The organism is Streptomyces sp. NPDC048277 (genome assembly GCF_040652235.1).
Classification (GTDB): Bacteria; Actinomycetota; Actinomycetes; order Streptomycetales; family Streptomycetaceae; genus Streptomyces.
In genome coordinates this window covers 1-366,781 of record NZ_JBEZLQ010000009.1, presented here as the reverse complement: position 1 = coordinate 366,781, position 366,781 = coordinate 1, and the positions used below count along the sequence as shown (strand labels likewise).

The 366,781-nt window shown below is 71.6% G+C and carries 305 protein-coding genes and 4 pseudogenes; 159 read left to right on the top strand and 150 right to left on the bottom strand.

Going from position 1 to position 366,781, the window contains the following annotated elements:
* Positions 1-233: 233 nt before the first annotated feature.
* A complete protein-coding gene (locus tag AB0D85_RS21990) occupies positions 234-896 on the bottom strand; it encodes a response regulator transcription factor (RefSeq protein WP_123973178.1) in 663 nt (220 codons plus the stop codon).
* 311 nt (positions 897-1,207) lie between these two features.
* Positions 1,208-1,894, bottom strand: a complete 687-nt coding sequence (locus tag AB0D85_RS21985; RefSeq protein WP_362322588.1) for a DUF3000 domain-containing protein — start codon at positions 1,892-1,894, stop codon at positions 1,208-1,210.
* 107 nt (positions 1,895-2,001) lie between these two features.
* Here AB0D85_RS21985 and hemE point away from each other — a divergent pair, with 107 nt between their 5' ends.
* Positions 2,002-3,069, top strand: a complete 1,068-nt coding sequence (hemE, locus tag AB0D85_RS21980; RefSeq protein WP_362322586.1) for a uroporphyrinogen decarboxylase — start codon at positions 2,002-2,004, stop codon at positions 3,067-3,069.
* A 6-nt stretch (positions 3,070-3,075) separates the two neighbouring features.
* Here the strand turns inward: hemE and AB0D85_RS21975 are convergent, their stop codons facing one another.
* The gene (locus AB0D85_RS21975) at positions 3,076-3,900 is read right to left on the bottom strand and encodes a rhomboid family intramembrane serine protease (protein ID WP_362322584.1); all 825 of its coding nucleotides are present in this window, start codon (positions 3,898-3,900) and stop codon (positions 3,076-3,078) included.
* A 121-nt stretch (positions 3,901-4,021) separates the two neighbouring features.
* Here AB0D85_RS21975 and AB0D85_RS21970 point away from each other — a divergent pair, with 121 nt between their 5' ends.
* Entirely contained in the window at positions 4,022-4,330 is a 309-nt protein-coding gene (locus AB0D85_RS21970; RefSeq protein ID WP_362322582.1) for a hypothetical protein, read from the top strand.
* 78 nt (positions 4,331-4,408) lie between these two features.
* Here AB0D85_RS21970 and AB0D85_RS21965 read toward each other — a convergent pair whose 3' ends face one another.
* Together AB0D85_RS21965 and AB0D85_RS21960 are read right to left on the bottom strand one after the other, a co-directional pair.
* Positions 4,409-5,800 (bottom strand): FAD-dependent oxidoreductase, encoded by a 1,392-nt coding sequence (locus tag AB0D85_RS21965; RefSeq protein WP_362322580.1) that lies wholly within the window; start codon positions 5,798-5,800, stop codon positions 4,409-4,411.
* A 48-nt stretch (positions 5,801-5,848) separates the two neighbouring features.
* Entirely contained in the window at positions 5,849-6,742 is an 894-nt protein-coding gene (locus AB0D85_RS21960; RefSeq protein ID WP_362322578.1) for a DUF4349 domain-containing protein, read from the bottom strand.
* A gap of 155 nt (positions 6,743-6,897) precedes the next feature.
* Here AB0D85_RS21960 and hemG point away from each other — a divergent pair, with 155 nt between their 5' ends.
* Together hemG and hemQ are read left to right on the top strand one after the other, a co-directional pair.
* The gene (gene hemG / locus AB0D85_RS21955) at positions 6,898-8,385 is read left to right on the top strand and encodes a protoporphyrinogen oxidase (RefSeq protein ID WP_362322576.1); all 1,488 of its coding nucleotides are present in this window, start codon (positions 6,898-6,900) and stop codon (positions 8,383-8,385) included.
* Positions 8,386-8,390: 5 nt separating this feature from the next.
* Complete coding sequence (gene hemQ, locus AB0D85_RS21950) at positions 8,391-9,122, top strand: hydrogen peroxide-dependent heme synthase (RefSeq protein ID WP_362322574.1); 732 nt, start codon at positions 8,391-8,393, stop codon at positions 9,120-9,122.
* 6 nt (positions 9,123-9,128) lie between these two features.
* Here hemQ and AB0D85_RS21945 read toward each other — a convergent pair whose 3' ends face one another.
* The 6 genes from AB0D85_RS21945 to AB0D85_RS21920 form a co-directional block, all read right to left on the bottom strand.
* Entirely contained in the window at positions 9,129-10,772 is a 1,644-nt protein-coding gene (locus tag AB0D85_RS21945; RefSeq protein WP_362322572.1) for an alpha/beta hydrolase, read from the bottom strand.
* A gap of 426 nt (positions 10,773-11,198) precedes the next feature.
* Positions 11,199-11,978, bottom strand: a complete 780-nt coding sequence (locus AB0D85_RS21940; RefSeq protein ID WP_362322570.1) for a TIGR04222 domain-containing membrane protein — start codon at positions 11,976-11,978, stop codon at positions 11,199-11,201.
* Positions 11,979-12,074: 96 nt separating this feature from the next.
* On the bottom strand, positions 12,075-12,884 hold the full coding sequence (locus tag AB0D85_RS21935; RefSeq protein WP_362322568.1) for a DUF4142 domain-containing protein: 810 nt from the start codon (positions 12,882-12,884) through the stop codon (positions 12,075-12,077).
* A 224-nt stretch (positions 12,885-13,108) separates the two neighbouring features.
* The gene (locus tag AB0D85_RS21930) at positions 13,109-14,392 is read right to left on the bottom strand and encodes a DUF692 domain-containing protein (protein WP_362322566.1); all 1,284 of its coding nucleotides are present in this window, start codon (positions 14,390-14,392) and stop codon (positions 13,109-13,111) included.
* Positions 14,393-14,538: 146 nt separating this feature from the next.
* Positions 14,539-15,333: a DUF4142 domain-containing protein gene (locus AB0D85_RS21925; protein ID WP_362322564.1), complete on the bottom strand. Its 795-nt coding sequence runs from the start codon at positions 15,331-15,333 to the stop codon at positions 14,539-14,541.
* 206 nt (positions 15,334-15,539) lie between these two features.
* Positions 15,540-16,247: an aminoacyl-tRNA hydrolase gene (locus AB0D85_RS21920; RefSeq protein ID WP_362322609.1), complete on the bottom strand. Its 708-nt coding sequence runs from the start codon at positions 16,245-16,247 to the stop codon at positions 15,540-15,542.
* A 143-nt stretch (positions 16,248-16,390) separates the two neighbouring features.
* Between AB0D85_RS21920 and AB0D85_RS21915 the strand changes: the two genes are divergently transcribed.
* Together AB0D85_RS21915 and AB0D85_RS21910 are read left to right on the top strand one after the other, a co-directional pair.
* Positions 16,391-17,263, top strand: coding sequence for an ATP-binding cassette domain-containing protein (locus AB0D85_RS21915; RefSeq protein WP_362322562.1), 873 nt, complete (start codon positions 16,391-16,393; stop codon positions 17,261-17,263).
* Positions 17,260-17,931 (top strand): ABC transporter, encoded by a 672-nt coding sequence (locus AB0D85_RS21910; RefSeq protein ID WP_362322560.1) that lies wholly within the window; start codon positions 17,260-17,262, stop codon positions 17,929-17,931. The genes AB0D85_RS21915 and AB0D85_RS21910 overlap by 4 nt, the downstream gene beginning before the upstream one ends.
* Here AB0D85_RS21910 and AB0D85_RS21905 read toward each other — a convergent pair.
* The 7 genes from AB0D85_RS21905 to zapE form a co-directional block, all read right to left on the bottom strand.
* Positions 17,909-18,139 (bottom strand): hypothetical protein, encoded by a 231-nt coding sequence (locus tag AB0D85_RS21905; protein ID WP_362322558.1) that lies wholly within the window; start codon positions 18,137-18,139, stop codon positions 17,909-17,911. The genes AB0D85_RS21910 and AB0D85_RS21905 overlap by 23 nt on opposite strands.
* A gap of 18 nt (positions 18,140-18,157) precedes the next feature.
* The gene (locus tag AB0D85_RS21900; protein ID WP_362322556.1) at positions 18,158-19,018 is read right to left on the bottom strand and encodes a polysaccharide deacetylase family protein; all 861 of its coding nucleotides are present in this window, start codon (positions 19,016-19,018) and stop codon (positions 18,158-18,160) included.
* Between the two features lie 75 nt (positions 19,019-19,093).
* Positions 19,094-19,975: a slipin family protein gene (locus AB0D85_RS21895; protein ID WP_362322554.1), complete on the bottom strand. Its 882-nt coding sequence runs from the start codon at positions 19,973-19,975 to the stop codon at positions 19,094-19,096.
* Between the two features lie 191 nt (positions 19,976-20,166).
* A complete protein-coding gene (locus AB0D85_RS21890) occupies positions 20,167-21,636 on the bottom strand; it encodes a SulP family inorganic anion transporter (RefSeq protein ID WP_362322552.1) in 1,470 nt (489 codons plus the stop codon).
* A gap of 8 nt (positions 21,637-21,644) precedes the next feature.
* Positions 21,645-22,223 (bottom strand): carbonic anhydrase, encoded by a 579-nt coding sequence (locus tag AB0D85_RS21885; protein WP_362322550.1) that lies wholly within the window; start codon positions 22,221-22,223, stop codon positions 21,645-21,647.
* Positions 22,224-22,317: 94 nt separating this feature from the next.
* Complete coding sequence (locus tag AB0D85_RS21880) at positions 22,318-22,713, bottom strand: hypothetical protein (protein WP_362322548.1); 396 nt, start codon at positions 22,711-22,713, stop codon at positions 22,318-22,320.
* A gap of 195 nt (positions 22,714-22,908) precedes the next feature.
* Complete coding sequence (zapE, locus tag AB0D85_RS21875) at positions 22,909-24,015, bottom strand: cell division protein ZapE (protein ID WP_362322546.1); 1,107 nt, start codon at positions 24,013-24,015, stop codon at positions 22,909-22,911.
* A gap of 37 nt (positions 24,016-24,052) precedes the next feature.
* On the opposite strand from zapE, the gene AB0D85_RS21870 reads away from it, so the two are divergent.
* From AB0D85_RS21870 to AB0D85_RS21845, 6 genes are all read left to right on the top strand, one after another.
* Positions 24,053-24,844, top strand: coding sequence for a pyrimidine reductase family protein (locus tag AB0D85_RS21870; RefSeq protein ID WP_362322544.1), 792 nt, complete (start codon positions 24,053-24,055; stop codon positions 24,842-24,844).
* 172 nt (positions 24,845-25,016) lie between these two features.
* Positions 25,017-25,472: an indole-3-glycerol phosphate synthase gene (locus tag AB0D85_RS21865; RefSeq protein WP_362322607.1), complete on the top strand. Its 456-nt coding sequence runs from the start codon at positions 25,017-25,019 to the stop codon at positions 25,470-25,472.
* A 121-nt stretch (positions 25,473-25,593) separates the two neighbouring features.
* Positions 25,594-26,982 (top strand): UDP-N-acetylmuramate--L-alanine ligase, encoded by a 1,389-nt coding sequence (gene murC / locus AB0D85_RS21860; protein WP_362322542.1) that lies wholly within the window; start codon positions 25,594-25,596, stop codon positions 26,980-26,982.
* Between the two features lie 13 nt (positions 26,983-26,995).
* Positions 26,996-27,403, top strand: coding sequence for a peptide-methionine (R)-S-oxide reductase MsrB (gene msrB / locus AB0D85_RS21855; protein WP_362322540.1), 408 nt, complete (start codon positions 26,996-26,998; stop codon positions 27,401-27,403).
* A 186-nt stretch (positions 27,404-27,589) separates the two neighbouring features.
* Positions 27,590-29,191: an MFS transporter gene (locus tag AB0D85_RS21850; protein ID WP_362322538.1), complete on the top strand. Its 1,602-nt coding sequence runs from the start codon at positions 27,590-27,592 to the stop codon at positions 29,189-29,191.
* A gap of 164 nt (positions 29,192-29,355) precedes the next feature.
* Positions 29,356-30,657, top strand: coding sequence for a PP2C family protein-serine/threonine phosphatase (locus AB0D85_RS21845; RefSeq protein ID WP_362322536.1), 1,302 nt, complete (start codon positions 29,356-29,358; stop codon positions 30,655-30,657).
* Positions 30,658-30,778: 121 nt separating this feature from the next.
* Here the strand turns inward: AB0D85_RS21845 and AB0D85_RS21840 are convergent, their stop codons facing one another.
* Positions 30,779-32,224, bottom strand: coding sequence for a HAMP domain-containing sensor histidine kinase (locus AB0D85_RS21840; RefSeq protein WP_362322605.1), 1,446 nt, complete (start codon positions 32,222-32,224; stop codon positions 30,779-30,781).
* 26 nt (positions 32,225-32,250) lie between these two features.
* Positions 32,251-32,946, bottom strand: coding sequence for a response regulator transcription factor (locus AB0D85_RS21835; protein ID WP_362322534.1), 696 nt, complete (start codon positions 32,944-32,946; stop codon positions 32,251-32,253).
* 151 nt (positions 32,947-33,097) lie between these two features.
* On the opposite strand from AB0D85_RS21835, the gene AB0D85_RS21830 reads away from it, so the two are divergent.
* The 3 genes from AB0D85_RS21830 to AB0D85_RS21820 are packed head-to-tail and all read left to right on the top strand — an operon-like array spanning position 33,098 to position 35,896.
* Complete coding sequence (locus AB0D85_RS21830; protein WP_362322532.1) at positions 33,098-34,435, top strand: ferredoxin reductase family protein; 1,338 nt, start codon at positions 33,098-33,100, stop codon at positions 34,433-34,435.
* Between the two features lie 10 nt (positions 34,436-34,445).
* Positions 34,446-35,171 carry an FMN-binding protein gene (locus AB0D85_RS21825; protein ID WP_362322530.1) on the top strand — a complete coding sequence of 242 codons (726 nt, stop codon included), beginning with the start codon at positions 34,446-34,448 and terminating at the stop codon, positions 35,169-35,171.
* 2 nt (positions 35,172-35,173) lie between these two features.
* Positions 35,174-35,896 carry an FAD:protein FMN transferase gene (locus AB0D85_RS21820; RefSeq protein ID WP_362322528.1) on the top strand — a complete coding sequence of 241 codons (723 nt, stop codon included), beginning with the start codon at positions 35,174-35,176 and terminating at the stop codon, positions 35,894-35,896.
* Positions 35,897-35,958: 62 nt separating this feature from the next.
* Here AB0D85_RS21820 and AB0D85_RS21815 read toward each other — a convergent pair whose 3' ends face one another.
* Positions 35,959-38,049 (bottom strand): glycosyltransferase family 39 protein, encoded by a 2,091-nt coding sequence (locus AB0D85_RS21815; protein ID WP_362322526.1) that lies wholly within the window; start codon positions 38,047-38,049, stop codon positions 35,959-35,961.
* Entirely contained in the window at positions 38,046-38,891 is an 846-nt protein-coding gene (locus tag AB0D85_RS21810) for a dolichyl-phosphate beta-glucosyltransferase (protein ID WP_362322524.1), read from the bottom strand. The genes AB0D85_RS21815 and AB0D85_RS21810 overlap by 4 nt, the downstream gene beginning before the upstream one ends.
* A gap of 459 nt (positions 38,892-39,350) precedes the next feature.
* Between AB0D85_RS21810 and AB0D85_RS21805 the strand changes: the two genes are divergently transcribed.
* Entirely contained in the window at positions 39,351-40,109 is a 759-nt protein-coding gene (locus AB0D85_RS21805) for a zeta toxin family protein (protein ID WP_362322522.1), read from the top strand.
* Here the strand turns inward: AB0D85_RS21805 and AB0D85_RS21800 are convergent.
* Positions 40,102-40,569, bottom strand: a complete 468-nt coding sequence (locus AB0D85_RS21800; RefSeq protein ID WP_362322521.1) for a hypothetical protein — start codon at positions 40,567-40,569, stop codon at positions 40,102-40,104. The genes AB0D85_RS21805 and AB0D85_RS21800 overlap by 8 nt on opposite strands.
* Positions 40,570-40,828: 259 nt before the next feature.
* Here AB0D85_RS21800 and AB0D85_RS21795 point away from each other — a divergent pair, with 259 nt between their 5' ends.
* The 4 genes from AB0D85_RS21795 (at position 40,829) to AB0D85_RS21780 (ending at position 46,022) form a co-directional block, all read left to right on the top strand.
* Complete coding sequence (locus AB0D85_RS21795; protein WP_362322519.1) at positions 40,829-43,429, top strand: ATP/GTP-binding protein; 2,601 nt, start codon at positions 40,829-40,831, stop codon at positions 43,427-43,429.
* Positions 43,430-43,582: 153 nt separating this feature from the next.
* Complete coding sequence (locus AB0D85_RS21790; RefSeq protein ID WP_362322517.1) at positions 43,583-44,713, top strand: ABC transporter ATP-binding protein; 1,131 nt, start codon at positions 43,583-43,585, stop codon at positions 44,711-44,713.
* Positions 44,710-45,360, top strand: coding sequence for an ABC transporter permease subunit (locus tag AB0D85_RS21785; protein WP_362322515.1), 651 nt, complete (start codon positions 44,710-44,712; stop codon positions 45,358-45,360). Before AB0D85_RS21790 ends, AB0D85_RS21785 begins: the two co-directional genes overlap by 4 nt.
* Entirely contained in the window at positions 45,357-46,022 is a 666-nt protein-coding gene (locus tag AB0D85_RS21780; protein WP_362322513.1) for an ABC transporter permease, read from the top strand. Before AB0D85_RS21785 ends, AB0D85_RS21780 begins: the two co-directional genes overlap by 4 nt.
* Positions 46,023-46,093: 71 nt before the next feature.
* On the opposite strand, the gene AB0D85_RS21775 is transcribed toward AB0D85_RS21780, so the two are convergent.
* From AB0D85_RS21775 to AB0D85_RS21760, 4 genes are read right to left on the bottom strand one after another with little or no spacing between them, the layout of a single operon-like run.
* The gene (locus AB0D85_RS21775; RefSeq protein WP_046732638.1) at positions 46,094-46,690 is read right to left on the bottom strand and encodes an ATP/GTP-binding protein; all 597 of its coding nucleotides are present in this window, start codon (positions 46,688-46,690) and stop codon (positions 46,094-46,096) included.
* Positions 46,677-47,093, bottom strand: a complete 417-nt coding sequence (locus AB0D85_RS21770; RefSeq protein ID WP_362322510.1) for a DUF742 domain-containing protein — start codon at positions 47,091-47,093, stop codon at positions 46,677-46,679. The genes AB0D85_RS21775 and AB0D85_RS21770 overlap by 14 nt, the downstream gene beginning before the upstream one ends.
* A gap of 34 nt (positions 47,094-47,127) precedes the next feature.
* Entirely contained in the window at positions 47,128-47,604 is a 477-nt protein-coding gene (locus AB0D85_RS21765; protein ID WP_362322508.1) for a roadblock/LC7 domain-containing protein, read from the bottom strand.
* Entirely contained in the window at positions 47,601-50,069 is a 2,469-nt protein-coding gene (locus AB0D85_RS21760) for an ATP-binding protein (protein WP_362322506.1), read from the bottom strand. Before AB0D85_RS21760 ends, AB0D85_RS21765 begins: the two co-directional genes overlap by 4 nt.
* 320 nt (positions 50,070-50,389) lie before the next feature.
* Here AB0D85_RS21760 and AB0D85_RS21755 point away from each other — a divergent pair, with 320 nt between their 5' ends.
* Positions 50,390-51,352 carry an ABC transporter substrate-binding protein gene (locus tag AB0D85_RS21755; RefSeq protein WP_362322504.1) on the top strand — a complete coding sequence of 321 codons (963 nt, stop codon included), beginning with the start codon at positions 50,390-50,392 and terminating at the stop codon, positions 51,350-51,352.
* Positions 51,353-51,567: 215 nt separating this feature from the next.
* A complete protein-coding gene (locus AB0D85_RS21750; RefSeq protein WP_362322502.1) occupies positions 51,568-52,929 on the top strand; it encodes an MFS transporter in 1,362 nt (453 codons plus the stop codon).
* 25 nt (positions 52,930-52,954) lie between these two features.
* Here AB0D85_RS21750 and AB0D85_RS21745 read toward each other — a convergent pair whose 3' ends face one another.
* Positions 52,955-53,410: a TerB family tellurite resistance protein gene (locus AB0D85_RS21745; protein WP_362322500.1), complete on the bottom strand. Its 456-nt coding sequence runs from the start codon at positions 53,408-53,410 to the stop codon at positions 52,955-52,957.
* 161 nt (positions 53,411-53,571) lie between these two features.
* Here AB0D85_RS21745 and AB0D85_RS21740 point away from each other — a divergent pair, with 161 nt between their 5' ends.
* The 3 genes from AB0D85_RS21740 to tatA all read left to right on the top strand — a co-directional run bounded on the left by AB0D85_RS21740 (position 53,572) and on the right by tatA (position 56,951).
* Positions 53,572-53,934 carry a metalloregulator ArsR/SmtB family transcription factor gene (locus AB0D85_RS21740; RefSeq protein WP_362322498.1) on the top strand — a complete coding sequence of 121 codons (363 nt, stop codon included), beginning with the start codon at positions 53,572-53,574 and terminating at the stop codon, positions 53,932-53,934.
* Entirely contained in the window at positions 53,924-56,548 is a 2,625-nt protein-coding gene (locus AB0D85_RS21735; RefSeq protein WP_362322496.1) for an HAD-IC family P-type ATPase, read from the top strand. Before AB0D85_RS21740 ends, AB0D85_RS21735 begins: the two co-directional genes overlap by 11 nt.
* Before the next feature lie 130 nt (positions 56,549-56,678).
* Positions 56,679-56,951 (top strand): Sec-independent protein translocase subunit TatA, encoded by a 273-nt coding sequence (gene tatA / locus AB0D85_RS21730; RefSeq protein ID WP_362322494.1) that lies wholly within the window; start codon positions 56,679-56,681, stop codon positions 56,949-56,951.
* Positions 56,952-56,987: 36 nt separating this feature from the next.
* Here tatA and AB0D85_RS21725 read toward each other — a convergent pair whose 3' ends face one another.
* Together AB0D85_RS21725 and AB0D85_RS21720 are read right to left on the bottom strand one after the other, a co-directional pair.
* A complete protein-coding gene (locus AB0D85_RS21725) occupies positions 56,988-57,542 on the bottom strand; it encodes a hypothetical protein (RefSeq protein ID WP_362322492.1) in 555 nt (184 codons plus the stop codon).
* A gap of 23 nt (positions 57,543-57,565) precedes the next feature.
* Positions 57,566-58,722, bottom strand: a pseudogene (locus AB0D85_RS21720) (S8 family serine peptidase).
* Positions 58,723-59,220: 498 nt separating this feature from the next.
* Between AB0D85_RS21720 and AB0D85_RS21715 the strand changes: the two are divergent.
* Genes AB0D85_RS21715 through AB0D85_RS21705 form a run of 3 tightly spaced genes read left to right on the top strand, consistent with a single transcriptional unit; the run spans position 59,221 to position 70,462 of the window.
* Entirely contained in the window at positions 59,221-61,134 is a 1,914-nt protein-coding gene (locus tag AB0D85_RS21715; RefSeq protein WP_362322490.1) for a DUF6531 domain-containing protein, read from the top strand.
* Entirely contained in the window at positions 61,128-69,932 is an 8,805-nt protein-coding gene (locus tag AB0D85_RS21710; RefSeq protein ID WP_362322488.1) for a LamG-like jellyroll fold domain-containing protein, read from the top strand. The genes AB0D85_RS21715 and AB0D85_RS21710 overlap by 7 nt, the downstream gene beginning before the upstream one ends.
* Complete coding sequence (locus AB0D85_RS21705; RefSeq protein ID WP_362322486.1) at positions 69,926-70,462, top strand: SMI1/KNR4 family protein; 537 nt, start codon at positions 69,926-69,928, stop codon at positions 70,460-70,462. Before AB0D85_RS21710 ends, AB0D85_RS21705 begins: the two co-directional genes overlap by 7 nt.
* 105 nt (positions 70,463-70,567) lie before the next feature.
* On the opposite strand, the gene AB0D85_RS21700 is transcribed toward AB0D85_RS21705, so the two are convergent.
* Positions 70,568-71,002 (bottom strand): DUF6114 domain-containing protein, encoded by a 435-nt coding sequence (locus tag AB0D85_RS21700; RefSeq protein ID WP_362322484.1) that lies wholly within the window; start codon positions 71,000-71,002, stop codon positions 70,568-70,570.
* The gene (locus AB0D85_RS21695; protein WP_362322482.1) at positions 71,002-71,700 is read right to left on the bottom strand and encodes a DUF6230 family protein; all 699 of its coding nucleotides are present in this window, start codon (positions 71,698-71,700) and stop codon (positions 71,002-71,004) included. Before AB0D85_RS21695 ends, AB0D85_RS21700 begins: the two co-directional genes overlap by 1 nt.
* Positions 71,701-72,308: 608 nt before the next feature.
* Between AB0D85_RS21695 and AB0D85_RS21690 the strand changes: the two genes are divergently transcribed.
* Complete coding sequence (locus tag AB0D85_RS21690) at positions 72,309-72,953, top strand: Tat pathway signal sequence domain protein (RefSeq protein WP_362322480.1); 645 nt, start codon at positions 72,309-72,311, stop codon at positions 72,951-72,953.
* A gap of 17 nt (positions 72,954-72,970) precedes the next feature.
* On the opposite strand, the gene AB0D85_RS21685 is transcribed toward AB0D85_RS21690, so the two are convergent.
* Positions 72,971-73,930, bottom strand: coding sequence for a lytic polysaccharide monooxygenase (locus AB0D85_RS21685; RefSeq protein ID WP_362322478.1), 960 nt, complete (start codon positions 73,928-73,930; stop codon positions 72,971-72,973).
* Between the two features lie 459 nt (positions 73,931-74,389).
* On the opposite strand from AB0D85_RS21685, the gene AB0D85_RS21680 reads away from it, so the two are divergent.
* Entirely contained in the window at positions 74,390-75,037 is a 648-nt protein-coding gene (locus AB0D85_RS21680) for a ScbR family autoregulator-binding transcription factor (RefSeq protein WP_362322476.1), read from the top strand.
* A 52-nt stretch (positions 75,038-75,089) separates the two neighbouring features.
* Positions 75,090-76,244, top strand: a complete 1,155-nt coding sequence (locus AB0D85_RS21675; protein WP_362322474.1) for a damage-control phosphatase ARMT1 family protein — start codon at positions 75,090-75,092, stop codon at positions 76,242-76,244.
* On the opposite strand, the gene AB0D85_RS21670 is transcribed toward AB0D85_RS21675, so the two are convergent.
* Positions 76,216-77,481 (bottom strand): cytochrome P450, encoded by a 1,266-nt coding sequence (locus AB0D85_RS21670; protein WP_362322472.1) that lies wholly within the window; start codon positions 77,479-77,481, stop codon positions 76,216-76,218. The genes AB0D85_RS21675 and AB0D85_RS21670 overlap by 29 nt on opposite strands.
* Before the next feature lie 204 nt (positions 77,482-77,685).
* Here AB0D85_RS21670 and rox point away from each other — a divergent pair, with 204 nt between their 5' ends.
* Both rox and cyc2 read left to right on the top strand, forming a co-directional pair.
* Entirely contained in the window at positions 77,686-79,113 is a 1,428-nt protein-coding gene (gene rox / locus AB0D85_RS21665) for a rifampin monooxygenase (protein ID WP_362322470.1), read from the top strand.
* 147 nt (positions 79,114-79,260) lie between these two features.
* Complete coding sequence (gene cyc2 / locus AB0D85_RS21660; protein WP_362322468.1) at positions 79,261-81,423, top strand: germacradienol/geosmin synthase Cyc2; 2,163 nt, start codon at positions 79,261-79,263, stop codon at positions 81,421-81,423.
* A gap of 27 nt (positions 81,424-81,450) precedes the next feature.
* Here the strand turns inward: cyc2 and AB0D85_RS21655 are convergent, their stop codons facing one another.
* Positions 81,451-82,287 carry a hypothetical protein gene (locus AB0D85_RS21655; RefSeq protein ID WP_362322466.1) on the bottom strand — a complete coding sequence of 279 codons (837 nt, stop codon included), beginning with the start codon at positions 82,285-82,287 and terminating at the stop codon, positions 81,451-81,453.
* A gap of 70 nt (positions 82,288-82,357) precedes the next feature.
* Positions 82,358-83,092 carry a hypothetical protein gene (locus AB0D85_RS21650; RefSeq protein WP_362322464.1) on the bottom strand — a complete coding sequence of 245 codons (735 nt, stop codon included), beginning with the start codon at positions 83,090-83,092 and terminating at the stop codon, positions 82,358-82,360.
* A gap of 87 nt (positions 83,093-83,179) precedes the next feature.
* On the opposite strand from AB0D85_RS21650, the gene AB0D85_RS21645 reads away from it, so the two are divergent.
* From AB0D85_RS21645 to AB0D85_RS21630, 4 genes are all read left to right on the top strand, one after another.
* Positions 83,180-84,064: a LysR family transcriptional regulator gene (locus AB0D85_RS21645; protein ID WP_362322462.1), complete on the top strand. Its 885-nt coding sequence runs from the start codon at positions 83,180-83,182 to the stop codon at positions 84,062-84,064.
* 91 nt (positions 84,065-84,155) lie between these two features.
* A complete protein-coding gene (locus AB0D85_RS21640) occupies positions 84,156-84,791 on the top strand; it encodes a PDZ domain-containing protein (protein WP_362322460.1) in 636 nt (211 codons plus the stop codon).
* A gap of 187 nt (positions 84,792-84,978) precedes the next feature.
* Positions 84,979-86,109, top strand: coding sequence for an aminopeptidase P family protein (locus AB0D85_RS21635; RefSeq protein WP_362322458.1), 1,131 nt, complete (start codon positions 84,979-84,981; stop codon positions 86,107-86,109).
* A 61-nt stretch (positions 86,110-86,170) separates the two neighbouring features.
* Positions 86,171-87,118: an aminoglycoside phosphotransferase family protein gene (locus AB0D85_RS21630; RefSeq protein WP_362322456.1), complete on the top strand. Its 948-nt coding sequence runs from the start codon at positions 86,171-86,173 to the stop codon at positions 87,116-87,118.
* Between the two features lie 12 nt (positions 87,119-87,130).
* Here AB0D85_RS21630 and treZ read toward each other — a convergent pair whose 3' ends face one another.
* Positions 87,131-88,876 carry a malto-oligosyltrehalose trehalohydrolase gene (treZ, locus tag AB0D85_RS21625; protein ID WP_362322454.1) on the bottom strand — a complete coding sequence of 582 codons (1,746 nt, stop codon included), beginning with the start codon at positions 88,874-88,876 and terminating at the stop codon, positions 87,131-87,133.
* A 176-nt stretch (positions 88,877-89,052) separates the two neighbouring features.
* On the opposite strand from treZ, the gene AB0D85_RS21620 reads away from it, so the two are divergent.
* The 3 genes from AB0D85_RS21620 (at position 89,053) to AB0D85_RS21610 (ending at position 91,503) form a co-directional block, all read left to right on the top strand.
* Positions 89,053-89,604 (top strand): DUF1707 and FHA domain-containing protein, encoded by a 552-nt coding sequence (locus AB0D85_RS21620; protein ID WP_362322452.1) that lies wholly within the window; start codon positions 89,053-89,055, stop codon positions 89,602-89,604.
* A 118-nt stretch (positions 89,605-89,722) separates the two neighbouring features.
* Positions 89,723-91,090: a M14 family zinc carboxypeptidase gene (locus AB0D85_RS21615; protein WP_362322450.1), complete on the top strand. Its 1,368-nt coding sequence runs from the start codon at positions 89,723-89,725 to the stop codon at positions 91,088-91,090.
* On the top strand, positions 91,087-91,503 hold the full coding sequence (locus AB0D85_RS21610) for an SSI family serine proteinase inhibitor (RefSeq protein WP_362322448.1): 417 nt from the start codon (positions 91,087-91,089) through the stop codon (positions 91,501-91,503). Before AB0D85_RS21615 ends, AB0D85_RS21610 begins: the two co-directional genes overlap by 4 nt.
* Positions 91,504-91,546: 43 nt before the next feature.
* Here AB0D85_RS21610 and AB0D85_RS21605 read toward each other — a convergent pair whose 3' ends face one another.
* The 3 genes from AB0D85_RS21605 to glgX all read right to left on the bottom strand — a co-directional run bounded on the left by AB0D85_RS21605 (position 91,547) and on the right by glgX (position 97,613).
* Positions 91,547-92,797, bottom strand: a complete 1,251-nt coding sequence (locus AB0D85_RS21605) for a M14 family zinc carboxypeptidase (protein ID WP_362322446.1) — start codon at positions 92,795-92,797, stop codon at positions 91,547-91,549.
* Positions 92,798-93,058: 261 nt separating this feature from the next.
* Positions 93,059-95,410, bottom strand: a complete 2,352-nt coding sequence (treY, locus tag AB0D85_RS21600; RefSeq protein WP_362322444.1) for a malto-oligosyltrehalose synthase — start codon at positions 95,408-95,410, stop codon at positions 93,059-93,061.
* 94 nt (positions 95,411-95,504) lie between these two features.
* Entirely contained in the window at positions 95,505-97,613 is a 2,109-nt protein-coding gene (gene glgX, locus AB0D85_RS21595) for a glycogen debranching protein GlgX (protein WP_362322442.1), read from the bottom strand.
* A 196-nt stretch (positions 97,614-97,809) separates the two neighbouring features.
* On the opposite strand from glgX, the gene AB0D85_RS21590 reads away from it, so the two are divergent.
* From AB0D85_RS21590 to AB0D85_RS21575, 4 genes are all read left to right on the top strand, one after another.
* Complete coding sequence (locus AB0D85_RS21590) at positions 97,810-98,625, top strand: Tat pathway signal sequence domain protein (protein ID WP_362322440.1); 816 nt, start codon at positions 97,810-97,812, stop codon at positions 98,623-98,625.
* A gap of 56 nt (positions 98,626-98,681) precedes the next feature.
* Positions 98,682-99,998 (top strand): copper amine oxidase, encoded by a 1,317-nt coding sequence (locus AB0D85_RS21585; protein WP_362322438.1) that lies wholly within the window; start codon positions 98,682-98,684, stop codon positions 99,996-99,998.
* Positions 99,999-100,100: 102 nt separating this feature from the next.
* Positions 100,101-101,342: an SAV2148 family HEPN domain-containing protein gene (locus AB0D85_RS21580; protein ID WP_362322436.1), complete on the top strand. Its 1,242-nt coding sequence runs from the start codon at positions 100,101-100,103 to the stop codon at positions 101,340-101,342.
* A gap of 115 nt (positions 101,343-101,457) precedes the next feature.
* Positions 101,458-102,177 carry a 3'-5' exonuclease gene (locus AB0D85_RS21575; protein ID WP_362322434.1) on the top strand — a complete coding sequence of 240 codons (720 nt, stop codon included), beginning with the start codon at positions 101,458-101,460 and terminating at the stop codon, positions 102,175-102,177.
* 98 nt (positions 102,178-102,275) lie between these two features.
* Here the strand turns inward: AB0D85_RS21575 and AB0D85_RS21570 are convergent, their stop codons facing one another.
* Positions 102,276-103,139, bottom strand: a complete 864-nt coding sequence (locus tag AB0D85_RS21570) for an aminoglycoside phosphotransferase family protein (RefSeq protein ID WP_362322432.1) — start codon at positions 103,137-103,139, stop codon at positions 102,276-102,278.
* Between the two features lie 197 nt (positions 103,140-103,336).
* Here AB0D85_RS21570 and AB0D85_RS21565 point away from each other — a divergent pair, with 197 nt between their 5' ends.
* The 3 genes from AB0D85_RS21565 to AB0D85_RS21555 are packed head-to-tail and all read left to right on the top strand — an operon-like array spanning position 103,337 to position 106,361.
* A complete protein-coding gene (locus AB0D85_RS21565; protein ID WP_362322603.1) occupies positions 103,337-104,251 on the top strand; it encodes a sugar ABC transporter permease in 915 nt (304 codons plus the stop codon).
* On the top strand, positions 104,248-105,081 hold the full coding sequence (locus tag AB0D85_RS21560; RefSeq protein WP_362322430.1) for a carbohydrate ABC transporter permease: 834 nt from the start codon (positions 104,248-104,250) through the stop codon (positions 105,079-105,081). The genes AB0D85_RS21565 and AB0D85_RS21560 overlap by 4 nt, the downstream gene beginning before the upstream one ends.
* A complete protein-coding gene (locus AB0D85_RS21555) occupies positions 105,081-106,361 on the top strand; it encodes a sugar ABC transporter substrate-binding protein (protein WP_362322428.1) in 1,281 nt (426 codons plus the stop codon). Before AB0D85_RS21560 ends, AB0D85_RS21555 begins: the two co-directional genes overlap by 1 nt.
* An 80-nt stretch (positions 106,362-106,441) precedes the next feature.
* Here AB0D85_RS21555 and AB0D85_RS21550 read toward each other — a convergent pair whose 3' ends face one another.
* Positions 106,442-108,685 carry an MMPL family transporter gene (locus AB0D85_RS21550; RefSeq protein WP_362322426.1) on the bottom strand — a complete coding sequence of 748 codons (2,244 nt, stop codon included), beginning with the start codon at positions 108,683-108,685 and terminating at the stop codon, positions 106,442-106,444.
* 395 nt (positions 108,686-109,080) lie between these two features.
* On the opposite strand from AB0D85_RS21550, the gene AB0D85_RS21545 reads away from it, so the two are divergent.
* Positions 109,081-109,632 carry a DUF1697 domain-containing protein gene (locus AB0D85_RS21545; protein WP_362322424.1) on the top strand — a complete coding sequence of 184 codons (552 nt, stop codon included), beginning with the start codon at positions 109,081-109,083 and terminating at the stop codon, positions 109,630-109,632.
* Between the two features lie 152 nt (positions 109,633-109,784).
* Positions 109,785-112,409, top strand: coding sequence for a fibronectin type III domain-containing protein (locus AB0D85_RS21540; protein ID WP_362322422.1), 2,625 nt, complete (start codon positions 109,785-109,787; stop codon positions 112,407-112,409).
* A 173-nt stretch (positions 112,410-112,582) separates the two neighbouring features.
* On the opposite strand, the gene AB0D85_RS21535 is transcribed toward AB0D85_RS21540, so the two are convergent.
* From AB0D85_RS21535 to AB0D85_RS21465, 15 genes are all read right to left on the bottom strand, one after another.
* Positions 112,583-113,323: a sirohydrochlorin chelatase gene (locus tag AB0D85_RS21535; RefSeq protein ID WP_362322420.1), complete on the bottom strand. Its 741-nt coding sequence runs from the start codon at positions 113,321-113,323 to the stop codon at positions 112,583-112,585.
* Between the two features lie 5 nt (positions 113,324-113,328).
* Positions 113,329-114,207, bottom strand: a complete 879-nt coding sequence (locus tag AB0D85_RS21530; RefSeq protein WP_362322418.1) for an ABC transporter permease — start codon at positions 114,205-114,207, stop codon at positions 113,329-113,331.
* Positions 114,194-114,979 carry an ABC transporter ATP-binding protein gene (locus AB0D85_RS21525; RefSeq protein ID WP_362322416.1) on the bottom strand — a complete coding sequence of 262 codons (786 nt, stop codon included), beginning with the start codon at positions 114,977-114,979 and terminating at the stop codon, positions 114,194-114,196. Before AB0D85_RS21525 ends, AB0D85_RS21530 begins: the two co-directional genes overlap by 14 nt.
* Positions 114,980-115,011: 32 nt before the next feature.
* Positions 115,012-116,115 (bottom strand): aliphatic sulfonate ABC transporter substrate-binding protein, encoded by a 1,104-nt coding sequence (locus AB0D85_RS21520; protein WP_362322414.1) that lies wholly within the window; start codon positions 116,113-116,115, stop codon positions 115,012-115,014.
* Positions 116,116-116,337: 222 nt separating this feature from the next.
* Positions 116,338-117,675 carry a GTP-binding protein gene (locus AB0D85_RS21515; RefSeq protein WP_362322412.1) on the bottom strand — a complete coding sequence of 446 codons (1,338 nt, stop codon included), beginning with the start codon at positions 117,673-117,675 and terminating at the stop codon, positions 116,338-116,340.
* Positions 117,676-117,677: 2 nt separating this feature from the next.
* Positions 117,678-118,616, bottom strand: a complete 939-nt coding sequence (gene cysD, locus AB0D85_RS21510) for a sulfate adenylyltransferase subunit CysD (protein WP_362322410.1) — start codon at positions 118,614-118,616, stop codon at positions 117,678-117,680.
* Positions 118,613-119,200, bottom strand: coding sequence for an adenylyl-sulfate kinase (gene cysC / locus AB0D85_RS21505; protein ID WP_362322408.1), 588 nt, complete (start codon positions 119,198-119,200; stop codon positions 118,613-118,615). The genes cysD and cysC overlap by 4 nt, the downstream gene beginning before the upstream one ends.
* Positions 119,197-119,907: a phosphoadenylyl-sulfate reductase gene (locus AB0D85_RS21500; RefSeq protein ID WP_362322405.1), complete on the bottom strand. Its 711-nt coding sequence runs from the start codon at positions 119,905-119,907 to the stop codon at positions 119,197-119,199. The genes cysC and AB0D85_RS21500 overlap by 4 nt, the downstream gene beginning before the upstream one ends.
* Entirely contained in the window at positions 119,904-120,083 is a 180-nt protein-coding gene (locus AB0D85_RS21495; protein WP_362322403.1) for a hypothetical protein, read from the bottom strand. Before AB0D85_RS21495 ends, AB0D85_RS21500 begins: the two co-directional genes overlap by 4 nt.
* The gene (locus AB0D85_RS21490; RefSeq protein WP_362322401.1) at positions 120,080-121,777 is read right to left on the bottom strand and encodes a nitrite/sulfite reductase; all 1,698 of its coding nucleotides are present in this window, start codon (positions 121,775-121,777) and stop codon (positions 120,080-120,082) included. The genes AB0D85_RS21495 and AB0D85_RS21490 overlap by 4 nt, the downstream gene beginning before the upstream one ends.
* 126 nt (positions 121,778-121,903) lie before the next feature.
* Positions 121,904-121,987 carry a putative leader peptide gene (locus tag AB0D85_RS21485; RefSeq protein ID WP_309500612.1) on the bottom strand — a complete coding sequence of 28 codons (84 nt, stop codon included), beginning with the start codon at positions 121,985-121,987 and terminating at the stop codon, positions 121,904-121,906.
* Between the two features lie 109 nt (positions 121,988-122,096).
* The gene (locus AB0D85_RS21480) at positions 122,097-122,681 is read right to left on the bottom strand and encodes a GNAT family N-acetyltransferase (RefSeq protein WP_362322399.1); all 585 of its coding nucleotides are present in this window, start codon (positions 122,679-122,681) and stop codon (positions 122,097-122,099) included.
* A gap of 75 nt (positions 122,682-122,756) precedes the next feature.
* Positions 122,757-124,091: a hypothetical protein gene (locus tag AB0D85_RS21475; protein ID WP_362322397.1), complete on the bottom strand. Its 1,335-nt coding sequence runs from the start codon at positions 124,089-124,091 to the stop codon at positions 122,757-122,759.
* A 209-nt stretch (positions 124,092-124,300) separates the two neighbouring features.
* On the bottom strand, positions 124,301-125,578 hold the full coding sequence (locus tag AB0D85_RS21470) for a GAF domain-containing protein (RefSeq protein WP_362322395.1): 1,278 nt from the start codon (positions 125,576-125,578) through the stop codon (positions 124,301-124,303).
* Between the two features lie 312 nt (positions 125,579-125,890).
* Entirely contained in the window at positions 125,891-127,528 is a 1,638-nt protein-coding gene (locus AB0D85_RS21465) for an acyl-CoA dehydrogenase family protein (RefSeq protein WP_362322393.1), read from the bottom strand.
* A 151-nt stretch (positions 127,529-127,679) separates the two neighbouring features.
* On the opposite strand from AB0D85_RS21465, the gene AB0D85_RS21460 reads away from it, so the two are divergent.
* Positions 127,680-128,831: a YihY/virulence factor BrkB family protein gene (locus tag AB0D85_RS21460; protein ID WP_362322391.1), complete on the top strand. Its 1,152-nt coding sequence runs from the start codon at positions 127,680-127,682 to the stop codon at positions 128,829-128,831.
* A gap of 33 nt (positions 128,832-128,864) precedes the next feature.
* Complete coding sequence (locus AB0D85_RS21455; protein ID WP_362322389.1) at positions 128,865-129,536, top strand: DUF6597 domain-containing transcriptional factor; 672 nt, start codon at positions 128,865-128,867, stop codon at positions 129,534-129,536.
* Here AB0D85_RS21455 and AB0D85_RS21450 read toward each other — a convergent pair.
* Positions 129,525-129,920 carry a VOC family protein gene (locus AB0D85_RS21450; RefSeq protein ID WP_362322388.1) on the bottom strand — a complete coding sequence of 132 codons (396 nt, stop codon included), beginning with the start codon at positions 129,918-129,920 and terminating at the stop codon, positions 129,525-129,527. The two genes, AB0D85_RS21455 and AB0D85_RS21450, sit on opposite strands and share 12 nt — an antisense overlap.
* Before the next feature lie 148 nt (positions 129,921-130,068).
* Between AB0D85_RS21450 and AB0D85_RS21445 the strand changes: the two genes are divergently transcribed.
* The 3 genes from AB0D85_RS21445 to AB0D85_RS21435 all read left to right on the top strand — a co-directional run bounded on the left by AB0D85_RS21445 (position 130,069) and on the right by AB0D85_RS21435 (position 131,991).
* Positions 130,069-130,719: a ThuA domain-containing protein gene (locus AB0D85_RS21445; protein ID WP_362322385.1), complete on the top strand. Its 651-nt coding sequence runs from the start codon at positions 130,069-130,071 to the stop codon at positions 130,717-130,719.
* 157 nt (positions 130,720-130,876) lie between these two features.
* Complete coding sequence (locus tag AB0D85_RS21440; protein ID WP_362322383.1) at positions 130,877-131,749, top strand: isocitrate lyase/PEP mutase family protein; 873 nt, start codon at positions 130,877-130,879, stop codon at positions 131,747-131,749.
* Positions 131,746-131,991, top strand: a complete 246-nt coding sequence (locus AB0D85_RS21435) for a hypothetical protein (RefSeq protein ID WP_362322381.1) — start codon at positions 131,746-131,748, stop codon at positions 131,989-131,991. The genes AB0D85_RS21440 and AB0D85_RS21435 overlap by 4 nt, the downstream gene beginning before the upstream one ends.
* Positions 131,992-132,064: 73 nt before the next feature.
* Here the strand turns inward: AB0D85_RS21435 and AB0D85_RS21430 are convergent, their stop codons facing one another.
* The 5 genes from AB0D85_RS21430 to AB0D85_RS21410 all read right to left on the bottom strand — a co-directional run bounded on the left by AB0D85_RS21430 (position 132,065) and on the right by AB0D85_RS21410 (position 136,719).
* Positions 132,065-132,274 carry a hypothetical protein gene (locus tag AB0D85_RS21430; RefSeq protein WP_362322379.1) on the bottom strand — a complete coding sequence of 70 codons (210 nt, stop codon included), beginning with the start codon at positions 132,272-132,274 and terminating at the stop codon, positions 132,065-132,067.
* Between the two features lie 30 nt (positions 132,275-132,304).
* Positions 132,305-133,369, bottom strand: coding sequence for a substrate-binding domain-containing protein (locus AB0D85_RS21425; protein ID WP_362322377.1), 1,065 nt, complete (start codon positions 133,367-133,369; stop codon positions 132,305-132,307).
* A 221-nt stretch (positions 133,370-133,590) separates the two neighbouring features.
* Positions 133,591-134,496, bottom strand: a complete 906-nt coding sequence (locus AB0D85_RS21420) for a carbohydrate ABC transporter permease (RefSeq protein WP_362322375.1) — start codon at positions 134,494-134,496, stop codon at positions 133,591-133,593.
* Positions 134,496-135,380 (bottom strand): sugar ABC transporter permease, encoded by an 885-nt coding sequence (locus AB0D85_RS21415; protein ID WP_362322373.1) that lies wholly within the window; start codon positions 135,378-135,380, stop codon positions 134,496-134,498. Before AB0D85_RS21415 ends, AB0D85_RS21420 begins: the two co-directional genes overlap by 1 nt.
* Positions 135,381-135,390: 10 nt before the next feature.
* Positions 135,391-136,719 (bottom strand): extracellular solute-binding protein, encoded by a 1,329-nt coding sequence (locus AB0D85_RS21410; RefSeq protein ID WP_362322371.1) that lies wholly within the window; start codon positions 136,717-136,719, stop codon positions 135,391-135,393.
* 389 nt (positions 136,720-137,108) lie between these two features.
* Between AB0D85_RS21410 and AB0D85_RS21405 the strand changes: the two genes are divergently transcribed.
* From AB0D85_RS21405 to AB0D85_RS21375, 7 genes are all read left to right on the top strand, one after another.
* On the top strand, positions 137,109-138,452 hold the full coding sequence (locus tag AB0D85_RS21405) for an extracellular solute-binding protein (protein WP_362322368.1): 1,344 nt from the start codon (positions 137,109-137,111) through the stop codon (positions 138,450-138,452).
* Complete coding sequence (locus tag AB0D85_RS21400) at positions 138,449-139,441, top strand: sugar ABC transporter permease (protein WP_362322366.1); 993 nt, start codon at positions 138,449-138,451, stop codon at positions 139,439-139,441. Before AB0D85_RS21405 ends, AB0D85_RS21400 begins: the two co-directional genes overlap by 4 nt.
* A complete protein-coding gene (locus tag AB0D85_RS21395; protein WP_362322364.1) occupies positions 139,438-140,295 on the top strand; it encodes a carbohydrate ABC transporter permease in 858 nt (285 codons plus the stop codon). The genes AB0D85_RS21400 and AB0D85_RS21395 overlap by 4 nt, the downstream gene beginning before the upstream one ends.
* Positions 140,296-140,319: 24 nt before the next feature.
* A complete protein-coding gene (locus tag AB0D85_RS21390; protein WP_362322362.1) occupies positions 140,320-141,852 on the top strand; it encodes a glycosyl hydrolase family 28 protein in 1,533 nt (510 codons plus the stop codon).
* Positions 141,849-145,181, top strand: coding sequence for an alginate lyase family protein (locus AB0D85_RS21385; protein ID WP_362322360.1), 3,333 nt, complete (start codon positions 141,849-141,851; stop codon positions 145,179-145,181). Before AB0D85_RS21390 ends, AB0D85_RS21385 begins: the two co-directional genes overlap by 4 nt.
* A gap of 28 nt (positions 145,182-145,209) precedes the next feature.
* A complete protein-coding gene (locus tag AB0D85_RS21380) occupies positions 145,210-146,478 on the top strand; it encodes an alginate lyase family protein (RefSeq protein ID WP_362322357.1) in 1,269 nt (422 codons plus the stop codon).
* A gap of 119 nt (positions 146,479-146,597) precedes the next feature.
* Complete coding sequence (locus AB0D85_RS21375; protein ID WP_362322355.1) at positions 146,598-148,133, top strand: carboxylesterase family protein; 1,536 nt, start codon at positions 146,598-146,600, stop codon at positions 148,131-148,133.
* Here the strand turns inward: AB0D85_RS21375 and AB0D85_RS21370 are convergent.
* Positions 148,107-149,165, bottom strand: a complete 1,059-nt coding sequence (locus AB0D85_RS21370) for a LacI family DNA-binding transcriptional regulator (RefSeq protein WP_362322353.1) — start codon at positions 149,163-149,165, stop codon at positions 148,107-148,109. The genes AB0D85_RS21375 and AB0D85_RS21370 overlap by 27 nt on opposite strands.
* Before the next feature lie 162 nt (positions 149,166-149,327).
* Positions 149,328-150,245, bottom strand: coding sequence for a homocysteine S-methyltransferase (mmuM, locus tag AB0D85_RS21365; RefSeq protein ID WP_362322351.1), 918 nt, complete (start codon positions 150,243-150,245; stop codon positions 149,328-149,330).
* A gap of 158 nt (positions 150,246-150,403) precedes the next feature.
* Between mmuM and AB0D85_RS21360 the strand changes: the two genes are divergently transcribed.
* Positions 150,404-151,777 (top strand): amino acid permease, encoded by a 1,374-nt coding sequence (locus tag AB0D85_RS21360; protein ID WP_362322348.1) that lies wholly within the window; start codon positions 150,404-150,406, stop codon positions 151,775-151,777.
* Positions 151,778-151,818: 41 nt separating this feature from the next.
* Positions 151,819-152,655 (top strand): PhzF family phenazine biosynthesis protein, encoded by an 837-nt coding sequence (locus AB0D85_RS21355; RefSeq protein ID WP_362322346.1) that lies wholly within the window; start codon positions 151,819-151,821, stop codon positions 152,653-152,655.
* A gap of 20 nt (positions 152,656-152,675) precedes the next feature.
* Here AB0D85_RS21355 and AB0D85_RS21350 read toward each other — a convergent pair whose 3' ends face one another.
* Together AB0D85_RS21350 and AB0D85_RS21345 are read right to left on the bottom strand one after the other, a co-directional pair.
* Positions 152,676-152,984 (bottom strand): putative quinol monooxygenase, encoded by a 309-nt coding sequence (locus AB0D85_RS21350; RefSeq protein ID WP_362322344.1) that lies wholly within the window; start codon positions 152,982-152,984, stop codon positions 152,676-152,678.
* Positions 152,985-153,050: 66 nt separating this feature from the next.
* Entirely contained in the window at positions 153,051-155,147 is a 2,097-nt protein-coding gene (locus AB0D85_RS21345; RefSeq protein ID WP_362322342.1) for an autotransporter, read from the bottom strand.
* Positions 155,148-155,354: 207 nt separating this feature from the next.
* Here AB0D85_RS21345 and AB0D85_RS21340 point away from each other — a divergent pair, with 207 nt between their 5' ends.
* Positions 155,355-156,764 carry an RICIN domain-containing protein gene (locus AB0D85_RS21340; RefSeq protein ID WP_362322340.1) on the top strand — a complete coding sequence of 470 codons (1,410 nt, stop codon included), beginning with the start codon at positions 155,355-155,357 and terminating at the stop codon, positions 156,762-156,764.
* Positions 156,765-156,771: 7 nt separating this feature from the next.
* On the opposite strand, the gene AB0D85_RS21335 is transcribed toward AB0D85_RS21340, so the two are convergent.
* Positions 156,772-157,845, bottom strand: coding sequence for a pectinesterase family protein (locus AB0D85_RS21335; protein ID WP_362322338.1), 1,074 nt, complete (start codon positions 157,843-157,845; stop codon positions 156,772-156,774).
* Between the two features lie 39 nt (positions 157,846-157,884).
* Positions 157,885-159,564, bottom strand: a complete 1,680-nt coding sequence (locus AB0D85_RS21330) for a rhamnogalacturonan lyase B N-terminal domain-containing protein (protein ID WP_362322336.1) — start codon at positions 159,562-159,564, stop codon at positions 157,885-157,887.
* Between the two features lie 199 nt (positions 159,565-159,763).
* Here AB0D85_RS21330 and AB0D85_RS21325 point away from each other — a divergent pair, with 199 nt between their 5' ends.
* Together AB0D85_RS21325 and AB0D85_RS21320 are read left to right on the top strand one after the other, a co-directional pair.
* Positions 159,764-160,822, top strand: coding sequence for a rhamnogalacturonan acetylesterase (locus tag AB0D85_RS21325; RefSeq protein WP_362322334.1), 1,059 nt, complete (start codon positions 159,764-159,766; stop codon positions 160,820-160,822).
* A gap of 87 nt (positions 160,823-160,909) precedes the next feature.
* Positions 160,910-162,622 carry a DUF2264 domain-containing protein gene (locus AB0D85_RS21320; RefSeq protein ID WP_362322332.1) on the top strand — a complete coding sequence of 571 codons (1,713 nt, stop codon included), beginning with the start codon at positions 160,910-160,912 and terminating at the stop codon, positions 162,620-162,622.
* Here AB0D85_RS21320 and AB0D85_RS21315 read toward each other — a convergent pair.
* The 4 genes from AB0D85_RS21315 to AB0D85_RS21300 form a co-directional block, all read right to left on the bottom strand.
* On the bottom strand, positions 162,567-163,952 hold the full coding sequence (locus AB0D85_RS21315; RefSeq protein ID WP_362322330.1) for a hypothetical protein: 1,386 nt from the start codon (positions 163,950-163,952) through the stop codon (positions 162,567-162,569). The two genes, AB0D85_RS21320 and AB0D85_RS21315, sit on opposite strands and share 56 nt — an antisense overlap.
* A 54-nt stretch (positions 163,953-164,006) precedes the next feature.
* Entirely contained in the window at positions 164,007-164,690 is a 684-nt protein-coding gene (locus tag AB0D85_RS21310; protein WP_362322328.1) for an alpha/beta hydrolase, read from the bottom strand.
* The gene (locus AB0D85_RS21305; RefSeq protein ID WP_362322326.1) at positions 164,683-165,273 is read right to left on the bottom strand and encodes a TetR/AcrR family transcriptional regulator; all 591 of its coding nucleotides are present in this window, start codon (positions 165,271-165,273) and stop codon (positions 164,683-164,685) included. The genes AB0D85_RS21310 and AB0D85_RS21305 overlap by 8 nt, the downstream gene beginning before the upstream one ends.
* Positions 165,274-165,347: 74 nt before the next feature.
* Positions 165,348-166,448 carry an endo-1,4-beta-xylanase gene (locus tag AB0D85_RS21300; protein ID WP_362322324.1) on the bottom strand — a complete coding sequence of 367 codons (1,101 nt, stop codon included), beginning with the start codon at positions 166,446-166,448 and terminating at the stop codon, positions 165,348-165,350.
* An 82-nt stretch (positions 166,449-166,530) separates the two neighbouring features.
* On the opposite strand from AB0D85_RS21300, the gene AB0D85_RS21295 reads away from it, so the two are divergent.
* On the top strand, positions 166,531-167,790 hold the full coding sequence (locus AB0D85_RS21295) for an MFS transporter (RefSeq protein ID WP_362322322.1): 1,260 nt from the start codon (positions 166,531-166,533) through the stop codon (positions 167,788-167,790).
* A 13-nt stretch (positions 167,791-167,803) separates the two neighbouring features.
* Here the strand turns inward: AB0D85_RS21295 and AB0D85_RS21290 are convergent, their stop codons facing one another.
* From AB0D85_RS21290 to AB0D85_RS21270, 5 genes are all read right to left on the bottom strand, one after another.
* The gene (locus AB0D85_RS21290; protein WP_362322320.1) at positions 167,804-168,604 is read right to left on the bottom strand and encodes an ABC-2 family transporter protein; all 801 of its coding nucleotides are present in this window, start codon (positions 168,602-168,604) and stop codon (positions 167,804-167,806) included.
* Positions 168,605-168,609: 5 nt separating this feature from the next.
* Positions 168,610-169,413 carry an ABC-2 family transporter protein gene (locus AB0D85_RS21285; protein ID WP_362322317.1) on the bottom strand — a complete coding sequence of 268 codons (804 nt, stop codon included), beginning with the start codon at positions 169,411-169,413 and terminating at the stop codon, positions 168,610-168,612.
* Between the two features lie 2 nt (positions 169,414-169,415).
* Entirely contained in the window at positions 169,416-170,441 is a 1,026-nt protein-coding gene (locus AB0D85_RS21280) for an ATP-binding cassette domain-containing protein (RefSeq protein WP_362322315.1), read from the bottom strand.
* Between the two features lie 181 nt (positions 170,442-170,622).
* Positions 170,623-171,858, bottom strand: coding sequence for an ROK family transcriptional regulator (locus AB0D85_RS21275; protein ID WP_362322313.1), 1,236 nt, complete (start codon positions 171,856-171,858; stop codon positions 170,623-170,625).
* A 140-nt stretch (positions 171,859-171,998) separates the two neighbouring features.
* On the bottom strand, positions 171,999-173,252 hold the full coding sequence (locus AB0D85_RS21270) for an FAD-binding protein (RefSeq protein ID WP_362322311.1): 1,254 nt from the start codon (positions 173,250-173,252) through the stop codon (positions 171,999-172,001).
* A gap of 108 nt (positions 173,253-173,360) precedes the next feature.
* On the opposite strand from AB0D85_RS21270, the gene AB0D85_RS21265 reads away from it, so the two are divergent.
* The 4 genes from AB0D85_RS21265 to AB0D85_RS21250 all read left to right on the top strand — a co-directional run bounded on the left by AB0D85_RS21265 (position 173,361) and on the right by AB0D85_RS21250 (position 178,723).
* On the top strand, positions 173,361-174,368 hold the full coding sequence (locus tag AB0D85_RS21265; protein WP_362322309.1) for a hydroxyacid dehydrogenase: 1,008 nt from the start codon (positions 173,361-173,363) through the stop codon (positions 174,366-174,368).
* Between the two features lie 52 nt (positions 174,369-174,420).
* Positions 174,421-175,488 (top strand): LacI family DNA-binding transcriptional regulator, encoded by a 1,068-nt coding sequence (locus AB0D85_RS21260; RefSeq protein ID WP_362322308.1) that lies wholly within the window; start codon positions 174,421-174,423, stop codon positions 175,486-175,488.
* Between the two features lie 95 nt (positions 175,489-175,583).
* Positions 175,584-176,915, top strand: a complete 1,332-nt coding sequence (locus tag AB0D85_RS21255) for a radical SAM protein (protein ID WP_362322306.1) — start codon at positions 175,584-175,586, stop codon at positions 176,913-176,915.
* 308 nt (positions 176,916-177,223) lie between these two features.
* Positions 177,224-178,723, top strand: a complete 1,500-nt coding sequence (locus AB0D85_RS21250) for a cellulose binding domain-containing protein (protein WP_362322304.1) — start codon at positions 177,224-177,226, stop codon at positions 178,721-178,723.
* 92 nt (positions 178,724-178,815) lie between these two features.
* Here the strand turns inward: AB0D85_RS21250 and AB0D85_RS21245 are convergent, their stop codons facing one another.
* The 3 genes from AB0D85_RS21245 to AB0D85_RS21235 are packed head-to-tail and all read right to left on the bottom strand — an operon-like array spanning position 178,816 to position 181,684.
* Positions 178,816-179,817 (bottom strand): ABC transporter substrate-binding protein, encoded by a 1,002-nt coding sequence (locus AB0D85_RS21245; RefSeq protein WP_362322302.1) that lies wholly within the window; start codon positions 179,815-179,817, stop codon positions 178,816-178,818.
* Between the two features lie 47 nt (positions 179,818-179,864).
* Positions 179,865-180,893, bottom strand: coding sequence for an ABC transporter permease (locus AB0D85_RS21240; protein WP_362322300.1), 1,029 nt, complete (start codon positions 180,891-180,893; stop codon positions 179,865-179,867).
* Positions 180,890-181,684: an ATP-binding cassette domain-containing protein gene (locus tag AB0D85_RS21235; protein WP_362322298.1), complete on the bottom strand. Its 795-nt coding sequence runs from the start codon at positions 181,682-181,684 to the stop codon at positions 180,890-180,892. Before AB0D85_RS21235 ends, AB0D85_RS21240 begins: the two co-directional genes overlap by 4 nt.
* Before the next feature lie 200 nt (positions 181,685-181,884).
* On the opposite strand from AB0D85_RS21235, the gene AB0D85_RS21230 reads away from it, so the two are divergent.
* The 5 genes from AB0D85_RS21230 (at position 181,885) to AB0D85_RS21210 (ending at position 187,797) form a co-directional block, all read left to right on the top strand.
* The gene (locus AB0D85_RS21230) at positions 181,885-182,895 is read left to right on the top strand and encodes a LacI family DNA-binding transcriptional regulator (protein ID WP_362322296.1); all 1,011 of its coding nucleotides are present in this window, start codon (positions 181,885-181,887) and stop codon (positions 182,893-182,895) included.
* A 229-nt stretch (positions 182,896-183,124) separates the two neighbouring features.
* Positions 183,125-184,219: a ribosome small subunit-dependent GTPase A gene (rsgA, locus tag AB0D85_RS21225; RefSeq protein WP_362322294.1), complete on the top strand. Its 1,095-nt coding sequence runs from the start codon at positions 183,125-183,127 to the stop codon at positions 184,217-184,219.
* Positions 184,220-184,386: 167 nt separating this feature from the next.
* Positions 184,387-185,781, top strand: coding sequence for an AlkA N-terminal domain-containing protein (locus AB0D85_RS21220; RefSeq protein WP_362322292.1), 1,395 nt, complete (start codon positions 184,387-184,389; stop codon positions 185,779-185,781).
* The gene (locus AB0D85_RS21215; protein WP_362322290.1) at positions 185,781-186,278 is read left to right on the top strand and encodes a methylated-DNA--[protein]-cysteine S-methyltransferase; all 498 of its coding nucleotides are present in this window, start codon (positions 185,781-185,783) and stop codon (positions 186,276-186,278) included. The genes AB0D85_RS21220 and AB0D85_RS21215 overlap by 1 nt, the downstream gene beginning before the upstream one ends.
* 337 nt (positions 186,279-186,615) lie before the next feature.
* Positions 186,616-187,797 carry an SGNH/GDSL hydrolase family protein gene (locus tag AB0D85_RS21210; protein ID WP_362322288.1) on the top strand — a complete coding sequence of 394 codons (1,182 nt, stop codon included), beginning with the start codon at positions 186,616-186,618 and terminating at the stop codon, positions 187,795-187,797.
* Between the two features lie 13 nt (positions 187,798-187,810).
* On the opposite strand, the gene AB0D85_RS21205 is transcribed toward AB0D85_RS21210, so the two are convergent.
* Entirely contained in the window at positions 187,811-188,296 is a 486-nt protein-coding gene (locus tag AB0D85_RS21205) for a DUF456 domain-containing protein (protein ID WP_362322286.1), read from the bottom strand.
* 461 nt (positions 188,297-188,757) lie between these two features.
* Between AB0D85_RS21205 and AB0D85_RS21200 the strand changes: the two genes are divergently transcribed.
* Together AB0D85_RS21200 and AB0D85_RS21195 are read left to right on the top strand one after the other, a co-directional pair.
* A complete protein-coding gene (locus AB0D85_RS21200) occupies positions 188,758-190,155 on the top strand; it encodes a protein phosphatase 2C domain-containing protein (protein ID WP_362322284.1) in 1,398 nt (465 codons plus the stop codon).
* 60 nt (positions 190,156-190,215) lie between these two features.
* Complete coding sequence (locus AB0D85_RS21195; RefSeq protein WP_362322282.1) at positions 190,216-191,958, top strand: pyruvate dehydrogenase; 1,743 nt, start codon at positions 190,216-190,218, stop codon at positions 191,956-191,958.
* 1 nt (position 191,959) lies between these two features.
* Here AB0D85_RS21195 and AB0D85_RS21190 read toward each other — a convergent pair.
* A pseudogene (locus AB0D85_RS21190) lies at positions 191,960-192,936 on the bottom strand (helix-turn-helix transcriptional regulator).
* Positions 192,937-193,085: 149 nt separating this feature from the next.
* Between AB0D85_RS21190 and AB0D85_RS21185 the strand changes: the two are divergent.
* A complete protein-coding gene (locus AB0D85_RS21185) occupies positions 193,086-193,550 on the top strand; it encodes a hypothetical protein (RefSeq protein ID WP_362322280.1) in 465 nt (154 codons plus the stop codon).
* A gap of 307 nt (positions 193,551-193,857) precedes the next feature.
* Entirely contained in the window at positions 193,858-194,307 is a 450-nt protein-coding gene (locus AB0D85_RS21180) for an ATP-binding protein (protein WP_362322278.1), read from the top strand.
* 82 nt (positions 194,308-194,389) lie between these two features.
* Here AB0D85_RS21180 and AB0D85_RS21175 read toward each other — a convergent pair whose 3' ends face one another.
* Complete coding sequence (locus tag AB0D85_RS21175; protein WP_362322276.1) at positions 194,390-195,424, bottom strand: DUF2637 domain-containing protein; 1,035 nt, start codon at positions 195,422-195,424, stop codon at positions 194,390-194,392.
* A gap of 327 nt (positions 195,425-195,751) precedes the next feature.
* Positions 195,752-196,576 carry a (2Fe-2S)-binding protein gene (locus AB0D85_RS21170; protein ID WP_362322274.1) on the bottom strand — a complete coding sequence of 275 codons (825 nt, stop codon included), beginning with the start codon at positions 196,574-196,576 and terminating at the stop codon, positions 195,752-195,754.
* Positions 196,577-196,740: 164 nt separating this feature from the next.
* Between AB0D85_RS21170 and AB0D85_RS21165 the strand changes: the two genes are divergently transcribed.
* A complete protein-coding gene (locus AB0D85_RS21165) occupies positions 196,741-197,514 on the top strand; it encodes a GntR family transcriptional regulator (RefSeq protein WP_362322272.1) in 774 nt (257 codons plus the stop codon).
* Between the two features lie 152 nt (positions 197,515-197,666).
* Here the strand turns inward: AB0D85_RS21165 and AB0D85_RS21160 are convergent, their stop codons facing one another.
* The 3 genes from AB0D85_RS21160 to AB0D85_RS21150 all read right to left on the bottom strand — a co-directional run bounded on the left by AB0D85_RS21160 (position 197,667) and on the right by AB0D85_RS21150 (position 200,878).
* The gene (locus tag AB0D85_RS21160) at positions 197,667-198,161 is read right to left on the bottom strand and encodes a DUF2231 domain-containing protein (protein WP_362322270.1); all 495 of its coding nucleotides are present in this window, start codon (positions 198,159-198,161) and stop codon (positions 197,667-197,669) included.
* A gap of 80 nt (positions 198,162-198,241) precedes the next feature.
* Positions 198,242-199,009 (bottom strand): hypothetical protein, encoded by a 768-nt coding sequence (locus AB0D85_RS21155; protein WP_362322268.1) that lies wholly within the window; start codon positions 199,007-199,009, stop codon positions 198,242-198,244.
* Between the two features lie 168 nt (positions 199,010-199,177).
* Positions 199,178-200,878, bottom strand: coding sequence for a PucR family transcriptional regulator ligand-binding domain-containing protein (locus AB0D85_RS21150; RefSeq protein ID WP_362322266.1), 1,701 nt, complete (start codon positions 200,876-200,878; stop codon positions 199,178-199,180).
* A 374-nt stretch (positions 200,879-201,252) separates the two neighbouring features.
* Between AB0D85_RS21150 and AB0D85_RS21145 the strand changes: the two genes are divergently transcribed.
* From AB0D85_RS21145 to AB0D85_RS21135, 3 genes are read left to right on the top strand one after another with little or no spacing between them, the layout of a single operon-like run.
* Entirely contained in the window at positions 201,253-202,143 is an 891-nt protein-coding gene (locus tag AB0D85_RS21145; RefSeq protein WP_362322264.1) for an FAD binding domain-containing protein, read from the top strand.
* The gene (locus tag AB0D85_RS21140) at positions 202,143-202,652 is read left to right on the top strand and encodes a (2Fe-2S)-binding protein (RefSeq protein ID WP_362322262.1); all 510 of its coding nucleotides are present in this window, start codon (positions 202,143-202,145) and stop codon (positions 202,650-202,652) included. Before AB0D85_RS21145 ends, AB0D85_RS21140 begins: the two co-directional genes overlap by 1 nt.
* Before the next feature lie 5 nt (positions 202,653-202,657).
* The gene (locus tag AB0D85_RS21135; protein WP_362322260.1) at positions 202,658-205,039 is read left to right on the top strand and encodes a molybdopterin cofactor-binding domain-containing protein; all 2,382 of its coding nucleotides are present in this window, start codon (positions 202,658-202,660) and stop codon (positions 205,037-205,039) included.
* A 124-nt stretch (positions 205,040-205,163) separates the two neighbouring features.
* Here AB0D85_RS21135 and AB0D85_RS21130 read toward each other — a convergent pair.
* Positions 205,164-206,793 (bottom strand): annotated as a pseudogene (locus AB0D85_RS21130) (IS200/IS605 family accessory protein TnpB-related protein).
* A gap of 215 nt (positions 206,794-207,008) precedes the next feature.
* Between AB0D85_RS21130 and AB0D85_RS21125 the strand changes: the two are divergent.
* The gene (locus tag AB0D85_RS21125; RefSeq protein ID WP_362322258.1) at positions 207,009-208,469 is read left to right on the top strand and encodes an NCS2 family permease; all 1,461 of its coding nucleotides are present in this window, start codon (positions 207,009-207,011) and stop codon (positions 208,467-208,469) included.
* A gap of 55 nt (positions 208,470-208,524) precedes the next feature.
* Complete coding sequence (locus AB0D85_RS21120; protein ID WP_362322256.1) at positions 208,525-209,682, top strand: XdhC/CoxI family protein; 1,158 nt, start codon at positions 208,525-208,527, stop codon at positions 209,680-209,682.
* A gap of 182 nt (positions 209,683-209,864) precedes the next feature.
* Here AB0D85_RS21120 and AB0D85_RS21115 read toward each other — a convergent pair whose 3' ends face one another.
* Positions 209,865-210,518, bottom strand: coding sequence for a Crp/Fnr family transcriptional regulator (locus tag AB0D85_RS21115; RefSeq protein ID WP_362322254.1), 654 nt, complete (start codon positions 210,516-210,518; stop codon positions 209,865-209,867).
* Between the two features lie 136 nt (positions 210,519-210,654).
* On the bottom strand, positions 210,655-211,095 hold the full coding sequence (locus AB0D85_RS21110) for an SRPBCC family protein (RefSeq protein WP_362322252.1): 441 nt from the start codon (positions 211,093-211,095) through the stop codon (positions 210,655-210,657).
* Positions 211,096-211,251: 156 nt separating this feature from the next.
* On the opposite strand from AB0D85_RS21110, the gene AB0D85_RS21105 reads away from it, so the two are divergent.
* From AB0D85_RS21105 to AB0D85_RS21085, 5 genes and pseudogenes are all read left to right on the top strand, one after another.
* The gene (locus tag AB0D85_RS21105) at positions 211,252-212,310 is read left to right on the top strand and encodes a DUF2278 family protein (RefSeq protein ID WP_362322250.1); all 1,059 of its coding nucleotides are present in this window, start codon (positions 211,252-211,254) and stop codon (positions 212,308-212,310) included.
* A gap of 111 nt (positions 212,311-212,421) precedes the next feature.
* Positions 212,422-213,654, top strand: a complete 1,233-nt coding sequence (locus tag AB0D85_RS21100; RefSeq protein WP_362322248.1) for a cytochrome P450 — start codon at positions 212,422-212,424, stop codon at positions 213,652-213,654.
* Positions 213,655-213,790: 136 nt separating this feature from the next.
* Complete coding sequence (locus AB0D85_RS21095; RefSeq protein ID WP_362322246.1) at positions 213,791-214,432, top strand: phosphoribosyltransferase family protein; 642 nt, start codon at positions 213,791-213,793, stop codon at positions 214,430-214,432.
* 15 nt (positions 214,433-214,447) lie between these two features.
* Complete coding sequence (locus tag AB0D85_RS21090) at positions 214,448-214,870, top strand: TIGR03668 family PPOX class F420-dependent oxidoreductase (RefSeq protein WP_362322244.1); 423 nt, start codon at positions 214,448-214,450, stop codon at positions 214,868-214,870.
* A 90-nt stretch (positions 214,871-214,960) separates the two neighbouring features.
* A pseudogene (locus AB0D85_RS21085) lies at positions 214,961-215,785 on the top strand (serine/threonine-protein kinase); the annotation flags it as partial.
* A 367-nt stretch (positions 215,786-216,152) separates the two neighbouring features.
* Here AB0D85_RS21085 and AB0D85_RS21080 read toward each other — a convergent pair.
* On the bottom strand, positions 216,153-216,341 hold the full coding sequence (locus AB0D85_RS21080) for a hypothetical protein (RefSeq protein WP_362322611.1): 189 nt from the start codon (positions 216,339-216,341) through the stop codon (positions 216,153-216,155).
* A 66-nt stretch (positions 216,342-216,407) separates the two neighbouring features.
* Between AB0D85_RS21080 and AB0D85_RS21075 the strand changes: the two genes are divergently transcribed.
* On the top strand, positions 216,408-217,577 hold the full coding sequence (locus AB0D85_RS21075; RefSeq protein WP_362322242.1) for an NAD(+)/NADH kinase: 1,170 nt from the start codon (positions 216,408-216,410) through the stop codon (positions 217,575-217,577).
* 40 nt (positions 217,578-217,617) lie between these two features.
* On the opposite strand, the gene AB0D85_RS21070 is transcribed toward AB0D85_RS21075, so the two are convergent.
* Together AB0D85_RS21070 and AB0D85_RS21065 are read right to left on the bottom strand one after the other, a co-directional pair.
* Positions 217,618-219,330: a hypothetical protein gene (locus AB0D85_RS21070; protein WP_362322240.1), complete on the bottom strand. Its 1,713-nt coding sequence runs from the start codon at positions 219,328-219,330 to the stop codon at positions 217,618-217,620.
* Positions 219,331-219,464: 134 nt separating this feature from the next.
* Positions 219,465-220,541 (bottom strand): substrate-binding domain-containing protein, encoded by a 1,077-nt coding sequence (locus AB0D85_RS21065; protein WP_362322238.1) that lies wholly within the window; start codon positions 220,539-220,541, stop codon positions 219,465-219,467.
* A 112-nt stretch (positions 220,542-220,653) separates the two neighbouring features.
* On the opposite strand from AB0D85_RS21065, the gene AB0D85_RS21060 reads away from it, so the two are divergent.
* The gene (locus AB0D85_RS21060) at positions 220,654-221,112 is read left to right on the top strand and encodes a MarR family transcriptional regulator (protein ID WP_362322236.1); all 459 of its coding nucleotides are present in this window, start codon (positions 220,654-220,656) and stop codon (positions 221,110-221,112) included.
* Here AB0D85_RS21060 and AB0D85_RS21055 read toward each other — a convergent pair.
* The 3 genes from AB0D85_RS21055 to AB0D85_RS21045 all read right to left on the bottom strand — a co-directional run bounded on the left by AB0D85_RS21055 (position 221,098) and on the right by AB0D85_RS21045 (position 224,045).
* Positions 221,098-221,292, bottom strand: coding sequence for a ferredoxin (locus AB0D85_RS21055; RefSeq protein WP_362322234.1), 195 nt, complete (start codon positions 221,290-221,292; stop codon positions 221,098-221,100). The two genes, AB0D85_RS21060 and AB0D85_RS21055, sit on opposite strands and share 15 nt — an antisense overlap.
* A 38-nt stretch (positions 221,293-221,330) precedes the next feature.
* The gene (locus tag AB0D85_RS21050) at positions 221,331-222,560 is read right to left on the bottom strand and encodes a cytochrome P450 (RefSeq protein WP_362322232.1); all 1,230 of its coding nucleotides are present in this window, start codon (positions 222,558-222,560) and stop codon (positions 221,331-221,333) included.
* A gap of 156 nt (positions 222,561-222,716) precedes the next feature.
* Positions 222,717-224,045 (bottom strand): hypothetical protein, encoded by a 1,329-nt coding sequence (locus AB0D85_RS21045; RefSeq protein WP_362322600.1) that lies wholly within the window; start codon positions 224,043-224,045, stop codon positions 222,717-222,719.
* A gap of 197 nt (positions 224,046-224,242) precedes the next feature.
* Here AB0D85_RS21045 and AB0D85_RS21040 point away from each other — a divergent pair, with 197 nt between their 5' ends.
* A complete protein-coding gene (locus AB0D85_RS21040; RefSeq protein ID WP_362322230.1) occupies positions 224,243-225,523 on the top strand; it encodes a molybdopterin-dependent oxidoreductase in 1,281 nt (426 codons plus the stop codon).
* Between the two features lie 313 nt (positions 225,524-225,836).
* Here AB0D85_RS21040 and AB0D85_RS21035 read toward each other — a convergent pair whose 3' ends face one another.
* The 3 genes from AB0D85_RS21035 to AB0D85_RS21025 form a co-directional block, all read right to left on the bottom strand.
* Positions 225,837-226,580 (bottom strand): class I SAM-dependent methyltransferase, encoded by a 744-nt coding sequence (locus AB0D85_RS21035; protein WP_362322228.1) that lies wholly within the window; start codon positions 226,578-226,580, stop codon positions 225,837-225,839.
* The gene (locus tag AB0D85_RS21030; protein WP_362322226.1) at positions 226,577-227,203 is read right to left on the bottom strand and encodes a DUF2064 domain-containing protein; all 627 of its coding nucleotides are present in this window, start codon (positions 227,201-227,203) and stop codon (positions 226,577-226,579) included. The genes AB0D85_RS21035 and AB0D85_RS21030 overlap by 4 nt, the downstream gene beginning before the upstream one ends.
* A 105-nt stretch (positions 227,204-227,308) precedes the next feature.
* Positions 227,309-228,013 (bottom strand): glycosyltransferase family 2 protein, encoded by a 705-nt coding sequence (locus AB0D85_RS21025; protein WP_362322224.1) that lies wholly within the window; start codon positions 228,011-228,013, stop codon positions 227,309-227,311.
* Between the two features lie 170 nt (positions 228,014-228,183).
* On the opposite strand from AB0D85_RS21025, the gene AB0D85_RS21020 reads away from it, so the two are divergent.
* Both AB0D85_RS21020 and AB0D85_RS21015 read left to right on the top strand, forming a co-directional pair.
* Positions 228,184-228,933 (top strand): response regulator transcription factor, encoded by a 750-nt coding sequence (locus AB0D85_RS21020; protein WP_362322222.1) that lies wholly within the window; start codon positions 228,184-228,186, stop codon positions 228,931-228,933.
* Between the two features lies 1 nt (position 228,934).
* On the top strand, positions 228,935-230,044 hold the full coding sequence (locus AB0D85_RS21015) for a HAMP domain-containing sensor histidine kinase (protein ID WP_362322220.1): 1,110 nt from the start codon (positions 228,935-228,937) through the stop codon (positions 230,042-230,044).
* A 9-nt stretch (positions 230,045-230,053) separates the two neighbouring features.
* Here AB0D85_RS21015 and AB0D85_RS21010 read toward each other — a convergent pair whose 3' ends face one another.
* Positions 230,054-231,043: an NAD-dependent epimerase/dehydratase family protein gene (locus AB0D85_RS21010; RefSeq protein WP_362322218.1), complete on the bottom strand. Its 990-nt coding sequence runs from the start codon at positions 231,041-231,043 to the stop codon at positions 230,054-230,056.
* A 187-nt stretch (positions 231,044-231,230) separates the two neighbouring features.
* Here AB0D85_RS21010 and AB0D85_RS21005 point away from each other — a divergent pair, with 187 nt between their 5' ends.
* Complete coding sequence (locus AB0D85_RS21005) at positions 231,231-233,876, top strand: glycosyl hydrolase (protein ID WP_362322216.1); 2,646 nt, start codon at positions 231,231-231,233, stop codon at positions 233,874-233,876.
* A gap of 51 nt (positions 233,877-233,927) precedes the next feature.
* Here AB0D85_RS21005 and AB0D85_RS21000 read toward each other — a convergent pair whose 3' ends face one another.
* The 3 genes from AB0D85_RS21000 to AB0D85_RS20990 all read right to left on the bottom strand — a co-directional run bounded on the left by AB0D85_RS21000 (position 233,928) and on the right by AB0D85_RS20990 (position 234,961).
* The gene (locus AB0D85_RS21000; protein WP_362322214.1) at positions 233,928-234,182 is read right to left on the bottom strand and encodes an acetyl-CoA synthetase; all 255 of its coding nucleotides are present in this window, start codon (positions 234,180-234,182) and stop codon (positions 233,928-233,930) included.
* A 40-nt stretch (positions 234,183-234,222) separates the two neighbouring features.
* Positions 234,223-234,492 carry a hypothetical protein gene (locus AB0D85_RS20995; protein WP_362322212.1) on the bottom strand — a complete coding sequence of 90 codons (270 nt, stop codon included), beginning with the start codon at positions 234,490-234,492 and terminating at the stop codon, positions 234,223-234,225.
* Between the two features lie 103 nt (positions 234,493-234,595).
* Positions 234,596-234,961 carry a peptidoglycan-binding domain-containing protein gene (locus tag AB0D85_RS20990; protein WP_362322210.1) on the bottom strand — a complete coding sequence of 122 codons (366 nt, stop codon included), beginning with the start codon at positions 234,959-234,961 and terminating at the stop codon, positions 234,596-234,598.
* Positions 234,962-235,181: 220 nt separating this feature from the next.
* On the opposite strand from AB0D85_RS20990, the gene AB0D85_RS20985 reads away from it, so the two are divergent.
* Entirely contained in the window at positions 235,182-235,577 is a 396-nt protein-coding gene (locus AB0D85_RS20985) for a hypothetical protein (RefSeq protein ID WP_362322208.1), read from the top strand.
* 70 nt (positions 235,578-235,647) lie between these two features.
* The gene (locus tag AB0D85_RS20980) at positions 235,648-236,139 is read left to right on the top strand and encodes a hypothetical protein (RefSeq protein WP_362322206.1); all 492 of its coding nucleotides are present in this window, start codon (positions 235,648-235,650) and stop codon (positions 236,137-236,139) included.
* Between the two features lie 69 nt (positions 236,140-236,208).
* Here the strand turns inward: AB0D85_RS20980 and AB0D85_RS20975 are convergent, their stop codons facing one another.
* The 3 genes from AB0D85_RS20975 to ppk2 form a co-directional block, all read right to left on the bottom strand.
* On the bottom strand, positions 236,209-237,780 hold the full coding sequence (locus tag AB0D85_RS20975) for an oleate hydratase (RefSeq protein WP_362322204.1): 1,572 nt from the start codon (positions 237,778-237,780) through the stop codon (positions 236,209-236,211).
* Between the two features lie 118 nt (positions 237,781-237,898).
* A complete protein-coding gene (gene sulP / locus AB0D85_RS20970; protein ID WP_362322202.1) occupies positions 237,899-239,623 on the bottom strand; it encodes a sulfate permease in 1,725 nt (574 codons plus the stop codon).
* Positions 239,624-239,727: 104 nt separating this feature from the next.
* Positions 239,728-240,531: a polyphosphate kinase 2 gene (gene ppk2 / locus AB0D85_RS20965; RefSeq protein WP_362322200.1), complete on the bottom strand. Its 804-nt coding sequence runs from the start codon at positions 240,529-240,531 to the stop codon at positions 239,728-239,730.
* 354 nt (positions 240,532-240,885) lie between these two features.
* Here ppk2 and AB0D85_RS20960 point away from each other — a divergent pair, with 354 nt between their 5' ends.
* The 4 genes from AB0D85_RS20960 to AB0D85_RS20945 all read left to right on the top strand — a co-directional run bounded on the left by AB0D85_RS20960 (position 240,886) and on the right by AB0D85_RS20945 (position 245,593).
* A complete protein-coding gene (locus AB0D85_RS20960) occupies positions 240,886-243,579 on the top strand; it encodes a GNAT family N-acetyltransferase (protein ID WP_362322198.1) in 2,694 nt (897 codons plus the stop codon).
* Between the two features lie 14 nt (positions 243,580-243,593).
* On the top strand, positions 243,594-244,100 hold the full coding sequence (locus AB0D85_RS20955) for a flavodoxin domain-containing protein (RefSeq protein WP_362322196.1): 507 nt from the start codon (positions 243,594-243,596) through the stop codon (positions 244,098-244,100).
* A 149-nt stretch (positions 244,101-244,249) separates the two neighbouring features.
* A complete protein-coding gene (locus AB0D85_RS20950; RefSeq protein WP_362322194.1) occupies positions 244,250-244,936 on the top strand; it encodes a CBS domain-containing protein in 687 nt (228 codons plus the stop codon).
* 24 nt (positions 244,937-244,960) lie between these two features.
* Positions 244,961-245,593, top strand: a complete 633-nt coding sequence (locus AB0D85_RS20945; RefSeq protein WP_362322192.1) for a hypothetical protein — start codon at positions 244,961-244,963, stop codon at positions 245,591-245,593.
* Between the two features lie 66 nt (positions 245,594-245,659).
* Here the strand turns inward: AB0D85_RS20945 and AB0D85_RS20940 are convergent, their stop codons facing one another.
* Positions 245,660-246,325 carry a CBS domain-containing protein gene (locus AB0D85_RS20940; protein ID WP_362322191.1) on the bottom strand — a complete coding sequence of 222 codons (666 nt, stop codon included), beginning with the start codon at positions 246,323-246,325 and terminating at the stop codon, positions 245,660-245,662.
* Positions 246,326-246,718: 393 nt separating this feature from the next.
* Here AB0D85_RS20940 and AB0D85_RS20935 point away from each other — a divergent pair, with 393 nt between their 5' ends.
* Both AB0D85_RS20935 and AB0D85_RS20930 read left to right on the top strand, forming a co-directional pair.
* Complete coding sequence (locus AB0D85_RS20935; RefSeq protein ID WP_362322189.1) at positions 246,719-247,576, top strand: universal stress protein; 858 nt, start codon at positions 246,719-246,721, stop codon at positions 247,574-247,576.
* A gap of 261 nt (positions 247,577-247,837) precedes the next feature.
* On the top strand, positions 247,838-249,355 hold the full coding sequence (locus AB0D85_RS20930) for a subtype B tannase (RefSeq protein WP_362322187.1): 1,518 nt from the start codon (positions 247,838-247,840) through the stop codon (positions 249,353-249,355).
* A 6-nt stretch (positions 249,356-249,361) separates the two neighbouring features.
* On the opposite strand, the gene AB0D85_RS20925 is transcribed toward AB0D85_RS20930, so the two are convergent.
* Entirely contained in the window at positions 249,362-250,075 is a 714-nt protein-coding gene (locus AB0D85_RS20925; protein ID WP_362322185.1) for an SDR family oxidoreductase, read from the bottom strand.
* Between the two features lie 134 nt (positions 250,076-250,209).
* Here AB0D85_RS20925 and AB0D85_RS20920 point away from each other — a divergent pair, with 134 nt between their 5' ends.
* Positions 250,210-250,818, top strand: a complete 609-nt coding sequence (locus AB0D85_RS20920) for a helix-turn-helix domain-containing protein (RefSeq protein WP_362322183.1) — start codon at positions 250,210-250,212, stop codon at positions 250,816-250,818.
* 30 nt (positions 250,819-250,848) lie between these two features.
* On the opposite strand, the gene AB0D85_RS20915 is transcribed toward AB0D85_RS20920, so the two are convergent.
* On the bottom strand, positions 250,849-251,301 hold the full coding sequence (locus AB0D85_RS20915) for a hypothetical protein (protein ID WP_362322181.1): 453 nt from the start codon (positions 251,299-251,301) through the stop codon (positions 250,849-250,851).
* A 163-nt stretch (positions 251,302-251,464) separates the two neighbouring features.
* Between AB0D85_RS20915 and AB0D85_RS20910 the strand changes: the two genes are divergently transcribed.
* Entirely contained in the window at positions 251,465-252,136 is a 672-nt protein-coding gene (locus AB0D85_RS20910) for a DedA family protein (protein WP_362322179.1), read from the top strand.
* Positions 252,137-252,193: 57 nt separating this feature from the next.
* Here AB0D85_RS20910 and AB0D85_RS20905 read toward each other — a convergent pair whose 3' ends face one another.
* The 4 genes from AB0D85_RS20905 to AB0D85_RS20890 all read right to left on the bottom strand — a co-directional run bounded on the left by AB0D85_RS20905 (position 252,194) and on the right by AB0D85_RS20890 (position 255,440).
* Entirely contained in the window at positions 252,194-252,556 is a 363-nt protein-coding gene (locus tag AB0D85_RS20905; RefSeq protein WP_362322177.1) for a carboxymuconolactone decarboxylase, read from the bottom strand.
* Between the two features lie 182 nt (positions 252,557-252,738).
* Positions 252,739-253,644, bottom strand: coding sequence for a hypothetical protein (locus tag AB0D85_RS20900; RefSeq protein WP_362322175.1), 906 nt, complete (start codon positions 253,642-253,644; stop codon positions 252,739-252,741).
* A 4-nt stretch (positions 253,645-253,648) separates the two neighbouring features.
* Positions 253,649-254,743 carry an NlpC/P60 family protein gene (locus AB0D85_RS20895; RefSeq protein WP_362322173.1) on the bottom strand — a complete coding sequence of 365 codons (1,095 nt, stop codon included), beginning with the start codon at positions 254,741-254,743 and terminating at the stop codon, positions 253,649-253,651.
* A gap of 175 nt (positions 254,744-254,918) precedes the next feature.
* The gene (locus AB0D85_RS20890) at positions 254,919-255,440 is read right to left on the bottom strand and encodes a hypothetical protein (RefSeq protein ID WP_362322171.1); all 522 of its coding nucleotides are present in this window, start codon (positions 255,438-255,440) and stop codon (positions 254,919-254,921) included.
* A gap of 783 nt (positions 255,441-256,223) precedes the next feature.
* Here AB0D85_RS20890 and AB0D85_RS20885 point away from each other — a divergent pair.
* Positions 256,224-256,499 (top strand): hypothetical protein, encoded by a 276-nt coding sequence (locus AB0D85_RS20885; RefSeq protein WP_351713601.1) that lies wholly within the window; start codon positions 256,224-256,226, stop codon positions 256,497-256,499.
* Positions 256,500-256,984: 485 nt separating this feature from the next.
* On the top strand, positions 256,985-258,457 hold the full coding sequence (locus AB0D85_RS20880; RefSeq protein WP_362322168.1) for a sialidase family protein: 1,473 nt from the start codon (positions 256,985-256,987) through the stop codon (positions 258,455-258,457).
* Positions 258,458-258,577: 120 nt separating this feature from the next.
* Here the strand turns inward: AB0D85_RS20880 and AB0D85_RS20875 are convergent, their stop codons facing one another.
* Positions 258,578-259,759 carry a magnesium and cobalt transport protein CorA gene (locus tag AB0D85_RS20875; RefSeq protein ID WP_362322166.1) on the bottom strand — a complete coding sequence of 394 codons (1,182 nt, stop codon included), beginning with the start codon at positions 259,757-259,759 and terminating at the stop codon, positions 258,578-258,580.
* Positions 259,760-260,092: 333 nt separating this feature from the next.
* Complete coding sequence (locus tag AB0D85_RS20870) at positions 260,093-260,740, bottom strand: LysE family translocator (protein WP_362322164.1); 648 nt, start codon at positions 260,738-260,740, stop codon at positions 260,093-260,095.
* A 64-nt stretch (positions 260,741-260,804) separates the two neighbouring features.
* Between AB0D85_RS20870 and AB0D85_RS20865 the strand changes: the two genes are divergently transcribed.
* Positions 260,805-261,545, top strand: a complete 741-nt coding sequence (locus AB0D85_RS20865) for a LysR substrate-binding domain-containing protein (protein ID WP_362322162.1) — start codon at positions 260,805-260,807, stop codon at positions 261,543-261,545.
* Positions 261,546-261,640: 95 nt separating this feature from the next.
* Here AB0D85_RS20865 and AB0D85_RS20860 read toward each other — a convergent pair whose 3' ends face one another.
* From AB0D85_RS20860 to AB0D85_RS20850, 3 genes are all read right to left on the bottom strand, one after another.
* On the bottom strand, positions 261,641-262,432 hold the full coding sequence (locus AB0D85_RS20860) for a serine protease (RefSeq protein WP_362322160.1): 792 nt from the start codon (positions 262,430-262,432) through the stop codon (positions 261,641-261,643).
* 203 nt (positions 262,433-262,635) lie between these two features.
* The gene (locus AB0D85_RS20855; RefSeq protein ID WP_362322158.1) at positions 262,636-265,437 is read right to left on the bottom strand and encodes an AAA family ATPase; all 2,802 of its coding nucleotides are present in this window, start codon (positions 265,435-265,437) and stop codon (positions 262,636-262,638) included.
* Between the two features lie 143 nt (positions 265,438-265,580).
* Complete coding sequence (locus AB0D85_RS20850) at positions 265,581-266,414, bottom strand: LuxR C-terminal-related transcriptional regulator (protein ID WP_362322156.1); 834 nt, start codon at positions 266,412-266,414, stop codon at positions 265,581-265,583.
* 128 nt (positions 266,415-266,542) lie between these two features.
* On the opposite strand from AB0D85_RS20850, the gene AB0D85_RS20845 reads away from it, so the two are divergent.
* The gene (locus AB0D85_RS20845; RefSeq protein WP_362322154.1) at positions 266,543-268,216 is read left to right on the top strand and encodes an AMP-binding protein; all 1,674 of its coding nucleotides are present in this window, start codon (positions 266,543-266,545) and stop codon (positions 268,214-268,216) included.
* On the top strand, positions 268,213-269,826 hold the full coding sequence (locus tag AB0D85_RS20840; RefSeq protein WP_362322152.1) for an AMP-binding protein: 1,614 nt from the start codon (positions 268,213-268,215) through the stop codon (positions 269,824-269,826). Before AB0D85_RS20845 ends, AB0D85_RS20840 begins: the two co-directional genes overlap by 4 nt.
* A gap of 73 nt (positions 269,827-269,899) precedes the next feature.
* Here the strand turns inward: AB0D85_RS20840 and AB0D85_RS20835 are convergent, their stop codons facing one another.
* On the bottom strand, positions 269,900-270,577 hold the full coding sequence (locus tag AB0D85_RS20835; RefSeq protein WP_362322150.1) for a hypothetical protein: 678 nt from the start codon (positions 270,575-270,577) through the stop codon (positions 269,900-269,902).
* Between the two features lie 198 nt (positions 270,578-270,775).
* On the opposite strand from AB0D85_RS20835, the gene gcl reads away from it, so the two are divergent.
* A complete protein-coding gene (gcl, locus tag AB0D85_RS20830) occupies positions 270,776-272,560 on the top strand; it encodes a glyoxylate carboligase (RefSeq protein ID WP_362322148.1) in 1,785 nt (594 codons plus the stop codon).
* Positions 272,561-272,758: 198 nt separating this feature from the next.
* Here the strand turns inward: gcl and AB0D85_RS20825 are convergent, their stop codons facing one another.
* The 3 genes from AB0D85_RS20825 to AB0D85_RS20815 all read right to left on the bottom strand — a co-directional run bounded on the left by AB0D85_RS20825 (position 272,759) and on the right by AB0D85_RS20815 (position 275,221).
* A complete protein-coding gene (locus AB0D85_RS20825) occupies positions 272,759-273,001 on the bottom strand; it encodes a hypothetical protein (protein WP_362322143.1) in 243 nt (80 codons plus the stop codon).
* A gap of 442 nt (positions 273,002-273,443) precedes the next feature.
* Positions 273,444-274,334: a 2-hydroxy-3-oxopropionate reductase gene (locus tag AB0D85_RS20820; RefSeq protein WP_362322141.1), complete on the bottom strand. Its 891-nt coding sequence runs from the start codon at positions 274,332-274,334 to the stop codon at positions 273,444-273,446.
* A gap of 41 nt (positions 274,335-274,375) precedes the next feature.
* On the bottom strand, positions 274,376-275,221 hold the full coding sequence (locus AB0D85_RS20815; RefSeq protein WP_362322139.1) for a TIM barrel protein: 846 nt from the start codon (positions 275,219-275,221) through the stop codon (positions 274,376-274,378).
* A gap of 132 nt (positions 275,222-275,353) precedes the next feature.
* Here AB0D85_RS20815 and polX point away from each other — a divergent pair, with 132 nt between their 5' ends.
* The 7 genes from polX (at position 275,354) to AB0D85_RS20780 (ending at position 281,152) form a co-directional block, all read left to right on the top strand.
* Positions 275,354-277,093 carry a DNA polymerase/3'-5' exonuclease PolX gene (gene polX, locus AB0D85_RS20810; protein WP_362322137.1) on the top strand — a complete coding sequence of 580 codons (1,740 nt, stop codon included), beginning with the start codon at positions 275,354-275,356 and terminating at the stop codon, positions 277,091-277,093.
* A gap of 47 nt (positions 277,094-277,140) precedes the next feature.
* Positions 277,141-277,395, top strand: coding sequence for a hypothetical protein (locus tag AB0D85_RS20805; protein WP_362322135.1), 255 nt, complete (start codon positions 277,141-277,143; stop codon positions 277,393-277,395).
* Entirely contained in the window at positions 277,392-277,760 is a 369-nt protein-coding gene (locus AB0D85_RS20800) for a helix-turn-helix domain-containing protein (RefSeq protein WP_362322133.1), read from the top strand. Before AB0D85_RS20805 ends, AB0D85_RS20800 begins: the two co-directional genes overlap by 4 nt.
* Positions 277,761-277,895: 135 nt before the next feature.
* Entirely contained in the window at positions 277,896-278,405 is a 510-nt protein-coding gene (gene uraD, locus AB0D85_RS20795; protein WP_362322131.1) for a 2-oxo-4-hydroxy-4-carboxy-5-ureidoimidazoline decarboxylase, read from the top strand.
* 17 nt (positions 278,406-278,422) lie between these two features.
* Complete coding sequence (gene uraH / locus AB0D85_RS20790) at positions 278,423-278,827, top strand: hydroxyisourate hydrolase (RefSeq protein ID WP_362322129.1); 405 nt, start codon at positions 278,423-278,425, stop codon at positions 278,825-278,827.
* Positions 278,828-278,831: 4 nt separating this feature from the next.
* Positions 278,832-279,734, top strand: coding sequence for a factor-independent urate hydroxylase (gene pucL, locus AB0D85_RS20785; protein WP_362322127.1), 903 nt, complete (start codon positions 278,832-278,834; stop codon positions 279,732-279,734).
* Positions 279,735-279,775: 41 nt separating this feature from the next.
* Positions 279,776-281,152 (top strand): 8-oxoguanine deaminase, encoded by a 1,377-nt coding sequence (locus tag AB0D85_RS20780; protein ID WP_362322125.1) that lies wholly within the window; start codon positions 279,776-279,778, stop codon positions 281,150-281,152.
* A 136-nt stretch (positions 281,153-281,288) separates the two neighbouring features.
* Here AB0D85_RS20780 and AB0D85_RS20775 read toward each other — a convergent pair whose 3' ends face one another.
* Positions 281,289-282,104 (bottom strand): chitosanase, encoded by an 816-nt coding sequence (locus tag AB0D85_RS20775; protein WP_362322123.1) that lies wholly within the window; start codon positions 282,102-282,104, stop codon positions 281,289-281,291.
* Positions 282,105-282,186: 82 nt separating this feature from the next.
* Positions 282,187-282,978 (bottom strand): helix-turn-helix domain-containing protein, encoded by a 792-nt coding sequence (locus AB0D85_RS20770; protein WP_362322598.1) that lies wholly within the window; start codon positions 282,976-282,978, stop codon positions 282,187-282,189.
* Positions 282,979-283,070: 92 nt separating this feature from the next.
* Between AB0D85_RS20770 and AB0D85_RS20765 the strand changes: the two genes are divergently transcribed.
* Positions 283,071-283,934, top strand: coding sequence for an NAD(P)H-binding protein (locus AB0D85_RS20765; protein ID WP_362322121.1), 864 nt, complete (start codon positions 283,071-283,073; stop codon positions 283,932-283,934).
* 69 nt (positions 283,935-284,003) lie between these two features.
* On the opposite strand, the gene AB0D85_RS20760 is transcribed toward AB0D85_RS20765, so the two are convergent.
* Complete coding sequence (locus tag AB0D85_RS20760; RefSeq protein WP_362322119.1) at positions 284,004-285,458, bottom strand: MFS transporter; 1,455 nt, start codon at positions 285,456-285,458, stop codon at positions 284,004-284,006.
* Positions 285,459-285,585: 127 nt separating this feature from the next.
* Here AB0D85_RS20760 and AB0D85_RS20755 point away from each other — a divergent pair, with 127 nt between their 5' ends.
* Positions 285,586-285,987, top strand: coding sequence for a helix-turn-helix domain-containing protein (locus AB0D85_RS20755; RefSeq protein WP_362322117.1), 402 nt, complete (start codon positions 285,586-285,588; stop codon positions 285,985-285,987).
* 28 nt (positions 285,988-286,015) lie between these two features.
* On the opposite strand, the gene AB0D85_RS20750 is transcribed toward AB0D85_RS20755, so the two are convergent.
* From AB0D85_RS20750 to AB0D85_RS20735, 4 genes are all read right to left on the bottom strand, one after another.
* The gene (locus AB0D85_RS20750; protein ID WP_362322115.1) at positions 286,016-286,438 is read right to left on the bottom strand and encodes an acyl-CoA thioesterase; all 423 of its coding nucleotides are present in this window, start codon (positions 286,436-286,438) and stop codon (positions 286,016-286,018) included.
* Positions 286,439-286,525: 87 nt separating this feature from the next.
* Positions 286,526-287,146: a hypothetical protein gene (locus AB0D85_RS20745; RefSeq protein ID WP_362322113.1), complete on the bottom strand. Its 621-nt coding sequence runs from the start codon at positions 287,144-287,146 to the stop codon at positions 286,526-286,528.
* A gap of 78 nt (positions 287,147-287,224) precedes the next feature.
* The gene (locus AB0D85_RS20740; RefSeq protein ID WP_362322111.1) at positions 287,225-287,824 is read right to left on the bottom strand and encodes a histidine phosphatase family protein; all 600 of its coding nucleotides are present in this window, start codon (positions 287,822-287,824) and stop codon (positions 287,225-287,227) included.
* Between the two features lie 43 nt (positions 287,825-287,867).
* Entirely contained in the window at positions 287,868-289,076 is a 1,209-nt protein-coding gene (locus tag AB0D85_RS20735; protein WP_362322109.1) for a pyridoxal phosphate-dependent aminotransferase, read from the bottom strand.
* Between the two features lie 81 nt (positions 289,077-289,157).
* Between AB0D85_RS20735 and AB0D85_RS20730 the strand changes: the two genes are divergently transcribed.
* Positions 289,158-289,784, top strand: coding sequence for a winged helix-turn-helix transcriptional regulator (locus tag AB0D85_RS20730; RefSeq protein WP_362322107.1), 627 nt, complete (start codon positions 289,158-289,160; stop codon positions 289,782-289,784).
* 228 nt (positions 289,785-290,012) lie between these two features.
* Here AB0D85_RS20730 and AB0D85_RS20725 read toward each other — a convergent pair whose 3' ends face one another.
* The 3 genes from AB0D85_RS20725 to AB0D85_RS20715 form a co-directional block, all read right to left on the bottom strand.
* A complete protein-coding gene (locus AB0D85_RS20725; RefSeq protein ID WP_362322105.1) occupies positions 290,013-290,843 on the bottom strand; it encodes a hypothetical protein in 831 nt (276 codons plus the stop codon).
* Entirely contained in the window at positions 290,843-292,108 is a 1,266-nt protein-coding gene (locus AB0D85_RS20720; protein WP_362322103.1) for a VWA domain-containing protein, read from the bottom strand. The genes AB0D85_RS20725 and AB0D85_RS20720 overlap by 1 nt, the downstream gene beginning before the upstream one ends.
* Before the next feature lie 102 nt (positions 292,109-292,210).
* Positions 292,211-293,743 carry an IucA/IucC family siderophore biosynthesis protein gene (locus AB0D85_RS20715; RefSeq protein ID WP_362322101.1) on the bottom strand — a complete coding sequence of 511 codons (1,533 nt, stop codon included), beginning with the start codon at positions 293,741-293,743 and terminating at the stop codon, positions 292,211-292,213.
* 117 nt (positions 293,744-293,860) lie between these two features.
* Between AB0D85_RS20715 and AB0D85_RS20710 the strand changes: the two genes are divergently transcribed.
* The 4 genes from AB0D85_RS20710 to AB0D85_RS20695 all read left to right on the top strand — a co-directional run bounded on the left by AB0D85_RS20710 (position 293,861) and on the right by AB0D85_RS20695 (position 297,596).
* Complete coding sequence (locus AB0D85_RS20710) at positions 293,861-295,369, top strand: IucA/IucC family protein (protein WP_362322099.1); 1,509 nt, start codon at positions 293,861-293,863, stop codon at positions 295,367-295,369.
* 84 nt (positions 295,370-295,453) lie between these two features.
* Entirely contained in the window at positions 295,454-296,269 is an 816-nt protein-coding gene (locus AB0D85_RS20705) for an SDR family oxidoreductase (RefSeq protein WP_362322097.1), read from the top strand.
* 101 nt (positions 296,270-296,370) lie between these two features.
* Positions 296,371-297,300 carry a HipA family kinase gene (locus AB0D85_RS20700; protein ID WP_362322095.1) on the top strand — a complete coding sequence of 310 codons (930 nt, stop codon included), beginning with the start codon at positions 296,371-296,373 and terminating at the stop codon, positions 297,298-297,300.
* Complete coding sequence (locus AB0D85_RS20695; RefSeq protein ID WP_362322093.1) at positions 297,297-297,596, top strand: SelT/SelW/SelH family protein; 300 nt, start codon at positions 297,297-297,299, stop codon at positions 297,594-297,596. Before AB0D85_RS20700 ends, AB0D85_RS20695 begins: the two co-directional genes overlap by 4 nt.
* On the opposite strand, the gene aceB is transcribed toward AB0D85_RS20695, so the two are convergent.
* Positions 297,593-299,215: a malate synthase A gene (aceB, locus tag AB0D85_RS20690; protein WP_362322091.1), complete on the bottom strand. Its 1,623-nt coding sequence runs from the start codon at positions 299,213-299,215 to the stop codon at positions 297,593-297,595. The genes AB0D85_RS20695 and aceB overlap by 4 nt on opposite strands.
* A gap of 184 nt (positions 299,216-299,399) precedes the next feature.
* Entirely contained in the window at positions 299,400-299,999 is a 600-nt protein-coding gene (locus AB0D85_RS20685; protein WP_362322089.1) for a nucleotidyltransferase family protein, read from the bottom strand.
* A gap of 155 nt (positions 300,000-300,154) precedes the next feature.
* Here AB0D85_RS20685 and AB0D85_RS20680 point away from each other — a divergent pair, with 155 nt between their 5' ends.
* Entirely contained in the window at positions 300,155-300,469 is a 315-nt protein-coding gene (locus tag AB0D85_RS20680; RefSeq protein ID WP_355715078.1) for a DUF5955 family protein, read from the top strand.
* 81 nt (positions 300,470-300,550) lie between these two features.
* On the opposite strand, the gene AB0D85_RS20675 is transcribed toward AB0D85_RS20680, so the two are convergent.
* On the bottom strand, positions 300,551-301,339 hold the full coding sequence (locus AB0D85_RS20675) for an IclR family transcriptional regulator (RefSeq protein WP_362322086.1): 789 nt from the start codon (positions 301,337-301,339) through the stop codon (positions 300,551-300,553).
* Positions 301,340-301,623: 284 nt separating this feature from the next.
* On the opposite strand from AB0D85_RS20675, the gene allB reads away from it, so the two are divergent.
* The 7 genes from allB to AB0D85_RS20640 all read left to right on the top strand — a co-directional run bounded on the left by allB (position 301,624) and on the right by AB0D85_RS20640 (position 309,361).
* Positions 301,624-302,961, top strand: coding sequence for an allantoinase AllB (gene allB, locus AB0D85_RS20670; RefSeq protein WP_362322084.1), 1,338 nt, complete (start codon positions 301,624-301,626; stop codon positions 302,959-302,961).
* A 49-nt stretch (positions 302,962-303,010) separates the two neighbouring features.
* Positions 303,011-304,123: an allantoicase gene (gene alc / locus AB0D85_RS20665; RefSeq protein WP_362322082.1), complete on the top strand. Its 1,113-nt coding sequence runs from the start codon at positions 303,011-303,013 to the stop codon at positions 304,121-304,123.
* A 225-nt stretch (positions 304,124-304,348) separates the two neighbouring features.
* Positions 304,349-305,158 carry an AIM24 family protein gene (locus tag AB0D85_RS20660; RefSeq protein ID WP_362322080.1) on the top strand — a complete coding sequence of 270 codons (810 nt, stop codon included), beginning with the start codon at positions 304,349-304,351 and terminating at the stop codon, positions 305,156-305,158.
* 220 nt (positions 305,159-305,378) lie between these two features.
* Complete coding sequence (locus tag AB0D85_RS20655) at positions 305,379-305,774, top strand: ribonuclease domain-containing protein (protein WP_362322078.1); 396 nt, start codon at positions 305,379-305,381, stop codon at positions 305,772-305,774.
* A gap of 343 nt (positions 305,775-306,117) precedes the next feature.
* Positions 306,118-307,365 carry a histidine kinase gene (locus tag AB0D85_RS20650; RefSeq protein ID WP_362322076.1) on the top strand — a complete coding sequence of 416 codons (1,248 nt, stop codon included), beginning with the start codon at positions 306,118-306,120 and terminating at the stop codon, positions 307,363-307,365.
* A 43-nt stretch (positions 307,366-307,408) separates the two neighbouring features.
* Entirely contained in the window at positions 307,409-308,083 is a 675-nt protein-coding gene (locus AB0D85_RS20645; RefSeq protein WP_362322074.1) for a response regulator transcription factor, read from the top strand.
* A 93-nt stretch (positions 308,084-308,176) separates the two neighbouring features.
* Positions 308,177-309,361 (top strand): cytochrome P450, encoded by a 1,185-nt coding sequence (locus tag AB0D85_RS20640; protein ID WP_362322072.1) that lies wholly within the window; start codon positions 308,177-308,179, stop codon positions 309,359-309,361.
* Between the two features lie 93 nt (positions 309,362-309,454).
* Here the strand turns inward: AB0D85_RS20640 and AB0D85_RS20635 are convergent, their stop codons facing one another.
* Entirely contained in the window at positions 309,455-310,465 is a 1,011-nt protein-coding gene (locus AB0D85_RS20635; protein WP_362322070.1) for a Gfo/Idh/MocA family oxidoreductase, read from the bottom strand.
* A 130-nt stretch (positions 310,466-310,595) separates the two neighbouring features.
* Here AB0D85_RS20635 and AB0D85_RS20630 point away from each other — a divergent pair, with 130 nt between their 5' ends.
* From AB0D85_RS20630 to AB0D85_RS20610, 5 genes are all read left to right on the top strand, one after another.
* Positions 310,596-311,333, top strand: a complete 738-nt coding sequence (locus tag AB0D85_RS20630) for a GntR family transcriptional regulator (RefSeq protein WP_362322596.1) — start codon at positions 310,596-310,598, stop codon at positions 311,331-311,333.
* A gap of 245 nt (positions 311,334-311,578) precedes the next feature.
* On the top strand, positions 311,579-312,724 hold the full coding sequence (locus tag AB0D85_RS20625; RefSeq protein WP_362322068.1) for an ROK family glucokinase: 1,146 nt from the start codon (positions 311,579-311,581) through the stop codon (positions 312,722-312,724).
* Entirely contained in the window at positions 312,721-313,302 is a 582-nt protein-coding gene (locus AB0D85_RS20620; protein ID WP_362322066.1) for a sugar kinase, read from the top strand. Before AB0D85_RS20625 ends, AB0D85_RS20620 begins: the two co-directional genes overlap by 4 nt.
* Before the next feature lie 97 nt (positions 313,303-313,399).
* Positions 313,400-316,264 carry a DEAD/DEAH box helicase gene (locus AB0D85_RS20615; RefSeq protein ID WP_362322594.1) on the top strand — a complete coding sequence of 955 codons (2,865 nt, stop codon included), beginning with the start codon at positions 313,400-313,402 and terminating at the stop codon, positions 316,262-316,264.
* A complete protein-coding gene (locus AB0D85_RS20610) occupies positions 316,261-318,879 on the top strand; it encodes an SWIM zinc finger family protein (protein ID WP_362322064.1) in 2,619 nt (872 codons plus the stop codon). The genes AB0D85_RS20615 and AB0D85_RS20610 overlap by 4 nt, the downstream gene beginning before the upstream one ends.
* Before the next feature lie 93 nt (positions 318,880-318,972).
* Here AB0D85_RS20610 and AB0D85_RS20605 read toward each other — a convergent pair whose 3' ends face one another.
* From AB0D85_RS20605 to AB0D85_RS20585, 5 genes are all read right to left on the bottom strand, one after another.
* Entirely contained in the window at positions 318,973-319,992 is a 1,020-nt protein-coding gene (locus AB0D85_RS20605) for an ABC transporter permease (protein ID WP_362322062.1), read from the bottom strand.
* Entirely contained in the window at positions 319,989-320,963 is a 975-nt protein-coding gene (locus AB0D85_RS20600; RefSeq protein WP_362322060.1) for an ABC transporter permease, read from the bottom strand. The genes AB0D85_RS20605 and AB0D85_RS20600 overlap by 4 nt, the downstream gene beginning before the upstream one ends.
* Complete coding sequence (locus tag AB0D85_RS20595) at positions 320,960-322,531, bottom strand: sugar ABC transporter ATP-binding protein (protein ID WP_362322058.1); 1,572 nt, start codon at positions 322,529-322,531, stop codon at positions 320,960-320,962. Before AB0D85_RS20595 ends, AB0D85_RS20600 begins: the two co-directional genes overlap by 4 nt.
* 29 nt (positions 322,532-322,560) lie before the next feature.
* Entirely contained in the window at positions 322,561-323,826 is a 1,266-nt protein-coding gene (locus AB0D85_RS20590; protein ID WP_362322056.1) for a substrate-binding domain-containing protein, read from the bottom strand.
* Between the two features lie 326 nt (positions 323,827-324,152).
* The gene (locus AB0D85_RS20585; RefSeq protein WP_362322053.1) at positions 324,153-324,704 is read right to left on the bottom strand and encodes a helix-turn-helix domain-containing protein; all 552 of its coding nucleotides are present in this window, start codon (positions 324,702-324,704) and stop codon (positions 324,153-324,155) included.
* 151 nt (positions 324,705-324,855) lie between these two features.
* On the opposite strand from AB0D85_RS20585, the gene AB0D85_RS20580 reads away from it, so the two are divergent.
* Positions 324,856-325,809 carry an NADP-dependent oxidoreductase gene (locus AB0D85_RS20580; RefSeq protein WP_362322051.1) on the top strand — a complete coding sequence of 318 codons (954 nt, stop codon included), beginning with the start codon at positions 324,856-324,858 and terminating at the stop codon, positions 325,807-325,809.
* A gap of 74 nt (positions 325,810-325,883) precedes the next feature.
* Here AB0D85_RS20580 and AB0D85_RS20575 read toward each other — a convergent pair whose 3' ends face one another.
* Entirely contained in the window at positions 325,884-326,102 is a 219-nt protein-coding gene (locus AB0D85_RS20575) for a hypothetical protein (RefSeq protein WP_362322049.1), read from the bottom strand.
* Between the two features lie 85 nt (positions 326,103-326,187).
* Positions 326,188-326,400: a hypothetical protein gene (locus AB0D85_RS20570; RefSeq protein WP_362322047.1), complete on the bottom strand. Its 213-nt coding sequence runs from the start codon at positions 326,398-326,400 to the stop codon at positions 326,188-326,190.
* A 318-nt stretch (positions 326,401-326,718) separates the two neighbouring features.
* On the opposite strand from AB0D85_RS20570, the gene AB0D85_RS20565 reads away from it, so the two are divergent.
* From AB0D85_RS20565 to AB0D85_RS20525, 9 genes are all read left to right on the top strand, one after another.
* Positions 326,719-327,528, top strand: a complete 810-nt coding sequence (locus AB0D85_RS20565; RefSeq protein ID WP_362322045.1) for an alpha/beta fold hydrolase — start codon at positions 326,719-326,721, stop codon at positions 327,526-327,528.
* Positions 327,525-328,346, top strand: coding sequence for an SDR family NAD(P)-dependent oxidoreductase (locus tag AB0D85_RS20560; RefSeq protein WP_362322043.1), 822 nt, complete (start codon positions 327,525-327,527; stop codon positions 328,344-328,346). The genes AB0D85_RS20565 and AB0D85_RS20560 overlap by 4 nt, the downstream gene beginning before the upstream one ends.
* 262 nt (positions 328,347-328,608) lie before the next feature.
* Complete coding sequence (locus AB0D85_RS20555) at positions 328,609-331,323, top strand: AAA family ATPase (protein WP_362322041.1); 2,715 nt, start codon at positions 328,609-328,611, stop codon at positions 331,321-331,323.
* A gap of 86 nt (positions 331,324-331,409) precedes the next feature.
* Positions 331,410-334,208: an AAA family ATPase gene (locus AB0D85_RS20550; RefSeq protein WP_362322039.1), complete on the top strand. Its 2,799-nt coding sequence runs from the start codon at positions 331,410-331,412 to the stop codon at positions 334,206-334,208.
* Positions 334,209-334,244: 36 nt separating this feature from the next.
* Positions 334,245-335,162, top strand: a complete 918-nt coding sequence (locus AB0D85_RS20545) for an alpha/beta hydrolase (protein ID WP_362322037.1) — start codon at positions 334,245-334,247, stop codon at positions 335,160-335,162.
* Between the two features lie 159 nt (positions 335,163-335,321).
* On the top strand, positions 335,322-335,750 hold the full coding sequence (locus AB0D85_RS20540) for a BlaI/MecI/CopY family transcriptional regulator (protein WP_362322035.1): 429 nt from the start codon (positions 335,322-335,324) through the stop codon (positions 335,748-335,750).
* Between the two features lie 5 nt (positions 335,751-335,755).
* Positions 335,756-336,760: a M56 family metallopeptidase gene (locus AB0D85_RS20535; RefSeq protein WP_362322592.1), complete on the top strand. Its 1,005-nt coding sequence runs from the start codon at positions 335,756-335,758 to the stop codon at positions 336,758-336,760.
* Between the two features lie 225 nt (positions 336,761-336,985).
* Positions 336,986-338,209: a hypothetical protein gene (locus AB0D85_RS20530; protein ID WP_362322033.1), complete on the top strand. Its 1,224-nt coding sequence runs from the start codon at positions 336,986-336,988 to the stop codon at positions 338,207-338,209.
* A gap of 68 nt (positions 338,210-338,277) precedes the next feature.
* The gene (locus AB0D85_RS20525; RefSeq protein ID WP_362322031.1) at positions 338,278-339,552 is read left to right on the top strand and encodes a hypothetical protein; all 1,275 of its coding nucleotides are present in this window, start codon (positions 338,278-338,280) and stop codon (positions 339,550-339,552) included.
* A gap of 63 nt (positions 339,553-339,615) precedes the next feature.
* Here the strand turns inward: AB0D85_RS20525 and AB0D85_RS20520 are convergent, their stop codons facing one another.
* Together AB0D85_RS20520 and AB0D85_RS20515 are read right to left on the bottom strand one after the other, a co-directional pair.
* Entirely contained in the window at positions 339,616-340,824 is a 1,209-nt protein-coding gene (locus AB0D85_RS20520) for a hypothetical protein (RefSeq protein WP_362322029.1), read from the bottom strand.
* Positions 340,825-340,921: 97 nt separating this feature from the next.
* Entirely contained in the window at positions 340,922-341,686 is a 765-nt protein-coding gene (locus tag AB0D85_RS20515; RefSeq protein ID WP_362322027.1) for a hypothetical protein, read from the bottom strand.
* A 189-nt stretch (positions 341,687-341,875) separates the two neighbouring features.
* Here AB0D85_RS20515 and AB0D85_RS20510 point away from each other — a divergent pair, with 189 nt between their 5' ends.
* From AB0D85_RS20510 to AB0D85_RS20495, 4 genes are all read left to right on the top strand, one after another.
* Positions 341,876-343,033, top strand: coding sequence for a sensor histidine kinase (locus AB0D85_RS20510; RefSeq protein ID WP_362322025.1), 1,158 nt, complete (start codon positions 341,876-341,878; stop codon positions 343,031-343,033).
* Positions 343,030-343,692 (top strand): response regulator transcription factor, encoded by a 663-nt coding sequence (locus tag AB0D85_RS20505; RefSeq protein ID WP_362322023.1) that lies wholly within the window; start codon positions 343,030-343,032, stop codon positions 343,690-343,692. The genes AB0D85_RS20510 and AB0D85_RS20505 overlap by 4 nt, the downstream gene beginning before the upstream one ends.
* Before the next feature lie 413 nt (positions 343,693-344,105).
* Entirely contained in the window at positions 344,106-345,521 is a 1,416-nt protein-coding gene (locus AB0D85_RS20500) for a DEAD/DEAH box helicase (RefSeq protein WP_362322021.1), read from the top strand.
* A 205-nt stretch (positions 345,522-345,726) separates the two neighbouring features.
* Complete coding sequence (locus AB0D85_RS20495) at positions 345,727-345,969, top strand: DUF5302 domain-containing protein (RefSeq protein WP_362322019.1); 243 nt, start codon at positions 345,727-345,729, stop codon at positions 345,967-345,969.
* 150 nt (positions 345,970-346,119) lie between these two features.
* Here the strand turns inward: AB0D85_RS20495 and AB0D85_RS20490 are convergent, their stop codons facing one another.
* Positions 346,120-347,805 (bottom strand): ribonuclease J, encoded by a 1,686-nt coding sequence (locus tag AB0D85_RS20490; protein ID WP_362322017.1) that lies wholly within the window; start codon positions 347,803-347,805, stop codon positions 346,120-346,122.
* Between the two features lie 384 nt (positions 347,806-348,189).
* Between AB0D85_RS20490 and AB0D85_RS20485 the strand changes: the two genes are divergently transcribed.
* From AB0D85_RS20485 to AB0D85_RS20475, 3 genes are all read left to right on the top strand, one after another.
* Complete coding sequence (locus AB0D85_RS20485; protein ID WP_362322015.1) at positions 348,190-348,678, top strand: GNAT family N-acetyltransferase; 489 nt, start codon at positions 348,190-348,192, stop codon at positions 348,676-348,678.
* A gap of 357 nt (positions 348,679-349,035) precedes the next feature.
* Entirely contained in the window at positions 349,036-349,641 is a 606-nt protein-coding gene (locus tag AB0D85_RS20480; protein ID WP_362322590.1) for a transposase, read from the top strand.
* A gap of 5 nt (positions 349,642-349,646) precedes the next feature.
* Positions 349,647-349,955 carry an IS110 family transposase gene (locus tag AB0D85_RS20475; protein ID WP_362322013.1) on the top strand — a complete coding sequence of 103 codons (309 nt, stop codon included), beginning with the start codon at positions 349,647-349,649 and terminating at the stop codon, positions 349,953-349,955.
* A gap of 56 nt (positions 349,956-350,011) precedes the next feature.
* On the opposite strand, the gene AB0D85_RS20470 is transcribed toward AB0D85_RS20475, so the two are convergent.
* Both AB0D85_RS20470 and AB0D85_RS20465 read right to left on the bottom strand, forming a co-directional pair.
* Positions 350,012-351,670, bottom strand: coding sequence for a hypothetical protein (locus AB0D85_RS20470; protein WP_362322011.1), 1,659 nt, complete (start codon positions 351,668-351,670; stop codon positions 350,012-350,014).
* 212 nt (positions 351,671-351,882) lie between these two features.
* Positions 351,883-355,719, bottom strand: a complete 3,837-nt coding sequence (locus tag AB0D85_RS20465) for a LamG domain-containing protein (protein WP_362322009.1) — start codon at positions 355,717-355,719, stop codon at positions 351,883-351,885.
* A gap of 433 nt (positions 355,720-356,152) precedes the next feature.
* On the opposite strand from AB0D85_RS20465, the gene AB0D85_RS20460 reads away from it, so the two are divergent.
* Together AB0D85_RS20460 and AB0D85_RS20455 are read left to right on the top strand one after the other, a co-directional pair.
* Positions 356,153-364,750: a ricin-type beta-trefoil lectin domain protein gene (locus AB0D85_RS20460; protein WP_362322007.1), complete on the top strand. Its 8,598-nt coding sequence runs from the start codon at positions 356,153-356,155 to the stop codon at positions 364,748-364,750.
* 116 nt (positions 364,751-364,866) lie between these two features.
* Positions 364,867-365,703: a hypothetical protein gene (locus AB0D85_RS20455; RefSeq protein ID WP_362322005.1), complete on the top strand. Its 837-nt coding sequence runs from the start codon at positions 364,867-364,869 to the stop codon at positions 365,701-365,703.
* A gap of 442 nt (positions 365,704-366,145) precedes the next feature.
* Here the strand turns inward: AB0D85_RS20455 and AB0D85_RS20450 are convergent, their stop codons facing one another.
* Positions 366,146-366,274, bottom strand: a complete 129-nt coding sequence (locus AB0D85_RS20450) for a hypothetical protein (RefSeq protein WP_362322003.1) — start codon at positions 366,272-366,274, stop codon at positions 366,146-366,148.
* Positions 366,275-366,781: the final 507 nt, after the last annotated feature.

Genomic DNA, 366,781 nt, shown 5'->3' with positions numbered 1-366,781 from the left:
CACACCCATCCCTATTTGGTTTTTTTTGTGTGTTTTTTTCGTGGTTGCGTTTTACTGTGTTGGGGGGGGGGGGGGGGCGGGCCCCCCCCCCCCCCCCCCCCCCCCCCCCACGCCGGAGGGTCGTAAACCAGTCAGGTCGGTGAAAGATCAGGTCCACGAACGGGGGACAGCGGAGGGCGACGTGAGCGTGGACCAGCGGCCGATCCTGTTCACGTCAATGAACGCTCGACGGGTCAGTGGATGATGCCGGTGCGCAGGGCCACGGCGACCATCCCGGCACGGTCGCCCGTGCCGAGCTTGCGGGCGATGCGGGCGAGGTGGCTCTTGACGGTCAGGGCGGACAGGCCCATCGAGACGCCGATCGCCTTGTTCGACTGGCCCTCGGCGACCAGTCGGAGCACCTCGACCTCACGGCCGGAGAGCTCGCGGTAGCCGCCCGGGTGGCTCGGGGCACCCGGGGGGCGGCGGTGCATACGGGCGGCGGCGGAACCGATGGGGGCGGCGCCCGGTCGGGTGGGGAGCCCGATGTTGGTGCGGGTGCCGGTGACGACGTAGCCCTTGACCCCGCCGGCCAGGGCGTTGCGCACGGCGCCGATGTCGTCGGCGGCGGACAGGGCCAGGCCGTTGGGCCAGCCCGCCGCGCGGGTCTCGGACAGGAGGGTCAGGCCGGAGCCGTCGGGGAGGTGGACGTCGGCGACGCAGATGTCGCGGGGGTTGCCGATGCGGGGACGAGCCTCCGCGATGGACGAGGCTTCGATCACATCGCGCACGCCGAGCGCCCACAGGTGGCGGGTGACGGTGGAGCGGACGCGGGGGTCGGCCACGACCACCATGGCGGTGGGCTTGTTCGGGCGGTAGGCGACCAGGCTTGCGGGCTGCTCTAGGAGAACGGACACCAGGCCTCCTGGGGTGGGGGACGGGGGGCCGGCTTGTGGGGATGAAGCCGGGACGAACCGTGCTTTCAAGGTCACAGTCGTCTTCGGCACCAAACCCGTCCGCCTTTAGAGAATGATCACGATCTGGTGAGTAACAATACGTGCAATTCGGACACGCGATCGATCATCCGAAGATCGAATCGGTTCGGGCCGTAGCGGTACGGGACAGAAAGTGGCCGTATCGACAAAGAGATGGTCAATGAAGGGTGAGTCGGCGGGACCCGGGTGGACGGGTCCCGATGAATGGTGGTGCCCGATGCGGTGGTGAGGGGTCAGCGGGCCTGCGGGTCGCGGCGCTGGGGCAGTGTGACCACCGAGGCGTCGCCGGGGGCGGCCGGCGGCAGCCCCGCGACCTGCGCCAGCAGGTCGCACCAGGAGGCGAGGTGCGCCGCGGTGTCCGGGACGCCGGTGCGGCCCTCCCGGGGCGTCCAGGAGGCCCGGATCTCGATCTGCGACGCCGCCGGCCGCTCGGAGAGCCCGCCGAAGTAGTGCGAACTGGCACGGGTGACGGTCCCGCTCGGCTCGCCGTACGAGAGACCGCGCGCCTGCAGCGCGCCGGTCAGCCACGACCAGCAGACCTCGGGCAGCAGCGGGTCGGCCGCCATCTCCGGCTCCAGCTCCGCGCGCACCAGCGTGACCAGCCGGAACGTGCCGCGCCAGGCGTCGTGCCCGGCCGGGTCGTGCAGCAGCACCAGGCGCCCGTCGGCGAGATCCTGGTCGCCGTCGACCACCGCGGCCTCCACGGCGTACGCGAACGGGGCGAGCCGCTGCGGCGCGGGCGTCGGCTCCACCTCGACCTGCGGCCGCAGCCGTGCGCCGCGCAGCCCGTCGACCGCGGCCCGGAAGGCCTGCGGTACCGGTGGCGCCGTACTGCCCGTATGCCCGTCCCCCTCCTCGGTGTCCTTCCCCTCGCCCATCCCGCCAGCGCCGTCCGACAGTCGTCCCTGAGCCGCAGCCATGCGGGGAAGAGTAAGGGGAACGACGCCTTCGCGCAGGGAGAGACACCACCTAGGCACCACCCGGGGTGCGGCCACGGCGGCTCCGGGGGCGTGCGAGACTTGCCGTCGTGAGTGCGAACGGGAGCCCCGCGGGCCAGCAGCCGACAGCGACGTACGACAGTGCCTTCCTCAAGGCGTGCAGGCGTGAACCCGTGCCGCACACCCCCGTGTGGTTCATGCGGCAGGCCGGTCGCTCGCTGCCGGAGTACCACAAGGTGCGCGAGGGCATCCCCATGCTGGAGTCGTGCACGCGGCCCGAGCTGGTCACCGAGATCACACTCCAGCCCGTGCGCCGGCACAACGTGGACGCGGCGATCTACTTCAGCGACATCGTCGTCCCGCTCAAGGCCATCGGCGTCGACCTCGACATCAAGCCCGGCGTCGGCCCGGTCGTCGCGCACCCGATCCGCACCCGCGCCGACCTCGCCCAGCTCCGCGACCTCACGCCCGAGGACGTCTCCTACGTCACCGAGGCGATCGGCCTGCTCACCCGCGAGCTCGGCCCGACCCCGCTGATCGGCTTCGCCGGCGCCCCGTTCACCCTGGCGAGCTATCTCATCGAGGGCGGCCCCTCGCGCACGTACGAGAACGCCAAGGCGATGATGTACGGCGACCCCGAGCTCTGGGCCGACCTGCTCGACCGCCTCGCCGACATCACGGCGGCCTTCCTCAAGGTGCAGATCGAGGCCGGCGCCTCCGCCGTCCAGCTCTTCGACTCCTGGGCCGGCGCGCTCGCCCCCGCCGACTACCGGCGCTCGGTGCTGCCCGCCTCCGCGAAGATCTTCGACGCCGTCTCCGGGTACGGCGTCCCCCGCATCCACTTCGGCGTCGGCACCGGCGAGCTGCTCCAGCTCATGGGCGAGGCCGGTGCGGACGTGGTCGGCGTCGACTATCGCGTTCCGCTCGACGAGGCCGCCCGCCGGATCGGCCCCGGCAAGGCGCTCCAGGGCAACCTCGACCCGACGGTCCTGTTCGCCGGCAAGGACGTGGTGGAGACCAAGGCGCGCGAGGTGCTCGACGCGGCCGCCGGTCTCGAAGGCCATGTGTTCAACCTCGGCCACGGCGTCATGCCGTCCACCGACCCGGACGCGCTCACCCGGCTGGTCGAGTACGTCCACACCCAGACCGCGGGCTGATCCCGCCTACCAGCCGTGCCGGGGCCGGGCCCGTCTGCCGAACAGCAGGCCGCGCGGCTCCGGGGGCGGCGGTGTGCCCGGCTTGAGCGGCAGGGCGAGCACCATGCCCACGAGGAAGCCGACGACATGCGCCGCGTACGCCACGGTCCCGGCGCCCGAGACGCCCTCGCCGGACGAGTACACGGCCTGGAGCACGAACCAGAAGCCCAGCACCAGCCAGGCCGGCAGTCGCAGCGGCAGGAAGACCAGGAACGGGACCAGCACCCAGACCCTGGCCCTCGGATAGAGCACGAGATAGGCGCCCAGCACGCCGGCGATCGCGCCGGACGCGCCGATCAGCGGGTCCCCCGAGGCGTCGTTGACGAGCGCGAAGCCGTAGCCGGCCGCGTAGCCGCAGACGACGTAGAAGAGGAAGTACCGGACGTGGCCCATCCGGTCCTCGACGTTGTTGCCGAAGATCAGCAGGAACAGCATGTTGCCCAGCAGATGCAGCCAGCTGCCGTGCAGGAACATCGCCGTGAAGACGGACAGCGCGGGCGACTTGTCGTAGCCGGGCGGGCCCACCACGCAACCGGGGCCCTGCCGGCCGAGGCCCACCTGGCCCGTCGGGACCACCTGCGGCATCTGATGGTGGATCAGTTCCCTGGGGACCGCCGCGTAGTGGTCCATGAACGCCTGCAGATGGCACAGCTGCGCCAGGTCGCTGCCCCCGGCCACGGAACCGGCTATGCCGGGCGTGAAGAGGAACACGAGGACGTTCGCGGCGATCAGCGCGTACGTCACATACGGCGTGCGACGCACCGGGTTCACGTCATGAACAGGGATGACCACAGGTAAGTAGTGCCCAGGGAAGGCCGGACCAAAGCCGGTGGCGTTTATGTGAACGTCGGCACGGTCGTGTGCGTATGTCTCTGCGACCGACGTGAGGTTCAGGCGACGTGAGGAACAGGCGATGAACGAGCGGGTTACTTCTCAGGCGTTCCCTCCCATGCAGGCGCTTCCCGACGGTGAGGCGGAGATCTCCCTCGTCGTACGGCTTCCCTGGGAGGACGTGGCGCGGCTCGGTCAGGAGGCGGGGCGGCTGGCCGCGCAGATGCAGCGGCCGGTGACGCTGGACGAGGCGGTGAGCAATCGGCTGCGGTCGACCCGGCCGGCAGCGGCGCATGCCCGTCCCGGGACGGAGCAGCAGCCGGCTGCTGCCACTGCGGTCCCGGGTGGGGCGGGGGTTACTTCGCTGCCGAGGATCAGTGGGACGGCTTGAGCGTCGTTGCGGGGTGCGGGTGGATTGTGGCTCGTCGCGCAGTTCCCCGCGCCCCTGGGTAAGTCAGCTGCGCCCCTGTCAAGAACTACCGTTGCGCACCTTTGCCACCGCCTTCCGCGCCGCCACCAATACGGGGTCCCACACCGGTGAGAACGGTGGAGCGTAGCCCAGGTCCAGTGCCGTCATCTGTTCCACCGTCATGTTCGCCGTCAGGGCGACCGCCGCGATGTCGACCCTCTTGGCCGCGCCCTCCCGGCCCACGATCTGGACGCCCAGGAGGCGGCCCGTTCGGCGTTCGGCGAGCATTTTCACCGTCATGAGGTCCGCGCCGGGGTAGTAGCCGGCGCGGCTCGTGGACTCGATGGTGGCCGTCTCGAACTGCAGGCCCACGCGCAGCGCGTCCTTCTCGCGCAGCCCGGTGCGGGCGATCTCCAGGTCGCAGACCTTGCTCACCGCCGTGCCGACGACACCCGGGAACGTGGCGTACCCCCCGCCCACGTTGGTGCCGATGACCTGGCCGTGCTTGTTGGCATGGGTGCCCAGCGGGACGTACTGCTCCTGTCCCGAGACCAGGTTCAGGACCTCCACGCAGTCACCGCCCGCCCAGATGTCCTCGTGGCCGCGCACCCGCATCGCCCGGTCGGTGAGCAGGCCGCCGCGTCGGCCGAGGGGGAGGCCCGCCGCCTCGGCGAGGCCGGTCTCGGGGCGGACGCCGATGCCCAGGATCACCACGTCGGCCGGGTACTCGGCGTCCTCCGTGGCCACCGCCCGCACCCTGCCGTCCTGGCCGGTGAGCACCTTGGTGACCTCGGTGTCGTCGACCATGGTGATGCCGAGGCCCTCCATGGCCCGGTGCACCAGGCGGCCCATGTCCGGGTCGAGCGTGGACATGGGCTCGCTGCCGCGGTTGACGACCGTCACCTCGTAGCCCCGGTTGATCATCGCCTCGGCCATCTCGACGCCGATGTATCCGGCGCCGACCACCACGGCGCGACGGCCACGCGTGCGTGCCAGCGTGTCGAGGAGGGCCTGGCCGTCGTCGAGGGTCTGCACCCCGTGCACGCCCGGCGCGTCCGCGCCCGGCATGTCGGGGCGGATCGGGCGGGCACCGGTACCGATGACGAGTTTGTCGTACGACGTCCAGGACTCCACGCCGGAATCCACGTCACGCGCGCGTACCCGCTGCCCCGCCACGTCGATCTCCGTGACCTCGGTGCGCATCCGCAGGTCGATGTCGCGTGCCCGGTGCTCCTCGGGAGAGCGGGCGATCAGACGGTCCCGCTCCTCGACGTCACCGCCGACCCAGTACGGGATGCCGCACGCCGAGTAGGAGCTGAAGTGCCCGCGCTCGAAGGCCACGATCTCCAGCTCGTCCGGTCCCCGCATCCGCCGTGCCTGGGACGCCGCGGACATGCCCGCGGCGTCCCCGCCGATCACGACCAGCCGTTCCCGCCCACCGTTCATGCTCATGCGAACACGCTACGGGGCGCGGGCATTTCGGTCTCGCCCAGGCCTTGCTCAGGTCTCGCTACCGGGCTGAGCGGGGGTACGGCGCCTGCGGACGAGCTTCCACCACAGCAGTGCCAGCAGGGCCGCCAGTGCCGCGAACGGCAGGGCCGCGCCCAGGGCCAGGGCGATCCAGCGCAGCATGGTGACGAAGACGTGCCAGCCGCCGGACAGGGCGTCCACGAACCCCGGGGAGTCGTCCTTCGCGACCGCCTTCTTCACCGGTGTCCGGGTCAGCGACAGGGTGATGGTGGCCAGGCTGGTGCGGTCCTTCAGGGAAGCCTGCTGGGCGAGCAGCGCCTCCAGGTCGGCCTCCCGGCTGCTCAACTCCCCTTCCAGCGCGACCACGTCACCGATCTTGGTCGCCCGGTCCATCAGCTCGCGGACCCGGGCCACGCTGGCCCGCTGCGACTTGATCCGGCTGTCCACGTCCACCACTTGGTCGGTGACGTCCTGCGCCTTGGAGGTGCGGGCGAGCAGCTTGCCCGCGCCCTGGAGGTCGTTGAGCACCTCGTCGTACCGGTCGGTGGGCACGCGCAGGACCAGCCGGGTGCGCTCATGGCCCCGGGAGTCCCGGGTGGTGGTCTCGTTGCCGACGTAGCCGCCGGCGTTCTCGGCCGTGGTGCGGGCCTCGCCCAGGGCCTGGGGCACGTCCTTGACCTGCACGGTCAGGGAGGCGGTGCGGATGATGTGGCTGACGGTCAGGGCGGGAGCCTTGGCGGTCCCCTGTCCGGCGCTGTCCTTGGCGCCCGCGGAGCCCGCCGCCTCCCGGGCCATGCCGGGCACGTCCGCCTTGGCATCGCCGGCGGAGCTGCTGTAGGAGGTGCCGTCCGCGCTGCATCCGGTGAGGACGAGGGCGGCGGCGAGCAGGAGGCCGGCGAGGGCGGGTCGTACGGGATGGCGCATGGTTCCCCCCGAGGGTCGTGACGACTGACGCTCCTTCGACGCCGGGCCCGGGCGGAACGTTTGACGGCGACGGTCCCGATGCGGTCACGGTCGGGACGCGTGCGGGTCACCGGGCCGGGGCGGGCCTGTCAGTGGGGTCTGAGAGAGTGGGGGTCATGAGCGCAACGGGTACGGGCACGGGGCATGTCGTCGTCATCGGAGCCGGGATCGCGGGACTGGCCGCGGCCCACCGGCTGCTGGAGCGCGGCGCGCGGGTGACCGTGCTGGAGGCCTCGGAGAGAGTCGGCGGCAAGCTGCTCCCCGGCGAGATCGCGGGCGTGCGGGTGGACCTGGGCGCCGAGTCGATGCTGGCCCGCCGGCCCGAGGCGGTCGCCCTCGCCCGCGCGGTGGGCCTCGACGAGCGGCTCCGGCAGCCGGCCACCGCCACCGCCTCGATCTGGACCCGGGGTGCCCTGCGTCCCATGCCCAAGGGCCATGTCATGGGCGTCCCCGGCACCGCCGCCGCGCTCTCCGGGGTGCTGTCGGACGAGGGCCTCGCCCGTATCGAGCGCGACGCCGACCTGCCCCGCACGGAGGTCGGCGACGACGTGGCGGTGGGGGAGTACGTGGCCGAGCGGCTGGGCCGCGAGGTCGTCGACCGGCTGGTCGAGCCGCTGCTCGGCGGGGTCTACGCGGGCGACGCGTACCGCATCTCGATGCGCTCGGCCGTCCCGCAGCTGTACCAGGCCGCGAAGACCCACGACTCGCTGACGGAGGCCGTCCGCGAGATCCAGGCCAAGGCCGTCGCCAACCAGCAGACCGGGCCGGTGTTCATGGGCATCGAGGGCGGGGTGGGCACCCTCCCGCTCGCGGTGGCCGAGTCGGTGCGGGCACGCGGCGGCGAGATCCTCACCGGCGCACCCGTGACGGAGCTGCGGAGGGTGGGACCGGACGGGCCGGGCGAGGCGCGGGCCGGCGCGCACACCGTGTGGCGTGTCGTCGCCGGTGACCGGGTGCTGCACGCCGACGCCGTGGTCGTCGCCGTTCCCGCCCCGGCCGCCGCCGGACTGCTTGCCGCCGAGTCGCCGGAGGCCGCCGCCGGACTGCGCGCGATCGAGTACGCCTCCATGGCGCTGATCACCCTCGCCTACCGCCGCGCGGACCTGGCCCTCCCCGAAGGCAGCGGCTTCCTGGTCCCGCCCGTCGACGGCCGCACCATCAAGGCCTCCACCTTCGCCTCCCAGAAGTGGGGCTGGATCGCCGACGAGGACCCGGACGTCGTCGTCCTGCGCACCTCGGTCGGGCGGTACGGCGAGACCGCGATCCTCCGGCGGGAGGACGGGGACCTCGTCGACGTCTCCCGCCACGACCTGCGCGAGGCCACCGGTCTGGACGCGACCCCCGTCGCCACCCGCGTCACCCGCTGGACCGACGGCCTGCCCCAGTACCCCGTCGGCCACCACGCGCGCGTGGCCCGCGTCCGCGAGCAGGTCGCCAAGCTGCCGGGCCTCGCGGTCTGCGGGGCGCAGTACGACGGCGTCGGCATCCCCGCCTGCATCGCGAGCGCGTACGCGGCCGTGGACCAGCTGGCAGGGGACCTCGGCGGGGTCGAGGAGCTGACGGCCAACCCGGTGCAGAGTCTGCACGGCGGAGCGGGAGAATAGGGACCATGAGTGACGACGCCCCCACCACCGAGTCCGGCAGGGTCCCGAACAAGGGCAAGCTGGCCAAGGACCTCAACGAGGTCATCCGCTACACCCTGTGGTCGGTCTTCAAGCTGAAGGACGTGCTGCCCGAGGACCGCGCGGGCTACGCGGACGAAGTCCAGGAGCTGTTCGACCAGCTCGCCGCCAAGGACGTGACCATCCGCGGCACCTACGACCTCTCCGGCCTGCGCGCCGACGCCGATCTGATGATCTGGTGGCACGCCGAGACCAGCGACCAGCTGCAGGAGGCGTACAACCTCTTCCGCCGCACCCGGCTGGGCCGCGCGCTGACGCCCGTGTGGTCGAACATGGCGCTGCACCGCCCCGCCGAGTTCAACCGCTCGCACATCCCGGCGTTCCTCGCCGACGAGACGCCGCGGAACTACGTCAGCGTCTACCCGTTCGTGCGGTCGTACGACTGGTACCTGCTGCCGGACGAGGACCGCCGCCGGATGCTCGCCGACCACGGCAAGATGGCCCGCGGCTACCCGGACGTGCGCGCCAACACGGTCGCCTCGTTCTCCCTCGGCGACTACGAGTGGGTGCTGGCCTTCGAGGCCGACGAGCTGTACCGCATCGTCGACCTCATGCGTCACCTGCGTGGGTCCGAGGCCCGGATGCACGTCCGCGAGGAGGTCCCGTTCTTCACGGGCCGCCGCAAGGACATCGCGGAGCTGGTCGCGGGCCTCGCGTAACGCCTCTCAGCGCTGGTCGGCCTTGCCCTTCAGGGACTCCCGCAGCTTCTTCCGGCGGGGCTGGTCGACCGGCGCCGGCTTCGGCTCCGGGTGCCCCGCGCAGGACGCGCGCCGCTCCGGGAGCCGGCCCTCCAGCAGGTAGGCGTCCAGGTAGCCGTTGACGCACTTGTTGGGTCCGCCGCCGACACCGTGCGTGCCCGCGTCCCGCTCGGTCACCAGCACCGAGTCGGCGAGGCGCCGGTTCATCTCCAGCGCACCCGTGTACGGCGTGGCCGCGTCCCGCTCGGCCTGCAGGATCAGCGTCGGCGGCAGCTCGCCGGGACCCGTCCGCACGTCGAGGGGCTGCTGCCGGGGCACCGGCCAGTAGGCGCACGGCAGGTTCATGAACGCGTTGTCCCAGGTCTCGAACGGCGCCACGCGCGCGAGCCGTGTGTTGTCCCGGTCCCAGGTCTCCCATTTCGTCGGCCAGGCCGCGTCGTTGCACTCGACGGCCGTGTAGACCGCGTTGCCGTTCTCCGCCCCGGCGGCCGTCTCCTGCGCCGGCGCCGCCAGCCGGACCAGCGGCTTGGAGTCCCCCTTCAGGAACTTCGACAGCGCCTCCGCCCGGCTCGGCCAGTAGTCGTCGTAGTACCCGGCCGACAGGAACGCGCCCTGCAACTGCCCCGGCCCGACCTTCCCGCCGGCCGCCTTCTTGGCCAGCCGCTTGCTCGCCCTGTCGTAACTCGCCTGCACCTGCGCGGCCGTGTCGCCGAGTCCGTACACGTCGTCGTGCCTGGCGATCCACTCCCGGAAGTCCGCCCAGCGGCCCTCGAAGGCCGCCGACTGCTCCAGGTTGTCGCGGTACCAGATCTGCGCCGGGTCAGGGTTCACCGCGGAGTCGAGGACCATCCGCCGTACGTGCGAGGGGAACATGGTCGCGTAGAGCGCGCCGAAGTAGGTGCCGTACGAGGCGCCCATGAAGGTCAGCCGGTCCTCGCCGAGCGCGGCGCGCAGCACGTCCAGGTCACGGGCGTTGTTGAGCGAGGTGTAGTGACGGAGCCTGCTCCCGGAGCGCTTGAGACAGCCCTGCGCGTACGCCTTCGCCTCCTTGATCCGTGCCTTCTTGTACGACTCGGAGGGGTGCGTCGGCGACCCCGACGGGGCCTTGAAGAAGTGCTGGGGGTCGACACAGGACAGCGGCGCCGAACGGTCCACCCCGCGCGGGGCGTAGCCGACCAGGTCGTAGGCGGCGGCGATGCGCTTCCACTCGGGGAGCACACCGACCATCGGGAAGTTCATGCCGGAGGCGCCGGGGCCGCCGGGGTTGTAGACCAGGGCGCCCTGCCGGGGCACCTTGCGCTTGCTGTTGTGCGGGTCCTTGTGGGTGGCCTGCACCCGGCTGACGGTCAGCTTGATCTGCTTGCCGTCCGGGTGCGCGTAGTCCAGCGGGACGCTCACCGTGCCGCACTGGAAGGTGCTCGGGGCCTCCAGGTCGGCGGCGCACCTGCCGAAGTCGATGCCCTCCTCACGGGCGCGCTCAGCGGCCACCGCGGTGCCGCGGAGCCCGGCCGCCGCCGGGTCCGGGACGCGGGTGGCGCTGCCGGCCGGGGCGGCGGCCAGGGTGGTCAGGAGCAGGGACCCGGCGGCCGAGTACAGGACGGGGGCTCTCATGGCGTATCCCTTCGGTGCACGGCTGCGGTGGCTTGGCGGCAACGACACCGCAGCGACTGCACGGCAGCAATAAAAGGGATATTTCGACCGGTTGCCGACGAAGGCAAGCACCATGGGGCCGGTGTCGGCACCAATCCCCCCCTGGGGGTGTCCGGCGGATCAGGTCGGCGTGGGAGACGCGGTGCCTCTTGGCCGACCGCGAGCGGGATCTGGTGCGTGCAGCTGCAAGGCGGAGGAGGCGTAGACATTGGCCGCTGCCGCGGCGGGCGACGCGGTGGGGGCACCTCCCGGCCGAAGGCTGGGGGACATCGGCGAGTGACGACAACGCGGCTGGGGGTACCCCCACGCCTTTAGGGCAGTGGGGGAGTGCGTGCCAGGGCCCGCGACGCCGGCATGATCCGCTGGATACCCCCTGGGCGCCCCTGTTCACTCCCGGGGGAGCTGGTCGCGGTGTGCGAAGGCTGCGCGGAGTTCCGGCTCGCCGATCGCTCGGATGCCGCGCACCGCGACGGAGGTCAGCAGTGAGTGGTCGTCGGCCGCGCGGTTCGCCCGCCGGTCCAGCCCGCCCAGCAGTCGCTGTCCCGCCGGAGAGGCCCACCGTGAGTACGGGTGCACCTCGAAACGGGCGATGCCCAGGCAGCTCAGCGTCAGGGTGAGGGGCAGCGCGAACCACACGGCGACCAGATCGCGCGGCATCTCGGTCGGGGCCGGCAGGGCGAGGGCGGCCACGCCGAGGCCGAACACGGCGACCGCCGCGGCCCGCACCTGGCGCACGCCCGACGCGACCGTCGTACGCGCCGCGGCGTCGGGCACCGCGAGCCCCGCCCGCACCAGCCCCTCGCCGAGACTCCGCACGGCGTCCGCGTCGGCCGCCGCCGACCGCACCGGCGCTATCCGCGACTGTCCCTCGGGCCCGATGGCCCCTATCACCGACCGCTCCATCTCGTCCCGCCCGCGCGGGTCCACGACGGTCGCCCAGCCGGTGTGGGCGAGCAGCAGCCGCCGTTGCCGGGCCATGGACACCAGGGTCAGATCGGCGACCCGCGCGGGTCCGCCGGACAGGAACGCGGCCTCGTACAGCGTCAGATCGTGCCCTCGGCCCGTGTCCGCGTCGACGGCCGCCGTCCGAACGGCGGCCAGGCACAGCCGAGTACAGGCGGTGCCGGCGACGGCCCAGGCCAGGAGCAGGAGAAGGACCCAGAACATGACATGTTTCTATGCCAGGGGCTTGGGAATCGCCATGCCCTGTTCACATTCCGGACCGAGTGTTGTCGGTATGTGACGTTCCGTTTGACGCGCAGGTCAGGGGCTGTCGGAGGCCGGCGGGGGGCTGGTGGTGGCGGGCGGCAGCGTGTACGGCGACGCCGCCGACAGGGTCGGTGAGGGCGTCGGCGACGGCAGGAGCGGGGTCGCGTCGCTCGGAGCGAAGACGGGCGGCGAGGCGGCGGGGGCGGGAGTGGTCGCCAACTGCCGTGCCAACGTGGAGAAGTCGACGTACCCCGTGGCCTCCAGGACCTTGATGTGGTCCAGGACGGTGCTGTTGGCGTCGTCGGCGAGAGCGCGGACGAGTGAGTTCTGGGTACCGGCCCGGACCTGGGCGACGACGGAGAAGACCCGGCCGTGGGCCAGCCGTACGATGTTCGCGAACTCCCGGTCGAAGTCCTGCCCCTGCGCGGCGTTCAGCGTGGTGAGCCACTGCTCCTGCTGGGCGTTGGGCGCGTTGGGGATCGGCACGCCGAGCTGGGTGGCGACGCTGCGGACGTGTGCGTCGAGGGCGGCGTGCCCGTCGACGAGGTGCTGCCCGGCCGTCCGTACGGCCTGCGTGGTGCCCTTCTGCTCCGCCATCTCCCCGGCCGGCAGCTCCCAGAGCCCGGCGAGCCGCACCTTGACGATGAAGTCCCGGTCCAGCGCGGACAGTGGGCCGTACCGGGTCGACACGGTCTGCGCGCTGAGCACGTTCACCGTACCGGTGGGGTCCGAGCGGTCGGCGTACGACCAGATCGGGAACACCAGGGCGGCGATGGTCGCCGCGAGACCGGTGATGATCACCCCGGTACCGCTGACTATGCCTCGGCCTTGGACGGGGGGTCGGGGTCGCGCACGCGCTCGCATGATGCCTCCTGCTGCGCATATTACCGAGGGGCGCCGTGGGGGATCGGGCCGAGTTCCGGGTGCGGGTGGGTGGGGGCTGGGCGCGCAGTTCCCCGCGCCCCTAGAGGGGCGCTTCAGTCGCGTCTGCTTCCCAGCTGCGGGCATGCGTGCCGCCTGGGGCGGCACGGGTGGGCGCAGCGGCACCCTGCCGGCGCCGGTAAGCGAAACCCCCGCCCCTCACCCCCCTACCCCCTCCGCAGCAACGCCCTCCGCCCCGCCGACCGCCGGGGCGCCGTCCCCGCCCGGTCCCGCCACCACAGTTCCAGCCGGCGTCGAGAAGAGCCGTCCCCCGCCCACCCCTCCCGCAGCAACCGCCCCGCGAAGTCCAGCGCATCCCGCCGGTAGCCCCCTGTCATCGGCCGTTCCTGCGCATAGGACAAGAACACGGGCCGGTACGAGTCCCCCAGGATCTCCGGCAACTCCGGTGCCACCTTCGCCACCACATCCGCCCGTTTCGCCGCCAGCGCCCGGGCCTGCACCCCCATCCGCACCCGGTCGAACCCCTCCGGTACCGGCGTCCCCGCCACCAGCGAGGACAGCGCCGCGGCCTGTGCGAGCCCGACCCGTTGCCGGGTGGCGTCGGTGACCTCGGAGGCGGCCGGCTGCTCCGCGGGCTCCCACCGCCCGCCGGCCGCCGCCCCGCCCGCCGCCACGGCCGCCCGGATCTCTCCGAGTTCCCGCTCCAGCTCGGCCGGTTTCGGGAAGTTCTCGTCCCGCTCCAGCAGCACGCCCGGCGGTGCGACCAGGGACGCGAGGTCGGTCAGGATGTCCAGGACCGCCGGGGGCACCGGATGGGCGTGGCTGTCGTGCCAGACGCCGTCCCGCTCGAAGCCGCCCGCGACATGGACGTAGGCGATCGCCTCGACGGGGAGTTCGGCGAGTGCCTTCGCCGGGTCCTCACCGCGGTTGACGTGGTTGGTGTGCAGGTTCGCCACGTCGATCAGCAGCCGTACCCCGGTACGTTCGACGAGGTCGTACAGGAACTGTCCCTCGGTCATCTCCTCGCCCGGCCACGCGATCAGCGCGGCGATGTTCTCGACGGCGAGCGGCACCGGCAGCGCGGCCTGGGCGATGCGGACGTTCTCGCAGAGCACGTCGAGGGCGTCCCGGGTGCGCGGTACGGGCAGGAGATGGCCCGCCTCCAGGACCGGCGAGGCGGTGAGCGGGCCGCCCGCGCGGACGAACGCGATGTGCTCCGTCACCAGCGGGGAGCCGAGGGCCTCGACCCGCTCGGCGAGTGCGGCGAGCCGCCCCTCGTCCGGCCGGTCCGCGCCGCCCAGGCCCAGGGACACCCCGTGCGGGACGACGGTCACCCCGCGCTCCCGCAGCCGCAGCAGCGACTCGGGGAGGTGACCCGGGCAGGTGTTCTCGGCCACGACCTCGACCCAGTCGATGCCGGGCATGCGCTCCACGGCGTCCGCGATCTCCGGCCGCCAGCCGATGCCCGTGCCCAGCCGCTCCAAGGTCATGGCCGTCCCCCTCCTGCCCCGGATGCCGCTCCGGGTGACGGGGGTATGGCCCCGGAGCGCGCCCGCGAACCGCGTTGCCTGCCGCTTCAGAGCAACATTTGAGGTTCGGGGCCGCGCTCCGGGGAGCTCTTCGCCTGCCGGCCGGGCTACTGGCCGAGCACGCCGCCCTGCGAGTCCTCCGGGTCGGGGCGCGCGGTGTTCACCGTGCCCGGCGCGCCGGGGGAGGGGCTGGACGTGGTGCGCACATCGCCGCTGGCCTGCGCGGCCGGTGCGGAGGGCACCACTATCCCCGGCGCCGGGACGGCCGGACCGGTCGGGCTGGCCGTGGTGCCGTTGGCGATCTCGTTGGCGATGGCCTCGAAGTCGACCTTGCCGGTCTTCTCCAGGATGGTGATGTGGTCGAGCACGGTCTGGTTGGTGTCCGAGGCCAGCTGCCGCACCAGGCTGTTGCGGGTGGTGTTCCGTACGGCCCCGATCACCGGGAAGATCTTGCCGTGCGCGGCCCGCAGCAGATTCACGAACTTGTACTCGTACTCCGAGCCGGTCGCCGCCGACATCTCGTTGAGCCAGCCCTGCTGCTGCTCGTTGGGCACGTTCGGCAGGTCGACGCCCAGCTGCGCCGCGACGATCCGGACCCGCTTGTCGAGGTCGGTGTGGCCGACGATCAGATGGTCGCCGGCCTCCTTGATCGCCGTGCTCGGTGCCCGCTCGATGGCCTGCTGCCCGGCGGGCAGCTCCCAGAGCCCGGCCAGCCGGACCCGCACGATCAGATCGCGGTCGGCGGCGCTCAGCGGGCCCCACTGGGTGGCCACGGTCCCCGCGGCCAGGTTGGCCTGGCCGGTGCCGGCGCGGTCCGAGTACGACCAGACGGGGAAGGCGACCGCGGCGATCGTGGTGGCGAGGGCCGCCGTGATCAGGGCCGTACTGTTGAAACGCCGCAAGGCTGCCTCCCTGTGTCGCTGGTTCGGTGCCAGGACGTACGGGTGCGGCCGCGACGATGTTCAAGCAAAGGGAAAAATTTCCAAGGGCAGGTAAAGGAGTCCAGGTCAGCGCAGTGCGGGATGGTCCGCGACCACCGTGCAGGACCCGGGCGCGATCTCGGTGACTCCCGTGGAAACCCATACACCGAGGCCGCGGGCGTCGCCGGTCACCGTGTGCGCAGAGCGGGGTGATCCGCGATGACGGTGGCCGAGCCCGGCCGGATCTCGGTGAACCCGGCGTCCCGCACCAACGGCAGCCCGCCGCCCGTCAGTTCACGCCACTCGGCGGGATCGGCGGTCCGTACGGCGAGCGGGAACCCGGCGTCGCGCCAAGCCGCCCGCTCCTCCTCCGGCAGCGCCCACCAGGCCAGTTGGGCCCCGTGCCCGGCCTGTGCCATCGCCTTCCCGGCCGACATCTCCAACTCCGGGTTCATCCAGAGCACGGGCTGGGTCCGGTCGGCGTCGGCGGGCGGCTCGGGATCGTCCAACTCGGTCCCCGACACCTGCAACTTGGCCAGGTCCTTGGGCCACCCGTCCAGGGGTACGGGCGGAAACACCCGTACCTCGGCGGCCTTCCCCGTGAGGGTGATCCCGGGCAACTCCCCGGCCCGCCGCCACTCGGCACCCCGAGCCCGCCGTACGACCTTCCGGATCCGGGCGTCCTCCCAGTCCCGGACGGCCTGGGCCCACTCACCGTCCCGCAGGGCCCGCTCGTCACTGAGCAACGTCAGCACAGCCCGAGCGGCGGTCTCGAGAGCATCGGTGCGCCCAGGAGGAGCCGACTTCTCTATCCGTACGACGAGAGGCAGCACGAACTGGGGTGCTTCGTCACGAGAAGTGGGCTCGGTCTTGAACGGACTGTCGCCGGGTGACATGGAATCAACGCTCACCCCATCACCCTAAGGGGCGCGGGGCTGTGTCGATTTGCGGCTCCGCCGCGTGGGCGCGACCAGCCGCAACCGGCCCGCAGACCGAAACGGTGCACACCCCCATGGCGAAACCGCACGACAATACCCCCATGCACCGTGATCTTGAACTGGCCCGCGTAGGCCGCCGTTACGGCATACGCGGCCCCTGGGTGTTAAGAGGCGTCGACCTCACCATCACCCCCGGCTCCCTCACCCGCGTGGAGGGAGCGAACGGCACCGGCAAGTCCACCCTGCTCCGCCTCGTCGCCGGCATAGACACCCCCACCGAGGGCCGTATCACCGGCCGCCCCCGCACCGCCTACGTGCCCGAGCGCTTCCCCTCGGCCCTCCCCTTCACCCCCGCCGGCTATCTCACCCACCTCGGCACCGTCCACGGCCTCTCCCGCCGCACCGCCGCCGCCCGTGCAACGGACTGGCTGGAGCGGTTCGGCGCCGCCGCCTACGCGGCGACGCCCATGGCCCAGCTCTCCAAGGGCACCAGCCAGAAGGTCGCGGTCGCCCAGGCCCTGCTCGCCGACCCCCAGCTCCTCGTCCTCGACGAGGCCTGGACCGGTCTGGACGCCGAGGCCCGCGCGGAGCTGGAGCGGGCGGTGGCCGAGCGGACCGCGGACGGGGGCGCCGTCGTGTTCGTCGATCACGATCCACGGCGCCTCGCGGGCGCGCCCGACGCGGCCTACCAGGTCGTCGACGGCGCCCTCGAACCCCGTACCGGAGACACGGCCTCACCTGTCGGCCCGCACACCGTCGTCACCGTCCGGGGCCCCGCCGGCGGCCGTCTCCCCGCCGACGCGACCCGCGCGGCCGCCTCGGCCGAGGAACCCATCCCCGGCACCTACCGTCTTACGGTTCCCGCGTCCCACTCGGACGTGGTGCTGCGTGCCCTCCTCACGGCCCACCCGCCCTGGCACGTGGTCACCGTCAGCTCCCCGGACGTCCCACCGGACGAGAAAGACCGCCCATGACCGCACTCCTCCGCTACCAGTCCGCACTCCTCCTGCGCTCCCAGCGCTGGCTGCCGCCGGTGATCCTGTACGCCGTGTTCCTGGGCGTGGGAGTGCAGAGCGGTCAGCCGGTGCTGGACTCGCTCGGCTACACGGCCGCCGCGCTGCTGCCGGTGGCCGCCTGGCTGGTGCGGATCTGCGTCACGGGCGAGCCGTCCGCCGCCCGGGCGTGCGTCGTCGCGGCGCGCGGCCCGGTGAGGGCCCATCTGGCCGCCCTGCTCACCGCCCTCTTCGCCGCCGCGCTGCTCGGTGCGGCGGCCACCCTGGTCGTGACGGTGATCAGCCGGCACGCCACCAACGACCACCGGCTCCCCGTACCACCCCTGCGGGCCGGAGCCGCCGGTCTCCTCGCGACCCTCGCCTGCGCGCTGCTCGGCAGCGCCGTCGGCGCGCTCACCAACCGGCCGCTGCTGCGCTCGCCGGGCCGGGCGGTGCCCACGATGCTGCTGGCCGCGCTGCTCGCGGTGGTGCTCTCGGGTTCCCCGGCGCACGCCGCCGTCAGCGGTCTGGTCACCGGCTCGGAGTCCGGCCGGGTCCCGGTGTCGCTGCTGCCGGTGGCCGCGGCGGCCCTGCTCACCACCGCGGCCTTCTCCATGGCCTGCGCCCTCAACGGCCGCCGCTCACCCTGAACAGGCGGTCCGCTGGCCTCCTGCCTCCCCCACTCTCGGCTTCGCTCGAGCGGGGGGACCCCCAGCACCGGGGACACATGGTGATGCCCTTGTACGACTCCGGGTACTCGGTCGGCTCCCGGCACAGCACGCACTCGGCGTACGGCGGCCCGTCCGCCGTCGGCGGCTTCGCGGCCCCGGTGATCGTGCAGTAGCCCTCGTCGCTCATGCCTCCAGCGTAGGACGGTCACCGGTGACCGGGTGTCTCCCCGATCAGCTCGGACACCTTCACGAACCGGAATCCCCGCTTGCGCAGCTCCGGTACGACGTTGCGGACCACCTCCTCGGTGGTCGGGGCGGCGCTGCGCGTGCAGTGCATGACGACCACGGAACCGGGCTTCACCCCGTCCAGCACCTGCTTGGTCACCGCGTCGGCGTCCGTCGCGAACGCGTCGCCGCTCACCACGTCCCACTGCACCGCGGTGACCCCGAGCCCGCCGACCGCGCGCAGCGCCTGCTGGTCGTAACACCCGCCGGGGAAGCGGAAGTACGGCATCGGGTGCGGCACGCCCGCCTTGAGCAGCGCCGTGTAGGCGCGCTGCACGTCCGACTTCATGTGCGCGCCGGAGACGGTCGGCAGGCCGTAGCAGTCGTCGGTGAACGCGTAGTGGCTGTAGGAGTGGTTGGCGACCTCGAACTGCGGGTCGCGGCCGAGGGAACGGGCCTGGTCGGGGTACTGGTCGGCCCAGCGGCCGGTCATGAAGACCGTGGCCGGCACCTTCAGCCTGCGCAGGGTCGCGATCAGCGCCGGGTTGTCGAAGTGCTCGCCGGAGGCCGCGCGCGGCCCCTGGTCGGCGGTCATGTCGGCGTCGAAGGTGAGGGCGACGGTCTTGCCCAGGGCGCGCGGACCGTTGAAGAAGACGGGCGCCGCGCCGCCGGGACCCGCGGGGAGGGTGGGCGGCTTGGCGGCGGGAGCGGGCTTGGCAGGGGCCGGGTGTCCGGCCTGGGAGGCCTGCGGGGCCTGGGCGCTGCCACAGGCGGCGAGCGCGGTGCCCAGGGCGACGCAGACGGCGGTCGTACCGGCAATACGGCGTACTAGTCGGATCACCGTATGAACGTAGGGTGGAATGTCCGATTTTCATGGGTGGCACGGCGCCGGGTCACCCGGGCGGCGGTCGCTCCGTCAGGGCGCCCCCGGGTCCAGGTGCACCGGTTCGGCGAGACCCGGTGCGGCGCTGCCGTTCGGCATGGGCTGCGGGGCCCGCTCGTTCGGCGGGGGCTGTTGAGCCGGCTCGTTCGGCGGGGGCTGCTGGGCCCGCTCCAGGAAGCGCAGCAGCTCCACCGGGAAGGGCAGGACCAGCGTGGAGTTCTTCTCGGCGGCCACCGCCACGATCGTCTGCAGCAGCCGCAGCTGCAGCGCCGACGGGGTGCTCGCCATCTGCTGGGCCGCCTCGGCGAGCTTCTTCGAGGCCTGGTACTCGGCGTCGGCGTTGATGATCCGGGCCCGGCGCTCCCGGTCGGCCTCGGCCTGGCGGGCCATCGAGCGCTTCATCGTGTCCGGCAGCGACACGTCCTTGATCTCGACCCGGTCCACCTGCACACCCCAGCCCACGGCCGGGCTGTCGATCATCAGCTCCAGTCCCTGGTTGAGCTTCTCGCGGTTGGAGAGCAGATCGTCCAGGTCGCTCTTGCCGATGATCGACCGCAGCGAGGTCTGCGCCATCTGCGACACGGCGAACTTGTAGTCCTCGACCTTGATCAGGGCGCTCACCGCGTCGACCACGCGGAAGTAGACGACCGCGTCCACGCGCACGGTGACGTTGTCGCGGGTGATGCCCTCCTGGGCGGGCACCGGCAGCGTGACGATCTGCATGTTGATCTTGTGCAGCCGGTCCACGAACGGGATCACCACGTTGAAGCCGGGCTGTCGCACGTCTCCCGAGACGCGGCCGAGCCGGAACAGGACACCCTGTTCGTACTGCTTGACGACCCGTGCGGCGGCGGCCAGGTACAGCGCGCCGGCGGATCCCGCCGCGACCACTGCCACCAGCAGCTCCTGAATCATCACGACCTCCAGGTAAAGAGGTCCGATATGTCTGATGCTCAACGATATGCCCGCCGGGAGCATCGGGGCCACGGAGCGCCCTGAAGGGGCGCGGGGCTGCATTGATGTGCGGCTACCGCCGCGCGAGCGCGACCGGCCGCGACGGCGCCGCGGACGAGCCACGACATGTCCCCGCACCCCCGGCGGAGCGCTCAGCCGGCCGTGACCCGCACCGGCTCGGTCCCGGCGTCGCTGTGCCGCTCGGCCCAGTTCTCCAGCGCGGTCCGGCAGGCGTGGTCGAGGTGGTGCAGCCCTGACAGGTCCACCCGGATCGGGCGGTCCTGCGGCAGCGCCTCCAGGCTGTCCAGGATCTTCGGCAGCCGCAGGAAGGTCGCGTTGCCCGACAGATAGGCGTCGATCGGGCCCGCGCCCTTGTCCACGACCTCCAGCTTGAGGTGCGAGGCCTCCCAGGCGGTCTTGACGATCGACAGGGCCAACCCGATGAGCACGCCCTCGAACATGCTGACCGCGACGATCGACACCGCGGTGACGACCAGGATCAGCGCCTCACCCCGGTGCTCGCGCCAGAGCGCGGCCAGTGCGCGCACGGGGATGAGCTTGGCGCCCGAGTAGACCAGGATTCCGGCGAGCGCCGGGATCGGTATGTAGCCCAGGACTCCCGGGAACAGAGCCGCGAACACCAGCAGCCAGACGCCGTGCAGCACCCGGGACGCCTTCGTCCGGGCACCCGCCTGGACGTTGGCCGCGCTGCGCACGATCACCGCGGTCATCGGCAGTGCGCCGAGCGCCCCGCAGAGCGCGTTGCCCGCGCCCTGGGCGACCAGTTCCCTGTCGTACTCGGTGCGCGGACCGTCGTGCAGCCGGTCCACGGCCGCCGCGCTGAACAGGGACTCGGCGGACGCGATCAACGTGAACGCGACGATCGTGCCGATCAGCGCGGGACTCGCCAGCTCGCCGAAGGCGCTCAGCGGCGGCGGCTGGACGGAGCCCAGCAGCCCGTGCACCTCGACCGTGGCGACCGGGAGGTTCAGGAAGAACGCGGCCAGGGTGGCGAGGCCGACGGCGGCCAGCGGGCCCGGCACCGTCCGCACCTTCGCCGGGGCGTGCTTCCACAGCACCAGGACCGTGATGGTGCCCGCGGCGAGGTTGAACGAGGCCAGTGCGGCCCCGTCCCCCAGCGCGTTCGCGAGCGCCCCGGGCAGCCCGGCGATCTTGCCGGGCCCCGACGCGGGGGCCTTGGCGGCGAGCGCCGGATACAGCTGACCGGCGATCAGGACCAGCCCGATTCCGGCCAGCATGCCTTCCACGACCGAGACCGAGATGGCCCGGAACCAGCGCCCCAGCTTCAGGACGCCCATGGTGATCTGGAGGACGCCGGTGGCCAGCACGATCACACCGAGCGCCGGCAGCCCGAACTCGTGCACCGCCTCGAAGACGAGCACGGTCAGGCCGGCGGCCGGCCCCGACACCTGCAGGCTGCTGCCCCGCAGCAGCCCGGTGACGAGACCGCCCACGATGCCGGTGACCAGGCCGAGTTCGGCCGGGACACCGGAGGCGACGGCCACGCCCACGCACAGCGGGAGCGCGACCAGGAAGACGACGAGAGAGGCAGCGAAGTCCTGCCGTATGTAAGGGAACTTGAGGTGGGGGAACTTGGTCATCGCGACGCTCACAGGGTCTCGAACGCGTCGGTCCCGGCGCGGTGTTCGCGCACGGCACCGGTGTGGACCTCGTAGTACCAGCCGCGCAGGGTCAGCCGACCCTCCGTCAGCTTCCGGTCGATGAACGGGTAGGAGCGCAGCCGCAGCAGCTGGGCGAGCACATGGCTCTGCACGCCCTCGGCCACCGCCGGATCCTCTGCCGCCCCGGTCGGGCGCGGCTCGGCACTCGCCAGCCAGTCCCGTACGGCGGGTACGGCGGTCAGGTCGTCGCCGCGCACCAGCGCGCCGACGGCGCCGCAGTGCGAGTGCCCGCAGACGACGATGTCGCGGACGCCGAGCACCTCCACGGCGTATTCGATGGTGGCCGCCTCGCTGGTGGGGTGGGCCGAGACGTACGGCGGGACGATGTTGCCCGCGGTACGCAGCTCGAAGAGCTCGCCCGGGCGGGCGCCGGTGATCAGGGCCGGAACGACCCGGGAGTCGGAGCAGGTGATGAAGAGCACCTGCGGGGACTGGCCTTCGGCGAGCCTGGCGAACTCCTCAGGGCGCTGTCCGAACGTACGGGCGTTGTCGATGAGGGGCTGCATGGTGTGTGGACTCCTCCTGGCGCGCCTCGACGGCGCGTCGGGCTTGCACGACGGTCGTGGGGGGGTGTTGAGGGGTCGAGGCAGAGCCCGCCCGTCAGCAGCGGAAGACCTGGAGCGCGGCCGGTGAGTGGGCTCTCGACGCTCTTGACGTGCGCTGGTGCTTGGCGGCGGGCCGCACCGAGGCGGGTATGGCCGCGGTGTGCCGGGCGGCGGCCGGACGGTCGTCCGCCCAGCCGGCGAGAGAGCTGCGATGGCGGTCCGCGGTCGGCGGCGGGCTGGGTGGTTCCCCGCACAGGCCGTGGTCGCGGAGTGTGTGCGAGCCGTCGCGCACGGCCTTCACCGGGGACTTGAATCCGGGCTGGGCCTTGGCCTCGACATGACTGAGGGTGTGCGCGGCTGCGAAGGTTGCCGCAGGTGCGAAGAACTGGACGGCGAGCAGGGCGGCGGCCAGGAGCGAGATCACGGTCCGGGCCGTCGTACCTCGGAACATGAGCCCCCCTCGCGACAGTTCACGCCTCTTGTGTGCATCAAGCACAGGTCAATGGCTGGTCAAGAAACACGTTAACCCTGCAAAGTTGTTTGCAGGGTTAACTCCGTGTTGCGCGCCGAAGAGAGCGTGAAAAGTGCCGGTGGTGTGGCCTGATCAAGCCCTTGACCTGGAGGGCTTGATCGAATAGCCGAGTCGTTACTCGGCGGTCACGAGTCCCTTGGCGTCCCGGGCGAGGGCGGTGAGCCGCGATATCGCGCGGAAGTACTTCTTCCGGTAGCCGCCGTTCAGCATCTCCTCGCTGAACAGCCGGTCGAAGGGGAGCCCGGAGGCCAGCACCGGGACCTCGCGGTCGTAGAGCCGGTCCGCGAGGACCACGAGCCGCAGCGCGGTCGACTGGTCCGGCACCGGCCGCACGTCCGTCAGGCAGACCGCCTTGAGGTCGTCGGTCAGCGCGCCGTAGCGGCTGGGGTGCACCTTGGCCAGGTGGTCCAGGAGGCCCGGGAAGTCGTCGAGCGAGGCGCCCGGTGTGGCGTACGCGGCCTTGGTCACCTGTTCGTCGGAGAAGGGCGCCGGTGCCTCGGGCAGGCCGCGGTGGCGGTAGTCCTCGCCGTCGATGCGCAGGGCGCGGAAGTGGGCGGACAGGCCCTGGATCTCGCGCAGGAAGTCGGCGGCCGCGAACCGGCCCTCGCCGAGCTTGCCCGGCAGGGTGTTGGAGGTGGCGGCGAGCGCGACACCGGCGTCGACCAGGCGGCCGAGCAGCGTGGACACCAGGACCGTGTCGCCGGGGTCGTCCAGCTCGAACTCGTCGATGCACAGCAGACGGTGGCCGGAGAGGGTCTGTACGGTCTGCTGGAAGCCGAGGGCGCCGACCAGGTTGGTCAGCTCCACGAAGGTGCCGAAGGCCTTGAGCGCGGGCTCGGCCGGGGTGGCGTGCCAGAGGGAGGCCAGCAGATGGGTCTTGCCGACGCCGTACCCGCCGTCGAGGTAGACCCCGCGGGGCCCCGCCGGGGTCTTCGGCGCCCTGGCCTTCCCGAAGCCGAAGAAGCCGCGCCTGGCGCCCGCCGCCGGCTGCGCCCCGCCGAGACCGCCGGCGAAGCCTTCCAGGACCCCTACGGCCTCGGTCTGACTGGGCTGGTTCGGGTCCGGGATGTAGGTGGCGAAGCGGACCGAGTCGAAGCGGGGTGGCGGCACCATCTCGGCGACCAGCCGGTCCGCGGGGACGTGCGGCGAGCGGGCGCACAGGGACGACGGGCTCGCGTCGGCTATCGGGCTGACCTCGGATGCGGCGGGAGAAGACGACACGGTTCCCCATGCTAGTTGCCGTGCCACACTGCACGGCATGCGACGCTTGTTCCCTGTGACCGAAGAAACACCAGCCCAGACCTCGGGCGGTACGCGGGAGGAGCCGGGGGACGGGGAGTGGAGTCTCGCCGAACTCGCCCGCGCCTACGCCTACCCCGACGGGCGGGAGGTCTGGCTGCGGGCCAACATGGTCTCCACGCTCGACGGGGCCGGCCAGCACGACGGGCGGTCGCAGCCCATCTCCGGCGCGGCCGACATGCGGATCTTCGGCACCCTGCGCGGGCTCGCGGATGCCGTGGTCGTGGGTGCGGAAACGGTACGGCAGGAGGGGTACCGGCCGGCACGCGCGCGTGCGGAGTTCGCGGCGGCCCGGACCGCGGCGGGACAGCGCGAGGTCGCCGCGGTCGCCGTGGTCACAGCGAGCCTGGACCTCGACTTCTCGCTCCCGCTGTTCACCTCGCCCCTCGTGCCCACGCTGGTCCTCACCGGCGCGGCGGCGGCCCCCGACCGCGTCGCCGCCGCCGAGAAGGCCGGGGCCCGGGTGGTGATCGCCGGTGACGGCGCCGGTGTCGACCCCGCCCGCGCGGTGCGCGCCCTCGCCGGCCTCGGCCACACCCGGCTGCTCACCGAGGGTGGTCCCCGGCTGCTCGGGCAGTTCGTCGCCGCGGACGTCCTCGACGAGCTGTGCCTGACGATCTCCCCGATGCTCACCGCGGGGGACGCCCAGCGGATCTCCGGGGGACCCCGTGTCGCCGTGCCCCATCGCTTCGAACTAGTGTCCCTACTGGAAGAGACCGGATTCCTGTTCGGTCGCTACCGCCGGTCCTGAAATCAGCGGAATCTACCGTTCCGCTTAGCTTCGGACGGGCACACTGAATCCGGCAGTACCCGTGCGATCACGGGGCAGGATGGTTTCCGCAGGGGTGCTGGGCCCCACGGAGGACAGAGGGCCGAACCGGTCCTCTAAGGAGAAGAGGCGCCTGGTGTTCACAAGCGTGCTGATGATCGAGAAGGCCCTGACGTCCGCCGACGTGGAGTTCGTCACCACCTTGCACGGGGACGAGCAGGTCTCCTTCCATGTGCTGCTCCAGCCCCGCGGCGACCAGGCCGACCGTCTGCTGCGGGCCATCGACGACATCGCCCTCGGCGAACTGGACGAGGCCGCGCGCGAGCGGGAGACGCCGGAGGGGGATGCGGCGAAGGGGCCGGCCGAGCAGGCGCTGGACGTGTCGCTGACGGCGCTGCGGGCGGCGGGGAGTTCGGCGGAGGGGCGGCTGGTCGAGGACCATCCGCTGGACGCGCTCCGGAAGCTGGTGGAAGAGGTGGGCGCGGACGAGGTGATCGTGCTGACCGATCCGCACTATGTGGAGGAGTTCTTCCATCGGGACTGGGCGTCGCGGGCGCGGCACAAGGTGGGGGTGCCGGTGCTGAAGTTGTTCTCGCACAGTAAGGCGTAGGCGCCGTGGGGGTGCGGTGCGCCCCTGGGTGGGTATGCCTTGCGTCCCTTGCAGAGTGACCCGTGTGTGAGCACATAGGCTAGGCACGCTTTCGCACGTCACCGTCTCTGGGGAGAAACACATGGCACCCGGGCTTCCTTCCGCCATGGACCGACCGCACTTCATCGGCATCGGCGGCGCCGGGATGTCGGGGATCGCCAAGATTCTCGCCCAGCGCGGGGCCGCGGTGGCCGGCAGCGATGCCAAGGAGTCCGCCACCGCCGAGGCGCTGCGGGCGCTGGGCGCCACCGTGCACATCGGGCACGCGGCCGGACACCTGGCCGACGACGCCAGCTGTGTCGTCGTGTCGTCGGCGATCCGGAAGGACAACCCCGAGCTGGCGCGCGCGGCCGAGCTGGGCATCCCGGTGGTGCACCGCTCGGACGCGCTGGCCGCGCTGATGGACGGCCTGCGGCCGATCGCGGTGGCCGGGACGCACGGGAAGACGACCACCACGTCCATGCTGGCCGTGTCGCTGACCGAGCTGGGCCGCGAGCCGTCGTACGCCATCGGCGGCGATCTCGACGCGCCCGGTTCCAACGCCCTGCACGGCGAGGGCGAGATCTTCGTCGCCGAGGCGGACGAATCGGACCGCAGCTTCCACAAGTACGCGCCCGAGGTCGCCATCGTCCTCAACGTGGAGCTCGACCACCACGCCAACTACGCCTCGATGGACGAGATCTACGAGTCCTTCGAGACCTTCGCGGGCCGGATCGTGCCCGGCGGCACGCTGGTGATCAACGCCGACCACGAGGGCGCCCGCGAGCTGACCCGGCGGGTGGCCGGCACGGTGCGCACGGTGACGTACGGCGAGGCCGCGGACGCCGACGTCCGGGTGCTGTCCGTCGTACCGCAGGGCCTGAAGAGCGAGGTCACCGTCCTGCTGGACGGGGACGAACTGACGTTCACGGTGTCCGTCCCCGGGCGGCACTACGCCCACAACGCCGTCGCCGCGCTGGCCGCGGGCGTGGCCCTGGGGGTCCCGGCCGCCGAACTCGCACCCGCCCTGGCCGCCTACACGGGCGTCAAGCGGCGCCTCCAGCTCAAGGGCGAGGCGGCGGGCGTGCAGGTGATCGACTCCTACGCCCACCACCCGACCGAGATGACCGCCGACCTGGAGGCGATGCGCGGCGCCGCCGGCGACAGCCGCATCCTCGTCGTCTTCCAGCCGCACCTGTTCTCCCGCACCCAGGAGCTGGGCAAGGAGATGGGCGACGCGCTGGCCCTCGCCGACGCCTCGGTCGTCCTCGACATCTACCCGGCCCGCGAGGACCCGATCCCCGGGATCACCAGCGAGCTGATCATCGAGGCGGCGCGGGCCGCCGGCGCCGACGTCACCGCCGTGCACGACAAGGACGAGGTTCCCTCCGTGATCGCGGGAATGTCGAAGCCGGGTGATCTGGTTCTCACCATGGGCGCGGGCGACGTGACCGACCTGGGCCCGAGGATCCTGGAACGCCTGGCGAAGTGAGGGGCTGAGAGTCATGTCGTACGACGTAGAGAAGCCGGACGAGCAGTGGCGGGCGGAGCTGACCCCGGCCGAGTACGCCGTGCTGCGCCAGGCGGCGACCGAGCCGGCCTTCAGGGGTGAGTACACCGACACCAAGACCAAGGGCGTCTACGCCTGTCGGGCCTGTGGTGCCGAACTCTTCACCTCGACCACGAAGTTCGAGTCGCACTGCGGCTGGCCGTCCTTCTACGACCCGAAGGACACCGACGCGGTCGAGCTGATCGAGGACCGCACCCACGGGATGGTCCGCACCGAGGTGCGCTGCGCGCGCTGCGGCTCCCACCTCGGGCACGTGTTCGAGGGCGAGGGGTACGCGACCCCGACCGACCAGCGGTACTGCATCAACAGCATCTCGCTCACGCTGACGCCGGACGAGAGCTGATCCTGGCGCCGGGCCGGGAGGGAACGCCCCCCGGCCCGGGTGCCGCGTGGGAGCAGAATTGTCATGGGCATGACTTCAGGCTGATGTTGACATTGGGCAGTCTATTGACCGACGTGAAAAAACTGCCCTACATTCATCGCGTTCTCGGCGCCGCCATCCCCGTACACCGCTCAAAGGGGAGCCCACGTGTCCACTCAAACGCGCTCGCAACCCGACTCCACCCCTCGCACGACGTCCGGCCCACTGCCCGTCGGCACCCTCGTCGCCGGCTGTTTCGCGGTCTGCCTGGCGCAGATCGCCCTCGCCATGCCGGCCACCCTGAACGGACTGTTCCAGGAGGACCTGCATCCCGTCGGCTCCCAGCTGACCTGGATCTCCGACGCGTTCCTGCTGCCCGTCACCGTGCTGGAGCTGACCTTCGGCGTCCTCGGCGACCTCTTCGGGCGCAAGCGGCTGCTGGTCGGCGGCGGCGCGCTGCTCGTCGTCGGCGAGGCACTGGCCGCCGCGAGCACCGGTATCCACATGCTCTGGGTGGGCCAGGCCATCGCCGGTCTCGGCGCGGCCGCGCTGTTCCCGACCTCGCTCGCCGTGATCGCCGCCGGGACGCACACGGCCCGGGACCGCGCCCGCACGATCACGATCTGGGCGGCCGCCCTCTCCAGCGGCGGATTCATCGCCCCCGTGCTCGGGGGCATCACCGGGAACTACGGCTCCTGGCGCTGGGCCTTCGTCGTCGTCACCGGACTGGCACTGGTCAGCACGGTGCTCAGCCAGCTGCTGGCACAGAACTCCAGTGCGCCCGAGGGCCGTTCCCTCGACCTCGCCGGCCAGGTCACCATCGGCATCGGCATGTTCGCCCTGCTGTACGCGGTGATCCAGGGGCCGTCGGACGGCTGGGCGGCGACCCCGGTGGTGATCGCGTACGTGGTCGCGGCCGTCTTCATCGGGCTCTTCGTCGTCGCCGAGAGCCGGGCCGCCGCCCCGCTGCTGCGCCTGGACCTGTTCAGGAACCGGGCCTTCGCGGTCGCCTCGTTCGTCGCCGTGGTCGGGATGTTCAGCTATCTCGGAACGGCCTACGCGACCAGCATCCGGCTCGGGCCGATCCAGCACCAGAGCCCGCTGCGCGGCTCGTTCGCGTTCATCCTGCTCAACGCCTGGACCCTGCTGTTGCTGCCGCTGATCTCCCGGCTCCTGGAGAAGGTCAGCCCGCGCTGGGTGCTGGGCTCGGGCCTGGCCCTGATGGCGGCGGGGGACTTCACCGCCGCCACCCTGTCGGTCCACGACCGCGCCCTCACCTCGCTGATCGTGCCCATCGGGCTGGTCGGCATCGGGTTCGCGCTCACGGTCTCCTCGATCACCGCCACCGCCGTCAACACCGTGGAGGTCCACTACGCGGGCATGGCCAGCGCCTCGACCAGCCTGCTGCGGGACTTCGGGTTCACCCTCGGCCCGGCCGTCATCGGGGCGATCGCCCTGAGCCGGGCCGCCGACGAGTTCACCTCGAAGCTCGCCGGCTCCGGCCTAGGCGCCCAGGTCAAGGCCGCGGCCGGCCAGGTCGCGGCCGAGGGCGGCCCGCTCGCCGTCAACTCGGTGCCGGCGTCCTCCCCGCCCGGCGGCGCGGCGCCCATCGCCCTGGAGGCCCTCGGCAACGGCTACGCCGTCGGTTACGTCGTCTGCGGCATCTCGGCCCTCGTCTGCTGCCTCCTCAGCGTGATCGCGCTGCGGGGGAAGGGGGAGGCGGCGGCGACGGTCGGTATCGCGGGGGAGGAGCAGGCCGGGAAGGGGTGAGCCGGTGGTGGGGAGCGGGCGCCGCGCCCGCTCCCCACTGCGGTGAGGCCGCCGACAGCCGGCAGTCGTGGCTCTCGTGCCCGCCACCTCCGTGAACCGCCCGCCGAGGCACCCAGAATCAGGTGGCTGGTGCCCGCTTCAGCGCTGTTTGAGATTCTGTGAGGGTGTCGGGTGTCGCGCGATGGTTCCAGTCCCGTAGGGGCCCCGCGTCCGCCGACGGCCCGGGCAGACCGGACGGACCCGGTGCGGGCGCCGACCCGTCCGCTCCGTTCCGGTCGCTGCGGACGGCGGCGGCCGGTATCGGGACGACCCTCGACGAGTCCACGACCTGTACGGAACTGACCCGGGCGGCGGTACGGCTCGCCGGTGGCGGCGCGGCCGTGATGCGGCGGGACGGCGACACCGTCTCCGGCTACGAGTCGATCACCGGCGACGCCGATCTGCTGCCCGACGCCGGCTGGGCGACGGCGGTGGCCCGGGACGCGGGGACCCCGGCCGCCGACCACTGGGCGGACCCCTGGCTGTCCCACCCGGTCGTCAGACGCGCCCGCCCTGCCCTGTGCCTACCCCTGACCAGCGGGTCCGACCAGTACGGCGTCCTGGTGTGCGCCCGGGAGGGCATCGCCTTCGCCCGCGCGGAGGCCGAGCTGCTGGCCCTCCTCGCCGAACGCGCCGCCTCCCACATCCGGCACGCCCGGGAGTACGAGCAGGTCAACCGCACCGCCGGCGACCTGCAGCGCGCCCTGCTGGCCGAGCCGGGCCGGCCGCACCCCAACCTGGACGTGGCGATCCGCTACCTCCCGGCCGGCGGGCGGGTGCTGGTCGGCGGCGACTGGTGCGAGACGGTACGGCTGCACTTCGGCCGCACGCTGCTCGTCGTCGGCGATGTGATGGGCCACGGCCTCGAAGCCGCCGTCGACATGAACGCGTACCGGTCCTCCCTCCGCTACATCGCGTCCTCCGAGCTGCCCCCGCACCGGGTGCTGCGCCAGTTGGACGACATCGCCGCGACCGAGGCGGACCGAAGACCCGCGACCTGCCTCCTCGTGCGCGTGGACCCGAGCCGCGGCCAGGTCACCCTGGCCAGCGCCGGCCACCTGCCGCCCGCGCTGATCGCCCAGGACGGCCGGACCTCCCTGCTGCCGATCCCCGTCGGCCCACCGCTGGGCACCGGCTTCGGCGGCTACGAGCCCGCCACCCACCAGCTGGAACCCGGCCAGTCCCTGATCCTCTTCACGGACGGCCTCGTCGAGCACCGGGGCGAGGACATCGACCGCTCCCTGCAACGCCTCGCCGACCTCTACTTCAGCCCCGCCGTCGGCGTCGACGCCCTCCTCGAATCCATCCTCACCCGCCTCGACGCCCGCAACGCCGAGGACGACGTCGCGGTCCTGGCGGCCCGCCCGCACACCCGGCAGGGCCCGGTGGGGCCGGAGGAGGGCGAGGGGGAGATAGCGGTCGCCTGAACTCCCGCCGAGGGCACCCATGCCGTCGGCATCGCCGACGGCGAGCGGGGGTTGAGGGCCGTTGCCGAGGACGGTTACCCGGCTCCGTGCCCACCCGCGTTCGGCCTCGGGCCGCCCCGGCTCAGCGGCCGAGCCGGGGCAGCGTCAGCGTGAACACCGTCGTGTCCTCCGGGCCGTCGTCCAGCGCGATGGTCCCGCCGTGTGCCTCCACCAGCGCCCGCGCCACCGACAGGCCGAGGCCGCTGCCGCCGCGGTCGCGGCTGCGGGCCTTGTCGACGCGGTAGAAGCGGTCGAAGACCCGGGCGCGGTCGGCGGGCGGGATGCCGGGGCCCTGGTCGGCGACGCTCACCGACGCGGAGCCGGCGGCGACGGCGACCGTCACGGCGACCGGCGTGCCCGTCGGTGTGTGCACGGCCGCGTTGGTGAGGAGGTTGTCCAGGACCTGGCGGATACGGACCGGGTCGAGGCGGACCGGGACCGGGTCCGGGCCGGCGGTCACCGTCAGGGGATGGCCGGAGTGGGCGGCGCGGAAGGCGTCGGCGGCCTCCCGGACCAGCTCCGTCAGGTCGGTGTCCTCCAGACGCAGCGGGGCCTCCACCTCGGCGGCGTCCAGCCGGGCGAGGAGCAGCAGGTCGTCGAGGAGGACCCCCATCCGGGCCGCCTCGGCGCGCAGCCGGGCCAGGTGCTTGTCGCGCTCCTCGGGGTGGTTGGCGGCCGCGTACTGGAACAGGTCGGCGTAGCCGCGCACCGACATCAGCGGGGTGCGCAGTTCGTGGGAGGCGTCCGCGACGAAGCGGCGCAGCCGCTGTTCAGCCTCGGCACGGACGGCCAGCGAGTGGTCGATGTGCTCCAGCATCGTGTTGAAGGCGGTGCGCAGTTCCTCGACCTCCGGGCCGCCGCCCCGCTTGGCCGCGCGCAGCGGCAGCCGGGCCGCCGACTCCGTCAGATTGTGCGAGGCGATGCCGTGCGCGGTGTGCGCCATGTCGCTCAGCGGCTCCAGGCCGTTGCGCAACAGCCGGCGGCCGAACACCACCAGCGCGAGCAGGGCCAGCCCGAACGCGACGACCTGGACCGTGACGAGCTGTCGTACCGTGCCGTCGATGGTGTCCATCGGCGCGCCGCTGACCAGCACCACCCCCGGCGTCACCTCGCAGCCGCGCAGCCGGTACTCGCCCTCACCGGTGAGGTCCTTGGTGCGCAGCACCTCCGTGCCGGCGGCTATCTGCGCCTTCGCGACCGAGGTGAGGTCGCCGATGTCCGCCGGCAGGTCACCGGTCTCCTCGGGCTTGCGCAGCACCGGGGTGCCGTGCGAGACGTCGTACACCGCGTAGTACCAGCGGTAGTACTTCTTGCCCTGGAGGGTGCCGGTCTGCTCGATGCTCTTGGACTGGGCGGTCTGGGCGAGCCCGAGCTGGGTGTCGAGCTGGGCCGACAGATAGTCCCGCATGTACGTAGTCAGGGCCGTGCCGACGACCGCGAAGACCACCAGGGCCAGCGCCCCGAGCCCCAGCGCCAGCCGGGTGCCCAGGCGCGTGTTCCGGTACGAGCCGCGCAGCCTGCCGATCACCCGGCCCACCCTGCCGAGCCCGCCGATCACTCGGCCGCCTGCCGGCGGATCACGTACCCGAAGCCGCGCACGGTGTGGATCAGCGACTCCCCGCCGGCCTCGTCCATCTTGCGGCGCAGCCGGCTGACGACCAGCTCGACGACGTTGGAGCGGCCGCCGAAGCCGTACTCCCACACATGGTCGAGGATCTGCGCCTTGGTGAGCACGGTCGGCGACTTGCGCATCAGATAGCGCAGCACCTCGAACTCGGTGGGGGTGAGGGAGAGCAGCCGGTCGCCGCGCCGGACCTCGCGGGTGTCCTCGTCCATCGTCAGGTCGGCGACCCGCAGCACCGAGCGCTGGAAGCCGGGTCCGGCGCTGCGCCGCAGCACGGTGCGCAGCCGGGCCATCAGCTCCTCCACCGCGAACGGCTTGACCAGGTAGTCGTCCCCGCCCCGGGTCAGCCCCGCGACCCGGTCGGCGACCCCGTCGCGCGCCGTGAGGAACACCACGGGCACCATCGCCCCGGACTGCCGCAGCCGGTCCAGGACCCCGAAGCCGTCCAGGTCCGGCAGCATCAGGTCGAGCACGACGATGTCCGGCCTGAACTCGGCGGCCCTGGCGAGCGCGTCCTCACCGGAGTAGGCGGTGACCGCGTCCCAGCCCTCGTACCGCGCGACCGTCGCGACCAGGTCGGCGATCGGCGGGTCGTCGTCCACGACGAGGAGTCGTACTTTTTCCACCCGCACATACTGCGCCACATCGCCGTGGGCGCCAGACCCGTACTCACACAGAAAACACATCGATAAACAGTTGAAAGCAGTCCGACAGGAAAACGACAGCAGCCGCGGGTGAAGCTCGACTCCCAGGACCCGATCAAGGAGCTGCCGACCCGTGACGACCGTCCAATCACCCCCTGCGCCCCCCACGGCGATACGCCCCAGGGTGGTGGCCCGCACGGGCCTGTACGCCGTGCTCGCCGTGAACGCGGCCGTGGTCGCCTACTTCTTCGCCCAGGCGGGCTTCGCCTCCAACGCCCTGATCGTCATCGGCCGCTTCTTCGGTCTCTACGGCGCCCTGGTCATGGCCTTCCAGCTGGTGCTGGTGGCCCGGCTGCCCTGGCTGGACCGCCGGATCGGCATGGACCGGCTGACCTCCTGGCACCGCTGGACCGGCTTCGCCCTGCTCTGGACGCTGCTCGCACACGCCGTCTTCATCAGCTTCGGCTACGCCGACGGCACGGGCGTCGGCCCGGTCGGTGAGCTGGTCGACCTCGCCGAGACGACGGAGGGCGTGCTCCGCGCGACCGTCGCGCTCGGCATCATCCTCGTGGTCGGCGCCGTCTCGGCCCGCTACGCCCGCCGCCGCCTCGCCTACGAGACCTGGCACTTCATCCACCTCTACACCTATGTGGCCGTGGTGCTCGCGTTCTCCCACCAGGTCGCGGTCGGTACGACCTTCACGTCCTCGTCCGCCGCGAAGACGTACTGGTACGCGGTGTGGGGCGTGGCGCTCGGCGCGGTGGCCCTCGGCCGTCTCGTCCTGCCGCTGTGGCGCAACCACCGCCACCAGTTCCGGGTCTCCGCCGTCGTCCCCGAGTCCGACAACGTCGTCTCGGTCCATGTCACCGGCCGCGACCTCGACAAGCTGGGCGCACAGGCCGGCCAGTTCTTCCTGTGGCGGTTCCTCACCAAGGACCGCTGGTGGCAGGCCAACCCCTTCTCCCTGTCCGCCGCCCCCGACGGCCGCACCCTGCGCCTGACCGCCAAGGCGGCCGGCGACGGCAGCGCCGGGCTGCGGCACCTCAAGGTCGGCACCCGCGTCTTCGCCGAGGGCCCCTACGGCGCCTTCACCACCCTGCACCGGCAGAAGGCCGAGTCCCTGCTGATCGCGGGCGGCGTCGGCGTCACCCCCATCCGCGCCCTCCTTGAGGACCTCGAAGGCCACGCGATCGTCATCTACCGCGTCGGCACCGACCGGGACGCCGTCCTCTACGACGAGCTCCGCGACCTCGCCGTCGCCAAGGGCGCCGAGCTGCACCTGGTCACCGGCCCGCCGGTGCCCGACAGGCTGGCCCCGCGCGAGCTGGTCCGGCTGGTGCCGGACATCGCCGACCGGGACGTCTTCCTGTGCGGACCGCCCCCGATGATGAACGCGGTGCTGCGCACCCTGGGAGACCTGGGCGTGCCCAAGCCGCAGATCCACTTCGAGCGTTTCAGCCTGGCGGGATGAGAGAGACACCGTGAAGCGAGCCATACCTGTCGTCGCCCTGAGCATCGCGGGCCTCATCCCCGTCTGGCGCTACGAGCCGTCGATCGGCGGTACGACGTCGACCACCGCCGAGCCGGCCACGACACCGTCCGCCTCCACGACCGCCGCCTCGGGCACGGTCGTCAAGGGCACGACCATCACCACGGACAAGGGCCCGGTCCAGGTCCAGGTGACCTTCTCCGGCGACAAGATCTCCGCCGTGAAGATGCTCCAGCAGCCGGACCACCCGCAGACGACGGCCGCGGTGCCGGTGCTGATCTCCGAGACGCTCAAGGCGCAGAGCGCGGACATCGACACCGTGTCCGGCGCGACGATCACGAGCGACGCGTACAAGAAGTCGCTCCAGGCGGCGATCGACGAGAACGAGAAGTCGGCGTCCGCGTCGCCTTCTCCCTCGGCCTCGGCGTCCGCCTCCGCCTCCGCCTCGGCGTCCGCCGCCTCGAAGGTGGTCGCCGGTTCGACGGTGAACACGGACAAGGGCCCGGTCCAGGTCCAGGTGACCTTCTCCGGCGACAAGATCTCCGCCGTGAAGATGCTCCAGCAGCCGAACCATCCGCAGACGACGGCCGCGGTGCCGGTGCTGATCTCTGAGACACTGAAGGCGCAGAGCGCGGACATCGACACCGTGTCCGGCGCGACGATCACCAGTGACGGCTACAAGGAGTCGCTCCAGGCCGCGATCGACGCGAAGGGCTGATCATGCACCGAGTCGAACACGTCATGGGCTTCCCGGTCTCGCTCCGTATCGACGACGAGGGCGACTTCGGGAAGGCCGCGGACGCCGCCTTCGCGTGGCTGCGCGAGGTCGACGAGCGGTTCAGCCCCTTCAAGCCGGACAGCGAGGTCTCCCGCCTGGACCGGGGTGAGCTCGCCGAGTCCGAGGTGAGCCCGGACCTCGCCGAGGTGCTCGCGCTGTGCGAGGAGTACCGGCTGGCGACCGGTGGCGCGTTCGACGTACGGCTGCCGGGCCGGGGTCTCGACCCGTGCGCGGTGGTCAAGGGCTGGTCGGTGCAGCGGGCGGCGGAACTGCTGTCCGCGGCCGGGGCACGGAGGTTCTGCCTGAACGCCGGGGGAGACGTGGTCGCGGCCGGCGGGCCCTGGCGGGTGGGGGTACGGCACCCCGAACACGCCGATCAGCTCTGTCTGGTGCTGGAGATCACGGACGGGGCGGTGGCGACCTCCGGGCGCTACGAGCGGGGCGACCACATCGTCGACGGCCGCACGGGCCGTCCGGCCACCGGGCTGCTCAGCGTCACGGTCGTCGCCGCGACCCTGACGGAGGCCGACGCCGTGGCGACGGCGGCCTTCGCGATGGGTACGGAGGGCGCCGCGTGGGCGGCGGGCCGCCCCGGCTGCGAGGTGTTCGTGGTGGACGCGGAGCGGGCCGTGCTCCGGACGGCGGGGTTGCCCGTCGCCGCGTGACCCCGGGAACGCATGAGAAGGCGGGCCGCTCCTGGCGGCCCGCCTTCTCGTTCCGGGTGGGATCAGCTGACGTCGGACGCGTCCAGGCGGTACAGGCCGCTGTAGGCGCTCACGGCGGTGCCGTGCTTCTTCACCCAGGTCGCGATCTCGGTGTTGGTGCCCTGGCCGCCGTCGCTGCTGACCACGATGTAGTGCAGCTTGCCGGACTTCACCAGGCTCTTGAGCTTGGCGAGGGTCATCGCGTTGTCGCTGCCGGACCAGCCGCCCATGGAGATGACGGGCTGGCCGGACTCCAGGATGATCGAGGAGGCCGTCTGGTCGGTGGCCACGGCCACCAGCCAGGTGGCGCCGTCCTGGTGCTTCTTCAGGTACGTGATCATCGCGGAACTGACCTGACCGCCGCCCATGCCTCCGGCGGTACGGCCGGACTGCGACTCGTTGCTGGAGCTGGAGCTGGAGCTGGAGCTGGACTCGGTGCCGGTGCTTCCGGTGCCGGTGCTTCCCGTCCCGGTCGGCGGCTGCCCCATGGACTGCCCGCCGGAGCTTCCAGAGGTTCCGGTGCCGCTCGGCGCGCTGCCGCTCGGGCGCTGGCCACCGCCGCCGCCCATCCCGCCCATGCCACCACCGGTATTCGGGCCGGCCGTCGGGTTGGTGCCGTTGGTGCTCGCGGTCGTGGCCGCCGAGACGGAGTAGGCGGCCGGTCCGGCCAGCAGGGCGACGATCGCCGCGAGCGCCGCGAAGCCCATCAGCTTCTGCCGCTTCATGAACCGCCCGACCAGCAGCCCGGTCACCGCGAGCGCACCGGCCAGAGCGGCCACCACCTCGGCGACCGTGTACACCGTGCCGGAGCCGGAGACCCGCTGGAGCAGGACGACCGCCCAGACCGTGCTGGCGGCGACGGCCGCCGGAAGGACCCAGCCCCAGGTGGCCGCCGAACCTTCGCGGAAGGCCTTGTACAGCATGACCCCGCCCGCGCCGGCCAGGGCGGCGATCCCCGGCGCCATGGCGGTGACGTAGTACGGGTGGAAGGTGCCCTCGGCGAGGGAGAAGGTCAGGAAGTGCAGGACGAACCAGCCGCCCCACAGCATCAGCGCGGCCCGCCGGGCGTCGGTGCGCGGCGCCCGGCCGCGCAGCACCAGCCCGCCGACGAGGGCGATCGCGGCGAACGGGATCAGCCAGGAGATCTGGCCGCCCATGATGCTGTTGAACATCCGGTACAGGCCCGCGCTGCCGCCGAAGCTGGCGCCGTTGCCGGCCGAGCCCACCGAGGAACTCGCGCCGAAGATCCGGCCGAAGCCGTTGTAGCCGATGACCAGGTCCCACACGGTGTTGTCGGTGGAGCCGCCGATGTAGGGCCGTGAGGAGGCCGGGATCAGGTCGACGATCACCATCCACCAGGCGCTGCTCACGACGAGGGCGACCGTGGCGACGGCGAGGTTGCGGATGCGCCGGCCCAGGCTGCCCCGGGCGGCCCACAGATAGACCAGGAAGAACGCGGGCAGTACGACGTACGCCTGCATCATCTTGGTGTTGAACGCGAAGCCGATCGCGACGGCCGACCAGACGAGCGGCATCAGCCTGCCCGTGCGCACGGCCTTCAGCAGCGCGGCGGCGCCGAGCAGCATCAGGAAGACCAGGATCGGGTCGGGGTTGGTGTCGCGGTTGATGGCGACGGTGATCGGCGTGAGGGTGAGGACGAGCGCGGCGATCGTGCCGGCGACGACTCCGAAGTCCCGCTTGACCATCCGGTGGAGCAGCGCGACCGAGCCGGTGCCGACGGCGACCATCGGCAGCATCAACTGCCAGGTGCCGTACCCGAAGGCGCGGGCGGACAGGCCCATCACCCACAGGGCGAAGGGGGGTTTGTCGACGGTGATGAAGCTGCCGGAGTCCAGGGCGCCGAAGAAGAACGCCTTCCAGCTCTTGGTGCCGGAGTAGACCGCCGCGTCGTAGAACGTGTTGCCGGTGATCGAGGAGAGGTTCCAGGCGTACAGGGCGGTGGCCAGGAGCAGGATCGCCCACAGGGCCGGGCGGGCCCAGCGCGGGTCCTCGGGGGCGCCCATGAAGAGCCTTCTGGCACGGGAGACCGGCGGGGTGGCGGCCCGGTGGCGGCCGTCCTGGGCCGGGGCGGGCGGCGGGGCGAGGGTCGTCATGACGCGTACTCCATGGGCTCGACGGCGGTGGCTGCCGGGGTGGGCAGGGCCGTGACGTTCTGGGGGACGGTGGTGCGGCGGGGTACGGCGTTGATGCGGGTGCGGCCGGTGACGCCGGCCCGGAACATGCGGCCCATGCCCTTGAGGTCGTCGACGGCGGTGCGGACGATGTCGACCCGGCTGTCGGGGTCGTCGACCCAGTCGACCGGGACCTCGTGGACGCGCAGCCCGTTGCGCTGGGCGAGCACGAGCAGTTCGGTGTCGAAGAACCAGGCGGTGTCCTCGATGTACGGGGCGAGGGCGCGGAAGACGTCGGTGCGGACGGCCTTGAAGCCGCACTGCGCGTCCGAGAAGCGGGCGCCGAGGCCTGCCTTGAGGAGCAGGTTGTAGGAGCGCGAGATGAACTCCCGCTTCGGGCCGCGCACCACCGCCGACTGCCGGTGCAGCCGGCTGCCGATGGCGAGGTCGCTGTGCCCGGACAGGAGCGGCGCGACGAGTGGCAGGAAGCCCTCAAGACCGGTGGAGAGGTCGACGTCCATGTAGGCGACCACATCGGCAGTGGACCGGCTCCACACGTGCTTCAGGGCGCGGCCCCGGCCCTTCTGCTCCAGCCGCTGTGCGTGGACGTGCGGCAGACGCAGGGTCAGGTCGGTCGCCACCGTCCAGGTGGCGTCCGTGCTGGCGTTGTCCGCGATGGTGATGCGGAACGGGAACGGGAAGGACTCTTCGAGGTATGCGTGGAGACGGCCGATGCTGTCGGTGAGGACGTGCGCCTCGTTGTAGACCGGCACCACGATCTCGACCGACCGGCGCCGGACGCCTCCCGCGTTCGTTTCGTTCATGACCATGACGATCGGCCCGCTCTCTGGGGCGGTCGTGAGGCTTCACTGAGCGAAGAATGAGAATCAGGGAACTCACAGGTTGCCCACAGTGCGCGCAGGCCGGAGACCCAGGTGCCGGCCCGGAGCCGTGGGTTCCGTGCGGGAGGCGGCGCATCTGATGCGCATTCAATTCGGTTTCCGAGCGGAAATGGTGAGTCTTGTTCACTCCCCAGGACAGCGCGTGTCGGGGTTCCGTATGCGAATGACCCACGACAACCATTGCGGTCGATGCTGTGCGCGTCGCAAGATATTGCTGAGGCTGCTGGGATCAGGTGAAAGACGGGCAGGAAGCCTGATGGTGCGCCTCGCCGCTCCGCCCATGAGTCACAGATCGGGACGCCCTTGACTCTCGACGATCTGTCGCAGGACGACAGAGAGTGGATTTTCACCCGCCTCATCTGGCCTGACTATGAGCACGTCGTGTCGCAGGCGGCTCCTGTCGTGGTCTATGTCATGGGTCAGCCGGGGGCCGGGAAATCGGAGAACCGTCATCTGGTGCCGACGGGGCTGGAGAAGGCGAGGCGGATCTCGGGCGACGATTTCAAGATCAATGACCCGCGCTACCTGCCGGCTCTGAAGGCCAATCCGCGTACCGCCGGAACCCTGGTCAGGTCCGTATACCAGGAGTGGCAGGCGCGGGTGGTCGCCGGAATGCGGCAGATGGCCGGTCATCTCGTGATCGAGATCAGCCCCAGGTTCCCCATCCGGTGTTTCCTGGGCGAGGTCGCCGCCTTTCGTGCCGCGCACTACCGGGTCGAGCTCGTGGTCCTCGCCGTACGCGAGGCGGACAGCCGGCAGGGCATCGGGCTGCGCTATGCGCGGGTGCTCCGCAGGAATCCGACGCACGCCCGGTTCACCGAGACGGCCGGGCACGACGCGTGCTTCCGGGCGCTCGGCCAGGTCGTGGCGGCGGTCGAGGAGGACTCCTCGGTGCACGCGCTGCGGGTGGTACGACGCGACGGCACGGTCCTCCACCGGAGCGAACGCGGGGACACGGGCCGGCTGGCGGGCGGGGCCGTGGCGGCCATGGAGGCCGAATGGCGACGGCCTTACACCACCGAGGAGGCGGCGCACTTCTTCGCGAACCAGGGACTGCTGCACAGGCAACTGCCCCGGTACGCCGACGAGTGGCGCGAGATCGCCCACCTGGCCGCACCGCTGATCTCGTCGGTCAACTGAGCTGCGGATTCTGACGGGTCAGTTTCCGGAAGAGCGCACTGTAGTCCTGAGCCATACGGTCGGCCTGCTCGGGAGTGGCCTCGTCGAGGTATTTCCGTTCGGCCAGGCACTTCTCGCGTTCCGTGAGCAGTTCGTCGAGCCGCACGGGGTCGGGCGAGCGGGAGTGTCTCTCCAGATGGATGGCCCGGCTGTACCAGGCGATGACCAGCCGTACGCATTCCAGGGCCGCCGCGTGCCCGAGAGTCTCGGGGTTGTACGTGTCATTCGCGGCCGCGGGCCGCCGGATCTCCGTATCGGGCGGCGGAGCCGTCTTATGGGCTCCTTCGGTCCGGGCTTTCCCGGCCGGGCGTTTCCGCAGGGTCCGGAAAGCGGTGTTCCACAGGTGGCGGAGGGGCGCGGGACCCCTTTCGGTGTCGCTTGCGCCGAACCACCTGTCCGCATGTCTGGGGGTCGACGACACCGTTTCTCTCCCTGTCCGGTGATGGGGGGAGCCGGGGCATGGAGAGGCCTGTGCTGCGCCCCCGTTCCGTGGTTGCCCAGCTTAGGGGGCGGGAATCCCGAGGGACACTCGTAGACCTCCGGGAACACGCGGGATTCTCATGGAATGGCTGATTCCGCAATGGTCACCCTGAGCGCCTGTGCCTAACCTTCTGGTATATCCGGGGGGTGTCGTGGGCGGGCGGGATCTTCGTGCGCTGTTCGGTTCGAACGATCGGGGAATGCAGGTCGAGGAGCACTTCACCAACCGCCAGGAGCAGTGGGCGGCCGTGACCGCCGCCCTTGCCGCGCACGCGCGCGCCCTCGCGGCACCCGGCTTCGACGTGGAGGACCTGGAGGCGCCCCGCGACAACGTCCTCGTCTTCCACGGCATCGGCGGCATCGGGAAGTCCACGCTGTCCCGGACGGTCGAGGCCGCCCTCGCGCACGCCGAGCACCGGCCCGCCCAGTGGGGTGAGCCCGTCCGGGTGAACGCCCGGGTGCTGCCGGTCCGTATCGACCTCGCCCGGTCCGGGGGCGCGGACTTCGAACGGGTGATCCTCACCATCCGTCTGGCCCTCGCCGAACTGGGCCGCCCGCTGCCCGCCTTCGACCTGGCGCTGCGCCGCTACTGGGACCAGGTCCACCCGGGTGAGCCGCTGGAGGAGTTCCTGCGCCGCGGCGGCCTCGGCCGGCGGTTCGGCAAGGCCGTTCCGGAGCAGATGCAGTCCGCGCTCACCGACGTCGCCCAGGCCCTGCTGCTGCCCGGCACGGTCGGCGCGGTGGTGGGGCAGGTCTCCGGCATCCTGATCCGTGCCCTGCGCGACCACCGGGCCGCCGTCCGCGCGCTGGCGGGCTGCGCCCGGCTGGCCGACCTGCTGGAGGCCGAGCCGGACCTGGACGCCCTCTCCTACTACGCGCACCTGCTGGCGTGGGAGATCGCCCGTCTCCCGGCGGGCCGGGCGGTGCTGCCGGTGATCCTGCTCGACACGTTCGAGGACGTCGGCGACCGCGTCCACCGCGATCTGGAACGGCTGCTGCAACGGGTCGTCTGGCTGATGCCCAACGCCTTCTTCGTCATCACCGGACGCAGTCGCCTCCAGTGGGCCGAGGACGCCCTGCACGGGCAGCTCGACTGGACCGGCCCGGCCGCCTGGCCGGGCCTCGCCGCACCCAGCGGGCTGGGGCAGGGGCCGGCCCGGCAGATCCTGATCGGGGACTTCTCGCCCGAGGACTGCGACGACTACCTGGCCCGGCGTCTGACCCGCGACGGCCGCCCGGTCCTCGCACCGGAGATCCGGGCGGTGATGGCCGCCCGGTCGCACGGCCTGCCGCTCCATCTCGACCTGGCCGTCCAGCGGTTCCTCGCCATCCGCCGCGCAGGGCGCGAACCCCGCCCCGCCGACTTCGACGTCGCCTTCCCTGCGCTCATCAGCCGCACCCTCAGCGACCTCACACCGGACGAGCGGCATGTGCTGCGCTCGGTCTCGCTCCTCGACAACTTCGACGTCTCCCTGGCCTCCAGCGCCGCCGGGATGACGTACGAGGCGGCCGCCCTGCGCCTGATCGAGCGGCCGTTCGTCCACACGGATCCGCACGCCGTCTGGCCGTACCATCTGCACGCTGTCATCCGTTCCACCATTCGAACGGCGGACGACCAGGCGGACGACCGCTGGTCGGAGCGGGACTGGCAACGGGCCGCCGTGCGGGCCTTCGAGTCCGTGGGGGAGCGCTGGGCGGCGGCACCCGCCGGGGATCGGGACCGGCTCGTCACCTGTCTGCGCCAGGGGCTGCGGCTCGCGCGCGACTTCGGCCTCGGGCTCGGCTGGCTCGCCGACGCGGCCTGGAGCTATGTCGGGGACTCCGTGTGGGAGCCGCTCGCCCCGCCGGCCCCGGGCGGGGGCCCGCCGGCCGCGCTGCACACGGCGGCCGACGCACTGGTGGAGACCCTGAGCGCGCTCGCGCGCCGCCAGCACGAGCACCGGGAGCGCACGGTGGCCCGGCTCACGGCGGTCGTCGACTCCGGTCTGCTGCCCCCGGAGTTGCGGGACATGGCCGTGTACTACCGGGCCAAGGCCGAGCGGGACCTCGGCCGTTCGCAGGACTCGCGCAGCGGTATGCGGGCCGTCGCCGAGAGCGGCGGACGGCTCGCCCCGGCGGCCCGGCGGGGCCTCGCCCATCTGGCCCGGCTGGCCGGGGACTTCCCGACGGCGCTGAGCGCCGCCGCCGGCCTGGGCTGGGCCGGGCGCCACCACCGGGTGCTCGGTGATGTCTGGTGGGTGCAGGGCGACATGGCGCGGGCGGCCGAGGCGTACGCGGCCGCGCGGGACGAGGCCGAGCGGCACGCCGTGGCCGGTGAACGCGCCATCGCCCAGACCCAGCGGGCCTTCGTCCTGGCCTTCGCCGACCCGGCGGCCGCCGCGGACGAACTGGACCTGGCCTGGCAGCTGCTCGCGGGCCTGGACCTGCGCACCACCCGGTTCACCGCGCACATCGCCGCCCTGGTCCTGGCCGCCGGAACGCCGGGCGCCGAGGTGACCGACCGCGCCGATGTGCTGCGCGCCGAGGCCGGGGTCGCCGGCATCACCGCCGCCCGGCACACGCTGGAACTCGCCCTCGGGTTCCACCACGCGGTCCTGGACGACCGGGCGCAGGCCCGGGCGGCCGTCGCACGCCTGCGGGACCTCAGCCCCGGCCCGGACTACGCGTACTACACCGATCTCGTCTGTTTCATGGCCGGCCTGGAACCGCCCGCCTCGCCCGCGGGCAGGGCGCGTTGGGTGGACGGCGAGGACGCCACACGGGCCCGCTGGCGCACCCTGGCCACGGTCCGGCGCGGCTGACGGCGGCCGGAAGATCACAAACTGAAGAGGATCAGTCAGCGGCAGAAGTGCTGAAACAGTTCCGGTCTAGACTCTCCCCGCAACGGCCTGTACCACGGCGACCGTGGTCGAAAACTGGGCACTTTCTGCCAAACCCGAAGGGTATTCGGCGTTTTGATACGGATAGATTCAGTCACCAAGCGGTACCCGGACGGTACGGTCGCCGTCGATCGGCTCTCCCTGGAGATACCGGATCGCTCGATCACCGTCTTCGTCGGCCCCTCGGGCTGCGGCAAGACGACGACCCTGCGGATGATCAACCGGATGGTGGAGCCGAGCGAGGGCCGCATCCTCCTCGACGGCGCCGACATCCAGGCCCAGCCGGTCAACACCCTGCGCCGGTCCATGGGTTACGTCATCCAGAACGCCGGACTCTTCCAGCACCGCACGATCATCGACAACATCGCCACCGTGCCCCGGCTGCTCGGCTGGAGCAAGCCGAAGGCGCGGGCCCGGGCGGCCGAGCTGATGGAGCGGGTCGGGCTCGACTCCGCGCTCGCCAAGCGCTACCCCTACCAGCTCTCCGGCGGCCAGCAGCAGCGCGTCGGCGTGGCCCGGGCGCTCGCCGCCGACCCGCCGGTGCTCCTGATGGACGAGCCGTTCTCCGCCGTCGACCCCGTCGTCCGCAAGGGTCTCCAGGACGAACTCCTGCGTATCCAGGGGGAGTTGGGCAAGACCATCGTCTTCGTCACCCATGACATCGACGAGGCCATCAAGCTCGGCACGATGGTCGCCGTGATGCGCACCGGCGGTCACCTCGCCCAGTTCGCCCCGCCCGCCGAACTGCTCACCGACCCCGCCGACGCCTTCGTCGAGGACTTCCTCGGCGCCGACCGGGGCATCCGCCGGCTCTCCTTCTTCCCGTCCGCGGGCCTGGAGCTGCAGCGGGCCCCGATCGTCCCGATCGACGCCGACGCCACCAAGCTCGGCGCCCGCACCGCGGCCGACGCCCCCTATCTCCTCGTCACGGACCTGGACGGCAGGCCGCTCGGCTGGGGCGAGCCGCGCGCGCTCACCGCGGGCTCGATCGACCCGGCGCACCTGCTGTCCTACGGGCGTCCCTTCGTCCCCGGCAAGGACTCGCTGCGTGCCGCCCTCGACGGCTCGGTGCTCTCGCCGACCGGCTGGGCGGTGGCCGTGGACGGCGAGGGGCGCGCGGTCGGCGTCGTCTCGCAGCAGGTCATCGGCGCCGCGATCCGCACCGCCCACGCCGAGGGCCGCGACGACACGAAGGTCGGGGGATGAGCGGCTTCTTCGACATCCCCAGCGACCTCCAGAACACCTACTTCGGACTGATCGGCCTCCACCTGCGCGAGGCCCTCATCCCGGTGCTGGCCGGTCTGCTGGTGTCCCTCCCCATCGCCCAGCTCTGCGTGCGGTTCCGCTGGCTGTACCCGCCGGTGCTGGGCGTGACCACGATCCTCTACGCCATCCCCTCCCTGGCCTTCTTCGTCGTCCTCATCGACTACACGGGCCAGACCGAGACGACGGTGATGATCCCGCTCGCGGTGTACAGCCTGGTGGTCCTGGTCCCGGCGATCGTGGACGGCGTCCGCTCGGTCCCGGCGGAGACCCTCGCCGCCGCCACCGCGATGGGGCTGGGCCCCGTACGCCGTTACTTCCAGGTGCAGTTGCCGATCGCCGTCCCCGCGATCATCGCGGGCCTGCGGGTGGCCACCGTCTCCAGCATCTCCCTGGTCAGCGTCGGCATGCTGATCGGAAACCAGGGTGCCCTCGGCAACCTGCTCAACGACGCCAACATCTACCACCGTCCCGAGCTGGCCGTGAACTCGGTCGTGACCACAGCCGTGCTGGCGATCCTGGCCGACGCCCTCCTCGTCCTCGTACGCCGTGTGCTGACGCCCTGGATGCCGAAGGAGAGCACCCGGTGAACGTCCTCAACTTCATCCACGCCTTCTTCAGCGACAGCAGCCACTGGCACGGCTACGACGGCATCCCCACCCGGGTCTGGGAACACATCCAGTACTCCCTGGAAGCCCTCGCCTACGCGGCGGTCATCGGCCTGCCCGTCGGCCTGGTCACCGGTCACTACGGCCGCGGCGGCAACACCCTCGCCCTGATCGCCACGGCCGGCCGGGCCCTGCCCAGCTTCGGCCTGCTGGTGCTGATGTTCATCTGGCTCGGCTTCGGCATGCTGCCGGTGATGATCCCGCTGGTGATCCTCGCCGTACCGCCGATCCTGGTCACGACGTACGAGGCGATGCGCTCGGTCGATCCGTCCCCGGTGGACGCGGCACGGGGCATGGGCATGCCGGAGCCACGGATCCTCTTCCAGGTGGAACTCCCGGTCGCCCTCCCGCTGATCCTCAGCGGCCTGCGCTCGGCGGCCATCCAGATCGTGTCGACGGCGACGATCGCGGCATACGTCAGCCTCGGCGGCCTCGGCCGCTACATCATCGACGGCCTGTACCAGAAGAACTACGAGAAGGTGGTGGGCGGCGCGACCCTGGTCGCGGTGATGGCCCTGGCCACGCTGGGCATCTTCTGGGCGGTACAGAGACTGACGGTGTCTCCTGGCGTACGCAGGGGATAGCAGCGCCCCTTCAGGGGCGCGGGGAACTGCGCGACCAGCCACATCCGGCCCGCAGTTCCCCACCCACCGCACTACCCCCCACTACGCGCCAGCGCCAGTTCCAGGACAACAAGCAGCGCGTCCCGCACAGAACCCCGTTCCCGCGCGTCGAAGACGACCAGCGGCGTCCCTTCGGCAACGTCCAGGGCCCAGCGCACCTCGTCCAGCGTGTGCTCGACCTGCCCGTCGAACGCGTTGATCGCGACGGCGAACGGAATTCCCTTGTGCTCGAAGTAGTCGACCGCGGCGTAGCAGTCGTCCAGGCGACGCGTGTCAACGATCACCAGCCCACCGAGCGCGCCCTCGACGATGTCGTCCCACATGAAGCCGAACCGCTCCTGCCCCGGCGTGCCGAACAGGTACAGCTTGAGCGTCGGGTCGATGGTGATGCAGCCGAAGTCCATCGCCACGGTCGTGGTCGTCTTGCGCGGGGTGAGCGAGAGGTCGTCCACACCCGCCGCGACCTCGGTGATCGAGGCCTCGGTGGTCAGTGGCTCGATCTCCGAGATCGAGCCGACGGCGGTGGTCTTGCCCACGCCGAAACCGCCCGCGATGACCATCTTCACCGGCAGCGGCGGCCGGACGGCCGTACGCCCGGCGCCCCGGGTCAGCGAGTCAGTCGGTGTCACGGAGTACCCCTCGGGAGTCGGGGATGGCCCGCAGGCCATCGATAACCCTGCGCAGGACGGACGAGTCGTGGGTGGCCTCGAAGTCGGGCACATGGACCGTCAGCTGCCCCGCCTCGCGCAGGTCTTCGGCCAGCACCCGGACCACGTTGAGGTGCAGCCGCAGCCGCGCCGCCAGTTCCGCGAGCGACTGCGGAATCCGGCAGGCCGCGACGATGTCGTGCTGCTCGAAGGAGAGCCGGTCCAGCACCGTGAGCCCGGCGGCGGTGGCCACCACCTGGGTCTCGACGGGCATCGCCGGGCCGGAGGCGCTGTCCGCCACCCGGCCGGCGGTGACCAGGAAAGGCCGTACGGCGGGGGCGGGGCCGACCGGGTCTCTGCCCGGGGGCGGTGAGCCGTCCGCCATGGCTGTGTCTTCCTCTCTCGACCGGTGGTCCCGGTCAGCGCGTCTGTGGGACGCCGACGCTGTTCTTCAGCTCGAGGACGAGCTGCGGGCTGAGCGCCGAACCTGCGCGGTTGGCGAACAGCGTCATCTCGTAGGCGATGTTGCCGAGCTTGGCCTCGTTGTCGGCGACGACGCCGAGCACGGCGCCGTTGCCGATCGCGGAGACGATGACATGGCCGCCCTCCAGGTCGATGATGACCTTGTTGAGGCCGCCCAGGCCGTAGTTGCCGGAGGCGCCGGCAGCCAGGCTGGTGATGCCGGAGACGATCGCGGCCAGCCGCTCGGAGTGGGCGCGCTCACGCAGTTCGGAGACTGCGATCAGCAGACCGTCGGACGACACGGCGATCGCGTCGACCACGCCTGCGGTCTCGGTCGCGAAGCGGTTCAGCAGCCAGGTGAAGTCGGCTGCGGCCGCCTGCAGGTCGGTCGGCGTGATGCCGCCCGTCGGGGTGTCACCTGTCGACGTGCTCACTGCTCGGCTCCTTCCGGAAGGTGGTTCTGGTTCTGCGGGGGGTTCAGGGGGGCGATGCGCGGCGCGGGCCGCTCGTGGCTGCCGGTGTCGCTGTCGCGCCGGGCGCGCTCCACCGCCGCCTCGAACTCGTCCAGCGCGTCCCGCTCGGCCTCCGCGTCGCGGGTGCGCGGCGCCTGGGAGAGGGCCTGCGCGGCGCCGACGGTGGTCCGGAGGGTCGCGCCTCGTACCCTACGGCGCAACGGGCGGGTGCCGTCGCCGGGGTCGGCCGGGGGTTCGCCGGAGCGGGCGGCCGGGATCAGCGGCGCCGCCGGGGACTCGTCCCCGGTCTCGGCGGCCGGCTCGCGGCGGGGCAGCCGACGGGGGAGCAGGCTGTCGGGATCGTCGGCGGGATGCACCGAGGCGGCCGTGGTCGGTCCGGTCGGCCCGGTCGGCGCGGCCGGCGCGGCCGGCTCCGCCGCCTCCGCCGCCTCCACGGCGAGCGGGGTGCCGGAGGTGTCGGCGACCGCGCTCATCGTCAGCAACAGCCGGGAGGGCAGCGTCACTTCGGCGGTGACACCGCCGCCCGGGGTCCGGGTCAGCTCGACGCCGATCTCCCAGCGCCGGGCCAGCGCACCCACCACGAACAGACCGAGCACCTTGGTCGGCACCAGGTCGAGGCGCTCACGGCGGATCAGCCGGGCGTTCTCCTCGGCCAGCCGCTCGGCGCTCATGCCCAGACCGTGGTCGGTGACGACGATGTGCGCGCCGGCGTCGCTGGAGCGCACGGTCACCTCGACCGGGCTGCCCGCCGGCGAGAACGACACCGCGTTCTCCAGGAGTTCGGCCACCATCAGCGTGAGGTCGCCGATGATGTCCGGCTCGATCATGGCTTCCGTGCCGGCGTACAGCCGTACCCGCTGATAGCCCTCGATCTGGCCGAGCGCGGCCCGGACGACGTTGGACACCGGCGTCGGGCCGCCGGCCAGCACGGTCTCCCGGATGCCGGCCAGCAGCATCAGGCTGTCCGCGTTGCGGCGCAGGCGGACGGCGATGTGGTCGATGGAGTAGAGGCGTTCGAGAAGAGCCGGGTCCGTCTCGGCCCGCTCCACCGCGTCGATGAAGGCGAGCTGGCGGGTGGTCAGGTTGCTGACGCGACGGCCGACGTTGCCGAACATCTCGGCGGTGTTGCGGCGGCTGAGCACCTGGCGTTCCAGGAGCGCCGCGGCCGTGGTCTGCACCTGGTTGAACGCCTCGGCCAGGTCGCCGATCTCGTCGCGGGCGGTGACCGGCATGTCCCGCAGCCGGGGCGGGCTGTCGTCCTCGTCGTCGTCGTCCGCGACACGGGCGAGCTCGCGGCCCGCCACCTCGGCGACCTCGTGCGCGACCCCGGTCAGGGCCTGCACGGGGCGGATCACCGAGCGGCGCACCAGCACCGAGAGAGCGAGCCACAGGACGAAGCCCAACAGCGCGCCGTTCAGCAGCCAGATCGCGCGCCACTTGGCGGAATCGGCGGCGGCGTTGGCCCGGTCGGCGATCTGGCCGATGAGCGAGGTGGTGATGTTCAGCCGGGCGGTGGCCTGGTCGAGGTAGGCGGGGTAGTCGGTCAGCGCGTCCTTGACGGCCCGTCGGATCTGGTCCTGGTTGCCGGACTGCAGCTTGGTCGGGTCGATCTGCAGCTCGGCGAAGGACTCGGCGATGGTGCTCTGCGCCTTGGTGTGCTCGACGTCGGCGAGCTGCCGGGCCTGCCCCTCGGTGGCGAACCGGGTGAAGCGGTCGGCCTGGTGCTGGTAGAGGTCGTAGGCGCCGACCGCGTTGGTGAACTCGATCAGCGCGTTGGTGTCCCCGGTGGTGGCCGCGAGCACGTTGGTCTCGAACGCGCCGTGGGCGGCGTCCGCGCGCAGCAGCGAGTCCAGCAGGTTGCCGGTGAAGGTGGAGGCGAGGTTGGCGTTGCGGTCCAGCCCCAGACCGTCGATCAGGTCGTTGGCCGCGTTGGAGTACGCCGGGTCGATGTTGTCGGCCGGCATATAGGACTGCTCGACGGAGTCGCGCAGGCTGGACAGTCCCTCGACCTGCTTGAGGGCGGCCGCCTCGGTGTCCGGCAGCCGGTCGCCGAAGGTCTCACGGACCGTCTGGACCTGGGCGTCCACCGCGTCCTGGGCCGCGCGGTAGGCGACCGACGAGGGCGTGCTGTAGCCGGACTCGTACCGCGCGGAGAGCAGGATCGCCTGCTGGTGCTCCGCCTCGACCTTGTCCACGAGCCGTGCCACCTGCGTGCTGTCCCGGACCAGCTGGGCCGCCGCATCCGCGCTGGTGGACTGCTGCGCCAGATCGGTGAAGACATATGCCAGCAGTACGGCGATGACGGCGAGCGGCACACCGACCAGCAGGTTGAGCTTGCGCCGGAAAGGCCAACGGTCGGCGAATCCCCGTATTCCACCCCGCGTGGGGGCGGACCGGACGGGCGCGTCCACCTGGTTCGTGGACACCGGGCCTCCTTCATGAGGGTGTGCTGGTCTGGGGGGCGTCTTCACCCCGAGCTGTTGCGGAACGACACCGAGTAGCGGGCCCCGTGCACCGCTGTGACCGATATCAACTGCGGTGAGACTACAGCGTTCTTGAAGCCCGGTTCCGCTTGCGCTTTATCAAGAATCCGTTACAAAGAGACCGCTCTCCGTCCACAACTGGCCACGGATCGAAGCCAATCGGTGACCCGGAGATACTTGACTGACTGAGAACGGGCTGGATTGGATCGTCCGGAGTGGTTCGCAATACCCCCACCCTTCCCTCAGCTCCCGGAACGGCAACCGTGACTTCCAACACCCTTCCCAGCAGGTCAATCCGGACATACCGAGGCGTGACGGCCGTCGCGCTCGCCGCGACGACGGCCCTGCTGGCGGGCTGTTCCTCCTCCTCCGACAGCAAGTCCGACCCGCTGTCGGACAGCAAGGCGAGCGGCGACACCGTCGTCGTCGGCTCCAACAACTTCGCCGAGAGCATCCTGATCGCGGACATCTACGGCGAAGCGCTCAAGGCCAAGGGCGTCAAGGTCACGTACAAGTCGAACATCGGCAGCCGCGAGACCACCTACGGGCTGCTCAAGAACGGTTCGATCTCGGTCCTGCCCGAGTACAACGGCGCCCTGCTCGCCTACCTCGACCCCAAGGCCGCCCCGAAGACCGTCGAGGAGACCACGAAGGCCATCGAGGCCAAGCTCGACTCCAAGCTGACGCTGCTCGACCCGGCGGACGCGCAGGACAAGGACTCGGTGACGGTCAACGCGACGACCGCCGCCAAGTACAACCTCACCGAGAAGTCCTCCATAGCCGACCTGAAGAACATCGCCAAGGACCTGGCCATCGGCGCCTCGCCGGAGTTCCAGACCCGCCAGCAGGGCCTGGTCGGCCTCAAGTCCGTGTACGGGCTGGAGTTCAAGTCCTTCAAGGCGCTGGACGCGGGCGGCCCGCTGACCGAGGCCGCCCTGAAGAAGAACGCGGTGCAGGCCGCCGACATCTTCACCACGGACCCGACCATCTCCAAGGAGAAGTTCGTCGTCCTCCAGGACCCGGAGAACCTCTTCGGCTTCGAGAACGTCCAGCCCCTGGTCTACAAGAGCGCCCTGAACCAGACGGCCACCGACGCCCTCAACGCCGTCTCCGCCAAGCTCGACACGGCGTCCCTGCTGGACATGGACACCCAGGTGCAGTCGGACAACAAGGACCCGCTGGACGTGGCCCAGGCCTGGCTGAAGAAGGTCGGCCTCAGCAGCTGACCCGCGTCGGGCTCCCCTTCTCCTCCCCGACGCCGTCGCCGACCCGGTCGTACCGCCCGAGGCGCTCGACCGGGTCCACCGCGCCCGGCCGCGAGGTGACGGCCCGACAACTAGGCGCGTGTGATTCCGTCAGGAACACCTCGCTCGACGGAAGAAAACCACCACCGCCCGACTGAAACCGTCGGCGCTGTCCCGGGCACCCGCACGCTGCCCCCATGACAACGGCACCCACGCACACCACCACGGCCGCCGCCCCGTACCGCTGGCGCCGGCCCGCCCTCGTCGCCCTCCTCCTCGCCGAGGCGATGAACCTCCTGGACGCGACCATCGTCCAGGTGGCCGCCCCCGCCGTGCACGCCGACCTGGGGGGCTCGGTCTCCGAGATCCAGTGGTTCAGTACGGCGTACACGCTGCCGTTCGCGGTCCTCCTGATCACCGGTGGCCGGCTCGGTGACATCGCCGGCCGCCGCAGGCTCTTCGTCCTCGGTGTCGCCCTCTTCGCCGCGGCCTCCGCCGCCTGCGCGCTCGCCCCGGCGCCCGGCCCGCTGATCGCGTTCCGTGTCGTGCAGGGCGCGGCCGCGGCCGTGGTCATTCCGCAGACCATCGGACTGATCAAGGCGATGTTCGCGGGCGAGGAACTGGCCCGGGCGCTGGGCAGCATCGGCCCGGTGATGGGCCTCGCGGCCGTCTGCGGCCCGGTCCTCGGCGGTGTCCTCACCCACGCCGACCTGTTCGGCTCCTCCTGGCGCGCCGCGTTCCTGGTGAACGTCCCGCTGGCCGCGGCCGTCCTGGCCCTGTCCCCGAAACTCCTGGAGAACCGCGCCCCGCACCGCCCCGCCCTCGACTGGCCGGGCACGGCACTCGCGGCGATCTGCACGGGCCTGCTGGTCTATCCCCTCATCGGCACGAACCTCACCGAACTCCCGCTCCACAGCTGGGCGCTGATGGCCGCCGGACTCCTCGCGGGCGCGGCCCTCGTCGCGCACCAGCGCCGCACGACCGCGCCCCTCCTGGAGCCCAGCCTCTTCACCCGCCGGGGCTTCCCGGCCGCGCTCGCCACCTCGACGGCCTTCTTCGCGGTGACCAGCGGCCTGATGACGGTGGTCGTCCTGCAACTCCAGCTGGACGCGGGGAAGGGCGTGCTGGCAGCGGGCCTGAGCCTCACCCCGTGGTCGATCGGTCTCGGGGTGTCGTCCTGGCTGTCGGGCCGGCGCGGGGCGCGGCGGCGCATGATGCCGTACGGCCTGGCCCTCGTCTGCGCGGGGCTGACGGCCGCCGTCGCCGGATACGCCGCCACCCCGCCCACCCGCTACCCTTGGCCGCTGCTCCCCGCGCTGGCCCTGGTCGGCCTGGGCGCCGGGCTCTTCACCCCGGCCTTCTTCACCCTGGCCCTGAAGCCGTTGCGCCCCCAGGAGGTCGGCTCGGCGGCGGGTGCGCTGAACGCCGTACAGCAACTGGGGGCGACACTGGGTGTGGCAGTCCTCGGCAGTACCTACCTGGACGGCTCGGCGGAGGCGGCCTGCGCCGTGGCCGTGGCCCTCACAGGACTCTGCTGGGCCACCAGCCGACGGATGTGAACCGCCCTCGTCCCGGCGGCGCCGGTCAGAGGTCGAACTCGTGCGGCGGCAGGTCGAGGGTGTAGCACGCCTCGCGCACCACGGCCTGCTCCGTCTTGTCGAAGTCGCCGTCCGCACCGCCGATCACGATGCCGATCTGGACGACGGCACGCGCCTCGGCCGGCTTCTTCTTCGCCTTGGCGATCTCCTGGAGCACGCTCACCTTGCCGAAGGCGAAGTCCGTGGTCAGTTTGTTCAGGTTCTCCTCGAAACGGCGGCGCAGGTCGTCCGCCGGGAAGTTCTGCAGCACCTCGTTGGTGGCGATGAGCTGGGCGACCCGCTGCCGCTCCGACGGGTCGATGGTGCCGTCGGCGGCCGCCACGAGCGCGCACATCGCCATGCTCGCGTCGCGGAACGCACCGCTCTTGAGGTCGTTCTTCTTCGCCACGAGCTGGGTCTGCATCTGCGTCGCGGAATCCTTGATGCGGTCCCACAGGGCCATGCGCACTCACTCCTCGGTCGGTTAAGAGGCCTGCTTGCCAGGAAACTAGTTCTACAACAACGTAGAAACCAACGCGGCGGCCGATAAGTTCCCGCAACCTAGACTGGTCCCTTCGATCGGGAACGGGTCCCTTCGACGCGGTGGACAGGAGGAGTACGACGGTGGCGACAGCGTCCGGCATCGGTACCGAGGACCCCTCCGCGGAAGTGCTCACGGAGGCGGCCGCGTCCTTCGGGCTGCTCGCCTCGCCCGCCCGGCTGCACATCGTCTGGGCGCTGGCCCAGGGCGAGAGCGATGTCACGGGCCTCGCCGAGCGGGTCGGCGGCGCGCTGCCCGCCGTCAGCCAGCACCTCACCAAGCTGAAGCTCGCCGGTCTCGTCCGCTCCCGCCGGGAGGGCCGCCGCCAGGTGTACCTCGTGGACGACCCGGACGTCGTCGACGTCGTACGGCTGCTGGTCGACCGCCTCACCGCCCGCGGTACCGGCGCCGAGCTCCCGGCCCCCCGCCACCTCCGTGGTCTCTGAGGGCGAGGCCGCCACCTCGCTGCAGGTGCTGCGCCGGCTGGACACGGGACCGCGCGGGCTGACCGAGGCGCAGGCCGCGGCCCGGCTCGCCGCCGCCGGCGAGAACACCCCGCCCCGCCCGCACACCGCCTCCTGGCCGCTGCGCTGCGCCCGCGCCCTGCGCGACCCCTTCACCGCGGTCCTCCTCACCCTCGGCCTGGTCTCCGCACTGGTCGCCTCCTGGGGCACGGCCGTCGTGATCCTCGCCCTGGTCGTGGTCAGCGCCGGGCTGCGCACCGCCGGCGAGCACCGCGCCGACCGCTCCCTGGCCGCCCTGCGCCGGCTCGTCGCCGGCACCGCCACCGTGCTGCGCCGCGCCGACGAGGACGCGGAGCCGCGGGCCCGGGAGGTCCCGGTCGCCGATCTGGTCCCGGGTGATGTCGTACGGCTCGGCCCCGGCGACCTGGTCCCGGCCGACGTACGCCTGCTGCGCGCCCGTGGGCTGACCGTGCACCAGGCCGTGCTCACCGGCGAGTCGGCACCCGTGGCCAAGGCCGCCGTCGACGTCCCCGACCGCACGGACAGCGGCCCCTTCGACAAGCCGTACCTCTGTTTCCAGGGCAGCGGCGTCACCTCCGGCAGCGCCACGGCCGTCGTCACGGCGACCGGGGAGCGGACCCGGTTCGCCGTCGCGCAGGACGCCGCGGACGGGCGGCGGGAGGCGAGCGCCTTCGACCGGTCCGTGCACGGGATCTCCTGGGTGCTCATCCGGTTCATGCTGCTCACCCCGCCGCTGGTCCTCATGGCCAACGCCGGACTGCGCGGCCGGGGCCTGGAGACGCTGCCCTTCGCGGTCGCCGTGGCCGTCGGGCTCACCCCCGAGATGCTCCCGGTGATCGTCACCACCTGTCTGGCCCGGGGCGCCGCGCTGCTCGCCCGCGCCCACCAGGTCGTCGTACGACGGCTGCCCGCGCTGCACGACCTGGGCGCGGCCGACGTGCTCTGCCTCGACAAGACCGGCACCCTCACCCAGGACCGCCCCGTCGTCGAACGCGCGCTCGGACCCGGCGGTGAGAACGACCCGGAGGTGCTGCGCTGGGCGGCCGTCGGCGCCTGGTGGACCCTCCAGCTCGCCGAGCTGCCCGCCCCCGACGCCCTCGACGAGGCCCTGCTCACGGTGGCCGGACCGGTGGGGGAGGAGTACGACGGGATCGGCGCCGTTCCCTTCGACCCCGAGCGGCGCCTCGCGACCGCCGTCGTCGCGGGCACCGCCCTCGGCACCCATGTCCTGGTCACCAAGGGCGCCGCCGAGGCCGTGCTCGACCGATGCGCTCTCGACCCCGCCGAACGCGAGCGCCTGCTCGCGCTCGCCGCCCGCGAGGCCGGCGCCGGGCTGCGCGTCCTCGCCGTCGCCACCGCCGAGTGCCCCTCCCGCACCCGCCCCTACACGGCCGCCGACGAGCGGGGCCTCACCTTCCGCGGCCTGCTCACCTTCCGCGACGCCCTGGCCCCCGGCGCCGCGGAGGCGCTGCGCGGCCTGACCGACCTCGGCATCACCATCCGCATCCTGACCGGCGACCACCCGGCCACGGCCGCGCGGGCCTGCCGCGATCTGGGGTTGGCGGCCGTCGAGGTGGAGACGGCGGCGGATGTACTGCGGCACGGGGCGGAAGAGGTGGCGGCCGGGCGGGCCGGGACCGGGCGGGCCGGCGGTGAGTGGGGCGGTGCCGGGCGGCGCGGGGGCGTGCCGGGGGCGGAGGGTGGTGTCGGCCCGGTCGGCCTGCCTACCGTCGTCGCCCGGTGCACCCCCGAGGACAAGGCCCGGATCGTCGCCGGGCTGCGGGCCGCCGGGCACACCGTCGGGTTCCTCGGCGACGGGGTCAACGACATCCCCGCCCTGCGCGCCGCCGACGTGGGGATCGCGCCCCGCACCGCCGTGGACCTCGCCCGCGAGACCGCCGACGTCGTCCTCGCCGAGAAGGACCTCGGCGCGATCGGGCACGCCGTCACGGCCGGGCGGCACAGCAGCGCCAACATCGCCACCTACCTCCGCGTCACCCTCTCCTCCAACCTCGGCAACGTCCTCGCGATGCTCTCCGCCGGCCTGCTCCTGCCCTTCCTGCCGATGCTCCCGGCCCAGGTGCTCGCCCAGAACCTCTGCTTCGACGCCGCCCAGCTCGCCTTCGCGTACGACCGCCCCGGCCGGGCGGCGCTGCGCCGCCCGACCGTGCTGCGGTCCCGCGCCTTCCTGCGGTTCATCACCGGCTTCGGGGTGCTCAACGCGATCGCCGACCTCGCCACCTTCGGCGTCCTCGCGGTGGCGCTGCGCGGCCCGGACGCCCTGAACGACGAGGCCGTCTTCCACTCGGCCTGGTTCACCGAGAACCTGCTCACCCAGGCCCTGGTGATGTTCCTGCTGCGCGGCGGCACCGGGCGCGGACCCGTCGGCCGGGCCGCCGGCGTACTCGCCGCCGTCGGCCTGCTGCTTCCGCCCGGCCCGCTGGGCGCCGCCCTGGGCATGACCGGGCTGCCGCCCGTCTACCACCTGCTGCTCGCCGCCGTCCTCGGGCTGTACGCCCTGGCGCTGCGGGCGGTGCGGGCACGCCACGACCGCCGTCAGCAGGCACAGTCATAGGGTCGTGTTCGGGTTCCGTTTACCACCCGGGTTGTACAGTTGCGCAATGTAGCAACCATTGCTGCCCGGCCGAGGCGCAGGAAGCACCCTCCGTCGGTACGGACAAACGTGAGAAAGGGAGGTGGCGGTCATGCTCCGCAACGGACTCGAGCCCTGGCACCTGTTGATCGTCGCGATCGTCTTCATCGTGCTCTTCGGTTCCCGGAAGCTGCCCGACACCGCCCGGGCCCTGGGCAAGTCGATGCGCATCCTCAAGAGCGAGGCGAAGGCGATGAAGACCGAGGAGGCGACCGCCGCGCCGGTGGAGCCGACGTCGGTACAGATGGCGGCGGAGCCGACGGCGGCCCCGGCACAGCCGGAGCCCAGGACGACGCCCGCCGAGCCGACGGTCACGACGAGCTGAGGTCCGTCAGGGCGCCGTCGGACCGGCTCCGGACGGTCAGCGGCGGTCGGTGATGAAGGCGCTGACCTGTGCGGCCAGTGCCTTTCCGGCCTGTTCCTTCCCCGGGCCGGCAGGCGCGGCGATGGCCGAGACACGCGGTTGCGCCGAGGCGGCACCGATGATCACGAACTGCTGGCGCGGGTTGGCGCGCGCCGCGGCCTCGGTCGCGGGTCTCATGCCGGTGCCGACGGTGACGATCAGCTCGCAGTGATGCTGCACGGCGCCGTTGAAGTACGGCAGCGCGGCCTTGGCGTCGACGGTGGGGGCGGGGAAGCGCTCGGCGTTGACCCCGCCGGAGCGCGCCGCGTCCTGCATGCCCTGCCAGGACGCCTGGCTGAGCCGGGCGTCGGTGGCGCCCGCGGGCGAGACGAGCAGACAGGCCCGGAAGTTGCGGGAGACGTTGGCGGCCCGGGGCTGAGCGCTCCGGTCTCCGGTGAGCAGCGCGGTGAGCGACAGTGCCGCCAGGAGAGCGACGGCCGCGACGATCGGGTGGCCGCGTACGAGACCGGTGAAGCGGCGGACGGGGCGCGCGGTGAGAGCCGGGAGCCGCATGCTGATCGGGTTCCTCCTGGGGATCACGTACGACGACGGAAGCGGCGGCGGACGAGGAAGCCGCCCGCCCCGACGGCGGTCACCCCGGCCACGGCGCCGACGACCGCGACGGTTCCGCCGGGAACGCCGCCCGTCGTGCCGGCTGCCTTCGGGGCGCCGTTCGAGGAGGCGGTGAGCAGCGGATCGGCGCTGGAGGCCGGAGCCGGCGCGCCCAGGGCCTTCAGTGGGTCGACGATGCCGTAGCCGAAGCGGTCGTCACGGCCGGAACCCGCGGGGGAGTCCCCGCCGGGGCGGTCGGCGGTGCCGATCAGCCGGGCGATGATCTGCCCGGCGCTCTCCGACGGGTACGCGGCGCGCAGCAGTGCGGCGGCCGCGGAGACGTAGGGCGCGGAATAACTGGTTCCGTCCTCGGTGAGATAGCCACCGCTGTTCCTCGTCGAGTAGATGTCCACCGCCGGGGCCGCCAGCGCGACGTAGGAACCGGACTCGCCGGCGGCCCAGGAGCCGCCGTCGCGGGTGGTACCGGCGACGGCGACCACGCCGGGGAACGCGGCCGGATAGGTCACCGGGTTTCCCGCCCGGCCGCTGTTGCCCGCCGCCGCGACCACGACGATGTCGTGGCGGCGCGCGTAGGCGACGGCGTCGCGGATCTGCGGGTCGGGGTCGGTGGTCACCATGGAGATGTTGATGACCGCGGCGCCGTGATCGGCGGCGTAGACGATGCCGCGGGCCAGGGCGAGCGGATCCGCGGCGTTGTCGGCGCTGACCCGGACGGGAAGTACGGTCGCCCGGGGGCCAGCCCGGTCATGCCCTTGCCGGTACCGCCGGAGCCCGCGATGACTCCGGCGACCGAGGTGCCGTGCGAGTCGGTCGACAGGTCGACCCGGCCGTCGGCCGCCTGCTGGGTGACATCGGTGCCGGGCAGGACCCGGCCCGCCAGATCCGGGTGCCGGGCGTTCACCCCGGTGTCGACCACCCCGACCGTGACGCCGGCCCCCTGGCTGAGCCGCCAGATCCGGAAGGCGTCGAAGTGCTGGGCGTCCAGCGGCCATTCGGAGGCGAGGGGGGTGGGTGCGGCGGACTGCCGCGCGGCGGCCGGAGACACGGCGGCCAGGAGGAGCAGTAGCGGCAGGCCGGCGTATGCGCAGGCGCGTAAAGCGCCCGACGGTCCCAGTCTCATCTGCCCCCGCAGCCCATCCGATGTCCTGTGAGAGCAGCCTTACTCGCCAACTGGAAAGAGTGGGGCGGGAGTTGGCCAGGAAAGCTACAAGCGCTTGCAATGTACTGGTCAACCTTGGTGTGCAATGCCGGTCTTCGGCGTCAATGCCCTGGCTTATATGGCTGTCCCGGGCCGTCGTCCCGCTGATAGAAGATCCGGCTGTCCGGAGTTGGATGTTGGGCATCGCTGGGGGGCAACGATGATGGGCCGCTTGTGGAGATCCGTCCGGCATGTGCCGACGGCACTGAGAGCGACGGCGTTCGTGGCGGTCGCCGCGCTGGTCGGGGTGCAGGGGGCCAGGCGGCCCAGGCGTTACCGAGAACGGCGGCGACCCCCGCCACCCCGGGACAGCAGATCGGAACCGCGGCAGGCAAGAAGCACGCGGTCCCCGCCTCGGCGACCGGGAGCAGAGCCGGAAGCTCGCTGGCCGACTCCGGTCCCGGCCAGGTCAAGGGCGCGGTGGGCGCCTACCGGGCGCACGGCGCGAAGAGCGACCCGGTGAACTCCGGCAGCAGGATCCACAAAGCCCCGAAGCCCGTCGCCGCGCCGGCGACGAAGAAGCATCGGGGCTTTGTCGCGTCCACCAGCGTGGAGCAGCCCAAGCTCGACACCGCCACCACGACCGTCTTCAAGAACGCCGACGGCACCTACACCGCCCAGATCCACACCCACGCCGTCAACTACCGCAAGTCCGACGGCACCTGGGCACGCATCCCCGTCGACGCCACGACCACCGCCACCCCGGGAACGGCCTCCGTGGCCTCCTACCGGACCGCGGCCGCCGCGGGCAACCCGACCGGCCAGGGCAACGCCTCCTCCTCGACCTACGTCGAGTCCGGCGTCACCCAGAACTTCCACGGCAACGGGCAGTTGTACGTCGGCAAGTACCAGAGCCACGACTACAACTCGTTCCTCCAGTTCAGTGGCTTCGGCACCCAGTTCGCCAACGACTACATCGTCAACTCGACACTCTGGCTGGACACCGAGTTCTCCGGCCTGGACACGACCGGCGCCTGCTCGGCCGAGGCGGTGAACGTCGCCACCGTCTCCGCCTCCTGGGACCCGGCGAAGATCGACACCTACCCCGGGCCCGCGGCCGGCACCCAGATCGGCACCGCCTCCTTCGCGGCCGGCACCGACTGCTCCAACGGCCGTCAGTGGGAGGGCGTCAGCCTCGACACCAAGACGGTGATGAACTGGGCGCACGGCTGGGCGGCCAACTACGGCCTGCGGCTCAGCGCGGCGTCCACCGCGGCGGCGGCCAAGGAGTTCTACGCCGACGACCCCTACCTGGCCATCGAGTACACGCCCAACGGCGCCGGCGCCTCCTACTCCGAGGTCAGCTACGCCTCGCCGTGGAACAACCAGCCCGGCTGGGGCAAGGTCACCGTGCAGAACCGCGGCACGGCCACCTGGACCCCGACCAACGGCTACAAGCTCTCGTACCAGCTCTACACGGTCTCCGGCACCACCCGCACCCTGCTCACCAGCCCCGCCGCGACCCCGGCGGTGATGCCCTCGACGGTCGCGCCGAACAAGCCGGTCACCGTCACCGCGTCGATTCCCGCGCTCACCGCCGGGCAGACCTATCTGATCTGCTGGGACATGTCCTACAACGGGACGCTGTTCTCCACCTACGGGGTCCCGCAGACCTGTTACTCCCTGCCCGTGGTCAACAACCCGCCGATCGTCGACACGTTCACGCCCGGCAACAACGGCTCGGTGTTCAGCCTTACCCCGACGCTGGCCGTGACCGCGCACGACCCGGACAACTACCCAGGTACCGCGCTCAGTTACTCGTTCAACGTCTACGCCAACGGCTCGACGACCGCGCTGGCCTCCTCGGGCTCGCTCACCACGTCCACCTGGACCGTCCCGGCCGGCAAGCTCGCCTACGGCAGGACGTTCTACTGGACCGCGCAGGTCAGCGACGGCAACGCCGCCTCGCTGTGGTCCGCGCCCGACTACTTCACCATCCCGGCCGCGCCCCAGCCGCTGGTCACCGCGCACCTCGGCGCGGCCCCGTACGACGCCACCGTCAAGGGCGTCGACCCGCAGCTCGGCGACTACTCGACCCAGACCACCGACGCGACCGTCCCCGGCCCGTCCGACGGCCCGACGCTCAGCGTCCAGCGCACGTACAACAGCCTCGACCCCGGTGTCTTCAAGGCGTTCGGCGCGGGCTGGTCGTCGCTGCTGGACATGCGGGCCACCGAGGACGCGGACGGCTCCGGCAACGTCGTGATCACCCTGGCGGACGGCCGTCAGGAACGGTTCGGCGCCAACGGCGACGGCACCTACAGCCCACCGGCCGCGACTACGCCGTCCTGTCCGCACCGGCGGCCGGGTACGGCACCTCCGGCTTCATGCTGACGGAGAAGTCGGGCACGCGGTACTTCTTCCAGAACCAGGTCACCGACCCGGTCACCGGTCAGACCTACTGGGGTCTGACCCAGTACGGCAACCGCAACGGCCACGGCCTGGACGTCCAGTGGCTGCCCGTCACCCTCACCCTTCCGGACGGCAGCACCGTCAAGCCCGAGGAGCCCACGGGGGTCGGCTACAACCTGAGCCAGGACAACGGGTTCGACGACGGCGACCACAACAGTGCCGACATGCCCGTCACCCTCCAGCTCACCTGGGGCGTCCAGCAGGTCACCGCCTCCGACGGCACCGTCAAGAACGTCCCGCACGTCGACCAGGTCACCTCCAAACCGGGCCTGTTCGCGACCACCCGCAACCCGTGGACGTACGGCTACGACTCCGCCGGCGACCTCACCTCGGTCTGTCCGCCCGCCTCCAGCAGCACCACCGCGACGGCCTGCATCCAGTACAGCTACACCTCGGGCGCCACCTCCGGATCGCACTTCGCCTCGATGGTCCTGGACTCCAACCCCACGGACTACTGGCGGCTCGGCGACGCGACCGGCTCGGCCACCGCCAAGGACGGCGTCGTCGCCAACGAGGGCACCACCGACGCGACCGCCGCCAACGTCACCTTCGGCCAGGCGGGCCCGCTGGCCGGCACGCCCGCCACCGCGGCCTCCTTCAATGGCACCAGCTCCTACCTGGCGCTGCCGGACAACCTGCCGGCCAACGCGAGCAACCTCGCGGTCGGCATGTGGTTCAGGACCACGCAGGCGGGCGGGACGCTCTTCTCGTACCAGAGCGGAAAGCCCGGTACCGCCGTCTCCGCGAACTACACCCCGTCCGTCTACATCGGCAGCGACGGCAAGATCCATGCCGAGTTCTGGGACGGCAAGGCCACGCCGATGGCCTCGCCCGCGGCCGTCAACGACGGCAAGTGGCACTACGTGGTGCTGTCGGGGGCCCGCACCGGTCAGACCCTGTTCCTCGACGGCGCCCAGGTCGCCACCCGCACCGGCAGCACCATCACCGTGAGCGGCCAGCCCTACACCACCGTCGGCGCGGGCGAACTCGCCGGATCCTGGCCGTCGATCCCCTCAGGGAACGCCCTGGGCTGGTTCAACGGCCAGATCGAGGACGTCTCCTTCCTCCAGCACCCGCTCGGCCTGCCCGCCGTCCAGCAGGAGTACGCCTCCGCCACTCTCGCCGCCCGCGAACTGACCGGCACCACCCTGCCCTCCGGCAAGACCGCGCTCGCCGTCGGCTACGACGCGCTGACCGACCGCGCCTCCTCCGTCACCGACGCCGACGGCGGTGCCTACCAGCTGGCCACCCCGGTCACCATCGGCAGCAACGACTACTACTACGGCGCCGTCCGCGGCACCCGGCCCGCCCACGACTACCCGATGACCGAGTCGGCCGGCCTCACCGCCGCCGACCAGTACGGCGTCGACAAACCGGCCGACGGCACGTCGGACGGCATCTACAACGACGTCATGCTCGGCGAACCCGGCATCTTCGGCCCCGGCGGGGACTCCGCGGCCGGCTTCAACGGCACCGACTCCTCCCTGTCACTGCCCGCCGGAGCTCTCGACGACAGCAGCGGAACCGCCTCCGTCGCCCTGTGGTTCAACACCAAACAGGCGGGCGGCGTCCTCCTCTCGTACCAGAACGCCCCGATCGGCTCGGTGCCCACCAGCTACACCCCGGCCCTCTACATCGGCACGGACGGCCTGCTGCACGGGCAGTTCTGGGACGGCAGCCTCTCCCCGATGGCCTCCAAGGCGGCGGTCAACGACGGCAACTGGCACCTGGTCGTGATGACCGCGAGCGGCACCGGCCAGACCCTGTGGCTCGACGGACAGAGCCAGGCCACCCGCACCGGCAAGACCATCGCCGGCCAGGTCAAGACCTGGGGCGAGACCACGGTGACCGTCGGCGCCGGATACGTCGCCGGCTCCTGGCCGAAGCCGCCCGCCAACGCGCAGGGGTACTTCAACGGCGAGATCGGCCAGGTCGGCCTCTACCGGACCGACCTCGGCCAGAGCAGCGTCGAGGCCCCGCTCGGGCTGTACACGGCCAAGGGCTCGGCCACCCTGCTCATGCCGTCGACCACGCTGACGGTCACCGACCCCGCGCAGCACACCGAGACGTACACCTTCGACCCGTCCAACGGGAACCGCACCACTGCCGTCACCGACGCGGGCGGCGGCCGGACGACGTACGCCTACGACTCCCTCGGTTTCCAGGACGCCGTCACCGACCCCGACGGGCACGCGACCACCCGTCGGCACGACGTGTACGGCAACGTCCTGACGACGACGACCTGCCGTCAGACGAACTCCTGCCAGACCTCGTACTTCAGCTACCACACCAACGCGTCCGACCCGATGGACCCGCTCAACGGCAAGGTCCTCTACGCGGCCGACGCCCGCTCCGGCGCCACCGGCACCGCCGACCCGGCCTACCGGACGGCCTATACCTACACCCCGTTCGGCGCCCTGGCCTCCGTCACCACGCCCCCGACGCCGGACTATCCGAACGGCCGGAAGACCAGATACACGTACTACAACGACAACGAGACCTTCACCAACAACATCGGCGTCGTGTACACCGAGGTGTACGGGATGCTCGCCACGGTCACCGATCCCAGCGGCAAGGTCACCCGCTACCACTACTGCGGCACCGACAACCGCGGGCAGGTCTGCAGCGAGACGGACCCGTCCGGTCAGATCGCCTACTACCTGGACGACCCACTCGGCCACCTCACCACGAAGGCGGTCGGCTCCGACGTCTACCCGGTGACGTTCTCCTCCACCGGCGCGCCGGTCGGCGGCGTGCAGACCACGTACACCTACGACCCGCTGGGCCGGACCCTCACCGAGACGGGCCCGGCGACCACCGACGCGGTCAGGGGCGTCACCCACACCCCGAAGACGACGTACACGTACGACGCGGACGGCGACCTGACCGGCACGTCGACCGCCGACACCACCGGCCACGACACCACCCGCGCCACCGCCTACGTCTACGACGACAACGACCGCGTCAAGACCGTCACCGACCCGGCAGGCCAGGTCACCGGGTACACCTACGACAGCTTCGGCCGCCGGACGACCCGGACCGACGCGGCCGGCACCACCTACCGCTACGCCTACTCGCCGACCGGGCAGCTGCTCACCACCACCCTGCTCGGCTGGACCGGCGACCCGACCGCACCCTCCGACCCGACCGACCTGGTCGTGGAGTCCCGGGCCTACGACCCGGCGGGGCGGCTCGCCTCCGTCACCGACTCGATGGGCCGGACCACCGCCTACAGCTACTTCGACGACAACCTGCTCCAGTCGCAGACCGACGCCTCCGGCACCTCCGTCGCCACGACCACCAAGGCCTATGACTACGACGCCGCCGGCAACATGACGTGGGAGTGCGACGTCTGGTCCGGCACGGCCTGCCTCAAGCAGACCCAGTACACCGTGGACGCCGCCGACCGGACCGCCAAGACCGTGGTCGACCCGTCGGGCGTCAACCGGATCACCGTCAACACCTTCGACCCGGACGACAACGTCCTGTCCCGCATCCTCACCGGCGGCGGCCAGACCCGGCAGCTCGGCTACTCCTACGACGCCGCAGGGAACCGCACCGCCCAGTCCGTACGCACCGACTCCACGGGGCCGACCGGCTACTGGCCGCTCACCGAGGGCGCGGTCACGGCCGCCGACTCCTCGGGCAACGGCTTCACCGGCACGCCGTCCACCGGCACCTCCTGGGGGCCGCCGGGAAGCAACTACACCTCCCTCAACGGCACTTCGGGCGCCGTCCTCACCAGCGGCACACCCGTCGTGGACACCAGCAAGGCCTTCTCCGTCTCGGCGTGGGCCTACCTGAGCGCCACCAGCACCACGAAGGACTTCACGGTCGTCAGCCAACAGGGCGCCCAGAACAGCGCCTTCCAGCTCGAGTACAACCACACCACCAAGTCCTGGGCCTTCGTCCGTGCGAGCAACGACACCAGCACGGCCACCAACTACGTCGCCAGCGACCCCACTGCGGCCATCGCCGGCACCTGGACCCACCTGGTCGGCGTCATGGACGCGCTCGGCAACCTGAGCCTGTACGTCAACGACGTCGAGGTCAGCGGCAACTGCCTCAACTGCACACTGGTGACCGACCCCACGCCGATGGCCAGCACCGTGGGCGTCGCGATCGGCCGGGGCAAGGCCGCCGGCGCCTCGGTCAACTGGTTCGCGGGCCGGGTCCGCGACGTCCAGCTCTACGGGCGCGAACTCAAGCCGGTCGAGATCGGCCAGCTCTACACCTCGGCCACCACCACCGGCGAGTCCCCGGTCACCGTGGGAGCGGCGGGCTGGTGGAAGCTGGACGACGGTGAGAACCCGTCCGCGGGCGACCACTCCGGCGCCGGGAACGCCGGCACCCTGAACGCCTCGACGAGCTGGTCGACGGAGAACGGCGGCTCCGCCGTCTTCGCCGGGGCCGGACAGATCGCCACCGGCGGGTCCGTGGTCGACACCACGAAGAGCTTCTCGGTGTCCGCCTGGGCGAAGATCACCACCACCCCGACCGGCACCTGGCAGACGGTCATGGCCCAGCAGGGCACCCAGGCCGCCGGGTTCTCGCTCGACTACAACCCGACCGCGGGCCGGTGGGCGTTCGACCGGGCCACCACCGACGTCGCGTCCCCGACCCTCGCAGGTGCCACCTCCACCGCCGCCCCCACCCTCAACACCTGGACCCACCTGGTCGGCACGTACGACGCGAGCAGCGGCAAGATGACGCTCTACGTCAACGGCACCGCCCAGAACACGGCGACGGACACCACACCCATCGCGAGCTCCGGGCCGTTCGTCATCGGCCGCGGATACACCGCCGGGGCCGCGGCCCAGTACTTCAACGGCTCGGTCAGCAACGTCCAGACGTACAACCGCGTCCTGTCCGCCACCGAGGTCGCCGCGCTGCACACCTCGGCCGGCACCGCGGGCTCCGCGCCGCTCACCACCACCTGGACCTACGACCAGCGGGGCCTGCCCGTCACGATGACCGACGCGCGCGGCAACGCCGCCGGAGCCACCGCGTCCGCGTACACCACCACCTACGCCTACGACGAGGACGGCCGGCTCACCGCCACGACCTCGCCGCCCGTCAGCACCGAGACCGGCGGGGGAGCGGCCCAGCAGACCGTGGCCGTCGCGCAGTCGGGCTACGACACCTTCGGCGAGCCGGTGGAGACCGACGACGCCGACGGCAACATCGTGACGACCACCTACGACCTCGACGGCCGCGTCCAGGCCGTCTCCCAGCCGGCGTACACCCCGCCGGACGGCTCCGGCACCGTCACCCCGACCACCTCCTACACGTACGACGCGCTCGGCGACGTCCACACCGAGACCGACCCGCTGCAGCACACCGCGTCGTACGTCTACGACCAGCTCGGCGACCGCGTCCAGCAGACCCTGCCGGGCGGCCTGGTCACCCACCTCGGCCACGACACCGACGGTGAGGTCCTCAACACCACCGACCCGACCGGCGCCAGGACCGAGGCGACGTACGACGCGCTCGGCCGCGAGGCCACCAGCACCCAGGTGGAGAGCAGGCCCACCCCGGCGGCCTACACGACGAAGTACGGCTACGACGGCCTCGGCGACCTCACCTCGATCGAGGACCCGCTGCACAACACCTCGACGGCGGGCTACGACGCCCTCGGCGAGATCAGCACGGTGACGGACCCGCTGCACAACACCACCTCGTACGCGTACGACGTCGCCGGGCAGCTCATCAGGACCACCGCCCCCGACCTCACGGCGACCACACAGGGCTACGACCAGGCGGAGCGGCTCGTCTCGGCCGCCCGGCTCGACGCGAACGGCGCCACCCTCAGCTCCACCTCGTACGGCTACGACGCGGCGGGCAACCAGACCTCGGCCACCGACGCCCGCCAGCACACCACCACCGCCACCTTCGATGCGCTCAACCGGACCGTCAGCCAGACCCAGCCGGTCGACGCGAGTACCTCGATCACGACCTCCTTCGGCTACGACGCCGCGGGCAACGAGACCCGCTACACCGACGCCGACAAGAACGCGACCTATTACACCTACAACCCGCTGGGCGGGCAGGAGACCAGCGTCGCCCCCAGCGTCACCGGTCTCACCTCGGCCGCCGACCGCACCACGACCTTCTCCTACGACGCCGACGGCAACCAGCACACGCTCACCCGCCCGGGCGGGATCACGATCACCGAGACCCACGACGAGAACGGCCTGCTGACCGCCGAGTCCGGCACCGGCGCCGAGGCCGCCACCGCGGCCCGCTCCTTCGGCTACGACGACGACGGCCGTCTCACCTCCGTCTCCGCACCGACCGGCACCGACACATTCGCCTACGACGACCGCGGTCTCCTCCTCACCATGGCCGGCCCCGGCGGCACCGCGAGCTACGGCTACGACCCGAACGGCGACATCGCCACCCGTACGGACGCCACCGGCACCGCCACCTTCGGCTACGACGCCGACGACCGGGTCGACAGCGAGACCGACCCGCTGACCGGCACCACGGCCACGCTCACCTACAACCAGCTCGGCCAGACCAAGTCCGTCTCCTACGGCACGGGCGGCGCGACCAGGTCCTACGACTACAACGCCTCCCACCAGCTCTCCTCCGACGTCCTGAAGACCTCCTCGGGGACGACGGAGGCGTCGGTCGCGTACACGTACAACGCCGACGGCCAGATCGCCACCCAGACCACCACCGGCACGGCCGGCTCCGGCACCAGCACCTATGACTACGACTACGCCGGTCGTCTGAAGTCCGCGGCCACCGGCTCGACCACCACCAGCTACGGCTACGACGCCAACGGCAACCGCACCAGCGCCGGCGGCGCCACCGCCACGTACAACGCCCGCAACGAACTGACCTCCGTCACCAGCGGGTCGGCCACCACCTCGTACGCCTACACCGCGCGCGGAACAACGTCGAGCGTCACCTCCGGCGGCTCCACCACCACCTACACCTCCGACGCCTTCGACGAGCTGACCGCCACCGGTACCGGCGGCAGCTACAGCTACGACGGCCTGGGCCGGCCGGCCACCGCGAGCTCGGGCGGCCGCAGTGCCGCCTTCAGCTACGCCGACGGCACCAACAACCCCGTCTCCGACGGCACCCAGAAGTTCGCCCGGGACGCGGGCGACGGTGTGCTCGCGGTAAGCGCGGCCGACGGTACGAGCGCCGGCCTCGCCCTGACCAACAGCCACGGCGACGTCACCGGCACGTTCACGGCCACCGGCACGGCGCTCACCGGTTCCACCGCCTACGACGCCTACGGCACGCCGACCGCCACCAGCGGCAGCCGGACCGACCTCGGCTACCAGTCCGGCTGGACCGACCCGGCCACGGGCTACGTCAACGCTGCCGCCCGCTGGTACAACCCGGCCAACGGCGACTTCACCAGCGCCGACATGGTGAGCAACCCGCCCACCCCCGCCGTCAACGCCAACCCGTACGCGTACGGCAACGACGATCCGCTCGACGCCACGGACACCTCCGGCCACGACGCCTGCACCAGCGACGACATCAAGGCCCAGGAGGAGGCGTACGAGGCACAGCAGGCCTATCTCAAGCAGTGGCAGGCGGGTGCCTGGGACCGGATGGAGAAGTACTCCCAGGACCAGTACAACGCCTGGAAGCGCGAGAACGCCCGGAAGATGGCCCAGAACGAGGCCGACGAACGGGCACTGCAGCAGCAGATCGCCGACCAGGAGCGGCAGTTCGAGAACGAGTTCAACGACGCCATGAACTGGGAGCCGTCGGGCCGCTCGGGCGGCCACGGTTCGGGCTCCGACTCGGGCTCGTACAGCGTCTCCTACGGCAACTCGTACGGCTCCTACAGCTCGTCCGGGGGCTACTCGTCCCTCTACTACGGAGTCGCGCTCGGCGGGGCGCTGACCTACGGTTACGGCGCCGCGAGCTCCGCGGGCGGCGGGGCTGCCGCCGCCGAGGGCCTGGAGGCGGCCGGCGACGTCATCTGGGAGGAACTCGCCTCGGCCAGCGCCGAGGAACTCCTCTTCGGGCTCGTCCTGGCCGCCTCGGCGGACGACGACTGCGGCGCCCACGGCATCCCCACCCGCCCCAAGAACCAGAACCTCGGCGGCGTCAACACCACCCCGGTCATCGGCACCACCCCGGACGAGGACGCGGCCGCGGCCGCCGCTCACCAGGCCACCAGTTCGTCGGCGGCCACCGATCCGAGCGTCGCCACGGCCACCAACGGCGCCGGCGGCAACGGGACGGCGACCGATGAGGACAACAAGTGCGGCACCGTGCCACGTGACGTCCGCTACCAGTACGAGGACCTGGACGCGGAGAACCGGGCCCAGGGGGCGACCGCCCTGATCTGTCCGTCGGACCTGAAACCGAAGGGCAGTAAACGGGACAGCATCGACTCGGTCCCCGTGGCCGGGTTCCCGGACGGTCCCACGAACAGCCTCGGCCCGGGAAGGGCGACCTACAACAAGACCCACATCATCGGTGACCAGTTCAACGGGGCACCGAAGGCCGAGAACCTCTTCACCGGATTCGACCGTATGAACAAGAGCGGCATGCGGCGGTGTGAGAAGAGGATGGTGACGCAACTCGAGAAGGGGAACTGGGTGCAGTATTCCGCGACCTTGGAGTACTCCGACGACACGAACCCCATACCCACCGGAATACACATGACGGCCACCACCAAGGCCGGACCGCTGTTCGATGTGACAGTGGAGAACAACTCGAGCTGGCAGGACACATGCTGAACCTTTCGGACCTCGAACGCGCGATCCATGGGCTGCGGGCGGTGCGTCCGGCCTCGGCCCGCCGGGTCGACTGGCTCGCCCTGGAGCGCTCACTGGGGGTCGGTCTGCCGGCGGACTTCAAGGAGTTCGCCGAGGCCTACCCCCCGGTCGAGATCGACGAGTTCCTCCGGATCTGGAGTCCTGCGCCCGGACGAGAGGAGGAGTACGCGGAAGGGGTGCGGTACGGCCTCGAAATCCTGCGGGATCTCTGGGAGTCCGGCGACACCGAGGACTACACGGTCTACCCGGAGCCGGGAGGGCTGCTGCCGTGGGGCGAGTCGCTCGAAGGAGACGTCTTCTACTGGCGCACGGCCGGCCGGGATCCCCAGCAGTGGCCGGTGGTCGCCGGCGGGCGCAACGGCGGCTGGTGGGAGTGCCCGGGTGGCCTGCTCGCGTTCCTGGTCGGCGTGGTCGACGGGACGGCGGAGAGGGCCGAACTGCCCGACGGTGTACTGGGCCCGGCCGCGTCTGTGGTCCTGCTCGGTCCGTGAGGCGGGTCGGCCTCGGCCAACGCCGTAGTGTTCTCGGACAAGAGGCCTCCGCGCCCCCGCCGCCGGTCGGCGGAGAGGACGCGGAGGCCGTCGTTCACACGGTCACTACGCCTGCACTGTGTCCGCCGACCGCGCCTGCTTCCTGCGCTTGCGCCGGCTCACCCGCGGCTCCTGGTCCGGCAGCCAGCCGAAGATCATGCAGCTGCCGACGGCCCCGAGGGCGAGGCCCACGAAGAAGCCTCCCAGGTTGGAGGTGATCCAGCTGGCCAGGGAGCACAGCATGCCGAGGATGGAGTAGAAGAGGCGCTGCGAGGGGCTGAAGAGGGTCAGCAGGCCGCACAGCACCATGACCGCCGGCAGCAGATAGCCCGCCACACCCTGCACGCCGATATGGACGACGACCTTCAACGAGGCCTTCACGGTGACCAGGATCCAGGCGCCGCCCAGGGTCAGCAGCAGACCGCCCAGGAACGGCCGACGGGCCCGCCAACCGCGGAAGGCGGGCCGCCACCCCTGATCTGGAGTGTCTGTGCCGGACATCAGCAACCCGTGTCGCTGAAGCTGAGTTTCAGGCCGGGAAGCGTGAACGTCCCTGCGGTGGTCTTGTAGTTGGTCTGCCGCAGGTTGTCGATGTGCACGGTGTCGGCCTGCTGGCTGAAGACGCCGATGGGGCCCTGGACCCCGGCCTTGGTGAGGGTGCTCGCGTCGTTGCCGATCTCGATGTTGTTGAAGGACGCGTCGCCCGTCAGCAGGGTCGAGTCGGTGGTCAGATCGGTCGCCTGCACCTTCGACGAGCCGTTGCCCGCCTTGATGAGCAGGTTGGTGCCGCCGAGGTCGACGCTCTGGCACAGACCGTCCAGAGTCGCCTTCTTGATCGCGGAGGTGACGACCAGCACCTGGCCACCGGTGTCACCGGCGTTCGGGCTGCCGTCGGCCATGGTGTCGAGCGCGCCGAACTGTTCGAAGCCGGTGCCGTCGAGCGACTTGGCGGTGACCGTGAAGGGCATGCCGGAGATGAACAGCGTCACCCCCAGCACCCCCTGGGCGGTCAGGACCCCGATGCCGGCGAGGGCCAGGGTGGCCGGCACCGCCATCATGGCGGCCCGGCGGCCCCGGACCCGTCCCCGTCTCGGTGTCCCTCCGGTGCCCCCGGTGGTGTCTGGCGTTTCGGAAAGAGAACCGCTTCCCGGGTTCTCAGGCGTGTTGTCGGCGGACGGAACGTCCGGGGACATGGCCATGTCTGCTCCCATGCATTAGTCACGCGGGTTGGGCTTCAGTGGCACGTTGTCCTGGCGCGGACAGCGGCTGCCGCGCACGCCTCCTCACAACTCCCGGCGGGCGCAAGGGCTTTCTCGTTACGCAGCAGTAGCCATGCCGAAAGTTACCGGCGGTTACTTTTCAGGGTCAAGGCAGTTGTGAAAAAAGGGTGTTGAATATGCGTCAGTTGTGTTCCGACCTTGCATTCCCTTGATCGGTTTCTCAACTCCCTTGATCAGCCTTGACGTTGACGGTCGATCAGGTCTACAACTCTCCCTGGTTTCCTTCGGATCCGTGGCGCCGGATCCGCCGAGCGGCATCGGCCGCTTCCCGGCCTCCTCGATGATCGCTCCGCATCAGCGGCGTCGGCACGGTCGCTTCCCCCCAGGGGCCGTGCCCGATCGCCCTCAACCGGCCCGGCCGGAGGCCTAACCCCCCAGGCTTTCGGCCGGTGTCCGGCACGGCTGCCGTTGCCGGTCCGTCACGTACGGAGAAGGCGTTACGGGCCGGCAACGGCTGGCGCCGCACCGCGCGCCCGAATCCCCCACCTCACCTCACGCAAGTCCCCCAAGGAAAGAGGCAAACCCGCATGCGTACGCGATCCCTCCTCACCATCGCCGGAACCGTCGCCGCCCTCTCGCTCGCGGTCGCCGTTCCCGCCTCCGCCGACGGCAGCGTGCTCACCACGGGCAGCGCCGGCGGCACCGCCGTCGCGGTCGGTGACACCCTCACCGCGTCGCTGGCCAGCGGCACCACCGCCACCCTCTACTCCAGCTCCACCAGCACCAGCGGCATCACCTGTGCGGCCTCGACCTTCACCGCGACGGTCACCGACAACCCCGCCGCCTCCGGCACCGCCACCGAGTCGGCCACCGCGCAGACCTTCAGCAGCTGCACCAGCAACGTGACCGGCGTGACCGGCGTCTCCAGCATCACGGTCGACAACATGCCGTACACCACCGCGGTCTCCTCGGACGGGTCGGTCACGGTCACCCCGCCGAGCGGCTCGACCATCCAGACCACGGTCAAGCTGACCACCCTGCTGGGCAGCATCACCTGTGTCTACCAGGCCGCGAGCCTGAGCGGCACGAGCAGCAACACCGACAACAGCCTCGCCTTCAGCAGCCAGGCGTTCACGAAGTCCTCGGGCTCCATCCTCTGCCCCTCCGCCGGCTACTTCACCGCGAAGTACGCCCCGGTCAGCGACAACGGCGCCGCCGTCTACGTCAACTGACCTTGTTACAAAGGCCGTTAGCGTCGACGCAGACGCAACGCCAGGGCGGCGCCCCCGGTGAGCACCAGCACCGCGGCGGCGCCGCCCGCCAGCAGTGGCGCCGACGGGCCCGAACCGGGGTTCGTGTCGGAGGCCACGGGAGTGCTGTCGGCGGCGGCGGTTCCGGTCGTTGGGGCGACCGGGGTCGCCGTCGCCGTCTGTCGTGCCGGGGTGTCGGCGCTCTTCGAGGCGCCGGGCGTCGGCGTGGCACTCACCTGCGGCTTCGCACTCGCCGCCGCCCCGCCGTCCTTGCCCGCGCTCTGCCCGGCGTCCTTGCCCGAGCCCTGTCCCGCGGCCTTCTTCGCCCTGAACACCACGTCGGAACACGAGTAGTAGGTGTCCGGCGTGCTGGTGGTCTGCCAGACGGTGTAGAGCATCTGACGGCCCGTCCGGCCGGTCGGCAGCGTCGCGCTGAAGTGGTACGCCCCGTTCGTCAGCGGCGGGTCCTTGACCTCGGCGAAGGGCTGAGCGGACAGATCGGACCACTTCAGGGGCTTCGCCGGATCGTAGCCGGGCTTCGTCAGATACAGCCTGAACGTGCCCGTGTGCGCGATCGTCGCGGTGTACGTCATCGTCAGCCGGGCGCCCGGGGTCAGTTCGGTCGCGGGCCAGTCCGCCCGCGCCAGGTCGAGCCCCTTGTACGCCGGCAGGTTGCCGCTGCACAGCTTGCCGTCCGGAATCACCTGCCGGTCACGGCCGTTGACGCCCGCCACCCGCACGTCGTCCCAGGCGACGAAGTTCTGCCCGCTCGCCGCGATCGCCGCCTTGCAGGCCGCCGTCGTGGCGCTGCCCCCGCTGGGGGAGCAGACGTAGGCGCGGCTGGCGGGATCGGTGGGCGCGCCGTGCGCCTGGGCGGACCCCGCCGCCCACGACAGGAGCAGAAGCGGAGCCGTCGCGACGGCTCCCATGACTCTCAGGCGGGCGGTCGTCCGGATCATCCGGGACTTCTCCTCGGCAGCGCGGGTACGGGGTCTGCTGAGGTGAGTACGCGCATCGGGCGCGCACTGTTCAGCGCGGTTGATCACAGGGCCGGGCGATGTGTGGGCCACCGACCGTCTCGTCCGTTTTACGGACTTCCCGAGTGCCATTGAGAACCAACCGTCCGGCTCGTATCGTGGCGATCACCGATGTGCGCCCGGTCGCCCGCATCGCTTCCGGAAACCGGTGTGAACACGAGGGAGGGACGCGTTCTGATCCCGTCCGTTTGTGCAGTGTGGACGCCGGTCGTGCCGCCGTGCGCGCGACTTGCACGTGTCCGTCACCAGGTCCGCACAGGTGCTCCCTGTTGCCGCACGGTGAGCTATCGTGTGCACGGGGTAAAAAACAAACCGCATGTCCCGTCGGTTTGAAAGCCGTGAAGCCGTGAAGTGGTGAAGCCGTGAAGGAGCGTTGAGTCGATGGCGAGGCAGTTACGCGCGGAGCAGACCCGCGCCACGATCATCACGGCCGCCGCCGACCTTTTCGACCGGCGCGGCTATGAATCCACCAGCCTGAGCGAGATCGTCGAACACGCGAAGGTCACCAAGGGGGCGCTCTACTTCCACTTCGCCGCCAAGGAGGACCTGGCGCAGGCCATCATGGAGCTCCAGTCCCGCACCTCCAGCCAGGTGGTGAGGGAGATGGACAGCCGCGGCTACTCCTCGCTGGAGGGCCTGATGCGCACCACGTTCGCGATCGCCCGGCTCTCCGTCGACGGCCCGATCCCGCGCGCCGGACTGCGGCTCGCCACCGCGGACGTCACCGTACGGCCGCCGCTCAGACACCCGTTCACGGAGTGGCTGGAGTTCTCCACCCGTAAACTCATGGGCGCCGTCAAGGAGTCCGATGTGCACCCGGACATCGACGTCGGCGCGGTCGCCCACTCCCTGGTCTGCTTCTTCGTCGGCACCCGGGTCGCCGGCCGCAACCTGGAGCCGGTGACGCGACTGCCGCGCAGGGTCGCCGAGATGTGGTACCTGATGATCCGCGGCCTGGTCCCGGTGCACCGGCGCGCCCGGTACATGACCCTCGCCACGCAGTTGGAGCGCGAGATCAGAACGGCGTGACAGGCACCGTGGATCGGCGGAGCCGGGCAACCCGCGCGATAGCGTGGCGACCATGCCCGACTCCGCCGCCGCACCCGTGATCCTCGGCACCACCGGCCCGTTCCCGCACAGCGTGCTGGCCGAACGGCACCCCGCGATCATCCGCCAGGTGCGGGACGCCTTCCCGTACGGCCCCGAGCAGCACCGCGCCCTCGACGAGTTGCTGCACAACTGCACCGAGGGCGCGATCGAACCCCTTCCCGGCGACGACCGGTGGGGCGACTGGGGCCTGGACAGCTACACCGGACAGTCCTGGTTCGACGTGCCGTGGCTGTGGTCCGAGAGCTACTTCTACCGCCGGCTCCTCGACGCCGTCGGCTACTTCGGCACCGGGCCCTGGCAGGGCGTGGACCCCTTCCGCCCGTTCAAGCTCGCCGAACTCGACGCCAAGGAGACCGACGAGGAACTGGCCGCCCTCGACACCCTGGACGGTGACCCGGACCAGGCCCTGCTGCACGGCTCCCTCTGGGGCAACCGTGCCGACCTGGGTTTCCGTCTCTCCGCCGGCGAGTCGGGCGAGGCCGTATCCGCCCTGGTCGCCGACGACAGCGCGGCCCTGTGGCCCCTGCTCGACGGCGGCACCCTCTGTCTGGTCGCCGACAACGCGGGCCGTGAACTCGTCCCCGACCTGCTGCTGATCGCCCACCTCCTGGACACGGGGCGTGCCGAAGACGCGGTCCTGCACATCAAGCCGTACCCGTACTACGTCTCCGACGCCACCACCGCCGACGTCGTCGACGCCCTGCGCCGGCTCACCGCGGCCTCGGGTGCCGCCGCCCGCCACGGCCGTACCCTCTGGTCCGCGATGTCGGACGGCCGCCTCACCGTGCGCGCCCACCCCTTCTCCTGCGCCCCGCTGCCGTACGACCGGATGCCCGACGACCTGCGCGCCGAGTTCGCCTCCGCCGCGCTGACGGTCTTCAAGGGCGACCTCAACTACCGCCGTCTGGTGGGCGATCGCCGCTGGCCCCCGACCACACCCTTCGCCGACGTCACCGCCTGGTTCCCCGGCCCGGTGGCCGCCCTGCGCACCCTCAAGTCCGATGTCGTCACCGGTCTCTCCGCGGACACCGAGGCGGCCCTGGACGCGGCCGGGGGAGAGCGCTGGCGCACGGCCGGCACCCACGCCCTGATCCAGGTCAACCCACGGCCGTCGGCAGCGACTTGAGCCCGTTGATGAAGTTCGAGACCAGCCGCCCGGCGGGCCCGGCCGGAAGCAGCGAGGACGGCGCCTGGGCGTAGAGCGTGCGCAGCTGGAGCCGGGCGAAGTGGGCGCCCAGGCAGACGTGCGGCCCGTCCCCGAAGGACACATGCGGGTTCGGGGTACGGCCGAGGTCGAGCCGGTCGGGATCGGCGAAGGCCCGCCCGTCACGGTTGGCCGAGGCATGCAGCACGACCACCTTGTCGCCCTTGGCGATGCGCTGCCCGCCCAGCTCGGTGTCCCGCGCGGCGGTGCGGCGGAAGGTCAGCACCGGGGGATGCCAGCGCAGCAACTCCTCCACCGCGGTGTCGGCCCGCACCTTCCCGGCGCGCAACAGGCGGTACGACTCCGGGTGTTCGGCCAGTGCCAGCAGTCCACCGGGGGCGGCCGACCGCACGGTGTCGTTGCCGGCGACCGTGAGCAGGAAGAAGAACATCTCCAGTTCGCCGTCGGCGAGTTCGTCGTCCCGGGCGAGGGCCGTCATGACGTCGTCCGCCGGGTTCCGGCGTTTGTACGCGGCGAGTTCACGGGCGTACGCGAACATGTCCCGCAGCATCGCGGGCGACCGCGGATCGACCGGCCGGCCCCGCTCGTCGACCGTCCGGGGCCCGGCCTCGTCCGGGTCCTGGTAACCGATCACCCGCTGTGTCCAGTGCAGCAGCAGTCCGCGGTCGCCGTCCGGGACGCCCAGCAGGTCGGCGAGGTTGAGCAGGGCGTACTCGTCGGTGACGGCGGCGACCAGGTCGACCGTGCCGTCCCCGTCCCGCGCCGTCCGCAGCGCCCGGTCGAACAGGGCCCGCGCCCGCTGCCGTACCACCGCCTCGAACCGCTCGATCCGCCCCGGTGTGAAGGCCCGGCTCACCGTCCGCCGCAACCGCCCGTGGTCCGGGGGGTCCTGATTGAGCATCATGCGCCGGATGAACGGCAGATCCGCCGGGTCCGGATCCCGGATCTGGGTCGCGCCGAGACGCGAGGAGTACGTCCCCGGGTCCCTGAGCACCCGCACCACGTCCGCGTGCCGTGCCACCGCCCAGAACCCCGGCCCGGCCGGCCAGCCCAGCACCTCCGGCTCCGGCTGCCAGGCCACGGGGTGATGATCGCGCAGGACGCGATAGTCGGCGTACGGCACGGCGGCGGCGTACCGGCGCGGGTCGAAGACGTCGGGCACGGGCGGGGCGGTGCCGCTGCCGTCGGAGGCGGTCATGGGACCACGGTGGCCGGTGCGGCGGGGTCCGGCAAGACGGCGGAGAGCACGGTGGGACGGCTGCAAAAAGCAAAAGCGAGGAGTTCACGCTCTCCTCGCCACTCTCAACGTATAGCGCACCGGGGGCCTTGCGGCAAGGCCCCGTCGGCGGTGCAGAATCTGCGCCCGGAGTCACCACCTGCGGGTTTTCTATGGGGGAATTCGATGCTCGACGTGATCATCGCCGGCGGCGGACCGACCGGACTGATGCTGGCCGGCGAACTGCGGCTGCACGGTGTGCGGGTGCTCGTGCTGGAGAAGGAGACGTTCCCGGCCGGCCAGTCCCGCGCGCTCGGCCTGCACGCGCGCAGTGTCGAGATAATGGACCAGCGCGGTCTGCTGGAGCGGTTTCTCGCGCGGGGCCAGAAGTTCGCGACCGCCGGATTCTTCGCCGGCATTCTCTCGCCGTGGCCCGACCGGCTGGACACCGCGCATTCCTATGTCCTCGGCATTCCCCAGACCACCACCGAGCGCCTGCTGGCCGAGCACGCCGGCGGACTCGGCGCCGAGATCCGGCGCGGCGGTGAACTGGCCGGACTGAGCCAGGACGACGACGGGGTGACCGTCGACCTGGCGGACGGCACACGGCTGCGCTCGCGCTACCTCGTCGGCTGCGACGGCGGCCGCAGCACGGTGCGCGGGCTGCTCGGCGTCGGCTTCCCCGGCGAACCGGCCACCAGCGAGACCTGGCTGGGCGAGCTGGAGGTGGCCGTGACACCCGGGGAACTGGCCGCCGTGGTGGCCGAGGTCCGCAGGAACAGCGCGCGGTTCGGCGTCATGCCCCGCGAGGACGGCGTGTACCGCGTCATCGTGCCCGCCGACGGGCTGTCCGAGGACCGCAGGGTCCCGCCGACCCTGGAGGAGTTCAGGGCGCGGCTGCGGGAGTTCGCCGGCACCGACTTCGGCGTGCACTCCCCGCGCTGGATCTCCCGCTTCGGCGACGCCACCCGGCTGGCCGAGCGCTACCGGGTCGGCCGGGTGCTGCTGGCCGGCGACGCGGCGCACATCCACCCGCCGACCGGCGGCCAGGGGCTCAACCTCGGCATCCAGGACGCCTTCAACCTCGGCTGGAAGCTGGCCGCCGAGGTGAACGGCTGGGCACCGGAGGGCCTGCTGGACAGCTACCACTGCGAACGGCACCCGGTGGCCGCCGCCGTACTGGACAACACCCGCGCGCAGAGCGAACTGCTGTCCGCCGCACCCGGTGCCCGGGCGGTGCGCCGGCTGGTGACGGAACTGCTGGGCTTCGAGGAGGTGAACCGGTACCTGATCGAGAAGATCACCGCGATCTCGGTCCGCTACGACTTCGGCGCGGGACATGAACTCCTCGGCCGGCGGCTGCGGGACGTGCAGCTGAAGCGCGGGCGCCTCTACGCGCTGACGCACGACGGCCGCGGGCTGCTGCTGGACCAGACCGGCCGGCTCTCGGCGGCGGGCTGGGCGGACCGGGTCGACCACGTCGTCGACGTCAGCGAGGAACTGGACGTGCCGGCCGTACTGCTCCGGCCGGACGGCCATGTGGCGTGGGCCGGCGAGGACCAGGAGGACCTGCGGGGGCAGTTGGCCAGGTGGTTCGGCGCTGCGGCCGGCTGAGCACCGGGGTGCGGACGGGGACGAGGGTGACCGAGGAACGCCACAGAACCCGGCCGAAGGTCCCGGAATCCGGCCCGGTTCACGCGATGGTGTGATCATGTGCCGCGCGGTGGATGGCCGTTGAAGTGCACGGGTAGGGCCTCGGCCATGACGCAGCCGTTCGAACTCCCGCACTTCTACATGCCGTATCCCGCGCGGCTCAACCCGCATCTGGAGGAGGCGCGGGCCCATTCCACCGAGTGGGCCCGCGCGATGGGCATGCTGGAGGGGTCCGGGATCTGGACCCAGGCCGACCTGGAGGCACACGACTACGGCCTGCTGTGCAGCTACACCCACCCCGACTGCGACGGCCCCGCGCTCTCGCTGATCACCGACTGGTACGTGTGGGTGTTCTTCTTCGACGACCACTTCCTCGACATGTACAAGCGCACCCAGGACCGCGCCGCCGGCAAGGCCCATCTCGACCGGCTCCCGCTGTTCATGCCGCTCGACCTGTCGACGCCCGTGCCGGAGCCGCAGAACCCGGTCGAGGCGGGCCTCGCCGACCTGTGGGCGCGCACGGTGCCGTCGATGTCGGTCGACTGGCGCCGCCGGTTCTCGGTCGCCACCGAGCACCTGCTGAACGAGTCGATGTGGGAGCTGGCCAACATGAACGAGGGCCGGATCGCCAACCCCGTCGAGTACATCGAGATGCGCCGCAAGGTCGGCGGCGCCCCCTGGTCGGCGGGGCTCGTCGAGTACGCGACGGCCGAGGTGCCCGCGGCCGCCGCCGGCTCGCGGCCGCTCCGGGTGCTGATGGAGACCTTCGCCGACGCCGTCCACCTGCGCAACGACCTCTTCTCCTACCAGCGCGAGGTCGAGGACGAGGGCGAGAACAGCAACGGCGTGCTGGTCCTGGAGACCTTCTTCGACTGCAGCACCCAGGAAGCCGCCGACACGGTCAACGACATCCTCACCTCCCGCCTCCACCAGTTCGAGCACACCGCCCTCACCGAAGTGCCCGCGCTCGCCGCCGAGAAGGGCCTCACCCCCGACCAGGCCGTCGCGATCGCCGCCTACACCAAGGGCCTGCAGGACTGGCAGTCCGGCGGCCACGAATGGCACCTGCGCTCCAGCCGCTACATGAACCGGGGCGCCACCACGGCCGCCCCCTGGCAGAGCCTGACCGGCCCCGGTACCTCCGCTGCGGACGTCGGCGCCTTACTCGCCACGGCCGCCGCGGAGCGTCTGCGCGCCTACTCCCACGTGCCCTTCCAGCAGGTCGGCCCCTCCCTTCTGCCCGACTTCCACATGCCGTACGAGGCCGAGCTCAGCCCGCACCTCGACGCCGCCCGCCCCCGCCTGACCGCCTGGATGCACTCCACCGGCATGCTCGCCGAGGGTGTCTGGGACGAGGACAAGCTCACCGCCAACGACCTCGTGCTCTGCGCCGCAGGCCTCGACCCGGACGCCACCCCCGAGGAGCTCGACCTCAGCGCCCAGTGGCTGGCCTGGGGCACCTACGCCGACGACTACTACCCCCTCTGTTTCGGCACCCGGCGCGACCTGGCCGGCGCCCGGCAGGCCACGGCCCGGCTGTCCGCCTGCATGCCGCTCGCCGGTGAACCCGTCCCCGTCCCGGTCAGCGGCATGGAGCGCGGCCTGATCGACCTGTGGGCGCGCACCACCGCCGGGATGAGCCCCGAGGACCGGCTCTTCCTCAGGCGGTCCGTCGACACGATGACCGAGAGCTGGCTCTGGGAGATGTCCAACCAGCTCCAGCACCGTATCCCCGACCCCATCGACTACCTGGAGATGCGCAGGTCCACGTTCGGCTCCGACCTCACCCTGAGCCTGGCCCGCCGCGGCCACGCGCCCGCGATCCCACCGGAGGTCTACCGCAGCGGCCCGGTCCGCTCCCTGGAGAACGCCGCCATCGACTACGGCATGCTCGTCAACGACGTCTTCTCCTACCAGAAGGAGATCCAGTACGAGGGCGAGCTGCACAACGCGATCCTCGTCGTCCAGAACTTCTTCGGCGTCGACTACCCGGCCGCACTCCGTGTCGTACACGACCTGATGACCCAGCGGATGCGGCAGTTCGAGCATGTCGTCGGGAGCGAACTCCCGGTCGTGTACGACGACTTCGAGCTGTCGGCCGAGGCCCGTGAGGCCATGGGGGTCTATGTCCGTGATCTGCAGAACTGGATGGCCGGCGTCCTCAACTGGCACCAGCGAGTGGACCGTTACCAGCCGGACCACCTCGCCCGCCGCGCCCACGGTTTCCTCCCGGACCGGCCGCCGCTCGCCCCGGCGCTGCCGGTCGGCTGACCCGAGGGAATCTGCCCCTGCGTACGGCTATTTCCGGAGGGCCGTGTACAAGTGCTGGGCGCGCTCGGCCTGTTGCCGGTCGCCCAGCCGCTCGAACTCCCCGGCCAGCCAGCGCAGGGGCGACAGGTCGAGCTCCTTTCTGCTGCCGGGGCGGAGCAGTGCGCTCTGGTCCATGAATATCTCGTCCAACCGGCGGATCAGCGCGACCCTGGCGAGTTCGGTCAGCCCCTGGTCGACGGCCAGCGTGATCCAGGTCGACAGCGGCTCGGCGGCCGGGTCGCCGGGCACCTCGTGCCGCACCGACTCCCACAACGGCGGCCGGGGGTGCGGGTCGAGCAGGTCGTGGGCGCAGCCCTCCGCCGCGTTGAGCAGGAGGAAGTCCGGCTCGGTGCGCAGCAGCGCCGTGTGCAGCATGCCGACCAGTTCGACGGGGGAGCGGTCGGGCAGGCCCAGGGCGGCACGGAGTTCGGCGCGCTCGGCGTCGATGCCGTGGTACTCCCGGATCTCGTCCTCGACCTCGGCCACGCGCGCGAGGATCGCCTGCTCGCCGTCCGCCGGAGTCAGGTGAACATAGTCGCGCCAGCCGGGCAGGCCGATCACGATCTCCAGCGCCTCGTCGGCGGACGACCCTATGATCCCGGCCGAGCCCTCCGAGTCCGCGTACAGCAACGAGCCGTCCGCGCACACGAAATACGTGCCGCCCGTGTCGCAGCCCGCCACCGTCTCCAGTGCGCCACCGGAGGCGAGACGGACCGGCTCGGCATGGCCGTCGGCGGCCCGGTCCAGGTCGAAGTTGAAGGGGAACGCCGCCAGTTCGGCCAGGCGACGGTGCTGCCGGAGCAGCCGCAGGCAGTGATCGGTCATGTCACAGAACGTAACAGGCGCCACTGACAACGGACTCCGGCCGCGCCCGGGAGCGGTGCCGCTCCCGGCCTCACACCGACGCGCGCGCCCGCTCCGAGGCGTGTGCGACCGCCGCCCGTGCCAGCGCCCGGACCACCTGATGCGGACGCGAGCCGTCCCCGGACAACTCCGGCTGGAAGAGCGTGGCCAGGAAGAAGGGGTGGCCGGGCAGTTCGGCCACGCGGACATGGCCGTCCTCGTCGTGGCCGGTCAGCCGCAGCCCGTGGGCGCGCAGGGTGTCGAGGTGGCGGGAGGGGCCGTACGAGCAGAAGTAGCGCTCGACCGTGCGCCCCGAGCCGATCGAGGACTCGGCGAGCGTGCCCGGCTCGACGGTCACGACGGCCTCGTGGCCCACCAGCGAGCAGGCCAGCGGTTCGATGAGGAGATCCTCGGCGTCGGGGTCGTTCTCGGCGTGCGCGACCCGGGTCAGGCCGCAGACGTTGCGGGCGTACTCCAGGAGCGCGTGCTGGAAACCCCCGCAGGTGCCCAGGAAGGGGATGCCCTCCTCGCGGGCGGTACGGATCGCCCGCAGCACACCCGCCTCGCTGCGGTACGGGCTGCCCGGCAGCACCCACACCGCGTCGAAGCCGCGCACCGCGTCCTCGGCCTCGGCGTCCTCGGACGGGATCCAGTACGCGTCGAGGACCAGCCGGTCGTGTTCGGCGAGCGCGTCGAGGAGGAGCGGGATCCGGGTGTGCGACACGACGTTGGGGGAGCGGTCCCCGACCAGGGCGACCGTGGCGGTGCGGGCTGCTGAGTTCGTCATGCCCTCATCGTGGTCGCCGGTCGTGGTTCACGTCCAACGATGATTGGTGCACTCTCGATAAGCATCACTGATGTCATCCTGTACGGCATGGACCCGCACCTCCTGCGCACCTATGTCACCGTGGCCCGCCTCGCCTCCTTCTCGGAGGCCGCACGCGAGCTGGGCTACACCCAGTCCGCGGTCTCCCAGCACATCGCCGCCCTCGAACAGGACCTCGGCGCGCCCCTGCTCACCCGCCGCCCGGTGACCCCCACGGCGGCCGGCGAACGGCTCCTGGAGCACGCGGGTCCGCTGCTGCTCCGCCTGGAGGCGGCCCGCGCGGACGTCGTACGGATGGCCGCCGCACCCGCGCCCGGCCTGACCCTCGCCGCGACCCCGACCGCGCTCGGCCCCGCCGTTCTCGCCGCACTGCCGGCCGCCGGTGTCACCCTGCGCGTGCTGCCCCGCGACGGGATCCCGGCCGCCGTCGCCACCGGCACCGCCGACCTGGGCCTGCTCGACGGCCTGGCCGCGCCCAGCGACCCCCTCCGCATGCCCGACGTGGCCCCCCTGACCACACACGGCGTCGGAGAGGAACCCGTCGCCGTCCTGCTCCCCGCCGGGCACCCCCTCGCCGGCCGCCGGGGCCTGCGCCTCGCCGACCTCGCCGACGCCCGCTGGCTCGACGCACCCGACGCGGCCCCGCCCCTCGCCCAACTGCGCGCCGCGACCGGTGGCGGGGCCTTCCGCCCGGCCCTGCGCTACGACGGCTCCGACGTCCGCACCCTCACCGCCCTCACCGCGACCGGTCATGGTCTGACCCTGCTGCCCCTGCGCACCGCCACCGGTGTCCCCGGCACCGTCGCCGTCCCCGTCACCGCACCCCGGGTCGTCCACCGGGTGGAACTGCTGTACGGCGGGACGCCCGAGGGGGCGACCGCGGACCTGGTGGCGAGGCTTCTCGACGGCGCCCGAAGCGCAGCTGAGGGATAGGACTTCCCGTCCCTGACCCGGGGTCAGTCTCACTCGTTCGTGTCTCGTCGCGCCCGCGTGCGCCGGGTAGAGCTCGGGCTGGAGGCGAACCATGGAACAGACCGCTTTGCGTCCCAAGCCGATTCCCGGTCAGGAAGGTCAGGAAGAACAGGAACGACAGGAAGAGCAGGAACGACGGGAAGAACAGGGGCGACGGGAAGAACAGGGGCGACAGGAACGGGGGGACGGCAACCCACCCGGCCCGGCCCGGCGCCCGCACGCCGCGCGCCGCCGCGCCGGCCGGATCAGGACCCTGCTCCTCGGATCGTTCGTGGGCACGGTCCTGGTGCTGTCCGGAGTCGGCATCGGCACGGTCGGCGCCACGGTGATCGGCCTGAGCAGACTCGCCGAACTGCAACGCCAGGCCCCACCACCGACGCCCGGGCCCACCCCGTCCCTCACCCCGAGCCCGTCGTGGACCGTCGCCGCGACGCTGGGGGTGGAGGCCGTCGACGCGGAGAAGGTGGGCGCGCTGGTGGTGGGCGTCCATGTGCCCGGCCCGGGCTACACGGCGGGCCTCGTCAGGGGCGATGTGCTCCTCCAACTCGGCGACACCCGCATCGACAGGGCCACCGACCTGGCCCGAGCGGTGACCGAGGCCCACCCGGGCAAGGAACTCAAGCTCACGGTGCGGCACGCGAGCGGGGGCTATCAACAACTGACAGTGCTTCCCGGCGTCGTGACGTGATCTGCCCAGGGGCGCGGGGCTGTATCGATATGCGGCTCCGCCGCGTGGGCGCGACCAGCCACAACGGCACCGCACCCGCCGCACAACCGAGACACACAACGGCGCTACCGCGCAAACCGGCTCGCGCACCCCCGCCGCACCCGGCAGGATGCTTCCGGAGGCACCCTCACCCGTGCACGGAGGCCCGATGACCGGCACCACACCCGCCGCGCCCTTCAGCGCGGGCGACTACAAGTCCCGCATGACGCGCGCGGCGCATGCCGCCGCGGACGCCGGCCTCGCGGGCCTCCTGATCGCCCCCGGCCCCGACATGGTGTGGCTCACCGGCTACACCCCCACCGCCGTCACCGAACGGCTCACCCTCCTCGTCCTGGCCCCCGACCGGGACCCCGTCCTGGTCGTCCCCACCCTGGAGGCCCCCGACGCCGCGAAGTCCGACGGCGCGTCGGTCCTGACCCTGCGCGACTGGACCGACGGCAAGGACCCCTACGCCGTGACCGCGGACCTGCTCGACAGGGCAGGCCGCTTCGGTATCAGCGACAACGCCTGGGCGATGCACGTGCTGGGCCTGCAGAGGACACTCCCCGACACCTCGTACGCCTCCCTCACCGACGCGCTTCCCATGCTCCGCGGCGTCAAGGACGCGGCCGAGCTCGAACTCCTCGCCGCCGCCGGAGCGGCTGCCGATTCAACGTTCGAGGAGATCCGCAAGGTTCCCTTCGCCGGCCGCCGCGAGTCCGACGTCGGCCACGACCTCGCCGACCTGCTGCGCCGCTTCGGCCACGAACAGGTCGACTTCACCATCGTCGGCTCCGGCCCCAACGGCGCCAATCCGCACCACGAGGTCGGGGACCGGGTCATCCAGGACGGCGACATGGTCGTCCTCGACTTCGGCGGCCTCAAGGACGGCTACGGCTCCGACACCACGCGCACGGTGCACGTGGGCCCGCCGACCGCCGAGGAACGCGAGGTGCACGACATCGTCCGCGCCGCCCAGGAGGCCGGCTTCCGGGCCGTACGCCCGGGTGTCGCCTGCCAGGAGGTCGACCGTGCCGCCCGCGCGGTCATCACCGACGCCGGGTACGGCGAGTTCTTCATCCACCGCACCGGCCACGGCATCGGCGTCACCACGCACGAGCCGCCGTACATGATCGAGGGCGAGGAGCAGCCGCTCGTGCCCGGGATGTGCTTCTCCGTGGAGCCCGGCATCTATCTGCCCGGCCGCTTCGGGGTGCGGATCGAGGACATCGTCACGGTGACCGAGGAGGGCGGGCGTCGTTTCAACAACACCACCCGCGAGATGGTCACAGTGGGCTGACCCACCCGCCCCGGGAGTGCCCTCACGCTCCTACCCCACCCGAACGGCAACGGCGCGATCCATGACCCAGGCACCGACACCCACCGCGGACACCGTCCGCCGACTGGTCCGTTCGCTGCTCAAGGAGAGCGCGACCGGAACCTCGGGACCGGACGTCCGGCCCGTCGCCGAGGGCGGCGAGCACTCCACCTGGTGGGTCGGCACCCGCCATGTGCTGCGCCTGGCCCCCGACCGCGAGGCCGCGCTGCGCCAGCGCCGCGAACTGCGCCTGCGCGACCTGGTCCGCCCGCACCTGCCGGTCGCCGTCCCGGCCAGTGTCGCGCACGGCGAGTGGGCGCCGGGGCTGACGTACACACTGGACGTCGCGATCCCCGGGGGTACGGCCGAGGAGCACGATGTCTCCGCCGTGGGCGAGGCCGATCTGGCCGGGCTGCTCACCGGGCTGCGCGAGGTGCCCGTACGGCAGGCCGAGACGCTCGGTGTGCCGCGCACCCCGCCGCGCTCGCTGGAGGCGCTGCGCCGGATGGCCGTGGCCGCCGCCGAACGCCTCGCCGCCGTGGACGAGTTCGACGCCGCCCGGCTGCACCAGCTCACCCCGCCCGGCGCGGCCCAGCTCGCCGCGCAGCCCGGTGCCGCCGTGCTGGCCCACCACGCCCTCAAGGGCGAGCATCTGGTGGTGAGCGCCGACGGCAGGGTCCGGGGCGTCCTCGACTGGACCGACGCGGCCGTCGGCGACCCCGCCGAGGACATCGCGGGGCTCGCCCTCGCGGTCGGCTCCGGCGCGGCCGTCCGCGCGGCCACCCTCGCCGGCTACGGCGCCCGCCCCTGCCTGCGCGGCCTGTGGCTCGCCCGCTGCGACACCGTCATCCGGCTCACCGACCGCCTGGAGGGCCACGGCGACAGCCCCCTGCGGCTCCTGCGCACCCAGCTCAGGCGCGCCTGGGAGACGATCCTGCTGGAGCGGGTGACGGAGCTGCGCGAGGACACCGAGGACGACGACGAACTGTAGAGGGGCCGGCGCTCACGCCTGGGTGAGCACCACGCACGACTCGCCCGGCACCCGCAGCACCCCGTCGGTGTCCGGTGCCGCCACGGTGTCCCACGCGGCCAGCACCTCCACCCTGCCGGTGCCGAGGGGGATCGCCGTCGGCTCCTTGCCCAGGTTCACGGCCACCCGTACGTCCCCGCGCCGGAACGCCAGCCAGCGTGCCTCCGCGTCGTACGCCACCTTGGTGTCGGCGAGGTCGGGATCGGTGAGGTCCGGCTGTTCGTGGCGCAGGGCGATCAGCCTGCGGTACCAGGCCAGCACGCGCGCGTGGGGCTCGCGTTCCGGCTCCGACCAGTCCAGGCAGGACCGTTCCCTGGTCGCCGGGTCCTGCGGGTCCGGTACGTCCTCCTCGGCCCACCCGTGCGCCGCGAACTCCCGGCGCCTGCCCCGTCGTACGGCCTCCGCCAGGTCCGGGTCCGTGTGGTCGGTGAAGAACTGCCAGGGGGTGCCGGCGGCCCATTCCTCGCCCATGAACAGCATCGGTGTGAAGGGCGCGGTGAGGGTCAGCGTGGCCGCACAGGCCAGCAGGCCGGGGGAGAGGGTGGCCGAAAGCCGGTCGCCCTGGGCGCGGTTGCCGACCTGGTCGTGGGTCTGGGTGTAGCCGAGCAGGCGGTGCCCGGCCATCCGCGCGCGGTCCAGCGGGCGGCCGTGGCGGCGGCCGCGGAAGCCGGAGTGCGTGCCGTCGTGGAAGTAGCCGCCGGTGAGCGTCTTCGCGAGGGCGGCGAAGGGGGACCGCGCGAAGTCGGCGTAGTAGCCCTGGGACTCGCCGGTCAGCGCGGTGTGCAGGGCGTGGTGGAAGTCGTCGTTCCACTGCGCGTCCAGGCCGAACCCGTGCTCCGCGCGGGCGGTGATGACGCGTGGGTCGTTCAGGTCGGACTCGCCGACGAGGAACAGCGGCCGGCCCGACTCGGCCGCCAGGGCGGCCACGGCCGACGACAGTTCCTCCAGGAAGTGGCACGCGCGCGTGTCGCGCAGCGCGTGCACCGCGTCCAGGCGCAGCCCGTCGATCCGGTAGTCGCGCAGCCAGGCCAGCGCACTGCCGACCAGATACGCGCGCACCTCGTCCGAACCGGGCGCGTCCAGGTTGACCGCCGCGCCCCAGGGCGTGTGGTGCGTCTCCGTGAAGTACGGCCCGAACGCGGGCAGGTAATTGCCCGACGGGCCGAGGTGGTTGTGGACGACGTCCAGGACGACGCCGAGTCCGAGTCCGTGCGCCCGGTCGACGAACCGCTTCAGCGCCTCGGGGCCGCCGTAGGGCTCGTGCACCGCCCACAGCGAGACCCCCTCGTACCCCCAGCCGTGCCGGCCGGGGAACGGACACAGGGGCATCAACTCCACGTGCGTGACGCCCAGTTCCATCAGGTGGTCCAGACGCGCGGCGGCCGCGTCCAGAGTCCCCTCACGGGTGTACGTGCCCACGTGCAGTTCGTAGAGCACCGCGCCCGGCAGCGGCCGCCCCGGCCACGCGGCACGCCACTCGTGGCGCCCGTGGTCGACGACCGCGCTGAGCCCGTCGGGGCCGTCCGGCTGGCGGCGCGAGCGCGGGTCGGGCAGCACCGGGCCGTCGTCCAGCGCGAACCCGTACCGCGTGCCGTCCTCGGCGTCCGCCTCCCCGGCCCACCAGCCGGGCCGCCGCGGATCGCGCTCCAACGCGCGCGTGGCGCCCTCGCAATGGAGCGTCACACGGTCTGCCTGCGGTGCCCACACCTCGAACTGCACGGACGGTCCCCTTCGTCTGGCTCATCGTGAGGTAGTACGTCCATCGTGCCGCGAAAAGCGATCAATCCGCTTTTGAATCCGGGCTTTCCCGGCAGGTGTCGCCGACCGTACGCGCGCGTGACGGCCGTTTTCCCGTTTTCTGGACACCCGGGGTTCACTGACCCAGAATCGGCAGCGTGACGTCGTCCTTCGAGTTCAACACCTATCCCGCGCGGCTGTCCGACGCGGAGCGTGAGAAGGCGCTGAGCGTGCTGCGCGACGGCGTCGTCATGGGACGGCTGTCGCACGACACGTTCGTGCGCCGCATGGAGCTGGCGCTCGCCGCCCGCCGTGCTGACGAACTCGCCGCGCTCACCGCCGACCTGCCCCAGGAGAACCGTTTCGCGCGCGTGTTCTTCGGCACCGTCGAGGCCGTCTCAGGGTTCACGGTACGGCTGCGCCGGGCCTGGCAGGCCGAGCGGCTGCCCAAGCTGCTGCTGCCGCACCCGGGCGCCGGGCAGGCGCTGCGGATCGGCCGCGACCCCGCCAACGGGCTGCGGCTCACCCACGAGACGGTCTCCCGCGTGCACGCCGAACTCCACCGCCAGGGCGGCCTGTGGGTCCTCAGGGATCTCGGCTCCACCAACGGCACGACCGTGAACGGCCGCCGGGTGATCGGCGCCGCCGTCGTCCGCGAGGGCGACCAGGTGGGCTTCGGCCGGATGTGCTTCCGGCTCGCCGCCCACTGAGTCCTCACCTTCTCTTAAGTGGCTGAAAAACGTATGTTCGCCGCGGTGTTGACGTACCCCCCAAGTCGTGACTGACTGTGTGTGCGCCATGCACATCATGTGAAGCGACGGCACCGCATTGTGGAGGTGTGTCCTGCCGCCACTCCTCCGCTATCCGTCCGTGGACCAGCTCGCCTCCCGGGCGGCCGCGCTGGTTGCCGACCGTCCCCGGGAGGCCCGGCTGCGCAGGGTCGGGACGTCTCGCGCGGGCACGCCGATGTGGCTGCTTTCCATCGGTCACGGCAGCCGGCACGCCCTCGTCGTCGCCGGCCCGCACGCCAACGAGCCCGTCGGCGGCGCCACGGTGCTGCGCCTCGCCGACCGGGTCCTGGCCGACCCCCGGCTCACCGAGGACACCGACGTCACCTGGAACCTGCTGCTGTGCCTGGACCCGGACGGCTCGCGCCGCAACGAGGGCTGGCTGGCCGGTCCGTACACCCTGGGCCACTACTTCCGGAACTTCTTCCGGCCCGGCTTCCTGGAGCAGCCCGAATGGCTGCCGGACGGGGCCGAGGCCGCCGCGCTGCCCGAGACCCGGGCGCTGCTCGACCTCCAGGACGAGCTGCGGCCCTTCCTGCAGTGCTCGCTGCACGGTGTCGACGTCGGCGGCGGCTTCGTCGAGCTGACCCGCGACCTGCCGGGCCTCGACCGACGCCTCGCGCACACCGCGAACCGGCTCGGCATCCCCCGCGAACTCGGCGCCTACGACACCCTGTACTGGCCCACCCTGGGCCCGGCCGTCTACCGCGTCCCACCGCCCCGCCGGGGCGACCTGGCCGCCGCCATCACCGAGGCGGCCGTCGAGTCCACCTGGTTCCACCCGTACCGGCACGGCACGGTCACCGCCATCGTCGAGGCGCCCATGTGGGGCGTGACCGCCGTCCAGGACGGCGCACCGCCCGCCGACCGGGACGCGGCGCTACGGGCCGTCAGCCGGACCCTGCGGGACGACACGGGCCTCCTGGAGGACGTCCTGGCCCGGGTCCGGCCCCAGCTGACCACGGCACCGGACGCGGCCCGGCTGCTCCCGCCGGTCGACGACTACCTGCTCGTCTGCCCCGGCCTCGCCGACGCCTGGGACCCCGACACCGACGCCGGCAGCGCCCGTCCGCTGCCCCCGCTCAACACCGCCCACCTGGCCGCCCTGCGCATCGCCGGGCGCCGGCTGGCCCTGCGCACCGCCGGACTGCTGCACCAGCTGCTGCGCGGCACCGGCCACGACCCCGCCGACGCCCTGCCCGACCTGGACCGGCTGATCGACACCTGGTGCGCGGACTACCACGACTCCCTCGGCGCCCGCTGGATCCCGGTCGCACGGCAGGCCGAGTACCAGACACGCGTGGTCCTGAGCGCATTCGAACTGGCGCATCGCCACGCGCGCGTGCTTGCCCGTTCGGGTGAGTCGGACTGGGGCGCCGAGGCCGCCGTGCCGATGCACAGGGAATGACCCATCTGATCAGAGCGACAGCGGCCGGCGGCGCCCTGCTGGCGGCCGCCGCCCTCCTCGCCGCCGGCCCGGCGCAGGCCGCGCCCGGCGGCGCACGCGGCGGCGACTACCTGTACCTGACCGTCACCAAGGGCGACAGCCGGTCCAGCGACACGCGCGGCACGCTGCTGCTGTGCGACCCGCCCCAGGGGCACTCCCACGCGGTCGAGGCCTGTGCCCGGCTCGCCGCGGTGGCCGGTGACATCACGCGCATCACCCCGGCCAAGGACGCGCTGTGCCCGATGGTCTACGCCCCGGTCACCGCCCAGGCGCGCGGCGAGTGGGACGGCCGGCCGATCGAGTACAGCGAGACGTTCTCGAACTCCTGCCAGCTGGCGGCCCGCACCGGACCGGTCTTCGCCCTCGACAGCTGAACCCGGGGCGGCGTGCGGCCCCCGGGGACAGGCCCCCGAGACCTCACGCCGCCCGCTCGCGCGCGTGCTGCGCCGCCGCCAGCACCGTCCGGGACTGGTGTTCCACCTGGCGCTCCAACGGCACCCAGCGGGCCCGGAAACGCTCCGCGTAGGCGTCGCACCAGGAGGCCACCAGCTCCTCCAGGCGGGGCGCCGCGCGGTCGTCCGCCTCCCGCAGCACCCGCAGCAGCATCGACGCCGCCCGCAACGGCAGCCGCCGCCCGAAGGCGTCCACGCTGCCGATGTACGCCATCGTGGTGTCGACGGGCTGCCGGAGGATCCAGTCCTCGGCCAGCCCCGGGATCAGTCCCAGCGCCCAGCGGGCGGCCCGCAGCAGCGGCCCGTCCAGACCGTCGAGGCGGGGCAGCGCCTCGGTCAGCACCCGCTCCACCTCCCGTGAGTCCCGCAGCAGCCGGCGCGCCAGCCGCCGCATCGCCGCGGCCGGTGCCGGGTGCGGCGCCGGATCGTCGACCAGGTCGCTCGCCCACATCGGCACCTCGACCACCGCCGTCAGACCGCCGTAGCGGTGCGCGTGGTACCAGGTGCTGTGCCGCGCGTCGTCCGGCATGCTCGGGTACGCCACCCCCGACTCCGGACCGGGCATCACCCGGACCCCGGGCCCGGAGGCCGGCCAGCCCGCGGCGTCCGAGGCGCCCGTCTCCACCGGGATGTGCAGCTCCGCCGCCGACTTGGCGAACGGCTCGGCCAGCCCCGGCACGTCCCTCGTCAACTGCACCCAGCTGCCGCCCAGATCGGTGCCGTGCAGGGTCACCTGGAGGTAGGGGCGCAGCTCGTCGATCACCCCGAGCAGGGCCAGGGTCTCGGGCGGCAGCCGGTCCGGCGGCAGCACCGACGGCGACCACTCCGGCTGCTCGGGGCCCGCCGGACGGTAGAAGCCGAGGTGGTAGTCGAGCAGGCTGCGCGGGGCCGGGGTGACATGCAGGCTCGCCCCGTCCGGGTCCGCGCACAGCAGGAAGTGCCAGGAGGTCTCCGCCCGTAACTCCCGCTCGTGCAGCACCCGCTCGGCCAGCACCTGGAGCGTGCCGCCCCCGGTCGGCTCGTTGGCGTGGGCGCCGGCGACCACCAGTACGGCCCGCCGGGCGTGCCCCACGGACAGCAGGTGCAGCGGTCTGCCCGCGCGGGAGACACCGATCTGCCGCAACGTGCACAGGCCGGGCCGGTGAGCGGCCAACGCCCGGGCGGTTGCGATGAGTTCGGGAACACTGGGGTAACGCAGCTCCGGCAGGAGACTCACCCCCGACTTGTCCGCCCGGCTTCGCATTCCCCAGTCCCGCACGGCATAGGTGAACTGTCAAGAACCTCCCGGGGGAGGCTCCAGGGGGCGCCCAGGGGCATGTGCGGTCGGCCGACGGGACGGTAGGCGCCGAGGGGAGCGCGAAGCCATTACGCGGCGCGGAACGGTTCCACGCGCCGTTACGGACGCCGGCCGCGCCCGGCGAGTTTCGGCAACCTCCCGAACCGGCCCCACATTCACTCTTACGGGTGAATCTGTCGCTCAGTCCCCGTCTTCCACCCGCTCCAGCAGCACCACCGGCAGCCCCTCGAAAAGCTCGGCCACGCGCGCGTGCCCGGTGAACTCCCGCCGCGGCGCCAGGACGTCGGCCCACCGCCCCGGCGGCAGCGGCAGCACCGTGTCCCGCCAGCCGCCCGCGGCGGCCAGCCGCAGCGACAGCCGGGTCACCGCCGTGACCACCTCCCCGGAGCGCGCGAACGCCAGACAGTGCGCCGCGGCCGGGCCCTGCGCCGTCAGCGGCGCGTACGTCGCCGTGTCGCCGAAGACGTGCGGGCGCCGCGCCCGCAGCCCCAGCGCCGCCGCCGTCACCGTGTCCTTCTCACCGGGACGTCCGGGCGGGAACGTCACCGGGCGCCGGTTGTCCGGGTCCACCAGCGCCCGGTACTCGCTCTCCGTGCCCTGGTAGACGTCCGGCACGCCCGGCATCGTCAGATGGACCAGAGCCGTGCCGAGCACGTTCGCCCGGACGTGCGCCGCCAGGGAGGCGCGGAAGGCCGCCATACGCTCTCCAGGCGGCCCGCACGGCCCCGCCGCGACGAACGAGACCACCGCCTCCTCGTACGGCGGCTCCTGCTCCGTCCAGCTCGTGTACAGGCCCGCCTCCCGCACATGCTTCACCAGCGCCCCCCGTACCCGCCCGGAGTCCGCCGGGCCGAGCCCGAACACCGTCTGCCAGGCAGCCCAGGCCAGTTGCGCGTCCGGCATGCCCTCCCCGTCCCGGGTCACCTCGGCCAGCACGTCCGCCCAGTGCTCCGGGCACTCCGTCAGCACGGCCAGTGCCGCCCGCACATCGGCGCTGCGCTTCGTGTCGTGCGTCGTCACCACGGTCCCGGTGAGCGGCCAGTCGCGCTGCACGCGCGCGCAGTACGCGTGAAAGGCGTCCGGGGACACACCGGGACTGCCGGGATCACCGCCCACCTCGGTCGCCGACAGCAGCGGCACATACCGGTAGAACGCCGTGTCCTCCACGGACTTGGCACGCAGCGCCGAAGCGGTCTGCGCGAACCGCGCCCGGAACTCCGCGAGTCCCGGCCCGTCCCCGGCCACCAGCAGCCCGCGCACCACGTCCACCGCCCCGCCCTCCTCGGGCACCACGAACGCCGCCCGGGCCTCCTCGGCGGCCCGCTCGGTGACGACGGCGCCCGCGTCACCCGAGGCGTACGGCCGGTACACCGGCATCCGCACCAGCAGCTCCCGCAGCGCGGTGCGCAGCGCCCAGGGCGCCCGGTCGCGCAGCGCGGGGTCCGGCGACGTCGCGCACACGCGCGTGGCCACCCGTGTCAGCCGGTCCGTCTCGGTCGCCAGCTCGTGCGTGAGCACCTTGTACGCCGCCCGCCGCACCGTCGCCGCCCAGTCGCCGCCCCGGTCCGTCTGCGGGGCCGCGAACCGCCGGTACTGGCCGAGCAGTTCACCGGCGCCCGCGGGATCCGTGAACAGACCGTCCACGTGCCGCAGCGCGTCGTACCCGGTGGTCCCCGCGACCGGCCAGCCGGCCGGCAGCCGCTCGCCGTCGGCAAGGATCTTCTCGACCACCGTCCAGCGCCCGCCGGTCGCCTCGTGCAGCCGCGCGAGATAGCCGTCCGGGTCGGCGAGCCCGTCCGGATGGTCGACGCGCAGCCCGTCCACCACACCCTCGTGCAGCAGCTGGAGGATCTTGGCGTGGGTGGCCTCGAACACCTCGGGGTCCTCCACCCGCACCCCGATCAGCTCCGAGATGCTGAAGAACCGCCGGTAGTTCAGCTCGGTCCGGGCCAGCCGCCACCACACCGGCCGGTACCACTGGGCGTCCAGCAGCTCCGGAAGCGGCAACTGCGCGGTGCCGTCCCGGAGCGGGAAGGCGTGCTCGTGGTAGCGCAGCACGTCCCCGTCGACCACGAGCTGCCCGAGCACGTCGCCGACCGGGCCGCCGAGCACCGGAACGAGCAGCTGCCCGCCCTGGGCCTCCCAGTCGACGTCGAACCAGCGCGCGTACGGCGACTTCGGGCCCTCCCGCAGGACCTCCCACAGGGCGTGGTTGTGGCGGGGGGACATGGCCATGTGGTTCGGCACGATGTCCACGACGAGGCCGAGACCGTGTTCCCGCGCGGTACGCGCGAGCGCGCGGAGCCCGTCCTCGCCGCCGAGTTCCTCGCGCACGCGCGCGTGGTCCACGACGTCGTAGCCGTGGGCGGAGCCGGGGACGGCCTCCAGGACGGGGGAGAGATGGAGGTGGGAGATGCCGAGCGAGGCGAGGTACGGCACGGATGCCTGGGCTGCCGAGAAAGGGAAGCCGGGCTGGAGCTGGAGTCGGTAGGTGGCCGTCGGGACGGTGGGCGTGGCTCGCTCGGCTGTCATGCGGATGTCTGTACCCGTCTGGTTGGGTTTTGTGTCACAGTGCGGGTCCGGTGGGGGTTGATCGCGCAGTTCCCCGCGCCCCTGAGGGGCGCGTTCAGGCGGGCCTCTGCAGGACAGTCAGGCTTCGTCCCACCAAGGTCAGGCGTTCGCCCCCGTCGACCTTCACCCCAGGTGGCACCGGCTCCGCCCCCGCCGTATCCACCACCACCTCCCACTGCCGCCCGTGGTTCACCGGCACCACGAAGTCCAGCGGGTCCGGTGACGCGTTGAACATCAGGAGGAACGAGTCGTCGGCGATGCGCTCCCCGCGTGCGCCCGGTTCCGAGATGGCGTTGCCGTTGAGGAACACCGTCAGGGCGGAGGCCTGTGCCGAGTCCCAGTCCTGCTGGGTCATCTCACGGCCCTCGGGGATGAACCAGGCGATGTCGGAGAGCTCGTCGTGGGTGCCCTCCACCGGGCGGCCGTGGAAGAAGCGGCGGCGCCGGAAGACCGGGTGCTCCTTGCGCAGCCGTGCCATCGCGCGCGTGAAGGACAGCAGGTCGCTGTCGTCCTCGGGGGACGGCCAGTCCACCCAGGACACCTCGTTGTCCTGGCAGTACGCGTTGTTGTTGCCCTGCTGCGTGCGCGCGAACTCGTCGCCGTGGCCGATCATCGGCACGCCCTGGGACAGCATCAGCGTGGCCACGAAGTTCCGCATCTGGCGGTCGCGCAGTTCGAGGATCGCGGGGTCGTCGGTGTGGCCCTCGACCCCGCAGTTCCACGAGCGGTTGTGGCTCTCGCCGTCCCGGTTGTCCTCGCCGTTGGCCGCGTTGTGCTTGTCGTTGTACGACACCAGGTCGTGCAGGGTGAACCCGTCGTGGCAGGTCACGAAGTTGATGGAGGCCAGCGGGCGGCGGCCGTCGTCCTGGTAGAGGTCGGAGGAGCCGGTCAGCCGGGACGCGAATTCGGCCAGCGCGCGCGGTTCGCCGCGCCACAGGTCGCGCACGGTGTCGCGGTACTTGCCGTTCCACTCGGTCCACAGCGGCGGGAAGTTGCCCACCTGGTAGCCGCCCTCGCCGACGTCCCAGGGCTCGGCGATCAGCTTCACCTGGGAGACGATCGGGTCCTGCTGCACCAGGTCGAAGAACGACGACAGCCGGTCCACCTCGTGGAACTGCCGGGCCAGGGTCGCCGCGAGGTCGAAGCGGAAGCCGTCGACATGCATCTCGGTGACCCAGTACCGCAGCGAGTCCATGATCATCTGGAGGACGTGCGGCGACCGCATCAGCAGCGAGTTGCCGGTGCCCGTGGTGTCCATGTAGTAGCGGGGGTCGTCCGTGAGACGGTAGTACGACTGGTTGTCCAGGCCCCGGAAGGACAGCGTCGGGCCCAGGTGGTTGCCCTCGGCCGTGTGGTTGTAGACCACGTCCAGGATCACCTCGATCCCGGCCTCGTGCAGCGCCCGGACCGCCGACTTGAACTCCAGGACCTGCTGACCGCGGTCGCCCCAGGAGGCGTACGCGTTGTGCGGGGCGAAGAAGCCGATGGTGTTGTAGCCCCAGTAGTTGTTCAGGCCCATGTCGACCAGCCGGTGGTCGTTCACGAACTGGTGGACCGGCATCAGCTCCAGGGCCGTGACGCCCAGCCCCGTCAGATGGTCGATGACGGCCGGGTGCGCGAGGCCCGCGTAGGTGCCGCGGAGCTCCTCCGGCAGGTCCGGGTGGCGCATGGTCAGGCCCTTCACATGGGCCTCGTAGATCACCGTGTGGTGGTACTCGGTGCGCGGCCGCCGGTCGTCGCCCCAGTCGAAGTACGGGTTGATCACCACCGAGGTCATGGTGTGCGGCGCCGAGTCCAGGTCGTTGCGCTTGTCGGGGTCGCCGAAGTGGTAGCCGTACACCTCCTCGCCCCAGCGCACCGACCCGCTGACCGCCTTCGCGTACGGGTCGAGCAGCAGCTTCGCCGAGTTGCAGCGCAGCCCGCGCCCGGGGTCGTACGGGCCGTGCACCCTGAAGCCGTAGCGCTGTCCCGGCATCACGCCGGGCAGGTACGCGTGCCGGACGAAGGCGTCGCTCTCCCGCAGCTCCACCGCCGTCTCCGAGCCGTCGTCGTGCAGCAGACACAGCTCCACTCGGTCCGCGGCCTCCGTGAACACCGCGAAGTTGGTCCCGGCGCCGTCGTACGTGGCACCGAGCGGATACGCCTCTCCAGGCCAGACCTGCATGAAGTCGACTCTTCCAGGTGTCTCTCGCGCCCGGGGGCGCCTTGGTCATGAGTCTGCCCGAAAGTAATGGAACCCCATGTGACTTACACCCCTCTTACCCGGCGACCAGTGCACACAGCGACCCATGTGGCGAAGTGTGCCGAATCAGTGGGGCATACACGTACTCCCTGTGACAAAGGGGGAGTAGGGGGAAGATGTGCGCAAGATAGTGCACCGCCATCTGGGCAAGGTGGTGGCCGGTGCGGGCCTGGCGGTGGCGGGGACCGCCGTGATGATCGGGATCACCCTGCCGGGTACGGCGGGGGCGAACGAGTCGGGAGGGAGCGACGGGACCGGCACGGCCGCCGCGCAGGACGCGGGGCAGGGGCCGGGCGCCGTCAGGCCGGGCGTGGTGGAACAGGCGCCCGCCGAGGGGAAGAAGGGCACGGGCAGTGACCCGCTGACCGACGACGAGACCAGGCGCGTCGAACAACTCGCTCTGACCCAGCAGATGTTCAGCGCCGGGAAGAACGCCGAGGGTGCGCGCGGCCCGGAGCGGATCAGCGTCGACCTCGCCGAGCCGAACGCGGACGAACTGGACAGCTCGAACGCGCCGCGCCGCGCGGACGTCACGTTCTACGACTACAAGAGCGACGCTCTGATCACCCGGACCGTCAACCTCGACACCGGCAAGGTCGAGCAGACCACCAGCCGGCAGGGCGTCCAGCCGCCGCTCAGCCACGACGAGAATGTCGAGGCGCTCAAGCTGCTGATCGCGGACCCGCTCGGCGCCGGCCTCAAGGCGGACTTCAAGGACGCCACGGACCAGCAGTTGACCGACCCCGAGCAGCAGCTGCTGCTCAACAGCGCGGTCTACCGCGCCACTCCGGGCGCCCAGCCCGCCGCGCTCGACAAGTGCGGCGAACACCGCTGCGTGCGGCTCTTCCCGAAGGTCAAGAACGGGCCGTGGATCGACGCCAGGTCGCTCATCGTCGACCTGAGCGCGCGCAAGGTCGTGAAGCTCGGCCGCTGAGCCGGACTCCGTTCGCTCTTCCACTCCGAATCTCCCGTACCAGGAGTCACTTCGTCATGCACCCGAACAGAATCAGCCGCGCCCGCAGGACGGCCGCCGTGGGCCTGTCCGTGGCCGCGCTGGCGGCCGGCGCGACCACGGCGGCCGGACCCGCCGTCGCCCAGCCCAAGAAGGCCGCCGTGGCCGCCGCCGACTGCTCCGCCGCCTACCGCATCGAGCAGAAGCTCTCCACCGGCACCACCTGGCGGATGTGCTGGCGCTACGACAGCAAGGCCGGACTGGTCCTGGAGCACATCTCCTACCAGCCCAAGGGCGAGGCCGCGCCCATCAAGGTCCTCTCCAGCGCCCGGCTCGCCCAGATCGACGTCCCCTACGACGACGGCAGCGTCGAGTACGACGACCTGACCGGCTTCGGCTTCGCCCAGGGCCTGGTGCCGCTCGACACCGCCGAGTGTCCCGGCGGCACCATCAAGACCGTCAAGGTCCCCGACGCCTGGGACCCGGCCCACCCGAACGTCAACGGCCTGTGCACCACCACCCGTTCGCGCGGCCACGCGTACCGGATGCAGGCCGACACCGGCAACCGGGTGTACCAGCAGCAGGGCAAGGACCTGCTGATCTACACCGTCAACAAGGTCGGCTGGTACGAGTACATGACCGAGTGGCGGTTCCAGGACGACGGCACGATCAACATGAACGTCGGCGCCACCGGCAGCCTCTCGCCGGGCGACTACGACGCCGGCGACGGCCGCGGCTGGCCCATCGGCAAGGGCGCCCACGCCTACGCCACCAGCCACAGCCACAACGTCTTCTGGAAGCTGGACTTCGACCTCGACGGCTCCTCCAAGAGCCGCATCGAGCAGTACGACTCGGTGGTCAGCCCGCCGGCGCGCGGCCAGGAGGCGCCGAGCAACAAGACCACCCGGACCAATGTCACCAAGGAACTCGCCGGTGACTCCAAGAACATGCGCTGGTGGCGCGTGGTCAGCACGGCCGGCAAGAACAAGGACGGGCACGCCCGTTCCTACGAGATCGTCCAGGGCGCCACCAACAAGTACCCGGGTCACGGTTTCACCAAGCACGACGTCTACTTCACCCAGTACGACAAGTGCGAGCAGTTCGCCAGCAACAACCCGGGCTGCGCGAACGGCCACCCGAAGAACGTCGACGGGTTCGTCAACGGGCAGACCCTCACCAACCCCGTGGTCTGGGTGAACGTCGGCTTCCACCACATCGCGCGCGACGAGGACCAGCAGCCGATGCCGGTCCACTGGCAGGGCTTCTCCATCGCCCCACGTGACGTCACCGCTATGAATCCGCTCACTCCGGCCGCCCTCGCCGATCAGAACGGACAGCCCGGAAACGGTAGTTGAGAAACGACCTGTCCATCCGGCTGCACCGCCGACCGCTCCCGGAGTACCCTTCCTTGATCGTTGGCACAGGGAGAGCTCGGGGGAGCGGAAGGCGGTGCACGGGTGGGCTCGGGAGGCCTGGAGCTGCCCCCTGGTGACGAGGGTCACGAGGGAAACTCCACAGACGTCCCGCCCGGCGCGGTGTCCCTGGCCCGGCCGATGGACGCCACGGGCTCCATCGGGCCGGAGCTGGAGTGGGACGCCGACGCCTGGCTCGAGGTGCGTACGCGCGCCCAGCGGGCCGGCCGGGCCTACATCTGGCTGAACCTCGTCGAACAGCGGCTGCGCGCCGTCGTGGCCGCCGTGCTGCGGCCCATCTACGAACCCGTCCACGGCGACGAGTGGGTGATCGCCGCGGCCGGACCCGCCGGTCAGGAGTGGGTCCAGCGGGCGGCCGCCGTCCGCGAGGTCAGCCGCCGCAAGGGCTATCTGCTCGACCCGGCCGACGACAACGTGCTCAGCTTCCTCACCCTCCCGCAGCTGCGCGAGCTGATGGTGCAGCACTGGCCCTGCTTCGAGCCGTACTTCGACGAGCGCCGGGACGTCGAACTCGCCCTGGACGAGCTGGAGGTGACGCGCAATGTCGTCTCCCGCAACCGCGCGCTCTCCGAGGCCGTCCTCAACCAGGCCGAACGTGCCTCCGCCCGGCTCCTGGAGATGCTCGGCACGGGCGGCGACGTGCCCTCCGCGCGCCGCCTGCCGGTGGACGCGGTGGAGGACCTGGTCGGCGACCGCTACGCGGACGTCGTCGCCGTCCACCCCGACCGGGTCCGCCTCATGCGCCAGTTCCCGGCCGAGGACCTCTTCGCCGGCGCCCGCCGCCTGGACGCCATCGGCATCGGCCTCAACCTGCTCGTGCAGAACTTCTCCGGCCGCCGCCTGATCCGCCTCGCCGAGACCGGCTGCCGGGTCCGCCTCCTCTTCCTCAACCCCGCCTCCAGCGCGGTCAAGCGCCGCGAGCGCGAACTCGGGATGAAAAGGGGCGAACTGAGCCGCTCGGTCGAGATGAACATCCTGCACATGCGCCGGGTCCGCTCCCGGCTGCGCGACCCGGCCGCCTTCGAGATCCAGGTGTACGACGACACCCCGCGCTTCTCCGCCTACCTGGTGGACGGCGACGGCGCCGACGGCATCGCGATCATCCAGTCCTATCTGCGCGGGGCGCGGGGGATGGAGTCGCCGGTGCTGGTGCTGCGCAACGGCAGCAAGGTGGTCAAGTCGGACGATGTCGTGGAAACAGGACTCTTCCCGACGTATCGCGAGGAGTTCGAGACGGCTTGGGCGGATTCGCGCCCGGTGTCCTGAGGGCTGTGCCGCAGGTCTGCGCCACGGTAAGCGGAACGCGGTCCTCTGATTGTCAGTGGCGCATGCGAGGGTGGAGACCACTGGGGGAAAGCACCACCAAGAAGGGGGGCCGCCCATGGGCTGGCACCAGGAGCTCCTGATCGGCTTCGACCTGGAGACGACAGGTACGGATCCGCACCAGGCGCGGATCGTCACGGGGGCCGTGATCGAGGTCAGGGCCGGGCAGGAACTCGGCCGCCGCGAGTGGCTGGCCGATCCGGGCGTGGAGATCCCGGCGGACGCGGTGGCGGTGCACGGCATCAGCAACGAGCGGGCGGCGGCCGAGGGCCGGCCGGCCGACCAGGTCGCGGACGCCCTCGCGGACGTCCTCACCGGCTACTGGAAGACGGGTGTCCCGGTCGTCGCCTACAACGCGACCTTCGACCTCACCCTCCTCTCGGCGGAACTGCGCCGCCATGGACTCCCGTCCCTCTCCGACCGCCTCGGCGGCCCCGACCCCGCGCCGGTCATCGACCCGTACACCATCGACCGCCGGGTCGACCGCTACCGCCGCGGCAAGCGCAACCTCGAAGCGGTCTGCGCCGAGTACGGCATCACCCTCACGGCCGCGCACAACGCCTCCGCCGACGCCCTCGCCGCGGCCCGCCTGGCCCGCGCGATAGCCGACCGCCACCCGAAGATCGCGGCGCTGGGACCGGCGGAGCTGCACCGGTGCCAGGTGGAGTGGTACGCGGAGTGGGCGGCGGACTTCCAGAGCTTTCTGCGCCGCAAGGGAGAGGTCGACGCGGTGGTGGACGGGGCGTGGCCGTTGCGGGAGCTGGCCGAAGCGGTCTGAGTGCCGGGCCGGTCGGGTGGTTCGTTCCGTGCGGGCCGGTGGGGGCCGGTCGCGCAGTTCCTCGCGCCCCTTTGGGGCGTTGGGGCGCGACGGCTGAGTCAGAAGGGATACCACCGCACCGACTCGTCGCCCTCCCGTAGCGACGCGACGCGGCGTTCGAACTCCGCCAGTGCCTTCGGGTTGCTCGGGGCGTGCTGGGCGACCCACGCGCAGCTCGCCGTTTCCCGGGCCCCGCGCAGCACACCGCACCCCTCCCACTCGCGCACGTCCCACCCGTAGGCCTCCGTGAACGAGTCGTAGGCCTCGGCCGGCATCCCGTACCGGTCCCGGGACAGTGCCATGACGACCAGGTCGTGTTCGCGCAGGTCCGACGAGAAGGTCTCCAGGTCGACCAGCACCGGCCCCTGCGGGCCGACGTGCACATTGCGGGGCAGCGCGTCCCCATGGATCGGCCCCGGCGCCAGACGCGGCGTCAGCGCGGCCGCGGCCGCCGCGAAGCCGTCCCGGCGCTCCCGCAGATACGCCGCGTCGGCGGGGTCGATCGCCTCGCCGGCCAGCCGCAGCCAGCGTTCCACCCCGCCCAGCAACTCCCGGGGCGGCAACGCGAAGGAAGGAGAGGGCAGTGCGTGCACGATCCGCAGCAGTTCGGCCAGATCCCGCGGCTCGGCCGGCCGCACCGGATCCGCCAGCCGGTGCCACACGGTCACCGGGTGACCCCCGACGAGCCGTGCCTTCGGCTCGGCGGCCCGTACCGCCGGTACGCCCGCCTCCGCCAGCCACCCCGCGATCTCCAGCTCGCGCCGGGCCCGGTCCAGCAGTTCGGCGTCCCGGCCCACCTTCACCACCAGGTCCCCGGCGGCGAACACCGCGTTCTCCCCCAGGGCCAGGAGCGAGGCGTCGGCCGCCGCACCGGGCAGCACACCCGCCGCGGCCAGTACGTCCCGTGCCCTTGCCTCGTCCATCGTCCGCCTCCGTGTCCGTTCCCGGCGCCCGCGCGCCCGCCGCTGTGCGGCTGCACACGGCGTCGTCTTCTCGCCATCCGGCGGTCAGTCTCGCATCCACGGAGGTCGGACCGGGTGCGCGGTGCCTTGACGGGACCACTGGCCTTCACGACCATGTCCAGGCCCGACCGGGCCGCGCAAAGGGGGATGACGTGGCATTGGTTACCGATGTGGCGACCACCGGCCGGCCGGCCGCCGCACGTGTCACCGACCGCGGCGCCTGGTTCCTGGTGCTGCCCGCCCTGATCCCCATCCTGGTGCTGAGCGTGGGCCCGCTGCTCTACGGGATCCTGCTGGCGTTCACCGACGCCCAGTCCGGCCGGACCGCGGCGACCCGGTGGATCGGCGGCCTCAACTTCCAGGACCTGCTGCACGACACCCTCTTCTGGGAGTCGTTCCGGATCGGTCTGGTCTGGGCGGTCGGCGTGACCGTGCCCCAGTTCCTGCTCGCGCTCGGCCTGGCTCTCCTCCTCGACCAGGAGTTACGCCTGCGCGGGCTCGCCCGCGCCCTCGCGATCGTGCCCTGGGCGATGCCCGAGGTCGTGGTCGGCATCGTGTGGCGCCTTGTCTACAACCCGGACGCGGGCGTCCTCAACGAGACGCTGCACGACCTCGGCCTCGGCGACGGGAGGGACTGGCTCAGCGGCCTCGCCACCGCCCTGCCCGCCGTGATCGTCGTCGGCGTCTGGGCCGGGATGCCCCAGACCACGGTCGCCCTGCTCGCCGGACTCCAGAACACCCCGCGCGAACTGCACGAGGCCGCCGCGGTGGACGGCGCGGGCGCCTGGCGCCGCTTCCGCACGGTCACCTGGCCCGCCCTCAGACCGATCGCCCTGGCCATCACCGCGCTCAACCTCATCTGGAACTTCAACTCCTTCGCCCTGGTCTATGTGCTGACCAACGGCGGCCCCGGCGGCAAGACCCGGCTGCCGATGCTGTTCTCCTACGAAGAGGCCTTCCGCTACGGCCAGTTCGGGTACGCGGCCGCGATGGGATGCGTGATGGTCGCCGTGATCGCGATGCTCCTGGCCGCCTTCCTGGCGGGCCGGCTCAGGGGAGGCGAGGACGCGTGAGGACCCGTACCGCGGCCCGCGCCGGCCAGTACGCGGCCCTGCTCGCCTACCTCGTCTTCCTGGCCTTCCCGCTCCTCTGGCTGCTCTCCACGGCCTTCAAGTCCCCGCAGGAGCTCGGCAGTCTGCATCCCACCTGGATCCCCCGGCACCCCACCCTGGCCAACTTCCGCCAGGCCTTCGACGAACAGCCGCTGCTGCGCGCCGGCCTCAACTCCCTGCTGGCCGCGCTCGGCGCCGCCGTGATCGCCGTACTCCTCGCGACCCCGACGGCGTACGTCATGGCCCGGCGCCGCACCGCGCTCTCCCGGGCGGCCACCGGCTGGGTGGTGGTCAGCCAGGCGTTCCCGTTCGTGCTGGTGATCATCCCGCTGTTCCTGGTGCTGAAGAACCTGCGGCTGATCGACTCCCTCTTCGGACTGGTGATGGTGTACGTGGTGTGGGCGCTGCCGTTCGCGCTGTGGATGCTCGTCGGCTACGTCCGGGCGGTGCCCGTCGAGTTGGAGGAGGCGGCGGCCGTCGACGGGGCCGGGCGGCTGCGGACCCTGGTGTCGGTGACGGCACCGCTGCTGGCACCCGGGATCGTGGCGACCGGGCTGTTCGCCTTCGTCACCGCGTGGAACGAGTTCTTCTTCGCGCTGGTGCTGCTGAAGACCCCGGAGAAACAGACCCTGCCGGTCGTCCTCACCCACTTCATCGGCGCGGAGGGCGTGGCCGACCTGGGCCCGCTCGCGGCGGCCGCCTTCCTGGCCACCCTGCCCTCGCTGCTCGTCTTCGCACTCGTGCAGCGGCGGATCACGGGCGGGATGCTCGCCGGGGCGGTGAAGAGCTGATGCGCACCAGGCTCACCACGGCACTCGTCGTCGCCTTCCTCCTGCTGGTCGCGGGATGCTCGGGAACCGCCCGGAAAGGCGGCCCGATCACCCTCCGCTTCCAGTCCCTGGCCTGGCAGGAGGAGTCGGTCGCCGCCAACAAGGAGCTGGTGAAGGAGTGGAACGCCACCCATGCCGACATCAAGGTCGAGTACGTGCAGGGCAGCTGGGACAGCGTCCACGACCAGCTGCTCACCTCCTTCGAGGGCGGTGAGGCCCCGGACGTCATCCACGACGCCTCCGACGACCTCGCGGACTTCGCCTACGGCGGGTACCTCGCCGACCTGACCGACCTGCTGTCCGCCCGGCTCAAGTCCGACATACCGCAGCGCAGTTGGGAGGCGGCGACCTTCGGCGGCGGTGTCTACGGCGTGCCGTTCCTGCAGGAGCCGCGCGTACTGATCGCCAACACGGCCTGGCTCGCCACGTCCGGCGTGCGCATACCCACCCCCGAACACCCCTGGACCTGGGCCGAGTTCAGACAGGTCACCAAGCGGCTCAGCGGCGACGGCAGGTACGGCGTGGCCTGGCCGCTCAAGGAGCCCGTCTCCGCCACGCTCAACCTGTCGCTGTCGGCGGGCGGACAGCTCTTCCACCGGGGCGCGGACGGCAAGGTGACCGTGCGCTTCGAGGCCGCCGACCAGGTCGTGCCGCGCACGATCCACGACCAGGTCGACGTCGACCACAGCGCACCGGGTTCGACGCTGGGCAGCGGGGGCTCGGACACCCTGCCGGGCTTCTTCGGCGGCAGGTACGCGATGGTCCCGCTCGGCTTCTCCTACCGCCAGCAGATCGTCCAGCAGGCGCCCAAGGGCTTCGGCTGGGAGGTGCTCCCGGCCCCGGCCGGCGCCGACGGGCTCGCGCAGGGCGTCAGCCCGCAGACGCTGTCCATCGCCGAGGACAGCCCGCACAAGAAGGAGGCGGCGGAGTTCGTCGACTTCCTGCTCCGGCCGGGGAACATGGTCCGGCTCGCCCTCGGCGACTGGATGCTGCCCACCGGCACCCAGGCCCTGCGGGACCCCGCCCTGCACACCGCGAAGTACGGCTGGGCCACCGGCACCGCCCTCGCCGGGCACCTCGGGCCGGCCCCCGCCCAGACGGTCCGCGGCTACCCCGAGTGGAAGGACAAGGTGGCCACCCCGGCACTCCAGGAGTACTACAGCGGCGCCATCGGCCTCGACGAACTCCGCAACCGTCTGGAGAAGGACGGCAACCTGGTGCTGGCCCGCTACCAGCGCTGAGCGCGCCGGCAAGCACGACGCAGGGCCCGTCGGCTCCTGCGGAGACCGACGGGCCCTGCGTCAAAGGGTGTTACCAGGACTCAGACGGGCAGCCGGTCCTGCTCGTCGCGCCTCGTCGGTGCCACCGGCTCCGGCGACTCGTCGTGGGTCATGTCCGGCAGCCACCGCAGCCAGCTGGGCAGGTACCAGTTGCGCTCGCCGAGCAGGGACATCACCGCCGGGAGCAGCACGCCCCGGATGATCGTCGCGTCGATGAGGACCGCGGCCGCCAGGCCCACGCCCATCTGCTTCATGGACTGCATGGACAGGGTGCCGAAGATCGCGAACACGGCGACCATGATGACGGCGGCGCTGGTGACGACCCCGGCCGTGGTGACCACCCCGTGCTGGATCGCGTCCTTCGTGGACCGGCCGCGCAGCCGGGCCTCGCGGATCCGGGAGACCACGAACACGTGGTAGTCCATCGACAGGCCGAACAGGATCACGAAGAGGAACAGCGGCAGCCAGGTGACGATCGCGCCGACGCCCTCCGCGCCGACCAGCGAGGCACCCCAGCCGTGCTGGAAGACGGCGACCAGGATGCCGTAGGCCGCGCCCACCGAGAGCAGGTTGAGCAGGATCGAGGTGATCGCGACCGTGAGGGAGCGGAAGGACAGCAGCATCAGGAGGAAGGCGAAGACGACCACGAAGGCGAAGACCGGGACGACCGAGCCGAGCAGCTGGTCGTTGAAGTCCTGGTTGCCCGCGACGTTCCCGGTGATCGGCGCCTGCACGCCGTCGACCTTGCCGAGGGTGGCCGGCCGGACCTCGTCGCGCAGCTTCTCCAGGCTCTTGCCGGCCTTGTCCAGGTCGGAGCCGCCGACCAGCGGTACGGAGATCAGGGCGACGTTCCGGTCGTCGTGCAGCTTGATCTGGACCGGGCCGCGCGAGGCCCCCGAACTGATCGCCCGCTCCTTGAAGTTCGTCAGTGCCCGCCTGACCTCGGGGGCGTTGATGTCCTTCGCCCGGACGACCACCTCGGCGGGCTCGGAGCCGCCGGGGAAGGCCTGGTTGACCCGGTCGTAGGTCCCCACGATCGGCAGCGAGTGGCCGAACTCCTGGTCCAGGGTGAGCTGCGAGGTCTTCATGCCGAGGGCGGGGGCGGCGACCGCGAGCAGCGCGCCGACCGCGACGACCACCGAGACCAGCGGCCTGGCGAGCACGCCCCGCAGGACGGCCGTCCAGAACCGGCTCTCGGCGGGACCCTGAGCGCGCTTGCGGCGCAGGAAGGGGAGACGGCCCTTCTCGACCCGTTCGCCGAGCAGGGAGAGCAGCGCGGGCAGGACGGTCACGGAGCCGACCATGGCGACCGCGACGACCATCAGGGAGGCCAGGCCCATCGCCTCGAACTCGGGGAGGCCGGTGAACAGCATGCCCGCCATCGCCACGCAGACCGTGACACCGGAGACGATGATCGCCCGGCCGCTGGTGGCGGCGGCGATCCTGAGCGCGGCGCCCGCGGACCGGCCGGCCTCCCGCTCCTCGCGTTCCCGGCGCAGGTAGAACAGGCAGTAGTCGACGCCGACCGCCATGCCGACCAGCAGCATCACGGAGTTGGCGGTGTCGCTCATCGGCTGCAGGTGGCTGACGATCCCCATCAGGCCCATCGTCGCCATGATCGCGGTGACGGCCAGACCGACCGGGAGCAGTGCGGCCACCAGCGCGCCGAAGGCGATCAGCAGGATGCCGAAGGCCACCGGCACGGCGGAGTACTCGGCCCGCTGGAAGTCGTTGCCGAAGGCGTCGGAGTACTGCTTGTTCATGCTGGCGCCGCCGATCTCCTCGATCCGCAGCGAGCCATGCGCCTTCTGTACCCCGGCCACCGCGTCCAGCACCGGCTCGACCCGGTCGGCGGCCGTCGCCGCGTCGCCGCGCATGTCGAACTGGACCAGCGCGCTGCGCCCGTCCTTCGAGATCGTGCCCGTGGTGTACGGCGAGGTGACGTCCGTGACCCTGCCGGTGCCGCCGACCGCCTTCACGACGTCCGCGACGGCGGCCTTGAACTCGGCGTCCGCGGACGTGACCGAGCCGTCCCTGGCCTGGATCAGGACCGTCTCCCCGGCCGGCTCCTTGATCCCCGCGTCGTCGATGATCTTCGCGGCGGTGTGGGTCTCGCCCTTGAGCTGGTCGCTCTCGTCGACGTCGACCCGGCCGGCCGCCGAACCGAGTCCCATCGCCAGGACGACGAACAGCACCCATATGCCGACGGCTGCCCAGCGGTGCCGGGCACTCCAGCCGCCGGCCCGGGCCGCCAGGCCCCGCACCCGCGTCTCTCCGTTCCCCATGACGGGATCCATGACGGGATCGCCCCCCTCGTGTGCGGTGACGGCCCCGGCCGCCACGACTTCTTCACGACGTGCTTCGTTCGATTCGAAGGTATGGGCCGGATAAGGCCGACTCGTCGTGCTGCCCGGTGAAGTGCGGCGGCCGGCTCTCGTCGCCGAGGAGGATGTCGGGCCCCTACATCTATCGCCCCGTCTAGGGGGTGATCATCAGGGCTGTCCCTTCCGACGACAGGGGTCCTCTTTGTGATTACAGAACCTTGTTGAACAAGTCACAGGTGCGTGTAGGAGTTGATCCGGGCCGGTCCGATCGGCCAGAGTTTCGGGCAGTCCGGGTTGCCCGGCGCGGCCGTCGTGCCCACCCCCACGGGGCACGACGGCCGTTCTAAGCTGTTCGAGTGACGACGTATGCGGCGCTGCTGCGCGGGATCAACGTGGGCGGCAAGAAGAAGCTTCCGATGGCCGAGCTGCGCGCACTGATGGCCGGTCTCGGGTACGACTCCGTGCAGACCTATCTGCAGAGCGGGCAGGCCGTCTTCGCCTCCGGCCACGGGGACGCGGAGTCCCTGGCCGTCGAACTGGCCGGGGCGATCGAGGAGCGGTTCGGCTTCTCCGTCGACGTGCTCGTCCGCGACCACGCCTATCTGAAGGCGATCGCCGAGGCCTGCCCGTTCCCGGCCGCCGAACTGGAGGGCAAGCAGCTGCACGTCACCTACTTCTCCGGGCCGGTCGCCCCGGAGCGCTTCGCGGACGTCGACCCGGCCGTGCACCTCCCGGAGGAGTTCCGCCTGGGCGACCGCGCGCTGTACCTGTACGCCCCGGACGGCCTCGGCCGCTCCAAGCTGGCGGAGGCGCTGTCCCGGCCCCGGGTCAACAAGGGGCTGATCGCCACGACCCGGAACTGGAACACGGTCGTCAAACTGGTGGAGCTGACCACCCCGGGGGCGTGACCTTCCGCGGCCCAAGATCTCAACCGCTCCGATGAATCAAGGGAGTTGGCCGGTTCGTCGCGGGCAATCCCGTCGCATTCATTGACTCGGGCATCCAAGTGCTCCTACCTTTCCCGGCGTTGGGTACAGGCTGATCCCACGGGAGGGACAACATGCCCACGCACCGAAGAGCTGCCCTGGTCACCTTCGCCGCCGCCGTTCTCACCCTCGCCACCCCGGGGCTCGCCGCCCCCGCCCCGGCGGCCGTAGCCGCGGCCTCCTCCGACGTCTATGTCTCACCCACCGGCGACGACCACGCCGACGGCACCGCCCGCCACCCCGTCCGCACCCTGGACCGCGCCCGCGACCTGGTCCGGGCCAGGGTCGCCGGGCTGCGGGCCGACCTCACCGTGCACCTCGCCCCGGGCACCTACCGCCGTACGAAGCCCCTCGTCCTCGACGCCCGGGACTCCGGAGCCAACGGCCACCGGGTGATCTGGCAGGGCAGCGGCGACGGCACCCTGGTCAGCGGCGGCCGCCGGGTGACCGGCTGGCAGCGGGTGCCGGGCCGGGCCGGGCTGTGGTCCGCGCCCGCGCCCCAAGGGCTCGCCGACACCCGGCAGTTGTACGTGGACGGGGTGCGGGCGCAGCGGGCCCGCGGAGCCGTTCCGGTGACGCTCACCCAGACCGGCACCGGCTACACCGCCTCCTCGGACACGATCGCGCACTGGAAGCACCCCGCCGACGCCGAGTTCGTATACACCAGCGGTGAAGCCCTCTGGAACATCGAGCGCAACGGGCTCGGCCAGTGGACCGAGCCGCGCTGCCGTATCGCCGCCGCCGAGGGCACCACGATCACCATGACCCAGCCCTGCTGGGACAACTCCAACAAGCGGGTGGAATTCCCCGACATCCCCGGCCGCACCGTCAGCATGGTCGGCCCGGGCAAGCTCACCAACGGCGGCAAGCCGTCGTACGTCGAGAACGCCTACGAACTCCTCGACCAGCCCGGCGAGTGGTACCTCGACCGGAGCGCCCACCGGGTCTACTACCTGCCCCGCAAGGGCGAACACCTGGCCGGCGCCGACGTCGAGGCCGCCGCGGCCGAGAAACTCGTCGAGGGGCGGGGCACGGCGGACGCGCCCGTGCACGACATCGCCTTCCGCGGCATCGAGTTCGGGTACGCCACCTGGCTGACCCCGTCCACCCCCGAGGGCTTCTCCGAGATCCAGGCCGGCTACACCGTCACCGGGGACCAGGGCTGGGCCACCCAGGGGCTGTGTCAGTACGTGGCGGGCGGCACCTGCCCGTTCGCGTCCTGGACGAAGATGCCGGGCAACGTGACGTTCGCGTACGGGCGGCACATCGAGTTCGCCGACGACGTCTTCGCCCATCTCGGCGCGTCCGGACTGGAGTTGGGGGCGGGGTCGGCGGACTCCACCGTCAGCGGGAGCGTCTTCACCGACATCTCCGGGAACGGCGTCGAGATCGGCGGGGTCGACGGGCAGACCCCCGCCTCCGGCGTCCAGGTGACGGACAACCACCTCTACGGGCTGCCCCGCGAGTACCACGGCGGGGTCGCGATCCTCAACGGCTACACCGAGCACGACACCATCGCCCACAACCAGATCGACCATGTCGGCTACTCGGCCGTCTCCATGGGCTGGGGCGGCTGGCCCGACAAGATCGGCGACGCGGCCACCCCGAACCCCAGCCACGACAACGCCGTACGGAACAACCTGATCTTCGACTACATGCAGATGCTCGACGACGGCGGCGGCGTCTACACCCAGGGTCTGACCGGCACCTCCATGACGGACGGCGAGCAGGTCACCGGGAACGTCATCCACGACCAGTGGGGCCTCGGCAAGAACGTCTACACCGACAACGGCTGCACCTACGAGACCGTCGAGGGCAACGTCCTCTACCACGCCTCCTACGCCAACGTGGCCTCCCGGCACACCGACTACCGCGACGGCCTCGGCAACAACGACCCGACCCTGGTCAAGGGCAACTGGTGGGAGGAGGGCACCGCCGACGGCGACAGCAAGGGACTGGTCACCACCGGGAACACGATCATGACGGGACTGTCCGACGTACCGTCGGACGTCCTCGGCAACGCGGGACTCGAGCCCTCCTACCGGCACCTCCTCGACCGCCGGACCGGCGCCCTCTCCGTCCCCGAGGCACCCTCCCGGGTCGGGACCGCCACGGCCGGTGCCGACGCGCTGTGGGTGACCTTCAACCCGGCCTTCGCGGACGGCGGTTCACCGGTGACCGGCTACACCGCCCGGGCCTACGACGCGACAGGCAGCCAGGTCGCCGAACAGAGCGTCTCCGCAGCCGAGTTCAAGCGGACCGCCCTGATACGCCTCGGCGTTGCCGCGGGCGGCCCGGTCACCGTCACGGTCACCGCCCGCAACGCCCAGGGCGAGAGCGCCCCCTCGCTCGCCTCGGCGCCGCTGGCCCCGACCGCCGCGACCACCCTCCCGGCCGCACCGACCGCCCCCAAGCTCCGCACGTCGGCCACCGCGGCCACCCTCGCCTGGACCCCGCCGACCGACACCGGCGACGCCAGGGTGACCGGCTACCGGGTGACCGTCTCCGACGGCCGTGCCCCGATCGACGTCACCGGGCGGGACGTGCTGGTGACCCAGCCCTCGGCCAAGGGCATGTTCCGGGTGATCGGCGCGCTGGAACCCGGCACGGCCTACACCGTGACCGTCGCAGCCGTCACCGCGGCCGGCGTCGGACCCGCGGCGACGGTCACCGCGACCACCCGATCAACTGCCCAATAAGGACAAGTCGTTGGGAAACTGAACCGGTAAAGCCCCAGGTGTGACACCTTCGCCGCATCGGACGCTGAAGTAAGAGCCGGCCACGGCAGGAAGGCTCGCGAGAGCCCCGCCGTAGGCCGGCCGTTCGCGGTCCGACGCCACAGGGGAGCGCCGGACCGCGAACCCTGATCTGTTCAGGCCCCGACGGCCGCCAGCGCCGGGCGCCGCGCGGCGTCGTACCGCTGCAGCAGGACCCGGGCCACCTCCGGCGCCGGGCCGAGCACCTCGGCCAGGACGTCCGCCTCAGCCGCGCCCCGGGCGATCCGGTCGGGCAGGAAGCCGGGAGCCAGGACGTACGGGGCCACGGCCACCCGGGCACAGCCCAGCTCCCGGAGTTCGCGTACCGCGTCCTCGGTGCGGGGGAGGGATGCGGAGGCGAACGCAGGCCGCACGGCGCACCAACCGGTGTGCCGCCACTCCCGCGCGATGTCTGCGATCACTGCGATCGCCTCCGGGTCGGAGGACCCCGCCGAGGCCAGCACGACCCCGGTCGAGGACTTGTCGGCGGGGGTCAGCCCCGCCTCGTACAACCGTCGTTCGAGGGCCGACAGCAGCAACGGGGACGGGCCCAGTACCTCCGCCTGCCGGATCCGCAGCTGCGGCGGCGCGTCCCGCAGGACCGCCGGGATGTCGGCCTTCGCGTGGAACGCGCGGGTGAGCAGCAGCGGCAGCGCCACGACATCCCGTACGCCCTCCGCCGCCAGTGACTCCAGCGCTCCGTGCACGGACGGGATGTTGAAGTCCAGGAAGCCGGTCTCCACGCGCAGCCCGGGCCGCAGCGACCGTACCCGCCGTACCAGGGCGTGCACGGTCGCGGCGTGCCGCGGATCGCGGCTGCCGTGGGCGATGACGAGGAGAACCGGCTTGCTGTACATGGACCTCAGCTCTTCACCAGCAGCCCGCGGCTGCGCAGTACCCACCGCTCCAGCGGGCTGAAGATCAGCAGGTCGATCGCGATGCCGACGAACAGGATCAGGATGATGGCCTCGAACACCATGGCCATGTCGCTGGCGGTGCGCGCGTTCTCCAGCAGCTGGCCGAGGCCCACGCCGAGGTCGGGGAAGCTCGCGATGATCTCCGCCGCCATCAGCGAGCGCCAGGAGAACGCCCAGCCCTGCTTCAGGCCCGCCACATAGCCGGGCAGCGCCGCGGGGAGCACGACGTGCCAGATGCCCTTCACGCCCGTCGCGCCCATGGTGCGTCCCGCCCGCAGGAACAGCGGCGGCACCTGGTCGACGCCGGAGACGAGGCCGTTGGCGATGGAGGGGACCGCGCCGAGCAGGATCACGGCGTACATCATCGAGTTGTTCAGGCCCAGCCAGATCACGGCCGGCGGCACCCACGCCACCGACGGCAGCGACTGGAGGCCGGACAGGATCGGTCCGATCGCCGCCCGCACGAACTTCACCCGCGCCACCAGCAGACCCAGCGGGGTGCCGATGACCAGCGCGAAGAGGAAGCCGAGGAGGCCGCGGCTGACGCTGGTCCAGATGTAACCGAGCAGGTCGCCCTTCAGCCAGGCGTCCTTGAACTCGCTCGCCACGGCACCGGGCGAGGGCAGCTTGGAGGGGTCGTCGACGATGGGGTACAGGATGTACCAGGCGACGACGACCACCGCGAGCGCGATGATCGGCGGCAGGATCTTGTTGACGAAGGTCTGCCGGAGGGTCGGGCGGCTGGTGGTCGCCGTCTCCAGGGCGTCGAGGCCGGCCTCGACACTTCCGGCGTCCTTGGCCGGAGTCGTCTCAGTGCTGGCCATGGCGGCGGATCTCCCCACGCAGTACATCGGTGATCTCAAGGGACAGTTCGGCCACGGGCGCGTCCTCGATACGGCGCGGCTGCGGGATGCCGACCTCCCACTCGCGGGCGATCCGGCCCGGCCGGGAGGACAGCAGGATCACCCGCTGGGCGAGCCGCACCGCCTCGCGCACGTTGTGCGTGACGAACAGGACGGAGAGCCCGGTCTCCTCCCAGATCCGGGTCAGCTCGTCGTGCAGCACGTCCCGCGTGATGGCGTCCAGCGCCGAGAACGGCTCGTCCATCAGCAGCAGCTTGCTCTCCTGCGCGAGCGAACGGGCCAGGGCGGCGCGCTGGCGCATACCGCCCGACAGCTCGTGGACGCGCTTGCCGTACGCGCCCTTCAGCCGGACCAGTTCGAGCAGCCGCTCGGCCTTGTCCCGGCGGTCGTTCTTGGGAACTCCCCTGAGCTTGAGGGCGAGTTCGATGTTCTTGCCCGCGGTCAGCCACGGGAAGAGGGCGTGCTCCTGGAACATCAGGGCCGGGCGGCCGTCCGTGGTGATGGCTCCGGCGCTGGGCTTGTCCAGGCCCGCCACCAGGTTCAGCAGCGTGGACTTGCCGCAGCCCGAGGCCCCCAGGAGGGTGACGAACTCACCCGGAGCGACATCGAGGCTGATGTCGTCCAGGACGAGCTGCTGCCCACCCGGAGTCGCGAAGGACTTCGAGACATGCTCAAGGCGTGCCGCGTACTCCACCGACTCGCCGGCCTTGGCGAGTGTCGTGGTCGTGGCCATGGTCGTCACCTCCTGGGGTCCGTCGGTGGGTGTCAGCTGCTGCCGAGACCGGCGTCGTCGACCGTGCTCTCACCCGCGGCCTTGAGGACCTTGTTGAGGAGGGTCAGGTCGTAGATGCCCTTGAGGTTCGGCTTCTCCAGCAGACCGGCCTTGACCGCGTGCTCGGCCTCGGTGTCGAGGGTGGCGGCCAGCGGGTCGTTGGTGATCTGGATCGACGACCACGCCGAGTTCAGGACGGCGTCCGGCAGCGCCTTGCCGGAGTCGATCGCCAGCTGCTTGTTCGCGGCGGCCTTCGCCTGGTCGGGGTTGGCGTTGATCCACTTGTTGGTCTCGACCGAGCCCTTGAGGACCGCCTCGACGACCTTCGGGTGCGCCTTGAGGAACTTCTGCGACACGATGATGTTCGTGATCACGAACTTCTTGTCGGGCCACAGCGTGGACTCGTCGAGGAGCACCTTGCCGCCCTCGGCGACCAGCTTGGACGCGGTCGGCTCCGGCACCCAGGCGCCGTCGATGGAGCCCGCCTTGAACGCGTCCGGGGTGATCTTGTTGTCGGTGCGGACGACCGTGACGTCACCCTTGCCGCTCTGCGCGTCGACCTTCCAGCCCTGGTCGGCGATCCAGTTGAGGAACGCCACGTCCTGCGTGTTGCCCAGCTGAGGCGTCGCGATCTTCTTGCCCTTGACGTCCGCCAGCGACTTGATCTTCTTCGGGTTGACGACCAGCTTCACGCCGCCCGAGGCCGAACCGCCGATGATCTTCAGGTCGGTGCCGTTGGACTTGGTGTAACCGTTGATCGACGGGGAGGGGCCGATCCAGCCGATGTCGATCGAGCCGGAGTTGAGCGCCTCGATCTCGGAGGGCCCGGCGTTGAAGACCGCGTACTTCGCCTGGGTGGCGCCGAGCTCCTTCTGGAAGAAGCCCTTCTGGTTGCCGACCAGCGCGGTCGCGTGGGTCAGGTTGCCGAAGTAGCCGATCTTGACGGTGTCGAGGCCGTCGATCTTCTTGGACCCGGCGGCGACCTTCGTGGTCTCGCTCTTGTCGGACTGGGACCCGTAGCCGCAGGCGGCGAGGGTGAGCAGCGGGAGCGCGGCTATCACCGCGAGGGTACGGCGAACGGCAGTTGAAGCAGGCACGGGAGGTGTTCCTCTCGGAGGCCCGGCGGTCACGGTCTCTCAGGTCGTGGCCGGGAGGTCGGCAGGTCTGCGTCTACGGCGGTGGGGGGTGAGGGCGCGCAAGCGGTGCGCGTACGTCAACGCACACATCGCGCCACCCCGCCCTGCCCGCTGCCGAGCGCGCCGCTGCCCACGCGGCCGCCCTCCTTCGCGAACGTCGAGTAGACGTCGGTCACCGTCATGTCAGAAGTCCCAGCCGTCGTCTTCGGTCTCGTCCTTGACCGGCTCGGGGGACGCGAACGACTCGCCGACCATGCCCGCGGTGAGCGTGGTGCCGTCGGCGGGGTCGATCAGGATGAACGAGCCGGTGCGGCGCGAGTCGGCGTAGGAGTCGACCGGCAGCGGCTCGGCGGTACGGATCTTCACCCGGCCGATGTCGTTGGCGACGAGCTGCCCCGGGTGCGGGTGCAGGGACAGGTCGTCGAGCGTGAGACGGGACGGGATGTCCTTGACGATCGCCTTGACCGTGCGGGTGCCGTGCTTGAGCAGCACCCGGTGCCCGACGGTCAGCGGCTGGTCGGCCACGTGGCAGACGGTCGCCTCGACGTCCTGGGTGGTCGCCGGGGCGTCCTTGGTCGGGACGATCAGGTCGCCGCGCGAGACGTCGATGTCGTCCGTGAGCAGGATGGTCACCGACTGGGTGGTCCACGCCGTGCCGACCGGCTTGCCGAGCAGGTCGATGCCGGAGACCGTCGTCGTACGGCCGGACGGCAGGACCGTGACGGCCTCGCCGACGTGGAAGGAGCCGGCCGCGATCTGGCCGGCGTAGCCCCGGTAGTCCGGGTGTTCGGCGGTCTGCGGGCGGATCACGTACTGCACGGGCAGCCGGGCGTGGCAGTGCGCCAGGTCGTGGCTGACCGGGACGGTCTCCAGGTGCTCCAGGACGGTCGGGCCGCCGTACCAGTCCATGTTCGCGGACGGCTCCACGACGTTGTCGCCGACGAGCGCCGAGATCGGGATCGCGGTGATCTCCGGGACGCCCAGCTCGGTCGCGTACGCCGTGAACTCCTCGGCGATCCCGGCGAAGATGGCCTCCTGGTAGCCGACCAGGTCCATCTTGTTGACGGCGAGGACGACGTGCGGGACGCGCAGCAGCGCGGCGATCGCGGCGTGCCGGCGGGTCTGCTCGACGACGCCGTTGCGGGCGTCGACGAGGACCACGGTCAGCTCGGCGGTGGAGGCACCCGTCACCATGTTGCGGGTGTACTGCACATGGCCGGGCGTGTCGGCGAGGATGAAGCGGCGCTTCGGGGTGGCGAAGTAGCGGTAGGCCACGTCGATGGTGATGCCCTGCTCGCGCTCGGCCCGCAGACCGTCGGTGAGCAGCGCGAGGTCGGGGGCGTCCTGGCCGCGGCTCGCGGAGGCGCGCTCCACGGCCTCCAGCTGGTCGGCGAGGACCGACTTGGAGTCGTGCAGCAGCCGTCCGACGAGGGTGGACTTGCCGTCGTCGACCGAGCCGGCGGTCGCGAAACGCAGCAGGGTCGTCTCGGCGAGGCCGAGTTCCGTGGTGCTGGTGCTCATGTCTAGAAGTACCCCTCGCGCTTGCGGTCTTCCATCGCGGCCTCGGAGAGCTTGTCGTCGGCGCGGGTGGCGCCGCGCTCGGTGAGCCGGGAGGCGGCGATCTCGGTGATCACGGCGTCCAGCGTGCCGGCGTCGGAGTCGACGGCGCCGGTGCAGGACATGTCGCCGACGGTCCGGTAGCGCACCTGCCGCTTCTCGACGGTCTCGCCGCCCTTCGGGCCGCCCCACTCGCCGGCGGTCAGCCACATGCCGTTGCGCTGGAACACCTCACGCTCGTGCGCGAAGTAGATCTGCGGCAGCTCGATGCCCTCGCGGGCGATGTACTGCCAGACGTCCAGTTCGGTCCAGTTGGAGAGGGGGAAGACGCGGACGTGTTCGCCGGGGGCGTGCCGGCCGTTGTAGAGGTTCCACAGCTCGGGGCGCTGGCGGCGCGGGTCCCACTGGGAGAACTCGTCGCGCAGGGAGAACACGCGCTCCTTGGCGCGGGCCTTCTCCTCGTCACGCCGGCCGCCGCCGAAGACCGCGTCGAACTTCTCGCTCTGGATCCGCTCGGTCAGCGGCAGCGTCTGCAGCGGGTTGCGGACGCCGTCCGGACGCTCCTTGAGCACACCCCGGTCGATGTAGTCCTGGACGGAGGCCACGTGCAGCCGCAGTCCGTGCTTCTCGACCGTGCGGTCCCGGTACTCCAGTACCTCGGGGAAGTTGTGCCCGGTGTCCACGTGCAGCAGCGAGAACGGGACGGCCGCCGGGGCGAAGGCCTTGAGCGCCAGGTGCAGCATGACGATGGAGTCCTTGCCGCCGGAGAACAGGATCACCGGCCGCTCGAACTCGCCCGCCACCTCGCGGAAGATATGGACCGCCTCGGACTCCAGCGCGTCCAGGTGGGACACGGTGTACGGGGTGCCCGTGCCCTCCTCGTGGGTCGCCACGGTCGTCGTCATGCCAGTCCCTTCTCGCTCAGCAGGGCGTGCACCGACGCCGCGGACTCCTGCACGGTCTGGTGCTGCGACTCGATCCGCAGATCGGGCGTCTCGGGCTCCTCGTACGGGTCGTCGACGCCCGTCAGGCCGCTCAGTTCACCGGCGGCCTGCTTGGCGTACAGACCCTTCACATCGCGTACGGAGCACACCTCGACCGGGGTCGCCACGTGCACCTCGACATACGCGGTGCCGTTCTCGTCGTGCCGCTTGCGCACCGCCTCGCGGCTGTCCGCGTAGGGGGCGATCACCGGGACGAGGGCCTTGACGCCGTTGCGTGCCAGAAGTTCGGCGACGAAGCCGATGCGCTGCACGTTGGTGTGCCGGTCCTCGCGGCTGAAGCCGAGGCCCGCCGAGATGAACTCGCGGATCTCGTCGCCGTCGAGCACCTCGACGCGCTGGCCCTCCGCGCGCAGCCGGCCCGCCAGCTCGTACGCGATGGTGGTCTTGCCGGCACTCGGCAGACCCGTGAGCCAGACGGTGGCTCCGGTCGTCACGTTGTTCTCCTGGTTCGTCGAATCGTTCGTCGATGGCCCGGTGGTCGTCATTCGTGCAGCCCGCACTCGGTCTTGGCCCGTCCCGCCCAGCGGCCGGCGCGGGCGTCCTCGCCCTCCAGGACCCGGCGGGTGCAGGGGGCGCAGCCGACGGAGGTGTAGCCGTCCATCAGCAGCGGGTTGGTCAGCACGCCGTGTTCGGCGACGTAGTCGTCGACGTCGTCCTGGGTCCAGCGGGCGATCGGGGAGATCTTGACCTTCTGCCGCTTCTCGTCCCAGCCGACGACCGGGGTGTTCGCGCGGGTCTCGGACTCGTCGCGGCGCAGCCCGGTCGCCCAGGCCGTGTACTTGGTCAGGCCCCGCTCCAGCGGCTGGACCTTGCGGAGCTTGCAGCACAGGTCGGGGTCGCGGTCGTGCAGCTTCGGGCCGTACTCCGCGTCCTGCTCGGCGACCGTCTGGCGCGGGGTGAGGGTGATGACGTTGACGTCCATCACGGCCTCGACCGCGTCCCGGGTGCCGATGGTCTCCGGGAAGTGGTAGCCGGTGTCGAGGAAGACGACGTCGACGCCCTTCTGGACGCGCGACGCCAGATGGGCCACCACCGCGTCCTCCATGGAGGAGGTCACGCAGAAGCCCTTGCCGAAGGTGTCCACCGCCCACTGGAGGATCTCCAGGGCGGAGGCGTCTTCGAGATCGCGGCCGGCCTGTTCGGCCAGCGCCTTCAACTCCTCGGTGGTTCGCTCTTGCTGAGCGGTCGTCATATCCGTTCCCCTCCAGCATCGGAGTGCTTCAGTCCCTGGGCGAGCAGCCCGAGGAACTTCAGCTGGAATGCGCGGTTGCAGGCCGCGCATTCCCAGGAGCCGTGGCCCTGCTCGCTGGGACGCAGGTCCTCGTCCCCGCAGTAGGGGCAGTAGAAGGGGGCGGCCCGCTCGCTCATGAGAGGGCCTCCTCACTGGCGCGGGACGCCCAGGCGGCGAACCGCTCGCCGTCCTCGCGCTCCGCCTGGAAGCGCTTGAGCACCCGCTCGACGTAGTCCGGCAGCTCGTCCGAGGTCACCTTGAGGCCGCGGACCTTGCGGCCGAAGCCGGCCTCCAGGCCCAGGGCGCCGCCGAGGTGCACCTGGTAGCCCTCGACCTGGTTGCCCTGGTCGTCGAGGACCAGCTGGCCCTTGAGACCGATGTCCGCGACCTGGATACGGGCGCAGGCGTTCGGGCAGCCGTTGAGGTTGATGGTGAGCGGCTCGTCGAACTCCGGGAGGCGGCGCTCCAGCTCGTCGATCAGGGCGCTGCCGCGCTGCTTGGTCTCGACGATGGCGAGCTTGCAGTACTCGATGCCGGTGCAGGCCATCGTGCCGCGCCGGAACGGGGACGGCTCGGCGGTCAGGTCGAGCGCCTGCAGGGCCTCGACCAGCGACTCGACCTGCGCCTCCGTCACATCGAGGATGATCATCTTCTGCTCGACGGTGGTGCGCACCCGGCCCGAGCCGTGCGCCTCGGCGAGGTCGGCGATCTTCGCCAGGGTGGCGCCGTCCACGCGGCCGACGCGCGGGGCGAAGCCGACGTAGAAGTTGCCGTCCTGCTGGCGGTGCACACCGACGTGGTCGCGCCAGCGGGACACGGGCTCGGCGGGCGCGGGGCCGTCGACGAGCGCGCGCTTGAGGTACTCGTCCTGGAGCACCTGGCGGAACTTCTCCGGGCCCCAGTCGGCGACCAGGAACTTCAGCCGGGCGCGGGTGCGCAGCCGCCGGTAGCCGTAGTCGCGGAAGATGCCGATCACGCCGGCCCAGACGTCCGGGACCTCGTTCAGCGGCACCCAGGCGCCGAGCCGGACGCCGATCTTCGGGTTGGTGGACAGGCCGCCGCCGACCCACAGGTCGAAGCCGGGGCCGTGCTCGGGGTGCTCGACACCGACGAACGCCACGTCGTTGATCTCGTGCACGACGTCCAGCAGCGGGGAGCCGGAGATCGCCGTCTTGAACTTGCGCGGCAGGTTGGAGAACTCCTTGCTGCCGATGTACCGCTCGTGGATCTCGTCGATGGCCCAGGTGCCGTCGATGATCTCGTCCTCGGCGATACCGGCGACCGGCGAGCCGATCACGACACGCGGGCAGTCGCCGCACGCCTCCGTGGTGGACAGGCCGACGGCCTCCAGGCGGTTCCAGATCTCGGGAACGTCCTCGATGCGGATCCAGTGCAGCTGGATGTTCTGCCGGTCGGTGATGTCCGCGCTGCCCCGCGCGAACTCCTGCGAGATCTCGCCGATCACCCGCAGCTGCTGGGTGGTGAGGCGGCCGCCGTCGATCCGCACCCGCAGCATGAAGTACTTGTCGTCCAGCTCCTCCGGCTCCAGGACGGCGGTCTTGCCGCCGTCGATGCCGGGCTTGCGCTGGGTGTACAGGCCCCACCAGCGCATACGTCCGCGCAGGTCGTTGGGGTCGATCGAGTCGAAACCGCGCTTGGAGTAGATCGTCTCAATGCGTGTCCGCACATTGAGACCGTCGTCGTCCTTCTTGAACTGTTCGTTCCCGTTGAGCGGGGTGTAGTGGCCCATGGCCCACTGACCCTCGCCACGGTGACGGCTCACCTTGCGGCGGGGCGCGGAGGCGTCAGGGTTCTGCGGGGTGGCGGCCATGGTGATATACGTCCTTCGGACAGGTGGGAAGCGGCTCTGACCTGCGCGTGCGGGCGCACGGGGGCGTGTCTGCGCAACATTGCGCGACGGGAGGTCTGGACAGGGAGGCGCGGCGGTGCTGTGCTCTCAGCCCGCCGGACAGATGGCGCTGGACATGCGGCCGAGGTCGACGTGCCGCCGACTCACCAAGGCAATCCCAGTTCCAGACATGACGGAAGCGTGTCACGCGGATCTCCGGCCAGTCCACCATCGTCCGGCATTCGGACGAATCTATTCTGAATGGTGAGACGGAGTGTTGTGCGTCACGCCCCCGGCGCGTTTAGGGGCGCGTACCGGAAACGGCGCCGGGCCACGGACCGGGCGCCGATACGTCCGGTTCCTCCTCGACCTTCGTGTCGAAGAGCCTGAAGCCGCGCCGCTGGTAGTTCGCCATCGCGTGCTCGCCGTCCAGGCTGCAGGTGTGCAGCCACACCCGCTTCGTCGGCGGCCGCTCGGCCCACCGCTCCGCCAGGTCCCAGGCGCGGGCGGCGCCGTACGAGAGCAGGTGCCCGCCGATGCGGCGGCCGCGGAACGCCGGGATCAGGCCGAAGTAGGCGATCTCCACCACGCCGTCGTCCTGCGGGTCGAGTTCGACGTACCCCGCCGGGGTGCCCCGGTCGTAGGCGACCCAGGTCTCCGTGCCCGGCCGCTCCAGGTACTGCTGCCACCGGTCGTAGCTCCAGCTCAGCCGGTCGGTCCAGCGGATGTCGCCGCCGACCGAGGCGTACAGGAAGCGGCTGAACTCGGGGGAGGGGACCTCGGAGCGGACGATCCGGACCGCGTCCCCGTCGGGGGCGGCGGCGGGGAGGAGGTCGGCGGGGGACGTCTGCTCCAGGGACCAGGTGGTCACGACGATGCTGCTCATGGGGGCCAGGCAATCATTCCGGCCCCGGCCCTGTCGACAGCGGGCCTCCCCGGAGGGCCCGCGGTGGGCGATCCGTTATCCGAGTGACGCGTCGATCGAGCGCAGCGGCACCGAGAACAGCATGCGGTCCGAGACCGACCACACCTCGCCCGTGTCCGGTGCGTAGGAGAGCGAGCCGGTGCCCGTCGCCCAGCAGCGGTGCGAGGCGTCCGAGCCGCAGTCGGCCGCCCGCGCGCCCTTCGTGTCCTGGCGCCACAGACTGCCGTGGCCGTCCATCGCGCCGGGCAGATGGCCGACGTACCACTCGGAGCCCGTCGCGCCCGGCGGACGGTACGACAGGACGCCCCTGATCTCGGACGCCCCGGTCCGGTACGCCTCGACCGCGTCCGCCCGGCCGAAGGTGTCCGTGGCCAGCAGTCCGTCCCGCTTCGGGCTCTCGTCGAACGCGTACCGCCACAGCCGGGCCCGCCGGTCGCTGCCGGCGGGGGTCCACTCGCCGAGGACCAGGCTGTCCGGGGCCGTGCCGCGGTCCACGGAGAGCGCGCTCGGACAGGGCGCGCCGTCCTCGGCGCAGACTCCGGAGGTGAACCGGTACGAGCCCACGGCGGGCATCACGTACCGGAAGCCGTCGGCCGACCAGCCGCCGGGCACCCGGCCGATCGCCTCGCTGAGCATCGAGGTGCGCTGGATGCGGTTCAGGTCGTAGACGTAGAGGGCGTCTGCGCTGCCCAGGGTGGTGGTGACCAGCAGCTTGTCCTCGTACCAGACCATGCCGGAGATCCCCGAGGTCAGGCCCCGGTAGGTGCTGCCGTCGGCGCTGGGCACGGTCAGCAGGACCCAGGCGTAGGAGGGGTGGGCGGAGCCGTTCGCGTTGATCACGGCTACCCGGGCCAGGCCCCGGGAGGCGGCGGGGCCGGTGGAGGTGCTGTGCGTCCAGCCGGCCAGGACGACACGGTTGGCGCCCCACAGGCCGTCGTCGTCCGCCTCGGAGGAGGTGGTCACCGAGGCCGGCCGCCAGTCGTCGGTGAGGGTGTCGGTGGGGTCCCAGCAGTACGCCGCGTCGGCCGCCGGGGTGACCGGCAGCGAGTCCTGCTCGCCGGAGTCGCAGTCGGCCGCCTCCCGCAGGCTGTGGTCGGCGCTCGCCAGGACGTCGGCCACCCCGACCGTGCCGCCCATCGCCGAGGCGAGCCGGTCCAGCGAGCGGCGCGGCACCAGGCGCTCCTGGAGCTGCAGCTGCGCGGTGTCGGCGGCGGAGGTGAGCGGCTTCAGCGCGCCGGGGTCCTCGGCGACCGTGGCCTGTGAGGTGCTGACGATGGTGGCGGTCGCGGTGAGTGCGAGGGCGGTCCCGGCCAAGGCGGCGCGCAGTGCCGCGCCCCGCCTGCGTCGCCGGTGTCTGCCGCGATGCTTCATGTCTCCTCCCGAGCGGGCCAACTGCGCCTGATGGTCCGTACGTTGACCGAGGAGCAGGTGGGGAGGCCCGTACCCGGATGCTACGGCAGTCGGGGCCGCCGTATCTCGAAGACCCCGCAAATACACGGAAGATACCTCCGTGGATGCCCTGGATGTGGTGAATGTGCCCCGGGGTTCCGGTGTTCACGGGGCGTCAGGGGCCGGGGTGTTCAGCTGGGCCGGAGGTCCGGTCCTCTGCCCGCCGCCACCGCCGGGGCGGTCGAGTGCGGCAGCAGGTCGCGCGGGTCGTCGGGGAGCAGCACCTCGATCTCCGCGTCCTCGCGGAAGCGGTACGGCCGGTGTTCCAGGAGGGCCCCGAGATACCGCCGGATCCTGGACATCTCGGCGCGCACGGTCACCGTCCGTGAGGCGTCCCCGAAGACGTCCTCGGCCAGTCCGGCCGCGCTGCGCCCGGACCGCCGCACCGCCAGCAGATACAGCAACTCGGCGTGCCGGGGGCTCAGTTCACGGGACCAGGAGCCCGCGCCGCCGCCCACCGTCACCGAGGGCCGGCGCGACCGGGCCAGGTCCAGCACGAGCCGGCCCCCGCCGGCCGGCGCCGGCTCGTCCACCGCCCGCAGCAACCAGCCCCCGGCCAGCGGTTCCACCGAGCACAGCCCGAGCGCGTGCAGCCACCGGCGGCCCGGCGTCAGGGACTTGGGCAGCGCGAGCCGCCGCGGATACGGCATTCCGGTGACGGCCGCGGTCCAGCCGTCCCGGTCGACCACCAGCGCGCGCCCGCCCAGCCCGGCCAGCACCGGTGCCGCGACCGCGCGCAGCCGTTCCAGCGCGTCCAGATGCAGCTCCCGCAGCCGGGCCTCGGCGAGCTTGGCCACCGAGTTCACCCAGGCCAGGGTCGCCGGATGCATGGTCTCCAGCGGGCCGCTGACGTCCACCACGCCGAGCAGGGCGCCGTCCCTGGGGTCGGTGATCGGGGCGCCGGAACAGGTCCAGGAGGCGTGCGAGCGGACGAAGTGCTCGGCCGCGAAGACCTGCACGGGCCGGCGCACCACCGCCGGGGTGCCGATCCCGTTGGTGCCGACGACGTCTTCGCGCCAGTCGGCGCCGAGTTCGAAGCCCAGCCCGTCCGCCTTGCGCAGCACCGGCGAGGAACCCTCCCGCCACAGCACCCGGCCGTCGGCATCGGCCACCACCATGATGTGCTGGGCGACGTCCGCGACCGAAAGCAGCCCCTCGCGCAGCACCGGCAGCACGTCCTTGAGCGGTGACTCCTCACGTCTGCGCCGGACCTCGTCCGCGGACAGCAGCCCCGAACGGAAGTCGTGGTCGGGGTCGACGCCGCTGCGCAGCATCCGCCCCCAGGACTGCTCGATCACCGGCCGGGGCGAGAGCCGCCCACGCTGTCCGGCGAGTCTGGCCTCGCGCACCTCGCTCAGCATCCGCGCCGCCTGCGCCGCGTCCACCGCGGCGAGTCGCGCCACGTCCATCGGCGGGTTCCCCACTGAGGTCCTCCCGGGCAGTCCTCGGAAATGGCATGGAAGAGCGTTGTCAAGCCGTCCGGGCGGCGGTTTCCGGTCCGACTGCGCGTCTTATACTGCCGTTTTCCGTTGGCGGAGGCACACAGTCCGCACACAGTCACCGAGATGTTGCAACCCCTTGCAACCCTGGTGAACGGACCGGGGGTGGCCGAAACTTGAGCCGACGACGCCTCGCAGGGCGCCGTCAGCGGCCTCGAACGGGCCACGTGACGGGGGTGGTGCCGTGTCGGCGCAGCACCACCCCCGTACCGGCCGGTTGCTTCAGCGCACCGATCGGGCCCTGTCGACCACCGCGGCCAGGTCCAGCCCGCCCGGCAGCGTGCCGAAGCACGCACCCCGGTCGTTGCCCAGCCGCGACGCGCAGAAGGCGTCCGCCACGTCCGAAGGCGCGAACCGCACCAGCAGCGAACCCTGCAGGACCGTCGCCAGCCGTTCCACGAGCCGTCGCGCCCGGCCCTCCATGCCCTCCAGGTCGGCCAGTTCGGAGAACAGGTCCTTGACCGCGCGGTCCAGGCGGTGGTCGGCTCCGTGCGACCGGCCGATCTCCTGGAGGTAGGCGTCCAGGGCGCCCGGTTCGCGCTGCAGGGCTCGCAGGACGTCCAGGGCCTGGATGTTGCCGGCGCCCTCCCAGACCGAGTTGAGCGGGGACTCGCGGACCAGCCGGGGCAGCCCGGACTCCTCCACATAGCCGTTGCCGCCCAGGCATTCGGCCGCCTCCACGGTCACCGGCGTACAGCGTTTGGTCACCCAGTACTTGGCGGCCGGCAAGGCCAGCCGCAGCAGGGCCCGTTCGGCCTCGCTCCCGTCGTCGTAGGCGGCGGCCAGCCGGAGCCCGAGCGCCGTCGCGGCCTCCGACTCGATCGCGAGGTCGGCCAGGACGTTGCGCATCAGCGGCTTGTCGGACAGCTTCCCGCCGAACGCCTCCCGGTGCGTGCAGTGGTGCACGGCCTGGGCCACCGCCTGCCGCATCAGCCCCGCCGAGCCCAGCACACAGTCCAGCCGGGTCGCGGCGACCATCTCGATGATGGTCCGCACCCCGCGCCCCTCCTCGCCCACGCGCCGCGCCCAGGTCCCGTCGAACTCGACCTCGCCCGACGCGTTCGACCGGTTGCCGAGCTTGTCCTTGAGCCGCTGGAGGAGGAAGACGTTGCGGGTGCCGTCCGCCAGCACGCGGGGCACCAGGAAGCAGGTCGGTCCTTCCGGCGCCTGCGCCAGCACCAGGAAGCCGTCCGACATCGGTGCCGAGCAGAACCACTTGTGTCCGGTGAGCGTGTACGTCCCGGGCTCGGCGAGCGGGACGGCGGCGGTCGTGTTCGCGCGTACGTCGCTGCCGCCCTGCTTCTCCGTCATGCCCATGCCGAAGAGGGCGCCGGCCTTCAGGGCGGCGGGCCGCAGCTCGCGGTCGTAGATCGTCGACGTCAGCAGCGGCTCCCAGACGGCGGCCAGCTCCGGGTCGGCGCGCAGCGCGGGCACCGCCGCGTTCGTCATCGACAGCGGGCAGCAGTTCCCGGCCTCGACCTGGGTCCAGACCAGGAACGCGGCCGCGCGCCGGACGTGCCCGGACGGCCGTACCCAGCCGGTGGTCAGGCCCGCGCCCACGCCCTTGCCGAGCAGCCGGTGCCAGGCCGGATGGAACTCGACCTCGTCGACACGGTGCCCGTAGCGGTCGTGGGTGCGCAGCCGCGGCGGGTGCTCGTTCGCCTGCGCACCCCACTCCTGGACCTGCGCCGAGCCCGCCGAGCGGCCGATCACCGACAGTTCCTCGCGCACCTCGTCCAGCAGCTCGGGGGCGGTGTGCCGCTCGACGGCCCCGACCAGGGCGTGATCGGCGGCGAAAAGGTCGTATCCGACCAGCGGAGGCGGCTGGTTCGTCACGGCATGAGTGGTGTTGCCCGACATATCTGCGAACCTACCCGGAGGGACGGCGGTGGTCCCCAGCGTGACACAGCGGCACCGCAGGTCGCGTCGTAAGATCACACCTGGTTTCGGAAGATCACGGTCAGGGCCCCGGGAGATGAGTACCGCCCCGGACGGCGGATACCGTTAGGGCGTGCAGCCAGCAAGCGATACCCCCGAGCGGCCCTCCGGCCGGCTCCATCGGGCCAGAGCCCTCTACCGGAACGTCTCCAAGCGCAGGACGGCCTGGCTGCTGCTCAAGGACACCGTCAACTCCTGCATGGAGTACCGCATCCTCGGCCTCGCCGCCGAGGCCGCCTTCTTCACCCTGCTGTCCGTCCCGCCGCTGCTGCTCAGCCTCATCGGACTGCTCGCCTACGTCGACGACTGGACCGGCGCCCACACCATCGCCAGCCTCCAGACCAACCTCCTGGACGCCTCCCGCACGGTCCTGTCCGACAAGGGCGTGCGGGAGATCGCGCAGCCGATCCTGCACGACGTGGTGCGCGGCGGCCGCCCCGACGTCATCTCCATCGGCTTCCTGTTCGCCCTGTGGTCGGGCTCCCGCGCGGTGAACGTCTTCATCGACACGATCACCGTGATGTACGGCCTCGACGGCGTCCGGGGCATCGTGAAGACCCGGATCGTCTCCTTCCTGCTCTTCATCGCCGCGCTGCTGATCGGCTCGGTCGCGCTGCCGCTGATGGTGGCCGGACCGGACGCGGTGGTCGGGCTCGTGCCCTGGTCGGAGACGCTCGTCCAGGTCCTGTACTGGCCGGTCGTGATGGTCCTCTCCATCGTCTTCCTGACCACGCTGTACCACGTGTCCGTGCCGGTCCGCTCCCCGTGGATCGAGGACGTGCCCGGTGCCCTGGTCGCCCTGGGCATGTGGGTCCTCGGCAGCTTCCTGCTGCGCATCTACCTCACCCACACCATCGAGGGCGCCACGATCTACGGCTCCCTCGCCGCGTCCGTCGCCGTGCTCCTGTGGATCGGCGTGTCGGCCTTCGCCGTGCTGGTCGGCGCCGCGGTGAACGCCGCGATCGACCGGGTCTGGCCGGCCGCCGCGACCGCCGCGGCCCGCGCCGCCAACGAGCGGCTGCGCGAGGTCCAGGTCGCCGAGTACGTCGCCCGTGCCGCCGCGGCCCGCGAGGCGGACCCCGGCGATCCCGACGACCCCGATATGCCCTCCGAGTTCCCGGAACGCTGGTCCCGCTTCCTGCCCCCCGAGGACGTCACGGCCCGGCTGCGCACCCACGTGAGGAGCAGCCACCCGCCGCACAAGCCGGGGAGCAAGGGCAACTGAGCCGCCGGGGCGGGGGCGCTTACGCTGGCGTGTGTGTACAGGGAAAGGGCGTCCCGGCTCGCCGGCGCGGTCGTCTGGACGAACACCCCTTCTGCCGCCGGGCCGGGGCGCGTGCTGCCCGACGGGTGCATGGATCTGCTCTGGCACGACGGACGGCTGTTGGTCGCCGGTCCCGACACGCGTGCGTACGTCACTCCGGGCGACGCAGGAGCGTGGGTGGGCCTTCGCTTCCGTCCCGGGACCGCGCCCGCCTTCCTTGGTGTGCCGGCCCATGAACTCCTCGATCGGCGCGTCGAGTTGAGTGATCTGTGGCCGGCCTCCGCGGTACGGCGGCTGTGCGCCCGCGTGGACCGCGCCGCCGATCCCGCCGCCGAGCTCGAAGCGATCGCGCTCGAACGGGACGTGTCCCCCGACCCGTTGCTGTCCAGGCTCGTCGAAGCTCTCGACGCGGGGCGCCCCGTGGCCGCCGTCGCCGACGAACTCGGTCTGGGCGCCCGCCAGGTGCACCGCCGCTCCGTCGTGTCCTTCGGCTACGGTCCCAAGACGCTCGCCCGGGTGCTCCGGATGCAGCGGGCGCTCTCGCTCGCCCGGGCCGGGGTGCCGCTCGCGGAGACGGCCGTTCGGGCGGGGTACGCGGATCAGCCGCATCTCTCCCGTGAGGTAAGGGAACTGGCGGGTGTGCCGCTGACCGGGCTACTGCGGTAGCGGGGCGAACAGGTCGACGCCGTTGCCGTCGGGGTCGTGCACCGTGGCGTACCGCTGGCCCCAGAAGGCGTCCCACGGTGTGAGTTCGCCGTGGTGGCCGGCGGCGACCAGGTCCTCGTACAGCGCGTCCACCTCGGCGGGCGACCCGCAGCGGAAGGCGAGCGACACCCGGCCGCCGCCGGCCGGCGGGTGCCAGGCCGGGTGGAAGGAGCGGATGGTGTCCTCCGTGTCCAGGGCGAGGGTGAGGCCGCCGGGCAACTCGGCCTCGACATGCGGCTGTTCCTCGGCGCCGGGCGGGAAGTCCAGGCCGAGACGGCGGTAGAAGGCGAGGGACGCGGCCAGGTCGGAGGCGACGAGACCGATCACGGCGAATCGTGGAGTCATGGGATCACCGTAGGCAGGGGACCGGCCCTCGGTCTTGAACGAATCGGACCCGGCCCGGGCGAAGGCCACCGGACCACCCGGACGCCCGGGCGGGCAGCCGGGGCGCCCGGCCTTTGAGTCCTCGCGGTCCGTGGGTGACCATGCGGGCATGGCCCTTCGACTGCTTCTCCACACCCGCACCACCGGCTACCGCCACGACTCCATCCCCGACGGCATCGCCGCCGTACGGGAGTTCACCGATTTCGACGTGGACGCCACCGAAGACCCGGCCGCGCTCGAACAGCCGCTGGACGGGTACGCGGCGGTCGTGTTCCTCTCCACCAGCGGCGAGATCCTGACCCCGGCGGGGCGCGCGCGGCTCGCCTCCTACGTCGAGGCGGGCGGTGGGTTCGCCGGCGTGCACGCGGCGGCCTGCACCGAGTACGACTGGCCGTACTACGGCGAACTCCTCGGTGCCCGCTTCGACCGCCACCCCGAGTACCAGCCGGGCAAGGTGATCGTCGAGGACCACGGGCATCCGGCGACCCGGCACCTGCCCGCCGTCTGGGACTTCACCGACGAGTGGTACGACTTCCGCGACAACCCGCGCGGCCGGGTGCGGGTACTGCTGCGCGCCGACGAGACGTCGTACGACGGGGGCGGGTCGGGGGACGACCATCCGCTGGCCTGGTGCCGGGAGCAGGGGGCCGGACGGGTGTTCTACACGGCCCTGGGACACGCCCCGGAGGCCTACCGGGATCCGGACTTCCTGGCCCATCTGCACGGCGGTCTCGCCTGGGCCGCACGGCTCGGCCAGTGACGTTTCTCCGGTGAACCCGGTCCGCCATTGGGGTGAGTAAAGCTCGCGCATGGTGATGGTCACATGCGTATCTAGAGATGCTCTTGTCTTGGCAAAGGGCTGTCGAGGCGCGAGGCCCACCGGGACCTCGCGCCACCCCCACATGAGGAGCCGGACCTTGACCTACGGGAAGAAGTTGCGCGAGCAGATCGCCGGGCCGGGGACCACCCCGCTCATCGGCGTGTACGACATGTACTCGGCGTCGATCGCGGCCAAGCACTACGACGGGATGTTCGTCTCCGGCTTCGGCTTCGCCGCGTCGTACTACGGCCTGCCGGACATCGGATTCATCGCCTGGCCCGACATGGTGGCCTTCGTCCAGCGGCTGCGGGGCGCGTTCCCGCACCACCACCTGCTCGTCGACATCGACGACGGCTACGTCGACCCCGAGGTCGCCTGTCACGTCGTGGAGGGACTGGAGCGGATCGGCGCCTCCGGGGTGATCCTGGAGGACCAGAAGCGGCCCCGCCGCTGCGGACACGCCGACGGCAAGCAGGTGCTGCCGCTGGACGAGTACCTGGAGAAGCTGGAGAAGGTCCTGGAGACCCGCACGGACCTGGTCGTGGTGGCCCGTACGGACGCCACCGACGAGCACGACATCCTGCACCGTGCGGAGCGGCTCGCCGCCACCGACGCCGACGTGGTCCTCGTCGACGGGGTGCGCAGCGAGGAGTGGATCCGCCGGATCCGCAAGGTCGTCGGCGACAAGCCGCTGCTCTTCAACCAGATCGCCGGCGGCAAGTCGCCCCGCCTCTCGCTCACCGAGCTGGACGACCTCGGCGTCGACGTCGCGATCTACTCCACGCCGTGTCTGTTCGCCGCGCACGAGGCGATGGACTCGGCGCTCGGCGACCTCAAGGCGGCCGACGGCCGGCTGCCCCAGGTGGACGCGGCGAGCGGGGTCGGCGTCAAGGCCTCCACGACCCTGCTGGAGCGCAACATCGCCCGGGAGCGGCTCGACGAGCCCGAGTCCGAGGGCGTGGGCGTGTGACGCGGTTGCGGACGGCCGTGGCCGTCACGGCGGCGCTGCTCGGAGCGGCCGCGGCCCCCGCGCACGCCGACGGGAGCCTGATCACGGTGCTCGACAACTCCCACGCGGACTCCATCCTGGAGGTGGACCGCACGGCGAACATCCAGACCGGGAGGGGCGACGCCGGCAGCGACCACGACGGCAGCGCCGTGGACGCGATCCAGGCGCTGATGGGCGAACCGCGTCAGGCCGACGACGACTGAGGGACCGAAGGGGAACTGCGGGACCGTCGTGGCTGGTCGCGCAGTTCCCCACGCCCCTGCGGGGCGCTTTGTCTCAGTCCTCGCCCAGGTCCGGCCTGCCGTTCTCGTCCAGCTCCACGTCCTCCTTCGGGTCGTGCTCGTCCTGCGGGGCGGCCACCACGGCGTGCTGCCGGGCCATGGCCGGAGCCGGGGTCAGGGGCGTGGCGTGGGCGGTGCCCAACGCCGTGGCCAGGGCGGCTGCGGTCAGGGCGCAGGCCGCCGCGATACGCGGGGTGAGTTTCATGCCCGTGAAACGATCTTGAAAGGGGCGCGGTCACCGACGTACGGCCGAACGGGCGGGCGGGGGCGCCGTACTCGCCCGCTCCACCAGCCGTGTCGACAGCTCCGTCCGGGTGCCCTCCGGGCGGTCCCCGTGCATCAGCCGCACCAGCAGCCGCAGCGCCGTCGCCGCCATCTCCCCGAGCGGCTGGCGGACCGTGGTCAGCGCCGGGGTGCCCCAGCGCGCCTCGGGCAGATCGTCGAAGCCGACCACACTGACGTCCTCCGGCACCCGCAGCCCGCGCTCGGCCAGTGCCGCGTACGCCCCGAGCGCCATCCGGTCCGAGCAGACGAACACGGCGGTCGGCGGCTCGGGCAGGTCGAGCAGTTCGTGCATACGGTGCCGGGCCGTGCCCTCGTCGAAGCTCGCGTGCCGGACGTACTCGCCGCGATGGCGCAGGCCCGCCGAGGCGAGCGCCGAGCGGTAGCCGGCCACCCGGGCGCCGCTGCACATCCTGCGCCGGCTGCCGGCGATCACCGCGATCCGTTCATGGCCGAGCGAGAGCAGATGCTCGGTCGCGGTGACCCCGCCCTGCCAGTTGGCCGCGCCGACCGAGACCACACCGGCCGGGGGCTCGTGGACGGGGTCGAGCAGCACGTACGGGATGCGGTGGTGGTCCAGCCAGCCGTACTGGGCCCGGCTCAGCTCGGCCAGATTGAACAGCACGCCCGAGGAGCCGCGCGCGGTGAACTTGTCCAGCCAGCCGCGCTCCGGGTGGCCGGCCCGGGGCCGGGTCGGCCCCGCCGACACGACGATCTCCAGACCCGCCTCGTGCGCCGCCTCCTCCACGCCGTGCAGCACCGCGCCCGACCACGAACTGTCCAGGGAGTGCACGACCAGGTCGATCAGGGCGGGGGCCTTCGTCGCGTCGAAACGGGGCCTGCGGACATAGCCGAGCCGTTCGAGGGCCTCGGTGACCCGGCGCCGGGTCTCGGGGGCCACGTCGTCGCGGCCGTTGACCACCTTCGAGGCGGTCGGCACGGAGACGCCCGCCTCGCGGGCCACCACCGCCAGCGTCGGACCGGCCGCCGCCACGCTCGTACCCCCGGCACGGACCATGAGGAACCCGCCTCTCCGGCCCGCCCTTGGGCCAACGAAAGTAACGAAAGTTGCGACCAACGCTGCTTCCGCGGTCTGCGTGCAAGCCGTGCAGTAAGCGCTTCCTACGATAGGTGCGCGTCAACACGGCGTGAAGACCTGGGAATTCACGGGATCTTCCGCAGAGGGACTTTCGAAACTTCGAACAGGGCTGTCGGATTAGTCGGATGTGCAGGGGACTGTCACTTGAGGGCTCCCAGGGTGACGCCCGTGCGCCAGTAGCGGCGCATCGCGATCATCATGACGGCCATCGGGACGATGGAGAGCAGGGCGCCGGTCAGGACCAGGCTGGTCAGGTCGACCCCGGACTCCAGGCGTTTGCCGGACCAGTTGTACAGGCCCAGGTTCAGGGTCCAGTTCTCCTCGCCGCGCAGAACGGTGAGGGGGAGGAAGAAGGCGTTCCAGGTGTTGACGAAGGCCAGGAGGAAGACCGTCGCGCCGCCCGTCGTCATCATGCGCAGGACGATCGAGAAGAAGATGCGCAGTTCGCCGGCGCCGTCGATGCGGGCCGCTTCGAGGAGTTCGTACGGGACCGTGGCCTCGGTGTACACCTTCGCCAGGTAGACGCTGAACGGGTTGATCAGACAGGGGATCAGCATCGCCCAGGGGGTGTCCACCAGGCCGATCTTCGAGAACAGCAGGTACAGCGGCAGGGTCAGCAGGGCGATCGGCACCAGGAAGGAGCCGACCACGCAGGCGAACACCAGGCTGCGGCCCGGGAACTGGAAGCGGGCGAGGCCGTAGCCGGTGGCGAGGGCGATGAGCGTGCCGCCGAGGGAGCCGACTCCCGCGTAGAGGAAGGAGTTGGCGGTCCAGCGCAGGAAGATCCCGTTCTCGTAGGTGAACAGCTGGTGGAGGTTGCTCCAGAGGTGCCAGCCGGAGAACCAGAGGCCGTTCGACTGGTACAGCCCTGTGCGGTCCTTGGTCGCGGCGACGACCAGCCACCAGACCGGGAAGAGGCTGTACGCGCTCGCCAGCACCAGGCCGACGAGCAGGAAGCGCTGGCCGCCCCGTGAACGGGCCGCCGGGTCGGGCTTGTTGATGCGTCGCACGGGGTTCGTCCTCGTCCGATCCTCGGTGAGCGTCATCAGTCGGCCTCCTTCGAGGTCAGCCGGTAGAAGAGGAAGCCGGCGACGCCGAGGATCAGGGCCAGCAGCACCGAAAGGGCCGCCGCGTAGTGGTAGTTGCCCGCGTTGAACGCCTGGTTGTAGATCACCATGATCGGGGTGAAGCTGTCCCCGACCGTCTGGGGCGTGATGTTGCGGAACAGGGCGGGCTCGTTGAAGATCTGGAGCATCTGGATGACCGACAGCATGCCGGTGAGGACCAACGCCCCGCGGACGTAGGGGACTTTGATGCTCAGGGCGATACGGCGCTCCGAGGCGCCGTCCAGCCTCGCCGCCTCGAAGAGCTCGCGCGGGACGCCCTGCAGCGCCGAGTAGATGATCACCATGTTGTAGCCGATGCCGTGCCAGGTCAGCAGGTTGCCGATGGACGGCCACACCATGGACGGCGCGAAGAAGTTCCAGGTCAGTCCGAACGCCTTGCCCAGCGGGGTGAGGGGGCCGACGTCGGGGCTGTAGAGGTTGATCCAGACGATCGCCGCGACCACGCCCGGGATCATGTACGGCACCAGCAGCAGGACCCGGAAGCGGCCCGCCACCCGGGACGTCAGCGCGTCCAGGAAGAGCGCCAGGAGCAGGCTGACCAGCAGCATGACCGGGATCTGGATGCAGGCGAACAGCAGCACCCGGAGCACCGAGTTCAGGAACGCCGAGTCCGTCAGGCCCTGTCGGTAGTTGGCCAGGCCGGAGAACTCGTCCGTGGTGCCGCCCAGGCCCAGGCCGGAGGAGTGCGCCCGGTACAGCGACTGGTGGACGGCGTACCCGATCGGGATGAGGTAGAGGAAGACGAAACCCAGCTGGAAGGGCACCGTGAAGGCGGCGCCCTTCCAGCGCAGTGAGCGGACCATCCGTGCCGCCTCAGCCCTCGACGCTGATGCCGCGGGACTTCAGGTCGTCGACCGTCCACCGCTGCATATGGGCGAGGAGGTCGGTGACCTTCTGCTGCTTGCTGACCACCTTGGCCCAGCCGCTCTGCAGCTCGGTGAACATGGCCGTCCAGTCGGGACCGAAGGTCCAGTCGGTGGTGACCGTGTCCAGGCTGTCGGTGACGACCTTCTTCGCCGGGTCGTAGTCGGCGCCGAGCAGCTTCTGGGAGATCGCCTCGTCGACGTAGGCGCCGCTGTCGGCGAGCGCGGGCATGACGCCGTTGCCGGTGGTCGGGCTCGCCATCGTCTTCACCGCGCCGGAGTCGGTGGACATCCACAACGCGGCCTCGGCGGCCTGCTGCTGGTGGGCGCACTGCTGGGTGACGAGGGTGACGCTGCCGGTGAGGTTGGTGCCGGCCGGGGTCTTCGCCGCCTCGCCGGTGAAGGCCGGCCAGGGGGAGAGGGCCCACGTGCCGAAGGACTTGGTGAAGTTCTGCACCATGCCGGCCATCTGCCAGGTGGAGATCTGCCGGGTCGCGGTGCCGCCGTCGTCGTAGTTGCGCTGGACGGCCGCGTAGTCGGCGAACGACAGCTTCGAGTCGAGGTCGTTGTCGATGATCTGCTGGATGACCTGGGCGGCCTTGAGGGTGCCCGCGTCCTGGAAGTCCACCTTCCAGGAGTTGCCGTCGATCGTGTACCAGTGGGCCCCGGCCTGCATGGCGAGCACTTCGAGGGTGCTGGGGTCCTCACCGGCATAGTTGGTGATCTTGACGCCGTGCTTCTTCAGGACCTTGCCGGCCGCGATGAACTCGTCCCAGGTGGTGGGGGCCTTGAGGCCGTACTTCTGGAAGATGTCGGTGCGGTAGATCGTGAAGTTCGGCGCGGAGCTGGTGGGGACGCCGTAGAGCCTGCCCTGCACCTGGGCGGCCGACCAGGAGCCGGAGTTGAACTTGCTCTTCGCCGAGCCGACGTACTTCGTGATGTCGGCGAGGGCGCCCTGGGCGACCCAACTCGTCACGTACTCGGCGGTGTTCTGCACCAGGCAGGGCGCGTTGCCCGCCTTCACCGCGTTGGTGAGCTGCTTCTGCATCGTCAACTGGTCGGTGACCTTCGTGTACTTCAGCTGCACGTCCTTGTGGGCGGCGTTGAACGCCTTCACCACGGCGTCCTGCCCGTTCGCCCAGCCCCAGAAGGGCAGGGTGACCGGCCCGGAGGCAGAGCCGGAGTCCCCGGAGCCGGAGCCCGATCCGCCGCAGGCGGAGAGCAGACCTGTCAGCGCGAGGCCCGCGATCGCGGCGCGGACCAACCTGGTGGAGTTCATCTGACCGTGTTCCTTCGGAGGTGGGCGCTCTCGGGAGGAGGGCGGCGGCTCGGCAGTGCCTTAGAAACCGGTTTCCACGAGACCGTAGGACGGCCCGGGCGCTCCCAGCAAGGGGTATGAGTCGGAATCTTTCGACGTGCGGTCGGTCGAACGGTCCGTGAGCAGCAACCGGTACGCACGAACAACCGGTTGCCGCCGAACGGTTTTCGAAAGTTCGTCACTTCCCTTGACGAGGCTCTTGTACGAGTTGAAGCTCCCCTCACCGCTCATAGCAACCGGTTGCCAAAAGCTTCCGCGCTTCGACAGGTGCTCCGTCAACTCGGCGCAGCCCAGGGTCGGCTCAGTTCAGCTCAGGTCAGCTCTGCTCAGCGAAGAGAGTGGGTAAGTTCATGCGGACGCACGCCCGTGCCCCGGTCAGCCGACGCCGTTTCCTGGCGCTCGGCGGCACTGCCGCCGCGACGGCCGCCCTCGGCGGCTGCGCTCTTCCGGTGGCCGGCAGTGTCGGCGGCTCGGGTGAGACCGTCACGGTGATGGCCAAGGCCGACGACATCTCGACGGATCTGATCAGGCAGGCGCAGAAGGACATCGGCATCAAGATCAACACGGTGCTCTACAGCACCAGCAAGCTGATCGCGATGATGACCAACGGCAACCCGCCGGACCTGGTGCGCGGTGTCGGCGCCGTGGACGCCCCGTACTTCGCGGCCAGGGGCGTGATGGAGAACCTGGACCCGTACTTCGCGAAGAGCAGGGTGCTCCGGCCGGACGACCTGGACCCGGTCAACGACCTGTGGCGCTACGACGGCCGCACCCAGGGCAAGGGCCCGCGGTACGGCATGGCGAAGGACTTCTCCCAGGACTCCATGTACTGGTACAACACCGCGCTCTTCGACCAGGCGGGCGTGGACTATCCGTCGGAACTGGAGCCGGTCACCTTCGACGAGTGGCTGGACAAGGCCAAGCGGCTCACCCGGCGCAAGAACGGGGCGATCACCGTCTTCGGCGGCAGCTACAACGGTGTGCTCACGCCCAACCTGCTGGCGAGCCTGGCCGTGGCGGCCGGCGGCAGCATCTTCACCGAGGACTTCTCCCGAGTCGACTTCACCACCCCGGAGGCCCGCAAGGCGCTCGGCTGGTACATCGACTACTGCCGGACCAAGGTCGGCCCCAGCATCATCCAGCCCGACCCCAACGCCTGGGACGGCCCCACCTTCCAGGCGGACCGGCTGGCCATGTCCAACTCGGGCTACTGGCTCGGCGGCCTGATCAACACGGACACGAAGCTTGCCCCGCTGTCCCGTCTCGCCCCCGCTCCGGTCTTCGAGGGGGGTCGGCGGATCAGCCCCTGCCAGGCCGGCACCGGCTTCTGGATACCGAGCAAGTCACACCACAAGGACGCCGCCTGGCGGGTCTTCGAGTGGTTCTTCGGTGAGGCCCCGGCCAAGGCGCGTGCCTCCGGAGGCTGGGGCATCCCGACCCTGAAGTCCCTGCGCTCGCTGATGCCCGCGCAGGAGAGCTACCAGAAACGGGTCCTGAAGGTGCAGGAGGCCGAGCTGAAGCACTTCTCGGTGATCGCCTTCACACCCTATGCCAGCGCGGACTCGCTCCTCGCCCTCTTCAACCAGATCGCCCCGGCCGCCATGAACGGCGAGATGTCCCTCGACACCCTCGCCGGACACCTCAACTCGGTCATGAACGATCAGCTCAAGCGCGGTAAGGAGCAGGTGGGATGACGGTTGATCAGGCCGCCTCCGGCACGGACCGGCGCGCCCCGGCCCCGGCCGGGAGTCACGCGCGATCCCGGCCGCGCACCTCCGTGACCGCACGCAGGCACAAGGCGTTCTACATGTTCGCCTCGCCCTGGATCGCCGGGTTCCCACTGCTCACCATCGCGCCGATGGCATACGCGCTGTGGCTGAGCTTCACCACCTTCGACGGCATCTCACCCCACTGGCACTACGTCGGACTCGGCAACTACCGCGAACTGTTCTCCGACTCGCAGACCTGGTACTCGCTGGGCCGCACCGGTCTGTTCGCGATCACCTCGGTCCCGCTGTCGATCATCGCGGGGCTCGGGCTCGCCGTGCTGGTCAACCGGCCGCTCAAGGCGCGCGGAGTGTTCCGCACCCTGCTCTATCTGCCCGCGGTGGTGCCCCCGGTGGGCGCCGGCCTCGCGTTCAAGCAGATCTTCGACCAGAACTCCGGTGCCGCCAACGGTGTGCTGAACCTCTTCGGTATCGACGCCCTCGGCTGGCTGGCCGACCCCTACGCCCGCTATGTACTGATCATGACGGTGCTCTGGGCGTCCGGGAACATCATGATCATCTCGCTGGCCGGGCTCCAGGACATCCCGCGCGAACTCCTCGAAGCCGCTCGCATCGACGGCGCGAGCGGCTGGCGGAGCTTTCGCAGCATCACCGTACCGCTGCTGTCGCCGGTGCTGCTCTTCCAGACCGTGACCGGCGTCATCGCCTCGGTGCAGACCATCATGCCGCTGCTGCTGGCCCCAGACCCCACCCCGGCCGGCATCACCGCGCTCCCGCAGTCCAACTACCTCTACATGATGCACGTGTTCGCGGAGTACTTCGCCTTCGGCCGCTTCGGCTACGCCTCCGCACTGCTGTGGGTGCTCTTCGTCCTGATCCTCATCGTGACCGGACTGATCTTCAGGTTCACGTCCGGAGTGGTGTTCTACAACGTCGACCCGGAGGCGAAGAAATGACCGCCACCACTCCGATCCCCAAGTCCGCACCCCGCGTCCGCGTCAACCGCCTCGTCCTCTACACGGCCCTCGTCGCGATCACCGGACTCTTCCTGGGCCCCTTCGGCTGGCTGGCCGTCTCCGGCCTCAAGACCCCGGCCGAACTTGCGGCCTCGCCCGTCCACTGGCTGCCCGCCCATGCGCAGTGGCACAACTTCGCCGACGCCTTCCACCTCATCGACTTCCTCGGCTACGCCCGCAACTCCCTCATCATCGCGACGATCTACGCCACCCTGGTCACGCTCAGCTCCGCCTGGGTCGGTTTCGGCTTCGCCCGGCTCGACGCCCCCGGCAAGAAGACCCTCTTCGGGATCCTGCTCGGCTCGATGATGCTGCCCCAGATGATCACCCTGCTGCCGACCTATCTGATCTTCGCCAAGCTCGGCATGGTCGACACGTACTGGCCATGGGTGCTGTGGGGCCTGGCCGCCGCCCCCTATCTCGTCTTCCTCTTCCGGCAGTTCTTCGCCGGGCTGCCCCGAGAGCTGGAGGAGGCCGCGATCATCGACGGATGCGGCTGGTCGGCCATCTTCTGGCGGATCTTCCTCCCGCAGTCCTGGCCGGTCCTCTCCGCGAGCTTCGTGATCGCCTTCACCTGGACCTGGGGCGACTACATCGCCCCGCAGCTCCTGCTGTCCACCGACCGCACCACCCTCGCGGTCGCCGTCATGTCCACCTATGTCACCTCGGCCGGCACCCCCGTGACCAACCTCCAGGCCGCGGCGTCGGTGATGTACGTCGTCCCGATCCTGCTGATCTTCCTGATCGCCCAGCGCGGTTTCGTCGCCGGGATGTCCACGACCGGTCTCAAGTAGCCCATGTGTCGCAAGGAGTCACGCATGAACACGTTCCTGTCCCGCCGTACGGCCCTCCAGGCGGCCGGTGCCACCGTGCTCGCCACCGGTCTCTCCGGCCTGACGGCCACGGCGGCCCGGGCCGACGCCTCCGGCAACAACTCCGCTCCCAAGCTGGTCACTTACCCCCGCCCGGCCGCCATGCCGACGAACACAGGCTTCAAGGCGAGAGTCCGCACCGCCCCCGACGGAGACTGGCAGACCCTGGACGTCTGGCGCCCCCAGCTGGAGGAGATCAACACCACCACCGGCTCGGGCAAGGTCTACAGCACCTCGATGGTGTACTTCGACTTCCAGGGCTCCGTCGAGATCGAGGTCACCTACCTCAAGGGCGGCACCACCAAGGCCCGCGTCCGTCCGGACGCGCTCGGTATCACGCCCGAACTCGGCGGCGACACCCTGGTGTTCACCCTGGACGAGCCGAAGGACGTCGTCGTCCAGATCAACGACGAGATCTTCGACTGCCTGCACGTCATCACCAACCACGTCGAATGCAACGCGCCTTCGGCCGACGACCCGGACGTCATCTACTTCGGCCCCGGCGTGCACTCCGTCACCGGCAACGTCCTGACCGTGCCCAGCGGCAAGACCGTCTACCTGGCCGGCGGCGCGGTTCTGACAGCCAAGGTCTACTTCAAGGACGTCGAGAAGGCCCGCCTGACCGGGCGCGGGGTCCTCTACAACAACCCCGGCGGCGCCATCCTCAGCGAGGGCAGCAAGAACATCCGGATCGAGGACGTCATCATCCTCAACCCGGCCGGCTACGCGGGCATCTTCGCCGAAAGCCAGAACGTCCATGTGAAGAAGGCCCGTGCGTTCAGCTCGAAGGGCAACGGAGACGGCTTCGACGTGTTCTCCTCCACCGGGGTCACCTTCGACGGCTGCTTCATGCGCAACTCCGACGACTGCATCGCGATCTACTGCCACCGCTGGGACTACTACGGCGACACCCGCGACATCACGATCCAGAACTGCACCCTGTGGGCGGACGTCGCCCACCCCGTCAACGTCGGCACGCACGGCAACACCGACGATCCCGAGACCATCGAGAACCTGGTCATCAAGAACATCGACATCCTCGACCACCGCGAACCCCAGATGAACTACCAGGGCTGCATCGCCCTGAACGTCGGTGACTCCAACCTCCTGAAGACCGTCCGCATCGAGGACGTGCGGATCGAGGACTTCCGCTGGGGCCAGGTCATCTACATGAAGGTCATGTACAACACGAAGTACAACACCTCGGTCGGCCGCGGCATTCAGGACGTCTACGTCAAGAACCTCAGCTACACCGGCACCCACGCCAACCCGTCGCTCTTCCTCGGCTACGACGCCGACCACGCGATCGACGGCGTCACCTTCGAGAACCTGGTGATCAACGGCGTGGTGGTCGCCGACTCGATGAAGAAGCCGACCTGGTACTACACCACCGACACGATCCAGTGGTACTACAACGAGCACGTCACGAACCTGAAGTTCCTCACGACCGCCGAGGCCGAGGCGGCCGCCGCGTCATGAGCCTGCCCGCCACCAGCCGCCGGAGTTTCCTCGGCGGTACGGCGGCCCTGCTGCTGGCGTCGGGCATGAGCGGACTGCTCGTGCCCGGCACCGCGGCGGCCGCCGAGAGCGACACCGGTACCAGAGCCTTCACCCACCCGGGCCTGCTGCACACCTCCGCCGACCTCGCCCGGATGAAGGCGGCGGTCGCGGCGAAGCAATCGCCCATGTACGACGGCTACCTGGCCCTCGCGGCCCACGCCCGCTCACAGTCCACCTACACCATCCAGAACACCGGCCAGATCACCTCCTGGGGCCGCGGCCCCACCAACTTCCAGAGCCAGGCCGTCGCCGACTCGGCCGCCGCCTACCAGAACGCCCTGCTGTGGGCCGTCACCGGCGACACCTCCCACGCCGACAAGGCCCGGGACATCCTGAACGCCTGGTCGGCCTCCCTCACGACGATCACCGGCGCCGACGGCCCGCTCGGCGCGGGCCTGCAGGCCTTCAAGTTCGTCAACGCGGCCGAACTGCTCCGGTACGGCGGCTACGACGGCTGGGCGCCCGCCGACATCGCCCGCTGCGAGCGGTCCTTCCTGGACGTCTGGTATCCGGCCGTCTCCGGCTACATGCTCTACGCCAACGGAAACTGGGACCTGACGGCCCTTCAGACCATTCTGGCCATCGGCGTGTTCTGCGAGGAACCGGTCCTCTTCGAGAACGCCCTGCGCTTCGCCGCGGCCGGCGCCGGCAACGGCAGCATCCCGCACCGGATCGTCACCGCCGCGGGCCAGGGCCAGGAGGCCGGCCGCGACCAGGGCCACGAACAGCTCGCCGTCGGCCTGACCGGTGACATCGCCCAGGTCGCCTGGAACCAGGGCGTCGACCTGTGGGGCTTCGACGACAACCGCATCCTCGCCGACTTCGAGTACGCCGCCCGCTACAACCTCGGCGGCGACGTCCCCTTCACCCCCGACCTCGACCGCACCGGCAAGTACCTCAAGACGACGGTCTCCGCGATCAGCCGCGGCACCCTGCCGCCGATCTACGAGATGGCCTACGCCCACTACGCGGGAGTGCGTGGCCTCTCCGCGCCCTCCACGGAGGCCGCCGTCTTCCGCGGCACCGGCGGCGCCAGAGTCGTCGAGGGCAGCAACGACGACCTGCCCAGCTGGGGCACCTTCGCCTACGCCGGCACGACGGCCCCCGCATCCACCGTGCCGACGGCCCCGACCGGCGTCACGGCAGTGGGCGACGGCACCTCCGTCACCGTGAACTGGCTGCCGTCCGCCTGGGCGAGCACGTACACCGTCCGCCGGGCCACCAGCCCCGAGGGACCGTACGAGGAGATCGCCACCGCGGTCGGCAAGCCGACGTACTCCGACGACCACGCGCGCCCGGGACGCACGTACCACTACACGGTCACCGCCACCAACTCCGAGGGCAGCAGCGCCGATTCAAGCGCTGTCACCGCGACCGCCGGCCTGCCCGTGCCGTGGGCCACCCAGGACCTCGGCGACATGAGGATCCCCGGTTCCGCGGTCTTCGACGGAGAGCGGTTCGTGCTGGAAGCGAGCGGCACCGCGGACACCTACCGGATCGCGCACCTGCCGCTGCGCGGCGACGGCACGGTGACCGCGCGGATCGTGTGGCCGCTGAGCTCGCAGTACTCCAAGATCGGCGTCACCCTGCGCTTTTCCCTCGACGCCGACGCGGCGCACGCGGCCATGCTGATCCAGGGGTTGCCGCTGCACACATGGAGCGGGGTGTGGAGCGTACGACCGCAGGACGGCGGGGACCTCACGGCGACCGGCAGCATGCCGGTTCCGCCGTCACAGCAGGACGCGATCACCGTGAACGCGGCCTTCCCGATCTCCAGCCTCGGCACACTCCCCGAGTCGGCGACCCCGCTGGAGGCGCCCTACGTGGAGGGCGCGGGGGACGGATACCGGCTGCGGGCGCCGTACTGGGTCCGCGTCAGCCGCAAGGGGCGGCGGTTCACGGGCGCGATCTCTCCGGACGGCATCCGGTGGACCGAGGTGGGGTCGACCGAATGCGACATGGCCCACACCACCTGTGCGGGCCTCGTGCTCACCTCCTGCCTCGGCGTCGACGAGGACTACGCCGAGACCGGCACCGGCGCCTTCGACAACGTCACCGTGACCTCGGCCTCGGGCGAGGTGTGGTCCGTGCCGAGCCCCACCGCGGCCGTAACCGGACTGCGCGCGGCCACCTGCACCGACGCCATCGGGCTGACCTGGACCGACCCGGACCCCGCGGCCCGTTTCAAGGTGCTGCGCGCCACGGACCTCGACGGCCCGTACCGCACGATCGCGACCGGCGCCGGAGCGGTCGGCTTCGGCACCCGCGTCCGGTACGCGGACGCCACGGGGACGCCCGGAACGACGTACCACTATGTCGTCGCGAAGACGAACTCCGGGGGGCGCGGACCGCTCTCGCAACCGGCCGCCGCCGCGATGCCGACCCCGAGCACCCCCCAACCCGCCTCCGCCACCACACTGTTCGCCAACCAGGGCGTCCCCTTCCGGCACCTCCTGCGGGCCACGCACGAACCCGTCCGCTTCACCGCCACCGGCCTCCCCGACGGCCTGCGCCTCGACAGCCGCACCGGCCTGATCTCCGGAACCCCGGGCGGGACCGGCGAGTTCACCGTCCTCACCACCGCGGGCAACGCGGCCGGCGACGGCACCGCCACCCTCACCCTCGCTGTCGGCACACCTCCACCCGCCCCCTGGGCCTACGGTGACCTCGGCGACGTGATACTCGACGACCGCGCCTACGGCACGCTCGGTGTGGTCGCGATCCGGACGCCCGGCAGCACCTCGTACGACGGCGGGACCTTCACCGTCCGCGGCGCGGGCGTGGACCTGACCGTCAACGGCCAGGGAATGACCGGGCAGTTCGTACAGCAGCCGGTCGCCGGTGACTGTACGGTCACCGCCCGGCTCGTCTCCCGTACCGGGGCCACCGCCGACCGGGTGGGCCTGCTGATGGCCAAGTCGCTGTCGCCCTTCGACCAGGCCGCCGGAGTGATCGTGACCGGTGGGACCAGCGCGCAGCTGATGCTGCGCAAGACCGTCGCCGGTGCCTCCGCCTTCTCCGGCACCGCGACCGTTCAACTCCCTCTCGCACTGCGGCTGAAGCGCACCGGGACCGCCTTCGCCGCGGCCGTCTCCTCCGATGACGGCGCCACCTGGACCGACCTCGCCGCCGGCGAGATCCCCGGCTTCGGTGACGCCCCCTTCCACGTGGGTCTGGTGGTCTGCTCGCGCAACCTCCTGGCCCTCGGCACCACCGAGTTCGACGAGGTGAGCATCAACCCCGACTGATCCCCCCACGGATTGGAGTCGCACCGAAATGAGCCGCATTTCCGATTCCCCCCACCAGCCCTCCGAACAGGGCGAGTTGAGCCGACGCGGTCTGCTGAGGGCCGCGGGCGGTCTGACGGCCGCACTCGCCCTCGGGGGCTCGGCGGCCGCGCTGGCGGGCACCACCGCCAGCGCGGCTCCGTCGACCTTCACCCACCCCGGCATGCTCCACAACGCCGGTGACATCAACCGCGCCAAGGTGCGGGTCGCCGCCGGCACCGACCCCTGGCTGTCCGGCTGGAACAGGCTGACCGCCAACTCCCACTCCCAGTCCACCTGGACGAACCGCGCCACCTCCGTCATCAACCGCGGAGGCTCCGGCACCCAGAACTACCCCCAGCTCTACGGCGACATCGCCGCCGCCTACCAGAACGCCCTGCGCTGGAAGGTCGGCGGCACCGAGGCCAACGCCGTCTGCGCCGCGAACATCCTCAACGCCTGGTCCACGACGCTGACCGCGATCGACGGCGACGCCGACCGGTTCCTCGCCGCCGGCATCTACGGCTGGCAGTTCGCCAACGCCTGCGAACTGATGCGGGACTACGACGGCTTCGACCTCGCCGCCGCCCAGGACATGCTGGCCACCGTCTTCTACCCGATGAACAACAGCTTCCTGACCAACCACAACGACGCCTGCATCACCAACTACTGGGCCAACTGGGACCTGTGCAACATGGCCTCCGTCCTGGCCATCGGCATCCTCAACGAGGACAGCGCCAAGTACGACCAGGCCGTCACGTACTTCAAGTCCGGCGCGGGCAACGGCTCCATCGAGCACGCGGTGCCGTACCTGTACACGGACAGCGACGGCTACGCGCTCGGCCAGTGGCAGGAGTCGGGCCGCGACCAGGGCCACACCGTCATGGGCATGGGCCAGATGGGCGCGATCTGCGAGATGGCCTGGAACCAGGGCGACGACCTGTACTCGTACGACGACCGCCGCTTCATGAAGGCCGCCCAGTACGTCGCCAAGTACAACATCGGCGACGACGTGCCCTACACCACCTACACCTGGGGCACCGGCCAGAACTGCGCCAGTTCGTCCCAGACCGTGATCGCCTCCGGCTCCCGCGGCCAGATCCGCCCGGTCTGGGCCATGCTCCACTTCCACTACAACCGTCGCCTGTACCTCGACGACAAGTACATCTCCGCCATGTACTACGACCTCGTCGCCCCCGAGGGCGGCGGCGGCGACTACGGCACCGCCAGCGGCGGCTACGACCAGCTCGGCTTCGGCACCCTGATGTACGCCAAGTAGCCGCGCGTATCCGCCGGAACACCCTCCGAACGCCGTGTGCGCCGGAATACCGGGAGCGACTGTGGTGCTCTTGTCCTACCGGCGTACCGGCACACGCGGCGGGAGGAGCTGGTGGGCGGATGAAGGAGCCTTTGGCCGACACCCCCTACGGGGCGGTGCGCGGCAGGTGGGAGCAGGGGATCGCGGTCTTCCGGGGCATCCCCTACGCGGCCCCGCCCTTCGGGGAACACCGGTTCCGTCCGCCCGTGCCGCCCGAGCCCTGGGACGGCGTCCGGGACGCGGGCGCCTTCGGGCCGACGGCGCCGAAACCGCCGTACTCGGAGGCGTTCGCGCAGTATCTGTCCGACCCGGTGATCCCCGGTGACGACTGCCTCAACCTGAACGTATGGACCCCGGAGCCGGGCCCCGGTGCCCGGCTCCCGGTACTGGTCTGGCTGCACGGCGGCGCTCTGACCAGGGGATCATCGGCCGTACCGGTGTACGACGGGCATGCGTTCGCCCGCGACGGTGTCGTCTTCGTGTCGGTCAACTACCGGCTGGGGATCGAGGGCTACGGGCTGTTCCCCGACACCCCGCCGAACCCGGGGCTCCGCGACCAGCTCGCCGCCCTGCGCTGGGTCCACGACACGGTCGCCGCGTTCGGCGGCGACCCGGACCGGGTGACTCTCTGCGGCCAGTCCGCGGGCGCCATCAGCGCCGGCGCCCTGCTCGCCGCACCCCAGGCCCAGGGACTGGTCCGCCGGGCCGTCCTGCAGAGCGGGGCGCCCGAGGCCCCGGAACGGGACAAGGTACGGCGCATGGTCCGCCGGATGGCGAACCGGCTGAAGATCCCGGCGACCGCCCAGGCCTTCGCCGAGGCCGACCGCGAGCTGCTGCTGCGCACCCAGGCCGAGGTGGGCCGCCTCAGCAGCCCGGTGCTCGGCGGTCCCGCCTTCGGGATCGTCGTCGACGGCGACCTCGTCCCGCGCGACCCGCTCCAGGCCCTCCTCGACGGCGAAGCCGCCCGGGGCGTCGACCTGTTGATGGGCTGGACCCGCGACGAGTACCGGCTCTGGCTGGTGCCGGGCGGCCTCCTCGACCATGTCGACCGGCTCGGCCCGGTCGCCTTCGCCGGCGCCATGGCCCGCTGCCGTGTCGGCCACGAGGTGCCGCGCGGCTACCGCGCCCTGCGCCCCGAGTCCGGCCCCGCCGAGATCGTCGGCCAGATGGTCACCGACCACCTGCTCCGCCTCCCCCTGCACCGCCTGGCCGAGGCCCGCCCCGGCTCCTCCCACCTCTACGAGTTCGCCTGGCCCTCCAACCGCCCCGGCCTCGGCGCCTGCCACGCCCTGGAGCTGGGCTTCGTCTTCGACACCGGGGACGTGCCCGAGTCGGCGCTGCTCGCCGGCGAGGGCGCCCCGCGGGAACTGGGCGCCGAGATGCACGGCGCGTGGGTCCGCTTCGCCACCACCGGCGACCCCGGCTGGCAGTCCTGGGACGACACCCACCCGGTCCGCGTCCTCGGCGACGGCGAACCCCGCACGGTGTCCGGCCCCCGGGACGAGGAGTTCGCGCTCTGGACACCGGAGGCGCCACCGCACCCCGACCGGCCCGCCGAACTGGCCCTGGCCGTACGCCGGTTGCGCCGCTCAATGGCCGCCGTGCGCCGCCACTGAGTCGCGTACGACCACATGCGTGCCGAGCAGCAGATGCTCGTCGGCCGACTCCCCGCCATGACCGAGGGCGGTGCGGACGGCGAGCCGCCCGAGCTCCTCGTAGGGTACGTGCACGGTGGTCAGGGCCGGGTGCAGATCGCGGGCGAACGGTATGTCGTCGTACCCGGCGAGCGACACGTCGCCGGGCACGTCGAGCCCCGCCTCGTGCAGGGCGGTCAGCGCCCCCGCGGCCACCATGTCGGTGGCGGCGACGACCGCGCTGAACTCCAGTTCCCCCGCGAGGGCCTGCCGCAGCAGCCGGTGCCCGGAGTTCCGGGTGAAGTCCCCGTGGAGCAGGAGCGCGGGGTCGGGTTCGAGGCCCCTGGCCCGGTGCGCCGCCAGATATCCCCGCTCCCGTCCCATCGCCGTGGTGTGGTCCGGCTTCCCGCCGAGGAACAGCACCCGCCGATGCCCCTGCGCGAGCACATGCGAGACCAGGGCGTAGGCGCCGCCCTCGTTGTCGTACTCGATGACCGTGACCGGCGCGCCGGGACCGAGCGGCGGCCGCCCGCACAGCACGAGCCGGGACCCGGCCGAGGCCAGCGAGTCGGCGACACGGCGGGTCCGCTCCCGGTACTCGGGCGTGTCCGCCGCCCCGCCGACGAGAATCACGGCCGCGGCCCGCTGCGCCCGCATCATCTCGATGAACTCCAGCTCGCGCCGCACGTCGCCGTCGGTGCTGCACACCAGCGACAGATGCCCGAGCCGCGCCGCCTCCCGCTCCACGCCGTGCGCCATGTGCGCGAAGGAGGGCCCGGTGATGTCCTCCAGCACGAAGGCGAGCGTGGGCGTACCGACCCCGGCGACGGCCTTCGCGCGGGCGTCGGCGACGTAGTCCATCTCCCGGACGGCCCGCAGGACGCGCGTACGGGTGGCGGCACTGACCGGGTAGTCGCCCCCGAGCACCCGGGACACGGTGGAGGCGGACACCCCGGCACGGGCGGCGACATCACGGATGGTGCTTCGCCCCTGCTCCCCGTTTTTCCTGGTCAATTCCCCACCCTCCAGAACCGGCAACCGGTTCCCGACGGGACCCTAGCGCCCCGCCAGGGGCGCGGGACAGTGTCAATTCGCGGCTCCGCCGCGTGGGCGCGAGCAACCCACAACCGCAGTTGGTCGCCGGACGACAGAACCCCCACGGCGAACCGGCGAAGGTCACACCACCCGGGCGATCCCGGCGACAGCCTCCGGCCCCACCCGGCAGCACCCCCCGATCAACCGAGCCCCCGCATCCCGCCACCCGACGACCTGCTCCGCCGCGAACGTCGACCGCCCCGTCCAGGCCCGAGCCCGCGCGTCCCAGACCTCCCCGCTGTTGGGATAGACGACCACCGGCTTCCCGGTCACCCGCACCGCCGTCTCCACCGCGAGCGCCACGTCTTCCGGCGCACAGCAGTTCACGCCCACGGCGATGATCTCGTCGGCGTCGGCGGCCAGCCCGAACGCCTCCTCCAGGGGCTGCCCGGCCCGTGTCCGCCCCTCCGCCACGCTGTACGACAGCCAGGCCGGTACCCCCAGCCCCCGCACCGCCCGCAGCAGCGCCGCCGCCTCGTCCGCGTCCGGCACGGTCTCCAGCGCCAGCACGTCCGGCCCGGCCCCGGCCAGCACCTCCAGGCGCGGCCGGTGGAACCGCTCCAGCTCGTCGACGCTCAGCCCGTACCGCCCCCGGTACTCGGAGCCGTCCGCGAGCATCGCCCCGTACGGCCCGACCGACGCGGCCACCCACAACGGCCGTACGATCCCCTCCTCCCGCGCCCGCCGCACCGCGTCCCGCCCCAGTTCCACGCTCAGCGCGAGCAGCCGCGCGGACTCCTCGTGCGGGATCCCGCGCTTGGCGAAGCCCTCGAACGTGGCCTGGTAGCTCGCGGTGATCGCGACGTCGGCGCCCGCCCTGAAATACGCGAGGTGCGCGTCGCCGACCGCGTCGGGCCGGTCGGCCAGCAGCCGCGCCGACCACAGCTCGTCGCTCAGGTCGTGTCCGGCGGACGCCAGCTGGTTGGACATGCCGCCGTCGAGCACGAGCGTCCCCGCGGCGAGGGCGTCGGCGAGGCTGGGGGAGTTGTCGCTGGTCATGCACCGACGCTAGTCGACCCGGCTCCGAACAGCCGAGTGTGTCCACCGTATGAACAGATCGCCCATCATGTGGACACCCGGTATACGATCGCCCGACTCCCCGCCCCGCCCGCCTGCCCGCACCCGCGCACGCATGCCCCCCCGGAACCGGAACCGCCATGACAGCCCCCGTCCCCACCCCCGCCGAGGCCACGGAACCCACCGAGGCCCCGTCCGCTCCCCGCCGCACCTTCGGCCTGGCCACCGCGACCGCCCTGGTCATGGGCAACATCATCGGCGGCGGCATCTTCGCGCTGCCCGCCGCGGTCGCCCCGTACGGCACGGTCAGCCTGCTCGCCTTCGTCGTCCTGTCCGTCGCCGCCGTCCTGCTCGCCCTGCTCTTCGGCAAGCTGGCCCGCCGCAGCCCGGTCACCGGCGGCCTCTACGTCTACCCGCGCGACGCCTTCGGCCCCTTCGCCGGATTCCTCTCCGCGTGGTCGTACTGGACGATGTGCTGGGTCAGCATCGCGGCACTGGCGGTCGCGGTCGTCGGGTACGTCGACGTCCTGATCCCCCTGCACGGCAACCACGCCCTCGAAGGCGTCGTCGCCCTCGCCGCGCTCTGGCTCCCGGCCGCCGCGAACTTCGCCGGCACCCGCTGGGTCGGCACGGTCCAGATCGTCTCGACGGTCCTGAAGTTCGTCCCGCTCCTCATCGTCGCCACCGTCGGCCTGTTCTTCGTCCACGCGGACAACTTCGGACCCTTCAACGCGTCCGGCGACAGCGCCCCCGGCGCCCTCGCCGCCGCGGCGGCCCTGCTGCTCTACAGCTTCCTCGGTGTCGAGTCGGCCGCGGTCAGCGCGGGCGAGGTCGAGAACCCGGAGCGCACGGTCGGCCGCGCGAGCGTGCTCGGCACACTGGGCTCCGCCGTCGTCTACCTCCTCGGCACGGTCGCCGTCTTCGGCCTGGTCCCGCACGACAAGCTGGTGAAGTCCGGCGCGCCCTTCGCCGACGCGGTGAACGCGATCACCGGTGGCGGCTGGGGCGGCACCGCGATCGCGCTGGTCGCCGTCGCCTCGATCGTCGGCTGCCTCAACGGCTGGATCCTGCTGGCCGCGCAGATGCCGTACGCGGCCGCCCGCGACGGCCTCTTCCCGAAGCCGTTCGCGAAGGTCGGCAAGGGCGGGGTGCCCGGCTTCGGCGTCTGGGCGGTCGCCGTCCTCGGCACCCTCCTCATCGCCCTCAACTACACGGCCGGCCCGGACACCACGTTCCGCGTCCTGGTCCTCATCACCACCTTCACCGGCTGCGTCCCGTACCTGCTGTCGGCCGCCGCCCAGCTCTACTGGCTCGCCCAGGGCACCCGCGAGCGCGTCCGCCCTCCGGCCCTGGTCCGCGACCTGATCGCGGCCGCGCTCTCCTTCGCCTTCTCCTTCTGGCTGATCGCGGGCGCGGGCTACGCGGCCGTCTACCAGGGCGTGCTGTTCCTGTTCGCGGGGATCCCGGTGTACGTGTGGCTGCGCGGCCGGCAGCGGGAGGACGCGACCGCGTGACGGCGGCGGGGCGCCCGCCGGGCCCCGCTAGGCTCACCGCCGTGAACGTCACCCTCGTTCGGGCCTGCCTGCGCGACGGCCGCGGCGGCAGCCCCACCGCGGTCCTGGACGACGCACCGCTCACCGACGACGAACGCCGCGAGGTACCCGTCCGGGCCGGTGCCTCGCACGCCGTGTTCCTCTCGACCGCCCGGCCCGCGGGCGGGATCTCGCTCCGCTTCTTCACCGCCGAGGGCGAACTCCCCGGCTGCGGCCACGGCACGGTCGCGGCGCTGGCCGTCCTGGCCGGGCGCACCGGCACCCGCGAGGTCACCCTGCGGACGCGGTCGGGCGCGCTGGAGGGCCGGGCGATCCGCCGTGAGGACGGCGGGCTGGAGGGCTGGTTCGCGCCGGGGCCGGTCGGCCTGCGCGCACCCGGGGACGGCGAACTCGACGACGTTTTCACCGCCCTGGGCCTGGCCGGCGACACCCCGGGCGGTGTCATCGCCTCGCTCGGACGCCCACGGCTGCTGCTCCCGCTGCCCACGCGGTCCGCCCTCGCCGCGCTGACCCCGCATCCGGACCGCCTCCGCGCCGCCTGCGACCGGCTGGGCCTGCTGGGCTGCTACCTCTACTCCGCCCCGGCACCGGACGGCCGGGTGGCGGCCCGGATGTTCGCCCCGTCGATCGGCGTCCCGGAGGACATCGCCAACGCCAACAGCACGGCCTGCCTGGCCGCCCGCCTCGCCCGCGGGGGACTTCCGGGAGTCACCGCCGACATGGGCGACTCACTCGGCACCCCGGCGACGATCACGGCAGTCGTACGCCCAGGACCGGACGGCCCGGGGATCCTCGTGGGCGGGTCCGCGCGGATCGACCGGGTCCTGGGCGACTCCTGAAACGCCACCGGCGCCCGCCGTCAGGCGCCGCCGGCGCCGAGACCGCCCACGACGGTCAGTTCGCGGCTGGTGAACTCGCCGGTGAGCAGGGGCATGGCGGCCGCGATCGCCTCCTTGGTCTCCGGCAACCGCAGGGACGCGTCGTGGTGTTCCTTCGATTCCCAGACCTCGGTGACCACGATCGTGTCCGGGTCGTCGTCCGCCAGGCCCACCACATAGCTGCGGCAGCCGTGCTCGCGGAGGCCGTCGGCTCCGGAGAGCAGGATCGCGACCACGGCGTCGCGTTCGCCGGGCCGTGTCCTCATCGAGCCGATGTAGCCGTAGGCCATGTCATGCCGCCTTCCTCGCAGGTGCGTCGTCCGGCACCCTACTGACGCCGGACGACGCCCGGCCCGTCACCCCGCGTGCCGTCCGCCCCTCCGGCGGTCCTTCCGCTGCGTGCGCAGGCCCGCCGGGACCATCAGGCCGCCGAGGAGGCCCAGGGCCAGGGCGTACGGCCACCAGCCGAAGGCGTCCGCCGAGTCGGCGGCGGTGCGGGTGGTCACGGTCGGGGGAGCCGTGGCCGTCGACTCGGTGGCGCCGGCCTTCGTTTTCGCCCCGGCCGCCTTCGCCACCAGGACCACGTCGTTGCCGTCGCCGCCCCGGTAGCTGATCCGGTAGACGGTGTCGGCCAGCTTGACCTCGGCGCCCTCGCGCAGGCCGTCGAAGGCGCCGGTGGTGCGGGCCGTGCCGGTGTGGTCGATCAGCGTGATACGGCGGGCGGGGGAGGTGCCCGCGTCGGACATGTCCAGGGCGCCGGCCAGGGTCAGACGGCCCGTCACCTTCAACGGCTTGTTCCGCAGGACCAGTTCACCTCGCTTGTGCTGGGTGTAGTCGCCCTTCACGGTCAACCCGCTCGTCACCAGGCCGTCGTTGGTCACCGGGCTCAGTACCGTGCCGGTGCCGGAGAGGGCGGTCGCGACCCTGAGGCCCGCCGTGCCCGCGTCGAGCCTCGCCGCCGCCGACGTCAGCCGGATCGCCCTGCTGTGCGCGAGAGTCGCTCCGGCGCGCAAGGCCAGAGTGCCCCTGCCGACGGTCGTCGTCCCGGTGTACGACACCGAGCTCCCGGTGAGCGTGGTCGTCGCCGCGCCGGACTGGACGAGCGACCCCGAGCCGGTCACGTACGCCAGCGTCACGGGAGCCGACGTGTTGCGGACGTACAGGGTGCCGTCGTTCACGATCCTGCGCTGCTCCGTGCCGGTCAGCAGCGAGCCGTCGCCGCCCCGCGCGCCCGACCCCAGCCGCAGCACCGCGCCCTTCTCGACCGTCGTCGAGCCGTCGTAGTCCTGGGCGGCCGCGAAGGTCACGTCGTTCCCGCGCGTCCCCGCGATCACGATGTCCCCGGCACCGGGCGCGGCCAGCGTGTCGTGGTAGCGTCCGCCGCCGATCGGGGCGCCCAGCGTCACGGGGCCGTCGTAGTCGAAGGTGAGCTTCGAGCGGCGGCCACTGGCCGCGTGCAGGTTGATGTAGACGGTGTCCTTCGTGCCCGGCATGAAGATCCGGTGGGTCGTCCCGTCGCCCCAGTGCACGTCGGCGCCCTCGATGTTGGTGCCGCGCTTGTTCAACTGGTGGGCGATCGGCTTCCAGTTGAGCGAAGGGTCGCTCAACGACGGGTTCGTGTCGCCGCCCTGGTCGCTGTAGCTGTACTGGCCGGTGAGGACGACCTTGCTGCCCGGCCGCGAGTGGACGTTGACGTCACTGCCGTACTCCCGCTGGTAGAAGTCCTGGCGCAGGGTGATCGTCTGGTACAGCGGGGTGTCGATGATCCAGGAGCCCTGGTTGAGGATCGCGCGGGTGCTGGGGAGCGCCACCGGGTACTCCGGGCGGCCGACGGCCATCCCCGTGCCGTTGTCGATGACCCCGGAGAAGGGGTGGGTGCCCGCCAGGTCCAGCGTGCCCCACATGTTGCGGGGTTGGGTGACCAGGCCCGCGCCGCTGATCGTGCCGATGTTGAAGGTGCGGGTGAGTGACAGCCGCAGCGTTCCGTCGACGCGGATGTTGAGCTGGTTCAGCTGGTAGCCGGGCGTGTTGTACGGGAAGTGGCCGATCAGGCCCGTGCCGCCGCCGGTTCCGTACTGCAGGGTCGTACCGCGCTCGACGGTGATCGCCGGCGGGTCGGGGTTGGTGACGGTCGTATACGGGTGGTTGCCGCCCTGGGTGCGCACGACCTGCCGTTGCCGGGAGGCCGGCAGGGTGAAGTCGCTGTCCCTGGTGAGGATCAGGGTGCCGCCGCCGCGCACGGTGAGCGTGCCCTCGCCGTGGAAGACCCCGTCGTACGTCGTCGTCCCGGCCGGCACGGTGACGACCGTGTCGCCGGTGAGGGTCACGTCCCGGTCGGCCAGCACGTCTGCGGTGACGTCCCGGGCGCCGGCGGCGAGGGCCGGGGGAGCGGAGGCCAGCAGGGCGGCGAGGGCGCCGACGGCCGCTGCGGTGGTGTGGAGGTGGGTGCGCACGTCAGGGGAGACGGCGGCGGACGGGGCGCGATAACAGAAAAACGAGCCTCGCCGACGAACGGCCGGAAATCGCTTTCCCTCTTGTCATGTCGTACCCGTTGACCCACGGGTAACACGCCCTTACCTTTTCGGCGATCACAACGTTCGTCATGACAAATGCGGTTCGGCATCCCGAACGGCATCCTTCCCCCAAGGAGCGTGTGTGAGATGAGACGTGCGTACGCGATCCTGCTGTCCCTCTGTCTGGCGTTGGCCGGCGCCCTGGCCGCCGCCGGCCCGGCCGCGGCCGCCTCCCAGACCGTCACCAACGGCACGCAGTTCACCGACACTTCGGGGAACATCGTGCACGCCCACGGCGGCGGGGTCATCAAGGTCGGCAGCTACTACTACTGGTTCGGCGAGGACCGCAACTCCGACAACACCTTCAAGTACGTGGACGCCTACCGCTCCACCGACCTGAAGACCTGGGAGTTCCGCAACCACGTCCTCACCCAGTCCTCCGCCTCCGAGCTCTCCACCGCCTACATCGAGCGCCCGAAGGTCATCTACAACGCCTCCACCGGCAAGTTCGTGATGTGGATGCACAAGGAGAACGGCGTCGACTACAGCGAGGCCAAGGCCGCCGTCGCCGTCTCCGACACGGTCGACGGGAACTACACCTACCAGGGCAGCTTCCAGCCGCTCGGCCAGTACATGTCCCGGGACATCACCACGTTCGTGGACACCGACGGCACCGCCTACATGGTCTCGGCGGCCAACGAGAACTACGACCTGCAGATCTACAAGCTCACCTCCGACTACACCGCCATCGACAGCCTGGTCGCCAACCCGTGGGCGGGCGGCCACCGCGAGGCCCCGGCCCTCTTCAAGCGCAACGGCGTCTACTTCATGTTGACGTCGGGTGCCACCGGCTGGAGTGCCAACCAGCAGGAGTACGCCACCGCGACCAGCCTCTCCGGACCCTGGACGTCCTGGTCGACCGTCGGCGACTCCACGGCGTACAACTCCCAGACCGCCTACGTCCTCCCGGTCAGCGGCACTTCGGGCACCTCGTACCTCTACATGGGCGACCGCTGGGGCAACTCCTTCGGCGGCACGGTCAACGACTCCCGTTACGTCTGGCTGCCGTTGACCTTCCCGACCGACACCTCGATGTCGATGTCCTGGTACCCGGAGGTCTCCGTCGACACCGCCGCCGGCACGATCAGCGGCACCAGCGCCACGTACAACACCCTGATCGCCCGGCACAGCAGCAAGTGCGCCGACGTGCCGAACCAGTCCCTCTGGGAGGGCATCGCGATCAGCCAGTACACCTGCAACAGCGGCACCAACCAGAAGTGGTGGTTCAAGGACCTCGGCACCGGCTACTACGAGCTGATGGGCCGCGGCAGCTCGCTCTGCCTCCAGGAGAACTCCACCAACGTCACCCAGGAGGACTGCACCGGCGCCACCACCCAGCAGTGGTCGGTCGTGACCTCCGGCTCCTACGTCAACGTCAAGGCCCGCACGACCGGTGAGTGCCTGGACGTGAGCGGCGCGTCCACCGCCAACTCGGCCGCCATCATCACGTACACGTGCAACGGCGGCACGAACCAGCAGTGGACACGCGGGAGCTGAGCAGGCGTCAGCCGACCGGATTCCAGCCGTCCGTGCCCGCCAGGTACTTCTGGGCCGTGTAGGTCGCGGCCTGTGCGTCGGTGAGCTGCGGGCGGTTGGAGTTCACACCGGCGCCAACCCCGGTGTTCCTGTACTCGAAGAAGCGGGCGTTCTTCCAGGAGTAGCCGCTCATGTCGGTCCACGGTCCGGCGGTCTTCACGGCTGCCGGCAGGGAGGTCTGGCGGATCACCAGCTGCCCGACGGCGTCGGCGGTCGGATGCCAGGGGCGGCCCAGGTAGTAGGTGTTCGCCGCCGCTGAGCTGCTGATGGTGCTGCCGGTCAGCAGAATCCCGTACGTCTTCGCGGAGTTGGTGTTGGGCGCGGCGAGGAAGCCGTTGAGGCCGCCCGCCGCGGCGCCCGAGTCGCGCAGCTGAATGGTCACGCGGTCGTAGACGGCCGTCGCGTTCCCGAAGACGAAGTCCACGTCCCCGGTGACGAAGGACGAGGTGAAGTACTGCCGGTACTGGCCGGTCGCGGACGGCGCCCAGTTCAGCAGGGTGTCCTGGCGGCTGATGAACCGGTCGTTGCGGAAGGTCTGCCGGTCGCCCTGCGCGGTCACGGCGACGGCCTGGGTGTCGGTGATCCCCGGGTGGGCGGCCCTGTCGAAGGTGTTCTGGACCGTGAGCCCGCTGACGGTGAGGTTGTTCGCGGAGAAGGTGGCCACCGAACTGCCCAGCGTGCCGTACTTGGTGCCGCTGGAGTCGGTGTAACCGGCCGCGCGGTCGTAGGTGATGACGACGTCCTCGGCGTTGCCGGTGGCCCCCTTGAGGGTCAGCCCGGTCTTGGTCGCCGGGACGTTGACGATCTCCTGGTAGGTCCCCTTCGCGACGGAGATCGTGTCGCCGGAGGAGGCCGCGTTCACCGCCGCCTGGACGGTGGTGTACATCCCGGAGCCGTCCTTGGCGACGGTGAGGACGGACGCGGCCCGGGCCGGGCCGGCCAGCGACACCGCGGCGAGCCCGAGGGCCGCCGCGGTGCCGGTGGCGAGCGCCACGGTGCGGCGCCGTGCGGGGGCGGGGGGTTGCTCGTGGGAAGCGGTCATGCCCTCAGGTCGCCGCCCGGCCGCGGAGGGTTGCCGGGTTCAGGCGAGCAGGTCGATCGCGTCGACCGAGGTGCCGGCGCTGAGGAAGGACGTCGTCCCCGAGCCGCTCGCCACGTAGATCTTCAGCGTGTTGTAGGCACTGGTGTCCGTCAGCCAGGCGGACGCCGGGACGCTGTAGGTGAACGTGTAGTTGTTGCCCCGGTACGAGCCGACGGTCAGTGAGCGGGTGCTCGGCTGGGTGGGCGGCGAGGGGACGGCGGAGGTCCAGGTGTCGTTGACGACGACCTGCGGCCTGCCGTTCGCGTAGGCCGTCGTCACACCGATCCTGAGGGTGTGCGCGGCGGCGGCCTGGGCGGCCGTCAGCTTGAAGTAGACGATGATCCCGCTGTTGACGTCCTTCCACAGATAGCAGGGGAAGGCCGAGGTCTCGGTGCCGCTGCCGATCACCACGTTCCCGGTCCAGGACGAGGCCCGGACGTCCGAGGGATGCGCGTACGTCATCAGGTCGGCGTTCTTGAACCCGCTCGGCGTGCCGTCCCAGTTGTTGATCCGCCAGATCGCCGAGGCGTTGCTGGGGTCGTTGGAGGACGGGACGGCGATCGTGTTCAGGGTGGTCGTGGCACCCGCCGTCACGGTCACCGAGCCGGTGTAGACGGCCAGTTCGCCCTTGAAGACGGTGAGGGTGTACGTCCCCGGCAGCACCCCCGCGATCGAGAAGTAGCCGTCCGACGAGCGCGCCGAACCCCAGTACTGGGCGGCCGAGTTGGCGAGTCCGACTGTGTACGCGTACGCGGTGTCCCGCCCGCTGATGCCGACGCCCGCGACCCGGCCGCGGCCGCTCGCGGAGACGTACCCGGAGATGCCGAGCGAGTCCGCCCAGGAGGTGGTGAGGGTGCCCGCGTACAGCGAGGAGGAGGGCGCGCCGCCGTCCGTGAGGGCGATGACGTACGGGCCCTGGAGGCCGAAGCGCTCCGACTCGGTCTGGTTCTCGCCGTAGTACAGGATCTCGTACAGCCCGCCGCCGTCGGCGCTCTGGTGGCGCAGCAGCGAGCGGTAGAACGGGCCGCCGGAGGCCTTCTCGTGGTTGCTGCGCACGATCCACAGGCCGACGCTGCCGGTCGTCCAGCCGATGTAGTTGTAGTCCATCACCCGCAGCTTCGAGTAGTGCTTGGCGCGGGTCTGGCCGTCGGACTTCTCGAAGATGTCCGCGGACTCGATGACGGTGGGCGCGTAGGTGTAGGAATCCGGCTCGTCGTTGAGGAAGAGGCCCGCCTTGACGCGCACGATGTAGCGGGTGGCGGTGACCGAGTCGTCGGCCTTGTTGGTCCACAGGTAGACGTTGTTCTCGCCGCTGCGGGCCGCGTAGTAGTGCTTCAGCGTGCCGTACGCGACCGAGATCAGGATCGTGGAGCCGGACTGGGCGATCGTCACGGTGGAGGTGCCGAGGCCCGACTCGACGTGCGAGTTCTTGCCGCCGTAGCCCTGGTACTCGGTGCCCTTGTAGACCAGCGAGGTCAGGTCGCCGTTGGTCTTGCTGACCTTGAAGACCAGGCTGGCGCCGGTGTCGACGACGTAGTTGGAGCCGTCGTCCGACCAGCCGAAGCTCGCCGCCGAGGCGGTCTGCGCCAGCGGTCCGGCGAGTGCCGCGGTACCGGCGGCGGCCGCGCTGCCGAGGACGAAGGTGCGGCGTCCGAGCGATCTCCCGTTGGAACCGGACATGGGGGTGCCTCCTTCGGTGGAGCGGGGGTGCGGGTGTCCCCGAGAGTGGCAGTTGAATCGATTTCGCGAAAGGGCTTTCGCCTTCATGGAGTTGGCAATCTTGTGAAAACGGTCCAAGGTCTAGAAAGCGCTTGTGAGTGGCGGTACGGTCCCCGCCAGGCCCTGTCGGTGTGACTGTCCCGTGACGGAGGAGTCCCGAGTGAGACGTTTCAACGGTGTTCGTGTCGCCGCCCTCGCGGCGGTCGTCCTCAGCGCCTGCCTGACGGCCGCTCCCGCCGCCCAGGCCCACGACCGGCGGCCACCCCTCGGCATCGAGAACTGCACCGCCACCGCCTGCCACTTCGACGTCCCGCCCGGGAACTACGACGTGACCGTCCGGCTCGGCGGCGAGAGCGCCTCCAGCACGAGCATCAGCGGGGAGACCCGGCGCTCGCTGCTCCCCGAGACGGCCACCGCGGCCGGGCACCACGTGACCCGCGGCTTCACCGTGAACGTCCGCACCCCCGAGGGCGAGCCGACCGGACCGGACGGAACTCCCGGCCTCGACCTGGTGATCGGCGGCTCCGCACCCGCCCTCGCCGACATCCGGGTCGCCCCCGCCGCCCGGCACACCCGGCAGCTCTTCCTGGTCGGCGACTCCACCGTCTGCGACCAGCCCGCCGACCCCTACTCCGGCTGGGGCCAGCAACTCCCGCAGTTCCTGCGCAAAGGCGTCGCCGTCGCCAATTACGCCGACTCCGGTGAAAGTACGGTGACCTATCTCCAGAACCCGCAACTCTGGGGTACCGTCCAGCCGTTGATCCGCCCCGGTGACCTGGTCCTGATCCAGCTGGCGCACAACGACAAGACCACGGACGAGGTCACCTACCGGACGAATCTCCAGACCCTCGTCGCGGGCGTACGGGAGAAGGGCGGGCGGCCGGTGCTCGTCACGCCGATCGTGCGCCGCTGGTTCAACGCCGACGGCACGCTGAACAATGACATCGCGCTTCTGGTCAACGGGCTCGGCGTCAATCATCCTGAGGTGATCCGCTCGGTCGCCGCCGCCGAGGACGTTCCGCTGATCGACCTCACGGCGAAGACCAAGGCGCTGGTGGAGTCCCTCGGCGTGGAGGGCTCCAAGGCGCTGTACCTGTACAACGAGAAGAAGGACAACACGCACACCTCCGCGTACGGCGCGACCGTCTACGCGGGCCTGGTGCGCGACGAGCTTCTCGCCCAGCACCTGGTGCCCCGGGGCACCGTGCGGGCGGGATGAGCCCCTGGGGCGTCCCGACCGGAACCGGGGCGCCCCAGGTTCGACGGTACGAGCAGTTCCGTACGGTACGAGCGAGAAAGAGCCCCGATGCAGCTGCCCCCCGAGGACCGCGGTCACAGCCCGCGCACCGGCTACACCCGCGCCCACTGGGAGGCCGCGGCCGACGCCCTGCTCGCCGCCGTGGAGCCGTACGCCACCCCGGACCGCGCCCTCTACCACTTCCCCGGCGACCACGGGAGCTGGTCCGGCCGGCTCTCCGACGGCCTGGAGGGCTACGCCCGCACCCTGCTCCTCGCCGCCTTCCGCCGCGACGAGACCGCGCTCCAGCGGTACGCGGACGGCCTCGCCGCCGGGGTGTCGGGAGTCTGGCCGCGCATCGAGGACCGCAGCCAGCCGCTCGTCGAAGCCGCCTCCGTCGCCCTCGCCCTCCGGCTGACCCGCCCGCTGCTGTGGGACCGGCTCGACGACGCCGTACGACAGCGCGCGGCCGCCTGGCTCGCCGACGCGCTCACCGCCGAACCCTGGCCCTGCAACTGGGAGTTGTTCCCGGTCACGGTCGGCGGCTTCCTCGCCGAGATCGGCCACGAGACCGAGGCCGCGCACAAGGCGGTCGACCACGGACTGGCCCGCATCGAGGAGTGGTACGTCGGCGACGGCTGGTACACCGACGGCGACGGCCGCAAGTTCGACTACTACAACGGCTGGGCGATGCACCTCTACCCGGTCCTGCACGCCTGGCTCGCCGACGACCCGGCCCTGCTCGACCTGTACGGCGGCAGGCTCGCCCGGCATCTGGACGACTACGCCCGCCTGTTCGGCGGCGACGGCGCCCCGATGCACCAGGGCCGCTCCCTGACCTACCGCTTCGCGACCACGGCCCCACTGTGGCTGGGCGCGCTCACCGGCCGCACGCCCCTGGCCCCCGGGGAGACCCGCCGACTGGCCTCCGGAGCGCTGAAGTACTTCCTGGACCGGGGCGCGGTGGACGACCACGGGCTCCTGACCCTCGGCTGGCACGGCTCCAACGCGGCTGTCCTGCAGGGCTATTCGGGCCCCGCCTCCCCGTACTGGGCCAGCAAGGGCTTCCTCGGCCTGCTGCTCCCGCCGGACCACGAGGTGTGGACGGCACCGGAGGAACCGGCCCCGGCGGAGCGCGCGGACGCGGCCACGCCGATCACCCCCGCCAACTGGCTCCTCCAGTCCACGTGTTCGGACGGCGTGGTCCGCCTCCACAACCACGGCAGCGAGGACGTCCGCTACGACCCCTACTACACCCGGCTCGGCTACTCGACCGTGACGGAGCCCTCGGCGTCGTACGACAACAGCGTGATCGTGGGCGACGACCCGAGCCGCACGGGGATCGAGCCGCTGGGCGTGGGGGAGGGCTGGGCGGCGTCGCGGCACACGGTGTCGGAGGGCGTGACCGTGACCAGCCTGGTGGTGGTCGAGGGGGCGGTGGAGGTGCGGGCGCATCTGGTCGCGGGAGCGGCGGCCGGAACGCCGGTACGGGTGACGGGATGGGCGGACGTGAGGGCCGAACTGGCCCCGGTGGCCGGCCTGTCGGAGGAGCTTGCCGGAGTGACGGACTCGGCGGCGGGCACGCTTTTTGTCGCGCTCGCCCGGCTGACCCGGGACCCGGACCCCCTGCCCCTCACGGATCTGGTGTCCGTGACGGTGCAGGGGGACCAAGGAGCCTTCGACCTGATCGTCCGCTGGGCGGGCGGCGGGGTCGGTCACTTCACCTTCACGGCGTCAGACGGGCGATCCGCAGGGTCGTGGTGGTCGGTGACGCCCCGGTGAGCGGGGTGCCGTAGGTCGGGGTGACGGGTGCGTACGCCCATGTGAGCGTGCCGTCCTTGAGGACCGCGATGTCGCCGGTGATCCGTGTGTTCACGACCTTGTCGGCGCTGACGAAGGTGCCGCTCCAGTTGACCAGCCGCAGATGCGTGCCGGTGAACGTGCCCGTGCAGGTGCCCGCCGAGCACTTGGCGTTCTTCAGGGACTCCCAGGAGACCAGGAGCTTGTCCTTGCCGTAGGGGGCGACATGGACGTTGACGTTCTCGACCGTCTTGGCGCCGGTGAGGTAGATCGCCTTGCCGGGGCCGGAGTTGCGGTTCTTGAGGAACGCGATCGCGACCTGGTGGGTGGCGGTCTTCGGGGTGACCGACCAGCCGCGGCCGCTGCTGTCGGCGGGGTTCTTCTTCGCGGAGGCCGCGCCCCGGGAGGCGAACGCGGTCGCGTACCTGCCGGTGGACGACTTCACCAGATCACCGGTGCGACTGGGGAAGGTACCACCGCAGTACCCTGCCCAGCACTGCTCCCGCTGGACCACCGGGGCCACGTCCGGGGCGCCGATGCCGGTGGAGACGAACAGGCCCGAACGCCAGTCGTCGAAGCAGAGGGACGTGAAGGCGCCGGAGCTCTCGGCGTGCAGGGCTATGCCCTCGTTGTGGCTGCAGCCCCAGTCCCAGCCGCCGCTGAGCTTCGTGCCCTTGGCGCTGACGTACGCCAGCTTGTCGCCGAAGTGCCCGTCGGCGAAGCCGCCCGCGCCGTGCACGACGAAGTAGGCGCCGTACTTGGAGCCGTTCCAGGTGAGCTGCCCGTCGAGGGTGGGGGAGGTGTCGTGGGAGGCGGTGCCGGTGAGCTTGGTGGACCAGGTCTTCTTGCCGCCGGTGTAGCGGACGATGGCGGCGGCCGTCTCCTTCCACTTGTTGGTGTCGGAGACCCGGGTGAGCAGCGCGAAGCCGTCGTTGTGGGCGACCAGCCCGCCGACCTCCTTGGCGCCCTTGACGACGGTGTCGGCGCCGGACCGGGTGCCGGTCGCGGTGAGCGGGGTGACATGGACGCCGTCGGCGGCGGGCCAGGCGACGCGGAGGGTGCCGTCGGGGGCGACCGCGGTGGCGGTGCGGTTCCACTCCCGGGTGTTGTTGTAACCCGCCGAGAGGTAGGGGTACTTGGCGCTGAGGCTCACCGCCGTGGACGTGACCTTGAGGTCCGGGGTCGTCGTCGCGCCTGCGGTGGTGGCGTACCAGGCGCCGGCGAGCAGGCCGCCGGCCGCCAGGGCACCGATCGCGGGCTTGCGGAAGGCGCGGACCCGGCGGTGACGTGTAGTGCGTGGTGCGGTTGTCATGCCCTGTGGTTGCCGCCGGGGCCCGGAAGGTTGCCCCGCCGGGACCTTGTTTTTTCAAGCCGGCAGGATCTGCGTGATCCGGTCCGCGAACGCGCCGGGGTGTTCGGCGGTGCCCAGATGGCCGCCCGGGAACTCGACGAAGGCGCCGCCGGTGTGCTCGGCGGTGAACTCCGCTGTCTGGTGTAGGAGTTGGCCGTGGGAGTCGGTACCCGCGGCAAGGGTGAGGCGGGGCAGTCCGGTCGGCGGCCGGTAGGTGGTGAACGGGCGCAGGACATGCGCGAGGAAGACGGAGAACGGCGTCACCTCCGCCACGGAGTCCGGCCGCCCGCCGTCGAGTTGCGCGATCAGCTCGGCCCGCAGCCGCTCCCCGTCCGGCAGCAGCGTGACGCACGGCGGCTCGTGCGCGATGACGTGCCGCAGCCGGCCGGGGTGGCGGGCCAGCAGGTCGAGGGCGACGATGGCGCCGGCGCTGGTGCCGAACACGTACGCCGACTCGCCCTCCGCCACCACCTCCTCCAGGACCCGGTGCGCGCCCTCGCTCCAGTCCGCCACGCGCTGGTCGGCGAACGCGTCCCCCAGATGACCGTGGGCGAGGCCCAGCGGGTCGTACGTCACGACCGTGAAGCGCGCCGCGAGGCGCTCCGTGAGCGGGCCCAGTCCCATGGGGTGGCCGGCGCCGCCCGGGACGATCAGCAGGACCGGGCCGGTGCCGATGACGTCGTAGTGCAGGTCAGCCATGATGGTCGGTCCTCTCACGGGGCCAGTTCTCGAGTGCGGTGTGCAGGGCGTCGATCGCCCGGTCCCAGGAGGCGCGGACATCGCGCGGCGCGTTGAAGCCACCGGAGGCCTCCAGCGCGCAGTAGCCGTGGAAGGCCGCCCGCAACAGGCGTACGGCGTCGGTGAGATCGGGCTCGGTCAGGCCGTAGCCGCGCAGCATGCCGTAGGTGATCTCCACCGTGCGGCGCATGGCGGGGGCGTCGGCGTCGACGAGGGCGGGGTCGATACGGATCTGGGTGGCCGCGTAGCGGCCGGGGTGGGCAAGGGCGTAGGCGCGGTAGGCGCCGGCGTAGGCGGCCAGCGCGTCCCGCCCGGAGCGCCCCGCCACGGCGACGGCGATCCGGTCGATCATCTCGCCGCCCGCGAGCAGCGCGATCCGGTGCCGCAGGTCCTGGAGACTCCGCACGTGCGAGTAGAGACTCGCGTCCTTCACCCCGAACCGCCGGGCCAGCGCGGACAGCGAGACCTGCTCGAACCCGGCCTCGTCGGCCAGCTCGGCAGCCGCCGCGACCAGCCGGTCGGCGGTGATTCCGGCACGGGGCATGTGACACCTCCCTGGGATTCCCAGGTGGAATCCTAGGGGCTCCAGGTTTCGCCGCCCAAGTGATTATCCGCGGCTCACGCCTTCGGATCGAGCCCCTTCGACAGGCCCGTGTAGGCGGGCTTGGCCGTGTACCTCTCGTCGAACGGGAGGGCCGCCCCGTATCCCGTGAAGGTGCTCGGCACCCAGGAGTACTTGTCGGTGATGCCCCACACCGTGACACCCGCGCAGCGAGGGACGCCGAGGCAGTTCTCGCTCGCCGTCTTGTAGTCCTTGGACTGCTGGGCGAGTTCGGCGGCGGAGGCCGGCAGCGGGATGCGCACGTCGAGTTCGGTGACCGACACCTCCAGGCCCAGGTCGGAGAAGCGCTTGAGGTTCGCCTTCATCGTGGACGGCAGCTTGCCGACCACGAAGTGGGACTGGAAGCCGATGCCGTTCAACGGGACGCCCTGCGCTAGGAGCTGCTTCGCCAGGGCGTACAGGGCGTCGCTCTTCGCGTTGTCCGCCTCGATGTTGTAGTCGTTGATGTACAGCCTGGCCGCGGGGTCGGCCGCGTGGGCCCACTTCAGCGCGTTCGCGATGTAGCCGGTGCCGAGCTTGGTCTGCCAGAGCGAGGAGCGCATCGAACCGTCGTCGTTGAAGGCCTCGTTGACCACGTCCCAGGCGTAGACCCTGCCCTTGTACCGGCCGACCTCGGTGTCGATGTGGCTCTTGAGGATCGAATTCAGCTGGGTGGCCGAGAAGTCGCCGTTCCTGAGCCAGGACGGCAGCTGGGAGTACCAGACCAGGGTGTGGCCGCGCACCCCCTGCTTGTGGGCGGCCGCGTGCGCCACCAGCCGGTCGGCGGCGGCCCAGTCGAAACCGCCCCGAGTCGGCTCGACCGCGTCCCACTTCATGGCGTTCTCCGCCGTCACCGAGTTGAACTCCCGGTCCAGCACGGCGGTGTAGGAGGAGTCGGAGGTGAGCGCGGAGTCCCCGACGGCCGTGCCGATCCGCACGCCCCGCGCGTCGGCGTATCCGCGCAGCGTGGTGGCGGCCGAGGCACCGGGGGTGAGCTGGGGGAGGGCGTAGACGCCGGTGGCGACCAGCAGGCCGGCCGCGGCGAGCGGCAGCGGACGCAGGACGCGGCGCCGGCGGCGGTGGGAGGAGGGTGAGGGGGTGCTGGCTTGCGTGGACACGGCTTCTCTCCTGGCGGACGGTTCGTCGTGTACCTGTCGCCGCCGCGCGGCATAAGGTTGCCGGGAGACGGAAGGGGGAGCCGTGACGTACGGGGCGCGGCGCGTGGCGAGAGCGGTGCGGGAGCGTCCGGCGGACGGCCAACCGCTCTGGAGACAGCGGGACTTCGGCTTCTTCTGGCTCGCTCAGACCCTCTCCGTCCTCGGCGACTCCTTCAGCCTGGTCGCGCTGCCCCTGCTGGTCCTCCAGGCGACCGGCTCGGTGGCCCGGATGGGCCTGCTCACCGGCGCCGGCGGCGCCGCGATGGTGCTGGCGGCGGTCTTCGCCGGGGTGGTGGTGGACCGGGTCGACCGGCGCAAGCTCCTCATCGCCTGCGATCTGGTGCGGATGGTGCTGTACGGCCTGGTCCCGCTCGTCTGGCTCGCCGGACCGCGCCTCTGGCTGCTCTATGTGGTCCTGCCCCTGTGCGAGGCCGTCGGGATGCTCTTCGCCGTCGGGTACGTCACCGTCGTCCGCGGACTGGTCGGCACCGGCCGGCTCACCGAGGCCAACGGCCGGTTGAACGCCACCGCCGCCGCGGCCGGCGTCCTGGGACCACTCGGCGCGGGCCTGGTCGCCGCCTGGGCCGGACCGGCGAACGCCGTGGCCGTGGACGCGGCCAGCTACGCCGTATCGGCGAGCTGTCTCCTTCTCGTACGGGTCCGGGAACGTGCCGGGGACGACCGGTCGCCCAAGGGCACGAGCATGTGGCGCGATCTGCGCACCGGGGTCTCCTACCTCGTCCGTCATCCCGTGCTGCGGTCGGTCACCGGGCTGCTCGCGGTCTTCAGCTTCCTCAGCCTCGGCATCAACGACCTGCTCATCTACCACCTCAAGCACGACCTCGGCCACGACGACGGCACGGTCGGCACGGTGCTGGCGGTCGGCGCCGTCGGCACCATCGCCGGGGCGCTGCTGGTGGCCCGGCTCCGGCGCCGGCTGGGCTTCGGGCCGACCTGGATCGGTTCGATCGCCGTGTGCGGGGCGGCCTTCGCCGGGCTCGGCCGGGCGGGCACGGTACCCGCCGTGGCCGCCCTGAGCGCGGTCTACCTGGCCTGTGTGGGCGTGGCGGGCACCTGCTCCATGTCACTGCGCCAGGAGATCACTCCCGAATCCCTCCTGGGCCGTGTCACCTCCGCCCACTGGACCCTCCAGTACTCGCTCGCCCCGGTCGGCGCGGCCGTCCTCACCTGGGCGGCCGAGCGGTACGGCACCACCCGCGTGGCCGCCGTCGCCGGAGCCTGCTGCACCCTGATCGCCGTCGCGGGGCTGTGCACCCCGATCCGCCGTGCGGGCCGGGGCTGACAGAGCGGGAGGATCAGCCGTTCACCCCCGTGTAGTGGCCCAGCGCCCACCGCCACAGCCACCTCGCGGCCAGGTAGGCGAGCAGACCCAGGAGCGGTGAGCTCGCCGCCAGCCAGTACGGGGCGCCGGTGCTGTGGCCGTGGCCGGTGAGGACCGCCGCCGGGAAGTAGGCGACGAAGGCGAGCGGGAGGCCGTAGGTCAGGAAGCCGCCGACCGCCCGGGGCAGGACGTTGAGGGGGTAGCTGCCGAAGGTGCCGAGGAGTTCCTCCAGCCAGCGGCCCCAGTAGTCGGCGGCCGGGAACCGCAGGGAGGCCGAGGCCACCACCGTGAACAGGGCCGCCTCCAGGAGCATGCCGCCGAGGACCGCGGCGATCAGATACGCGGTCCGCCCCGCCGTCCAGTCCAGGTGGCTGCGGCTCAGCGCGCCCGCCATCAGGCCCACCGCCACCGTCAGGTCGCCGATCGCGTTGGTCGGGAAGAACTGGAGCTGGACCTGGCGGTAGACCGGCATCGGACGCAGCAGATACGCGTCGATCTTGCCCTCCTGGATGTGCTGGCCCAGGCCGTGCACCCGGCCAAGGAAGAGCACGAACAGACCGTGGGCCAGCATCCGGGTCGCCGGGATGAGCAGGACGTCCGAGCTGTCCCAGCCGCCCATCCCGGTGAACCGGGTCAGCAGCACGGTCGCGAACACGATCACCGACACCTGCCAGACCGCCCCGACCGCGATCATCATCAGGAACTCGGCGCGGTACTCCAGCTGGGCACGGAAGTTGAGCTGGGTGATCCGCCACATGATCCGTACGGAGTTCATGGACGTCAGCCTCCCTGTGAGACGACTCGACGGGCGGCCCGCCGCCACAGCAGCCGGGTGAGGGCGCTCAGCGCCACCACCCAGGCCACCTGGACGCCGAGCTGGAAGCCCGCCTCGGACAGTGGAATACGGCCGACGTACAGCGACAACGGCACGTTCAGCGTGGCCTGGAAGGGCAGGAAGGAGCTGAGTGTCAGGAACCAGTGCGGAAAGAACCAGAGCGGCGCGTACACCCCGGACATCAGGTTCTGCGCGAAGATCAGGATCAGCAGGGCCGCCGTGTTGCGCATCGTCCAGAAGCACAACTGGTTGATGAGCAGCATGATGTAGTGCAGGACCCATTGGCCGAGGAGGAGACTGAGCGCGAACACACCCGCCACGGCCGCCGACTCGGGGGGTACCACGACCCCGGCCGCCAGGCAGATCAGGTATCCGGTCAACGCCCAGGCGAGGCCGTACAGTTGCTCGCCCAGTGCGCGCAGCGCGTAGTAGCGCTGCGGGGAGAGCGGACGCAGGTACCAGTAGACGATCGTGCCGTAGTACATGTGCTGCACGATCGTGTCCCGGGCCGCGTACTGGTCCAACTCGCGCAGGCGGGAGGCCAGTACGGCCAGCACGGCGAAGGTGACCGCCTGGTCGCGGGAGAGTCCGGCGGTCGTGCCGGTCTGGGCGTACAGGCCGTGCCACAGGGACGCGACCAGCACCACCTGCACGGTCAGCCGCAGCAGCGCGGCGGTGATGCGGGGCGGGGTGTACAGCTCGCCGAGCGGGGTGACCCGGGCGGCGCGCCAGGCGTACGTCAGGGCCATCGTCAGACCGCCTCGGCCTCGGCCGCGGCGCCGATCCCGGCCCTGGCCTCGGCGTAGGCCGCCCGCATGACGTCCTCCAGGTCCGCCTCGTCCACCGCCACGCCGGTCACCTCGTACCGTTCGATGACCAGCTTCAGCGCCTGGTGGACGGTGGGTGCGGCCGGGCCGTCCGGGCCGAACACCACCTGCGGGCCGTCCCGGCGCACCAGGGTGATGCCCGGCAGCGGGCCGACCGGGGTGTGCGGGTCGGCGAGGGTGGCCCGTACCTGCCAGGTCGAGCCGAAGTCGCGGCGGATCTCGTCCAGGGTGCCGTCGAGCACCAGCCGCCCGTGGTTGACCAGCACCACCCGCTCGGCGAGCCGTTCCACCTCGGTCATGTCATGCGTGGTCAGCAGGACGGTACGGCCGCGCTCGGCCACCTGGTACCGCAGGAACTCGCGGACCTGCTCCTTCACCACCACGTCCATGCCGATGGTCGGCTCGTCCAGGAAGACGACCGGCGGATCGTGCAGCAGCGCGGCCGCGAGGTCGCAGCGGACCCGCTGGCCGAGCGAGAGGTGCCGCACCCGGGTGTCCCAGAAGGCGGAGAGTTCGAGAAGGTCGTCGAACTCCCTGAGCCGGGCGGCGTGTTCGGCCTTCGGCACCTCGTAGATGTCCCGCAGGATCGCGAACGACTCCCGCACCGGCAGGTCCCACCAGAGCTGGGTGCGCTGCCCGAACACCGCCCCGATGTTGCGGGCGTTGCGCTCCCGCTCCCGGTACGGCACCACACCGGCGACCCGGGCCTCGCCGGAGGTCGGGGTGAGGATCCCGGTGAGGATCTTGATGGTGGTCGACTTGCCCGCGCCGTTCGGGCCGAGCAGGGCGAGGAGTTCGCCCGGGGCGACGTCGAAGGTGATGTCGGAGACCGCGTGCTTCGCCACGCGCTCGGGGTTGACCAGGGACCGCAGGGCGCCCGCGAAGCCCGGGCGCCGGACGGTGGTGTGGAAGGTGCGCGACAGACCGCGGACCTCGATGTTTCCGGGCACGCTGGGGGACTCCCTCGTTCCGTACACGACGTACGGCCGGCCGGTTTGAGAGGCCGACCGGCCGCGGATACGTCACGACGGTCGCAGAGCGCCGAATAGCCCGGCAATGGATTTATGGACTCGCGATTTGGACTATTCGATCACCGCGCGGGCGGCCTCGCGCCGGGGGAAACGGCGGTGGTCAGCGTGCTGAAGGTGCGGTACGGACGGTCCGTCCGCCGTTCCGCAGCCCCACCGACCGCAGCGCGCCCTCCAGCGCGAAGGTGGCCGCGCCCAGGCACACCGGGTCGGTGGGGATGGGGGAGAGCACGATCTCCGTGGCGGCGAACGGCCGCCCCAGCGCATGCCGCCGGACGGCCGCGCGCACCTCGTCGAGCAGCGGTTCGCCGAGTCTGCGGGCCACCCAGCTGCTGAGCACGACCAGTTCGGGGTTGAGCAGGTTGACCAGATTGGCGATGCCGGCGCCGATGTAACGGGCCGTGTCCCGTACGACCTCGAGCGCGACCGGGTCGCCGTCCGCCACGCCCCGGGCCAGCGCGTCGATGGTCGCGGTCTGGTCGTCGGGGTGCAGCAGCGGGCTCTGCGGGCTCGTCTCCCGCAGGTTCAGCATGATTCCCGGCGCGCCGACATACGTCTCCACACAGCCGTGGTTGCCGCAGTGGCAGGGCCGCCCGTCCAGCACGAGCGTCGTGTGCCCCCACTCGCCCGCGCTGTTGCTGACGCCCCGGTGCAGCCGCCCGCCGAGCGCGAGCCCGGCGCCGACACCCGTGCCGAGGTTCACCACCACGGTGTCCCCGCGCCCGCGCGCCGCCCCGAACCACTGCTCGGCCACCGCGCAGGCGCGCAGCGGATTGTCCAGGTGGAGGGGGTAGGCGATGTGCTCGGAGAGCAGGTCGAGCAACGGCACCTCGTGCCAGTCCCAGTTGGGCGCGTACTCGGCGATGCCCGTGTCCCGGTCCACCTGCCCGGGCACGCTCACCCCGACCCCCAGCACCCGCGCGCCCTCGATCCCGGCCTGTGCCACCACCGCGCCGATCGCCGCGGCGGCATGGCCCACCACCTGCTCGGGCCGGTTCTCGCCGGGGCGGATGTCCTCCTCGGCGCGGGCCAGCACGTTCAGCGCGAGGTCGAACAGCTCGACATGGACGTACGTCTCCGCGATGTCGACGCCGATCAGCGCGCCCCCCGACGCGTTGACCGCCACGAGTCCCCGGGGGCGTCCGCCGGCCGAGTCCTCGAAGCCGACCTCCGTGATCATCCGCAGTTCGAGCAGCTCGCCGACGAGCGTGGCGACCGTGGCCAGGCTCAGCCCGGTGACGGCCGCCAGTTCCTGCCGGGAGGTGGGCGACTCGGCGATGATGTGCCGCAGTACCTCGTAGCGGTTCGCGGTGCGGATGTCCCGTGATGTGTGCTTCACGCGGCGCAACGCTATGGGCTGGGAAGCGCTTTCGACAAGGACTTACAAAAAGGGCTTTATTAAGCCTTAACCCGGACCGGTTCCCAAGCCTGCACCCCACCCGGCCCACCCGGCCCATCCAGCCCGGCCCGTCCCGCCGGTCAGCCGCCCAGTACATCCTGTACGAACGGGTTCGCGAACTTCCCACCGGGGTCCAGGGTCCGGGCCAGGGCGCGGAAGTCGGCGAGCCGCGGATAGCGGCCGTGCAGCGCCTCGCCGGCGGCGGTGTACACCTTGCCCCAGTGCGGACGCGGATCGAACGGCTCCAGCGCCTCCTCCAGCCGGCGCACCACCGGCAGCACGGCCGCCGTGTCGTCGGTCCAGGTGAAGTGCAGGGCGACCGAGTCCCGGCCGTGGGCGGGGCTGAGCCACTGCGGATCGGATGCGATCGTGCGCACCTCGCAGGTCTGCAGGACGGGGGAGACCGTCTGCCGGATGCCGTCGACGGCATGCAGCGCGTCGAGCGCCGCCGCCCTCGGCAGCAGGTACTCCGACTGCAGCTCGTCCCCGCTGCTCGGGGTGAACTCGGCCCGGAAGTGCGGGAGTCGCTCGTGCCAGGGTCCCGGGACCCCGAACTGCTGGGTGCAGTTGGTGCCCGGCATGCCCGGCACCGGGTGCATCGCCTCCGTCGCGGGCGCGGCCCACCCGAAGTCCACGGCCGGCCGGTCGGTGCGCCGCTTCACCCACACCTGCCGGAACCCGGGCTCCCGCCAGTCGGTGAACAGGCTCACGCTGTACGCGGCCCCGGACACGGCCGCGAAGTCCAGCCCCTCCAGGGGCAGTTCGACGTACACGGTCTGCTCGACCTCGTACGCCGGCTCCAGGTCGAGCGTGAGCGCGGTGACGACCCCGAGCGCGCCCAGTGAGGTCACCGCGCCGTCGAAGCGGCTGTCCCCACGGGCCACGGACTCCGTCGAGCCGTCGGCGAGGAGCAGCTCCACCTCCCGTACGGTCGCCGCGAGCGGTCCGTTGGCCACGCCGGAGCCGTGGGTGCCGGTGGCGACGGAACCGGCCACCGAGATGTGCGGCAGCGAGGCCATGTTGGGCAGCGCCAGGCCGTGCGCGTGGACCGTCCGGGCCAGTTCGGCGTACCGGACCCCGCCCGCGACCCGGACCGTACGGGCCGCCGTGTCCACCTCGACGGCCGGCGGCAGCCCGGCGATCGAGACCAGCACGCCCTCCGGGCCCGGATCGGCGATGCGGTTGAAGGAGTGCCCGCTGCCCAGCACCCGCACCCGCGCACTGCCGGCCACCAGCGACCGGAGCGCGTCGAGCGACTGCGGGCGGTGGAACTCCTTTGCCGTGTACGTGATGTTGCGCGCCCAGTTGGTGACCGTCTGCGCCGAGTCTGCCATTCCTGCCGTCCCTCCGGAGAGTGCGTGTCCATTGACCCTCTCATTCGCCGAGACCTACGGTAGAGACCGGTTGCTATCCGCGCGTCACCGAGCCGGAAGGTCACTTCCTTGCCCGAGCGTCCCCAGGCATTGTTCGCCATGACAGCCCAGAACGTGCCGCACATCTTTCCGCCGGAGGCGCTCGCGCGGCTGCGCGAGTGTGTAGAAATCGATCCCACTCTGGTGGCACACGACTTCACCGACCCCCGGGTACGGGAGACGCTCGCCCGCACCGAGGTCCTCGTCACCGGCTGGGGCTGCCCGGTCCTCGACGCGGCGGCCCTGGACGCGGCGCCCAGACTGCGCGCGGTACTGCACGCGGCCGGCTCGGTGAAGGGGTTCACCACGCCCGAGGTCTGGCGACGCGGAATAGCCGTCTCCTCGGCGGCCGCCGCCAACGCGCTGCCGGTCGCCGAGTACACCCTCGCGATGATCCTGCTCGCCGGGAAGGACGTCTTCGCCTTCCGCGACCTGCTGCGCACCCGGCGCACCTTCCCGTACGGCGACATCCTCCCCGGGATCGGCAACTTCCACCGCCGGGTGGGCATCGTCGGCGCCTCCCGCATCGGCCGTCGGCTGATCGAACTCCTGCGCCCCTACGACCTGGTGGTCAGCCTCGCCGACCCCTATGTCGACGAGGCGGAGGCCACGCGCCTCGGCGTCGCCCTGCTGCCGCTGGACGAGCTGCTGCGCACCTCGGACATCGTCACCGTGCACGCCCCGCAGACCCCCGAGACCCGGCACCTCCTCGGCGCCCGCGAACTCGCCCTGCTGCCCGACGGATCGGTCCTGATCAACACCGCGCGCGGCTCGCTCGTCGACCACGACGCCCTGATCGGGGAACTGCGCACCGGCCGCCTCACCGCGATCCTGGACGTGACCGACCCCGAGCCGCTGCCCGCCGACTCCCCCCTCTTCGACCTCCCGGGCGCCTTCCTCACCCCGCACCTCGCGGGCTCGCAGGGCAACGAGGTGGCGCGGCTCGGCCTCACCGTCGTGGCGGAAGCCGAACGGCTGCTGGCCGGTGACGAGCTGCGGTACGCCATCGACCAGTCGGTCCTGGAGCGGGCCGCGTGACGGCCGTCTCGTAGGGTGACCTGAACACGCGAGGAAGGGGAGCCGAGCGGTGGTGAAGAAGACACAGCCGGCGCCGAACGGGGACGCTTCGACGGTACGGGACGTGGCCGCGCGGGCCGGGGTCTCGGCGTCGACCGTCTCCCGGGTGCTGGGCGGCACCTACCCGGTGGCCGCCACCACCCGCGCCAGGGTCCTCAAGGCCATGCGCGAGCTGGACTACGTGGTCAACGCGCACGCCCGCGCGCTCGGCGGCGCCACCAACAAGACGGTCGCCTTCGTCGTGGACGACGTCACCGGCCCCTTCTACGCGCACATCGCCCGTGGGGTGGAGGAGCAGGCCTCGGCGGAGGGCCGGCTCTGCATGCTCTGCACCACGCACGGCGACCCGAGGCGCATCCTCGCCGTCGTCGAGACCATGCGGGAGCAGCGGGCCGACGCGGTGATCGTGGTGGGCGGCGCGCTGGAGGACAAGGCCTACCACGACCGCATGACCCACTTCGCGCACGCCCTGGACCGCGCCGGCTCCCGGCTCGTCCTCGTCGGCAGACCACCGCTCGGCCCGGGCGTCCCGGCCACCGTCGTCGACTACGACAACGAGGGCGGCGCCTTCGCCCTCACCGGCCATCTCCTCTCCGGCGGCCACCGGCGCATCGCCTACCTCGGCCGCGTACCCGGCCTCTCCACCAGCGCCCAGCGCATCGCGGGCTACACCCGCGCCCATGAACTCCTCGGCCTCGCCCCGGACCCGGAGCTGATCCTCGACGGCGTCTTCTCCCGCTCCTTCGGCTACCAGGCGGCCCGCGAACTCCTCGCCTCCGGGCGGGAGTTCACGGCGATCTTCGCGGCCACCGACATGATCGCCACGGGCGTGATCCAGGCGGTACGGGAGTCCGGCCGCCGTATCCCCGAGGACATCGCGGTGGCCGGGTACGACGACATCCCGGTCGCCCGCGACGTCCACCCGACACTCACCACGGTCCACGTGCCCCAGGAGGAACTGGGTCGCGCGGCCGTCCGCCTCGCCCTCCACCGCGACGAGCTCCCGGACGGGCAGCACCTGGTGCTGGGGACACATGTGGTGCTGCGGGAGTCGACGCGACGGGGGACCGGGCCCGGCTGACCCGCAGGACGCCACACCCGGCCCCCGCTCCCACCTCCGCCGCCGGAGGGGCATAACGTGAGGAGTCGAACGCCTGAGCCGGGAGGAGAAACGGGATGGGCAGCCGTACCGCGCTGGTCGAGGATCTGATGGAGAGGTTCCCGCACGTACCACGGGAAGCCGTCTTCAAGGAGGACCTGCTCCGGGGCGGTGTCGCCTTCGACCCCTCCGCGCTGAGCGACAACGAGAGCGGCGAGGTCAAGCCGAAGTCGTACTTCATCTTCTCCTTCGACCACGGCACCCTGCCCGAGCTGGGCGAGGCCGCGCTGCGCCGGCCGCCGGAGGAGATCATCCTCACGGGCGGGCCGTACGACCTGCGGCGGACCGTGGTGTCGGTGCGGGTGAACCCCACCTCGCCGTACCGGGTGGCCGCGGACGACGAGGGGATGCTCGGGCTCTACCTCGACGGAAAGCGGATCGCCGACGTCGGGGTGCCGCCGATGCCGGAGTACTACCGGCACAAGCTCTCCAACGGGAAGTCCGTGATGGAGGTCGCCCCGACCATCCAGTGGGGCTACCTGATCTACCTCACCGTCTTCCGGGTCTGCCAGTACTTCGGCGCCAAGGAGGAGTGCCAGTACTGCGACATCAACCACAACTGGCGCCAGCACAAGGCGGCCGGGCGGCCGTACACGGGCGTCAAGGACGTGGAGGAGGTCCTGGAGGCGCTGGAGATCATCGACCGGTACGACACCGCGAAGACGTCCACCGCCTACACGCTCACCGGCGGCGCGATCACCAAGACCGTCTCCGGGCGTGACGAGGCCGACTTCTACGGCCACTACGCCAAGGCCATCGAGGAGCGGTTCCCGGGCCGCTGGATCGGCAAGGTCGTCGCCCAGGCGCTGCCGCGCGAGGACGTGCAGCGGTTCAAGGACTACGGCGTGCAGATCTACCACCCCAACTACGAGGTGTGGGACGAGTACCTGTTCAAGATGTACTGCCCCGGCAAGGAGCGGTACGTCGGCCGCGACGAGTGGCACAGGCGGATCCTCGACTCCGCCGAGATCTTCGGCGCGCGCAACGTGATCCCCAACTTCGTCGCCGGTGTGGAGATGGCCGAGCCGTTCGGCTTCAAGACGGTCGACGAGGCGATCGAGTCGACCACCGAGGGCCTGCGCTTCTTCATGTCGCACGGCATCACCCCGCGCTTCACCACCTGGTGCCCGGAGCCGACCACCCCGCTCGGCAAGGCCAACCCGCAGGGCGCGCCGCTGGAGTACCACATCCGGCTGCTCCAGGCCTACCGGCAGACGATGGAGGACTTCGGGCTCTCCTCGCCCCCCGGCTACGGCCCGCCCGGACCCGGCCGCGCCGTCTTCTCCGTGAGCTCCTTCATGGACAGTCTTCCGGCGAAGGAGCAGGCGGAGGAGCCCGCGGAGCTCTGAGGACCAACGAGATTCACGAGAGGTGAAGGAGACTCACGAGAACGGTGAGTCGAATGGCGGTCGCCGTCCGTACAAGAGGCCGGAGTTGCGGAGCGGCCGGACGGCTGGGCGCAAGCGGTTGACGTGACGCCGGGGACCGGTGGTATGGGTGACGGGGAGAATCCGTGGCACGACCACCGGTAACCGGTTTTGAATATGCCGCTTGTCAGTTGTGCAGGGGACGTGAAAAGCTCGGGTCCTGCCGCGAGGTTCCCCCCAACTCCATTGCCAATATGGTGAGTTGACCTCGCTTTGGATGCAGGAGACCCATGCCCGACCTGCCGACCCCCCAGGACGCCGCCGAGGCAGCGCTGTTCTCCGAATGCTGGGACGCGGTGCTCTCCTACGCCGACCTGTGCACGTCCGGCTCCCTGACGGCCAATCAGCTGGCCACCGAGGCCTTCGCGCTGGGTATGCGCGAGGCCCGTGACACGGACTTCACGCCCCTCCGCGTCAACGGACGGCGCGCCGCCCGGCTGCCGATGATCCCGCTGCTGCTCACCGCGGTCCGCAACACGGCCGCCGGCTGGGAGGCCGAGGGACTGGGGCACAAGCTCGACCCGGACCTCCGGCTGTGGCTCAACTCCGAGAAGGCCGCGCGTTATACCGGGCCGCCGCTGCAGCGGCCCGTCGCGCTGCGCGGCCTCCGGGACATGCAGGAGGCGGACGCCGAACTGCTGTGGCTGGCCGAGGTGGAGGCGCTGCCGCTGCCCTCCGTGGCACGCCGGCTCGGCCTCGATCCGGTCGTCGCCGCCCAGGAGCTGGAGCAGGTACGCGGACTCTTCCGGGACCGCTGCCACCGCGCCCACCTCGACACGCCGATGGACGCCGAGTGCCGCAGCTACGCCCGGCTCCTCGACGCGGTCACCCGGTCCTCCTCCGCCGACACGCCCGAGGACCTCTCCCGGCACCTCGCCACCTGTGTGCAGTGCGCCGAGGCCGCCGCCTGTCTGCGGCTGCACGGCGGCGGACTGCCCGCGGCGCTCGCCGGCGGCGTCATCGGCTGGGGCGGCCTCGCCTACCTGGAGCGCCGTCGCCGCGCGGCCGAGGTACGGCTCGGCGCGGGCCGGCCGGGCGTCGCCGACCACGACGGCGGCGACCCCAGGGAGGGCGCCGGCCGGGGCAAGGTGCTGCGGCACGGTCTGCTCGGCGCCGCGCTGCTGATCTCGCTGGTGGCGCTCGGCGTGTCGATGATGCCGATGGGCGGCGGCTCCGGCGACGACACGGCCGCCGCCTCGCACGACGACCGCCAGCCGGTCGCCGACCCCACCTCGGTCGTCCCGTCCGCCGATCCGTCCCCGACGCACACGGCCTCCGCCGCCCCGTCCTTCTCGGCCACCGCGGGCAAGCCGGACGACAAGAACCCCGACCCGGAGCCCCAGGGCACCTCCACGCCGACGGCGAGCACCAGCCACAAGGCCACCGGCTCCGGCGGTTCGGGCGAGAGCACGGCGGCCACCTGCAAGGTCTCCTACGACCTGGTCAACCAGTGGAACGACGGCTTCCAGGCCACCGTCACCGTCTCCACCACCCAGGCCCTGGCCGGCTGGCGGGTCGAGTGGTCCTTCCGCGACGGCCAGAAGGTCACCCAGATGTGGGACGCCAGCGTCAGCCAGGACGGCTCCCGGGTCACCGCCGACGCCGCCGACTACAACCAGTCGGTCTCCGCGAACGGCACCCTGTCCTTCGGCTTCCTCGGCACCTGGAGCGGCAAGAACTCCTCGCCGTACGCCTTCACGCTGAACGGCGACTCCTGCTCGCTGAGCTGAGCCGCCCGCACGACCGGCGGCCGGGCGGACCCAAGAGGGTGGGTCCACCCGGCCGTTGACGGTCCGTCAGAGATCATTCGCCTGGCGGACTTTCAGCACTGCGACTTGTAGAAGTACTTGCTGACCGACGCGTCGTTCATGTTGTCCTTCGTGATCGCCACCATGTCGGTGCCGATGGACTTGCTGACCGACTTGCCCTCGAAGGCGTCGGCGAGCTGGTCCACCGCCTGCCGGCCGATCGCCGCCGGGTCCTGGGCGACCAGCACCTGGAGGGTGCCCGCCTTCAGGGAGGCGATCTCGTCCGGCTCGGCGTCGAAGGCGGCCACCTTCACCTTGCCCTCCTTGCCGGCCTGCTTCAGACCGGTGGCGATGCCCTGACCGGTGTTGGTGTTGCCCGCGAACACCCCGCCGAGGTCCGGGTGCGCGGCCAGCGTCGACTGGATCTGGGAGGCGGCGGTGGCCGGCAGGTCGTTGTCGTAGAGCGTGGGCAGCACCTTGATGTTCGGGTACTTGCCCATCTCCTCGGTGAAGCCCTTGATCCGCGCGTCGGTCGTCGACACACCGGGCTTGACGCTGATGACGATGACCGAGCCCTTCTCGTTCATCAGCTTGGCCAGCGCGTCGGCGGCGACCCGGCCGCCCTTCTCGTTGTCGGACGAGATCCGGGTGATACCGACCGACGTGTCGGTCACCGTCGTGTCGACCAGGGCCACCTTGGTGCCCGCCGACTGGATCTGCTTGAGCGACGGCGTCAGCGCGCTGGTGTCGACCGGCGAGATCAGCAGCCCGTCCGGACGGGCCGCCGCCACCGAGTCGAGGAGCGGGCGCTGCACCGACACGTCCCACTGCGCGGAACCGTCCGCCGTGAAGTCCATCCCCTTGGCCTTGGCCTCCTGTTGCGCGGCACAGGTCATGGTGATGTAGAAGGGGTCGCTCTTCACGCCCGTGATCAGCCGGACCTTCTTGCCCTTGGCGGAGCCCGAACTCCCCGAGCCGCCACTGTTGTTGGACGAACTGCACGCCGAGGCCGCGCTCAGGGCGAGGATCATGCCCGCCGCGACCAACAGCCCGCGCCTGCCGCGAATGTTCCACATCACAGAGTTCTCCTTGGTCCTGTGCGACTCAGACATGTGCGACTCAGTCATGCGCGTTCCCGGGTCTTCCTTCGCATCTGGTCGATGTAGACGGCCACGACCAGCACCACGCCCACCGCCACGTCCTGCCAGTACTGCTGGACGCCGATCACGATCAGCCCGGTGGTCAGCACCGCCGGGATGAACACACCGATCACCGTGCCCAGCACCGAACCCCGCCCGCCGAACAGGCTCGTTCCGCCCAGCACCACCGCGGTGATCACCTTGAGGTTGTCGGTGGAGTGCCCGGCGATCGACGTCGTGCCGTACGACGCCAGCCACATCACCGCGCCCAGCCCGGCCAGCAGCCCCATCAGCCCGTACACCTTCACCAGGTGCCGGCCCACCGGAATACCCGCCCGCCGTACGGCAGTCGGGTTGGAACCGATGGCGAGCGTGTGCTCGCCGAACCGGGTGCTGCCCAGCACCGCGCCGAAGATCGCGGTCACCACCGCGGCCAGGATCACCATCCACGGGATGCCGAGCAGCTTGCCGAAGCCGAGGCTGTTCTGCAGATGGGTGGAGGCCGCGCCGGCCGGGTCCTGGCCGCCGGTGGCGAGTTCGGCGATCCCCAGCGCCGCGCCGAGCCCGCCCAGCGTCACGATCAGCGGCGGCACCTTGCCGGTCGCCACCACCGCACCCTGCAACGCGCCCCACGCCGTGCCCACGGCCAGCGCGATCACCGCACAGAACGCGACCGTGCCCCAGCCCGAATCCGGCCCGCCGTGATGGAGGTTGTACTCGCCCGCCGCCACCGCGGCCAGCACCAGCACCGAGCCGATCGACAGATCGATGCCGGCCGTGATGATCACGAACGTCATACCGACGCCCAGCACCAGGTAGATGGCCGCGTTCACGGCGATCTGGGTGATGTCGTACGTGGTGAAGAACTTGCCCGGCGCGGCGATGGTGAAGAACGCCACCAGCGCCAGGAGGATCACAAAGGTCCACAGCTCGTTGAGGGTTGCGGCGCGCCGTAGCCAGTCGGGCACGGTGGCACGGCCGTCGACCGCCGCCTTCTGACTCTCCGCCGTCATTGTCCGCCCTCCGCGTCCTTGCCCCCGTTCGGGCCGTCCAGCGATCCGGTCATCGCCCCGACGAGTTCCTCGATCGTCGTGTCCGCGGCGGTGTACGACGCGACGCGCCGGCCCAGCCGCAGCACCTCCACCCGGTCCGCGACCGACAGCACCTCGGGCATGTTGTGGCTGATCAGTACGACACAGATGCCCCGGTCGGCGACCCTGCGGACGGTCTCCAGAACCCGGGCGCGCTGGACGACACCCAGGGCGGCGGTCGGCTCGTCCATGAAGATCACCTTGTGGGCGAAGGCGACCGCGCGCGCCACCGCGACGGACTGCCGCTGCCCGCCGGACAACGTTGTCACGGCTGCCGTCAGATCCTTGAGTTCGACGCCGAGTTCGGCGAAGGCCTTCACCGCCTCCCGGCGCATCGCGGGCCGGTCGAGGACGCCGATCCGCCCGAGCAGCCCCCCGCGCACGATCTCCCGGCCGAGATAGAGGTTGGCCGCCGCGTCGAGATCGGGGGCGAGCGACAGGTCCTGGTACACGGTCTCCACGCCGTGCCGCTGCGCGTCCATCGGCCCGGAGAACCGCACGGGCGCGCCGTCGAGGCGGACCTCGCCGGCGTCGGGGGCGAGCACGCCCGACAGGACGTTCACCAGAGTGGACTTGCCGGCACCGTTGTCGCCGATCAGGGCGACGACCTCGCCGGGGTATGCCGTGAAATCGGCGCCCGAGAGCGCCTGGACGTGGCCGAAACGCTTGACCACTCCATGTGCCGTGAGCAGTGGTTCCCTTGCAGAGGCCATGTTGTGCCTTCTGGTTGGTATCGTTAACAGCTTGGCTGATTCTTGGGGCGCTCACAGCGGGGTGTCAAGGGTGGTGCAGACGGCGGGTGTTGATGTTGTCCGACCCTTGACTTCCGTTATTTGTACGGGAGTTGATATGCGGACGAGTTGGTAACGTTAACGAGTCGACGCTCAAACGTGACGCAGGTGGAGGACGTGGCGTGGCAGCGACCCGGCCGACCATGAAGGACGTCGCCGCCGAGGCGGGCGTCAGCGCGATGACGGTGTCCCGGGTCGTCAACGGCGATTCGGCCGTCGCCCCGAGGACCGCCGCGCGCGTGGAGGCCGCGGTCCGCAAACTCGGCTACCAACGCGACGACGTGGCACGCCAGTTGCGCCGCACGCACCAACTGAGCCAGACCATAGGGCTGTTGGTCGACGATGTCGCGGACCCCTTCATGGCCGCCGTCGCCTCCGCCGCCGAGGACGTCGCCCGGCAGCGCGGCAGCATCATGCTCATCGGCTCCAGCCGCGCCGACCTGCGCAGGGAACGCGAGGTGATCGCCGCGTTCACCGCCCGCCGGGTCGACGGCCTGATCCTCACCCCGGCCGCCGGCAGCCACCGCTTCCTGCGCCCGGCCCAGGCGCAGGGCACGAAGATCGTCTGCGTGGACCGGGCGGCACCGGGCCTGGACGTGGACGCCGTGGTGGTCGACAACTTCGGCGCGGTACGGGAGGCCGTGGGGTACCTGGTGGCGCAGGGTCACCGCAGGATCGGCTACATCGGCGACACGCCGGAGATCTGGACGTTCGGGGAACGCCGGCGGGGCTATCTGGCGGCGCTGGCGGCGGCCGGGATCGCGGCGGACCCCGCGCTGGTGAGGGACGACGTGCGGTCGGGCCCGGAGGCCGCGAGGACCGTCACCGCCCTGCTGGCCCTTCCCGACCCCCCGACCGCGCTCCTGGCCGGCAACGAACTCCTCGCCTTCGGCGCCCTCACCGTCCTCCCCGCCGGCCTGGCGTTCATCGCCTTCGACGACTTCGAACTCGCCACCCAGCTGACCCCACCGGTCACGGTGATCGCCCAGGACCCGGTGGCCCTCGCGACCAGCGCGGCGCACCTGCTGTTCGCCCGCATCCACGGGGACGTCTCACCGCCGCGCACGGTGGTGATGCCGACGCGACTGGTCCGGCGGGGGTCGGGGGAGATACCCGGGCCGTTCGCCGCGTAGGGGACCCGCAGGAAGGCCCGGGGGACGGGCCACCGGAAATATTCGGTGGCGGCGAGCAGCCGTGCCCCATACGGTGAGGCCACTGTTCGCCGAGTCGGGAAAGGGAGGTGTTGACCGATGGCTGTCGTTGCGCTGTGCGCTGCCCGCGACCAGAAGCTCATCCATTCCACCTCCGCGGCCACCGGCTGACCTTTTCGCTTTCCCGGGGCCGCCCTTTGAAGGGTCACCCTTGACTTCCAGCTCCGCTGTTTTCTCCGCGCTCGCTCCCTACGGCTGGGACGAGACCTGGGCGAAGGAGTTCGCCCCCTACGACGCCGAAGGACTGCTGGCCGGGCGTGTCGTCCGTGTCGACCGCGGGCAGTGCGACGTCGTCACCGCCGGCGGGACGCTGCGCGCCGACACCGCGTTCGTCACCCCGCACGATCCGCTGCGGGTCGTGTGCACCGGAGACTGGGTCGCCGTCGAGCCCGGCGGCAGCCCCCGGTACGTACGCGCGTATCTGCCGCGCCGTACCGCCTTCGTGCGCTCCACCTCCTCCAAGCGGTCCGAGGGGCAGATCCTCGCGGCCAACGTCGACCACGCGATCGTCGCGATCTCCCTCGCCGTCGAGGTCGACCTCGGCCGTATCGAACGGTTCCTGGCGCTGGCCTGGGAGTCCGGCGCGCAGCCGGTCGTGGCGCTCACCAAGGCCGACCTCGTCCCGGACGCGGTGACGCTCGCGCATCTCGTCCAGGACGTCGAGGCGACGGCACCCGGCCTGCCGGTCCTCACGGTCAGCGCGCACCAGGGCGACGGCCTGGACGTGCTGGTCGCCCTCGTCGGCTCCGGTACGTCGGTGCTGCTCGGCCAGTCCGGCGCCGGCAAGTCCACCCTCGCCAACGCGCTCCTCGGCGAGGACGTGATGGACGTCCGGGCCGCGCGCGACGTGGACGGCAAGGGCCGGCACACCACGACCACCCGCAACCTCCTCGCGCTGCCGGGCGGGGGCGTGCTGATCGACACGCCCGGGCTGCGCGGCGTGGGGCTGTTCGACGCCGAGACCGGGGTCGGGCAGGTGTTCTCCGAGATCGAGGAACTGGCCCAGGGCTGCCGGTTCTCCGACTGCGGGCACGAGACCGAGCCGGGCTGCGCCGTCCGCCTCGCCGTCGAGACCGGGGAACTGCCTGTGCGCCGGCTGGAGAGCTACCGCAAGCTGATGCGGGAGAACCAGTGGATCGTCGCCAAGACGGACGCGCGGCTACGGGCCGAGATCAAGAAGGACTGGAAGCGGAAGGGCGCGGAGGGGAGGGCGGCGATGGAGGCGAAGCGGGGGCGGGGGCGGTAGCCGTCCGAGCAGGGGCGCGCGGGGCCGAGCGCGCCCACGCGGCGGAGCCGCATATCGCTGCAGCCCCGCGCCCCTGAAGGGGCCCGGGCAGTCGGCGCTTCTTCACCAGTGCCGTGTCCGTTTTCCGCCAGTCGTGGGGCTCCGTATCGCTCACACTGGAACATGTGATGGACGAGGACACCAGGTACGAGGCGGTCCGCAGCCGCGACGCACGCTTCGACGGCGCGTTCTTCTTCGCCGTCGAGACGACCGGGATCTACTGCCGCCCCAGCTGTCCGGCGGTCACCCCGAAGCGGCGCAACGTCCGCTTCTTCCGCACCGCGGCGGCGGCCCAGGGCTCCGGCTTCCGGGCCTGCCGCCGCTGCCGGCCGGACGCCGTTCCCGGCTCCGCCGAGTGGAACGTCCGCGCCGACGTCGCCGGCCGGGCCATGCGGCTGATCGGCGACGGAGTGGTGGACCGGGAGGGCGTGGGCGGCCTCGCCGACCGGCTCGGCTACAGCGCACGCCAGGTGCAGCGGCAGCTCACCGCCGAACTCGGCGCGGGCCCGGTCGCCCTCGCCCGCGCCCAGCGCGCCCACACCGCACGCCTGCTGCTCCAGACCACCGAACTGCCGGTCACGGAGATCGCGTTCGCGAGCGGATTCGCCAGCGTGCGGCAGTTCAACGACACGATCCGCGCCGTGTACGCCACGACCCCGAGCGAACTGCGCGAGGCGGCGCCCGGCGGCCGGGGCGCCCGGCGCGGCTCCCCGGCCGCCGGGATCCCGCTGCGGCTCGCCCACCGCGGCCCGTACCAGGCCGGCCCCGTCTTCGACCTGCTGGAGCGCGAGGCCGTGCCCGGCGTGGAGGAGGTCACCGGCGCGCCCGGCGCCCGCACCTACCGCCGTACCCTGCGCCTGCCGTACGGCCATGCCGTCGTCGCCGTCGAGGAAGGCGGGGGCACGACCACCGCGAGCGGCGGTGTACGTCCCGGCGGCTGGCTCGACGCCCGGCTCCGGCTCACCGACCCGCGCGCCCTGACCACCGCCGTACAGCGGCTGCGCCTGCTGTTCGACCTCGACGCCGACCCGTACGCCGTGGACGAGCGGCTCGCCGACGACCCACGGCTCGCTCCGCTGGTCGCCGCGCGCCCGGGACTGCGGTCGCCCGGCGCCGCGGATCCGGCGGAGGCGGCCGTACGGGCGCTCGTCGGGAGCGCCGGCGCCGAGCGCCTGGTCCTGCGGTACGGCAAGGCGCTGGACGCCCCGTCCGGGAGCCTCACCCACCTCTTCCCGGAGCCCGCCGCGCTCGCCGCGGCCGAGCCCGGGGGAGAACTCGGCGCGCTCGCCGCGGCGCTCGCGGACGGCACGGTACGGCTGGACCCGGGCGCCGACCGGGACGAGGCGGAGGCCGCGCTGCGGGCGCTGCCCGGCGTCGGTCCGGCGGTCCTCGCCACGATCCGCGTCCGCGCGCTCGGCGACCCCGATGTCGCCCCGCCCGGCCTGGACGTACCGGACGAGTGGCGGCCGTGGCGGTCGTACGCCGTCCAGCATCTGCTGGTGGAAGGAGAGTCGAGGAACTGATGGTCACGTACTGGACCCGGATCGCTTCGCCCGTGGGGGAGTTGCTCCTGACCGCCGACAACGAAGGGGCGTTGACCTCCCTGTCCGTCCCCGGGCAGAAGGGCGGGCGGAGCGTCGAGGCGGGGTGGCTGTGCGATCCCGGTCCCTTCCGGGGGGCCGAGGAGCAGCTCGCCGCGTACTTCGCCGGTGAACTCAAGGAGTTCCAGCTGGAGTTGAGGGCGCGGGGGACCGAGTTCCGGGAACGGGTGTGGGACGCGCTCGACGGTGTTCCGTACGGGTCGACGACGACGTACGGGGAGATCGCCGCGCGGATCGGGGCGTCCAGGATGGCGGTGCGGGCGGTGGGCGGGGCGGTCGGGGCCAACCCGTTGTTGATCGTGCGGCCTTGTCATCGGGTGATCGGGGCGGACGGGTCGATGACCGGGTATGCGGGGGGAGTTGAGCGGAAGGTGTGGCTGCTCGGGCTGGAGGGAGCGGTGGCGGTGGCGGCCGGTTAGGGCCGGAGACGGGGGGTTCCGCTTACCGGCGCTTGCCGGGTGCCGCCGCGCCCACCCTCCCCCACTCTCGGCTTCGCTCGAGCGGGGGGACCCCCATCGCCCCAGGCGGCACGCATGCCCGCAGCTGCGAAGCTGACGCGACTGCAGCGCCCCTCTAGGGGCGCGGGGAACTGCGCGACCAGCCCCCACCCACCCGCAGCCACACGACCACCGTTACCACCCCCGGTCTCCCCACCTCGCGCTCCGCCACCCGGGTGGTCCCCCGGACAAGTTGCCGCCCCGCTCACTCTCCGTATGTCACCTTCCCCTCCAGAGGGCCTCGGAAGGACGGGTGTGGATGGGCAAGGTCGGGCGGGTTCTCGCGGTGGCGTTGCTGTTGCTGGTGGGTATGACGGGGCGAGCCGATGCCGGCGACGTGTTCTCGCTCTGGACCGGGAGCTGGGAGGCCGCGCCCTCCGGTACCGTCCCCGCCGTTCCCGGCGCCGCGTTCCGCAACGTCGTTCATCTGAGCGTCGGGGGCAGCGCGGTGCGGATCAGGGTCAGCAACCGGCTCGGCAGCGCACCCCTGCGGCTCGGCGCGGTCACCGTCGCCCTGCGCAGGGGCGCCGGCCCCGACGCCGTGCCCGGCTCGATGCGCGTCGCCACGTTCGGCGGCGCCGGCACCGCCGTCGTACCCGTCGGACAGGACCTGGCCAGTGATCCCGTGCCGCTCGCGGTGCCGGACGCAGCCGACCTGCTGGTCACCGTGGAGACCCCGGGCGACTCCGGGCCGGCCACCTATCACCGCGTCGCGCTCCAGACCAGCTACCTGGCCCCGGCCGGCGCCGGGCACGCGGCCGACGAGGACGGGGCCGCGTACACCCGGACCACCGGCAACTGGTACTACGTCAGCGGTGTCGACGTGTGGGGTGTCACCCTCGGCAGTGTGGTCGCCTTCGGGGACTCCCTCACCGACGGCAACGGCTCCTCCATCGACAGCAACCACCGCTGGCCCGACCGGCTCGCCGAACGCCTGCGCCCCTTCCGGCTCGGCGTCCTCAACGCCGGGATCTCCGGCAACCGCCTGCTGGCCGACAGCACCGGAGGACCCGGCGCCCTCAACCGGCTGGACGCGGACGGCCTCGACCGCTCCGACGTCCGGACCCTGGTCGTCCTCGAAGGCATCAACGACATCAAGGGCACCCCGGAGGCGACGGATCCCCTCGACTTCGTGCGTGCCTACCGGACCATCGTCGCCCGCGCCCACGCGCGCGGCATCCGGGTCGTCGGCGCGACGCTCACGCCGGACGGTGGGTACAGCGGTTACACCGAGGCCCGGGAGGCCGTACGCCAGGAGGTGAACGCGCTGATCCGGACCGGGAGCGTCTTCGACTCGTACGTCGACTTCGACGCCGTCGTCCGCGACCCGGAGCAGCCGCAGCGCATCCGGCCCGCCTACGACCCCGGCGACCATCTGCACTTCAACGACACCGGCATGCGCGCCCTGGCCGCCGCCGTCCCGCTCGTCGACCTGCTCTGAGCCGCCGGGCGGGTCAGCCGCCCCAGACCACCGCCACCAGCCAGCCCGCCGCGATCAGCAGACAGGCGAACAGTTCGGCGAGCACGCTGGAGCCGCCCGCGTTCATCGTCGTGCGCAGCGCGGCCGTCGCCTCGGCGGACCGGCCCAGACGGAGGCGTTCGTGGAGATAGACCCCCGCCATGAAGCCGGGGATCGTGCCGATGACGGGGAGAAGCACGAAACCGAGCAGGGCGCCCGTTCCGGCGTACACGGCCATGCGGGGGGTGGCGCCGCTCGCCCGCAGCCGGCGCGGCGGCAGCGCCCAGCGCACCACCAGCGACAGCAGCAGCACCACGGTGGCCCCGACCAGGACCGCCCAGGCCGTCGGGCGCGGGTCGTACAGCGCCCACCACAGCACCGCGGCCCACACCAGCCACGAACCCGGCACACCGGGCACCAGTACTCCGCACAGGCCGAGCACCAGGACCAGGCCGACCAGCAGGAGTTCCCCTGCTCCCATCTGCCCAGAGTGCCGCGCGGCCCGGCCTCGGGCCACCCGGCCCCGTCGATACGCGCGCAGGGGATCCGGACCGGCGATGCATGGCATCCGGACCCGAGATGCATGGCTGCCGGACCCGTGATTCACAGCTGGTCGCCAGGAAGGACCGCCACAATCTGGCCTCCGGCCGATGCCACCGCGTCCGGCCGTGCGAACGGTGCCCCGGGCCCAGGACGCGCGCACGCGCAGGGGATCTCGGACCGGGTCACTCCGGTGTCGCCGGGTGGTTCTCCCGTGGGGGGTGGGACCACCCGGTGACTCACTCGTGTCATCCGTGCCGTTCGGCCCACGCGTGTCGTCGATTCCCTTTCCCCGTACGGGGGTTCGGACTGTCCCTCGACACGCCGTTCGAGACGGGTTCGTGTGCGGGATTTTCCGGATGCCCCGTTTTCATCCGGCCCGCGCGGTGGACAATTAGGGGCATGAGCCAACCAGGGGGCAGGCCCACCCGCCATGAGGACGACTGGTGGGGGCAGTTGTACGACGACTCCACCGAGGACACCGGCCCCGCGGTCGCACCCGATTCGCTGGACGACCGTTTCGCGTCGGCGAAGCACACGGTGGGGGCACGGCGGGGCGCCGCCGAGGAGCCGGGCGACCGGCAGCCGCCCCCGCCGACGGTGCCGCCGCAGCGCGCGGCCACCGCCTCCACCGAGGCACCCGGCGAGGAGACCGCGGCCGACCCGAAGTCCTGGCCGTGGGACGAGGAGGACCAGGAACTGCTGGAGGCGGACGACGACGTCCCGGCGGACTCCCGCCCCGGGGACGTCCACCCCGCGACCCGGCTCGACATGCCCGCGCTCCCGCCGCACTCCGCCCCCGCCGCCGCGCTCGCCGCGGCCGCCTCGGCCTCCTCCGTGGACTACGTCGGCTCCGGCCCGCCCACCTACGACGCCGAGCCCACCGCCCTGCCCGCGGCCGACCCCGACGAACTCGACGACCTGGTCGCCGACACCGTGCTGGACGGCGCCCGGTACGGCTCCTGCACGCTGCGGGCCGTCTCCCAGCGCGGCGACTCCGCCCGGTACCGGGGCGAGCCGCGCCGCGACTCCCTGCTCACCGCCCGGTTCGGGAGCGGCGACCAGGCCCTGGTCCTCGTCGCGATGGCCACCGGCGCCCGGGCCACCCCCGGCGCGCACCGGGCCGCGGCCGAGTTGTGCGAGTGGATCGCGCGGGCCGTGGGCCGCAGCCACCAGCGGCTCGCCGAGGACATCCAGGCCGCCCGCCGCGGCGACCTCAAGTCCGGGCTGCACCGGCTCACCGACCGCAGCCTCGGCAAACTCCGCGCCAGCGCCGCCGAACAGGGCGTCGCCGCCGAGGAGTACGCGGCCAGTCTGCGCTGTCTCCTGCTCCCCGCCCACCCGCAGTGCCGTACCCGCGTCTTCTTCGGCGTGGGCGCGGGCGGACTCTTCCGGCTCCGGGACGGCGAGTGGCAGGACATCGAACCGCGTACCGACACCGAGGGCGTCGGTGAGCCGGTGCTGGGCTTCGGCTCACCGCCGTCCGAGACGCCCGAGGGCGACCGGCTCACCATGGACCTCGGCATCCCGACCCCGCCGAGCCCCTACGAACCGGCCCCCGAGCCGCCCCGCGAACCCTTCCTCTTCCGGGCCTCGGTAGCCCGCCCGGGTGATGCCCTCGTGATGTGCACCGGCGGCCTCGCCGACCCGCTGCGCGGCGAGCCCGCCCTCTGCGCCTACCTGGCCCGGCGCTGGTCCGACCGCACCCCGCCGGGCCTCGCCGCGTTCCTCGCGGACGTCCAGGTCCGGGTCAAGGGCTACGCCGACGACCGTACGGCGGCGGTGGTCTGGGAGGCGTGACGGCGGTCCCTGTGCGTGGATGGGAGGTATCCACGCACAGGGAAGGGGCACCCGTCCGCCATGGCCAAGCAGAACGTCGCCGAACAATTCGTCGACATCCTCGTCCGCGCCGGAGTGCGCCGCCTCTACGGCGTCGTCGGCGACAGCCTCAACCCCGTCGTCGACGCCGTCCGCCGCAACTCCGCCATCGACTGGATCCACGTCCGGCACGAGGAGACCGCCGCCTTCGCGGCCGGCGCCGAGGCCCAGCTCACCGGCAGGCTGGCGGCCTGCGCCGGCTCCTGCGGCCCCGGCAACCTGCACCTGATCAACGGCCTCTACGACGCCCACCGCTCCATGGCCCCGGTCCTCGCGCTCGCCTCCCAGATCCCGTCCGGCGAGATCGGCCTGGGCTACTTCCAGGAGACCCACCCCGACCGCCTCTTCCAGGAGTGCAGTCACTACAGCGAACTGATCTCCAGCCCCCAGCAGATGCCCCGCCTGCTCCAGACCGCCATCCAGCACGCGGTCGGCCGCAGCGGCGTGAGCGTGGTGTCGCTGCCCGGTGACATCGCCGACCAGCCCGCCCCCGAGCAGACCGCCTCGGCCGCCATCGTCACCTCACGGCCCACCGTCCGCCCCGGCGACGAGGAACTGGACCGGCTGGTCGCGATGATCGACGCGGCCGACAAGGTGACGCTGTTCTGCGGCAGCGGCACGGCGGGCGCCCACGCGGAGGTCATGGAACTGGCGGAGAAGATCAAGTCGCCGGTGGGTCACGCCCTGCGGGGCAAGGAGTGGATCCAGTACGACAACCCGTACGACGTCGGCATGAGCGGGCTGCTCGGCTACGGCGCCGCGTACGAGGCCACCCACGAGTGCGACCTGCTGATCCTGCTCGGCACCGACTTCCCGTACAACGCCTTCCTCCCCGACGACGTGCAGATCGTCCAGGTCGACATCCGGCCGGAGGTGCTGGGCCGCCGCTCCCGTCTCGACCTGGCGGTGTGGGGCGATGTGCGCGAGACGCTGCGCTGTCTGGTGCCGCGCGTCCGGGCCAAGGAGAACCGGCGGTTCCTCGACCGGATGCTCAGGAAACACGCGGACGCGCTGGAGGGGGTGGTGAAGGCGTACACCCGGAAGGTCGAGAAGCACGTCCCGATCCACCCCGAGTACGTGGCCTCGGTCCTCGACGAACTCGCCGACGACGACACGGTCTTCACGGTCGACACCGGGATGTGCAACGTCTGGGCCGCCCGCTACCTCTCGCCCAACGGCCGCCGCCGCGTGATCGGTTCCTTCTCGCACGGCTCGATGGCCAACGCGCTGCCGATGGCGATCGGCGCCCAGTTCACCGACCGGCACCGGCAGGTCGTGTCGATGTCCGGGGACGGCGGGTTCACCATGCTGATGGGCGACTTCCTGACCCTGGTCCAGTACGACCTGCCGGTCAAGGTCGTCCTCTTCAACAACTCCGCGCTCGGCATGGTCGAGTTGGAGATGCTGGTCGCGGGCCTGCCCGCGTACGGCACCACCAACACCAACCCCGACTTCGCCGGCGTCGCCCGCGCCTGCGGCGCCTACGGGGTGCGGGTCGAGAAGCCCAAGCAGCTGGCCGGTGCGCTCCGGAACGCGTTCAAGTACCCGGGCCCGGCCCTGGTCGACGTGGTCACCGACCCCAACGCGCTGTCCATCCCGCCGAAGATCAAGGCCGAGATGGTCACCGGCTTCGCGCTCTCCGCGTCCAAGATGGTGCTCGACGGAGGCGTGGGCCGGATGGTCCAGATGGCCCGCTCCAACCTGCGCAACGTGCCACGCCCGTGAGTCAACCGGTCGGCGCCCACCGGCGGACGCCGTCCACGGAGCCGTACCAGTAGTGCGGCAGGCCCCTGATGGAGCTGGTGCGGAACGGCTGCCCGTGGTCGTCGACACGGACCGTGCCGGTGCGACCCTGTGAGGACCAGTCGAGTTCGAGGTACCAGCGGCAGTCGCAGCCGGCCGTGCTCGCCCTGACGCGCAGCACCTCCGGGTCCGTGGACGAGACCCGGTAGGGCAGGCGCATGGTCGAGACGGTCTTCCCGTCCGGGCCCTCGCCCGCCACCGGGCGGGCGATCGGACGGTCCTTGTCCAGATCGACGGCGAAGTGACGCGGGGTCAGTCCGCCGCCGCAGCCGTCCGCCATGGAGTAGGCGACGCCGGGCGCGGGCGCCGTACGGCCGACGACCCGTACCCGCAGGTCCTCCAGGACCACGGCCGTGGCCGAACGGCCCTGCACCGAGACCTCCACGATCGGGTTGCCGCCGTGCACCGCGTGCTGCGTGGCCGCCCAGGTGCCGGCGTCCTGCGGGGCGGGCGGGGGCGGGACCCGCGCGGGCTGCTTGTCGATGACGTAGTCGTGGTCGCAGCCCAGTTCCCAGAGCTGGGAGTCGGCGGTCCAGGTGAGGGGGAGCGGTCGGCCGAGAGGGCGGACAGGCTGCCCAGCGTCACCAGGAGGACGGCGGCCACGGCCGAGACGACCAGGGTGCGGCGACGGCGGTACCAGGGGCGCGGGGCGGGCTCCGGTTCCGGTGCCGCCGTGCGTGGCCGCTGACGTGCCGCCACCGCCCGCAGCCAGCGTTCGTGGAGTTGGAGCCGTTCCTCCGGCGTCGCCCCGCAGAACGCGGCCAGGCGTTCCACCGGAGCGAAGTCCTGCGGCACCGCCTCGCCCGCGCAGTAGCGGTGCAGGGTGGAGGTGTTCATGTTGAGGCGGCGGGCCAGGGAGCCGTAGCTCCGGTCCGTACGGTCCTTCAACTGCCGCAGCAGGCCCGCACGTCAGTAGGGCTGGGATGGTTCCAGGGCGCCGGAACGGCCGATGGCCGTTGCGGCGGGCGCCGGTGGCCTCCGATGCTTCCGGTGTCGCACCGGCAGAACCGACCACCACAGACCCGCAGCACCGAACACGGGGAACAGGCATGAGCAGCAAGACCCGCGCCGTCCTCACCGCCGGCGTCCTCGCCGTGGCCCTCGGGCTCGGCGCCACCGCCCAGGCCTCGGCCGGCGCACCGCGCACCGTCAGCGGCAGCCCGGCCGACGACATCACCCGCATCGCCGACTTCTACGGCGCCTACATCGACGCGGAGAGCGACCCGGACACGGCCGGCGAACTGCCCACCGCACTGCGCGCGTACTACATCGCCCCGGCCTGCCTGAAGAAGCTGGCGGCCTGGGAGAACCGCGAGCACGCGGACGGGGTGCTGCGTGCCCAGAACACCCCGTTCAAGTGGAAGGTCACGGACAACGGCACGGCGGACAACCGCACGGAGGCCGTCGTCACCCTCACCTGGGGCAGCAACAGCCCCACGAAGCTGGTCGTCGACATGAACCGCCGCACCCACAAGATCATTGACATCGGCACCACGGGCCTCGGGGGCAAGTAGCCGGAAGAGCGGGTTTCGGCCAGCTTGGGCGGTGCCGCGGACCGCGTGAAACAGCTCCGGGGGGTGCGTGAGGGGCTGTTTCACGCCTGGTGCGCGGCACCGTTGGCGCGTACGGGACGGTCCGGGAGGCGACGTACGGGCCGGGGCGCCTGCGGGACATGGCCGAACACCCCGGCGTCATCGGCGTGACATGACTGGCCCGTGCCCGAGCGGGCATGGATCCCCGTGAACGTGTTCGATCAGGAGGGGATCCGGCAACAGCGTGCGGGCGGGGGTCATGAAAAGTCAGGCACGAGGGGGCGGTCCCGTGGCCATCGGGGCCTCCTCGGCGAAGACGGCGGGGGAAGAGACCGACACGACGGAACGGGGACACCCGTCGCAGCTCAGGCGCCGGTTGGGGCGGTCGGATCTGCGGGCGGTGCCCGAGGCGCGCAGGGAACTGCGGGAACTGCTGCGGCACTGGGGGAAACCGGGCCGCTCCGAGATAGCGGAACTGCTCACCAGCGAACTCGTCACCAACGCACTCGTCCACACCGACCGCGAGGCCGTCCTGACGGCGGTCGTCGCTCCGGGCCAACTACGCGTGGAGGTACGGGACTTCGTGGCCCGCAGGCCGCGCGTGTGCGTACCGGGCAGCGGCGACGGCACACACGGCCGGGGCCTGGTGCTCGTCGACTCCCTCGCGGACGCGTGGGGCGTACAGGCGCACGAGGTCGGCAAGTCGGTCTGGTTCGAACTGGACGCGGAGGCCGCGTAGCCGCCGCTCCGTACACGACGGGACGGGGGCGTGACCCTGAAGGTCACGCCCCCGTCCCGAGGTGTCGTACGGCAGCAGGTGCTTAACCGAACTGCTGCTCAAGGTCCTTGAGCTTGCGCTCCAGCGAGTCCAGCCGCGGCAGCGCCATTGTGTCGTCCTCCGCGGTCAGGTCGACCGTGATCGGGTCAGCCCCTTTGCGGACCGGCTGAAGGGAGGGCCGAGAGCGTACGGGCAGTTCCGGCGCCGATATGGCAGGCTCCGCAGCGGCCTGGGAGGGCGCGCGCTCTACCTGGTGCACCTCTTCCTGCCGGCCCATGCGCCCGGTGAAGCCCCGGTGGCCCCGGCTTATGGCCTTGAGCTGGGCCCGCTCCAGACGGTCCTGCTCGCGGCGGCGCAGACGGTTCTGCTCGTTCTGCCGCTTGTCCTCACGCACCTCGTCGACCGCCTCGTCCAGGCTGCGCACGCCCTCCAGGAGCATCAGCGACCAGGCCTTGTAGGTCTCACGAGGAGCGCGCAGCCAGCGCACGATACGGATCTGCGGCAGCGGGCGCGGCACCAGACCCTGCTCACGCAGGGCGGCCTTGCGGGTCTGCTTCAGCGCGCGGTCGAAGAGGACGGCGGCCGAGAGCGACATGCCGGAGAAGAACTGCGGGGCGCCGTCGTGGCCGCCGCCGCGGGGCGCGTGAACCCAGTTGAACCAGGCGGACGCGCCCGCGAACGTCCATACGAGGATCCGGGAGCCGAGCGCCGCGTCACCGTGGCTGGCCTCGCGCACCGCGAGGACGGAGCAGAACATCGCCGCGCCGTCCAGGCCGAACGGCACGAGGTACTCCCAGCCGCCGCTCAGGTTGAGGTTCTGCTGGCCGAAGCCGACCAGTCCGTGGAAGGAGAGTGCGGCGGACACCGCCGCACAGCAGAACAGGAGCACGTAGGAGGCGGTGGCGTAGATGGCCTCCTTGCGCCGCCGCCGTTCCTCGCTGCGCTCCCACGAGTCGTCCTTCGCGTGCTCCCCGCCGGACCGCTTGGAGCGCGTCAGCACCGCCACCGCGACCAGAATGCCCAGGAGCAGTACGGCGCCCGGGAGCAACCAGTTCAGCGATATGTCGGTCAGTCTCATCTAGGGGTCCCTTGCATTGGGATAGGGCGTAACGCCCGCCATAGTGGCCCAATCCCACGGGCCCTCAGGGGGTTTCGGGGCAAGAGGCCGCCAAGGAAGTGCAAGGGGATGCCCCAGGGCGGCATTCTGCTCGAACTGCCGCTTGAGGGGCGGGAGTTGAGTTCGAGTAAGACTACCCATACGGGTGGTTCCACGGAAAGTTCCTGCGGCAAGTGAGGAAGTTGTGAATTCACTGTCGACAGGGATGATCTCGCCGTCGGTGATCCTAGTGGATCCCGCGCGGTGCTCCGTCCCCGGGGTGCGTCCCGAAGACGCCCTGAGGACGCCTCAGGCCGCAGCGGCCGCCGCGAGTTTGGCGATCCGGTCGTTGTCGCAGGTGCGGGGGCAGGTGGCGCAGGTGTCCTCGGGGCGCACCGTGTAGAACATGCAGCAGCTCGCCCGGTCCCGGGTGGGCAGCGGCTCCCCGGCGGGGCCGGTCAGCACCCGGAAGGCGGCCGAGCCGACGTACGGCCCGGTGGCGCCCGGCAGGAGCCGTTCGAGTTCGCGTACGGCGCGCTCCTCGTCGCCGAGCAGATGGGCGACGTACCAGAGCCCCTCGACGATCTCGTCCGTGGCCATGCCCCACAGCGCGCGCCCGCGCCGCCGCATGCGCGGGCCGAAGCCGCCGAGGACCGGTTCCAGGTGCTCGGCGACGGCCGCCCGCACCTGGGCCCGCAGCGCCTCCTCGTCGGCGACGACGACCGCGCCGGGCAGCGCCGCCGCCGGGTCGTCCGGGAGGCAGGCGAAGGACGCGATGCGTACGGCCATCCGGCCGGCGGTGCGGTCGTACGAGACGCCGGTCGCCGGCAGCCGCGGGACCCGGCGGTCCAGGAACCACGGGACGGTGATCAGGAGGCAGGCGGGCCAGGCGTACCGGTGCAGTCCGAAGCTCGCCACGACGTCCGGACGCGCCCGCTGTCCGTAGTCCCGCAGCACCTGGTCCTCGTCCCAGCCGAGGAAGGCGTCCAGGCCGGGGCCGCCCGCCGCGAGTTCCCCGGCGCCGATCCAGCCGGCGCCCCGGGGTGCCGGCTCGCCGGGTCCGAGTTCCGTGACCGCCAGTCCCGAGTAGGCCTCGGTGAGGCGGGCGTAGGCGGCGGAGACGGGGGAGGGCATGGGCGACCACCGATCGATTGCCGGGTCGGCTGCTGGATAAGTAAGCCTTACCTTACCCATCTGTTCGGAAATTTGAACTATCGCCTTGTGCGCCTAAGGTGCTTGACGGACAAGTAACAACCCGCCGTTAATGACCCAAGTGCCGACGACCCGGAGGAGGACCCGTGAAGCAGGACGCGCACGCGGCTCCCGCCGAGACGGCCAGGGTGCCCGCGCAGACGCGGTCCGAGGAGGCGGCGGTCAGGGGACCCGGGCCCGGGTACGCCACCGATGCGCCGTCGGCCCGGGGCGAGCACACGCACAGTGAGCGGCCGATTCCGCAGCCGCGGCCGGCCGTGCAGCGGGCGTCCGTGCGGGGGCAGATCCTCGACGCGCTGCGTACGGCACTGGTGAGCGGTGAGCTGGCACCGGGCGAGGTGTACTCGGCGCCGGCGCTGGGGGAGCGGTTCGGGGTCTCGGCGACGCCCGTGCGCGAGGCCATGCAGCAGCTGGCGCTGGAGGGCGCGGTCGAGGTCGTGCCCAACCGCGGGTTCCGGGTGGTGGAGCGAGGTGCGCGGGAACTGGCCGAGCTGGCCGAGGTGCGGGCGCTGATCGAGGTGCCGGTGATGATGCGGCTCGCGCGCAATGTGCCGGCCGAGCGGTGGGCCGCGTTGCGGCCGCTGGCCGAGGAGTCGGTGCGGGTGGCGGCGACGGGGTGCCGGGCGACCTATGTGGAGGCCGACAGGGCGTTCCACCGGGCGGTGCTGGCCCTCGCGGGCAACGAGCAGCTGGTGCAGATCGCGGAGGACCTGCACAGGCGGGCTCTGCCGTTGCGTGGGACTCGGGCGGGGTTGATGTCGGACGCGGCGGAGCACTTGGCGTTGCTGGAGGCGTTGATCGCGGGGGAGTTGGATGCGGTGCGGGCGTTGGTGACGGGGCATTTCGCCGACGCGGGGTGAGGCGGGCCGACGGGGCTTCGCCGTAGGGGTGCGGATCGTGTGCCGGGTGCGGGTCCGTTGTGGCCGATCGCGCAGTTCCCCGCGCCCCTGAAGGGGCGCGGGGAACTGCCGGCGCCGGTAAGCGAAACCCCCGCGCCCGGCGAAGGCCGTTCTCAGTTGCCCTGGGCCGTCTTGTCGTACGCGTCGTGCCACGCGGCCTTCGCGCCCGAGTCGCCGATCCGGTAGACGTCCACGACCGCACCGGCCGCCACGGCCACCGACAGCACGCCCACGGCGATCCGCACCGGAAGGGCCGACAGGCGTGCGTTCCCGTTGCCCTCCGCTGCGCCGCGCCGGGTCGCCCACCACACGACCGCGGCCAGGACGAACAGGCCCAGCGCCCACGGCAGCAGTCCGTCGCCCAGCTCGGTGTGCCGGCGGACCAGGGAGTCCTCGGTCACATGCCGCTCCAGCCATTCGCCGGCGCTGGTCGCCAGCGGCACGCTGACCAGGGAGACCAGGGCGAGTGCGGGGAGCAGCACGCCCAGCCGCCGGGCCGCGCGCGGCCACACCGCGGCCGCCACCAGGGCGAGGGCGGTCAGCGGGACCAGGACGACGACGATGTGGACCAGCAGGACATGGGCCGGCAGGCCGTTGACAGTGCTCATGGCGAAGCGCTCCTGAGGGGGATGATCGAGGCGCGCGCCAGAGTGGCACAGCCAACTCTCAGTTTCCTCTGAGGTGGGTCTCAGGCGGTCGCCGCTCCCGGGGCGGGCGGTGTCAGCTGCCTCGCCAGCCAGGTCGGAACACCCCCCAGCAGCCTGAAGAGCCTGCCCGCCTCCTCCCGCAGCCGGGATGCCTCCGGCTCCGACTCCGCGTCGGCGAGGGACGCCAGCGCCGGTGCCGTACCCACCAGATAGCCCAGCTCCTCCCTGATCCGCAGCGACTCGGCGAAGCCGTGCCGTGCCTCGCTCAACTCACCGTCCCGCAGGGCCAGTCCGGCCAGGTGACGCCAGGTGAAGGACAGCAGCAGCGGGTCGGCGTGGGCCGTGGCGGCGGCGTGGGCCCGGCGGTAGGCGGCGCGGGCCGCCTGCGGGGAGCGGGTCAGGTTCTCCGCCAGCAGACCCCGGCGGAAGTCGAGCAGCGCCCTGCCCGGCGCCCCCGGCGGGATCAGCGCCGCCGCCCTGCCGAGCGCGGCACGCGCCTCGTCGGCCCGGTCCCGCACCCCGTGCAACGTCGCCGCGTAGGCGAGTTGGCCGCGCTCGCAGGCGGCCGCCCCGCGCTCCTCGTCGGTGCCCGCCTGCGCCTCCGCCGTCCGCAGCGCGTCCTCGGCCTCTTCCCAGCCGCGCTCGGTGTACAGGCACCGTTCGACCATCAGCCCCGCCCGCTGCAGGGAGAAGGCCGGTGTGTCCGACGGCAGCAGGGCCGCGGCGTCGGCCCAGCAGGCCCGCGAGCGCAGCCGCCATACCGCGGTCTGGAGCGGATCGTCACCGGCGTTCGTTCCGTTCCCAGACATGGCGGAATACGCCACGTTGCCCTCCCCTAGCGCGCCGTCGAGCAGTGAAGTGGTGGCCGCATTCCAGCACCGATCGCCGCGCGGGGCCAAGAGGGTGGGTGAATAATTTCACAAAGTCGTGGGACGGCGAGGGCACTTGGCGGTCGTCCGTCGCGCGCCCGCGTGACCTCAGCTCATCCGCAACGCCAAGAAGAAATCGAGCTTGTCCTCCAGCCGGGAGAGGTCCCGGCCCGTCAACTGCTCGATCCTGCCCACGCGATAGCGCAGTGTGTTGACGTGCAGGTGGAGGCGGGTGGCGCAGCGGGTCCAGGAGCCGTCGCACTCCAGGAACGCCTCCAGGGTCGGGATCAGCTCGGCGCGGTGCCGGCGGTCGTAGTCCCGGAGGGGGTCGAGGAGGCGGGCGGTGAAGGCGCGGCGGACGTCGTCGGGGACGAAGGGGAGCAGGAGGACGTGCGAGGCCAGTTCCTGGTGGCCCGCCGCGCAGACCCGGCCGGGGCGGGCGGCGGCCACCCGACGGGCGTGCCGGGCCTCCTCCAGGGCCCCGCGCAGGCCCTCCGCCGAGTGCACGGCCGCGCTGACGCCGAGGGTGACCCGGCCGTCGTCGTCGAGGCCCCCCGCCAGCGGCTCCCGTACGGACTCCAGGAGCGCGTCGGCGAGGATGCCGGACTCGGAGCCGTCGTGCTCGGCGGAGACGGCGGGAAGCGGGACCAGGGCGATCGCCTCGTCGCCGGTGTGGGCCACCGCTATGCGGTCGGAGGGTTCGGGACCGGTCGCGAGCGGGTCGACCAGGATCTCCTCCAGGAGGGACTGCGCGACGGGGCCGCCCTCGACCTCGTCGCCGTCCCACTCGACACGGGCGACCACGACCTGCCAGTGCGGGGCCGCGCCGAGGCCGGGCAGCAGGACGGGGGCGGCCACCCGCAGCCGGGCGGCGATCTCCGCCGGTGCCGCGCCCGTCTGCACCAGCTCCAGCACCTCCTGGGCCAGCCGCCGCCGCACCGTGCGGGCGGCATCGCGGCGGTCCCGCTCCACGGCGATCAGCTGGGTGACGCCCTGCAGCAGGTCGAGCCGCTCCTCGGGCCAGTCACCGGCGTCCGCCTCCACCGCGAGCAGCCAGTCCGACAGGACCGTCTCGCGCACGTCCCGCGCGCCCTGCGGGGAGCGGCCTCCCCCGGCCGCCGCCGGGAGGTGCCCCCAGTTGCGGATCGGGAAGAGGGAGTAGGTGGTGCCGTCGAGGAGGACACGGTGCGGGCCGCGGCGGCCGGTACGGGTGGCGGCCAGATGCTCGGCGGCCAGCCTGGCGCAGACGTCGGCGGGCAGCGCCGGGCCCGCGACCTTGGAGCCCGCGATCAGACGGCCGGTCGGGGACAGCACCCAGGCACGCAGGTCGAGGTCGGAGCCGAGCAGGTCCAGGACCACGTCCGGGCCGCCGCCCGCCGGGCCCGAGGTCATCATCCGGCGGTGCCGGTCGACGACGGCCGCGAGGTCCCCGGCGCGCTCGCCGCTGACCTGCCGTACGACATGCTCGGTGATCGTCGCGAACGCCACCGACTCATGGACCGCGAAGAGCGGCAGACGGTGGCGCGCGCAGGCCACGATCAGATCGTCCGGGATGTCGCCCAGCTCCGCCTCGCCCGCCGCCAGCGCGACCACCTTGGCCTGCACGAGCAGTCGTACGAACGGCTCGGAGTCCGCCGCGTCCCGGCGCCAGGCCAGGCCCGTCAGCACCAGCTCGCCGCCCGAGAGGTAGCGGCTGGGGTCGCGCAGATCGGTGGTCATCACCCCGCGTACGGTGCGGTCCAGCTCGTCCTCGCCGCCGAGCAGCCGCAGGCCCAGCGCATCGGTGTCCAGCAGTGCGCGCAGCCGCATCTCGTCGCCGCCGTTCTGTGTCTCGAAATCTACGATGAATCGTGGAGAGTCTCCGGGGAAGCCCCCCGGCGGGCGCCTCCGCGGGCAGTGACCGAGAGCTGCCGGACCGCCACCGGTGGTCGCCAGGGCGTTGCCTGCGTTTCCACAGGAAAACCGAGAGGTTACTGATGGCCTCCGTTCATACGAATCTACAAGATGGCCGTGCTGGCCAGCCAACTCCTTCATGGTTTCGGTGACTGACCCCACTGGAGTACGGGGCGGTGTACTGGCCTCATTCCGCGTTAACAGGACATGAACGAGCCGGGCCCGCCGCACACGGATTGGCTCAATCCGCACGACTCACGAGACTCACGAGACGGAGAAGAGAGCCGGTCATGGACTTCCTACGCCCCGCCAGCTGGGAGGAGGCGCTCGCCGCGAAGGCGGAGCACCCCACCGCTGTGCCCATCGCGGGTGGCACCGATGTGATGGTCGAGATCAACTTCGACCACCGCAGGCCCGAGTACCTCCTCGACCTCAACCGCATCGGCGATCTCTACGAATGGGAGGTCGGCGAGGACAGCGTACGGCTCGGCGCCTCCGTGCCCTACACCCGGATCATGGAGAACCTGCGCGCCGAGCTGCCCGGTCTCGCCCTCGCCTCGCACACGGTCGCCTCCCCGCAGATCCGCAACCGCGGCGGCGTCGGCGGCAACCTCGGCACCGCCTCCCCGGCCGGCGACGCCCACCCCGCGCTGCTCGCGGCGGGCGCCGAGGTCGAGGCCGAGTCGGTGCGCGGCTCCCGGCTCATCCCGATCGACGCGTTCTACACCGGCGTGAAGCGCAACGCCCTGGCGGCCGACGAGCTGATCCGCGCGGTGCATGTGAAGAAGGCCGACGGGCCGCAGCAGTACTCCAAGGTCGGCACCCGCAACGCCATGGTCATCGCCGTGTGCGCCTTCGGGCTCGCCCTGCACCCCGGGACGCGGACGGTCCGCACGGGGATCGGCTCGGCCGCCCCCACCCCCGTACGGGCGAAGACCGCCGAGGACTTCCTGAACGCGGCGCTCGACGAGGGCGGCTTCTGGGACAACGGCAGGATCATCACCCCGTCGGTCGCCAAGCAGTTCGCGGACCTGTGCGCCGCCTCCTGCAACCCCATCGACGACGTCCGGGGCACCGCGAGCTACCGCCGCCACGCGGTCGGCGTGATGGCCCGCCGGACCCTCACCTGGACCTGGGAGTCGTACCGCGGCACCGCTCTTCAGAAGGGGAGTGTCGCCTGATGCGCGTCAACTTCACCGTCAACGGACGTCCGCAGGAAGCCGACGACGTCTGGGAGGGCGAGAGCCTTCTCTACGTGCTGCGCGAGCGGCTCGGGCTCCCCGGCTCCAAGAACGCGTGCGAGCAGGGGGAGTGCGGGTCCTGCACGGTCCGGCTGGACGGGGTGCCGGTGTGCTCGTGCCTGGTCGCGGCGGGGCAGGTCGAGGGCCGCGAGGTCGTCACGGTCGAGGGGCTCGCGGACCTCGCGCGGGAGCGGACCGGAGAGCCCGAGTCCGGATCCGGTGAACTCTCGCCGATCCAGCAGGCGTTCATCGACGCCGGCGCGGTCCAGTGCGGTTTCTGCACCCCGGGCCTGCTGGTCGCCGCCGACGAGATGCTGGAGCACAACCCCAACCCGACCGACGCGGACATCCGCGAGGCGCTGTCGGGCAACCTCTGCCGCTGCACCGGCTACGAGAAGATCATGGACGCGGTCCGCCTCGCGGCCGCCCGGCAGGGAGAGGCGGTCTGAGCGGCATGACCAACGGCGCTCCCACGAAGATCACCCAGGGTTCGCGGACCGGCGGCGGCATCGGCGAGTCCACGCTCCGCCCGGACGGGATCCTCAAGGTCACCGGCGAGTTCGCGTACTCGTCCGACCTGTGGCACGAGGACATGCTCTGGGGCCAGATCCTCCGCTCGCCGGTCGCCCACGCCGAGATCGTGTCGATCGACACCAGCGAGGCACTCGCCCAGCCCGGCGTCTACGCCGTCATGACCTACGACGACCTCCCCACCGAGGTGAAGAACTACGGCCTGGAGATCCAGGACACCCCGGTCCTCGCGCACGGCAAGGTACGCCACCACGGCGAGCCGGTCGCCATCGTCGCCGCCGACCACCCGGAGACCGCCCGCCGCGCGGCCGCCAAGATCAAGGTCGAGTACCGGGAGCTCCCGGTGATCACCGACGAGGCGTCCGCGACCGCCCCGGACGCGGTCCTCGTCCACGAGGGCCGCGACGACCACCACATCGGCCATGTCCCGCACCCGAACATCGTGCACCGCCAGCCGATCGTCCGCGGCAACGCCGACGAGGCGGCCAAGGGGGCCGACGTCATCGTCAAGGGCGAGTACTGCTTCGGCATGCAGGACCAGGCCTTCCTCGGCCCCGAGTCCGGTCTCGCGGTGCCCGAGGAGGACGGCGGTGTCCACCTCTACATCGCCACCCAGTGGCTGCACAGCGACCTGCGCCAGATCGCGCCCGTGCTCGGCCTGCCCGAGGACAAGGTGCGGATGACGCTGGCCGGCGTCGGCGGCGCGTTCGGCGGCCGCGAGGACCTGTCGATGCAGATCCACGCCTGCCTGCTGGCCCTGCGCACCGGCAAACCGGTGAAGATCGTCTACAACCGCTTCGAGTCCTTCTTCGGGCACGTCCACCGCCACCCCGCCCGGCTCTACTACGAGCACGGGGCCACCCGCGAGGGCAAGCTGACGCACGTCAAGTGCCGGATCGTGCTCGACGGCGGCGCCTACGCCTCCGCCTCCCCGGCGGTCGTCGGCAACGCCTCCTCGCTCGGCATCGGGCCGTACGTCGTCGACGACGTCGAGATCGAGGCCATCGCCCTCTACACCAACAACCCGCCCTGCGGCGCGATGCGCGGCTTCGGCGCGGTCCAGGCGTGCTTCGCCTACGAGGCACAGATGGACAAGGTGGCCGCGCAACTCGGCATGGACCCGGTGGAGTTCAGGCAGCTGAACGCCATGGAGCAGGGCACGATCATGCCGACCGGGCAGCCGGTGGACTCGCCCGCCCCGGTCGCCGAACTCCTGCGCCGGGTCAAGGCGATGCCCCTCCCGCCGGAGCGCCAGTGGGAGAGCAGCGAGGGCGCGGACCTGCGGGAGCTGCCCGGCGGTCTGTCCAACACCACCCACGGCGAAGGCGTCGTACGGGGCATCGGCTACGCGGTCGGCATCAAGAACATCGGTTTCTCCGAGGGGTTCGACGACTACTCGACCGCGCGGGTGCGGTTGGAGGTGGCCGGCGGTGAGCCCGTCGCGGTCGTGCACACCGCGATGGCGGAGGTCGGCCAGGGCGGGGTCACCGTCCACGCGCAGATCGCCCGCACCGAGCTGGGCGTCGCCCAGGTGACCATCCACCCGGCGAACACCCAGGTGGGTTCCGCGGGTTCGACCTCGGCCTCCCGGCAGACGTATGTCACCGGCGGCGCCGTGAAGAACTCCTGCGAGCTGGTCCGCGAGAAGGTCCTGGAGCTGGGCCGCCGCAAGTTCGGTACGTACCACCCCGCTTGGGCCACGGCCGAGCTGCTGCTCGAAGGCGGCAAGGTCGTCACCGACGCCGGCGAGGTGCTCGCCGATCTGGTGGACGTCCTCGGTGACGAGGCCGTGGAGATCGAGGCGGAGTGGCGGCACCGGCCGACCGTGCCCTTCGACCTGCACACCGGGCAGGGCAACGGCCATGTCCAGTACAGCTTCGCCGCACACCGCGCGGTCGTCGAGGTCGACACCGAGCTCGGCCTGGTCAAGGTGATCGAGCTGGCCTGCGCCCAGGACGTCGGCAAGGCGCTCAACCCGCTCTCCGTCGTCGGCCAGATCCAGGGCGGTACCACCCAGGGGCTGGGCATCGCGGTGATGGAGGAGATCATCGTCGACCCGAAGACGGCGAAGGTCAGGAACCCCTCCTTCACGGACTACCTGATCCCGACCATCCTCGACACGCCGACCATCCCGGTCGACGTCCTCGAACTCGCCGACGACCACGCGCCGTACGGGCTGCGCGGCATCGGTGAAGCGCCGACGCTGTCCTCGACTCCGGCCGTGCTCGCGGCGATCCGCAACGCGACGGGCCTGGAGCTGAACAGGACGCCGGTCCGTCCGGAGCATCTGACGGGCAACGTCTAGGGCCTGTGGCGGCACCCCGGCGCCAGGCGACTGCTCGACCCACGGCCGGCCCGGCGTTGGTCAGCAGGTCCGCACCACAGGTCGTCTCGGGCCGTCCCCCGGGTCGTGCACATCCCAACCGTTCCTAATGACTGAGTGGGAGTGAGTCCTGTTGCCAGAACCTATGCTCAGCCGAACGCCCCGGACGGTGTTGGGCGTTCTGGTCGACCGCGTTCGCTCCGCGTCCGGGCGGCACGGATCGTGTCCGTGGTCCGGGAACGCGGGGGCGGTTTCCCTCACGCCCCGGGGCCTCCGGTCGGGCCTGGACGGTCCGATGCCCGCATCCATCGCTCTGGTGGGTGCGGGGCGGTGCCGTCCGTCGCCTGATCGGGTGTCCCAGGGCGCGTCTTCCGATCGCCACGGCGGCTGTGTCGTGGCGGGTGGTCTTTCTGCTCGTGCGGGTAAGGGGCTTTTGCCAGTGCTGGGCGCCCCACTGGCTGGTGTAGGCGGGGTCGACGGCGATGACGGGGATGCCGAGTTCGGCCGCCATGCCGACCAGTCGCGCCCGCAGCCTGGCCACCGGCATGCCGGAGATCAGCTTCCGGAAGCGTTTATGGCCTCCGTGTTTCTCGCGGGTCTTCTCCGTCTGGAAGTCGAGGTTCTCGACGGCGATCGCGAGGCCGTGGCGTTTGGCCCAGTGCAGCAGGCGGATCAGGGCGTGTCTGACCTGGGCGTCACGGTGCGAGGCGGTGCTGCCGAGGTCGTAGCCGAAACGGAGAGGCTGGCCTACGGGGTTGCCGTGCCGGTCGAGGCGCCAGGCGGCGAGGTGGTCGGCGTTGGTGTCCACGCCGACCAGGCCGTTCGCGCGGGCCGTGTCCAGCGGTACCGTCCTGGTCGGTGGGATGGTCCAGGACGCGGTCAGGTACCAGCGGCCACGCTGCACGTCTTCGTGGATGCGGTAGGCGACGGCCCGATTGGCGGTGACGCGGTCGACCCACTGCTCGCCCCGGTGCGCGAAGCTCACCCGGCCGGTGAGGACGTACCGGCCGTGCGGCGCGTTCGCCAGATAAGCCAGCGGCGCGGGGAGCCTGATCGAGACCTCGCCGTCGGGGGTGACACGGAGAGTCTCGTTTCCGTACCGCTTCCCGGACTCGCCGTCCGCCTGGAGAAACCTGCGTCCGGCCTGCCACCGGTGCCGCCACTCCTCTTCGGCGAGCCCGGCCGCCTCAAGGTGGTGGCCGGGTGTTCAGCAGCCGCTTGCCGCCGCGCACCACACGCACGATGCCGGCCTGCCAGTCGGTCTGCGCCGCCTTCAGCCGGTCTTCAAGCAGATGCAGGCGGCGGGACTTGGCGAACCACTCCTTGCTGCTGCGATATCCCCCTGGCGCTCGTTTGGACCCTTTCTCGCCGAGAGGCAGGGACAGCCGGTGCCTGATCGTGCGCACGCCCGCCTGGAGGGCGTGGATGTGCGCGAGCAGGCCGCGCCGGGCCAGCGCCCACTGGTCGTGGGTGGCCTTCGTGAGCGACCCAGCCCAGCGCGAGGACGACTCCTCGCTCAGAGCCCGCTTGCGCTCGGCCCACAGCTCGCCGTCGTGGTCCAGCCCGGCTGCACACCGTGCCTTCAGGTCACGGGAGGCCAGCGACCCGAGCAGGTCGCCGGCCAGGCACAGTACCTTCTCGTCCTCGCCGGTCAGACCCTTGAGCCGGGTATGGACCGTGACTCCCGAGGGGCCGGGCACCACGAACGGTGCCGCCACCTCCCGCAGTCCACCCACCCCTGTCACCCCCGGCCGGTGTCGAAGAAATCCGTCACCACACCCAACGACTGCCCCTGGTCAAGGTCACGCATTCGATGCGAGAACTCTCGTTCCCCACTGCGGGAGTGTGCCTGGACTGCCGGGAGGCTCACCCATGCGTGTCAGAGGGCACTCAAGTGCCGTCAACCGCCACTCACTCACACCCGCCCCTTTGAACCTTGGGAGACGGCACCATGGCCCAGCAGTCAGCGGAGCCCAGGACCACACCCGAGGACGCGGGAGACGGCACCCGCGTCCCGGCCGGACGGTCCTGGCTCGACCGGTACTTCCACATATCCCCGCGAGGATCCTCCGTCGCGCGTGAGGTCCGCGGCGGCGTCACCACCTTCATGGCGATGGCGTACATCCTCCTGCTCAACCCCCTGATCCTGTCCGGCAAGGACGCGGCGGGCGACACGCTCGGCCAGAAGGCGCTGATCACCGCGACCGCGTTCGCGGCGGCCTTCACCACGCTCCTGATGGGCTTCGTCGGCAAGGTGCCGCTCGCCCTCGCCGCCGGCCTCTCCGTCTCCGGGGTGCTGTCCTCGCAGGTCGCCCCGCAGATGACCTGGCCGCAGGCGATGGGCATGTGCGTGATGTACGGCGTGATCATCATGCTGCTGGTCGTCACCGGCCTGCGCGAGATGATCATGAACGCGATCCCGCTCGCGCTCAAGCACGGCATCACCATGGGCATCGGCCTGTTCATCGCCCTCATCGGCTTCTACAAGTCCGGCTTCGTGCACCAGGGCAAGGCCACCCCGGTCACCCTCGGCCCCGCGGGCGAACTGGCCGGCTGGCCGGTGCTGCTCTTCGCCGGCACCCTGCTGCTGATCTTCATGCTCCAGGCGCGGAACGTCCCCGGCGCCATCCTGGTCGGCATCGTCAGCGGCACGGTCGTGGCCGCGGTCCTGAACGCGGCCGGGGTCATCGACCCCGGGCAGTGGGCGAGCGGCGCCGCCCCCGAACTGCACGGCTCCGCCGTCTCCGTGCCGGACTTCTCGCTCTTCGGGCACGTCGAGTTCGGCGGCTGGGGCAAGGTCGGCGCGATGACGGTGGCGATGATCGTCTTCACCCTCGTGCTCGCCGGGTTCTTCGACGCGATGGCGACCATCATCGGCGTCGGCGCGGAGGCGCAGCTGGCCGACGACAGGGGGCGGATGCCGGGGCTGTCCAAGGCGCTGTTCATCGACGGCGCGGGCGGTGCGATCGGCGGGGTGGCCGGCGGCTCCGGCCAGACGGTCTTCATCGAGTCGGCCACGGGGGTCGGCGAAGGCGCCCGTACCGGTCTCGCCTCCGTCGTCACCGGCCTGCTCTTCGCGGCCTGCCTCTTCTTCACCCCGCTCACCGCGATCGTCCCGCAGGAGGTCGCCTCCGCCGCGCTCGTGGTCATCGGCGCGATGATGCTGATGAACGCGCGGCACGTGGACTGGGCCGACCGGGCCACTGCTGTTCCGGTGTTCCTGACGGTCGTTCTGATGCCGTTCACCTACACGATCACCACGGGTGTGGCCGCGGGTGTCATCTCCTACGTCGCCATCAAGGCAGCTCAGGGGAGGGCTCGGGAGATCGGGGCATTCATGTGGGGCCTGACAGGGATCTTCCTGGTCTATTTCGCCCTCCATCCCATGGAGAGCTGGTTGGGCGTGAACTAGCCCGGCCGCTCCTCACCAGAACCCGCCACGCAACCGCTCTTAAGGAGACCGAGAGATGCTGGACATCGCCGAGGCGCTGAACCGGTGGGTCGCGGACGGCCGTGACTTCGCCGTTGCCACCGTCGTGGCCGTCGGTGGGAGTGCGCCGCGGCAGCCCGGTGCCGCTCTCGCGGTGGACGCCGAGGGCACCGCCGTCGGCTCGGTCTCCGGAGGGTGTGTGGAGGGTGCCGTGTACGAGTTGTGCCGGCAGGCGCTGGAGGACGGCGAGACCGTTCTCGAGCGCTTCGGGTACAGCGACGAGGACGCCTTCGCCGTCGGCCTGACCTGCGGCGGCGTCATCGACATCCTCGTCACCCCGGTACGGGCGGACGGTCCCGCCCGGCCGGTGGTCGCGGCCGCGCTGGCGGCCGCCGCGCGGGGGGAGGCGGCGGCGGTCGCGAGGATCGTCACCGGGCCGTCGGAGCTGCTGGGCCGGGCCCTGCTCGTGGACGCGGACGGCTCCCACGAGGGCGGCTTCGGCGCCCACCCCGAACTGGACCGCACGGTCGCCGCCGAGGCGACCGCCTTCCTGGACGCGGGCCGCACCGGCACCCTGGAGATCGGAGAGCAGGGCTCGCGCTGCGGAGCACCGCTCACGGTCCTGGTCGAGTCGTCCGTCCCGCCGCCCCGGATGATCGTCTTCGGCGCGATCGACTTCGCGTCCGCGCTGGTGCGCGTCGGCAAGTTCCTCGGCTACCACGTGACGGTCTGCGACGCGCGGCCCGTGTTCGCCACGCGGGCCCGCTTCCCCGAGGCGGACGAGATCGTCGTCGAGTGGCCGCACACCTACCTGGAGCGGACGCAGGCGGACGGCCGTACCGTGCTGTGCGTCCTCACCCACGACGCCAAGTTCGACGTGCCCCTGCTCCGGCTCGCGCTCCGCCTCCCGGTGGCGTACGTCGGCGCGATGGGCTCCCGCCGCACCCACCTGGACCGCAACCAGCGGCTGCGCGAGGTCGGCGTCACCGAGCTGGAGCTGGCCCGCCTGCGCTCCCCGATCGGCCTCGACCTCGGCGCCCGCACCCCCGAGGAGACGGCCCTGTCGATCGCCGCCGAGATCGTCGCCAACCGCCGGGGCGGCAGCGGGATCTCCCTGACGGGAGCGCACACCCCGATCCACCACGACGCGACATCAACGCCCGTCCCGGCGCGGCGGATCGGGTCGGTGGCCTAGCTCCCCCTCGGATTGGCCACAGGCGTGCTCCCCCGGAGCGCCCGGTCCGTTCCCCCGATTGCCGTACCGGTCCGGGCGCCAGGGGTTGATGGAAGCGCGTTCACAGCCGTCGTACAGCGTCAAATGACGCATTCGGCGCGGGGAGTTCCGTTCTCATGCACCGGCGGTGCAACAGCGTCGGGTCATTCCTCGGCCCAGCGTCGTAACCCCGCCAGGTCGAGTACGACGGTGCGGCCCCGGCCGGTGGCCACCAGGCCCTCCTGCTGCATGGCCCGCAGACAGCGCACCACCGACTCCCTGGACGCCCCGGTGGCGGCGGCCAGTTCGCGCTGGTTGACCTGGACGGAGACCGCGCCCGGCAGCGTCTCCGGCGCGGCCGAGCCGTACTGGACGGCGAGTTTCACAAGGAGGCCGGCGACCCGAGCCCGGGTGGTGCGGGCACCCTGTTCGGCGCGCAGCCCGTCGGAGTCCCGCAATCGGCCCACGACACTGCGCAGCACCGACAGGCAGAGGCCCGAGTCGCGCTCCAGCAGCCGTACGAAGGCGTCCGCGGTGACCACCACGCCCTCCGTGCGGCGCATCGCGGTGACCGTCGCGCCCCGGACCCCGCCGTCTATGCAGGCGAGTTCGCCGAGGAGTTCACCGGGGCCGCGCAGGGCGAGCAGGCTGGTGTAGCCGTTGGCCGAGTCGACCGTCGCCTTCACCAGGCCGCCGGTGAGCAGCACGACGGAGTCGGCCTCCTCGCCCTCCCGCATCAGTATCTCGCCGCGAGCCCACCCGTGCGGGCGCCCGGCCTCCCGCAACAGCTTCACTTCCCCGGGCGAGAAGAGCGCCACCTCCGAGCCTCCCGGCCATGTCGACCCACGGTGACCGTTCGGCACCGGAGGGCCACTGTCCATCGTGGGGCCGCGCTCTGCCAAGGGCCGCGGGCTCCACGCCGTCGCCGTCGGGGCCGCCGGAGCGGCGCCCCGATCACGGTTTCCGGAGCAGCGCGTTGACGGCCCGGCCGAAGACCGCGCGGGCCGTCCGGCGTACCAGCGGGTCGAAGGCCGACGGCAGTCCCCGGATCCGCAGTTCCTCGTGCCACACCACTCGGGTACGGCCGCCGGGGCCGGGATGCACCTCCAGTTCGGCCCAGCCGCGTACGACCCGGCCGTGTTTGACGAGGCGGCACCGGCCGGGGCCGCCGTCCTGCGGGGGATGCCAGACGGTGACCTCCATGGGATCCTCGAAGGACAGCGGTCCGAGACCGGAACGCGCCACGAAGACCGTGCCCTCGTGGGTCGGGGGATCGGTGAGCACGGTGATCCGGGTGAGCGGGACCACGTCGGCGTGCCGGGACCACTCCGTGAGCCGGCGCCACGCCTCGTCGATCGGCAGTGGAGCCGTGCGTTGGAGGAGGAAGTTGACCACGGCACGATCGTAGGGAACCGGCCACCGGTTACGGGACGCGCACCGAGTGTTCACAGGACCGACAGAATCGTCCAACCCGGGCCGGCCGCGGTCCGGGCACCGTACGATTCCCGCCATGGCGGGCAAACCGCCTGCCTTCACGGGGAGTTGGTCATCATGCCGTTGAAGACCTATGGCGTACTGATCACACGGGCTGTCGACACCCGGCGCGAGGGCGCCGCCGACACCCCGCACTACCAGATCCACCTCACGGACGACGCCGGCGTCCGCCCCCACTCTCGGCTTCGCTCGAGCGGGGGGACCCCCTTCCGGGCCGCCGTCAACGTCCTGTCCCAGCAGACCCCCGCCGACCTGCTCTATCTCGTCGACGACGACTTCAAGCACCCGATCACGGCCCGCCTGGACGGCCTGACGAGCGGTTGGAACACCCTGCCGTCCGGGCCCGGCGGACCGAACCTGGACTTCGTGCGCGGCAACCTGTTCGACCCGGCCGGTATGCGCACCCTGCCGGCGGACGCGAGCGGTCCCGACAACGATCTGGCCGACCTCCTCGACCACTACGTACGGCGCGCGGTCGACGACCCGGCCGCCCGGCTGTACGTCTTCGGCGAGCGCTTCGGCCCCGAACCCACCGTCAAGGACAAGGTGTTCGGCTTCCTGCCCGGCAACGGCGTGCACGACATCCATATGAACCAGGGCAACAGCGGCCGCTTCACCAGTGATGACGGGGTCTGGCAGGACGGCGGGCTCCTCATCCGCTTCCCGGGCGACGGCCAGGGCCAGGAGCGCTGGGTCGGCATCTTCCTCGCCTTCCAGAGCCAGGCCTGGCACACCGACGACGTCACCGGCCACACCCTTCCCGACGTCGACACCTCCCGTCCCGCCCCCGGCGACCGGCCGGTCCGGATCGTCGCCGCGCTGGTCAACCCGGCCGGCCCGGCCCCCGAACGCGAGTCGGTCACCCTCCTCAACGCCTCGCCCGCCGCGGTCGACCTCACCGGCTGGCGCCTCCTCGACCGCATCGGCCAGGCCTCCCCGGTACCGGCCGGACCCCTCGACCCCGGCGCCAGCCTCGCCGTACCGCTGTCCGACGGCGCCCGACTCGGCAACCACGGCGGCGAGATCACCCTCCTCGACGCGGCCGGCCTCAAGGCGCACGGGGTGTCCTACACGGCCGAGCAGGCGTCCCACGAAGGCTGGTGGGTCGTCTTCTGACCGTCTCCGACCGTCGTACGACAGGACGTCGCACGGCCCTGTCGTGACGGCGCGGCGGTACGGCACCATGAGCGCGGTCCGTACCGCCGTCGTCGTCCCGGGGGGCGTCTCATGGAACGCGAACTGCACGACCGACTCGACGAACTGATGCGCGAGCCCTATCCCCTCTACGCGCGGGCACGGGAGGCGGAGGGGCTTCTCCACGTCCCCGAACTCGGCGCCTGGCTGGTCGCCCGGGACGCCGACGTACGAGAAGTGCTGCGCCGCACCGAGGAGTTCTCCTCGGCGAACGCGTTACGGCCGGACGTCATGCCCTCGCCCGCCGCGCTCGCGGTGCTCGGCGGCGGCTTCGGCGCGGGGCCGGTCGTGGTCACCTCGGACGGCGAACTGCACCAGCGGCTGCGCGCCCCGCTGGTGCGCGCGCTGTCACCCGCCCGGGTCGCGGCGGCCGTACCGTACGCCCGTGAGCGCGCCGCCGCCCTGGTCGACGGGTTCGTCAAGGACGGCCGGGTGGAGCTGATGGCGGCCTACGCCCGGCGGCTGCCCGGTGACGTCATCGGGCGGATCGTCGGGCTCGACCCCGCCGACGTGCCCCTCGTCGTGCACGGCGGCCACCGCGCCGAGGAACTGCTCTTCCGGCCGCTGCCGGAGGAGGAGCAGATCGCCGCCGCCCAGGACGTGGTCGCCATGCAGCACGCCCTCGACCGCTGCGCCCGCGACCGCTACACGCACCCCCGTGAGGATCTGTGCACGGAGATCGTCGCCTCCGTGACCGGACCCGGCCACGCCGAACTCCCCCTGGAGCAGCGGCACGAGGTCGTGGCCCACCTGCAGAACCTGCTGATCGCCGGGCACCTGACCACGACCGCGCTGATCGGCACCACCGTCCTGCACCTGCTCGGCCGCCGGGACCAGTGGGAACTGCTCCGCGAGCGGCCCGACCTGATCCCGGCGGCCGTCGAGGAGGCGGCCCGCTACGACGGCGCGCTCCAGGGCTTCCGGCGGGTCACCACCCGGCCGGCCACTCTGGCCGGCACCGAACTCCCGGCCGGGGCCGAGCTGTTCGTCGCCTTCGGCGCGGCCAACCGGGACGCCTCGCGGCACCCCGGCCCCGACACGTTCGACATCACCCGGTCCGCCCCCGCCCGCCACCTCGCCTTCGGCTTCGGCGTGCACTCCTGCGTCGGCGCGCAGCTCGCGCGCGAGCAACTCCGCATCACTGTCGAGGAGTTCACCCGCAGGCTGCCCGGACTGCGCCTCGCGGACGACCACCCGGTCACCATGCGGCCGACGATGATCCACCGCTCGCCGGAGGAACTGCACCTCACGTGGTCGGCGGCTTGATCGAAAGCGGCCTGCCGGGATGGCGGACACGGTTTATAGAAAATACGTTCGAAGTGGTCGGGGAGAACTCGGCCCTGGACGCCTCCCGGTGTGACCATGGAAGAAGGGGACCGACCTCGCCCGGAGAGGACGACCCATGCGCTATCGGGACCGTGCGCAGGCCGGCCGCGAACTCGCCGCCGCGCTGGGGAAGCTGCGCGACGAGGACGCCCTGCCGGACCCCGTCGTGCTGGCGCTGCCCCGGGGCGGCGTGGCCGTGGCCGTGGAGGTCGCCCGGGAGCTCCCGGCCCCGCTCGACGTGCTCGTCGTACGCAAGATCGGAGCCCCGTCCCACGAGGAGTTCGGCGTCGGCGCGATCGCCGGGGACGATCCGCCGCTCCTCGACCGCGCGACCCTGGCCCACCTGGACCTGACCGAGGAGTCCCTGGCCCCCGTGGTGGAGCGCGAGCGGCAGGAGCTGCGCCGTCGTGAGCGCCGGTACCGGGAGGGCCGTCCGCCGCCCGAGCTGCGCGGCCGTACCGTGATCGTCGTCGACGACGGCCTGGCCACCGGCTCCACCGCCCGCGCCGCCCTGCGCCACGTACGGCGCCGGGACCCCGCCAGGACCGTGCTCGCCGTCCCCGTCGGCGCGCCCGACTCCCTCGACGCGCTCGCCGCCGAGGCCGACCTCGTCGTCTGCCCGTACCGGCCGGCCTTCTTCAGCGCGGTCGGCCAGTGGTACGACGACTTCGGGCAGCTGACGGACGACGATGTGCTCGAAGCGCTGCGCGGGGTCTGACCGGGAGGTGGTGCCGTGCCGGAGCTGGCCGGGGAGGAGGCGCGGCGGCGGTTCGCCGCGGCCAGGGTGGCACGGCTCGCGACCGTCGACGAGAGCGGTCGCCCCCATCTGGTGCCGGTCGTCTTCGCGCGGTACGGCGCCGCCGGGCTCGTCACCGCCGTGGACCACAAACCCAAGACCACACCCCGCCTCAAGCGGCTGCGCAACATCGCCGCGCGGCCGTCCGTGTGCCTGCTCGTGGACGCGTACGACGAGAACTGGGACCACCTGTGGTGGGTCCGGGCGGACGGCGACGCGCGGGTGGTCCCCGCCGACGCGGCGCTCGTCGAGCCGCTGTGCGAGAAGTACCCGCAGTACCGCGAGCGGCCTCCGGGCGGCCCGGTCGTCCTCGTCACCGTGTCCCGCTGGACCGGCTGGCAGGCGGCCGAGGCCGGGTGAGGCCGGGTGAGGCCGAGTGGGGCCGTTTCGCGTGAGTGCCGTACCGCTGGATACGATTCGTACAGCTGTTGGCCGCTATGGGGTGGTCAGATGATGGCGACGCGCATCGCGGGCTACGAGGTCCGGGACGAGATCGGCCGGGGCGGAATGGCCGTCGTCTACCGGGCGACGGATCTGCGCCTCGACCGGACCGTGGCCCTGAAGCTGCTCGCCCCGGAGATGGCCCGCAACGACACCTTCCGCCGCCGTTTCACCCATGAGTCGCGGGTCGCCGCCGCCATCGACCACCCCCATATCGTGCCGATCTTCGAGGCCGGTGAGGCGGACGGTGTGCTGTACATCGCGATGCGCTACGTGTCCGGCCCGGATCTGCGCGCGCTGCTGGACAAGGAGGGCGTGCTCCCGGTGGACACGGCCCTCCGTATCGCCGCCCAGGTGGCCTCCGCGCTGGACGCGGCCCACGAGCACGACCTGGTGCACCGGGATGTGAAACCCGGCAACGTCCTGGTGGCGCCGGGCACGGACAGCGAGCACCCCGAGCACGTCTACCTCACGGACTTCGGGCTCACGAAGAAGTCGCTGTCGCTGACGGGGTTCACGACGGTCGGACAGTTCGTCGGCACGCTGGACTACGTGGCCCCGGAGCAGATCTCGGGCCGCCCGGTGGACGGCCGGTGCGACCTGTACAGCCTCGCCTGTGTCGTGTTCGAGATGCTCGCCGGCGGGCCGCCGTTCGTCCGGGACGAGGACATGGCGCTGCTGTGGGCACACCAGTACGACCGGCCGCCCGCGCTGAGCGAGGTGCGCTCGGGGCTGCCGCCGAGACTGGACGACGTGTTCGCCAGGGCCCTGGCCAAGGCCCCCGAGGACCGCTACGGCTCCTGCCTGGAGTTCGTGGCCGAACTGCGCACCGCCGCGCACGACGCCGGGCCGGGCGAGCGAACCCCGGCGCCCCCGGCCACCCACGGGACATCCACCGTCGCCGGGGAAACGGCCCCTGCGACTGCCGACGGGACTCGCATTCCCGGGAGGGACACGGACCCTGCGGCTGCCGCCGGGACTCGCATTCCCGGCGGGGAAGCGGACCCGGCTGCCGCCGGGACCCGCACCCCCGGCAGGGGCACGGACCCTGCCGCCGCCGGGACCCGCACCCCCGGCAGGGGCACGGACCCTGCCGCCGCCGGGACCCGCACCCCCGGCCGGGACCCCGGACCCGCCCCGCGCCCGCCCGGCTGGGCCGGCCCGGTGTTCGGTCGTCGGCGCCGCTCCGGCCCCCTGCGTGTCAGCCCCCGGTGAGGGACTGCTCGGCCCGGACGGTCTTCCCGGTGCCGGCGTGCCGGGTGCCCCAGCGCCGGGTGAGCTGCCCGACGAGCAGCAGTCCGCGTCCGCCCTCGCCGAAGGTGCGGGCCCGCCCGGCCCGCTCACCCGGGGTTCCCGCGCCCGCGCCCGCGCCGCGCCCGTGGCGCTCCACCCGACAGGATCCGCCGTGCCGTGACAGCGTGGGTACAGCGGCCCGCACGGTGTCCTGGAGGCGGAGATGACGGTGAACGGGATCGGACTGGTGGTGCACGGCGGCCGTGCGGAGGCGGTGGACGCGGCCTGTGCGGTGCGGGCGTGGGCCGCGGAGCACGGGGTGCGGTGCACCGACATCGACGTATGGCACGACGGCGGACGGCACAGCTCGCGCGAGGAGGTCGCCGCCGCGGGCGATCCCGACCTGATCGTCACCCTCGGAGGGGACGGCACCTTCCTGCGCGGCGCCCGGCTCGCCGCCCGCAACGACGCCCTGGTCCTCGGTGTCGACCTGGGCCGGGTCGGTTTCCTGACCGAGGTGCCGGCCTGCTCGGTGCGGGACGCGCTGGACGCGGTGCACGAGGACCGGTTCACCATCGACAGCCGCATGCTCCTCACCATGCGCGCCTCCCGCCGCCCGGAGATGCCGGAGGACATGGAGGCGCTGATGCGCTACGGCCGGGGGCCGCTGCTGCCGCCTCCCCAGGTGCGCACGGACTGCGAGCAGGACACCGACTGGGGCGTCCCCCTGCACGTCACGGCGATCAACGACATCGTCCTGGAGAAGCTGTCCCGGGACCGCCAGGTGTCCGTCGGCGTGTACATCGCCGGCCGGCTGCTGGCCTCCTACTCCGCCGACGCGCTGCTGGTGGCCACCCCGACCGGTTCGACCGCGTACAGTTTCGCCGCCGGCGGCCCGGTCGTCTCGCCCTGCGCGGACGCGCTCGTCTTCACCCCGGTCGCCCCGCACATGACGTTCAACCGCTCCGTGGTCACGGCCCCGAACGAGCCCATCGGCCTGCGTGTCCTCGAACGCTCGGGGCAGGCCGCCGTCAGCATCGACGGCCAGGTGCGGGGCGTGCTGGAGCCGGGGGACTGGATCGGGGTGTACGCCGCCCCCGGCCGGCTGCGGGTGGTCCGGCTCGCGGCGATGGACTTCTACGGCCGGCTGCGCGAGCGCATGAACCTGACCGACGCCCCGGCCGCGGTCGCCGACGGCACCCCCGCCCCGCTGTGGTCGGTGACCACACCCCCGCCCGTCGACATGGCCCAGCTCTCGCTGCTGCCCCTCATCTGGGAGCGCGTCCAGTGGAAGGAACCGTGCGTCGACGGGACGGACGGCAACGCCCCCGCGCCGGCCACGCCGGAGCAGCCGGCCGCCCGGCGTCCCGCGCGGGAGGGCGACACCCGATGACGCCGAGGCGCGCGGGCCGGAACCGCGGGGGCGGGAACGGTCAGTCCGCGGACCGTACCGTCGGCATGGCGAGCGCGACCGGCCCGGTGCCAGCCCCGGTCTTGCAGGAGTCGTGGCAGTCCTTCTCCAGGCTGCAGCACAGCGAGCAGATCGCCCCCGAGTGGAACGGGCAGCCCGCCACGTCCGGCCGCTCGAAGCCGGTCGCGCACACCGTGCAGGTCAGCACGGCCGCCGACGGCAGCCCGTCGGCGCCGAGGAGCGGCTCCGCGAGGTCGTCGACGCGGGCGATGTAGTACCTGCTCTTGGTCAGCACCGCGAACAGCGGCGAGAGGACCATCGCCAGAAACAGCGCGATGAACGGCGAGTACGCCTTGCCGTACTCCCCGAAGGCGTTGAAGTACGCGGCGATCGAGACCGCCGACGCGATCAGCATCGAGCCGAAGCCCACCGGGTTGAAGTTGTGCAGATGGGCGCGCTTGAACTCGATGTACGACGGGCTCAGCTTCAGCGGCTTGTTGATGACCAGGTCGGCGACGACCGCGCCGATCCAGGCGATCGCCACGTTGGAGTAGAAGCCGAGCACGGTGTTCAGGAAGCCGAAGACACCGCCCTCCATCAGGGCCAGAGCGATGCCGACGTTGAGGAAGATGTAGACGACGCGCCCGGGGTGACGGTGTGTCAGCCGGGAGAAGAAGTTCGACCAGGACAGCGAACCGGAGTACGCGTTCGTCGAGTTGATCTTTATCTGGGAGAGGATCACGAAGAACGTGGCCAGGCCCAGCGCGACGGGCGCCGCGAACGTCTTGAAGCCGGACACGTACTGCTGGATCGGCTCGTTGGCCTTGGCCAGGCCCACGCTGCCGGCGATGTAGAAGGCGAGGAAGGCACCGCCGATCTGCTTGGCCGCACCGAGCACCACCCAGCCGGGACCGGCGGAGAGCACCGCCGCCCACCACTTCTTCCCGTTCTCCGGCGTCTTGTCCGGCATGAACCGCAGATAGTCGACCTGCTCACCGATCTGCGCGATCAGCGACAGCGCCACACCCGCGCCCGCGCCGACCCCGAGCATGCTGATGCCCGACCCGGTGGGCGAGTTGCCCGCGAAGTGCGTGAACTCCGAGAACTTCCCCGGCTCCTGGATCGCGATGGACACGAACGGCGCGACCATCAGCACCAGCCACACCGGCTGCGTCCACACCTGCAACTTCGACAGCGCGGTCATGCCGTAGATGACCAGCGGCAGGATGATGAGGGAGCAGATCAGGTAGCCGACGGCGAGCGGGATGTGCAGGCCGAGCTCCAACGCCTGCGCCATGATCGAGCCTTCGAGGGCGAAGAAGATGAAGGTGAAGCTGGCGTAGATGACCGAGGTGAGCGTCGAGCCGAGGTAGCCGAAGCCCGCGCCCCGGGTCAACAGGTCCATGTCGATGGAGTACTTGGCCGAGTAGTACGAGATCGGGATGCCAGTGAGGAAGATGACCACCGCAGCGGTCAGGATCGCCACCATCGCGCTGGAGAAGCCGTTGGAGATGGCGATCGAGCCGCCGATGGCGAAGTCCGCGAGATAGGCGATGCCGCCCAGCGCGGTGGTGGCCACCACATACGGGGTCCAGCGGCGGAAGGACTTCGGCGCGTAGCGCAGCGAGTAGTCCTCCAGGGTGTCGTTCTGCGCCCAGTCGTTGTACGTCCGTTTGCCGTCCGTCCGGCCTTCCGCCGCGGCGGGCGGCGCCTCCTTGCCGACGATCTCCGTCACGACTCTTCCCTCTCTCGTCCCCGGTCGTTTGCACGGAAGAGTCGCGGCACGCTGTTTCCCGAACGTTTCACCCGCTTTAAAAGACAAACCTTGATACTTCCCGTGGGAAGTATCGGCAACTATGGGGCGCGGTCTCAGAGTTGGGCGACGATGTGGAAGTCGAACGCGTCCGCCCGCGCCAGGTACAGCCGTTGGGCGAGATGGTTGCCGTCGAGCCGTACGACACCGCGCGGGCCCTCGTACGACACCTCGTCCCCGACCGCGCACATCGCCCGCACGTCCAGCGACCGCGCCCGCTCGGCCAGCGCCGCCAGCAGCCGGACCCCCTCGAAGCACGACTCGCCCAGGCTGCCCACCACGGGCGCGTGCACACCGAACCGGGCCGCGTAGCGGGCGCCGAAGTCGAGGCTCTCGGCCGTCGCGAGGGTCTCGAAGAAACCGGCCGTCGCCCAGAGCCCGTCGGTGGCCTCGGCGCCGGTGGCCAGCAGGATGTTCTCGTCCATATGGGTGCTCAGCCGCAGACACCGCTGCTGCAGCCCGTACGCGGCGAACGCCCGGTTGAAGCGGGCCGCGTCCGCCCCGACCAGCAGCATCAGGACCGCGTCCGCCTCGCACCGCTCGATACGGCGCAGGACCGGCCCGAACTCCTCCGTCCCCAGCGGCACGAACACCTCGTCCCGCACCCGGCCGCCGCACTCCCGCGCATACCCGCGGGCCGCACGGGCGGTCACCCGCGGCCACACGTAGTCGTTGCCCACCGTGCACCAGCGCCGCACCCCGGCCGCCTCCGCCAGCAGCCGCATCGCGGGCAGCAGTTGGGCGGCATCGGTCTCACCGGTCAGGAAGACGCCGGGAGTCCGCTCGCCGCCCTCGTACTGCGCGGTGTACACATACGGCACCCGGCCCGCGACACGGGGCAGCAGCGCCTGCCGTACCGCCGAGGTGTGCCAGCCCACCACCCCGTCCACGGCGCCCAGCGAGACCAGCGTCCCGACCTCGGCCGCCACCCGCGCCGGCGGCGCCCCGCCGTCCACCGTGACCAGCCGGACCTCCCGGCCCAACACCCCACCCACGGCGTTGAGTTCCTCCACCGCCAGCCGCGCGGCCGACTCGCAGGACGGCCCGAGAACGCCCGCCGGGCCCTGCAGGGGGACGACCAGGGCGAGGAGCAGCGGTGTCTGCGAGGTGTCGCGCGGGGGCGCCGGACGCATCGGGCCACCTCCGTGCGGGCATGGGGAACGCGGATTCCGGTCCCGGGCCCCGGCGCCCTCGCCAAGACTCGTATTCTGCGCGCACAGTAGACCTACCGGAAGGACACCGGCAATGCCGTCCGTACCCTCCTCGCCGGACCTCGCCCACCTCCTCAGCCATGCCGAGCGGCGCGTCGTGCGGTGGCTGGCCGGGGTGCTGGCCGAGGAGGACTGCACTGTCGAGGAGTGGCGGGTCCTTTCGCTCGTCGGCGACGGCCGGGGGCATCCGATGACCGAGATCGCCGACCACGCCCTGATGCCGGCGCCCAGCCTGACCAAGCTCGTCGACCGCATGGTCGCGGACAACCTCGTGCACCGCCGCCCCGACCCCCACGACCGCCGCCGCGTCCTGCTCTACCTCACCGAGCGGGGCCAGGACCTCCACGCCCGCGCCGCCCGCCGCGTCCACGCGGACCAGACCGGGCTGCTCGACGCGGTCGACGACGGGACGGCGCTGGCGGGGCTTCTCCTGCAGCTCACCGCGGCGGCCGGGGCGCGCGCGGCGGGCGTGGGTCCGTCAGTCCTCGGTTAGCCGGATCGCCGCGGCGGGGCAGATCGCCGCGGCCTCCCTGACTCCCTCGTACTGTTCCGCGGCCGGGCGCTCGCTCAGCAACTCCACGATGCCGTCGTCGTCCTGGTCGAAGACGTCGGGTGCCATCAGGACGCACTGCCCGGACGCGACACACCGGGGCTGGTCCACTTCCACCTGCATGGGGGGCTCGTTTCTCGTCGGCCGTGCGGGGACAACTGCTACCAGGTGACGGGGAGTTCGTAGACGCCGTAGACCGCTCCGTCGCCCTTGAAGCGCAGCCGGTCGGTGCCGGTGGCCAGGGCCAGGGTGGGGATGCGCCGGTAGAGGGTGCTGTAGACGACCTGGAGTTCGAGGCGGGCCAGCGGCTGGCCGAGGCACTGGTGCACACCGAACCCGAAGGCGACATGGCTGCGGGCGTCCCGGGTGATGTCGAGGCGGTCGGGGTCCGGGAAGGCGGCCGGGTCACGGTTGGCGATGTCGCCGGTGAGGACCACGCCGTCGCCCGCCCGGATCGTCGCGCCGTCGATCTCGATGTCCTCCAGCGCCACCCGCCGCCGCCCCGAGTGGGCGATGGTGAGGTAGCGCAGCAGCTCCTCCACGGCCCCCGCGACCAGCTTCGGGTCCTCCGTGGCGCGCAGGGCGGCGAGTTGTTCCGGGTGCTCCAGCAGGGCGAGGGTGCCGAGGGCGATCATGTTCGCGGTCGTCTCATGGCCGGCGCCGAGCAGCAGCACCCCCATCCGGGCGGCGTCGCGCTGGGTCATCTCACCCGTGTCCACGCGCTCCGCCAGCAGGTGGGAGAGCAGGTCGTCGGCGGGGTTCGCGCGCTTGGCGGTGAGGAGCCGGTCGAGGTAGTCCGCGAGGTCCTCGAGCGCCTGGACGACCGCCTCCGGCGCGGAGCCGTGGTGCACGATGATCTTGGTGTTGCGCTGGAAGAAGTCGTGGTCCTCGTAGGGCACGCCCAGCAGCTCGCAGATCACCAATGACGGCACCGGCAGCGCGAACGCCTGCACCAGGTTCACCGGCTTCGGCCCGGCCAGCATCGCGTCGATCAGGTCGTCGACGATCGTCTGCACCGCCGGGCGCAGGGCCTCCATCCGCCTGATCGCGAAGGGCGCCGTCACCATCCGGCGGATCCGGGCGTGGTCCGGATCGTCCATGGTGATGAAGGTGCGGCGGTGCTCCTCGCCCGCCTTGCTGCCCGCCGAGCGGTGCGGGTAGCCGGGCAGGGTGGCGTCGGAGCTGATCCGGGGATCGCCGAGCAGGGTGCGCAGCTGGTCGTGCCGGGTGACGACCCAGGGGGTGCTGCCGTCCCACAGCCGCACCTTGGACAGCGGTTTCTCCTGCTGGAGGGTGCGCAGCTGTGAAGGCGGGTCGAAGGGGCAGCCGCTGGACCGGGCCATCGGGAAGTCGGGTGCGTCGGTTCGGGGTTCGGGCAGTGTCTCGGTCATGCGTGCCTCCGGTCTGCGAAAGCCGTTTTGCGTGAGCAATTTGGATGCCTTGGGCAACCTAGCCGGAAGGGCGGACCGGCAAACGGCGATATCCGGACGACGGCGTTCGGTGGAACCGGCGTTCATTGAAACCGGCGTTCAGCGGAACCGCAGGAGTCACCAGCCGGTGAACAGCAGATGGTTCAGCAGCAGCCCGAGCAGCGCCTGCGCCGTGAGCCAGACCCGCGGCCGGGGCAGGAACGCGCAGGCCGGGAGCAGCCACATCGCGAACGGCAGCCAGATGCGTTCCGTCTCCGCCTTGCTCATCCCGGACAGGTCGGCGATCAGCAGGGCGAGCAGGGCGGCCGCGACGAGGAACGCGAGGCGCGTCCGATGGGAGGGGGCCGTACGGCGGTGGATCAGCGTCGCGCCCGCCCGCCGCAGCCCCGCCGCCGTCGCCGGGCCGGTGATCAGCACCGTGCAGGCCAGGTTGGCCCACACCCAGTACCCGTACGGACGGGTGCCGCCGATGCCCTGGTAGTAGCGGGTGACCAGCAGCCGGTACCCCTCCCACCAGTCGAACCCGGCGAGCGTGAACGCGACGGGGACGACCGCCGCCCCGGCCACCAGCGGCGCGAGGACCACCGGCCGGGCGCGCACCTCGCGTCGGCCGAGCACCAGCACCGCCGCCCCGATCAGCGCGAAGAGCGTCAGGCCGTACGACAGGTAGCAGGTCAGGCCGTACAGCAGCCCGGCACCCGCCGCCCATGCCAGGGACCGCCCGGACCCCCCGCTCACCGCCAGTGCCAGCAGCGCCACCGCCCAGGCGGCGACCGCCGCGAAGTACCCGTCGGCCGAGGCGCCCACCCACACCGCGGCCGGGGCCATGACCAGGAACGGCGCGGCCCGCCGGGCGAGCCGCTCACCGGCCAGCGCCCGCACCGCGACCAGCACGGCGACACAGGCCGTGGACCCGACGGTGATGCACCAGGCCCCCGCCCAGCCGCCGCCGCGCAGCCCGATCCGGTCCAGCAGGACGAAGGTGAGCGTGGCCGCCGGCGGATGCCCGGCGATATGGGCGGGCCACGGGGCCGGGGTGCCGCTCACGATGTGGTGGGTGAAGTCGCGCAGGGCCGCCGGGATGTCGTGGAAGCGGCCGATGACCGTGAGGTACTCGTTGGGGGAGGTGAGCCGGCCGGCCACCCCCCGCCGCCAGCCGTCGACCAGCGCCAGCGACCACGTCCAGGCCAGGCAGGCGCCCCAGGCCGCGGCGAGCAGCCCGCGCCAGGGCAGCCGTACGGCGAGGCCCGGACCGTACGCCACCACGGCGGCCGCGACCAGGAGCGCCGCCGGGGTGCCCGGACCCAGGTGCGGGTCCCAGTCGGCGAACAGCGGCGGCCAGTGCACGAACAGCGTGCGGTAGGTGTCCTGGAGGTGCCGGCCGACCAGTACGGCGACGAGCACGAGCAGGGCGGCGGCGAGGACGGCGTACAGATCGGCATACAGGCCGGGGTACCGATGGGCATCCGGGCCGGCGTACCGACCGGCGTATCGATCGGCGTACCGGTCACGGCGGGGAGCGCGGGTCACACCGGAACGCTAGGTCGGCGAGCGTGCCGGAGGTTGGATCAGGCGGCTGACGTCAGACTTTCGTCATGGGTCGTGCGCCCTTTCCCGGGGTGTCACCGGCCTACCGTCGGATCATGCGACACGACGACCCACGGCTTCCCTCATCACCCGGCTTCTGGCGCAGCCCGCTGCGCGGCACCTGGTTCACCTCGGTGCTCGGCCTCGTGCTGCTCGTCGGCGTCACCGTGCTGTTCGTCACGGGACTGCTGTCCTACGCCGCCTACAACCCGGACCTCGCCCCGGTGAACGACCAGACCCCGGACAAGGGCGTCCTCGGCTTCTACCTCTTCGCCTGGCCCACGAACCCCTACTGGCTCTACCGGGTCACCCAGGGCCTGCACGTCACCCTCGGTATCGCCCTGATCCCGGTGCTGCTCGCCAAGCTGTGGTCGGTGGTGCCGAAGCTGTTCACCCTGCCCCCGGCCCGCTCGCTCGCCCACGCCCTGGAGCGGATCTCGCTGCTGTTGCTGGTCGGCGGCGGCCTGTTCGAGTTCACGACCGGCGTCCTCAACGTCCAGCTCGACTACGTCTTCCCCGGCTCCTTCTACCCCCTGCACTTCTACGGCGCCTGGGTGTTCTTCGCCGCGTTCCTGGCGCACGCCGCGCTGAAGACGCCGACGGCCCTGCGGGCGGTCCGGCAGCGGCAAGGGCAAGGGCAAGGGCAACGGCAAGGGCAACGGCAAGGGCCTCGGGACGAAGGTGAGTTGGAGTCGTCCCGGCCGGACACGCCCACCGTCTCCCGGCGCGGGGCGCTGTGGTTCGTCGGCGGCGCGTCCCTGCTGCTGCTCGTGACGGCCGCCGGGCAGAGCATCGGGGGCGTATGGCGCCGCACCGCCCTGCTCGCACCGCACGGCGGAGCCGACCCCGGCAGCGGACCGAACGGCTTCCAGATCAACAAGACGGCCGCGTACGCCGGGATCGACGCGAAGGAGACCGGGGAGGAGGCATGGCGGCTCGTCGTCACGGGCCGGGACGGCAGAACGGTCCGCCTCAGCCGCACCCAGCTCCTCCGACTGCCCCAGCACAGCGCCGCGCTGCCCATCGCCTGCGTCGAGGGCTGGTCGACCGCCGACCAGTGGTGGCGCGGGGTGCGGCTGCGCGACCTCGCGGCCCTCGTCGGCTACGACGGCGACCCGCCGGACGTGCTCGTCGAGTCCCTCCAGCGGCACGGCGCCTTCCGCCGCGGGGCGCTGCGCGCCAACCAGGTCGCCGACCCGCGCTCCCTGCTCGCCCTGCAGGTCAACGGCGAGGACCTGTCCCCCGACCACGGCTACCCGGCGCGCGTGATCGTGCCCGCCGCGCCCGGTGTGCTCAACACCAAGTGGGTGGCCCGGATGACCTTCGGAGACCTGTGATGCCGCGCCGCGTCCCGATCGGCAGCCCGCTCCAACTGCTGCTGCTGGCCTGCTCGTTCGCGCTCGCCGCCTACGCGGGCGTACGGCTGTTCTCCGGTGACTGGCTCGGTGTGGCGCTGTGGGTGGTGGGGGCGGCCCTGCTGCACGACCTCGTGCTGCTGCCGCTGTACGCGCTGGCCGACCGGGCGATGCTCCGAGGGCTGGGCGGTGCCGGGCGCCGGGAGTGGACGATGTACGTCCGCGTCCCGGCCGCGCTCTCCGCGCTGCTCCTCCTCGTGTGGTTCCCGCTGATCAGCGGGCGGGTGGCCGGGCCCTACCGGTTGGCCACCGGCCTGTCCACGGACGGTTTCCTGACCCGCTGGCTGCTGATCACCGCCGTACTCTTCGGCGGCTCGGCGCTGCTGCTGGCGCGTCGGCTGCGCAGGGCGACGAAACGGCGTCCGCCGGCCGTCCACTGACCTTCCCGCTCCCAGCCCCGCGCGTAGCGCAGCAGGGCCGGGGTGCCCAGCCGCGCCCAGAGGAAGGGGGCGCCGGCCGCCTCCCGGGCGTCGGTGAGGTGGACATGGGCGCGTTCGTCCACGTCCACCTCGGTCGTCTCGGCGATCAACAGTCCACCGGGGGCGAGGAGTCGGGCCACCCGGACGAGCAGGGCGTACGGGTCGCCGCCGATGCCGACGTTGCCGTCCATGAGCAGGACGGTGTCCCAGCGGCCCTCGCCGGGCAGCGGCTCGAAGACCGAGCGGCGCAGGGCCTGGCCGCCGAGCCGCACGGTGTGGTCGACGGCGGCGGCGCTGACGTCGATGCCGAGGACGGTACGGCCCCGGAACGCGAGCTCCGCGACGAGCCGCCCGGGGCCGCAGCCGATGTCGAGGACGGCGCCCTCGCAGCGGTCCAGGACCGCCCGGTCGACCGGGTCCGCGCCCGCGCACCAGCGCTCCACGTCCAGGGGCAGCAGCCACCCGTCGGTGCGGCGCAGGAACAGCGGGCCGCGGCCGGCGCGCAGGGCGGCGGCGTAGGGGTCGGCGCCGGTCCAGGGGACGGGCGGCGAGGTGGTCATCGGCGGCCCGTTCCGCTGTGCGCCGCGTACCGGGCCAGCCGGGCGGCGAAACGGCCGTGCGGGACGAGGGCGGCGACGGCCGCCGCGTCCGCCGCGCTGTCCACGTCCCGCAGCCGGGGCAGGTCCCGCACGCGCAGCCCGGCGTCGACCAGCCGCCGCCGCTGGACGGCACCGGTCTCCGGCACGGACATCGGCACGCCACGCAGCAGGGCCGGGTCCGGGTCGGCCAGCCCCAGCGCCCAGAATCCGCCGTCCTCGGCGGGACCGAAGCAGGCGTCGCAGTCCGCGAAGTCCACGGTGAGCAGGGCCGGGGTGACCTGGGGGGTGTCCATGCCGATGAGGAGGGCGGGGCCGGTGCAGCGGGCGAAGGCGTCGGCGAGCCGCTCGTCGAGACCGCCCGCGCACTGCGGCACGACGTCGAAGCCGGGGGGCAGCCAGGGGCCGGGCCGGCCGTCGAGCACGAGCACCCGCCGCGCCGCCGGGGTCTCGGCGACGGCCTGGAGGGTGTCGGCGAGCGACGCCTCGGCGAGGGCGGCGGCCTGCTCGGGCGAGAACGGCGGGGTGAGACGGGTCTTGACCCTGCCGGGGCGGGGTTCCTTGGCGATGACGAGGAGGGTGGTCATGCGGGGGTTCCTTGGTCAGTGGGGGCGGGGGGTTTCGCCTACCGGCGCCGGCCGGGTGTCGCCGGCGACTGCGGCGCCCCGTCAGGGGCGCGGGGAACTGCGCGCTCAGCCCCCACCGGCCCGCAGCCGAGGCCGCTCGTTCAGCACCCCGCTCATGTCCCGCACCGCCTGCCACGTGCCGCGCCAGGTCCCGGTGACCTTCGACGCGCCCGTGCGCGGCAGGTACGGCACGTCGTGCTCCACCACCCGCCACCCCGCGTCCGCCGCCCGCACCACCATCTGCAACGGATATCCGCTGCGCCGGTCGTCGAGGTCCAGCGCGAGCAGCGCTTCGCGGCGAGCCGCCCGCAGCGGTCCGAGGTCGTGCAGCCGCAGCCCGGTCCGGCGCCGCAGCATCCGCGACAGCGCGAGGTTCCCGGCGCGGGCGTGCACGGGCCAGGCCCCCCGCCCCTGCGGCCGCCGTCGGCCCAGCACCAAGTCCGCCTCCCCGTCGGAGACTTCCCGCACGAAGGGCACGAGGAGCCCGGGATCGAGGGAGGCGTCGCAGTCGCAGAAGCAGACGATGTCGGCCGTCGCCGCGGTCAGCCCCGCATGGCACGCCGCGCCGAAGCCGCGCCGCGCCTCGTGGACGACGGTCGCGCCGAGCGCCCGGGCGATGTCCGCCGAGCCGTCGGTGGAGCCGTTGTCGACCACGAGGGCCCGCCAGCCCGCCGGGATCCGGCCGAGCACCCAGGGCAGGGCCGAAGCCTCGTCCAGGCAGGGGAGTACGACGTCCACGTCCGTCGACGCTGAGGATGGTGAGGTGGTCACGGCTTCACCCTACGAACGTGAACCGGGCATATCGGGCGTCGGCTCCTTACGAAACGCGGACGTCGGAGTCGGGATCCCCGCCGCCGGGGTTTCTTACGAAACACGGACGTCGCGACCGGTGCCCGGCTCCGGGCGCGACACCCGCGACGGCCCGGTGCGAGGGTGGAGGCATGCAGCATCCGCAGTCGCAGCCGTACGAGCTCACCGAGGACCGGGCCGGCACCGGTGCCGCCCGGGTCCTGGTCGTCGACGACGATCCGACCGTCGCCGAGATCGTCACCGGGTATCTCGACCGTGCCGGTTACCTCGTCGACCACGCCGACGACGGCCCCGGCGCCCTCACCCGCGCCGCCGCCCACTGGCCGGACCTGGTCGTGCTCGACCTGATGCTGCCGGGCATGGACGGCCTGGAGGTCTGCCGCCGTCTGCGCGGCCACGCCCCCGTCCCGGTCATCATGCTCACCGCACGCGGCGACGAGGACGACCGCATCCTGGGCCTGGAGGTCGGCGCCGACGACTACGTCACCAAGCCCTTCAGCCCCCGGGAACTGGTCCTGCGGGTGGAGTCCGTGCTGCGCCGCAGCCGCCCCGCGCCCGCCGCGCAGTCCCTGTCCACCGCCGGGCTCACCCTCGACCCCACCGCCCGCCGCGCCGCCCGCGACGGCGTCGAACTCGCCCTCACCCTGCGCGAGTTCGACCTCCTCGCCTTCTTCCTGCGGAACCCGGGGCGGGCGTTCGGCAGGGAGGACCTGATGCGCGAGGTGTGGGGCTGGGACTTCGGCGACCTGTCCACCGTCACGGTCCATGTCCGCCGGCTGCGCGCCAAGGTCGAGGAGGACCCGGCCCGGCCGCGCCTGATCCAGACGGTGTGGGGCGTCGGCTACCGGTTCGAACCGAGCGGACGGGAAGGGGTGGCCTGACATGCGCGACACCCTGCTGATCGTCCTGTACGCCCTGGCCGGCGCCGTCGCCACCGGGCTCGCCGGGGCGGCCGCGCTGCGGCTGCTGCGCCGCCGCCCGCTGACCGCGTCCATCGCGGTGGTCGCCGCCGTCGGCGTGGTCGCGATGCTCGCCGGGACCCTGGCCGTAGCCTGGGCGATGTTCCTGTCGTCGCACGACCTGTCGGTGGTGACGACGGTCGTCGCGATGGCGGCCGTGGTGTCGTTGGCGACCGCGCTGATACTGGGCCGCTGGGTTGCCGCCCGCAGCCATGAACTCGCCCTCGCGGCGCGCTCGTTCGGGGAGGAGGGCGACTTCGCCGCACCCGCCGTCCCGGCCACCGCCGAACTGGCCGAGGTGAGCCGCGAACTGGCGGCCACCAGCGCGAGGCTCGCCGAATCCCGGGAGCGGGAACGTGCGTTGGAGACCTCGCGCCGGGAGCTGGTCGCCTGGATCTCGCACGACCTGCGCACCCCGCTGGCCGGGCTGCGCGCCATGTCGGAGGCGCTGGAGGACGGCGTCGCCGCCGACCCGGACCGCTATCTGAAGCAGATCCGCACCGAGGTCGAGCGCCTCAACGACATGGTCGGCGACCTCTTCGAACTCTCCCGCATCCACGCCGGGACGCTCGCGCTGAGCCCGAGCCGGATGTCGCTGTACGACCTCGTCGGCGACGCCCTCGCGGGTGCCGACCCGCTGGCGCGCGAGCACGGCGTACGGCTGGTCGGCGACCGGGTGGAACCGGTGCCGGTCGAGGTGGACGGCCGGGAGATGAGCCGGGTGCTGGGCAACCTGCTGGTGAACGCGATCCGCCGGACACCGCCGGACGGCACGGTCGCGGTCGCCGCCGAGCGCGGTCCCGAGGGGGTCGTGCTGTCCGTCACGGACGGCTGCGGCGGCATCCCCGAGGAGGATCTGCCCCGCGTCTTCGACACCGGCTGGCGCGGCAGCCACGCCCGTACCCCGCCGGCCGGGGCGGGCCTCGGCCTCGCCATCGTGCGCGGGATCGTGGAGGCCCACCAGGGGCGGGCCACCGTGCACAACATCCCCGGCGGCTGCCGCTTCGAGGTCACCCTGCCGACGGCGCCGTAGGCCGCTTCGTCACTCCGCGCGCGCGAACTCCCGCATCCCCTCGGCGAACCCGACCTCGGGCTTCCAGCCCAGTTCGGCCCGCAGCCGCGAGGAGTCGGCGGTGATGTGCCGTACGTCCCCCAGCCGGAACTCCCCGGTCACCACCGGCAGCGGCCCGCCGTGCGCCTCGGCGAGCGCGCGGGCCATCTCCCCGACGGTGTGCGGCTCGCCGCTGCCCGTGTTGTACACCGTCAGCGCACCCGGCGCGGAGCGCGCCTCCAGCGCCACCGCGTTGGCGGCGGCCACGTCACGCACCTGTACGAAGTCCCGGCGCTGCCGCCCGTCCTCGAACACCCGGGGCGCCTCCCCCCGGGCGAGCGCCGAACGGAAGAACGAGGCCACACCGGCGTAGGGGGTGTCGCGGGGCATCCGGGGGCCGTACACGTTGTGGTAGCGCAGCGACACCGCGGACCCGCCCGTGGACCGGGCCCAGGCGGCGGCCAGGTGTTCCTGGGCCAGCTTGGTCGTCGCGTACACGTTGCGCGGATCGACCGGCGCGTCCTCGGCGACCAGCCCGGGCGCCAGGTCGGCGCCGCACACCGGACAGGCCGGCTCGAACCGCCCCGCCTCCAGATCGGCGACCGCACGCGGCCCGGGCCGTACGACGCCGTGGCGCGGGCACTCGTACCGCCCCTCCCCGTACACGACCATCGACCCGGCGAGGACGAGGTGCCGTACCCCCGCCTCGGCCATCGCGGCGAGCAGCACGGCCGTACCGAGGTCGTTGCGGGAGACGTACTCCGCGGCGTCCCCGAAGCCGGCCCCGAGGCCGACCATCGCGGCCTGATGGCAGACCGCGTCCACGCCCGGCAGCGCCCGCCCCACCGCCACCGGGCTGCGCACATCGGCGCCCGGGTCGTCCCGCACGTCGAACACGACGGCCTCGTGCCCGCGCGCCGCCAGCGCCTCGACGACATGGGACCCGATGAACCCGGCACCGCCGGTGACCAGTACACGCATGAGCCCACGCTAGGTCCGCGCCGCCCCCGGACCACGCCCCCGCGCCCGCACGTCATGACTCCGTAAGACGCACCCCGGGACGCCGGTGACAGGTTCCGGTCAAAGGTTGGCCAAAGGCCGGACGCTTCCGGCCACCCGTGGTCGGGTCTCCCCAGACGGCTGTGCCAAAGCCCGTTTGGGAGGTCTGATGTCAGCACCAACCCGTAAGAGACGATGGCTCACGATCTGCGCCCTCGCCGCGTCCGCCGCACTCGTCGCGACACCCGCAGGCGCCGCGTCCGGCAGGACGAGTCCGTTCGGAGCGCGCGCCCTCGCACGACTCGCCGCCGAACGCGCGCAGTCGACGGGCGCCGTCACCCCCAAGGCGACGGCGGAGGACGACGACGGAGGCAACGAGGCGGACGAGATCGCCGAGGGCGCGGACCAGTACGCCGAGGCCCGCACCTCGCCCGGCATCGTCGCCCCCGGCGCGTACGGCGCCGCCTGGACGAGCCTGACCGACCTGCCCAGCACCGGCGGCAGTTGGCGCAACATCACCGACCTGCCGTACAACTCCGACGACTCCCGCTACCGCGACATCGACTCCAACTCCAGCGGCGGCTCGGGCAACGTCACGGGCCGGATGGCCGCGATGGCCGCCGACGACGACGGATACGTCTACGCGGGCAGCGCGGGCGGCGGCGTATGGCGGTCGAGGAGCGGCGGCGGGCACTGGCAGCCGATCAGCGACCGGCTCTCCTCCCAGTCCACCGGCGCGCTCGCGCTCGACGGAGCCGGCCGGCTCTGGCTGGGCACCGGCGAGGCCACCACCAACGCGGACGCCTACCTCGGCAGCGGCGTCTACGTCCTGTCCGACCCGCACCACGGCACCTTCTCCTCCCGCCGCCGGGTCGGCGGCGACGAACTGGAGTCCACCACCATCCACGAACTGCGCTTCGGCGGCGGCAAGGTGTGGGCGGCCACCAGCGAGGGCGTGTGGAGCCACTCCACCAGGACGCTCGGCGGCGCCTGGAAACTGGAGTTCGCCCCCAACCCCGACTACCTGCCAGGCGGTTCACTCGCGAGCGACCCGTCCGCCGCGTACAAGAACATCGCCAACGACATCGCGATCGACCCCAAGGACCCGGACAAGGTGATCCTGGCGGTCGGCTGGCGCAGCGGTGACGACTACAACGGCTTCTACACCCAGGACTCCAAGGGCAGTTGGCAGCGCATCACCAGCGGCTTCGGCGACCTGCCGACCGACGCGGACAACGTCGGCAACGTCACCTTCGCCCGCTCCGCCGACGGCTCCCGCTACTACGCCATCGACCAGTCGCCGGAGCAGCTGAACACCAACCCGGACAGCGGCCTGGAGGGAATCTACCGGGCGGCCTCGCCGTCCGGCCCCTGGACGAAGATCGCCGACTACCGGCAACTCGCCGCGGACGGCTCGGCGTTGACCTCCAGCGGCTACATGCCGGGCGTGCAGGCCTGGTACAACCAGTTCCTCACCGTCGACCCGAGCGACCCCGGACATGTGTACGCGGGCCTGGAGGAGGTCTACGAGACCAAGGACGGCGGCGGCACCTGGTCCACCGTCGGCCCGTACTGGAACTTCAACTTCTCCTGCTGGAGCATCGACCCGGCGAAGCAGACCGGCGACTGCAACCAGACCACCCACTCCGACCAGCACGGCGTCGCCATCGGCCGCTACCACGGCAAGAGCTTCGTGTACGTCGGCAACGACGGCGGTGTCTACAAGCGCCCGGTCGACGGCTCCCAGGACACCTCCGGGCACGCCACCGACTGGACCTCCCTCAACGACGGCACCATCGACACCCTCCAGTACTACTCGGTGGGCATCGGCAAGGACCTGACCTACGGCGGTGTCTCCGTCACCGGCGGCCTCCAGGACAACGGCCAGTCGATCCTGCGCGGCAACGACACCGTCATGGGCTCCGACTTCGGCGGCGACGGCGGCGACACGCTCACCGACCCGGCCAACGGCTGCGACCTGGCGGAGGAATACGTCTACCTGGCGATCCAGGTGACCCAGAACTGCGCGGTCAACGACGGCAGTTGGATCACCGACGCCACCAAAGCCACCTCGTACAACGTCGCCCCGGCCGACAACGCCACCGGCGAGGCCCGCTTCATCGCCCCGCTCGCGGCCGACCTGAAGGACAGCTCGACCTGGATCGCCGGCGGCCGGCACATCTGGGTGCAGACCCACGGCTACGCCATCCGCAGCGGCGACGAGTGGAAGAGCGTGTACGACCTCGGCGCCGGCCGCACCGCGACCGCCGTCGCCGCCTCGGGCGGCAAGGTGTACGCGGCCTGGTGCGGCCCCTGCAACAACCAGGGCTTCGCCCGCGGCATCTCCGTCGGCAACGCGGACGGAACCGGGTGGCACGACATCGCCCTGCCCGCCACGGGCGCGGACGGGACCGTGCCGAACCGCTACCTCAGCGGCTTCGCCGTCGACCCGAAGAACGCCGACCACGTCTTCCTCGCCGTCAACGGCTTCTCCCGGCACTGGACCGAGGGCCCCGGCGCGGGCGTCGGCCATGTCTTCGAGTCCACCGACGGCGGCACCACCTGGAAGGACATCTCCGCGAACCTTCCCGACGTGCCGGCCAACTCCGCGGTCGTCACCCCGAACGGAGGCCTCGCCGTCGCCACCGACCTCGGCGTCGTCTACCGCGCCCCGGGCCGCACGCGGTGGGAGCGCGTCGGCTCGCTCCCGGCGGTCGCCGTGCTCCAGCTGAAGCTGGGCCCCGACGGCAGCACGCTGTACGCGGCCACGCACGGCCGCGGTATCTACACCATCCGGGTGCGCGACTGCAGTTGACGCACACGTGAGGGGTGACCCCGGTCCGCTCCGGCCTCCGGGGCTCCGGGGTCACCCCTCCCGCCCGTACGGCACCACGGTCACGTCCAGCGTGAAGGCGACGCCCGCCGCACCCGCCACGTCCGGCGCCTTCGCCGACGCGGTGACCTCGGCCGTGCCCCCGCGGGTGCCCGCGCACCGCAGCGAGGCCTGCGCGGTGCCGTCGGCGTCCACCCGCCAGCCGGACACCAGCACGAACACCGGCGCGGAACTCCGTACGGCCGTCCACCGCCGGTCGTCGACCCGCGGCCGGAGGACGAGCGACACCACCGCCCCGGGCCGCACGCACAACCGCCGCACGGGCGCGTCACCGGGCGAGACGGTGACCTGCGTACGTCCGGCCGCGCAGCTCCCCGCCGAGGTGGAGGCCGGGGCGGAGACCGAAGCGGGGGCCGACGCGGATGCCGTAGCCGGCCCGCCCGGCGTGGCCGACGAGGGGGCCGGAGTCGTAGAGCTGTGCGCGGGGGTGCCGCCCGACGGCTCCGTCGAGCGTCCTGACGGCGATCCCGCGCCCGAGCCGGTCCCGGAGGACGACGCACCGCAGGCCGCCAGGACGACCACCCCGACGACCGCCCACCCCGTACCCCACCAGCGCATCCCGTCACCTCCCGGCCACCCGGACGACTACCGGGTCCCAGGATGCTCCCACCCCGGCGCGGGGGCGACGGGGCGTCGTCGGGTCAGGCCGGATAGGGGACGTAACAGTCGAGCGCCGGGTGGTACAGGACGTGCCAGGTGCGGCCCTCGACGACTCCGCTCTCCGGCAGACCGTGGCAGACCTGGATCCACTCGATCTTCTTCCGCATGACGGAGCCGAAGACCCCGTCGACGGCCAGTTCGGGCGGCCTGCCTCCCCAGACGTTGCTCAGGCACTGCGCCTGTCGGACGGCCGCACCGGTGTCACCGTAGGTGAGCGTGGGCCGCACGCCCGACGACACATAGGAGCAGTGATCCGAGGCGGCCGCAGCAGTGTGGGGTACGGCCAGGCCGAATGCGACGGCCGTGCACAGCGCCGCGGCCGGGGCGAGCAGTCGGTTCCGTCTCATGCCCCCTCCTTCACGGGCGACAGACACCCATGATCCCGCACCTGCCGCGACGTCCGCGAGTCGTGGCGGGCGAGGCCGGGCAGGGCGCCGGCGCCGGGCAGGCCGTGTTGCCCATGTCACCCTCCCGCCTTGGCAGTTCGACCTGGGCGGAAGGCGGGTGCCGGTAACGTTCAGGCGTCGGCCCGGGCGGGAACGCGGGAGTCCAGTGGTGATACAGCGCATGGCGGCAGCGGTGATGCTGCTGGCCGCGGTGGTACTCCTGCACTTCACGACGCCCCACCACACCGCCGCCCAGGCGTACACCCCGACCGCGGCGGCAGCCACGACGGAAACGCGGTCGGAAGCGCCGTCGTCAGCGTCGTACGGTGTCACGTCCCCGGCGCTGCAGGCAGGCACCGGCACCGGCTCGGTCCACGCGGGGACCGCGGCCGATTCCCCCGCTCTGCCGCCCCGAGCGGACCACCTCGTCGAGGTACCGCCGCTCGCCGCCGACACCTCGGCCGTCAAGGCGGCCGATGGACTCGACGACGCCCGGCCGCGGACGGCTCGTCCGCGCCCGGCGAGAGACCTCCGGAGCCCCGGTCACCTCGCGGTCCTGCAGACCTTCCGCTGCTGAGCGGCGCGCTGCGCGGAACACGCTCCGCGCACCGGCCCACACCCGTAGTGAACCGATACGGAGACACCCCGTGCCCCAGCAGCAACGCCGTACCCGCCCCGCCCGCCTGGTCCGCGGTGCCGCCCTCGCCGGCGGCCTGGCCCTCCTGCCCCTGACCGCGGCCTGCGGCGGGGGAGAGGACGACACACCGGCCGAGGACAGGTCGTCCAGGACCCCGACGGTCTCCGCCCAGCAGGCCCAGGTCGTGGCACCCGCCAAGGTCGAGGTCATCGCCAGTTTGACGGGCTGCAAGGTCAGGATCCGCGTCCAGGCGGAGGAACTGCGCGAGGGCAGCTGCCACACCGCGGACGGCGACTACCTCATCACCACGTTCCCCGAGGAGAAGTACAAGGAGATCTGGCTGGACAGCATCAGCATGTACCAGGGCACCTACCTGGTCGGCACTCGCTGGGTGGTCAGCGCCCAGCCGAAGATGCTCAACGAGTTCCGGCCCAGGCTCGGCGGCGACATCGTCCACCTGACCGGTGCCGCGGGCCCGAGCATCGCCCCGAGCCCCTCCTGACACCGTCCCGGATACCCCGGCCCCGGCCCCGGTCCGAAAGGCCGGGGCCAGGGGGCAGGGGGCAGAACGTCAGCGGCGGTGCATGGTCTCCAGAGCGGCCGCCAGGACGTGGGGATCGTGGTGGCCCTTGTAGACCGCGGGCGGTTCCCTGTCGAGGCGGAGGAGCCGGGACACGGCCGTCCACGCGGTGCGTACGGAGTACTCGACCGTGAAGACGACGTCGTCGGGCACCTCGGCGAACTGCCCGATGAAGGCGAGGTTGACCGAGCCTTCGGGGACGACCTCGGGGCGGTCGTCGCGGCGGCGGGCGAGGAACTGGCTGGTGATGTAGGGCATCACGCAGGGAATGACGGTGGAGGTCTCCAGGACGCGGGCCCTGGTCCGGTCGTCGAAGCGCAGATGGTGCAGGACCTCTTCGAGGATCTCCCGCCCCGAGCACATGGCCATCGGCTTGGGCGTGCTGTTGCCGGCCCGGCCGGGGAAGAGGCCGTAGCCCCACCACACCGAGACGCCCTCGGGCTGGTCGCGGTAGACGGGCTGGCGGTTGGCCACGACGGTGAGCAGCCAGTTGGAGTCGGTGAACGTCATCAGCCCGCCCCTGCCGGTCTCGCGACCGCTGAAGTCGGCCAGCGCGTCGAGGAAGACGGGATCCTTGGCGGTGACGGTGAACGACTCCCAGCGGGATTCCTTCACGTGCTTGTCGAAGACGTCCGGGTTGCCGAAGTTCTCGCGCCCCCGGGCCAGCCGGTGCCACAGCAGCCAGGCGTCCGAGCGGTGCGGAGGCGGCGGCGGGGGAGCGGTGTGGGTGCCGCGGCTGGAAGCGTCGGTCATGGAGCCGTTGGTCACCAGGACCAGGTCCTCCGGGGCGACGGCGATCCGCTCCTCGCGGCCCGCCCGGGTCACGTCGATCGACTCCACCGTGCCGCTGCCGATGCCGGGGGCGAACCCGAGGTCGGTGACCCGGCATCCCGGGTGGATGGTCACGCCGCGCTCGCGCAGCCAGGCCGCCAGCGGCCGCACGATCGAGTCGTACTGGTTGTACCGGGTGCGGTGGATGCCGGACATGGAGCCGAACTCGGGGAACAGGTGGACGAAGCGCCTGAGGTAGCGGCGGAACTCGATCGCGCTGTGCCAGGGCTGGAAGGCGAACGTGGTGCACCACATGAACCAGAAGTTCGTGGTGAAGAAGTGCTCGCCGAAGCAGTCGGTGATCCGCTTCCCGTCCAGGTGGCCCTCGGGGGCCGCCAGACAGCGCACCAGGTCCAGCCGGTCACGCTCGGAGAAGCCCATCGAGCGGTTGTCGACGATCCTGCCGTCGCCGTCGACCAGCCGGGCGATGTCGTCCCAGGCGAAGTCCTCGTGCCCGGCCAGGATCTCCCGCGTCACCGACACCGAGGGATCGTCCAGGGAGGGGATGCCGGACAGCAGGTCGTACGTGCACCGGAACTCGGCCTCGAACATCCGCCCGCCGCGCATGGTGTAGCCGGCCTCCGCCGTGCCGCCCGCGTCCAGGCTGCCCCCGATGCACAACTGCTCCTCGAAGAGATGGATGTCCGCGCCGTCGAACCCGCCGTCGCGGATGAGGAACGCCGCCGCGGCGAGCGCCGCGACACCGCTGCCCACCAGGTATGCCTTCGCCATCACACCACTCCTCGTCGCTCGCGCACGTCGATCGGGAACCGCACCTCCTACGGTGTCCCGCGCGGGCGACGTCGTCAGTGGGCCGTTGGTCACCGGTCCGGCCCGGACGGCCCCACTGTCACGGTCGCTCGGGGTGTGCCGCCTGCCACGCGCGGTACGCCGACACCGCCGTGGGCAGGGTCGGGAAGATGAGGTCATGGCCGACCGAGTCCGCGAGGCCGTACGCCTCCAGGCTCTCCAGCAGGTCCTTCTTCACCCGGGCGAGGGCGAACACGACGTCCCGCGCGATGAGTTCGCGGCGGAGTTCGTCCACCGCGTCGAGGGCCGTGATGTCGACCTCCACGTTGGCCTCGGTGTTGAGGACGAACCAGCGGACGGGCTCGGTCTGTTCGTCCACGGCGGCCAGCGCCCGGCGGTGGAAGTCCTCGGCGTTGGCGAAGAACAGGGGCGAGTCGTAGCGGTAGACCAGCAGGCCCGGGATCGTACGGGCCGTCGGGTAGTCGTCCACGTCGTGCATGCCCGCCACGCCGGGCACCAGGCCCTCGACCGCGTCGTGCGGGCGTGCCACGCGGGTGAGCAGCTCGGCCAGCGACAGGCCGACGGCGACCAGCACACCGTAGAGGATGTCCAGGGCGAGGACCCCGGCCAGACAGCCGAGCGCGAGAAGCAGTTCGCGGCGGCGGAAGGAGGCCAGGCGGCGGAAGCCGGCGAGGTCGATCATGCGGATCGCCGCGTAGACCACCAGCGCGCCGAGCACGGCGGCGGGCGTCCGGGCCAGCAGAGGGCTGAGGAAGAGCAGGACGGCCAGTACCAGGGCCCCGGCGACCAGGGAGTACGCCTGGCTGCGGGCGCCGGCCGAGGTGGCCAGGGCGGTGCGGCTGGCGCTGCTGCTCACCGGGAAGCCGTGCAGCGCGCCCGCCCCGAGGTTGGCGGCTCCCAGGGCCAGGAACTCCTGGTTCGCGTCGAGCTCGGGGCCGTCGTCCGGGCCCCGGGTGGTGAACGCGCGAGCGGTGAGGATGAAGTCCGTGTACGCCACCAGGAGGACACCGAGGGCCGGGAGGACCAGGCCCGGCAGCTCGGTCAGGTCCGGTACCGCGAGGCCGGGCAGCCCCTCGGGGAGCGTCCCGATGACCTTGATGCCGTAACGGTCGTCGAGGCCGAACAGCACCACGGCCGCGGTGCCCAGGACCACCGTCAGCAGCGGGCCGGGGAGCGCACGGAAGTACCGCGTCACGAGCAGCAGGAAGAGCAGGGCCGCGGCCGAGAAGACCAGGGTCGGCACGTGGACGTCACCCAAGTGCGCGAAGAACGACCAGAGTTGGCGGAAGAACTCGGTACCCGTGGTCCGTACCCCGGTGAGTTTGGGCAACTGGTCCACGACCATGATCAGGGCCACGCCCGCCAGGTAGCCGATCAGGACCGGGCGGGAGAGGAGATCCGCCAGGAAGCCCAGCCGGGCCGCCCGCGCGATCAGGCAGAGCAGGCCGACCGTGGCGGCGAGGCCGGCCGCCAGGACGGCGTACCGGTCCGGGTCGCCGCCCGCCAGCGGGGCGACCACCGTGGCGGTCATCAGGGCGGTCGTCGACTCCGGGCCGACCGACAGCAGCCGTGAGGAGCCGAACAGGGCGTACAGGGCCAGGGCGGGCAGGATCGCCCACAGGCCGGTGACCGGGGGCAGACCGGCGACCCCGGCGTACGCCATGACCTGCGGCACCAGATACGCGGCGACGGTCACCCCGGCCAGCAGGTCGCCCCTGAGCCAGGTGCGCCGGTAGCCCAGCAGCGAGGCGAGTCCGGGCACCAGCCGGCGCCACCCCGGGTGTCCGCTTCTGCCGTCGGTCATGCGCCGCCTCTCCGCTCCTGCTCCCATGATCCACCCGGGCACGGACCTGGGTCCCGGCGGCCCTTCGCCCGCGCCGACGGGTGGCCGCGCCGGGCGCCGACCGGTCAGAGGCCCGCCGCGTGATCGGGGACGTAGGTCTGCAGATTCCGCGGCGGGCGCTGGTAGCCGGTCGACGGCGGCCGGTCGGGCAGCTCCAGCACCGGCGGCGGAACGTCGTGGTACGGCACCGTCGACAGCAGGTGCGCGATCATGTTCAGCCGCGCCCGGCGCTTGTCGTCGCTCTCCACGACGTACCAGGGCGCCTCGGAGACGTCGGTGTGCACCAGCATCTCGTCCTTGGCCCGGGAGTAGGCCTCCCAGTGGGTGATCGACTCCAGGTCCATCGGCGAGAGCTTCCAGCGCCGCAGCGGGTCCTCCAGCCGCTTACGGAAACGCTCCTGCTGTTCGGTGTCGCTCACCGAGAACCAGTACTTGCGCAGCAGGATCCCGGCCTCGACCAGCATCCGCTCGAAGATGGGGCACTGGCGCAGGAAGAGCTGGTGCTCCTCCGGCGTGCAGAAACCCATCACGTGCTCGACGCCGGCCCGGTTGTACCAGGACCGGTCGAACAGCACGATCTCCCCGGCGGCCGGCAGATGTTCCACGTACCGCTGGAAGTACCACTGCGTGCGCTCGCGCTCGGTCGGCTTCGGCAGCGCCGCGATCCGGGCGATGCGCGGATTGAGGTGCTCGGTCACCCGCTTGATCGTGCCGCCCTTGCCGGCCGCGTCCCGCCCCTCGAAGACCACGACCAGCCGGGCGCCGGTCGCCCGCACCCACTCCTGCAGCTTCACCAACTCGGTCTGCAGGCGCAGCAGTTCCGTCTCGTACACCTTGCGCGGCAGCTCCGCCGCGTTCTTGCCGGCCATGCCGCCTCCACCGCCCGATGACGTACCCGCGGTGCCGTCCCCTGTCCCAGGCCGAACACCAGGACGTCACCGTACTGGCCGAGGAAGGGGCACGCACCCCGGACACACGCCGACGCACCACCGACCGCATCACGGCGAGACCGATCTACCCGACGGTCACTCCGGCCGCCGGGCGCGTTCGGTGTCGGTCACTGGCTGTGGGTCGTGTACGGCGGGTGGCTGGCTGCCGGTCCCGCCGCGGTCCCGGCTGCCGATCGGGGCCGTTCGGCCCCCGTCCCGTCCCGGACAGCCCATGGGAGTGCGCCGCGCCGCGCCCGATGCTCGGAGGGCCAACCGGTTTGGAGGAGAACCGCGATGACCGACGATCTGCTTGAGCGACCCCCCGCCCACGCGCTGCTCGCGGACGGGACGACCGTGTGCATCCGGCCCGTGACGCCCGGCGATCACGTCCGGCTGAAGGGTTTCTACGAGGAGATGTCCCCGGAGAACCTCCGTCTGAGGTTCTTCTCCGCGAGCCCCCGCTCGGCGGGCCTGGCGGCCGACCGGGCCTGTGCCCCGGCCCGCCCCGGCTACCGGGCGCTGCTGGCCGAGGCACGGGGCCGGGTGCTCGGCCTCGCCGAGTACGACACCGGCGGGAAGGAGGGCCCGGCGGAGATCTCCGTGGCCGTCGCCGACGGACTGCACCACCGGGGCGTCGGCACCCTGCTCATCGAGCACCTGGTGTCGGCGGCCCGCGCCGACGGTGTCCGCGCCTTCACGGCCGACGCGCTGAGCGAGAACCGCGAGGTGCTCCGCCTCTTCGCCGACCTGGGCCTGCGTACGACCCGCCGTTTCGAGGGCACCGAGACGTGCTGCACCATCCACCTCGACGAGGACGACACCTACCTCTCGGCGGTGGAGGCCCGCGGCAGCGCCGCCGACGTGGCGAGCCTGAGGCCGCTGCTGTGCCCGGAGACCGTCGCCGTCGTCGGCGCCGGACGCAAACCCGGTTCGGTCGGCCGGGCGATCCTCCACCACATCCGCACCGGCGGCTTCACCCGCCGTCTCTTCGCCGTGAACCCCGGTGCGACGTCGGTGCTCGGCGTGCCGTGCCACCCGTCCGTGAGCGCCCTGCCGAGGACCCCGGACCTGGTGGTCGTGGCGGTGCCCGCGCCGGCGGTGCCGGGGATCGCCGAGGAGTGCGGCAAGGCGGGCGTCCGCGCCCTCCTCGTCGTGACGGCGGGCCTGGACGCCGAGCAGGCCCGGGATCTCCTGGCCGCCTGCCGCACCCACGGCATGCGCCTGGTCGGCCCCAACTGCCTGGGCCTCTCCCAGACCGACCCCCGACTGCGCCTCGACGCCACCTTCGCCGACGGCCACCCGCGCCCCGGCAGCGCCGGCGTCGCCGTACAGTCCGGCGGCATCGGCATCGCCCTGCTCGACGGACTGTCCCGGCTCGGCATCGGTGTCTCGTCCTTCGTCTCGCTCGGCGACAAGTACGACGTCAGCGGCAACGACATGCTCCAGTGGTGGGAGACCGACGGCCGTACCGACCTCGCCCTGCTGCACCTGGAGTCCTTCGGCAACCCCCGCGCCTTCTCCCGCACCGCCCGCAGGGTCGCCCGCCGCATGCCGGTGCTGACCGTGGACGCCGGCCGGTCCGCGGCCGGACGGCGCGCCGCCGCCTCGCACACCGCGGCCGCCGCCACCCCCACCATGACCCGCCGGGCCCTGTTCACCCAGGCCGGCATCACCGCCACCCGCTCCGTCGGCGAACTCCTCGAAGCGGCCGCCCTGATGCACTCCCAGACGCTGCCGGAGGGCAACCGCGTCGCGATCGTCACCAACGCGGGCGGCGCCGGGGTACTGGCCGCCGACGCCTGTGCCGAGGCGGGGCTCACCCTGCCGCCGTTCACCCCCGCGATGACCGACGAACTGCTCGGCGTGCTGCCCGAGGGCGCGGCCATGGGCAACCCGGTCGACGCCACCGCCGCCGTCACCGAGGAACAGCTCACGGACTGCGTCGACCGGCTCATGCGCTACCCGGGCGTCGACGCCGTACTGGTGGCCCTGGTCCCGACGGCCCTCGCCACCGCCACCGGCGACGACCTGCTCCGCGCCCTCACCGGCACGCCCGGCCGCAGGCCCAAGCCGCTCCTCGCCGTACGCCTGGAACAGGACCTGCCGGTCAGGCTGCTGCCCGCCGGCGAGGGCGGCACCGTCCCCGCCTACGCCGAACCGCAGGCGGCGGCACGCGCGTTGGCGCACGCCGCCGAACGCGCGGCCTGGCTGGCCCGCCCGGCCGGCACCGTACCGGAGCTCGACGACGTCGACACCGGGCGCGCCCGGACCCTCGCCGACACCTACCTGGCCGCACACCCCGACGGCGGCTGGCTCGACCCGCGCGTCTGCGCCGACCTGCTCGCCTGCTACGGCATCCCGCAGATCCCCTGGGCCTGGGCCGAGACCGAGGACGACGCGGTACGCGCCGCCGAACGGCTGCGCGGTGCCGACGGCCGGGTCGTCATGAAGGCCCACTGGCCGGGCCTCGTCCACAAGAGCGAGGAGCGGGCGGTCCGCCTCGACCTGCGCGGCGAACGGCAGGTCCGGGACGCCTTCCGGGACCTGGAGAGCCGCTTCGGCGACCTGATGACCGGCGTGGTCGTCCAGTCGCTCGCCGGCCGCGGCACCGAACTGTTCGCGGGAGTCGTCCAGGACGAGGTCTTCGGCCCGCTGGTGCTGTTCGGGCTCGGCGGTACGGCCACCGAGGTGCTCGCCGACCACGCCGCCCGGCTCGCCCCGCTCACCGACCACGACGTGCACGACCTGATCACGTCACCGCGCTGCGCACCCCTGCTGTTCGGCACGCGCGGCGACGGACCCGTCGACCTCGAAGCCCTGGAACAGCTGCTCCTGCGGCTGTCCCGGATGGCGGCGGACCTGCCGCAGCTCGCCGAGGCCGACTTCAACCCGGTCCTCGCGGCACCCGGCGGCGTCACCGTGCTCGACGCACGCGTACGGCTGCTGCCACGCCGGCCCCAGGACCCCTACCTGCGCCGACTGCGCTGAGGAGGAACATCCCCATGACCGGCACCGTGTTGGTCACCTACGGCACCAGGAACGGGTCGACGGCCCACATCGCCGAGGCGATCGCCGACGCGCTGCGTGAGAACGGGCTCACCGTCGAGACGATGCGGGCCGCGTCCGTGCCGTTCACGACGCCGTACGACGCGGTCGTGGTCGGCGGCGCGCTGTACGCCGGCCGCTGGCACAAGGACGCCCGCAGGTTCATCCGCCGGCACCGCCCCGATCTGGCCCGGCTGCCCGTGTGGTTCTTCAGCAGCGGCCCGCTGGACACCTCCGCCTCCGACGGGGACATCCCGCCGGTGCGTGCGGTCCGGCGTGCCATGGACGACCTGCACGCCCGGGGGCACGCCACCTTCGGCGGCTGCCTCGATGACGACGCGGACGGGTTTCTGGCCCGCAGGATCCTGCGCTCGGGGAAGGGCGGCGACTTCCGTGACTTCGAAGCCGTGGCGGCGTGGGCCTCGGGCATCGCGCAGCAGCTGAAGGGCCGAGGGGAGCGATGAGGGCGCAGCGCCCGCCCCGCCGCGGGCCTCTTCCGGGGCGGGGGGAAACCCGGACCACCGCCGGGGACCGCTCGGCCCATGCCGGTCACGGCGAGGTGACGGACCCTGGAGATGTGCCGTACGACGGCACCCGACCTGTGGAGGTCGCCATGACCGGTACTTCCTACGCCGTGACCGACGTGATGACCCGCACCGTCGTCGCCGTGCGCCGTGGCGCGGTGTTCAAGGACATCGTGCGGACCATGCGGCGCTGGCGGGTCAGCGCGGTTCCCGTCCTCGACGACGAGGGCCATGTCATGGGGGTCGTGTCGGAGGCGGACCTGCTGCACAAGGAGGAGGTCCGTGACGGCGCCCCGGAGGGCCCCGCCCGGCCGCTGCGCCCGGACGACCTCACCAGGGCCGCCGCGGCGACCGCCGGCGAGCTGATGACCACCCCGGCCGTCACCGTCCAGGCCGACGCCACGCTGCCGCAGGCCGCGCGCACGATGGCCCGGCACCGGGTCAAACGGCTTCCGGTGGTCGACGCCGACGGCACGCTCCTCGGTGTGGTCAGCCGCGTCGACCTGCTCAAGGTGTACCTGCGGGACGACGAGGACATCGCCGAGGAGATTCGGCGCGAGGTCCTCCCGCACGTCTTCGCGGACACGGCCGAACCGGTCGAGGTGCGGGTCCGCGACGGCGTCGTGACCCTCACCGGCCGGGTCCCGGACCCCGCGCTGGTGCCGGTGGCCGCCGGGTGGGTGCGGAGCGTGGACGGGGTCGTCGACGTCGACTGCGCGCTGACCGGACCCCGCGACCGGCCCGCCCCGGACACCGAAGGAGCGCCGCGGTCCTGACACCGTGGAGGGAGGTGCGGAACCATGATCGGAAAGAGCCGTGGGACCGCGGGCCGTTCCCGGCGGTCGTGGTCGCGGCTGTCGCGAGGGTGTCTGTGGCGGTGGCGGCGCAACCCGCTGCGGCGGCACGGCGACGTCGTCGAAGCCTGGATCGTGCTCGCCGTCTGGGCCCTCGCCCTCGTCGGCGGAGCGCTCGCCGGCTGGGCCGCGGGCGGCGCGGTGGACCAGAGGTTCGCCGACCGGCGCGCCGGGGTCCACGCGATGGCCGCCGAACTGACGGAGAACGCGACGGACGGCTCGCTCATCGCGAGTGGCTACGACGTCGGAAAGGCATGGGTCACCGTGCGCTGGACGGCCGCGGACGGCTCCGCGCACACCGGCAGGGCGAAGGCCCTCCCCACGGCCACGGCGGGCAGCCGGCTCCAGGTCTGGGCGGACCGGAACGAGCGGCTCGTCTCCGCCCCGCCGAGCATCGCGGAGTCGACGTTCAGCGCGGTCATGGGCGGTGCCCTGGCGGCACAGCTGACCGGGACCGCGGTATGGGGCGCCGGCTGGCTGCTCCGCCGCCGTATCTTCGAGCAACGCCTCGCCGACTGGGACGCCGAGTGGCAGCGGGTCGGCCCCCAGTGGCGCAACCTCAGCGGCGGCAAGGGGTGAGCGGCGGCCGACAGGGTCCGCGCACACCACTGCGCGCACCAGTCACAGCGGGACCGTGCAGACCTGTCACAGCGGGTCGCTGCGTACGGACACCGGGGACAGGTGGCAGCGGACGCCGACCACGCCCTCCACGGCGCCTGCCAGGCGTTCGGCCACCGGTGCCAGTGCCGGGCTGTCGATCCATCCGGTGAGGGTGACGACTCCCTCGGAGACCTCGACCCGGATGTGGTCGGCGGAGATGGGGAACAGCCGGTCGACGACCTCCCGGCACACCTCCTCGGCCAGTTCCTCGTCCTCGCGCAGGAACACCTTGAGCAGGTCCGCACGGCTGACCACGCCTTCGAGCATGCCGACCCCGTCGACGACGGGCAGCCGCTTGACCCCGCGCCGCGCCATGATGCGCGCGGCCTCCGCCAGGGTGGCGTCGGCGTGCACGGTCACGGCGGGCGTGCTCATCAGCTCTTCGGCGGTCAGCCCGCCGGCCTTGGCCAGGTCGGCCAGCCGGTCCCGCTGGGTGAACCGGTCCGGGTCGCTGTCCCGGAACTCCTCCTTGGGCAGCAGATCGGCCTCGGACACGACGCCGATCACCCTGCCCTCGCCCTCCAGCACGGGGAGGGCACTGACCTTCCACTCGTCCATCAGCGCGACGACGTCCTTGAACGGGGCGTCACGGCCGACGGCGACAGCGGCGCGCGTCATCACGTCGCGGACGGTGTGCGGGCTGCCGTGCATGGTTGCCTCCTCGGGTCCCTCTCTTCAGGGTGTGCCCGGCGGAACGCGTGCACCAAGGGCCGCCCGGACCCTCCCGGCAGGGCTCTTCGGCCCGCGCCGCGGAGAGGGCCGGGCGGACGCGACCGACGTACGACGGACGACAGGGCGGGAAGGGCTCCATCCGCTTCTCGCGGATCCTGATTGCGCGGTGCACGGTCGTGGCCGGCCGCTTCCCCGCGTCTGTGTCGGGTCCTTCCCGCCACCTCCAGCACACCACGGGAACGCCCGCACCACCAGGGCAGACCGGCCCCTACAGGCCGAGTGGTCCCTCGCGCCCGCCGCCGACGGGTGCGACGGTGAGATCGGAGCCCCTTGCGCCACGAGGCGGAAGTCCGAGGGAAGGCGGTGGGGACGATGACACTGCCCCTGGTCGTGGGCGTCGACGGATCGGACGCGAGCCTGCTCGCGGTCGACTGGGCGGCGGCCGAGGCCGCCCGCCACGGCGTACCGCTGCGGCTGGTGTACGCCTCCCTCTGGGAACGCTACGAGGGCGGCACTCCCGCGGCCGACCTGGAAGGCCCGGGCGCGGGCGAGCGCGTACTGGCCGAACACATCGTCGCCGCGGCCGCCGAGCGCGCCGTCCGACGGGCCCCGGAGGCCGAGGTCACCACCGGCATCGTCCCGGAGGACGCGGTGGACGCACTGCTGCACGAGGGCGACACCGCCTGCGCGCTGGTGACCGGATCGCGCGGCCGGGGCGAGCTGAAGGGGATGCTCCTCGGTTCCGTCGGTCTGACGGTGGCCGCCCGCGCGCACTGCCCGGTGATCGTGGTCCGCGGCGACCGGGCCGGTACGGCCGGCACCCATGAGCGGATCCTGCTCGCCGCCGGTGACCCGGAGAGCGGCGGCACGGCCGCGCGGTTCGCCTTCCGCGAGGCCGAGGCACGCGGCTGCACCCTGGACGTGGTCCGCGCCTGGCGCCGCTCCACGCGGTCCGCGCAACCCGCCGGGGAAGCCGAGCGGAACGCCTCGGCACTGCTCGACACGCTGCTGCGCGCGCCCATGGCCGAGCATCCGACGGTCAGGGTGCGGAGCGTGACGGTCGAGGGCCCGGCGCACCGGATCCTGGTGAACCGCTCGGCCGCCGCCGACCTCGTGATCGTCGGCGCCCGTCGCCGGCACGGCCGTCCCGGCCTGCAACTGGGCCGGGTGGGCCACACCCTGCTGCACCACGCGGACTGCCCGGTTGCCGTCGTACCGCACCACGTCTGACGGGCGATTTTCAGGAATCTCAGATTTCAGCGCGGCCGCTATGGGTTGACGGTGAAACCCCTGGAATTGTTGACGATTTTGTCGCCACTGAAATGCGTTCGCTGCCGGGATCGAGGCAAGCGCCCATCACTGCAGCACTCCCTCGATTTCCCTTGCACCCGGGGCCAGTTGGCCAGACCGGGTGTGCGCTGTGGTCAGTTGCAGGTGTAACCCCGTCGGCAGCGGTTCGGAAACTGCTGCGCCATGCGAAGGAGACACGAAATGACGCACGACATGACGCACGAAATGCCGCACGAATTGAAGCGCAGGGCCCTGATCAAGGGAATCGCCGCGGCCGCCATCGCCGTACCGATGGTGGGGATCGCCGGCAGCGCGTACGCGGCGGGTGCCGCCCCGGCCGCCTCGACCGCGTCCGGCTCGCTGGCCTTCGACCCCGACGCGTACACCGAGATCACCACGACGATCACCACCGACGACGGCGACAAGGAGGTCACGTACCACTTCTGGAGCGCGATCACCTACGTCACCGACCCGGTGGACGAGACCTACCAGAGCCTGACCGTCAGCGTTCCCGTGTCGATCGACGGCACCGCCGTGGACGCCACCGACGCCCCGATCCTCGTCGCCAACTCGATCGGCGGCTACCTCCCCTCCTCGGTGTCGTCCAACACGGGCGTGAGCAGCAGCCGGGCGCAGCTGGCGATCGCGGCCGGGTACGTCGCCGTGGAGCCGGGCGCGCGGGGCCGGACCCTGGTGGACTCCAGCGGCGACTACTACGGCACCGCTCCGGCGGCGATCGTGGACCTCAAGGCCGCGATCCGGTACGTGCGCTACAACGCGGGCACCATCCCGGGCGACACCGACAAGATCGTCACGGCCGGCACCAGCGCCGGCGGCGCCCTGTCGGCGCTGCTGGGAGCCTCCGGCGGCAGTTCGCTGTACGACGACTACCTGAGTGAGCTCGGCGCGGCCGACGCCGACGACGTGATCTACGCGACCGGCGCCTGGTGCCCCATCACCGACCTGGAGAACGCCGACGGCGCCTACGAGTGGTGCTGGGGCACCAACACGCTCAGCAGCGGCGAGGAGGTCGACCAGGACGTCTCCGCGGATCTGAAGGCCCTGTTCGAGACGTACCAGACCTCGCTCGGCCTGACCGCGGACGACTACGGCACCATCACCACCGACAACCTCGACGACTACCTGCTGGCGACCTACCTGATACCGGCGGCCACCAGCTACCTGGCGGACCTGTCGGACTCCGACCGGACCACCTACCTGTCCTCCAACACCTTCATCACCTGGGACGGCTCGGCGGCGTCGTTCTCCTGGTCGGACTACCTCGACCACGTCGGGTCCCGCGGCAAGGACGCCCCGGCATTCGACGCCTTCGACCTGTCGGCGGGCGAGAACAACGAGTTCGGCGTCGACACCACCGAGGCCCGGCACTTCACCGACTACAGCCTGGCCAACGACACCTCCGGCACCGGCGGCACGTCACTCGACAGCGACATCCCCGCCAAGCTGGAACTGATGAACCCGATGTACTTCATCGGCGACGGCAACGACGACCGGGCCAAGTACTGGTGGATCCGCACCGGCACCAAGGACACCGACACCTCGCTGACCATCCTCGGCAACCTGGCCCTGAGCCTGGAGAACCTCGGCGACGACGTCAACGCCCTCATGTACTGGGACGCCGCCCACGGCGCCGACGAGGACCCGGCCGACTTCATCACCTGGATCGGCGACGTGACCGGCTACACCGCCCAGTCCTGACGTTCGTCAGGCGCCGGCGCGGACGCCGATGCCCCCGGAGACGGTGAGGTTGTCGCCGGTGATGTAGCCGGCGGCGTCCGAGGCGAGGAAGGCGACGGCCTCGGCGATGTCGGCGGGAGCTCCGGCGCGGCCCAGCGGGACGTCCCGGCCCCAGGAGTCGACCGTTTCCCGGGAGATGCCCAGCTTGCCGTAGGCAGGGGTGTCGATCAGTCCCGGGCTGACGGCGTTGACGCGGATCCGGCGGGGGGCGAGTTCGAGGGCGAGGGACCGCATGAGGGGCAGCAGTGCTCCCTTGGCGGCCGTCATGGCGGCTCCGAGCCCTTCGCCGGCGCCCACGGTGAACACGACCGAGGCACCCTCGTTGAGGAGCGGAAGCGCCTTTTGCAGGGTGAAGAAGGTGCCCTTGACGTTGGTCTCGAACAGGGCGTCGAAGGCGGCTTCGTCGGTCGACTCGATCGGGCCGGGCCGGGAGATGCCCGCGTTGAGGAAGAGCAGGTCGAGGGAGCCGAACTGGCGGCGCGCCTGCTCCGTCGCGTGGTCGATGTCCGGCAGGGACCGCGCGTCGGCCCGGACGACCGTGACGTCTTCGGGAAGTCCGGCGTCGGCGATGCCGCTGACGCCGGTGACCATGACGCGGTAGCCGCGCGAGTGAAGCAGTTCGGCGGTCGCCCTGCCGATGCCGCTGGTTCCACCGGTGATCAGGGCTGCGGGTGCGGACATGATGCGCTCCTTGTGCGTGCTGCGGGGAGGTGGGCGTGATCGCCGACCACCTCGTGGCAGCGTACGACTGGTTGGCAGCGACTGCCAAGTTGCGAGCGAGTGCCGCCCTGGCAGTGCTGGGATAACCTGGGCGCATGAAGCAGGAAGCCAGGACAGCGACAGGTGCGCCGGCCACGCTGTGGGACCGGACCCGGCAGCTGGCGTCCCGGGAGATCCTCGAAACGGCCCTGCGCCTGTTCACCGAGCAGGGCTACGACGAGACGACCATCGCCCAGATCGCCCGGGAGGCCGGTGTCTCCCAGCGCACCCTCTTCCGCTACTTCGGCACCAAGGAGGACCTGCTCGGCGGTGACCAGAACCGGTTCGGGCAGGTCCTGACGGACACGATCGGCGAACTGCCGGCCGACGTCGGCGTCTGGGAGGCCCTGCGCGCGGGGGTCGCCGCGGTACTGGCCCTGCACGACAGCCGTGAGCAGGCCCTGGAGCGGTTCCGTCTCCTGCACACCACCGCCTCGCTGCGTGCCGGCTGGCTCGAGAAGCGGCTGCGGTTCCAGGAGGATCTGCTGCCGCTCGTCGAGGCGCGCATGGGTGCTGCCGCCGGCGGCACTGATCCGAGGGCCCGCGCGGTGATCGCGACGGCGTTCGCGTGTCTGGACGCGGCATCGATGGCGTGGGTCGACAACGGCGGCGAGGGCGACATCATGGACCTGTACGACGAGTGCCTGGCCGCGGTACGCGGCTGACCGGCGGTGACCGGCCGGCCGCGGACCGGCTCAGGGGCAGGTGGTGGTGGACTGGCCGCGCAGGTAGGCCACGCCCCAGTCCTCGACCTTGACGTAGACCGGGGTCGACTTGCCGCGTCGGTCGTAGTCGACGTACCACTTCTTGCCCGGCGTGTGCAGTTCCACCAGGTAGCACCAGCCGGCGTCCACCTGGAACGCGTCCCAGTCCTGGCCGCTGGGCGTGCGGGTGCCGTCGCTCAGCCAGCGGGTGTGGCTGAGCGAGACGCAGCCCGTGCTGGCCGAACCGGTGGTGCCCGAGGAACACGTCCAGTCACGTACCGCGAGGGCCAGCAGGCCCGAGTAGTTGTAGGTCTCCGAGCAGCCGGCCAGCGTGCACGACGTGCCGGCCTGGGCGTACGGTGCCGGAGACAGCACGGCGAGCCCCGCGCCCGCCGCCAGAGCGGCCCCGGCCTTCAACGCCCATCGCCTTGCCCTGCTCTTCATACGTCCTCCCTCGTCCCGTGATGCGCGCCGCGCGTTGCGCGTTGCGTACAAACGGTGCGGCACGGACCTTGCGGAAATCTTGCGCACCGGCCGCGGCGCGGGCACCTGGGCCGGGCCCGCGCCGCCGCCCGCCCGGTAGCCTCGACTGCAGAGGTGATCCGCGATGACCGCACCGCCCCTGCCCGGGGTGTTCGCCGACCTGGCCCCGCTGCTCGACCACTGGGGGTACGCGGCGGTCGGCGGCCTGCTCCTCCTGGAGGACTTCGGTGTGCCGGTCCCCGGGGAGACGGTGCTGATCGCCGCCGCCGTGTACGCGGGAGCGGGGCAGCTGAACGTCGTGGCGGTCGCCGTGGTCGCGTTCCTCGCCGCCGTCTGCGGCGACAACATCGGCTACGCGATCGGCCGCTTCGGCGGCCACCGCCTGGTGACGCGGTACGGCCGCTACGTGCTGCTCACCCCGGCGCGCGTCGCCAGGGCCGAGGCGTTCTTCACCCGCCACGGCGGCAAGGTCGTCACCGTCGCCCGCTTCGTCGAGGGACTGCGCCAGGCCAACGGCATCGTCGCCGGGCTCAGCGAGATGCCCTGGCGCCGGTTCCTCGTCTTCAACGCCCTGGGAGCGGCGCTGTGGGTGGGCGTCTGGGTGACCCTGGGCGCCCTCGCCGGGGGCCACATCGGCACCCTCTATCCGGAGATCCAGCGCTACGAGTTGTACGTCCTCGGCGCGGTGGGCGCCGCCCTCGCCGTCGTAGCCGTACGCCACCTGCTGCGCCGTCGCGCCGAGCACACGCCCCGGCCCGCCCCTGCCCCGGACGACCAGGAAACCCCGGCCCCCTGACACCCGGCGCTGCGGATCGTCAGGGGGCGGCGGACGGCCCTGCTGTTTCAGGCTGTTTCAGGTGATGGTGCGGCTGTCGGCCTCGGCCTGGGCTATGGCTTCGGCCTCGCTGTCGGCCAGGTCGAGTGCGACGCCGAAGGCCTGGGCGATGTGACCGGCCGCGGACATGACGCGTGCCGTTCCCACGACGGGGGCGATCGCGACGAGGAGATCCTGCAACTGCTCGACGGTGAACTGGGCCTTGATCGCGGGGTTGACGTGGGCCAGGTAGGAGATCGCGGGGGCGTCCATGGCCACCAGCGCGGCGATGCGGCTGAGGATGAGCGTGCGCTCGTCCATGTGGCAATGCTCGATGGAGTCGATCGTCATCGCGGCGATCGTGTCGAGAACGGGAGTGTCGAACTCAGGTGCAGTAGCCATGACGAGACTGCCTTCCGGTTCCGGTTCCGGTGCCGCAGGCGGCCGGTCCGCCACCCGCTGCACGCGGGAGTCCGCATGACCGCCCGGCGATGACGAGTCAAGCCTAGGCATCGCCGAGCGGTGACGCGCGGCGAGCCGGACGGGCGGGGCCGCGCACGCCACCGCCCGTCGGCGGGCGGGGATCAACGCGGCCGGCGGGTGAAACGCCGCAGCCCCCGCCGGGTGGGCTTGAGGGGCTCGTCCTCGGGAGCGACCGGCTCGTCGCCCGCGGTCAGGGCCGGTGCCGTGCCAGATGCCGTGTCCGGGGCCGACACGGACGGGCCGCCCCGTTCGAGCCGGCTCTTGACTGCCTGGGCCATGGCCTGGTGGGACGGTTCCAGCAGCAGGCCCGCCGAGGAGAGGTGCTCCCACATGCGCAGCAGTTCCTCTCCGCGGGTGGCCACCTGGCCGTCGTCCAGGAGCCGTTGCCAGGCCGCGGTGGCGCGGGCCACCTCGGGCGCCGCCCGGCCGAGGTCGGTGCGGCAGCGGATGCGTGCGACGGTCAGGGCGAGGACGGTGGAGAGCATGTAGTCGCCGCGCAGATACGCGAGGTACGCCTCGATCGCCCGTGCCTCCAGCGAGAGTTCGTCCTCCGCGCCCCTGCGCAGCGTGAGGTGCTCCCGCAGCGCGCTGGCGAGGACGAACGCGGCGTGCAGTTCCTCGCGCTGCGCGTGCTGGATGATGCGTTCGACGCGGGCGAGCGGAGGGAAGGCCTCCTCCTCCGCGGCGGTACGCTCGCGCCCGGGTGGCAGGTCCTCCTCGTCGCCGATGGTCCGGCTGGAGCCGTCGGGGTACACGCGCAGGCGTGCCACCTGCATCTCGGTGCGGTCGATCACGGTGGCCGCCACCGGTGCCCCCAGGGTGCGGGCGAACATGGCGATGGCGTCGAGGATCGCCTCGTTGGGCTGCCGTGTGCCGCCCATCTCCAGCAGATGGCCGTTGACCACCGTCGACCCGTCCTCGGCCACATAGGCGTCGAGCCGGATCAGCGGCGGTGCGCTGAGCACGGGCAGGTTCCCCTTGTCACGGGGTGTCAGTGAGGAGGTCATCCGCTCAGACTCCGGGTCGGACCACACCGAGGATGGGCATGGAGGCGGCCGGGGCGGTCGTGACCGTGCGCCCGGGCCGCGGGGCGTGGACGATCATCCCATCCCCTATGTACATGCCCACGTGGGTGGCGTCGTAGTAGATGATCAGGTCTCCGGGCTGCACGGACGACAGACCGACCCGGGTCAGTCCCTGCCACTGCGCCTGCGAGGTACGGGGTATGGGGTGCCCGGCCGCCGCCCAGGCCGTGGAGGTGAGTCCCGAGCAGTCGTACGACGAGGGCCCCACGGCGCCCCACACGTACGGTTTGCCGATCTGCGCCAGGGCGAAGTCGACGGCCTTGCCGGCTGCTCCGCTCGCCTTCGTCCGGCCGTCGCCCGCGCCGGTTCCGGTCGAGGTACCGCCGCCGTAGCCGGAGTCGGCCCACTTGGCCTTGGCCTGCTGCGCCTGGTCCTTCTCCAACTGGGCCAGCTTGCGGGTCTGTTCCTTCTTGAGCCCCGCCTCGATCTGCTCGGCCTCGGCGATCTTCTTCTCGATCTTCCCCTTCGCCTCGGCCTTCTCCGCCCGGCTGGTCCGCAACTCCCGCAGCTTCTGGGCCGCGGCGTCGGTCTGCCGGCTCAGCTCGGCGCGGGCGGTCTTCTGGGACTCGGAGACGTTGACCAGGCTCCGCAACGCCTGGCGGGCCTGGGCGGCGTCGTCCAGGGCGTGCTCGGGGTGGTCGCCGAGCAGCAACTGGAGCCCGGTCGAGTCGAGATTGCCCCCGCGGTACTGCGTCCGGGCCGCCGCGCCCGCGAGGTCGTGCAGATCGGCCAGCCGGCCCTCGCTGCGGGCCAGGTCCTTGTGGAGCGACGTCAGCCGCTTCTCCTGCTCGGCCGCCTTCTCGTCCGCGGCGTCGTACGCCTCGGTGGCCACCTCCGCCGCGCGGTAGAGGCCGTCCAGTTCGTCGTGGATCTCCTCGATCGACTTGTCGTTTCGCGGATCGGGGGTGCCCGGGGTCGCGTAACTCGGGCCGGGTAACAGGGCGATCGTGCAGAAGAGGGCTGCTATGGCGGCCCGGCTCCGCAGCTGTCCGCCGCCGGTCGACACGTTGCTCAGCTCCATTTTCAGAGGTCGCGTGCGGGCGGCTCGGACGGACGACCTGTCCGTCACGGTGGCCAACGCGGGTCTCACGAAGGGCCGTTCGAGCCTTGAACACACTACCTCCCCACGGGTGACAGCCCGTTGCATCCCCGCGCGTGTCCACCTGCCCGCACGGTGCGGCACCCGGTACGTCCCGTCAGAGGGTTACGAGTTCCATGCCGAAGCAGCCGCCACCGACGGGGTACGTCTTCGAGCGGTGCCATCCCGAGGCCGCGAAAAGGGCGTCGAATTCGGGGCGGCCGGGCTCTGGGCATCGTCCCAGTCGTGCAGGATCGTCTTCGCCAGGTAGAGGTCCGCCGGTGGGGACCTCCAGGAAGAAACCGGACATCCGCCTCGCCGATCCCGATCTCTCCCCTTCCGTCCTCGCCCGCCAACTCATGTTCTCCGTCAGGCCGTTGCACCGAGCGTCTCGGAACTCGCCGCACGCCGGCATTTCGCCGACAGTAGTCATTTCATCCGTGCCTTCACAGAAGGCGGGTTCACACAGCGGCAGGAGCACCTTCGCCGCCAGGCCCGGGAAGTCGCCGAGGTGGACCTGCCACTCGTGGCGGCAGTCGTCGCAGAGTTCCACTCCTCCGAACTCGCCGGATGTCTCGGCGTCGTAGGAATCCCGGTAGCGGCATCGGCCGCAATGAGGCGTGCCGGAATTCTCCAGCATGTCGCGGAGCCCGGGGAACAGGACTTTATCCGGTGGAGGACACGCAGCACAGGTAGCCGATGTCGCCCGGATCGGCCCGCGCCGCTGTATACCGCCGTTCAGAAAGAGTGATCTGACCCGCGGGTCCTCGATCCGGAATTCCTCCAACAACTCCTGCCGGCTGTAGGAGGTCGGCGGGGTCGCACTGCCCACGGCGACGAGCCGGGGCCTCGCACTGTCGGGGCCTGTGCCCGGCACGACTGCTTCCCCTTTTCCGACGGAGGCTCGGACGAAACGGAATGACCGAAGACGACGACATCGGTCCGCGAATCGAATACGGACGGTCTCCAGAAAGAGAACCGCCTGTCCTGTGCCGGGCGCAGGGGTGTTCTGGTGACGCATAAATCCCACGCCGATGACGCTGTGGTTCAACTGCAGGCGGTGAAAACAAGGGCTGCCATCCACAGGGAATGCCGTCGCCGGCTGCCGCGCTTCGCGCAGGAGCGGTCACTCAGCGCGGTTGCCTCCCTGGATGCCCAGGACGGGCGGGGGAGAGGATGCGACGCTGGAGTGAGGGGCCCGCGAGTGGAGGTCCGAGTGCGACTCATCCGGTCCGGGGCCCTCTCCTTCCGCCTGGCGACCATGTTCCGGCGCGGCTCGACGGATGCGACGCGGAATCGTGCGGTCGGTCCCTGAGCCCGCCGGCCGGGGCACCACTCACCGGGCGTCGTCAGGCGGCCGTACCGCGTGGGTCCGGCCCGCCGGGACCCGGACCGCGCGACCAACGGAAGGCAGGTGCGTCCCATGCGCACGTCGACCCGTATCGCCGGTGCCCTCACCGGCCTGACGCTCACCCTCGGTGGCGCGGTCCTCGCCGCTCCCGCGGCCCGGGCGGACATCCCCGCCTGCACACGGATGGCCGAACTGGCCGGTGCCACCGCTTCCGACTCCGTCACAGCGGCCTGCAGCCGTGGCGTGGTCGGAGACCTGCAGAGTTGTGTCACCGGACTGACCGGAGCCGGAGTGGCGGGCGGCGCCGCGACCGGTGCCTGCCGGGCTGCGGCCCACGAACCGCGTTAGCGGACCGCTCGGGGCAGCCACCCGCCGGCAGCGGCGGGAGGCCGTCGGCGCTGTCACCGCCGGGGCCACGTCGCCCCGCTCCTGCCGACGGCCCCGGTGGGCAGAGTGACGGCACTCGCGATGGCGGACGCCGAGGAGGCGGCCGACCTGGCCGGCATCGCCGACCGGCACGCGGCACGCGGCACGCGGCACGCGCCCACGGCCCACAGCCCACGGCCCTCTCCGGGGACCGGACCCACGAGACGGCGCCGTAACACCACGACCAAGGAGCCGACCGGCACGGTGCACCCGCCGGTCGGCTCCGCCGTGCTCCTCCACGCCCCCGGGACGACTCCGTCGTTCGGCCCATCAAGGGCACCGGCCGCAACGCCGAAAAGGACCAAGCGGAGTCGCCCCACCTCGCGTTCCGGTACGCCTCCGTGCCCCAGGCCGCTCCGATGACGGCGGTCCCGTACCCCGGCCGGCAGGCCCGGAGGAGATCCCGCATGCGCGTTCCGCTGCCCCTGACCGCCGTCACCACCGCCGCGCTCCTGCTCGTCACGGCCACCGGCGCGGCTCCCGCCGCAGCGGACCGGAACCCCGACGGCACACCACTGGTCAAGGTGTCCTACGGCGACCCGTACGCGAAGTGCACCATCGGAGCGAGGTCCCCCGACAGCATCGTCTACCCGGGCACCGAGGTCGAGCCGTACCTGTCCGTCGACCCCCGCGACCCCAGGCGCGTGGTCACCGTGTTCCAGCAGGACCGCTGGAACGACGGCGGCGCCCGTGGCCTGGCGGCCGGCTGGACGACGGACGGCCACATCTTCCACCGGAGCACGCTGCCGTTCAGCCTGTGCGCCCCCGGCGGCGCGGACTACGAACGGGCCACCGACCCCTGGGTGAGCACCGGACCGGACGGCACGGTCTACGCCGGCGGGGAGGGCGTCGACTTCACGAAGAGCACGCGCACCGCCCTCCTGGCGGTCACGTCCCGAGACGGCGGCCGAACCTGGCGGAACCTCACCACCACGCACGTCGACGAGCAGCCGTTCTTCAACGACAAGCCCTCCCTCACCGCCGACCCGATCCGCAAGGGCACCGCCTACCAGGTCTGGGACCGCCTCGACAACGACCCACCCGGCCCCAGCTCCCTCGACGGCCCCGGCTACATCTCCCTCACCCGCGACGGCGGCCGCACCTGGAGCAGGGCCCGGCCGTTCGTCGTCACCAGCGCCGTGCCCAACACCCAGACCATCGGCCACCTGATCGTCGTCGACCGGCGCACCGGCACGCTGTACGACTTCTTCGACACGATCACCTTGGCCGACGACCTGAACACCGTCCTCGAAGCCCACTATGCGATGGTCACCTCGACCGACGCCGGAAGGACCTGGAGCGCCCCGGTCACCGTGGCCCGGGACACCTCCGTACCGGAGGTCGACCCGAACGACCCCGCCAAGGCGCTGCGCGCCGGGGCCACCCTGCCGAGCCCGGCCGTCGACCCCAGGACGGGCACGCTGTACATGGCCTACGAGGGCTCGGACTTCTCCGCCGGAAAGTTCGACTCCGTCCAGCTCGTACGGTCCACCGACGGCGGACGCACCTGGGGGAGGCCGGAGCTGATCAGCCCCAAGGGCGTTCCGGCCTTCTCGCCGTCGATCGCGGTCGCCGAGCGGAGCACGGTCGCGCTCACCTACTACGACCTGCGCTTCCTCAAGCCCGGCAACACCACCACCCTGCCCACCGCCTACCAACTGACCACGCTGCGGCAGGGAAACCCGAAGCTCCGGACCGAACGACGGATCTCGCGGATCTTCGACTGGCTGCAGGCGCCGTTCGCCGGCGGCTACTTCCTCGGCGACTACCAAGGCCTGACGGCAGACGGCAAGGGACTACGCCCGGTGCTCACCGAGACCAACTCCGGCGCACCACAGAACCGTACGGACGTCTACACCAGCAGCCCCCGCACCCGCTGACCGACACGGCCGCCACCGGACGACCACCGGGAAGGCTACCGACCTCGTCGAATTCGTGCACGGCGACCTGCTGGAGCCGGTCGGCCACCGACAAAGCGAGTAGCGGTCGCAGCCGGTTGCTCAGAGCCAGTCCTTGCGCTTGAAGATGAGGTACAGGCTGGTGCATACGACGGCCATCAGGACGACCGCGAAGGGGTAGCCGAGTGCCCAGTGCAGCTCCGGCATCTCCCGGAAGTTCATGCCGTAGATCGTGCCGACGAGTGTCGGAGCAAACAGAATCGCGGCCCAGCTCGAGATCTTCTTGATCTCCTCGTTCTGTTCGAAGCCCGCCTCCGCCAGTGCGCGCATCTCCGCGTTCTGTTGTTGGGTGACCAGGGTCGCGTTGACCGTGAGGATTTCCGTGAGGGCCTGGCGGAAGCCGTCCACGCGTTCGCTGATGTGGGTGACGTGGTCGGCGACGTCGCGGAGGTAGCGCTGGAGTTCCTCGTCGGTCTCGTACTTCGTGAAGCCGGCCATCAGGCCGTGCAGCATGCCGACGAGGGGGCGGGTGGCGCGCTGGAACTCGACCATCTCGCGGGAGAGTTCGTAGATACGGCGGGAGACCTCCGGGTCGCCGCGGAAGACCTCCGTCTCGATCTCGTCGATGTCGTTCTGGACGCCGGAGACGACCGGGGCGTAGCCGTCCACCACCGCGTCGAGTATGGCGTAGAGAACCGCCTCGGGGCCGAGTTTGAGGAGGTCGGGGGAGTCCTCCATACGGCGGCGGACCGCGGAGAGGTCGGGGGCCGCGCCATGGCGGACCGTGATCACGAAGTCCGGGCCCACGAAGACGTGCAGTTCGGCGAAGTCGACCTCCTCCGGCGCGTCCAGATAGCGGGCGGCGCGCAGGACGACGAAGAGCGTGCTGCCGTACCGTTCCAGCTTCGGACGCTGGTGGGCCTCCATCGCGTCCTCGACCGCGAGCGGATGCAGACCGAACTCCGAGGCCAGCGAGAGGAGTTCGTCCGAGGTGGGACGGGCCAGCCCGATCCACGCCATGCCCGCGGACTGCTCGCGCAGCTCCCGGTACGTCTCCGCGAGGGTCGCCGGCGTCGAGACGCGCACCCCGTCGCGGTACAGCGCCGCCTCCACGATGCTCAGCGGCTCGCCGGACTCCACGGCCGGCCCGGCGCCGGGCTCCGGCAGCTCGGCCGTGTCCTGCTCCGGCGGCAGCGCGCGGCGCCAGACCGACCTTCTGGTGCTGCGGCCGTTCCTGCCGTTCCCCGCGTTCTTCGAGACCGGGCTGGGGCGTCGCTCGGACATCGCGGGCCGCCTCTCGGTGGAGCCTGCATCGACGTGATCCGTGTGATCCATGTGATCCGCGTGGGCCAAGTGATCACGCGTGATCAGTGAGTCTCGCAGCAGGATATACGGGGCATACGGGCCCGGCGGAGGGAATCCGGGGCGGGACGGGGACGGAATTCGGTGAGAGACGCGGACAGGAGGTGTCCGCCATGGGGATTAGCGTGCGCGGTATGACCAAGAAGCCGTCCGGACCGGTCCTCGGCACCCGCGCCCTCAACCGCGCCACCCTCGACCGTCACCCCGGCACGCCGTACGACATCCGGTTCGGGACGGTCGTGGACAAGTGACGGGTCAGTCCGCCCGGCCCGTCACCGCCACCGTCACACCCAGCCCGATCATCGCCATGCCGCCCGCGCCGCCGATGAGGGACAGCCGGCGGTCCGAGCGGGCGAACCAGGTGCGGGCCGCCGACGCGGTCAGGCCCCACAGGGTGTCCGTGACCAGGCCGATGGAGATGGGGACCAGGCCGAGCAGCAGCATCTGGGCGGGGACACGGCCGGCCGTGTGGTCGACGAACTGGGGGAGGACCGCGGCGAAGAAGACCACGCCCTTGGGGTTCGTGGCGCCCACCAGGACGCCGTCCAGGACCGTACGCAGATCGCCGCGCGGTTCGCCCGCCGGGGCCCGCCGGATCGCCGAGGCCTTCAGTTCCCTGCGGTGCCGGAAGGCCTGGACGCCGAGATACACCAGGTAGGCCGCGCCCAGCAGCTTGACCGTCAGATACACCGTCACCGAGCGTTCCACCAGCGAGCCGATGCCGAACGCGACCGCCACCACCAGCAGGTACGAGCCGAGGACGTTGCCGACGGCGGTCGCCACGGCGGTGCGGCGGCCGTGGGCCAGCGCCCGGCCGATCACGAACAGCACGCTCGGTCCGGGGATCGCGATGACCAGCAGTGACATCGCCGCGAAGGCCAGGATCCGGTCCGTGGACACCATCTGCCTCGCTCCTCACCTGTCGTGCGTTCCGGGCACATTCAACAGGGCCTCCAGTGTCGGGGCCATGGAACTGCGGCAGCTCACCTATTTCGTCGCCGTCGCCGAGCAGCTGCACTTCGGGCGGGCCGCCGAGCTGTTCGACCGTTCGCCGCGCCGGGTCCGGCTCACCGGCGCCGGTGAGCGGCTGCTGCCCGAGGCGCGGGCCGTACTGGCGGCGGCGGAGCGGGCCCGGACCGCCGTCGCCCCGCCGACCGGGCTCCGGATCGGCACCAGTACGGGACTGGGCGTGCACCTGGACCGGGTGCTGGCCGCATTCGCGCACCGCGCGCCGGACGATCCCGTCGAGCTGCACTCGCTGCCGGTCGCGATGGGGGTGCCCCCGCTCGAGCGCAGCCGAGAGTGGGGGAGCCCGGCCCGCGTCGCGGGCGGGCAGCTGGACGCCGCGTTCGTACGGGCCGTGGAGCCCGTGCCCGGTGTACGGGTGCACCCGCTGTGGCCCGACCCCCTGGTGGCCGCCCTCCCCGCCACGCACCCCCTCGCCGAGCGCGTGGAGATCGGCGTGGCCGAGCTGGCCGGGCTGCCGCTCGCGCTCACCGAGCGGCGTGCCAACCCGGCCCTGGTCGACCTGGTCGTCGGCGCCTGCCGCGAGGCCGGCTTCGAACCGCTGCCCGGACCGTCGCCCGGCTCCCACGCGCGCGTGCTGCACAGCCCCCGGGTGGCCTTCGTACCGTTCCGCGCACCCGGCCTGGCCCCGGCGACCGGCCTCACCGTGTCCGCCGCCGGGCGGCTCGCCGCCGACAGGTAGGCACACGCATGGATAGGGGGCGCTGCGGGCTGCTCGTGGAAGCCCGCAACGCCCCCCGGTTTCGCACCTGAGTCGTACTCAGGAGATCTTCCGGGTCACGAGTTGACCTGCGTGGTCACCAGGTCCGAGAAGGTGGTCAGCCGGGTGTAGACACCCGGGTAACCCGCCTCCGCGCACCCCTCGCCCCAAGAAGTGATCCCTGCCAGGACGCCCCCGATGAGCAGGGGACCGCCGCTGTCGCCCTGGCAGGTGTCTGTGCCGCCGGAGGTGTATCCGGCGCAAACCATGTCGGTCTGGACGAAGTCCGAACCGTAGGAGCTCTTGCAGCTGGAGTCGGACACGATCGGGACGGTCGCGGTCCGCAGCTGGTTGGAGGAGCTGCCGTTCTCCGAGGTGGTGCCCCAGCCGAGGATGCGGGCCGTGGTGCCGGCCGCGTACACGCTCGTGTCCGAGGCGGAGACGTACGACGCCGGGGTGTACGACATCGACGTCGCGAGGGTCAGCACGGCCACGTCGTCGCCGTTGGTGGCGTCCGTGTAGGACGGGTTGATCCAGATCTTGCTGACCTTGCTGACCGTGCCGTTGGTGCCGTTGAGGTACGTGCGGCCGCCGACCACGCGGACACTGCTGGTGGACTCGCCCTCCATACAGTGCGCGGCGGTCACCACCTTGGTCGCCGACACCAGGGTGCCGCCGCAGAACTGGCTCCCCGACGCATCCGTGATCTGCATCATGAACGGGTACGCGGTCGTGGTGGTCGTGGTGCCGCCGACGATCGGCTGGGGGGCGGCTGACGCGGTGGGGGACGCGATCAGCCCGGTCGCTGCGGCGGCAGCGGTCGCCACCAGGAGGGTGGCGGCCTTTCTTGCGCGGTTTGGCCCGAACATGAGTCTCCTCAGTGGGGGTTGCCGGTGGGGGGTCGCGCGGGTGTGGGGGGTTGCACGGGGGTCGCGGGACCGACCCCCGTATGCCCGGGCGAGCGGCACATCCATAAGCTAGGACCCGGAACCCCACCCTCCCAATGAGGGAACCCCCTAGGGGGATGGGGGAGGGAAAACCCTCGGTCCGCCTCAGTTAACCGGGAGCGCTCTCACTTCGCGCGTCGCCCTGCGGCCAAACGGACTATGTCCACGCGCGATCGGATGCCCAGCTTGCGGTAGACACGGGTGAGTGTGGCCTCCACCGTCTTGACGCTGATGAACAGGCGGGCGGCGATCTCCCGGTTGGTGGCGCCCTCCATGACCAGCGCGGCGACCTGACGCTCCATCGCGGCCAGCCCGTCCAGGACGGCGGGCTCGGCCGGCGCCTCGACCTGCGGTTCCGGCGCCGAGACGGCCTCGTCCACCTGCCGCAGCCAGGGCAGCGCCCGGCACCGCCGGAACAGCCGGGTGGCCTCGTCGTACGCCTCCGGGGAGCGCCGGTCGCGCAGCGGGGCCAGGGCGAACGCGGCCCGGGCCTCCTCCAGGCCGTAGCCCAGTTTGGCGAACCGGTCCTGAGCCGAGGTCAGCTGGGCCACGGCCGCCTCGTGCTCCCCGCGCGCCGCCCGGACCAGGGCCTCCGCCCGGTCGAGGGCGGCGAGAACACTCTCCCGGCCGAGCCTGAGCGCGTGCTCCCGGGTGACGTCGATGACGTCCTGCGCCTCGGCGGTTTCACCCACCCGTACGAGTGCCTCGGCCAGGTCGCCCTGCCAGCGGCCCCGCGCGGGGTCGGTGATGCCGAGGCTCTGCTCCAGCTCCCGCACCCGGCGCAGCGAGCGGACGGTGCCCGCGGGATCGCCTGCCACCAACTGGGCGTATCCGAGCGCGCCCAGCGCCCGGGACAGGTACACGGTGTCGCCGTCCTGCTCGGCGTGCTCCACCGCCTCCCGGGCCAGCGCGAGCCCTCGGTCGACGTCGCCGCCGGAGGCCTCGGCCAGCGAGGTGAGCATCGCGGAGGCGGTCTCGCCGATTCCGCAGTCATGGGCCAGCCGCAGGCCCTCCCGGGACAGGTCGAGGGCGCGGCCGCAGTGCCCGGAGCGCAGTTCGGTCTCGGCGAGCCCGCGCAGGAAGTGCACCTCGCTCTCCACCTGGCCGCGTCGGCGCACCTCGCGCAGCAGCGCGGTGACCGTGGCCCGGGCCTCGGCGAGCTGGTCGCCCATCACCAGCCAGCGGAACCTGGCGCTGCCCGCCCCGTTGTGATGGCACGACACGTTGGGGTCCTGCGGCTCCTTCAGCGCCCGCTTGATGGTGGCGGGCGCGGCCGGATGGCCCATCAGGGTCTCGACCTGGGCCTGCAGGGACAGCGCGAGGAGTTCCGTGCGGCGGTCGCCGCCGCGCGCGGCGAGGTCGGCGGAGTGCGCGGCCGCCTGCCGGGCCTCGGTGAAGTCGCCCTCCACGATCAGTGCCCGCCAGGCCAGCTGGTAGTGGACCAGGCCGAGCAGCCGCGGGTCGTCGCCGGCGTCGGCGAGGGCGTGCGGGAAGGCCGCGTCGACCTCCGTCATGGTGTGGCCGGCGGAGTCGATCACCAGGATCCAGGCACGCACCCGGTCCGCCGGACGGGTGGCGTGGGTGAGCACCTCGCGGGCGATGTCCTGGGCGAGGTCGACCTCGCCCGCGCTGGTCGCGTCCTCGGCCGCCTGGAGCCGGCGCTCGACCGGGCCGGGCACGTTGTCGACCGGGGTGTGCCGGGCGGCGAGCAGCCCGATCTGGGCGGCCACCGAGGGCGCGCCCCGGTCCCGGGCCTCGGTCGCGGCCTCGGCGAGCCGCGCCGCGACCTCGGGGTCGGTGCCGGTGGTGGCCAGGGCCAGATGCCGGGCCCGCTCGATCGGGTCGGAGGCGGCCGTCGACAGCGCCGCGTGCGCGGCCCGGCGCTCCTGGGCGGGCGCCTCCGCGTACAGGGCGGCGGAGATGAGCGGATGCGCGAAGCGTACGGCCGGACCCTCCGGCTCGGTGGCCAGCAGCCCGAGTTCGGCGGCCTGGGCGCACTCGGCCTCGGCGTTCTCCCGGCCGGCCGCGTGCAGCAGGGCGTGCGTGGGGCGGGCACCGGCGCTGGCGACGAGCAGGGTGCGGCGGGCCTCGACGGAGAGCATGTCGAGGCGGCTGAGCACCAGGGCGCGCAGCGAGGTCGGCACCGGCAGGGGTTCACCCGGCCGGGGCGGGGTCGGGTTCTCGGCGAGGGCGCGGCCCAGTTCCAGGGCGAACAGCGGATTGCCGCCGCTCGTGCGGTGGATCTCCCGGACCGTGGACCGGGTCAGCCCGGCGTGCCCGCGGTGGTCGAGCAGCTCGGAGACCTGCTTGCGGTTGAGCGGGCCGAGGCGTACGGCGACGGTGTCCGGCGGCGACGCGCGTAGGTGACGGTCGTACTCCTGGCCCTCCGTGCGGACCGCGCACAGCAGTTGGACCGGGGTGCCGCCGAGCCGGCGGGCGGCGAAACCGAGGAGTTCGGCGCTGGCCGGATCCAGCCACTGCAGGTCGTCGGCGACGATCAGCACGGGGCCCTCGGCGGCCAGCACGCGCAGCGCGGACAGGACGGCGAGGCGCAGGGCGAGGCCGTCGCGCTGGAGGGTGGACTCGCCGCGGCCGGTGAGCGCCGATTCCAGGGCGGTGCGCTGGGCGCCGGGCAGGTGGGGCGCGACCTCGTCGAGGACCAGCCCGAAGAGGTCGGCGAGCGCGAGGAAGGGAAGGTGGGATTCGGACTCGGTGGCGGAGCAGCGCAACACGGTGCGGACGGTGCCGGAGTATTCCGTGTCCAGCGTCCGCAGGACGGTCGATTTACCTATTCCGGCGGGCCCGTGCAGGAGCACGCTGCCGGCCGAGGCGAGCTGTTCCCGGGCCGCAGTGACCAGCTCCGCCCGGCCGATGACCAGGTCGGGGCGGCATCTGGCAGGCTCCTGGAAGTCCCGTCGCACGGTCACCGCTCCCCTCGTGTGTCGTGTCCCAGCCAAATTCTAGGCAATGAACCCTGAAATTCGGCCGAACGGCGTGGTGAGGGAAATAACAGCGCCCCCGCAGCTGGAAATTCAAAGCGCGTCCGCATGAATGGAATGGGTCCCCTCCGCTACGGCAACAACCCCGTCCGACGAGCCGCCGACACCGCCTCCCCCCGGGTGTGCGCGCCCAGTTTCCGCATCGCCGAGCGCAGATAGCCCTTGACCGTCTCGGGTCGCAGCCCCAGCCGCTCGGCCACCGCCGCGTTGGTCGCGCCGGCCGCCACCCAGGACAGAACGTCCAGCTCACGGGGTGCCAGAGCCGCCTCGGGCGCCGGTGCCGGGGCCGTCAGCAGCCCGCAGGCGGCGAGCAGTTCGGCCCGCAGCTCGGGGTCGGCGATCCGCGGCGCCAGCGCCCGCAGGGCCGCATGCGCCTCCCGTACCTGCTCCCAGGCGGCCCCCGCATCCGGTACGGCGGCGGGCTCCGGGCGGGCCGCCGCCAGCAGCCCCCTCGCCTCGTCCTGCACGACCAGCGCCTGCTCCACGTCCCGCGCCGCCGCCACCGCCGCGCCCAGCGTGCGGTCGCCGAGCGGCTGGGCGGTACGCAGGGCGCCGTACAGCACGCCCCGCACCCGGCGCCGTACGACCACCGGTACCGCGAGCACCGAGCGGATGCCCTCGGCCGCCACCGGGATGTCGTACTCGTGGCTGATCTGCCGGGAGACGGAGTAGTCCGTGACCGCGCAGGGGCGGGCCAGTGCGACCGCCTTGCCGCCCAGGCCGTTGCCGGAGGTCACCGCGAGCGAACGCAGCGCCGCCGTGTTGGCGCCGGTCAGCTCGCTGATCCGCACATGTGTCCGGCCCGCCTCGACCAGTCCGCCGAAGGCGACCGGGAGCCCGGTGGTGCGCCGGAGTCTGGACAGCGCACCGCGTATCTCCACCGCCCCCGAGACCTCTGCTGCCACCTGTCTCGCCCCTTCGACCCCGGCCTTGTGCTGTCCACACCCCCGTTCGGGGGTAGTGAGACCAGCATCACGGATTACACGATGCCAGAGAGCCGCCCGGCAATGGTCCGGTACCGAAGGAGACGCGTATGACGAGTGCGACGGAGGACTTCCGCAGGGCACGGGACTTCCTGCTGGAACACCGTACGGACTATGCCACCGCTTATGAGGGCTTCGAGTGGCCCCGCCCGGACCACTTCAACTGGGCGCTCGACTGGTTCGACGTCATCGCCGAGGGCAACGACCGCACCGCCCTGCACATCGTCGAGGAGGACGGCACCGGGACGAAGCTGTCCTTCGCCGAACTGTCCGAGCGCTCCGACCGGATCGCGAACCACCTGCGCGCGCGGGGCGTCGCGCCGGAGGACCGCATCCTCGTCATGCTCGGCAACCAGGCCGAGCTGTGGGAGATCGCGCTGGCCGCGATGAAGCTCCGGGCCGTCGTCATCCCGGCCACCCCGCTGCTCGGCCCGGCCGACCTGCGCGACCGGGTCGACCGGGGCCGGGTGAAGCACGTCGTCGTGCGCGCCGAGGACGCGGCCAAGTTCGACGAGGTGCCGGGGAGGTACACCCGGATCGCGGTGGGCGGGGTGCCGGCGGCGGGCTGGGAGGCGTACGAGGACGGGTACACCGCCTCGGCCGGCTTCGTGCCGGACGGGCCCACCCTGGCCGACGACCCGCTGATGCTCTACTTCACCTCGGGCACCACCGCCCGGCCCAAGCTGGTCGAGCACACCCACACCTCGTACCCCATCGGGCATCTGGCCACCATGTACTGGATCGGCCTGACCCCCGGTGACGTGCACCTGAACATCTCCTCGCCGGGCTGGGCCAAGCACGCCTGGTCGAACCTCTTCGCCCCCTGGAACGCCGAGGCGACCGTCTTCATCCACAACTACGCCCGCTTCGACGCGGCCCGGCTGATGGCCGAGATGGACCGGCACGGGGTGACCTCCTTCTGCGCCCCGCCGACCGTCTGGCGCATGCTCATCCAGGCCGATCTGACCCAGCTGGCGACCCCGCCCCGCGAGGTCGTGGCGGCGGGCGAGCCGCTCAATCCCGAGGTGATCGAACAGGTCCGGCGGGCCTGGCGCGTGACCATCCGGGACGGGTTCGGGCAGACGGAGACGGCGGTCCAGGTCTCCAACAGCCCGGGGCAGACGCTGAAGACGGGTTCCATGGGCCGCCCGAGCCCGGGATACCGCGTCGAGCTCCTCGACCCGGTGTCGGGAGCGCCGGGCGCGGTGGAGGGCGAGATCGCGCTCGACCTGTCGGCGCGGCCGGTGGGCCTGATGACCGGGTACCACGGGGACGCGGACCGTACGGCGGAGGCGATGGCCGGCGGCTACTACCGCACCGGTGACATCGGCTTCCGGGACGAGGACGGCTACATCACCTACGTCGGCCGTGCGGACGACGTGTTCAAGGCGTCCGACTACAAGATCAGCCCGTTCGAGCTGGAGAGCGCGCTCCTGGAGCACGAGGCGGTGGCCGAGGCGGCCGTGGTGCCCGCGCCGGACGAGCTGCGGCTGGCGGTTCCCAAGGCGTACATCGTCCTCGCGGCGGGCTGGGAGCCGGGCCCGGACACGGCGAAGGCGCTGTTCGAGCACTCCCGCCAGGTCCTCGCGCCGTACAAGCGCATCCGGCGGCTGGAGTTCGCCCCGCTGCCGAAGACCGTGTCCGGCAAGATCCGGCGTATCGAGCTGCGCGAGGCGACGGCCGAGGGCTCGGCGGACGAGTACCGCGAGGAGGACTTCCGGTGACCTCCGAACTGTCGTACACCCACGGCACGAGCGGCACCGTCCTGCTCGGCGACACGATCGGCGCCAACCTCGACCGGGCCGTCGCCGCCTGGCCCGACCGCGAGGCGCTGGTCGACGTGCCGTCCGGGCGGCGCTGGACCTACGCCGAATTCTCGGCCGACGTGGACCGGTTGGCGTACGCGCTGCTGGCGAGCGGGATCGCCAAGGGCGACCGGGTGGGTATCTGGGCGGTCAACTGCGCCGAGTGGGTGCTGGTGCAGTACGCCACCGCCCGGATCGGCGCGATCATGGTCAACATCAACCCCGCCTACCGCACCCACGAGGTCGAGTACGTCCTCAACCAGGCCGGGATCTCCGTGCTGTTCGCCTCGCTGAGCCACAAGAGCAGCGACTACCGGGCGATGGTGGAGGAAGTCCGGGGCAGATGCCCCGAGTTGCGGGAGACCGTGTACATCGGCGACCCGAGCTGGGACGCGCTGCTCCGGCGCGGGACGCCTGACCTGTACGAGAACTTCCGGGTCCGCAAGAGCGAGTTGTCCTGCGACGACCCGATCAACATCCAGTACACCTCGGGAACGACCGGCTTCCCGAAGGGGGCCACGCTCTCCCACCACAACATCCTCAACAACGGTTATTTCGTCGGTGAGTCGATCGCCTACAGCGAGCAGGACCGGATCTGCATCCCCGTCCCCTTCTACCACTGCTTCGGCATGGTGATGGGGAACCTGGCCGCCACCTCGCACGGCGCCTGCATGGTGATCCCGGCCCCGTCCTTCGAACCGAAGGCCACCCTGGACGCCGTCCAGCAGGAGCGCTGCACCTCGCTGTACGGCGTCCCGACCATGTTCATCGCGGAGCTGAACCTCCCCGACTTCGCGTCGTACGACCTGTCGTCGCTGCGCACCGGCATCATGGCGGGCTCGCCCTGTCCGGTCGAGGTGATGAAGCGGGTGGTCGCCGAGATGCACATGGCGGAGGTCTCCATCTGCTACGGCATGACCGAGACGAGCCCGGTGTCGCTGCAGACCCGCATCGAGGACGACCTGGAACACCGCACGGGCACGGTCGGCCGGGTGCTCCCGCACCTGGAGGTCAAGGTCGTCGACCCGGCCACCGGGGTCACCCAACCCCGGGGCACCGCAGGCGAGTTGTGCACCCGGGGCTACAGCGTGATGCTCGGCTACTGGAACGAGCCCGAGAAGACGGCGGAGGCCATCGACCCGGGGCGCTGGATGCACACCGGCGACCTCGCGATGATGCGCGAGGACGGGTACGTCGAGATCGTCGGCCGCATCAAGGACATGATCATCCGGGGTGGCGAGAACGTCTACCCGCGCGAGATCGAGGAGTTCCTCTACGCCCACCCCAAGATCCGCGACGTCCAGGTGGTCGGGGTGCCGCACGAGCGGTACGGCGAGGAGGTCCTGGCCTGCGTCATCCCGCACGACCCGGCCGACCCGCTCACGCTGGAGGAACTGCGCGCCTTCTGCGCGGGCCGACTGGCGCACTACAAGGTACCGAGCCGGATCCAGCTACTGGAGAACTTCCCGATGACGGTGTCGGGGAAGGTACGGAAGGTGGAATTGCGGGACAAGTACAGCGCCCCGTAGGGGCGCGGGGCTGTATTCGATATGCGGCTACCGCCGCGTGGGCGCGACCGGCCCCCACCGGCCCGCAGACGACTCACAACCCTTCCCGGCGGAGCGACAACGCGTCGGCCACCCCGTTCACCGCCTGCGGCGCCCCCGTGAGGTCCAGCACGAACAGCGGCACCCCCAGCGCGTCCGCGCACCCGCGGGCGTCCTCGGCGTACCCCGCAAGGGAGAAGTACACGCACTCCGAGTCCTCCGTCATCGCCGTCAGCCACAGGCACTCCACGTCCCGCCGCGACGCGGGCCGCACGGTCGGGTCCACGTGGGCCACCAGCCCGCGCGCGGCCAGGCCGACGCCGGACGGCGGCCGCTGGTCGGCGCGGCGGATGTCCCGGTAGCCGAGCCAGCGCAGATAGAGCGCGACCGCGGTGACCGCGTCCCGGGCCGTACGGATCGTGACGGGGTGGAAGGCGGGCCGCGGCTCGGGGGCCGCCGGGGGCGCGGCCCCGGTGCCGGCGACCGGCACGCGCAGCACCGCCCCGCACGGGCAGCCCAGCTCCGGCCGCGGCCACTGGTCCCGGCGGCCGCAGGCGCCGCAGCTCACGGTCACCCAGTCCTCGTCCCAGGCGCGATGCGCCACCCGCGTCGGCTCGGCCGCGCCGTCGAGGCACGGGGCGACCGGGGCGCCGCAGGCGCAGGGGTACCACGGTGCGGTGTAGACGTGCTCGCGCCGACAGGCCGGACAGCGCACCGGCACGCTCTCGGACATGGCCCACCTCAGGCGTCGCTTCGGTTCAGCCGTCCCATGGTGCTCCTGTGGGGGCCCGGTTGTCCGCCTCTTGACGACGTTCGGACCCCAGCCTACATTGCTTCCAGATAGTAGAAGTTAGTTTCCACTATGCGGAATTCCGCTCACCGCGGGGCGCGACGGGAGCAGGCATCCGACAGCCGAAAGCAGGAGTTCTCGATGGCTCGTATGACCGCTGCCCGCGCGGCAGTTGAGATCCTCAGGCGCGAGGGCGTCACCGACGCGTTCGGTGTGCCCGGCGCGGCGATCAACCCCTTCTACGCGGCGCTCAAGGCCTCCGGCGGTATCCACCACACCCTCGCCCGGCATGTGGAGGGCGCCTCGCACATGGCCGAGGGCTACACCCGTACCCACCCCGGCAACATCGGCGTCTGCATCGGCACGTCCGGCCCCGCCGGCACCGACATGATCACCGGCCTGTACTCGGCCACCGGCGACTCGATCCCGATCCTCTGCATCACCGGCCAGGCCCCCACCGCGGTGATCCACAAGGAGGACTTCCAGGCCGTCGACATCGCGGCCATCGCCAGGCCGGTGACCAAGATGGCCGTCACCGTGCTGGAGGCGGCCCAGGTCCCGGGCGTCTTCCAGCAGGCCTTCCACCTGATGCGCTCCGGCCGGCCGGGCCCGGTCCTGATCGACCTGCCCGTCGACGTGCAGCTGACGGAGATCGAGTTCGACCCCGAGACCTACGAGCCGCTGTCCGTCTACAAGCCGGCCGCCACCCGCGCCCAGATCGAGAAGGCGATCGGGATGCTGAACGCGTCCGAGCGCCCGCTGATCGTCGCCGGCGGCGGGGTCGTCAACGCGGACGCCGCCGAACTCCTCGTCGAGTTCGCCGAGCTGACGGGCGTTCCGGTCGTCCCGACCCTGATGGGCTGGGGCGTCCTGCCCGACGACCACGAGCTGAACGCCGGCATGGTGGGCCTGCAGACCTCGCACCGCTACGGCAACGCGACCTTCCTGGAGTCCGACTTCGTCCTCGGCATCGGCAACCGCTGGGCCAACCGCCACACCGGCAGCCTGGACGTCTACACGGCCGGCCGGACCTTCGTCCACGTCGACATCGAGCCCACCCAGATCGGCAGGATCTTCGCCCCGGACTACGGCATCGCGTCCGACGCCAAGGCGGCCCTGGAGCTGTTCGTCGAGGTGGCGCTGGAGCTGAAGGCGACCGGCGGACTGCCCGACCGCTCCGCCTGGGCCGCCTCGGCACAGGAGAAGAGGGCGACGCTCCAGCGCCGTACGCACTTCGACGACGTCCCGATCAAGCCGCAGCGCGTCTACGAGGAGATGAACAAGGCCTTCGGCCCGGAGACCCGGTACGTCTCCACCATCGGCCTCTCGCAGATCGCCGGCGCCCAGATGCTGCACGTCTTCAAGCCCCGGCACTGGATCAACTGCGGCCAGGCGGGCCCCCTCGGCTGGACCATCCCGGCCGCGCTGGGCGTGGCGAAGGCCGACCCGGAGGCGTCCGTGGTCGCGCTCTCCGGCGACTACGACTTCCAGTTCATGATCGAGGAGCTGGCGGTCGGCGCGCAGCACCGGATCCCGTACGTGCACGTCCTGGTGAACAACTCCTACCTGGGCCTGATCCGCCAGGCGCAGCGGGCGTTCGACATCGACTTCGAGGTCAAGCTGGAGTTCGAGAACATCAACTCGCCCGAGCTGGGCCGCTACGGCGTCGACCATGTCAAGGTCGCCGAGGGCCTGGGCTGCAAGGCGATCCGGGTGACCGACCCGGCGGAGCTGGGCGCGGCCTTCGAACAGGCCAAGAAGCTGGCCGCGGAGCACCGGGTGCCGGTGGTCGTCGAGGCGATCCTGGAGCGGGTCACGAACATCTCCATGTCGACCACCAACGACATCTCGAACGTCGTCGAGTTCGAGGAGGTCGCGACCGAGCCGGGCCACGCTCCGACGTCCATCAGGACGCTGAAGGTCTGAGCCTGCGCGGACGAGAGCGGGCGGCCCGTCCCGGGGACGGGCCGCCCGCTTCGCGTGGTCGGTCACACGGTGCCCGCCGCCCCCGTGCCGGCGGGCACCGTGTGTCGTGAATATGCCCGCCGACCGGGGCGGTTGAAGCATCCTGAACACCGTTCAGAGCTTTATTTGAGGGTTCGCCACCCCCTTCACACCGGTTCATCAGCTTTCGGGATGCTCGCTCAGTCCCGGCCAGTCGTCCGGTCCGCCGCCCTGCCACTCGATGAGGTCGCTCTCCTCGACCTCGATCCGGTCCAGATCGGCCATCCGCAGGATCTCGACGACGTCGTCGAGGTGCGAGGCGAGCCCCAGGGTCACGTCCCCCTCGGTGACCCGGCGGGAGCCGTCGAGGGCCGGCGCGTGCACCACGATGTGCGGGAACTCCGTCGGTGGGTGTGCTGTCATGCCTTCAGCGTCCTGCGGAGGGGGCGCACGCGCACGCCGAGGCGCCGGGTGCGGACGGTTTCCGCACCCGGCGCCAGGGAGCCCTCCGGGGTGTGGCCGGGACCGCGGCGGGCGCGAGGGAGCCGGGGCGTCCGTCCCTCTGGTCGAGACGGGCGCCCGGTCCCTTCACCACCGCACTGGCTCGCACTCCGCCGCGGCCTTGCCACGCCCGCACACGTCCGGCCGGCCACCCCTCATCCGGGCCGTTCGGCAGTGTGCGGGCCGTTCGGGTCGGTCCTCGCGCGGGGCGCGGACCGCCTCCGCCACGCGCCCGCCGTACTCCGGGCCGGCGGCGTGGACGGGTGCCAGGTTCCTCCTGGGCCGGTTTCCGGGCGGTGCCGACGCCTGGGCGCGACAGGACAGATGTCGGCGGCGGCACCGCCCGGAAGTCTCGCGGTGCGGCTCAGACCCGGGCGCCGGAGAGGCGCTCGACCGCGCGCAGCAGCGCGGAGTGGTCCAGGCCGCCGTCGCCCTGCGCACGCAGGGACGCGACCAACTGCGCCACCACGGCACCGACGGGCAGCGCGGCCCCGACGTCCCGGGCCGCGTCGGTCACGATGCCCATGTCCTTGTGGTGCAGGTCGATCCGGAAGCCCGGCTTGAAGTCGCGGTTCAGGAAGTTGTCCTTCTTCCGCGTCAGCACGGTCGAGCCGGCCAGCCCGCCGCCCAGGACGTCCAGCGCGGCCGCCAGGTCCACCCCGGACTTCTCCAGGAAGACCACGGCCTCGGCGCACGCCTGGATGTTCACGGCGACGATCAGCTGGTTGGCGGCCTTCACGGTCTGGCCGGAGCCGTGCGGACCGCACAGCACGATGGTCCTGCCGAGCACCTCGAAGATCGGCTTCGCGGTGTCGAAGTCGGCCTGCTCACCGCCGACCATGATGGACAGCACGGCCTCGACGGCCCCGGCCTCACCGCCGGACACGGGCGCGTCCAGGACGCGGATGCCCCGGTCCGCGGCCGCCTTGGCCAGGTCGACGGAGGTCACCGGGGTGATGGACGACATGTCGATGAGGAGGGCGCCGGACCTGGCGTTGTCCAGGATGCCGTCCGGGCCGTACGCGATGGCCTCGACCTGCGGTGACGCGGGCACCATCGTGATGACCACGTCGGCGTCCCGCACCGCTTCGGCGATCGAGGGGGCCGCGGTGCCGCCGGCCGCGGCCAGCCGGTCCAGCTTGTCCTGCTCCAGGGTGAACCCGGTGACGTCGTAACCCGCCTTGAGGAGGTTCTCGGACATGGGGGAGCCCATGATGCCGAGGCCTATCCAGGCGATCTTGGGAAGACTGCTCATGTCGGGGGTGCCTCTCTGACTGCTCTGCAACGTCGGGGAGTTCACGGCCGGGGAGTCCGGCGCGCCGCGCGCGGGAGCCACTCGAAGGACTCCGGGCCGCGCCTGTCGCCGGGCTTGTACTCCAGGCCGATCCAGCCGTCGTAACCCGCCTTCCTCAGCTGGTCGAGGAGCTCCTCCAGGGGGAGGGAGCCCGTGCCCGGTGCGCCGCGGCCCGGGTTGTCGGCGATCTGCACATGGCCGGTCTTCGGCGTGTACCGCTCGATCACCGACGGCAGGTCCTCGCCGTTCATGGACAGGTGGTAGAGGTCCATGAGGAAGCGCGCGTTGCCGAGTCCCGTCGCCTCGTTGACCCTGTCGACGACACCGACGGCGGCCGGCGCCGACACCAGCGGATACCGCGGTGACTCCGGCTTGTTGAGCGCCTCGATCAGCAGGACCGCACCGATCCGGTCGGCCGCGCGCGCCGCGAGGACCAGGTTCTCCAGGGCCAGCGCGTCCTGCTCGGCCGGGTCCACGCCGTCGACCCGGTTGCCGTACAGGGCGTTGAGGGCCCCGCAGCCGAGCGAGTGGGCGAAGTCCGCCGCCACGTCGATGTTGGCGCGGAACCTCGCCGACTCCTCGCCCGGGACCGACAGGGCGCCCCGGTCGGGGCCGGGCAGCTGCCCGGCGTAGAAGTTCAGGCCGGTAAGCCGGACCCCGGCGTCCTCGATCGCCCGCCTCAGGGCGTCGAGCTCGGACCGCTCGGGGGTGGGGGAGTCGACCCAGGGCCACCAGAGCTCGACCGCGCCGAATCCGGCCGCCGCGGCGGCCGCGGGACGCTCCAGGAGCGGGAGTTCCGTGAAGAGGATCGACAGGTTGACGTTGAAGCGCTGCTCTGCGAATCCCATCGGGCCGGCGCTCCCTTCCGCTAGAGATATTTCCGTATTACGGAAGTTGATTTCTGCTTAATGGAAGACTGCCTGTGGTCGGCGAGACCTGTCAAGAGCGCCCGAGGAAATCCCGCGCCCTACCCTGAAGGCATGGCTCGGTCCAACGACGAGGTCGCCGCGCTGCTCCAGGAGTACGCCGACCTCATCTCGATCACCGGCGGGGACGCGTTCAAGGCGCGCGTCTACGAGAAGGCCGCACGCGCGGTCGGCGGCCACCACGCCGACGTCTCCACCCTCGACCTCAAGGGGCTCCAGGAGATCCCGAACGTGGGGAAGTCGATCGCCCAGAAGGTCCGCGAGTTCTTCGACAGCGGCAGCGTGGCCGCCGTGGAGGAGCTGCGGGCGAAGATCCCCGACGGGGTCCGGCGGCTCACCGCCATCCCCACGCTCGGCCCGAAGAAGGCCATGGCGGTCTACGAGGAGCTGGGCGTCTCGTCGGTGGCGGAACTCGCCGACGCCATCCGCGACGAGCGGCTGCGCGACCTCAAGGGCTTCGGGCCGAAGACCGAGGAGAACATCCTGCACGGCATCGAACTGCTCCGGTCCGCCGGCGGGCGGGTGCAGATCGACGTGGCCATGGAGCTCGCCGAGGACATCGTCGGCGCGCTCTCCGGGGTGAGCGGCTGCGAACGGTGCGCGTACGCCGGTTCGCTGCGCCGGATGCGGGAGACCATCGGCGACATCGACATCCTCGCGGCGGCGCGGAAGTCGGCGCCGCTCATGAAGGCGTTCACCGAACTGCCGTACGTCACCGAGGTCATCGGGCAGGGCGGGACCAAGACCTCCGTGCGTACCGGCAAGGGCCTCAACGTCGACCTGCGGGTCGTACCCCCGGACTCCTGGGGCGCCGCCCTCCAGTACTTCACCGGGTCGAAGGCCCACAACATCCGCACCCGTGAGATCGCGGTGCACCAGAAGCTCAAGCTCTCCGAGTACGGGCTCTTCGACGTCGAGAGCGGCGAGAAGATCGTCTCCGGGACCGAGGAGGAGGTGTACGCCCGCCTCGGCCTGCCGTGGATCCCGCCGACCCTGCGCGAGGACCGCGGGGAGATCGAGGCCGGGCTGCGGGACGAGCTGCCCGAGCTTGTCACCGAGGCCGACCTGCGCGGCGACCTGCACACCCACACCGACCTCACCGACGGACTCGCCCCGCTGGAGGAGATGGCCGAGGCCGCCGCCGCGCGCGGCTACGCCTACTACGCGATCACCGACCACGCGCCCGACCTGGCCATGCAGCGCATGACCGACGAGCGGATGCTGGCCCAGCGGGACCGGGTGCGCGAGCTGGACGGCAGCTACCCCACCCGGGGCCGGCGCGGCGGGCTGCGGCTGCTGCACGGCACCGAGCTGAACATCGGACCCGAGGGCGAGGTGGACTGGCCCGACGACTTCCTCGCGGGCTTCGACCTGTGCGTGGCCTCCGTGCACTCGCACTTCCGGCAGAGCCGCGAGGCGCTGACCCGGCGCCTCGTCCGGGCCTGCGAGAACCCGTACGTGAACATCATCGGCCACCCCACCACCCGCCTCATCGGCAAGCGGCCCGGCATCGACGCCGACCTCGACGCGGTCTTCGAGGCCTGCGCCCGCACCGGCACCGCCCTGGAGATCAACGCCCACCCGCACCGGCTCGACCTGCGTGACGAGGACATCCTGCGGGCCCGGCGGCACGGCGTGAAGTTCGCCGTGAACAGCGACGCCCACGCCGTCCCGCACCTGGCCAACATGCGCTACGGCATCGGCACTGCCCAGCGCGGCTGGCTGACGAAGGACGACGTGGTCAACACCTGGCCGGAGCGGCGGCTGCGCGCCTTCCTGCGCAAGGGCGGGTAGGCCGGAAGGGCTGCCCGGACGACGGTGCCGCGCGTTAGGTTGTGCCCGTGCGATTGAGAGTGGAGTTCACGACCGAGCCCTTCGACCTCGACGAGGCCCCCGCGCACGCGCTGGTCGCCCGTGAGGTCATCGAGGGGGCGCAGCTGGACGCGGTGGACGTGGGGCCGTTCGGGAACACGGCGGAGGGCGGCGCCGACGCCGTACTCGCCGCCCTGGACGCGCTGCTGCGCCGGACCCTGGAGGCCGGGGCCACCCGGATCTCGCTCCAGGTCAACGTGGTCGGGGAGGGCGACGACAAGTGACCGGACACGCGGACGAGCCCTTCATCACCGCCGTGAAGCCGCTGGTCGACGCCATGGGCGGGGAGATACTCCCGCCCGACGAGGCCGGCCCCGACGACGTCGTGCTCGCCTGGGAGGGCGTGGACGTGGTCGCCGTACGGCTGCCGCAGCTCGCGGACTCCCTCGACCACATCCTGGCCGCCATGGAGCGCAAACAGGGCAAGCCGCTGGCCGACCTGGACCGCAAGGCGAAGCAGGAGGTCGTCCGCGTACTGGAGGCGCGGGGCGCCTTCTCCGTACGGCACGGCGTGGAGACCGTGGCGAGCGCGCTCGGGGTGAGCCGCTTCACCGTCTACAACTACCTCAACCGCGACAAGGAGAGCTGAGCGGAGTCTCCGGCCGGGGGTTGTTACCCGGAATTTTCAACAAAGTGTTGACGCGGTGTTCCGGAGGGCGTTAGCTGACGGCAGCCCGTTCAGCACACAGGCCGTTCGCGGCCGCCTACGGCCACGGAGGCCCCCGTGACGTCGACTTCCACGCCCCCGGGCCTGGCCCGGTTCAACGATCTGGAGGAGCACGCGGCCCTCGCCGTCCTCCACGAGGTGTGCGCCTCCACGGCATGGGCCCGGCACCTGCTCGCGGCCCGCCCCTACGCCACCCCCGAGGCCCTCTGCTCCGCCAGCGACACCGCCATGGCCGAACTGACCGCGGCGGACCTGGCGGAGGCCATGGCCGGACACCCGCCGATCGGCCGCCCCAGGCCCGGCGACCCGACCTCGGCCCGGGAACAGTCCGGCATGGCCGGCGCCGCCGAAGGACTCAGGGCGGAGATGCTCGAACTCAACCTGGCCTACCAGGAGCGGTTCGGCCATGTCTTCCTGATCTGCGCCACCGGCCGCAGCGGCGAGGAGATGCGGGACGTGGTCAAGGAGCGGATCGGCAACGCGCCCGAGCAGGAGCGGGAGATCGTCCGCACCGAGCTGGGCAAGATCAACCGTATCCGGCTGGCCCGGCTGGTCGACGCCGACTGAAGAGGACGCCCGACACCATGAGCACCAGCACCACCGCCTCCGTGTCCACCCACATCCTGGACACCAGCATCGGCCGCCCCGCCGAGGGCGTCGCCGTCCGGCTCTCGGCCCGCAGCGGCCGGGGCGCGGACTGGCAGGCGCTCGGCGGCTCCGCGACCGACCCGGACGGCCGGTGCAAGGACCTGCCGGCGCTGCCGGAGGGGACCACCCACGTACGGCTCGACTTCGCCGTGGAGCCGTATTTCGAAGAGTTCGAGAAGAAGCAAGCCGATGCGCAGCAGGACGCCCCCGCGAATCGGGACAGCGGACCGGCCGTGTTCTTCCCGGAGGTGGCGATCACGTTCGCCGTCGTGCCGGGCGAGCACTACCACGTACCGCTGCTGCTCAATCCGTTCGGCTACTCCGTTTACCGAGGGAGCTAGCTAGATGCCCATCCTGGGACAGAACCAGTACGGCAAGGCCGAGAACCGGGTCGTGAAGATCACGCGGGACGGTGCCACCCACCACATCAAGGACCTCAACGTCTCCGTGTCGCTCTCCGGCGACATGGACGAGGTCCACTACTCCGGCTCCAACGCCCATGTCCTGCCGACCGACACCACCAAGAACACGGTGTACGCGTTCGCCAAGGAGCACGGGATCGAGTCCGCGGAGCAGTTCGGCATCCACCTCGCCCGCCACTTCGTGACGTCGCAGGAGCCGATCCACCGGGCCCGGATCCGAATCGAGGAGTACGCCTGGGAGCGGATCGAGCACCAGGGGAAGGGCGAGCACTCCTTCGTCCGCAAGGGCCAGGAGCCCCGGCTCGCCCAGATCACGTACGACGGCTCGTCCTGGGAGGTCGTCTCCGGGCTGAAGGACCTGACCGTCATGAACTCGACCGACTCCGAGTTCTGGGGCTACGTCAAGGACAAGTACACGACCCTCCCCGAGGCGTACGACCGCATCCTGGCCACCGAGGTCTCCGGCCGCTGGCGGTTCAACTGGACCGACGACGAACAGCGGATGCCCGACTGGGACGAGTCCTACGAGCAGACCAGGAAGCACCTGCTCCAGGCCTTCGCCGAGACGTACTCGCTCTCGCTCCAGCAGACCCTCTACCAGATGGGCTCGCGCATCATCGAGCACCGCGGCGAGATCGACGAGGTCCGCTTCTCGCTCCCGAACAAGCATCACTTCCTGGTGGATCTGGAGCCGTTCGGGCTGAAGAACGCCACCGAGGACGGCGCCGTGTACATCGCCGCCGACCGGCCGTACGGCCTCATCGAGGCCACCGTCCTGAGGGACGGCTGCGAGCCGAAGATCCCGGTGGACCTCACGAACCTGTGAGCCTTGCCGTGTCCTCTCCCAAGAACCAAGAAGGAAAGATCATGGCAGCAGGTCAGCGCATCGTCATCGAGAACTGTTCGATCGCGACTGTCGACGCCCACGACACCGAGTACGCCGACGGGCACGTCGTCATCGCCGGCCACCGCATCGAGTCGCTCGGCGCGGGCAAGGCCCCCGAGGGTCTGGAGAACGTCGCCCGCCGGATCGACGCCACCGGCCACCTCGTGACCCCCGGCCTGGTCAACACCCACCACCACTACTACCAGTGGATCACCCGGGGCCTGGCCACCGACCACAACCTCTTCAACTGGCTGGTCGCGCTGTACCCGACCTGGGCACGCATCGACGAGCCCATGGTGTACGCGGCCGCCCAGGGCTCGCTCGCGATGATGGCCCGCGGCGGCGTGACCACCGCCATGGACCACCACTACGTCTACCCGAGGAACTCCGGCGACCTCTCCGGCGCGATCATCCGCGCCGCCCACGAGACGGGCGTCCGCTTCACCCTCGCCCGCGGCTCCATGGACCGCAGCGAGAAGGACGGCGGCCTGCCCCCGGACTTCGCCGTCGAGACCCTCGAAGGCGCGCTCACCGCCACCGAGGCGACCGTCAAGGAGTACCACGACCCCTCCTTCGACGCGATGACCCAGGTGGCCGTGGCCCCCTGCTCGCCGTTCTCCGTCTCCACCGAACTCCTTCGCGAGGGAGCCGAGTTGGCCCGCCGCCTCGGCGTACGGCTGCACACGCACGGCTCGGAGACGGTGGAGGAGGAGAAGTTCTGCCACGACCTGTTCGGCATGGGCCCGACCGACTACTTCGAGTCCACCGGCTGGCTCGGCGAGGACGTGTGGATGGCCCACTGCGTCCATATGAACGACTCGGACATCGCCGCGTTCGGGCGGACCAGGACGGGTGTCGCCCACTGCCCGTCGTCCAACGCCCGGCTCGCGGCCGGTATCGCCCGCGTCCCCGACATGCTCGCCGCCGGTGTCCCGGTCGGTCTCGGTGTCGACGGCACGGCGTCCAACGAGTCCGGCGAACTCCACACCGAGCTGCGCAACGCGCTGCTGATCAACCGCCTCGGCGCACACCGGGAAGCGGCCCTGAACGCCCGTCAGGCGCTGCGCCTCGGCACCTACGGCGGCGCCCAGGTCCTGGGCCGCGCGGGCGAGATCGGCTCCCTCGAACCCGGCAAGCTCGCCGACCTGGTGCTCTGGAGGCTGGACACCCTCGCCCACGCCTCCATCGCCGACCCGGTGACCGCCCTGGTCTTCGGCGCGGCAGCCCCGGTCACCGCGTCCTTCGTGAACGGCCGTCAGATCGTCGAGACGGGCCGCCTGCTGCACGTCGACGAGGACGCGATCGCGCGCTCCACCCGGGCCGAGGCCCGGCGGCTGGCCGCCATCGCCGCACAGTGACTCCTCGTTCTCCGTACGGCACTTGAGCTCCGGCCGGGAGGGACGGCTCCCGGCCGGTGGCCGTGGACCCGAGCAGGTCCACGGCGGCCGACTCCCGGGCGCGCACGCCGGTCGCGCGCGCCCGGGAACGGTCACCTCAGTCGATCTCGTAACTGTCCCCGTACACCTTCCACTTGAGCGGGGTGGCCAGGTCGAGGTTGCCCGCCTTCAGGAAGACCCGCTGGGCCGTCTCGACCCGGCTGACGTCCCGGTGGGCGGCCTCCTGTTTCATCGCCCACACCCGGGCGTCGAGGAAGGCGCCGAGGTACGTCCGCTGCCTGCCGCCGTCCGCCGGGGTGTCCGCGTGCCGGCGGGCGCGCCTGCGGATGCCGCCGAAGCTGACGGCGTCCGTACCGGGACCGTGCATGACCATCGCGTCGTAGTAGATGAACTGCCCGAGCGTGCCGAGACCGTCCTTCTTGGCGCGCGCCACGGCCGGGTCGAAGTAGACGCGGTCCCGTTCGTGACGCTGCGCCTTGCGGAAGTCCGCCGTCTTCGCCGCCTTCCGCCAGGCGGCCGGGAAGCCGGGGGCGAGGCCCTTGTGGCTGTTGGTGCCGTCGACCTTCCGCAGCGCGGGCAGATACCTCGCCAAGGGGTTGCCGGCGTCCCACTTCGTGTACAGCTCGACCAGCGTCAGCATGTCGCCCGTACCGGAGCAGAATCCGATGACCCCGCCGGTGTAGCCGCGCCCGTCACCGATGTCCTCGATGTACTTGTACTGCGCCTGCCAGTCCAGGGAGGAGTTCTCCGCGCTGCTCACCAGCCGCATCGCGATGTCCTTCTTGACCGGGTCGGCCAGCCCGGTCGCGTCCGCCGCGTCGGCCTCGGCCGAGGGCCAGCGCGAGGTCAGCAGCGCGGCGCCCACGGCGGCGAGCAGGGTCCGGCGGGCGGCTCTTGCGTGCGGGATCGGCACAGGAACTCCCAAGCAGGGGGCTGTCAAAGGATGTTGAGACTGGCGCGGCAACTTGGGAATGCGGTGGGCCGGCGGTAGGAAGTCACTGTGAACCTGTGCTCTGGCAGGGGCTGAGGGCGGGGAGCCGGCCGGTGACGTACGAGCGCGGCGGAACACCCATCAGGGTGCGGAAGTCCGTCGTCATGTGCGACTGGTCGAAGTAGCCGGTGGCGGCCGCCAGTTCGGACCAGCCGGCACTGCCCGCCCGGGTGGCGACCGTACGGACGCGGTCGATACGGGCGTAGTGCTTCGGGGAGACACCGACCCCGTCGGCGAACAGGTTCCGCAACTGACGTTCGCTGACGGCCAGTTCCCGGGCCACGTCCCGCACCTGGGCGGGCGCCCGGTCCATCCGCACCGACAACGCCTCGACGCCCGCCCGCAGCAACGCCGTCCGGGCCGGATCCGCCTGCTCCGACAGCAGCCCGGGCAGCACCTCGGCCATGCGCGGCAGCGCTTCCACGGGGTCCAGCCACCGCACCGCACGCGCGAACCGGCGCGCCACCCCGCCGGGCAGCCGGTCCAGCGGCACTACTCGGCCGACCAGCCCGCCGGCCGGAACGCCCAGCAGGGGCCGGGCCGTTCCCGGTGCGAGGCGCAGCTCCACACACGCGATGTCGCCCTTGCCCTCGTGGTAGGTCGCCCGCACCCGCGGCCCGACGGCCAGCACATCACGCCGTCCGTCCCCCGTGACCCGCAGCACCACCTTGGTCACCGCGTCCGGCAGGTGCACGAACGTCCCCTCGGGCGGCTCGGCGAAGGACATGGTCCGCACCCCGGCGATCCAGGGGCGCAGCGCCTCGGGCACGGTCGGCAGCGGCTCGGCGATGGCCATGGGCACCCTTCCACCGTAAGCGCCCGGCACCCCGTCCGGGCCGGCCGGCCGTGCCGGAATTTCCAAGAGCCGAGCGCCCCCGCGGGCCCACGGTGGACGCCATGATTCTGGTGACGGGTGCCACGGGCACCATCGGAAGCGAAGTCGTACGACAACTGGCCGGGCGCGGCGCCAAGGTGCGCGCGTTCACCCGGGATCCGGCCAGGGCGCAGGTGCCCGCCGGGGTGGAGGTGGTGCGCGGGGACCTCGCGGACCCGGCGTCCCTGGACGCCGCGCTGGCCGGTGCGACGGCCGCGTTCCTGCTCCGTCCGCCCGGCCCCGACGAGGGCCAGGACGCGGCGCTGGCCGCCGCGGCCCGAGCAGCGGGCGTCGGGCGGCTCGTGAAGCTCTCCGCCATCGGCACCGGCGAACCGGCCGCCGGCCCCTCCTCGATGTGGCACGTGGACGGCGAGCGGGCCGTGCGGGACAGCGGGCTCGCCTGGACGGTGCTGCGGCCGTCGTCGTTCGCCTCCAACACGCTGACCTGGCTCCCGGCGCTCCACGCGGGCGAGGCCGTGCCCAATATGACCGGGGACGGGCCCTCGGGTGTCATCGACCCGCGTGACATCGCCGAAGTGGCGGTACGGGCCCTGCTCGACGCCGGGCACGCGGGGCGGACGTACACCCTGACCGGGCCCGAGGCGATCAGCGTCCCCGGCCAGGCCACCGTGCTCGCCGAGGTCCTGGGGCGCCCGGTGCCGACCCGGGACCTGTCCCCGGACGAGACCCGGGACTTCCTCCGCACGGCGTGGGGGATGGACGAGACCCGCGCGGACGGTGTCCTGACCGGCGTGGCGTTCGTCCGTGCCGGAGGCAACGCGGTGGTCACCGAGGACGTACCCGAGGTACTGGGCCGACCGGCCCGGTCCTTCCGGACGTGGGCCGAGGACAACAGGAGCCTCTTCGAGCCGAGTTGAGGCGCAACCGGACGGGCATCGCGACCGCGGCACCGGCCTGATCGGCTGCGCGGTCGCGATGCACGCGTCTCATCGGTTGCGCGGTCGCAGCATCGCCCCTGCCAGGACCAGGGCCGCGACCGCGATTCCGGTCGCCACCCGGAACGCCAGCCGGTAGCCCTCGGCGGTGGCCGGGACCAGCTCGGCGCCCCCGGCCAGCAGCGCGTCCGTGTGGCTCGCCGCCAGCGTCGAGAGGGCCGCGAGGCCCAGTGAACCGCCCACCACCTGTGTGGTGTTGAAGAGCCCCGAGGCCACGCCGGCGTCCTCCTCGGGGGCCCCGGACATGGCCAGACCGGTCAGCGGGGGCATCGCCGCGGCGAACCCGGCCGCCAGGAGCAGCATGGGCGGCAGGACGTCGGTCGGGTAGGAGCCGTCGGCGGGGGCCCGGCTCAGCAGCGCCATACCGCCGGCGATCAGGACGAGGCCGGTCAGCAGCACCGGGTACGCCCCGAAGCGGCCGACCGTGCGCGCGGACAGGGTCGTCATCAGGAGCCCGATCGCCAGGGGCGCCGGCAGGAAGGCCAGGCCGGTGGCCAACTCGCCGAACTGCAGGACGCGTTGGATGTAGAGCGCGCCGATGAACTGGAAGCCGTACATCGTCGCCACCATCAGGACCTGCACGGCGTTCGCGCCGGTCAGCAGCCGGGAGCGGAACAGCCTCGGCCGCAGCAGCGGGCGGTCGGCGCGCGTCTGCCGGGCGGCGAACGCGACGAAGAGGGCGAGGGCGAGCGCCGCCAGGAGCAGGGTCGCGGTCCTGTCGCGGGCACCGGCGCCGACGATGACGTACACCGTCAGCATCAGCGCGCCGGTGACCAGCGCGGCCCCCGGGTAGTCGGCGCCGTCACGGAGCCCGGCGCCGCGCTCCGGGGACAGCACCCGGACCGCCGCCAGCCAGGCGACGACGCCGATCGGGAGGTTGATCAGGAAGATCCAGTGCCAGCTCAGCGCCTGGGTGAGCGCCCCGCCGAGAAACGTGCCCAGCGTGGCCCCGCCCGCCCCGACCGCGCTGAACACCGCGATGGCACGGGCCTGTTCGCGCGGTTCCGGGCTGTATCGAATATGCGGCTGCCGCCGCGTGGGCGCCACCAGCATGCCGAGCACCACCGCCGAAGTCATCGCCCCGCCGGCCCCCTGGACGGCCCGCGCCGCGATGAGCAGTCCCCGGCTCGTCGCCAGTCCGCACAGCACGGAGGCCACGGTGAACACGGCGATCCCGGCCGTGAACATCCGCTTGCGGCCCAGCAGGTCACCCAGTCGGCCGGCCAGCAGGAGCAGTCCGCCGAACGGGATCAGATACGCGTTCACCACCCAGGCGAGCCCCGCCCCCGAGAAGCCCAGGTCCGTTTGCATCGCGGGCATCGCGACGGTCACGATGGTGCCGTCCAGGATCGTCATGAGGGCTCCCGCGCACAGCACGACCAGAGAGGCCCGGCGGGAGTACGTTCGGTGCGGCGTTCGTGTCGGTGACGAGGTGAGGGCCGTCATGGCGGCGTGGCCTCCGATTTTCCGTAGTCTCCAGGGGAACCGACGGTTTCTTACGGTTCCTTGGTGCACGACTTGTAACGGAGTACATCGTGGGTGACCATGGAGGCCGGCGTAAGGAGGCAGGTCGATGTCCCTGAGGAACACCGGTGTTACGGCGCAGGTGGTGAACGCGGGCTCGTGCCCGGTCCGGGAGGTTCTTGACAGGGTGGCCGGCAAATGGAGCGTCCAGATCCTGGTCGCCGCCTCGCACGGCCCCATCCGCTTCACCGAGCTGGAGCGCGGTATCGAGGGCATCAGCCGGCGGATGCTCACTCTCACCCTGCGCAACCTGGAGCGCGACGGACTGGTGACCCGCACCGTCCATCCGACGGTGCCCCCGAAGGTGGAGTACGAACTCACTCCGGTGGCCTACGAGCTGCACGAGACCTTGCAGCGGCTGACGGACTGGGCCGAACACAACCGCGGGTACATCGCGCAGGCGCGGGCGGCCTACGACGCCGAGCACAATCCCGAACTGCTCGACGCGTAGACGGTGTGCGCGAGGTGTTCGCGGACCCCTAGAACCCGAACAGGCCCGGGTCCGTGGTGAGTTCCTTGAAGATCTCGCGCGGATCGGCGACCAGCTTCCGGGCCTTCAGGTCCAGCAGTCCCCCGACCGCGTCGACCTCGGCGGCCGGCGTGCCGTCCGCCTTGGTCATCTTCTGGAGTATCCGGAACACCTTGCCGCCGCTCCAGTCGAACGCGCAGGTCACATCGACCTCGTCACCGGCGAGCAGCTCCCGTTTGTACCGGATGGTCGTCTCCAGCGCCACCGGGCCCACGCCCCGGCCGATCAGCCGGGCCTGGCTGATGCCGGCCGCCTGGAGCAGTGACCAGCGGGCGTGCTCCGCGTAGTTGATGTACACCGCCTGGTTCAGATGGCCCTGTACATCGGTCTCGTAGCCACGGACCGTGACGCGGACGGAAAACGGTTGGCTCACGACTTCCCCTTCTCGTGTACGACGCTCGTCTACGACGTCTCGTGTACGACGCATGGATCCTCTGTCGCGATGATCCTGGCACGCCCGTCACACCCGGCGCGGCGATGCCAGCAGATAGCGCGTTCTGGTCCGGGGTTCCGTGTACTCGCCGGTCTGCCAGCCGGCCTGCTCCAGGGTCGCCGCGCAGGCCCGCAAGCGCTCGCCCTCCGGCGCGTACACGGCGACCGCCTCCGGCTGCGGGGTCGCACGCACCCGGTAGCCGGCGGTGTCCGGCCCCTCGGGCGGGTGCCCGGCCGCCTCCAGGGCGAGGGCGGCGGCCCGCACCAGATGCGTACGCTCCCAGCCGCACGGCCGGTCCACGGCGCCGTCGGGGTTGGTCATCCGGCGCAGTTCGAGCAGCCCCTGCCAGGCGCTGTGCACCTCGCGGACGCGGGCGGGTCCGCCGACGGCCGTCTCCTCGCCGCCGACGCGCGCGGCGAACACCCCGTCCGGCTCGGGCTGGGCCACCAGCTGGGGCTGCGGAGCCGCCTCCCGTATCCGATGCCCCGCCGGCGTCAGGAAGTGGTCGTGCGGCGGGCGCGGGTGCCGGAAGGCGAGGCCGTGCCTCACCAGCGCCGCCAGCTGCGCGTCCGTGCCCCGCAGCCGTCCGGTGACCGGGTCGGCGGCGTCGATGACACGCCGCTGCGCGGCGGTGGTCGGTCGGGCCACGGCGTGCTCCTTCCCGGCGTCGAGCGGTACTGATCCCTTCTCCGAAGGCTACGACCGGGGACTGACAGCGGGGTCCCGCTACGTGCTGGGCCGGATGTTCCACCCCGCGATCACCGGCCGCGCGTGCTCCGTGCTCAGCCGGCACAGCGTTCCGGTCGCCAGCTGGAAGAGGGCCCCCTCGGACGGGGGCAGATGGAGGCGGCGGGCGGTCAGGACGCGCAGGAAGTGGCCGTGGGCCACCAGCAGCACGACCCCCTCCGTGTTGGCGAGGGCCGCGTCGACCTTGGCCAGCATCCGGTCGGCGCGTTCCCCGACCTGCTCCGGGGTCTCCCCGGGGTGCTCCGGCGGACCGGGCGCGACCCCGTCCGTGAACAGGAACCAGCCCGGCCGGGTGCGCTGGATCTCCACGGTGGTCACGCCCTCGTAGCCGCCGTAGTCCCATTCCCGCAGGTCGGTGTCGATCCGGGCATCGGGCACCCCGATCAGCTCGGCGGTCTCCCGGGCCCGCTGGAGCGGGCTGACGAAGGCGGCGCCGATGCGATGGGAACGGATCAACGGCACCAGCCGCCGCGCCTCGGCCCGCCCGTGCTCGGTGAGCGGCACGTCGGTCCAGCCGGTATGCCGTCCGGACCGCGACCACTCGGTCTCACCGTGCCGGACGAGAAAGAGATCACCCATGGGTCCGAGGCTAAGAGCCCGGGCCGTCCGCCGCCCGGTGTGGCTACTGCCGATAGCCGCTCAGGAACCGTCCGATCCGGCCGATAGCCGTCTCCAGGTCCTCCGCGTGGGGGAGGGTGAGGATGCGGAAGTGGTCGGTGGTGGGCCAGTTGAAGCCGGTGCCCTGGACGACCTGGATCTTCTCCTGGAGCAGCAGGTCCAGCACGAACTTCTCGTCGTCGTGGATCGGGTGGACCTTGGGGTCGATGCGCGGGAACGCGTAGAGCGCGCCCTTCGGCTTGACGCAGGAGACGCCCGGGATCTCGTTGAGCTTCTCCCAGGCCACCGTGCGCTGCTCGTGCAGCCGGCCGCCGGGGGAGGTGAGTTCGCGGATGGACTGGCGGCCGCCGAGCGCGGCCTGGATGGCGTACTGGGCGGGCGCGTTGGGGCACAGCCGCATGGAGGCCAGCATGGTGAGGCCCTCCAGGTAGTCCTTGGCGTGCTGCTTGGGGCCGGTGACGACCAGCCAGCCCGAGCGGAAGCCGGCCACCCGGTACGTCTTCGACAGGCCGCAGAAGGTGAGGACCACCAGGTCGGGGGCGAGGGCCGCGGTCGAGTGGTGGACGGCGTCGTCGTACAGGATCTGGTCGTAGATCTCGTCCGCGAAGACCATCAGGCCGTGCCGGCGGGCCAGGTCGAGGATGCCCTCCAGGATCTCCCGGGGGTACACCGCGCCGGTCGGGTTGTTCGGGTTGATGATCACCACGGCCTTGGTTCGGTCCGTGATCTTCGACTCCATGTCGGCCAGGTCCGGGTACCAGTCGGCCTGCTCGTCGCAGAGGTAGTGCACCGCCTTTCCGCCGGCGAGGGTCGTCACGGCCGTCCAGAGGGGGAAGTCCGGGGCCGGGATCAGGATCTCGTCGCCGTCCTCCACCAGCGCCTGTACGGCCATCGAGACCAGCTCCGACACGCCGTTGCCCAGGAAGACGTCGTCGACGCCCACCTCCAGGCCCAGGGTCTGGTAGCGCCCCGCCACGGCCCGGCGGGCGGAGAGGATGCCGCGCGAGTCCGTGTAGCCGTGCGCCTGCGGGAGCATCCGGATCATGTCCTGGAGGATCTCCTCCGGCGCCTCGAAGCCGAACAGCGCGGGGTTGCCGGTGTTCAGGCGCAGCACGCTGTGGCCCGCCTCCTCCAGCGCGTTGGCGTGCTCGATCACCGGTCCGCGGATCTCGTAACAGACCTCGCTGAGCTTGTTGGACTGCCGGAACTCCATGCGCCCCTCCGGGAACTCGTGTTGCTTGGTTTTACCAAGTAGGAGCTTGGAAAGTCCAACATCTTGTCTAGACTGCGTCGCATGTCACCTCGCCGAAGCTACGACCAGTACTGTTCCGCAGCCCGCGCCCTCGACGTCGTCGGCGACCGCTGGACCCTGCTGATCGTCCGCGAACTGCTCGCCGGTCCCCGCCGCTACACGGACCTGCACGCGGATCTGCCCGGGGTCAGCACGGACGTCCTCGCCTCCCGGCTGAAGGACATGGAGCGGGACGGGGTCACGAACAGGCGGCGGCTGCCGCCGCCGGGTGCCGCCTACGTCTACGAACTCACCCGGCGCGGGCGGGAGTTGCTGCCGGTGCTCCAGGCGCTGGGCACATGGGGGGAGCCCGAGCTGGGCGAACGCCGGCCCACCGACGCCGTACGCGCCCACTGGTTGGCGCTGCCGCTGCTCCGGGCCCTGGAGGGCGAGGGGCTCGTCGAGGTCCGGCTGGAGGAGGGGGACTTCCATCTGCACGTCGGCGCGGAGGACGGTCCGGTGTACGGCGACGGTCCGGCACCGCGCGAGCCCGACGCACGGCTGCTGCTCGACACGGAGACCTGTACGGCGCTGGCCCAGGGGGAGTTGGGGCTGCCGGACGCGGTGCGGGCGGGACGGGTGACGGTGACGGGGGACGGGGCGCTGGCCAAGGAGCTACGAGAGGTGTGAGGCCGGGTCTCCGTCCCGGGCACCGGCGGCTCGGCCGGTGTGCGGGACGGAGACCCGGGGGCTCGGCCGATCGCCGATCGCCGATCGAGCCGGGGCGGCATCGGGATCGGTTGATGCCCGGGGTTCCGTCGTCGGCCCGGCCGAGTCCGGGGTGGCGTGGCGACTGGCCGCCACCCCGGACTCGGACTCTTCAGGTGACCGAGTCGGGTGGGTGGGTGGGCAACGGGGTCAGGCGCCCGGCGGTATCCGGGACGGCCGCCCCGACCCCCGGGTCAGCGCATACCCGCCGATCCCGGCCAGCGCGGCCAGCACGCCGCCGATCCCGGTCCACACCCAACGGTCCGTCCACCAGCCGGAGGACCATCCGCCGTCGGGTTCGATGCTGGACAGCACGGCCGACTTCGCCGACTTCGTGGTCGAGGAACTGCTCTCGTCCGACTCGGACTTGACCGCGATCCCCGGCACCAGCGGCTTCGCCAGCGAGCCGTCCACCGCCGCCGAGCCGCCGATGTCCTTGGAGTCCACCCGGACCTCGGCGCTCACCGGCTGACCGAGGTCCGCCGAGCCCAGGTTCACCACCGTCAGCCGGATGTAGTACGTGCCCGGCAGCGGGTCGTCGGCCCACGGCTCCGACCACGCGCGCACGGTACGCATCACGCAGGCCAGCTCCACCGAGGCGGTGCCCTGCGCGGCCGTGCGGGTCTGCGCGCCGTACTGGCAGGACTGGCGGCGCCGCAGGCCGTCGTACACGTCTATCTGCCAGGTCTGCGCCGCGTGCGAGTCGGGCAGCTTGACCGTCGCCTTCACGTCGGGACGCTGGCCGGCGTCCGCCGGGAACGACCAGTACAGGTAGTCCCCCGTCGATCCGCTGGCCGTCGCCTGCAGGCCCTGGTCGATCTCGGTCGCCGTACGGAAGGACGTGCCCGCCTGGGTGGGCGCGGCGCTGTCGTCCGAGGCGCTCGGGGAGGGCGAGGCGTCGTCGGCGACCGCTGGCCCCGCCGCCAGTCCCGCCGCCAGCAGGGCGGCGCTCAGGGTGTTCAACACACGTGTGATCCGCATCAGTTGGTCCTCCAGACCGCGACCCGCCAGCGCGACACCCAGCCCCACAGCAGACCCGCGAGGAAGCCGGTCAGCACCAGCGCGCCGAGCAGCCACCAGCCGCGGCCCAGACCGAAGGAGGCGACGTCGCTCGCCTTCGACGGCCCGTCCACCACGTCGACCGTCAGCTCGACCGGCAGACCGGGACTGGTCTTCACCCCGGACGCGGCCGAGAAGGAGTTGGTCACCTGGATGCAGACGGTCTCGGCGGCGGCGTTGTCGTCGTCGCTCTCGGCCTTCGGGTAGCGCAGTCCGGTCGAGATCACGTCCGTACGGCCCGTGCCCGACGCCTCGCCCCGCACGATCTCGCGCCCGTGCGCGGTCACCGCCCGCAGCAGCACACCGTAGTTCGCGTTGACGGCCCGGTCGGCGGCGACACTCACCGAAGCGCGCAGCTCCTGGCCGGGGTTGACGTCGACCTTGTACCAGCGCTGCTGCCCGAACTCCTCACGGTCGGTGTACAGCCCCGACTTCAGCGCGGGCGCGGAGGAGCACTGGCCGGTGCCCTCGGTCGCCACCGGCGTCACCACGGGGTCCGCCGCCCGGTCCACCAACTGGCCGACCCGGTCGCTCAGTTCCTCCTTGTGCTGCACGGAGGTGTACGTGCCGCCGGTCGCGTCCGCGATGCAGCTCAGCTGGTCGCGGGTCTTCGCGTCCGGCACCAGGCCGAGGGTGTCGATGGTCAGCCCGACGCCCTTGGCGGCGATCTCGCGGGCCACCTCGCACGGGTCCAGCGGCGGGCACGTGTCCTCGCCGTCGCTGATCAGGACGATACGGCGGGTCCCGTCACCGCCCTGGAGGTCGTCGGCCGCCTTGAGCAGCGCGGGGCCGATCGGGGTCCACCCGGTGGGCGTGAGCGTGGCCACGGCGGTCTTCGCCTCGGTGCGGTCCAGCGTGCTGACCGGGTAGAGCTGCGCGGTGTCCTTGCAGCCCGTCTTGCGGTCGTTGCCGTGGTAGTTGGCGCCGAGCGTGCGGATGCCGAGCTGGACCCCCTCGGGGGTCGCGTCCAGCACCTCGTTGAACGCCTGCTTGGCCGCGGCCATCCGCGTCCCGCCGTCGATGTCCGCCGTCCGCATGGACCCGCTGACGTCCAGCACGAGCTCCACCTTGGGAGCGGCCTGGCCGTCGGTCTCGTCGGCGACCGCTCCGCCGGGGAACGCGATCCCGGCCCCCAGGGCGGCGAGCAGAGCGCAGACTCCCGCCGCCAGCCGTTGTGTTCTGATCATCGGCGGATCTTATTGATCAGAGGTGCCGGGCTCCAAAACGAGGTCCGGGCGCCGAAACGGGAGTGACCGGCAGACCAACGGAGGGCGGCGGGCGACCGTCGGTCACCGGGTCCCGGCGAGCGGGTTCGGCAGCGCCGCCCACTGGTCCCCGGGCACCTCCGGCGACAGCCGCATCAGCGTCAACGCCTTCGCGGGCAGCGGGCCTTCGCGGAGGGCCGTCAGGTCGGGGGTCGGCGGCAGGTCCGGGACGACCGCCTCCAGGGCCGTCGCCAGGGCCGTCCCCGAGCCCGCCGTGCCCGCCAGGGCGCCCGCGACGAGGGAGCCGAACAGCTTGCGGCGCAGAGTCGTTTCGTCGTCCGTGACCAGGCGGCCCGTCAGGTCGGGCGGGGTGATGCCGTGGCGGGCCAGACGGGCGGGACCGAGGCGGATGTCGGCCAGGTCGCGGTAGACCAGACGCAGCGGCGCGCCGGTCGCCGAGAGCACCACGAGGAGGTTCTGGCCATGTGCCTCCAGGGCCACGCCCAGGTCGAGGAGGCGCAGTCCGACCGTCAGCGCGAGACGGGTGAAGTCGGCCAGCCAGGACGGCGATCCGGGCAGGGCGGTGGTGGCCAGGGCGGCCACCGGCAGGACGTGTTCGCCGGGTGCCGCGTACGCCTCGGGGGACTCGCGCAGCACCGCCGCCAGATCGGGGGAGTCGGCGGTCGCCGCGCCCAGGGTGCGGGTGATGTGCAGGAGTCCGTCCGTGCGGGACGCCAGGTCCGCAGCGAAGGACGACAGTGTCATCGCCGCGTCGATCGAGTACGCCGAGATGTCCCGCACGGACGAGGTCAGCCGGGCGCTGAGCGCGGTCTTCACATGGGGTCCGTCGGGGAGGGCCAGCGTACGCAGGGACATCAGCGGGTGAGCGTCCCGCCAGGGCCCGCCGGTGCCGCCCTTGAGCACATGAGCGCTCTGCCAGGGATGCACGGGGATCAACAACCGGTCCCCGTCCCGGAGTTCGTTCGGCCAGTCGCCGGTCAGCAGGCACTCAGCGGCCGCGACCGGGACCGTCTCCAGCCGTACCACCGGCCGGTGCTCCGGCCCGTACGCGAGCTGCTCCGCCGCCGAGAAACCCGGCCGGGAACGGCAGTTGGGGTGGAAGGGGTGCCCGTCGACCACCCGTTGCTCCCACTCCCAGTCCCTGCCCCGGCCCGCGGCCGGGGCGGCCCCCACCGGCCACTCCTTCGGGGGAAACTCCTGATCCGCCCGCGACAGCGCCAACGACGCGGCACTGTGCCCGAGTTCGGCCGCGAACCCCGCCGAGTGCGGCCACCCGAGATCCGTCATCAGCCGCGCCGGATCGTCGTACGGCACCCCGTCCAGCCGTACCGCGGTCACATACGCGTCGGTGGCGTACGGATCCGCGTGCGGACCGTGCAGCGCGCGCCCGTCGGCCAGCCACAGGGCCAGGCTGTGGGCCCCGCGCACCCGGCGCGCCACCCACGGCAGCGGCTCGTGCGCCAGCGCCCGCCACAGCCGGGTCAGCACCGCCGCCCGCGCCCCGGGCAGCTCGGCCGTGTACCGGTCGACGAGGTCCGGCCGTACCTCGGCCAGCTCCGCGGCGAGCCGGTTCTCGATGGGGGAGGGACGGTGCACGGGAGGGCTCCTCGGGGGCGGGTACGACGGTCCTGATGCCCGTCGACGAGAGACATACTGAAGGTGATCGGACCGTGCGGACGCGGACCGGTCGGACTGTGTGGACGTGGAGAACGAATGGATCGCGTGGACCTCATGCCCCCCAGCGACGCCGACGCCGTCGGAGAGCGCGCCGACGCGTACGCTGCCGCGCCCCTGCTCAACTGTCTGCTGCGGGAGGTGGCCCAGCCGCTCCCGGACACCGGGGACGGGCAGCCGCGGGTCTACCGGCTGCCCGGCGGCGGACGGCTGCTGCGGGTGCGCGGCGGACGCCGGCCCGCCGCGCCCGAGGTGTACGCGGCCGGCCGCTGGCACCGCATCGGCCACGCCGAGCTGGTGAAACTCGTCGCCGAGGAACTGCGCAGGCACACCGGGCTGTCCAACGGCGACCTGCCGACCGAGATGATCGACAGCCGGGACGCGGTCGCCGCGCTGCTCACGGCACGCGCCCGGGCGACGGCGCCCGACGACCCGTACCTGCGCTCGGAGCAGTCCCTCATCACCGGCCATCCCTACCACCCCGCCCCCAAGGCGCGCGGCGGCGGCCCGGTCGCCGCCTGGCTGCCGTACGCCCCCGAGGTGCACGCCCGGTTCCCGCTGGTGCTGCTCGGGGTGCGGGAGGACCAGGTGGCCGAGGAGGGCGACATGGCGGCGCTGGACGCGCTCGCCGCCGTACCGCAGGGATACCGGCTGCTGCCGGCCCACCCCTGGCAGCTCGACCTGGTCGCCCGCGATCTCGCCCCGGCCTTCGCGGACGGGCGGCTGCTGCGCCTCGGCGGGACGGACTTCGAGGCCTGGCCGACGGCCGCGATCCGCACGGTGTACGAGCCGGTGCGGGACCTGTTCCTCAAGTTCAGCCTGGATGTCCGGATCACCAACGACATCCGTCGGCTGTGGGCCCACGACCTGCGGAAACTGCACCGTACGAACGCGGCCGCGACCGCCGCCTTCGCGGCGATGGACGGACCGGCCGGCTGGCTCGGCGACCGCGGCTACCGCACCGCGCGCTTCGCCTTCGAGGAACTCGCGGTCATCGTGCGGGACGGGTTGCGCGGGCCGCTGCTGCCGGGGGCGACCCCGCTGCTCGCGGCGGGCCTGGTCGAGGGCTACGACGGCGACCCGCTGGCCGCGGCGGCGGATCCGGAGGCCTGGTGGCAGGCGTACCTGGGCGCGGTCGTACCCCCGGCCCTCACCGCCTTCGCCGAGCACGGCGTCGTCCTGGAGGCGCATCTGCAGAACACCCTGGTCGCCGTAGACGCGGACGGCCTGCCGGTGCAGGCGCTGTACCGGGACGCCGAGGGGGTGAAGCTGCTGGCCGACGTGGAGCGGGCCGCCGGGTGGGAGCGGCTGGTGTACTGCCTGGTCGTCAACCATCTGACCGAGGTCGCCGTCGCCCTCGCCGAGCGGCACCCCGGGTTCGACCCGTGGCCCGCGGCGCGGCGGGAGCTGGGACGGCATCCGCTCCCGGAGGTGGCCGGGCTGCTGACCTCGCCGACCCTGCCGGGCAAGACGAACCTGCTGCTGCGCTGGACCGGCGCGGACGGCGCCGACGCGCGCTATCTGCCGTTGCCCAACCCGCTGGCCTGAAGTCGCCTCGACCGGCGGCGCCGCGGTGCCGTCCGCATAGGATCGCCTGGCCTGATCCCCTGCCGGTGAGGAGCGCCAACGGTCATGGCAGACCAGCGAGTTGTCGTAGTGACCGGTGGCGGTACCGGCATCGGCGCCGCCACCGCCCGGCTGCTGCGGGCCGCCGGACACCAGGTCGTCATCGGCGGGCGGCGGCCCGAGCCGCTGCGGCGGCTGGCCGACGAGACCGGCGCCCTGGCCCACCCCGGCGACCTCGCGGACCCGACGGCGGTCCAGGACCTCGTCGACACCGCGGTCTCCCACCACGGCCGGCTCGACGGACTGGTCCTCAACGCGGGCATCGGCCGCAGCGGCGCGGTCGGCGACCTCTCGGACGAGACCTGGGCCGAGGTCATGCGCACCAATCTGACCGGCCCGTTCCTGATCCTGCGCGCCGCGCTCCCGCACCTGCTGGCGGCCCGCGGCTCGGTCGTCGCGGTCGCCTCCGTCGCGGCGCTGCGCAACGGGTGGGGCAACGCCGCGTACGCCACCTCCAAGGCCGCGCTCCTCCAGCTGTGCCGCTCGGTGGCCGTCGACTACGGAAGCCGGGGGGTGCGGGCCAACACCGTGTGCCCCACCTGGGTGCGCACCGAGATGGCCGACGGCCGCATGGCCCGCTTCGCGGCCGAGGAGGGCCTGGCCGGCGGGGTCGAGGAGGCGTACGCGGAGGCCACGGCGCTGGTGCCCGCCGCCCGCCCGGGCGATCCGGCCGAGGTCGCCGAGGCGATCGCCTGGCTGCTGTCGCCCGCGGCCTCCTTCGTCAACGGCGCGACCCTCACGGTGGACGGCGGAACCACGGCCCTCGACCCGGGGACGGTGCCGTTCGGCTTCCGGATCGAGAGCCGCGGCGGCGATCACTGACGACGAACCCGGCTCTGTCACGCTCGGTTACGCTGGTCACTTCACGTCGGAGGCCGGAAGCGCGCCGGCTGCAAGCGCTCAGGCCGGAATGAGGGGCGGACATGCTGAGGGAGGTCACCGCGACCCGCTATGTCGCACCGCTGCGATCGGGCGGCTCGGTTCCCGGCATCGTCGAGGCCGACGACCTCGGGACGTACGTGGTCAAGTTCACCGGCTCCGCGCAGGGCCACAAGGCGCTGGTCGCCGAGGTGATCGTGGGGGAGCTGGCGCGGGCGCTCGGGCTGCGCTTCCCCGAGCTGGTCCTGGTGCACTTCGACCCGGCGATCGCCGCGGAGGAGCCGCACCAGGAGGTGCGCGACCTGCACGCGGCCAGCGGCGGAGTGAACCTCGGGATGGACTTCCTGCCCGGCGCCGCGGACTTCACCCCGGAGATCGCCCAGGTCTTCCCCGTGGACCCGCTGGAGGCGGGCCGGGTCGTCTGGCTGGACGCGCTCACCGTCAACGTCGACCGCACGGTCCACAGCTCCAACCTCATGGTCTGGCCCACCTTCGGCACCGCGACCCCGCACCTGTGGCTCATCGACCACGGCGCCGCCCTCGTCTTCCACCACCGCTGGGACACCTCGACGCCCGCGAAGGCGTACGACTTCCGCCACCACGCCCTCGGCCGGTACGGCCCCGACACCCGCGCCGCCGACGCCGAACTCGCCCCCAGGGTGACCGAGGAACTGCTGCGCGAGATCCTCGCCGAGGTCCCGGACGCCTGGCTCACCGACGCCGGAGCCGGCACCGCCACCGGCTTCGGCACGCCCGACGAGGTGCGCGAGGCCTACGTCGGCTATCTGCTGGCCCGGGTGCGGGCCTCGGCCGAGTGGCTCCCCACCGATTTCCCGGGCCGCGACCAGCTCGCGGCCGAGGAGGCCGCCCGTGCGGCCAGGACGCGGCAGGGACGCCCGGCGTGGCTGAAGCGGGTCCCCGACCTGCACGGCAAGCCCGCGGCTCAACAGGATTGGTCGGTGCACCTCGGATGAGTGACAGCCAGAGCGTCGAGACGCAGCGCGTCGAGATCGAGTACTGCACCCAGTGCCGCTGGCTGCCCCGCGCGGCCTGGCTGGCGCAGGAACTGCTGACCACCTTCGAGACCGAGCTGACCGAACTGGCCCTGAAGCCCGGCAAGGGCGGGGTCTTCGTCGTCCGGGTGAACGACGAGGTCGTCTGGGACCGCCGCGACCAGGGCTTCCCGGAGCCGACGGCCGTGAAGCAGGCCGTACGCGACCGAGTGGCCCCGGGAAAGCCCCTGGGCCACTCGGACAAGCCCGGTTCCTAGCCCCGGAGTTGCCGGTATGCGGGCAGGGTCAGGAAGTCCGCGTAGTTCTCGTCGAGGGAGACCTGGAGCAGTAGGTCGTGGGCCTGCTGCCAGTGGCCGGCCGCGAAGGCCTCCTCGCCGGTCTCCTCGCGGATGGCGGCGAGTTCCTCGGCGGCGACCTTGCGGGCCAGCTCCGGAGTGGCCTTCTCGCCGTTCTCGAACTCGACGCCCGCGTTGATCCACTGCCAGATCTGCGAGCGGGAGATCTCCGCGGTGGCCGCGTCCTCCATGAGGTTGAAGATGGCCACCGCGCCCAGGCCGCGCAGCCACGCCTCGATGTAACGGATGCCCACCTGGACGGCGTTGACCAGACCGGGGTACGTCGGCTTCGCCTTCAGCGTGTCGATCGCGATCAGGTCGGCGGCCTCGACATGGACGTCCTCGCGCAACCGGTCCTTCTGGTTCGGCCGGTCGCCGAGGACCCGGTCGAAGGACTCCATGGCGATCGGGACCAGGTCGGGGTGGGCGACCCAGGAGCCGTCGAAGCCGTCGTTCGCCTCGCGGTCCTTGTCGGCGCGGACCTTCTCGAAGGCGACCTTGTTGACCTCGGCGTCCCGGCGGGACGGGATGAAGGCCGCCATGCCGCCGATCGCGTGCGCCCCGCGCTTGTGGCAGGTACGGACGAGGAGTTCGGTGTACGCCCGCATGAACGGGGCCGTCATCGTCACCGCGTTGCGGTCCGGGAGGACGAACCTGGGCCCGCCGTCACGGAAGTTCTTGACGATCGAGAAGAGATAGTCCCAGCGGCCGGCGTTCAACCCCGAGGCGTGATCCCGCAGTTCGTACAGGATCTCCTCCATCTCGTACGCGGCGGTGATCGTCTCGATCAGCACGGTGGCGCGGACGGTGCCCTGCGGGATGCCGACGTAGTCCTGCGCGAAGACGAACACGTCGTTCCAGAGCCGGGCTTCGAGGTGCGACTCGGTCTTCGGGAGGTAGAAGTACGGCCCCTTGCCGAGGTCGAGCAGCCGCTGGGCGTTGTGGAAGAAGTAGAGCCCGAAGTCGACGAAGGCGCCGGGGACCTGCTCGCCGTCGACCTCGATGTGCCGCTCGTCGAGATGCCAGCCGCGCGGCCGCATGACGACCGTCGCCAGCTCCTCGTTCGGGCGCAGGGCGTACGACTTGCCCGAGCCGGCGTCCGTGAAGTCGATGTTCCGGGTGTACGCGTCGATCAGGTTCAGCTGGCCCAGGACGACGTTCTCCCAGGTCGGCGCTGAGGCGTCCTCGAAGTCCGCGAGCCAGACCCTGGCGCCCGAGTTGAGGGCGTTGATGGTCATCTTGCGGTCGGTGGGGCCGGTGATCTCGACCCGCCGGTCGTTCAGCGCCTCGGGGGAGGGGGCCACCTTCCAGGAGTCGTCCGCGCGGATCGCGGCGGTCTCCGGGAGGAAGTCGAGCGTGGAGGTGCGGGCGATCTCGGCACGACGCTCGGCGCGGCGGGCGAGGAGTTCGGCGCGGCGCGGGGAGAACCGCCGGTGCAGCTCGGCGACGAAGGCGAGCGCCGCGTCGGTGAGGACCTCCTCCTGCCGGGGCAGGGGCGCGGCGTCGACGATGGCCGGCGGAGACGGCGCTGGTGCGGACATGAGCTGTCACTTCCTTCAGCGGTGGCACCGGGTGCCAGTCGTTCCGGGTGGAGCGAAGCACGCCCGCTCAGGGGTCGGGCGCTTCTGAACAGTGGATACTAGTTTCCTCATCGTGGAAGTTCAATCGTTTGTTGATGTCAAGATTCTCCGAGTCGAGCCAAAGTGGCGCTCAGTGTCATCCCGCTCACTCAAGGTGGCCCAGATCGGCCTCCGTGTCGATGTCGTACGGCTCGGCCACGTCCCCGCACTCGACCAGCGTGATCGTCTCCTCGTGGGTCTTGAGATAGCCGCGGGCGCCCTGGTCCCCGACCGCGCCGGCGGCGATCCCCGCCCAGTGCCGGGCACCGAACAGCACGGGATGCCCGCGCACGCCGTCGTAGGCGGCCGACACCAGGGACGACTCGTCCTGGTGGCGGGCGATGACCCGGGCGACGGCCTCGGCCCCGATCCCCGGCTGGTCCACCAGCGAGACGACCACGGCCCGTGCCCCGGTCCCGGCGAGCGACTCCAGCCCCGCCCGCAGCGAGGACCCCATGCCCTCGGCCCAGTCCGGGTTCTCCACGATCACGCAGCCGTCCAGTTCGGCCCGCTCCCGGACCTCGTCCGCACGGGCCCCCAGGACCACATGGACCGGCCCGCAGCCGCCCGCGCGCAGCACCCCTACCGCGTACTCCACCAGGGGTCGCCCCCGGTGCGTCAGCAGCGCCTTGGGCCGCCCGCCGAGCCGTCTGCCACCGCCGGCGGCCAGCAGCAGCCCGGCGATCTGGTCATGCGTGTCCGTCATGCGTCCTGCATACCCGACACCGGTGCGGGCGGCCGGTTCCGCAGGGCTGAATTTCGGTCCGCGCTGTAGCGCTTTCCGCACGGGAGGGCGTTTACTGACCCGCGTCCCCAGGCGCCCGACCAACGCCACGGGACACCTGGCGAGGGGGGAGAGCTGTGTTGCGGAGCTTGGGACAGAGGCCAGTGACCGGCAGCGACGATGATCCGAGGGTTACGGAACTACGCACGGCGGTCTCCAGACTGCGCCGCGAACTGGCCGCGCATCCGGCCGAGTTCCCGGACCGCGTCATAGCCGAGGACGAACTGGCGGCCCTGGCGGCGATGGCGACGGGCGGCATGCCGGAGATCCCCCGCCTGCGCCGGTCCCTGTTACTGATAGCGGGAGCGATCGGTTCGGTGAGCGCACTGTCACGGGGCCTGTCGGACGTACGTGAGGCGGTCGACCTGTTCGGCGAAACACCGAGAGCCTGAGCGCCCCGTCAGGGGCGCGGGGAACTGCGCGACCAGCCCCCACCCACCCGCACCCGCCAACGCTCCGGTCGGCGCCACCCCTTACGCTCCCGAACTCACCAACGCCTGAGACAACTCAACGGCCACCTGCTGCAGCACCGGCACGATCTTCTCCGTCGCCGCCTCCGTGACCCGCCCCGCAGGCCCGGAGATCGAAATGGCCGCGGCGGTAGGCGAATCAGGCACGGACACGGCAAGACACCGCACCCCGACCTCCTGCTCGTTGTCGTCCACGGCATACCCCAGCCGCCGTACCTCCTCCAACGCGGCGAGGAAGCCGTCCGGTGTCGTGATGGTCTTCTCCGTCGCCGCGGGCATTCCCGTCCGCCCCAGCAGCGCCCGCACCTCGGCGTCCGGCACATTCGCCAGCAACGCCTTCCCCACCCCGGTCGAGTGGGGCAGCACCCGGCGCCCCACTTCCGTGAACATCCTCATGGAGTGCTTCGACGGCACCTGTGCCACGTACACGATCTCGTCCCCGTCGAGCAGCGCCATGTTCGCCGTCTCCCCGGTCTCCTCGACCAGCCGCGCGAGATACGGCCGCGCCCACGTGCCCAGCAGCCGGGACGCCGACTCGCCGAGCCGGATCAGCCGGGGCCCGAGCGCGTACCGCCGGTTGGGCTGCTGGCGCACATAGCCGCAGGCGACCAGCGTGCGCATCAGCCGGTGGATCGTCGGCAACGGCAGCCCGCTGCTCGCGGACAGCTCGCTGAGGCCCACCTCGCCGCCCGCGTCCGCCATCCGCTCCAGCAGATCGAAGGCGCGCTCGAGGGACTGGACCCCGCCGCCGGACTTGGCGGAGTCGGTGGTGCTGGCGCTGGACGTCGGCACGGCGCGTTCCTTTCGGGACTGCCTCTCGGGGCGGGCAGGGGGCAGAAGCCTACCCGGCAGCCGGTTGACTCCCCGCTTGTACATAGCTACGTTCTGCTTGTCGGAATTCTAATTCCGCTTTGTGGAAACGTCCAGAGCGGGCGCCCATGGGGCCGTGAGAGGCAGTGTGCCCTTGACGGCGTGAGAGTGGGAGTGAAGACTCCTTCAACAGAACGTTGAATTCCGTTACATGGGTGTAAATCCCGTTTCCCGGAAGTAAAACGGCGGCAGAGAGAGGGGTCCGGGTGTCCGACGCTGAACTGGTGCTGCGCTCGACGCGCGTCATCACCCCGGAGGGGACACGGGCCGCCTCGGTCGCCGTGTCCGCCGGGACGATCACGGCCGTACTGCCGTACGACGCTCCGGTCCCGGAGGGTGCGCGCCTGGAGGACTTCCGCGACGACGTCCTGCTGCCCGGCCTGGTCGACACCCACGTCCATGTGAACGACCCGGGCCGTACCGAGTGGGAGGGCTTCTGGACCGCCACGCGCGCGGCGGCGGCCGGCGGCATCACCACCCTCGTCGACATGCCGCTGAACTCCCTCCCGCCGACCACCACGGTGGACAACCTCCGGGTCAAGCGTGATGTCGCCGCCGACAAGGCGCACATCGACGTCGGCTTCTGGGGCGGCGCGCTGCCCGGCAACGTCGAGGACCTGCGCCCGCTGCACGACGCCGGCGTCTTCGGCTTCAAGGCGTTCCTGTCGCCGTCCGGCGTGGACGAGTTCCCGCATCTCGACCAGGAGCAGCTCGCCCGGTCCCTGGCGGAGATCGCCTCCTTCGGCGGCCTGCTGATCGTGCACGCCGAGGACCCGCACCACCTGGAAGCCGCGCCACAGCAGGGCGGCCCCAAGTACGCCGACTTCCTCGCCTCCCGCCCGCGCGGGGCGGAGGACACGGCGATCGCCCAGCTGATCGCCCAGGCGAAACGCCTCGACGCGCGCGTGCACGTCCTGCACCTGTCCTCGTCCGACGCGCTGCCGCTGATCGCCGAGGCCAAGCGGGACGGCGTCCGGCTCACCGTCGAGACCTGCCCGCACTACCTCACCCTCACCGCCGAGGAGGTCCCGGACGGCGCCAGCGAGTTCAAGTGCTGCCCGCCGATCCGCGAGGCGGCCAACCAGGACCTGCTCTGGCAGGCACTGGCGGACGGCACCGTCGACTGCGTCGTCACCGACCACTCGCCCTCCACGGCCGACCTCAAGACCGCCGACTTCGCGACCGCCTGGGGCGGCATCTCGGGCCTCCAGCTCAGCCTCGCCGCCGTGTGGACCGAGGCCCGCAGGCGCGGCCACGGCCTGGAGGACGTGGTCCGCTGGATGTCGGCCCGCACGGCCGCGCTCGTCGGCCTCGACGACCGCAAGGGCGCCATCGCACCGGGCCGGGACGCCGACTTCGCCGTCCTCGCGCCCGACGAGACCTTCACGGTCGACCCGGCGGGCCTCCAGCACCGCAACCGGGTCACCGCGTACGCCGGCAGGACCCTGTACGGCGTCGTGAAGTCCACCTGGCTGCGCGGCGAACGCATCGTCGCGGACGGCGAGTTCTCGCCCCCGCGCGGCCGCCTCCTCACCCGCGTCTGAACCCCGCTCCCTCCCGCACCCGCAACGGCCGACACCGAAAGGAACACCTTTGACGGCGATCCCGACTTTCACCGGCGACGCGCACCCCTACTCCGGCGGCGACCCGTACGCGGACTACCGCACCGCCGACTTCCCCTTCACCCAGTACGCCAACCTCGCCGACCGGCAGCTCGGTGCCGGGGTCGTCGCCGCCAACGACGAGTTCTTCGCCGAGCGGGAGAACCTTCTCGTCCCCGGGCGGGCCGAGTTCGACCCCGAGCACTTCGGGCACAAGGGCAAGATCATGGACGGCTGGGAGACGCGCCGCCGCCGCGGTGCCTCGGCCGGGCACCCCTGGCCGACGGCCGAGGACCACGACTGGGCGCTGGTACGCCTCGGCGCGCCGGGCGTCGTACGCGGGATCGTCGTCGACACGGCCCACTTCCGCGGGAACTACCCCCAGGCGGTGTCGGTCGAGGGCACGTCCTTCCCCGGCTCCCCCTCCCCGGACGACCTGCTGGCCGACGACGTGAAGTGGACGCCCCTCGTCCCGCGCACCCCGGTGGGCGGCCACGCGGCGAACGGCTTCACCGTCTCCGTGGAACAGCGCGTCACCCACCTCCGCGTCAACCAGCACCCCGACGGCGGCATCGCACGCCTGCGGGTGTACGGCGAGGTCGTGCCCGATCCGCGGTGGCTGGCGGCGCTGGGCACCTTCGACGTGGTCGCCCTGGAGCACGGCGGCCAGGTCGAGGACGCGTCCGACCGCTTCTACTCGCCGGCCACCAACACCATCCAGCCGGGCCGCTCCCGCAAGATGGACGACGGCTGGGAGACGCGCCGCCGCCGCGACCAGGGCAACGACTGGATCAGCTACCGCCTCACGGCCCAGTCCCAGATCCGCTCCCTCGAAATCGACACGGCGTACCTGAAGGGCAACAGCGCGGGCTGGGCGTCGGTGTCGGTGAAGGACGGCGAGGACGGCGAGTGGCGCGAGATCCTCCCGCGCACCCGCCTCCAGCCGGACACGAACCACCGCTTCGTACTGGCTTCCCCCGCCGTCGGCACGCACGCGCGCGTGGACATCTTCCCGGACGGCGGCATCTCGCGGCTACGGTTGTTCGGGTCGCCGACGGAGGCGGGAGCAGCGAGGCTGACAACAAGGCACCGCGAACTGTCCTGACCTCTCCTGCCCACCCGCCCACTCGACTCGGCCTCTCAAGAAGCGCGCTCGAAAGCGGTGGCGGCGCGACGGGCGGCGCGGGGCGACGGGCGGGGCGTACTGAGCGCTCGACGAATGGGCCCGCTCTTCATCTCCGCGGCTCTTTGACCTCGCTTCTCAAGCAGCCGAGTCGGGTGGGTGGGCGCGCGGAGGGAACCGGTCGGCCGCCCGCTACGTTCTTCACCCGTGACCCTTCAGCAAGAAATCGTCGGCAACGCCATGCAGATGGCGGTCGTCAACCTGAACCCCGGCCAGACCGTCTACTGCGAAGCCGGAAAGTTCCTGTTCAAGACGGTGAACGTGACCATGGAGACCCGGCTGAGCGGTCCGTCGGGCAACGGCGGTCAGCCGCAGGGCGGCGGCGGCATGGGCGGCATGCTCCGCCAGGCCATGGGCACCGCCATGCAGGTCGGCCAGCGCATGCTCGCCGGCGAGTCGCTGGCGTTCCAGTACTTCACCTCCCAGGGCGGCCAGGGCACCGTCGGCTTCGCGGGCGTGCTCCCCGGCGAGATGCGCGCGCTGGAACTCGACGGCACGCGCGCGTGGTTCGCCGAGAAGGACGCCTTCGTGGCCGCCGAGTCCAGCGTCGAGTTCGGCATCGCCTTCGCCGGCGGCCGCACCGGCATGAGCGGCGGCGAGGGCTTCATCCTGGAGAAGTTCACCGGCCACGGCACGGTGATCATCGCCGGCGCGGGCAACTTCATCGACCTCAACCCCGCTGACTTCGGCGGCCGTATAGAGGTCGACACGGGCTGTGTCGTCGCCTTCGAGGAGGGCATCCAGTACGGCGTCCAGCGCGTCGGCGGCCTCAACAGGCAGGGCATCATGAACGCCGTCTTCGGCGGCGAGGGCCTCTCCCTGGCCACCCTGGAGGGCAACGGCCGGGTGATCCTGCAGTCCCTCACCATCGAGAGCCTCGCCAACGCCCTGAAGAAGGCCCAGGGCGGCGACAAGCAGGGCCCGACGGGCGGGCTGTTCTCGACGCACGCGGGATGAGGTGCCGTGGCGGCGACCGATGAGTTGCGGGCGCCGCAGGGGTTCGTACATCGCCGAGCAGAACGCCTAGCAGCGCCGACGTGATCTTCGCGCAGGTCGGGGCCTGTCTAGTGAAGAGGGCGGGCCCCAGGTTAACTCCCTGAAAACGAAAGGGACTTGACGGAAAATTCTTCGGACTTGTCATTGACATGCCACTGTCTACGCGCGTCATCATGGAGCCATGAGATTCCCCCCACGAATCACCCGCATCGGCGCCGCGGGCGCCCTGCTGTCCGCCCTCCTCGTCGGCGGTACCGTCACCGCCACCACGGCGGACGCCGCTGCCAGCTCGGTCGGCAGCATCTGCTACAGCGCCCTGCCGTCGCAGGCGTACGACACGCTCGACCTGATCGCCTCGGACGGTCCGTTCCCGTACTCGCAGGACGGGACCGTCTTCCGCAACTCGGAGGGCATCCTGCCGAGCGAGCCCTCCGGCTACTACCACGAGTACACGGTCATCACGCCCGGCTCCTCCACGCGCGGAGCGCGACGCATCGTGACCGGTGAGGCGTACCAGGAGGACTACTACACGTCGGACCACTACGCCTCGTTCGACCTGATCGACTTCGGTTGCTGAGCAGTCCGCCGAGTCGACCGGTCCGACACCAGGAACGGCGCGACCAGCCGGAGGCCCGGTCCGCGTTCAGCCGGACCTCCGGCTCCCCGCGACGGCGAACAGCCGTCGAGGAGAACGATCTGTTGCCGTAGGCCCACCCGCCAGTGGTGCCGGCAGCTGTCTCACGGTACGACCCTCGCCCCGCGGCTTCCCCCCATGCCATCGGCCGTGGGGCGAGTCGTACCGTCGGAAGACTGCCGCCACGCGCGCGTGGCACATCGAAAGTCCACACGAGCACAACTTTGGTCGACGATCCCGTGCGCGGGGCGGTGCCACGGCCCGGGCCTGCGTAGATTTGGCGACCGTGAGCGGTGACATTCCAGTACGGACGTTCGAGGGCAGGCGGTGGCTCTTCCCGTCGGCCGTGCTCCATGAACTCGATCCCGACGCCGACGGACGGCGCCCCCGCCGTACCGCGCGGGACTGGCTCGTCGACTTCAGTTCGTTCCTGCTGGCCCTCGTCGTCGGTGCGGCCACCGCGAACTCCGTCCGGCACGAAACGCACCTCCCGCACGCCGTCGCCGTCCTCGACGTGCTGATCGGCGGCCTCGCCTGCGGCATGGTCTGGCTGCGCCGGCGCTGGCCGCTCGGCCTGGCCGTGGCGATGATCCCGGTCGGCTTCGTCTCCGCCACCGCGGGCGGTGCCTCCATGGTCGCCCTCTTCACGGTGGCCGTGCACCGGCCCTTCCGGCACCTGGCCTGGATCTGCGCCGCCGGCCTGGCGCTGGTCCCGCTCTTCTACTGGTGGCGGCCCGACCCCGATCTGCCCTACCTCGTGGTCGTCGTGCTCGCCTCGCTGCTGACGCTCCTGGTGGCCTGCCTCGGCATGTTCGTCCGCACCAAACGGCAGCTGATGCTCACCCTGCGCGACCGGGCCCGGCGCGCCGAGACCGAGGCCGGGCTGCGTGCCGAACGGGCCCAGCGGCTGGCCCGGGAGGCCATCGCCCGCGAGATGCACGACGTCCTCGCCCACCGGCTGACCCTGCTCAGCGTGCACGCAGGCGCCCTGGAGTTCCGGCCCGACGCACCCCGGGAGGAGATCGCCCGGGCCGCCGGGGTCATCCGGGAGAGCGCCCACGAGGCACTCCAGGACCTGCGCGAGATCATCGGCGTCCTCCGCGCGGCCGACGGCGACGAGGCCGGCGGCCGCCCGCAGCCCACGCTGGCCGCCCTGGAGGCGCTCGTCGCGGAGTCCCGCCAGGCCGGTATGAAGGTCACCCTCGACAACCACGTGGGCGACCCGGCGGCCGTCCCCGCCTCCGTCGGCCGTACCGCCTACCGCATCGCCCAGGAGGGCCTCACCAACGCCCGCAAGCACGCGCCGGGCGCCGAGGTCACCGTCAAGGTCACCGGCGCCCCGGGCGCCGGCCTGGACATCACCGTGCACAATCCCGCCCCCGAGACCGAGGCCCCGCCCGTCCCCGGCTCGGGGCAGGGCCTGATCGGCCTGACCGAACGCGCCACGCTGGCCGGAGGACGCCTCGAGCACCGGGCCGTCGCCGACGGCGGCTTCGAGGTGCGGGCCTGGCTGCCCTGGGCGGCGGCGGCCTGAACCGCACCACGTGATGGCGTACCCGCGTGGTTTCGTAGGAGCCATGACCGCGATCAGACTGCTGCTCGTCGACGACGATCCGCTGGTGCGGGCGGGGCTGTCCCTCATGCTGGGCGGGGCCGAGGACATCGAGATCGTCGGGGAGGCCGCCGACGGCGACGAGGTCGAGGCGCTCGTCGACCGCACCCACCCGGACGTCGTCCTGATGGACATCCGCATGCAGGCCGTGGACGGGCTCACCGCCACCGAGCGGCTGCGCGCGCGTGCGGGCGCCCCGCAGGTCGTCGTCCTGACCACCTTCCACGCCGACGAACAGGTGCTGCACGCCCTGCGCGCGGGCGCCGCCGGGTTCGTCCTCAAGGACACCCCGCCCGCCCAGATCGTCGACGCGGTACGCAGGGTCGCGGCCGGCGACCCCGTCCTGTCACCCGCCGTCACCCGCCAGCTGATGCGGCACGCGGCCGGTACCGGTACCCGGGCCGACACCCGGCAGGCACGTGCGCGTGAACGGCTCGCCGCCCTCAACGAGCGCGAACGCGAGGTCGCCGTCGCCGTCGGCAGGGGCCTCGCCAACGCCGAGATCGCCACCGGCCTCTTCATGAGCGTCGCCACCGTCAAGGCCCATGTCTCCCGGGTCCTGGCCAAGCTCGGCCTCAACAACCGGGTCCAGATCGCCCTCTTGGCGTACGACGCGGGGCTGCTCGAAGACACTCCCTAGGGCGTCCCCGGGCCCCGAGGGCACCAATCGGGGGGCCGGTGCGTTGTGGATGTACAGGGATGACTCGGGGGACGCGTCCTGAAGGGGGAGCACATGACGCGGGTGATCGACCTGGGGGAGTACGGCGACAGGTTCCGTATCGACCCGCACCCGGTGTACGCGCGGCTGCGGGAGCGCGGCCCGGTGCACCGGGTGCGGCTGCCGGGCGCCGACCAGTTCTACGAGAGCTGGCTGGTCGTGGGGTATGAGGAGGCGCGGGCGGCGCTCGCCGACCCCAGACTGGCCAAGGACACCGCCGAAATCGGATTCCGGTTCCTGGACGAGGAGCTGATCGGCAAGTACCTGCTGGTCGCCGACCCGCCCCAGCACACCCGGCTGCGCGGACTCATCACACGCGCCTTCACCGCACGCCGCGTGGCCGAACTGGGCCCGAGAATCCAGCAGATCACCGACCGGCTGCTCGACGAGATGCTCCCGCGCGGCCGCGCCGACCTCATCGACGCCCTCGCCTACCCGCTGCCCATCACGGTGATCAGCGAGTTGCTCGGCGTCCCCGAACTGGACCGCGCGCGGTTCCGGAAGCTCTCCAACGAGGCGATCGTGCCCAGCGGTTCGGGCGGGGAGTACGAGGCGTTCGTGGGGCTCGGCGAGTACCTGGCGGAGCTGATCGAGGACAAGCGGTGCGCGGGCCCGAGCGGCGACCTGCTCAGCGACCTGCTCCGCACCACCGCCGAGGACGGGGACCGGCTCTCCGTCGACGAGCTGCGCGGCATGGCGTACCTGCTGCTGATCGCCGGCCACGAGACCACCGTCAACCTGATCGGCAACGGCGTCCTCGCCCTGCTCACCCACCCGGACCAACTGGCCGCCCTGCGCGCCGACATGAGCCTGCTGGACGGCACGGTCGAGGAGGTCCTGCGCTGGGAGGGCCCGGTGGAGAACGCGACGTACCGGTACGCCGCCGAACCCCTGGAGATCGCCGGCACCGCCATCGCCCAGGGCGACCCCGTGATGATCGGCCTCACCGCCGCCGACCGCGACGGGGCCCGCTATGCCGAGCCCGACCGCTTCGACATCCGCCGCGACAACCGCGGCCACCTCGCCTTCGGCCACGGCATCCACTACTGCCTGGGCGCACCCCTGGCCCGTCTGGAGGCCCGTATCGCCCTGCGTTCCCTCCTGGAGCGGGCCCCGGACCTGGCCCTGGACGGCCCGCCGGGGGAGTGGCTGCCGGGAACGCTGATGAGAGGGGTGAGGCGCCTGCCGGTGCGCTGGTAGCGAGTGGCGGCGGGGGAGGGGGCGGGGGCAGGTGGCGGAAGGTGATGGCGGTCCCGGGGACCGGGGCCGTACCGCACGCCGGTCCGGGGCCGCTCAGCCGAGCCGGTCGGGGATCTCCGCCAGTGCCACCGGTCTTCGCTCGTGCCGGGACATCTCGCAGGCCTCCGCGATCCGCAGCGCCTGGAGCGCCTCGCGCCCGTCGCAGGGGTTGGCGAGCGCGCCCCGCACCACGTCGACGAAGGCGCACAGCTCCGCCTCGTAGGCGGGCCCGAACCGCTCCAGGAAGCCGGGCCACGGCTTGTCCGCGGGCGGCGGTCCGGTCGGCTCGGTCGAGGCCACCGGCGTGCGGTCGTCCAGTCCGACCACCACGGTGTCCCGTTCTCCGGCGAGCTCCATGCGTACGTCGTACCCGGCGCCGTTCAGCCGGGCCGCCGTGGCCGTGGCCAGCATGCCGTCGTCCAGGGTGAGCAGTGCCGCGCCCGTGTCGACGTCACCGGCCTCGCGGAACATCGCGGGCCCGGCGTCCGAGCCGGTCGCGTACACGTCGACCACCTCGCGGCCGGTCACCCAGCGCAGCACGTCGAAGTCGTGGATCAGCGTGTCCCGGAACAGCCCGCCGGACAGCGGCAGCCACTCCGGAGGGGGCGGCGACTGGTCGGAGGTCAGCGCCCGTACGGTGTGCAACCGTCCGAGCCGCCCGGAGCGCACCGCCTCCCGGGCGCCCGCGTAGCCCTTGTCGAAGCGCCGCTGGAAGCCCATCTGCAGCACGGTCCCGGCCTTCTCCACCTCGGCCAGGGCGTGCAGCGTGCCCGGCAGGTCGAGGGCGATCGGCTTCTCGCAGAACACCGGCAGCCCGGAGCGCGCCGCCCGGCCGATCAGGTCCGCATGCGCCGAGGTCGCGGTGGTGATCACCACGGCGTCCACGCCCCACTTGAAGATCTCGTCCGTCCCCGGTGCCGCCGTCTCCCCGAGGCGGTGCGCGAGATCCTGGGCCCGCGCCGGGTCCACGTCCGTCAGGATCAGCGATCCGACCTCGCGATTGCGGCTGAGCGTGTTCGCGTGGATGGTGCCGATGCGGCCCGTACCGATGACCCCGATGCGCATGGGAACAAGGTGCTGGTGCACACGGTGCGCTGTCAATCCGTATGTCCGGACAATCGAACCAGACAACTTCCCGCCAACCCGTCACGGAGATACGCTCGGGCCCGTGCCGAAACCAGATGTGGACCCGACCGTGTCGCTCGACCTCAGAGTGGACCGAAGCTCACCGGTGCCGTTGTACTTCCAGCTCGCCCAGCAGCTGGAAGCGGCCATCGAGCACGGCTCGCTCACCCCCGGCAGCCTGCTGGGCAACGAGATCGAACTCGCCGCACGGCTCGGCCTGTCCCGCCCGACCGTCCGTCAGGCCATCCAGTCCCTCGTCGACAAGGGCCTCCTGGTCCGCCGCCGGGGCGTCGGCACCCAGGTCGTGCACAGCCAGGTCAAACGCCCCTTGGAGCTCAGCAGCCTCTACGACGACCTGGAGTCGGCCGGGCAGCGGCCCGCGACGAAGGTCCTGGTCAACACGGTCGTCCCGGCGACCGCCGAGGTCGCGGCCGCGCTCGGGGTCGCCGAGGAGACCGAGGTCCACCGCATCGAACGGCTGCGGCTGGCGCACGGCGAGCCGATGGCGTACCTGACCAACTATCTGCCGCCCGGCCTGCTCGACCTGGACACCGGTCAGCTGGAGGCGACCGGCCTGTACCGCCTGATGCGGGCCGCCGGGATCACCCTGCACAGCGCCCGCCAGTCCATCGGCGCGCGCGGCGCCACGGCGGCCGAGGCCGAGCGGCTCGCCGAGCCGGAGGGCGCCCCGCTGCTCACCATGCAGCGCACCACGTACGACGACACCGGCCGTGCCGTCGAGTTCGGCGACCACATCTACCGGCCGACCCGCTACTCCTTCGAGTTTCAGCTGCTCGTACGATCCTGAGCGCCGCCTTCTCCTTCGCTGTGCTGGTCGCAATGTCCGGACAATGTGACCGCGAGATGCCCCCGCCGATGTAAGGGGTGTACCCCCTGTTCGATACCGAGGCTTTCGGGGCGGGTGGGCATCGCGGCGGCGGGGGCGCTCTCCACGCGACCTGCCACAACGCACTCGCACCCGGCAACGGCGCCATAGTCTCCTTATCTCCCCCGAACGGCACTCACGCGCACGGTGAGGCAGAATCAGGCCCGATGAGCACCTACCGCGACCTCACCGCTCCCATCGGCTCCCGCCGTGCCCCGGTCCTTCGAACCGTCGGCACCAGGGAACGCCGGTCCCACCTGACGGCCCCGCGTGTGCCGACGGTGGGCATCGACATCGGCGGCACCAAGGTCATGGCGGGCGTCGTGGACGCCGACGGCAACATCCTGGAGAAGCTCCGCACGGAGACCCCGGACAAGTCCAAGAGCCCGAAGGTCGTCGAGGACACGATCGTCGAACTGGTCCTGGACCTGTCCGACCGGCACGACGTGCACGCGGTGGGCATCGGCGCCGCCGGCTGGGTCGACGCCGACCGCAACCGCGTGCTGTTCGCGCCTCACCTGTCCTGGCGCAACGAGCCCCTGCGGGACCGGCTGGCCGGCCGGCTCGCCGTGCCCGTCCTGGTCGACAACGACGCCAACGCCGCCGCCTGGGCCGAGTGGCGCTTCGGCGCCGGCCGCGGCGAGGACCACCTGGTCATGATCACGCTCGGCACCGGCATCGGCGGCGCGATCCTGGAGGACGGCCAGGTCAAGCGCGGCAAGTACGGCGTCGCCGGCGAGTTCGGCCATATGCAGGTCGTGCCCGGCGGTCACCGCTGCCCGTGCGGCAACCGCGGCTGCTGGGAGCAGTACAGCTCCGGCAACGCGCTGGTCCGCGAGGCCAAGGAGCTGGCGGCGGCCGACTCCCCGGTGGCGTACGGGATCATCGAGCACGTCAAGGGCAACATCGACGACATCACCGGCCCGATGATCACGGAGCTGGCCCGCGAGGGCGACGCCATGTGCATCGAGCTGCTTCAGGACATCGGCCAGTGGCTCGGCGTCGGCATCGCCAACCTCGCCGCGGCCCTCGACCCGTCCTGCTTCGTGATCGGCGGCGGCGTGAGCGCCGCCGACGACCTGCTGATCGGCCCCGCGAGGGATGCGTTCAAGCGCCAGCTGACCGGCCGCGGCTACCGCCCCGAGGCCCGGATCGCGCGTGCCCAGCTGGGCCCCGAGGCCGGCATGGTCGGCGCCGCCGACCTCGCCCGGCTGGTCGCCCGCCGGTTCCGGCGCGCCAACCGGCGCCGGGTCGAACGGTACGAGCGCTACGAGCGGTACGCGGAGGCCCGCCGTACCCGGGACACCGCATGATCGCTTCACTGCCCCACCAGGCCGCGCCCCCGGACGGACCGCGGCGCCCGCCCGAGACCCCGGGCCACAAGGCGCGGCGCCGGACGCTGACGCTGCTGATCATCGTGCTGCTCATCGGCGTGCCGGCCGGCTATCTGGTGATCTCCGCCAACCAGAGCCGCAACAGCGGCAAGGACAAGGAGTCCAAGTACTCGGCGACCGGCCTCGCCGAGGGCTGGCCGTCCAAGGTGCAGCGGCGCCTCTACCAGGTGCCGGTCCCGCACCCGGCCGACCGGATCGCCTACTACGAGACGAACAACTGGAAGACCAGCCGTCTCTACGTCCAGTTCCGCACCAACAGCGCCGGCCTGGACAGCTTCCTGGAGGGCATGGGCGTCAACCAGGACGACCTCAAGAAGGGCGACATCAGCATCAGCACCCGCGACCAGAAGATCACCGGCTGGAAGTTCACCGGCCCCGGAGCCTGGTCGGGCCTGACGCACACCCAGAAGAACCCGGCGCCCACCCAGGACGTGGTCGTGAACACGGCCGACCCGAACTATCCGATGATCTACGTCGTCTCGCGCACCGTGCCGTGACGACGGGTCCCGGCCGGTGGCCGGGGCCGATTGTCAGACCCCGCCCGTACAGTCGAAGACGTCTGATCCGACAGGTGGGCGGGAGGTGGCAGAACGTATGAGCGGCGGCACGGTGACCGAGATCCCCGGCGGCGTGCCCGTACGCCTGGCCGCGGTCTATCTGCCCGCCGATCTCCCGCGCCAGGGCCGGATCGCCTTCTGGGACCCCGAGGGGGACCCGCTGCCCGTCTCCGCGACCGCCTTGGCCTCCGGGACCGCTGTGGCCTCGACAACCGCCGCGACCGTCACGACCGAGGACCTGACGGTCGTACGACGGCACGGCGCCGGTGTGCGACGCCGGCAGGTGCCCGCGCTGACCCTGCCGATCGCCGAGGCACTCCCGCTGCTCGTCCGGGCCCGGCGCGATCCGGCCGCCCACCCCGCCACCGCCTGCTGGGGCGCCGCCGCCCAGCACGCCCTGCGGCTCGCCGCCCGCGGCCGGCTGCTGCCCGGCCTGACCCCGGCCGGGCACGACGCCTGGCGGGCCGGCCCCCTGGAGCCCGCCGACATCGCCCACCTGCGCGCGGTGGCGGCCGCCCTCCCCGCCGAGGGCCACGCCGTCCCGCTGCCCGGCCCCGGCCCGCTCATGCTGCCCCAGCCCGAGGCGCTGATCCGCTCCTTCCTGGACGCCGTCGCCGACACCCTGCCCCGCACCCCGGCCGCGCCCCACACCTCGGGCCGGCCGTTCGCCGCCCGTGAGCCCCAGCGGCTGCCGGACGCGCACGAGTGGGCCGCGGAGGTCGCCGCCGGTATGGACGCGGGCGTACGGATCTCGCTGCGCCTGGACCTGTCGGCGTACGACCTGTTCGACGACGCGGAGGGCGCGCCCCGCGCGGGAGCGGCGATCGTCCAGGTGCACAGCCTGGCCGACCCGACCCTGGTCACCGACGCGGTGGCGCTGTGGGCGGGGCAGTCCGACGCCGCCTTCGGGCCCCCCGCGCGCGTGGACGCGGCGCTGGCCGTGCGCCGGGCCGCGCGGGTGTGGCCGCCGCTGGACCGGCTGGCGGACCAGGACGTGCCCGACGTACTCGCGCTCTCCGAGGAGGAACTGGGGGAGCTGCTCGGGGTGGCGGCGACCAGGCTCGTGGCGGCCGGGGTCGCCGTGCACTGGCCCCGGGACCTGGCACAGGACCTGACGGCCGCGGCCGTGGTCCGGCCCGCCCCGGGCTCGGCGACCGACGGCACGGGCTTCTTCGAGAGCGAGGAACTGCTCCAGTTCCGCTGGCAGCTGGCGATCGGCGGCGACCCGCTCAGCGAGGCCGAGATGGACGCCCTCGCGGAGGCCCACCGTCCGGTCGTACGGCTGCGGGACCGCTGGGTGCTCGTCGACCCGGCGCTGGTCCGCAAGGCCCGCAAACGCGAACTGGGCCTGCTCGACCCGGTCGACGCGCTCTCCGTCGCGCTCACCGGCGAGGCCGAGGTGGACGGCGAGACCGTGGAGGCCGTCCCCGTCGGGATCCTCGCGGCCCTGCGCGACCGCCTCACCGCCGGGCTGAGCCCCGCCGAACCGCCCACCGGTCTGCACGCCACCCTGCGCGACTACCAGCTGCGCGGACTGGCCTGGCTCGACCTGATGACCTCACTCGGCCTCGGCGGCTGCCTCGCCGACGACATGGGGCTCGGCAAGACGATCACCGTCATCGCGCTGCATCTGAAGCGGGCGCGCACCGAACCGACCCTGGTGGTCTGCCCGGCCTCCCTGCTGGGCAACTGGCAGCGGGAGATCGCCCGGTTCGCGCCCGGCGTCCCGGTCCGCCGCTTCCACGGCCCCGACCGCAGCCTGGACGGCCTCGACGGCGGTTTCGTCCTCACGACCTACGGCACCATGCGCGCCACGGCGACCAGGCTCGCCGAACAGCCCTGGGGCATGGTCGTCGCCGACGAGGCACAGCACGTCAAGAACCCCTACTCGGCCACCGCCAAGGCGCTGCGCACGATCCCGTCCCCCGCGCGCGTGGCCCTCACCGGCACGCCCGTGGAGAACAACCTCTCCGAACTCTGGGCCCTGCTCGACTGGACCACCCCCGGACTCCTCGGCCCCCTGAAGTCGTTCCGCGCCCGGCACGCGCGTGCCGTCGAGAACGGCGAGGACGAGGAGGCGGTGACCCGGCTCGCCCGCCTGGTCCGCCCCTTCCTGCTGCGCCGCAAGAAGTCCGACCCGGGCATCGTCCCCGAACTGCCGCCCAAGACCGAGACCGACCACCCCGTCCCGCTCACCCGTGAACAGGCCGCGCTGTACGAGGCGGTGGTCCGCGAGTCGCTGCTCGCCATCGAGACCGCCGAGGGCATCGCGCGCCGGGGCCTGGTGCTCAAGCTCCTGGGCGCCCTGAAGCAGATCTGCGACCACCCCGCGCTGTACCTGAAGGAGGAGTCCCGCGCCGAGGGCCTGGCCGCCCGCTCCGGCAAGCTCACCCTGCTCGACGAACTGCTGGACACCGTCCTCGCCGAGGACGGCTCGGCCCTGGTCTTCACCCAGTACGTCGGCATGGCCCGCATGATCACCGCGCACCTCCAGGCCCGCGCGGTCCCGGTCGACCTCCTGCACGGCGGCACACCGGTCCCGGAGCGGGAGCGCATGGTCGACCGCTTCCAGGCCGGCGCGACCCCGGTCCTCGTGCTGTCCCTGAAGGCGGCGGGCACCGGCCTCAACCTCACCCGCGCGGGTCATGTCGTCCACTTCGACCGCTGGTGGAACCCGGCGGTCGAGGAACAGGCCACCGACCGCGCGTACCGCATCGGGCAGACCCAGCCGGTCCAGGTCCACCGCCTGGTCACCGAGGGCACCGTCGAGGACCGCATCGCCGAGATGCTGGAGGCCAAGCGCGCCCTCGCCGACGCGATCCTCGGCTCCGGCGAGGCAGCGCTGACCGAGCTGACGGACCGGGAGCTGTCCGACCTGGTGTCGTTGCGGAGGACGTCATGAGCGGGGGCGAGCAGCGACCGGGCGACGCGGCACGGCGGGCGTTGCGGGCGGCGCGGGAGCGCGGGGCGGAGACCGGGGGCGATGGGCCGACCCCGACCGAGGACACGCCGACGGCACCGGCCGAGGGCTTGGCGGAGCGCGCGCAGGGCGCGGCCGAGACCGGGGAATCGGCGCAGGGGGCGGCCGAGACCGGAGAACAGGCGCAGGGCGCGGCCGAGTTCGGGGCACCTGTGCCTGGCGTCGACTCGCGGGTGCGGGGAACAGCGGGCGTCGCCTCCCGGGAGCGGGTGCCCAGGCCGGGTGACGCCGCGCGGCTGGCGCTGCGGGCGGCTGCCGCCGCGAAGGACACGGAGAACGGGGCCGCCGACTCCGGTTCCGGCTCCGGTTCCGGCTCGGACTCCGGCTCCGGTCCGAACAAGGTCGACACCGACCGGCTCGGCCGGGGTGGCATCCGGACCGAGTCCGGCGTCGACTGGACCGGCTCGGGCGGCATCCGGACCGAGTCCGGCGTCGAGCGGCCCGCCCTGGGCGGCATCCGGACCGACTCCGGCGCTGATCGGATCGACTCCGGCGTCAACCGGACCGGCTCGGATGCCGACCGGCCCGGCTTGGACGCCGACCGGACCGGTCCGGATGCAGACCGGACCGACGTCGGCGCTGCCTCCTCCCGTGTCGGCGGTCGTCCCGGTGACATCGCCCGGGAGGCGTTGCGTGCGGCGCGTGAGGAGCGGCGGCGGGCCGCGGCGGCCGCGGCAGAGGCGGCCGCGGCGGCTCCGGCCCGTGCGGCGCGCCCGCTGCCGTCGCCGGCCTCGGCAGCCGCGACGCGTCATCGCACCGCCCGTGATCTGAAGCAGTTCCTGGCGACCGCGTTCCGGATGCCCCCCGACGAGGACGAGCCGGCGGCGCCCGAACAGTCAGACAACCGCGCAGGCCAGGGAACCCCGGCCGGACTCGTCGACGACGAGCGGGCCGTGGGCGGGAGGCTTCCCCGGGTGACGGGTCCGGCACACACGCACGCCCCGGCATCCGCGTACCCGGGCCCGACGGATCACGGGCCTGCCACCGGACCCCGGCGCTCCGAGGACCTTCCGCGGACGACCGGGGCGAGGGCAGCCGGTGCCCCCGCGCAGTCGCGGGCGCGCGGCCGCACCTCCGTCGGCGGCACGACGACGGGCACCCCCGCCTCCCCATTCCCCGGACACCCCGTCGAGCAGTCCGCGACGGGGCCCCAGAACGACGAGCCGCTCGGCCCCACGTCGGCCACCCCCTCCCGGCACCCGGAGACCGACACCCCGACCGCAGCCCCTCACCACCCCGCCCCGGACATCCCCACCACCCCCCGTCTCCCTCGCACCATGGCCACCCCGCACCGCGACAGCGAACTCCGCCGTACCTTCGCCGCCCTCCCGGTCCGGGCCGGCGGCTCCGGTCCCGGGTTCGCCGAGACCTGGTGGGGCAACGCCTGGGTCCGGGCGCTCGAAGAGGGCGCGTTGGACGTCAAGCGGCTGGTGCGGGGCCGGAGTTACGCCGAGCGGGGGCAGGTGGACGCCATCACCGTGACCCCTGGACTGGTCCTGGCGTATGTGCAGGGCAGCCGGCCCCGGCCGTACCGCGTGCAGGTCCGGCTGCGCACCTTCGGCGAGGACGAGTGGGAGCGCTTCCTGGAGGCCGCCGCCGACCGGCCGGGGGACATCGCGGCCCTGCTCGACAAGGAGCTGCCGCAGGCGCTCGCCGACAGCGGGGTCGCGCTGCTGCCCGGGCCCGGTGAGCTCGAACCCCGGTGCAGCTGCCCGGACTTCGGGCACCCCTGCAAGCACGCGGCCGCCCTCTGCTACCAGACCGCGCGGCTGCTGGACGCCGACCCGTTCGTGCTGCTTCTGCTGCGCGGACGCGGTGAGCGCGAGGTGCTCGACGCGCTGTCCCGGCGCAATGCCGCCCGGGCCGCGCGGGAGCGGCAGCCGACGGCCCTGCCCGGCGTCCGGGCCACCGAGGTCCTCGTGCCGCGGCAACTCCCGCCGCTGCCAGCCCCGTTGCCGGTTCCGCCGCACCCCGAGCAGCCTCCGGTCTATCCGGCGGTGCCCGGCGGCCCGGACCCCTTCGCGCTGGACCAGCTCGCCACCGATGCCGCCGCCCGCGCCCACGCCCTGCTCGCCACCGGACGCGACCCGGTCGGCGAACTGACCCTCTGGCAGGACGCGGTGCGGCTCGCCGCGGCCCGGCCCGGCTCCGGCCTCACCGCGTCCACCCGTGCCCTCTACGCGACCCTCGCCGACGCCGTCGGCCGTACCCCGGGCGACCTGGCCCGCGCGGTCGCCGCCTGGCGCCAGGGCGGGGTCGAGGGACTCGCCGTACTCGAAGAGCCGTGGGATCCGCCGGCCGGCCGCTTCGACCGTGCCAGACCGCTGCTCCTCGCCGCCGACCTCCCGGTCTTCCGGCCCTGGCACAACCACCTCACCCACCCGGGCGGCCATGTCCAGCTCCGTCTCGGCCGCGACGGCCTGTGGTACGCCTACGAGTCCGAGCCGGGCCACGACGACTGGTGGCCCAGAGGCACCCCGGACCTGGACCCGGTGGGCGCGCTGACGGGACTCGGGATGGCGGACGACGGGCTGTAGGGTCCTGCGCCCTCCCGCCGAGGTCGTCCACGCGGCGGAGCCGGCCGGCGGCATCGCGCTGTCGGCCGGCTCCCTGTGCGGGCCCCGGATGGTTCAGATGCGGTCGCGCAGGCGCCGTTCCCGGCCGTAGAGCCCGACGACGAGCAGGATCAGCCCGCCGGTGATCATGTCCTGCGAGGCGGACGACAGCTGGTTGGCGCTGAGCAGCAGGGCGACCACCGACAGCACCAGCGCACCGAGCACCGTACGCCAGTAGTCGCCGCGCCCGCCGAACATGGTGCCGCCCACGATGACCGCCGCCAGGGACTGGAAGAGGTAGGGGTCGCCGATCGTGACGTTGCCCGAGCCGGAGTAGCCGGCCAGCAGGATACCCACGCAGGTGGCCAGCACCGCGCTGGCGACGTACGCGTAGATCCAGGTGCGGTTGACCCGCACCAGGGCCAGCCGCGCGGCGGGCTGGTTGACGCCGGTCAGATACAGGTTGCGGCCGGCGCGGGTGCGGGTGAGCACCAGGCCGATGACGATCGCCACCACAGCCCAGATGACGATCACCGGCGGAACGCCGAGGCCGAAGGTCGTGCCGTTGGCGGCCGTCAGCTTGCCCAGCCACGCCGGGGCGACCCCGGTGGCGGAGCCGTTGATCCACTTCAGGACCAGCCCGGACAGCAGCGCGCTGACGCCCAGCGTCACGATGAGCGGCTCGACCTTGAAGCGGTACGACAGCAGTCCGTTGACGAAACCGCCCAGCACACCGACGGCCAGCGCGACCGCCACCGCGGCCCCGGTGGACCAGTGGTCGGTGCCGCACAGCTCGGCGATGATGACATTGCCCGCCGAGATGAACGCCGCGATGGAGAAGTCGATCCCGCCCACCAGGACGACGATGGTCTGCCCGGCGCCCGCGAGGCCCAGCAGCGAGGCGTTGACGAGGATCGCGTAGAGCACCCGCTGCGAGCCGAAGCCGTCGATGGTGCTCAGGCCGTAGACGTACAGCGAGACCAGGGCGAGCAGTTGGAGCAGGGGGATGCGGCGCTGCCACTCGTTGAGCGTGTGGAGGAGGGGAACCCCGCCGCCTTCCGTCGCCGGGTCCGCGACCGCGGTGTCTGTGGTCATGCGACGGCCCTCCTGCGGGCGTTGGTCAACACGGCGCCCACGACCACGGCGAACAGCAGCATCGCGCCGTAGATCGCGGTGGACCACAGGGTGGACACCTTCACCACGTTGAGCAGGTTGTTGATCAGGTAGATGCTCGCCGCGCCGAGCAGCGAGCCGAACAGGGAGCCCCGGCCGCCGGCCAGCGAGGTGCCGCCCAGGGCCACCGCGGCGATGGCGAGCAGGGTGTACTGCGCGGACATGCTCGCCGCACCCTCGCTGATGAGGGACATCAGGGCGATTCCGGCGATGCCCGCGTACATCCCGCCGAGCGCGTACGCGGCGATCCGGACCTTCGGCACGTTCACTCCGGCGGAGAACGCGGTGGCGTCGTCGCCGCCGACCGCGTACAGCGCCTTGACGAACGGCGTACGGGACAGGCCCCACCAGATCAGCAGCGGGGCGCCGATGGTCAGCAGCGCGCCGGGGACCGGGCCGAAGGAGCCGGCCAGGTCCTTGGTCCACGAGGTGCTGCCGGAGGGGACGGTGTCGCCCTGCACCTGGGTGGCCAGACCGCCGATGACGATGTTGGCGCAGAGCGTGGCCACGACCGGCTGGAACCGCAGTACGGCCACGAGGGTGCCGTTGACCGCGCCGATCGCCGCGCCGATCGCCAGGCAGGCCGGGATCACCACGAAGGGCGAAGTGAGGCCGTTGGGCAGCAGGTTCGCCACGATGACGATGTCGATCAGGGTCAGCAGCGGGCCGATCGAGATGTCGATGCCGCCGCCGCCCGAGAGGATCGCCGGGGTGCTGGCCATCGCCGCGACGGCCAGCGGCGCGAAGGACGCGAGCACCGCCGCCCAGTTGCCGAAGGCCAGGAACGCCGGCTGGAGGGCGGTGTTGACCACCAGCAGGACCAGGGCGAGCAGTCCGGCGAACGCGTACGGGCGCTTGCCGAGCAGGCTCCGCAGGACGTCGAGGGCATTCACGAGTCACCATCCGGGGAGGCGGAGCCGGTGACCGATGAGGTGACCGTGCGGCCGAAGAACGCGGCGACCAGGGACTGACGGGTCAGGGCCTTGCGGTCGAGGGTCGTGGAGTGCGCGCCCTCGCGGAAGACGAGGACACGGTCCATGAGCTCGATGTGCTCGTCGACCTCCGTCGAGAGCATGACGACGGCGACCCCGCGTGCGGTCAGCTCGTCGAGGAGGGCGTAGATGTCGCGCTTGGCGCCGATGTCCACGCCCCGGGTGGGGTCGTTGAGCAGGAGCACGTCCGGGCGGCGGGCGAGCCAGCGGGCGATGACGACCTTCTGCTGGTTGCCGCCGGACAGGGTGGTGATGGGGTCGGACTCGCGGCCCATCCGGACCTTGAGGCCGGACCGGTACTCCGCGAACCGGCTCAGCGCGGACGCCCGTGACAGCAGCCCGAAGCGGGTGTCCTTGTCCTGGGTCGCGGCCGAGAAGTTCTCCCGGACGGAGAGCGTCCCGAACAGGGCCTCGCCGCGCCGGTCGCGCGGTACGTAGCCGATGCCGGCCGCGGCCGCCCGCTGCTCGGAGCGGATCTCGGTCTCGCCGCCCACCTCCACCCGTGCGACCGACCCTTCACCCGCGGGGCCGTGCCACAGCGCCTTGATGAAGGCGTCCTGGCCATGGCCCTCGAGGCCGGCCAGGCCGACCATCTCCCCGGCCCGGAGCTCGAAGTCGACCGGGTCGGCGTCCGGCCGGAGCCGCAGCCCGCGGACCCGCAGCAGGACCGGTGCGTCGGCGGCGGGGCCGCTGCGATGCGCCAGTGCGCCGCCCTCGGGGATGTCGGTGAGGTGTTCGGCGCCGGTCATCAGGCGCACCAGCTCGGCCGTGGTGGCGTCGTCGGCGTCCAGGGTGGCCACCGACTCGCCCGAGCGCAGTACGGACACCCGGTCGGAGATCGCGTCGACCTCGTCCATGCGGTGGGAGACGAACAGCACGGCCATGCCGGCCGCCTTGCGCCGGGCGATGGCCTCGAAGAGCCGGTCCCGGGTGGCCACGTCGAGCGCGCTGGTGGCCTCGTCCAGGATCAGCACCCTGGGCTCGCGGACCAGTGCACGGGCGATGCCGCACGCCTGCCGGTCGCTCAGCGAGAGCTGTTCGACCGGGGTGTCCAGGTCGGGCACCTCACCGAGCAGTTCGCCCAGTACGGCGGCGGCCCTGGCCCGCTTGTCCGGCTCGGAGATCTTCCGCCGGAAGACCCCGTCGGCGCCGAGCCAGACGTTCTCCAGCACCGAGCGCGGGCCGACCACCAGGACCTCCTGGTAGACCGCCATCACACCGGCCGCGATCGCCGCCGCGGGACCGCCCAGGCGGACCGCACGGCCGGCGACCTGGTAGCCGCCGGAGTCCGGGGCGTGCACCCCGGTGAGAATCTTGACCAGGGTGCTCTTCCCGGACCCGTTCTCGCCCATCAGGGCATGGACCTCGCCGGCCAGAAGCCGGAGCGAACAGGACCGCAAGGCCCTGGTCGCCCCGAACGACTTGGCGAGACCGGTGACTTCGAGGGCCACCTGGCTCTGCTCGCTCAACGTACTTGCTCCCTCAACGTACTTGCTGCCTACGAGCCGAAGAAGCCGTCGACGTAGCTCGTCTCCGCGAATGTCTGGCCGACATCGCCCACCGTGATGGTGGAGGCGTCGCCGGTCTTGAAACTCGACTTCGAGAACTTCGACAGGTTGTCGCTCGTCACGAGCGGCGGGTTGATGACGATGTCCGAGACTTTGACCCCGTCACCGTCGAGCATGTGCTTGGCCACCTGGACGACGGCCTGGGCCAGACCGTCGGCCGGGTTGAACAGGCCGACGCCCTTGTAGCTGCTCTGGTTGGCCGCCCAGTACGCCACTCCGCCCTTGGTCAGGCCGTTGTCGGCGACCGGCGGGACGGTGACGTTGGACTTCTGGAAGGCCGAGATGATGCCGGTGGTCATCGGGCCGCCCTCCAGGACGCCGCCGATGGTCTTGGTCGGGTTCGCCGCCAGGTACTGCTGGACCTTGGTCTGCGCGGTGGTGGGCGAGAAGTCGGTGTAGATGGAGTCGTCCAGGGTGATGCCGGAGCACTTCGCGAGCGCGGCCTTGGCACCGTTGAAGGTGTCGGTGTCGATCGGCACGCCCTTGATGCCGTGCACGCCGAGGATCGCGCCCTTGCCGCCCATCGACTTCGCCAGGGCGGCGGCCTGCGCCTCGCCCGCCGCGAAGGCGTTCGGCACGACGTTGACGGTGTTGGCGTCGGCCACGTTGTTCAGCACCGAGATGGACGGGATGCCGGCCTTGGCGGCCTTGTCGACGACCGACTCGAAACCGGCGGCCAGCGGCTGGTAGATGATCAGGTCGACCTTGTCGGTGATCAGCTGGTTGAACTGCGAGATCTGGTTGGTGACCTCGTTGGTGGACACGAGGTCGACGACCTTGTAGCCCTGCGCCTTGAGGTACTTCTGCAGCGCGTTGTTGATCAGCGTCTGGTAGGGGTTCGTCAGCTGGGACTCGGAGATGCCGACCGTGATCGTCCCGGACTTCTTGCCCTTCCAGTTCGCCCAGGCGCTCTTCTGCACGGTGCCGGAGTAGCCGCTGTACGCCGAGGTGTAGTCCGCGCCCAGGGCCTTGACCAGGCCGGCCGTGTCGCTGAACTCCGCCGCCGGGACGGTGCCGCAGGACGAGGACGAGGACGACGAGGAATCGGAGCCGGCGCTCGTGCTGTCGGAGCTTTTCTTGCTGCAGCCCGCCGCCGTGAGGGTGAGCAGGGCCGCGGCACAGAGAGCGCCCGAGATCCGGACGGTGCGGTTGCGGTGCGTCGTGGCGGTGGCCGCGGCCGCGAGTCTTGCGGTCATCGTGGGGACTCTCCTTTGAGCCTGTGCGAGTCGGTGCCGGGTCACGGAGCGAAACGGCCCGACTGAATTGCTCGGCAGCGTAAGAAGTGCCCGAAACGACGTACAAGGTCCCCGGTCATCGGGCCTGGGGATGGGTGGTATGCCGGTCCCGCGCGCCGGTGCGGTGCGCACCGCTCGGCGGACGCGGGTCGCGCACGCCGTTCCGCGCCGCCGAGGACGCCGATCCCGGTGACCGCCACGGCGGGATGCGGCGCCGGGACCGGGCCGGTCAAGGCCGGCGAATCTGCCGCGGCACGCATCCCTTGCGCATGTTCTCGGCCGCACGATTATTCACGTTGGACATCAAGGACGTCGCCGGTATGCGGGAATAGTTCGAGTACCCCGTTGAGCAGCAGATCCGTCAGTCTCGGAATGGCAAAGGACGCTCTTTCGGCCGGGAGGATCCGAAAGGAGCTGATTGCCCTCAGGGCGATGCGTGTGTCCTCCACCGATACCTCTCGGCGGATGGCGCCGTCACGTCGTGCGCGCTCCACCAGTTCCGCGAACGCCTCGGCGTGTGCGCGGCGTTGTTCGGTGAACGCCGCTCCCGCCGCGTGCGAACCGAGCAGTGCTTCGTTGAGGCCGCGGTCACGCACCTGCCGTTCGGCGAAGCGGAGGATGGTGTCGCGCAGCGCGCGCCGGGAATCCGGGTCGGCGAGCGCGGCCCGCATCTCCTCCTCGCACCGCGCGACCTGCTCGGCGAGCACGGCGGCGATGAGATCCTCGCGCGACGGAAAGTGCCGGTAGACCGTGGCGACGCCCATCCCCGCGCGCCGGGCGATCTCCCGTACCGGCAGGTCCAGCCCGTCCGCGGCAAAGGCGGTCCGCGCCACCTCCACGATGCGCTTTTGGTTGTGCTCGGCATCCGCACGGCGTTTCCGAGTCAATGCGCTGCGCCCGCCTCTCACTTTCCCGCGATCCGGAACAGCTGTTCCTCTTCCGTCCCTACGGTAGTGCGCGGTGTTGTCGCTCCATATGGGAGAGGTACTCGTGTTCGCAGTCCAGTTCGACCGATTCGGTTCCCCCGAGGTGCTTTTCCTGGGCTCGCTCCCCGAGCCGCACGCGGGACAGGGGGAAGTGCGCGTCAGGGTCAGGGCCGCCGGGGTCTCGCCGGTCGATGTCGGGCTTCGCGCAGGACGGTCGCCGGCGAGCAAGAAGCTCGCCCTGCCGCACATCCCGGGTGTCGACGCGGCAGGAGTCGTCGACGAGGTGGGTCCGGGTGTCACGGGTACCGCGGTCGGGGACGAGGTGTTCGGCGCGGTCGATGTCTCACGGCTCGGCGGGGCGAGCGCGGAGTTCGCCGTGCTGGCGTTCTGGGCGGCGAAACCGGCGTCGATGCCCTGGGAGGAGGCCGGCGCGAGCGGTACGAGTGTGGAGACGGCGACCCGGGTGCTCGACCTGCTGGACGTGCGCGAAGGAACCACGCTGCTGATCGACGGCGCGGCAGGCGGTGTCGGCAGCGTCGCCGTGCAGCTGGCCGTCGCACGGGGCGCCCGGGTCATCGGAACGGGCAGCCCGGCGAACCAGGCCTTCCTCGCCTCGCTCGGCGCGATCCCCACCGTCTACGGCCAGGGGCTGCCGGAGCGGGTCCGCGCGCTTCACGACGGCCGGGTCGACCTCGCGCTCGACCTCGCGGGTGCCGGCTCGCTCGCCGAACTCGTCGCGATCACCGGCAGCGCTGCCTCGGTCGTCACAATCGCCGATTTCACCGCCTCACACCACGGGGTCCGCCTTTCGCGCGGCGAACTGGGCGGTGAGCCGACCGGGCGCCATGGCCTCGCCGCCGCGGCCGCGCTCTTCGAGGAGGGTCGCTTCCGCCTTCCCCTGCAGGAGGTGTTCTCCCTGGCACAGGCGCCCCGAGCCCATGAACTCGCCGCGGGAGGACCACGGCAGGGCAAGATCGCCTTGGCTGTTCCCCCGGTACTGACGACGCCCGCGGCATGAACCCGAGGCGGTGACCGCCGGTCCACCGGGGCCGACGGCTGACGGCTCCGGCGTGGTGTCGCGCGCCGGGGCCGTCATGTCATCGGTCCCCAACGCTCCGGCCCCCCACCGCGCCAGTCGATCCACGGCGCCTCCGCGACGTCCGCCGGGTCGATCTCCAAGCCGGCTCGGCGAAGGAACTCGGCGACGTCGGCCACGTTGTGCGCCAGGCCGAGGATCTCGCCGTCCACGCGCACGCGCCGGCCCCCCGTCGGCGACGGCGGATGCACGATCACCCGAATCGCTCCGGACATGCCCTCAGGATCATCCAGGACATACGGCCCCGCACTCCAGGAGACGGCGACACGAGCCCTGCCATCTATGACCAATCTGCTCACCTCACGCCCTGTCCGACCGTTCCGGGTGACGCAGTTCCCACCACGCCGCAGGGCTCGGGCGCCGGTGCTGCCAGTAGGGATGGAAGTACAGCTGAGCCGACAGTCGGTAGAGGCGCCGGCGCAGCTCGGTACGGCCCGGCCGCTCGGCGAGCTGCCGGTAGGCGGCGCTCCATTCCTGCTGTGCCCGGGTCAGGTCCGCGGGGAACGATCGCATGACCGGATTCAATCATGTGTTCGATTTTCGAGTCCATCGAAGACGGTGCGACGCTTTCCCGGCCGTATGCCCGGACGGCACCAGAGGCGGGGCCTGCCTGGTGAACGCGGCGGCCGGCAGCAGGTTGTCCGGTTCGGCACCAGGGGTCGCGGTGACGACGACCCGGCGCGCTGCAGATCCGGTACATGGACGATCTGGACGCGAGCACCCGGGCCGTGAAGGAAAGGACTGGGGTGCCACCACGGTTCGAACGCGCCGGGGTTCGGGTTGTGTGAACCACCGCAGGGACGCCACGTCGCCACGCCGGAGGGCTGAGCCATGACCACCCCGATCCCCGTCTGCTTCATCCACGGGCTGTGGCTGCACAGCGCCTCCTGGCAGCCATGGGTCGACCTGTTCCGTCAGGAGGGCTACGACCCGTCCGCCCCGGGCTGGCCGGGCGACCCCGCCACCGTGGCGGAGGCCCGGGCGAACCCGGAGAGCATCGCCGACCACGGTATCGACGACGTCGTGGAGCACTACGCGGCACTGATCGCCGAACTGCCCGCGCCGCCCGTCCTGATCGGCCACTCCTTCGGCGGGATGATCGCGCAGAAGCTGCTCGGCCAGGACCGCGCCGCCGCGGCCGTGGCGATCGACGCCGCGCAGATCAAGGGCGTCCTGCCGCTCCCGCTGTCGGCGCTCAGGGCCACGCTCCCGGTGTTCAGGAACCCCGCCAACAAGCGCCGCGCGGTGTCGCTGACGGCCGAGCAGTTCCGGTTCGCCTTCGGCAACGCGATCTCCGGGGAGGAGTCCGCGGCCCTGTACGAACGCTGGACCATCCCCGCCCCGGGCAAGCCGCTCTACGAGGCGGCCTCCGCCAACTTCAACCCGCACTCCCCGGCGAAGGTCGCCACCGGGAACTCCGGACGGGGCCCGCTGCTGCTGGTCTCGGGCGGCAAGGACCACACCGTTCCCGAGACCGTCACCCGTGCCACCCTCAAGCAGTACCGGCACTCCGAGGCCGTCACCGACATCATCAACTTCCCCGACCGCGGGCACTCCCTGACCATCGACAACGGCTGGCAGGAAGTCGCCGAGACGGTCCTGGCCTGGCTGGGCCGGCAGAACCTGGAGGCCGCGCGATGACGACGAGCGCCCCCGGACCCGCCGCGTTCGACCTCGGGCTGGCCGGGCGGACCGCCGTGGTCACCGGGGCGGGGCGCGGGATCGGCCTGGCGGTCGTCGAGGCCCTCCTCGGAGCGGGCGCCCGTGTCGTCGCGGGTTCCAGGAGTCGTAGCGACGCCCTTGACGACCTGGTCAAGGGCGGCGCCGAACTCACCGTCGCGGAGCTGGACCTGACCGAGCCGGACGCCCCGGCCGCGCTGGTGGCGGGAGCGGTCGCCATGTACGGCGGCGTCGACGTGCTGGTGAACAACGTCGGCGCGGTGCATCCGCGGGTCGACGGCTTCCAGGCCGTGACCGACGCCGACTGGGACTGGGCCTTCACGATCAACTTCATGGCCGCCGTGCGGGCCACCCGTGCCGCGCTGCCCCATCTGATCGCGGGCGGCGACGGACGGATCGTCACCGTCTCCTCGGTCAACGCCCGGCTGCCCGATCCGCTGGTCATCGACTACAGCGCCGCCAAGGCGGCGCTGACGAACTTCTGCAAGGCCCTGTCCAAGCAGGCCGGGCCGCGGGGCGTCCGCGTCAACACGGTGAGTCCCGGGCCGGTCGAGACCGCGCTGTGGCAGGGCGCGGGCGGTGTCGCCGACACCGTCGGGCAGTCGCTGGGCGTCGATCCGGGCGAGGTGGCCCGCAACGCCGCCGGCGCGGCGGCCACCGGCCGGTTCAGCACCCCCGCCGAGGTCGCCGACCTCGTGCTCTACCTCGCAAGCCGGCGCTCGGGGAACATCACCGGCGCGGACTTCATGATCGACGGCGGCATGATCGACGCCCTCTGACGGGCGCCTGCCGATCGCCGTACAGCCGTACGCGGCCGTACAGCCGTAGGCCCGGGCGCAGGGCCCCTCCCCGCCCGGGCCAGGGTCCTGCTGCCCGGCAGCGCCACCGAGAACAGGCTCAGCCTGATGGAGTTACCCGCCCGGCGCTGAGGCGGAAGGAGAGCCCACGCTGTCCTGGTTTCCCGTTCGGGCCGTCGGCCGCGGCGCAGTACCCTGACCTTCCAGACAGACCGAGTCCGGGGACCCGGCTGATGGGGGGAACGTGGAGCTCATCGGTCGGGACGATCAGCTGGATCTGTTGCGCCGGCTGCTGGCCGAGCCGCGGAGCCACGGGAGCGCGGTGCTGGTCCGCGGCGCGCCCGGCATCGGGAAGACGGCGTTGCTCGCCGAGACCGCCGCCCTCGCCGAGGAGCTCGGCCACCGGGTCCTGCGCACCAGCGGTGTCGAGGCCGAGAGCGACATCCCCTATGCCGGTCTGCAGCTCGTCCTGCGCCCTCTGGCCGCAGGAGCCGCCGAGCTCACCGCGCCGCACCGGCAGGCCCTGGACACCGCTCTCGGGCAGGCCGAGGCAGGTGTCCGCGATGTCTTCCTGGTCGGTCTTGCGGTACTCAACCTGCTGGCCGACGCGGCCGCGGTCGCGCCGGTGCTGGTCCTGGTCGACGACGTCCAGTGGCTCGACGACGCCACCGCCAGCGTCCTGGCCTTCGTGGCGCGCAGGGTCGGCACGGAGCCGGTGGTCATCGTGGGAGCCGCACGCGACGGCTACCGGTCGCGGCTGAACTCCGACGAACTCACCTCCGTCACCCTGGGCCCGCTCACGGACGGCCAGGCCGCGGAACTCCTGGCGGACCGCGCCCCGGAGCTACGGCCGGCCGCGCACCGCCGGCTGCTGGCCGAGGCCGCCGGAAACCCCCTGGCCCTGACCGAGCTCTCCCGCACCCTCGGCGCGTCGGCCGATCCGCACATCTCCCGACTGCCGCTCACCGAGCGGCTCGAACGGGCCTTCACCGACCGGCTGGAGACCCTGCCCGACATCACCCGCGGTCTGCTGCGGATCGCGGCCCTCGACGACAGCTCCTCGCTCCCCGAGATCTACCGCGCCACCCGGCAGTTCACCGGCAGGGCGGCCGGAACCGCGGAACTCGAACCGGCCGTGCGCGCCCGGCTCGTCCAAGTCGTCGGTACCGAACTGCGGTTCGGGCATCCGCTGATGCGGTCGGCGATCCACCAGACGATGCCCACCGGCGTCCGCCACGCCGCACACGCCGCACTCGCCGACGTGCTCGGCGAACACCCGGACCGGCAGCTGCGCCACCGGGCGGCCGCGGCCGACGCCCCGGACGAGACGGTCGCCGCCGCGCTGGAGGACGCGGCTCTCCGGGCCGCACGCCGTGGCGGCATCGCGGCGGCCGTCACGGCCCTCGAACAGGCCGCCGCGCTCAGCGAGGACGCCGACCGCCGAGCCGAACGGCTGCTGCGGGCCGCCGACTTCGCCGTCGAACTCGGCCGGTCCGAGACCGTGACCCGGCTGCTGGACCAGGCGCTCACCGGGCCGCTGTCGCGGCGGCAGCACGCCACCGTCGTCTGGCTGCGCGGCAGCTTCGACGAGGGACTGCACAGCCATTCGTCCGGCGCCCACTCCCTGACGGCACTCGCCGAGGAGATGGCCGCGGAGGACCGTGCGCTGGCGCTGCGCATCCTGTGGAGCGCCGCGCAGCTGTGCTTCTGGTCCGACCCGGGCCCGGTGGGCCGCCGTACGGTCCTGGAGGCGGTGGAGCGGATGGAGCTCGACGAACTCGATCCGTGGCGCCTGGCCATCTGCGCCTACGCCGCACCGGTCGACCGCGGCGCCTTCGTCCTGGACCGGGCCCGGCACGTCGCCCTGAAGGAGGGCGACGACGGCCGCGCCTACCGCATGCTCAGCACCGCCGCGCTCCTCGTCGGCGGCTTCGACCTGGCGCGGGCGTTCTCGGCGGCCGGCGGCGCGCCGCTGCGTGCCCAGGGGCGCCTGGGGCTGCTGGCCCGGACGGTCGGCGCGGACGCCTGGAGCGCTCTCGTGGTCGGCGACCTCGGGGCGGCGATCGCCGCGACCGAGGAGTCACGAAGACTGGCGCGCGAGACCGGCCAGACGATGATGTACGCGTTGATGACCGCCACCGCGGCCAAGCTGGCCGCGTTGCGCGGTGAGGTGGACGCGGCGCTGGAGCTGGCCGGGGAGGCGGAGGAGATCGGGCTGCCGGCCGGGGCACGTCCGGTGCTGGCGACCGCGTCGACGGCCCGCGGGCTGGCCGCGCTGGGCGCGGGCCGGTTCGAGGAGGCCTTCGGCCATTTCCGCCGGCTGCACGATCCGGCGGATCCCGCGTTCCAGGTCGCACTGCGGCTGACGGCCGTGGGCGACCTGGTCGACGCGGCGACGCACTGCGGGCGGGCGGCGGCCGTGCTCCCGGTCGTGGCCGAGCTGGAACAGGTCGCCACGGTGACCTCCGCGCCGGTGCTGCACGCCGAACTGCGTCTGGTCCGGGCGCTGCTGGCCGCCGACGAGGACGCCGACCCGCTCTTCGCGAGCGCGTTGAGCGCCGACCTCGGCGCCTGGCCGCTGATCAGGGCCCGTACCCACCTCGCCTATGGCGAATGGCTCCGGCGCCGGCGCCGCAGCGTCGAGTCCCGCGACCACCTCCGCGCCGCCCGCGACATGTTCGACGCGCTCGGCGCGATCCCCTGGGGGGAGCGGGCCCGCCGGGAACTGCGCGCCGCGGGCGAGACCAGCCGCCGCCGGGCCCCCGACGCCCGGGACCAGCTGACCGCCCACGAACTGCAGATCGTCCGGCTCGCCGCCGACGGGCTGACCAACCGCGAGATAGGCCAGCGGCTCTACCTGTCGCACCGTACCGTCAGCTCGCATCTCCACCGGATCTTCCCCAAGCTGGGCGTGGTCTCGCGCGCCGAGCTGCGGACCGTGGTCAGCGCACTGCACTGACCACCGTCACATGACGCTCGCTTCCGCCCGCGCGGGACTCCTAGCGTTCCCCATGTCAGGACATCGACAAACGGGGGAGCGGGCCCATGACGGGGTACGGCGTCCAGCAGGCATCCGGGCTGCCGATGGTCGGCCGCCACGCCGAACGCGAAGCCGTAGGACGACTGCTCGACGCGGTGCGCGACGGCCTCGGCGCGGTCCTGGTCCTGACCGGCGAACCAGGGATCGGCAAGACCCGGCTGCTGGAGTACGCCGCGTCCCGGGCCCCTGAACTCCGTGTGGTCCGGCTGACCGCGGTCGAGACCGAGACCGGGCTCGGCTTCGGCGCGCTGCACCGGTTGTTACGGCCGTTCCTGAACCGGGCGGACCGGCTGCCCGGGCCGCAGCGGGCCGCCCTGGACGCGGCCCTGGGCCTGGTGTCGGGACCGCCCGCGGACCGCTATCTGGTCGGGCTGGCGACGCTGACACTGCTGTCCGAGGCCGCCGCCGAAGAGCCCCTGCTGTTCCTGCTGGACGATGCGCAGTGGCTGGACCGGGAGTCGGCCGAGGCGCTCGCGTTCACCGCCCGCCGGCTGTACGCCGACTCCCTGGGCCTGCTCTTCGCCGTCCGCGACGGCCTCGCGGACAACGGCCTGTTCGACGCGCTCCCCGTGCACGCCGTGACCGGTCTGCCGGAGCCGGAGGCCAAGGCCCTGCTCTCCTCCGGCACCCGGCGGGTGGACACGGCGGTGGCCGACCGGATCGTCGCGGGCACCGGCGGCAATCCGCTCGCGCTGCTGCAACTGGCCGACGCCCTGGCCGCCGAACAGCTGTCCGGTATCGCCCCGTTGCCCGATCCGCTGCCGGTGAGCCGGCTGATCGAGGGCCACTTCCAGCGCCTGGTCCGAGCCCTGCCGCCCGAGACCGGAACCCTGTTGCTGCTGCTCGCCGCGGCCCCCTCGGACGACACGGGGATGATGTGGCGGGCCGCCGGACGGCTGGGCCTGTCGGCCCGCGCCGTCCAGCCGGCGGTCGCCGCGGGAATCCTCGGCCGGGACATGCCGACGGCCTTCCGGCACCCCCTGATCCGCTCGACGGTCTACGCCGGAGCCGAACCCGGCGAGCGCCGCCGGGTGCACGCGGCACTGGCCGCCGTCTGCCACGCCGTACGGGACGCCGACCGCCGCGCCTGGCACCGGGCCGAGGCCGCCGAGGGCATCGACGACGGCGTCGCCGACGATCTGGAGGCCGCCTCCGAGCGAGCCCGCTCCCGCGGCGGCTACTCCCAGCAGGCCCTGTTCCTGTCGCGCGCCGCCGATCTCACCGGGGACCCGGACAAACGGGCCGAGCGGCTGCTCGACGCGGCGCAGGCCCATCTGATGTCCGGCGACGCGGCGGCGGCACGGACCGCGCTGGACCTGGCCGGCGCCGACATCCGGGGCCCGGTGATGCGCACGCGCGAGTTGCGGATGCGGGCGACGGCACAGATGTTCCGGATCGCCGTCGCGGACGTCCCCGCGATGCTGATGGACGCCGTGACCAGGCTCGGCCCACGGGACCCGCGGCTGACCTGGGAACTGCTCTGCGAGGCGCTGCACGCCGCGCTGGTCGCCCACGACCGCACGCGGGGCACGTCGCTGACCGAGGTCGCGGCGGCCGCCGTCGCCGCACGGCACGCCCCGGACCCCGCCGCGCGCGGCCGTGACCTGCTGATGGAGGGGCTGGCCCGGCGCGTGGCCGAGGGCTACGAGCACGGGGTGCCCGTGCTGCGTACCGCCCTGGACGGGGTGCGGGGCGGCGGCGCGATCGGGGACGCGAGCAGTCCGTTCGCGGTGATGGTGTCCATGGCCTGCGGCGATCTGTGGGACGTCCAGGCCGAGCGGGACATCACCGACCGCCTGGCGGCGGCGGACCGCGAGGGCGGCGCGCTGTACGCGTTGAGCATGACGTTGCTCGTCGCGGCGCGCTGCGATCTCTGGGACGGACGGTTCACGGCGGCGGAGGTCCGCTACGCCGAGTTCGACGACATCGCGGCCGACACCGGCTTCCCCGGCGGCGGCGACATCAACCGGCTCCACCTGCTCGCCCTGACCGGCCGGGAGGCCGAACTGCGGGCGGCGGTGCGGCGGACCGCGGAGATGAGGAGCATCGGCCTCGGCCTGCACCAGCTGCTGGCGCAGCACGCGCTGACCCTGTTCGAGCTGGGCCGGGGCCGCTACCGGCAGGCGCTGGAGCACGCGCGGCCGGTTTTCGAGGAGGACCCCCCGGCCTGCGGCAACCTCGTGCTGCCGCTGCTCATCGAGGCCGCTGTGCGCACCGGCGACCGGGCCCGCGCGGACGGAGCCCTGGCCCGGCTGGAGGAACGCGCCCCGCTCGCCGGAACTCCCTGGGCACTGGGCAGCCTCGCCCTCGGCCGGGCGCTGACGGCCGACGGCGACGATGCCGAGAAGTTCTACCAGGAGTCGGTCGAACTGCTGGGGCAGGGACCGCTGGCCCTGGAACAGGCCCGGTCCCGGCTCCTGTTCGGCGAGTGGCTCCGCCGCTGCAAACGGCGTTCCGACGCCAGGAAGCAGTTGCGCGCCGCGTACGACGGCTTCGACGCCTTCGGCGCGGTGCCGTACGCCGAGCGGGCCCGCATCGAGCTGCTGGCCACCGGCGAGACGGCGCGCAGGCGGACGGAGAAGACCCGGTTCGATCTCACACCGCGGGAACGGCAGGTGGCCGCCATGGCCGCCTCGGGGCTGACCAACGGGGAGATCGCGACACGGTTGTTCGTCACCGCGTCGACCGTCGAGTTCCATATGAACAAGGTGTTCCGCAAGCTCGCCATCACCTCCCGGAACGAGATCCCCCGCGCGATCGGCGAACCGGGGTCCGACCCCGGTGCGAGCCGCGGCCACGGGTGATGGTCTGGGGCCCCGACAGGTGTGGAGGAGACCGGGATGGCCGACGGCGGAGCGCACGGAATGACCGACCACACGGGTGCCCGGCTGCGCCACGGCCGGCACACCGTGAACGGAGTCGATCTCCACTACGCGCTGGCCGGCTCGGGCGAACCGGTCGTGCTCCTGCACGGGGTCCCGAAGACGATGTTCTTCTGGCGCCACGTCATCCCGCTGCTCACGCCCCGTCACACGGTCGTCGCGCTCGACCTCCGCGGCTTCGGAGGCTCCGCGCGTCCGCCGTCCGGCTACGACACCCGAACCCTGGCCGGCGATGTCGCCGCGGTGATGACGGCGCTGGGCTTCGAGCGGTTCCGCGTGGTGGGCGAGGACTGGGGCGCCGCCGTCGCGTACGCCGTCGCGGCCTTCCACCGGCCGCGGGTCGTGCAACTCGTCTACCAGGAGACCAGGTTGCCCGGCCTCGAGGTACCGCACCTGGCTTCCCTGTCGCCCGAGGATCCCCGAACCGGCTGGCACCGCACGCTGTTCGCCCTGCCGCACTACCCGGAGCTGCTCATCGCGGGCCGGGAACGGGCGTTCTGGACGTACTTCATGCGCCGGATCATGGCGATTCCCAGCGCGTACACCGATGCGGACGCCGACGAATACACGCACGGCCTCGAACAACCGGGCGGGAACCACGCCGTCTTCGAGCTCTACCGGGCCACCGAGACCGACGCGGAGCAGAACCGGCCCCAGTTCGCCGACCGGCTGACCTGCCCGGTGCTGGCGGTCGGCGGCCGCGCGTACCTCGGCGCCGAGCCGGGGCACCAGATGGCGCAGGTCGCCAAGGACGTACGCAGCACCGTCATCGAGAACGCCGGACACAACATCCCGCTGGAGGCACCGGAGGAACTCGCCCGCACCTACCTCGACTTCTTCGCCGGTGGTGACCGGCCACCGTCGGGCACTCGATGAGCCGGCCTTGCCCGTGCCGTATCTGTGGCGGCCGGACGGACGAGACCGCCCTGGTTCAGCCCTCGGAGGGCGGTTTTCGGAAGGCTCCGCTGCCGTCCGCGTCCGGGCGTGGGTCCGTCGTGGGTAGCCTGTGCGGACGCGGACGAGAGAAGGCGGACGGTGGAGGACTGCGCGCACGGAGAGACCCGAGGGGCAGCCGGCAGGCGGGCGCGCGGCGAGCTGGAGAGCGATGTCCTTGCCACGCTCTGGGCAGCCGGCGGACCTCTGACCGCACGCCAGGTCCGGGAGGGACTGCCGGGCTACCTGGCCTACACAACGGTGCTGACCACCCTGACCCGGCTGCATGAGAAGGGCATGCTCGTGCGCCACCGGGAGGGGCGTGGATACGCCTACGGCCCCGCCCGCGACGAGGCTTCCCACACCGCCCGACGCATGCACTCCCTGCTCGAAGGCGGCGCCGACCGCGAGGCCGTGCTCGCCCGCTTCGTGTCGGAACTGTCGGCGCAGGACGAGCACCTGCTGCACCAGCTGCTGTCCGCGCACGACGTAACACCCGGCGAGGGTGCGCGCGACCGAAGGAAGTGGTGAGCCGGATGCTGGTCAGCGTCTACATTCCGTTCGTCGTCACGGCCGTGCTCGCCGTGCTCGGACCCCGGCTCGCGCGTCGGCTGCCCCCGCGCCCCGCGGCCTGGGCTCTGGCCTGTGCCGCGCTCGTGACGGCGGCCGGCTGGGCGGGGGCACTCGGATTGCTGGCCTTCACCGGCCTGGCCCAGGTTCCGCAGGTCGCCGCCGAGGGCCGCTGGTCCGTGGCCGCGCTGCGCGCCGCGGATCCCGTGTATCGCGTGGTCGCCTTCGGCAGCGCCCTGGTGCTGGCCGTCGGAATCGTCTCGCTGCTCGTGGCCGGCGTGCGACAGGCCAGGCATCTCGTGTGGGCCCGAAGGGAGTGCGCCCACCTGCCCGGGGAGACGGAGCTCGCGGTGGTGGACGACGATGCGCCGTTGGCCTTTGCACTGCCCGGTGCGCCGGGACGGATCGTGGTCTCCCGGGGGATGCTGCGCTGCCTCGGAAACGACGAACGCGAGGCTCTGCTCGCGCACGAGCGGGCGCATCTGCGTGGTCGACACCACCTCTTCCAGACCGTGTGGCGGCTCACAGCCGCATTGAACCCGCTGCTGCGGCCGTTGGCCGTCGCCGGTGACTTCGTACTGGAGCGCTGGGCCGATGAGGAGGCCGCCGAGCGTGTCGGCGACCGCAGGGTCGTCGCTCATGCCGTCGGGCGCGCGGCCCTGGCCTCTGCCGGGAAGCGGCGTCCCGTCGCCCTGGCTGTGACCGGCGGGGCGGTGCCGCAGCGGGTACGGGCCCTGCTGGCCCCGCCGCCCGCACGTCGGAGCCTGCCCTTGGTGACCGGTGGCCTGCTGCTGGCGGTCTGCTGCACCAGCTTGGCCAACGCCGCATCCGACAGCGACCACATGCTGGACAGCGCGCAGTGGGCACAATGCGCGGCCGGCACCGACGACTCGCCTCTCGAGCAGCCGCGCATCCCCGTCTCCTGCTGCGACGGCCGTGAGCATCAGGAGAGCGGGGAGCACCGACCGTAGTCAGCGCGCCCCGCGCCGACCGCCTCGCCGGCGCCGGCGACGCGGCCGTCCGCGCGCCAGAGCCATGACCCGAGTACCACTCAAAGGCTGACCTTGACGACTGGCAACAACCAATGGGTTCTTCGGCCTGCGGGCCGGGGCAAGACATTCGCACACGCGACGGGAACCGGTGACGCACAGCCGTGGCCGCGCGCGGCCCTGGCGATGGCCGGGGCAGGTGTCTTCATGTTCGGACTGGTCGGCGCCAGCGCGCCCAACCCCAACACGCTGAAGGCGCCGATCACCTGGTTCCACCTGCCTGCGATGTCCGGTGCCGTCTCCGGGGCAGCCATATCCGTCGCCATAGTGCTGTCCTGCGTGGGAACGTTGCGTCTGCTCAACGCCCACGCCCAAGGCTGGAAGCCGGACCCGCGCATTCTGTTCGGTGCCGGCGCGTGCGCTGTGATGGCGCTCGCGAATTTCACCCCGATCGGCTCCTCCGACACGGCCAGTTACGCCGCCTACGGTCGCATCGCCGCCCTCGGCGGTGACCCGTATGTGACGACTCCCGCCCAACTGGGCGGCGTGTACGCCCAGTTGGTGAGCGATACATGGCGGCACAGCCCGTCGGTGTACGGACCCGTCGCCACGTGGTGGCAGGCCGCCGCGGCGTTCGTCGGCGGTGACCGGCCCTGGCTGACGGTATGGGCACTCATGCTTGCCAACGCGGTCGCGTTCCTCGGCACCGGCTACCTGCTGATCCGCACCGCGGCCGACCCGGTCCGGGCGGCACTGCTGTGGAGCGCGAATCCGCTGCTGATCGGCGTGCTGGTCGGGGGCGGACACCTGGACACCCTCGTCGCCGTCCTGGCCGTCGGCGCCGTCCACATGGCGCGCAGAGCACGCGGGTGGCACACGGACCTGATCGTCGGCGGACTGGTCGGCCTCGTCTGCTGCGTCAAGATCAGTGGCGCTCTGGTCGGCGTGGGGCTGGTATGGCCGTTGCTGTGCGGCGGTGCCTGGCAGCGGGCCGTTCGAGTGGCGGGCGCGGGCGTCCTCACCCTCACCGTCCTCTACGCCGCGTACGGCCTGCATGCCCTTGATCCGCTCACCGCGGCCTCGCACATGGTGTCCAAGACCTCGCTGTGGGCCGTGTACGCCCCCTTCGCAACCGCCCTCGCCGGTCCTGCCGAAGCCATGGCGAGCGTCAGCATCCTGTGGCCCCTGCTGACGCTCGGCCTGGCTCTGGTCCTGCACCGGTACCTCCCGCCGGAGGCCCCACCCGTCGTCACCGTTCCGTTCGCGCTCGCCTTCGCCTGGATTCTCGCGGCACCGTGGACGATGCCGTGGTACGCGGCCCTCGCCTGCGCCCTGGCGGCGCTGTTCTGCCAGCTCCGGCTCACTCAGCTTCTCATCGCGGCGACCGCCGTCCTCTCCCTGTTCCACAACAGCGGCGGTCACGGCTGGTGACATTCCACACGCCCGCGGGCGACCACGCAGTCAGGATATGTACAGGTTGGTCGAGCCAACCTCATTGCATGACAACGACAAGCGAGGCGCGCACACGCAGCGGACGGCTCCTGCTGAACAAGGTTCCCGAGGTCACCATCTGGTTCTGGGTGATCAAGATCCTTTGTACGACCGTCGGTGAGAGTTTCGCCGACTGGATCAACATGAAGCTGGGCGTCGGCCTGGTGAACACGGCCTGGATCTTCACCGCGGTGTTCGTGGTGGTTCTGGGCGTCCAGCTGCGGCTGAAGCGGTACGTCCCGTTCCCGTACTGGCTCACCGTGGTCGTTGTCAGCGTCACGGGCACGCTGTACACCGACATCCTGACCGACCAGCTCAACGTGCCCCTGTGGATCAGCACCACGGTGTTCTCGGTCCTGCTCGCCGTGGTCTTCGGCGTGTGGTGGCTGCGCGAGCGCACCCTCTCGATCCACTCGGTCACCACGCTGTCGCGTGAGTCGTTCTACTGGCTCACCGTTCTCGTCACCTTCGCGCTCGGCACCGCGACCGGCGACTGGACCCTGGAGCTCACCGGCTGGAGCCCGGGAGTCTCGGTCCTGCTGCCGCTCGGCCTCATCGCGGCGATCACGCTGCTGCGGAAGTTCGGCGCGAACCCGGTGCTGTCCTTCTGGCTCGCCTACATCCTGACCCGTCCGCTGGGCGCCAACATCGGCGACTGGCTCGCCTCCCCGAAGGTCGCCCAGAACCCGGGCGACCCGACCGGCCTCGCGCTGGGCACCTTCACCACCAGCCTGATCTTCCTCGGCCTGATCCTGGCGACCGTCATCTACCTGACGGTGACGCGCTCCGACGTGACCGAGACCTACGAGGCCACGCACACCCCGGGGACCACCGGCGACCCGCGCAAGGAGCGCATCGCGCTGGCGGGCTTCGGCCTCCTCGCCGTCGCCACCGGGAGCCTGCTGATCTGGGCGCACAGCCAGCCGCACGTCGGCCCGGCGCCGGAGACCGACGCCACCTCCACGGTTCAGCTCGCCCCTGGTGTGGCCGTGAAGAAGTTCCCGTCGGCGAAGGTCGACGCGCTCAAGGCGCTCGCCTCGACCTCGCTCAGGGACGCACGGTCGGGCAACGCGACCGGGGCCCACGCGGCGGCCCAGTCGCTGCGCGACCTCTGGGACGCCGACCAGGCTTCGCTGCAGCCGCTGGACAACACCGGCTGGACGTTCATCGACGCCCAGATGGACAGCGTCCTGAAGACCTTCGGTATCGACCACCCGAACCCGCCGATGTCGGCGGCCCGGCAGGAGGCCGAACTCAACACCCTCCTCACGGACATGCGCTGACGGACCTGATCGGCGGCGGCCTCTCCACTGAGGCCGCCGCCGATCACGCTTTCGGGCCTCCCGTCACAGGGTCCGGTGCGAGACGGTGAGCAGGTAGGTGCCGTAGAACAGGGAGACGCAGGCCAGCGTGGTGAGCAGGACGGCAATGGTGCGCAGGCGGCTCCGCGCCAGATGCAGGGCGAGCGGCAGCAGCAGAGGGAACGCCGGCAGCAGGAACCTCGGCTTGCTGGTGAAGAAGTGCGTGCCGCCGACGGCCATCACGATGAGGACCGCGCAGTACGCGAGCAGGGGCAAGGGCATCCCGTTCAGGACGCAGAAGAGAAACAGCAGCATGGAGCCGAGGACGATCGCGGCGGTCACATAGACGACGAGGGTGTCGTGCCCGACGATCAGGTGTTTGAACGTGTGGGCCGTGTAGCGGCCGAAGTCGAACCGCGAGCCCCAGAGACTCTGCACATGGAAGTAGCCGACGGGGTCGTGTGTCCTGAGCCCGACCCAGCCGATGTAGCCCAGCCAGCCGAGGGGAGCCACGGCGGCGGCCGCCCAGGCGCGCGGAGCGGTGGGCACACCGGCGCGGCGCAGCTGCCAGAGGTGGGCGACGGCGCCGGTGACGACGGCGGCCGCCACGGCGAGTCCGTTGGGACGGCACAGCCCGGCCAGCACGGCCAGCGTCCCCGCGGTCAGCCAGCGGCGGGTCAGCACGGCGTAGAGCGACCAGGCGGCGAAGGCGGTCATGAGCGGTTCGGTGTACGCCATCGTCAGGATGATCGCGTGCGGCAGCAGCGCCCACAGCGCCACGAGGATGATCCCGACACGTCGTCCGTGCAGCACCTCGCCGACCGCGTACACGCCCCAGGCGGCCACCAGGGCGGCACTCCAGGTGATGAACAGCGCCACGTTGATCGGACCGATCGGCAGCACCGTGCCCACCGCGCGGATCAGGCCCGGGAAGAGGGGGAAGAACGCCAGGTCGTTGTAGACGCTGTGGCCCCGCACGGGGTGGACGGTCAGGCCGTAGCCGTACTGGGAGATGTGCCAGTACCAGTGGCCGTCCCATTCCAGGCCGAGCACGGTCCGCGGGTGCCTGCCGAGGTGCAGCGACCACAAGGCCGCCATGATCACACCGGTCAGCCGCACGGAGGCGAACAACGCCAGGGCCGGCAGTGCCTTCCCCAGCTCGGAACGCCACCGCCGCTGCTGAGGCGGCGGATCGAGTCTCGGCACGAACCGTCGCGTGGGCGCGTTGCTCGTCTTCGTGGGGCTGTCCCCCATTTCGACCTCCTTCTCTGCCCTGCAGGAGGCGGTGGCCGGAGGTCAGGTTCCCTTGCTGAGAAATCTCTTACTTCATATGAACCATTGATATTCGGCGCTAATTACGTATGAAGACGTCGGTGCCCCTTGACCCACGTCCGTCCGGACTCACGGACAGGGCGAGGTAGCCGACCAACGTCGCGCACACCAGCGTGGCGAGGATCGCGGTGGTGCCGAAGCCGACGCCGATGCCGAGGGGCCTGTCCATGCCGAGCCAGTCGGCCAGTGAGGCGCCGAGGGGGCGGGTGAGGACGTACGAGGCCCAGAACGCGGCGATGGCGTTGAGCCCGGCGAAGCGGTGCAGCAGCCACGGCACGAGGATCGCCGCGCCGAACAGCAGCGCGGAGTGTACGAACCCGAGGTCGAGGTAGAAGCCGGTGAGGTCGCCGGCGGCGGTGCCCAGGGCGAAGGTGAGCAGCACGGTCAGCCAGTAGAAGATCTCGCGACGGCGCGTGTCGACGGTGTGGATCGACAGCGTTCGCTCGGTCGCGTACCAGGCGGCGAAGCAGACGGCGAGGGCGATCGCGTACCCGGTCGTGGTGACCGGCAACGCCACGTGCAGGCCGATACGGAAGCAGTCCGCGGCGGCGGTGCCGAAGACCGCGATCATCGCGACGGTGAACCAGTACGGCGCGGGGTGGTAACGCGCGGCGCGGAACTGCCACCGGAAGGCGACCACCAGGGCGGCGGCGCTCGTCCCGGCGGACAGCCACAGGCTCCACTGGCCGAGGAAGTCGGAGGTGGCCTCACCCATGCCGGTGGTGAGGACCTTCACGATCCAGAAGAGCGCGGTGGCCTCGGCGACTTTCGTCGGTGCATTCACCGGTGTTCCCTTTTCCATTTCCGGTCCTCTGTTTCTCTGTGATTTCTCTGTGCCGTTTTCGGGGCTGTCCTTTCCAGCGAGGTTAGGAATGCGGGCGGGAGCGGCGCGTCAGCCGATGGTCGTTACTTTGCGCAGGTGTACGACCTTCGGTTGATGTCCCGTCGGCCGGTGTCCCGTAGCCTCGGGAGCGTGATTTCGATCGGCCCGGAATTCCTGGAGCGTGTGCGCCGGCCGGCCCTCGCGCCCCTGCTGGTGTTCGGGCCGCCCCTCGTCTGCGCCGCCCTCGCGGTCCACGAACTCCTCTACAACCGGGCCAGTGCGGCGGACTGGACCCTGGCGGTGGCGGTGATCGCGCCGCTGGCGCTGCGCCGCCGGGCTCCGGCCGCCGTGTTCTGGTGCTGCTGGGCGGTGGCCGTGCTGACCTGGGCCCTGGGTACCGTCTCGCTCGCCGAACTGGCGGTCCTCGTCGCCCTCTACACCGTCGCCGCCGAGCGCGGCCTGCGGTACTCGCTCAGCGCGGCGGCCGCCGTCGCGGCCGGTGCCGGTGTGGTGGCGGTGCGGTTCGGCCCGCCGGGCAGCGTCAATGACGTCGTCGTCGTGCTCACCGGCCTCGCCGCGGCGGCCTTCTTCCTGGGCACGACCGTACGGGCGCAGCGCCGTTACCTGGCCTCCGTCGAGGACCGCGCCGAGCGGCTGGAGCAGGAGCGGGCCCAGCAGGCCCGGCTGGCGGCGGCGGCCGAACGCACCCGCATCGCACGGGAGACGCACGACATCGTCGCCCACGGACTGGTGGTCGTCGTCGCCCTCGCCGAGGCCGCCGCGGCCACGGCGGCGGCCGATCCGGACGGCGCCCGCGACAAGATGCTGCACGCCGCCTCGACCGGCCGGCAGTCCCTGACCGGTATGCGCCGCCTGCTCGGCGTGCTGCGGGCGGACGACGGACCGGACCGGGCACCCCAGCCGGACCTGGGTTCGCTCGAGACCCTGGTGGACGAGACCCGCCGCACCGGCCTGGACGTCCGGCTGACGGAGACCGGCACCGAGCGGCAGCTGGACGCCGAAGTGCAGACCACGCTCTACCGGATCGTGCAGGAGTCCCTCACGAACGTCGTCAAGCACGCGACGGAGGCGCGGACGGTCGACATCGTGCTGCACCGGGAATCCTCCGGGGTCGCCTTCACCGTCACCGACGACGGCCGACCGGCCCCCGGCACCAGCCCGCGCACCGGCAACGGCCTGACCGGCATGCGGGAGCGGGTCGCCCTGTTCGACGGCGACCTGACCGCGGGACCCACCGCCACGGGCTGGACGGTCTCCGGCGAGCTGAAGCTGGGCGAGCCGCGATGACCGTCAAGGTCCTCCTCGCCGACGACCAGGCGCTGGTCCGCATGGCGTTCCGCAGCCTGCTCGGCACCATGCCGGACATCACGGTCGTCGCGGAGGCCGCCGACGGCCGGCAGGCCGTCGACCTCGCCCGGCGGACGGCACCGGACGTGATCCTGATGGACGTCCGCATGCCCGTCATGGACGGCATCGAGGCGACCCGCCGCATCACGGCCGCCTCGCCCTGCCGTGTCCTCATCCTGACCACCTTCGACCTGGACGAATACGCCTTCGAAGGGCTGCGGGCGGGAACCTGCGGGTTCCTGCTCAAGGATGTCGTCCCGGCTGTGCTGCACGAGGCGATCCGGGCCGTCGCCGCCGGAGACGCGGTGCTCACCCCGCGCATCACCCGCGACCTCGTCGACCGCTTCGCCAAGGCCGCGCCCTGGCCGCGCGACGAGGCGGCCGGCGCCCTGTTCGCCCAGCTCACGGCCCGGGAACGGGACGTCTTCCACCTCATCGCCACCGGCCTGACGAACGCCGAGCTCGCCCGGCGCCTCCACCTCACCGAGGCCACCGTCAAGACCCACATCACCCGCATCCTGGCCAAGCTGCGGCTCCGCGACCGGGTCCAGGTCGTGATCTTCGCCTACGAACACCAGCTGCGCCCACGCGGAACCTGACAGCTCTCGCCCACGAGGCGGCGGGTCACCCGGGGGCGGGAGCAGCGGCGACTTCCAGCGGGGACGAGGCATAACCGGGCTGACACCGCACAGCGCGGCGAAGGACGCCCGCTGTTCCAGCGAACTGGGCCACCGCCTCGTGCGGACAAGAGCCCGCCCGCCCCGCACCCGTGGTTGGGGTGGGGCGCGGCGCGGGCTTTCAGGATTTGTGCCGGATGCGGGTCGAGCCCGTCGATCTTCTGCCCTGCACCCGGCCGGGATCCGGTGGTGTGACCCGTCCAGCGCAATGTGTTACTGTCACCCGTTCGCGTGGTCGTCGCGGTGGGCGGTTCTGCCTGTTCGGTTCGGCTTGTGCGTGGGCTGTTCAAACCTGCCGGGCCTTCCTCGGTACGTTCCCTGGCGGAAGGCTGTTCATGAAGCATCCCAATGACTCCGGCATCGCTCACAGCAGTCCCGCCCAGCCCGGGGCAACGACCCCGGCGCTGCCCCCGGCCGTCTCCTTCGCCGGTCTGGAACTGCCGACGGAGGTGCTGCGGACACTGAGCGAACTCGGGGTGCGCGAACCCTTTCCGATCCAGGCCGCCACACTGCCCGATGCCCTGAAGGGGCGCGACATCCTGGGACGCGGGCGCACCGGGTCGGGCAAGACACTCGCCTTCGGCCTGCCGCTGCTGACACGTACAGCCGGGCGGCGCGGCGAGCCGAAGCAGCCCCTCGCGCTGATCCTTGTGCCCACCCGGGAGCTGGCCGAACAGGTCACCCAGGCGCTGGCGCCGTACGCCGAGGCACTGCGGCTGCGGATGGCCACGGTCGTCGGCGGCATGTCGATCGGCCGGCAGGTCGCCGCGCTGCGCCAGGGAGCCGAGGTGGTCGTCGCCACCCCCGGACGCCTTCACGACCTGATCGAGCGCAACGCCTGCAGCCTGGGACGGGTGAGGATCACCGTGCTGGACGAGGCCGACCAGATGTGCGACTTGGGATTCCTGCCGCAGGTCGCCGACGTGCTCGACCAGGTGCACCCCGACGGCCAGCGGATGCTCTTCTCGGCGACCCTCGATCGCGACGTCGATCAGCTGGTCCGCCGCTACCTCCACGACCCCGTCGTCCACTCGGTCGACCCGGCCGCGGGCACGGTCACGACGATGGAGCACCACGTTCTGGTCGTCCACGGCCCTGACCGCTACGCCGTCACCACGGAGATCGCCGCCCGCGACGGCCGCGTCCTGCTGTTTCTCGACACCAAGCACGCCGTCGACCAGCTCACCCGGCATCTGCGGGCCAGCGGGGTGAATGCCGGGGCCCTGCACAGCGGCAAGTCCCAGCCACAGCGCACACGGACGTTGGCGCAGTTCAAGAACGGCCAGATCACCGTTCTGGTGGCGACCAATGTCGCGGCCCGTGGTCTGCACGTCGACGACCTCGATCTCGTGGTCAACGTCGACCCGCCCACCGACGCCAAGGACTATGTGCACCGGGCGGGCCGCACCGCCCGCGCCGGTGAGTCCGGCAGCGTGGTCACGTTGGTGCTGGCGGGCCAGCGCCGCGAGACGAGCCGCATGATGGCCGGGGCCGGCATCGAGCCGACCGTCACCAAGGTGCGCTCGGGCGAGGCGGAGCTGAGCCGGATCACCGGCGCCAAGGCTCCCTCCGGGATCCCGCTCGACGGCGGGCCCGCCGTCCCCCGGCCCAAGAACACCAACGCTCCGTTCCGCGGCCTCGGCACCAGCAAGGGCACCTCCCGCGGCGCCGGCGGCAAGTCCCGAAAGGCCGGCGAGGCCCGCAAGCTCGCCGAGGCCCGCAAGGCCGCCCTCGTGCGTCGCAACGGCTGAGAGCCGACTTCCTGGCAGCCTGGCCACGGGATCGACAACCCTCGGCCCGGCCCGAAGCCGTCCCGTGCGCCTCACCTACGAAGTCAACGCCTTTGGCCGCGAGAGGGATACCCGCCGAAACGGAGCAGGATGACGTTGCCGGCGCCTCGCACTGCGCCCAGCATGACAAGCTGTGCTTGCCCACCCCCGAACCCAGGAGGTCACCGTGACTGCAGAGCCCGTATCCACGGAAGGTTCGGAACCGACTGTCCCAGAGACGTCCCCTCTGGAGCCGGACAGCGACGGCAACTACGACCTCAAGCGCAAGTTCCGCGAAGCCCTGGCGCGCAAGCGCGGTGCGCAGGCGGACGCCGCTGACAATGCCGCCAAGTCCGATGCGTCGAAGGTGCGTTCGGCGCACGGCCCGGCTGCGAGCCAGCGGTCGTTCAGGCGCAAGAGCGGCGGCTGAGCCGATGAGCCCCGCGATCTGACCGCTTCACCGGCACTCGCGCCATCCACTCGCGCGTCCCGTGCAGTGGCCCGCGACGTGCGCATGCCCGTGCGCGCGTCGCGGGCGGGGCCGCGGCCGGAACCGGGGGCCGTGCTGCCGGGCCGGGGCTCAGGCGTCGATGATGACGGGGATGATGAGGGGCTTGCGGCGATGGGTGCGGAACGCCCAGTTCGCCACGGCGCGGGCGACGAGTTGTTCGAGTTGGTGCGCGTCCCCGACGCCTTCCTCGGCCGCGGCGGCCAGGGTCTTCTCGATGACGGGAATGACCGGCTCGAAGGTGGCGTCGTCGTGGACGAAGCCGCGGGCCAGGAAATCGGGGGCCTCGGCGAGCGCGCCCGTGTCTGCGTCGACGATCGCCACCACCGTGACCACGCCTTCGGCGGCGAGGGCGAGGCGGTCCTTGAGGGACGCCTCGGTGGCGCCGCCGACTTCCATGCCGTCCACGTAGACGTTGCCGGCGGGGACCTTGCCGGTGATGGATGCGCGCCCGTCCACCAGGTCCACGACGACGCCGTCCTCGGCGATGACGACCCGCTCGGGGTCGACGCCGGTACGGATGGCGAGGTCGGCGTTGGCCCGCAGGTGGCGCCATTCGCCGTGCACGGGCATGACGTTGCGGGGCTTGACGATGTTGTAGCAGTAGACGAGTTCGCCGGCGCTGGCGTGCCCGGAGACGTGCACCTTCGCGTTGCCCTTGTGGACCACGTGGGCACCCCACCGGGTGAGCCCGTTGATCACCCGGTAGATGGCGTTCTCGTTGCCCGGGATGAGGGAGCTGGCGAGCAGGACGGTGTCGCCCTTGCCGATGCGGATCACGTGGTCGCGGTTGGCCATCCGTGACAGCGCGGCCATGGGTTCGCCCTGGGAGCCGGTGCACACCAGAGTGATCTTGTGGTCCGGAAGCTTCTCCAGCTCCTTCGTGCTCACGACCAGACCGGAGGGGACCTTCAGATAGCCCAGGTCACGGGCGATGCCCATGTTGCGGACCATCGACCGGCCGACGAAGGCGACCTTGCGGCCGTGCTGGTGGGCGGCGTCCAGGACCTGCTGGATGCGGTGCACGTGGCTGGCGAAGCTGGAGACGATGACCCGGCGCGGCGCGGTGCGCATCACCTGCTCGATCGCCGGGTTGAGCTCACGCTCGGAGGTGGTGAAGCCGGGCACTTCGGCGTTGGTGGAATCGGTGAGGAACAGGTCCACGCCCTCCTCGCCGAGGCGGGCGAAGGCGCGCAGATCGGTGATGCGGTCGTCGAGAGGGAACTGGTCCATCTTGAAGTCGCCGGTGTGCAGCACCATCCCGGCCCGGGTGCGGATCGCGACCGCGAGGCTGTCGGGGATGGAGTGGTTGACCGCCACGAACTCGCAGTCGAAGGGCCCGAAGCCACGCCGGTCGCCCTCCCGCACCCGAACCGTGCGCGGCCGGATTCCGTGTTCCTTGAGCTTGGCCTCCAGGAACGCCAGCGTCAGCTTGGAGCCGACGACGGGAATGTCGGACCGCTCGCGCAGCAGGTACGGCACGCCGCCGATGTGGTCCTCGTGGCCGTGGGTGAGGACCATGGCCACGATGTCGTCCAGCCGGTCCCGGATCGAGGTGAAGTCCGGCAGGATCACGTCCACGCCGGGCTGGGTCTCCTCGGGGAACAGCACGCCGCAGTCGACGATGAGCAGCTTGCCCGCGTGCTCGAAGACGGTCATGTTGCGGCCGATCTCCCCCAGGCCGCCCAGGGCGATGACCCGCAGCCCTCCTTCGGGAAGGGGCGGGGCGGCTTTCAGGTCGGGGTGCGGATGACTCATACCCTGACGGTACCCGGAGAGCGGGACAGGATGATCCATTGCCTGTGTGATCCAACGAGCGCTCGGCATGACCCGCCGCCGAAGACGTACCGGCGCTCAGGTCGCCATCCGTCTCATCTGCCCGCTGCCCGCTGCGCGGCCCGTTGTGGTCGGCCGAAGGCGAGGCCGGAATCCCGGGCCCACGAGGCCAACCCGAAATCATCCCGTACCGGCTCGGCTTTGCCACGCCAGGCCCAGGGAGAGCAGCCGTCGCCCCCCCGTTCTCCGGCAGTGACGTGACCGGTCGGGGCCTGGGCGAGCGGTTTTCGGGAGCGGTGCAGGTACGCCTGCGCGAGCAGCCGACCCGCCGCACGAAGGCATTCCCCGGTGCGAAATACTCTCCCGATGGGTTCACGTACTTCCCCGGTCAGCCAGCCGATCACGATACGGAGGGCCGTCGCGCGGGATGCCAAACGGCTCACGCGGCTCGTGCGTGGCTCAGGCGCCTACGAGGGTAAGTACGCAGCCGCAGTCGCGGGCTACCAGGTCGGTCCTGACTACATCGAGGCCCACCGCGCCTTTGTGGCCGTCGGCGCCGACGAGCACGGAGGCCGGGTCCTCGGGTTCTACTCGCTCGTCCTCGCTCCACCGGAGCTCGACCTGCTGTTCGTCGCCGACGAAGCGCAAGGACGGGGTATCGGACGGCTGCTCGTCGCGCACATGCAGTCCGAGGCGCGTGCCGCAGGGCTCGACCGGGTCAAGGTCGTGTCCCACGTTCCTGCCGAGGACTTCTACCACCGCGTCGGTGCCGTGCGGACGGGGACCGCGTTCGCGAACCCGCCCGTCGTGCCGTGGGACCGTCCCGAATTCGAGTTTCGCATTCCGTCGGAATGACGCGGTGTCCGCGCGACTGGCCGGTGGGTGAACCTGTGTCTTCAGCGGATACCCCGAAGCTGTCGGAGTGCTGACAGCGTGCCGGGGTGGTTTGTTTGCGGCGATTGGGCTCGGGCCCAGTTGGCCGCGGTGGTCCATGAGGTGCTGGAAGAGGACGCGCGGGCCTCTACGGGCATGGATGGGCTCCAGCCCGATGTCCGCTGAGCGGTGGGGGCGCAGCGGTCGTGAGTCCGCGGGAGTGTGCGCCACGCAGGTGCCCGGCCGAGCTCCGGGGCAGCTGGTACGACGGGCCACGCGGCTGCCTGTCAGAGCCGGTCATGAGAGGCCTGCTGTCACCGAGCCACAGGGCGTGTCCCAATAGGGGGCCTTGCCGCCAACCAGGCGCCATCACGGTTCAGACCGTCCGACCGGGCCGGTGCCGGCCACCCGGCACGTCACTATCCGGGAGGCGGATCACCATGGCACCCGGACAGCGCGGCACCCACTCCACCAGCACAGGCCTGCCCACTGGGTCAGATCCTGGGTACGAAGTCCTTTCCGGCCACGGCGGCCGGATATGGGCGGCTGCTTGCCTGGGCCCGCAAGTTGGGGACGGTGCGCCGGGCCGGTGTGGAGGGCACCGGCAGCTTCGGTGCGGGTCTGTCCCGCTACCTGCCGGCGCAGCGCGTTCAGGTGTTCGAATTGAACCGGCCCGGCCGGTCGGCCCTTCGCCTGCTCGGGAAGTCGGATCCGCTCGATGCGCAGGCTGCTGCGCGGGCTGTGCTGAGCGGTCGCGCCCGGGCGCGGGCCAAATCCGGCGACGGTCCGGTGCAGAGCGCCTGGATGTTCAAAATCGCCCAGGACTCCGCGGTCAAGGCCCGTACCCAGGCGATCAACCAGCTCAAGGCCGTCCTGGTCGTAGCCGACCCGGCTCTGCGGGAGCGGCTGTCCGGCCTGGGCAACCGCGAACTGTCACGCTCCTGATCAGCATGGGAGACAACCCTGAGCGGCTGGGTACTGAGGCGTCCTTCGCCGCCTTGTGCGGGGTCAGTCCCGTCGAGTACTCCTCGGGCCGGCAGAGCTCGCGTCGCCTCAACCGTGGCGGCGACCGGCAGGCGAATGCCGCTCTGCACCGCATCGTGTTCACCCGGCTGCGCCACGACCCGCGTACCCAGGCGTACTACGAGCGCCGTACCCAGGAGGGCAGGACCCGTCGTGAGATCATCCGTTGCCTCAAGCGATATGCCGCCCGCGAGGTCTTCAACCTGGTCAGGACAGTATCCAGCCTCCCGTTATAGGGGCGTCCACGACATCGTGATCACCGATGGCTACCGGGCGTCACCACGGTCAACGGCTAGCGGACGTCGACGTAGTCGGTGACCCTGGCGCTTCTGAGGTAGTGGTCCCCGGTCTCGCGGCTGACGGCGAGGGCCCAGGTGCCGTCCTGCTTGGCTTCCACCATGCCGATGAGGTGGCCGTGCTTGTCGCTGTCCAGTTCGCAGACGTAGTGGTAGGTGCTGGAACCACGGGGCTTGAAGTAGAGGGTGGGGGAGCCGCCGAAGAGCGGCTTCCACGTGGTGCCCTTCTTGTACTGGAGGGTGCCGCCGAAGCTGATCGACTGTCCCTTGCGAACCGGGTCGTGGGAGGCGTGGAAGCCGGTGATGCGGGTGGCGTAGCGGTAGAGGTGGACGGGCCTGGTGGTGCTGGTGCCGAGGTCGGGGTTGCCGTCGAAGCGGGCTCGCCAGTAGGCGTCGGTGTCCGGCGCGGTGAGGGTGCGGGCGAACCACTCCTGGAACAGGGGTTTGTTGTAGCGGACCGGGAGCGGAACGGTGGCGGCGTTCTTCCAGCCGGTCTTGCCGTCCTTGGAGTACTGCAGGGTGACGGTGGGCTTGGCGGGCCAGTGGGCGCGTGTGTCTTCGTAGTAGACGTAGCCGTAGGTCGGCATGGACCCATCGTCCTTGAGGGACGCGGTCAGGTCGATGTGGGTGGTGTACGCGACGTGCAGGCTGAAGGGTTGGGTGGCGATCTGCTGGAACGGCATGCCGTTGGTGCCTGCGATGAGTTCGGCGCTCGGAGCCGGGTTGTCCGAAGAGACGTGCAGGGTGTAGTCGCCATGGCTGTCGGTGGTGGTCTGGCCTGCCACGATCGAGGAGTCCTGGAGGGTGATCGAGGTGTTCGGCAGCGGCTGCCAGCCGGAAAGCGTCTGGATCTCTGCGTGGCCGGTGATCGTTCCGGTGGCGCCCTGCTTCAGGTTCAGGGCATGCCTGCTGGCCGAGAAGCGGACCGGCGCCTGTGTGGTGTGCAGGTCCAGGGGATACATCGGCAGGTCGATCGCCCCCGGGTAACTCCTGGAGACCTCGGCCGCAGCGGACAGCTGGAAGAACGGGCCGGTGGGGACGAAATCGGCGGTGAAACGGCCGTCGACGCCGGTGGTCGCTTTCAGCCTGCTGCGCCCGGCGCTGACGTCGACGGTGATGCCGTCGGCGGGAACCGGGGCGTCGGGGTCGCGGGGATCCCGGGCGACGGCGGTACCGCTGACGGAGACCTCCTGGTGGAGGTAGTCGGGCACACCCGGGGTGGCGGTCAGACCGGAGATCATGACGATGGTCCGGTACTGCAGGGGGTCGGGGGAGAGGGCGCCGGTGACGGTGGCGCCGGAGGCGTCCTGCAGATCGACGGTCACCCGGTAGTCACCGAGGTCCGCCAGGTGCACCGGCGCCCGCCAGGTGCCGGACGTCGCGTCCTGTCCGGAGTACTGGGTGAAGTCCTCGGTCGATCCGGCCTCCGGGGCTCCCTCTGGTGCGTCCAGCGGATAGAAGTGGGCCGTGACGCGGGTGATCGGGCTGTCGGAATGCGCTGTCACGAAGACCAGACCCGGCTCGTCCCAGCCGTTGGCGTCGACCAGGACGGGGCCGCCGGTGGTGCCGTCCGCCCAGGCCGGGGTGAGGCCCGTGAACAGGCCGGCGGTCAGTACGGTTGCCGTGGCCGCCGCCAAGAAGGTGCTGCGTCTCATGATGGTCCCCCCAGAGAATTGGTCGACTCTGCAAGCGAGAGCGCAAGGATCCGACTGCGGCCCCTCGGCACTCTTGGATCGGTCAAGTGATCGAGAACTGTAGTGGTGTGCTCTGACGGTTCGGTACATAGGTCTGCTGCATGATCGCCCCGCGGACTCGACAGGCGCTCGACCGAAGTGACTCGGTCGAGCGCCTGAACGTCCCTCAGCGGTCAGTCGAGTTGGCTGATGGCGGGGTTGTCACCGGTAGCGGCTGCGTCGGCTGGAGGCAGGGCGGTGTTGTAGACGTGGATGTCGCTGATGCCTGCGTTGGCGTACTCGCCGTAGGCGCCGGAGGAGAGTTTGCGGCCGATCTGGAGGGAGCCGGTCGCGTTCCAGGGAGTGTAGGTCCAGTCCTTGGCGGCGGTGAGCTTGCCGTCGACGTAGAGCCGGATTTCCTGGTTGGTGGCGTCGAAGACGCCTACCAGGTGTGTCCATTTGCCTATGACGGGCTTGCTCCCGTAGGTGGCCTGCCAGACGGCACCGCTCGCATCGGTGCTGTGTCTGCCGAAGGCCCACGCCTGGGCGCCCGAGGAGTAGTACAGCTGAAAGCCGTTGTTGACGGCCCCGTCCTGCGAGACGAATGTCGAGTTGGCGGACGACGAATTGAGCTTGATCCAGGCGGAGACGGTGAAGCCTTGCGAGGTGTCGACGGCCGCCCCGGAGGTATTGGCATGGCCGGTGGTGCCGTTGAGGTTGATGTACTTGCTTCGAGTCGAGTCGCTGCTCCAGGTATAGGCGCCGCTGAGTGACGCGGGGAGGCCGGCGCTGCAGCCGGAGTCTGTGGCGGTGGCGCAGTCGGCGGTGGTGTTGCCGGTGCCGTCGTCAAGGTTCCACCAGTGAGTCGCGGCGTTGGCGGCGGTGCCCAGGGAGACAGGGGCGGCGAAGTTGGCGGTGGTACTGGTCGACGCGGTACCTGGGTACTCGATCAGTTCGCCGTGGGTGTCGGTTACGTAGAGATCGGGGTTGCCGTCCGGGCCGCCGGAGAGGCTGTTCACGTCGCCGGACGATGCGATCTGGGGGTAGGTCGTCGGAGGCAGGGTGAGAGGCAGGGCGGTGTGGGTGGTGGCGTGCAGGAGCGGGGGCAGGCCGTCGGAGCCGAGGGCGAGCGAGTAGGTGTACAGGGCGCCGGTGGTGTTGTCGCGGGCCCACAGGGTGGGGGTTCCGCCGACGGTCCCGGGTGCGATGAGGGTGAGGCCCGTCCAGTCGCCGTCACCGAGCAGGACCGGGTCGGCGAGGTGCTTGCCGTTGTCGGTCTGATAGATCCACAGTTTGCCGTTCTCCACAGTAATGACGGCAGGATGGCCGTATCCGTTTCCGTAGACGTTGCCGGGTACGACGAGCTGGCTGATGTTCCACGCCGCATCCCGGTCATACCCGGCGCCCGCGCACCGGTCGTCAGGAACAGTTGGCTGGCAGGGGTCTTTGATCACGATGTCATCGGACTTCTTGCGGATGTAGCCAGGGAAGCTGGACCAATTGACGAGCGGGACGGCGCTGTCGTCGGCGGGATCAAGGTCGTTCGGGACGACGTACAACTGTGAGGTTTTGCGGTTGTAGGCGAACAGATCGTCGACGTCCGCGCCGTGCAGATTGCCACGGTGTGCAATCAGGTAGTTGTTCCAGCCGGTTCCGTCGGGCGAGTCGGCTGGGGTCGAGACGAGGACCGGGCCGTTGATCGCGGGAGGCGTGGTGGTGGGGCCGGTCTGGGCGGGGGCAGGGCTCTTGGCGGGGTCGGCGTCGCCGGGGATCAGTTCGAGGTCGCCGGTCTTGGTGGTGGCGAGCAGGTCGGGGATGCCGTCGCCACTGATGTCCCCCGGGGTGATCTTCGTGTCGGGGTTCCACGGGACGGTGAAGGTGTAGCTGGCCGGGGCCTGTGAGATGTTGCCGGCCGCGTCTACGGCTGCGACGTACAGGGTGTGCACGCCCCAGGTGGGCAGGGTCACGGAGATGTTGCCGGTCGCGGTGCCCTGAGTGTCGGTGCTGGTGATGGACACCAGCGTGCCGGTGGTGGCGGTGGGCTGGCTGTCAAGGAGCCACCGGAAGTGGTCGACGCCGCTGGACAGGCATGCGTTGGGCGTGCAGCTGCTGTCGGAGGGGGCGCCGTCCGCCGCGGTGACTGTGAAGCTGGTCTTGCTGCCTGTGTAGATACCGCTGGCCGTGGAGCCTGTACCGACGGGTGGGACATCGGAATTGTCGGCGATATCAGGAGTGCCAGGTGGGGTGAAGTCGGTCTTGAACCAGCAGTGGTCGCTGATGCCGGAGGACAGGGACAGCTTTGCGTTGTCGTCCTGGGCATAAGCGTCCCAGCCGTACTCGTGGCCGTCTTTGAGGGTGAACCCGATGGGCGAATTCACGTCTCTGACGGTGTCCGCTGCGACGTAGCCGGTGGTGGGGCTTCCCTTGTCCTGGGCGTTGCCGCTGGAATCGAGGACAGTGCGGTCCCAGACGTGAAAGATCGCCCTGACATTCTCGCCGGATACGTTCGACTTGACCTTGGCGTGCAGTTGGACATTGCTTCCGGCGCCGGAGTAGGTGGTCGCGCCGATCCAGCCGTCGCCGCTGGTGACACAGGAGCCGGTGGCTCCGGTCGCGGGCGGAGCGGTAAGGAGACTTGTCGGGATGTCCGGTGGTATGTCGAATCTCACCGTCATGGTGAGGGAGCTGGACATCCGCAGGTAGTCGTTGTTGCCGGAGGAGATACTCTCGTTGCCGAACAGCCCAACCGTCCAGTAGTCGCCGCTGGAGCTGTGATACGTGGCTATCCGCTGAGCTTGGTCGATGACCTTGAAGGTCGCGGGGTGGTTGCTGCAGCTGCTACCGGAGTTGGCCGCACTGGGAATCGTTGTTGTGACGGGGTCGTAGCTGCCGTCGACGGTGGCGGGCTTGTTGTTCCAGTCGGTGCCGGAGTCGATCGAACCTGTGGTGTGGAGGGTGATCGGCTGGTTCTGTGAACAGTCATAGCTTGCCGCGTAGGTGGAGCTCACCGTGATCAGAGCGTCATAGACCTGCATGGAGGGGTCGAGCCCGCTGGTGGGGATGGCGTAGTAGGAGCGTTCCAGGCCGGTGCCGCATACGCCCCCCCAGCGCTGGTAGCCCACGCCCTCACCGAGGGTCTGGAGTTTGTCGTACTGCGGGCTGTCGGAGCAGGTGGAGCTGGAGTACACCTCGTCGTAGTGGCCAGCGTCCTTGGTAACCGGATTGCTGAAGGGGTCGATGTACACCGGGTAGGTGGTGTCCGGGGCATTGAGCACGGTTGTGTCCGGTGCCAGTGTGATGCCGCTGGATGTGGTGCTCATCGGCACCGTGTTCACGTTGGCTCCCTCACCGGGGCCGTCGGCGGAGGATGCCACAGGGGCGTTGCCGACTGTGGTGGTGTCCGTGGCGGGCGCGGTTGTCGCCGGTGCGTCGGGAGCGGTGCTGGAGTCCCACATCAGTGGGCGAGGGCTGGTGTAGGCGACGGTGCCGTCGGCGGCGGTGGCGATCATGCCGCCTGAATCCGTCGCGGAAAGAGTCAGGCCCTGGGTGGAGGCGGCCTCGGTGAGTTTCTTGATGTGAGAGTCGGCTGCGGCTGCTGCGTCGTGGACGATCAGCACGTCGCTGAAGCCACCCTGGTCGGTGACCGATACGGACAGGTCCACGCCGGGCAGAACCGACTTGTAGACGGCGGTGTCGTCGCTGACGGTGGGGGTGGGCAGGGTGAAGGGCATGGTCAGGGCCATGCTGTGTCCGTCCTCGTTGGTCATGGTGACCAGAGGGCCGCTGCCGCCGCCCGACAGTGTGACGTCGTTCGGCGTGGCCTTGGGTGAGAGCGTTCCGTCGGCATTCGTGGCGAGGGTGGCGTCGACGGGTGTCCAGACGCCGTCCTTGAGCACCCGTACCGGCATGACGTTGGTGGTGGAGGTGAACATGCCGTCGGGGTTGGCGGTGACGGTGGAGGTCTCCGTCGTGAGGGACTCGACGGGCACATCCTGACCGTCGGCGACGGCCTCGGCCTGGGCGGCCAGCATTGGATCACTCGGGGATGACTCGTCGGCGGTTGCAGGCGCGACGGGAACGGTGAGCAACAGCCCTGCCAGCGCGGGGATCAGCGCCAGACGGCGCGTCAGTTCCCGTCTCCTGCGCTGCTTTCGGGTATATCCGGACAACACTTAGCAACTCCCCCTCTTTTTGCAAATGCTTTGCTTTCGTGATCTTCGCCACATTGATGGATGTCTAGCCATGGCGAGCGGTGTGCGTGGTGTCCGGTTTGCCACCAGGTGTTGATATTCGCGACTTCACGGAAAGCGCACATCGGGCACCCAGTTGGCATACGTACTGGTCACATCGCCGGCACAGGGTATTGAGTTGACCGGCCCCCATCAATAGCCTCCCGACGATCACGCAGCCCGCGTGATTGGGGGGCGACGGTCTGTCAGGACCGCTGGTCGTTGGGGGATTTCAGTGAGCGGCAAGCGGCGTTGGTATGCGAGCGTCCAGTACCGGATCTGGGGCAGAGCGCTGACTCTGGCGACGACAGCCGTCGCGTTGCTGACGCTCCTCGTGCCCGCTGCGGTGGCCGCTGGAGTGGTCGTAGGGCCGTACCGCTTCAAGGGCACGGTGTGGAACCCGAAAACCCTGCCGAAAACCCCGGCGGTGGGCAGCCACGCCCTGCGCCGGCCCACTGCCGTCCACCCCAAGGGCTACAAGGCGGCGAGCCGCTATCAGGCCGTCAAACCGGCGTGGCCGAAGGCCGGTACGAAAACGGTCTCCCTGACGCACACCACCGCAGCCGGCAACACCGCCTCCAGCACCGCGGCGACGCCGGGCTCGTCGTCCAGCCCCGCCAGTGCTTCCCGTGCACCCGCCAAAGCTGCATCCGCTCCTTCCCTGAGCACTCGCGTCCTTCCGGTGACGAAGCCCGTCAAGGCCGGCGGCTTGCCGGTGTGGGTGGCACCGGAGCCTGCCGCCGGATACAAGCCAGGCTCCGCCAATCCGTCTGGCCCGGCGGCGGTCAAGGTGAAGGTCGCGTCGCACACCCAGACTCTGCGGGCAGGCGCCGACGGCATGCTGCTCGCTTTCACCCGCGCCGATGCGAAGTCCGGCAGCGGCCGGGTCCGCGTGGTCATCGACTATTCGTCGCTTGCCAAGGCGTACGGCGGTGGCTTCGGGTCACGGCTGCGGCTGTTCCAGGTGCCGGCCTGTGCGATGACCACGCCTCAGCTGAAGCAGTGCGGGACACGGACCCCCATCACCTTCACCAACAGAGCGGCAGCGGACCAGCTCACCGCCACCCTCACGCTCGGCTCCTCCACCGCTGCGGCAGCACGTGCCGCGAGCGGCGCGGCCCAGCCGATGACGATGTCCGCGGACGCCACCACGGCGGACAGCGCGACGGTGGAGGTCACCTCCGGCAACTCGGGATCCCAGGGCAATTATGCGGCAACCTCGCTGAATCCTTCGGGGAGTTGGCAGGCGTCCGGTACCGGCGCCTTCACCTACTCCTACCCGGTCGATGTCCCGTCCGCGGTCGGCGGCAACGCCCCGTCGGTGGCGCTGTCCTACGACTCGCAGTCCGAGGACGGAGAGACCTCGGCCCGCAACTCCCAGGCGTCCTGGATCGGCGACGGCTGGAACTACCAGCCGGGCTTCGTGGAGCGGGCGTACCGTTCCTGCGGCACTCTCCTGAACAGCAGCGGGAACAAGATCCTCAAGGGATCCGGGGACCAGTGCTGGGCTGGTGACAACGCCGCGATCTCCTTCGGCTCGCACTCCGGGCAACTGGTGCCCGACGGCGTCGACTCCAGCGTGCCGGGCGAGATCAAGCAGTGGCGGCTGCAGGGCGACGACGGCACGCTGATCCAGGAGCTGTCCGGGGCCGCCAACGGCCTCCAGGACGGCGTCTACTACCGGGTCCTCACCACCGACGGTACGGCCGCCTACTTCGGTGCCGACCACTCCCCGACCGGCCCCGGCCCCTCCGGCGCGATGCAGTCCGGCACACCCGGCGACTCCTCGACCGATGCCGCCTGGGGCGTGCCCGTGCTGCACCCGGAGTCGGGTGATCCGTGCTACGACTCGGCCAAGGGCAAGGCGTCCCAGTGCGACAAGCACGAGGGCTGGCGCTGGAATCTGGACTTCGTCGTCTCCCCGAGCGGGTTCGTGCAGCGCTACGACTACACGACCGAGACCAACTACTACGACCTGGGCGGCGGCCAGGCCGCGACCGGTGACTCGGGCACACTGACCTCGTACGTCCGCGGCGGCACGCTCGACTCCGTCTCCTACGGCTACAGGCTCACCGACGAGCAGATCGGCCGCAAGCCCGCCGGGCAGGTGGTCTTCACCTCCAAGCAGCGCTGCCAGACCACGGACACCTTCACCGACTGCTCGGCCGGAAACCTCAACGACAACACGGCCCCGCACTGGCCTGATGTGCCGTGGGACCTGCACTGCGACTCCACCGACAGCACCACCCTGCCGTCCGGGTCGACCTCGGTCCCGACCAACGTGTGCATCACCGCGGGGCCGACGTTCTGGTCCACCACCCGCCTGGACAGCATCACGACGAAGGTCCATGTCAGCGACTCGTCGACGGACGATCTCGTGGACGTCGACAGCTATCAGCTGGGGCAGGTGTACTCGGATTCCGGCGGAACGGTCGACCCGGTCACTGGTACCACGGTCGACCCCAAGGATGCAGGCTCTCTGCAGGCCGTGATGTGGCTGCAGTCGATCCAGCACACCGGCAAGGACACTTACGGCAACGGCAACAGCGCCATCAAGCTCAACCAGGTCTCCTTCACCGGTACCGAAATCGACAACCGGGTCAACGACACCTCCCCGTCCGCGCCGCCGCTGTACCGGCCGAGGATCTCCTCGATCCAGACCGAGACCGGTGAGTCCATAGCCATCGAATACAACGCCAACCCGTGTGCGAACAAGACGTTGTCGATCTCGGCTGCGGACGCCAACACCAACTCCTGTTACCCGGTGTACTGGACGGTGCCGGGTGCCTCGAAGCCGATCGCGGACTGGTTCAACAAGACCACCGTGCACACCGTCACGGCATCCGACCTGACGATCGCCTCCCAGTACAAGCCGAACTCCCAGAACATCCCGGCGGGCTCGGAGATACAGGTCTCCACCTACAGCTACACCGGGCCCGCCTGGCACCGGGACGACTCGGCCCAGACCGACGACCAGTACCGCACGTGGGACCAGTTCCGCGGTTTCCGCACGGTCACGGTGCAGACCGGGCAGGCGCCCGAGCCGGTGACCCAGCAGACCACCACCTACCTGCAGGGCATGGACGGCGACTACAAGGCCGACGGCACTCGCCGCTCGGTCAGCGTGGACGCCAAGGTCGGTGGCTCCACGGTCCAGACCGTCACCGATGCCGATCAACTTGCGGGCATGGCACTGGAGAGCGACACCTATACGGCAGCGGGCGGCACCGTCAACGCCGAGACCGTGAACGGCCCCTTCACCTACACCACCACCGCACACACCGGCCAGTCGCCGTGGACGGACTGGACCCAGGACGACAACCCCGGCCAGACCAAGCCGACCCTGTCCACGCTGCCCGACCTGACCGCCTACCGCATCAAGACCACCCAGTCGCACGGATACGCACTGCTCGCGAACGGGACCTGGCGCCACACGCAGACCGACACCTCCTACGACAGCCAGGGCCGGGTCTCGACCGTCGACGCGCACGGCGACGTCAGCGTGGCCGCGCAGGAGAAGTGCGCCACCACCACGTATGCGGCGCCGTCGTCCAGCAACACCATGACCCTGTCCTACCCCGACCAGGTCACCTCCGTCAGCGGACCGTGCGGCACCGCGGCCTCCGCCGGCACACTGCTGGCGGACAAGAAGATCTACTACGACGGCGACGGCACCCTCACCAACCTGGGCACGTTCGGACAGCTCGACCAGACCAGCAGCACCGCCATCGGCCAGGCCAGTGCCGTGCGCACCGCCACCGGTTACACCGGGACCACGGAGAACTGGCAGACCAGCTCGGCGATGAAGTACGACGGCGCCGGCCGGGTCACCGACACTCTCGACGCCACGGGGCAGAACACCCACACCGCCTTCAGCCCCGAATGGTCCCTCTCGGGCGGAAACACCAACCCGACCAGCATCACGACCACCAACTCCAAGAACTGGACGGTCACCTCCACCCTCGACCCCCTGCGGGGCCTGGCCACGGAGAACGTCGACGCCAACAACCGCAAGACCGACATCACCTACGACGCTCTCGGCCGGCGCACGGTCGTCTGGCTGCCGGGCCGTGACAAGACGTCGGGCCAGAGCGCGGACGAGACGTTTGCCTACTCCATCAACCCCGGCGCGGTCGTCGGGCCCAGCGGCAGCCTCACCTCACCCGGTGACCCCTCCGCGGTGACCACGAAGACGCTGCGCGAGGACGGCACGTACGCCTCGTCCATCACCATCTACGACGGGATGCTGCAGCCGCGCCAGACCCAGGCCACAGCCGACGGCGACAGCAACTCCGGCCGGATCATCTCCGACACCTTCTACGACTCCCACGGCTGGCAGACCGCGTCGTTCGCGCCGTACTCCGAGCCGAACAACGTTCCCTCCACCACCCTGTACGCGGCGAACGAGAACCAGATCCCGTCGGAGACCACCACCGAATACGACGGTCAGGGGCGCCCGGTCACCAGCACGCTGTGGCATCAGGCGGTCCCGCAGTGGCACAGCACGACCAGCTACCCCGGCGCCGACGAAACCGACACCACGGCCCCGGCCGGAGGCCGCTCCGCCGCGACCTACACCAACGCGCTCGGCCAGACCACCAGCAGCGTGGTGAAGAACACCGGCAGCACCGTCACCCTGCAGGGCGGCGCCGTCATCCCGTCCGGCACATCCCTCATGTCCGACAGCGTGCGCCTGGCGATGCAGGCCGACGGCAACCTGGTGCTCACCGCGCTGGCCACCGGCAAGACGATCTGGTCCAGCGGCACCAGCGGAAACCCCGGTGCCTACGCCAAGTTCGGTACCGACGGCAACCTCGTCGTCTACACCACCGGCGGTACGGCGAAGTGGACCACCAGCCTGACCTCCACGACCGGCTCCACCCTCCAGGTGCGCAACGACTCCGCAGTGGCGGTCGTCGCCGGCGACAACAGCACCATGTTGTGGCGCCAGGGCACGGCGAACGCGGTCCCGGCCGCCGACGCCGCCACGAAGTACACCTATACCGCGGCCGGCCAGGTCGACACGATTAAGGACAACGCCGGCGACACCTGGTCCTACAAGTACAACCTCCTGGGCCAGAAGACCTCCCAGACGGACCCGAACACCGGCACCACCAGCTACGACCAGTACGACGTCGTTGGCAACCTGCTGCAGACCACCGACCCGCGCGGACAGGCCCTGTCGTACAGCTACGACTGGGACAACCGCCCCACGGCCGAGTACAAGGGCGCTTGGTCGGCGACCCCCGACCCCACCAAGGAACTCGCCTCCTGGGTGTACGACACGCTCGCCAAGGGTTACCCGACCTCGTCCACCCGGTACGTCGGCGGGACGTCCGGATCGGCGTACACCCAGGCGGTCACCGGCTACAACACGGCCTACCAGCCGACCGGCAGCACCCTGACCGTGCCGGCCGCAGACGGCTTCGCCGCGGCCGGACAGTCCACCGCACCGACCAGCGGGACGGTCACCTACACACAGTCCGCCTTCTACACCCCGACCGTCGGGCTGCTGTCCACCGTGCGCTACCAGGCCGACGGCAACCTGCCCGCCGAGGACGTCGACTACGGCTACACCCAGCAAGGAAACCTCGACGGCATCGGCGGCTTCATCACCGCGGCCAACACCCCCGACTACCTGGACACCGCCGTCCACGACCCCTTCGGCCGGGTCCTGCAGACCAACTACGGCCCCACCGGCAAGGAACTGGCCACCTTCGCCCAGTACGACGCCACCACCGGCCGGGTCACCCAGACGTCCAGCATGCTGCAGACGTCCACCACCGCCCTGGGCGTGGCCAACTACCGCTACAACCAGGCCGGCGAGATCACCGCGATCGACGACCTGCAGAACAACACCACCCACGACACCCAGTGCTTCACCTACGACTCCCTCCAGCGCCTGACCGCCGCCTGGACGGACACCGCAGGCATCACTGACTCCACGAGTTCCCCGGTCGGGAGCGTGGGCGGCTGCACCACCGGATCCGTACAAACCACCACCACGGCCCCGGTCACGACCACCACGGTCGACGGCCCGGCACCTTACTGGCAGACGTACACCTACGACCTGCTCGGCGACCGCACCAGCATGGTCAACCACGACACCACCGGAGCCGCGGCCAACGACACCACACAGACCACCGCCTACACCGGCACCGACGGCACCGCCACCGCGACCCTGCCCGACCAGGCGGGCACCACGACCAGCAGCAACCCGACCACCGGCACCGCCACCTGGACCCCCACCTACACCGACCCGGCATACAGCAACGCGAACGCCGGCGACACGATCAGCCGGAAGACCACGACCACCGGCCCGCTGAACACCGGCTTCACCCTCGCCGGCGGCGGCAAACTCTGCATCGACGACGCAGGCGCCTCCACCACCCCCGGCGCAGTGGTCCGCACCTACACCTGCAACGCATCCGCCGCCCAGAACTGGACCATCGGCACCGACGGCACCGTCAAGGTGCTGGGCACCATGTGCCTGGACACCACCGGTAACGCCACCACCGCCGGCACCCTCCTCGTCATCGACACCTGCAACAGCGACGCCACCCAGAAGTGGAAGGTCACCAACACCGGCACCCTGGTCAGCAACGCCAACAGCGCGATGTGCGTGACCGACCCGGGCGCCAGCGCCACCATCCGTACCCAGCTCACCCTCGCCACCTGCGGCAGCGCCGGCCAGACCTGGACCACCGCCGGCACCGGAGCCCTGCCGCCCGGCCAGACCCAGACCTTCACCTACGACGCCGAGGGCCGCACCGCCACCGTCGCCACCGGCTCGGGCACCCACACCAACACCAGCAGCTACCTCTACGACGCCGGCGGCAACCTGCTGGAACAGACCAGCAGCGTCGACGGCACCGCCAAGACCCGCATCCTGTACCTGTTCGGCGGCACCGAACAGATCACGCTGAACGTCTCTGCCAAAACCTGGACCGGCCTGCGCTACTACCACGGTCCGGACGGCACCACCATCTGCCGCTCCAGCAGCGGGACCGTCACCTACGAGGTCGCCAACGCCCAGGGCACCGCCACCACCGCCATCGACGCCAGCACCCTGGCAGTCACCCGCCGCTACTACGACCCCTACGGCAACACCCGCGGCACCAAGCCCACCACCTGGGTGGCCGCAGACGAGAACCACGGCTACCTCGGCCAGCCCACCGACGCCACCACCGGCCTGGACCTCCTCGGCGCCCGCAACTACGACCCAGCCCAGGGCCGCTTCCTCACCCCCGACCCGGTCTTCGAGGCGGGCGACCCCAACCAGATGGGCGGCTACACCTACGCCGGCGACAACCCGTCCACCAATTCCGACCCCAGCGGCCTGTTCGTGCCGGGGGACATCGCCGGAGGCCCACCCAGCAGTTCCACCGACACCGACACCTCCAGCGGCGGCGGTGGGACCAACACCTCAAGCAGCGGTAGTGGGACTAGCAGCAGTTCCACCACCCCAGGAAATCCGTACGCGTGCGGTCGATTCGGAGAATGCGGACCGGCGGTCAACTACAAGCACGACCCCGCGAAGATCGTCGTCAAGGTCGTCATCGAGCCCCTCTGGGACGTCGCTAAGTGTGGGTTCTGGATCGGAGGAGGCGGTGCGGGTCACGATCAGGCCTGCGAGGTGGCCGGCGGTGTCGTCTCGGGCGGTGGTCTCGAAGACGGGGTCGGAGCCGTCGGGAGCGGTGCGGCGCGTGACCTCGAAGGCGCCGGTGACGGGGCTCTCGAAGGCAACGCGGCGGCCGCATCCGACTCCCTCAACGAAGCTGCCGCCGACGAAGCCGACATGGTCGCGGCGAAACGTGCCAACGCACAGGAACACGCCAAGGAAGCGGACGCTGCAGCGACCAAGCCCAGCGAACCGGAAACGGGCAACGCGGGCACAAAGTCCGCACCCAAGACGAAATCGAGCCGCTGCAGCTTCTCCCCGGACACTCCCGTCCTCATGGGTGACGGCAAGACCAAGCCGATCGGCAAGATTAAGACCGGTGACAAGGTTCAAGCCGCCAACCCCAAGACGGGAAGACACCAAGGCGCCCGAACCGTCCAGCACGTGTGGATCAACCACGACCACGACCTGCTCGACCTCACCATCCGCACCAAGAACGGCCACAGCGCCCCCCTCCACACCACCGCCAACCACCCGTTCTGGGACGACACGACACGCACCTGGGTCGCGGCTGGCGAACTCCATCCCGGCGATGCCCTCAATACCGCCACCAACGGCCACGTCTACGTCGTCACCGCCCAACCCGCACATGGTACGGCAAACCGCTGGAACCTCACCGTTCAGCAACTCCACACGTACTATGTTGTGGCGGGAAATGCGACAATTCTCGTGCACAATACGAATTGCGGTGATGGGGCAGCACAGCCTGCGTACGTTTGGCGACCTGGCCGGCACCCGAACATCGATACCGGTCCCCAGGGTCCCCTTGCTGAGGACCAGATCGTCCGGTCCGGGGAAGGAGTGGAGGCTGGAACCTACATCTTCGTGCAGAAGCTGGATGGTTCGGTGCGGGCGATGAACGAGTCGCTGTACGAGGAGGGTGCCTTCGATCCCGAGGCCGACTGGCCGGGACACACGACACTGGCCGACCATGAACCGGTGCTCTTCGCTGGCGGATTCACCGTGAACGCGGAAGGAAGGGTGCTGGAGATGACGAACGGCTCAGGCCACTATCAGCCTGGCAGTTATGCTCCCGCGTACAACGAGGGGGATTACATGCCGCTCCGGGACGTTGCCGCGCGAGCGTTGCAGGGCTTCGGGCTGACAGTCGACGAAGGCACCGCATGGAACCCCTGGTCGGTGCGAAATTAGCGTTACGACGGTTTGACCTGAAAAAGTGGCTCCTGGGAGTGGCGATGTCCATTCATCAACTCCAAGGAGCCACGCTCTCCCCGCCGTCGAGTCGACGTAAGACGTGAGGTGACACCGTGGCGAATCATCCGGGCTTTGGCGTGCTGCTGACCCGCCTACTGAGTAACCGCAGGGTGGATGTCGCGTGGCTGTCCTCCGCGTCCGGTATCCCGGAGACCGAACTCCGCGCGGTGATATCGGGCGTGCCGCCGCTGGCTTCGCAGCTTGACGACCTCGCATCCGCGCTTGGTTTCCATGCCGCCGACCTCTATGTGATCGCCGACCTCCGTGGACCGGAAGCCCTCACACCCCGGGACGCGGCCGCTGGATCCGCGATCGCGGACCTTGTCCGGATCGCGATGGCGCTGCCGTCGGGCCAGAGAGCCCACATCCACCGGCTTGTCGATCAGCTGCCGCTGGAACTCAAAGAACGTCCGTCCGCTCCGCCGTTCATGTATGATCAGCAGGAGGTGGGCTTCGGCGCGATGCTCGCCAACCTGCTGTGTGGCAACCGGAACCTGCACTCCCCGACTGCTGCGGCCAAGACCCTGGCCCTGCTGACCGAAGGCCGCGTGTACCTGGCCGCTTCCACGATCAGCGGCATTGGAAGAGGCCGCGTTCCACTGACTCCGGACCGGGTGGCGGGCTTCGCGACTGCTCTCGGTATTCCGGCTGGTGACCTCGCCGCCATTACTGGTGTCGAACTCCGCGAACCGTCGCGGCCTGACGGTCCGCTGGCGGCCGAAATGGCTCGGCTACTGTGGAACTGTCGGCGCCTGACCACGGCTCAGGCCGGACGTGTGCGCGACGAAGCGGAATCGATGCTCGTAGCAGTGCCTGACGATGCCTCTGGTGAAGATTGGAATCGCGTCTGTCACCACCACGGGAAGTGGTGGGGTGCGCCGAGGCGGTGAGGACTCGCCGCGCACGGGCGCGGGTGAAGCCGTGGCCAGGGCCGGAGCCGGTGCCGGCCGCTCGGCGTGGCGGGATCCTGGGTCGATGACCTCCTCGATCCGGACAGCAAGAGGATCTGTCAGTACGCAACGGCGAAAGCCTCTTCTGGGCGCGAGCCGGGAGACACAGGCGGAACGGAAGGCAGCTCAGGAGAGCAGCCACCGCCCCTCACTCCGCCGGCATCCTGGGATATGGATCTGGCGGGCAAGCTAGAACTGATCCTGGAGCAGATGGCCGACATGTGCGAGCGCTTGGAGCGCCTGGAAGAGGCTCGCCATCGTCCAGGAAGCGAGCGCCTCCAGGACACCTGACTGCATGCAAGGGAGATCCCAGGAGAACCATGGCTCTCCGGGGATCTCTACCGGCCCGGCTTGGATGGGAACAGGGAGCCACGAGGCATGGTCAGCGGCAGACGGCCGGGTACGAACTCTCCTGCCTCTTTTCCTCGTCCTCCACGTCGTCCACGGTGTTGAGGTCGTCGTCGGTGGGTGTGGGCAGGCATGCGCCGCGACTCAGCGCGATGCGGTGCACGTTGCCGACGCTTCAGTCAACCGGACTGCCGGCAGATGCAGTTCGCCCTGCGTCCACTGCCGATTGTCCAGAACACGCCTGGCCTCCTGGAAGATCTCCGGCCAGGCCGAGCTGGGTCGACTCCATGTTGTCGGCGAGCCGCGACAGGTATCCGGCTCCGTCACTTGCGAGATAGCACGGCTTGCCCTTGGGCCCGGCCCACGGCAACAGGCGCAGCTGTCCGGTCCCGCTCGTCATGCCGTGACCTCCACTCCGTCGGACAGCCGGGGACTGATGTCGATGCCGCGCACTGCCAGCCGGAGCGTGCGACGCCGAGCCTGCTGCTTCTGCGCTTCCCCCCTCGTGCGCGACCAGGTACGGGCGGACCAGCCCGATTTCCTCGCCATGCAGTTCCCGGGTCATATCCCGCTGAGTGCAACGCCAGTGCGTTAAGGATGTGTGCGCCCTGTCAAGAGGGCGGGACCTCTGGTAGTTCGCATGGTGTCGAAGCCATTGCGAGTGTCCCGG

Coding starts and splice junctions, on each gene's coding strand:
- AB0D85_RS21485 (WP_309500612.1), bottom strand. CDS start 121,987: ATGTCTGGAACTGGGATTGCCTTGGTGAGTCGGCGGCACGTCGACCTC.
- AB0D85_RS21010 (WP_362322218.1), bottom strand. CDS start 231,043: ATGCGTGTACTGGTCACCGGCGGTGCCGGGTTCATCGGGTCCCATGTC.
- AB0D85_RS20930 (WP_362322187.1), top strand. CDS start 247,838: ATGACGCACGACATGACGCACGAAATGCCGCACGAATTGAAGCGCAGG.
- AB0D85_RS21815 (WP_362322526.1), bottom strand. CDS start 38,049: ATGACGACCCTCGCCCCGCCGCCCGCCCCGGCCCAGGACGGCCGCCAC.
- AB0D85_RS21420 (WP_362322375.1), bottom strand. CDS start 134,496: ATGACGCTCACCGAGGATCGGACGAGGACGAACCCCGTGCGACGCATC.
- AB0D85_RS21285 (WP_362322317.1), bottom strand. CDS start 169,413: ATGGCCCTGACGTACGCCTGGCGCGCCGCCCGGGTCACCCCGCTCGGC.
- AB0D85_RS21705 (WP_362322486.1), top strand. CDS start 69,926: ATGCTGAACCTTTCGGACCTCGAACGCGCGATCCATGGGCTGCGGGCG.
- tatA (WP_362322494.1), top strand. CDS start 56,679: ATGCTCCGCAACGGACTCGAGCCCTGGCACCTGTTGATCGTCGCGATC.
- AB0D85_RS21750 (WP_362322502.1), top strand. CDS start 51,568: ATGACAACGGCACCCACGCACACCACCACGGCCGCCGCCCCGTACCGC.
- AB0D85_RS20615 (WP_362322594.1), top strand. CDS start 313,400: ATGAGCGGCGGCACGGTGACCGAGATCCCCGGCGGCGTGCCCGTACGC.
- AB0D85_RS21105 (WP_362322250.1), top strand. CDS start 211,252: ATGCCGTTGAAGACCTATGGCGTACTGATCACACGGGCTGTCGACACC.
- AB0D85_RS21965 (WP_362322580.1), bottom strand. CDS start 5,800: ATGAGCATGAACGGTGGGCGGGAACGGCTGGTCGTGATCGGCGGGGAC.
- AB0D85_RS21785 (WP_362322515.1), top strand. CDS start 44,710: ATGAGCGGCTTCTTCGACATCCCCAGCGACCTCCAGAACACCTACTTC.
- AB0D85_RS21490 (WP_362322401.1), bottom strand. CDS start 121,777: ATGGCCGCCACCCCGCAGAACCCTGACGCCTCCGCGCCCCGCCGCAAG.
- AB0D85_RS21465 (WP_362322393.1), bottom strand. CDS start 127,528: ATGTCGGGCAACACCACTCATGCCGTGACGAACCAGCCGCCTCCGCTG.
- AB0D85_RS20470 (WP_362322011.1), bottom strand. CDS start 351,670: ATGAGACGCAGCACCTTCTTGGCGGCGGCCACGGCAACCGTACTGACC.
- AB0D85_RS21290 (WP_362322320.1), bottom strand. CDS start 168,604: ATGAACTCCGTACGGATCATGTGGCGGATCACCCAGCTCAACTTCCGT.
- AB0D85_RS21745 (WP_362322500.1), bottom strand. CDS start 53,410: ATGGCCCTGTGGGACCGCATCAAGGATTCCGCGACGCAGATGCAGACC.
- ppk2 (WP_362322200.1), bottom strand. CDS start 240,531: ATGGCCGGCAAGAACGCGGCGGAGCTGCCGCGCAAGGTGTACGAGACG.
- AB0D85_RS20985 (WP_362322208.1), top strand. CDS start 235,182: ATGGCGGCAGCGGTGATGCTGCTGGCCGCGGTGGTACTCCTGCACTTC.
- AB0D85_RS20565 (WP_362322045.1), top strand. CDS start 326,719: ATGACCACCCCGATCCCCGTCTGCTTCATCCACGGGCTGTGGCTGCAC.
- AB0D85_RS21515 (WP_362322412.1), bottom strand. CDS start 117,675: ATGAGCACCAGCACCACGGAACTCGGCCTCGCCGAGACGACCCTGCTG.
- AB0D85_RS21390 (WP_362322362.1), top strand. CDS start 140,320: ATGAACACGTTCCTGTCCCGCCGTACGGCCCTCCAGGCGGCCGGTGCC.
- AB0D85_RS20605 (WP_362322062.1), bottom strand. CDS start 319,992: ATGACCACAGACACCGCGGTCGCGGACCCGGCGACGGAAGGCGGCGGG.
- AB0D85_RS21415 (WP_362322373.1), bottom strand. CDS start 135,380: ATGGTCCGCTCACTGCGCTGGAAGGGCGCCGCCTTCACGGTGCCCTTC.
- AB0D85_RS20945 (WP_362322192.1), top strand. CDS start 244,961: ATGATCGGAAAGAGCCGTGGGACCGCGGGCCGTTCCCGGCGGTCGTGG.
- gcl (WP_362322148.1), top strand. CDS start 270,776: ATGGCTCGTATGACCGCTGCCCGCGCGGCAGTTGAGATCCTCAGGCGC.
- AB0D85_RS20635 (WP_362322070.1), bottom strand. CDS start 310,465: ATGCGCATCGGGGTCATCGGTACGGGCCGCATCGGCACCATCCACGCG.
- AB0D85_RS21865 (WP_362322607.1), top strand. CDS start 25,017: ATGATCGAGAAGGCCCTGACGTCCGCCGACGTGGAGTTCGTCACCACC.
- AB0D85_RS21680 (WP_362322476.1), top strand. CDS start 74,390: ATGGCGAGGCAGTTACGCGCGGAGCAGACCCGCGCCACGATCATCACG.
- AB0D85_RS21315 (WP_362322330.1), bottom strand. CDS start 163,952: ATGACAACCGCACCACGCACTACACGTCACCGCCGGGTCCGCGCCTTC.
- AB0D85_RS21640 (WP_362322460.1), top strand. CDS start 84,156: ATGGAACAGACCGCTTTGCGTCCCAAGCCGATTCCCGGTCAGGAAGGT.
- AB0D85_RS21205 (WP_362322286.1), bottom strand. CDS start 188,296: ATGGGAGCAGGGGAACTCCTGCTGGTCGGCCTGGTCCTGGTGCTCGGC.
- hemQ (WP_362322574.1), top strand. CDS start 8,391: ATGAGTGACGACGCCCCCACCACCGAGTCCGGCAGGGTCCCGAACAAG.
- AB0D85_RS20550 (WP_362322039.1), top strand. CDS start 331,410: ATGACGGGGTACGGCGTCCAGCAGGCATCCGGGCTGCCGATGGTCGGC.
- AB0D85_RS20890 (WP_362322171.1), bottom strand. CDS start 255,440: ATGCTGGAGAATTCCGGCACGCCTCATTGCGGCCGATGCCGCTACCGG.
- AB0D85_RS21670 (WP_362322472.1), bottom strand. CDS start 77,481: ATGACCGCCTCCGACGGCAGCGGCACCGCCCCGCCCGTGCCCGACGTC.
- AB0D85_RS21535 (WP_362322420.1), bottom strand. CDS start 113,323: ATGTACAGCAAGCCGGTTCTCCTCGTCATCGCCCACGGCAGCCGCGAT.
- AB0D85_RS20700 (WP_362322095.1), top strand. CDS start 296,371: ATGCTGAGGGAGGTCACCGCGACCCGCTATGTCGCACCGCTGCGATCG.
- AB0D85_RS21985 (WP_362322588.1), bottom strand. CDS start 1,894: ATGGCTGCGGCTCAGGGACGACTGTCGGACGGCGCTGGCGGGATGGGC.
- AB0D85_RS20825 (WP_362322143.1), bottom strand. CDS start 273,001: ATGACAGCACACCCACCGACGGAGTTCCCGCACATCGTGGTGCACGCG.
- AB0D85_RS21880 (WP_362322548.1), bottom strand. CDS start 22,713: ATGTTCCGAGGTACGACGGCCCGGACCGTGATCTCGCTCCTGGCCGCC.
- AB0D85_RS20485 (WP_362322015.1), top strand. CDS start 348,190: ATGGGTTCACGTACTTCCCCGGTCAGCCAGCCGATCACGATACGGAGG.
- AB0D85_RS21210 (WP_362322288.1), top strand. CDS start 186,616: ATGGGCAAGGTCGGGCGGGTTCTCGCGGTGGCGTTGCTGTTGCTGGTG.
- AB0D85_RS21525 (WP_362322416.1), bottom strand. CDS start 114,979: ATGGCCACGACCACGACACTCGCCAAGGCCGGCGAGTCGGTGGAGTAC.
- AB0D85_RS21820 (WP_362322528.1), top strand. CDS start 35,174: ATGCACCGAGTCGAACACGTCATGGGCTTCCCGGTCTCGCTCCGTATC.
- AB0D85_RS20815 (WP_362322139.1), bottom strand. CDS start 275,221: ATGGGATTCGCAGAGCAGCGCTTCAACGTCAACCTGTCGATCCTCTTC.
- AB0D85_RS20530 (WP_362322033.1), top strand. CDS start 336,986: ATGTTCGGACTGGTCGGCGCCAGCGCGCCCAACCCCAACACGCTGAAG.
- AB0D85_RS21920 (WP_362322609.1), bottom strand. CDS start 16,247: ATGTCACCCGGCGACAGTCCGTTCAAGACCGAGCCCACTTCTCGTGAC.
- AB0D85_RS21040 (WP_362322230.1), top strand. CDS start 224,243: ATGCGACACGACGACCCACGGCTTCCCTCATCACCCGGCTTCTGGCGC.
- AB0D85_RS21430 (WP_362322379.1), bottom strand. CDS start 132,274: ATGAAACTCACCCCGCGTATCGCGGCGGCCTGCGCCCTGACCGCAGCC.
- AB0D85_RS21910 (WP_362322560.1), top strand. CDS start 17,260: ATGACCGCACTCCTCCGCTACCAGTCCGCACTCCTCCTGCGCTCCCAG.
- AB0D85_RS20725 (WP_362322105.1), bottom strand. CDS start 290,843: ATGCGGATCACACGTGTGTTGAACACCCTGAGCGCCGCCCTGCTGGCG.
- msrB (WP_362322540.1), top strand. CDS start 26,996: ATGTCGTACGACGTAGAGAAGCCGGACGAGCAGTGGCGGGCGGAGCTG.
- AB0D85_RS21235 (WP_362322298.1), bottom strand. CDS start 181,684: ATGGCCTCTGCAAGGGAACCACTGCTCACGGCACATGGAGTGGTCAAG.
- AB0D85_RS21170 (WP_362322274.1), bottom strand. CDS start 196,576: ATGCCCTCCCCCGTCTCCGCCGCCTACGCCCGCCTCACCGAGGCCTAC.
- AB0D85_RS20490 (WP_362322017.1), bottom strand. CDS start 347,805: ATGAGTCATCCGCACCCCGACCTGAAAGCCGCCCCGCCCCTTCCCGAA.
- cysC (WP_362322408.1), bottom strand. CDS start 119,200: ATGACGACCACCGGGCCATCGACGAACGATTCGACGAACCAGGAGAAC.
- AB0D85_RS21480 (WP_362322399.1), bottom strand. CDS start 122,681: ATGAGCAGCATCGTCGTGACCACCTGGTCCCTGGAGCAGACGTCCCCC.
- rox (WP_362322470.1), top strand. CDS start 77,686: ATGCTCGACGTGATCATCGCCGGCGGCGGACCGACCGGACTGATGCTG.
- AB0D85_RS20685 (WP_362322089.1), bottom strand. CDS start 299,999: ATGACGGACACGCATGACCAGATCGCCGGGCTGCTGCTGGCCGCCGGC.
- AB0D85_RS21065 (WP_362322238.1), bottom strand. CDS start 220,541: ATGCGTCCGGCGCCCCCGCGCGACACCTCGCAGACACCGCTGCTCCTC.
- AB0D85_RS20705 (WP_362322097.1), top strand. CDS start 295,454: ATGGCAGACCAGCGAGTTGTCGTAGTGACCGGTGGCGGTACCGGCATC.
- AB0D85_RS21445 (WP_362322385.1), top strand. CDS start 130,069: ATGGCCCTTCGACTGCTTCTCCACACCCGCACCACCGGCTACCGCCAC.
- AB0D85_RS21495 (WP_362322403.1), bottom strand. CDS start 120,083: ATGAGCGAGCGGGCCGCCCCCTTCTACTGCCCCTACTGCGGGGACGAG.
- sulP (WP_362322202.1), bottom strand. CDS start 239,623: ATGACCGACGGCAGAAGCGGACACCCGGGGTGGCGCCGGCTGGTGCCC.
- AB0D85_RS21385 (WP_362322360.1), top strand. CDS start 141,849: ATGAGCCTGCCCGCCACCAGCCGCCGGAGTTTCCTCGGCGGTACGGCG.
- AB0D85_RS20920 (WP_362322183.1), top strand. CDS start 250,210: ATGAAGCAGGAAGCCAGGACAGCGACAGGTGCGCCGGCCACGCTGTGG.
- AB0D85_RS21395 (WP_362322364.1), top strand. CDS start 139,438: ATGACCGCCACCACTCCGATCCCCAAGTCCGCACCCCGCGTCCGCGTC.
- aceB (WP_362322091.1), bottom strand. CDS start 299,215: ATGTCCGCACCAGCGCCGTCTCCGCCGGCCATCGTCGACGCCGCGCCC.
- AB0D85_RS21320 (WP_362322332.1), top strand. CDS start 160,910: ATGCAGCTGCCCCCCGAGGACCGCGGTCACAGCCCGCGCACCGGCTAC.
- AB0D85_RS21685 (WP_362322478.1), bottom strand. CDS start 73,930: ATGATCCGGACGACCGCCCGCCTGAGAGTCATGGGAGCCGTCGCGACG.
- AB0D85_RS21475 (WP_362322397.1), bottom strand. CDS start 124,091: ATGAAGCATCGCGGCAGACACCGGCGACGCAGGCGGGGCGCGGCACTG.
- AB0D85_RS21060 (WP_362322236.1), top strand. CDS start 220,654: ATGCCGTCCGTACCCTCCTCGCCGGACCTCGCCCACCTCCTCAGCCAT.
- AB0D85_RS20475 (WP_362322013.1), top strand. CDS start 349,647: ATGGGAGACAACCCTGAGCGGCTGGGTACTGAGGCGTCCTTCGCCGCC.
- AB0D85_RS21380 (WP_362322357.1), top strand. CDS start 145,210: ATGAGCCGCATTTCCGATTCCCCCCACCAGCCCTCCGAACAGGGCGAG.
- AB0D85_RS20940 (WP_362322191.1), bottom strand. CDS start 246,325: ATGCACGGCAGCCCGCACACCGTCCGCGACGTGATGACGCGCGCCGCT.
- AB0D85_RS20935 (WP_362322189.1), top strand. CDS start 246,719: ATGACACTGCCCCTGGTCGTGGGCGTCGACGGATCGGACGCGAGCCTG.
- AB0D85_RS20860 (WP_362322160.1), bottom strand. CDS start 262,432: ATGTTCGGGCCAAACCGCGCAAGAAAGGCCGCCACCCTCCTGGTGGCG.
- AB0D85_RS21020 (WP_362322222.1), top strand. CDS start 228,184: ATGCAGCATCCGCAGTCGCAGCCGTACGAGCTCACCGAGGACCGGGCC.
- AB0D85_RS21405 (WP_362322368.1), top strand. CDS start 137,109: ATGCGGACGCACGCCCGTGCCCCGGTCAGCCGACGCCGTTTCCTGGCG.
- AB0D85_RS21960 (WP_362322578.1), bottom strand. CDS start 6,742: ATGCGCCATCCCGTACGACCCGCCCTCGCCGGCCTCCTGCTCGCCGCC.
- AB0D85_RS21935 (WP_362322568.1), bottom strand. CDS start 12,884: ATGCGAGCGCGTGCGCGACCCCGACCCCCCGTCCAAGGCCGAGGCATA.
- AB0D85_RS20955 (WP_362322196.1), top strand. CDS start 243,594: ATGACCGGCACCGTGTTGGTCACCTACGGCACCAGGAACGGGTCGACG.
- AB0D85_RS21530 (WP_362322418.1), bottom strand. CDS start 114,207: ATGGCCAGCACTGAGACGACTCCGGCCAAGGACGCCGGAAGTGTCGAG.
- AB0D85_RS20865 (WP_362322162.1), top strand. CDS start 260,805: ATGGAACTGCGGCAGCTCACCTATTTCGTCGCCGTCGCCGAGCAGCTG.
- AB0D85_RS21215 (WP_362322290.1), top strand. CDS start 185,781: ATGGTCACGTACTGGACCCGGATCGCTTCGCCCGTGGGGGAGTTGCTC.
- glgX (WP_362322442.1), bottom strand. CDS start 97,613: ATGCAGGTCTGGCCTGGAGAGGCGTATCCGCTCGGTGCCACGTACGAC.
- AB0D85_RS21650 (WP_362322464.1), bottom strand. CDS start 83,092: ATGACGAACTCAGCAGCCCGCACCGCCACGGTCGCCCTGGTCGGGGAC.
- AB0D85_RS21050 (WP_362322232.1), bottom strand. CDS start 222,560: ATGACCGAGACACTGCCCGAACCCCGAACCGACGCACCCGACTTCCCG.
- AB0D85_RS21145 (WP_362322264.1), top strand. CDS start 201,253: ATGGACTTCCTACGCCCCGCCAGCTGGGAGGAGGCGCTCGCCGCGAAG.
- AB0D85_RS21195 (WP_362322282.1), top strand. CDS start 190,216: ATGGCCAAGCAGAACGTCGCCGAACAATTCGTCGACATCCTCGTCCGC.
- AB0D85_RS21555 (WP_362322428.1), top strand. CDS start 105,081: ATGCGCACCAGGCTCACCACGGCACTCGTCGTCGCCTTCCTCCTGCTG.
- AB0D85_RS20655 (WP_362322078.1), top strand. CDS start 305,379: ATGAGATTCCCCCCACGAATCACCCGCATCGGCGCCGCGGGCGCCCTG.
- AB0D85_RS20570 (WP_362322047.1), bottom strand. CDS start 326,400: ATGCGATCGTTCCCCGCGGACCTGACCCGGGCACAGCAGGAATGGAGC.
- AB0D85_RS21695 (WP_362322482.1), bottom strand. CDS start 71,700: ATGGCCATGTCCCCGGACGTTCCGTCCGCCGACAACACGCCTGAGAAC.
- AB0D85_RS20915 (WP_362322181.1), bottom strand. CDS start 251,301: ATGAAGAGCAGGGCAAGGCGATGGGCGTTGAAGGCCGGGGCCGCTCTG.
- AB0D85_RS20870 (WP_362322164.1), bottom strand. CDS start 260,740: ATGGTGTCCACGGACCGGATCCTGGCCTTCGCGGCGATGTCACTGCTG.
- cyc2 (WP_362322468.1), top strand. CDS start 79,261: ATGACGCAGCCGTTCGAACTCCCGCACTTCTACATGCCGTATCCCGCG.
- AB0D85_RS20625 (WP_362322068.1), top strand. CDS start 311,579: ATGAGCACCTACCGCGACCTCACCGCTCCCATCGGCTCCCGCCGTGCC.
- treY (WP_362322444.1), bottom strand. CDS start 95,410: ATGACAGCCGAGCGAGCCACGCCCACCGTCCCGACGGCCACCTACCGA.
- AB0D85_RS21305 (WP_362322326.1), bottom strand. CDS start 165,273: ATGCCCCGTGCCGGAATCACCGCCGACCGGCTGGTCGCGGCGGCTGCC.
- AB0D85_RS21905 (WP_362322558.1), bottom strand. CDS start 18,139: ATGAGCGACGAGGGCTACTGCACGATCACCGGGGCCGCGAAGCCGCCG.
- AB0D85_RS20575 (WP_362322049.1), bottom strand. CDS start 326,102: ATGTCCGGAGCGATTCGGGTGATCGTGCATCCGCCGTCGCCGACGGGG.
- AB0D85_RS20645 (WP_362322074.1), top strand. CDS start 307,409: ATGACCGCGATCAGACTGCTGCTCGTCGACGACGATCCGCTGGTGCGG.
- AB0D85_RS20710 (WP_362322099.1), top strand. CDS start 293,861: ATGGATCGCGTGGACCTCATGCCCCCCAGCGACGCCGACGCCGTCGGA.
- AB0D85_RS21120 (WP_362322256.1), top strand. CDS start 208,525: ATGCTGGACATCGCCGAGGCGCTGAACCGGTGGGTCGCGGACGGCCGT.
- AB0D85_RS20620 (WP_362322066.1), top strand. CDS start 312,721: ATGATCGCTTCACTGCCCCACCAGGCCGCGCCCCCGGACGGACCGCGG.
- AB0D85_RS20720 (WP_362322103.1), bottom strand. CDS start 292,108: ATGATCAGAACACAACGGCTGGCGGCGGGAGTCTGCGCTCTGCTCGCC.
- AB0D85_RS20875 (WP_362322166.1), bottom strand. CDS start 259,759: ATGTCCGAGCGACGCCCCAGCCCGGTCTCGAAGAACGCGGGGAACGGC.
- mmuM (WP_362322351.1), bottom strand. CDS start 150,245: ATGACCAGCGACAACTCCCCCAGCCTCGCCGACGCCCTCGCCGCGGGG.
- AB0D85_RS21150 (WP_362322266.1), bottom strand. CDS start 200,878: ATGCGGCTGCGCGCACTGCTGGACACCGATGCGCTGGGCCTGCGGCTG.
- AB0D85_RS21155 (WP_362322268.1), bottom strand. CDS start 199,009: ATGTCTGGGAACGGAACGAACGCCGGTGACGATCCGCTCCAGACCGCG.
- AB0D85_RS20960 (WP_362322198.1), top strand. CDS start 240,886: ATGACCGACGATCTGCTTGAGCGACCCCCCGCCCACGCGCTGCTCGCG.
- AB0D85_RS21330 (WP_362322336.1), bottom strand. CDS start 159,564: ATGTCCGGTTCCAACGGGAGATCGCTCGGACGCCGCACCTTCGTCCTC.
- hemG (WP_362322576.1), top strand. CDS start 6,898: ATGAGCGCAACGGGTACGGGCACGGGGCATGTCGTCGTCATCGGAGCC.
- AB0D85_RS20925 (WP_362322185.1), bottom strand. CDS start 250,075: ATGTCCGCACCCGCAGCCCTGATCACCGGTGGAACCAGCGGCATCGGC.
- AB0D85_RS21005 (WP_362322216.1), top strand. CDS start 231,231: ATGTCAGCACCAACCCGTAAGAGACGATGGCTCACGATCTGCGCCCTC.
- AB0D85_RS20535 (WP_362322592.1), top strand. CDS start 335,756: ATGCTGGTCAGCGTCTACATTCCGTTCGTCGTCACGGCCGTGCTCGCC.
- AB0D85_RS20505 (WP_362322023.1), top strand. CDS start 343,030: ATGACCGTCAAGGTCCTCCTCGCCGACGACCAGGCGCTGGTCCGCATG.
- murC (WP_362322542.1), top strand. CDS start 25,594: ATGGCACCCGGGCTTCCTTCCGCCATGGACCGACCGCACTTCATCGGC.
- AB0D85_RS21350 (WP_362322344.1), bottom strand. CDS start 152,984: ATGGCCTACGGCTACATCGGCTCGATGAGGACACGGCCCGGCGAACGC.
- AB0D85_RS20590 (WP_362322056.1), bottom strand. CDS start 323,826: ATGACCGCAAGACTCGCGGCCGCGGCCACCGCCACGACGCACCGCAAC.
- AB0D85_RS21635 (WP_362322458.1), top strand. CDS start 84,979: ATGACCGGCACCACACCCGCCGCGCCCTTCAGCGCGGGCGACTACAAG.
- AB0D85_RS21270 (WP_362322311.1), bottom strand. CDS start 173,252: ATGGCAGACTCGGCGCAGACGGTCACCAACTGGGCGCGCAACATCACG.
- AB0D85_RS21810 (WP_362322524.1), bottom strand. CDS start 38,891: ATGAACGAAACGAACGCGGGAGGCGTCCGGCGCCGGTCGGTCGAGATC.
- AB0D85_RS21095 (WP_362322246.1), top strand. CDS start 213,791: ATGCGCTATCGGGACCGTGCGCAGGCCGGCCGCGAACTCGCCGCCGCG.
- AB0D85_RS21890 (WP_362322552.1), bottom strand. CDS start 21,636: ATGACCAAGTTCCCCCACCTCAAGTTCCCTTACATACGGCAGGACTTC.
- AB0D85_RS20760 (WP_362322119.1), bottom strand. CDS start 285,458: ATGACGGCCCTCACCTCGTCACCGACACGAACGCCGCACCGAACGTAC.
- AB0D85_RS21945 (WP_362322572.1), bottom strand. CDS start 10,772: ATGAGAGCCCCCGTCCTGTACTCGGCCGCCGGGTCCCTGCTCCTGACC.
- AB0D85_RS21895 (WP_362322554.1), bottom strand. CDS start 19,975: ATGATTCAGGAGCTGCTGGTGGCAGTGGTCGCGGCGGGATCCGCCGGC.
- AB0D85_RS20820 (WP_362322141.1), bottom strand. CDS start 274,334: ATGAGCAGTCTTCCCAAGATCGCCTGGATAGGCCTCGGCATCATGGGC.
- AB0D85_RS20640 (WP_362322072.1), top strand. CDS start 308,177: ATGACGCGGGTGATCGACCTGGGGGAGTACGGCGACAGGTTCCGTATC.
- AB0D85_RS20885 (WP_351713601.1), top strand. CDS start 256,224: ATGCGCACGTCGACCCGTATCGCCGGTGCCCTCACCGGCCTGACGCTC.
- AB0D85_RS20520 (WP_362322029.1), bottom strand. CDS start 340,824: ATGGGGGACAGCCCCACGAAGACGAGCAACGCGCCCACGCGACGGTTC.
- AB0D85_RS20845 (WP_362322154.1), top strand. CDS start 266,543: ATGACGAGTGCGACGGAGGACTTCCGCAGGGCACGGGACTTCCTGCTG.
- AB0D85_RS20975 (WP_362322204.1), bottom strand. CDS start 237,780: ATGGCGAAGGCATACCTGGTGGGCAGCGGTGTCGCGGCGCTCGCCGCG.
- AB0D85_RS21885 (WP_362322550.1), bottom strand. CDS start 22,223: ATGCAGCCCCTCATCGACAACGCCCGTACGTTCGGACAGCGCCCTGAG.
- AB0D85_RS20740 (WP_362322111.1), bottom strand. CDS start 287,824: ATGGGTGATCTCTTTCTCGTCCGGCACGGTGAGACCGAGTGGTCGCGG.
- AB0D85_RS21610 (WP_362322448.1), top strand. CDS start 91,087: ATGACCCATCTGATCAGAGCGACAGCGGCCGGCGGCGCCCTGCTGGCG.
- AB0D85_RS21575 (WP_362322434.1), top strand. CDS start 101,458: ATGGGCTGGCACCAGGAGCTCCTGATCGGCTTCGACCTGGAGACGACA.
- AB0D85_RS21410 (WP_362322371.1), bottom strand. CDS start 136,719: ATGAACTCCACCAGGTTGGTCCGCGCCGCGATCGCGGGCCTCGCGCTG.
- AB0D85_RS20730 (WP_362322107.1), top strand. CDS start 289,158: ATGTCACCTCGCCGAAGCTACGACCAGTACTGTTCCGCAGCCCGCGCC.
- AB0D85_RS21970 (WP_362322582.1), top strand. CDS start 4,022: ATGAACGAGCGGGTTACTTCTCAGGCGTTCCCTCCCATGCAGGCGCTT.
- AB0D85_RS20525 (WP_362322031.1), top strand. CDS start 338,278: ATGACAACGACAAGCGAGGCGCGCACACGCAGCGGACGGCTCCTGCTG.
- AB0D85_RS21770 (WP_362322510.1), bottom strand. CDS start 47,093: ATGGCGGACGGCTCACCGCCCCCGGGCAGAGACCCGGTCGGCCCCGCC.
- AB0D85_RS21140 (WP_362322262.1), top strand. CDS start 202,143: ATGCGCGTCAACTTCACCGTCAACGGACGTCCGCAGGAAGCCGACGAC.
- AB0D85_RS21930 (WP_362322566.1), bottom strand. CDS start 14,392: ATGACCTTGGAGCGGCTGGGCACGGGCATCGGCTGGCGGCCGGAGATC.
- AB0D85_RS20755 (WP_362322117.1), top strand. CDS start 285,586: ATGTCCCTGAGGAACACCGGTGTTACGGCGCAGGTGGTGAACGCGGGC.
- AB0D85_RS21200 (WP_362322284.1), top strand. CDS start 188,758: ATGAGCCAACCAGGGGGCAGGCCCACCCGCCATGAGGACGACTGGTGG.
- AB0D85_RS21940 (WP_362322570.1), bottom strand. CDS start 11,978: ATGTTCTGGGTCCTTCTCCTGCTCCTGGCCTGGGCCGTCGCCGGCACC.
- AB0D85_RS21310 (WP_362322328.1), bottom strand. CDS start 164,690: ATGGCTGACCTGCACTACGACGTCATCGGCACCGGCCCGGTCCTGCTG.
- AB0D85_RS21245 (WP_362322302.1), bottom strand. CDS start 179,817: ATGTGGAACATTCGCGGCAGGCGCGGGCTGTTGGTCGCGGCGGGCATG.
- AB0D85_RS21870 (WP_362322544.1), top strand. CDS start 24,053: ATGCGACGCTTGTTCCCTGTGACCGAAGAAACACCAGCCCAGACCTCG.
- AB0D85_RS20465 (WP_362322009.1), bottom strand. CDS start 355,719: ATGCTGGCCGCCCAGGCCGAGGCCGTCGCCGACGGTCAGGATGTGCCC.
- AB0D85_RS20910 (WP_362322179.1), top strand. CDS start 251,465: ATGACCGCACCGCCCCTGCCCGGGGTGTTCGCCGACCTGGCCCCGCTG.
- AB0D85_RS21030 (WP_362322226.1), bottom strand. CDS start 227,203: ATGACCACCCTCCTCGTCATCGCCAAGGAACCCCGCCCCGGCAGGGTC.
- AB0D85_RS21360 (WP_362322348.1), top strand. CDS start 150,404: ATGACAGCCCCCGTCCCCACCCCCGCCGAGGCCACGGAACCCACCGAG.
- AB0D85_RS21135 (WP_362322260.1), top strand. CDS start 202,658: ATGACCAACGGCGCTCCCACGAAGATCACCCAGGGTTCGCGGACCGGC.
- AB0D85_RS21915 (WP_362322562.1), top strand. CDS start 16,391: ATGCACCGTGATCTTGAACTGGCCCGCGTAGGCCGCCGTTACGGCATA.
- polX (WP_362322137.1), top strand. CDS start 275,354: ATGGCTCGGTCCAACGACGAGGTCGCCGCGCTGCTCCAGGAGTACGCC.
- AB0D85_RS21585 (WP_362322438.1), top strand. CDS start 98,682: ATGCACCCGAACAGAATCAGCCGCGCCCGCAGGACGGCCGCCGTGGGC.
- AB0D85_RS21795 (WP_362322519.1), top strand. CDS start 40,829: ATGCAGGTCGAGGAGCACTTCACCAACCGCCAGGAGCAGTGGGCGGCC.
- AB0D85_RS21220 (WP_362322292.1), top strand. CDS start 184,387: ATGGACGAGGACACCAGGTACGAGGCGGTCCGCAGCCGCGACGCACGC.
- uraH (WP_362322129.1), top strand. CDS start 278,423: ATGAGCACCAGCACCACCGCCTCCGTGTCCACCCACATCCTGGACACC.
- cysD (WP_362322410.1), bottom strand. CDS start 118,616: ATGACGACGACCGTGGCGACCCACGAGGAGGGCACGGGCACCCCGTAC.
- AB0D85_RS21675 (WP_362322474.1), top strand. CDS start 75,090: ATGCCCGACTCCGCCGCCGCACCCGTGATCCTCGGCACCACCGGCCCG.
- AB0D85_RS21240 (WP_362322300.1), bottom strand. CDS start 180,893: ATGACGGCGGAGAGTCAGAAGGCGGCGGTCGACGGCCGTGCCACCGTG.
- AB0D85_RS21450 (WP_362322388.1), bottom strand. CDS start 129,920: ATGACTCCACGATTCGCCGTGATCGGTCTCGTCGCCTCCGACCTGGCC.
- AB0D85_RS21340 (WP_362322340.1), top strand. CDS start 155,355: ATGAGACGTGCGTACGCGATCCTGCTGTCCCTCTGTCTGGCGTTGGCC.
- AB0D85_RS21255 (WP_362322306.1), top strand. CDS start 175,584: ATGGGCAGCCGTACCGCGCTGGTCGAGGATCTGATGGAGAGGTTCCCG.
- AB0D85_RS21710 (WP_362322488.1), top strand. CDS start 61,128: ATGCTGACGGAGAAGTCGGGCACGCGGTACTTCTTCCAGAACCAGGTC.
- AB0D85_RS21400 (WP_362322366.1), top strand. CDS start 138,449: ATGACGGTTGATCAGGCCGCCTCCGGCACGGACCGGCGCGCCCCGGCC.
- AB0D85_RS21500 (WP_362322405.1), bottom strand. CDS start 119,907: ATGACGACCGCTCAGCAAGAGCGAACCACCGAGGAGTTGAAGGCGCTG.
- AB0D85_RS21335 (WP_362322338.1), bottom strand. CDS start 157,845: ATGACCGCTTCCCACGAGCAACCCCCCGCCCCCGCACGGCGCCGCACC.
- AB0D85_RS21425 (WP_362322377.1), bottom strand. CDS start 133,369: ATGGTCCGTGCCGGGGGTACGAGCGTGGCGGCGGCCGGTCCGACGCTG.
- AB0D85_RS21630 (WP_362322456.1), top strand. CDS start 86,171: ATGACCCAGGCACCGACACCCACCGCGGACACCGTCCGCCGACTGGTC.
- AB0D85_RS21540 (WP_362322422.1), top strand. CDS start 109,785: ATGCCCACGCACCGAAGAGCTGCCCTGGTCACCTTCGCCGCCGCCGTT.
- AB0D85_RS20560 (WP_362322043.1), top strand. CDS start 327,525: ATGACGACGAGCGCCCCCGGACCCGCCGCGTTCGACCTCGGGCTGGCC.
- AB0D85_RS21550 (WP_362322426.1), bottom strand. CDS start 108,685: ATGGGGAACGGAGAGACGCGGGTGCGGGGCCTGGCGGCCCGGGCCGGC.
- AB0D85_RS21055 (WP_362322234.1), bottom strand. CDS start 221,292: ATGCAGGTGGAAGTGGACCAGCCCCGGTGTGTCGCGTCCGGGCAGTGC.
- AB0D85_RS21470 (WP_362322395.1), bottom strand. CDS start 125,578: ATGGACGTGGCGCGACTCGCCGCGGTGGACGCGGCGCAGGCGGCGCGG.
- AB0D85_RS21570 (WP_362322432.1), bottom strand. CDS start 103,139: ATGGACGAGGCAAGGGCACGGGACGTACTGGCCGCGGCGGGTGTGCTG.
- AB0D85_RS21250 (WP_362322304.1), top strand. CDS start 177,224: ATGCCCGACCTGCCGACCCCCCAGGACGCCGCCGAGGCAGCGCTGTTC.
- AB0D85_RS20735 (WP_362322109.1), bottom strand. CDS start 289,076: ATGGAGTTCCGGCAGTCCAACAAGCTCAGCGAGGTCTGTTACGAGATC.
- AB0D85_RS20500 (WP_362322021.1), top strand. CDS start 344,106: ATGAAGCATCCCAATGACTCCGGCATCGCTCACAGCAGTCCCGCCCAG.
- AB0D85_RS20905 (WP_362322177.1), bottom strand. CDS start 252,556: ATGGCTACTGCACCTGAGTTCGACACTCCCGTTCTCGACACGATCGCC.
- AB0D85_RS20950 (WP_362322194.1), top strand. CDS start 244,250: ATGACCGGTACTTCCTACGCCGTGACCGACGTGATGACCCGCACCGTC.
- pucL (WP_362322127.1), top strand. CDS start 278,832: ATGCCCATCCTGGGACAGAACCAGTACGGCAAGGCCGAGAACCGGGTC.
- AB0D85_RS20990 (WP_362322210.1), bottom strand. CDS start 234,961: ATGAGACGGAACCGACTGCTCGCCCCGGCCGCGGCGCTGTGCACGGCC.
- AB0D85_RS21645 (WP_362322462.1), top strand. CDS start 83,180: ATGGACCCGCACCTCCTGCGCACCTATGTCACCGTGGCCCGCCTCGCC.
- AB0D85_RS21160 (WP_362322270.1), bottom strand. CDS start 198,161: ATGAGCACTGTCAACGGCCTGCCGGCCCATGTCCTGCTGGTCCACATC.
- AB0D85_RS21100 (WP_362322248.1), top strand. CDS start 212,422: ATGGAACGCGAACTGCACGACCGACTCGACGAACTGATGCGCGAGCCC.
- AB0D85_RS20545 (WP_362322037.1), top strand. CDS start 334,245: ATGGCCGACGGCGGAGCGCACGGAATGACCGACCACACGGGTGCCCGG.
- AB0D85_RS20695 (WP_362322093.1), top strand. CDS start 297,297: ATGAGTGACAGCCAGAGCGTCGAGACGCAGCGCGTCGAGATCGAGTAC.
- AB0D85_RS20780 (WP_362322125.1), top strand. CDS start 279,776: ATGGCAGCAGGTCAGCGCATCGTCATCGAGAACTGTTCGATCGCGACT.
- AB0D85_RS20835 (WP_362322150.1), bottom strand. CDS start 270,577: ATGTCCGAGAGCGTGCCGGTGCGCTGTCCGGCCTGTCGGCGCGAGCAC.
- AB0D85_RS21125 (WP_362322258.1), top strand. CDS start 207,009: ATGGCCCAGCAGTCAGCGGAGCCCAGGACCACACCCGAGGACGCGGGA.
- AB0D85_RS20895 (WP_362322173.1), bottom strand. CDS start 254,743: ATGGAGCTGAGCAACGTGTCGACCGGCGGCGGACAGCTGCGGAGCCGG.
- AB0D85_RS21725 (WP_362322492.1), bottom strand. CDS start 57,542: ATGCGGCTCCCGGCTCTCACCGCGCGCCCCGTCCGCCGCTTCACCGGT.
- AB0D85_RS21075 (WP_362322242.1), top strand. CDS start 216,408: ATGACGGTGAACGGGATCGGACTGGTGGTGCACGGCGGCCGTGCGGAG.
- AB0D85_RS21035 (WP_362322228.1), bottom strand. CDS start 226,580: ATGACCACCTCGCCGCCCGTCCCCTGGACCGGCGCCGACCCCTACGCC.
- AB0D85_RS20770 (WP_362322598.1), bottom strand. CDS start 282,978: ATGGCCATCGCCGAGCCGCTGCCGACCGTGCCCGAGGCGCTGCGCCCC.
- AB0D85_RS21175 (WP_362322276.1), bottom strand. CDS start 195,424: ATGAGACTGACCGACATATCGCTGAACTGGTTGCTCCCGGGCGCCGTA.
- AB0D85_RS21185 (WP_362322280.1), top strand. CDS start 193,086: ATGAGCAGCAAGACCCGCGCCGTCCTCACCGCCGGCGTCCTCGCCGTG.
- AB0D85_RS20880 (WP_362322168.1), top strand. CDS start 256,985: ATGCGCGTTCCGCTGCCCCTGACCGCCGTCACCACCGCCGCGCTCCTG.
- AB0D85_RS20610 (WP_362322064.1), top strand. CDS start 316,261: ATGAGCGGGGGCGAGCAGCGACCGGGCGACGCGGCACGGCGGGCGTTG.
- AB0D85_RS21700 (WP_362322484.1), bottom strand. CDS start 71,002: ATGTCCGGCACAGACACTCCAGATCAGGGGTGGCGGCCCGCCTTCCGC.
- AB0D85_RS21690 (WP_362322480.1), top strand. CDS start 72,309: ATGCGTACGCGATCCCTCCTCACCATCGCCGGAACCGTCGCCGCCCTC.
- AB0D85_RS21375 (WP_362322355.1), top strand. CDS start 146,598: ATGAAGGAGCCTTTGGCCGACACCCCCTACGGGGCGGTGCGCGGCAGG.
- AB0D85_RS21655 (WP_362322466.1), bottom strand. CDS start 82,287: ATGACCGATCACTGCCTGCGGCTGCTCCGGCAGCACCGTCGCCTGGCC.
- AB0D85_RS21015 (WP_362322220.1), top strand. CDS start 228,935: ATGCGCGACACCCTGCTGATCGTCCTGTACGCCCTGGCCGGCGCCGTC.
- AB0D85_RS20900 (WP_362322175.1), bottom strand. CDS start 253,644: ATGACCTCCTCACTGACACCCCGTGACAAGGGGAACCTGCCCGTGCTC.